The 461,373-nt window shown below is 49.9% G+C and carries 390 protein-coding genes, 6 tRNA genes, 1 other RNA gene and 1 pseudogene (2 of these 398 running past the window's edge); 163 read left to right on the top strand and 235 right to left on the bottom strand.

The features are described 5' to 3' along the window. The 6 genes from IPL32_10765 to glpX all read right to left on the bottom strand — a co-directional run. Positions 1-1,356: the 5' portion of a S8 family serine peptidase gene (locus IPL32_10765; GenBank protein MBK8466301.1), read on the bottom strand. It extends 102 nt beyond the left edge of the window; 1,356 of the gene's 1,458 nt are visible here — the first part of the coding sequence; it begins with the start codon at positions 1,354-1,356; its stop codon lies beyond the left edge, outside the window. A gap of 85 nt (positions 1,357-1,441) precedes the next feature. Then, a complete protein-coding gene (locus IPL32_10760; protein MBK8466300.1) occupies positions 1,442-1,744 on the bottom strand; it encodes a hypothetical protein in 303 nt (100 codons plus the stop codon). A 689-nt stretch (positions 1,745-2,433) separates the two neighbouring features. Further along, positions 2,434-4,491: a right-handed parallel beta-helix repeat-containing protein gene (locus IPL32_10755; protein MBK8466299.1), complete on the bottom strand. Its 2,058-nt coding sequence runs from the start codon at positions 4,489-4,491 to the stop codon at positions 2,434-2,436. A 91-nt stretch (positions 4,492-4,582) separates the two neighbouring features. Next, positions 4,583-5,113 carry a DUF2085 domain-containing protein gene (locus IPL32_10750; GenBank protein ID MBK8466298.1) on the bottom strand — a complete coding sequence of 177 codons (531 nt, stop codon included), beginning with the start codon at positions 5,111-5,113 and terminating at the stop codon, positions 4,583-4,585. Further along, positions 5,106-7,529: a phosphoenolpyruvate synthase gene (gene ppsA / locus IPL32_10745; GenBank protein ID MBK8466297.1), complete on the bottom strand. Its 2,424-nt coding sequence runs from the start codon at positions 7,527-7,529 to the stop codon at positions 5,106-5,108. Before ppsA ends, IPL32_10750 begins: the two co-directional genes overlap by 8 nt. 115 nt (positions 7,530-7,644) lie before the next feature. Continuing rightward, positions 7,645-8,697, bottom strand: a complete 1,053-nt coding sequence (gene glpX, locus IPL32_10740) for a class II fructose-bisphosphatase (protein MBK8466296.1) — start codon at positions 8,695-8,697, stop codon at positions 7,645-7,647. A gap of 143 nt (positions 8,698-8,840) precedes the next feature. Here glpX and IPL32_10735 point away from each other — a divergent pair, with 143 nt between their 5' ends. The 14 genes from IPL32_10735 (at position 8,841) to IPL32_10670 (ending at position 24,039) form a co-directional block, all read left to right on the top strand. Then, a complete protein-coding gene (locus IPL32_10735; protein ID MBK8466295.1) occupies positions 8,841-9,140 on the top strand; it encodes a ferredoxin family protein in 300 nt (99 codons plus the stop codon). 158 nt (positions 9,141-9,298) lie between these two features. Next, positions 9,299-10,495, top strand: coding sequence for a UDP-N-acetylglucosamine 2-epimerase (non-hydrolyzing) (gene wecB / locus IPL32_10730; GenBank protein ID MBK8466294.1), 1,197 nt, complete (start codon positions 9,299-9,301; stop codon positions 10,493-10,495). A 34-nt stretch (positions 10,496-10,529) separates the two neighbouring features. After that, positions 10,530-12,245: a DUF3473 domain-containing protein gene (locus IPL32_10725; GenBank protein MBK8466293.1), complete on the top strand. Its 1,716-nt coding sequence runs from the start codon at positions 10,530-10,532 to the stop codon at positions 12,243-12,245. A gap of 36 nt (positions 12,246-12,281) precedes the next feature. Then, positions 12,282-13,481: a DegT/DnrJ/EryC1/StrS family aminotransferase gene (locus tag IPL32_10720; protein MBK8466292.1), complete on the top strand. Its 1,200-nt coding sequence runs from the start codon at positions 12,282-12,284 to the stop codon at positions 13,479-13,481. 52 nt (positions 13,482-13,533) lie between these two features. Beyond that, complete coding sequence (locus IPL32_10715) at positions 13,534-14,532, top strand: Gfo/Idh/MocA family oxidoreductase (GenBank protein ID MBK8466291.1); 999 nt, start codon at positions 13,534-13,536, stop codon at positions 14,530-14,532. After that, complete coding sequence (locus IPL32_10710; protein ID MBK8466290.1) at positions 14,533-15,189, top strand: N-acetyltransferase; 657 nt, start codon at positions 14,533-14,535, stop codon at positions 15,187-15,189. Between the two features lie 3 nt (positions 15,190-15,192). Further along, positions 15,193-16,665, top strand: a complete 1,473-nt coding sequence (locus IPL32_10705; protein MBK8466289.1) for an NAD(P)/FAD-dependent oxidoreductase — start codon at positions 15,193-15,195, stop codon at positions 16,663-16,665. 30 nt (positions 16,666-16,695) lie between these two features. Next, entirely contained in the window at positions 16,696-17,676 is a 981-nt protein-coding gene (locus tag IPL32_10700; protein ID MBK8466288.1) for a polysaccharide deacetylase family protein, read from the top strand. 15 nt (positions 17,677-17,691) lie between these two features. Beyond that, positions 17,692-19,254, top strand: coding sequence for a hypothetical protein (locus IPL32_10695; protein ID MBK8466287.1), 1,563 nt, complete (start codon positions 17,692-17,694; stop codon positions 19,252-19,254). A 13-nt stretch (positions 19,255-19,267) separates the two neighbouring features. Beyond that, entirely contained in the window at positions 19,268-20,620 is a 1,353-nt protein-coding gene (locus tag IPL32_10690; GenBank protein ID MBK8466286.1) for an FAD-dependent oxidoreductase, read from the top strand. Continuing rightward, the gene (locus tag IPL32_10685) at positions 20,595-22,121 is read left to right on the top strand and encodes a glycosyltransferase family 39 protein (GenBank protein ID MBK8466285.1); all 1,527 of its coding nucleotides are present in this window, start codon (positions 20,595-20,597) and stop codon (positions 22,119-22,121) included. Before IPL32_10690 ends, IPL32_10685 begins: the two co-directional genes overlap by 26 nt. Next, on the top strand, positions 22,118-22,327 hold the full coding sequence (locus IPL32_10680; GenBank protein MBK8466284.1) for a hypothetical protein: 210 nt from the start codon (positions 22,118-22,120) through the stop codon (positions 22,325-22,327). Before IPL32_10685 ends, IPL32_10680 begins: the two co-directional genes overlap by 4 nt. 2 nt (positions 22,328-22,329) lie before the next feature. Further along, positions 22,330-22,821: a peptide deformylase gene (gene def / locus IPL32_10675; GenBank protein MBK8466283.1), complete on the top strand. Its 492-nt coding sequence runs from the start codon at positions 22,330-22,332 to the stop codon at positions 22,819-22,821. A 108-nt stretch (positions 22,822-22,929) separates the two neighbouring features. Further along, positions 22,930-24,039 (top strand): hypothetical protein, encoded by a 1,110-nt coding sequence (locus IPL32_10670; GenBank protein MBK8466282.1) that lies wholly within the window; start codon positions 22,930-22,932, stop codon positions 24,037-24,039. Here the strand turns inward: IPL32_10670 and trmB are convergent. From trmB to IPL32_10605, 13 genes are all read right to left on the bottom strand, one after another. Then, positions 24,015-24,698: a tRNA (guanosine(46)-N7)-methyltransferase TrmB gene (gene trmB / locus IPL32_10665; protein ID MBK8466281.1), complete on the bottom strand. Its 684-nt coding sequence runs from the start codon at positions 24,696-24,698 to the stop codon at positions 24,015-24,017. The two genes, IPL32_10670 and trmB, sit on opposite strands and share 25 nt — an antisense overlap. 7 nt (positions 24,699-24,705) lie before the next feature. Next, positions 24,706-25,440, bottom strand: a complete 735-nt coding sequence (locus IPL32_10660; GenBank protein ID MBK8466280.1) for a rhomboid family intramembrane serine protease — start codon at positions 25,438-25,440, stop codon at positions 24,706-24,708. 5 nt (positions 25,441-25,445) lie between these two features. After that, entirely contained in the window at positions 25,446-26,201 is a 756-nt protein-coding gene (gene fabG, locus IPL32_10655) for a 3-oxoacyl-[acyl-carrier-protein] reductase (protein MBK8466279.1), read from the bottom strand. A gap of 3 nt (positions 26,202-26,204) precedes the next feature. Then, on the bottom strand, positions 26,205-26,924 hold the full coding sequence (gene rph, locus IPL32_10650; protein ID MBK8466278.1) for a ribonuclease PH: 720 nt from the start codon (positions 26,922-26,924) through the stop codon (positions 26,205-26,207). A gap of 59 nt (positions 26,925-26,983) precedes the next feature. Continuing rightward, positions 26,984-27,907, bottom strand: coding sequence for a glutamate racemase (locus IPL32_10645; protein MBK8466277.1), 924 nt, complete (start codon positions 27,905-27,907; stop codon positions 26,984-26,986). Positions 27,908-28,330: 423 nt separating this feature from the next. Then, positions 28,331-28,703, bottom strand: a transfer-messenger RNA (tmRNA) gene (ssrA, locus tag IPL32_10640). 74 nt (positions 28,704-28,777) lie between these two features. After that, positions 28,778-29,662, bottom strand: a complete 885-nt coding sequence (locus tag IPL32_10635; GenBank protein ID MBK8466276.1) for a tetratricopeptide repeat protein — start codon at positions 29,660-29,662, stop codon at positions 28,778-28,780. After that, the gene (locus IPL32_10630) at positions 29,662-31,071 is read right to left on the bottom strand and encodes an amidophosphoribosyltransferase (GenBank protein MBK8466275.1); all 1,410 of its coding nucleotides are present in this window, start codon (positions 31,069-31,071) and stop codon (positions 29,662-29,664) included. The genes IPL32_10635 and IPL32_10630 overlap by 1 nt, the downstream gene beginning before the upstream one ends. Before the next feature lie 12 nt (positions 31,072-31,083). Further along, on the bottom strand, positions 31,084-31,695 hold the full coding sequence (locus IPL32_10625) for a molybdenum cofactor guanylyltransferase (protein MBK8466274.1): 612 nt from the start codon (positions 31,693-31,695) through the stop codon (positions 31,084-31,086). Continuing rightward, positions 31,695-34,058 (bottom strand): FdhF/YdeP family oxidoreductase, encoded by a 2,364-nt coding sequence (locus IPL32_10620; protein ID MBK8466273.1) that lies wholly within the window; start codon positions 34,056-34,058, stop codon positions 31,695-31,697. Before IPL32_10620 ends, IPL32_10625 begins: the two co-directional genes overlap by 1 nt. Further along, positions 34,055-34,867: a formate dehydrogenase accessory sulfurtransferase FdhD gene (gene fdhD / locus IPL32_10615; protein MBK8466272.1), complete on the bottom strand. Its 813-nt coding sequence runs from the start codon at positions 34,865-34,867 to the stop codon at positions 34,055-34,057. Before fdhD ends, IPL32_10620 begins: the two co-directional genes overlap by 4 nt. 166 nt (positions 34,868-35,033) lie before the next feature. After that, a complete protein-coding gene (gene fahA / locus IPL32_10610) occupies positions 35,034-36,362 on the bottom strand; it encodes a fumarylacetoacetase (protein MBK8466271.1) in 1,329 nt (442 codons plus the stop codon). Positions 36,363-36,458: 96 nt separating this feature from the next. Continuing rightward, on the bottom strand, positions 36,459-37,376 hold the full coding sequence (locus IPL32_10605; protein ID MBK8466270.1) for a hypothetical protein: 918 nt from the start codon (positions 37,374-37,376) through the stop codon (positions 36,459-36,461). A 320-nt stretch (positions 37,377-37,696) separates the two neighbouring features. Here IPL32_10605 and ruvC point away from each other — a divergent pair, with 320 nt between their 5' ends. Both ruvC and IPL32_10595 read left to right on the top strand, forming a co-directional pair. Further along, positions 37,697-38,218, top strand: coding sequence for a crossover junction endodeoxyribonuclease RuvC (ruvC, locus tag IPL32_10600; protein ID MBK8466269.1), 522 nt, complete (start codon positions 37,697-37,699; stop codon positions 38,216-38,218). A gap of 22 nt (positions 38,219-38,240) precedes the next feature. Continuing rightward, on the top strand, positions 38,241-39,014 hold the full coding sequence (locus IPL32_10595) for a hypothetical protein (GenBank protein MBK8466268.1): 774 nt from the start codon (positions 38,241-38,243) through the stop codon (positions 39,012-39,014). A 2-nt stretch (positions 39,015-39,016) separates the two neighbouring features. Here IPL32_10595 and IPL32_10590 read toward each other — a convergent pair whose 3' ends face one another. Continuing rightward, on the bottom strand, positions 39,017-39,913 hold the full coding sequence (locus IPL32_10590; GenBank protein MBK8466267.1) for a pseudouridine-5'-phosphate glycosidase: 897 nt from the start codon (positions 39,911-39,913) through the stop codon (positions 39,017-39,019). Between the two features lie 17 nt (positions 39,914-39,930). On the opposite strand from IPL32_10590, the gene IPL32_10585 reads away from it, so the two are divergent. Next, positions 39,931-40,077: a hypothetical protein gene (locus IPL32_10585; GenBank protein MBK8466266.1), complete on the top strand. Its 147-nt coding sequence runs from the start codon at positions 39,931-39,933 to the stop codon at positions 40,075-40,077. Between the two features lie 124 nt (positions 40,078-40,201). Here the strand turns inward: IPL32_10585 and lepB are convergent, their stop codons facing one another. From lepB to IPL32_10565, 4 genes are all read right to left on the bottom strand, one after another. After that, positions 40,202-40,963, bottom strand: coding sequence for a signal peptidase I (gene lepB, locus IPL32_10580; protein MBK8466265.1), 762 nt, complete (start codon positions 40,961-40,963; stop codon positions 40,202-40,204). A gap of 104 nt (positions 40,964-41,067) precedes the next feature. Then, a complete protein-coding gene (rnc, locus tag IPL32_10575) occupies positions 41,068-41,805 on the bottom strand; it encodes a ribonuclease III (GenBank protein MBK8466264.1) in 738 nt (245 codons plus the stop codon). Positions 41,806-41,898: 93 nt separating this feature from the next. Further along, positions 41,899-43,173, bottom strand: a complete 1,275-nt coding sequence (locus IPL32_10570; GenBank protein MBK8466263.1) for a hypothetical protein — start codon at positions 43,171-43,173, stop codon at positions 41,899-41,901. 311 nt (positions 43,174-43,484) lie between these two features. Continuing rightward, on the bottom strand, positions 43,485-45,086 hold the full coding sequence (locus IPL32_10565; GenBank protein MBK8466262.1) for a hypothetical protein: 1,602 nt from the start codon (positions 45,084-45,086) through the stop codon (positions 43,485-43,487). A gap of 178 nt (positions 45,087-45,264) precedes the next feature. On the opposite strand from IPL32_10565, the gene IPL32_10560 reads away from it, so the two are divergent. The 16 genes from IPL32_10560 to IPL32_10485 all read left to right on the top strand — a co-directional run bounded on the left by IPL32_10560 (position 45,265) and on the right by IPL32_10485 (position 61,737). Beyond that, positions 45,265-46,794 carry a HAMP domain-containing protein gene (locus IPL32_10560; protein ID MBK8466261.1) on the top strand — a complete coding sequence of 510 codons (1,530 nt, stop codon included), beginning with the start codon at positions 45,265-45,267 and terminating at the stop codon, positions 46,792-46,794. Between the two features lie 38 nt (positions 46,795-46,832). Further along, entirely contained in the window at positions 46,833-48,182 is a 1,350-nt protein-coding gene (locus IPL32_10555; protein MBK8466260.1) for a sigma-54-dependent Fis family transcriptional regulator, read from the top strand. A 447-nt stretch (positions 48,183-48,629) separates the two neighbouring features. Continuing rightward, entirely contained in the window at positions 48,630-49,256 is a 627-nt protein-coding gene (locus IPL32_10550) for a DUF4126 domain-containing protein (protein MBK8466259.1), read from the top strand. A gap of 57 nt (positions 49,257-49,313) precedes the next feature. After that, the gene (locus tag IPL32_10545; protein MBK8466258.1) at positions 49,314-50,333 is read left to right on the top strand and encodes a DUF4349 domain-containing protein; all 1,020 of its coding nucleotides are present in this window, start codon (positions 49,314-49,316) and stop codon (positions 50,331-50,333) included. Continuing rightward, positions 50,330-50,533 (top strand): hypothetical protein, encoded by a 204-nt coding sequence (locus IPL32_10540; GenBank protein MBK8466257.1) that lies wholly within the window; start codon positions 50,330-50,332, stop codon positions 50,531-50,533. Before IPL32_10545 ends, IPL32_10540 begins: the two co-directional genes overlap by 4 nt. A gap of 22 nt (positions 50,534-50,555) precedes the next feature. Then, entirely contained in the window at positions 50,556-51,227 is a 672-nt protein-coding gene (can, locus tag IPL32_10535; protein MBK8466256.1) for a carbonate dehydratase, read from the top strand. 3 nt (positions 51,228-51,230) lie between these two features. Then, positions 51,231-53,186, top strand: coding sequence for a hypothetical protein (locus IPL32_10530; GenBank protein ID MBK8466255.1), 1,956 nt, complete (start codon positions 51,231-51,233; stop codon positions 53,184-53,186). A gap of 5 nt (positions 53,187-53,191) precedes the next feature. Continuing rightward, positions 53,192-53,710, top strand: a complete 519-nt coding sequence (locus tag IPL32_10525) for a tetratricopeptide repeat protein (GenBank protein ID MBK8466254.1) — start codon at positions 53,192-53,194, stop codon at positions 53,708-53,710. Positions 53,711-53,899: 189 nt separating this feature from the next. Further along, complete coding sequence (efp, locus tag IPL32_10520) at positions 53,900-54,463, top strand: elongation factor P (GenBank protein MBK8466253.1); 564 nt, start codon at positions 53,900-53,902, stop codon at positions 54,461-54,463. 74 nt (positions 54,464-54,537) lie between these two features. Next, a complete protein-coding gene (locus tag IPL32_10515) occupies positions 54,538-55,905 on the top strand; it encodes a 3-deoxy-D-manno-octulosonic acid transferase (GenBank protein MBK8466252.1) in 1,368 nt (455 codons plus the stop codon). 17 nt (positions 55,906-55,922) lie between these two features. Beyond that, complete coding sequence (locus IPL32_10510) at positions 55,923-57,140, top strand: glycosyltransferase (GenBank protein ID MBK8466251.1); 1,218 nt, start codon at positions 55,923-55,925, stop codon at positions 57,138-57,140. 18 nt (positions 57,141-57,158) lie between these two features. Continuing rightward, entirely contained in the window at positions 57,159-57,617 is a 459-nt protein-coding gene (locus tag IPL32_10505; protein ID MBK8466250.1) for an AtpZ/AtpI family protein, read from the top strand. A gap of 635 nt (positions 57,618-58,252) precedes the next feature. Then, the gene (locus IPL32_10500) at positions 58,253-58,660 is read left to right on the top strand and encodes an ATP synthase subunit I (GenBank protein ID MBK8466249.1); all 408 of its coding nucleotides are present in this window, start codon (positions 58,253-58,255) and stop codon (positions 58,658-58,660) included. A 15-nt stretch (positions 58,661-58,675) separates the two neighbouring features. After that, on the top strand, positions 58,676-59,566 hold the full coding sequence (gene atpB, locus IPL32_10495) for a F0F1 ATP synthase subunit A (GenBank protein ID MBK8466248.1): 891 nt from the start codon (positions 58,676-58,678) through the stop codon (positions 59,564-59,566). Positions 59,567-59,800: 234 nt separating this feature from the next. Then, positions 59,801-60,118 carry an ATP synthase F0 subunit C gene (locus tag IPL32_10490; GenBank protein ID MBK8466247.1) on the top strand — a complete coding sequence of 106 codons (318 nt, stop codon included), beginning with the start codon at positions 59,801-59,803 and terminating at the stop codon, positions 60,116-60,118. Between the two features lie 137 nt (positions 60,119-60,255). After that, entirely contained in the window at positions 60,256-61,737 is a 1,482-nt protein-coding gene (locus IPL32_10485) for a protein kinase (protein MBK8466246.1), read from the top strand. 11 nt (positions 61,738-61,748) lie between these two features. Here the strand turns inward: IPL32_10485 and IPL32_10480 are convergent, their stop codons facing one another. From IPL32_10480 to IPL32_10460, 5 genes are read right to left on the bottom strand one after another with little or no spacing between them, the layout of a single operon-like run. After that, positions 61,749-62,702, bottom strand: coding sequence for a MoxR family ATPase (locus IPL32_10480; protein ID MBK8466245.1), 954 nt, complete (start codon positions 62,700-62,702; stop codon positions 61,749-61,751). A gap of 15 nt (positions 62,703-62,717) precedes the next feature. After that, positions 62,718-63,470: a sulfite exporter TauE/SafE family protein gene (locus IPL32_10475; GenBank protein ID MBK8466244.1), complete on the bottom strand. Its 753-nt coding sequence runs from the start codon at positions 63,468-63,470 to the stop codon at positions 62,718-62,720. A gap of 1 nt (position 63,471) precedes the next feature. Further along, positions 63,472-65,001 carry a DUF4350 domain-containing protein gene (locus IPL32_10470; GenBank protein MBK8466243.1) on the bottom strand — a complete coding sequence of 510 codons (1,530 nt, stop codon included), beginning with the start codon at positions 64,999-65,001 and terminating at the stop codon, positions 63,472-63,474. Positions 65,002-65,005: 4 nt separating this feature from the next. Beyond that, a complete protein-coding gene (locus IPL32_10465) occupies positions 65,006-66,070 on the bottom strand; it encodes a DUF4129 domain-containing protein (GenBank protein ID MBK8466242.1) in 1,065 nt (354 codons plus the stop codon). Position 66,071: 1 nt separating this feature from the next. After that, the gene (locus IPL32_10460; GenBank protein MBK8466241.1) at positions 66,072-67,175 is read right to left on the bottom strand and encodes a hypothetical protein; all 1,104 of its coding nucleotides are present in this window, start codon (positions 67,173-67,175) and stop codon (positions 66,072-66,074) included. A gap of 620 nt (positions 67,176-67,795) precedes the next feature. Here IPL32_10460 and IPL32_10455 point away from each other — a divergent pair. Then, on the top strand, positions 67,796-72,709 hold the full coding sequence (locus IPL32_10455; protein ID MBK8466240.1) for a hypothetical protein: 4,914 nt from the start codon (positions 67,796-67,798) through the stop codon (positions 72,707-72,709). 258 nt (positions 72,710-72,967) lie between these two features. On the opposite strand, the gene IPL32_10450 is transcribed toward IPL32_10455, so the two are convergent. Then, positions 72,968-74,377: a sigma-54-dependent Fis family transcriptional regulator gene (locus tag IPL32_10450; protein MBK8466239.1), complete on the bottom strand. Its 1,410-nt coding sequence runs from the start codon at positions 74,375-74,377 to the stop codon at positions 72,968-72,970. Between the two features lie 181 nt (positions 74,378-74,558). Between IPL32_10450 and sppA the strand changes: the two genes are divergently transcribed. The 3 genes from sppA (at position 74,559) to IPL32_10435 (ending at position 77,483) form a co-directional block, all read left to right on the top strand. After that, positions 74,559-76,361, top strand: a complete 1,803-nt coding sequence (gene sppA / locus IPL32_10445) for a signal peptide peptidase SppA (protein ID MBK8466238.1) — start codon at positions 74,559-74,561, stop codon at positions 76,359-76,361. Between the two features lie 150 nt (positions 76,362-76,511). Further along, entirely contained in the window at positions 76,512-76,919 is a 408-nt protein-coding gene (locus tag IPL32_10440; GenBank protein MBK8466237.1) for a hypothetical protein, read from the top strand. A gap of 9 nt (positions 76,920-76,928) precedes the next feature. Next, positions 76,929-77,483, top strand: a complete 555-nt coding sequence (locus IPL32_10435) for a hypothetical protein (GenBank protein ID MBK8466236.1) — start codon at positions 76,929-76,931, stop codon at positions 77,481-77,483. Here IPL32_10435 and IPL32_10430 read toward each other — a convergent pair. Beyond that, positions 77,461-78,003 carry a hypothetical protein gene (locus tag IPL32_10430; protein ID MBK8466235.1) on the bottom strand — a complete coding sequence of 181 codons (543 nt, stop codon included), beginning with the start codon at positions 78,001-78,003 and terminating at the stop codon, positions 77,461-77,463. The genes IPL32_10435 and IPL32_10430 overlap by 23 nt on opposite strands. 43 nt (positions 78,004-78,046) lie before the next feature. On the opposite strand from IPL32_10430, the gene bcp reads away from it, so the two are divergent. Genes bcp through IPL32_10415 form a run of 3 tightly spaced genes read left to right on the top strand, consistent with a single transcriptional unit; the run spans position 78,047 to position 79,028 of the window. After that, positions 78,047-78,508, top strand: a complete 462-nt coding sequence (bcp, locus tag IPL32_10425; protein ID MBK8466234.1) for a thioredoxin-dependent thiol peroxidase — start codon at positions 78,047-78,049, stop codon at positions 78,506-78,508. Continuing rightward, positions 78,459-78,815 carry a rhodanese-like domain-containing protein gene (locus IPL32_10420; protein ID MBK8466233.1) on the top strand — a complete coding sequence of 119 codons (357 nt, stop codon included), beginning with the start codon at positions 78,459-78,461 and terminating at the stop codon, positions 78,813-78,815. The genes bcp and IPL32_10420 overlap by 50 nt, the downstream gene beginning before the upstream one ends. Positions 78,816-78,851: 36 nt before the next feature. After that, positions 78,852-79,028 carry a hypothetical protein gene (locus tag IPL32_10415; protein ID MBK8466232.1) on the top strand — a complete coding sequence of 59 codons (177 nt, stop codon included), beginning with the start codon at positions 78,852-78,854 and terminating at the stop codon, positions 79,026-79,028. Here IPL32_10415 and wecB (IPL32_10410) read toward each other — a convergent pair. From wecB (IPL32_10410) to IPL32_10400, 3 genes are all read right to left on the bottom strand, one after another. After that, the gene (gene wecB / locus IPL32_10410; GenBank protein MBK8466231.1) at positions 79,009-80,109 is read right to left on the bottom strand and encodes a UDP-N-acetylglucosamine 2-epimerase (non-hydrolyzing); all 1,101 of its coding nucleotides are present in this window, start codon (positions 80,107-80,109) and stop codon (positions 79,009-79,011) included. The two genes, IPL32_10415 and wecB (IPL32_10410), sit on opposite strands and share 20 nt — an antisense overlap. Before the next feature lie 2 nt (positions 80,110-80,111). After that, complete coding sequence (locus IPL32_10405; GenBank protein MBK8466230.1) at positions 80,112-80,522, bottom strand: hypothetical protein; 411 nt, start codon at positions 80,520-80,522, stop codon at positions 80,112-80,114. A gap of 311 nt (positions 80,523-80,833) precedes the next feature. After that, the gene (locus tag IPL32_10400) at positions 80,834-82,171 is read right to left on the bottom strand and encodes a nucleotide sugar dehydrogenase (protein MBK8466229.1); all 1,338 of its coding nucleotides are present in this window, start codon (positions 82,169-82,171) and stop codon (positions 80,834-80,836) included. A 198-nt stretch (positions 82,172-82,369) separates the two neighbouring features. Here IPL32_10400 and IPL32_10395 point away from each other — a divergent pair, with 198 nt between their 5' ends. Beyond that, on the top strand, positions 82,370-83,596 hold the full coding sequence (locus IPL32_10395) for a hypothetical protein (GenBank protein ID MBK8466228.1): 1,227 nt from the start codon (positions 82,370-82,372) through the stop codon (positions 83,594-83,596). Here IPL32_10395 and IPL32_10390 read toward each other — a convergent pair. Next, positions 83,593-84,126: a metal-binding protein gene (locus tag IPL32_10390; protein MBK8466227.1), complete on the bottom strand. Its 534-nt coding sequence runs from the start codon at positions 84,124-84,126 to the stop codon at positions 83,593-83,595. The two genes, IPL32_10395 and IPL32_10390, sit on opposite strands and share 4 nt — an antisense overlap. Before the next feature lie 67 nt (positions 84,127-84,193). On the opposite strand from IPL32_10390, the gene IPL32_10385 reads away from it, so the two are divergent. Further along, positions 84,194-85,063: a UbiA family prenyltransferase gene (locus tag IPL32_10385; protein MBK8466226.1), complete on the top strand. Its 870-nt coding sequence runs from the start codon at positions 84,194-84,196 to the stop codon at positions 85,061-85,063. Then, positions 85,060-85,707 (top strand): Crp/Fnr family transcriptional regulator, encoded by a 648-nt coding sequence (locus IPL32_10380; GenBank protein ID MBK8466225.1) that lies wholly within the window; start codon positions 85,060-85,062, stop codon positions 85,705-85,707. The genes IPL32_10385 and IPL32_10380 overlap by 4 nt, the downstream gene beginning before the upstream one ends. On the opposite strand, the gene IPL32_10375 is transcribed toward IPL32_10380, so the two are convergent. Genes IPL32_10375 through IPL32_10360 form a run of 4 tightly spaced genes read right to left on the bottom strand, consistent with a single transcriptional unit; the run spans position 85,664 to position 89,133 of the window. Continuing rightward, a complete protein-coding gene (locus tag IPL32_10375; protein ID MBK8466224.1) occupies positions 85,664-86,089 on the bottom strand; it encodes a group III truncated hemoglobin in 426 nt (141 codons plus the stop codon). The genes IPL32_10380 and IPL32_10375 overlap by 44 nt on opposite strands. Next, entirely contained in the window at positions 86,073-86,531 is a 459-nt protein-coding gene (locus IPL32_10370; GenBank protein ID MBK8466223.1) for a hypothetical protein, read from the bottom strand. Before IPL32_10370 ends, IPL32_10375 begins: the two co-directional genes overlap by 17 nt. After that, positions 86,528-88,777, bottom strand: coding sequence for a nitric-oxide reductase large subunit (locus IPL32_10365; protein MBK8466222.1), 2,250 nt, complete (start codon positions 88,775-88,777; stop codon positions 86,528-86,530). Before IPL32_10365 ends, IPL32_10370 begins: the two co-directional genes overlap by 4 nt. Before the next feature lie 23 nt (positions 88,778-88,800). Beyond that, positions 88,801-89,133 (bottom strand): hypothetical protein, encoded by a 333-nt coding sequence (locus tag IPL32_10360; protein MBK8466221.1) that lies wholly within the window; start codon positions 89,131-89,133, stop codon positions 88,801-88,803. 309 nt (positions 89,134-89,442) lie between these two features. Between IPL32_10360 and IPL32_10355 the strand changes: the two genes are divergently transcribed. Both IPL32_10355 and IPL32_10350 read left to right on the top strand, forming a co-directional pair. Beyond that, entirely contained in the window at positions 89,443-89,649 is a 207-nt protein-coding gene (locus IPL32_10355) for a hypothetical protein (protein ID MBK8466220.1), read from the top strand. A gap of 3 nt (positions 89,650-89,652) precedes the next feature. Then, positions 89,653-90,204, top strand: a complete 552-nt coding sequence (locus IPL32_10350) for a hypothetical protein (protein MBK8466219.1) — start codon at positions 89,653-89,655, stop codon at positions 90,202-90,204. An 8-nt stretch (positions 90,205-90,212) separates the two neighbouring features. Here IPL32_10350 and IPL32_10345 read toward each other — a convergent pair whose 3' ends face one another. Further along, positions 90,213-91,088, bottom strand: a complete 876-nt coding sequence (locus IPL32_10345; protein ID MBK8466218.1) for a DUF72 domain-containing protein — start codon at positions 91,086-91,088, stop codon at positions 90,213-90,215. A 50-nt stretch (positions 91,089-91,138) separates the two neighbouring features. Here IPL32_10345 and mqnE point away from each other — a divergent pair, with 50 nt between their 5' ends. The 4 genes from mqnE to IPL32_10325 all read left to right on the top strand — a co-directional run bounded on the left by mqnE (position 91,139) and on the right by IPL32_10325 (position 94,285). Next, positions 91,139-92,239, top strand: a complete 1,101-nt coding sequence (gene mqnE / locus IPL32_10340; GenBank protein MBK8466217.1) for an aminofutalosine synthase MqnE — start codon at positions 91,139-91,141, stop codon at positions 92,237-92,239. A 131-nt stretch (positions 92,240-92,370) separates the two neighbouring features. Continuing rightward, on the top strand, positions 92,371-93,237 hold the full coding sequence (locus tag IPL32_10335; GenBank protein MBK8466216.1) for a hypothetical protein: 867 nt from the start codon (positions 92,371-92,373) through the stop codon (positions 93,235-93,237). Then, positions 93,234-93,707 carry a DinB family protein gene (locus IPL32_10330; protein MBK8466215.1) on the top strand — a complete coding sequence of 158 codons (474 nt, stop codon included), beginning with the start codon at positions 93,234-93,236 and terminating at the stop codon, positions 93,705-93,707. Before IPL32_10335 ends, IPL32_10330 begins: the two co-directional genes overlap by 4 nt. Before the next feature lie 140 nt (positions 93,708-93,847). Continuing rightward, positions 93,848-94,285, top strand: coding sequence for a DUF1801 domain-containing protein (locus tag IPL32_10325; protein MBK8466214.1), 438 nt, complete (start codon positions 93,848-93,850; stop codon positions 94,283-94,285). A 49-nt stretch (positions 94,286-94,334) separates the two neighbouring features. Here IPL32_10325 and katG read toward each other — a convergent pair whose 3' ends face one another. Together katG and IPL32_10315 are read right to left on the bottom strand one after the other, a co-directional pair. Then, positions 94,335-96,566 (bottom strand): catalase/peroxidase HPI, encoded by a 2,232-nt coding sequence (katG, locus tag IPL32_10320; protein ID MBK8466213.1) that lies wholly within the window; start codon positions 96,564-96,566, stop codon positions 94,335-94,337. Positions 96,567-96,624: 58 nt separating this feature from the next. Beyond that, positions 96,625-97,029: a transcriptional repressor gene (locus IPL32_10315; protein ID MBK8466212.1), complete on the bottom strand. Its 405-nt coding sequence runs from the start codon at positions 97,027-97,029 to the stop codon at positions 96,625-96,627. Positions 97,030-97,153: 124 nt separating this feature from the next. Between IPL32_10315 and IPL32_10310 the strand changes: the two genes are divergently transcribed. After that, positions 97,154-97,612, top strand: coding sequence for a nuclear transport factor 2 family protein (locus IPL32_10310; protein ID MBK8466211.1), 459 nt, complete (start codon positions 97,154-97,156; stop codon positions 97,610-97,612). 152 nt (positions 97,613-97,764) lie between these two features. On the opposite strand, the gene IPL32_10305 is transcribed toward IPL32_10310, so the two are convergent. The 3 genes from IPL32_10305 to IPL32_10295 form a co-directional block, all read right to left on the bottom strand. Beyond that, positions 97,765-98,154, bottom strand: a complete 390-nt coding sequence (locus tag IPL32_10305) for a hypothetical protein (protein ID MBK8466210.1) — start codon at positions 98,152-98,154, stop codon at positions 97,765-97,767. Between the two features lie 488 nt (positions 98,155-98,642). Beyond that, positions 98,643-99,605, bottom strand: coding sequence for a GDP-mannose 4,6-dehydratase (locus tag IPL32_10300; protein ID MBK8466209.1), 963 nt, complete (start codon positions 99,603-99,605; stop codon positions 98,643-98,645). A 130-nt stretch (positions 99,606-99,735) separates the two neighbouring features. Beyond that, the gene (locus IPL32_10295; GenBank protein MBK8466208.1) at positions 99,736-100,587 is read right to left on the bottom strand and encodes an RDD family protein; all 852 of its coding nucleotides are present in this window, start codon (positions 100,585-100,587) and stop codon (positions 99,736-99,738) included. Between the two features lie 120 nt (positions 100,588-100,707). On the opposite strand from IPL32_10295, the gene IPL32_10290 reads away from it, so the two are divergent. The 5 genes from IPL32_10290 to IPL32_10270 all read left to right on the top strand — a co-directional run bounded on the left by IPL32_10290 (position 100,708) and on the right by IPL32_10270 (position 107,186). Further along, positions 100,708-101,223: a 6,7-dimethyl-8-ribityllumazine synthase gene (locus IPL32_10290; GenBank protein ID MBK8466207.1), complete on the top strand. Its 516-nt coding sequence runs from the start codon at positions 100,708-100,710 to the stop codon at positions 101,221-101,223. After that, positions 101,213-101,701: a transcription antitermination factor NusB gene (nusB, locus tag IPL32_10285; protein MBK8466206.1), complete on the top strand. Its 489-nt coding sequence runs from the start codon at positions 101,213-101,215 to the stop codon at positions 101,699-101,701. Before IPL32_10290 ends, nusB begins: the two co-directional genes overlap by 11 nt. Positions 101,702-101,719: 18 nt before the next feature. After that, positions 101,720-102,286, top strand: coding sequence for a hypothetical protein (locus IPL32_10280; protein MBK8466205.1), 567 nt, complete (start codon positions 101,720-101,722; stop codon positions 102,284-102,286). A 76-nt stretch (positions 102,287-102,362) separates the two neighbouring features. Further along, complete coding sequence (locus IPL32_10275; protein MBK8466204.1) at positions 102,363-106,064, top strand: multifunctional oxoglutarate decarboxylase/oxoglutarate dehydrogenase thiamine pyrophosphate-binding subunit/dihydrolipoyllysine-residue succinyltransferase subunit; 3,702 nt, start codon at positions 102,363-102,365, stop codon at positions 106,062-106,064. 21 nt (positions 106,065-106,085) lie between these two features. Then, on the top strand, positions 106,086-107,186 hold the full coding sequence (locus IPL32_10270) for a CapA family protein (protein MBK8466203.1): 1,101 nt from the start codon (positions 106,086-106,088) through the stop codon (positions 107,184-107,186). 14 nt (positions 107,187-107,200) lie between these two features. Here the strand turns inward: IPL32_10270 and IPL32_10265 are convergent, their stop codons facing one another. From IPL32_10265 to dnaK, 7 genes are all read right to left on the bottom strand, one after another. Beyond that, positions 107,201-107,995: a hypothetical protein gene (locus tag IPL32_10265; protein MBK8466202.1), complete on the bottom strand. Its 795-nt coding sequence runs from the start codon at positions 107,993-107,995 to the stop codon at positions 107,201-107,203. A 21-nt stretch (positions 107,996-108,016) separates the two neighbouring features. After that, positions 108,017-111,817, bottom strand: coding sequence for a chromosome segregation protein SMC (gene smc, locus IPL32_10260; GenBank protein MBK8466201.1), 3,801 nt, complete (start codon positions 111,815-111,817; stop codon positions 108,017-108,019). A 111-nt stretch (positions 111,818-111,928) separates the two neighbouring features. Further along, a complete protein-coding gene (locus IPL32_10255; GenBank protein MBK8466200.1) occupies positions 111,929-112,687 on the bottom strand; it encodes a DUF4388 domain-containing protein in 759 nt (252 codons plus the stop codon). 147 nt (positions 112,688-112,834) lie between these two features. Then, complete coding sequence (locus IPL32_10250) at positions 112,835-116,284, bottom strand: TonB-dependent receptor (GenBank protein MBK8466199.1); 3,450 nt, start codon at positions 116,282-116,284, stop codon at positions 112,835-112,837. Between the two features lie 162 nt (positions 116,285-116,446). Beyond that, a complete protein-coding gene (locus IPL32_10245) occupies positions 116,447-116,848 on the bottom strand; it encodes a helix-turn-helix transcriptional regulator (protein ID MBK8466198.1) in 402 nt (133 codons plus the stop codon). Between the two features lie 60 nt (positions 116,849-116,908). Next, on the bottom strand, positions 116,909-118,072 hold the full coding sequence (dnaJ, locus tag IPL32_10240; protein ID MBK8466197.1) for a molecular chaperone DnaJ: 1,164 nt from the start codon (positions 118,070-118,072) through the stop codon (positions 116,909-116,911). A gap of 89 nt (positions 118,073-118,161) precedes the next feature. Beyond that, positions 118,162-120,102 carry a molecular chaperone DnaK gene (gene dnaK / locus IPL32_10235; protein ID MBK8466196.1) on the bottom strand — a complete coding sequence of 647 codons (1,941 nt, stop codon included), beginning with the start codon at positions 120,100-120,102 and terminating at the stop codon, positions 118,162-118,164. 114 nt (positions 120,103-120,216) lie between these two features. Between dnaK and IPL32_10230 the strand changes: the two genes are divergently transcribed. The 4 genes from IPL32_10230 to IPL32_10215 all read left to right on the top strand — a co-directional run bounded on the left by IPL32_10230 (position 120,217) and on the right by IPL32_10215 (position 122,324). Further along, entirely contained in the window at positions 120,217-120,423 is a 207-nt protein-coding gene (locus tag IPL32_10230) for a hypothetical protein (protein ID MBK8466195.1), read from the top strand. 236 nt (positions 120,424-120,659) lie between these two features. After that, on the top strand, positions 120,660-121,043 hold the full coding sequence (locus IPL32_10225) for a hypothetical protein (GenBank protein MBK8466194.1): 384 nt from the start codon (positions 120,660-120,662) through the stop codon (positions 121,041-121,043). A gap of 235 nt (positions 121,044-121,278) precedes the next feature. Then, positions 121,279-121,494 carry a hypothetical protein gene (locus IPL32_10220; protein ID MBK8466193.1) on the top strand — a complete coding sequence of 72 codons (216 nt, stop codon included), beginning with the start codon at positions 121,279-121,281 and terminating at the stop codon, positions 121,492-121,494. Between the two features lie 77 nt (positions 121,495-121,571). Beyond that, positions 121,572-122,324 carry a TonB family protein gene (locus IPL32_10215; GenBank protein MBK8466192.1) on the top strand — a complete coding sequence of 251 codons (753 nt, stop codon included), beginning with the start codon at positions 121,572-121,574 and terminating at the stop codon, positions 122,322-122,324. Positions 122,325-122,990: 666 nt separating this feature from the next. On the opposite strand, the gene IPL32_10210 is transcribed toward IPL32_10215, so the two are convergent. Next, complete coding sequence (locus IPL32_10210; protein MBK8466191.1) at positions 122,991-123,380, bottom strand: GxxExxY protein; 390 nt, start codon at positions 123,378-123,380, stop codon at positions 122,991-122,993. 186 nt (positions 123,381-123,566) lie between these two features. Here IPL32_10210 and IPL32_10205 point away from each other — a divergent pair, with 186 nt between their 5' ends. After that, the gene (locus IPL32_10205) at positions 123,567-124,223 is read left to right on the top strand and encodes a hypothetical protein (GenBank protein ID MBK8466190.1); all 657 of its coding nucleotides are present in this window, start codon (positions 123,567-123,569) and stop codon (positions 124,221-124,223) included. Continuing rightward, the gene (terL, locus tag IPL32_10200) at positions 124,127-125,203 is read left to right on the top strand and encodes a phage terminase large subunit (GenBank protein ID MBK8466189.1); all 1,077 of its coding nucleotides are present in this window, start codon (positions 124,127-124,129) and stop codon (positions 125,201-125,203) included. Before IPL32_10205 ends, terL begins: the two co-directional genes overlap by 97 nt. Positions 125,204-125,236: 33 nt before the next feature. On the opposite strand, the gene IPL32_10195 is transcribed toward terL, so the two are convergent. Genes IPL32_10195 through IPL32_10185 form a run of 3 tightly spaced genes read right to left on the bottom strand, consistent with a single transcriptional unit; the run spans position 125,237 to position 127,982 of the window. Next, entirely contained in the window at positions 125,237-125,860 is a 624-nt protein-coding gene (locus tag IPL32_10195) for a CDP-alcohol phosphatidyltransferase family protein (protein MBK8466188.1), read from the bottom strand. After that, the gene (locus tag IPL32_10190; protein ID MBK8466187.1) at positions 125,857-126,720 is read right to left on the bottom strand and encodes a metallophosphoesterase; all 864 of its coding nucleotides are present in this window, start codon (positions 126,718-126,720) and stop codon (positions 125,857-125,859) included. Before IPL32_10190 ends, IPL32_10195 begins: the two co-directional genes overlap by 4 nt. A 56-nt stretch (positions 126,721-126,776) precedes the next feature. Continuing rightward, entirely contained in the window at positions 126,777-127,982 is a 1,206-nt protein-coding gene (locus IPL32_10185) for a tyrosine--tRNA ligase (GenBank protein MBK8466186.1), read from the bottom strand. A 70-nt stretch (positions 127,983-128,052) separates the two neighbouring features. Between IPL32_10185 and IPL32_10180 the strand changes: the two genes are divergently transcribed. Beyond that, entirely contained in the window at positions 128,053-128,892 is an 840-nt protein-coding gene (locus tag IPL32_10180; protein ID MBK8466185.1) for a pyrroline-5-carboxylate reductase, read from the top strand. 1 nt (position 128,893) lies between these two features. Here IPL32_10180 and IPL32_10175 read toward each other — a convergent pair whose 3' ends face one another. Together IPL32_10175 and IPL32_10170 are read right to left on the bottom strand one after the other, a co-directional pair. After that, complete coding sequence (locus tag IPL32_10175; protein MBK8466184.1) at positions 128,894-129,307, bottom strand: hypothetical protein; 414 nt, start codon at positions 129,305-129,307, stop codon at positions 128,894-128,896. 49 nt (positions 129,308-129,356) lie between these two features. Continuing rightward, positions 129,357-131,243, bottom strand: a complete 1,887-nt coding sequence (locus tag IPL32_10170) for a VCBS repeat-containing protein (protein ID MBK8466183.1) — start codon at positions 131,241-131,243, stop codon at positions 129,357-129,359. Positions 131,244-131,484: 241 nt separating this feature from the next. Here IPL32_10170 and IPL32_10165 point away from each other — a divergent pair, with 241 nt between their 5' ends. Next, positions 131,485-131,958, top strand: coding sequence for an NUDIX hydrolase (locus tag IPL32_10165; protein MBK8466182.1), 474 nt, complete (start codon positions 131,485-131,487; stop codon positions 131,956-131,958). Between the two features lie 56 nt (positions 131,959-132,014). Then, on the top strand, positions 132,015-132,629 hold the full coding sequence (locus tag IPL32_10160) for a phosphoribosyltransferase (GenBank protein ID MBK8466181.1): 615 nt from the start codon (positions 132,015-132,017) through the stop codon (positions 132,627-132,629). Here the strand turns inward: IPL32_10160 and recR are convergent. Together recR and IPL32_10150 are read right to left on the bottom strand one after the other, a co-directional pair. After that, positions 132,626-133,240: a recombination protein RecR gene (gene recR / locus IPL32_10155; protein MBK8466180.1), complete on the bottom strand. Its 615-nt coding sequence runs from the start codon at positions 133,238-133,240 to the stop codon at positions 132,626-132,628. The two genes, IPL32_10160 and recR, sit on opposite strands and share 4 nt — an antisense overlap. 113 nt (positions 133,241-133,353) lie before the next feature. Then, on the bottom strand, positions 133,354-133,659 hold the full coding sequence (locus IPL32_10150; GenBank protein MBK8466179.1) for a YbaB/EbfC family nucleoid-associated protein: 306 nt from the start codon (positions 133,657-133,659) through the stop codon (positions 133,354-133,356). Positions 133,660-133,764: 105 nt separating this feature from the next. Here IPL32_10150 and IPL32_10145 point away from each other — a divergent pair, with 105 nt between their 5' ends. Continuing rightward, positions 133,765-134,979 carry a hypothetical protein gene (locus tag IPL32_10145; protein MBK8466178.1) on the top strand — a complete coding sequence of 405 codons (1,215 nt, stop codon included), beginning with the start codon at positions 133,765-133,767 and terminating at the stop codon, positions 134,977-134,979. A gap of 121 nt (positions 134,980-135,100) precedes the next feature. Beyond that, complete coding sequence (locus IPL32_10140; GenBank protein ID MBK8466177.1) at positions 135,101-135,814, top strand: hypothetical protein; 714 nt, start codon at positions 135,101-135,103, stop codon at positions 135,812-135,814. Positions 135,815-135,882: 68 nt separating this feature from the next. Here IPL32_10140 and IPL32_10135 read toward each other — a convergent pair whose 3' ends face one another. Continuing rightward, positions 135,883-137,007: a S8 family serine peptidase gene (locus IPL32_10135; GenBank protein MBK8466176.1), complete on the bottom strand. Its 1,125-nt coding sequence runs from the start codon at positions 137,005-137,007 to the stop codon at positions 135,883-135,885. A gap of 334 nt (positions 137,008-137,341) precedes the next feature. Between IPL32_10135 and IPL32_10130 the strand changes: the two genes are divergently transcribed. Beyond that, entirely contained in the window at positions 137,342-137,542 is a 201-nt protein-coding gene (locus IPL32_10130) for a hypothetical protein (protein MBK8466175.1), read from the top strand. Between the two features lie 33 nt (positions 137,543-137,575). Further along, positions 137,576-137,890, top strand: coding sequence for an RNA-binding protein (locus IPL32_10125; GenBank protein ID MBK8466174.1), 315 nt, complete (start codon positions 137,576-137,578; stop codon positions 137,888-137,890). A 47-nt stretch (positions 137,891-137,937) separates the two neighbouring features. Here IPL32_10125 and IPL32_10120 read toward each other — a convergent pair whose 3' ends face one another. After that, positions 137,938-138,408 (bottom strand): hypothetical protein, encoded by a 471-nt coding sequence (locus IPL32_10120; protein ID MBK8466173.1) that lies wholly within the window; start codon positions 138,406-138,408, stop codon positions 137,938-137,940. A gap of 154 nt (positions 138,409-138,562) precedes the next feature. Here IPL32_10120 and IPL32_10115 point away from each other — a divergent pair, with 154 nt between their 5' ends. Genes IPL32_10115 through IPL32_10100 form a run of 4 tightly spaced genes read left to right on the top strand, consistent with a single transcriptional unit; the run spans position 138,563 to position 142,898 of the window. Further along, complete coding sequence (locus tag IPL32_10115) at positions 138,563-139,885, top strand: DUF58 domain-containing protein (protein ID MBK8466172.1); 1,323 nt, start codon at positions 138,563-138,565, stop codon at positions 139,883-139,885. 21 nt (positions 139,886-139,906) lie between these two features. Then, positions 139,907-141,217: a class I SAM-dependent methyltransferase gene (locus tag IPL32_10110; GenBank protein MBK8466171.1), complete on the top strand. Its 1,311-nt coding sequence runs from the start codon at positions 139,907-139,909 to the stop codon at positions 141,215-141,217. Next, positions 141,218-141,964, top strand: coding sequence for an aspartate/glutamate racemase family protein (locus IPL32_10105; GenBank protein ID MBK8466170.1), 747 nt, complete (start codon positions 141,218-141,220; stop codon positions 141,962-141,964). 31 nt (positions 141,965-141,995) lie between these two features. Continuing rightward, a complete protein-coding gene (locus IPL32_10100; GenBank protein MBK8466169.1) occupies positions 141,996-142,898 on the top strand; it encodes a class I SAM-dependent methyltransferase in 903 nt (300 codons plus the stop codon). Here IPL32_10100 and IPL32_10095 read toward each other — a convergent pair. Beyond that, positions 142,892-143,860 (bottom strand): stage II sporulation protein M, encoded by a 969-nt coding sequence (locus IPL32_10095; protein ID MBK8466168.1) that lies wholly within the window; start codon positions 143,858-143,860, stop codon positions 142,892-142,894. The two genes, IPL32_10100 and IPL32_10095, sit on opposite strands and share 7 nt — an antisense overlap. 537 nt (positions 143,861-144,397) lie before the next feature. On the opposite strand from IPL32_10095, the gene IPL32_10090 reads away from it, so the two are divergent. Together IPL32_10090 and IPL32_10085 are read left to right on the top strand one after the other, a co-directional pair. After that, positions 144,398-144,709, top strand: a complete 312-nt coding sequence (locus IPL32_10090) for a hypothetical protein (GenBank protein MBK8466167.1) — start codon at positions 144,398-144,400, stop codon at positions 144,707-144,709. A gap of 145 nt (positions 144,710-144,854) precedes the next feature. Beyond that, positions 144,855-146,579 (top strand): hypothetical protein, encoded by a 1,725-nt coding sequence (locus IPL32_10085; GenBank protein MBK8466166.1) that lies wholly within the window; start codon positions 144,855-144,857, stop codon positions 146,577-146,579. A 389-nt stretch (positions 146,580-146,968) separates the two neighbouring features. On the opposite strand, the gene IPL32_10080 is transcribed toward IPL32_10085, so the two are convergent. Then, positions 146,969-147,883 (bottom strand): hypothetical protein, encoded by a 915-nt coding sequence (locus IPL32_10080; GenBank protein ID MBK8466165.1) that lies wholly within the window; start codon positions 147,881-147,883, stop codon positions 146,969-146,971. A gap of 170 nt (positions 147,884-148,053) precedes the next feature. On the opposite strand from IPL32_10080, the gene IPL32_10075 reads away from it, so the two are divergent. The 7 genes from IPL32_10075 (at position 148,054) to IPL32_10045 (ending at position 158,071) form a co-directional block, all read left to right on the top strand. Then, a complete protein-coding gene (locus IPL32_10075; GenBank protein ID MBK8466164.1) occupies positions 148,054-149,913 on the top strand; it encodes an ABC transporter ATP-binding protein in 1,860 nt (619 codons plus the stop codon). 44 nt (positions 149,914-149,957) lie between these two features. Beyond that, entirely contained in the window at positions 149,958-150,608 is a 651-nt protein-coding gene (ribA, locus tag IPL32_10070) for a GTP cyclohydrolase II (protein ID MBK8466163.1), read from the top strand. A gap of 214 nt (positions 150,609-150,822) precedes the next feature. After that, on the top strand, positions 150,823-153,990 hold the full coding sequence (locus tag IPL32_10065) for a TonB-dependent receptor (GenBank protein MBK8466162.1): 3,168 nt from the start codon (positions 150,823-150,825) through the stop codon (positions 153,988-153,990). A 131-nt stretch (positions 153,991-154,121) separates the two neighbouring features. Continuing rightward, positions 154,122-155,165: a tetratricopeptide repeat protein gene (locus tag IPL32_10060; GenBank protein ID MBK8466161.1), complete on the top strand. Its 1,044-nt coding sequence runs from the start codon at positions 154,122-154,124 to the stop codon at positions 155,163-155,165. Between the two features lie 3 nt (positions 155,166-155,168). After that, positions 155,169-156,458 carry an HD domain-containing protein gene (locus IPL32_10055; GenBank protein ID MBK8466160.1) on the top strand — a complete coding sequence of 430 codons (1,290 nt, stop codon included), beginning with the start codon at positions 155,169-155,171 and terminating at the stop codon, positions 156,456-156,458. 2 nt (positions 156,459-156,460) lie between these two features. After that, the gene (locus IPL32_10050; protein MBK8466159.1) at positions 156,461-157,315 is read left to right on the top strand and encodes an energy transducer TonB; all 855 of its coding nucleotides are present in this window, start codon (positions 156,461-156,463) and stop codon (positions 157,313-157,315) included. Between the two features lie 9 nt (positions 157,316-157,324). Then, the gene (locus IPL32_10045; protein ID MBK8466158.1) at positions 157,325-158,071 is read left to right on the top strand and encodes a 1-acyl-sn-glycerol-3-phosphate acyltransferase; all 747 of its coding nucleotides are present in this window, start codon (positions 157,325-157,327) and stop codon (positions 158,069-158,071) included. A 52-nt stretch (positions 158,072-158,123) separates the two neighbouring features. On the opposite strand, the gene rpoC is transcribed toward IPL32_10045, so the two are convergent. From rpoC to xerD, 15 genes are all read right to left on the bottom strand, one after another. Beyond that, positions 158,124-162,404 carry a DNA-directed RNA polymerase subunit beta' gene (gene rpoC, locus IPL32_10040; protein MBK8466157.1) on the bottom strand — a complete coding sequence of 1,427 codons (4,281 nt, stop codon included), beginning with the start codon at positions 162,402-162,404 and terminating at the stop codon, positions 158,124-158,126. Between the two features lie 138 nt (positions 162,405-162,542). Then, positions 162,543-166,991: a DNA-directed RNA polymerase subunit beta gene (gene rpoB, locus IPL32_10035; protein ID MBK8466156.1), complete on the bottom strand. Its 4,449-nt coding sequence runs from the start codon at positions 166,989-166,991 to the stop codon at positions 162,543-162,545. A gap of 406 nt (positions 166,992-167,397) precedes the next feature. Beyond that, complete coding sequence (gene rplL / locus IPL32_10030; protein ID MBK8466155.1) at positions 167,398-167,787, bottom strand: 50S ribosomal protein L7/L12; 390 nt, start codon at positions 167,785-167,787, stop codon at positions 167,398-167,400. A 210-nt stretch (positions 167,788-167,997) separates the two neighbouring features. Continuing rightward, the gene (locus IPL32_10025; GenBank protein MBK8466154.1) at positions 167,998-168,801 is read right to left on the bottom strand and encodes a 50S ribosomal protein L10; all 804 of its coding nucleotides are present in this window, start codon (positions 168,799-168,801) and stop codon (positions 167,998-168,000) included. A gap of 20 nt (positions 168,802-168,821) precedes the next feature. After that, a complete protein-coding gene (locus IPL32_10020; protein ID MBK8466153.1) occupies positions 168,822-169,514 on the bottom strand; it encodes a 50S ribosomal protein L1 in 693 nt (230 codons plus the stop codon). A gap of 83 nt (positions 169,515-169,597) precedes the next feature. Next, a complete protein-coding gene (gene rplK / locus IPL32_10015; GenBank protein MBK8466152.1) occupies positions 169,598-170,023 on the bottom strand; it encodes a 50S ribosomal protein L11 in 426 nt (141 codons plus the stop codon). Positions 170,024-170,058: 35 nt separating this feature from the next. After that, entirely contained in the window at positions 170,059-170,619 is a 561-nt protein-coding gene (gene nusG / locus IPL32_10010) for a transcription termination/antitermination protein NusG (protein MBK8466151.1), read from the bottom strand. An 11-nt stretch (positions 170,620-170,630) separates the two neighbouring features. Then, complete coding sequence (gene secE / locus IPL32_10005; protein MBK8466150.1) at positions 170,631-170,861, bottom strand: preprotein translocase subunit SecE; 231 nt, start codon at positions 170,859-170,861, stop codon at positions 170,631-170,633. A gap of 36 nt (positions 170,862-170,897) precedes the next feature. Then, positions 170,898-170,973: transfer RNA gene (locus tag IPL32_10000), tRNA-Trp, on the bottom strand. Between the two features lie 84 nt (positions 170,974-171,057). Continuing rightward, on the bottom strand, positions 171,058-171,210 hold the full coding sequence (gene rpmG / locus IPL32_09995) for a 50S ribosomal protein L33 (protein ID MBK8466149.1): 153 nt from the start codon (positions 171,208-171,210) through the stop codon (positions 171,058-171,060). A gap of 74 nt (positions 171,211-171,284) precedes the next feature. After that, positions 171,285-172,472, bottom strand: coding sequence for an elongation factor Tu (gene tuf, locus IPL32_09990; protein ID MBK8466148.1), 1,188 nt, complete (start codon positions 172,470-172,472; stop codon positions 171,285-171,287). A 46-nt stretch (positions 172,473-172,518) separates the two neighbouring features. Beyond that, positions 172,519-172,593: transfer RNA gene (locus tag IPL32_09985), tRNA-Thr, on the bottom strand. 31 nt (positions 172,594-172,624) lie between these two features. Further along, positions 172,625-172,699, bottom strand: a tRNA-Gly gene (locus IPL32_09980). Between the two features lie 111 nt (positions 172,700-172,810). Next, positions 172,811-172,898, bottom strand: a tRNA-Tyr gene (locus IPL32_09975). A gap of 774 nt (positions 172,899-173,672) precedes the next feature. Further along, positions 173,673-174,569, bottom strand: coding sequence for a site-specific tyrosine recombinase XerD (xerD, locus tag IPL32_09970; GenBank protein ID MBK8466147.1), 897 nt, complete (start codon positions 174,567-174,569; stop codon positions 173,673-173,675). A gap of 148 nt (positions 174,570-174,717) precedes the next feature. Here xerD and IPL32_09965 point away from each other — a divergent pair, with 148 nt between their 5' ends. After that, on the top strand, positions 174,718-175,497 hold the full coding sequence (locus IPL32_09965) for a hypothetical protein (protein ID MBK8466146.1): 780 nt from the start codon (positions 174,718-174,720) through the stop codon (positions 175,495-175,497). 9 nt (positions 175,498-175,506) lie between these two features. On the opposite strand, the gene IPL32_09960 is transcribed toward IPL32_09965, so the two are convergent. The 12 genes from IPL32_09960 to IPL32_09905 form a co-directional block, all read right to left on the bottom strand. Then, positions 175,507-177,255 (bottom strand): DUF4173 domain-containing protein, encoded by a 1,749-nt coding sequence (locus IPL32_09960; protein ID MBK8466145.1) that lies wholly within the window; start codon positions 177,253-177,255, stop codon positions 175,507-175,509. A gap of 94 nt (positions 177,256-177,349) precedes the next feature. Next, positions 177,350-177,817: a hypothetical protein gene (locus tag IPL32_09955; protein ID MBK8466144.1), complete on the bottom strand. Its 468-nt coding sequence runs from the start codon at positions 177,815-177,817 to the stop codon at positions 177,350-177,352. Positions 177,818-177,826: 9 nt separating this feature from the next. Next, positions 177,827-178,195 carry a transcriptional regulator gene (locus IPL32_09950; GenBank protein ID MBK8466143.1) on the bottom strand — a complete coding sequence of 123 codons (369 nt, stop codon included), beginning with the start codon at positions 178,193-178,195 and terminating at the stop codon, positions 177,827-177,829. Positions 178,196-178,204: 9 nt separating this feature from the next. After that, entirely contained in the window at positions 178,205-178,756 is a 552-nt protein-coding gene (locus tag IPL32_09945; GenBank protein ID MBK8466142.1) for a hypothetical protein, read from the bottom strand. A 194-nt stretch (positions 178,757-178,950) separates the two neighbouring features. After that, entirely contained in the window at positions 178,951-179,985 is a 1,035-nt protein-coding gene (cydB, locus tag IPL32_09940) for a cytochrome d ubiquinol oxidase subunit II (protein ID MBK8466141.1), read from the bottom strand. 10 nt (positions 179,986-179,995) lie between these two features. Next, positions 179,996-181,342, bottom strand: a complete 1,347-nt coding sequence (locus tag IPL32_09935; protein MBK8466140.1) for a cytochrome ubiquinol oxidase subunit I — start codon at positions 181,340-181,342, stop codon at positions 179,996-179,998. A gap of 197 nt (positions 181,343-181,539) precedes the next feature. Beyond that, a complete protein-coding gene (locus tag IPL32_09930; protein MBK8466139.1) occupies positions 181,540-182,391 on the bottom strand; it encodes a hypothetical protein in 852 nt (283 codons plus the stop codon). A gap of 12 nt (positions 182,392-182,403) precedes the next feature. After that, positions 182,404-183,717, bottom strand: a complete 1,314-nt coding sequence (locus IPL32_09925; GenBank protein MBK8466138.1) for a DUF2254 domain-containing protein — start codon at positions 183,715-183,717, stop codon at positions 182,404-182,406. Between the two features lie 43 nt (positions 183,718-183,760). Further along, positions 183,761-185,449: an energy-dependent translational throttle protein EttA gene (gene ettA, locus IPL32_09920; protein ID MBK8466137.1), complete on the bottom strand. Its 1,689-nt coding sequence runs from the start codon at positions 185,447-185,449 to the stop codon at positions 183,761-183,763. Beyond that, positions 185,446-185,814: a hypothetical protein gene (locus tag IPL32_09915; GenBank protein MBK8466136.1), complete on the bottom strand. Its 369-nt coding sequence runs from the start codon at positions 185,812-185,814 to the stop codon at positions 185,446-185,448. Before IPL32_09915 ends, ettA begins: the two co-directional genes overlap by 4 nt. Further along, the gene (menC, locus tag IPL32_09910; GenBank protein ID MBK8466135.1) at positions 185,807-186,922 is read right to left on the bottom strand and encodes an o-succinylbenzoate synthase; all 1,116 of its coding nucleotides are present in this window, start codon (positions 186,920-186,922) and stop codon (positions 185,807-185,809) included. The genes IPL32_09915 and menC overlap by 8 nt, the downstream gene beginning before the upstream one ends. A 3-nt stretch (positions 186,923-186,925) precedes the next feature. Continuing rightward, complete coding sequence (locus IPL32_09905; GenBank protein ID MBK8466134.1) at positions 186,926-189,034, bottom strand: VWA domain-containing protein; 2,109 nt, start codon at positions 189,032-189,034, stop codon at positions 186,926-186,928. Between the two features lie 124 nt (positions 189,035-189,158). Between IPL32_09905 and IPL32_09900 the strand changes: the two genes are divergently transcribed. Further along, entirely contained in the window at positions 189,159-191,453 is a 2,295-nt protein-coding gene (locus tag IPL32_09900) for a transglycosylase SLT domain-containing protein (GenBank protein ID MBK8466133.1), read from the top strand. 3 nt (positions 191,454-191,456) lie between these two features. Here IPL32_09900 and IPL32_09895 read toward each other — a convergent pair whose 3' ends face one another. The 15 genes from IPL32_09895 to IPL32_09825 all read right to left on the bottom strand — a co-directional run bounded on the left by IPL32_09895 (position 191,457) and on the right by IPL32_09825 (position 205,232). Continuing rightward, entirely contained in the window at positions 191,457-193,721 is a 2,265-nt protein-coding gene (locus tag IPL32_09895) for a S9 family peptidase (GenBank protein ID MBK8466132.1), read from the bottom strand. A gap of 63 nt (positions 193,722-193,784) precedes the next feature. Beyond that, positions 193,785-194,696 (bottom strand): tyrosine recombinase XerC, encoded by a 912-nt coding sequence (locus IPL32_09890; protein ID MBK8466131.1) that lies wholly within the window; start codon positions 194,694-194,696, stop codon positions 193,785-193,787. Then, a complete protein-coding gene (locus IPL32_09885; GenBank protein ID MBK8466130.1) occupies positions 194,697-195,761 on the bottom strand; it encodes a VWA domain-containing protein in 1,065 nt (354 codons plus the stop codon). It lies immediately after the preceding gene. Beyond that, complete coding sequence (locus IPL32_09880; GenBank protein ID MBK8466129.1) at positions 195,751-196,464, bottom strand: phytanoyl-CoA dioxygenase family protein; 714 nt, start codon at positions 196,462-196,464, stop codon at positions 195,751-195,753. Before IPL32_09880 ends, IPL32_09885 begins: the two co-directional genes overlap by 11 nt. Further along, the gene (locus IPL32_09875) at positions 196,465-197,214 is read right to left on the bottom strand and encodes a sulfite exporter TauE/SafE family protein (protein MBK8466128.1); all 750 of its coding nucleotides are present in this window, start codon (positions 197,212-197,214) and stop codon (positions 196,465-196,467) included. Continuing rightward, the gene (locus IPL32_09870) at positions 197,214-197,786 is read right to left on the bottom strand and encodes a hypothetical protein (protein MBK8466127.1); all 573 of its coding nucleotides are present in this window, start codon (positions 197,784-197,786) and stop codon (positions 197,214-197,216) included. Before IPL32_09870 ends, IPL32_09875 begins: the two co-directional genes overlap by 1 nt. Next, on the bottom strand, positions 197,783-199,135 hold the full coding sequence (trmFO, locus tag IPL32_09865) for a methylenetetrahydrofolate--tRNA-(uracil(54)-C(5))-methyltransferase (FADH(2)-oxidizing) TrmFO (GenBank protein MBK8466126.1): 1,353 nt from the start codon (positions 199,133-199,135) through the stop codon (positions 197,783-197,785). Before trmFO ends, IPL32_09870 begins: the two co-directional genes overlap by 4 nt. A gap of 120 nt (positions 199,136-199,255) precedes the next feature. Further along, positions 199,256-199,588: a hypothetical protein gene (locus tag IPL32_09860; GenBank protein ID MBK8466125.1), complete on the bottom strand. Its 333-nt coding sequence runs from the start codon at positions 199,586-199,588 to the stop codon at positions 199,256-199,258. 100 nt (positions 199,589-199,688) lie between these two features. After that, on the bottom strand, positions 199,689-200,540 hold the full coding sequence (locus IPL32_09855) for a P22 coat protein - protein 5 domain protein (protein ID MBK8466124.1): 852 nt from the start codon (positions 200,538-200,540) through the stop codon (positions 199,689-199,691). Between the two features lie 92 nt (positions 200,541-200,632). After that, positions 200,633-201,082: a hypothetical protein gene (locus tag IPL32_09850; GenBank protein ID MBK8466123.1), complete on the bottom strand. Its 450-nt coding sequence runs from the start codon at positions 201,080-201,082 to the stop codon at positions 200,633-200,635. A 402-nt stretch (positions 201,083-201,484) separates the two neighbouring features. Then, on the bottom strand, positions 201,485-202,912 hold the full coding sequence (locus IPL32_09845) for a phage portal protein (protein MBK8466122.1): 1,428 nt from the start codon (positions 202,910-202,912) through the stop codon (positions 201,485-201,487). A 102-nt stretch (positions 202,913-203,014) separates the two neighbouring features. Next, positions 203,015-203,539 carry a hypothetical protein gene (locus tag IPL32_09840; protein MBK8466121.1) on the bottom strand — a complete coding sequence of 175 codons (525 nt, stop codon included), beginning with the start codon at positions 203,537-203,539 and terminating at the stop codon, positions 203,015-203,017. Continuing rightward, positions 203,457-203,843, bottom strand: coding sequence for a hypothetical protein (locus IPL32_09835; protein MBK8466120.1), 387 nt, complete (start codon positions 203,841-203,843; stop codon positions 203,457-203,459). Before IPL32_09835 ends, IPL32_09840 begins: the two co-directional genes overlap by 83 nt. A gap of 65 nt (positions 203,844-203,908) precedes the next feature. Next, positions 203,909-204,106 (bottom strand): hypothetical protein, encoded by a 198-nt coding sequence (locus tag IPL32_09830; protein MBK8466119.1) that lies wholly within the window; start codon positions 204,104-204,106, stop codon positions 203,909-203,911. Between the two features lie 49 nt (positions 204,107-204,155). Beyond that, positions 204,156-205,232: a chitosanase gene (locus IPL32_09825; protein MBK8466118.1), complete on the bottom strand. Its 1,077-nt coding sequence runs from the start codon at positions 205,230-205,232 to the stop codon at positions 204,156-204,158. A gap of 324 nt (positions 205,233-205,556) precedes the next feature. Here IPL32_09825 and IPL32_09820 point away from each other — a divergent pair, with 324 nt between their 5' ends. After that, positions 205,557-205,793, top strand: a complete 237-nt coding sequence (locus tag IPL32_09820; protein ID MBK8466117.1) for a hypothetical protein — start codon at positions 205,557-205,559, stop codon at positions 205,791-205,793. Between the two features lie 321 nt (positions 205,794-206,114). Here the strand turns inward: IPL32_09820 and IPL32_09815 are convergent, their stop codons facing one another. After that, positions 206,115-208,460 carry a carboxypeptidase regulatory-like domain-containing protein gene (locus IPL32_09815; protein ID MBK8466116.1) on the bottom strand — a complete coding sequence of 782 codons (2,346 nt, stop codon included), beginning with the start codon at positions 208,458-208,460 and terminating at the stop codon, positions 206,115-206,117. Positions 208,461-208,720: 260 nt separating this feature from the next. Beyond that, positions 208,721-212,854 (bottom strand): M36 family metallopeptidase, encoded by a 4,134-nt coding sequence (locus IPL32_09810; protein MBK8466115.1) that lies wholly within the window; start codon positions 212,852-212,854, stop codon positions 208,721-208,723. A 394-nt stretch (positions 212,855-213,248) separates the two neighbouring features. Between IPL32_09810 and IPL32_09805 the strand changes: the two genes are divergently transcribed. The 10 genes from IPL32_09805 (at position 213,249) to IPL32_09760 (ending at position 230,242) form a co-directional block, all read left to right on the top strand. Next, positions 213,249-214,187 (top strand): GGDEF domain-containing protein, encoded by a 939-nt coding sequence (locus IPL32_09805; protein MBK8466114.1) that lies wholly within the window; start codon positions 213,249-213,251, stop codon positions 214,185-214,187. A 131-nt stretch (positions 214,188-214,318) separates the two neighbouring features. Next, positions 214,319-216,607, top strand: a complete 2,289-nt coding sequence (locus IPL32_09800; protein MBK8466113.1) for a tail fiber domain-containing protein — start codon at positions 214,319-214,321, stop codon at positions 216,605-216,607. Positions 216,608-216,611: 4 nt separating this feature from the next. Continuing rightward, a complete protein-coding gene (locus tag IPL32_09795; GenBank protein ID MBK8466112.1) occupies positions 216,612-218,621 on the top strand; it encodes a tail fiber domain-containing protein in 2,010 nt (669 codons plus the stop codon). Between the two features lies 1 nt (position 218,622). Further along, the gene (locus IPL32_09790; protein ID MBK8466111.1) at positions 218,623-221,643 is read left to right on the top strand and encodes a tail fiber domain-containing protein; all 3,021 of its coding nucleotides are present in this window, start codon (positions 218,623-218,625) and stop codon (positions 221,641-221,643) included. 1 nt (position 221,644) lies between these two features. Continuing rightward, positions 221,645-223,540, top strand: coding sequence for a tail fiber domain-containing protein (locus IPL32_09785; protein MBK8466110.1), 1,896 nt, complete (start codon positions 221,645-221,647; stop codon positions 223,538-223,540). A 98-nt stretch (positions 223,541-223,638) separates the two neighbouring features. Next, the gene (locus IPL32_09780; GenBank protein ID MBK8466109.1) at positions 223,639-226,296 is read left to right on the top strand and encodes a hypothetical protein; all 2,658 of its coding nucleotides are present in this window, start codon (positions 223,639-223,641) and stop codon (positions 226,294-226,296) included. Between the two features lie 600 nt (positions 226,297-226,896). Continuing rightward, positions 226,897-227,520, top strand: coding sequence for a hypothetical protein (locus IPL32_09775; protein ID MBK8466108.1), 624 nt, complete (start codon positions 226,897-226,899; stop codon positions 227,518-227,520). Next, on the top strand, positions 227,520-228,437 hold the full coding sequence (locus IPL32_09770; GenBank protein ID MBK8466107.1) for a DUF241 domain-containing protein: 918 nt from the start codon (positions 227,520-227,522) through the stop codon (positions 228,435-228,437). Before IPL32_09775 ends, IPL32_09770 begins: the two co-directional genes overlap by 1 nt. A gap of 10 nt (positions 228,438-228,447) precedes the next feature. Next, positions 228,448-229,539, top strand: a complete 1,092-nt coding sequence (locus IPL32_09765; GenBank protein ID MBK8466106.1) for a hypothetical protein — start codon at positions 228,448-228,450, stop codon at positions 229,537-229,539. After that, the gene (locus tag IPL32_09760) at positions 229,526-230,242 is read left to right on the top strand and encodes a type II secretion system protein (GenBank protein ID MBK8466105.1); all 717 of its coding nucleotides are present in this window, start codon (positions 229,526-229,528) and stop codon (positions 230,240-230,242) included. Before IPL32_09765 ends, IPL32_09760 begins: the two co-directional genes overlap by 14 nt. Before the next feature lie 42 nt (positions 230,243-230,284). On the opposite strand, the gene IPL32_09755 is transcribed toward IPL32_09760, so the two are convergent. From IPL32_09755 to IPL32_09740, 4 genes are all read right to left on the bottom strand, one after another. After that, positions 230,285-230,767, bottom strand: a complete 483-nt coding sequence (locus tag IPL32_09755) for a hypothetical protein (GenBank protein MBK8466104.1) — start codon at positions 230,765-230,767, stop codon at positions 230,285-230,287. 2 nt (positions 230,768-230,769) lie between these two features. Continuing rightward, positions 230,770-232,191 carry an amidohydrolase family protein gene (locus tag IPL32_09750; protein ID MBK8466103.1) on the bottom strand — a complete coding sequence of 474 codons (1,422 nt, stop codon included), beginning with the start codon at positions 232,189-232,191 and terminating at the stop codon, positions 230,770-230,772. Between the two features lie 153 nt (positions 232,192-232,344). Beyond that, positions 232,345-234,627, bottom strand: a complete 2,283-nt coding sequence (locus IPL32_09745) for a glycosyltransferase family 39 protein (protein MBK8466102.1) — start codon at positions 234,625-234,627, stop codon at positions 232,345-232,347. Between the two features lie 66 nt (positions 234,628-234,693). Then, positions 234,694-236,820 carry a hypothetical protein gene (locus tag IPL32_09740; GenBank protein MBK8466101.1) on the bottom strand — a complete coding sequence of 709 codons (2,127 nt, stop codon included), beginning with the start codon at positions 236,818-236,820 and terminating at the stop codon, positions 234,694-234,696. A gap of 205 nt (positions 236,821-237,025) precedes the next feature. On the opposite strand from IPL32_09740, the gene ychF reads away from it, so the two are divergent. The 6 genes from ychF (at position 237,026) to IPL32_09710 (ending at position 241,827) form a co-directional block, all read left to right on the top strand. Further along, a complete protein-coding gene (gene ychF / locus IPL32_09735; GenBank protein ID MBK8466100.1) occupies positions 237,026-238,129 on the top strand; it encodes a redox-regulated ATPase YchF in 1,104 nt (367 codons plus the stop codon). Between the two features lie 6 nt (positions 238,130-238,135). Beyond that, entirely contained in the window at positions 238,136-239,485 is a 1,350-nt protein-coding gene (chrA, locus tag IPL32_09730; protein ID MBK8466099.1) for a chromate efflux transporter, read from the top strand. Between the two features lie 95 nt (positions 239,486-239,580). Further along, positions 239,581-240,012, top strand: coding sequence for a hypothetical protein (locus tag IPL32_09725; protein MBK8466098.1), 432 nt, complete (start codon positions 239,581-239,583; stop codon positions 240,010-240,012). Positions 240,013-240,126: 114 nt separating this feature from the next. After that, positions 240,127-240,654, top strand: coding sequence for a hypothetical protein (locus IPL32_09720; GenBank protein MBK8466097.1), 528 nt, complete (start codon positions 240,127-240,129; stop codon positions 240,652-240,654). Positions 240,655-240,719: 65 nt separating this feature from the next. Continuing rightward, positions 240,720-241,154, top strand: coding sequence for a disulfide bond formation protein B (locus IPL32_09715; GenBank protein ID MBK8466096.1), 435 nt, complete (start codon positions 240,720-240,722; stop codon positions 241,152-241,154). Next, a complete protein-coding gene (locus tag IPL32_09710; protein ID MBK8466095.1) occupies positions 241,144-241,827 on the top strand; it encodes a thioredoxin domain-containing protein in 684 nt (227 codons plus the stop codon). Before IPL32_09715 ends, IPL32_09710 begins: the two co-directional genes overlap by 11 nt. Positions 241,828-241,836: 9 nt before the next feature. On the opposite strand, the gene IPL32_09705 is transcribed toward IPL32_09710, so the two are convergent. The 11 genes and pseudogenes from IPL32_09705 to IPL32_09655 all read right to left on the bottom strand — a co-directional run bounded on the left by IPL32_09705 (position 241,837) and on the right by IPL32_09655 (position 253,949). Beyond that, a complete protein-coding gene (locus IPL32_09705; protein ID MBK8466094.1) occupies positions 241,837-243,237 on the bottom strand; it encodes a PepSY domain-containing protein in 1,401 nt (466 codons plus the stop codon). Positions 243,238-243,284: 47 nt separating this feature from the next. After that, a complete protein-coding gene (locus IPL32_09700) occupies positions 243,285-243,899 on the bottom strand; it encodes a copper-binding protein (protein MBK8466093.1) in 615 nt (204 codons plus the stop codon). Between the two features lie 6 nt (positions 243,900-243,905). Continuing rightward, positions 243,906-245,048: pseudogene (locus IPL32_09695) on the bottom strand (di-heme enzyme). 23 nt (positions 245,049-245,071) lie between these two features. After that, a complete protein-coding gene (locus IPL32_09690) occupies positions 245,072-245,959 on the bottom strand; it encodes a metallo-mystery pair system four-Cys motif protein (GenBank protein MBK8466092.1) in 888 nt (295 codons plus the stop codon). After that, positions 245,956-246,957, bottom strand: a complete 1,002-nt coding sequence (locus tag IPL32_09685) for a DJ-1/PfpI family protein (protein MBK8466091.1) — start codon at positions 246,955-246,957, stop codon at positions 245,956-245,958. Before IPL32_09685 ends, IPL32_09690 begins: the two co-directional genes overlap by 4 nt. Before the next feature lie 10 nt (positions 246,958-246,967). Then, positions 246,968-247,801 (bottom strand): DJ-1/PfpI family protein, encoded by an 834-nt coding sequence (locus IPL32_09680; GenBank protein ID MBK8466090.1) that lies wholly within the window; start codon positions 247,799-247,801, stop codon positions 246,968-246,970. Positions 247,802-247,863: 62 nt separating this feature from the next. Continuing rightward, on the bottom strand, positions 247,864-250,263 hold the full coding sequence (locus tag IPL32_09675) for a TonB-dependent receptor (GenBank protein ID MBK8466089.1): 2,400 nt from the start codon (positions 250,261-250,263) through the stop codon (positions 247,864-247,866). A gap of 248 nt (positions 250,264-250,511) precedes the next feature. Then, positions 250,512-252,791 (bottom strand): TonB-dependent receptor, encoded by a 2,280-nt coding sequence (locus IPL32_09670; GenBank protein ID MBK8466088.1) that lies wholly within the window; start codon positions 252,789-252,791, stop codon positions 250,512-250,514. An 87-nt stretch (positions 252,792-252,878) separates the two neighbouring features. Next, positions 252,879-253,448, bottom strand: coding sequence for a hypothetical protein (locus IPL32_09665; protein MBK8466087.1), 570 nt, complete (start codon positions 253,446-253,448; stop codon positions 252,879-252,881). 48 nt (positions 253,449-253,496) lie between these two features. Continuing rightward, positions 253,497-253,571 (bottom strand) — tRNA-Ile (locus IPL32_09660). Between the two features lie 45 nt (positions 253,572-253,616). After that, the gene (locus IPL32_09655) at positions 253,617-253,949 is read right to left on the bottom strand and encodes a hypothetical protein (protein MBK8466086.1); all 333 of its coding nucleotides are present in this window, start codon (positions 253,947-253,949) and stop codon (positions 253,617-253,619) included. Between the two features lie 152 nt (positions 253,950-254,101). Here IPL32_09655 and IPL32_09650 point away from each other — a divergent pair, with 152 nt between their 5' ends. Continuing rightward, complete coding sequence (locus tag IPL32_09650) at positions 254,102-255,859, top strand: peptide MFS transporter (GenBank protein MBK8466085.1); 1,758 nt, start codon at positions 254,102-254,104, stop codon at positions 255,857-255,859. 76 nt (positions 255,860-255,935) lie between these two features. Here IPL32_09650 and IPL32_09645 read toward each other — a convergent pair whose 3' ends face one another. Beyond that, positions 255,936-256,154 (bottom strand): hypothetical protein, encoded by a 219-nt coding sequence (locus IPL32_09645; GenBank protein ID MBK8466084.1) that lies wholly within the window; start codon positions 256,152-256,154, stop codon positions 255,936-255,938. A gap of 15 nt (positions 256,155-256,169) precedes the next feature. Between IPL32_09645 and IPL32_09640 the strand changes: the two genes are divergently transcribed. Next, positions 256,170-257,771 carry an insulinase family protein gene (locus tag IPL32_09640; protein MBK8466083.1) on the top strand — a complete coding sequence of 534 codons (1,602 nt, stop codon included), beginning with the start codon at positions 256,170-256,172 and terminating at the stop codon, positions 257,769-257,771. After that, the gene (locus IPL32_09635) at positions 257,771-259,111 is read left to right on the top strand and encodes an insulinase family protein (protein ID MBK8466082.1); all 1,341 of its coding nucleotides are present in this window, start codon (positions 257,771-257,773) and stop codon (positions 259,109-259,111) included. Before IPL32_09640 ends, IPL32_09635 begins: the two co-directional genes overlap by 1 nt. Positions 259,112-259,195: 84 nt before the next feature. Here the strand turns inward: IPL32_09635 and IPL32_09630 are convergent, their stop codons facing one another. Further along, positions 259,196-261,157, bottom strand: coding sequence for a FecR domain-containing protein (locus tag IPL32_09630; GenBank protein ID MBK8466081.1), 1,962 nt, complete (start codon positions 261,155-261,157; stop codon positions 259,196-259,198). Between the two features lie 330 nt (positions 261,158-261,487). Here IPL32_09630 and IPL32_09625 point away from each other — a divergent pair, with 330 nt between their 5' ends. Next, complete coding sequence (locus tag IPL32_09625; GenBank protein MBK8466080.1) at positions 261,488-262,027, top strand: nuclear transport factor 2 family protein; 540 nt, start codon at positions 261,488-261,490, stop codon at positions 262,025-262,027. 86 nt (positions 262,028-262,113) lie between these two features. On the opposite strand, the gene IPL32_09620 is transcribed toward IPL32_09625, so the two are convergent. From IPL32_09620 to IPL32_09580, 9 genes are all read right to left on the bottom strand, one after another. Then, positions 262,114-267,201: a CSLREA domain-containing protein gene (locus tag IPL32_09620; GenBank protein ID MBK8466079.1), complete on the bottom strand. Its 5,088-nt coding sequence runs from the start codon at positions 267,199-267,201 to the stop codon at positions 262,114-262,116. Positions 267,202-267,912: 711 nt separating this feature from the next. Then, a complete protein-coding gene (locus IPL32_09615; GenBank protein MBK8466078.1) occupies positions 267,913-269,502 on the bottom strand; it encodes a hypothetical protein in 1,590 nt (529 codons plus the stop codon). Positions 269,503-269,680: 178 nt separating this feature from the next. After that, the gene (locus IPL32_09610) at positions 269,681-270,253 is read right to left on the bottom strand and encodes a NifU family protein (protein ID MBK8466077.1); all 573 of its coding nucleotides are present in this window, start codon (positions 270,251-270,253) and stop codon (positions 269,681-269,683) included. Between the two features lie 204 nt (positions 270,254-270,457). After that, positions 270,458-270,652, bottom strand: coding sequence for a hypothetical protein (locus IPL32_09605; GenBank protein ID MBK8466076.1), 195 nt, complete (start codon positions 270,650-270,652; stop codon positions 270,458-270,460). 145 nt (positions 270,653-270,797) lie between these two features. Next, positions 270,798-272,279 (bottom strand): tail fiber domain-containing protein, encoded by a 1,482-nt coding sequence (locus IPL32_09600; protein ID MBK8466075.1) that lies wholly within the window; start codon positions 272,277-272,279, stop codon positions 270,798-270,800. 163 nt (positions 272,280-272,442) lie between these two features. Next, complete coding sequence (locus IPL32_09595) at positions 272,443-274,575, bottom strand: tail fiber domain-containing protein (GenBank protein ID MBK8466074.1); 2,133 nt, start codon at positions 274,573-274,575, stop codon at positions 272,443-272,445. A 76-nt stretch (positions 274,576-274,651) separates the two neighbouring features. After that, positions 274,652-275,113 carry an SRPBCC family protein gene (locus IPL32_09590; protein ID MBK8466073.1) on the bottom strand — a complete coding sequence of 154 codons (462 nt, stop codon included), beginning with the start codon at positions 275,111-275,113 and terminating at the stop codon, positions 274,652-274,654. 36 nt (positions 275,114-275,149) lie between these two features. After that, positions 275,150-275,683 (bottom strand): hypothetical protein, encoded by a 534-nt coding sequence (locus IPL32_09585; GenBank protein ID MBK8466072.1) that lies wholly within the window; start codon positions 275,681-275,683, stop codon positions 275,150-275,152. Positions 275,684-275,719: 36 nt separating this feature from the next. Continuing rightward, complete coding sequence (locus IPL32_09580) at positions 275,720-277,792, bottom strand: hypothetical protein (protein ID MBK8466071.1); 2,073 nt, start codon at positions 277,790-277,792, stop codon at positions 275,720-275,722. 209 nt (positions 277,793-278,001) lie between these two features. Between IPL32_09580 and rlmN the strand changes: the two genes are divergently transcribed. Genes rlmN through IPL32_09565 form a run of 3 tightly spaced genes read left to right on the top strand, consistent with a single transcriptional unit; the run spans position 278,002 to position 280,028 of the window. Further along, positions 278,002-279,000 (top strand): 23S rRNA (adenine(2503)-C(2))-methyltransferase RlmN, encoded by a 999-nt coding sequence (gene rlmN / locus IPL32_09575; protein MBK8466070.1) that lies wholly within the window; start codon positions 278,002-278,004, stop codon positions 278,998-279,000. Between the two features lies 1 nt (position 279,001). Continuing rightward, entirely contained in the window at positions 279,002-279,508 is a 507-nt protein-coding gene (locus tag IPL32_09570; GenBank protein ID MBK8466069.1) for a hypothetical protein, read from the top strand. Between the two features lie 52 nt (positions 279,509-279,560). After that, positions 279,561-280,028 (top strand): hypothetical protein, encoded by a 468-nt coding sequence (locus IPL32_09565; GenBank protein MBK8466068.1) that lies wholly within the window; start codon positions 279,561-279,563, stop codon positions 280,026-280,028. Positions 280,029-280,089: 61 nt separating this feature from the next. Here the strand turns inward: IPL32_09565 and pgeF are convergent, their stop codons facing one another. Then, positions 280,090-281,013, bottom strand: coding sequence for a peptidoglycan editing factor PgeF (gene pgeF / locus IPL32_09560; GenBank protein MBK8466067.1), 924 nt, complete (start codon positions 281,011-281,013; stop codon positions 280,090-280,092). Here pgeF and acpS point away from each other — a divergent pair. Beyond that, the gene (acpS, locus tag IPL32_09555; GenBank protein ID MBK8466066.1) at positions 280,994-281,374 is read left to right on the top strand and encodes a holo-ACP synthase; all 381 of its coding nucleotides are present in this window, start codon (positions 280,994-280,996) and stop codon (positions 281,372-281,374) included. The two genes, pgeF and acpS, sit on opposite strands and share 20 nt — an antisense overlap. A gap of 22 nt (positions 281,375-281,396) precedes the next feature. On the opposite strand, the gene IPL32_09550 is transcribed toward acpS, so the two are convergent. The 7 genes from IPL32_09550 to IPL32_09520 form a co-directional block, all read right to left on the bottom strand. Then, positions 281,397-283,922: a hypothetical protein gene (locus IPL32_09550; protein ID MBK8466065.1), complete on the bottom strand. Its 2,526-nt coding sequence runs from the start codon at positions 283,920-283,922 to the stop codon at positions 281,397-281,399. Between the two features lie 7 nt (positions 283,923-283,929). Continuing rightward, positions 283,930-285,801 (bottom strand): DNA/RNA non-specific endonuclease, encoded by a 1,872-nt coding sequence (locus IPL32_09545; GenBank protein ID MBK8466064.1) that lies wholly within the window; start codon positions 285,799-285,801, stop codon positions 283,930-283,932. Between the two features lie 526 nt (positions 285,802-286,327). Next, the gene (locus IPL32_09540; protein MBK8466063.1) at positions 286,328-286,870 is read right to left on the bottom strand and encodes a hypothetical protein; all 543 of its coding nucleotides are present in this window, start codon (positions 286,868-286,870) and stop codon (positions 286,328-286,330) included. Between the two features lie 5 nt (positions 286,871-286,875). After that, the gene (locus IPL32_09535; protein MBK8466062.1) at positions 286,876-288,771 is read right to left on the bottom strand and encodes a PQQ-binding-like beta-propeller repeat protein; all 1,896 of its coding nucleotides are present in this window, start codon (positions 288,769-288,771) and stop codon (positions 286,876-286,878) included. Positions 288,772-288,797: 26 nt separating this feature from the next. Beyond that, positions 288,798-289,352 (bottom strand): hypothetical protein, encoded by a 555-nt coding sequence (locus IPL32_09530; GenBank protein MBK8466061.1) that lies wholly within the window; start codon positions 289,350-289,352, stop codon positions 288,798-288,800. 4 nt (positions 289,353-289,356) lie between these two features. Next, entirely contained in the window at positions 289,357-290,517 is a 1,161-nt protein-coding gene (locus IPL32_09525; GenBank protein MBK8466060.1) for a hypothetical protein, read from the bottom strand. Between the two features lie 136 nt (positions 290,518-290,653). Then, positions 290,654-291,595: a sigma-70 family RNA polymerase sigma factor gene (locus tag IPL32_09520; protein ID MBK8466059.1), complete on the bottom strand. Its 942-nt coding sequence runs from the start codon at positions 291,593-291,595 to the stop codon at positions 290,654-290,656. Between the two features lie 110 nt (positions 291,596-291,705). On the opposite strand from IPL32_09520, the gene IPL32_09515 reads away from it, so the two are divergent. Next, positions 291,706-292,671, top strand: coding sequence for an MBL fold metallo-hydrolase (locus tag IPL32_09515; GenBank protein ID MBK8466058.1), 966 nt, complete (start codon positions 291,706-291,708; stop codon positions 292,669-292,671). A 53-nt stretch (positions 292,672-292,724) separates the two neighbouring features. On the opposite strand, the gene IPL32_09510 is transcribed toward IPL32_09515, so the two are convergent. After that, positions 292,725-293,627, bottom strand: coding sequence for a hypothetical protein (locus IPL32_09510; GenBank protein MBK8466057.1), 903 nt, complete (start codon positions 293,625-293,627; stop codon positions 292,725-292,727). 72 nt (positions 293,628-293,699) lie between these two features. On the opposite strand from IPL32_09510, the gene IPL32_09505 reads away from it, so the two are divergent. The 5 genes from IPL32_09505 (at position 293,700) to dapF (ending at position 298,345) form a co-directional block, all read left to right on the top strand. Then, positions 293,700-294,746, top strand: coding sequence for a PD40 domain-containing protein (locus IPL32_09505; GenBank protein MBK8466056.1), 1,047 nt, complete (start codon positions 293,700-293,702; stop codon positions 294,744-294,746). Positions 294,747-294,834: 88 nt separating this feature from the next. After that, positions 294,835-295,413, top strand: a complete 579-nt coding sequence (locus IPL32_09500) for a hypothetical protein (GenBank protein ID MBK8466055.1) — start codon at positions 294,835-294,837, stop codon at positions 295,411-295,413. Then, positions 295,410-296,807 carry a M28 family peptidase gene (locus IPL32_09495; protein MBK8466054.1) on the top strand — a complete coding sequence of 466 codons (1,398 nt, stop codon included), beginning with the start codon at positions 295,410-295,412 and terminating at the stop codon, positions 296,805-296,807. Before IPL32_09500 ends, IPL32_09495 begins: the two co-directional genes overlap by 4 nt. A 306-nt stretch (positions 296,808-297,113) precedes the next feature. Continuing rightward, positions 297,114-297,494, top strand: a complete 381-nt coding sequence (locus tag IPL32_09490) for a copper-binding protein (protein ID MBK8466053.1) — start codon at positions 297,114-297,116, stop codon at positions 297,492-297,494. Further along, positions 297,491-298,345, top strand: a complete 855-nt coding sequence (gene dapF / locus IPL32_09485) for a diaminopimelate epimerase (protein MBK8466052.1) — start codon at positions 297,491-297,493, stop codon at positions 298,343-298,345. The genes IPL32_09490 and dapF overlap by 4 nt, the downstream gene beginning before the upstream one ends. 78 nt (positions 298,346-298,423) lie before the next feature. Here the strand turns inward: dapF and IPL32_09480 are convergent, their stop codons facing one another. The 8 genes from IPL32_09480 to IPL32_09445 all read right to left on the bottom strand — a co-directional run bounded on the left by IPL32_09480 (position 298,424) and on the right by IPL32_09445 (position 314,677). Further along, entirely contained in the window at positions 298,424-307,651 is a 9,228-nt protein-coding gene (locus tag IPL32_09480) for a proprotein convertase P-domain-containing protein (protein MBK8466051.1), read from the bottom strand. 189 nt (positions 307,652-307,840) lie between these two features. Further along, positions 307,841-308,710 (bottom strand): peptide chain release factor N(5)-glutamine methyltransferase, encoded by an 870-nt coding sequence (gene prmC, locus IPL32_09475; protein ID MBK8466050.1) that lies wholly within the window; start codon positions 308,708-308,710, stop codon positions 307,841-307,843. A gap of 77 nt (positions 308,711-308,787) precedes the next feature. Continuing rightward, on the bottom strand, positions 308,788-309,234 hold the full coding sequence (locus IPL32_09470; protein MBK8466049.1) for an N-acetyltransferase: 447 nt from the start codon (positions 309,232-309,234) through the stop codon (positions 308,788-308,790). Positions 309,235-309,514: 280 nt separating this feature from the next. Continuing rightward, entirely contained in the window at positions 309,515-309,862 is a 348-nt protein-coding gene (locus IPL32_09465) for a hypothetical protein (protein MBK8466048.1), read from the bottom strand. Positions 309,863-309,872: 10 nt separating this feature from the next. Continuing rightward, on the bottom strand, positions 309,873-310,874 hold the full coding sequence (locus IPL32_09460; GenBank protein MBK8466047.1) for a Gfo/Idh/MocA family oxidoreductase: 1,002 nt from the start codon (positions 310,872-310,874) through the stop codon (positions 309,873-309,875). 87 nt (positions 310,875-310,961) lie between these two features. Further along, positions 310,962-312,404, bottom strand: coding sequence for a sugar transferase (locus IPL32_09455; protein MBK8466046.1), 1,443 nt, complete (start codon positions 312,402-312,404; stop codon positions 310,962-310,964). Positions 312,405-312,448: 44 nt separating this feature from the next. Next, a complete protein-coding gene (locus tag IPL32_09450; GenBank protein MBK8466045.1) occupies positions 312,449-313,540 on the bottom strand; it encodes a DUF354 domain-containing protein in 1,092 nt (363 codons plus the stop codon). 15 nt (positions 313,541-313,555) lie between these two features. Beyond that, entirely contained in the window at positions 313,556-314,677 is a 1,122-nt protein-coding gene (locus tag IPL32_09445) for a DegT/DnrJ/EryC1/StrS family aminotransferase (GenBank protein MBK8466044.1), read from the bottom strand. A 447-nt stretch (positions 314,678-315,124) separates the two neighbouring features. On the opposite strand from IPL32_09445, the gene IPL32_09440 reads away from it, so the two are divergent. Beyond that, the gene (locus IPL32_09440) at positions 315,125-317,269 is read left to right on the top strand and encodes a bi-domain-containing oxidoreductase (GenBank protein MBK8466043.1); all 2,145 of its coding nucleotides are present in this window, start codon (positions 315,125-315,127) and stop codon (positions 317,267-317,269) included. 19 nt (positions 317,270-317,288) lie between these two features. Here IPL32_09440 and asnB read toward each other — a convergent pair whose 3' ends face one another. Genes asnB through IPL32_09425 form a run of 3 tightly spaced genes read right to left on the bottom strand, consistent with a single transcriptional unit; the run spans position 317,289 to position 321,283 of the window. Next, complete coding sequence (asnB, locus tag IPL32_09435) at positions 317,289-319,211, bottom strand: asparagine synthase (glutamine-hydrolyzing) (protein MBK8466042.1); 1,923 nt, start codon at positions 319,209-319,211, stop codon at positions 317,289-317,291. Further along, positions 319,212-320,066, bottom strand: a complete 855-nt coding sequence (locus tag IPL32_09430) for a class I SAM-dependent methyltransferase (protein MBK8466041.1) — start codon at positions 320,064-320,066, stop codon at positions 319,212-319,214. Between the two features lie 5 nt (positions 320,067-320,071). Beyond that, the gene (locus tag IPL32_09425; GenBank protein MBK8466040.1) at positions 320,072-321,283 is read right to left on the bottom strand and encodes a terpene cyclase/mutase family protein; all 1,212 of its coding nucleotides are present in this window, start codon (positions 321,281-321,283) and stop codon (positions 320,072-320,074) included. 72 nt (positions 321,284-321,355) lie between these two features. On the opposite strand from IPL32_09425, the gene IPL32_09420 reads away from it, so the two are divergent. Then, positions 321,356-321,886, top strand: coding sequence for a hypothetical protein (locus tag IPL32_09420; GenBank protein MBK8466039.1), 531 nt, complete (start codon positions 321,356-321,358; stop codon positions 321,884-321,886). A 5-nt stretch (positions 321,887-321,891) separates the two neighbouring features. Beyond that, positions 321,892-322,683 carry a hypothetical protein gene (locus IPL32_09415; GenBank protein MBK8466038.1) on the top strand — a complete coding sequence of 264 codons (792 nt, stop codon included), beginning with the start codon at positions 321,892-321,894 and terminating at the stop codon, positions 322,681-322,683. Positions 322,684-322,695: 12 nt separating this feature from the next. Here IPL32_09415 and IPL32_09410 read toward each other — a convergent pair whose 3' ends face one another. The 23 genes from IPL32_09410 to IPL32_09300 all read right to left on the bottom strand — a co-directional run bounded on the left by IPL32_09410 (position 322,696) and on the right by IPL32_09300 (position 347,788). After that, a complete protein-coding gene (locus IPL32_09410) occupies positions 322,696-323,283 on the bottom strand; it encodes a DUF2585 family protein (GenBank protein MBK8466037.1) in 588 nt (195 codons plus the stop codon). A 15-nt stretch (positions 323,284-323,298) separates the two neighbouring features. Continuing rightward, positions 323,299-323,748, bottom strand: coding sequence for an SUF system NifU family Fe-S cluster assembly protein (locus IPL32_09405; GenBank protein ID MBK8466036.1), 450 nt, complete (start codon positions 323,746-323,748; stop codon positions 323,299-323,301). 92 nt (positions 323,749-323,840) lie between these two features. Further along, complete coding sequence (locus IPL32_09400; protein MBK8466035.1) at positions 323,841-325,541, bottom strand: formate--tetrahydrofolate ligase; 1,701 nt, start codon at positions 325,539-325,541, stop codon at positions 323,841-323,843. A 55-nt stretch (positions 325,542-325,596) separates the two neighbouring features. After that, positions 325,597-326,820: a cysteine desulfurase gene (locus IPL32_09395; GenBank protein MBK8466034.1), complete on the bottom strand. Its 1,224-nt coding sequence runs from the start codon at positions 326,818-326,820 to the stop codon at positions 325,597-325,599. Positions 326,821-326,839: 19 nt separating this feature from the next. Then, positions 326,840-327,997, bottom strand: a complete 1,158-nt coding sequence (gene sufD, locus IPL32_09390; protein MBK8466033.1) for a Fe-S cluster assembly protein SufD — start codon at positions 327,995-327,997, stop codon at positions 326,840-326,842. A 4-nt stretch (positions 327,998-328,001) separates the two neighbouring features. Beyond that, on the bottom strand, positions 328,002-330,134 hold the full coding sequence (locus IPL32_09385) for a glycosyltransferase family 39 protein (GenBank protein ID MBK8466032.1): 2,133 nt from the start codon (positions 330,132-330,134) through the stop codon (positions 328,002-328,004). 2 nt (positions 330,135-330,136) lie between these two features. After that, entirely contained in the window at positions 330,137-330,889 is a 753-nt protein-coding gene (gene sufC / locus IPL32_09380) for a Fe-S cluster assembly ATPase SufC (protein MBK8466031.1), read from the bottom strand. Continuing rightward, on the bottom strand, positions 330,873-331,682 hold the full coding sequence (locus IPL32_09375; GenBank protein ID MBK8466030.1) for a PhzF family phenazine biosynthesis protein: 810 nt from the start codon (positions 331,680-331,682) through the stop codon (positions 330,873-330,875). The genes sufC and IPL32_09375 overlap by 17 nt, the downstream gene beginning before the upstream one ends. Further along, positions 331,679-331,918, bottom strand: coding sequence for a nicotinamide mononucleotide transporter (locus IPL32_09370; GenBank protein ID MBK8466029.1), 240 nt, complete (start codon positions 331,916-331,918; stop codon positions 331,679-331,681). Before IPL32_09370 ends, IPL32_09375 begins: the two co-directional genes overlap by 4 nt. 1 nt (position 331,919) lies before the next feature. Beyond that, positions 331,920-332,300: a RidA family protein gene (locus IPL32_09365; protein MBK8466028.1), complete on the bottom strand. Its 381-nt coding sequence runs from the start codon at positions 332,298-332,300 to the stop codon at positions 331,920-331,922. Positions 332,301-332,532: 232 nt separating this feature from the next. Beyond that, positions 332,533-333,972 (bottom strand): Fe-S cluster assembly protein SufB, encoded by a 1,440-nt coding sequence (gene sufB / locus IPL32_09360; protein MBK8466027.1) that lies wholly within the window; start codon positions 333,970-333,972, stop codon positions 332,533-332,535. Between the two features lie 67 nt (positions 333,973-334,039). Continuing rightward, on the bottom strand, positions 334,040-334,519 hold the full coding sequence (locus IPL32_09355) for an Rrf2 family transcriptional regulator (GenBank protein ID MBK8466026.1): 480 nt from the start codon (positions 334,517-334,519) through the stop codon (positions 334,040-334,042). Positions 334,520-334,679: 160 nt separating this feature from the next. Continuing rightward, positions 334,680-336,293, bottom strand: a complete 1,614-nt coding sequence (locus IPL32_09350; protein MBK8466025.1) for a hypothetical protein — start codon at positions 336,291-336,293, stop codon at positions 334,680-334,682. 132 nt (positions 336,294-336,425) lie between these two features. Continuing rightward, on the bottom strand, positions 336,426-339,491 hold the full coding sequence (locus tag IPL32_09345; GenBank protein MBK8466024.1) for an ERAP1-like C-terminal domain-containing protein: 3,066 nt from the start codon (positions 339,489-339,491) through the stop codon (positions 336,426-336,428). Positions 339,492-339,954: 463 nt separating this feature from the next. Beyond that, positions 339,955-341,223, bottom strand: coding sequence for a TonB family protein (locus tag IPL32_09340; protein MBK8466023.1), 1,269 nt, complete (start codon positions 341,221-341,223; stop codon positions 339,955-339,957). A gap of 146 nt (positions 341,224-341,369) precedes the next feature. Next, positions 341,370-342,812: an amidohydrolase gene (locus IPL32_09335; GenBank protein MBK8466022.1), complete on the bottom strand. Its 1,443-nt coding sequence runs from the start codon at positions 342,810-342,812 to the stop codon at positions 341,370-341,372. Between the two features lie 19 nt (positions 342,813-342,831). Next, positions 342,832-343,230 (bottom strand): cytidine deaminase, encoded by a 399-nt coding sequence (locus tag IPL32_09330; protein MBK8466021.1) that lies wholly within the window; start codon positions 343,228-343,230, stop codon positions 342,832-342,834. A gap of 3 nt (positions 343,231-343,233) precedes the next feature. Next, positions 343,234-343,860 (bottom strand): uridine kinase, encoded by a 627-nt coding sequence (gene udk / locus IPL32_09325; GenBank protein MBK8466020.1) that lies wholly within the window; start codon positions 343,858-343,860, stop codon positions 343,234-343,236. Beyond that, positions 343,851-344,711: a purine-nucleoside phosphorylase gene (locus tag IPL32_09320; protein MBK8466019.1), complete on the bottom strand. Its 861-nt coding sequence runs from the start codon at positions 344,709-344,711 to the stop codon at positions 343,851-343,853. Before IPL32_09320 ends, udk begins: the two co-directional genes overlap by 10 nt. Positions 344,712-344,768: 57 nt before the next feature. Next, positions 344,769-345,272 (bottom strand): hypothetical protein, encoded by a 504-nt coding sequence (locus IPL32_09315; GenBank protein ID MBK8466018.1) that lies wholly within the window; start codon positions 345,270-345,272, stop codon positions 344,769-344,771. A gap of 82 nt (positions 345,273-345,354) precedes the next feature. Then, a complete protein-coding gene (locus tag IPL32_09310) occupies positions 345,355-345,753 on the bottom strand; it encodes a hypothetical protein (protein MBK8466017.1) in 399 nt (132 codons plus the stop codon). A 33-nt stretch (positions 345,754-345,786) separates the two neighbouring features. Further along, entirely contained in the window at positions 345,787-346,707 is a 921-nt protein-coding gene (locus IPL32_09305; GenBank protein ID MBK8466016.1) for an ABC transporter permease, read from the bottom strand. 1 nt (position 346,708) lies between these two features. Next, positions 346,709-347,788 (bottom strand): ABC transporter permease, encoded by a 1,080-nt coding sequence (locus IPL32_09300; GenBank protein MBK8466015.1) that lies wholly within the window; start codon positions 347,786-347,788, stop codon positions 346,709-346,711. 244 nt (positions 347,789-348,032) lie between these two features. Between IPL32_09300 and IPL32_09295 the strand changes: the two genes are divergently transcribed. From IPL32_09295 to IPL32_09275, 5 genes are all read left to right on the top strand, one after another. Next, on the top strand, positions 348,033-348,533 hold the full coding sequence (locus IPL32_09295) for an Hsp20/alpha crystallin family protein (GenBank protein ID MBK8466014.1): 501 nt from the start codon (positions 348,033-348,035) through the stop codon (positions 348,531-348,533). An 81-nt stretch (positions 348,534-348,614) separates the two neighbouring features. Continuing rightward, complete coding sequence (gene clpB, locus IPL32_09290) at positions 348,615-351,224, top strand: ATP-dependent chaperone ClpB (protein MBK8466013.1); 2,610 nt, start codon at positions 348,615-348,617, stop codon at positions 351,222-351,224. A gap of 75 nt (positions 351,225-351,299) precedes the next feature. Beyond that, positions 351,300-351,974: a nucleotide exchange factor GrpE gene (locus IPL32_09285; GenBank protein MBK8466012.1), complete on the top strand. Its 675-nt coding sequence runs from the start codon at positions 351,300-351,302 to the stop codon at positions 351,972-351,974. Positions 351,975-352,133: 159 nt separating this feature from the next. Further along, positions 352,134-354,413, top strand: a complete 2,280-nt coding sequence (locus tag IPL32_09280; GenBank protein ID MBK8466011.1) for an ATP-dependent Clp protease ATP-binding subunit — start codon at positions 352,134-352,136, stop codon at positions 354,411-354,413. Positions 354,414-354,476: 63 nt separating this feature from the next. Next, positions 354,477-355,295 carry a hypothetical protein gene (locus IPL32_09275; GenBank protein ID MBK8466010.1) on the top strand — a complete coding sequence of 273 codons (819 nt, stop codon included), beginning with the start codon at positions 354,477-354,479 and terminating at the stop codon, positions 355,293-355,295. Positions 355,296-355,933: 638 nt separating this feature from the next. Here the strand turns inward: IPL32_09275 and IPL32_09270 are convergent. The 5 genes from IPL32_09270 to IPL32_09250 all read right to left on the bottom strand — a co-directional run bounded on the left by IPL32_09270 (position 355,934) and on the right by IPL32_09250 (position 364,476). Continuing rightward, positions 355,934-358,531, bottom strand: a complete 2,598-nt coding sequence (locus tag IPL32_09270; GenBank protein ID MBK8466009.1) for an Rne/Rng family ribonuclease — start codon at positions 358,529-358,531, stop codon at positions 355,934-355,936. Between the two features lie 1,145 nt (positions 358,532-359,676). Further along, positions 359,677-360,273: a hypothetical protein gene (locus IPL32_09265; protein MBK8466008.1), complete on the bottom strand. Its 597-nt coding sequence runs from the start codon at positions 360,271-360,273 to the stop codon at positions 359,677-359,679. A 219-nt stretch (positions 360,274-360,492) separates the two neighbouring features. Further along, positions 360,493-362,574: a tetratricopeptide repeat protein gene (locus IPL32_09260; protein MBK8466007.1), complete on the bottom strand. Its 2,082-nt coding sequence runs from the start codon at positions 362,572-362,574 to the stop codon at positions 360,493-360,495. Positions 362,575-362,669: 95 nt separating this feature from the next. Next, positions 362,670-362,966: a Dabb family protein gene (locus IPL32_09255; GenBank protein ID MBK8466006.1), complete on the bottom strand. Its 297-nt coding sequence runs from the start codon at positions 362,964-362,966 to the stop codon at positions 362,670-362,672. A 1-nt stretch (position 362,967) separates the two neighbouring features. Continuing rightward, complete coding sequence (locus IPL32_09250) at positions 362,968-364,476, bottom strand: amino acid decarboxylase (protein MBK8466005.1); 1,509 nt, start codon at positions 364,474-364,476, stop codon at positions 362,968-362,970. A 160-nt stretch (positions 364,477-364,636) separates the two neighbouring features. On the opposite strand from IPL32_09250, the gene IPL32_09245 reads away from it, so the two are divergent. The 5 genes from IPL32_09245 (at position 364,637) to IPL32_09225 (ending at position 369,397) form a co-directional block, all read left to right on the top strand. Then, positions 364,637-365,869 (top strand): ABC transporter substrate-binding protein, encoded by a 1,233-nt coding sequence (locus tag IPL32_09245; GenBank protein MBK8466004.1) that lies wholly within the window; start codon positions 364,637-364,639, stop codon positions 365,867-365,869. Between the two features lie 78 nt (positions 365,870-365,947). Next, complete coding sequence (locus IPL32_09240; protein MBK8466003.1) at positions 365,948-366,865, top strand: branched-chain amino acid ABC transporter permease; 918 nt, start codon at positions 365,948-365,950, stop codon at positions 366,863-366,865. Position 366,866: 1 nt separating this feature from the next. Then, positions 366,867-367,919 carry a branched-chain amino acid ABC transporter permease gene (locus tag IPL32_09235; protein ID MBK8466002.1) on the top strand — a complete coding sequence of 351 codons (1,053 nt, stop codon included), beginning with the start codon at positions 366,867-366,869 and terminating at the stop codon, positions 367,917-367,919. After that, positions 367,920-368,693 carry an ABC transporter ATP-binding protein gene (locus tag IPL32_09230; protein MBK8466001.1) on the top strand — a complete coding sequence of 258 codons (774 nt, stop codon included), beginning with the start codon at positions 367,920-367,922 and terminating at the stop codon, positions 368,691-368,693. It abuts the gene before it with no gap. After that, a complete protein-coding gene (locus tag IPL32_09225; GenBank protein MBK8466000.1) occupies positions 368,693-369,397 on the top strand; it encodes an ABC transporter ATP-binding protein in 705 nt (234 codons plus the stop codon). The genes IPL32_09230 and IPL32_09225 overlap by 1 nt, the downstream gene beginning before the upstream one ends. A 108-nt stretch (positions 369,398-369,505) precedes the next feature. Here IPL32_09225 and IPL32_09220 read toward each other — a convergent pair whose 3' ends face one another. Continuing rightward, positions 369,506-372,055 (bottom strand): hypothetical protein, encoded by a 2,550-nt coding sequence (locus IPL32_09220; protein MBK8465999.1) that lies wholly within the window; start codon positions 372,053-372,055, stop codon positions 369,506-369,508. Positions 372,056-372,262: 207 nt separating this feature from the next. After that, on the bottom strand, positions 372,263-374,260 hold the full coding sequence (locus tag IPL32_09215) for a peptidyl-prolyl cis-trans isomerase (protein MBK8465998.1): 1,998 nt from the start codon (positions 374,258-374,260) through the stop codon (positions 372,263-372,265). Positions 374,261-374,418: 158 nt separating this feature from the next. On the opposite strand from IPL32_09215, the gene IPL32_09210 reads away from it, so the two are divergent. Then, on the top strand, positions 374,419-375,270 hold the full coding sequence (locus IPL32_09210) for an NAD(+)/NADH kinase (GenBank protein ID MBK8465997.1): 852 nt from the start codon (positions 374,419-374,421) through the stop codon (positions 375,268-375,270). A 78-nt stretch (positions 375,271-375,348) separates the two neighbouring features. On the opposite strand, the gene IPL32_09205 is transcribed toward IPL32_09210, so the two are convergent. The 4 genes from IPL32_09205 to IPL32_09190 are packed head-to-tail and all read right to left on the bottom strand — an operon-like array spanning position 375,349 to position 377,534. After that, complete coding sequence (locus IPL32_09205; protein MBK8465996.1) at positions 375,349-375,717, bottom strand: MGMT family protein; 369 nt, start codon at positions 375,715-375,717, stop codon at positions 375,349-375,351. Beyond that, positions 375,704-376,153, bottom strand: coding sequence for a DUF1772 domain-containing protein (locus IPL32_09200; protein MBK8465995.1), 450 nt, complete (start codon positions 376,151-376,153; stop codon positions 375,704-375,706). Before IPL32_09200 ends, IPL32_09205 begins: the two co-directional genes overlap by 14 nt. 38 nt (positions 376,154-376,191) lie before the next feature. Further along, complete coding sequence (locus tag IPL32_09195) at positions 376,192-376,824, bottom strand: cyclase family protein (protein MBK8465994.1); 633 nt, start codon at positions 376,822-376,824, stop codon at positions 376,192-376,194. A gap of 2 nt (positions 376,825-376,826) precedes the next feature. Next, on the bottom strand, positions 376,827-377,534 hold the full coding sequence (locus tag IPL32_09190; protein MBK8465993.1) for a hypothetical protein: 708 nt from the start codon (positions 377,532-377,534) through the stop codon (positions 376,827-376,829). Positions 377,535-377,611: 77 nt separating this feature from the next. Here IPL32_09190 and IPL32_09185 point away from each other — a divergent pair, with 77 nt between their 5' ends. Beyond that, on the top strand, positions 377,612-378,424 hold the full coding sequence (locus IPL32_09185) for a menaquinone biosynthesis protein (protein ID MBK8465992.1): 813 nt from the start codon (positions 377,612-377,614) through the stop codon (positions 378,422-378,424). Here IPL32_09185 and IPL32_09180 read toward each other — a convergent pair. Beyond that, positions 378,421-378,948, bottom strand: coding sequence for a DUF1905 domain-containing protein (locus tag IPL32_09180; protein MBK8465991.1), 528 nt, complete (start codon positions 378,946-378,948; stop codon positions 378,421-378,423). The two genes, IPL32_09185 and IPL32_09180, sit on opposite strands and share 4 nt — an antisense overlap. Before the next feature lie 80 nt (positions 378,949-379,028). Here IPL32_09180 and mqnC point away from each other — a divergent pair, with 80 nt between their 5' ends. The 17 genes from mqnC to IPL32_09095 all read left to right on the top strand — a co-directional run bounded on the left by mqnC (position 379,029) and on the right by IPL32_09095 (position 390,068). Continuing rightward, entirely contained in the window at positions 379,029-380,204 is a 1,176-nt protein-coding gene (gene mqnC / locus IPL32_09175) for a dehypoxanthine futalosine cyclase (protein ID MBK8465990.1), read from the top strand. Positions 380,205-380,232: 28 nt separating this feature from the next. Next, positions 380,233-380,679, top strand: a complete 447-nt coding sequence (locus IPL32_09170) for a hypothetical protein (GenBank protein ID MBK8465989.1) — start codon at positions 380,233-380,235, stop codon at positions 380,677-380,679. Further along, complete coding sequence (locus tag IPL32_09165) at positions 380,679-381,605, top strand: amidinotransferase (GenBank protein MBK8465988.1); 927 nt, start codon at positions 380,679-380,681, stop codon at positions 381,603-381,605. The genes IPL32_09170 and IPL32_09165 overlap by 1 nt, the downstream gene beginning before the upstream one ends. 5 nt (positions 381,606-381,610) lie before the next feature. Then, positions 381,611-381,946: a hypothetical protein gene (locus IPL32_09160; protein ID MBK8465987.1), complete on the top strand. Its 336-nt coding sequence runs from the start codon at positions 381,611-381,613 to the stop codon at positions 381,944-381,946. Positions 381,947-382,033: 87 nt separating this feature from the next. Then, on the top strand, positions 382,034-382,891 hold the full coding sequence (locus IPL32_09155) for a fatty acid desaturase (protein MBK8465986.1): 858 nt from the start codon (positions 382,034-382,036) through the stop codon (positions 382,889-382,891). A gap of 33 nt (positions 382,892-382,924) precedes the next feature. Then, entirely contained in the window at positions 382,925-383,275 is a 351-nt protein-coding gene (locus tag IPL32_09150) for a DUF962 domain-containing protein (protein ID MBK8465985.1), read from the top strand. A gap of 71 nt (positions 383,276-383,346) precedes the next feature. Further along, a complete protein-coding gene (locus IPL32_09145) occupies positions 383,347-383,970 on the top strand; it encodes a DUF2721 domain-containing protein (protein ID MBK8465984.1) in 624 nt (207 codons plus the stop codon). A gap of 4 nt (positions 383,971-383,974) precedes the next feature. Continuing rightward, positions 383,975-384,370, top strand: coding sequence for a DUF4288 domain-containing protein (locus tag IPL32_09140; protein ID MBK8465983.1), 396 nt, complete (start codon positions 383,975-383,977; stop codon positions 384,368-384,370). A gap of 13 nt (positions 384,371-384,383) precedes the next feature. Continuing rightward, the gene (locus tag IPL32_09135) at positions 384,384-385,400 is read left to right on the top strand and encodes a radical SAM protein (GenBank protein ID MBK8465982.1); all 1,017 of its coding nucleotides are present in this window, start codon (positions 384,384-384,386) and stop codon (positions 385,398-385,400) included. Between the two features lie 11 nt (positions 385,401-385,411). Then, positions 385,412-385,783, top strand: a complete 372-nt coding sequence (locus IPL32_09130; GenBank protein ID MBK8465981.1) for a hypothetical protein — start codon at positions 385,412-385,414, stop codon at positions 385,781-385,783. Continuing rightward, on the top strand, positions 385,780-386,232 hold the full coding sequence (locus IPL32_09125; GenBank protein MBK8465980.1) for a peroxiredoxin: 453 nt from the start codon (positions 385,780-385,782) through the stop codon (positions 386,230-386,232). The genes IPL32_09130 and IPL32_09125 overlap by 4 nt, the downstream gene beginning before the upstream one ends. Positions 386,233-386,258: 26 nt before the next feature. Beyond that, complete coding sequence (locus IPL32_09120; GenBank protein MBK8465979.1) at positions 386,259-386,465, top strand: hypothetical protein; 207 nt, start codon at positions 386,259-386,261, stop codon at positions 386,463-386,465. Position 386,466: 1 nt separating this feature from the next. Next, on the top strand, positions 386,467-386,760 hold the full coding sequence (locus IPL32_09115; protein MBK8465978.1) for an oxidative damage protection protein: 294 nt from the start codon (positions 386,467-386,469) through the stop codon (positions 386,758-386,760). A gap of 290 nt (positions 386,761-387,050) precedes the next feature. Then, entirely contained in the window at positions 387,051-387,476 is a 426-nt protein-coding gene (locus IPL32_09110; GenBank protein MBK8465977.1) for a hypothetical protein, read from the top strand. 339 nt (positions 387,477-387,815) lie between these two features. Then, on the top strand, positions 387,816-388,514 hold the full coding sequence (locus IPL32_09105) for a cytochrome b/b6 domain-containing protein (GenBank protein ID MBK8465976.1): 699 nt from the start codon (positions 387,816-387,818) through the stop codon (positions 388,512-388,514). Beyond that, a complete protein-coding gene (locus IPL32_09100; GenBank protein MBK8465975.1) occupies positions 388,511-389,389 on the top strand; it encodes a molybdopterin-dependent oxidoreductase in 879 nt (292 codons plus the stop codon). Before IPL32_09105 ends, IPL32_09100 begins: the two co-directional genes overlap by 4 nt. Positions 389,390-389,396: 7 nt before the next feature. Beyond that, the gene (locus IPL32_09095) at positions 389,397-390,068 is read left to right on the top strand and encodes an arginine-tRNA-protein transferase (GenBank protein MBK8465974.1); all 672 of its coding nucleotides are present in this window, start codon (positions 389,397-389,399) and stop codon (positions 390,066-390,068) included. Here IPL32_09095 and IPL32_09090 read toward each other — a convergent pair. The 4 genes from IPL32_09090 to IPL32_09075 are packed head-to-tail and all read right to left on the bottom strand — an operon-like array spanning position 390,065 to position 396,311. Next, complete coding sequence (locus tag IPL32_09090; GenBank protein MBK8465973.1) at positions 390,065-391,480, bottom strand: deoxyribodipyrimidine photo-lyase; 1,416 nt, start codon at positions 391,478-391,480, stop codon at positions 390,065-390,067. The two genes, IPL32_09095 and IPL32_09090, sit on opposite strands and share 4 nt — an antisense overlap. A gap of 58 nt (positions 391,481-391,538) precedes the next feature. Continuing rightward, the gene (locus IPL32_09085) at positions 391,539-393,065 is read right to left on the bottom strand and encodes an FAD-dependent monooxygenase (GenBank protein ID MBK8465972.1); all 1,527 of its coding nucleotides are present in this window, start codon (positions 393,063-393,065) and stop codon (positions 391,539-391,541) included. A 12-nt stretch (positions 393,066-393,077) separates the two neighbouring features. Beyond that, positions 393,078-395,342: an ATP-dependent Clp protease ATP-binding subunit ClpA gene (gene clpA / locus IPL32_09080; GenBank protein MBK8465971.1), complete on the bottom strand. Its 2,265-nt coding sequence runs from the start codon at positions 395,340-395,342 to the stop codon at positions 393,078-393,080. Positions 395,343-395,393: 51 nt separating this feature from the next. Beyond that, positions 395,394-396,311, bottom strand: coding sequence for a homoserine kinase (locus IPL32_09075; protein ID MBK8465970.1), 918 nt, complete (start codon positions 396,309-396,311; stop codon positions 395,394-395,396). A 55-nt stretch (positions 396,312-396,366) separates the two neighbouring features. Here IPL32_09075 and thrC point away from each other — a divergent pair, with 55 nt between their 5' ends. Both thrC and thrA read left to right on the top strand, forming a co-directional pair. Further along, the gene (gene thrC / locus IPL32_09070; protein ID MBK8465969.1) at positions 396,367-397,659 is read left to right on the top strand and encodes a threonine synthase; all 1,293 of its coding nucleotides are present in this window, start codon (positions 396,367-396,369) and stop codon (positions 397,657-397,659) included. Beyond that, positions 397,656-400,100: a bifunctional aspartate kinase/homoserine dehydrogenase I gene (thrA, locus tag IPL32_09065; protein ID MBK8465968.1), complete on the top strand. Its 2,445-nt coding sequence runs from the start codon at positions 397,656-397,658 to the stop codon at positions 400,098-400,100. Before thrC ends, thrA begins: the two co-directional genes overlap by 4 nt. Before the next feature lie 82 nt (positions 400,101-400,182). Here the strand turns inward: thrA and IPL32_09060 are convergent, their stop codons facing one another. The 7 genes from IPL32_09060 to IPL32_09030 form a co-directional block, all read right to left on the bottom strand. After that, the gene (locus IPL32_09060) at positions 400,183-401,079 is read right to left on the bottom strand and encodes a pirin family protein (GenBank protein ID MBK8465967.1); all 897 of its coding nucleotides are present in this window, start codon (positions 401,077-401,079) and stop codon (positions 400,183-400,185) included. Positions 401,080-401,185: 106 nt separating this feature from the next. Next, positions 401,186-401,824, bottom strand: a complete 639-nt coding sequence (locus IPL32_09055; protein MBK8465966.1) for a class I SAM-dependent methyltransferase — start codon at positions 401,822-401,824, stop codon at positions 401,186-401,188. Further along, positions 401,821-402,441, bottom strand: coding sequence for a response regulator transcription factor (locus tag IPL32_09050; GenBank protein MBK8465965.1), 621 nt, complete (start codon positions 402,439-402,441; stop codon positions 401,821-401,823). Before IPL32_09050 ends, IPL32_09055 begins: the two co-directional genes overlap by 4 nt. Positions 402,442-402,708: 267 nt before the next feature. Further along, entirely contained in the window at positions 402,709-403,530 is an 822-nt protein-coding gene (locus IPL32_09045; GenBank protein MBK8465964.1) for a hypothetical protein, read from the bottom strand. A gap of 166 nt (positions 403,531-403,696) precedes the next feature. Continuing rightward, complete coding sequence (gene msrB, locus IPL32_09040) at positions 403,697-404,182, bottom strand: peptide-methionine (R)-S-oxide reductase MsrB (protein MBK8465963.1); 486 nt, start codon at positions 404,180-404,182, stop codon at positions 403,697-403,699. 329 nt (positions 404,183-404,511) lie between these two features. Then, positions 404,512-405,078, bottom strand: a complete 567-nt coding sequence (locus IPL32_09035; GenBank protein MBK8465962.1) for a fasciclin domain-containing protein — start codon at positions 405,076-405,078, stop codon at positions 404,512-404,514. Between the two features lie 109 nt (positions 405,079-405,187). Continuing rightward, complete coding sequence (locus tag IPL32_09030; GenBank protein MBK8465961.1) at positions 405,188-405,784, bottom strand: RecX family transcriptional regulator; 597 nt, start codon at positions 405,782-405,784, stop codon at positions 405,188-405,190. Between the two features lie 50 nt (positions 405,785-405,834). Here IPL32_09030 and truB point away from each other — a divergent pair, with 50 nt between their 5' ends. The 4 genes from truB to IPL32_09010 are packed head-to-tail and all read left to right on the top strand — an operon-like array spanning position 405,835 to position 412,407. Beyond that, entirely contained in the window at positions 405,835-406,737 is a 903-nt protein-coding gene (gene truB, locus IPL32_09025) for a tRNA pseudouridine(55) synthase TruB (protein MBK8465960.1), read from the top strand. 21 nt (positions 406,738-406,758) lie between these two features. Beyond that, positions 406,759-407,766: an alpha/beta hydrolase gene (locus tag IPL32_09020; protein ID MBK8465959.1), complete on the top strand. Its 1,008-nt coding sequence runs from the start codon at positions 406,759-406,761 to the stop codon at positions 407,764-407,766. A gap of 6 nt (positions 407,767-407,772) precedes the next feature. Beyond that, complete coding sequence (locus IPL32_09015) at positions 407,773-408,528, top strand: aminotransferase class IV (GenBank protein MBK8465958.1); 756 nt, start codon at positions 407,773-407,775, stop codon at positions 408,526-408,528. Positions 408,529-408,579: 51 nt separating this feature from the next. Next, positions 408,580-412,407: a hypothetical protein gene (locus IPL32_09010; GenBank protein ID MBK8465957.1), complete on the top strand. Its 3,828-nt coding sequence runs from the start codon at positions 408,580-408,582 to the stop codon at positions 412,405-412,407. 131 nt (positions 412,408-412,538) lie between these two features. On the opposite strand, the gene IPL32_09005 is transcribed toward IPL32_09010, so the two are convergent. Both IPL32_09005 and IPL32_09000 read right to left on the bottom strand, forming a co-directional pair. Next, positions 412,539-412,958 carry a hypothetical protein gene (locus tag IPL32_09005; protein ID MBK8465956.1) on the bottom strand — a complete coding sequence of 140 codons (420 nt, stop codon included), beginning with the start codon at positions 412,956-412,958 and terminating at the stop codon, positions 412,539-412,541. A gap of 493 nt (positions 412,959-413,451) precedes the next feature. Then, positions 413,452-413,889, bottom strand: coding sequence for an OsmC family protein (locus IPL32_09000; GenBank protein ID MBK8465955.1), 438 nt, complete (start codon positions 413,887-413,889; stop codon positions 413,452-413,454). Positions 413,890-414,033: 144 nt separating this feature from the next. Here IPL32_09000 and IPL32_08995 point away from each other — a divergent pair, with 144 nt between their 5' ends. Next, complete coding sequence (locus IPL32_08995) at positions 414,034-415,632, top strand: hypothetical protein (GenBank protein MBK8465954.1); 1,599 nt, start codon at positions 414,034-414,036, stop codon at positions 415,630-415,632. Positions 415,633-415,748: 116 nt separating this feature from the next. Next, positions 415,749-416,546: a winged helix DNA-binding domain-containing protein gene (locus IPL32_08990; protein ID MBK8465953.1), complete on the top strand. Its 798-nt coding sequence runs from the start codon at positions 415,749-415,751 to the stop codon at positions 416,544-416,546. Between the two features lie 14 nt (positions 416,547-416,560). Here IPL32_08990 and IPL32_08985 read toward each other — a convergent pair whose 3' ends face one another. The 5 genes from IPL32_08985 to IPL32_08965 all read right to left on the bottom strand — a co-directional run bounded on the left by IPL32_08985 (position 416,561) and on the right by IPL32_08965 (position 422,791). Further along, positions 416,561-417,718 carry a hypothetical protein gene (locus IPL32_08985; GenBank protein ID MBK8465952.1) on the bottom strand — a complete coding sequence of 386 codons (1,158 nt, stop codon included), beginning with the start codon at positions 417,716-417,718 and terminating at the stop codon, positions 416,561-416,563. A gap of 46 nt (positions 417,719-417,764) precedes the next feature. Beyond that, entirely contained in the window at positions 417,765-418,412 is a 648-nt protein-coding gene (locus IPL32_08980) for a dihydrofolate reductase (GenBank protein MBK8465951.1), read from the bottom strand. A 43-nt stretch (positions 418,413-418,455) separates the two neighbouring features. Beyond that, the gene (locus IPL32_08975) at positions 418,456-418,851 is read right to left on the bottom strand and encodes a GxxExxY protein (protein MBK8465950.1); all 396 of its coding nucleotides are present in this window, start codon (positions 418,849-418,851) and stop codon (positions 418,456-418,458) included. Between the two features lie 44 nt (positions 418,852-418,895). Continuing rightward, on the bottom strand, positions 418,896-421,037 hold the full coding sequence (locus IPL32_08970; GenBank protein MBK8465949.1) for a dehydrogenase E1 component subunit alpha/beta: 2,142 nt from the start codon (positions 421,035-421,037) through the stop codon (positions 418,896-418,898). 86 nt (positions 421,038-421,123) lie between these two features. Then, complete coding sequence (locus tag IPL32_08965) at positions 421,124-422,791, bottom strand: M1 family metallopeptidase (GenBank protein ID MBK8465948.1); 1,668 nt, start codon at positions 422,789-422,791, stop codon at positions 421,124-421,126. A 168-nt stretch (positions 422,792-422,959) separates the two neighbouring features. On the opposite strand from IPL32_08965, the gene IPL32_08960 reads away from it, so the two are divergent. Next, a complete protein-coding gene (locus tag IPL32_08960) occupies positions 422,960-423,640 on the top strand; it encodes a peptidylprolyl isomerase (protein ID MBK8465947.1) in 681 nt (226 codons plus the stop codon). On the opposite strand, the gene IPL32_08955 is transcribed toward IPL32_08960, so the two are convergent. From IPL32_08955 to IPL32_08930, 6 genes are all read right to left on the bottom strand, one after another. Beyond that, on the bottom strand, positions 423,627-424,004 hold the full coding sequence (locus IPL32_08955) for a glyoxalase (GenBank protein MBK8465946.1): 378 nt from the start codon (positions 424,002-424,004) through the stop codon (positions 423,627-423,629). The genes IPL32_08960 and IPL32_08955 overlap by 14 nt on opposite strands. Positions 424,005-424,010: 6 nt before the next feature. Next, entirely contained in the window at positions 424,011-424,328 is a 318-nt protein-coding gene (locus IPL32_08950) for a tetratricopeptide repeat protein (GenBank protein MBK8465945.1), read from the bottom strand. A gap of 88 nt (positions 424,329-424,416) precedes the next feature. Next, complete coding sequence (locus IPL32_08945; GenBank protein ID MBK8465944.1) at positions 424,417-425,433, bottom strand: radical SAM protein; 1,017 nt, start codon at positions 425,431-425,433, stop codon at positions 424,417-424,419. A gap of 32 nt (positions 425,434-425,465) precedes the next feature. After that, positions 425,466-425,873 carry a hypothetical protein gene (locus IPL32_08940; GenBank protein MBK8465943.1) on the bottom strand — a complete coding sequence of 136 codons (408 nt, stop codon included), beginning with the start codon at positions 425,871-425,873 and terminating at the stop codon, positions 425,466-425,468. Positions 425,874-425,877: 4 nt separating this feature from the next. Next, positions 425,878-426,405 (bottom strand): GNAT family N-acetyltransferase, encoded by a 528-nt coding sequence (locus IPL32_08935; protein MBK8465942.1) that lies wholly within the window; start codon positions 426,403-426,405, stop codon positions 425,878-425,880. Between the two features lie 12 nt (positions 426,406-426,417). Then, positions 426,418-427,596, bottom strand: coding sequence for an acyl-CoA dehydrogenase (locus IPL32_08930; protein ID MBK8465941.1), 1,179 nt, complete (start codon positions 427,594-427,596; stop codon positions 426,418-426,420). A 152-nt stretch (positions 427,597-427,748) separates the two neighbouring features. Here IPL32_08930 and IPL32_08925 point away from each other — a divergent pair, with 152 nt between their 5' ends. Then, entirely contained in the window at positions 427,749-428,729 is a 981-nt protein-coding gene (locus tag IPL32_08925) for a flippase-like domain-containing protein (GenBank protein MBK8465940.1), read from the top strand. A gap of 24 nt (positions 428,730-428,753) precedes the next feature. On the opposite strand, the gene IPL32_08920 is transcribed toward IPL32_08925, so the two are convergent. Then, entirely contained in the window at positions 428,754-432,125 is a 3,372-nt protein-coding gene (locus IPL32_08920; protein ID MBK8465939.1) for a S8 family serine peptidase, read from the bottom strand. Positions 432,126-432,178: 53 nt separating this feature from the next. Here IPL32_08920 and IPL32_08915 point away from each other — a divergent pair, with 53 nt between their 5' ends. The 4 genes from IPL32_08915 to IPL32_08900 all read left to right on the top strand — a co-directional run bounded on the left by IPL32_08915 (position 432,179) and on the right by IPL32_08900 (position 437,119). After that, positions 432,179-433,777, top strand: a complete 1,599-nt coding sequence (locus IPL32_08915; GenBank protein MBK8465938.1) for a serine hydrolase — start codon at positions 432,179-432,181, stop codon at positions 433,775-433,777. Between the two features lie 84 nt (positions 433,778-433,861). Next, a complete protein-coding gene (locus tag IPL32_08910) occupies positions 433,862-434,110 on the top strand; it encodes a hypothetical protein (GenBank protein MBK8465937.1) in 249 nt (82 codons plus the stop codon). Between the two features lie 175 nt (positions 434,111-434,285). Then, positions 434,286-436,628, top strand: a complete 2,343-nt coding sequence (locus IPL32_08905) for a peptidylprolyl isomerase (protein ID MBK8465936.1) — start codon at positions 434,286-434,288, stop codon at positions 436,626-436,628. Positions 436,629-436,633: 5 nt separating this feature from the next. Beyond that, positions 436,634-437,119: a DUF4112 domain-containing protein gene (locus tag IPL32_08900; protein ID MBK8465935.1), complete on the top strand. Its 486-nt coding sequence runs from the start codon at positions 436,634-436,636 to the stop codon at positions 437,117-437,119. Positions 437,120-437,685: 566 nt separating this feature from the next. Here the strand turns inward: IPL32_08900 and IPL32_08895 are convergent. From IPL32_08895 to IPL32_08855, 9 genes are all read right to left on the bottom strand, one after another. Continuing rightward, on the bottom strand, positions 437,686-438,204 hold the full coding sequence (locus IPL32_08895; protein MBK8465934.1) for a peroxiredoxin: 519 nt from the start codon (positions 438,202-438,204) through the stop codon (positions 437,686-437,688). A gap of 132 nt (positions 438,205-438,336) precedes the next feature. Further along, a complete protein-coding gene (locus tag IPL32_08890; GenBank protein MBK8465933.1) occupies positions 438,337-438,981 on the bottom strand; it encodes a hypothetical protein in 645 nt (214 codons plus the stop codon). A gap of 45 nt (positions 438,982-439,026) precedes the next feature. After that, positions 439,027-440,343 carry a VWA domain-containing protein gene (locus IPL32_08885; GenBank protein MBK8465932.1) on the bottom strand — a complete coding sequence of 439 codons (1,317 nt, stop codon included), beginning with the start codon at positions 440,341-440,343 and terminating at the stop codon, positions 439,027-439,029. A gap of 241 nt (positions 440,344-440,584) precedes the next feature. Beyond that, positions 440,585-441,655, bottom strand: coding sequence for an SDR family oxidoreductase (locus tag IPL32_08880; protein MBK8465931.1), 1,071 nt, complete (start codon positions 441,653-441,655; stop codon positions 440,585-440,587). Between the two features lie 51 nt (positions 441,656-441,706). Then, positions 441,707-442,693, bottom strand: coding sequence for an NAD(P)H-quinone oxidoreductase (locus IPL32_08875; protein ID MBK8465930.1), 987 nt, complete (start codon positions 442,691-442,693; stop codon positions 441,707-441,709). Continuing rightward, positions 442,690-444,438, bottom strand: coding sequence for a TolC family protein (locus tag IPL32_08870; GenBank protein MBK8465929.1), 1,749 nt, complete (start codon positions 444,436-444,438; stop codon positions 442,690-442,692). Before IPL32_08870 ends, IPL32_08875 begins: the two co-directional genes overlap by 4 nt. A gap of 16 nt (positions 444,439-444,454) precedes the next feature. Beyond that, the gene (locus IPL32_08865; GenBank protein ID MBK8465928.1) at positions 444,455-447,598 is read right to left on the bottom strand and encodes an efflux RND transporter permease subunit; all 3,144 of its coding nucleotides are present in this window, start codon (positions 447,596-447,598) and stop codon (positions 444,455-444,457) included. Between the two features lie 60 nt (positions 447,599-447,658). Next, positions 447,659-448,966 carry an efflux RND transporter periplasmic adaptor subunit gene (locus IPL32_08860; protein MBK8465927.1) on the bottom strand — a complete coding sequence of 436 codons (1,308 nt, stop codon included), beginning with the start codon at positions 448,964-448,966 and terminating at the stop codon, positions 447,659-447,661. 19 nt (positions 448,967-448,985) lie between these two features. After that, positions 448,986-449,639: a TetR/AcrR family transcriptional regulator gene (locus IPL32_08855; protein ID MBK8465926.1), complete on the bottom strand. Its 654-nt coding sequence runs from the start codon at positions 449,637-449,639 to the stop codon at positions 448,986-448,988. A gap of 63 nt (positions 449,640-449,702) precedes the next feature. Here IPL32_08855 and IPL32_08850 point away from each other — a divergent pair, with 63 nt between their 5' ends. Further along, positions 449,703-450,203, top strand: a complete 501-nt coding sequence (locus IPL32_08850) for a hypothetical protein (protein ID MBK8465925.1) — start codon at positions 449,703-449,705, stop codon at positions 450,201-450,203. Between the two features lie 94 nt (positions 450,204-450,297). On the opposite strand, the gene IPL32_08845 is transcribed toward IPL32_08850, so the two are convergent. Genes IPL32_08845 through IPL32_08830 form a run of 4 tightly spaced genes read right to left on the bottom strand, consistent with a single transcriptional unit; the run spans position 450,298 to position 452,473 of the window. Then, on the bottom strand, positions 450,298-450,717 hold the full coding sequence (locus IPL32_08845; protein ID MBK8465924.1) for an arsenate reductase ArsC: 420 nt from the start codon (positions 450,715-450,717) through the stop codon (positions 450,298-450,300). Between the two features lie 4 nt (positions 450,718-450,721). Further along, positions 450,722-451,783, bottom strand: a complete 1,062-nt coding sequence (gene arsB, locus IPL32_08840) for an ACR3 family arsenite efflux transporter (protein ID MBK8465923.1) — start codon at positions 451,781-451,783, stop codon at positions 450,722-450,724. A 48-nt stretch (positions 451,784-451,831) separates the two neighbouring features. Beyond that, positions 451,832-451,984 (bottom strand): hypothetical protein, encoded by a 153-nt coding sequence (locus tag IPL32_08835; protein MBK8465922.1) that lies wholly within the window; start codon positions 451,982-451,984, stop codon positions 451,832-451,834. Positions 451,985-451,990: 6 nt separating this feature from the next. Beyond that, entirely contained in the window at positions 451,991-452,473 is a 483-nt protein-coding gene (locus tag IPL32_08830) for a VOC family protein (protein MBK8465921.1), read from the bottom strand. Between the two features lie 110 nt (positions 452,474-452,583). Between IPL32_08830 and IPL32_08825 the strand changes: the two genes are divergently transcribed. Beyond that, positions 452,584-452,970: a metalloregulator ArsR/SmtB family transcription factor gene (locus tag IPL32_08825; protein MBK8465920.1), complete on the top strand. Its 387-nt coding sequence runs from the start codon at positions 452,584-452,586 to the stop codon at positions 452,968-452,970. A gap of 103 nt (positions 452,971-453,073) precedes the next feature. Here IPL32_08825 and IPL32_08820 read toward each other — a convergent pair whose 3' ends face one another. The 7 genes from IPL32_08820 to IPL32_08790 form a co-directional block, all read right to left on the bottom strand. After that, entirely contained in the window at positions 453,074-453,436 is a 363-nt protein-coding gene (locus IPL32_08820; protein MBK8465919.1) for a hypothetical protein, read from the bottom strand. A gap of 51 nt (positions 453,437-453,487) precedes the next feature. Next, positions 453,488-454,696, bottom strand: coding sequence for a DEAD/DEAH box helicase (locus IPL32_08815; GenBank protein MBK8465918.1), 1,209 nt, complete (start codon positions 454,694-454,696; stop codon positions 453,488-453,490). A gap of 413 nt (positions 454,697-455,109) precedes the next feature. After that, the gene (locus tag IPL32_08810) at positions 455,110-456,084 is read right to left on the bottom strand and encodes a hypothetical protein (protein MBK8465917.1); all 975 of its coding nucleotides are present in this window, start codon (positions 456,082-456,084) and stop codon (positions 455,110-455,112) included. A 24-nt stretch (positions 456,085-456,108) separates the two neighbouring features. Further along, the gene (locus tag IPL32_08805) at positions 456,109-457,599 is read right to left on the bottom strand and encodes an ABC transporter permease/substrate-binding protein (protein MBK8465916.1); all 1,491 of its coding nucleotides are present in this window, start codon (positions 457,597-457,599) and stop codon (positions 456,109-456,111) included. A gap of 59 nt (positions 457,600-457,658) precedes the next feature. Next, positions 457,659-458,399 carry an ATP-binding cassette domain-containing protein gene (locus IPL32_08800; protein ID MBK8465915.1) on the bottom strand — a complete coding sequence of 247 codons (741 nt, stop codon included), beginning with the start codon at positions 458,397-458,399 and terminating at the stop codon, positions 457,659-457,661. Between the two features lie 10 nt (positions 458,400-458,409). Continuing rightward, positions 458,410-459,954 (bottom strand): glutamine-hydrolyzing GMP synthase, encoded by a 1,545-nt coding sequence (gene guaA, locus IPL32_08795; protein ID MBK8465914.1) that lies wholly within the window; start codon positions 459,952-459,954, stop codon positions 458,410-458,412. A 114-nt stretch (positions 459,955-460,068) separates the two neighbouring features. Continuing rightward, the gene (locus IPL32_08790) at positions 460,069-460,488 is read right to left on the bottom strand and encodes a DUF1801 domain-containing protein (GenBank protein MBK8465913.1); all 420 of its coding nucleotides are present in this window, start codon (positions 460,486-460,488) and stop codon (positions 460,069-460,071) included. 128 nt (positions 460,489-460,616) lie between these two features. Here IPL32_08790 and IPL32_08785 point away from each other — a divergent pair. Beyond that, a tRNA-Asn gene (locus IPL32_08785) sits at positions 460,617-460,691 on the top strand. Positions 460,692-460,843: 152 nt separating this feature from the next. On the opposite strand, the gene IPL32_08780 is transcribed toward IPL32_08785, so the two are convergent. Continuing rightward, positions 460,844-461,373 carry the end of a CSLREA domain-containing protein gene (locus IPL32_08780; GenBank protein MBK8465912.1) on the bottom strand. The gene runs 8,233 nt beyond the window's last position, so 530 of the gene's 8,763 nt are visible here — the last part of the coding sequence; its start codon lies beyond the right edge, outside the window — the gene reads right to left on this strand; it ends in the stop codon at positions 460,844-460,846.

Raw genomic sequence — 461,373 nt, 5'->3', positions numbered from 1 at the left:
GGTTTTTAGAATGCGGTCACGGAGTTTTTCCATTGAGATCTCTGGCTCGTTGGCGATTATCAATGCTGCTACGCCTGAAACATACGGTGTCGCCATGGATGTTCCCGAAGCCTCGCGGTAATTGTCGCCGAGCCAAGTCGAAAGAATATCCTTGCCCGGTGCGGCGATGTGGACCGACTTCACGCCGAAGTTTGAAAAACCGGCAAGCTGGTCGTTGCGGTCGAGGGCTGCGACGCTGATGACGTTTGGAAGGTCGTAGTTCGACGGATAATGCGCTCGTTTGTCGTTACTTGAACCGTCGTTACCGGCCGCAGCGACAAATAAAATTCCCGCCTCGCCAGCTGCACGTATCGTGTCTTCGAGTGCTTTTGACTTCTGGGTCGAACCCCAGCTTGCGCTGATGATACGAACATTAACACCATTTTCTTTGCGGTCGATGGCATAGTTGATCGCCTCGATAGCGTCATTGACGGAGCCAAATCCGCCTCGTCCCAGAAACTTGAGCGGCATGATCTTGACGTGCCAATTAATGCCCGCGATGCCTTCGCCATTGTCGCCTTCGGCACCGATGATGCCTGCGCAATGCGTACCGTGGCCGTTGTCGTCCATCGGATCTGAAATGTTGTCAGTGCCGTTGTAGCCGTTGATGTCATTGAACTCGCCAAGTTCGTCGTCAGTATATGCAGGCACATTTTTTGGCCGTATCCACATATTTTCGCGAAGATCAATGTGCGTAAAATCAACGCCCGTATCAAGCACAGCAACAACCACTTCGTCACTACCCTTAGTAGTTTGCCAAGCCTCAAGTGCATCAATGTCGGCGCGTTCCTTGCCGCTTTCCTGCCCAAAATTGTTCAGCGCCCATTGCTCGTCAAACTGAGGATCGTTAGGCCGCGTTTCCTCATTTTTGCTCGGTAAACGAAGCAGAAGGTCCTTTGCAGTTTCGGTTTGATCAGGATCGATTAGCTTTATCTTAAAGTTCGGCTCGGCATATGCGACCGTGTCGGTCATCGCCGCATACTGATCTGCAACCCACTGAGCGTCGGCATTATCGAGATCGTCAATAACGGTGAGGCCGGAAACCGATTCGATCTCGTCGGCCAGCGAATCATTATTTTCAACCGCGATCTCGCGGATCTGAGCAAGTGAGACGCCTTGTTTGAATCGGACCAATACTTCAGGGCTGCTCTTTTTTATGATCGGCTCGTCGTTTGAGCGTTTTTCGATTTGGGTACGCTCCGCGTTATTGGACAAACTGAGCGTGGCCTTCCAACGCTCGATCTGCCCCAAAACCGCTGCGATCGTTATCAAAACGACCGCCAGTCCGACATGTATCCAGATATTATTGCGATTCATAGTACTGCTCCCATTAAGAGTTACTGTTAAGAGTTACGCCTTTAGGCGTGTTCACGCGTAAACGCGTAACTCTTAGTTCTAACTATTAATTTTCTATGACGTGATTTGCGCCCTTAAAGTTGTGCAGGCGAACGTGGTATTTGTCGGCACGGTACTCGTAGGTCTTGCCGCCAGCGCCGAGCTTGATCTGCCAGCCGCTGGAGATCATCTGCGCCGCCATCTCACCTTTTTCGGGTGCTCCCAAAGCCATGTCCGGAAATTCCCTGTCCGTAACGCCAAACTCCCTGACCTCGCCGGACTTTATCTTCAAACGCTGGGCAAGATCATTTCTTGCCAGCTCAACCGCACTTATTTTTGTAAAACTCATATCAATTGTGTATGTATTCATCTTGCTCTTTCTACGAAAACAAGTCAAAGAATGTTCGGGTTCCAACATGCCGCTGATCTGAGTTTCCTGAAAAAGACGCTCATCCGTTCCCGGCTCGCTGCTGTCCCACTGTCCCAAACGGTGTGGGACAGTCTAAACTATTGAATTCATTGACTTTTAGGTTTACTGTCCCACTGTCCCACCGTTTTTTTGCCGTTCCAAGCGTTCCACACCGTTCCACATGGTCGTGGAACGGTGTAAACATTGCAAACAATAGAGTTGCCATTGTTTTTTGGCTGCGTTCCACGATTTTTTGAAAAAAACTTTTTTTCATCCAAATGGCAATGTCCCCACCGTCTATGAACACCTTAAACATTATAAACAAAGCTCTTACGACTCTTCTGTGGCCGTGTATCTACAAATCTGCAGTAGAGCCGTTCTTAAATCGTTGCTGCTACCTTTCAACTACTTGCAAAGATCATTTTGTCTTCAATGATCCCGCATCAAGCTAGCAGATTTCAACCAAAAAGGAAATACCAATTTTCTCGATATGGCGTAACTTTCTCGATTTGACTTAACTTTCCAACGTGTAAACAATTTTAAACGTAAATCGGGCGGATTTAGCGGATGAAACGGATTTCCTGATGAAATTATTGCCTGTGTCTAAAAATCTGCCCGATCCGCGTTAAAAAAAGTTAGAATTCTTGCAGTCACCGCTTTTCAGTCAGATTGCTCTTACTCGTGCCAGCGGGCATCCAGTTTCCCGAAACATCGCCCATCAGCAGAGCGATGAAATCTTCGCCTGCGATATTGGTGGTGACAGAAGGGTATGTTCGGCTCGAGGGCGTAAATATCCAGTTGCTGGTTGAACCGAAATTGTTGAGGCCAGCCGCGTAACGCGCGATTTGCCCCGCATCAAATGACGTAACAGCACCGTTCCCGCTGGTATCGGCAACTATCAACTGATTGCCCATCAATGGCGTTATGCCAGCCGCATGTCGGGCGACCAGCCCTGCATCGAATGAGCTTATGCCGTTCACGCCGCCGGTTTTAGTCGCTGTCACCGTTTGAGAACCCGAACCAAAGCCTGAGAGCAAATACGTTCCTTGTCCGGGCCCGGCACCTAAAGTCGTCGCGAAGACATTCGGCGATGTGATGGCGTTTATGAGTACGCCCGATACAAAACGCGGCGAGCCTGTTGAATTTCCATAAGAAACCGTCCCTGCTATTACAGGCGAAGAAGTCTGCGTTGACTCGTATGCTCCGATGTCCACCGCCAAACCGACCATCCTTGGAAAACCTCTCTGATCATCACTCAAAAACATCTGTGTTTGAGGATAAACGGCCCGCGAGTTGTTTCCGGCGTCAATTGCAGGACTGCCGTTTTGTACTGCGTGAGTAAAGGTAGGACCGCCGTTGTCCGTAAGTGGCCCCAACATCGGATTTATATTCAAAAGGTCACTTGCGACCCAACCCGTACCGCCGGTCGTGTCTCCAATTAGATTAGATCCTTGCGAAGTAAAGACGCAGGACACATCTTCTTCATTTGTATTCGTGGATATGTTCCCCGCTATGATCGTGTTAGTGACCGAGCTGGATATCGGAGAGGTTTCCAACCTAATCCCGCCGCCCTGTCCCTGCGCCTGATTGTGCGCAATGGTTGAATTTACCAAAAAGATGCCACCCGCCGGGTTTGACTCGCTTCCCAAATAGATACCACCTCCCTTATTGGATGACACATTTCCGCTTATGGTCGAGTTTGTAATGTAGAGGCGAGCCAAACTCGAGTAGCTGTAAATACCGCCACCTTGGCTGGCTCGGTTTCCGGTGACCGCAGAGTTGATAAGATACATTGTTCCCGTAGGCAGAATGCCGCTGCGAAGATTGTTACTTATTACTGTATTGCGAATGGTGGTGGTCGCCGAGGAGCTTAGGCCATAGTCTCCATTTCCTGCGATGATCGAGTTTTCAACAATTGCAGTTGTGGACGGACCGTTTCCTGCATAAATACCGCGCCCACCGTTGTTAATTACTTGAGAATCGATAAGTGTTAGATTGGAGCTGCCAAGGCCACCACCTGTGCTTCCGCTGACAGTTGTGTTCCTAATAAATAATGTCGCTGCCCCTACACCGGCATGGTTATTAGTGAATACCGAATCTCTTATATCGATAACTGCTTCGCCGCCCGCCTGAATCGCGGCAGAATAACCGAGATTGTGGTGGACATAAAGGTTGGCAAGCGTCATAGTGCAGCCATCGCACCAAACCGCGCTCCCTTCGCCAAACGTAATCGGAGGAAAATGGCCTAGCGCCTGGTTATTAGTGAACTCCATATCCGATAAATTAAGAGGGCCACTGCCATTAACAGCGATCGCTCCTCCGTAAGCTTCTCCAGGAATTGGCATTCCTACCTTGCCATCACGGAGTTTCATCCCTGACATCGTCACGGTTAGATTGCCGGGAATGAAAAAGACACGGCCGGCAAGATTGGCGCTTATATCTACTAAAGTCGGACCGGTGCCGGCAATCGTCAGGTTTTTGTCAATTACGATATGGCCGAGGGTTAGTGTGATAGTCTGCGGTGATTCGAAAAGCGTGGAGAAAACAACAGTATCGCCCGAAGCCGCCGCAAAGACTGCTTCGCGCAGGCTGCAATCGGCATCGCAGACGTTGTCGTTTGTATCTTCGGTTTTTGTAACGGTCAGCGTCGAGGCACGTGCGTCAATTGCCGCAAACGCAGTGAGAAGTATGAGAAAAAGTGTAGGCACGCGCATTTTGGTGTACACCGTGTTTGGTCTGGAATCAGCGTAATGCTATCTCAGATCGTTCTCGATGTAAATGCCTAAGTTCAACCACCCGCTATCGCAGGTGGTTCCGACTGGTGAAGTTTCGAGTGATCTCAACAGTTGCTGGGACGATGAATGTTGAGCAGGCAGCGCCGACGATCATGCCGGTGAGGAAACGTGAAAACTGAGTGTTTTCCCAGATACCGAAAAATGTGAGTGCCCAATCTAACGTCATTGGGATGAGCGAGACAAACAGCCAAAATTTGGCTAGAGGCTCGATGTCGTCGATGTTTCGCCAAAGCGGATAGACCGCAAACCCGAACAGCAAGCCAAAATACACCCCAAAGCACCGCGAACAGACCGCAAACTGTTCGCCTGCAATGTGAAGCGACCGTTTCGGAATCTGATGACAAATAAAGCTAAAAAAATAATAAAGCGGCGAAGAAATTGTGACGAAGCCGTTCGCTTTGGCAACCGGCAAGCCGCCGATCAGCAAAACCCAAGCGAAAACGACAACGAGCCCGATCGTCCAGACGCGAAACGCCTGTTTTCGCATCAATTTTGCGATATCAAGTGAAACATAGTTCGAGGCGGGTTCAGGCATCTGAAGCTTTCGCCTTTAGTTTCTTTTCGGTTTCGAGAATATGGCGGGTCGTTTGGATGACGGTGTCGGGGTTGAGGGAAATAGAATTTATACCGCGTTTGACCAGGAATTCGGCAAATTCGGGATAGTCGGACGGTGCCTGGCCGCAGATGCCGATCTTTTTACCGCAGCGGATCGCGGCGTCGATAGCCATCGCGACCATTTTTTCGACGGCGCCGTTTCGTTCGTCAAAGAGATGGGCGACCATTTCGCTGTCGCGGTCGAGGCCGAGTGCGAGCTGGGTTAGATCGTTTGATCCGATCGAATATCCGTCAAAAACTTTCAGGAATTCGTCAGCGAACACGACATTTGCCGGCAGTTCGCACATCGCGTAGATCTCAAGATCGTTTTCACCCTGGACGAGGCCGTGCTCGGCCATGAGAGCGATGACCTTTTCGCCTTCTTCGACAGTTCGGCAAAACGGGATCATCGGTTTGATGTTTGTAAGGCCCATGTCCTCGCGGGCACGTTGAAGGGCTAAACATTCGAGGCGGAAACCTGCTTTGTAACGGTCATCGTAGTAACGTGACGCTCCGCGAAAGCCGATCATCGGGTTTTCCTCGATAGGCTCAAATTCCTTGCCGCCTATGAGCATCGCGTATTCGTTCGATTTGAAATCGGACATTCGCACGATCACCGGTTTTGGATAAAACGCGCAGGCGATGCGACCGATGCCCTCGGCAAGCGAGCGGACAAAAAACTCTTTCGGATCTTCTTCGAGGATGCGGCTTGAGATCGTTTCGCGATCGGCTGGGCGTTTGAGATTCGGATAATTTACAAGCGCCATCGGGTGAATGCCGATGTGATTGTTGATGATAAATTCAAGCCGCGCGAGGCCGACGCCGTCATTCGGCAGACGCGACACGGCAAAAGCGTGATCGGGGTCGCCGACGTTCATCATGATCTGCGTTTGCGGGCGTTCCTTGTCGGTGATCTTTTGCTTTTCAACCTTGAAATCGATCTTGCCGTAGTAGATATTTCCGCGTTCGCCCTCTGCACAGGAAACGGTTATAGGCGCTCCGTTCTTTATTTTTTCCGTTGCATCACCAGACCCGACGATGCAAGGAATGCCGAGCTCGCGGCTGATGATCGCGCTGTGACAAGTGCGGCCGCCGCGGTCAGTGACGATCGCCGAAGCGCGTTTCATTATCGGCTCCCACGCGGGATCGGTCATCGATGTGACGAGTATCTCGCCTTCTTTAAACGTGTTCAGTTTCGCAGAATCCAGCATCACATGGGCAGTGCCCTGGCCGATCTTTTCACCAACAGCCACACCCGTAGCAAGCGGTGCTCCATGAATGCCGACCAACTTATATTTTTCAATGTAGTTGTGAGTGTTCTGTGCGTGGATCGTTTCAGGCCGAGCCTGCAATATGAACAGCTCGCCGGTAACGCCGTCCTTTGCCCATTCGATGTCCATCGGCTGCGGCTTGCCGGCCAATTTTGAATAGTGTTCTTCGATGGCACAAGCCCACTGAGCAAGCTGCATCACCTCAAATCCGGCAAGGCAGAAACGCTTTCGCTGTGTCTCGACAACGTCGCGGACCTGAGTGCCCGAGCCATCGTCGGCAAAGACCATTTTGACTTCTTTAACACCGAGTTTTCGTGTAACGATGGGACGAAAACCAAGTTTTAGAGTCGGTTTGAAAACGATCCATTCGTCCGGCGTTGCCATGCCTTGAACGACCGCTTCACCAAGTCCCCACGCGCCGTTAATAACGACTACGTCGCGAAAACCGCTTTCTGTATCGAGCGTAAACATCACGCCTGAACACGCAATATCCGAACGCACCATTGGCTGGATGCCGATCGACAGCGCAACGTCAAAATGATCAAAGCCTTTCGCTGTCCGATACGAGATCGCTCGGTCGGTCCACAAAGACGCATAGCAGTCATGACAAGCCTCGATCAGCTTCGCTTCGCCTTTTACGTTAAGGATCGTGTCCTGCTGTCCGGCAAACGAAGCGTCGGGCAGATCTTCTGCCGTTGCTGATGATCGAACCGCAACTTCGAAAGTCTTTTTACCGATACGCTTGCCCAAAGCCTCGTAGGCGGCAAATATCGCAGTTTCAACTTCTTGCGGAAACGGCGTTTCGCGGATCAAGCGGCGTGCTTCGCTGCCGACGCGAGCAAGTTCGTCGAGATCATTAACGTCGAGACCTTTCAGAAGACTCTTTAGTTTTGTTCTGACACCGTCCGTCTCAAGGAGCACTTCATAGGCATGACTCGTTGTGGAAAAACCATCAACAGAGCGAACGCCTTGTCCAGTCAATTCCTGAAAAAGCTCGCCAAGACTGGCGCACTTGCCGCCAACCAGTGCAACGTCACCGGCACCGACCTGGCTGAAATCTAAAACGTATGGTTTTGAGTCGGACATAGAACTGTTGCAAAGAATTTCTAACGCAAAGTCGCAAAGGTGCAAAGACGCAAAGTTCTTTTAATCTCCTTACTTTGCGTCTTAGCGTCTTTGCGACTTTGCGTTATATATTTCATCAAAATCTTATGATCGCGTCAGGGCCGCCCTCGACATGGACGGTATCGACAAAGCGGATGCTCTTTGAGTCCGTCGTCATCACGACCGAGTGCGTTCGTTTGCCGGAGCCAAAGAACCGCACGCCGCGAAGCAACGCTCCGTCTGTAACGCCTGTAGCGGCGAAGATGATCTTCTTACCCGGTGCAAGGTCGTTTGTGTCGTAGATCTTGTTCGGATCGGTAATGCCCATCTCGGCGAGACGTGCCATCACGACCTTTTCTTCAGGAACTTTTGATTTATCGACGCCAAGGCGATCTGGATCCCAAACAAGTTTCGCAAGAATTTCGCCGTTGAGACACTTCATCGCAGCGGCAGTAATAACGCCTTCCGGTGCACCGCCAATACCCATCAACGCGTGGATGTTGGTTCCCGCGACTGCGGCCGAAATTCCGGCTGAGAGATCGCCGTCTGAGATCAATCTGATCCTGGCACCGGCAGCACGGACATCATCAACCAACTGTTTGTGCCGACCACGGTCAAGACAAATTACAGTCAGATCTTCGACATCACGACCTAAACGGCGAGCAATATTTTTAAGATTTTCTTCGACGGGAGCGTCGATATCGACCGAGCCTCGGCACGAAGGGCCGACGACGATCTTATCCATGTAAATGTCCGGAGCGTAAAGCAACCCACCGCGTTCGGCAGCGGCGAGAACGGCAATGGCATTATTTGCGCCTAAGGCGCAAAGATTTGTGCCTTCGAGCGGGTCAACAGCGATATCGACCTCGGGAAATTCGTGCCTCGCATCTTCAGAAAAGATGCCGCCGCCGAGTTCTTCTCCGATATACAGCATCGGAGCTTCGTCGCGTTCGCCTTCGCCTATCACGATGCGGCCTCGCATCGGCACCGTATCCATTACCTCACGCATCGCCTCGACCGCTACGTGGTCAGAGTATTTGCGGTCGCCCTGGCCCATCGTTTTGGCCGATTCGATGGCCGCAGCCTCAGTTACACGCAAAAAATCCAGCGACAAGTCACGCTCCGCTTTAGCGGGTTTTGTGTTTTTCATCTGTTTTCCTTTATAGAGCTAATCGAATTTTTGTTCCATTATTACAGGCATTATGCCACTTGTCTAACAGGATTTGACAAGTTAATCTTAGGATATTACGGTTTTACTTTACGCTTTGCCACCTGAAGGTGGAACTTAGAACTATGACCTATATTGTCACACCACCATGCATCGAATGTAAATACACCGATTGCGCTGCCGTTTGCCCTGTTGAAGCTTTTCACGAATTACCGGACCGCCTACTTATAAATCCCGATACATGCATAGATTGCGACGCCTGTCTTCCTGAGTGTCCTGTCGAGGCGATCTTTTCTGATATGTCTTACCCGCCCGAGTATGCTGATTGGCTTGAGAAAAACGCCGAAGCCGGTAATTTCCCCATTATCAGCACCAAAGAACCTGCCTTAATGGGCCCCGGATGCAGCGGTCCTCCGGAAAAATAACTTAAAGATCAATGACTCATGAAGAAAGGGCAGCACGCAAGCTGTCCTTTCTTTATTTTACGAAAACCAATCAACCCATAAATTCACGGCAAAACGGAACCGCAGTAGCTTTGAACATATATTACACGGTAACGCTCGGCTATTAGTCGAGTTTGCCTATGTTCGCCAGCATCTCAAAAAGTACAACGACAAGACGACTTCATGCTGCCCCTGGTAGGAGAGCGAAAGTCCTCGTTCTATTCGGTACACGACCCGAAGCCATTAAGCTCGCGCCAGTTATACACGAATTGAAAAAGAGGTCGTTTGAGACGGTCGTTGTATCTTCGAGTCAGCATAAACAATTGCTCAAACCATTTCTCGCTTCACTTGCGATCGAGGTTGATCATGACCTTTCAGTCATGCGGCGGAATCAGTCGCCGAATTCCGTATGCGCTCGAGTAACAGCGAAATTAGACAAGATCCTTGAACTCGAAGCCCCTGACCTGATCCTTGTGCAAGGCGACACGACTACGACATTAGCCGGTGCTTTGGCAGGGTTTAACCGCCGCATTCCGGTTGGCCACATTGAGGCTGGACTTCGTTCGGGCAATCTGATGAGCCCTTTTCCGGAAGAGATGAATCGTCGTCTTGTTTCGCAAATGGCGGCGTTACATTTTGCGGCGACCGAAGACAACCGGCAGAATCTGCTCGCTGAAGGGATAACGAACGAAAAAATATTTGTTACCGGAAATCCTGTGGTCGATTCGCTTCAGTACATGCTGGCGAATTTGAATATCGATCGGGCGATTGCAAAGCTTATCCAGGCAACGGAAGGAAAAAAACGCGTTCTGCTTACAACGCACCGCCGCGAAAGTTTTGGCAATGCTCTGACGGCAAATCTCAAAGTCATTCAACAGTTTATTGATAGGCACGAAGACCTCTGTCTGTTTTTCCCGGTCCATCCAAATCCAAATGTAAAAAATGCCGCAAAAGAGATTCTGGGCGGACACGATCGCATACATCTTCTGGCACCGCTCGACTATTCTGACTTTCTTGCACTGATGAGATCGGCGTGGCTGATAGTTTCTGATTCCGGCGGCGTGCAGGAAGAAGCCCCGAGCCTTGGAAAGCCACTGCTGATCCTTCGTGAAAATACGGAAAGACCCGAAGCTGTAAGCTCCGGTGTCGCAAAGCTGGTCGGCGAATACGCCGGAGCATTGAGCCGACTTTTAGAAGAAAATTACGTGGACGAAACGTGGATCAGATCAGTAACAAAGGTTTCGAACCCATTCGGGGACGGCACGGCTGCTACACAGATCGTAAAAGTGATCGAAGAAGCATTCTCCGTAAAACACATTCAAAAACTTGCAGCTTAACTTGCAGCTTAAACAACATCTTCCACCAAGCGAAATGAGCAGCGCAAAAACAACTCAGAAGCATCTGTTAACGATCTTGGTCGAGGACTACTTCCATGTCGGCGCGTTTGAAAATCTTATCCAACAGAGAAACTGGTCAAATTTTGAGCCGCGCTATGAGCAGAACACAATAAAAGCTCTCGACCTGCTCGATGAGTATGGAACAAAAGCAACATTTTTCGTTCTCGGCTGGATCGCCGAACAAAATCCGGGTCTTATTCGAGAGATCGTCGCACGCGGGCACGAGGTTGCCAGCCGCGGCTATTATCATCGCAGCCTAAAAAATCTCACAGACGAAGAGTTTCGTGAGGATCTTAGACGTACGAACAAAGCAATTGAAGAAGCATGCGGTCATAAAGTGCTTGGCTATCGTGCCGCCGAGAAGCTATCGTTCGCAGAAAGTGAGTGGATGCTTAATGTGCTGTCCGAGGAAGGTTTCGCATATGACGCTTCATTTTTGCCTAAAGTTAAAGACTCAAAAACAAAACGTTTCTCTCATCAGGTACACATAGACGGAAAAGCGATCTGGGAATTTCCTTATTCAACACTTGATCTGGGACTCGGCCTGCTTCCTATCTCGGGCGGTAATTATTTTCGCCAAATACCATACACGTTGATGCGACACGCCGTTCGCAATTGGACACAGCGTCAAGATGAGCCAATTGTCTTTTATTTGCACGTTTGGGAACTCGACCCTGAGCAGCCGCGAATATCAGCCGCGTCCAACTACAATCGCATTCGCCATTATCGCAAGCTAGACAAGATGGAATGGATCCTGAGAGAGAATCTTGAACTCTATGACTGCACTGGCATTGCCGACTCACTGGGGTTAAAAGAAGATGTTCGGGTTCAAAGTTCGAAGTCCAAAGTTCAAAGGCCGGTCGAGACAGCCGAAAATCGAAATTCAAACATCAAAAATACAAATATCTCAGTAGTGATCCCGTGCTATAACGAGACAGATGCATTGCCCTATTTAGCAAACACGCTTAGAGCAGTCGAGACCGGCCTTGTCGAAAACGGCTATCAGCCTAATTTCATATTTGTCGATGACAAAAGTATCGATGGAACACTAAAGGCACTGACCGAACTTTTTGAACACAAAAAGAACGTAGATATTCTGAAACACGAAACCAATCGCGGCGTCGCTGCCGGAATAATGACCGGAATCCGTGCGGCAAAGACAGAGATTGTGTGTTCGATGGACTGTGACTGTACGTACGACCCGCACGAGCTTCTTAATATGCTGCCGCTGATGGCAGGAAATATTGATATGGTGACGGCTTCGCCCTATCACAAAGACGGCGGCGTTCGGAATGTGCCCGGTTGGCGTCTTTTCCTTTCTCGCGGAGCATCATTTCTTTATCGACGCGTGCTGCGTGCAAAACTCGATACATATACTAGCTGCTTCCGGGTTTATCGCCGGAGTTCCATGGTTGGGATGGAATTGAACGAATCGGGCTTTCTCGGCGTTGCTGAAATGCTCGGGCGGCTCGACCTGAGCGGCGGCAAGATCGTTGAATTCCCTGCTGTTTTGGAGGTCCGTTTATTTGGTCTGTCCAAGATGAAAACGGCCAAGACCATTCTCGGCCATCTTAAACTGCTTTCATCCCTCATAAAATTGCGTTGGTTTCGGAAATCCGACGCGATTACACCTTCTATAACGACAAAGAAACTCAACGTGGTTTCTGCAAATTCGACCGAACTTAACTAACGATTTATGACACCTACAACACATGCGGAAAGGCTAATGATGCTGCCTTCCGATCAGGATGCGTCCGGCCGGACGTTTGACGAAACAGAGATCGCATATGTGACTGAGGCTTTACGCTCAGGAACGCTGACGACGACAAAAGGAAAATTTGGCAAGCTGCTTGAGCAGAAATTTGCTGAGAAATTTGGCGCGAAATACGCCTATGCATGTACGTCAGGTTCCGCAGCGATCCACATAGCGGTCGCGACCGTAAACCCAAATCCCGGCGACGAAATAATCACAACCTCGATCACAGATATGGGCGCGTTGACGCCTTTGATGTATCGCGGCGTTGTGCCTGTTTTTGCAGAAGTGGATTCCAAAACACTCAACGTTACTGCTGAAACCATCAAGGCAAAGATCAGCGACCGCACAAAAGCGATCATCGTCACACATCTATTCGGCAATCCATGTGAGATGGAACCGATCATGGAACTCGCCCGCGAACATAATTTGCCGGTGATCGAAGATTCCGCGCAAACCTTCCTCGCAAAGTGCGGTGACAAGTATGCGGGCACGATCGGGGATATCGGCTGCTTTTCGCTCCAACAGGGCAAACATATGACAGTCGGCGAAGGCGGCATGGTCGTCACCAACGACGAAAAGATCGCCCGCCATATGTTTCTCTACATCAATAAAGCCTGGGGCTATGGAGATGCTAACGCCGATCATTACTTCATGGCGTTGAACTATCGCATTAGCGAACTTCAAGCAGCGGTCGCTCTCGGCCAGCTCGAAAAGCTTGAAGAATGTGTCGCAAACCGCCAGCGGACGGCCGCAATGTTGACGGACCTGCTTGATGGCATCGACGGAATCGAGTTACCGGTGATCGCCGATAATGCAACGCATGTTTACTGGAAATACTGCCTCACAGTTGACGACACAAAGATCGAAGGCGGCTCGCCGGGACTCGCAAATCTACTCAAGGAAAAGAACATTTTTTCGGCACCGCGCTACATAGTAAAACCGGCGTTTATGTGCCAGGTCTTTCAAGAAAAGAACACGCTTGGCGACAGCCAGTTCCCGTTCAATCTTGCACGCGATGGTGCGGTTGATTACGAGATGGAAAATTATCCGTTAACTGCAAAGGCATTACACGATGTGCTCGTCCTGCCGTGGAATGAGAAATATACCGAAGAGCACGTTCGCTACATTGCGGAAAATGTGAGGATCGCAGCAAGCAAACTACGAAAATAGATTCCTATGGGACCTATATGACCTATAGATTCCATTCGACCCATTGTGAATTATGAACAAACTGAAATTTGGACTCGTCGGGGCCGGTGGCATCGCGCAGGCATATGCTCAAGCATTTAATGAGAGCAACTGCTGTGATCTTGTCGCGATCGCCGATGTGCGGCCCGAAGCCGCGTCTGCATTGGCGGAGATCGTCGGCGGCAAGGTATGTGATGATTACAGGCAATTTGTTGAGACAGAACTCGACGCCGTGATCATAGCAACACCTCCATCAACACATCCTGAGATCGCTTGCTTCTTTATGGAGCATGGGCTTCCTGTATTATGTGAAAAGCCACTGACCACAAATGTCGCAGACGCTGAAAAAATGATAGCCGCAGCCGAAAAGGCCGGAGTACTTTTTACTATGGCGTCGAAATTCCGCTATTGCGGCGACGTGATCAAGGCCAAGGGCATTCTTGCTTCCGGTGTTCTCGGCGACGTGCTGCAATTTGAAAATGCGCTCACCGCGAAGGTAGATATGTCGAGGCGTTGGAACTCGCAAGAGGAAATTTCGGGCGGCGGCGTGCTCATCGACAACGGGACGCACTCCGTCGACATTATTCGCTATTTTCTCGGCGGCATTGATTCTGTACTGGTCGTCGATGCCGGCGGCACTCAAGGTTTGTCGGTCGATGAGAACGTCAAGATGTTTGCCAAGGCACAAAATGATGTCACAGCAAGTGTCGATCTGACGTGGGGTATCAATAAGGAACTTCCTTATTTCATTAGTATCTATGGAACCAACGGCACACTTCACATAGGTTGGCGCGAGTCTAAATACAAACTCAATTCGAGCCCCGATTGGACAGTGTTTGGAAAAGGATACGACAAGACGGCTTCGTTTAGGGGCAAGATCGAAAATTTTGCCAATGCACTTCGTGGTAAAGAAGAATTATTTATTAAACCCTCTGACGCTCTGGCCTCGGTGCAGGTGATCGAGGCGGCATATAGATCAATGAAGCAAAATTTGTGGCAACCAGTGGTTGAGAAAGCGATGACCGCAAAGTAAATTATGGCAAGAATACATCCGACAGCAATAATCGAAGACGACGTGTCTATTGGCGAAGGATCGAGCATCTGGGACAACGTGCACATCCGGCATGGCGCAACTATCGGCAGAGAATGCATCGTCGGCGAAAAGAGCTATATCGCCTACGACGTACAGATCGGTAATCGCGTCAAGATAAATGCGATGGTTTATATTTGCGCGGCCGTAACGATCGAAGACGGCGTCATGATCTCAGCTTCAACGACATTTACGAATGATAAGTTTCCGCGTGCGACATTTCCAGATCTCAAATCGTTGAGGCCAAGCGAGCCCGACAAACACACATTGCCGACACTCGTCCGAGAAGGTGCAACCATAGGAGCTAGCTGTGTCATTGGCAACGATCTCGAGATAGGACGTTGGGCAATGGTGGGTATGGGTTCAGTCGTTACCAAAAGCGTTCCTGACTTTCATCTCGTACTTGGATCTCCGGCGCGTTCGATAGGTGCGGTTTGCAAATGCGGCCAGCTTTTTCATAGGTTTGCCGACGCTGACACGGGAACTTTCTCATGCGATTGCGGATTGGACTATGAGATCGCTGCCCAAAATGTCATTGAGGTCGAGCCGGAGTTTGAAAAACGTAGAGCGGCTCGGATGGCTGAGCCCTTTTTTGTATAACGCATGCGTGAAAGAGTGGCAATTGTAGGTTCCGGTTTTCTTGGCATGACGCTCGCTCTGCGTCTGGCTGAGAGCGGAGCTAATGTTACGCTTTTTGAATCGGGCGACCAGATCGGCGGCCTTGCCTCGGCGTGGGAGATAGGCGATGTCTTTTGGGACAAGCATTATCACGTCACGCTCGCCTCCGACAACTTCACCCGAAAGCTCATTGAACAGCTTGGCCTCGGCGACGAATATCGATGGGTCGAGACAAAGACTGGTTTTTACACCGACGGTGAACTTGTGTCGATGTCGAACACAAAGGAATTTCTAAAGTTCCCGCCGCTCGGCTTGATCAGCAAACTCCGCCTCGGCGCAACGATCTTTTTCGCATCGCGCGTCAAAGACTGGAAACAACTAGAAAAGATCACGGTCAAAGATTGGCTGACAAAGCTCTCCGGCAAAAAGACATTCGAAAAGATCTGGAAGCCGCTGCTCAAAGCAAAGCTCGGCGACGCATACAAAGAAACATCAGGCGCATTTATCTGGGCAACGATCCAGCGGATGTATGCCGCGAGAAACACTGGCCTGAAGAAAGAAATGTTCGGCTACGTTCGCGGCGGTTATGCTCGTGTCTTGGAACGCTTCGCCGAAGTGTTGGCCGAGAAAGGTGTCGATATCAGACTTAATTCGTCAGTCGAAAAAATAGAAAAACTTGAGAACGGTAAGATTCGCGTTTCTGTGCCAGCAACACGCAGGCGAGCCGACGCAAAAGATCATGCGATGCCGCAAAAAACCAAATACGGCATGGTGCAAACTGCAACGATCGTCGCACGTGGATTTTCAGGAGGCTTTCTATCGGAACCTGATCTGTCGTCGGGTGATGCGTTCGGATTTCGCGGAAATGGCGGCGGCGAAACATTTGACCGGGTCATACTGACCTGCCCGTCAAACGTCGCCGCGAAGATCGCTCCGCAACTGACCGAAACCGAGAAGCAAGGCCTCGAAAATATCCGATACCAAGGCATCGTCTGTGCATCCGTGCTAATGAAATGCTCGATGTCGAATTTTTACGTTACAAACATCACCGACGAAGCGCCATTCACCGGCGTGATCGAGATGTCGGCTCTCGTCGATAAAAAAGAATTTGGCCGCAATGCACTTATTTATCTACCAAAATACGTCGCACCAGACGACGAGCTTTTTGAAAAGTCCGACGACGAGATACAGAGAATTTTCCTGAACGGCATGGAAACAATGTACTCGCATTTCACGCGAAAAGATGTCCTTGCGTTCAAAGTCTCGCGCGTTCGGCAAGTGTTTCCACTACCCGTTTTAAATTACTCGCGCGACCTGCCTTCGATGAAAACCTCGGTCGATGGATTGTATGTGGTCAATTCGTCGCACATCGTCAACGGAACATTAAATGTTAACGAAACTGTTCAGTTAGCAGAGAACTTTTTGCAAGAATTATGGCCGCAAAAAGGCACAAAATAATTTATTGCGATTTCTTTCGGCAATTACTTTATGAAGAAGCAGATAGCGAGCCTTTCGCTCGACCTCGACAATAAATGGTCATACATGAAGACCCACGGTGATGCTGGCTGGGAATCTTTCCCGTCGTATCTCGATATTGTTGTGCCTCGTGCGCTTGCATTTCTAAAGAAGCGAGATCTCAAGATAACGTTTTTCATCGTCGGCCAGGATGCAGCTCTTGAGGAAAATCGCAACGCAATAGCTTCGATAGCAAACGCGGGTCACGAGATCGGCAACCACTCTTTCAATCACGAACCGTGGCTACATCTTTATTCAAAAGAAGAGCTTGTCGAAGAATTTGATAAAACTGAGACTGCTCTGTTAAACGTGACCGGCAAGCGTCCGACGGGCTTTCGCGGTCCGGGTTATAGTCTCAGTCCAACGGTTTTAGAAGTACTAGCCGAACGCGGCTACAAATATGATTGCTCAACGCTTCCAACCTATGTTGGGCCGCTCGCTCGTGCCTACTATTTTTTCAAATCGCCGAAGATGGCCGATGAGGAACGCGAGAAACGCAAAAAACTCTTCGGGAAATTGTCAGATGGATTTCAAAGCCTGAAGCCGCGAATGACGAATGTCGCCGGCCATGATATGGCAGAAATTCCGGTGACCACGTTTCCCATAATCAAAACCCCGATACATCTAAGTTATCTGCTCTACATTGCAACTTTCTCGCGCAAGGCGGCTCTTCTATATTGGCGAGCAGCACTTGCCGCATGCAAATTTACAGGAACTCAGCCCTCGCTTTTGCTGCACCCTCTAGATTTTCTATGCGGTGACGACGTGGATGAACTGAAGTTTTTCCCCGGCATGGAAATATCGCTTGAGAACAAACTCGCGCTTGTAAGCGATATATTGTCGCAGTACACCGACAGTTTCGACGTTGTTTCGATGGGCGAACATGCTTCATCAATACAACGAGATGAAAGGCCGATGGGCAGAAATGTGACCGTGATCGGCGAAACACATTAGAGATAATTTTTAACGATGCAGTCATCGGAGTTTATCGACAAAGGGCTTTTAAGCACGAAAGGGATGCCGTATGTGCCAAGCTCTGCGTCGATCACTGCGCGCTTCGCTGTTATCGTAATGCTCCTGCTTTCGGCGCTGATCGGAGTTGACCGTCTCTATGGGCCGACCGTTCCAATCAATGTTGACCCGGCATCCTATGCCGTTGTTGCTCACGAGTTACTAGACGGCAAACAGCTTTACACCGATATCTGGGACCACAAACCGCCGGCTCCTTTTATCACATATGCATTAGCCGAGGTCGTTCTTGGCTATTCGCCTCAAACGCTGCATGTGCTCAGTTACATTGTGTGTCTGTTGGTATTGTGGAGCATCTTTCTTGCGGCAAAGCAGGGTCCCGGCGGACAAATTGCCGGAGTGATCGCAGCTTTTCTGTGGGCGCTCGTGTCCGGCAGTTTCGGCCTCGAAGGCCGCGACCCGAACACCGAACCTATTATCGACGCGTTTGTCGTTCTCGCGTTCTACCTGATTGTCGCGAACCGCAAAGACGGCCTCTCGTTTATAAATTCCGTTCTGGTCGGCGCATTGTTCCTTTCAGCATCGCTCTACAAGCCGGTGGTAGCAGCGAATGTCGTATTCATCACGCTGACGTACGCTGTTCTTGTTGTGAGCAGAAAACGCGGAATCTATAACGCGTTGACGATCGGCGGTGTCGGAGTTGCCGGTTGGCTACTCCTGTTTGGATATTTTGCCGCAACAGGCCGTGGCGACATTGTATATAAGAGCCTTGTTGTTTTTAACAATCACTATTCGGGCAGCCTGCTCACAAATATCTTTGCCCCGGTTATGGGACAAGCCGAAATTAGCGTTGATGTGATAGGGCCGCTTGCAGCGTTCGCATCCATAGGGGTTGTCTGTGCATTTCTTTATGAGAGACGTCTCGGCTTACTGATCGCGGTTTTTGTAATATCGTCCTGGGTCGCGCTCGCGGCTGCCGGTCGATTTTCGGTTCATTATTATCAGTTGTGGATCCCATCGCTCGTGATCGCGTCGGCGTGGGGCATTGGATATTTTTGCGACTCAACGAAAACCCTTCACAAAGCAGCCGGGAGCACGGCCGCGATCGCTCTCACAGCAACTTTGTTTTTATACCAGCTACCAGTTTACCGATCGATCTATGCGAACGAATTCGTCCCACAATTACCTGTGCTAAATTTTGCGGATAAGACGGTTGAAGTTATTAATTCGCATCTTCGCGATGGTGAGACCTTCTATATTTGGGGCAATACGCCGAATCTTTATCTGCTGGCAAATCGTCGCCCGCCGGCGGCTGTTTTGTTCGACAATCACCTTAGAGACAACCCGATCTCAGTTGAGCTGGCGGCGCGCGTTAAAGAGCAGCTTGAGCTTACGCGTCCCGAGATCCTCGTCCTCGAACAAAACCGTCCCACTGCTCCTGAATGGCTGACGAAGGAATATGAATCGACGCCGATCTATTCAGACGCGCAAAGTTATAAAATGTATGCTCGTCACGGTGGACGAATAGCAAGCGAAAAAGATTTGAACAGAGACAGACAATAATAGATCAGAAATGGTGCCTCAAGACATAAAACCTATAGCGATTATCGGCGCCGGTCTCGCCGGTTTGACTGCTGCTGATTACTTACGAAAGAACAAAGTGCCGTTCATGCTGTTCGAAGCCGGTAACAAGACCGCCGGTCTCGCCGCCAGTTTCAAGGACGACGCAGGTTTTAGCTACGACTTTGGCGCCCACTTTGTGACAAACCGTTTGGCGGACGCCATCGGCGTCGAGGACGAATGTCTTACTGTTAAACATTACGGCGAGCGAGTTTGGTTGGGCGGCAAAACGTACTCGTACCCGTTTGGGTTGATGATGATACCGCGGATGACCTTGAGCGGCATAAAGGCCAAACTTACCGGAAACAGTAGGTCGAAAGATTCTGCTGCTGATTGGTTCCGCAGCTCTTTTGGAACCGTTTTAGCTAACGAGGTTGCTCTGCCACTCATCGAAGCGTGGTCTGGAGCGAAGGCGACCGACCTCTCGGCGGCAGTTGGCGATAGCTTGCCTGGTAGCATTGCCAAAACGCTGTACTTAAAGGCCGCAAGCATTGTTACCCGTCGTGCCGTCGCATGCGGATACAGTCGCGAGCTTAACGAGTCGGCCAGCGTGTATCATGTCTATCCAAAGAACGGAGTATCGACTCTTTGCGAAAAACTCGCCAGTGGCCTAAACGGCCAGCTCAAACTAGAGTCGCCCGTCGAAGAAGTTTCTGTCGAAAACGAGCGTGTCATTGCCGTCAAATCAAACGGCAAACTTCACGAAGTTTCTGCCGTGATCAGCACGGCTCCGGCAAACATTCTTGCAAGACTGGTAAGTGGAACAAACGCGCTCGACCAAGTTGCTCAATTCAGATTTCGCCCAATGATTTTCGTCAATTTAAAACTAAAAGGACGGGGCCTTTTGTCCGATACGGTTTTGTGGTTTCCCGAAGACAAATTTCCGTTCTTCCGCCTGACCGAAGCTACCCTCTCGATGCCCTGGCTTGCTCCCGACGGCCACACGACGATCACCGTCGATATCGGTGCCGAAAAAACCGACGCCTCATGGAACATGTCTAACGAAAAACTTGTCGAGTTGTGCCTCGATTCGATGACTGAAGTTATACCGGACATTCGCGAGCGGTATCTTGGCCACAACATATTGAAAACTGGAATTTCTTATCCGGTGTTTTTAAGGAAATACGAACAGGCGAGAAAAGATTTTGAAAGATCAACGAACATACCAAATCTACTGAGCATTGGCCGTAACGGCGAGTTTTCACATATATTTATGGAAGACGTTTACTTCCGCACACGTAAAAAGGTAGCCGAACTTGTCGCAAATTTATCGAACACCGACGATGCAAAAGCCGCGAGCAATCAGTAACTCTATCGTCATCGGACTGATCGCCTTTCATCTGGCGATCGCTTTGCCGCTCGCGTTTTCGCTCAATATCTGGATGGACGAAGGCTCGTCGCTATACACGACTCAGCAAGGTTTCTTTTCCGCGTTTCAGAACGCGGCCTCGAATGAAAAACAAGCTCCGCTTTATTTTTGGATCTTAAGTGTCTGGCGTCTAGCAGACGATTCGATTTTTTTCGCACGTTTGTTTTCGGTGTTTTGCGGCATTGCGTCTATTGCTTTATTTGCGCGTTTTTGCAGCCGCGTTTTCGAGCCGCGAGCCGCTCTGCTCGCAAGCTCTTTCTTTGCACTGCATCCGTTTCTCATTTGGACAAGTCTTGAGATTCGCGGCTACGCGTTTGTTGTCACACTGACAATTCTCTTGATCACGTTCTTTTTTTATGGATTCACGCGCGAAGACGGCGACACGCTACAATCACAGATCGCATTTGTGATAGTTGCGATCGTCTCTCTTTACACGAATTACTATCTCGGATTTTTGTTTGCCGGTTTTTTTGCGGCTTTGATCGTAACGCGAAATTGGAAGTCAGCTCGTGACTACGTTTTGTTTATGCTGATCGTCGCCATTGCGTTTGTGCCGCTTGTTGCGACCGTCGGTTCTCAGTTTGCAGCCAAGACAAGCAGCTTCCGTGACAGCATTTCAGCGCTCGACGCCTTTCGCACGCTGTGGCATCATACCACGACTTACATGCTGCCGGGACAGTTTCTTGATAGTTCGCCGGACTCTCAATTCGCGACCGTTCGCGTCTGGGTTGTCCGCATCGGAGCGCTCTCACTGCTTGCGCTTTTGGCCGTCACTTATAAAAAGATCAGTCAATGCACCTTGATTCTCGCAGCGATCGCCTTTGCCGCTTTCGTGGGCGTTTTTGCAGCGGGCTATTGGATGAATCCGAACTACATGCAACTTCGCCATGCGACACCGTTGTTTGTGCCGTTTGTTCTTTTCGTCGCCTCATTGTGTTCGGACATCTTTATCAGCGTGAGCGAACGGATAACAAAAGCTATTACGCTCACAGTTGGTTTACTCGTGCTGATCTCTTTTTCATACTCACTGACGACGCTGTATCCGAATTCTGCAAAGCGCGGTGACTGGGCCCGCGTTGGAGCATTTATTCAAGAGAACGAATCTCCGGGACAGCCGATCCTCGTGTTCACGACATTTGACGCACTGACGTTGCCGTATCACTATTACGGCGTCAATAAGATCCTTCCCGACGAGAAATTTTTCGAATTCGAGCAGGAAGCGGCTTTTGGGACCGAAAACAGCCTCAAGAAGCAGACCGAATTTGTGATCTCAGAGATCCCGGCCGATGCTGAAATGATCTGGCTAGTCGTAAATGAAAAGTGTCTTGTCACCGATGCGTGCAGACCGTTGGAAAATTATGTCCATGCAAACTACACTATAGAAAAGGAACAGGAATTCTATCTTGAGAAACTATTCCTCTTAAGGAAAAAGACACAATGATCGATACCATAGACCCTAAAAATATGGACAAACCAATCACGCGATGTTCGGAGTGCGATAGAGAAACCGAGCATTACAACACGTTTCTATCGCCGACGAACGAGCCACGAATAGTATGCTGGGAATGCCTCGGACGAGAAGAGAAAGGCTTTAACGCAAAGCGTGATTTTCGCCGCACAGCACGCTCAGGCGTCATTCCAAGATAGCTATGGCGGTAAGAAAGATCACGGAATATCCCGAAAAAGTTCTCGCTGAGGTCGGTATACCCGTAACGGAGTTTGATAATGATCTCGCCGATCTATGCGCGGATATGTTCGAAACGATGTACGATGCAGAGGGCGTCGGGCTCGCCGCTCCGCAGATCGGTTTAAATTTGCGGCTTTTCGTCATGGATTGTGAAGGCGTCAAACTCATTGCCGCCAACCCTGAGATCGTCGCTACCGAAGGCGAACAATCAGGCCAGGAAGGCTGTCTCTCGGTCGGCAAAGTGCCGGCAGTCGTTGTTCGTCCGCAGAAAGCACGCCTGCGGGCACAGAATGAAAACGGCGAGTGGTTCGAACGCGAGGCTGAGGGTTATGCCGCAAGAGCCTTTATGCACGAGACCGATCACTGCAACGGCAAGCTGTTTATCGACCACCTTCCAAAATTGCGTCGTGATATGGTCATAAAGCGATTTCAGAAAGAAAAAAAATGGGTGTAGTAAACTACAAATCGTTTGCATCGCTTACCTGCAACAGACTCATCCAAAACAGCGGCGGAATTACCAAAAACAATCCGTTGACGGTTAAAAGTCAGGAGGGAACACAATATGAAAAAATTATTTCTTTACACGATGCTCTTTAGCACGATCGCTTTTGGCGGCATAGCCGTCTCGGCGCAGTGCGACAGAAATACAACTTCGCCAATAAGATGTGGATATTACGATGAAGGCTATCAGGACGGTGTGGCTGACGCTAACAGTAATCGAAGCAACGACTATCGCCGATACCGCAACAAATTTGAATCACAGTACGAAGATCATTACCGTCGCGGATACTCTGCCGGTTTTGACAGCGTGCGGCCGATAGTTCGCTGGACGAATTCGCAGCGAAGTGCATACGATTCCGGTTTCACGATAGGCCAAAACGACCGTAGAAACGGAGGTCAAAATAGGCCGGGCGAGAACGCCGGACGCGGTTACGACGCGAACATCGGACTCTATTTTCAGCAAGGCTACGATGACGGTTATAACAATCGTCCGCGAACCTATGACGTCCCACTCGGCAACTTTCCGCCCAATCCCGGTGGGGGAGGAAGTGGTTCAGTCGGCACTGCATCGTGGAGCGCCCGGGTCGATGATCGGGCAAATATCATTATCCGTGGCGGTACGATAAGGACCGAGGATGTAGCTGGCTCCGGTTTGCAGGTAAACTATCAGAATATGAATGGGAACCTGCCGCGAAGCACGACTATCGTCTCCGCAACACGGAGAAACGGGCGCGGAGATGTGCGTGTTATCCAACAGCCAAGTAGAACTAATGACTATACGGCGATCATTCAGGTCGTTGATTCACGTGGTGGATCAGACAATTACACGGTCGATATTTCATGGGCACGATCTGGTAATTCAGGGAATGAACCATATCGCTCTGGAAGTGTAAGGTGGCGCGGCCGCGTTGACCAAACCGCGGACATCATCATTTCTGGATCGGACGTTCAAACTCAGGACTCAGCTGGAACCGGTCTTTCGGGCGTTAACTTTAACATCACCGGCTATCTCGCGGCTAGGCCGGGATCTGTGACGGCCCGCAAACGAAATGGACGCGGTTCGGTGACGGTAAGGCAACAGCCTTCGTGGGACAATGATTTCACGGCGATCGTTCAGGTCTTTGACCCAAGCAGCGGTGCCGATGCCTACGAGGTTGATATAAACTGGTAATTCTCCGTGTTGGAACCGTCTGCTTCGAGGGGCGGTTCTGACTTTTCAAACATAGCCCGATAGATCGGCAGCGCCTTAATTTCGACCGCCCTTTCCCTTTCGGTTTTTAAGGGGAAAGGGCTTTCGTATATCGCAACCTCCCTTAGTTCTTTACAAGAACGAAAGAGAGCAAACATTTCCTCGGCTAAAAATTCGATGTCCGTTTGAACAAAGATGCGTCCTTCAGGTGCTAGTTTTGCCACGACTGCTTCGATCAACTCGGCATTGACCATCCGGCGTTTTGCGTGCTTTTTCTTGAACCACGGGTCAGGAAATTGGATCGTTACGACCTGTAATAAACCAACGGGAAGATCGTCGAGCAACCGGTCCAGCCAGATCATTGCATTGCAGAATTCGTAATGGAGATTTTCAAGGCCCCACTCTGCGGCGATTTCGTTTGCCTCAGTTACGAGAGGCTCGCGGATCTCGACGCCGAGAAAATTCCACTGCGGCTCGGCCTCTGCCATTTTCAAAATGAACCGTCCGCGTGCGCAGCCGATGTCCAGATGGAGCGGCAATTCCGGCCTGGCAAACGCCGCTTTTAAGTCAACCGGTGCCGGAGCCTGCCGATAATGCGAGGCGAACGGATTGACATGCTGATGTACACGAACGCGGGGCATAACAAAACTAGACTACTTGCAAGATCAGCAAAATACTAAATCCACACGCCGCAATGTAAATCCCAAGCGCCGCAAGTCCAATGGAATTCACTACCGAACCCGCTTCCCTCGGATCTATATGCTCGTCTGATGGTATCTGTAAAAAGCCATAAACCGCTCCCGTTATCAGTCCGCCGATATGCCCGAAATTATCGATGACCTGATAAAGAACAAGGCCAAAAACAAGTATAAATCCGATGTTGATCAAGAGACTCTTTCTAAACTCCGGCGAAATGAACTGCCTTCGTCGAAAAGCGTAAACCGCTAGATACCCAATCAACCCAACAATCCCACCCGAAGCTCCGACGGAAATTCCATCCGGCTGAAACACGAGGCTCAGTATGCCTCCGCCTATTGCCGAAAGTAGAAACACGATGGCAAGATGAGCACGGTTCGACAGCATTTCAAAGATCTTGCCAAAGCTATAAAATGCGTAGCAGTTCATCGCGACATGCAAAACGCTGCCGTGCGTCGTCGCACCTGTCAGGATGCGCCAGTATTCGTGGCCCTTGATAAGCGCAGGCTTAACAAAACCGGCCGCTAATATAGATGCTTCGAGGCCCGTTCCCAATTGAACCAGAGCTACAGCGACAATAGCCGCGATGAAGATAATTGTGTAATACGGAGTCGGCCCTAAATTCCGAGCAGGCTGTGTATCTTGAACTTCCGGCTCGACGTCTTCAGTTTGGTATTTCAGAGACATTTTGCTTACATCGCGAGGCCGCCGTCGGCTTGGATGACTTGGCCGGTAATATATGCCGCGGCGGGAGAAAGCAAAAAGCACGCGATCTGGGCAACTTCTGTGACATTTCCAAGGCGGCCAAGCGGTATCATCGTAAGATATTTTTCGCGATACTCAGCATTCATCTCAGACGCCATTTCGGTTTCGATGAGGCCGAGGGCGAGGGCGTTGACGGTGATCTTGCGGCTGGCGATCTCTTTGGCGAGCGATTTTGTCAGGCCGATCATTCCGGCTTTTGACGCGGAGTAATTCGATTGTCCCAGCATCCCAACGACGCCGGAAATAGATGTGATATTCAAAATCGAACCGCCGTTATCATTCCGCATCATCGGCCGCACAGCTGCTTTTGAAAAATTCCATGCGCCTTTCAAGTTTGTGTCGATCACAGCATCCCAATCTTCTTCTTTCATACGAAGAATGAGCTGATCACGCGTGATGCCGGCGTTATTGACCAACAAATCGACCGTGCTGAACACATCTTTGACCTGACCGACAAATTCCGCCGCCGCCTCTGTATTTGCAACGTCGCACTGAGCCGCAAATGCTTTGACGCCCAATGCCTCGATCTCGGCTTTCAGCTTTTCAGCCTCATCGGCGCTCTTTGAATAATTAAACGCCACGTTTGCGCCGCGCCGCGCCAATTCCAAAACTATCGCCTTCCCAATGCCGCGTGGGCCGCCGGTAACGATCGCCGATCTTCCTTCAAATTCCTTCACACTCATAACTTATCCCGCCAGCGCTTGTCGTTGGATCTCAAAAAGTTTGTTCACGCCGATGTCAGCGAGTATCAGCATTTCGTCCATCTGTTCGCGTGAGAACGGCTCGCGTTCGGCTGTGCCTTGCATCTCGATGAATTTTCCTGAACCGGTGCAAACGACATTCATATCGACATCGGCGTTGGAATCTTCTTCGTAAGCAAGGTCGAGAATTGGAGTTCCTTCTATAATGCCAACGCTGACCGCAGCAACCTCGCTCAAGATCGGCGAGGTCTTTATAGTTCCCTGTTTTACCAATCTGCGGCATGCAAGAGCCAACGCAACATACGCACCCGTTATCGAAGCGCAGCGTGTACCGCCGTCAGCTTGTATCACATCGCAATCGAGATATATCTGGCGCTCTCCCAACAATTTGGTATCGACCACGGCACGCAAACTGCGGCCTATAAGGCGTTGAATTTCCTGCGTCCTGCCTGACGGCCGGTTTGTTTCACGCTGTGTACGCGTGTTGGTCGCACGCGGCAGCATCGCATATTCAGCCGTGACCCAGCCCAGGCCTTTGTTGCGCATAAACATCGGCACGCGATCCTCGACCGAAGCTGTGCAGATCACTTTTGTACCGCCGACCTCGATCAGCGCCGAACCTTCGGCGTAGGGCGAGATGTTGGGCGTGATTTTCGTGTTGCGTATCTGGTCGTGGGTTCTTTTGTCTATTCGTTCGTAACTCATTTATTAAATCAATTTAGCCGCAGATGGACGCAGATAAACACAGATATGATCTCACTAAATTATCCGCGTCTATCTGCGTTTATCAGCGGTGAATTCCTCTTCAGTTCATCAACGCCGTAAACTTCGATCGCTTCGAGTTTCGACGGTTTGGTGCCGAGAAATCGTTCGGCGACGCGGGCGAATCTGTCGGCGGCGTCCGTCACGTAAAAATGATCGAGATCGTCACAAAGCTCGCGTTTGCCGATGACCGCGTTCGGATTTGCGAGGCCTTTGTCGGCCAAAAGCTGTTCGACTTCTTCGGCGGTTGCCTCGCCGGAATCAATTAGCTTAACATTTTCGCCCACTGTCTGCTGTATCACATCTTTCAGGATCGGGTAATGTGTGCAGCCGAGGACGAGAGCGTCGGGGCGGAATTCGTTCATCTTAGCCAGGTATTTGGCAGCGATAGAAGCCGTCTCGGGCTCGCTGACCCAATTCTCTTCGGCAAGCGACACAAAGAGGGGACAGCCGGCCTGAAACACCTCGGCAGTGTCCGACGCACGCCGGATCGCTTCAAAATACGCGTTGCTGGCAACGGTCGCCTCGGTCGCGATGACACCGATCCGTGGATGAGACTTATCTTTCGTCAATTCAACCGCTTTTCGCCCGCCGGGACCGATCACACCGACGACATCGAGGCCGATCTTTTCGCGGATCTTTGGCAACGCGAGTGCAGATGCCGTGTTGCATGCAACAACAAGCATCTTGATCCCGCGCGACGCCAAAAACTGCGAATTCTCTATGGCATAACGTTCTACCGTCGCAAGCGATTTCGTCCCATACGGCACACGCGCCGTGTCGCCAAGATAGACAAAATGCTCATTCGGCAGACGGTTGTGCAATGCCCGATATACGGTCAAACCGCCGACGCCTGAGTCAAAAATGCCTATCGGTAAATTATTCACGCTACTAACAACTATATCGCATTTGCCCTGTTGCGGCATTCGACTAGGTTCCAAACTTTCCCACTGTCCCAACGTTTTTTCGGTATAAAATGCTTGGAATACGGCTATGGGCCTAAAATACGCTAAACATTGCAGAAACAGGTGTTACCGCATTTCGAGCTTGTTCCCGTTCCACTAGCGTTCCACTGCGGAGTGGAACGGTTTAAACCTTGTGAACATTAGGGTTATAGATGCATTTCAGCACCATTCCACGATTTTTGAAAAAAACTTTTTCTGCGTTCCATTACGATAGATTTTCAAACAACTTGACAACCAAATTCATGGTCGGTCTCAACGACAAACGATAATGTCTGATACGAGCATTTTAACAAATTGTTGCACAAACCATCAATATTTTTAACGATGCAACGCTCTTTACTATCAACATTAATGATGTGATTAAATTCTAGTTATGAAAGAAAGTGGTGGAGGCGGCGGGAATCGAACCCGCATCCAAAGGTTGCGACCAGTAAAATCTACACGTTTAGTTGGTTCACTTGATTTTCGCCGTCAAAGAGCAGATGAACCAACAAGACCTCATCGGCAGCTAACCCGACTAACTTTAACTTCACGCCGCAGGTGGAGACGTGATGCGAGCTTGTACTGAGTTATGCCTTGACCAGTCGCTACAAGCTGACTTCCGGTAAGACACTTCTGGTTTAGAGTTAACTAAGCAGCAAGAGCTAATTCTTGATTAGCATTTGTTTTTTGCAAGTTTTTTTAACGAGCTCACAAGCAAAAAGCCCGACGTGCATTCAAAGATCTAAACAAGCCCCTGTCGAAGCCTGTCGCCCCCACTCTGAGGAAGGTCAGTTTACGCTAGTTTGATGAAAAATGAAAGGCTTGGGTTTGCACAAAAGGGTTGTTCTATCATTTTGGAGGAGCAGTAAGTTCTGCCGCTCTCTTTTCATCCGCCGCTGCAAGCTCAGATTTCTTCATTTCACGAAAAAGCATAGCCCTTGCACTATAACCATTGGGCGATGTTGGTCGTAATTCAATGACCTTTGTAAAATCATCAAGTGCTTTTTGTGGACTACCGGTGTAGTAACGAGCAATACCAAGATTCATAAATCCGTCGGCGAGATACCTAGGATCGCTGATCAATGAAACATACTTTTCATAATCGGGTATCGCCTTAGCAAATTCTTTCCTGCCTGAGTAAATTGTGCCGCGATTGTAATACGGCTCTGCATAAGTGGGATTAATCTCAATAGATTTCCCAAAATCACGCAACGCCTCGTCAATTTTTGATTGGTTAGTGTATAAAACCCCGCGTTGAGCGTAGGCCTGTGCATATTTAGGGTCAACGACTATAGCCCGATTATAATCCGCAAGGGCCACATCAAATTTCCTCGCATCAACAGATACATTTCCACGATTTACAAGAAACTCTGGTTTTTTTGGATTGAGCTCGATAGCTTTCGTATAATCGGCATAAGCTAGGTCGAATTTTTTCAACGCACGTTGTGAAATGGCCCGATTGTTAAGTCCATCGGCGACAAACTCAGGTTTAAGGCCAGGAATCAGAATGTACATACTAAATGATTCGACAGCTTCTTTGTGCGCACCACTCCTTTGAAAAACTATACCGATATTGTAATAGTTTTCCGGATTTTTAGGGTCATCTTCAAAAGCCTTCATCCTACCATCTAGTTGACATTTGAAGTCTCTCTCACCACAACCCCAAGTCTGGGCGTAACTTGAAGAACCCAATAGCAATAATGTAGAAGTAATAATTAAACCAAGTCGATTCATTAGTTCTCTCCGATAACCTTAAAGGAAGCCGCCTTGCTTTCAGCGATGAGCGTCGGATATTTTCCAGTCCAACAAGCGGTGCAGGATCTGGACGGGTCGATGTCGATGGCTTCGAGCATTCCTTCGAGCGAGAGGTAGCCGAGGCTGTCGGCTCCGATATATTCGCAGACCTCGCTGACCGACATTTTGGCGGCGATGAGGTCGTTGCGGTCTGGTGTGTCAACGCCGTAGTAGCAGGAATGTGCGGTCGGCGGGCACGAAATACGCATATGCACCTCGGTCGCACCTGCGTCACGGACCATTTCGACGATCTTTTTCGAAGTCGTGCCACGAACTATCGAATCGTCAACCAGTACAACGCGGCGTCCGTTAATAAGATCCTTGATCGGATTGAGTTTAAGCCGCACGCCAAAAGAACGGATCGACTGCGAAGGCTCGATAAACGTGCGGCCGACGTAGTGGTTGCGGATGATCGCCTGCCGAAAATTGATGCCCGACTGATTTGCGTAGCCGATCGACGCCGCAACGCCGGAATCCGGCACGGGCACGATCAGATCGGCTTCGCATGGCTGCTCGATCGCGAGACGTTTGCCCATTTTGTGCCGCGATTCGTTGACCGAACGACCAAAGATCGTCGAATCTGGACGCGAAAAATAGACGTGTTCAAATGTGCAGACCGACACCGGTTTTGTCTCAAATGGTTTTGACGAATGCAGGCCTTTTTCGTCAATGATAAGCATCTCGCCCGCTTCGATCTCGCGGATGTATTCGGCGTCGATAAGGTCGAACGCACAGGTCTCGGACGCTACGCAAAATGCTCCCTGAAACTTGCCCAAAACCAGCGGCCGAAAGCCTCGCGGATCGCGGACTGCGATCAGCGCCTTTGGCGTCAGGAACAGGAGCGAAAACGCTCCTTCGGTATCTTTCAGCACGGCACGGATCGCTTCGACCGCGTCCTTTGCCTGTGTTCGTGCGACGCCGTGCAGTATCGTTTCTGTATCAGATGTTGAAGAAAAGATCGCACCGGCTTGTTCGAGCTCGCCGCGTTTTTGCTGCGCGAATGGCAGATTTCCATTGTGGCAAACCGCGATCTTGCCATGCTGGCACGTGACGGAAAATGGTTGAACTTCTTCGATCGTGTTTTTACCCGTGGTCGAGTATCTCGTATGTCCGATCGCACTCGAACCCGTAAGTTTCTTCAAAACTTCTTCGTTCAGCACATCCGCAACCAGACCGATCTCACGAAATTGAAACAAATCTGACCCGTCCGACGAAACGATCCCGCAAGCCTCCTGCCCGCGATGCTGCAAGGCAAACAGCCCTAGCTGCGTCAGCGTCGAGGCTTCAGCGTGGCCAAAGATGCCAAAAATGCCGCATTCCTCAAGCAATTTGTCGAGAACGATATCCATTCAAATATCATTTTAGGACAAAGCCGCCGATAGGTCATTCTCAGTATTGATATTCAAGAACAATTTTTCCGCATTTGGAAGTTCTGCGTATTCGTCAGGCTCTATGATGTGGGTTTGCAGACCGTCAAAGATCGCATTTAGCGGCGGCGGCGAGCTTTGACCTGTAAATATTGTTTCTACAACGGCAAGCGTCGGTTTTATCCGGTAAAAAGCACATAGAGGCTGCAGCCGTGCATCAGCTTGTCGTGGCACAACTGCTTCGCTATCGCCTTTCGCGAAACCCGCGAGTAGCTGCAGTAATTCAGCCAACACAAATGGCAGATCGCACGCTAAAATGAATATCCATTCGCTTTGTGCGTTTCGGAGGGCAGCATCAATGCCACTCCATGCACCGAAGCCCGGTTTTTGATCGGCGATTACCGAATGACCAAGTGAAGATAAGAGTTCAGGTTTGAATTGGTCTTTATCGCGTGCCACAAAAGTTATTCGGTTCGGTGAGAGAGCTGTTTCGACGATATCAGCAGATCGAACCGCGAGAGTTTTTCCGCCAAGTTCGACAAACGCCTTGTCCGTGCCGAGTCGCGACGATCTGCCTCCGATCAATATGAAAGCATCGAGATCCATCAGGACTCCCCTGTATATTCACCGTCAAATTTCCCTGCTGTTTCGTCCGTCGGCTGAATTGAAATTATCAACGATTTTGATGTAGGCGTCTGGCTTTTTTCGGCCACGCTGCCGAGCGGAACGAGCGGATTTGCTTCTGGGAAATACGCTGCGGCACAGTCTTTTGGAATCGGATACGGTACGACGATAAATCTATAGGCGTGACGTTCGACGCCTTCGAAATGGCTGGTGAGATTGACGACCTGGCCTGTTTTCAAACCAAGTTCAGTGATGTTTTCGGGATTAAGAAAAATGACGCGGCGACCGCCTTCGATGCCTCGATAGCGGTCGCTTAGATCGTAAATTGTCGTGTTAAATTGATTATGCGAACGGATCGTCGTCAGCAGCAGTTGGCCTTTTTGCAATACGATCTTTTCCATCGAACTCGCCGTGAACTGAGCCTTGCCGGTCTCTGTTTTAAACTCGCCCTCACGCGGCGGATTTGGAAGATAAAATCCGCCGTCTTTACGAATCCGCTCGTTGTAGTCCTCAAAGCCATCAACGACACGCGAGATCACATCGCGTATATTGTCGTAGTTCGCGACCATTTTGTCCCAATCGACCGTTGTTCGTTCACCAAGAGTTGTCTTGGCAAGTTGCGCGACTATCCACGGTTCGCTTCGCAAACTCTCCGACGCAGGCTTAAAGATGCCTTTCGACATCTGCACATTTAGCATTGTGCTTTCCGTCGAAACGAACTGCTCGCCTTCCGCTTGAACGTCGATCTCCGAGCGTCCGAGACATGGAAGGATCAACGACTGTTCACCGACAGCGACGGCGGTGCGATTTAGTTTTGTGATCACCTGCACGGTCAGCCGACATTGTTTTAACGCATCAAACACAATATTTGTATCGGGTGCCGCACTCACAAAATTACCGCCCATCGCGAAGAAGATCTTAGCCTTGCCTTCGCTCATTGCCTTGATGCTTTCGACTGTACTGAAACCATCGGACGATGGCGGCGTAAAATTAAATTCTCTTTCGAGGGCGGCGGAGAATTTTTCACTGACCTTCTCCGTAATTCCCATCGTGCGGTCGCCCTGCACATTTGAATGTCCGCGAACAGGGCAAAGTCCGGCACCTTCCTTTCCGATCTGCCCGCGCAGCAGATGCAGGTTTACAACGTCCTGTATCGTCGCCACCGCCTGTTTATGCTGCGTCAGGCCCATCGCCCAGCACGTGATGACACGTTTCGCATTGATAAACATCTCTGCGGCCTCAATAATTTGAGCCTCGGTCAATCCGCTTTCGCTGAAAATATCGTCCCACATCGTGGCGTCCAAACAATCGATCAATTCGTCAAAGCCTACGGTTTTTTTGGCAATAAATTGTTGGTCAAAAATGGTTCCGGGCTCTGCTCGCTCGCGGTCGAGCATCACCTTCATCATGCCTTTCAAAACAGCCATATCACCGCCGATGCGAACGGGCAAATGGAGATCGGCAAGATGCGTCGGTTTGCCGCCGAGAAGCGCAATGGGAAACATCAGCGGGTTTGCGTAATGCTGCGGGTTCGGATTTACAAAATTCATCAAGCCGGCCTCGGGCAGTGGATTGATAGCTATCATCTTCGCACCCGCAAGTTTTGCATCCTGAAGCGACGACATCATTCGCGGCGCGTTTGTTCCGGGATTTTGGCCGATCACTATAACGAGATCGGTTTTCTTGAAATCAGAAAGTCGAACGGTCGCTTTTCCCAGCCCAATCGATTCGGTCAGAGCTACGCCAGACGATTCGTGACACATATTCGAACAATCAGGCAGATTATTTGTGCCAAATTGCCGAACAAACAGTTGATAAAGAAACGCAGCTTCATTAGAAGTGCGGCCTGACGTGTAAAAGATCGCTTCGTCGGGCGAGTCGAGTGCAGTTAAATCTTCTGCGATAAGATCAAATGCTTCGTGCCACGAAATGGACACGTAATGCGTTCCGCCCTTTCGTAAAACTACAGGCTCGGTCAAACGGCCTTGGGCATTCAGCCAGTGATCGTCTTTTTCCAAAAGCTCATCAATGCTGTGTCGCTTAAAAAAATCTGCGGTTATAAGTTTCCTTGTTCCTTCGTCAGCAAGCGCTTTTGCTCCGCTCTCGCAAAACTCCGCTATAGAGCGATGTTCATCAGGGTCGGGCCATGCGCAGGATTGGCAATCGATACCGCCTTTTTGATTGAGGTTCAGCAGGCCACGAGTGCCGCGAATGACACCCATCTTGCCAAAAGCGCTGCTCATCGTTTTACCGATCGACTTGATCCCGGCGGCGGTAGTTGCGGGTTTTGTTACGCGCAGATCTTCCGACTTCTCTCGAATCTGATCTTGCTGTTCAGACTTCATATGATCCTCGCTTCGCCTGTGTAGATATTAAATCGCTCGTCGCGAACGAAACCAACGAGCGTCATGCCGAATTCAGCGGCAAGTTCAACAGCAAGACTCGAAGGCGCTCCAACAGCAGCCAAGATCGGTATTCCGGCCATCAATGCCTTTTGAACAAGCTCAAAACTCGCGCGGCCGCTGACGAGCAAGATCTTGTCCGAAAGCGGTGTTTCGCCTTCCATAAATTTTGCTCCGATGACCTTGTCGAGAGCATTGTGGCGGCCTACGTCTTCGCGAACAATATCTAATTCGCATTTTGAATTGAACAGCGCGGACGCGTGCAAGCCGCCGGTTTGTTCAAATACGTCTTGCGATGCGCGTAGAATTTTTGGCAGGGCGTGAATGACCTTTGCTTCGATCTTTGGTTGATATTTGTTGTCGATCTTTTCGGCTCCGGTTTTGAGAGCGTCTATAGAACTCTTTCCGCAAACGCCGCAGCTTGAGGTTGTGTAGAAGTGGCGTTCAAGGCGTTTCAGATCAATGTCAACGCCTTCGCTTAGATCAACGCGAATTGTGTTTGAGTTCAGGGCTTTCGCACGGTCGATCGCACCTTTTCCTTTGCCAATCGCGAGACCGCAGTGTCTAATCTGCTTGATCTGGTCAGCGGTTTTGATGATGCCTTCTGTAAATAGAAAACCTGCGGCGAGTTCGGCATCGTTACCCGGCGTGCGCATCGTGATCGAGATCGCCCGATGTTCAGTCTTTCCATTCTTGTGAAAACCAAGCCTGATCTCAAGCGGTTCCTCAACCGCGAGAACATCCTCGAACATCTGCTCATCCGAACCAGTAACGTCGCGCCGAACTGACGATTGAGATAAACTTTGCGCTGCTTTCACAATTGAATTTTAACAGAGCGGTTAAGCAAACCACATAGGAACATAGAACACATAGCAAGAAAAACCTATGTGTCCTATATTCCTATGTGGTCAAAAACTCCTAATCCGCCGGAAGGATCCGCCCGCGGCATTCGCCGAAGCCAATGCGGCGAAAGCCTTCGCGTTCGCAGTAGCCTTTCATGATTATTTCGTCGCCGTCTTCGAGGAAGCGGCGGGTTTCGCCGGAGGGGAGTTCGATGGGTTCGGTGCCTCGCCAGGAGAGTTCGAGCATCGAGCCGCGTTCGGACTTTTCCTTGCCGGAGATCGTGCCGGTGGCGATAAGGTCGCCGGTTTGGAGGTTGCAGCCGCCTGAGGCGTGGTGCGTGAGCATCTGGCCGATCGTCCAGTAGAGGTCTTTCATGTTTGAACGGCTCAGTAAGAATGGTTCGATGTTTTCCGCACGCATCTTCTCGGTCTGGATAAGGACCTCGAGATTGATGTCGATGCCGCCGAATTTTTCGTTCGTCTCGTCGGCTAGATAATCGAGCGGTGCGGGATCGCCTTCTTCGCGTTCGAACGCGGGCGTGCGGAATGGTGCGAGAGCTTCCATCGTGACCACGAAAGGCGAGATCGTCGTGGCGAAATTCTTGGCGAGGAACGGACCCAGCGGTTGATATTCCCAGGCCTGTATGTCGCGTGCGGACCAGTCGTTGACGAGGCACAGCCCGAAGATATGCTTCTCCGCCTCGCCGATCGGTATCGACGTGCCGAGCTCATTTCCCTGCCCGACAAAAAACCCGACCTCCATCTCGTAATCGAGACTCTTGCACGGAATAAACACCGGCGGAGCTTCCTGATCTGTACGATTCTGCCCCTTCGGCCGCTTGATGTCCGTCCCCGAGATCAAGATCGACGAAGCCCGCCCGTGATAACCGATCGGCACATATTTATAATTTGGCAGCAAAGGATTGTCCGGCCGAAACATCGACCCAACATTCGTCGCATGATAGATCGAACAGTAGAAGTCGGTGTAGTCGCCGATCTCAAATGCGAGTTCGGGATCCGCCTTGCTCATTAGTATCATGCATTCTTTCGCATCTTCGATGATCTCGATGTCAGCATCATCGCGGAGGACTTCAAACGCCGACCGCCTCAGATCCGAAAGAATCGCTGTGCCGTAAACCTCAGTCAGGAATGATAGGTCGCAGAGATCGATCTCTTCCGCTAACGGATCGAATCCACTGCCGAGAAGTCCCGCAACGATTGCTTGTTTAAGGTCAAAGATATAGTCCCCGATACCGATGCCCAAGTGTGGAGCTTCGCTTTCCACGGAGCGCCAGAACATGCAAAACGGCAAATTCTGTATCGGAAAATCCGTATTCGGATCGTTGGCGGATTCGACCCAGCTTTTGAGGTTCGGGTCGTGTGTTTCGTTTATCTCGTAAGTCATAAGCAATTGGCCACAAAAAGCACAGAAAGCACAGAAAGCACAGAAAGCACAGAAAGCACAGAAAGCACAAATAAATCATTTTTGTGACTTTTGTGGCTATAAAATTCCAAGTTTTTGCAGATCGGACACCGGTTCGTCGAACGAGCATGAGCCGAACGATTGGATGCCGAGTTTTCGCAGGCGTTCGAGGTGCAGCAGGTTTAGCGAAAAATCGTCGCGCCATGTTATCGAGTGTTCTCCGAACCGAAAAACCTCGCCAAACTCTTCTTCCATCACGTCTTCGAGAAAGCTGACCTTAAAACCTTCGCGGGCGAAACCGGTCATCATAAATACGTTCAAAAAGCCGTGCATCGTGCCTTTGACCGCGTCTTTTTGATACGTGAGCGGCCTAAAGCAGCGGATTGGATGATGAAGCCCGGCGGTCGCCTTGAACGGAACATTTGCCGCGAGGCACGTTCGCACAAACCGAATGATCTCTTTAGAAGTCGGGAAAGCGTCCGGCGTGACGCCGCCGGTGCGGATCTTTGCCCGTTGGCCATTGAGCGCAAGCGTCGCAATAAGATCAGGCAGATTCTCGTCCGGCGTGATCTCAAAATACGCGGTAACATCACCCGGCAGCGACGCGACAGCATTTGCGATCTCGCCCTGCGACGCAACCTTGATCTCGACAACATCGCAAACAACGCCTGGGCCGTGTTTCGAATTAAAATTTTTGATGCGGTGCATCGTTTCGACAACGTCTTCCGCGACAACAACGCTCACCCGCCACGGATCAGCACCGTCTTTCGGGATTAATTCGCTTGCGTTTTCGTAAAATTCGTGCAGACGCCCCGCCATTACGATAAACCGCCCGAGCATCCAGTTGTAGTTGCTGCTGCGATAGGTCGCGTAATTGATCACGGCCTCCGACATCGACAGCCCGGCAGGCGGAAAAAGTCCGGCGTAGTCGATCGAACCCGCGAGAAGCATTCGCACCGATTGCATGACGTTAGAATCAGTTATGAGAGTGTCCATTCGCAACTTCTGATAATAAGAATATCGGCAATATTATACAACTTTTGAGACATATAAGAGGATTTAAGGCAAAGTCGCTAAGTTGCAAAGATGCGAAGAAACGGAAAGAAAATTAACCGCGGATTGACGCAGATGAACACAGATAAGACCTGAAACTAACTGAATTAGATCTGCGTCGATCTGTGTTTATCTGCGGTAAAAATTCTTCCTTTGCGTCTTTGCACCTTTGCGCCTTTGCGTTAAAAATTCTCCTACACTTGCATTTGACCAAAATATTGGAGTATCTTGGCATATTCTCAGCTAGCGAAACGGAAAATTTGATGCGCGTTTTAGGAATTGATCCCGGCAGCGAAACGCTCGGTTGGGGCGTCGTTGACGGTGGCGGCTCAAAATACGCGCTCGTCGCTTACGGCACTGTTAAATCGAATACAAAACAGCAGTTTTCTAAGCGTTTGCTGAATATTTACAACGGCGTCGCTGAGATAATGGCTGAGCATTCGCCTGATGTGCTGTCGGTCGAGGACACATTTTACGCTGTCAATGCTCAGGTTGCTCTAAAGCTCGGGCAAGTTCGCGGCACGATGCTTCTATTGGCGGAACAGCGTGGAATTGAGATCGCCGAATACGCACCGCGACTCGTTAAACAAACCGTTGTCGGTTACGGCAATGCCGAGAAGCATCAGGTTCAGGAAATGGTAAAAATATTGCTAAAGATGAAAACGGTACCGACGCCGCATGATGCAGCTGATGCTCTTGCGATAGCGATCTGCCACTTTCATCACGCAGGAATGCAGGACAAAATAAAAAAATTACAACAAAAACCCTCGCGAAAGCCGATGTAGTGTATCGGCCGGAGAAAACCATATGAAACTCCGTTTACTTATAACACTTGCGCTCGTGACCGTCGTTTTTTACGGCTCGTCAGACGCTCAAAACCGAAGATCGCCTGTTTCTACAAAAACAAGGCCTTCAATTCCGCCAAGATCGCCTGAGATCGGGCAGACCGCGATCGTCATTGATGAAACCCTGTCAGTTCTCCGCATGAGTCCAAGCCTTTTTTCCGAACCGATCCAGAGAATGCGTCGCGGGCGAAAAGTGCAGATCCAAGGCGTGACCGAGGCAGACGGCGTCAAATTTTATCGCGTCACAGCGCCACCGGCACAATTCGGCTGGGTTCAGGCAGATGCTGTTTTTGGTAAGTTTCGCTCCGGTGATGAGGAACGACTGTCGAGATTTGTTCAGGCTGAAACCGGATTTGACCAGATCGAGACTGCCATTGAATTTTTTGAGCTTTACCCCAATTCACCCTACCGGCCATCGATTCTTTTACTGTTTGGCGACCTGCTCGAAGAACTGTCGTCCAAGCTTTCGAAAGACGCTACAAACAGGCTAAGACGACTCGAAATGGCTGCGTCGGCCGCTCCGGTACACAGTTACTATCTTAACTTTGTCAGCCTCGACCGCTATCGGAAACTCGGCATCATTTTTCTGTTCAATTCGGCCGCGAGGCAGTTTCATTACAACGGAGCGAGTTGGAAGGAGATCATTACAAAATTTCCCGACTCAGCCGAGGCCGTCGAAGCCCAGAAACGCCTCGATGCCCTAAAAGCGAAGATGGAAAAACAGTCCGCAAAGTAGAATTATTTAGTTAGGGCTTTTGAGATCTCGGCAGCAACGCGAGCGTTGTTTTTGAGAAGTGCGATATTTGCTGCGAGCGTTCTGCCGCCGCTTTTTTCTGACATTTGGGTTAGCAAAAAAGGCGTGATCTCTTTGCCGCGAATTCCCTTTTCGTCGGCGAATTTTAATGCATCTGCAAGGATCGATTCCAATTCTGTTCGGTCGATCTCAAATTCAGTGGGAACGGGAACAGTTACGAGAATTGCGTTTTCAAGCTTCAATCCGTCGCGAGCGTTTATGATCGCAGCAACGTCACCCGCGTTTTCGACTCTCTCATCTATCGGCAATCCGCTTGTCCGCGAATAAAACGCGGGCAATTCGTCACACTGCCATCCGAGCACAGGAATGCCGTGAGTCTCAAGCCATTCGCGAGTCGCGGGCAAGTCGAGAACGATCTTTGCACCGGAGCAAACAACTGTGATCGGCGTCTGAGCGAGTTCAGGCAGATCAGCCGAGACATCCGCAGAAAATCCGCGATGCACTCCGCCGATACCGCCCGTCGCGAAAACCTTGATACCCGCGCGACGGGCAATGAATGCTGTTGTCGCAACGGTCGTTGCGCAATCGAGTTTTCTTGCGACAGCTATCGGCAGATCTCGTCGCGATATCTTTCGAATTCCTTTTTCGGTTGCAAGCCTCTCGATCTGGGCGGAATCCAGGCCAACGCAGAATTTCCCGCCTAAAACTGCGACCGTTGCAGGAACGGCTCGGTTCTCCCGCACAATTGATTCCAACTTTTGTGCCGTTTCAAGATTTTGCGGATAAGGAAGCCCGTGCGCGATGACAGTCGATTCAAGCGCAACAATAGGCAGGCCTTCCTTAATAGCATTTGAGATCTCGGTGTTGTAAATAATTTCCATTAAGAAAATTTTATTTGGTGCTTTGGAATCCTGGCTGCGATATTTTGATCATAATCGAGACTGCGAGTGAGCTGATCGTTGCACACTTTAAGACGCAGATGATCGCAGACATCAATGACGGCAAAACATATCCGATGATGAAGTGTAGTCAAAATGATGAATAAAGGCATAACCTTTGTCGTTCATACGAATTTTCCGGTGGCTTTTTGGGGTACTGCCGATGGCTTTTTGGACATCCCAAACGGCTTTTTTTTCCATTTTGGCGGAAAAATATGCACAACCTTGGTATTACTTCACCATTTGCCCGATGCGGCTTAGGCGCGGATGCGAAATGCATCCAAACCAGCTTCCAGCCGACGCTCCGCGATCGCAAGACCAGTAAACGAACATCGCCCGCCCAACGATAACATCACGCGGAACAAAGCCCCAATATCTGCTGTCTTCGCTGTTATCGCGGCTGTCGCCCATAACAAAAAAGCTGTTGTCTGGCACCTTCATAGGTTTTCCGGCAACGCCAAATTCATAACCGCGCCGCGATAGCTGCTGGCCCGCTTTGATCGGCTCCATCGTATCTTCTGAATAAAAGACGTCGTATTTTTGATCGGGTTGTCGCGGTTCAAATTCTTTTGTTTCGAGGGCCGACTGGTTATCGTTAGCGTCGCCCATAATACGATGCTCAGGTAAAACCTGACCGTTAATGAAAACCTGATTGTTCTTAAATTCGACGGTTTCACCGGGCAGGCCGATCACACGCTTTACGTAATTTATTTGATATGGGATCAGGTTTCGCGAGCTGTCCATTTCGGGATGCACTTTATTGCCGGGATATTTGAAAACGATAATGTCGCCGCGTTCGATCTCACGCTGCGGCAAAAACGGAAGCGATCCGCCGCCGGGCGTAAACATAAACTTGTTTACGAGCAGATAATCGCCGACGAGTATCGTATTTTGCATAGAGCCCGTCGGTACTGTGACCGCCTGCAAAATAAAGGTCATTCCAAATATCGCCATCACAAGCGTGACTACAAACGATTCGAAATACTCGCGCATCGTCGATTTTGGCGGGCCAAGTGGTTTGATCTCTTTGATCTGAGGTGCGTCGTTCACCTCTGTTTTTGTGTGTTCGTTGAACATAAATACTGGACAATAATACGCTATTTCTGCTTCGCACGTTTCGCCGTCGGCTTTTCGTTTTGCTCGATCATTTTTAGTGCTTCGGCGGCGGCCATCATTTCAGCCGCTTTTATCGAATTTCCCTGTCCGCGAGCCTTTCCGTTTTCCCACGTTACCTCGACAAAAAAGATTCGAGAGTGCGGCGGACCATCTGTTTTTAACAATTGATAACTTGCAGTTTTCTGCTTCTGTGCCTGCAGCTCGGTCTGCAGCCGCGACTTAAAGTCCACCGATGCCTCAGGCGTGACGCTTTGCAGCCTTTCCTCCATCAATCTCGTGACCACTACGCGGGCCGCAACGTAGCCACTGTCCAAAAAAACAGCTCCGACAACGGCTTCAAAAGCGTTTGTCAACAAGCTTTGCTTTCGCCGGCCGCTCTTAACCTCGCTGCCGCCAAGCCGCAGGAATTCGCCGATGCCTATTGCTTCCGAAAGCGTTGCCAGCGCTGAGCCGCTGACCAGATTGTGTTTCATCAGCGTAAGGTCGCCTTCGCTCAGTTTTGGATTTCTAATAAAAAGCTGTTCGGCAATGACAAGGCCGATCACCGAATCGCCAATGAACTCCATCGACTCATTTTCTGCCTCACGCACGTTTTCATCCGGTTCGCCCGGCAGATTTTCATACGCCCAGGAACGGTGCGTGACGGCACGTTCGAGCAATTTCAAATTCTTAAACTTGTGGCCGATGATGGCTTCAAGTTTACCGAGTGCAACAGACATTGTGGCTAATTTTAAGAAGATTAAGACAAAAAAGAAAGCCGGAAGCATCACTTACGGAACGCTTCCGGCTGATTTTTAGATATACGGACTAACTTAGACGTTTTTTTTCTTTACAACGCCCTTTTTCGTCTTAGCCTGCGGCTTTGTGGTCGCGGCAGGCTTTGCCGGCGTCGTCGTAGCAGGCTTCGCCGGTACTGCTGGCGGCTTCGTCGCCGGAGCGCTCGGCTTGACCTCAGGAGCGGTCGGCGCGGTCGATGTCGCAGCCGGAGCAGTTGGTTCGGGATCCGAGATCGGCGTTACAGGAGTAGTTGGATTTGCAAACGGCTGCTTCTGAGCGTTCGCAACCCACGCATCAAATCCATCCATCTTTCCAAACCGTCGATTGTACGAGAACTCAAGGGCCTTCTTTATCTCAGCTTTATATGCGGCATCAGGAGCCCGCGATATAGCCCTCGCAAACGCGTCGGCAGCTCGTTCATTTGTACCGTTGAACAATGCTACCCGAGCCTTGATGACCTCGACTTTTTGTTTCGCAACCTCTTCAGTGTCCTTTGCATCTTGTGCTTTTATTAATGCCTGAATTTCATCAGCTAATTTGTCGCCTTGCGCCGCATAATAGTAGCCGATGAACGAGTACGGAACCGCTTTGGTCTTTGATTCAGACGCTGCCTGAGTCGCTTTGTAAAGATAAGGTAAAGCTCCCTCCTTGTCTTTTTTTACGACATTAGTAATGAAACCTATGTAATAATTCAACCATCCAATAGCGTCATCCTTGTTTGGATAGGAAAAGAACGAAAAGCCGAACGCAGGCTTGTTTGCAAGAACGAAAGTCTTACCTGCCTCCAAATCCGCAATTGACTGTTTTGCGAATACGAGTGCATCGTCTGCGTACTTGAAATTAGCCTTAGTGACTGCCTCCTCTCCGCCAATTGAACCCAAAACGATTTCAACGGGCCTATATTCATCAGGATACTTCTCCAGAATCTGTTTTCCGAAAGAGTAAACTTTGTCCCAATCTTTAGCTTTTAGAGCTGCGTCAAAAGGATTGGTCAAATCGTCTTTCGCCTTCTGATCCTGAAGAACCTTTAATCCCGCTTCCATCTTTGGCAGCTGGCCTTTGAAATAGTCTCCAAGATCCTTTGCTGAGTCACATGAACCATATTTCTCAAGAAATTGCTTGCCGGTCTCGATAGCTTTCTTGCGGCCTTCAATCGACTTATCGGCAAATTCAGCCCTGAACTTGTCGCCCAACGTAGTCTGGCCTTCAGCGTCTGCGCAAGGATCCTGAGCAAAGCTAGCCACAGTTCCAAGCACGATAAACGCGGCCAACAGGACCGCTATGTTTGTATATCTAAAAATCGTTTTCATTTGTTTCATCCTCGGTGGCTTTCACACCAAAATTGCTTTTACTTTACTGACCGTACTGTCCGAGGGTTATCGTTCCTCGATTCGCGTTATTTCAGATGAAGTGCTTTGCAGGAAAGTTGCTATGGTTTGCAAGGCTTATTATCTCAAAATAACGAAATGTTCAATCTAACCAATTCTTTTGAAAAGGTACATAATCCCGTAGTTTCCTCCGCTGTGTCAAGCTAAACCTGCCCAAAGCGTAACAAAAAAAGACATCGGGCCATCTCAAACAGAAATTACCCGATGCCTGAAATTATTAAAATGCCATCAGCTTATTGTATACGTTGACGCTCGGGAGCCTTTTGCGTATTACCATTCTTATCATAGGTAATGACGACAGGCGGAAATGTAGGCTTCGAATCACCCGTCTTTGTGACTAGCTTCTTTGTCGTAGGCTGTGTCGGAACACTCGGCACGATGATCATGTCACGGCCGCCAGTGGTGCTGTCCTCATCTGAAATCACCTCATCCTCGTCATCCGTTTCGCCCAGCTTGGCGGCGGTGCGAGCATCATACTTTGGCCTTAGGTTAAATTCCGTCTGAGCCAGATTTCGGTCGGTGCGGACGATCTGATCGCTCAATGCTCTGTATACCTGCCCCGCAACAGCGGCAGCGTATTTTCCGCGGGCACGCGGGCCGCGAGTTATAACTGCGACTGCATACTTCGGATTTTCAACCGGTGCTACCGATGCAAAAAGGCCGACCCACGAACCTTTATCGATACAGGAACCCGTTTTACCCGCGATGCCCTGCGAATGATCGACCCCGCGTCGAGCCGTGCCGTATTCGGCGGCACCCATCATTCCGGGTATCACGCGACGGACGTTCTGCTGCGGCAGATCGACATTTGCACGGTAAAAAGTGCGAAAACTTGCCTTCTCAATGTTGTTTCTCGGTATGCGGGGCAGAACGCGATGGCCGCCATTCGTTATCGCAGCAGCCATAACCGCAAGCTGCAAGGTCGTGACCTCTGTATCGTCGCCGTGCGAGTAAATACGGGCATTATTATTGGAATATGGCAATCTGCCCGGAACTTCGCCCTCGAGATTAATTCCTGTTTGTTCACCGAGGCCGAGCTTTTTTCCGTACTCTACAAGTTTATTGTTGCCAATCTGAGCACCGGCACGTTGGAAATAAGGATTGTCCGAATAAGCGAGAGCATCATCCAGATCGCGGCGTGTCGAGGTGTTACGGACCGCACCGGTTTCCTTGCTTATGACACCTTCATTAAGTCCGGCGGCGGCAGTCACGAGCTTTATCGTCGAACAAGGCCGTATGCTGCTGCGAACCGCCCAATCCTGATTAACAATCGTCAAAACCTTGCCTGTCTGTGCCTCCATAACCACGACCGAACCGGCATGCTCGCCGAGAGCATTGATAGCTGCGGCCCTTATTCTAAGGTCTTCGCCCTCGGTTTTGTCATTTGAGATATTTGCGATCGTTTCTGTCCTAAGTCCGCGCTCAAAGGCAAGTCTTCGTGCAATCGCCTCACGCCGAGCCTGTTCGCGGCGTCGCTGTTCTGCGAGTATTGTTTGCCGCCTCTCTTCTTCCTTGCGGCGGCGTTCGGCGGCCAGTGCCTTAGATTCCTTTGCCTTCTTAGGATCGACCTTGGTGTTTTTTGTATCTTTTTTTGCCTGAGCCTCTGCTTTGGACTTTTCTTTAGCTGTTAATTTGTCCTTTTTCTTGTCGCGGTCAGCCACTTTCGCAGTGTCACGACCTTTTTTGGCATCCTTTGTATGGGTTTCGGTCTTCTTAGCAACGGCCTTTTTGGTATTGGCAGCCTTTTTTGACTGTGCGGAGACACTGCTGGTGAATAGAAAGCCAAAAACAAAAAGCGCCACAATAGCGCTGGCGACGGAGTATTTGGGGCACATTAACTTCATGCTTTACCTCGGTGGCGGATTTGAATTTGAGATTTATGGAGGAGATCGAAATCTCGATCTGTCGAATTTAGCCCTTTCGGACGTTTGCGTAAAAACTAATCCTGAATATACCATTCAGAAGTCGATGAGGCAAGCGGTTTTATCTCCTTACTTTTGTTTTTCTGAAGCGATGAAGTTCTTCAATACATTTCGAGGCAGATTGCTGCTTATACTTTTGATAATGCTGATGGCGACGATCGGCGTGCAGTATTATCTGAACCTTCTCACTCAAAAGGAGAACGACGAACTTCGCGAGGCTCAGGCGCAAGCTCTCGTTGCCGGAATCACGCTGGGAGTTACAAGCATTCCGTTAACCGACTTGCGCGTTCAGGATCTGGTCGATGAGACCGACCAGACCTATTTTGACCAGGCAACAAAAGAACGGATCAAGGACATTATCATCATTGACAGCAATTGGCAGGTTACCGACAGTCTGAATCCTGATAATCTGCCGTCCTATGACGAAAACAACAATGTCGTTTCAAAACAACTCAGCGACCTCACCTGTTTGCCGCCGTTGATGGAAAGCTCTCGCCTGGGCGACGACCTCAAGAATTTTCCCAACGCAAGAACCGAAAACAGTAAGAATCTAACCGATGAAGCACACGCTATTCCGATCGAAACCAGCAAAGGCCGTTGGTATGTGATGGTGTTGTTAAAAAACGATAAGAGCGAAGCGATCTGGCGTGCGGCCCGGCCGTTGATCTATACACTCGGAGTTCTGTTTGTTTCGTCACTTATCACGTTTTTGCTTGTCTGGCGTTTTGCTCAGCCAATTGCAAATCTTGCCGACGCAGCACGCAAGGTTGCTGACGGTGACCTGTGTGTCCGTGTTGCCGATGCTGATAGAAATGACGAGATGGGAAGGCTCGCTTCGCGGTTTAATGAAATGACCGCCGAGCTCGAAAAGAAACGCGATCTGGAAATTAAGTTACAGCAAGCTGAAAAAAGCGCCGTCGTCGGAAGGCTCGGTTCCGCCATCGCTCACGAGATCCGCAATCCGTTGAACTACATAAATTTAACGCTTGACCACTTGCGATCAAAGTTCGCTCCTGCGGACGAGGAAAAGCGCGTTGCATTTGAAAAACTGACCTCGCAACTTAAGGCCGAGGTCGCACGGATAAATCAGCAGATTTCCGATTTTCTAAATTATTCTCGACCTGCAAAAGCAGAATTGAGGCCCATCGATGCGAGAAAAGTGATCGAGGATTCGCTCCGAATAGTCGAAGCCCAAGCAGCAGAGGAAAATGTCCGGATCAGTGTCGTCGAGCACGAAAATGTTCCGCAGGTGATGGGCGATCCTGAATTTCTGCGATCAGTTTTTAACAACTTATTCATCAATGCTCTGCAAGCAATGGAAAACGCCGGAGGACGCATAAATATCAAGATCTACCCCGACGAAGCAGGCAACCTTGTCAATTTTGAAGTTGCAGACAACGCTCGCGGCATTTCACCGGAAAATATCTCAAAAATATTCGAACCGTACTTCTCAACCAAAGAAACCGGCACCGGCCTCGGCCTCGCGATCGTGCATAAGATCGTCGATATCCATAACGGATCGATTTCAGTCGAATCAAAGACAGGCGAAGGGACGAAGTTTACGGTAAAATTACCAAAGGTGGATGAAATTAACCACAAAGACACTAAGGACACAAAGTAATTTCTTGGTGTTCTTTGTGCCTTTGTGGTGAAAAATTTATGGCAAGAAAGAGCATCCTCGTCGTTGATGACGAGAAAAACCAACGCGAAATATTAGAAACGATCCTTTCGGGTGAAGGTTATGACGTAACGACCGCTTCGTCCGGCGAGGCAGCGATGAAATTCGTTGCTGATCGGCATTTCGACCTCGTGCTAACCGATCTGAAAATGACGGGCATGAGCGGGCTTGACTTGCTTAAGGAACTTACCGATTTTGATAAGTCGATCATTGTCATTTTGCTAACGGCACATGGTTCGGTCGATTCAGCAGTTGATGCGATGCGCTTGGGTGCGTTCGAGTACCTGCAAAAACCGTACGACAGTGAAAAACTACTCGACACCGTCTCGCGTGCGTTGAACAAACTAACAACGCTAGACGCCGAGATCATCTCGGTGTCGCCCGAGATGGACAAGGTCAAAAAACTCATCCTAAAGATCGCAAAATCCAGTTCAACTGTTTTGATTCGAGGCGAAAGCGGTACCGGAAAGGAATTGATCGCTCGTTCAATCCACACAAACAGCCTCCGTTCGAGCGAGGCGTTTCAAGCCGTAAACTGCGCCGCGATAAACGAAAACCTTCTTGAATCCGAGCTTTTCGGCCACGAGAAGGGTTCGTTCACAGGTGCGGTCGCTGATAAAAAAGGGCTGTTTGAGATAGCACATAACGGAACGCTTTTTTTGGATGAAATAGGCGAGTTGGACATTTCCCTCCAGGCAAAAATTTTGCGAGCGTTGCAGGAAAAACAAATTCGCCGAGTCGGCGGTATTCGCGACATCGACGTTGACGTTCGCGTGGTAGCGGCAACGAACCGTGATCTAACTCACATGGTTGAAGAAAAGCGTTTTCGCGAAGATCTTTACTATCGTTTGAACGTGCTCTCGATCGAGTTGCCTGCACTTCGCGAACGTCGCAGCGACGTTCCCGTCCTGATCGAGTATTTTGTCAAAAAGCACACTCGCAACACCGACCGCAAGATCACGATCGCGACTGATGCCCGCCGTTTATTGGAAGACTATTCTTATCCCGGCAACGTCCGCCAACTCGAATCGGCGCTGGAACGTGCGATCCTGCTCTGCGAAAACGACACCGTAACTCTCGAAGACCTACCGCCCGAAATGACGCAAATGACTTCGGCAGCGTCAGGCGACCTTTTCAAACTCCCACCTGAAGGCGTCAATTTCGAGGAAGTCGAACGAAGCCTCATCATGCAGGCAATGGACCGAACAGACAACAATATTACGAAGTCAGCAAAACTGTTAGGATTAACATTCAGGACGCTCCAATATCGGCTGGAAAAGTTCGGCTTCAAAAAGGATGGTGACGGAACTGAGGAAAGCGACGAGTCATAAAAATATCAAAGGGGCGTTTGTCGAAATACTCTTAGGATAATGAAAACATCTCATAAAACCCTTCTCGGTTTGGCAATCGTTTCTCAATTTGTGGGTGCCGCTCTGTTCTTAGTGGTTTTTATTTACCTAGTTTATAATGCTCCGGCGAACGTTGGCCCCGAGTATTTTGAGGGTCCGTTCGCTATCATGAATCTCGTAGGTCTGTTATTTACTGCTTATTGCACGGCAATCATAGTAATATTTATAATCCACGCGACCCGTAATCCACATCTGGAGATGACAGGAATGCGAACAACGTGGCTCGTTCTTCTGTGCATTTTCGGCCCGTGGGCAATGCCGTTCTACTGGTTTCATTATATTTGGCGCGACGTGGTACCCATGCAACAGTCCAAGAGTGGGCCACTCGGTTTGAACAGAGTACAAAATTAGAAACGAGGTGGATGTAAGATGGAATGGTTCTCAACATTAAGTCTGGCACTCGGTTCCGCGTGGACGTCAGGAATTAATCTCTACGCGACGGTTACAGTACTAGGCCTGCTGCAAAAATTTGGAGCGACCAAACTTCCCGGCGGGCTTGATGCCCTTGATAACTGGTGGATAATCGGCGTTGCGGGCGGGCTTTATCTGGTTGAGTTTTTTGCCGATAAGATCCCTTACGTCGATAGCGTTTGGGACGTTGTGCATACCTTTATTCGTGTTCCTGCCGGTGCCGTCGTTGCTTATGCTGCGACCGCTCAACTGGATTCGAGCATTACCATCCCGGCCGCATTGGTCGGCGGCGGACTCGCGTTGTCATCACATGGAACGAAATCGGCCTTGCGCATCGGCGCAAATCTTTCGCCCGAGCCAGTTTCTAATTGGGTTCTCTCACTTGTCGAAGACGCCATTGCATTTATCGGCACATTTTTGGCCGTATTCGCTCCATTTATAATCGCGTCGGTGCTCGGCATATTTCTGATCGTCTTCGTGTGGTTTTTCCCAAAAGTCTTTCGTGCCATCAAACGGCTCTTCGCGGCAATAGGTGCATTTTTCCGTGGTGAAAGTTTTGCCGACGTAGCACGCAAGGCTGGCTGACCTCAATCGTTCTCCTTTTGCATATTTTGCAAATTCACCCCTTAAGGAGAACGAAAAATGAGAAAGACCGAATTACTAACCTTTATATTGCTTGTTTCTTTGTCCGCTTTTGGCTGCGGCGAAACAACTGCAAGCCTTACCGCAAACAAACCTGCCGCAGCCTCAACATTTGAGAATGCAACAACAGACGAAGCTTCACTAGTTGTGCAGGACCAGAGAAATGCCGGTGCAAGTTTCAATAGTTCCGCCATCGCCTCAAAACCTATTTCCGTGGGCCAAGCCGTCAAACAAGTAATTGACGATACTTCTCTGAGCCAGGCCCGAACTGCTTTTACGGAAACTTCGCCGACCGCCCGAAGGATAATCCGTAACGCCGACCTCAGCCTCGAATCGCAATCGCCGGAGGAGACACAGCGAAGGATAACTTCCATTGCGGAGGCAAACGGCGGTTTTGTCGTCGAATCGCAGCCAACGAGCAGCGATACTCGTGCTACAAAACGCGACATTGTAACGATGAGCGTCCGCGTGCCGTCGCAGAAATTTGCCGACACACTCGATCAGATTCGCTCAGCGTCCGAGAAGGTCATCTTCGAAACGGTCAAAGGCGATGACGTTACCGAAGAATTTATCGACATTGAGGCCAGGCTGAAAGCCAAGAAAGCCTTGGAGTTGCAATTTACCGAGATAATGAAACGAGCGGTTAGCATCAACGAGGCATTGATGGTTCAAAGCCAGCTTGCCGAGGTTCGAGGAGAGATCGAAAAGATCGAAGGCCGCAAACGCTTTCTCGAAAATCAATCCAGCCTTTCAACCATCAAGATCAAACTGCAAACTCCCGAGGCTGTCTTCTCAACTTCGTCAAAAGGATTCGGCGCCCGCCTTAGCCAATCGTTTGGTGTCGGCCTCGATTTCGCATTGGATTTTGTGCTCGGACTTCTGACCTTTTTTGTCGCAATAGCTCCGTTCGCTGTCTTTATCGGTTTACCGATTATGCTCATCGTGCGATACTTTTGGAAGCGACGCAGCCGTTCGAGAACCATAATCGAACTGGCTAAAGAAGAGTTAAACGCGGCATGAAGACGGAACGAATATTTCAAATACTGGCGGTGATACTTGTCTGCATCGCCGCCTATTTTTTGTATATGGAAAATAAAGACGGCGTTTTTGTCAGTGTCGTTCTTGCGGCGTGCAGTTTTTTTATGAGTGTGCGCTTTCAGTCAAAGGCACGGCTTAGGCAAAATGCGGCTGAAAGCAGCGAAGAAGTTTTGAATAAATAAGCCTCAAGGCTAAGATAGTAACGTGAAAAAGATCACTGATCTCCTCGAAAATAATCGCAATTGGTCGGAAAGTGTCCGAAAGGAAAAACCGAATTTTTTCGCCGACCTTGCAGCCCAGCAAAACCCTGATTATCTCTGGATCGGCTGTTCGGACAGCCGTGTTGCGGCTAATACGATCGTCGGGCTACTGCCGGGCGAGATATTCGTGCATCGAAACGTTGCCAATCTGGTAAATCACACCGATATGAACTGCCTCTCGGTCATCCAATTTGCCGTCGAGGTTTTGCAGGTCGAGCACATTATCGTTTGCGGCCACTACGGCTGCGGCGGCGTGAAAGCAGCACTCGAAAATCAGCGTCATGGCCTGATCGACAACTGGCTCCGGCACATACAGGACACTGCAAATCTTCATTCGCATCTTCTCGACGGGATCGCCGAACCTGACGCAAGACTCGACATGCTTTGCCAACTCAACGTGGCGGAACAAGTGCTGAATGTGGGAGAAACAACCATCGTGCAGGACGCTTGGAGTCAAGGCCAGCAGCTTGAAATTCATGGATGGATCTACGGCCTCAAAGATGGCATGATCCGCGATCTCGAGATCACTATTAAAACTGCTGATGAATTGTCCGGCCTGCGAGAACGCTTTCTTTTCAGCGACAAACGCAAGGGCTCGATCCCTGCATCAAATTAGCTTATGCCTTCCCTCAGATCCATCCGTGCTTTAACTGTTTTCATTTTTGTCCTGTTTTTCGCGATCTCGGGACTTGCTCAGATGTCGCGCAAGCCGTCGCCGACACGCGAGCCTGCAGGCGTAATGGACAAAAGGCCGGATTCAAAAAAGAATTCGCTGCCGCGTGTCGCGTCGCAAGCCGATTTCGATTCGATCGCGCGTGTTTACCATCAGGGCACACCGTACGCGATGCCGCACACGATGTTCGTCATCGACCGTCGCAGCAATAACAAGATCTACTATCTCAATTCGCAAAAGTATCGCTTTCACAAAGATTTTCTGCTCTCGACCTACCTCGTTCCGCGTGGTGCCGATGTCTTCAAACCTATTTACATAGAACAGGATCGACGGTTTATTGTCGGAACTGTCGCATTGCAAAAAACGGTCGACAAGTTCACTTGGGAACTTTGGGAAGGCGACCTTGCGACCGCCGAGCATATCAAGACCGCCAACGAAGTCATCAACAAAACCTTTTTTCAAAAGGCCTTTTTCAAACCCAATTCGATCCGTCAGGAAGATGTATCGGCAAATATCGGCATCGACCGCATACTGCAAGACGAACTCAATCGAAATCAGGTTTATCTCGCTCTAAACACCGGAACGGCTGTCGGCCGTTTGCATATCATTGACAAACTTGACGATACCGTCGAGATCGGCGACAACGAAATTCTCGTGCTGCGCGAACTGCCGCTGAGCCTGCCGCCGGTTCGCGGCATCATCGTCGCCCAGCCTTCGACGCCGCTGTCGCACATTAACATTCTTGCTCGCGGCTGGAACATTCCGAACGTTTACATCAAGGACGCAGACAAGCTATTTCGTGAATACAACACATATGTGTTTAAACTCGAAGCCAACCTCACCGATTACAAACTCGACCGAGCATCTCCGGAGGATATTAAAACAAAATTCAATTCGCCAGACGAACAAATTCCGCCTGTCGATCTGAAAACGACAAAGCTGGCCGGCATTCGTGAAATGCGCAAAAAGAACAGCATCGCTTACGGATCAAAATCCGCAAATCTTGGTGAGATGATGAATACCAAAGTCGCAGGTGTAGCAATTCCCGATGGATTTGCAGTGCCGTTTTACTGGTACGACAAATTTATGAAGGACAACAACTTCGCCAAAACGATCGACGACTTCACTGACAACAATGATTTCGTCCACAACCCGCGCATTCGGCGTCAAAAGCTTGAACAATTTCGTGCTGCGATCCAAAACGGCAAGTTCGATGAAGACCTGAAAAAACAGTTGATCGCCAAATGGAAAACCCAGCTTGGCAGCATGCCTGTATTCGTCCGCAGCTCATCAAATAGCGAAGACCTACCAAATTTCAGCGGCGCGGGATTGTATTCAAGCGTTGCCAACGTTGTCAGCGAAGACAAACTCATTGATGCCGTTAAAAAAGTCTGGGCGTCGCTTTGGAATTTTGATGCTTACGAAGCACGAGTTCGCAATTACGTCAGCCAGTCGGACGTTTATATGTCCGCCCTCATTCAAACTGGCGTCAATATGGACCGCGGCGGTGTGATGATCACAAAAGACCCATTTGATGACCGCAGCAAAAATTCTGTCTATATCAGCGCGGTTTGCGGTCATAATTCCAAGATCCCTAACAACGAAGGCATACCCGAACAAGTGCTTTTCAACCCGAGATCTAATTCGGTGATCGTGATGACTCTGTCGCAGCAGCAAAATGCTCTAACGTTCGATGAGAACGGCGATCTTAAGGAAACTGTCGATAACTGCGCCGGCACAAATAAACGAGTGCTCACCGATCTGCAAACACGAGCATTGGCAAAAGCTGCTATTCGCATCCGCACTATTTTCGGCGGTAGGAAGGAACAGGATATCGAATGGGGTATAATGAAGGGACAAATTTACATCGTTCAGGCAAGACCCTATATCGACAAGAAATGACCGCAATGAAATTTACTATTATAACGCTTCTTTTATTGACCTCGTTTGGCTGTGACAATGCCGGAAAGCCCCTGCCGCAAAACACAAACACTGCGGCGGCCACTTCAAATAAGGAAAAGCCGCAGACCGCGATCGCTCATTCCTTAGAGAATCAGCCCCAGAAGAATGACGCACCGACAGGTGAGAAATCGAAATGGACTCAGAGCGGCGACCCTATCGACACTAAGGAATTTAACTCCGCTATCGCCTCAGCCGAAGTCGCTCTGGGGAAAAAACCGTCTGATGCCGAGGCAAAAAAAGCTGTTGCCGCGGCCTATTTTAATCGGGCTGAGGCATTGACCAAAGCACGGCAATACGCTTCAGCTCTTGGCGATTATCGCAAAGCGTTGAAATACGATCCATCAAACACAGATGCTAAAGAGTGGATCGACAAGATCATCATGATCTACGAGTCGATCAATCGCGGATACCCGAAAGAAGGCGAAGAGCCGCCGCCGCTTCCGTTCGAAAAAGGCAAGAAGTAAGGGCGGAAACCCAAGCGGTAGCGAGGGTGCTCAAGATTGCATAATGCCCATCTTAACGCACACTCCCTACCGGTCGTGTTTCTGCCTCTGGTTGAAGCGTTCGCTAGACAAATCGATGGTTTAGAATCTAAACTTACCCCTTTGCCTTTATTGCAGGGCATTTAATAATTTGGAGTATTCACAGTTTTTATGGCAATTTCAGCAAACGATATAAGAAAAGGAATGGTTATTGTGCACGAGGGTTCACCTGTGCGGGTTATGGATTTTCATCATCACACGCCGGGCAATTTGCGGGCGATGGTGCAGGCACGATTGAGAAATCTGCTCACCGGCAATTCGTTCGAGTACCGCTTTCGATCCAACGACACACTTGATAAGGTCGTTCTCGAACAGCACAAGATGGATTATCTTTATTCCGATGGCTCGCATCACCATTTTATGAATTCGGAAAACTATGAGCAGGTCTCGCTGACGGAGGATGAACTCGGCGATGCGGCCCAATGGCTGATGCCGAATCTGAATATCGAGGTCGAATTTTACAATGGCACGCCCATCGGCGTAGCACTTCCTGCCACGATGGAACTTACTGTAACGCGGACCGATCCGCCTATGAAAGGTGCGACAGCCTCAAACTCGAACAAACCCGCCACGCTCGAAAACGGCGTGACCGTATCAGTTCCGCCGTTCATAGTCGAAGGCGAAAAGATCAAGGTGAATCCGACCGAAGGCCGGTACATGGAACGGGTGAAATAGTTGTGCGAGTTGACTGAGTTTTCCGAGTTGCAGGTCAGAAACTCGCCGAACTCGGCGAACTCAGATAACTCTTGATGTTTCTTATCTACAGCATCGTTTACACTCTCGCCTTTATCGTGCTGCTGCCGCGATTCCTGTTCGATGCTCTGTTCAATGGAAAGTACGCAGCCGGATTCAAACAGCGTCTAGGCTACTTGCCGGCGTTCGATGAAAAAGGTAAAAGAGTCGTATGGCTTCACTGCGTTTCTGTCGGCGAAACCAACGCAGCACGCCCGCTGGCAATAAAATTAAAAGAAACATTCCCGGAAATTTCTCTTGTCGTCTCTACTACAACGCGCACCGGACAAAAACTTGCTAAAACTGTGTTTGCCGACGTTGCAGACCTCGTTTTCTATTTCCCTTTCGACTGGAAATTTACCGTTCGACGAACGCTGCATCGCATAAAACCGTCAGTAGTTCTTCTAATGGAGACCGAGATCTGGCCAAATTTTATTCGCGAGTCATATCACGCCGGCGCTCGTCTTGCCATCGTTAACGGAAGACTTTCCGAGCGTTCGCTGACACGTTACGCCAAGATAAGGCAGTTTATTAAACGCATACTCGGCTATCTCGATCTGGCGTTGATGCAGGAGAACGGCGACGCCACGCGACTGATGTCGCTCGGCATTAGAGCGAGCAAGGTCCGCGTCACTGGAAATCTCAAATTTGACCATTTCACTGAAGCGGCAGAAATCGATCTGACGAATTATTTTAGGAGTCGTTTTTGCGGCGGCGATGACAGTCGTCCTTTTATCGTTGCCGCGAGTACTCATGAACCGGAAGAAAAATGGATACTTGATGCTTTTTGTTCGTCGGCAAATGATGGGCCGCGTCCTAAGCCACGCCTATTGCTAGCTCCCAGACATCCTGAACGTTTTGATAAGGTTGCGGCGCTGATCGAAGACTTTCGAAAAAATACTGGGTGCGAATGGCAGTCTTACAGTTTTGTGAAACGATCCCGCGCACAATCGGAAACAGATAAGGCCGCAGATGTTGTCTTGCTAGACAGTATCGGTGAACTTCGCTCCGTTTATCCTCTTGCCGATCTAGTTTTTGTCGGAGGCAGCCTGATAAAACATGGCGGCCATAGTATTTTTGAGCCTGCTGCTGCAGGCAAAGCCATCGTCACCGGGCCTTTCACTCACAATTTCGATACAGCAGTAAATTCATTTATAGAAAAACGCGCCTTGGTTCAGCTACCTGATGCCCCACAGGATTTTCAAGTTGTTGAGCGACTTTACGAGGTATTTATCGATCTACTTAACAATGCCGATAAAAGGCACGAACTTGGCTTCAATGCGTTGAACGCGATGGAATCCGGCCGCGGTGCTGTGGAGAAAACAATTGAATATCTTCAGCCCGTTCTCGACAAAAACATCGTAAGAAAAAAACATTACGGCTAGTCACTCTCATGATCTTCTTGTTCTATTTTTTCGCGGGCATTCTGATCTTGCTTAGTTTCAGGTCCTTTCGCGGCGGTTTGGAATATCTGAGATTTTTCAGGTCCGAACTCGCAAAAGCCGCGTCAAATTTCACACCTTTTGTGACAGTTGTTGCGCCGTGTCGCGGCCTAGACGATGGCCTGAAAGATAATTTGCTCGCCCTTTTCGAACAGGACTATCCCGAATACGAAATACTCTTTGTGGTCGATGATAGAAATGATGCGGCTGTTCCTATCATTGAGGAAGTTTCCCGCAAAGCCGCAAGGGCAGAAACACGACCGGTTGGGAGTGTGCCGTACACTCAATTGGTAGTCGCCGACAAAGCAGTGGCTGCCAGTCAAAAAGTCGAGAATCTGCGCGAAGCTCTATTGCATGCGGATGACAGGTCAGAAGCATTCGTATTTGTCGATTCAGACGCGCGGCCGTCAAAGTATTGGCTGAATTCTCTGGTTGCTCCATTGCAAGATAAAACCGTTGGGGCTGCGAGTGGCTATCGCTGGTTCATTTCTGACAAACCGTCATTCGCATCTGAAATGCGGTCAGCTTGGAACGCTTCTATCGCATCTGCTCTCGGCCCGAACACGAAAACAAATTTCTGCTGGGGCGGTTCGATGGCAATGCGGCGTGACGTTTTTGAGAAGATCGAAATTCGCGACAAATGGCGCGGCACGCTTTCCGATGATTTTGCCGTCACACGCGCCGTTAACGAGGCAGATCTAAAAATAGTTTTTGTTCCGCAAGCCCTGACAGCATCGGTCGAAGACTGTTCATTTAGCGAGTTGCTCGAATTCACAACGCGGCAAATGAAGATAACGCGTGTTTATGCTCCCAATCTTTGGCTGCTTTCTTTTGTTGGCTCAGGCCTCTTTAATATCGTAATGATCTTGGCGTTTTTGATCGTCATCTTTAGCCCGACAAACGATCTTCCTGTGTTTGCCGCAATAGCGACCCTCGTTTTGGTCTCGATATTCAGCACCGGAAAAGCCTGGCTTCGATTAAAAGCTGTGAAACTCGTCTTGACCCAATACAAAACTGAACTTTCGCATCAATTTTGGACACAAAACACGCTGTGGCTGCTCACGCCTGCGCTTTTCTTCTACAATTCGTTTGCTGCCTGGAGGTCACGCCGCCTCAAATGGCGCGGCATCACTTACGAATTGAAATCGCCCACTGAAACTGTCATTATTACGGATTGACCTTGGAGCAAGAGTTAAATGGGAAACAACATTTTCGACTGGGACGACGACGAAAAACAGGAAGAAGTTAAGCGGGCAAATTTCCAACAGCCCGTCGAGGCAGTCGATTACTGGTCACAAAATGAGCCGCAAAACTCGGCTTGGGGCGATCCGTGGCAAGAGACAGCCACTGAAAAACAATGGGAAGAGTCCGTTGAATATGTTCCTTATCAGCCCGACTCAACCGACGAAAACGTTCGCCGCGGAGGCCTCGCCTGGTCTGCCGGCATCGTATTTTTCAGTTCGATAGTGTTCATGCTCTTTATCGGTTGGGGAGCAGACCTGCTTTTTCAAAGCAAACCTTGGGGCATCGTCGTCGGCATAGTGATCGGCTCGATCCTCGGATTTATCCAGTTTTTTAGGATCTCTTCCCAAATTATCAACCCCAAAAGTAATAAGTCGTCAATCCAGCCCCTCATGCCGCGCGACGAGGATTAGTTGCAGAAGCCCGCACGTTAGTAAGGGCGAAACACGCATCTAGAATATACCGGGACGGAGCATGTTAATGTCCGCCTTCACCAATGTGCGTGCATCCGCATTACGTTGCATGAATAAAACTCTTGACAATCGATGCAAATTATGCTATTCTTTCTGCATTCAAAATGAAGGAAAAAGAAAAAGCTAATTTTTTTTGTAAAATTCGCCGGACAAGGCAAAAATGCGGCCGTAACCATAATGATAACAACATTTACCTTGTCCGGTAACGGCACCGGACAAGACCGGACACGCCGGACAACGCTAAAATCCCTATGAAACATATAAGCTCATTATTACCCGATATTTACAGGCAAAAACGGCATGATTTTTAATCGCATTTTGTGACATTTTGTGACATAGGCACAATTTTGAAGAAATTTTATTGGGAGATTGACGATCAAAATCGACCAAACTTTGCACGAAGGTTTACGATGTTCGGTTGGCCTGTCTCTCTTTGCGGCCTTTGCGGCTTGGCGGGAAATAGATCCCGCATAACCGTAAGGGCCGCAAAGAAAGAAATATGTCGGAAAGACACCATCATTTTGCTGTGGCCTTTGAGTTTTACTGCGTTTCTTTGTAAAATTTAGGATTCGCGGATGAGCGAGGATATACATCCTTTGACAACTGATAAAAGCACACAGACGATCTCGCATCGCGGTATATTGATCGTGATGGGTGTGGTCGTTTTAGCGAGTACGATCGCCGGATTTATTTTCGGCGGCAAGGCTTTCGGCTCAGGTGTTGTTTTTGGCGGAATACTTTCATTTGTCAATTATTTCTGGCTTGAGAGCTCGACTCGGGCGATGTTCGTGAATGCGGAAATGGCATCGACCGGCCTGCTCGCCGCAAAGTACATCTTGCGTTACGTCGCATTAGGAGCGGTTCTGCTGCTGATCTATATGACCGGCATCATTCCGGTCGCGGCGGTCATATTGGGACTTTCGGCATTTGCTTTAGCGGTTGTTATACAGGGATTGAAAAATATTATTTCGAGTACTTTTTAAGAAGGATCTTAAGACATGTTCTTATTTTCAGAAGGCGGCGGACATCATATGCCGCTCATTGTAGAGTTTGTAAACCACTACCTTGGTGAACCGGTACATCGTTTTCAAGTGGCATACACAAAGCCGCTTTGGACGAAGTTTTTTGCCAATTTCGGCACAACACCGGAGAAGGTTTTCGGGGCTGAATACACTGTTGAAAATGCGATCCCGTGGTACACGATAATGTTTGTCATTGCATGTATCATCACGGTCATCGTCGTCAAACTGCTCAAGGGCAAACTTTCCGAGGACGACCCGAAGCCCGGACAGCTAACGCTTGAGGCCGGTTATCTCGCTATCAAAGACATGATCGGCAGCATCATAGGCCATCATGGTGCGCGGCATTTTCCGGTCGTAGCGACATTTGGAACATTAATACTTGTATCCAATCTGATGGGCCAGTTTCCGCTCTTTATGTCGCCGACCGCTTCGGTAAACGTGACTTACGCCCTCGGTGTTTCGTCCTTTGTTTATTACAACTATATCGGCATTTCCGAGAACGGGCTTTTTGGCCACATCAAGCATTTTGCCGGGCCAAAACTTCCGCTCCTGATGATACCTATCACGATGCTGATCTTCTTTATCGAGATCATCAGTAATTCGATCAGGCCGTTCACGCTCGGTGTTCGTCTGTTTGCAAATATGTTCTCGGACGAGCAGGTGTTTTTACAGATCACAAATCTGGCACCGCCGTTCACACATTTCATAGTGCCGCTCATTCTGACGTTGTTAGGCGTATTTGTGGCATTTGTTCAGGCGTTCGTGTTCACACTTCTTTCGATGATCTATATCGGCGAAGTCTCACACGCACCGCATGATGATCACGGCGATGAGCATCACGGCGAAGCGGCTGTGGCTCACGCATAAAAAGTTTAGAGTGTCCGCCTTAGCGGCTCTCTTTGGATGAAGACTGACATTCACGTCGATTTGAAAACTTGCGATATAGCAACTATGCCCGCACGCAGGAGACGCGGACTCTTTGGGAGTATAAAATCCGCGGCATACCGGAAGTGAGGCGAAATAATACCCGGCAAAAATTGCCAGCAAGTCAACAGAGCGAGAGAAAACAAGTCTTCCTATTTAACAAAAAAGGAGATAAAAATGAAAAACTTAAAATTTGTATTTTTTGCGACCATGGCAATTGCCTTGTTAGCAATTTCAACATTTGCTCAGGCTGGCGGAGCCGCTGATAACGAATCGTCGGTACTTGCTGCAAAAGCAATCGGCGGCGGCATCGGTTTCGGCCTCGCAGCCGGTTTGGCAGGTATCGGCCAGGGCCTCGTTGGTTCGCGTGCTGCTGAAGGTGCTGCACGCAATCCCGGAGCAGCAGGAACGGTTCAGACGCTTATGATCATCGCACTCGCACTTATCGAGTCACTGGTGCTCTTTGCCCTGCTCATCGTTTTCGTCAAGCTTTAATCAAAAGTGTCAGATTTATATCGCGGACGAGACCTCCAAAAAGTCTCGTCCGCTTTTATTTGTTATTGAAATGAACGGTTGATTAGACTTATTCTTTTAGTTGCAACCTGACAGCGTTGCAAACGTTCTAAATATAGATGATCGACGAATTTGAAGGGAAAATTATAGCCGAGAAGTACAGGATCGAATCGATCCTGCGCGACAGCGATCTCGGCGTTCTTTATCGAGGCTGGCATGTCATGATGGACAAGCCCGTGACGGTGAAGATACTCGCGCCCGCACTTGCCGTCGATAAACGATTTGTCGAACGGTTTCTGGCCGAGGCAAAAACACTCTCACAAGCTGCAAATCAAAACATTCTCAACGTCACCGATTTTGGCACAGATACTCGCGGGGTAAGCTACACCGTTTATGAAGCCGCAGACGGTGAAACTGTAACTAGTCTTGTTGAGAGAGACGATCAACTGTCGATATCCCAAGCCTTGAACATCGCAAAACAAGCCGCGTCCGGCATTGCATCTGCTCACAGCAAGAATCTGCGCCACGGAGCCTTGACCCCGGAAAAAATATTCTTGGCGACAAGTGGTGAGAACGAATCAGTAAAAGTGTTGGATTTTGGAATACAACCCGTCGGTTGGAATTCCAACACAGATATCGAATATCTATCGCCGGAACAATATGCCGACACAAACAAAGGCGACGCACGTTCGGATATCTATTCGCTCGGTGTCATCATTTACAAAATGCTCGCCGGCGTTGTTCCATTCGCAGGCAAGACAACAAATGAATTAAAACTCAAACACGATTCCGAACCGCCTGCACCGTTGTCGTCGTTTCGCAGCGATCTGCCGCCCGACCTCGAACCGATGATCCTTAGTGCGATCGCCATTGATCCTGAAAAACGTTATCAATCAATGCGTGCCTTTGCCGAGGACCTGGAACTTGTTTCCGGCGGCATCTCCGTTCCGCAAAAAGCCGCTGCCGCACCAACAAGAAACATCTGGCAAACAGCCTTCATAGCTTTAATAGGCATCTCGCTTCTCGCTGGCGCTTTGATATACGCAACCTCGATCAAAAAGACCGATCCAACCGTGCAGCTACAAGCGGATGTTGGAAGTTTACCGGTTCAGCCCATTGGCCCGGCAACTGGTGCACAGGAAGAAAGTCTTGCGAAGTTACCTGCAATGACGGACGCCGAGATAATGGCAGTTCAAAGTTCCAATTCGGCTTTGCCGATGGATTCGCTTCCGGGCGGCGATGGATATAATGCATGGGCAAACGGCGGAGCTCCGCCGATCGGTGCCCCGCCGGCTCAATACATTCCGCCCGGCGGCCAGTATTACACTGTCGACCCAAATGGCAGCCAGTTCATGCCACAAGATGGCGGCGTGATACTTGTTCCCGTTCCGGCAAATACAAGCACAGCCGTTAAGCCTTCACCCACACCAAAGACTCAAACTGCTAACACTACTGTTCAGCCGACACCAGCACCTGTCACGACACCAAAACCGCTGGCAACGCCGCCCAAAACAGACAAGCCCTTGACCGGTCAACCAAATAAAGACAAAGGTGCCTCTGTCGAAAAGCCGGCTAAAAACAGCAAGCCGAAAACTCAGTAAATAGGAATTTGTTATCTAGGAACTTCAACAGTTTTTAGAATATCCGAGATCACAGCGTCGGTAGTTGCTCCATCGAGTTCCGCCTCGGCTCGAAGTGCAAGCCGATGACGTAAAACCGGTGTGGCAACATCGCGAATGTCGTCCGGCGTTGGAAAATCGCGGCCCCGAATCGCGGCAAGGGCTTTTGAACAAAGAAGCAGAGCGACGGATGCACGCGGACTCGCTCCGTAAAGAATTGTAGGATGCGTTCGCGTCTTTCGCACGATCTCCACGATATATTTTTGGACGCCTGGTTCCATCCGCATCCCGCGAACCTCCATGCGGCAATGTTGTATCGCAGCGGCATCCGGCAGCGGCTCGATATGCACCTGTTCCAGATGCCGCGAGTTAAATCCGGCATCCCATCGAGCGACTATCTCCTCTTCATCTACAGCTTGCGGATAGTCGATCAATATCTTCATCAAAAAACGATCAAGCTGAGCCTCGGGCAGCGGATAAGTTCCCTCGTACTCTATCGGATTCTCAGTCGCCAAAACTGTAAAAAGCGGCGATAACTGATAACGCTCGCCGTCGATTGTCGCCTGCCGTTCTTCCATCGCTTCGAGCAAAGCGGCCTGCGTTTTTGGCGGCGTGCGGTTGATCTCATCAGCCAGCAAGATGTCGGTAAAGATCGGCCCGTGACGCATATTGAACTGCGACGTCTGCATATTAAAAACGTTGGTGCCCGTAATATCCGAAGGCATCAGGTCAGGCGTAAATTGGATGCGTGAGAATTGGGCTCCGATGATCTTGGCGAGTGTCTTAACAGTCAGCGTTTTAGCCGTTCCAGGAACTCCCTCGATCAAAGCGTGGCCTTCGGCCAATATCGCAACGAGGATCTGCTCAATTACCTCGTCTTGACCGACAATGGTCTTGCGAAGCTCATTCAAAATATGTGCAACGGTAGAAGGTGTGTGATTTAGCATTTATTATTCGGCCTCTTAAACAAAGTCATATAGTGTTTTAATCGCTAGCAATAATACTGCCGATAAAAATATCCGTCTTATCCAAATGTCGTTTAACTTTGTGACGTAATGAGCCCCGACATAAGCGCCCAAAAACATCGTCACGCCGAGGATCGCACCGAGTTTGTAATCCACTAAACCTTGCCACATAAAAACGACCGTCGCAATGGCTGACGAAAAGACATTAATAAACTTGGTATTCGCGACGGCCTCGGAATAAGTCATCCCAAAAAACGCAACAAGCGTTGCGGTCAGGATCGTGACATAACCTCCGCTGTAAAGCCCTCCGTAAATACCCAAAAGAAATGTTAGGACAAAAGTCAAAACCATCGCGCTGCGCGAAACCGGTTTAGCCTTTTCAATTCCTGATCGCCGTTTTACGAGCGTGAAAATAACAACGGAGATCATCGCAACCGAGACGATTACTTTTATCGCTTCGCCTGTGATAAGGCCTACAATCCCTGCTCCCAACGCCGAGCCAAGTAATGTTATAGCAACAAGCGGAGCGATCCTTCCAAACTCAATTTTCCCCTGCCGCAGAAAAGGGATCGTACCACCGATCGACATAAAAACAAGGCCGAACATATTTGTCGCAACAGCAACGCGTGGATCTATACCGAACTGGAACATCACCGGCACAGCGATCAAAGAATTACTACCTGTGACGACGCCAACGACACTCGTCAAAAAGAAAACAACGATCAAAACTATTAGTGCGTAAAGTGTCATCCTAGATTCTGCTTTTACGATTGCGCGTCAACCCAAGTCTCTCTTCCAAATGACGAAGTTCACCCGACAACTCTAAAACTTCACGCTTGTTCGTCGGTTCACCGCGAATGATCTCTTCAGATTTGAAAAGCGTACCGGCAACGCTCGTTGGATCGAGGCCTGTTCGCTCAGCTATAAGCTTTGCGAGATCGTCATATCTCACAGTGTAATTATCCGCTCCCAACAACCTTGCGGCCCGGCGCCGAAATTCTTTGTAGATATTCTCGATCGCGAGATCAAAAGAGTGCGTACGTTCCTGCAGCTCGGCCATCGCCGAAACATATTCCAGTTTTGAAAATCGGTCGGGTTCCACTTCGGGCACAGCCCGCGCAAAACGTCGGCTTTGTGAGAAGAAAACGAAACCGGCGAGTAGAAGGCATTGCAAGAATATCGCTACAACAGGCGTCCCTTCGAAAAACTCAAGGAATTTATTATTGTTAGCTCCGTATCCCTGATGATATTCGTCAAATGCGATCGGCGAATTACCCGCGGCCAGAATATTTATCGTAAGCTGTGCGTTATCGACAAGTCCGATACCACCATTGGAAACAATAAACGGGTCTGCAAGAAAAACGATCTTGCCTTCGCCGAACGGCACTTCAACAAGTAAGTTTCTCGATTCCGATGCGAAATGGACGACAGGCGCTGATTGACTCGGAGAATTTGTGTTATCCGTATTCAATACAAACTGTTCGATCTTAACAGGCGTTGGAGACGGGACAGTGTATAGTTTGTTTTTCTTTGTTGTCGGATCATTCGAACTGCTTTCCATCGACGGTTCAGGTTCGGCTGAAAATTCAGATTCCGAGTCATCATAATACTCGTCTGCGGTCTGCATACTTTTAGGGGGTGGCGGAGGCATTATCGTTCCGCTTCCAATGCCGCTTCCCTGTCCGGTTGACTTGGTTTCATCGTTTTCAAACCGCTCAAACTTAATCGACGACGCCAATCGGGACGGCTGGATCGCATTGATACTGTTTGTAAAAGTGGTTGGCTGAACCGGTTTGATCGCCTGCATATCGGCGGTCATCTGATTTTGGTCGGACGGATCGACGCTCAGAAATTTGAATGGACTCTCACTATCAAATTTGATCCGCCAATTTGCCGTAGTTGTGACGAGTTCAGACGGCGGCTCTCGATCGATCAGGACAAGCCTTCCGCCGTTTGAGACCCATTTTAAGAGAGGTTCTATCTCATCCTCTGCAAATTCGCGCCGCAATGACCCGATCACCACAAAGACCGACGGCACATTTTTCTTTGCGGCCAGCAAAGCAGATGGCGGTTCCTGCCATCGAATGACCTTGCGGCCGGTTTCCGAAAGCAACGAATAAAGTGCGTTTGTTCCCGTTGCTCCGACGTTGAAGGTCGAACGATTTGGTGATAATTCGCTGTCCGGTGTTTTCTCTTTCTGAACGTAGGACGCTGCATTCAGCCCGACCAGCGTAACTACGATCAGAATTAGAAAAAGAAAAATGAACAGCTTTTGCTTCATATCACTAAGTCTTTGCAGAAGTCATCGTCTGCTTATATCTATCGCGAAAATCTTCCCAATCCTCTTTCTCCGACGGACGCAGGCCATACCAATTGCGTTCATATGTGCCGGTTAGGCCCGACATATTTTCGAAAAGTCCGGCCCGCTTTCGGACGTCACGCAGGTAGTCTCGGTTTGTCTTGTGCCGTGCGAGGCCAATGATCTTGCGGTCACTTAGCTCGCAAAGCACGGCTATATAACCCTTGCGAATTGCATCTCTTAGATGTCCGTCGAGGGCGAGTCGTTCTGCCTCTGAAAAGAGATCGTCTGCTGACTCGTCTTCCCCAATGCGTTCGCCAAGTATCACACGGTCGTGTTTTTTCTCCTTTGTTTTGAAGCCAAAACGGCCGACCATAAGAGGCCAGAAACGATATAGCAAAAACCCTATTGCACCAATAACTGCCGCATATATAAGTATCTGCAGAAGAAATTTAAGCGAACCAAAGCCGGGCTCGGTCGGCGACGATATAGACGGCTTTGGAAAGAATGTTGCGATCCAATCCCAAAACGCCTTACTCCATTTTTGAAACAAGCTCTCGTCCTTAACTTCCGCTCTTTGATATTCTTCTCGACGCAAAATTTCAGCCAGTTTTTGCTTGTCTTCATCCTTGGTTCTTTCTATGGTTGTTGCTTCTTGCAGTTCACCGACCTTCTCGCCAATAGCTGTAATGCGCTCCTCAATACTCAAGAGTAAAGTTTGTCTCGGTTCTGGATCGGTCTCCTCAAGGTAAGCCCCAAGTTCGTCATGAAGCCACTGATTGTCTGTCGCAACACTGCCGCTCTGTAATTCTAGCTGCTCGGTTTTCGGAATCGATCTGCGGATATCTTCAAGCTTCTCACGCTCCAAACGCTCAAAACCGCTAGCGTCATCGTCCAAACGCCGAAGAGCAATAATGTCCATACGTGCGGCTTCAAGCCGCTTTTGATAATCGTCGAGCGTTGCCGCAAACACAGGACACAAGGCAACTAACAAGACCCCGAAAAGGATCGCCGCATTTATTACCTTGTTGGAATTGTGCATCAATGCCATCTCATTTCAGCCCGAGAGTCGTAATAGAATTCGGCCTGTCGTGTTGTATTGCCTGTGCTTCGATCGTACTCGAAAGAGCAGGGTGCAGCGGGTTTACATAGCTAATAGGTACGGATGGTATCTCACCCAAACGCCGCGCGGCCATCAGTTCTATATCATAACCCTCGGTTCGCACACGTTCATCGACATAGAGAATGCAAAGGCCGATCATCCAGACTGGCGAAAGCAAGACAAAACTTATCTGCCATATGAGGCTCGAAACTATCTCATACCAAGCCGGTACAAGGTCAGCATCAAAGGACATAAGTTCAACGCCATTGACCGACGCATACCAGGCAAGCGGGACAAAAAGCAGTGCTAAAGCAGAATATGCCGCGACGGTAGTGAACACAAAAAGTGCGGTCAACCGACGCACACTTCCGCCCGCGAGGCTTGCGCTTCGGGCGATGGAAGCAAAGACGCCTTGCCCCTCGACCAACATCACTTGCGGAATATAAGCTACCCGCGACGCCACGAGAAAGAAAAGCCACAGCGTTCCCCAAGCCGCCGCCACACCTATCGGCAGCGAGATTATGAATGCCAAAACCGGCATCCAACTAAATACCGAAACAACAAGCACGATCGCAATGCCGCCGACCAGCAGGCCGAAATAGAAGATCACAAAACCTATCGCTCCGAGCAGGAGTGTTATGATCGCGGACGCAAAAATGAGGCCGGACAGCCGTTTCCATACATTCTGATAGGTTTCGCGAAAGGTGATCGGCTCGCCAAAGAGCAGATGACGCACAAAATTTCTCGATGCACCGCCCATGACAACCAGCGTTGCGATAGTTTCTACGAGCCAGATCGCAATGGTGCCGAGCCACAGAAAGACCGCGTAAAATGCATTTTCCGGCGAATACGCATCTGCGCTGAGCGAGAACATTTGTCGTCCGGCAACGGTCCAGCCGACCGAGATCAGCGTTCCGACGATAACCGGCGGCGAGGCGATCAAAAGGAACGTCCAAAAGTACTTGCGGTAAAAACGGACCGCTCTGTCGATCAGATCGCCCGCACCGAGCGGTGAGAGTGATTGAGTGGAATCGAAAAAATCGACACTGGCCATTGCCGAGAAGTTTAGCAAATTCCATTGTCAACTTCTTAAAAGTCCAGTCAAAATTTTGGAAAACTTCCCTACCAAAAATAGTTTTTAAAAATCGCGCTAGAATGGCCAATTTTAGATGTGGCACGTGCCACATTGTTGCGATTTGTTAGCAAAATCGCGGTTTTATGAAAGGAGCTTTTCTGGAAGAAGCTAAAGTATGGGGTTATGCTGTCAGTGTTAAGTTGTTGAATATATTGTACTTGCAAGAATTGCACATTTATTTTTTGCCAAAAAGCCGCCTTTCAGTGCCAAAAAGCCATCGGAGACCCCCCTAAAAGCCATCGGAGAACCCCAAAAAGCCATCGGGCGAAAGGCGATTTTTTGGCTTTTTTAAAAAAGTCTCCATTCAGTTTCTGTCGTTCTCTTCATTAACGTTTTCCATTCGTTATCGTCACTCTATTCGTTATCGTCGTTGTCGCCACCGAATGCGATATTTTACTTGTAAAATCTGGAATTCAGGTATAACATCATTGGCTAATAAGCGTTCTCAGGCCGATCTTCTTTGCTGTTCAAGATGACCGACAGGTTCTTCTGACGAGCGTGAATTGTATACATCCGACAACACTTAAGGAGACTCGTCTATGCCGCGTATATCGCCAGTCCGCATTATCGTTATCACGTCAATCTTGATCGTCCTTGCAGACATCGCCGTTAGTGCCAATTGGGGCAGCGGATTTGGTCTTAGTCTATTTTCGGCGGAAGCGACTGTCACGACTGAGGAAACCGACGGCGAACAAGTGCCGGACGGGCTTTCGCACTCAGATTGGGACGGCATACGGGCGGCTTACGAGGCGGGCCGCAACAGAAGCATTGAATCTATTGACCAGGAGGCCTATCTCAAGCCCGGTGCTGTCGGTACTTCTCAGTCAGGTGATGGTTTTGGTTACGCGGTGGCTATCTCGGGCGACACGGTGGTCGTCGGGGCTCCATATGAAGACAGCGACACGTTGGGCGTAAATAGCACGCCAAATGACACAGGCGGTAGCAACTATGACTCCGGAGCAGCATACGTTTTCACCCGCAGCGGAGGCGTGTGGACGCAGCAGGCATATCTCAAGCCTGCCGCCCCTGTTGGCATTTCTCAGCTAATTGACCTGTTCGGCTATTCAGTGGCCATCGAGGGCGACACGATAGTCGTCGGGGCTCCATATGAGGACAGCAGTACGACTGGCGTGAACAGCACGCCAAACGAGAGCGGCTCCGTAGCCGGCGCGGCTTATGTGTTCACTCGCAGTTCTGGCGTGTGGACGCAGCAGGCTTATCTCAAGCCGGCCTCGGTCGGTACTACGCAGGTGGGTGACCAGTTCGGCGTCTCGGTGGCGGTGGCGGGCGACACGGTGGTCGTCGCGGCACCTCTGGAGGACAGCAGCACGACAGGCGTGAACAGCACGCCAAACGAGAGCTCCAGCAATTCCGGCGCGGCCTACGTCTTTACCCGCAGCGCGGGCGTATGGACGCAGCAAGCCTATCTTAAACCCGCTGCGGTCGGCACCTCGCAGGCGAATGACCAGTTCGGCAACTCGGTGTCCGTTTCGGGCGACACTGTGGTCGTCGGGGCTGACGGGGAGGACAGCAGCACCACGGGAGTGAACAGCATCGCTAACGAGACCTCAGGCGGTTCCGGAGCGGTTTACGTATTCACCCGCAGCGCAGGCGTATGGACGCAGCAAGCGTATCTCAAGCCCGCCGCCGTTGGTACCACGCAGGCGGGTGACCAGTTCGGTCGCTCGGTGGCTGTCTTGGGTGACACGGTGGTTGTAGGGGCTTTCGGGGAGGACAGCGACACGACGGGCGTGAACAGCACGCCAAACGAGAGCGCCGCCCAAGCCGGTGCGGCCTATGTCTTTTCACGAAGCTCAGGCGTGTGGACGCAGCAGTCCTATCTCAAGCCCGCAGCCGTCGGAGCAACGCAGGCGGGGGACTATTTCGGCTATTCGGTTGGCATCTCGGATGACACGTTGGTAGTCGGGGCACCTCAGGAGGACAGCAGTACGACGGGCGTGAACAGCCCAGCAAATGAGATATCCTCTAACGCTGGTGCAGCATATGTCTTTACCCGGAGTGCAGGCGTGTGGACGCAGCAGGCATATCTCAAGCCAGCCGCTGTCGGCACCACTCAGGCAGGAGACGGGTTCGGCATCTCTGTGGCTATCGCGGGCGACACTGTTGTTGTTGGGGCTTATTTGGAGGACAGCAGTACGACCAGTGTGAACAGCACGGCGAACGAGAGTTCTGGTGAGTCCGGCGCGGCATACGTTTTCGCGGGACTTGGGCCATCATCACCAACCCCAACATATACGCCAACAAATACAGCGACCAATACGCCGACGGCGACGGCAACGCCTTGTTCGCCGACGGGTAGCCTCGACACTTCATTTGGCGGTGACGGAAAGGTATCAACAGCGGTTCTAGGATCGCACGACTTTGGATTATCCGTCGCAATGCAGCCAGACGGAAAAATAGTCACCGCAGGCTACAGTGTCGTAACGATTTCAAACAATGATTTCGCAGTTGTCCGCTATAACGCTGACGGTTCGCTAGATACGACATTCGACGGCGACGGCAAAGTGACTACAGATTTCCCTGGCGGGAGTGACGGCGCTTACTCAGTTGCAGTACAGACCGATGGAAAGATTGTCGCGGCAGGATTTAGTAGCGGCGATTTCGCAGTTGTCCGCTACAACACGAATGGTTCGCTCGATACGACATTTGACGGCGACGGCAGAGTGACAACGCCGGTTTTGAGCGGGGATGATTTTGCGCGTTCGGTCGCGATTCAGTCTGACGGAAAAATAGTCGTCGCAGGCTACAGTACTAATGGTGCCAACAATGATTTTGCGGTGGTCCGTTACAATTCCAACGGTTCGCTGGATACTACATTCGACAGTGACGGCAAAGTAACGACAGCAGTCCTCAGCTCCAACGACAATGCGTACTCCGCCGCCGTACAGGCTGATGGAAAGATCGTCCTTGTGGGGAGCAGCAATAACGGTGTAGATTTTGATTTCGCCGTTGTCCGCTACAACTCCAACGGTTCGTTGGATACGAGCTTTGACGGCGACGGCAAAGTGACGACGGCGGTGCTTGGAGCGGATAATGCCAACTCAGTTGCACTGCAGCCGGACGGAAAGATAGTAGCGGTGGGAAGCAGTTCTATCACTTTCGGCTCAAACATCGATTTCGCGGTTGTTCGTTACAACTCCAATGGGACGCTTGACAATACTTTTGACGGCGACGGCAAGGTTACGACGCCGGTTCTGAGTTCATCTGATGCGGCCAGCGCGGTCGCGCTGCAGCCGGACGGTAAAATTGTCGCCGCAGGACAAAGCAGCGCCGGTGCAACCTTTGATTTCGCGGTTGTCCGCTACAATGTCGACGGATCACTGGATAACACCTTTGACGGCGACGGCAAAGTGACGACCCCTGTTCTTAGCGACGATCTTGCATACGGCGTTGCAATTCAGCCGAATGGAATGATAGTCGCCGCGGGTTCCAGTACCAACGTCTCAGACTATGACTTCTCGGTTGTCCGCTACAATGGTGCAGTATGCTCTTCGCCGACGGCGACGGATACGCCGACGAATACTGCAACCCCAACTGCAACCGCAACTGCAACAGCGACGAACACGCCGACGGCGACGCCGACGTGTGCTTCGCCGCTGCCATCGAACAATACGTTTTGGCACAAGGCTGAAGGGAATGCCAACGATTCCTCAGGTTCAGGGAATCATGGCACGCTGCAGGGCAACACGACATTCACATCCGGCAAGGTCGGACAGGCATACAGTTTTGACGGCGTCGACGATTTCGTCGAGGTTTCGGATAATGACAGTCTAGACATGACTTCAGCGATTTCGATTGACGCGTGGGTCAGGCCGCTCAACCAATCGGGACCTCGTACAATCGTTAATAAGAAAAGCGGAAGCTCGGGATTCAGGCTGTATATCCAAGATGCACAAATTGTGTTTGAGGCTGGAAGTGCGCTAGCTTTGGTTTCTACGGGAACTCTTACATTGCCGGACGGCGTTTTTAGCCACGTTGCCGCGACCTATGACGGCGTAACGCCGCGAATCTACGTTAACGGCTCGCTGATTACGACAATCAATTCTGGCGGCGGCTCGCCTATTCCCGTTAACACTAACCCATTGCGAATTGGCATGGACCAGGGAACATCGGGCGAGTTTATAGGGCAAGTCGACGAGATCCAGATCTTTAACCGCGCGCTCGCACTCTCTGAAATACAGGACATCTACAACGCCGGCAGTGCAGGGAATTGCCCGGCTCCGACGCCGACTGCAACTGCCACCGACACACCCACCGCAACGGCGACAGAGACGTTTACGCCTACAGATACAGCGACGCCGACGGCAACGGAAACGTTTACGCCTACAAATACACCGACGCCCACGGCAACAGGGACGTTTACGCCTACGGATACACCAACAAACACGCCAACGGATACTCCGACTGACACGCCAACGAATACCCCAACGCCTGCGGAGACTCCGTCTATCAGCGGAACGGTCACGTACGGCAATCCGGCATCGCCTACTACTAAGTTTATTTCAAATGCTGCAGTTACTGGCAGCGGTTCGCCGAATGTTTTGACTACAACTGCGGCTCCGGGCGGGAGTGCAGGGCAGTATACACTGACCGGGTTTGGTGCGGGTTCTTACAACGTTTCGCTGTCGAAAAGCACCGGACAAAACGGTGTCTCGTCTGCCGATGCGGCGAGGGTTGCTCAGCATGTAGCCGGAACATTGTTTATCACCAGCAACCGACAGAAGATCGCTGCGGACGTTACTAACAACGGTGCACTGTCGTCAACCGACGCTGCACAGATCGCAAGGTTTGTATCGGGCCTTGGGCCTCCGATCGGACTTACAGGGCAGTGGAGATTCTTTGTTCCTAGTGTTTCACAACCGACGTTCCCGATCGGCGCGTCGCCGACGAATCGGAGCTACGAGGATCCGATCGGCCTTCAGACAGGACAGGACTATATAGGCATTCTTGTCGGCGAGGTCACAGGAAACTGGAACCCGACGGCGGCGAGAGCAGCAGACAGTAGGCCGTTGAAAATGGTCAGTGGGCCGGAGAGAGGCATTGCAGTTGAGTTGGCGTCGGTTACTGCTTCGACGGATAAGGAGATCGTTGTTCCGGTGACAGTCGAAGGCATTGCTAACAAGGGCGTGATCTCTTATGAGTTTGATCTCAGGTATGATCCTTCGGTGATGCAGCCTTTGGTTGATGCGGTTGATGTGGGCGGAACAGCAAGTCGCGGGCTTTCGGTTGTGACGAATGCGGCTGAGCCGGGACTCTTGAGGGTTGTTGTTTATGGGGCTTATCCGATAGATGGCGACGGTTTGTTGTTGAATCTAAGGTTTACTGCGGTTGGTGAATCGGGTTCGATGTCGCCGATCTCGTTTGAGCGGATAGTGTTTAATGAGGGCGAGCCGCGAGTTACGATAGCAGACGGAAAGATCGAACTGTTTTAATTTGCGCGGGCTCACATATAAGGAAGGGCGGTACATTGGTGTTGAGTGTTTCGCCCTTACTTACGTGCGGGCTTTTGCATCTGGGTTAGCCACGAAAGACACCATAAGAAGGGCGGTATATTCGGTGTTGAGTGTTTCGCCCTTACTTACGTGCGGGCTTTCGCAAAAGAATGCCCTTACTGACGTGCGGGCTTCGGCATAAGGAACCCAGTCGCTATCGCTCACGGTTCTGACTGGTGCGGGCTGGGGCGTTTTGGATTAGTTTCGGGGGCGGATGTTGTAGGTTTTTATTTTTGAATTTAGGGTTGTGGCGTTGAGGCCGAGTAAACGCGCGGCGCGGGATTGGTGGCCGGCGGTTTGGTCGAGGGAGCGGCGGATAAGGTCGATCTCGAACTTCTTTACTTCATCGTAGAAATTGACGCCGTGGGCGATGTCGATGTCGTGCGAGACGCCGTCAGATGATGCCATCATTTCCATGGCAAGTTCGGGATCGCGAACCTCGGCACGCAGGCATTCGACGGTGATCTCGTTTCCCGGCGCGATGACGATCGCTCGTTCGATTATGTTTTCGAGCTCGCGGACGTTGCCGGGATAATTGTAGGTTTCGAGCAGCGAGAGCACTTCCGGCGAAAGCTGCTCTGAGATCTCGCGGCCATTTTCCTCGGAGTATTTTCGGACAAAGTGCTGGGCAAGCGGCAGGATGTCTTCCTTTCGTTCCCGCAGCGGCGGAAGTTCCATCGGCACAACCGAAAGGCGATAGTAGAGGTCCTCGCGAAACTGGCCGTTCTTTACGGCTTCTTTCAGGTCAACGTTTGTCGCGGCGATGATGCGGACATCGACTTTGGTCGGCGTCGTTTCACCGATCGGTGTAAACTCGCGTTCCTGAATGACACGCAGTAGACGGACCTGGATCTCAGGCCGAAGATCGCCGATCTCATCCAAAAATATCGAGCCTGTATCGGCGACTTCGAACAGACCTTTCTTCGCCGCGACCGCTCCGGTAAAAGCGCCTTTTGTGTGGCCGAAAAGTTCCGATTCGAGAAGTTCCGAAGGAATGTTGGAACAATTTACAACGACGAACGGGTCACCCGCCCGCGGACTTGCTTGGTGGATGGCTTTGGCGACAAGCTCTTTGCCGGTGCCGCTTTCGCCGGTGATCAAAACCGTCGAACGCGCAGGTGCGACACGTTCGACAAGGCGAAAGACGTTTTCCATTATCTCGCTGCGGCCGATGAAGCCTTCGCGTTGGACGGAACGCACCATCGCCTGACGCAGATTTTGACGCTCTTCTTCTTTGTGGCGTTTCTTGATGCCTTTGGCAACGAGCACTAGAATCTGCTCATTTTTGAATGGCTTGCGGATGACGCCCGTCGCTCCTTTTTCCCAGGCTGAGATCGCCGTGTCAAATGTCGCGTAAGCCGTGACCATCAAAACCACCGCTTCAGCGTCGAACTTTATCAATTGTTCGAGCGCCGTCAGGCCGCCGATGCCTGGCATCGAAACGTCCATCAGCACTACGTCAAATGGCTTTTGCGAGTACAGCTCGACCGCCTCTTCGCCGGTTTTTGCAAGCTCGACCTTATAGCCCGCGCCCGAAAGTATAGTTTCGAGCACGTCGCGCATTATCTCTTCGTCGTCGCAGATCAGGATCGAGCCTTTCTTAGCCATAGGATTTGAATATAACAAATTTCGGAAGATTCTTAACAGTTGCACAAGCCCGCACGTAAGTAAGGGCGAAACATTCAACTTGCGTGAATCGCCCTTACTTACGTGCGGGCTTGCGCATAATTCTTCCTAGTGGCACTAAACTTTAGATGCCTATCTGACGTAACATTAGACAGGAAAACAAATGGCACTTTCAAAAACGGGAAAAGTATTTTTATTGTTGGGCGGCATCGCGTTGGTTCTTTTTATGGTCGCGTTGATCGCGATCATTTATGCCGCAAAATCGATGGGACGGCCGGATGTGGCGGACAACAGCGTTCTTGTTCTCAATATTTCCGGCGAGCTACCTGACTACGCAGCCGAGGAGCCGCTTGCGAAAGCTTTCGGCATCAGCCAAAAGCAATCGTTTACCGGTCTTCTGACGCAGATGCGAAAAGCGAAGGTTGACAAGCGGATCGGTGCCGTAATGCTCGAGATCAATTTTCCCGACATCGGCTGGGGCAAGGCATATGAACTGCGCGAAGCGATAGCTGATCTAAAAACGTCCGGCAAACCCGTTTACGCCTACATGGAGATCGGCACTAACCGCGAATATTATATCGCCACCGCCGCCGACAAGATCTACATGCCGCCATCGGGTGACATTTACATCAATGGATTTGCCGCCGAAGCGATGTTTTACAAAGGTTCGCTCGACAAGCTCGGCATTGAGGCCGATGTGATCCAGATCGGGCCGAAATACAAGAACGCACCCGACCAATACACCAAAAAGGAAATGTCCGATGGCCAGCGTGAGGTTATCAATGCAGTTTTGGACGAATATTTTGCCCGCTTTACAACCGCCATTTCCGACACTCGAAAAAAATCGGTCGAAGATGTCAAAACTCTGATCGACGGAGCTCCTTACAATGCAAATCAAGCGAAGTCATTCGGCCTGATCGACGACGCACTGTATCGTGACCAAGTCGATGCGCAATTGAAAACTGCACTCGGTTACAAAGAAGACGCGAAATTGAGAACGGTAACAGGCAGCGCATATCGCGAAGTTCCATCCGATTCGCTCGGTCTGAATAACGGCGAAAAAGTAGCGGTCATCTACGCTTCAGGAGCGATCAACGTCGGCAAATCGAGCAACGGTGCCTTCAACGGTGAAATGGTCGGCTCCGACACGCTTGTCGATGCGATCAAAAATGCCGGTGACGACAAATCGATAAAAGCGATCGTAATGCGAGTCGATTCTCCCGGCGGCTCGGCACTCGCATCCGACTTGATCTGGCACGCCATCGAGAACGCTAAGACAAAGAAACCGTTTGTCGTTTCGATGTCCGACGTGGCGGCTTCGGGTGGTTATTACATCGCGTGCAACGCCGACAAGATCATCGCCGAGCCTTCGACAATTACAGGCTCGATAGGCGTCTTTATGGGCAAACCGGTGGTTAAAGGACTATATGATTGGCTCGGCGTTACAAACGAATATGTAATGCGCGGAAAGAACGCAGGCATCTTTCGTGAGACAGAAAAATGGACGCCCGAAGAACGCGAAAAGATGGTCCAGCAAACCAACACAATTTATTTTGACAACTTTTTGCCAAAGGTCAGTAAAGGCCGCAACAAAACTGCGGAAGAAGTAAACACTCTGGGCCAAGGGCGTGTGTGGACCGGAACTCAGGCAAAAGAGCGCGGCCTTATTGATGAATTTGGTGGTTTGGAAAAGGCGATCTCAGTCGCCAAAGAACTCGCAAAACTGCCCGAAGACAAAGACGTCAGAAGAATTGTCCTGCCGGAGCCAAGGCCTTTTCTCGAAAGTTTTCTCGGAGACGACGCGTCAACCGAATCCTCTGATACAAAAGCAGAACAGGCTCAGGCAGCACTTCTCGAATCTCTGCCTGCCGACATTCGACGAGCGTTCCGCTACGCTGCGCTGTTCGACCAGATGCAGCGCGGAGAAGCAATGCTCATGCTGCCGTTCGATCTCGAGATCAAATAAACGTTGACATTCACGTCGTGTGCGAATAAAGTTTCTAATCGGAAGCTTTTTAGCACGCGCTTTTTCAAAATAACAATTTTTTAGCTTTTCCAACCGCACTCGCGGTATGTTTTTCGCCAACCTTTTTTCGTCAAGGAGAAATTGAATTTTATGGTTCGTATTATTCTTGGAGTGATAGTCGGATTTATCGTGTGGTCGATACTTTGGGTCGGCGGTGACGAGGCATTAGGTTCTTTGTCGCCGACTTGGTACGGAACGCATAAACTCGCTTTTGAAAAAGCGGCATTTAATAACACGCCATTTGAAGCGAATTCGACGATATTGTTGTTCAAGCTTTTTCACAGCATCATAGCGTCGTTGATATCAGGTTATCTTGCTGTCCTGCTTTCGAATGAAAATAAGAGAACGACGACCATTCTCGGCCTGCTGCTGCTCATAGTTGGTATAGCGGTTCAAGCATCGGCGTGGAATTTGTTGCCGATCTGGTATCACTTGATATTTTTGCTTCTGCTTATCCCGATGACGATCGCGGGCGGATATCTTAAAAAGACCACATAGGAGCTTTTTATGCGTTTGATAGTTGCGGCGGTACTCGCCGGCATAGTGATGTTCATCTGGGGCGCTTTATCGCACATGGTGTTTGGCATCGCTGATGCGGGAGTTCGTCCTATGCCTAACGAAGCCGCGATGACAACAGCGATGAAAGCCAACCTGTCCGAACCCGGCTTTTATGTAATGCCCGGTTTCGACAGAAAAACTGCCACCGAGGCGGAACAAGCTGCGTGGGACGCAAAATATAAGGAAGGGCCAACGGCAGTCGTTATCTATAATCCTACCGGCGACGAAGCATTTTCCTTTAAGAGATTTGCCGTTGAGCTCAGCTCGAATATTGCCGCCGCGTTGGTCGTAGGAATGATCCTGTCTCTTGCTGTCGTAGGCTTTAGCCGCGGTGTGACCATTGCCACTTTGGTTGGCCTTTCAGGCTGGCTCTCGATCAATGTTTCGTATTGGAATTGGTACCGTTTCCCGACAAATTTTGTGACCGCCGAATTGATCGATCAGATCGTCGGTTGGCTGCTGGCAGGATTTGTTCTTGGTTTTATCTTGAAGAAGAAGCCTTAGCGTATTGTCGCAAAGCAAGCGGCAGCGGCAGGAGAGGACGCGATTTGCCGTAAGTGCGCGTATTGAGATCTTCTATTTGATATTCCGCCCGTATCTGCAATTCATTCGGCGGCAGGTCCTCTGCCCTTTCGTAACATGCGTGCATAATACACGGAACAGGTTTGCCATCCTCATGCACCAAACATCCAATTCCCTTCTCAAATAACGGACACGCATAGGTCTGCGCAAAAGTGTCACCTTCCGCCTTTAGCGAGTATTTTTCGACCGTATCCTCGATGCGGGCGTATATTTCATGCTGATGTGATGTAGGCAGTTTGCTCAACGATCTTTCTATGGCGACGGCCTCAAGCCGTGAGATGTGAACATTCACAAAATGTGCGTCGAGGCAGCAAGCCCCTTTAGTCTCGCAAGTCAGACAGCTTCTTGCTCGGTGTTCATAATTATTTGAAATTTCAAATTTGAGATCTGAAATAATTGTCTGCAAGCGTTCAAGTGCCTTTTTTTGACTGACAAGTTTCATTTGATATAGTTCTTGTATAGATTTTAACTGATTAAGGAGTTTTATGCTGAAAGAAGGCGACAAGGCACCGGATTTTAACGCCAATGACCAAAACGGCGAAGCTGTAAAATTGGCCGATTTAAAGGGCCAGCGAGTGGTTTTGTATTTTTACCCTAAGGACGACACGCCGGGTTGTACAAAAGAAGCTTGCTCGTTCCGTGATGCTGACGACGTTTATCGCAGCAAGGGCATCCGTGTTCTCGGCGTTTCGACCGACGACGAAAAGTCGCATCAGAAATTTATCTCGAAATTCCAACTGCCATTCGACCTGCTGGCAGACACAGACAAAAAGATCGTTGAAGCTTACGGCGTGTGGGGCGAAAAGAGCATGTACGGAAAAAAATACATGGGCACGAATCGCAAGACCTTTTTGATAGATGAAAAAGGCAAGATCGCCAAGATATTTGATAAAGTAGATGTGGCGGCACATGCCGATGAAGTATTGGAGGCGTTTGGTGAAAAATAGAAATATATTGCAGCTTGCCGTTTTGTTTCTGGCGATCTCTTCTCTCGGTTTTCAGGCCGACTGCGACAGCTCGAAGGTGGCGCCCTACGTTAAATACAATAGTGATGCCGACGTTCCGCGCATCACTATTGAAGAAGCAAAGAAAGAGTTCGACGCGGGAAATGTAGTGATTGTTGACAGCCGCGGTGAAGCGCAATATAAACAAGAACACATCGCCGGAGCATTGAATGTTCCTTTCGGTGCACCGGACAACCCAAAGTTTTCCGAGATACCAAAAGGGAAAAAGATAATAGTCTATTGTTCCTGACCGGCCGAACACACGAGTGCCGGTCTGGCACTCCACATGAACCAAAAAGAGATCTCAAACACCTACGCACTCGTAGGCGGAACAGCAGCTTGGAAAAATGCAGGCTACCCGATGGAATCGAGCACAACAACACCGCCGGTAGCAGCACAGCCGGTCATTGAACAACCTGTTGTCGAACAGAATAAGGCTAACGCTAATTCGTTAAAGAAATAAGAGAGTTGCAGATGCGTTCCGCCGTTTTGCCATCCCAGAGCGGAGGGATTTTTATTTCGGAACTTCTATCCTTGCCAAGAGCAATTTCGGCGGAGCGTCGAATCTTTTCCGGATCGGTACCAACCAGAACATTTGTTCCCATCTCGATCGTGACCGGGCGTTCGGTGTTGTGCCGCAGTGTCAGGCACGGAATGCCGAGCACGGTCGTCTCTTCCTGCAACCCGCCGGAATCGGTCAACACTAACTGCGCCCCGCTGTAAAGCCGCATAAAATCAAGATAACCGAGTGGTTCGATCAGACGAATGTTTGAGTTTTCCATTGTGCCTGCAAAACCGAATTCTTCGATCTTGGCTTTTGTTCGCGGATGGACCGGAAAGATGATCGGCAGGTTTTCTGATATCGAAAGCAATGCGTCGAGTATGCCGGAGAACGTTTCTTTATCATCAACGTTCGACGGACGATGGAGCGTGAGAACCGCGTAATCTTTGCCTTCTATATCGACGTCTTTTCGGACATTCGACCTTTCCGCCAATTTCAAATGATCGAGCAGCGAGTCGATCATCACATTGCCGACAAAGACGATCTTTTCCGCCGGAATTCCTTCGCGCTTTAAATTCTCATCTGCATCCTGCGAGGTTGTAAACAGCAGATCCGAGATCGAATCGGTTAGTATGCGATTGATCTCTTCGGGCATCGAACGGTCGCCGGAACGCAAGCCCGCCTCGACATGGGCGATCTTTATGCCGAGTTTTGCGCAGACCAATGCACACGCAATCGTCGAATTTACATCGCCGACCACCAAAACCCAATCCGGTTTCTCTGCAAGTACAACCGGCTCAAACTCCGTCATTATCTTAGCCGTCTGTACCGCATGCGAACCCGACCCAACACCCAGATGAATATCCGGCTTCGGCATCCCAAGATCGTCAAAGAACGCATCCGACATCGCCGCATCGTAATGCTGGCCGGTGTGGACGATCTTCACCTCAAACTCCGCCGCCCGCCGCTTCATCTCAGCATAGATCGGCGCGACCTTCATGAAGTTAGGACGAGCGCCGGCGATAAGAAAAATTTTCTTCATTACTAGCACATACCGATGGATAACGTGTTGGCGAATTCATCGTCTATCCACGAAAAAGCCGCGTCAAAACCGAACGACAGCAGGGTTCCTAAGATAACGACGACAAGAAACCGAATGAGTGAGAGATTTTTCCTTTCGTAGAATACCCAGATTATTCCCGTCCACACAATTAGGCGCGTTAGTATAAGCCAAATGAAATCGGAACGGCCCTGCGAGGTGGAATCGGGAACCGTTGATGTAATGGCAACAAGTATTAAGAATCCAAATCCAAATCCAACCACCACTCGCACAATTCCAAATATCAGCGGATTGACACCTTCGTGATAAATTTTGTTAAGTATCCATCCGGCCAACGAGTAAACTACAACCTTGGCGGGAAAATAAAAAACTGGATTTGGCAATGAGCCTGGCATATTTTGGGGTCCTACGAGAAGTTTGTTAGTCAGTGCTTTCGCGTATCTACCATCATTGAGGCCGGTTTACAAACTCGGGCATGATCCATGACCGAATGTTCTGTGCAAATGAACAACATGGTCAATGCCTGCATGAACACTTGAGATGATCCGGTGCGCTCAAAAAGATGATGGCGGGCATCACCTTAATGTCTCGGGCCATTTTTCCGATGGCTTTTTGACCCTGTAAGATGGCTTTTTGGGGTGTCTCCGATGGCTTTTTACACATCTCAGATGGCTTTTTCGGGCTAATTTTTCCTCTTAGCTAGATGCTACAGCCTGACGACCCTCGCTTTACTGCCGTTGCGTGTTTCCACAGAAAGAGCGTTTCGTGTATCTACAATGACGGAAGCAAGTTTGCAAACTCGCGCGTAATCTATGTCCGAATGTTCCGTGCAGATTATTACGCAGTCTGAATCAGCAATCAGCGAGTCTGTAAGCTCTTTGTTATAAAGCGGCTCCGCGTCGCCGATCGTGTATGCGTGATCAAATGTAACTTCGGGAACAAACGGATCATGGTAATAAACGTCGGCTCCGTCGGCTCGTAAGAGGTCGATGATCGACAGAGCAGGAGATTCCCGCATATCGTCGATGTCTTTTTTATAAGCGACGCCTAGAATCAGGACCTTCGAGCCGTTAACCGCTTTTTTGTTGTCGTTCAGGGCCGCTGTGGCTAGTTCGACGACATACGCAGGCATGTTTGAATTTACCTGTTCGGCAAGCGAGATAAATTTCGAATCAAATCCGTGCTGGCGTGCCTTCCACGACAAATAATGCGGGTCGAGCGGTATGCAGTGGCCGCCGATTCCGGGGCCGGGATAGAACGGCATAAAGCCAAACGGCTTTGTCGCAGCAGCTCTGACCACTTCCCATGTGTCGATTCCGAGAGCGTTGCAAAGCTTTGCCATCTCGTTCGCCATGCCTATGTTTATTGCCCTAAACGTGTTTTCCCACAGCTTTGCCGCTTCGGCGACGCGGGCTGAAGACACAATATGTACCTGTTCAACGATATGCCCGTACAGCATCGCGGAAACGTCGGTCGAATCGGGCGAAACACCGCCGACGACCTTCGGAATGTTGTGCGTCTGGTATTGGGGATTGCCGGGATCGACACGCTCAGGCGAAAACGCCAGCAGAAAATCTTCGTCGAGCTTAAATCCTTTCTCCTCGAACATCGGCTGCAAAACTTCGTCGGTCGTACCCGGATAGGTCGTCGATTCGAGTATGATCAACTGGCCTCGCCGCAAGTATTTTTGAATCTCGCCGCCGGCAGTCAAAATGTACGACATATCTGGATCTTTTGTCTTTCGCAAGGGGGTTGGAACGCAGATAATTATCACGTCACACTCGGCCAGCTTGCTGAAATCGGTCGTCGCGGTCAGATTACCGTCATCTAAACACTTTTTGACGTTCTCGCTGGTGACATCAACGATGTACGAGCGTCCGGCATTGATCTCGACGGTTTTTGACTCATCGACCTCAAAGCCGATCGATTTAAATCCCTTTAGACAAAATTCGACGATCAGCGGCAAGCCGACGTAGCCCAATCCAATGACGCCAATAAGCGCTCCCTTTTCTTCAATTAGCTTCTCTAATTCGTTCTTTATCATTATTTATTTGATCGGATAATTTTCTATGTAATATGGGTGGTCCGGTGTGTGACTTTTCTTAAATTTGACCACTTCTAAACTATGCCAAGAGCCGGTCTTAGTCAATATTATAGTGGAATATGCTAAACTACTCGTGCTTAAACGCACCGGAACACCTCGATAATTAAACTCTCAATTGTATCCGTTCTCCGCTGATTTATGAATTTGGAGATATCCTCGACAAATCCTGTAGTCAAGGCCGTTATCGAAGGCACAGCGCCGCGTCCGGCCCAATTGGCAGCGGCGCGCGGCATTTTGCCGCTTCCGCAGTCCGATCTGCTCGAGGTCCTTGTCGCTTTTTCCGAAGGCTCAGACGCAGAATTAAAGGATAATGCCCTCGCCGCTCTTGCAACGCAAAATATCGACGGCATGGACGCGACAATGCGTTCAAACGAGATCGCTCCACGAGTTTTGGCGTATTTCGCTGCTCGTGCCGAACTTCCCGCTGCAATTCACGAAGCGATCATCTTGAACGCTCGAACACCCGCGACAGCGATCTCAAAACTTGCCCAAACAACAAAAGATGGTCAACTGCTCGAACTGATATCGGTCAATCAGCAACTCCTGATCCAAAATCCCGCGATCATCGAAGCGATAATCGGCAACCAATTCCGTACACCAGAGGCCGAACGCCGAGCCGCTGAAACGAGACGCGAATTCTTCGAAAAGGAACGCGGCGCCCAGCAGATCGCAAACGAACTTCGTGCCCAAGGCAAGGAAGCCGCGGCCGAGTTTCTGGAACAGTCGGAATTCGGCGTAGACATGGATGCCGCGGGAATGACCGTCGATGACGCTCTCTTTCTCGCCCAGCATATCGAAGTTCCCGATCACGAAACTGACGATTCATGGCTAAGCCTCGAATATATCGAAGAGATCTACGAGGAAACCGAGGACCAGCGAAAGGCAACTATCGGCAAGATCCTCGGCGAGCTTCAATCGGAAGAAGATGAAGAGATCTCGAGCGAACGCGTTTCGATGATCAACCGCATCATGAAGATGGGCGTCAAGGATCGCGTCAAGCTCGGTATGAAGGGCGACCGTGAAGCACGAAACATCCTTATCCGTGATCCGAACCGCCTTGTCTCATCGGCGGTCGTCAACAATCCGCGAATTACGGAGCAAGAGATCGAGATGATCGCGTCTATGCGTTCGCTTGCCGAGGATATCCTGAGGCAGATCGCCTCAAACCGGCAATGGTCTCGCAGCTACGGCGTCATGCACGCCCTCGCAAAAAATCCCCGTACGCCAATGGCAAATGTACTCACGATCATGAGCCGCTTGCAGCTTCGCGACCTGGTGGCTCTCACAAAGAATCGCAATGTATCTGATGCTGTACGACGACAGGCCGTGCGGCTTCATAACGCACGGACCGGCAATAAACATTAAAGAAATTTCGCGATCCTTCCGGTTTTTATGAACGAGCCTGCCATATCGGTAAACGTATGACTTGCCGCCCCAAACCATAATCCGGCAAATACTGCGAGCAAAAAATATTCACTAAAATACAACTGTGTAAATTCGCCGATCGTTTTCCAGACTCGTGCGAAATCGATGAGATTTGGTAATTTTCCGCCCGCAAAAGCTATGTAAATAAACGCGGCAAAAAATGCCATCAGCGTCAAAACACCGATGAAATAAACCACTCTGCCAAGCGCTCCGAAGATCAATCCGTGTGAAAATCGCGAACGGTGCTTAAAAAATCGACGATACGGAAACCAAATAAAACGAAAAATCAACCAACGAGAATACTGACGCGAAATCGTGTCAAGATCGGGGCCGAACATCAATCCGCCAAATATGAATGCTACGAACACGACCGCCGAGACCGATGGGCTTCCGTTCACAGCATAACTCGCCGCACACGCCGGAAGTGCAAGATTAAACGTGATGGCATCGTGATATTTTCCGCTTGGCATCAGTTTATTCTATCGCGGGAGGTGGCTCAATTGGCAATTGTGCTAGAATCTTGATTCTCGCTGGTAGATGGCATCCATTGGACAAAAACTAAAAACGACGCTCGCGATGATCAAGTTCGAGCATACGCTGTTTGCGTTGCCATTCGCTTTTCTCGGGGCGATCCTCGCGGCAGACGGCCTGCCTGAATTGCGGCAGATAATCTGGATAACCGTTGCGATGGTCGGAGCTCGTTCAGCAGCAATGACCTTTAACCGCATAATCGACCGCGACATCGATGCCGCAAACCCGCGCACCGCAAATCGCGAACTACCAACTGGCAAACTCTCGGTTCCCTTCGCCTGGGCGTTTCTTTATGTTTCGATAGGCGTATTTGAGCTGGCATCGTATTCCTTGAACTGGCTGACATTCGCATTGTCGCCGGTTGCCCTTGTTTTTGTGCTCGGTTACTCCTACGCCAAACGTTTCACAGCATTTGCTCATCTGTTGCTCGGATCGGCTCTCGCTATCTCACCTTCGGCGGCCTGGATAGCGGTTCGCGGAGACCTTTTTGATGAAAGACCGATCCTGCTTTCGCTCTTTGTGATGATCTGGACCGCAGGTTTTGACGTCCTTTACGCCTGTCAGGATTTTGAATACGACCGTAAACACGGTCTTCGTTCGATCCCGGCACGTTTTGGTATAAAGAACGCGCTCTGGATCGCTCGCCTATTTCATTTACAGTCTTTTATTGTCTTGGTTTTGCTGTATTTCGCGACCGGAATGCACTGGCTTGCGCTTGTCGGAGTCGTCGCAGTCGGAGTATTGTTCGTTTATCAGCACACATTGGTCAAACCACATGATCTAAGCAAAATGAACGCCGCGTTTTTTACGACAAATGCGTTTGTAAGCGTGATTTTGCTGGTGACCTTCGGCGGTGCGGTTTTTCTCAGTCGATGAAACAACTGCTCGAAAATGCCAGCCCTGCTTTGACCGCAATCCTACAAAAGCGTGGCCATAAACGTGCTTACAACCAAGATCAAGAGATCTTTGCTGAGGGTGACGTAGCCGAGTTTCTACCCATTGTGATTTCGGGAGCCGTCAAAATGATCCGCTCACCCGAACCCGGCAAAGAAGTGATAATCGGGATATTTCGCGTCGGAGAGATGTTTGCAGTGCCTCCCGTTTTTGACGGCGGTCCCTACCCTGCATCCGCGACTGCGATCGAGGATTCAATCATTCTGCAAGTCTATCGCAAAGATTTCTTGCAGATATTGCAGGATTCGGCTGAGTTCGCTTTGGCGGTGATCGCTTGGACCTGCGAGATGCTACGTGAAAAAACGTCTATCATTCGCAATCTAGCGACCGCTTCGCCTGAGCAACGGGTAGGAAATGTTCTGGTCAAACTTGCCGAAGCGCAGGGCTCCGCTTTTCCGCTAAGGATAGCGATCCGCCGCCAAGACATTGCCGAAATGGCGAGCCTGACGACCGAGACGACCATACGCGTTATTCGCCGTTTTGCGGATCAGGGCATTGTACGGATCGTACACGGAAAGATCTTTATCGACTCGATCGCTCCGCTCCAAAAACTTCTTCGGAATTAGCGATCGATCCAAGATTTTCCTGAAACCGGTTTGCGATCGCGTTGGCACGCATCTTGATAAACTCTGCTCTCGGCCCCACGAATTCGTCATCTACACAGGACACGAACATCTCGAGCCATCGAGAAAAGTGTATCGGCTTTAACGCCGACTTGAGATGCAGTTGTCGGTGCACCTCCATTGGATTGCGCCCGCGGGCGGCGTAGGCGCCGGCACGAAACAACATCGTCTCCCAAAAATCACCAATGATGGGCAGGTGTGATTTGAGGTCAAGCTGTGCAACGTCAGTGAAAATGTAGCCGATAATGTCGTCAGTCAACGCTCGCTCGTAAAAATTCAGCATCAGCAGATCGATATCGCCACGGTTTTCAATGTCTGGTTTCATACGAGATATCTGAGATCATTCGCCGCGTCGTCGCTATGCCTAACACTGCCAAAGCGATCAATTTAATTGCTTCAAAAACAATATAGACAATATGCGAATTCGAGAATGGCGATGCCGTTCCGGCGATTACCAACTCGGCCCGTGCATCAAGAACCGGCAGCAGCCAGACGGTTTCGAGAATCAGGATCAGCAGGGCTAAACCGAACGTGAGATTCATCGCCCGCGTATTCGGGCGATTCGGAAAAAAGGAGATGAGCAGCAGCAAAGCACAAACGATCTCCATCTTATTGAGCGTGAAAAAGACCAATCGCCCGATTCCCAATCCGAGAGGTATCGTTATACCTGGAGCTTGAAATTTGATCGGCGCCTCCATAAAGGATATGGCACCGACCATCCCAAACCAGATAAACGGCATAGCGATCTGTACGATCCGCAAGGTCATGCCACAACTGCCTCACTTTCACTTTCGTGACCATTATTACCGCCAGTTAGCATTAGCCCTAACGCAAACCAAACGAACGCGGCCGCTCCGATCGCAAATATAGTGTCACCAAAGAGGCGCATCCATCTAAGTGTCTGCATCAAGTTGGTCTGCATAAATTCTGGACTGCGGGCTGACCAATAGCCGTACGCCACCGACTGGTAAGTTTGCAGCAAGCCTATCGGCAGCAAGCTAAACAATATTTCCATCATCATACCGATGTTTATCGCCCAAAACGCAAAACCCAGCAATTTTGTGTTCCACTTACGCTCGGGCTGCATGGCCCGCATACAGAACAACAACAATGCAAGGCCAAGTGTACCGTAAACACCGTACAGGGCTCCGTGGGCGTGAACCGCCGTCGTATTCAATCCCTGCATGTAATAAAGAGCGATCGGCGGATTGATCATAAATCCGAAAATTCCCGCGCCGACCAGATTCCAAAATGCTACAGCGACAAAAAAATAGACGACCCACTTATATTGAGCGAGCCAGGGCCGCACCTTAGAATGACGGATATGTTCGAACGCCTCATAACCGACAAATACCAGCGGAACGATCTCAAGTGCACTAAATACGGAACCAAATGCCAACGCGATCGTCGGCGTTCCAGCAAAATATAGGTGATGCAACGTACCGATTATTCCACCGCTTAGATATATCGCACCTGACAGTAAGGACGCTTGAGCGGCATGCTCTGCCTTGATGACCCTTAACCGGGCAAACAAATATGCAATGACAACCGTAGCAAAGACCTCGAAGAAACCTTCGACCCACAGATGCACGACCCACCAACGCCAGTATTCGACCACCGTCAAGTGGGAACGCATTCCCCAAAACAAGCCCGGCGCATAAAACAGTGCGATGCCCGCCGTCGTTCCCATGAAAAGCCAGATCAGCGACTTGTTTGTGCCCTCGCGTTTGAGTGCCGATATTGCGGCCCGAGCGATGAGGAACAACCACAACAACAATCCTACAAACAATGCTGCCTGCCAGACGCGGCCAAGGTCTACGTATTCGTACCCCTGATGTCCAAACCAAAACCACAAATCGCCGCTGCCAAGTTTGTGCATGACGCTCATCCATTGGCCACCCATCGAACCGAGGACGACGATAAGCAACGCAATGAACAGTAGATCAACGCCGAGTTTTTGAAACTTGGGCTCCTTACCGCAGATGTACGGCGAGATAAACAACCCGGCCGCGAGCCAAGCCGTAGCGATCCAGAAAATGCCGAGCTGTGTGTGCCACGTTCGCGAAACAACGTATGGCAGATAGTCCTGCAGAGGTATGCCGTAAAATCCGCCACCTTCGACGCCGTAATGCGCCGTGACAATTCCCATGATTATTTGCAGCAAAAACAACAGCGACACGACGACAAAGTACTTGACCGTCGCCTTTTGCGAAGCCGTCAGTGTTTCCCCGATCAGTGGATCCGAATCCGGCGTGTCGCTGTCCTCAGCTTCTTTTCGCCAACCCGCGTAAAACCAGACCATCGCTCCAATACCAGCGATCAGCATGATCACGCTGACGCCGGTCCAAACAATCGCAGAACTTGTCGGCACGTTTCCGACAAACGGTTCCGACGGAAAATTACTTGTATAAGAGATCGTGTTGTTAGGACGATTAGCCGCCGAAGCCCAAGCCGTCCAGAAAAAGAATGATGTTAGTGAGCGGAGTTTCACGGGATCCGATTGAGCATTTTTTTGGATCGCGTAGTCCTTGTTGCCGTTCGCGAAAACATCCGAGTAGTGCTTCAGATTGTCCTCAAACGCCTTCGCACGCAGAGAATCTATTGTGATCTTTCCATTCGCCTCGTCGTATGTATTTTTACGAAACATATCCTGCAGCCGCTGTCTCAGGACGGCTTGCTGTTCGCCGCTCGCCTCGTCATAGCCGCAGCCAAACTCTCGGTTCGACCAGGTGTTGAGAATGAAAACACACTCTCGGTGCAGATAGTCTGCCGTCCAATCGGGCGCGACATACGAGCCGTGTCCCCAGATCGAGCCAACCTGCATACCGCCCATTGCCTGCCATACGTTTTGGCCGTCCATTACCTGTTCAGCAGCGATCACCACCGTACCGTCGGTCGTGATTACCTCTTTAGGTATCGGCGGGGCCTGACGAAATATCTCTGTCCCGACCCATCCCAATATCGCAAACGACAAAATAAATACCGCGCCCAATATCATCCATAGTCTTTTCATCTCAACACCTCCTACACAGAAAGTTAGCTATTTTTAAATTTCGACACTAAAATATGAAGCGCGGGGTCGGCGATGACCTCGTGTTCGACACCAGCTTCTAGCGTTATCAGCGTGCCGGCACGCAGATCTTGTGTGTCTTCCAAATTCGCTCCTGCACTGAAAATGCCCTTGCCCGAAATGCAGTAAACCGTGATCGGAACGGCGGCGTGATGTCTTGACAGAACGGCGTTGTTCCGCAGCCGAACGCCGACTATCCGGCGAAACTCTCCGTCGAACAATTGATTGACTTCTTTGTCCTGGCCCTGCTCAACTCCATCGTCAGGCCCCATTTCTGCAATTAAATTAATATGTTTCATTGTTTCCTTTTCTTTCTACGGCTTAACGATACCGCCGTGACCATTTCGAAAAAATGATTGCAATCATAAAGTAGATTTATCTTCTAACAGTGCAATAATGCTGGAAAAGACTACTCTTGCCTTTCAATCAGATCATATTGGTGTACTCCTCTAATTTTGGGAGGATAGGTTCGTTCGAACCCGTTGTATGTGCGCTTGCACACGATTATGTTGCAAGCTGAAAAACATGGGACGTGGATTGGAGGTTCGGTGTGCCCAAAAAAAGTGCCTTATGAGTTGCCCCGCAGTTTTGATTTCAGGCTTATCCTATTGATTTTATTATACTTACCGACGGGAATGTACTCGCTTGCCTTGACAGTCGTGATCACGGTCGGTACGCTCTTCGTTTACCAGCATATTCTGGTCAAACCGAGTGACCTGTCACGGATGAACGCCGCTTTTTTCACAACCAATGCGTTTGTGAGCGTCATCTTACTTGTGACATTTGGCGGGGCAATTTTCCTCGCAAAGCCGTAAATTATGCGCGCACGAAAACGCAACATCGCATGCCTCGAATCCCTCTGGAGCGGCAAAACCGAGCTCAGGCTCAATGTTTTGCCTACGCTCGAGCTGATCTCAAAAACGCAGGACGCAAAATTTAGCCACCTCACCTGCAACACGCGCGACGAGCTGCAATACAACCTAAATCTGTTATGTAAACGTAATTACGGCATTCTGTACTTCGCTTGTCACGGCTCGCCGGGTAAGATCCATCTGCACCGCGACAAGATCTCGCTCACAGAACTAGCCGGCATGATGAACCACCGCTTTACAAACTGGATCATCCATTTCGGCACGTGTAGCACATTGAGAAAACCGCGTGAGGTTGAGTATTTTGTCGAGCAGACGGGCGTCGCTCTCGCTACCGGATTTACGAAAGAGGTAGATTGGATCGAGTCCTCGGCATTTGAGCTGCTGCTATTCAAGACGCTCCACAAACTCAAAAGCCCAAAGGTCGTGTGCAAGCATCTGCTCCACAAATATCCCGATCTTGCCGAAGCGACAGGTTTTAAATTTTATCCTGAAATATAATAGCCAGATTAGCCTTCGAGCGTCTTTGGTATCTGTAGGTCAGTTCCGATCTTCTTATTTAACTTTTCGATAAAGTAAGCAGAAAGCAGCGGTGATTCATTTTCCACGTTTTGGTGGACAAAGAAGTTGAGTTGCCGTAATCCCTGCTTTTTCCAATCTGCAACACGTTCAACCCATTCATCAAGCCTCTTACGATCTGACGTCGGTTCATTTGCACCAACCCAACGCACAAAAGCGTTCGGCGTCGTCAACCGCATATGCATCAGGTCGCGGCGTCCGGCGGTATCGACTAGGACGTTGGTAATGTTGTTTTTTTCGAGCAGATCGTAAAGCTCGGATGAAACCGCAGGATCGTTGTACCAATCCGTATGTCTAAACTCCATTGCCAACGAAATGTCGTATTTCCAATTTGCGACAAATTCTTTAACACGGTCAAAATCTTTCGGCCCGAAATTGTTGTGCATCTGCAAAAACGGCATCCCCAATTTTTCCTGTAAATGCGAGAAATTAGTGACGTTATTATCGACCACCTCTTTCACGTCCTTGAGCCTTCGAAAGTGCGATATCGTCTGCTCAAACTTCGGAAAAAACTTAAATCCCTCAGGAACGGTCGCATACCATTTCTCAAACGTCGAGGGAGCAAACAGCCGATAAAACGTAGCATTTAGTTCGATACAGTTAAATTGCGTCGAGTAATAGGCAAGCTCATCCTTTATGCCTTTCGGATAAAAGCCTTTGAGGTCGGTCTTGTTCCATTTCGCGCAGCCGACATGAATTTCGAGACCTTTAGCCTTGGATTTTGCGAGAACAGGTTTTGTGTCTGCATGATCGGGCGGGATCGTAAAATCGATCTCTTCAGGGTTTGGGACTTGTCCGAATTTCATATCGAGTGTAGTTGCTGTGTCCTTTTTTGATAAAATCGTAACATAAAGCTATGCAGTTTTCATTTGATCCGAATTTACGTGACATTGCCGACAAGGTTGAGGACGGCGAGCGGTTGACGTTTGACGAAGGCCTTGCCTTGTACAACACGAACGACCTCAACGCCCTCGGCAAGCTCGCCGACACTGTTCGCCGCAAAAAGCACGGCCTGACGACGTATTACAACGTCAACCGTCATTTTAACCACACTAATATCTGCGTTGCCGATTGCAAATTCTGTGGTTTTTACAAACGTGCGCGTCAGGAAGGTGCGTACACTCACTCGATCGAGGAGGGCATACAAATAGCGCGGGACGCTGTCGCCGAAGGTGCGACCGAGCTGCATATCGTAGGCGGCCTGAACAGCAAACTCCCTTTTACGTACTACACCGATCTCTTCTCGTCGCTCAAGCGGGAATTCCCAAAGCTCCATCTCAAAGCCTTGACGATGGTCGAGCTTGATTTTTTTGCCCACTTTTACAAGATGAGCGACGAAGACGTCATCGAAAAGCTCAAAGCAGCAGGAATGGACTCGTGTCCGGGCGGTGGTGCGGAGATCTTCGCGGAACCAACGCGTTCACGTATCTGCGATCACAAATGCGACGGGGCTCGCTGGCTTGAGCTCGCGGGCAAGGTCCACGCCGCCGGCCTCAAGACCAACGCGACGATGCTCTACGGCCACATCGAGTCTATCGAAGACCGCATCGACCACTTCGTACAGTTGAGAGAGCAGCAGGATAGATCAGGCGGTTTCCAGTGCTTCATCCCGCTCGCGTTCTACCCGCCGGGAACCGCGCTCGACAGCCTGCCCGGCCCGGACGCGATCGACAATCTCAAGACCATCGCCGTCTCACGCTTGATGCTCGACAACTTCGACCACATCAAGGCCTACTGGGTCATGCTCGGCAAAGCCACCGCCCAAACCGCCCTCCACTTCGGCGCCAACGACCTCGACGGCACCATCACCGACGGCGGCGAACTAACCCACGCCTACGCCGCCGAAGGCGAAGTGAAAATGACCAAACAAGAGATCATCGAAATGATCCACCGAGCCGGCTTCGAAGCAGTGGAAAGGGATACTATTTACAACCGAGTCGAGAAAATCCTCGCATGATTTCAAAATCAGTTCTACTGTTAGTGTCAATTTGGAGTTCGCTATTTGCCTTTGGTTGCGGTGCGGTTCCCGTTTCGCTTCGCTCAAGTAGCGAGCCGCGGGTCTTATCTGCAAACGAGATTCCAGCTGTCTTGAACAAGATTCCGAGCTATACGAGATTGAGCTATTCGGGGCTCGTTTATTTCAAAGGCCGATTGTACGCGGCCACAAACGTGGGCATCCTCGAAGTGGACGGTGCTAGACCCTCTAAGCTGTACAAATGGAAGGACGGTGACGACGTTGTCTCCGGACCATGGCTAGACGTAGCCGATGACGCCCTTTGGGCGATGCATGACGGTTTGCATAAGCTGATTCGTTTTGATGGGTCGACTTGGCGCCTGATTGACCTTCCGACGCCCAAGTCTGGATATACTAGAGGCGACGTTCTTAGGGGTTTTAAAGGGCTTGGCATGAAAAGCGGCTTCTGGTTTGCGGGAGGCGGTCACGCATGGCGCTGGAACAATGAAACCTCATCCTGGAATACCGAGGAATCTTTAGACAGAGATATATCGCCTCTGGAACGTAACCTTATTGCTATAGCGATTACGGAGCGGAGCGGGAGTTACCAAGTTGAACATAGTGTTTACGCCAACGATCAAGGTTATGTTTGCACAGAAAACGGCGAGATTTTTCAACTAACAAGCGAGGGAATCAAACAAATCGATTCGCCGGGCAAGTGTGAAGTTATAGCAGGATCGCCGTCCGGTGCGCTAGTTGCCAGCTTTAAGGGGTTGGGCTTATTTGAGTTCTCCGGCGAATGGCGTAAGAAGTTCGAATCCCCGTATGGACCAAAAACGAACGAGCAGTGGGCTGACCTTGCGGTAACGGAAACCGGATACGCGTTTTCGGTTACGAGTAAGCCACAGGGATTTGGAGAAGGAAAGACGTATTCAGGTCCGACGCGTCTTTGGGTATGTGTTGACGGTCAACTTGTACCGGTTTCTTTCGAGAAACAATGAGCGATTCAGCAATCTTGATTACCGCGTTGGAAACGGTGCCCGGCGTGATCATTCCTCTCATCCGAGAAGTGCCGCCGGAGATATTGAAGCGTCGTCCGAGTCCGGGAACATGGTCGGCTTATGAGAATGCGGTTCATTTGTCGCAGTCTGACGTGGCGTTTCGCGCGCGGCTGGACCTGATCTTGTCCACGCCGGAACCGTTCATTGAAACGATAGAAAATTCTGCTGATGACGAAGCAGGTGCGATGCTCGACATTGATCTGGACGAAAGTCTCGACAGATACCTCCGCGAGCGGGCTTCGCTTGTTGAAAGGCTAAAACAACTCACGCCCGACGAATGGCAAAAAACCGCCGTCCACGAGGCGTTCGATCATTATTCAATATTCATCATGTTTCGGCATCTATACGTCCACGAGATGCACCATGCTTATCTTCTAGAACAGTTGATGCTCAAGAATGATTGGGATTAAATATGTTTTGCAAAGCCGTTTGACTGTCTAAAGCTTGAACTGGAAAAGTTATTATTAACCGCCGAAGAGATCGTAAAAAACTTAAAGTAACTTTGATCGACACAGGATGTTTCGGACGGAGTTTTTAGGAGCGTTTTTAGATGGCCGAGAAAAAATCAAAACTAGCTGAAATAAAAACAAAACCAACCGCCGCGAGCGTGGAAGATTTTCTCAATGACATTGCCGATGAACAGAAGCGCAAAGACAGCTTTCTGATCTTGGAGATGATGAAAAAATCCAGTGGCGAAGAGCCTAAGATGTGGGGCGGTTCGATCATTGGATTTGGCAATAAGAGATACCAAAGCCCCGCGACGGGCCGCGAAGTTGATTGGCTACAGATAGGTTTCTCACCGCGAAAAGCGAATCTGTCGCTCTATCTCACCGCTGGCCTAAAGCAACACTTCGCAGCCCTCGAACGGCTGGGCAAGCATAAGACTGGTGTCGGCTGTCTCTACATCAATAAGCTCGCCGATGTGGACATTAAGGTTCTAAAGGAAATGATCGATGAATCTTTGAAGACATTGTCCACGCACAAATAAAAAAGGCGGCCCGCTTTCGAGCCGCCATTTTATTCACGTTCGAATAGCCTTACGCCAGATCAAAGCGATCAAGATTCATCACCTTGTCCCAAGCAGCGACGAAGTCTTTGACGAATTTGTCACTGCCGTCTGCACACCCATAAACCTCAGCGAGTGCTCGGAGTTCGGAGTTGGAGCCGAAGACGAGATCGACACGGCTGCCCGTCCATTTGGCGTTGCCTGACGCGCGATCGGTTCCGTTGAAGACCTGTCCGTCGCCGTTTGCCGGTTCCCACTTTGTGCTCATATCGAGCAGATTGACGAAGAAATCGTTGGTCAGCGTGCCCGGGCGACCGGTGAAAACGCCGTGATTCGATCCGTCGTAATTTGTTCCGAGGACACGCATTCCGCCAACTAGAACGGTCATTTCCGGTGCCGTGAGCGTCAGCAATTGAGCCTTATCGATCAGCAATTCTTCAGCAGAAGTCTTGTGATGGCCTTTCTTGAAATTGCGGAAACCATCAGCCTGCGGCTCAAGAAATTTGAACGAATCGACCTCGGTCTGCTCCTGCGTCGCGTCGCCGCGTCCCGGCGTGAATGGAACCGAAATATCGTGTCCGGCATCTTTTGCGGCCTTTTCCACAGCAGCGCAGCCGCCGAGAACGATCAGGTCAGCCATCGAGACCGATTTGCCGCCAGCGTTGAACTCAGCCTGAATGCCTTCGTAGGTCGAAAGCACGCCGGCGAGTTGTCCCGGATTATTGACTTCCCAGTACTTCTGCGGCGTCAGGCGAATGCGTGCTCCGTTCGCTCCGCCTCGATTGTCCGAGCCGCGGAACGTCGATGCAGACGCCCAAGCCGTCGACACAAGCTGCGAGATCGATAGTCCAGATACAAGTATCTTCGCCTTGAGAGCGGCTACGTCAGACGCATCGATTCTGGTTCCGGCCGGGATAGGATCCTGCCAGATCAGATCTTCCTGCGGAACGAGCGGGCCGAGATAACGAGCTTTCGGGCCCATATCGCGGTGCGTCAGCTTGAACCACGCACGTGCGAAAGCATCAGCAAATTCCGCTGGATTTTCCATAAATCGACGCGAGATCTTTTCGTACGCCGGATCCATTCGCATCGCCATGTCGGCGGTGGTCATCATCGGCAAATGCTTCTTGCTCGGGTCGGCAGCGTCGGGTACGTTTGGTTCGACACCGACAGGCTGCCACTGATTCGCACCGGCAGGGCTCTTTGTCAGTTCCCATTCGTTACCGAACAAGGTTTCCCAGTAACTGTGATCCCACGTGATCGGCGTCGGCGTCCACGCACCTTCGATGCCACTTGTGATAGTGTCAGCACCTTTACCGGATGCATAACTGCTGAGCCAGCCAAATCCCTGTGCCTCGATCGGAGCGCCTTCAGGCTCGACACCGACATTTGCCGCATCGCCCGCACCATGAGCCTTTCCAAATGTGTGGCCGCCGGCTACGAGAGCGACCGTCTCTTCGTCGTTCATAGCCATACGGGCAAATGTTTCGCGGATGTCGCGTGCCGACAATAGCGGATCAGGATTGCCGTCCGGGCCTTCGGGATTGACATAGATCAAGCCCATCTGCACAGCAGCAAGCGGATTTTCGAGATCGCGTTCACCTGAATAGCGGCTGTTCGGCTTGTCGCTGGTCGCCAGCCACTCGCCCTCAGACCCCCAATAAACATCTTCCTGCGGCTGCCATACATCAGCACGCCCGCCGCCGAAGCCAAATGTCTTGAATCCCATCGATTCGAGTGCCACATTGCCTGTCAGGACAAAAAGGTCGGCCCACGAAAGCTTGCGGCCGTACTTTTGCTTGATCGGCCAGAGAAGGCGTCGGGCTTTGTCGAGATTGCCGTTGTCGGGCCAACTGTTTGTCGGAGCAAAACGCTGTTCGCCCTGTCCGGCTCCGCCGCGGCCATCCGAGACGCGATACGTACCCGCTGCATGCCACGACATACGGATAAAGAACGGCCCGTAATGGCCATAGTCCGCCGGCCACCACTCCTGCGAATCTGTCATCAACGCAGTCAGATCCTTGATCACGGCGTCGAGGTCGAGTGACTTAAATTCTTCGGCGTAATTAAAATCTTCGCCCATCGGATCTGCCAGCGACGAGTTCTGCCGCAGGATCTTCAGATCCAGTGCATTTGGCCACCAATCGCGGTTCGACCTTTTTGTACTGGTCGTAAAGCTCACCGCACCGCCTGTGAAAGGGCATCTGCTCGAATCGTTTATTTCTAAAGCTTCGCCACTATTTTGGTCTTCTGTATTTCCCATTCTGATAGTCTCCCTATTTTTCTAATATCTAATTTCAAAAAATAACACTTGAACTTTTCTATTTAACACACTTAGGACATAAACCGTGCAGCGTCAGTTCGATCGACTCAGGTTCAAATTTCGAACGCTTTGCCGCTTCTTTGAACAAGCCTTCCGGAATAGACAATTCGAGATCGACAAGCTTTCCGCAGTTATTGCATATCGCATGATCGTGACGAGTCAATTTGCGGTCGTAACGCGAAGCGTCCATGCCGAAACGCACTTCGCCGATCAGCCCTTCATTCTTCAGATAACGCAGCGAATTATATACCGTCGCAAACGAAATGCCCGGCAATATCTGCTTAGCATCCTCAAAGACCTCGTTGGCTGTCAAATGTTCGTGAGATTCGCGAATAACCTGCAAAACAGCCTGCCGCTGCTTTGTGATCCCCAAACTCTCGATGTCTTTTATCGCCTGCTTCATTGAACTAAATGTATTTAGAATAATTCTAAATGTAATCAATGTCAAACGGTGTGACTTTATTGTCACATAGCAATATAATTGCACCGAGAAATCGTATTTCAACCAAAATCTAAGGAGATCATATATGCATAAACTAAGTTTTGTGTTCGTGGTAGTTGTACTGTTCGCAGGTTCGAGCGTTGCGTTCGGGCAGCGTAAAGATGTAATGAAGCCGATCAATCAATTCGTCAATGGCTTTAACAAGGGTGATATGGAGTCGGCAATGGCTGCTTGTTCAGAGGCGACCGCGATCATCGACGAGTTTCCGCCGCACACCTGGAGCGGAGCGGGAGCATGTCAAAGATGGGTTGATGACTACGTTTCTGATGCCGAAAGAAGTGGCATCAAGGACGGCGTCGTTACACTCGGCAAACCTTCGCACTTTGAAATGACCGCCGATCACGCCTATGTCGTCATTCCGTCAAGCTACGTCTATAAACAAAAAGGCAAACGCGTCGCGCAGATCGGTTCGCTGTTTACGTTCTCGCTTAACAAAGGCGCAAACGGCTGGGCTATAACCGGCTGGTCGTGGTCAACGAAATAGCTGGTTGCCACCAATGCAGTGCGATTTGAAATCTCCGTGTCCTTTGTATCTTCGCTTTGTGCTCTCTGTGTTAAAAGATTTAAACACAATGGTCACCAAGGCAAGACACAGAGAACACGGAGAAGATCTAGCTAAAATTTCAGATTGTCGCTTTACCCTCTTTTTCTCCGAACGCTGACGTCGTGCGTAGCTTTCAAGTCAAGCCATAAAATCCCCTTCTCGTCTATTACCGGGTGATCAAATTTTTCCGTCTTTTCGATCACGATCTTATGATGACGGCAAAACGGCGCCGCGTTAACGACCCAGTTGACGCTGTTCTTTGGCTTGAGCGGAAACGCATCCTTGTCGTTTAGGCTAGAAGCCACAATGCCTATCAGGCTCTCCTTCTTCTCAAAAAGCAGCTTAACCGCATCGGCGTTGTTAAGCTCATTCACCGCGAACCGGTTGAAGGTTAATACGCTTTTATGATTGATGGTTATTCCAAAATCGTGATTTTCCGGCCGCGTCGGCCCGCCCTTAAATGCTTCCCAATATAGTGCCATTTTATTTTCTTCTCCTTTAACAATTTATGTATCATAGATAGCACGCCATTTCACATCTGTCAAGCGCCAAGATAGTATCTTATTTAAAATGTTCCTTTTCCGCGCCTTTGCGAGATATGTTTTTCCACCAAACCACCACGACTGCAACCCGGACTACGCCTTGAGATCTATGCCGCACCAGGCATCGGCGGCTCTTTTGAGATCAAGGGAACGTATGCATGATATACGCAGTGGATCGGAATTATTGCCACGTCTTTTAAGTAAAAAAAACTGAGATTTGCTGATGGCTTTTTGGGTGTCTCCGATGGCTTTTTGGGGGGTGCGCGATGGCTTTTTGGGGGGTTACAGATGGCTTTTTGATCGCGTTTGTCTATAACCCATTGCAGATCATACATTTAGCATGAAATCACGACTCCATCGACTAGCGAAAATGCTTCTCGTCTTCGATCTACATCCTCGTCGTTGACATCTAGCATTATGACCTTTATTTACATCCTCGATCTGAACCACTCGACAAATTTCGGGATGCCGTCGGCGATCTTTGTCGTGGGATTGTAGCCGAGCAGTTCGCGTGATTTGGTGATATCGGCAAACGTGATCGGTACGTCGCCGGGCTGCGTCGGCTGGCGGTCGATGACCGCGCTCATATCAAGGCTGCGTTCAAGCAGGCTTATCAATTCACCAAGCTCGATCGTCTGCGATTCGCCAAGGTTGAATACCTCGTACATCGATCTGTCATAATCGATCGCCGCACGCACGCCCTGAATGATGTCGTCAACATAAGTATAATCTCGCCGCGTTGTACCGTCGCCAAACACTTGTATAGGCTTGCCTTCGGTTATCAGCTTTGAAAATTTATGGATAGCGAGATCGGGCCGCTGACGGGCTCCGTAAACTGTAAAAAACCTTAATGCCACTATCCGAATCCCGTAAAGGTGCGAGTACGCGTGACAGAGATGTTCGCCCGCGGCCTTTGTCGCGGCATACGGTGAGATCGGCTGATGGATCCTGTCTTCTTCCGCAAAAGGCACCTTCGCATTGATGCCGTAAACACTCGACGACGAGCCGAAAACGAATTGTTTGATGCTGTGCTGGCGGGCAAGTTCGAGCAGGTTGAGCGTGCCATTGATATTTGTCTCGGCATAAAGTTTTGGTTCGCTCAATGAAGGCCGAACTCCTGCTCTGGCCGCCAGATGAACAATTACATCAAACTTGTACTCGGCAAAAAGCGCAGCCATCGTCGCCGCATCACGAATATCAGCATCAACCAGCCGGTAATTGGGCGATTTCACATGCTCGGCAATGTTTGCGTGCTTTATCTCCGGCGTGTAAAAATCATTAAAATCGTCAACAACCGTGATCTCCCAACCGCCCTCACCCAGCAGCCGGTCAACCAGATGCGATCCAATAAATCCGGCACCGCCGGTAATAATTATTCTTCTATCTGACATTTTCTCTTACCTTTTCTTATCTTTGCGTCTTTTAGCGTCTTGGCGGGAAATTTTCTCCCGCAAAGTCGCAATATCATTTTCGTGCATAGAGTGAGTTTCCCGCAAAGCCGCAAAGACGCAAAGTAAGGTGCTAATTCAAAAACCGCTGCTTTGCATGAAAGCGGTGAAGGATGTCTTCGAGGAATCCTTCGTAGGTAAAGGTATCTAAGTTATAGCTCGGTTTGAGTTTGTACATTATTGGCAAAGCGATGCGCCATGCCATCCACAGGCGTTGGCGTTCGGTGAGGTCCCAGCGGCGGCGTAAGAAACTCTCGACAACCTCTACTTCCTTTTCAGTAAGCAGGCTAACGTTCGCCTCGGCGCCCGTGGGTTTCTGCACCCGCGTAAATGCGACATCTGTGATACGGTTTGAGAACGTTTCGGCAAATGTCGGGGCCTCGTCGGTGCGTTCGCGAACAACGACCGTTCCGGCAAAGATATCACCGACACGTTGGTCGCGGTCGCTCAAAAATATAACGATAAGCCCCACTGAATAAACCGGAAGAATAAAGCCCGGCACAGCATCGCAAATTCGTAAGAGGTTTCGTGCGATCGCCTCCCAAAGCGTCAATGGCCTTCCGTCCTCGCGTATCACGCGCAGCTTTAACATCCGCTTGCCCGGCGTCTGGCCGTTCCACAGCCATTCGAAAACAATAAAATAGCCGGCAAATATCAGAAAGAGAACGACGATCAAAATTGCAAGCGTCCACTTCGGCATTTCGGCCAACAGTGTCTCGGCAGTGTCAGGTACATCCGATGTGCTGTAACCTGAAATGCCGAGTACGAACCATGCGATCAGAAATATCGACACGTACTGAATAAAGTGATCTATCGACACCGCCAGAAAGCGGTTACCTATCGACGCAAGCGCAAATTCCAGCGGAACGCGCTCGGGCGTTTCGATGATAAACTTCTCTTCGGCCTGAATGATCGTTCGCGGCATACGCTTGGCATATTATTACGAGTTTGGACCAGAGATTGCAAAAATCGCCTTTTTGCTTGTCAATAACGTTTGGCGTTCTTTATACTTAAGTGGTGCAAATGTTGGAGTTGAAAATTGAAAATTAATATCAAACGCGAAAAATTCTCGGCAGCGGGCTTTCGCTTCTGCATTGTTGTCAGCCGTTGGAATGATGAACTGACATCGAGGCTGGCTGATGGAGCGGTCGAGGCACTTTACGAATCCGGGGCCGATCCCGAATCGATAAAGATATTCCGCGTTCCGGGCTCGTTCGAACTACCTGTCGCTTGTCTAAAGGCCGCCGAGAGCGGCAATTTCGACGCCGTCATCGCACTTGGGATCGTGATTCGCGGCGACACGCCGCACTTCGATTACGTCGCCGGACAAGCTGCCAGCGGCACGATGCAGGCTTCTTTGCAGACCGGAGTGCCGATCTTGTTTGGCGTAATTACGGCTGACAATATTAAGCAGGCAACGGCGCGCTCAGGTGAGAAATCAGACAATAAGGGCTACGAAGCCGCTATCTCGGCCGTGGAAATGGTAAACTTATTTAGCGAGATGAGCAGCAGTAAATTACAAGGTGGGAGCGACGCAAGAGTTTTACCGAATGTCGTTTGAAAAAACAGAGAAGAGTTCCGGCACGAGGCATAAGGCGCGCGAATGTGCTTTGCAGATGCTGTTCGCGTTTGACATGGCCGGCGGCGATGCAGCGACATTGATCCGTGATTATTGGAACGAGCTCGGCGATACAGCCATCGACGATAAGACCCGAGATTTTGCCAACAGACTCGTCAGCGGAACCATTGAAAAGATAGCGGCAATAGACGATGTCATCCGAACGCGTGCCGAGCATTGGCGGATAGAGCGAATGGCAATTGTTGACCGCAATGTTCTGCGGCTCGCAGTTTTCGAGTTCCTTCACCACGACACACCTGACAATGTTGCTATCACTGAAGCGCTGGAAGTGACCCGTCGCTTTTCATCCTTTGAAGCAACCCAATTTATCAACGGCATTCTCGACGGCATCAAACAAGATATCGAAACCGCAGCTGACAGCAGTGAGAATACTGAGAGATCAAAAGCTTCGTCAATCTAGCATTTTGTCAATTCCGTAATGAGAACAACGGCCTTATTCACGACCATTCTGGTTCTGATGCTGTTTTCCTCCGCATTTGCACAGAAACTGCCTGACAAAATACGCGGCTACAAGGTCCACAACATTAAGGTCGCAGTCAAAGATCAAACCGGCCAATCAACAACAAAAGACAAAACGGATGTTCTGGTAAAACTTGGCGAACCCGAAGTTTCGATAGACGGACTGTTTTCCGTAGCCATCGAGGTTGGAGCAGAGTTTACTGCGATGCGGCAAAGCGGTAAGGTCGATTTTGTCACGTTTCAAGATTTCCGCGTCAATGGAATTGCTCTGGAGATCGACGAATATAACTCAGCCTTCTCATTCAAAAAGAACCTGCCTATTTCCCTTCCAAAGCCCGTCCGTTCCACGCTCAGCATCGTCGGCATCGCAAAGGCCGCTTACAAAGAGTTGATCGAATCAAAAAAGGAATGGACTGTGACCGGAACCGTCTTTGTTTTCGGCAAGTTTGATCGCTATGGCTTCAGTTTCAAACGTGTCGTTCCCGTAAAGATCGATATGAAAATTAAGAATCCGTTGACGGACTGAACAATGGTTACGGTTTTTAGCCCTTTTGCGTTAAAATTGAAGTTTAGTCGAGGACTCTGAGAACAAAGTGAGCGAAATAACAGCAAAATTATCCGAATTTATACAAGAATCTTTTGGTTCTAACGCAACGTATGTCGAGGGCCTGCTCGATCGTTACAAAACCGATCCAAAGCTCGTTGACGAGTCGTGGCAAGCCTATTTCAGTGACCTGCTTAACGGCGGTTCGCCATCTATCGACCAACAGGCAGAAACACGACCGGTAGGGAGTGTGCCCGCTGTTGAGAAAGTGGCTGAAGCACCAAAAGAGGTTTCCACAACGCCGTTGCCGATCGACACCGAATCAAAGCCGATAACCGGAGTTGCCAAAAAAATCGTCGAAAATATGGAGCTGAGTTTGACCGTTCCAACGGCTACCAGCTTCCGCACGATCCCGGTAAAAGTTCTCGAAGAAAACCGCCGCATCATCAACGAACATCTCGCTTCACAAGGCCGCGGCAAGGTCTCTTTCACGCACATCATAGCCTGGGCCATCGTCCGTGCCGTTAATGTTTATCCGCACCTAAATGTCGGCTATGGCCTCGTAAATAACGTTCCGTCGCGCCTAGAGCACGAACAAGTAAATCTCGGCATCGCCATCGACATCGAGAAAAAAGACGGCTCACGCAACTTGCTCGTGCCCAACATCAAAGGCTCAAACCGAATGAATTTCGCTGAGTTTTTTGCGGCTTACAACGATCAGGTCAAACGTGCCCGCCAAGGCAAACTTGAGATAGCCGATTTTCAAGAAACCACGATCTCGCTCACCAACCCCGGAACCATAGGAACCGCTGCTTCGAACCCGCGTCTAATGACTGGCCAGAGTGCAATAATTGCGACCGGCGCGATCGAATATCCAGCCGAGTATCAGGCAATGACCGACTCTGCGCTGTCGTCGCTTGGAATAAGCAAAACAGTGACTGTGACCAGCACTTACGACCATCGTGTTATTCAAGGTGCTGAAAGCGGACTGTTTCTTGCAAAGATACACGAATTTTTGACCGGCAAGAATGCGTTTTACGATGATATTTTCTCCGACCTTGAGATCAATTATCCGCCGCTGCGTTGGGCAAAGGACAACAATCCGTCGCTCTTTGGCCATGAGCGAGAACAGGTTGAAAAACAGGCAAACGTCCTTCAGCTAATAAATGTATATCGTGTTCGTGGACATTTTCTAGCTGACATCGATCCGCTGAATATGACATCGCATATGGCGTCCGAGCTTGATCTTGAAAACTTCGGACTTACCATTTGGGATCTCGACCGTGATTTCATAACAGGCGGACTTCACGGCGAACAGACAGCAACGCTTCGGCGCATTCTTGAAATTCTACGACGAGCATACTGCGGCAAGGTCGGTATCGAATATCGACACATCCAAAGTAACGAGGAAAAGGATTGGATCAGGGCTCGTGTGCGTGAACAGTTTGTAGATACACAGCCGCTTGCTGCGAAGATAAAAAAAGAACTGCTTCAAAAATTGATCGAGGCTGAGCAATTCGAACAGTTTCTGCACAAAAAATATCTTGGCCAAAAGCGCTTTTCGCTCGAGGGTTGCGAAACGGTTATTCCGATGCTTGATCAAATGATCGAAGGTGCTTCGGCACGCGGCGTTGACGAGATCTACATGGGCATGGCACATCGCGGACGTTTGAATGTGCTTTCGAATATAATCGGCGACCCTGAAACGGGAGCAATGGCCGAACGCATCTTTACGGTTTTTGAAGGTACGTCGCATCCTGATTTTCCCGCTGACGAAGGCGACGTAAAATATCATCAGGGTGCTATCGGCACTCGCAAAACCAAAGCCGGTAAAGATCTGAGGATCCAATTGTCGTGTAACCCCAGCCACCTTGAGGCTGTCGATCCCGTCGTCGAAGGCATGGCACGTGCTCGTCAGGACGAACTGCGTGTCGGCGGAACAAAACCTCGTCAGGAAGTTTACGGTCAAGTATTGCCGCTGCTGCTTCACGGCGATGCTGCATTTGCCGGACAAGGCGTTGTGATGGAAACACTGCAACTCGCCGGTCTGCCTGGTTATCGAACTGGCGGAACGATCCACATCGTTATAAATAATCAGATCGGCTTTACGACTTCGCCCGGACTTAGCCGCAGTTCGATCTACTCTACGGACGCAGGCCACGTTACGCAGACGCCGATCTTTCACGTCAATGGCGACGATCCCGAAGCCGCGTTTCGAGTGGTTCAGATCGCTCTCGATTATCGACGCGAATTTAACAAAGATGTTGTCATCGACCTCGTCGGTTTTCGCCGACTCGGCCACAACGAAGGCGATGAGCCAAGCTACACTCAACCCGTAATGTACGCTCGCGTCAAAGCTCATCCCGGCACTCGGCATTTGTATGCACAGCACCTGATCCGCGACGCTGTCATCACCGAAGACGAGCTGACCGCGATGACCGACAAGGTCGTCGAAAAATACGAAGGCATTCTGGCTCGTGCAAAAGAAATCGCCGCCAAAAAACCTGCTAAAGCGAGTCTTACAAAACCACCTGTTGACGAAGACGGTTCGGCAATTCTCGAAACCGGCGTTCCGGCAAATATTCTAAAGCAGGTTGCCGAAAAGATCTCGCTCGTTCCCGAACACTTCCACATCAATCCAAAAATGGTCGGCCAGCTTGCTCGTCGTGCCAAGATGGGTGATGGCGAAGTGCCGATGGACTGGGCATTTGGCGAAGCGATGGCTATCGGTTCTCTTGTGCTCGACGGTTTTCCGGTTCGTTTTAGCGGTCAGGATTCCGGTCGCGGAACCTTCTCACAGCGTCATGCGAATATGTACGACACTATGACCGGTGACCGGTGGGCTCCGCTCAACGAACTTCACAGCGAAGCGAACAAGTCGGCTCGTGCGTATATCTATGACAGCTCGCTTTCGGAATACGGTGTGCTTGGATTCGAGTATGGTTATTCCGTCGTTGCCAAAGATCAGCTTGTCGCTTGGGAAGCGCAGTTCGGCGACTTTTCGAATGGCGGTCAGATAGTCATCGATCAATACATCTCATCAAGCGAAGACAAATGGCAGCAGAAGTGCCGCCTCGTTATGCTCTTGCCTCACGGCTACGAAGGACAAGGACCGGAACATTCGTCAGCAAGACTTGAGCGTTATCTACAGCTCTGTGCCGAGAATAATTTGCAGGTAACTTATCCGACGACGCCCGCACAATATTTTCATCTGCTGCGACGACAGGTAAAGCAAGAGATCGTTCGGCCTCTCATTGTTATGACGCCAAAGAGTCTGCTGCGTCTTCCTGCTGCAAGTTCTACGATGTCCGAACTCGAAACCGGCGGATTCCAACCCGTCATCGACGACGCTCACATCTCTGATCGATCAAAAGTAAAACGTGTCGTCGTATGCAGCGGCAAGGTATTTTACGATCTCGATGCCGCTCGCTCGGAAAATGATAAAGGCGATGTCGCCGTTGTCCGTCTCGAACAATTCTATCCGTTCCCTGCCGAGGCGTTGAAAAACATATTTGCTTCGTATCCAAACACAACCGAGATCGTCTGGACTCAGGAAGAGCCGCAAAACATGGGCGGATGGACGTTTGTCGAGCCGCGTCTGCGTAATATTCTGCCTGACAATGCGTCGCTGCAATACATCGGCCGTGCAGCGTCAGCTTCGCCCGCGACAGGCTCGTATGCGATCCACAATCTCGAACAGGATCAGATCGTTACAGATTCTCTGGCGATAAATGAAAACGAAACAATGGCGACCGCTTAGCTCATGAAACAGGAGATCAGTTTGTCAATAATATTAGCGATGTCGGTGGCCGTTTTTGCTCTGCTTGCCTGCCAGCCAAAAGTTGTAAGCAGCGAAGAGCCTTCCACACTCGCCGGTGCTGCTTCGCCTACTCCAAAGAAAGATGGTCCGATCACTATCGCAGCCGTTGGCGACATAATGATGGGTTCTCCTTTTCCTAACGACAGCCGTATGCCGCCTAATGACGGAGCCGATCTGCTCAAAGATGTGACGCCGATCCTTTCCGCTGCCGACATCGCATTTGGCAATCTCGAAGGTCCGATGGTCGATAGCGGCGTCTCGTCAAAATGCCCGCCGAATTCGAGGATGTGTTTCGCCTTTCGCGTGCCGACACGTTACGGCAAATATTTGAAAGAAGCTGGTTTTGATGTGATGAGCCTAGCGAATAATCACGCAGGTGATTTTGGCGACCTCGGACGCAGTAGCACTCGCAAAGTTCTCGACGATCTCGGCATCAAGCACGCAGGCAGTGACCGCGAAGCTTTTTCGACCGCTTATCTTGAGTCCAAAGGCAAAAAGATCGCCGTCGTCGGTTTTGCTCATAATAAGATCACGCCCAACGTCAATGACCTTGCCTTCGCCCGTCAGCTTGTCGCTGCGGCAAAGAAAAAGGCCGACATCGTTATCGTCTCTTTTCACGGCGGAGCCGAAGGCACAGACAGCCAGCACGTTCCTAATAAAACTGAGCTATACGTCGGTGAAGCTCGCGGCAATCTGCCGCTCTTTGCCCGCTCGGTCATTGACGCCGGAGCCGACCTCGTCCTCGGCCACGGCCCGCACGTTCTTCGCGGAATGGAAATTTACAAAGATCGCCTGATCGCCTACTCGCTCGGCAATTTCTGCACCTACGGCTGGTTCAAGCTCGTTGCTGAAACGGCTTTGACCGAGATTCTCGAAGTCAAGATCGCTCCCGACGGCAAATTCCTCGGCGGCAAAATTCACGCCGGACGTCAAGAAGGCCTCGGCGTTCCCGTCCTCGACAAATCAGGCGAGGCTATCAAAAAGGTCCGCGAACTCTCAACCACCGACTTCGGCACAAACGCCCCAAAGATCGCCGACGACGGCACGATCACAATCAAATAGATCCGTACCCACAGTTACTTTTTTATTTTTTCGATCTGTTTGACGATCTTAATGGCGTGGTCGCGGGCGAGGAGCGGGAGGCGTTCGTTGGTTGAGAGGTCGGTCAGCATAGCGACAAGATGCGGCGGGTCGGATATTTCGTTTCGTTTGATATAGCTTTCAAGTGTTGTCATCAGGCTCGGGGTTTGCAGAGGTTGATTCTCACATGCAACGGCGATCTCAAACTTCCATGTGTACTCGTTAGCAATTCGGCGGTATTCGTCCATCAGAGATTTCGCCTGTTTGTTTTCCGTCCAGTTGTATTTGGCGGTTCTCTGCTTTCCGTCTTTTTTCACCGTGATCGAAACGTTTCCCATGTTCGAATGGTCTCGCTCGGTCTGGTAATTTTCGTTTGACGCGAGAAAATTGAGCGATGTGAAAGCCGATGTCAGGTTCGACATGGTCACTGCGGTCAATTGAATCGGGTCGGAGATCGTTTCGTCAGAACCGCTTTTGCTGAAAGAAATTTTTCCCTTGCCCGCTTCGTCATGCTCGATCAATATCCGCTCATACGCAAAACCCGGACGGGTGAATTCGTAAAAATATACGGGTGTGTAAGAGACAGTCGAGACGTTGGTTGCATCTCCGCTGTTAGGGCGTTCGTTGCGTTTGGTGGGTGTTTCTGTCGGTGTTGCCGGAGTAGATTGCGGTGCAGCAGTCGTTGATTTTGGCTTAGACGGCCTTTTTGTTTTTTTAGATTGAGCGTTCAGCCCGATCGCTAACAAACAAAATAACATCAGGAAAACTATTACGTTTACGGCCTGTCTCATTCGTCTTAGTTTACCAAATGTTTATTCAAACTTGACGGAAACTATCTTCGACACGCCTGCTTCCTGCATCGTCACGCCGTAAAGGGCACGAGCGGCTTCCATTGTGCGTTTGTTGTGGGTGATGACGATGAATTGTGTCTTTTCAGACATTTCGGCGATCTTTCCGGCAAATCGTCCGACGTTTGCATCATCAAGCGGTGCATCAACTTCGTCCAGCAAACAAAACGGCGACGGACGATATTTAAAGATCGCAAGAATAAGTGCGATAGCCGTCATCGCCTTTTCACCGCCGGAGAGGAGAAGGATATTTTGCAGACGTTTGCCGGGCGGCTGGGCGACGACCTCGATACCGGCTTCGAGAATGTCGTCAGATTCGAGCAATGTCATCTCGCCGCTGCCGCCGCCGAACAGCTCTTGGAAAAACTGTATGAAGTGAGTATTTATAGTCTCGAACGCGGTCTTGAATTTTTCACGCGAACGCTGTTTAATCTCACGCAATGCTGCTTCGGTCGCAGCGATGCTGTCGATGATGTCCGTTCGCTGTGAAGTGAGGAAAAGGTTGCGTTCCTCAGCCTCGCCAAGTTCTTCGAGGGCGAGCATATTGATCGCTCCAAAATTATCGAGCCTTTGCCGCAGATCGTCAGCCTCACGACGTGCATTTTCGAGGATAAAATCTTCTGGCAATTCGACCGAGTCAACCATCTCGGCAAGCGATATGTTCAATTCTTGCTGGCAGTTTTCCGCCGTGTTCTTCAATTGCGTAACAGCCTCAGCTTGTCGCACCTCTATATCGGCACGCTCATTGATAGCTTCGGCTGAACGCCGGTTGAGATCTGCGAGTTCGTTGCTCAACGTGTCCGACATCTCGCGGGCAGCGGCCAGAGCGTTGATGCCTGACGTGATCTCGACGTTCTCATTGGCGATCTCATCACCGGCAGAAGCGATACGGTCAGTGATCTCGGTTATCGACGTGTGGAGGTCTTTGATTTTGGACTCGGCATCGGTCATTTCGAGATGCTGCAAAGCAAGCCGCGATTGGAGTTCCTTGATCTCGTTCTCCACTCGCCGCAAGGCAGAAACAGCGGAACGCCGACGTTCTTCGGACGTGGCAGCGATCATGCGTTTTTCGTTTAAAACTGCATTTGCAGCCTCGGTCTTCGAACGTGCTTCGTTCAAGCTTGCTCCGATATTTTCGAGCGAGGCTGCTGACTCAACACGAGCGGTTTCGGCAGCCTGTTTATTGCTGAGAGCGTCAGCAAGTTGGTCTTTTAGTTCGACGATCTCCGACCGGATCTGCCCGGCCTCGTCGGCAACGACCTTGCGGTGACGTTCGGTTCTTTGTATTTCTTCGCGGGCCGCATGAAGCTGGATTTGCAGGCCATGAATACCGCGATCAACCTTGATTATGAGCGATTGCAGATCGACGGTTTTGCTCTCGTTTTCAACCAACGCCTTGCGTGCAGAATCGGCTGCGGACGTTGCGGTTTCGATCGCAGATGAAAAACGTGTGCAATCTTTTTCAAGCTGGTTCAGTTCGCGTTTGAAAGCAAGAAGCGATTCATTGGTGCCTGTTGAGTTTCGATTACCGGCAACAAACATCCGTCCGCCAAGCAGCAGATCGCCGTCGTAATTTATAAGAATATTGCCGTCGGAGGCATCCTGTTGATCCAGATCTTTGACAATTCGAGCCGACATTTCGCGGGGAAACACTTGCCGCAAAGCGTCCGCCAATTCACCCGACACGCCAAGATGATCGGCGACCGTATCACCCATTCCAAGAACTGCATCGTTCTCACGAGTTGCGGTGTGCGGCAAGATTATCATCGCCGTTCGACCGATGTCATTCGCCTTGAGCCAAGTCGATAAAATTTTGGCATCGCTCAGCGATTCGACAATGACGGCTTCCAGAAAATCGCCAAAAAGAGTCTCGACCGCAGTTTCCGCTTCCCTTGTAACATTTAACCTGTCAGCCAAAACACCAGCCAGATGCACACCGATGTTCTTTTCCTCGGCAAAGAGCTTTTGCGTTTGCGGAGTGTAAACAGCACGTTTTTCTTCCAGTTCAAGCAGCGTTGACAGCCGGTGACGTTTGGCAGAATGTTCTTCCTGTAAGACTTGCAGTTCGGCTTCGGCTTTATGCAAAGTGTTTCGAGAATCAGCGGTAGCCGCGAGCAATACGTCCTTTTCACCATTGAGCCCGACAAGCTTTTTCTCTTCTACGCTCAATGTTTCCGCGAGTTCGTCGGCCTGCTTTTGATTTGCCGAAAAAGTCTCGTCCGTACGCACACCTTCCTTCTCAAGGCCGTCCGCACGCATTGTTAGCCGCTCAAGATTGTTCTCAAGCTGTCGTCCGATCTCGTCAAAACGCTCGACCGCTCCGGTATGCTGCATCAAGGCCGCACGAAGTGTCTCTATCGACGTTTCAATGACCGCCAGAGCATCGGCTTCGCCGCGGTGATGTTCTTCGGATTCGCGAAGGGCAGATTCGGCCTTAGCATGCTCGGCAGTTTCGTTCTGCTCTTCTTTTTGCAGGCGTTCAAGTTCGGACTTGAGCAAATTAAGCCGCTCGTCGCTCGCAGCTATCTCGGTTCGCAGGGTTTCGCAGCGATTGTTGAGATTTACGATCTGATCGGATTTATAAATATGCTCGCGTTCGGCACGGTCACGTTCAAGAGCATTGTTGGAGTGTATTTTTCGAAGCTCAGCGAGGCTTTCCTCAGCATTACGAGCCTTTTGAGTGGCTTCACGGGCAGCTTCTTCCTTAGACTTAAGCTGCACCTGAAGATCGGCTTCGACCTCAACCGCTTTGCCAAGCTGAAGTTTTAGATCTTCAGAAAGATTGGTGAGATATTTGCCCTCAGCCGCATAAAGATGCCGGAGCAGCGTGCGAAACTCTTCCTGCAAGATCTTAAAGCGGCGTGTTTTGGCAGCCTGACGGCGGAGCGAATTTACCTGTTTCTCGATCTCGGAAACAATATCGGAAATACGGCTGAGATTGCCCTTTGCAGACTCGAGACGTGATTCTGCGGCACGCTGACGGGAACGAAACTTCGAAATACCGGCAGCTTCTTCGATAAGGTTGCGGCGATCAGCAGGCTTTGCGGAAAGGATCTGGCCGATGCGGCCCTGTTCGATGATCGCATAATGCGAGCCTGATAAACCTGTGCCTGCAAATAGATCGTTAATGTCCCGAAGACGACAAGTTTTACCGTTGAGTTGGTATTCGCTCTCGCCGGAAAGATACAGGCGGCGTGTGACCGAAACCGCTTCGCCCGGTGCAAAATCCAATGCGAATGCACGAGGCCGCCAATGGCGTTTCGTCTTTACCTTTGTCTCAAGAGTTTGGGTTGAGCCAACCGCCGCGACCTTTACTGTCTCGACCTCAACGTCTTCGTTATGAAATCCGTTTTGTTCGACGGCTATTTCCGCAACGACTTCGACTGGCTCGGCCTCGATAGCGTCGATCTCGTCTATTTCGACAAAATTCTCGTCAATATCTGTAAGAGCCTCGTCGATGTCCTCTAGTTCGTTTTCGTCTATGTCAAAAACGGAGTCATCGCGTACAAGGTGCAAAACAACCTCAGCCATGCCGCCCGGTTTGCGGTTTTTGGTTCCCTGAAAGACAACGTCCTTCATGTCGCCGCCGCGCAGAGATTTGGCACGTTGTTCGCCGAGTACCCATGCGATGGCATCGGACACATTCGACTTGCCGCAACCGTTTGGCCCGACGACCGCAGTTATGCCGCTACCCGTGAAAACGATCTCGGTATAGTCGGCAAAAGATTTAAAACCGGTAATTTCTAAACGCTGGAGCTTAAACATTCTATAGTGCTCGAAAATTGGGAAAGCACTATATTTTGTTGTATTTGGGGTTTGAAGTCAACCTTTTAGAATGGAATTTGGGGCTTACTTTTACAAGAAAAATGTGTCAATCTAAACGGCTTCATCACTGATATTTCTAAGCCCCTGTTTCTCTGCTCGTTCGTTGTCGAGGTCGGTTAGAACGTCGAGCAGAAAATTCGTGTTGCTTATAACCGCTATAACGACAGGAAACTCATGATCTACTGTAGAGAATTCAAACGTACCATGATTGATCTCTACGATGTCTCGAAAAGCCGCTATGCCGTTCTTTTCATTACATTCCGCATCAACTATCTTTCCCTCGTTAAACGCCACATTAGCCAAATGAAGGTCAGATTTGATGATCAGCAAGCCGGTCATCTTGGCGCCCTCAATAACCTGAACAGCATCGAAAATACTCACAAACGCGAGATTTCCCGCAAATGTGACGTCAGTGCGGACCTTTTGCGGACGGTCACGATTTGTCGCAAAATCAGGGCGTCGAGCACGACGAATTGCTTCCAGGCCGGGAGCGACGGAGATGCGAGGATCGAGAAGCTTTGCTTCCTGAAGCCTGTCATAAGCAAGGTCAAAGTCTTCACGAGCAATATACAGGCTTACGAGAGCAAGGCACTGCTTGGCGGCTTCGTTAAGATTCTTTTGCCTGACGCTAATGTCACGCATTTTCTCGCGAAGCGGTATCGACCTGGGCGAGCGCTCAAGCGAATTGCGAAGCAGCCCAAAGGCCTTTTCCGGCGAGCTGTACTTTACAAAAAGATCAGCATCGAGCAGAACCGATTCGATCGTAATCTCGCTAACCGGCACCGTTCCTATTTCTAAAACCTGGTCCATAGGTAAAGGTGAACAAAAATGTTCAACACTTTAATTTATCACATCTAACAGGTATAAGTCACCCAAATTCTCTCCTCATTATCACATGAAAAAGGGAACCGTTTTCGATAAAAAACGGTTCCCTCAAATTTACCTTACTTATCTGGCTTAGAAATCGAATCTCATACCGAGGCGTATTTGCCTCGGGCGAATCGTACGGGTTGGCACGAGGAAACTTGCCGAGCCCGCAGTCAAATCGATAAACGCAGCGCCGTAATTGAAAACGGCAGCATTCAGGATATTGTCAAACTGAACAACCGGCCTGAGTTTGAACCGTTCGAGGAACCGCCATTCGCGTGTGACGCTTAGATCGAAAGTGTAAAAACTCGGGGCAGTTCCAGCATTTCTAGGCAAATTACCACTTCGCGCTCCGATCGGTTGGAGCGAGAACTTCGTAAATAAATCGGCCGGCAGAGGCGTTCCTGGCTCACGAAAAACAATATCATCCAAATTGCCGCTGAAATTTACACGGTCAGTACCGAGGTCGTCAAGATTTCTGTCTGAGCCGCCGTCACCCAGATTGAAGCGACCCGATGTGCCATAACGAAATCGCGGCGATAATCTTAACTTGCCCAACCACCATGGGCCCTCAAATGTTCCCGTTAATGAAAAACGATGACGTCTATCCTGCAAACTTCTTGCCCATTCACGGCTGAAATCGCCGTTCACTTCCGCATTGGCGGTATTATTTAGCCCGTCGTCCATTGTTTTCGACAATGTGTATGCAAAACGGAACGACGCCCCAAAACCGTGGCCGAGTTTGCGGTAGCGGCTGCGAAGTTCTAGGATCAACCCCTGATAAAATGCGTTGCCTCGCGAACCGATCTGAGAGGTTTCAGACACAGTTTGATCGGGTCGGAAAGGTGCGATCGCGGCCGTTGCAATTCCGATCGGAGCTCCAGTCGCGTTGAAATTCGTACCCGTGACCGCGATAGCTGGTGCCGTTGAACTGGAGTTTGTCGTGTTCAAGTTTACAAAGCAATTCGCGGTGTTTACGGTGCACGCCCCCCCGGTCTGAGAACCGTCGTGGAGGCCGCTGGGATCATTTGTCAGGCCATTGAAAAAAGTATACCTACGAGTTGGCGAAAGAATGTAGACATTTCCGGGTGATCCTGTACGCGTAAGATAATCATTCCAATCGGTATATCCAGCAGGAAGAAGGGCGGCATTCGAATTATAATCACGCCACAAATGAACAGTCTTGTTCCAAGTATAATTAGCCTCGAATACCCAGCCCTTAAAGAGCTCACGTTCAAAACCAACATTGAATTGGTAGCTTTCGGGAATCTTCAGATCGGCTTCAACCGACCGCAGTGGATTTCCGGCGCTGGAGACATTTCCGGTGGTAAACCCGGTATTAGAATTGCACGAAAAAGTAGTTACCACAGTCGCACACGTCTCTGTCACCAGGGCCCTTAAGGCGTTGACAGATGGATAGCTGCTCGGAAACCGAGCTGAGAGCGCGGCGAGAATAGCCACTCTTCGCGAGTCGGTGGCCGCAGTGCCGATCGCATTTGAATCAAAATTGACCAGATTGCCGCCACTGTTTTGAATAGAATCACCGACGGTACGCAGCAGGACCCGATTGTAAAAAATTCCGGTTCCGAAACGTATAACGCCCTTTCCTTTTTTGAACGGGTCCCATGCGATTCCCAGCCTTGGGCCGAAATTATTCTTGTCGGAAACAGCCGTTTCTCTTTCATAACGCAGGCCAGCACTGATGGTCACATTTGACCATGGCTTAAATTCGTCGTTAAGGAACACACCGTAATACCTGTTTTTTACATCCTGACCTGTTCCGAAATTCTGCCGGAAACGGCTGAGCATGTTTTGTGTAAATGTAAACGAATTTTGGAAATTGAAGGTTCCTGTAGCATCGCCGAGGCCAATGACCTTGGAGTCAACGTTCTGGATGTCAAAACCCATTTTAAGCGTGTGACTTCCCGTCAGGTAGGTAAGAGATTCCTGGAATTGCCACCTTGTTTCATTACGCGTATCAGGAAAGTTGCTGCCGGAACTGGCCGTAGAATTACCCATTACCAGGCTCCTAACCGCGCCTGCAATAGGGTCTCGAATGCCAACGATGACAACAGGGTCGAACGGATTTGGGGCTTGAAAGCTTGGCTCATAGCGTGACCATTGAACGCGAACCTGATTAACAGCCCGGGCGCCAAAAACGTGATTGTCCGTGAAGTTGTAGGCATCGGTGTTAATGTTTTTAGCCTGAAACGCATTTTCGAGCCTTGTAACGGTATTGCCGCTTGTCCGTTGGTTATTCTTTCGCCCATACTGGAAACCAAAAGTAAAATTGTTATTCTTAAATAGTTCAGTATCTATCCTGGCCGTAAAAATATTTCCCTTATTAGGGGTGTCGTATAATTTGTTATAGGCCGCAATCGCTGCCACTCCAGCAGCACATGGCGGAGCAGGAGAACCCGGAGCATCACAATACAGGGTCGTCCCGGTTGGATTCGGCAGTGGATAGTTTGGATTTGCGTCGATCGGAAGGTACGCATCGATCAGGGTTGTATCCGCCAGTTTTAAATTTTCATATGCAATGGCAAAGAAAGTCTTATGCTTGCGGCCATCGAACCACGGGTAGTCGGCCCCGTCACCGAAGCCCGGCAAGATCACGGGTCCGCTAAGGGTGAACCCTGGATTAAGTTCCTGTAAGGCAGGACGTCGGATCCCGCGCTGATTGTTGAACCAAGTGTTAGCGTTAAGGCTTTCGTCGCGGAAAAACATAAATACCCGCCCGCGGAAATTCTTGCCGCCTGACCTTGTGCGAATGTTGATACGCCCGCCTGACGCTCGTCCGTATTCGGACGAGAATTGGTTCGAGATCACCTGAACTTCAGAGATGCCTTCTAGAGAAGGTTGAAACCGATCGCGGGAAGACCGGTCATCGTTGTTATCAAAACCATCGATCGTCAAGTTGTTGGAATATGCCGTTCCGCCAGAGATGGAAAAGTTGCCTTGTTCCAGTGGGGCATTAGAAGGATTTTGACCTCGATCCTCAGCCAGATCATTTGTTGACAATTGCTCTTCAGAAGTTCCGCCAAGTGTAAGGACCAGATCCAACGCATTTCGCGTATTGTTTGGAATCTCCTCTATTTCGCGTTCAGTAACGGTGCCGCCGACGATGGTGCGGGTGGTATCTACTGGCGGGCCGTCATCTTCGGTTACGGTAACAGTTTGCTCGGCCCTTACATCGGCTGGCGTCAGCTTGAAATCTTTCTGAACATTTTGCGCGGAAATTGTAGGAATTCCCGGAGTTTCTAAAATTCCAAATCCACTCGCAGCCGCTTTTACTTTATATGTACCGGGCTTAAGTTTAAGGAAGCGGTATTGCCCGTCATCGTCTGTAACTAACGTTCGCGACTCACCCGTTTCCACGGCAGTTACGGTTACGCTCGCTCCTACAACAGCGAGGCCATTAGAATCGGTCACTTTTCCATTGATCGTGACGTCGTCCAGATCTTGGCCTACTAGAAAAAGGCTGCAAGCAAAAACAAAAACACTGAGCGCGAGCGCGCGTGACAAAATTCTTCCAAACATCGGTTTCTCCTGACAAAAAATGTAAGTATTACAAAATGACGATTTTGCGTTCTGCAATGCTATCGCAAAAGCGGCCTGAAAGCAAAATCCAATCGAAGTACCAATGTTAGCTCGATTAAGTTACGAGACTGTTAAGGAAGCCAAGAAATATTGAAATTAGCTTTAGTCTTCGGAAAAAATGTCCGAACGGACGCGGGCCATGCGGATTCTCGATACGGGAATGAGTGCTTCACTCGATGAAAATGCCTCATTGTGTCGAGCGAATTCGCTTGCGTGAGTTTTTAGATATTCAAAAAACTGTTCAAACTCACGCTGCATCTGGTCCATCTTTGCACGCATATTGAGAATGATCTCAACACCGGCAAGATTTACGCCGAGTTCGCGTGTTAAAGATAGGATGATTTCGAGGCGTTCAAGGTCGGAATCTTCGTAAAGACGCGTATTTCCGATCGAACGCGACGGCGTCAACAGTCCTTCACGTTCGTAAAGTCGAAGGGTCTGCGGGTGGATGTCATAAAGCTCGGCCACCGCACTGATCGTATATGTTCTGATCTTTTTCTTCATTTTGAGCGTTCGTTTCACCTCAAATGAAACGTTTCAAATGAAACAGCCTCTAATCAAGATTTACTCGAGCCCAATCAATTTCCGCGGATTTTCAGGATTCAGTTTTTCAAACTGTCTCAGAACATCCTTTGTTTCCTCAGAAATAACACGCGGCAGAGTGATCTTTACCTCAACAAATTGGTCTCCGCGAAGCTTAGGATTTCTTAAGCTGGGAAAACCACGTTCGCGCAAGCGAAATTTCTGTCCGGATTCCGTGCCCGACGGAATCTTTAGCTGAGCTTTGCCTTCAGCCGTCGGAACCTCGATCTTTGTTCCGAGTGCGGCTTCGGACACCGTTATCGGCACCGTGATATAAATATTATCGCCTTTTCGTTCAAGGAACTTATGTTTGCCGACATTAGTTAGAATGAAAAGGTCACCCGGCTCAGCACCAAGCCGTCCACCGTGGCCCTTCTTCGGAATACGAACACGCGAACCCGTGTCAACGCCCGGCGGAATGCGAATCTTGACTTGTTCCGACTTTGGCGTGACCCCCTTACCGTTGCAAAGTGAGCACGGCTGACGGCGCCGTCCCGTGCCTTCACAGTCAGAACAATTCTGCGAAAACTGTAAACGCCCGCCTGTTCGCATCACCTGTCCTGAACCCTTACAGGTCGGACATTGAACAACCGGCCCGCCGGTGTCACCTGCACCCTGACAGCGGGAACATTGCTCGGAACGATTGACCGTTATGTTGGTCGTCAGTCCCGAAAATGCCTCTTCAAAATTCAGGGCCAATGGAATTTCTATATCGCGCCCTTTTCTTGGCATGGGTCGCGGCGGTTCCGGCTGTGCCCTCGCACCGCTGCTGCTGCCGCTAAAAAGGTCGGAGAAAATGTCGCGAAAGCTGGATCCACCACCTTGGGTGCCGGGCGTGCCGGAAAAATCAAACCCTGAAAAATCAAATCCACCCTGACTGGCGCTCGCAGCACCTGTCGAAAATGGCGAATCAGCGTCAAGGTTGTCTGCGTAATATCCAAACCGGTCAAAAACTTTGCGTTTCTTCTCGTCCGAGAGAATATCGTACGCTTCCTGGACATCCTTGAATTTGTCTTCTGAGGCTTTATCGCCCGGATTAACATCTGGATGATGCTTACGCGCGAGACGGCGGTGAGCTTTTTTGATCTCGTCTGCTTTCGCGTCCTTTTTTACGCCGAGTATTTGGTAGTAATCCTTTTTCGCCATGTTCGATCAGAGACAAGTTTAAAGTGACAAGAGACGAGAGGCAAATTCATCTACCGCTCGTCTCTGGCCTTTCACCATTTTTATCGAGCTTACTTCTTTTCGCTGTCAGATTCGTCAACATCGACGTATTCAGCGTCGATGACATCGCCGTCGTCAGATGACGAAGCCGAACCGCCATCGCCGCTTGCCGATGCCGAAGAAGCCTGCTCTTCAGCGACGCCCTCTGGTGGAGGTGTCTGGCTGTAAAGGGCCTCGGCCAGCTTGTGCGACGAAGTCTGCAAGCGTTCGAAAGCGTTGTTCATCGCGTCAACATCCTGGCCGCCGAGAGCGGTCTTGGAATCGGCGATCGCTGCTTCGAGTTCACTGGCGGCTGCCGCGTCGAGCTTGTCTTTGTTCTCAGCGAAAGTCTTTTCGACGCTGTAAACAAGGCCGTCCAAACGGTTGCGGGCCTCGATCTCGGCTTTACGCTTTTCGTCTTCGCCGGCGTGTGATTCGGCGTCCTTCATCATTTTGTCTATCTCTTCTTTCGAAAGACCCGACGACGAAGTGATGGTTATCTTCTGCTCACGGCCTGTGCCGACGTCTTTTGCGGAGACGTTGACGATGCCGTTAGCGTCTATGTCGAAGGTCACTTCGACCTGCGGGACGCCGCGTGGTGCAGGCGGAATGCCGACGAGGTGGAATTTGCCCAGCGTCTTGTTGTCCGCGGCAAGCGGTCGTTCGCCCTGAATGACGTGGACCTCGACGGAAGTTTGATTGTCCGAAGCTGTCGAGAAGATCTCGCTCTTTCGCGTCGGGATTGTCGTGTTCTTCTGGATCATCGGCGTCGAAACACCACCCAAAGTCTCGATTCCAAGCGACAGAGGCGTGACATCCAATAAAAGAATGTCCGTCTTCTCGCCGCCCAAAACACCGGCCTGGACCGCTGCTCCGAGGGCTACGACTTCGTCCGGGTTGACCGATTTGTTTGGTTCCTTGCCGAAGTATGCTTTGACCATTTCCTGGACCTTTGGAATACGCGTCGAACCGCCGACCAGCACGATCTCTTCGATCTCTTTCGGCGTCAAACCGGCGTCTTTGATGGCCTGTTCGACAGGCGGCATCAAGCGTTTGAGTATCGGCTCGACGAGCTGTTCAAATTTCGAACGCGTGAGCTTCATCACGAGGTGTTTCGGCCCCGAAGCATCCGCCGTGATGAACGGCAGGTTGATCTCGGTTTCTAAAGCGTTTGAAAGCTCGACCTTGGCCTTTTCACCGGCTTCTTTAAGCCTTTGAAGGGCCATTTTATCGTTGTGAAGGTCGATTCCCTGGTCTTTTTTGAACTCGTCAATGATCCACGCGACCAGGACCTCGTCAACGTCATCTCCACCGAGGTGCGTGTCGCCGTTGGTCGATTTTACCTCGACCACGCCTTCGCCGACCTCGAGGACCGAGATATCGAACGTACCGCCGCCAAAGTCAAAAACCGCGATAATTTCGTCCTTTTTCTTGTCCAGACCATACGCCAAAGCGGCCGCCGTCGGCTCGTTGACGATACGCAGGACCTCGAGTCCGGCAACTTTACCGGCGTCCTTCGTAGCCTGACGCTGTGCGTCGTTAAAGTACGCAGGCACAGTAATTACAGCCTGTTCGACGGTCGAGCCAAGATAATCTTCGGCCGACTGCTTTAATTTCTGCAGCACCATTGCCGCGATCTCAGGCGGGCTGTACTGCTTGCCGTCCGCATTGATGCGGACGTCGCCATTCGAGGTCTTTTCGACCTTATAGGGCACCTGTTTGATCTCGTCAGAGACCTCGTCAAACTTGCGGCCCATAAACCGTTTGATCGAATAAAGCGTGTTTTCCGGGTTGGTAACAGCCTGACGCTTGGCGACCTGGCCGACAAGACGATTGCCGTCTTTTCCGAACGCTACGACCGACGGAGTAGTGCGTCCGCCCTCAGAATTTGTAATAACGACGGGCTCGCCGCCTTCCATAACGGCCACGACCGAATTAGTCGTTCCCAGATCGATCCCAATAATTTTGCCCATATATTTAATCTCCAAAAACTATGATTGCGAATGCTCAAATATAAATCCAATGATGTGAGCGTATGAAAATGATAATACTTGAGTGTGTTGTTGTCAAGTTTAAATTATAGGCGAATGGATCGTAATCTTTCAGGATTTTTCTTCCCTCTTTGCGTGCTTTGCGGCTTTGCGGGAGAAGTTTTCCCGCCAAGACGCAAAGAACGCAAAGGAAAGCCGATCTACAGTATGGATGCCATCGAAGAACGCCAAAAAGCCATCGGACGACCCCCAAAAAGCCATCGGAGACACCCAAAAAGCCATCGGGAAAAATCTCTTTTTTGACCAATTTTACGATAGGCTTTCGTCAGTTTTGACCGCGACCATCCACTACATCATTTCGTTTTTGCGTCGTGAAGCTCTGCTCTCGCCAGATTTGTCAACATATCCTCTCGTCGAGACACTTTGCGGTCTTTGCGGCTTTGCGGGAAAACGGTTTGTCTCCCGCCAAGTCGCAAAGACGCAAAGATATCATTTGTTGCACGCTTGACACATATCCGCACTTGTGCTATTTGTATTAAATGAAAAATTTGAGACTGGAAGAATTCAAAGGCACCCCGAACCGAGTGAGACTTGAAGAACCGCGTGTGACATTAGATAAGCGTGGCGTGCTGTACCTGAACAAACTGGCTTTCGAAACATTTGGCAGCCCTGCTGCGGTGAAGCTGTTTCACGACGAGAACGAGCTCGTGATCGCGCTCAAACCGACTGACGTGCGGCATCGGAACGCCTTTGCGGTAAAACTCCACAGCCAAGGCAGCACGCGCCGCATCAACATCCAGCCCTTTTGCAGGCATCACAAGATCCGCTTCGAGAGCACTGTACTATTTAACGACATCGAGTTCAACACCGAAGGAACAATGTTCCTCTGGCTAAAAAACACGATCAACATCGGCCGCCGGTGAAATTGGACTTTCCGGCCGCTTTCCCGTCAGGGCAAATAGCCACGTCCTTCAGGGCGTGGGATTGAAATCAATACAGTTCTCAAAGGGCGTTTTAACGTCCTTTCCAGCTACCCTCACAAAACTCACCGAACAAGACAGCTAAAGCCCGGATTTGATAAGGACGTTAAAACGCCCTTTGGATCAATTCTTGCAATCTTAACCACGCCGTAAACGAGCGTGGCTATTTGCCCTTCGGGTGACAAAGCATTTCAGAACAAGCGTCGAACGCACACTGGCGAAGACGCGGGAGCTTGCCGATGCTCAAGGCGAAGATCATTACGTCGCTCTTGGCCGCACCGTTCAACAGCTTGGCAGCTTTCTTCTCAAATTCTGCGACCTCACCGACAAGGAGAGGGAAGATATTCAATACACACTCGAACAACACGACCGCAACCAGAACCGCAAGTATTAGCCTCTTGCCAAGCCAAACGGTTAGTGTTACTTTTTCCGTAGCAAATCCCTTGAATAAACTTTTGGAGAGAGAAGAGTATGAAGTGTTGTCTATTATTAATCATTTTCCTCACAGCCTTTAATTTGAGGGCACAAACGTCTGCTCAGTCTCCAGAGTTGGTGGAGGCCGAACAGTTGAGCGCGAAAGTTGTAAAATTATATAAGTCCGGCAAATACGACGAAGCGCTTCCGCTCGCCGAACGTGCTTTAGCATTGCGCGAAAAAGCTTTAGGTTCCGACAATGAATTGGTAGCTGCTGCATTACGCAATCTTGCCGAAGTGCAACTGGCGAAAAAAATGAACAAAGAAACGGAAGCCACCTATGACAGATATATAAGTGTTCTGGAAAAGCTGCCAGGTAAAAACGACTCAACTTTGATCAATTCTCTTGATCGTTATGTATGTTTACTGACCGGGATAAAAAATGTAACAAAGTCAAAGGAAATTCAAAAGCGCCTGTACAAACTTGATAATAAATTTGATTTTGATGATGCGGAAAATAAATTTTGGAACAGTGAGGACTCGACAAATTTCATGGCGGACAAACAAATCAGCTGGCCTAAACCGGCTTATCCGGCAGAAGCAAAATTAGATCGAGCTCAAGGCCCTGTCGTTCTCAAGATAATTATCGACGAAAAAGGAAAAGTAATAGACGCAAAAGCTATATGCGGACATCCTCTTTTGGTAAGAAGTGCAATGGCGTCTTTAAAACAAGCTCAGTATAAGCCAACAATCATCTTCGGGAAGCCGGTTAAGATCACGGCGTTTGCAAATTATTTTTTTATTTTTTGAAACCTTATTATTTACATGTGCGCCTCACCAAGGAACCGGATCAGGCCTGCCATTAATTGAAGAGAAAGGACGGCGGGGAGCCGTCCTTTCTTGTTGGTGATTATTCATCATCTTCTTCTGGTGTTAGCGTTGGTGGTTTGGCTTTTTGGGGGGCGCGTTCTACGTGGGAGGCGGAGTTCCTGGCGGCTCGTTTGCCGGGGTTATTGGCGTAGAGGCTTTGCATGACGGCGTCGCAAAAGACATAGAACGCGGATGGAACGGATAGAACTGATCAGGACGGATCTGAAAACGAGATTCAAATCTGTGTATATCCGTCGTATCCGTTGAATCTGTGTTCTATAACAAAAGACATAGAACGCGGATGGAACGGATAGAACGGATCAGGACGGATCTGAAAACGAGATTCAAATCTGTGTATATCCGTCGTATCCGTTGAATCTGTGTTCTATAACAAAAGACATAGAACGCGGATCAAACGGATAGAACGGATCAAGACGGATCTGAAAACGAGATTCAAATCTGTGTATATCCGTCGTATCCGTTGAATCTGTGTTCTATAACAAAAGACATGGAACGCGGATGGAACGGATAGAACTGATCAGGACGGATCTGAAAACGAGATTCAAATCTGTGTATATCCGTCGTATCCGTTGAATCGGTGTTCTATTAAATGCTGGTTGGTTCGTTGTCGAAGATCTTTCGTTTGTATTCGGCGGTTGGGCCAAAATTTAAGAGAAGACCGACTTCGATATCCGTTGCTCGAAGATAGTTTAGAAGTTGGGCTTCGTGAGAGCGAGAGATCGTAACGGCCGTTTTTAGTTCGACGATCACCGTGTTTGAAACGATCAAATCGGCAAAATATTCACCTACTAGTTGGTCTTTATAAAAAACATTGATCGGTTTCTGCTGTTCGACTATTAAGCCAACTTCGCGCAACTCTATCAAAAGTGCGTTCTCGTACACCTTTTCCAAAAAACCATAACCAAGCGAATTGTAAACAGTATAGAAAGATCTAATGATCGCCCCGGTTATATCGGAGTGTTTTAACTTATCCATTGAGTTTGCCGAGCGGTCAATAATTTAAAACAATTTGTATGAACCAGTCAATTCGTGTGGATCCGCCAAATCAGTTTTATCCGCGTTCAATCTCTTGACCTGACTCTTAATCTCGTTGCACACTTGACACATACACTCTCTCATGCTATTTCTTTATTTTAAAAACACTAAACACAAATAAATCACATGACACAAAAAATATCACACGATGCGAACACAGATACAACGGAATTTTCTTCAACAAACGAACCTATAACTAAAAAGACACGCGAGAGGCGGGGGAAATTTGAGCTTTGGCTTGGTGAGGCTTCGCCGGAGCTGACGTGGAACTGGGATTATCAGCGTTACATTTATAAGAAGCTTGCAGCGGTTACTTCGGGGAAATGTAAGCGGCTGATGGTCTTTATGCCGCCACGGCATGGCAAGACGGAGTTGATCACGGTGCGATATACGGCTTGGCGGCTGTTGCAGGACCAGCGGTTGAATGTAATTCTTGGAAGTTACAATCAAAAGCTCGCAGATAGATTTTCCAGGTGGGTAAAGCGGATAGTGCAAACGGCGGCTCAGCCGGATCGCAGTGCGGAAATGCTCAGCCTTTCCGAAGATGCCCACGAAAGTTCAGGAGGCTGCTCCTCCGATGAGGGCATAGCCCCAGATCAATTATCGGAGACGGACGGAAAGGCAGAGCCTTTCCGCTCGGCAAGCGGACAAAACCCAAAGGGCGGATTGCTTAACACTACAAGCGAGTGGGAAACGCCGGGCGGCGGTGTTGTGCGTGCGGTCGGTGTAGCGGCGGTATTGCGGGGTTTGGTGCGGGGCTTATTGTCATCGACGATCCGATAAAGAATCGTGCTAAGGCCGAGTCGGCGACTGATCGCGATCGCGTTTGGGATTGGTTCAATGACGACATCTACACGCGTATGGAACCAAACGCCGCGATCATCCTGATCCAAACGCGCTGGCACGAAGACGACCTCGCCGGCAGATTATTGAAAGAGATGAACGACGGCGGCGAGCAGTGGGAAGTGGTTTCTCTTCCAGCTCTTGCGGAGCCGGAAGAAAAGGATGAGGGCGGAGGGATGAAGGATGAAAAGCAAACTCCGGATTCATCCCTCAGCCTTCCTCCCTCATCCCTTGACGCTTTACGTCGTAAGCCCGGCGAAGCTCTCTGTCCGCAGTTGTTTCCGGTGAAGACGCTTTTGAAGTATCAGAAAAAATTAGGGACGTATTCTTTTTCGGCGCTTTATCAGCAGCGGCCTGCTCCGGCTGAGGGCTCTCAGTTTAAGCGTGAGTGGTTCAAGAATATTGTCGATGCGGCGCCGAATGGATTGAGTTGGAAACGCGGTTATGATCTGGCGATCTCGACAAAAACTTCGGCTGATTACACGGCGAGCTTTCGCTGTGCGTACGACAACAACGGCAATCTGTACATCGCTGACGGCTTTCGCTCGCGGATCGATTATCCGGAACAGCGGCGATATATTGTCGCGCGAATGAATGAGGAGCTCGACACCGAACACGGCATCGAGTCGGCCATGCACGGTAAGGCTGTAGTGCAGGAGCTTCGCACGGACTGGAATGTGCGGCAGTTTGCTTTTCGCGAGGTGAGCGTTGCTGGCGATAAATTAACACGCGCCTTGACGTGGTTGAATCTCGCCGAGGAAGGAAAACTTTTTCTCGTGCGCGGGCCGTGGATAGATGCGTTTATCGATGAGATCGTGCGGTTTCCGACGGGCAGGCACGACGATCAGATCGACGCAGTTTCAGTCGCGGTGCAGATGCTAGGGGAATTTAAAAAGCGTTACCTGTCGATGGGGTTTTAGTAAATAGTGAAATGCGGAATTAAAAGAACGCCCTTACTTCGTGCGGGCTTCTGCATGTCTGGCTTCCGCATCTGATTCGCGCATTAGTTTGGCGACGTGGAAGATGTAGTGGATTCCGGAGAACACGGCGAAGGCGGCGACGGTCGTGTAAACGGTTGGGAGGTAAAAGCCTTGAAGAGAGGGCCAGACGGCGGCTACTAATATTAGGATAACGCCGACAACCTGGACGAAGGTGCTTGCTTTGCCGAGCCACGACGGTTGAAAGCCTCGAAAGCCGGTCATTACATTTATCGCTCCGGCGACCGCGATGATCCCGATGTCGCGGCCGATGACGGTTGCCGTCACCCAAAAAGGAACAGGCAGATGACGGCCGTCGCCGAGCATACCGGGTATCGTGAGCATTATGAAAGCCGTCGTCATCAATAGCTTGTCGGCGATAGGATCGATGATCGTGCCCAGCTCGGATTCCTGTTTGAACCTTCGGGCAATAAATCCGTCAATTCCGTCGGAAACACCGGCGACCGTGAACACAACCAGAGCCCAGCCTTCTCGATGATAAACAAGTAAAATGGCAAAGACCGGTATCAACACCATGCGCAGAAAAGTCAGGATGTTTGGAAGAGTAAGGACCTTAGTTGAAACTTGTGATTCGCTCATTCGGCGCAGTGCAGCTCCAAAAGCGAGATTTCGGGAGGACACTGGTAACGCATTGGCACGACGACTGTGCCTATTCCACGCGTGATATAGATCTGCGAATTGCGCTTTGCATGCAGGCCGGCCTTTAGCTTTCGCTGAGGCAGGATGCGCTTTTCGGGATTGCGAACTTTTATCTGGCCGCCGTGCGTGTGGCCGCTGAGCGTGAGATCGATACCGGCTCGCGCGGCTTCGCGAAAGATGATCGGGTTGTGGGCGAGGAGCAGTTTCATTTCGTCTGGAAACGAACCGCGAAGCGACGCCGGAACATCCGTTTTGCCGACCATATAATCATCCACTCCGGCGAGCCAAAACGACGCTCCGCGAGTCTCGAACCGCAGGCCTTCATTTATCAAAACGTTAATTCCTTCACCGCGAAACATATGAGTAACGAGATCGGCGTCGGTCCAGTGATCGTGGTTACCGAGGCAAGCATAAATGCCGTGTTTCGCCTTCAATTTGCCAAGCTCAGCGGCGACCGGCGGGATATATTCGCGGTCGTGCGAGACGTAATCGCCGGTCAGCAGAAACATATCGGGCTTTAGGCGATTAGCGATCTTTACGGTGCGTTTTATGTGTTCGAGGCTCGTAAACGGGCTGTGATGCGTGTCGGAAAGATGGATGATCTTAAAGCCGTCGAGCTTTTTAGGCAAGCGTTCGAGATAGATATCGACGCGTTCGAGCGACAGGCTGTTCGCCTCGTCGAGCGCGACCTTTGCGGTCTTTGACCAGTTGCCTGCCAATTGGCGAATAGGCGCTTCGGAGCCGACGTAGGCGTTGATGCGTTGGGATAATTTTACGCGCTTGGCGGCAGTTTCGCTCATGTGTGATGCTCAAGTATAGCGATGTTACTGATGGATAACAAAAACCTTCTCAGCGGCTAATTCGCCAACACCTTGAGGAATTTTCGTTTTCCAACTTGAAATAAGACGCCGTCGGCGTCGATCGCGATGTCCGCATTCGCAGCCGAGGCCTTTTCACCGTTGACCTTTACGCCCCCTTGTTCGATAAGGCGGCGGGCTTCGCCTTTTGAAGCGGCGAGACCGGTTTCGGCAAGCAATTCGGCGAGTTTGTAGGTGCCGGCGGTGATCTTCTTTTCCTCGATCTCATCGGGAATTTCTTTCTGAACAAAGCGCCGCGTGAAATCATCTTCGGCGGCATCAGCGTCCGATGAAGAGTGGAAATCTTTGATGATGAGTTTCGCGAGACTGACTTTTATATTGCGCGGATTTTCTCCTGCTTCGATCTGAGATCTCAGATCTGAAATTTGAGATCTGGTTAAGTCTGTCAAAAGCTCGTAATATTTCCACATCAGCTCGTCCGAGATCGACATTATCTTGCCAAACATCTCGCTCGCCGGCTCGGTGATCCCGATGTAGTTGTGGAGCGATTTCGACATTTTGTTGACGCCGTCGAGACCCTCAAGAAGCGGCGTTGTGATGATGACTTGCGGCTCCTGGTCGAACTCACGTTGAAGATTGCGGCCCATCAGCAGATTGAATTTTTGGTCCGTACCGCCAAGCTCAACATCGGCTTCAAGTGCGACGGAATCGTAGCCCTGCACCAACGGATAGAGCAGTTCGTGGAGCGAGATCGGCTTTTCGTCGGCCATTCGCTTGGTGAAATCATCGCGTTCGAGAATTTGTTTGACCGTCGTTTTAGCACACAACCTAACAAAATCGGCGGCGGTGAATTTGTCCATCCATTCGCCGTTGAAACGCAGCTCGGTCTTCTCAGGATCGAGCAGTTTGAACATCTGTGTCTTATACGTTTCGGCGTTGGCGTCGATCTCTTCACGCGAAAGCGGCGGCCGTGTAACGTTCTTGCCAGAAGGGTCGCCGATCATGCCCGTAAAATCACCGATCAGAAAAATTACCGTGTGGCCGAGGTCCTGAAACGCCTTTAATTTACGAATGACGACCGTATGCCCAAGATGAATGTCTGGAGCGGTCGGGTCGAGGCCGAGCTTGACGCGCAGGAGCTTGCCGGTCTTGGCGGAACGTTCGAGTTTCTTCAGCAGATCTTCTTCGCGAATAAGGTCAACCGTGCCCTTTTTCAGGAATTCGAGTTGTTCGGCAATGGTCATAAGTGGTTAAATCGACTTTTCTATTACGATATTTTGCCTTAACGGGTATCTTTTAACAAACGAGTGATATATGGCTAACGATCTGAAAAATTTGCATTTGGCGTTTATCGGCTGCGGTGTGATGGGCGAATCGATGGCCGCCGGGCTGCTGCGAAAGAACCTTGTCGATCCGAAAAATGTCGTCGCGAGCCATCCGCGTGAATCGCGACGGAAGGAATTAGCGGAAAAATACGGAATCAAGGTTTTCGAGCACAATGCGGACGCCGCAAAGACTGTTGTCGGACAAGAAAATTCGGCTGTCGTCCTTTGTATAAAGCCGCAGCGACTCGGGCGTGTGTTGGTGGATCTCAACGGTGTTCTGCACCTCGATCAACTTGTCCTTTCGATTATTGCGGGTGCAACCATCGAGCATCTTGCCGACGAACTCGGCACGGCTAAGATCGTCCGTGCAATGCCGAATACGCCTTCGCAGATCGGCGCCGGCATCACTGCTTGGACATGCACCGAAGCTGTCGTCGAAGCGGAACGCGGCCACGTTCGTGAGATCTTGGCCGCACTCGGAAAGGAGCTTTTTGTCGAGACCGAAAATATGATCGACATGGCCACATCGCTTTCGGCGACCGGGCCGACTTATATCTTTATGGTCATGGAAGCGTTGACCGACGCCGGAGTGCACCTCGGATTTTCGCGCGATATGGCAAAAGAACTCGTCCAGGAAACGATGCTCGGCTCGGTAAAATTCGCCATGGAATCGCACAAACACCCCGCCGAACTCCGCAACATGGTCACCTCACCCGGCGGAACATCCGCCGAAGCCATCTACCAAATGGAAAAAGGATCGCTGAGGACAGTGCTTTCTAAGGCCGTTTATGCGGCGTATAAGCGGGCAGTTGAACTTGGCAAAAAATGATCTAGTTTATGGACTTTTCCAGCGTAAATTTCCATACCATTCGTTGCTGCGACTGGTCGTAAATATACTTGCCGTCGGTCACGCTCCAGTGACCGAGAAATTCCCAACGGCCTGGCTTTAGTTTGTTGAAAAGCGGCACGCTTATCTCAAGAGGAATGGCGTTAAGCAAAGCTCTGTTTTGTGCGTCGAGTTTTTGATCACCGCGACGTCCGTTTCCGGTGTAGAGGATGGAATCTTGCGTGTCGCCGTGAACATCAGGATAACAAGGATTTATACGGCCAAAATCGGTGAGCAGTGAGATGAGGCGACCGTTTAGTTGATAGATGCCATTGCGAATTTTGTGGATCGAGCTGACCTGATCCCACGAAAAAATATCGCCGATATTAGTCTCGTAAAGATTAACCACCCCGATCATCGTGGATTGATTTTATCAGTTATCGAATGATCCGACCTAAAACCTAATCTTACCTTACATAATAAGACTGAATAGGATCATCAGAGCCAATACCAAACTGCACCGCAGAGAAAGAATTGTTAGCACTGTTCATTCGATACCAAGTTCCGTTCGACGGGCGATAGACCGAAATATCTGTTTTGCCGTCGCCATCATAATCTGCCGATGTTGGAATATCTGTTGATAGGCCAAAAAGTTCGGCATAGATCGCGCCGTTAGAACGAAGGATGTACCACGCTCCGTTTAATGGACGCCAAACTGCGATGTCGGCTTTTTTATCGCCGTCGAAATCTCCCATAACGGCTTTGTCTGCCGGAGAGCCGAACTGAATTCCGAAGAACGAATTTGTCAGACTATTGATACGGTACCAAGTGCCGTTTGAGGGACGAAAAACGTTGATATCGGCTTTGCCGTCGCCGTCATAATCAGCGGGCATCGGCACATCGCCGTTCATTCCGAAAGTTACGGCCGCAAAAGCACCGGTGCGGCTTTGCATCTGATACCAGTAACCTGTTGAAGGCCGAAAGACCGCAATGTCGTCTTTGCCGTCACCATCATAATCTGCGGGCACGGTTACATCATTTTCTAACCCAAATACCGTGGCTTGAAATGTGTTCGTCGAGCTGTCGAGTCGAAACCAAGTCCCGTCACGAAACACAGCAAGGTCCGATCGCCCGTCGCCGTCGTAATCGGCAGCCACTGCTTTGTCACCGTTCTGGCCGAATTGAGCTCCTTTAAAACCGGCGCTGCTTTGATGGAGATACCAGATGCCTCCGGCGGGACGAAAGACAGCGATGTCCGCCTTCGCATCTCCGTCAAAATCGAATCTGCATCCCGCGACCGGCGAAAGACACGCATTATTGTTTCCGGTAAACGTAAAGACCTCATTCCGCGAATATGCACAAAATGAAAGCGGCGTAGATGTCGTGAGCTGCGGATTCATGAGTGAATTTGTACAGCTTTGTGCGGCGTCTGCATGATTTGCTCCGAGATTGTGGCCGATCTCATGGGCAGTGACCAGAAATTTTCCCGGTGCCCAATCGACACGTCCGCTGACGCCGTATGCAAAAGTGGGATTTCGGCAGATCACGCCTACATACGCCCATCCTTGTGAAAGAACGTTCGCTTTTCCGGAAAACAGATGCGCAGCATCTCGCCGATTTGTTGTGACCGGAAAATTTGTATTCCAATAGCTTTGAAAATTCTGCACCGTCGCCTGTGAATTTACTCCCGCAAAAGGATCGGGGGTCGACCAGGTGTGCTGGAAGATTACAGTGATCGCAAGGTCCAGTTCTTCGCTATAAACGCCCTCGGCCATGTTAAGAATGCTGAGTATCTCATTGTTCGCCTGTGTCGGCCCGCCAAGAGCGGTCACATATTCGAGATCGGCCTCGGTCGCTATCTCGATACGTTTTGCAATTAGAGAATTCTCGACCGTTCCGCGATCGATAAGCGACTTGCCATCCTCGATCTTTTCTTCAAGCGTCGCTCCGCACTGAAATGCCGAACGCGCGATCGCATCTTCCGCGCGGTAAACGACATATTCATTTGCTCGAGCAAATCGCGAATACTTGCTGGCCGACTCGATGAAATATCTCTCGCCGTGCGTTCTGTAGTAGCCTTCGATGTGTGAGCCGTCAATCGCGAGCCTGACATCCGAATCCGCGTCTCCTGCAACCTGTCCTTTAAATGTGGTGGATGGCGTTCGCTCAAGAAGAGTCTCACCGTTAGCATCTTTGTTCTGTGCTTTGTAAAAAGTGCTTCGCAGATCATGCGGCGCCACATTTAGATTCACCGAACGGCCTGCGGCTGTCAATGACAGCGACCGCGTTTCGCTGGACGCATTGAGGCGCACAACATCAAAGCTTCGCAGCGAATTCGCTATATCAGTACTCATCCGTCGATCCTGCGAGAACGCCGCGACGGTGAAAAAAAATAGAAGTAAAACTGAAAATATATTGCGGAGGATAAAACTGCTACCCATTATTAAAACCCTTAACGGAAAAACTAGTATTATTAAGATAATGTTGGGCCTTTTATACGGTCGGTATAGCCCATAGTGTTAATAAATGTTCAACGTTGTTATTTTTCCATAGTTTGCGAGCATTTTCAACCTTTATTTACGGGCCTTCTTTATAATGCTGTTCAATGTTGCCGGGATAATATGGAAAAAGATGCCAAAGGGTATGCGGCGATGGCTGACGCGTCGTTTTCAAGCCACCTTTACAGTCTCGGCCGCTGGCATAATTATCAATGATAAAGGTGAGGTTTTGCTGCTTGACCACGTTTTGCGCCCGGTTTCCGGCTGGGGCTTGCCCGGCGGTTTTATGGATACCGGTGAACAGCCCGAAGCAGCCCTTCAGCGGGAGCTACGCGAAGAAACGGGTATCGAATTGACCGGCGTAAATCTTGCGCAGGTTCGCACCTTGCACCGGCATATCGAGATCATTTTTACCGCCAGAGGCATTGGTGAACCGGATGTAAAAAGCCGTGAGATCACCGATTTTGGGTGGTTCGACATCGATAATATGCCTGCGGAAATGAGTCAGGATCAGCAATCCTTGATCTTAAAAGCCCTGCGGTCCGATGATTTAAAAAAAGAAAGCGGCTGATTGGAAAGCTCACTTTATGAACGGTATAATCGTCAGATTAGTAAAGGAGAATTAATATGGTTAATCTGATCCCGCCGCCCGAAAAAGTAATGGAGATCCTTGCTGAAACGGGCGCATATCGAAAAGGACATTTCGTTTACCCGAACGGCAGACACGCTTCGCATTATTTCCAGATGCCGCTTGCTTTTAGGTATCACGACAATGCACGCATCCTGTCCGTAGGCCTGAGCCGCATGTTCAGAATGGAAAAGTCTATAGCAAAACGCCTGCCCGATGTTTCCATTATCAGCCCGAGTCCGGGCGGCATCATGGTTGCTTTCGGTGTCCGCGAGGCCCTGAGCGCAAAACAGATCTATTGGGCAGAAATGGAAGAAGGCACGAGACAGTTTCGACAGTATGTAAACAAGGGCGACATATTTCCCGCGATCATCGTTGATGACATCAATCGTTCCGGTAAAGCGATCACCGAAACGATGAATCTTGCCAGAGAGCATGGCGCAGAGGTCATCGGCATCGGCACGATAGCCGCATTTGAGGACGCTCCGCAGGAATTCGACGGCGTTCCAGCAAAGTCACTTCTCAAATTCGACGTAAATTTCTACGGAGACGAAGGTGAATGGAAAGCAACGCACGCCGATTCGGACGCGGTCGGTGAGAATGTTCGTTTCTAGATAGCGTGTCTGTTGGCGAGAGCTCGATCCATTGTTACTTCATCGACGAATTCCAGATCGGATCCGACAGGCATTCCCATCGCGATTCGAGTAACCATCACACCTAAAGGTTTCAATAGACGGGCGAGGTAATTAGCAGTTGCCTCGCCTTCTGTTGTTGGGTTGGTCGCGATAATTATTTCCTTTATTTCGATACCGTCATTGTTCTCAGGGTTGAGCCGCGGCAGCAAATTGACGATCATCAATTCGTCCGGGCCGATACCGCGCATCGGTGAAAGCGTGCCGTGCAAGATGTGATAAAGCCCGCGAAATGAGCGCGTCTTTTCGACAGCGACGAGATTGTACGGTTCCTCTACAACACAAATTATCGAGCGGTCGCGTTTTGGGCTTGAACAATAGAGGCAGGGGTTAACGTCAGTTAAATTGTTGCAAACGGAGCAAAAAACGATCTTTTCTTTCACCTCGCGAAGCGCATTGGCAAAGTTCTCGACTTCAGCCAGCGGACGCCGAAGTATATAAAAAGCAAGCCGCTGAGCTGACTTCTGGCCAACTCCGGGCAAACGTTTGAATTCGTCGATGAGTTTAGCGACTGGTTCCGAGTAATCAAGCATTTCAGAAATTATTTAACGCAAAGCCACTAAGGTGCAAAGACGCAAAGAAAAACAAAAACGACATACAAAGTTACTTTACGTCTTTGCGATCTTGCGTCTTTGCGTTAAAAAAATTACATCAAACCAGGAGGGAGCATTCCGCCGAGCTTGCCTTTGAGCGTTTCCTCGACTTTGCGGCGAGCCTCATTTAATGCCGCGACCGTCAAATCCTGTATCATTTCAACGTCGCCATCTTTAACAAGATCGGGCGAGATCGTCAGGCTGACAACCTCAAAATCGCCGCGCATTTTCACCGTCACGGCACCGCCGCCAGCAGCCGCATCAACGGTCATTTCCTTCATCTCACGGCCCATCTGCTCCTGCATCTGCTGAGCCTGCTTCATCATCGAATCTAAGTCTAATCCACCGGGTAATTTCATAGGCCTCAGTATAGCACGCACAAACCGCCGCTGCTATACATCGGACTATCCGCAAATGAGTGAACACGCTCGCAAAGAATGTGCTATTATTCCTCAAAAAAACTTATGAAAAATGTAATCTTTGCTGTCACATTCACCTTTCTATTTGTTATGTCTACAAGCGCTCAAGCAGTTCGCCAGGATGTAGTTGACGACGGCTACACTTGGTTTGAAGCTCCGGTTGCTCAGGTGCTGACCGGCAACAATATTCCGACAAGCCAGGGCTGGATGCTCAAAAGCTACGTCCGCGTCTTTGGTGAATACCCGCAAGGCAGCAAGATCAAATTCGTTGTCGCTAAAGGCGGCCGCACGGCCGGCACTACGTTGTGCGATACCGTTCAATATCACAAGACTTCGAGCGACATAGACTACAGTTTTATGTGGACCAACGACTGCTGGCAAAAGGCATCGGCGACAAAGGAGACCGGAATGTTTGAAGTAGCTGTGTTTACGGTCAACGGCTCGACTGGAGCGGAAAGACTTGCTCGCACATACAAGATCGACGTGCATGCGATCAATCGTGTTCCTTCAGGACAGCAACCCGGAACCGAACCGCCGGTCTATATGATCAACCGGCACAACGAGGCCGCAGTCAGCTTTATGTATCTTCGCCCAACGAACTACATTCCTTATTTCGACTACGCGCAGCGGCCGGAACGCTCCGGTCAAAATCAGGTCGAACTTCATTTCAGCGTCAGTCCTCCGACCGACGTTATGAACCCTTTGCCCGCTACAACATTTAGCTGCACAGTGGATGGAAAGCCGCTTACGCTGCCAGGGCCGGTCGATTATGCGACCGAAGCAAACATGAAATATGTGCGGAATGATTTCGCCGTTTACCAAGACCGGCTTTCTCCAAAATTTAAGGCGGGCCTTCCGTACGAAGAGAAAATGCAATTCTATGTTGTCCGCATGCTCGTACCGTTATCCTGGGGCGGCGACCAGCGTTCGGGGCGTCTCCTGATGGAAAACTACCCGGGTAATTGGGTGTGCAAAATAGAAAAAGCGGGACAAGTTTGGCGAACGTGGCGTTGGGTAATAGGCCGCGACGGACGCCCCGCCTTGCACCCTGAACAACGTGGCAATATCAATCTTGGTTTTAATTCCTATTTGATCGACATGGAAATACCGTCAAACGGCGCACCGATGGACGCTCGTCTAGCCGGACCGTCAACTTCGTTATTCTACGGCCAGCCGTGGACATCCACGGAAGGCAAAGCAATGGCCGCTCGCTTGCCCAAGAAATCGAACGTGTGGCCCAGGCCTTCCACGGCTAAGTAATTCTTGTCGGAGGAGATCTATCAGAGTTAGTATTTCTCACAGTCGCGTTTAGGTCTTTTTTCGTGCTAAAATGTGTCGTTTTCTAGATTCCCGCCAACAAGAGCAAGGCTGAAAAAAATATATGAGACATTGCCCGATATGTGACGCATGTTACGACGATGAGACCATAAAATTTTGTACGAAAGACGGTACGACTCTCGTCGAGAGCAGTCAGCCAAATTTTGTTATTCTCCCTAGCGAAAATCCGGAACCGCCTGCGGACTTTGGCGATGAAACTGTCATTCGCCGCAAATCGACGTCCGGTTCTATCGGATCCGAACCTGATCGCATCATTGTTCCAACGGCTGATCCCAGTGAGCCGCGTATTAGGCAGCGACAGGTTTATTATCCACCGCCGGAACCGCCGAATACGGCCAAGGTCGTTGCTCTTACTATTGTCGGAACGCTAGTTATTTTGAGTTTCGGAGCGGGGTTGTTCTGGCTCTTTCAGAAAGAACCAATGGCGATCAATGTAAACACGAACCCGATAAACCTAAATGCGAATCTAAACTCCAATCTCGGGTTTAACTCAAACTTTAATTTCAACCACAACACCAACGCGAACACAACCGCTAATTACAGTTCGAACTTTAATTTTAATTTCAACTTCAACGCGAGTTCAAAAACGCCGACAAATACACCGACGCCAAAGCAAAGCCCAACGCTTTCGCCGACACCGCTCATTGCAAGCCCAAGCCCGACACCAAAGCCGGCAAACGTCATCAAACCTGCGGTCTCGCCGTCCCCGCGCCCGCCGACTATGACGTCAAACCGTCCGGCTGGCAATCGTAATTGATCCTGAAACGAAATTGCCACTAGCTAAACCTAGTGGCAATTTATCTAAAGAATAAAATATCGACGATATCAGGAAAGCGATAGCGCAAGCTCAACCGCGCGACGAGCATCTATTACGCCCCATCCTTGGCGGTCGACTTCGTGATGCGGCAGGCGTTCAGCGGTTGAGATAAGGATCTTTTTGACCTCTGACGGCGATAGGTCTGGGTTGGCTTCGATCATCTGAGCAGCAACGGACGACACGATCGGAGCAGCAAACGAAGTTCCGTCAACATATTTGTAATGCTCATTGATCACGTTTTCCTGCCGCATCTTTAAAGCAATGATGTGTCTGATATTGTGAACCAGCAATCCGGTTGCAGCATCAAGCTCCGGGTCGACGCCGGGATTTTCTTTAATTATTTTGTGAAGTTCATCGTCTTTGCTCTTATCGAGTTTTTCAAGCAGAGCTGCCTGTTTCGCAGTCGGCGTATGCGGAAGTATCGGAGCTGGAACCCAGATCGAGGAAGCGATAACTTCCGGCTTTTGCAGGCCGTCAACAGTCGGGCCATATGACGAACGGTACATACCGCGTTTCGCACGATTGATCGAATTATTATCGTCGAGGCCGCCTACCGCGATGCACGACGGAGCGCTCGCCGGCGGAAATACCGGATGATTTGGCAGATGACCGGCGTTGCCTACGGCACATATAACAGTGATGCCGACGGCAGAACATTCCTCAACAATTTGGGACAGCGGATCATGCAAATAACTCTGCTCATCATCACCTCCCGCTGAAATATTGACGATCTTAATGTTGTATTCCTCGCGGTGTTCGAGAACCCATTCCAAACCGTTCTGAATGTCCTGTTCCGAAATGCGTCCGGTACGCGCGAGCTTTACGAGCACGACATCGGCTTTCGGTGCGATGCCGCGATAGAACCCATTAGACAACGAACCGTTTCCCGCCGCGACGACCGACGTCATCATTCCGTGCCAACTCGCAACGTCCGCCTCAAAGAGCGACGACAGATCGCGGTCTGCGTCTGGCATATTGCGATAGGCTAAAATTCGGTTTTCGGGCGTGGTCAGATCGACGTGCGGATAAAATCCGGAATCGAGAAATGCTATCGTGACGCCTTCGCCGGTAAAGCGATCATCAGCATCGAGCCTTAGCGGGGTCGACAGAACATGCGAGCCGTCCTTCTGCATCGCGGCGTCTTTTATGATGTGATCCTTAGCACGTTCAAAAAGCCTTGCGCATCGTCCGCAAACCTCCGTGCAATCGTTCTTACCCGGAGCATTGGCACGGATCAACTTTTGCAGATCTTCTGCCAACGAATCAAGCGGCACATATTCGCTGCGGTTAGATCGCGAACAGACCGAACAAACATACTCGCCCGCTGCCATATCGGCAACGGTCGGCGTTCTAGGTAATGAAAGAGTTTCGACGGGTGTCATTGTTGGCTTTCAAGTTTTCCATAAACAACAGTTAAAATCAATGTTTACAATTTGCAACCCTAACGCGAAGCGTGCATCATATTTTTTGTTAATCCTTCTCTCGCACATCGGCGGCGATGTGCCCACGACCGGCGTAAAGTTTTTTTGGCGTGTTTTGGATGGTTCGGGGGTTGGTTGGAATTTGGCTTTAGAACTGCTCACGCACGCAAGATACTCAGACGCGATCTTTCCCGGAACAGAACCGATCTCCGAAAAAAAGATTTCCGATCACGTCTGTGACTTGTAGTACTTCCCGACAGGGAAAGATAAATAATATAATATGTCAATGAAACTTTATGTAGGTAACCTCTCTTTTCAGACTTCGAGTCATGATCTTGAGGAAATGTTTTCGAGCATAGGCGCTGTCGAATCAGCATCTGTGGTCGAGGATCGCGAGACAGGACGTTCACGCGGTTTTGGATTTGTCGAAATGGCAAATCAGGAAGACGGCGAAAGAGCGATTGCCGAACTCAACGGCACCGAACAAGGCGGCCGCGAGATCAAGGTCAACGAAGCCAAGCCCCGCGAAGATCGTGGTGGACGTGGCGGCGGTGGTGGATACGGCGGCGGCGGCGGACGCTCGGACCGCTGGTAGTTTTTTAAGATAAATTTGAAAAGAGGCTGTCTGAAAAGGCAGCCTTTTTATTTTGAGGAATTTGGTTTTCCCGGCTTAGGTTTTGGTGCGTCGGTATTTTGAAAGTTTTTGACAGCGGATGTCCCAACATTCATAGCGCCGCCCGTACTTTTGATATTAAATTCGACCTCACTTGCTTTTTTTCCATCAAGAAAAAGATCAACGCGATATTTGCCGGGCGTCCATTTCCCTTCCGGCCTTCCCGAGAAATTGACGCGATTTTGGCCATCCTTAGTCGTATAGCTGGCGGTGACGACCTTCGTTTCAGATTTCACGCCGGTTACATTAACAGCGACAAAGTTCATCTTCACTATTGTGCGTGAGCCTGATTCGAGCAGCACAACACAATATATAGGCACATCCGTCGTCCGAAACTCGGTCACCTGCTCACCGGCCTTCCCGTTGCCGTCGTCTTTGGCAAGATAGACCTCTTCAATGCCTCCGCTGGGCTTTACGTTATCGGCCTGTGCAAAAGACAAGCTACTAAACAACAACAAAAATATAGTTAGAAAACATGCTTGCACCGTCAGACCTCGCTCTTCTTAATGGATCATCTTTGACTTTGAACCGCGAACCGGCCAATTAGTTGCATTTAGCGGTAAATATTTTGCATTGTATAATCACACCGAATCGATGCGAGTTACATTTTCAAGACTTTTCTTTATTTTGCTTGCCGCAGGAATTGTTCCGCTGTCGATCTCGTGGACTTTCCCTACGTTGCGTTATGCAGTTCTGGGTTACGATTTGCTCCTTATTCTTGCGGCAATTGCCGATATATTTATCAGCAGAAACCTGCCTGAGGAATTTACAGTCACGCGAGAATTCGACAAACGCTTTGCCATCGGCGACCCGACTACTGTCGGTATCAAGATTCAAAATGCTTCGGAGCAGTCCTTTCAAATAAAGGTCAAGGACGAGTACCCGTCTGAAATGAATCTCAACGATCCGCGCGAAGCGGAATTTACTGTTGATGCTCAGACGACGGCGGAATTTTCTTACTCATTAACACCGACGCGACGCGGGCAGTATGAATTCGGCCGCACGGCGATGCGTTATCTTTCGCGGTTGGGACTTGTGTGGTGTCAGGCCGAAGTTGGCGAGCCACAACATGTGAAGGTTTATCCAAATATGCGCCGCGCACGCGAAATGGAATTGAAGGCGCTAGGTGCTCGTTCCTTTCTCGCCATCCAGCGAAAAGCGATCCGTCGAGGCGAAGGACGCGAATTCGAATCGATGCGCGATTACGTTCGCGGCGACGAGCTTCGGCATATTTCGTGGACAGCAACAGCTCGGCGATCTAAGCTGACAACACGGCAATACCAGATCGAACGCGACCAAACTGTGATCATCGCGCTCGATGCCGGGCGTTTGATGACCGGACGCATTGGCAACGAAACAAAATTCGACACTGCGATACATGCGTCGTTAGCATTGATGTCTGCCTGTGTTCGTGCCGGAGATAATTGCGGCCTCGTCGTCTTTGGTCGCCGAGTCATAAAATATCTACCGCCAAAACGAGGTGTCGAACACATAGACGCAGTGCTCGAAGCCCTGCATGACCTCGAACCCGAACTTATCGAGCCGTCTTACGCCCGAGGTTTTCAATTTATCTCGTCCAATCTAAAGAAGCGTTCATTCGTAGTGATCCTAACTGATCTTGTAGATAAAGACAGCTCTAAGGAACTAATAAATTCGCTCAAACTGCTTCGACCTCGACACTTGCCGCTCGTTGTCACCATAGGCGACCGCGACCTGAACGCCGCCGTCAGTAGTGCTCCTCAGAACGTAAAAGAAGTCTTCACACAGTCTGCCGCTGAAGAAATAATCCACCAACGCGAATCCGCGCTAAAATTGGTTGAATCGCTAGGCGGCCTTGCACTTGATGTAACCACTCAATCACTTGCTCCGAGACTTCTGGAAACATATCTTCGGGTTAAAGAACGAGGTCTGCTTTAACTGAATCCAACCGCGACGAATATGCCAAATGACAGCCTGATCCTCATCATTTACACAACAAAATATCGCTTGGGCGGCAGGCAGTTCCCAGTAGTCGCCGAGACGCTCGCGGCTGAAAAACGAGAGACGGGATTTGGCGGCGAGATCATTACACGATCGGTTGAGAGCAAACGCGATGTTTTGAAGGTCATTAACGAGATCAAGCAAGACGGAAAGAAGATCTCCGAATTTCATTTTGTCGGCCATTCGGGAATGTACGGGCCGATGTTTGGAACGGTTGCGTTTCCTGAACAGTTTTCGCCATATGAATGGGAACAGATGGAGATACCCTTTGCGGACGGAGCATCTGCATATTTTCATTGCTGCCGTTCGGCACGTTGGTTCGCTCCGTTCTTTGCAAGGACGTTTGATGTAAAGACCTACGGCTTCTTTTGGTACACGACGTTTTCACGGAGCAAAACCACATACAAATATGTCGGCGACAGCACCGACGGCCCACTTTATACAATCGGATGCAAAGGGCGTAAATCGCACGGCTTTGCCGCATCGGCACAGAAATTTTTGGGTCTTATGCCAGCCGAGAAAATGAAAGCCTTTGAGCCGCAGCCACCGACAGGTGATACATCTTACGATCATGTTGCGGAACTTTACGATGCAGCGTTCGAGGATATTCGCGTCCGCAAAGACGAGTGGCGATGGCTCAACGAACATCTTCCGGTAGGTAAGCTGCGAGTTCTCGACATCGGTTGCGGAAACGGAGCACTTTTGAATGCATTGAGCGAACGACTGGAATCCGGTTGCGGAGTCGATGAATCTGCACGCATCATCGAACGAGCGAAGATAAAAAATACTCAAATCACAAATTTAGAATTTGAAAAGATCAGCGGGCCTGTACTGCCGTTTCCAGATGTTGAATTTGATGTCGTGATCTCGCTTATGTCGTTTAGATATCTCGATTGGGATCCGCTGCTGCAAGAGATAAAACGCGTGACAAAACCCGGCGGCAAGTTCCTGATTATTGATATGGTTACTGTTCCCGTGGCACTAAGCGAATATCCGCGACTGTTGAAAGATAAACTGCGTACGATGCGTGACCAAAAATCGAATGCGAAATTCAACAATGCTCTGTACAAGCTGGTCTCGCATCCGGATTGGAAAAAGATGCTCGAATACAATCCAATACGCTCCGAGCACGAGATGAAATGGTATCTCGAAAGCCGTTTTCCCGGACAAAAGATGGAAACGCTTAATATGGCCTGGAATTCGCGGATCGTTGCGTTCGATTCCGGTGCGGTTGAAAAAGGAGTCGAGGTTAAACTCTCATATCCCTAAATGAAACGTCTCGGAATCATAGATTGGGGCATCGGCGGCATCAGCATCGTTAAGCTGATAAAGAAACAGCTTGGCGATGTGCCTGTAATATATTTTTCAGACACCGGCGTAACACCTTACGGCAAAATGTCGCGAACAGAACTCGTCTCGCGCCTTAACGTCGTCATAACATTCCTTAAATCGCAAGGCGTCTCACACCTCATTATCGGCTGCAATGCCGCGAGTACAGTAATTGCCAATTTGGACAATCACGGTATAGAAATAGAGGGCGTTATAGAACACGCCATTGCCGAAACGGTCAAACTGAAACCAAAAAGGCTCGGATTGATCGGTGGGCGGCGAACGGTCTGTTCAGCTATTTACAGAAAGGCTTTTGCTCACCATAAAATCACGGTCAATCAGCGCATCGCACAGCCGCTGTCCGGCCTTATAGAAAGTGGCGATGTGTCCTCCGGAATTCTTAGAGCAGAATGTAACAGGATATTGAAACCTCTGGGAAATTGCTCACATATACTTCTCGCTTGTACGCATTATCCGGCGATCATTCCGGTGATGAAGGATTTTGTTGGAGGCGACGTGGTTTTTATCGATCCGGTGCCTGCATTGGCAAATGTGGTGCGAAAGTGGAATGTTCAACTCCGCGGTGATGATAAATATTTAACAACGGGTGATCCTAAAACGATGAAAAATGCAGCCGCTGCGGCTTTTGGTTGGCATATTGAGAATACTGAAAAGATCAAACTTTGACCCTGTCTGCTGACCAGTGTACATTGAAGCTATGCCAACCAAGGCACCCGCCACTTTTTTCGGAAAGGCTGGTGCAGTAACAAGCGGTGATCTCCAGCCAACTGAAGACGTACTATGTCCGCTCTGTAAAATTTCGCCACAACCTTTTGCTGTCGATTATCAGGGATTTACTTTGTGCCGATGCCCTCAGTGCACTTTGGAATTCGTGACGCCAAGGCTGAGTTTTGACGAGCTTGCTGACAAGGTCTATTCCGACAATTACTTTCCAAAGCGTGATGGTTCAAACAAGGCTTCACCCGAGACCTCCCATTACATTTGCCGCCAGCTTGCGGATTTTGAAAGACTACTCGGCGACCGGAAAAAGGTACTCGATGTCGGCTGCGGCAACGGTGCATTTCTCGATTTTGCCCGTGAGGCAGGATGGAGCATCGCAGGTGCGGACATAAAGTTGTCGCCCGATGCTAACGAGCTTAAGTGCCCTCTATGGGAAGGCCGGCTGCAGGATATTGATTTCTGCGACGAGCGTTTTGATCTGATCCGTCTAAATCATGTACTCGAGCATACTCAGGACCCGCTACAGGAATTAAGAATCTGTAAGGCGCTGCTTGAACCCAAAGGAATTCTATACCTCAGCGTTCCCAATATAAACGGGATCAGCCCTCGGCTAAAAAGTTTGCAGAGCCGTTTGCGGCTTAAATCAAATCGTTGGCGCCATTATGCGGCAATGCATCATCTTTTTTTCTTTTCACCTGAGACCCTTTGTGCAATTGTCGAGCGTGCCGGGTTTCGTGTGCTGGATTGGAATACGCCGGTGCCGAAAAAGAATGGTCAAAGCGTTCTCGTCGAAACGATCTATCGCAATCTTATGGAACGCACACACTCGTCGAGCATTTTGGACCTCTATTGCACGCCTGACGATACATTAATTCATTGAGCCATCGGTTCTTCAGATTCTCGCCCTGCCACAAATAGATACGCATACATTGCGATACCTGTACCGACGCCCGTTGCTATCTTGATCGCCGGCGATAGATCGGACGGTGAAAGAAACCCTTCGATGGTTCCCGCAATAACGAGGAAACAGGCACAGCCTATGACGATCTGTGCGGCTTCGATCCCCTTTTTCTTTAATGCCTGAGCACGGGTCAAATCGCCGGGGTTTATGATCGCGTAACCGATCATCATTCCCGCACCGCCGCAAAAGAAGATCGTAGAAAGCTCGATCACACCGTGGCCAACCACAAAATACGCCAGCGAGTTGCCGAACGGCGGATTCAACTTATAACATGCGGCAAAAACGCTGCCCAAACGGGCTCCTTCAACTGCCAGATCATAGAACGCCCCTACACCCAAAAACGCTCCCAGAGCAAACACTCGAATCGTCACCAGAATATTGTTTGAGAGGATCGCACTCGCTCCAACCTGATTTGCATCATTGAGTTTAAGCCACCATTGATTGTTGGAATTGATCTGTTCCGTGATCCCGGACAGCATCACAAAATGCGTAAAATCGGTGTTGATCCAAGTCGCAATAAACCCAAAGACGGCAAAGCCTCCAAAAACAGCGAATGCGATCGCCATATAACGGACATTTCGGCGAAAGGTCCGTGGAAAATCTTGTGCAAAGAATTTGCCGATCAATCCGACGCCCTGGCTTTCAGCTCGATAGATCTTGCCGTGAGCACGGATCACAAGGCTGTTGAGATAATTTATCAGCTTTGGATCGCGTGTCTCGGCTCGAGCTATCGCGAGATCGGCCGCCGCGCGTCGGTAAAGTTCACCAAACTCCCGAACCTCCATTCTCGACAGGCCGCGAAGCGAGCTGCCGCTAAGCATTGCAAGCAAGTCTTCCAGCCGCTGCCAGTTGTCCTTTTTTTCTTCGAGAAAACGGTTCACGTCAATTTTGGATTTTAGAGTTTGCTATTGAGATGCACAAGCCCTGCTGCGAGTAAGAGGCGAGCACATTCAACTTTGAATGTTCCGCCAGCTACTGTCCCACTGTCCCACCGTTTTTTTTCCGTTCCAAGCGTTCCACATCGTTCCACATTCGTGTGGAACGATGTAAATGTTGTAACGAATAAGGTTATTGTCGGTTTTTGGTAGTGTCTTAAGACACTACCCGGTTTTTGGCTGCGTTCCGCACTTTTTTGAAAAAAACTTTTTCGTTCAAAATATGGCGATCTGTAACCAGCTTGGACGCCTTAAACTATGTAAACATTATGTTTATGGTTTGACTTAGCGATATTCCTTTAATTTTTCAGAATCGCCGTTTGTCTGACAAAGTATTACAAAATGCGCGGTTTGTGGCACAGATTGTTACAGCTTTCCGTTGCCGTTCGACTGGTTTTCAAAGATCAAAGATCATCGACTTTACAACGATCCCGACTCAACCTAGCGCATTTCGATCCAAATTGGAAGACCAACTTTCTCGATATGGCGTGGTTTTCTCGATTTGACGCAACTTTCCGATCAAAAAAAGAAGAATTAGCCACAAATGACACGAATAACACAAATGAAGCGGCCTTCTTATTCGTGTTTTTCGTGCTCTTTGTGGCTAAAACTGTTCTTAATATCGAAACGCCGTCATTGTCGGCTTGTCGCCGTTGGGGCACAGGCGATTATCGCTTCGGCAATCTTCAAGTTGGCCAAACCTACACGATCAGAGTCGAATGGAAATCGTCCCGCTTCACCCCGATCACCGTCAGCGTCGTAAACCAATCCGCAAAACGTCGATATGATCGCTGAATAATAAGCCGCTCCGGCGGTAATTATAGTTGAAAGGGCGGGAGCATATGTTCCCGCTCTTTTTTTTGCTTTACTTGATGCAGTTTTGGTAGAGTTCTGTTATCGAACCAATTCGTTTTTTCTTGTACAACTAAGGAGGCTGGCTATGTCGCGCATAAACTCTTTTCCGGGTCTTCGATTTTTTCGTACTTTCTCCATCACTGCGGTTATTGCTTGTTTTGCTATTGCCGCTTTTGCGCAATCCGCGCTCGATGGTTTTGACCCGAATGCTAACGGAGCAGTTCGCTCGATCGTTGTCCAAGCCGACGGAAAGATCCTGCTCGGCGGTGTTTTTACAACGCTTTCTCCTAACGGCGGAACGCCGGTCGTGCGAAACCACATAGCGCGGCTAAATCCTGACGGGACGCTGGACGCGGCCTTTGACCCAAACGTTAACGGAAGCATTGTCGCGATAGCTGTCCAATCGAACGGCCAGATACTTATCGGCGGATTGTTTACAACTGTCTCACCAAATGGCTCGGCAGCCGTCACGCGTAACAACATCGCACGATTAAACTCTGACGGAACATTGGACGCGAATTTTGACCCAAATGCTAATGGCAACATCTTTTCGCTCGCTGTCCAGACTGATGGCAAGGTACTGGCCGGAGGTTTATTTACAACCATCGGAGGGCAGACGCGCATTTTTTTTGCGCGTCTCGACGGAACGACGGGCGAGGCTGATTCATTTGACCCAAACTCCAACGCTCCGGTCTCTGCAATTACGTTGCAGCCGAGCGGTAAGATTTTGGTGGGCGGCTCGTTTACAAACATCGGCGGACAAGTGCGCAATCGCATCGCCAGATTAGATCCTGCGAGTGGACTGGCAGATTCGTTCGATCCAGATGCGGGTCAGGCGGTATTGTCCATAGCGGTGCAGGCGGACGGAAAGGTTTTGGCTGGCGGGCAATTCCTGACAATGGGCGGACAACAGCGTTATCGCATCGCCCGCCTCGAACCGGTGAACGGAGCAGTCGACGCTTTCAACCCCATCGCTGACAATATTGTAAATTCAGTGGTAGTGCAGGCTGACGGTAACGTATTGTTAGGCGGTTTTTTTACGACCATCGGCCCGTCGGACAGGCCTGCGGCACCAAGCGGACCAATAGGCCAGCCGCGCAATTATATCGCTCGTATTGATGCGATCACGGGGTTACCCGATTCTTTTAAACCAACCGCAAATCAGGCTGTTTTTTCGCTCGCTGTACAGCCGGACGGTAAGATCCTTGCCGGAGGACTTTTCACCACGCTGGCGCCAAATATGGGAACCCCGGTGCCTCGCAACCGCATCGCGCGTATCGAAACTTATGCTTCGCAGAGCGGCAACATCAGTGGAATAATTACTTATGGTAATGCCGATGTCTCGCCCCGCTTTGTTTCTAATGTGTTCTTGAGCGGTGCGGGTTCGGTTCCGGTTTCGGCGTTTTCGAGTTTTCCAGACGGTACTTATGGGTTGAGCGGATTTGGTTCGGGGTCTTATACCGTCACGCCGACAAAAAAAGGCGATGTGAATGGCATTACTTCTTTTGATGCTGCAAGAGTCGCGCAACATACGGCGGGTGTTAACGCTTTGACAGGCAATCAGTTGATAGTTGCCGATGTCAGCGGGAACGGGACGATCTCATCTTTTGATGCTGGTCAGATCGCGCGTTATACATCCGGGCTTCAGGGATTTGGGTCTACGGGGAGTTGGAGATTTACACCTGCGAGTAGAAACTATGCTTCTGTCGCCGGTAATATAACAGACGAGGATTTTACAGCTTTGTTAATGGGCGAGGTTTCGGGAAACTGGACTAATACCGGAGCGAAGCCCATTGCTAATAAGCGGTAGCCTGTTGTCTGCAGACAGGAGACAGTAGATTGAAAAAGTGTGGTTGAGAATTGAGGCACGGTGTTTTTTGAAGCGGACCACTGCCCAAAAAGCCAAAAATCCCGATCTGTTAAAGTGGCTTTTTGGGATTCAAATATGGCTTTTTGGGGGTCAAAAGTGGCTTTTTCACTTTCTCAAATGGCTCTCATAAAACACTAAGATCATCAACAAAACAGCCGATTTACACCGAAAACATCCAAAATGTGGCACGTGCCACATTTAAAAACATGCCGCCAGGACACATATTTTAAAAAATCAATTTCGAAAATTTTGGGAGTGAATTTTTTCCCTGATTTCGATTCCAAAAAATGCTGGTCTCAGACACCGCGTTTTTTCCGCGAGAAGTCTATTTATTGACCCGCAGGACGCAGCTCATCGGTACTAAATTCGCCGGTTTTTGCGGGGTCGGCACTTACTGCGAGCAGATTTGTTGTTCGCTCCGTCACTGACGCGGGTGGGATGTCTGGTTCGAATTGACTTGACCTGTCTGGAAAGGACAATGTGGGATTCGAAAGAGCGGTCGGTTCCTTCTCATTTGGAGACCGTTTTAGTGAGCGGTTGAGCCGGTTCCAACCGAAGCTAACAAATACGCTCGTAAGAAACGAAAGAACCAAGCCGATTATCAATAAAGCTCCGATTCCCTTTCCGAAAACTACCCCGCCTAACTGCATTGCCAATAGTGCCGAGCCTAGGAAAGCAATTGATGCGGTGGACGTGATAAAGGTCGTGACTACTGACGTGTGTCCGGCCCGGATCTCGGAGTACATTCGCAGGATCTCGAGTTCGTTCGATTCGACAGTCATTTTTGTTCCGCAGCGTCGGCAAAATCGCGAATCGTCGGTTGATTCTGTTCCGCAAGCCGAACATATTTTGTCAACCGCTCGAACGGCGGCCAACGCGGAAATCGCTTCTGCTTCGCGGGTTAGGACCTCTTTTTCGCCTTTTGTAAGCGACGGGTGTTTCACGACATAGTCGAATGTTGCCCGCGTTGCATGTTCGCCTTGCTCCTTGAGCTTCACGATCAATGTCATCGGGTAGTCGAGTACATCTGCCGAAGAATATGACGTGCCCCAACCGCGTGCCTGACGGCGGCCGCGGACAATATGATCTTCGTCGTCGAGGATGTCATAATCCAACCGCTCAAGTGCAGCGATCAGCCTGACTCTGACGCTTTTGATATCTCCGACCAGCACCTTTCGAAGGTAGTGTTCGGTTGTGTGATAAGGACTAGCTCCGGAGTCGCCTAGAACGATCAGATCAGACATATCATTACCCCTCCCAATAACAACATTCGCGAACATTAATACGAATCCGGATGAATCGAAGTTCTTAACCCTAATGAATTAACAGTTTTGTAATACTGCCGCCCTTTCCTCGATCTTATGCCAAAGCGTTGGCACAATTCGTTCGCGGTGACTAGAATCTAGTTATATCTATGTCCGAAGCGGTTCGCAAATATCACGAAGAAGAGGAAATTGGCAAAACATACGATTTTCGGGTCGCGCGTCGCCTTATTCGTTATATAAAGCCGTATTGGAAGCTCGCCGGAGCCGCACTCCTTCTCACGCTGGTTACAAATATCCTGATCAGCACTCAGCCGTATTTTACAAAGATGGCGGTTGACGATTTCATCACGCCCAAAAATGTCGATGGTATTTGGCTGTTTGCTCTTGCTTTTTTTGGAGTTTTCCTTTTTCGGTTCATTTTCTCGTATGTGCAGGAAATACTGCTGAATAACGTCGGGCAGAGAGTGATGTTTGACCTGCGGACCGAGCTTTTTACAAAGCTGCAGCAGCAGGAAGTCGCATATTACGATAATTACCCGGTGGGAAGGATAATGACACGGTTGACCTCGGATGTGGATGCTTTGAACGAGCTGTTTACGTCGGGTGTTATTGATGTATTGGGCGATCTTGTAGTGATCTTTGCGATCATCGGTATAATGTTTTGGCTCGATTGGAAGCTCGCGATTGTTTCGCTAATTACTGTGCCGCTTCTATTTACGGCGACAAACTGGTTTCGCAAACACGCTCGCAATGGTTTTGATAGGGTTCGCACCCGAAACGCCAAACTCAATGCTTTTTTGCAGGAATATCTTTCCGGTGCCCAAACTGTTCAGCTATTTAACGCTGAGAACAAGGCAAAGGCACGTTTTAGCGAGATAAACGACGATTACCGCAACGCAAATATCGAAACGATCTTCTATTACTCGATATTTTATCCGCTGGTCGATTTTATCGGTGCAATAGGCATCGCGGTGGTCATTTTTGCCTTTGGATACGAATATATCGGTGGTTTTGCGGCCGCCGGCGCCGGGCTGACAGTAGGAATTTTGGCGTCATTTATTCAGTATTCGCTACAGCTTTTCCAACCGATCCGCGACCTTTCGGACAAATTCAATGTTTTGCAGGCCGCGATCGTGGCCTCACACCGCATTTTTATCCTGCTTGACCGCGATATTGACGTCACAACCCCTGAAAAACCACTGAAAACAGGCCGCGCGGAGGGCCGCATCGAGTTTCAAGACGTTTGGTTTGCTTATAAAGACGAAGAATGGGTCCTAAAAGACGTTTCATTTACGGTCGATCTCGGGGAAAGTATTGCGCTGGTTGGACATACAGGTTCCGGGAAAACTACTATTACCAACCTTTTAATGCGATTTTACGACATACAGAAAGGGCAAATTTTGCTCGATGGCGTCAATATTCGCGATTGGAATTTGCACGATCTTAGATCGAATTTTGCAGTAGTTTTGCAGGATGTTTTCCTTTTCAGCGGCTCGATCGAGAACAATATCAGGCTCGGAAACGCTAAAATTGGCCGCGAAAGGGTAGAATGGGCAGCGAAAGAGGTGCATGCAGACAAATTTATACAAAAAATGTCGGATAAATACGCCTCTGAGGTCCGTGAACGCGGTGCCGGGCTGTCTGTCGGGCAAAAACAGTTGATCTCGTTTGCCAGAGCGTTGGCTTTTGACCCGACGATATTGATTCTCGACGAAGCCACAAGCTCGATCGACACCGAGACAGAGCAGCTTATTCAGCAGGCGGTCGACCGTGTAATGCAAAAACGAACGTCTCTCGTTGTTGCACACAGGCTTTCGACGATTCAAAAATGTGACCGGATCATTGTGCTTCACCACGGCGAACTCCGAGAAATCGGCACTCATAATGAGCTTTTGGGCCTACGCGGGCTTTATTGGCGCCTTTACCAGCTTCAATATTCGGATGAAAAACTGCATATTTCGACTGATTTTTTGACCGATCACGGCCTTGAATCCGGCTCTACGCCCTGAACGAATAACTATATTCTGGGGTTTGGAGTATAATTGACACAAGTATGTTGAACGAAGGGAATTTAGCAAAAACCGGCAGTGATTGTCCTTGGACGAACCGCGCAGTGACCGTCGAACGGGTTGCTGAGGCCAAATTACCTACACAATTCGGCGATTTCATGATCGCGGGCTATCGTTCAACCATAAGCAACGAAGAATTTGTGGTGCTTTACAAGGGTAAAATGGATGGTGAAACGCCGACCTTGGTTAGGATTCATTCGCAATGCCTCACAGGCGACGTTTTTGGCTCGATAAAATGTGATTGCGGGCCGCAGCTGCATAGATCCATGGAAATGATCGAAGCTGAAGGCCGCGGAGCCATCGTTTACCAGCAGCAGGAAGGTCGCGGCATTGGAATTCTCAATAAAATACGGGCTTATGCGCTGCAGGACGAAGGTGCCGATACCGTCGAAGCTAATGCTCAGCTTGGTTTCGCCATTGATGCCCGCGATTACCAGCAATGTGCCGAAATTCTCTTTGACCTTGGCCTTTGCAAAGTAAAAGTAATATCGAATAACCCAGATAAATTGGCTGCTTTAGAGCGAGCAGGACTACAAATAGTTGATCGCATTCCCATTGAGATCGAAGCCGAGGAACCTGCGGCTCATTACATGCGAACAAAAAAAGAAAAAATGGGCCATCTCCTCAATTCTTAGTTGGATTCAACTTTTCAGTTGCGTATTCATAAATATGGAAATTTGTAGTTTCCCTTCTTCGGCACGCCACACCTAAGCTCTTCTTATACAACATTTAGACCGCGAACCGCGAAAGGCATAGCATTTGCCTTAATTGATGCGAATGTATGCGTTTCTGCGGCCGTACGGCAGACGACAAAATACATAACCCTTTAGATTAAGGAAGATCTGAAATATGAAAACAAATATTAAATTATTTACGCTGGCTATATTTGCCATGGTTACGTTTCTTTTTGTAACCACAGGTATGGCCCAAACCAATTCTACGGGATCGGTTGATGGTGTCGTAACAGACTCCACCGGAGCAGTTGTTCCGAATGCAGCCGTGACCATAACGGGAGCGAATCTTATTCGTCCCCAGACAACATCTACAAACGGTGACGGTGCTTATCGTTTTCTGCAGGTTCCTCCGGGACGCTACACAATATCGACGGCTCCCGTAGCCGGATTTGGTGCCTACAAGCAGGATAATGTTGAGGTTAACCTCGCCCAAAACACAACGGTGAAGATCACCCTTTCTGCTAGTGGAGCAGGGGCGACGGTCGATGTTGTAGCAACTTCGGAGATCGATAACTCGACCAACACCACTGGCTCGAACATCTCAACCGAGTTCTTTTCAAACATCCCGACATCCAGAACCGTTCAGGGCCTCTACACGATCGCCCCGACAGTTGCACGTTCAGGCTTGCGTGACGCATCCGGACGTGACCGCGACCCTTCGGTTGCAGGTTCATCAGGACCGGAAAACAGCTACATCCTTGACGGTGTGACCACCACTGACCCTGCTTTTGGCGGTGCTGGTGCTAACCTTCCGTTCGAATTCGTTCAGGAAGTTCAGGTCAAGACCGGTTCGTATGGTGCCGATCAGGGCCTCTCAACCGGCGGCGTTTTTAACGTCATCACTAAGTCGGGTACAAACCAGTTCCATGGTGACCTGTTTGTATTTTATGGCGCGAAGGGCATGGTTCGTGAAACAAAGAACCTACCGCAGGTCGGCCTCGCACCTAATGGTTTTTCGGAAGTTGATGCAGGAGCCGACATTGGCGGCCCGATCGTCAAAGACAAACTTTGGTTCTTTGCTGCATTTAACCCGCAGAAACGTAAGAACAGCTATTTGACCCAGTCATTCCGTGATGACGTCGAAGGCGAGATCACAACACCTTTCTACTCAGGTAAATTGACATGGGCTGTCAACAACAGCAACACGTTCACATTCTCGACATTTGGTGACTACACCAAGGAAGAGGGCCATCTGTTTGCCGGTTCTGGTTTCGGCCAAAACTTGGACAGCTTTGCCGGCGAACGTCAGACCGGAGGCACAAACTATGCATTCCGCTTGAACTCGAACGCAGGTTCGAAGTTTATCGGTGAATTCTCGTTTGGCCTACACTACCAGAGAAACAACATCATTCCTGCTTCTTCAGTAGCAAGCACAGCTCTGATCACAGACAACTTTGCGATCTTGCAAGGAAATTCAGTTGCTAGTGTTACCCAGACCGGTGTAAACGCAACAAATACAAACATTGGTAAGGTTGATTATGTATTCTCGCCGGGTGGCAGTCTACAGAGAAACTTTGTACGTGATGGTTTTGGACTTTACCAAGACCAGAATCGTGACCGTTGGGAAGCGGCTGCTCGTATGCAGTCAATCGCAGGCGATCACACATTCAAGTATGGTTTTGAGCTCTATCAAAACAAATACGGCATTGATCAACGATCAACCGGCCCTAGCAACGTTTTTGCAAACCCGCTTGACGTTCAGCCGAGCAACGGTTCGAACCCTGCCAATCTAACAGTAAACGGCTTCCGCGTAACAAACAACTTCAGCGTTTGTACGACCCGTGGAACCGTGATCACTTGCCCGAGTGCAACACCGATCGCAGCACTTTTGTCGCCCGGCGTTGTATTGCCGGCCGGTTACACTGTAAATCCAGTTGCAACGGTTATCACAGCGGACGAAGTTAATAACAATCCGTTCCTCGTACGTGCATCGACTCGTGTTCGCGATTTCCAATTGGTTGCTGATACAAAGACCGATGTGCAGAGCTTCTACATCCAGGATGATTACAAGATCACCCGTAACTTACAGGTTAACATTGGCGGCCGCTGGGATTATCAGCAGGCCAAAGGCAACAACGACGTTGACTATCTTAAGCTAAACAACTTCTGGGACAACTTTCAGCCGCGTATCGGTGTTATCTGGGATCCGTTCGGAAAAGGCAGAGGCAAGATCTTCGCCAACTTCGCACGATATCTGGAAACTCCGATCCCTCTCGACGTTAACGTCAGAGCCGGAAGCAATGACACACAGACAGATAAGAACTTCAATGTAAACACCTTGAATGCTCCTCTGAACTCGACGGTCGCAACTGGTTTTGGCACACGTAATTTGGGTGCTGAAGCAACGCCTATCGACGCAGGCTTGAAGCCGCAGACCGTAAATGAATGGAGTGCAGGTTTTGAATACGAAGTCGGCCGTAACTATGCATTCGGAATGCGTGGAATCTATCGTCCGCAAGGCTCTGTTATTGAGGATGGTTCGTTTGACGACGGAGACCATTACTTCCTGTTCAATCCAGGCGAGCCAATTGGACCTGGAGAAGGCGGCCCAGCCGGAAACACCGAATATCAGGCATGTAACAATCCTGCTATCGGCTGCTTTGGACGTGCACGTCGTTACTACAGAGCTGTTGAATTTACATTCAACCGTAAATTTGCAGATAACTTCTCATTCCAGAGTTCATATGTGTTCTCGAGCCTCATCGGTAACTACGAAGGCCTCTTCCGTAATGACAACGGTCAAGCGGATCCGAACATCACTTCGTTGTTCGACCTCGTAAGCCTGTTGGGCAATTCATATGGACGTCTTCCGAACGATCGCCCGCATCAGTTCAAATTTAACGGTAGCTATACAACACCGTTCAAATTGGTGGTCTCGGGCAACTTCTATGCTCAGTCAGGTATTCCTTTCAATCAGCTGGTTCCGCATCCTGTATACGGAAACAATGAGGGATTTGGTGTTGTCCGTGGAACTGCTATCATTCCAAACTCGGCGTTTACGTCGGGTGTGGAAAGTTCAGTCGGTTCAAACCGCACACCAACGACATGGAATCTCGATTTGGGCTTCTATTACCCGATCAAGATGGGTGAAGGTAAACAGCTGCGTCTTACCGCTGACTGGTTCAACGTAACCAACACACAGCGTGCAGTTACAGTTGACAATACTTTTAGCATCAACAGTGGTGTTGCCGGTGTTGCTCCTGTTACCAATCCTTTTTGGGGCAGCGGAACGATCTTCCAGTATCCGTCGGCTCTTCGCATCGGTGCGAAATTCAGCTTCTAAGAATTCTTTAATACTTAGAAACTTTTATAGTCCGGAGAGCTCAGTCTCTCCGGACTTTTTTTATTTTTCGGCTCTGATATTTGATAGAATTGAGTATCAAACGTATCGTTCAGGCAAGAGGCGGTAATACTATGTTTCTCAGATTCCATTTACGAGTTGTTTTGGTTCTGTCGATAGTATGCTTTTCCTGTTTCACTGGTGTTTACGGGCAAGGGAACTCAAACAATACAGGAAACGGCGGCATACACTCGATCCGTGGCCGGATCTATCTGCCCAATGGACGCACTCTTGAACGGGCCATAAAGATAGAGATCCAGAGCACTTCACTTCCAACGCAATCTATTTACTCTGATACCAATGGGACATTTTCATTCACTGGCTTAAATCCGGGCTCCTATACGATAGTCATTGATGCCGGAGAGCTATTTGAGATAGCCCGAGAGTATTTTCTTATCGATAAGGAAGTTCAAACAGGTACCGTTAGGGTTGCGCCTATCCCAAAAACCTTGACCGCTCCTATCTATCTATTGCCTAAAAAGGCTAAATCATTAAGAAATGAGGTGCTAAATGCAAAATGGTCAGCTATCCCGAAGCAAGCAGTTCAGCATTTGAAGCGTGGTTTCGATCTATTACAGTCCGGCAAAGAAAGTGAAGCTGAAGCAGCTTTTCGCAGTTCTGTAGCGATCGCTCCGAACTTTGCTCCCGCCCATACAGCCATAGGAACTATCGAGTTAAAAGCGGGTAAGTTTGAGCCTGCGATAGCATCGTTCAAACAGGCAATTAGGTATGACGCTTCAGATTTCGAAGCTAATCTGAATTTAGGTATCGCCTATTTTAATTTGAACAGAATGAATGAGGCAGAGCCTTTTTTTGTTAACGCCGCCTATTTGAATAGTTATTCGATGATGCCTCATTATTATCTCGGCCTGATCTTCTCGGCAAAGAATGATGGCGATGTAGCCCAAAAGGCATTTGAGAAGGTCAATGATCTTGGTGGCGGAAACAGTTTCCCTATCATCCATAAGTATCTCGGCCGGATCTATACGCGCAAACGGATGAACAAAGAGGCCGTTTCCGAGTTTGAAACGTACCTCAGGCTGCTTCCTAGTGCTAAAGACACCGACGCGATCCGCAAAGAAATATCTGACATCAAAACCCGGCAGGACACAAACTAATCAATGCCCCGACTAGAACGCATCTATCGCGACTCGGTTCACGACATAATCCGATTAAATACTGGTACAGACGAAGGCCGCCTTGTTGTTTCTCTCATCGATACTCCAGAGTTTCAACGTCTAAGACGAATTCGCCAGCTTGGGCTAGCATATTTTGCGTACCAGTCCGCTGAACATTCGCGTTTCACACATTCGCTCGGCGCGTTTCATCTCGCTGGCCGGATGATCGCAAAGCTGCGCTTCAGCTACGATATTCCGGCAGAAGCTCAAACCGCCGTTCGTATTGCCGCACTCTTGCACGACCTCGGCCACGGTCCTTTCTCTCATGTTATCGAGAATATTCTCGGGTTCCATCATGAGCAATTTACGATCGATGCCGTTTTAAGTGACGAAACTGAGGTCGGCCGACTTCTAAGTTCATTTTCGTCTAACCTCCCGCAAAATGTTGCGGCGATAATTCGAGGCGATTTCAAGCCTCGTGCGCTCGGCCAGCTAGTGTCCTCTCAGCTAGACGTTGACCGGATGGACTATCTGCTTCGCGACAGTCTGATGACCGGTGCAAAGTACGGCGTATTCGATCTTGAGTGGATAATCAAATCTATCGAGATAAACGAAGCTGACGATCATCTGTATGTCTCCGCACCAGGAATCTACGCCGTCGAAGATTACCTTCAGGCCAGATACTATATGTATCGGCAAGTCTATTTTCATAGGACGCTGCGCTCCGCTGAAGCCGTTTTGAAAGTGTTACTTCGTCGTGCTATTGATCTATTTCAAAGCAGCGGCGATGTCTGGAGCTCGAAGGGCACGCCAATGGAGAAGGTACTCGCCGGCGAAAAACTCACATTGAAAGAACATCTCGAAATTGATGATTCAGATTTCCTTTTCAGCATAAAACGCTGGCAGCATTCGACGGACGCGACCCTTTCCGATCTGTCTGCAAGATTTTTGAACCGTAGGCTTTTCAAAGCCTTTGACCTTGATATGCCCGAATCAGAACGTAAAGCGTTTATTGCCGATTCGCGAAGGATCGTAGGTGATGCGGGATTTGACCCCAATTATTATTTTGTCGAGGACGAGGCGGGCAATGTTCCATACTCTTTTTATTCAAAGGACGCCTCTGATCCGAAGAATCTTATTTTTGTCGAGCATGGATTCTCGAACCCCACAATAAGCGAGATATCCGCTGTCAGCCCGGCCGTTCGCGGCCTTCAGGAAGGTTATCGAATACACCGTATATGTTTCCCGGCTGAGTTAAAGAACGACATCGCAGGTCTTTACCATAAGAGTTAAGTATGCAGTTGCTTCCGCAGAGAATCCTTCCGGGAATTTGCCTTCTTTTGTTGAGCTTTGTTATTCCAACAGTGGCGCAACAAGTCGCCATTATGTCGCCGGACGGGAGTGAAGCAAGTCGTCATTTTGCCGAAATACTCGAAGGTGAGATCGCGGCAAAATACCGCATCGTTGATACCACAATGAGTGAAGCTGCATTTGCCTCGACAAAGGCCGCTGACAAATTCAATATGAGTGTGGAAGAGTCAAAGGCCGCCGGCTTAGCTATTGGATGCGATTTTTTTATTCTGGTCAAAGCAGAAACCACTCGCAGAAGCTCCTCTGTACAGGCGAAATATTATGAGTCTCACGCTGCCGTTTACTCCGTCAGCACGCGCACCGGAAGACTAGTGTTTTGGGCACTGCCTCGATTTAATGCCACTACCGAGCAAGAGGCCAAAGCACTATTAAACGCGGCTGCAAATCCGCTTGCCTCAGAGATCGCAAACAAGTTGCGAATAGCTGCGAAGAGCGAATTGGCAGAACCTTTGCTTGTCAAAATGGACGAACCGCCAGACGCTGATTCGCCGCTTGCGAGATCCTTACGCACTCCGATCCCATATCGCCGAATTAAACCTGAATACACTTCCGATGCCTTTCTTTACGCGATAACAGCGACGGTAGATATTATTGTCGATCTCGACGAACGCGGCTTGATCCTCAGAACTGAGATCACACGATGGGCAGGTTATGGGCTGGATGAGTCGGTCGAAAAAGCTGTGCGTTCAATGAACTGGCGTCCGGCGGAACGTAACGGCAAGCCGTTGCCGATGCGGTTTTTGCTGCGATACAATTTTAAGAAGACCGACAAGGACTAAGCTGTCTAAATGAGGACCGTAAGAGCCGCGTTCAGATTCGTTACCTTTACCGCAGCAACACTCGGCCTGTATGCGGTGTGGTTGGCTGCAAATCCGTTCGTTAGCGACAAGCGGCGTTGGAGACAGTGGATCTTTGGTGCATGGACAAACAGCTTTGTTCGCATTTCGAATATGAAGATCGAAGTGACCGGTACACCGCCGACCGCGCCATTTTTCTTAGTAACCAATCATCTAAGTTACACCGACATTGGAGCTATACGCGCCGCGGTAACGGGAATTTTTGTCGCAAAGAAGGAAGTTGAAAGTTGGTTCCTTGCGGGAAGGATATGTCGCGATATGGGCACGATCTTTATCGACCGCAGCAATCGACGCGACATCCCGCGTGCTGGCGAAAAGATAATCGAACGGCTGGAACATGGCGAAGGCGTGATAGTTTTCCCCGAAGGTACCAGCACTAAGGGCGACGAAGTACTGACCTTCAATTCATCGTTCTTTGAGTTTGCCGCAAAGAGCGGAATTCCCGTCTCATACGCATCCTTAACCTATCGAACACCGACCGACGAACCGCCAGCAAGCATGACCGTTACTTGGTGGGATGATATTGGTTTTTTTGCACACCTTTGGCGATTGTTCAGGATATATGAATACACGGCGATCCTAAATTTTGGAGATAAAACCATCCTACACTCCGACCGTAAACAACTGGCGAAGGAACTTCAACGAAGCGTCGCCAAAAGCTTTGTTCCGGTCAAATAGAAAAGGCCGGAAGAATAGCATCCCGGCCTTGTTCCTAAAGTAAAAGCGCGAACTAGATCTCGTCATCCTCGATCTCGATCTTCATAGCTTCGTCGATATCAAAAACCTCGGTATCGTCGTCCACCTCGATATCTTCAACGTCACCGTCGAAGTCATCAACGACGTCATCAATGATCGGCACCATCGGCATACCGCCGCGGATGTAATCGCCCATCTCGTCGAACTCATCCTCCTGCTTACGGTTTTCCGTAGCATCGGGAGCGACCTTGACGTTGCGGTAATACTTCATACCGGTTCCGGCCGGAATAAGGCGTCCCATGATGACGTTCTCTTTGAGGCCGCGAAGGTAATCGATGCGGCCTGAGATCGCAGCCTCGGTAAGCACGCGAGTCGTTTCTTGGAAACTCGCGGCCGAGATAAATGAGTCCGTCGAAAGCGACGCTTTCGTGATACCGAGCAGAAGAGGTTCACCAACCGAAGTCTGGCCCTTCTCATCGCGGACACGTGCATTCTCGTCTTCATAGCGGAAACGGTCAACTTGTTCCTCGAGCAGGAATTCCGTATCGCCGACTTCCTTGATCTTGACCCAACGAAGCATCTGGCGAACGATCACCTCGATATGTTTATCGTTGATGTTCACGCCCTGCAGACGATAGACTTCCTGGATCTCGTTGACCAGATAATTCTGCAACGCTTCCATTCCTAGAACACGCAAAATGTCGTGCGGATTCAGCGGGCCGTCCATTAGCGGTTCGCCTGAACGGACGCGGTCGTCTTCCTGCACGTTGATGTGGGTACCACGCGGGATGTCGTATTCACGTTCGCTGCCGTCATCTCCTACAACGATGATCTTTCGTTTACCCTTTGCGATCGGGCCGAATTTGACGACTCCGTTTATCTCGGACATCATTGCCGTTTCACCCGGACGGCGAGCTTCGAAAAGCTCGACGACCCGCGGCAAACCGCCAACGATATCCTTTGTCTTGGTCGTTTCACGCGGGATCTTTGCGATCACATCGCCGGGTTCGACAGCTTGGCCGTCCTCAACGATGAGGTTGGCACGGATCGGCATCTGATAGGTCTTTTGCACCTTGCTGCCGCTGCGGATCTCGATACGCGGTTGATTCTTCTCGTCAGAATCTTTAACGACGAGACGCTTCTGGCCGGTGACCTTGTCGATCTCTTCTTCGACCGTCTTCCCTTCCTTGAGGTCCTGATATTTCACAGTTCCCTTGACCTCAGTGAGGATGGCGAACGTGAACGGATCCCATGTAACAAGAATGTCGTCCTCTTTCACCTTCTGACCGTCTTTGACGTGAACCTCAGCACCGTAAACGACCTTGTAATGAGCTACCTCGCGGCCGCGTTCGTCAACAAGGGCAAGCTCGGACTGACGACGCATCGAGATCATCTCGCCGCTTCGGTTCTTAATGACGTTGAGGTCACCAAGATATTTTACCGTTCCGTCCATCGCAGCAACGTGCTTGGTCTCCTGTTCGAGACGTGCCGTTCCACCAACGTGGAACGTACGCATCGTCAACTGCGTGCCCGGTTCGCCGATCGACTGTGCGGCGATAACGCCGACAGCCTCACCGATCTCAACCGTGTTACCAGTTGCAAGGTTGCGGCCGTAGCATTTAACGCAAATGCCGCGTCGCGATTCGCAGGTAAGAGCCGAGCGAATTCGTACTTTTTGCAAACCTGACAGTTGGACGTTGGCTCCCAGATCTTCATTGATCTCAACATTAGCCTCAACTATCACCGAACCATCGACCGGATCGACGATATCGTCAAGCGATGTACATCCAACGATGCGGTCACGAAGCGATTCGACCTCTTCACCGTTTCGGATAATGGCCTCTGCCCAAACGCCGCGAAGCGTTCCGCAATCCTGTTCTGAAACGATAACATCCTGTGCCACGTCAACCAGTCGGCGTGTCAGATAGCCCGAATCGGCGGTTTTGAGTGCCGTATCAGCCAACCCTTTACGTGCACCGTGCGTAGAGATAAAGTACTGCAAAACGTCCAGGCCTTCGCGGAAATTTGCGAGGATCGGATTTTCGATGATCTCGCCCGACGGCTTGGCCATCAGGCCGCGCATACCGGCGAGCTGACGGATCTGAGCCTCAGAACCTCGAGCACCGGAATCGGCCATGACGAGGATCGGATTCAGTTCCTTACGCTCCTTTTCACGCGTGTGCATCGCTACAAACATTTCTTTTGCAACGAGATCGGTAACATCGGACCAAATGGCCGTCACCTTGTTTTCGCGTTCCATATTTGTCATGGTCGCGTCTTCATACTGTTTGCGAAGTTTTTCGACTTCCTTGAGAGCATTATCGATGATCCCTTTCTTACTCGAAGGCGTGACCATATCGTCGATGCCGATCGAAACACCTGCCTTAGTCGCATAGAGAAAGCCCATCGCCTTCAGATCGTCGAGCAATGCAACAGTGGCATCATGCCCAAGCCGCAGATGGCAAAATGTTACCAGCGACTGCAAGCCTTTCTTCTTCAGAACGCCATTTACATAAGGCAGCCCGTCGCGAGTCAGGCGTTCGTTAAAGATCACACGACCGGCGGTTGTATCGAGAATGAGATCGACTTTCTCACGCGCCGTGGCACGCATAACGTCCTGCATGTTATGTTCGAGCGTCAGATCGATCAGATCGCCGCGCCAACGCAGTTTGATCTTGGTTTGAGTTTCGACTGCACCCGCATCAAGAGCGAGAATCACATCATCGATCGAGCCGAACACTTTGTTCTCGCCTTTCATCTCGTCGCGAGCAAGCGTCAGATAGTAGCAGCCGAGAACGATATCCTGAGACGGGACCGCAATGGGTTGGCCGCTGGCCGGTGAAAGCAGATTGTTCGACGCAAGCATAAGAACGCTCGCCTCGATCTGTGCCTCAGCCGAAAGCGGAATGTGAACCGCCATCTGATCGCCGTCAAAGTCGGCGTTGAATGCTGTACAGACAAGCGGATGGATCTTGATAGCCTTACCTTCGACCAAAACTGGCTCAAATGCCTGAATACCGAGACGGTGAAGCGTTGGAGCACGGTTCAAGAGAACCGGATGCTCGCGAATGACCTCTTCGAGGATGTCCCAAACGATCGGCTCCTGACGTTCGACCATTTCACGAGCCTGTTTGATCGTGGCAGCATGAGCGTCCTTTTCGAGCTTGTTGTAAATAAACGGCTTGAACAATTCCAATGCCATTTTCTTAGGTAATCCGCACTGGTGCAGTTTGAGCTCCGGACCGACCACGATCACCGAACGTCCAGAGTAATCGACACGTTTTCCGAGCAGATTCTGACGGAAACGTCCCTGCTTGCCCTTGAGAGTTCCGGACAACGATTTGAGCGGACGATTATTAGCACCGCGAAGCACACGGCCGCGGCGTCCGTTATCAAACAACGCATCAACAGCTTCCTGAAGCATACGTTTCTCGTTGCGAACGATAACTTCAGGTGCGCGAAGCTCGATCAGCTTCTTCAAACGGTTGTTGCGGTTGATAACGCGGCGATAAAGATCGTTAAGGTCCGACGTTGCAAAGCGTCCGCCGTCTAGGGGCACGAGTGGACGAAGTTCGGGCGGAATGACCGGAATTACGTCGAGGATCATCCATTGCGGGTTATTGCCGCTGCGAAGGAACGAAGTCGAAACTTTCAGACGCTTGGAATACTTGAGCTTTTTCTGCTGTGAAGTTTCCTCGCGCATTTTTCCGCGAAGTTCGTCCACAAGCTCGGCAATGTCTATCTGCGCAAGAAGGTCCTTGATCGCCTCAGCACCCATTTTTGCGACGAACTGGTTCGGATAATCGCGTGTCAGTTCACGAAAACGCTCATCGGTGAGCAGGTCTTTTTGTTTAAGATCAGGCACATCGCCTTCATCGACAACGATATATGTCTCAAAATAAAGAATTTTTTCAAGATCGCGAAGCGTGATGTCGAGCAGATGGCCGATACGCGACGGCAATCCTTTGAAGAACCATACGTGCGAGCAGGGCGACGCCAATTCGATATGGCCGAGCCGCTCACGGCGGACCTTGCTCTGCGTAACCTCAACACCGCATTTGTCGCAGATGACGCCGCGGTGTTTCATCCGCTTGTACTTTCCGCAGAGACATTCCCAATCGGACACCGGGCCAAAGATACGAGCACAAAAAAGCCCGTCGCGCTCCGGCTTAAATGTACGGTAATTGATCGTTTCCGGCTTGGTCACCTCGCCGTGTGACCACGAACGGATCTTGTCCGGCGAAGCAAGGCTGATGCGGATCGCTTCGTAATTTGTCGTCAATTGCGTCTTGTTATCGTTATTTAATCGAAACATATATCTCCAATCTGCGTGTCCCACTGTCCCAAACTGTCCCAAACTGTATGGGACAGGCTAAACCTTTGGAAACATTAGGCTTAGCCATTACTGTCCCACTGTCCCACGATTTTTTTTTCGCGGGACAGCGACGTGTCATTAATCGACGCCTACGAGAGCATCGACACCGGCCACAACTTCCTCAGGATCGATGTCCTCTTCCTGAATAAGCTCAACGTCTAGGCAGAGCGATTGCAGCTCGCGAACCAAAACGTTGAACGATTCGGGAATGCCCGGCTCGAAGTTTGAAACGCCCTTGACGATCGTTTCATAGATCTTCGAACGTCCGGCCACGTCGTCAGATTTGCATGTCAGCAATTCCTGTAGGATGTGAGCCGCTCCGTAGGCTTCGAGTGCCCAAACTTCCATTTCTCCAAAACGCTGTCCGCCGAACTGAGCCTTACCACCCAGCGGCTGCTGAGTAATGAGTGAGTATGGTCCGATCGAGCGAGCGTGGATCTTGTCATCCACAAGGTGCGAGAGTTTGAGCATATAGATATACCCAACGCAAACCTTCTGCTCGAACTGTTCACCGGTCATACCGTCAAAGAGACGCGTTTTGCCTGACGGGCCTACTGAGGCCGGAATGCCGAGTTCGTCGTATTTCGCATTTGCCTGGCCAATGTAGCCCTTGATCTCTTCTTCGCTTGCACCGTCAAAGACCGGCGTTGCAAAGTGCAGACCGAGTACACGTGCTGCCCATCCAAGATGAGTCTCAAGTATCTGCCCAACGTTCATACGCGAAGGCACGCCAAGCGGATTGAGCACTATCTCGACCGGCGTTCCATCCGGCAAATACGGCATATCTTCTTCCGGCAAGATGCGGGCGATAACACCCTTGTTACCGTGGCGTCCGGCCATCTTGTCGCCAACGCTGAGTTTACGTTTCATGGCAACGAAAACCTTGACCATCTTGATCACGCCCGGCGGCAATTCGTCGCCCTGCTTGAGTTTGGTGATCTTTTCGTCGTAGATGTCGCGAAGAATGTTGATCTGGCGTTCGGTCCGCTGCTGGTACTGCTTGACCTCCGCGGCCGTATCGATACGTCCCGATGAGACCTCAGCTTTGCTCAGCAGTTTGGGATCGAGTTCAGCCAGCATCTCACGATTGAGAGCCGTTCCCTTTTTGAGAATGACCTCTTTTCCATCTTTTAGATCCGCGTTGAGTTTGCGTCCCTCGAAAAGTTCGTAGATACGCTCGTCACGCTGTTCTTGAAGGATTCGAATTTCGTCCTCAAGGTCGCGCTGGAAATCTTCTTCTTCCATTCCCTCGATGTCGAGGCTACGTTCGTCCTTGTCCTGACCTTTTCGGGTAAAGATCTGAACATCAACGACCGTTCCGTCAATTCCCGGAGGGCAATTGAGCGAAGCGTCTTTTACGTCACCGGCCTTTTCACCAAAGATCGCACGAAGCAGTTTTTCTTCAGCGGTCAACTGAGTTTCGCCCTTAGGCGTAACTTTACCGACCAGAACCGAGCCTGGCTTGACTTGAGCACCGATGCGGATAATGCCTGATTCATCGAGATCGCGGAGCATGTTCTCCCCGATATTCGGAATATCGCGAGTGATCTCCTCAGGGCCGAGTTTTGTATCACGGGCCTCGATCTCAAGCTCTTCGATGTGGATCGATGTGTAGTAATCGTCCTTCACGAGCCGTTCGGAAACGAGGATCGCATCCTCAAAGTTGTAACCGCGCCAAGGCATAAATGCCACGAGCACGTTGCGTCCCAGAGCAAGTTCGCCGCGGTCGGTGCAAGGACCGTCGGCAATAACATGGCCTTTCGTTACACGTTCGCCGACCTGAACGATCGGACGCTGGTTTATACAAGTGTTCTGATTTGAACGCTTAAATTTGACCAACGAGTAAATGTCAGCCGTCACCTCACGTGAGATCGTGCCGTCAACCTGATGATCGGCTTTTACGATGATTCGTTCGGAATCGACAAAATCGACAACGCCGTCGCGCTTTGCAATAACCACGGCTCCGGAATCTCGTGCTGCGATCCGCTCCATTCCGGTTCCGACATACGGAGACTCGGCACGAAGCAGTGGCACTGACTGACGTTGCATGTTCGAACCCATCAAAGCACGGTTAGCATCGTCGTTCTCAAGAAACGGGATCAGCGATGCGGCCACCGAAACAAGTTGTTTCGGGCTGACATCCATATACTGAATCTCAGCTTTAGCGGCAGTAATGAACTCTCCCTTTTGACGGGCAGCGTTTCGCTCCTTGACGATAAATCCCTTGGGATCAAGCTCGATGTTCGCCTGACCGATAATGTAACGGTCCTCTTCCCAAGCGGTCAGGTAGAAAGGCCACGGCTCATACTCAGCCAGTTTGCCATCCTTGATCCTCTTGTTAGCAGCATCGACGGCTTCCTGCGGAACATGCTCCCCGGGCTTGAATTTTGTTTCACCGCCATTCTGAACTCGAACGTATTCAACAACACGACCGTCCTCGACCTTACGATAAGGAGATTCGATAAATCCAAACTGATTGATCCGTGCAAAGCACGACAGCGACGAGATCAAACCAATGTTCGGGCCTTCAGGCGTCTCGATCGGGCAGATACGGCCGTAGTGCGTTGGGTGAACGTCTCGAACCTCAAAGCCGGCACGCTCACGCGAAAGACCGCCTGGCCCAAGGGCCGAAAGACGACGCTTATGCGTGATCTCGGACAGCGGATTGGTTTGGTCCATGAACTGCGAAAGCTGCGACGAGCCAAAAAACTCGCGGACTGCAGCCGTCACAGGCTTTGCGTTTACAAGATCACGCGGCATCGTGGTGAACATATCCTGCTGAATGGACATCTTCTCCTTGATCGCCCGTTCCATGCGTTCGAGGCCGATGCGGAACTGATTTTCGAGCAATTCGCCCACCGCGCGGACGCGGCGGTTGCCGAGATGATCGATATCATCCTGACCGTAATGCTCGCTGTCCCTCTTCATGCGAAGAAGGTAATTAACGACCTCAATGAAATCACCAGCTTTCAAAAGCGGATTTTTAATATCCTCAAGATCGGGGCGGCCCATTTTGATGTTGAACTTCAAACGCCCGACACGCGACAGGTCAAATCGACGTGCATCGAAGAACATTCCTTCGAGCAAACGATAAGAGGTAGGCACCGTCGGCGGATCGCCGGGACGCATTTTGCGGTAGATCTCAAGAAGTGCATCAACCGGTTTTGAGATCGGATCTTTTCTCAATGTCGCCGAGATGATCTCGCCTATAACGTCGCGTTTCGGGAAAAACACGGAAAAGCTGGTCACGCCTTCCTCGATGATCTCCTGCAACTTGCCGGCAGAGATCTCGGTATTTGATTCGGCAATCACTTCGCCAGTTTCAAGATTGACAACATCTTCGAGAGCGTATGCTCCTTCAAAGTCAGCCGCTGCAACCTGGACCTTCGTCTTTTTCAAACGCCGCAGATCGGCAATTGCAGATTTTGTGACCTTCTTGCCTTTTCGTACGATATCTTCTTTCTTGTCCTTAATATCCTCTTCGGCCCTCATTCCGACGAGATGCGTTTCGCCTTCGTTTTTGACAAGGATTGAGAGTTTGCCCTTTTCGATGTTTACCTCATCGGTTACATAAAAGAGATTGAGGATGCTGGAGTCTGGATATTCCGCATTCTTGACAACCTCTTCGAGAATGTTGTCAGAGACAGTTTTCATGTCGATCTGCGGATTTAGCCAGAGGCCCAATGCACGCAAAAAGACCGTGGCAACCAATTTCCGCTTTCCGAGACGTGCGTGAAGGATTCCCTTCTGGTCGTATTCAAACTCGACCCAAGAGCCGCGATACGGAATGATCTTAGCCAGATAATCATCCCGATCGCCCTTAAAGAAAACGCCCGGCGAACGGTGAAGCTGCGACACGATGACGCGCTCGGTTCCATTGATGATAAACGTGCCGTTATCGGTCATCAGCGGGATCTCGCCAAAGAAAACGTCCTCTTCCTTGATGTCCCGGATCGTCGAGACGTTCGTCTCCGGGTCCTTGTCATAGACCGTCAAACGAATTTTCACCTTAAGCGGAACGCTGTAAGACATTCCGCGTTCCTGACATTCCTGCTGGTCGTGCTTGTGCTTCAGACCGACAGGCTCGCCGCAGTTGTCGCATAGATTTGGGCGAACGGCGTTGAACGTTCCGCAGTTCTTACAAAGCACCTCGGCGGGATTGAAAGGATCGACCTTGATCTTGGCGCTGCAATTTTTGCAGTTGGCACGCAGGTGCTGCAAGCCTTCGAGGTTGCCGCATTTGCACTGCCAGTTGCCGATCTGGTACTCAACATATTCGAGCGTCGCCGTCTCACGAAAATCCGATACCGGAAAGATCGATGCAAACACCGACTGCAGGCCGATGTAATCGCGTTCCTCAGGGATAAGGTCCATCTGTAGAAAGCGGTTATACGATTCGCGCTGCACCTCTATAAGGTTCGGGATTTGGGCAGATGTATAGATCTTCGAAAAATCCACACGCTCAGGCGCCTTGCTGGTGCGGACGCCGAGGCCGGTTGTGCTGCTTTGAAGAGGATTATTAATCATATAATTAATTTAATTGCGAACTATAAAAAAACCTGTTGATTTTTGCGAAACTTGCTGATACGATGCACGTGAGCGAAGTTTACCCAAAAATTTTGCGATACAGACAGCAAATGCGGTCATAGGTAAAATCTACCCAGACCGCTTTTCAGCAGCAATTGCTTACTTTAAGTTTTTCGAGCGTGCCAAAAAGAGACACCCACTCTCCACTATTTGCGACAAAAGAATCGCGTCTAAAAAACCAACGGAAACCGTTATGACGAAGTCTCCGAATCCGACTAAGCCGGCGACCCACACCACCTAAAACAAGTAAGACGGCGCGAACCAACTAGTTTATCATAAAACCAAGTGTTTGCAAGCCACCGGAGAGCCGTTACGATGAGCGACTCTCCGGAATGGTTGCAAGCAATTATTTGAGCTCGACGGTTGCGCCCGCTTCGGTCAATTTCGTCTTGATCTCTTCGGCTTCTGCCTTCGAAACGCCTTCTTTCAGCGGTTTCGGAGCACCATCGACGAGATCCTTGGCTTCTTTCAAACCGAGGCCCGCGACGACTTCGCGAACAACCTTGATAACAGCGATCTTGTTGCCGCCGGCGCTGGATAGGATCACGTCAAATGCATCCTTTTCCTCAGCAGCAGGAGCAGCATCTGCACCCGCACCAGCTGCCATCATCATCGGAGCTGCCGCAGCGGCCGCCGAAACACCAAATACTTCTTCGAGTTCCTTGACCAATTCAGACGCTTCGAGAAGCGTCATCCCTTTCAAATACTCAACTACATCATCTTTTGTAACTGCCATTTTCTTATATCTCCTATTTAGGGTTCTATTGTGAGCAAATAATTAATATTTACTCCATTTCGCCGTTCGAACCCAGGGACTTGGTGAAAGACGCGGGTTGCATCTCCTCATCTTTCTAAGCCCGTAGCATCTTGGCCTGACAAACCTTGATGCCCGTTTTACCTTGAGTATCGGCTTTCAAAATTCGAGACAATGGTCCCGAAAAACTTATTATTCGCCTGCTTTTTCCTCAGCAGGCAATTCCAAAATATCATCCTCTTCAACAGCGGCCTCTGCGGTTTCCACCACAGGCGCAGCTTCAACCGATTCAGCAGCAGCCTCAGCCACTGGAGCCTCTTCTGCCAGAGCCGCCTCAACGACCGGCGCCTCTTCCACTGACGGAGCCGGAGCCTCAGCCTCAGCTTCTAATTCCGCAGGAGCCGCCTCTTCAGCAACCGAAGGTGCCGCCGCTGGAGCTTCAGTCTTTGCTTCGGCTGCAGGAGCGGCCGCGACTCGATCTTCCTTGTCGCCGATTTGTTTGATCACAATAGCCAAGTCACGCGGTACGGCGTTAATGACCGTGACGATACGCTGTGCTTGTGCATTGAGAACGAACAACAGCTTGGAAATAAGCTCTTCTTTCGAAGGCAGATTTGCTATCGTCGTCAACTGCGTGAGGTCCACCAATTTGCCATCGACAACGCCCGTCTTGAACGTGTAGATGTCGGCGTTGTCCTTCATGAACTTCGAAATTGCTTTCGAAAGAACTACCGGATCATTTTCCGTCCACGCGATGGCCGTGACACCTTTGAGATGCTCTGTCGTTTCCTCAAACTGCGTGCCTTTGACGGCGATACGAGCAAGGGTATTTTTTACAACCTCATACTTTGCGCCCGCTTCACGAAGTCGCGCTCGAAATTCCTGGTCTTTGTTTACGGTCACCTTGGTAAAGCTGACGACCATCGCGGATGTGGAATTAGCAAGCGACTTAGTGAGGGCGTTTAAATCGTTTTGTTTTGTCTCTCTTGTTTTCATTTCTTAAATTCGCTCCTCACTTAAGCGTACGCAAGCTCATCGAGCATAACGCCCGGGCTCATCGTCGCAGCTAAGTTTATTTTCTTCAGATAACGGCCTTTCGCAGTCGTCGGCTTTGCCTTCATTACTGCGGTTATAAGTACCCTTGTATTTTCCGCAAGTTTTGCCTGATCAAATGATACTTTGCCGACAGGTGAGTGAATAACGCCCGTTTTATCGACGCGATATTCGACCTTACCGGCCTTCGTCTCTTCGATGGCGGTTTTCACGTCCATCGTTACCGTTCCTGTTTTTGGATTCGGCATCAGGCCTCGAGGACCGAGCACCTTGCCCAACTGACCGACCTTGCCCATCATATCGGGCGTCGCAATGAGTGCATCAAAGTCAAGCCAGCCGCCTTTGATCTTTTCTACTAGATCGTCGCCGCCTGCCATATCGGCACCGGCATCTTCGGCTTCCTTGATCTTGTCGCCTTGAGCGATAACAACGATCTTTTTCGCCGTACCGCCAAGGCCGTGAGGCAGAACAATAGTGCCTCGGACAAGCTGATCCGCTTTTCGCGGGTCAACGCCGAGCCACATTGTAAGTTCAACTGTTTCGTCGAATTTGGCGAAGGCTATCTCTTTTAGTTTCGAGACAGCTTCGTCGAGCGTGTGCTTCTTGCCCGACTCGATCTTTTCCAGAGCCGCGCGGTATTTCTTTCCTCTTTTCATTTTACCTCCAGGTATTAACGAACGACTTTGCCGTTCTCCCTAATGAGACTTATGGAACTTATATGTCCTATAAGACTTAACTGTTAATCAATTGTCAAACCCATCGATTTTGCCGTTCCCTCGATGGTCCGCATTGCGGCGGCGAGGTCAGACGTGTTGAGATCGACCATTTTTAGCTTGGCGATCTCTTCGATCTTCGATTTTGAGATAGAGCCGACTTTTTCACGGTTTGCTTTTCCCGAACCCTTTGCGATTCCCGAAGCCTTTCTCAAAAGATCGGCTGCGGGCGGCGTTTTCGTTTCGAATGAGAACGAGCGATCCGCATAAACCGTGATCACGACCGGAATTTTCATATCCGGATCGTCGTTTTGCGTCTTGGCGTTGAACGCCTTGCAAAACTCCATGATATTCACGCCGTGTTGGCCAAGTGCCGGGCCGATCGGCGGCGCCGGATTCGCCTTGCCGGCGGGAATCTGTAACTTAATGTAACCTTCTATCTTCTTTGCCATTTTCGATTAACGATCCCTTGCGGGAATGTCCTCATTTATTCTTCTTCTGCAAAAGTAACCTTTTCAACCTCTAAGAAACTCAGTTCATAAGGCGTTGAACGCCCAAAAATGGTGATCGAGACCTTGAGCGTGCTCTTGTCCTCGTTGACCTCTTCGACCTTGCCGGTAAAGCTGGCGAATGGGCCCGATTTGATCCTCACGACCTCGCCGACCTCGTAAGTAAACTTCGGTTTCGGCTTTTCGGTCGCGACCTCAATATTTCGGACGATCTGATCAACTTCTTCCTGCGTTAGCGGAGTTGGGTCTTTACCACCCAAAAACCCGGTCACCTTCGGAGTCGATTTGATCGCGTGAAACACGTTATCAGGCGGTTTTTTATTGTCTCCGCACTCGATCTCGACAAGCACGTAGCCTGGATAGAACATTCGTTCTGAGACATACTCCTTGTTGCCGCGCATCTCGACGACCTTTTCTTTCGGCAGCAAAACTTCGGTTATCTGTTCGGTGAGCTCCATATCGCGAATTCTCGCGTGCAGGCTCTCAACGACCTTGTTCTCATGCCCCGAATAAGTGTGGATAAAATACCACTGCTTCATCTCAAATATCCTTAAGCCCCGGCGATCTGATTGATCACCCATGTGAGAGCTTCTACAAAGTAAACCCAGCCTTGATCGATAAGAAATAAATACACCGCAAAAAATATTACGTTGATAATTACGATAATGGTCGTGCCCTTGACATCATCTGACGAAGGAAACGTGGTCTTATCCAACTCGGCGCGTGTTTTGGTAATAAACTCGCCAATGCCTTCTTTCTGTTTTGCTACTGCTTCTGACACGTATCTATCTCCTAATAGCTCTCCTAAATCTCAATATGGCAGGGGTAGCAGGACTCGAACCCGCACCTAAGGTTTTGGAGACCTCCATGCTAACCATTGACACCATACCCCTTTAAATAGTTACGAGTGCGGAGTTTGGAGAGTTGTGAGTAAGATCTTTACTCTCTGAACTCTTCAAACTCTCAGAACTCACAACTTATTTGTTTTCTCTGTGAACTCGGTGGCAACGGCAGCGACGGCAAAATTTCTTAAGCTCAAGCCTATTAGGCGTGTTCTTTTTATTCTTTGTCGTCACGTAATTACGCTCTTTGCACTCGGTGCACTGTAAAATTATATTATCTCTCGGCATTTCTTTCCTCATTCAGAGCTACGCTGTAAGCGTAACTCTGTGCGAAACACGCCCGAAGGCGCAACTCTAAACTGTTATTCCACGACCTCGGACACTGTTCCGGCACCAACCGTGCGGCCGCCTTCGCGGATAGCAAAGCGGAGGCCTTTTTCCATGGCGATCGGAGCGATGAGCTCGATCTCCATCTGTATGTTGTCGCCCGGCATCACCATCTCGACTCCTGCCGGAAGGTGTGCAACGCCCGTTACGTCCGTTGTTCTAAAGTAGAACTGCGGGCGGTAGCCTGTAAAGAACGGTGTGTGTCGTCCGCCTTCTTCTTTGGTCAAAACGTATGCCTCGGCCTTGAACTTAGTGTGCGGCGTGATCGAACCCGGCTTAACGATCACCTGTCCGCGTTCGATCTCTTTTCGCTCAACACCACGAAGCAGCAGTCCGACGTTGTCGCCTGCCATCCCGCTGTCGAGCAGCTTCTTGAACATTTCGACGCCTGTGCAGACCGAGTTTCTCGTCTCTTTGATACCGACGATCTCGACAGGGTCGTTGACGTTGATCGTGCCTCGTTCAATTCTTCCGGTCGCAACCGTACCGCGTCCTTGAATGGTGAAGATATCTTCCACCGGCATCAGGAACGGCTTGTCCGTCTCGCGTGCAGGCGTCGGAATGAAATCATCTACCGCCTGCATCAGCTCGTCGATCTTCGGCTCCCAAGCGGCATCGCCTTCGAGGGCTTTCAGAGCAGAACCCTGAATGACAGGAATGTCGTCGCCCGGATACTCGTACGAGCTAAGCAGCTCGCGGATCTCCATCTCGACGAGCTCGAGCAGTTCCGCGTCGTCGACCATGTCCGCTTTGTTCATAAAGACGACCATCGTCGGGATACCAACCTGACGGCCGAGAAGGATGTGCTCGCGTGTCTGCGGCATCGGGCCGTCCGTCGCTGCGACAACGAGAATAGCTCCGTCCATCTGGGCGGCTCCTGTGATCATGTTCTTGACATAGTCGGCGTGGCCCGGGCAGTCGACGTGGGCGTAATGGCGGTTAGCCGTTTCATACTCAACGTGCGAAGTCGCAATCGTAATACCACGAGCCTTTTCCTCAGGTGCGTTGTCGATCGAGTCAAACGACCGGAACGTCATCTTAGCGTTATGCTTTGACATCACCTTTGTTATTGCTGCCGTCAATGTCGTCTTGCCGTGATCCACGTGCCCGATTGTCCCAATGTTCACGTGCGGCTTACTGCGATCGAATTTTTCCTTGCTCATCTCTTTATCTCTTCCCCTAAAGTAATCAAATAAACTAAATAATAACTGGAGCCCAAGGCGGGATTTGAACCCGCGACCTCATCCTTACCAAGGATGCGCTCTACCCCTGAGCTACTTGGGCCGGTTCTAGTGCGTCTCGCCTGACAAATAACTGGAGCGGGAGACGAGACTCGAACTCGCAACATTCAGCTTGGAAGGCTGACGCTCTACCATTGAGCTACTCCCGCATACCGATTTTGGATTTTAGAAATACGATGTTGGATTACCCTAAGAAGGCAATTCCCTCAACAATTTCTTATGATCCAAAATCTAAAATCGGCAATCTAAAATCGCCTAACTGGTGCATGGGGTAGGATTTGAACCTACGTAGGAAATTAATCCGACGGGTTTACAGCCCGTTGCCTTTGACCGCTCGACCACCCATGCGTGATCTATTTATAAATGCTACAGCCGACTTTTCGAGCCAATTAGCAAATTTCCAATGATATATAAACAAAAAGCAAGTTGCAAGTCGGATTTACCCTAAATTCTTAATTCCCGCTCGAGGCCTTCGTTTTTGTAGTAAATAACCGCTGCCGACCGTAGGGCGTTGCATTCAACTTAAGTGAACCGCGATTATTCACGTTTGCGGCTAGTGAAATAAAGCCGATAACCATTGATGCAGTTGACGACAGCGTGAATGGAAGACGAGAGAGATCGCCTCGCTTTCAAAAGGCCGTGTTACCAAGCTAACTATATGATCTGTAAGGGCTTATCTGATAACTAGAGAAAAAAAGCCATCTACTGACTCCAAAAAGCCATCGCTGACCCCTAAAAAGCCATCGGAGACACCCAAAAAGCCATCGGAAAAATTTTATATTTAAGACAATTCCGGCTTTAAAAACGTCGTTTTTTGCGATTTCCACTAGTCGACCACCAGTCAGCTCCGCCGATTTCGCCGCCTCGCCCGCAAAACAGCCGCCTCGACAACCACCGCCGGCCACGGAATGCCTTTGTTTGCAATGGAGACTTTTGGAAAGATATCGGAGAATCCCCCAAAAAAACCATCTTTAAAGACGGTATTTTCTTGCAAATTTGCCACGGACCTGTTTTCAATCGGCCACCGCAGCGTCGCTGAGATTTTCGCTTCCGCTAGAGTAAATCTCGTCAACCGAATCGATTGGATCTAGCGAAACGGCCACTTCAAAGTCTTCAAACTATTCACGACCGCGGGTGAAAGCGTTTGTAATTGTCCTTGAGCTGTTTGTTCGTGATGTGCGTGTATATCTGTGTCGTCGAAATATCGGCGTGGCCTAGCATCTGCTGCACCGAGCGTATGTCGGCACTGTTTTGAACTAAATGCGTTGCAAAAGAATGGCGCAGAGTGTGCGGCGAAACGCCTTCGAGGTCGCATTTTTTGGCGTATTCGACGATAAATGCATGGATCATCTGCCGCGTGACCGGTTTTCCGTTTGCGCCGACAAAAATATTGTCGATCTCGATATTTTCCTTCTTTCGACGCAAAACAAGATAGCTTTTCAACCACTCAATGGCACTCGAACCGACCGGCACACGCCGTGTTTTACTGCCTTTTCCGGTGGTTGTGACGATGCCAAGGTCAATATCTATGTTGCCAATCTTAAGATCTACGGCCTCCGATACACGCAAACCGGAAGCATACATTATTTCAAGTATCGCGCGGTCGCGAAGGCCAATTTCCGTCGAAGTATCAGGAGCCGCAAGCAGCATTTCGATCTCGGTTTGATTTAGGAACCGCGGCAGATAAACACCTTTTTGCGGAGCAACGAGATCTTCGGCAGGGTTATTTTTGATGTGCCCGTCGAACATCAAAAACTTGTAAAACCCGCGAACCGCACTGATAAGACGCCGTCTTGAGTTCTCAGACAACTTTTCAGCCCCAAGATCGATCAGCCATTCGCGAAGGTCCTGCCGGGTGAGAGTCATGAGATCAAAGCCATTCTTTCCCGACCAGTCGCCTAGCCGCGCAAGATCAGTTCCGTAACTCTCAATCGAATTCGCAGCAAGGCCCTTTTCGACACGGCAATAAGAAAGATATTCGCGGATCAGGTTACGCTTTTCATGCGACGGATTTTGCATTTGAAGATATTTCGAGCGATTGGAAGTAAAGATGTTAGGGCCATTTTACCAGACGACCTCGATTGGCTAAATACTAAAAGATAAATCATTGAAAAAGCAAGGAAAACCGCTATTCTAGCATTGCAAGGCAAGCGGCATTGATTAGTCGATGATATTATTACTGATGATGATACGCTCTAAAGTCTTCCTTTTTACTGCATTGCTTCTCGTAGGAAATGTTGTTTCGAACGCCGCTCAAACAACGAATAAGGATGAAGCCGACGCCATCAAACTAGCACGCGCATTCTCCCGCCGTCTCAAGCAAACCAAAGATGTAAAACCCTTGATCTCCGAATTTTTTGCGGATAATTTTATGGCGAACTCTTTGATTGGATTCGAAAGCGATCAGTATCTCTTTATGAAGACGGACGTGGCAAGAAAACTCGATAGTAAATCCTTGACGCGCTTCTATGTTGCATTCTTTAATTGGAATTATCTAAGCACAATATACATTTACAGTAAACATTCTTCGAGGTCCGACGACAGTATCCCATTGGAGAAGGAGTTTCCTGCCGACGTATGGCGAATTCTTCGCAAGAATCGTTTTTTTATGAAAATGAACAACGACCTCAATTTTCAAAATCTTGAAAGTGTCGAACAAGTGCGAAGCATGACTGAGACTTGGGAGATGGCATCTCTACCGCTTCGAAAACACGTCAATCGGTTAGGAAGCGAACCCACCTCGCAGCTTCGCGAATCGCTCGCAGACTGGGGAAAGCGATACCATCCCTTTTTTAAGCCTAGGACATTCGAATGCGATGCGGATTGCAATGGCTTGCCACAAGGAACAAAGTATATCGACATATTGATATTTCCCGCGTTTGATGTGCGTATAGTCCGAATAAACAGGCGCATGAAGATAATTGAGGCCGGCCCGTATTATGATTGATCCACTGCTTCAGAAATCATCTTGGTTAGGGTAAGTAAAGCTCTCGGAACGGCAGTTTCCGATTTCGGCCACCAACTGTTCGTTTGAATTTACCATCCCGTGCGCTAACCAACGCGAATAACTCCAACTTCGAAGGTCGCCCTCTTCCTGCTTTTCACAGTAGCGTCTGGCAATCCGGCGAATAACTGACAGTTGATCGTCGCCGGAAATGGTTTCAAAGGAATCCAACAGCACCGGAATAGCATCATCGCTCAACTGCGAATTGTAACCTGCATCAAAATCCCTACCTTGCTGCATAAGCGCAATATTAGTCTTTACGATAAACTCGTCAGGATTCAACACGTGAGTCGCCCCGAGAATAAAGAATGCTGACCACAACGCTCCCCACGCGAAATGTTTGCGGGCCCCTCGTAGGACTGTCACGCCGAACCACACAAAGACTATCGCCAGCCACGTCATGAAGATGAGCGGATACAATCGTATCGTCGTCATTCCGTAGCCGAGGTTGCCGGTCAATAGAACGAGCCGCTGGACTGCCGAAGCCATGATCACAAACAAGAGGGCGATCTGAATGCCTGCGAGTATGCGAAACAGCTTTTCGGTGAATGGGTTTTCCTTGCGGATGAGCCAGTGGCCGACAAGCAGCATCGGCAGAACGAGCGCCGATACGGCAACGAGTTCGCCAAAGCCTCGACGGGCGTATTCGGCGAGTTTGAAATCGGGCGTGTTTTGCACGAGTTCCATTCCGCCGAAAAGATACGGCACCTGAAAGATCACAAAGCTGACGAACAGGAGATTTACGAGACCGAGAATGACGCCAACCTCGACCGTGCCAAGCGTAAAGCCCGGAGCGATCGAATTGTCGATATTGGCCCATGTCCAAGTTGTTTTCTTTGCGGACGAATCATCTGTTTTTGTTTCTGCCTCAACATTCGGTGCATCGGATGTATTTATATACTCAACGACCGTTTTGTTGTCCGGCAAGACGACTGGATGTTCGCCTGATTCTGCACGAAATTTATCCACTTTGCTCTCATCGGTTTTCGCCGCAGCGGTGTCGATGATCGAAAGTGACGGCACGACAACCGGCGCCGTTCCGGAAAAAATTGCCCCTCGAAAATACCCGGCAGTCAGCCACGCGAACAATGCGAACAGCGCTCCGTGTGAAAGCACAATGTCGAAATCAAGATTAAGGATCTTTCGCACCCAGCCGTCATAGACAGCGTCTGCGGCCATAAATAAGCCGCCAAAAATGAGGATCAACGGCGTCGCTATCAGCAGGCTGCGAAACACGGCAAAAGCTTGTTTTCGCCAGCCGTTCATCGGCAGCTCGTTCCATCCAATATCGCTGGCTAGTAAAGCAAACGGAGCAAACACGGAATTCAAGGCTGCCCAAACGACGCCGACAGCGTATTGAAACACACCAGCAACCTTCGCCGTTACTTTCAGCGTCGGCAAAATGAGTACGCCGAGTATCGCAATGATAGCGAACGTATCAGCGACGCGAAGCTCGATCGCATCGCGCCAAACAAACATCGATGCGAAAAACACCAATGCTCCGAGCAGCGCGTACGTCTGTGTATTTAAGCGCTTAGGAGCATGACGCCAAAGCAGCGTCAACACTCCGCCCGCAAACGCCAGGTTAAACAGCAGCACATTCAATCCCCAAGGCGTCTGCCGCAACAAAACATCGCCCAGCACACCAAGCACCGCCGCTACCTGTAATATCTCTAAACCAGTTTTTGTTCGTTCGTTCATTTTCGTAAACCTATCTTGCTATAACATCGAGCAATTACTTGATTGTGTTCTTCGCATAGAAGCATTAAAACCACTGGCACCACCAGTCCACTCCTTATGGAGCGGCAATTGTCATTAACCCGTAGTTCTCAAAATTTTGTTCGTAATCGTTTATCTCTTCGAAGTTTTTCAAGCTTTTTGTTGAGATTTTTATCGGACCGATCATTTCTTTATTAGTCGGTGATATGGAAAAGCTCGGTGCGAAAACAATTAAGCCCGAAGCTCCATCCTTTTTGTAAAAAATTCTTTCCGTATGAAATACAACGCATTGATCGGTCTGATCTCTTTTCCCAAACTCGTAAGGCTCGGAACATAAACGCACCTCTTCATGATCGCCAGTTATGCCCCATACGCGAGCAACCGTGTAGATTTTCCTATTGATATTCGGAAAATAAATCGTTTGAAAATTCATTGGTGTCTCGCCGAAAATCGGTGAGTAAAGAAAATGCATTGCAATAGCCCCAAGTGTTATTCCAATGACTAAACCCACCACTAAACCAACTGCTACTAAGATCGCCTTCATTTCTTTCGCCTATGCCTTCTTCATGGCGTTGATTAACGCTTCCATGTGATCAAGATACCTTTCTACAGCCTTTCGGCCTTCTTTTGTGATCTTGTATTCGGTGAGCGGCATGCGGCCTTTGAACGATTTTTCGCAGGTCAGGTAACCGGCCTCTTCGAGTTTGCGTGCGTGAACTGAGATGTTGCCGTCTGATGTTGCAAGCAGATCTTTCAGCTCGGTAAAGCTCAGTTTTTCATTCGCCGCGAGTGCGCTGATGATGCCGAGACGCATGCGTTCGTGAATGACCTTATCGAGTTCGCCTGAGACTTTTTCAGCCGCTCGTGCGACCGTCAACCCGCGTGTTTTTTCTTCTTTTTTTAATGCTAAATTCTTTGCCATTGAAATTCTTTAACCGCCGTAGCGTTTCGCGATGATCGCTCCGAAAATTATGTGAAGCCCGCCGAAGCTAAGTGCCATCATCAGGTTGCCGTAATTTGTCGGCAGTGCGAATGCAACGGCTCCCAGAACCATAAAGCACCAGCCCATCACGGGAATTACGCGAACCGAGAACGCTCCACCGCTTGCGACCGCTGCGCCGTATGCGAGCATGCAAACCGGGGCCATTTCGTAATAGTGGCCGTACTTCCACAAACCGAGCACGGCGATAACACCGGCAACGAGCGGCGGCACAAAACCCATTGCGAATTTTTTCGCCGGAGCGGAAACGAGCGATTGACCCGCGATCTTCGATTTTTGCCACATCGCAAGCAGGCCTATAGCAAATGCGAGAAACGCCTCGACAAGCCAGACGGTGAGCGAATCGACAAGATAAACCTGCAGGTTTGCAATATAAGCAGCAACACACGCCGTAACGCCCATCAAAATTCCACCATAGCCCGGAACAGCTGTAAACGCCGTCGAGCGCTCCATCGTTTCGCGTATAAATTGAAGGTTGTCGATGGCACGGTCACCGAGATTTACCGCCGCGTTTGGTGAGTCGTCATCTTTTCGGAGAGCTTGATTGTTCGCCATAGTGAAACAAGAATATCTCAAGTAATTTCGTTTGTCAAGTACTTTATATTATAAAGTATAAATATAGAAAGAGGCGGCCTTTTAGGGCCGCCGAAATTCTCATGGAGAAAGAGGATCCTGATCTAGTGTGGGTCGTCGAGAGTAACTTTTCCTTTGAATGTTCGGAAAAGAAATATGAAATATCCGAGAGCGATAATGATGCCGATCGTCCACCAGATCAGGCCGACGCCGAGGCCGTAGGCACCTGCTTTGGCGTTGTGCACGGTCAGGCTGTATTGCGGATCGAGTGCGGGCAATACGTTTGGGTACAGCCCGTAAACGGCACCACCGAGCATCATTGCGAGATAGACCGACGACGCGATAAAGGCTCCTTTGTCATTGCCCTTGGCGTTGAAGTACTTGACCGCGATCAGCGACCCGACGACGGCTAACGGTATCAGCCAGCCGATCGGCAGATAGAAATAGTTATCGAGCAGCGTTGGCCTCACGCTCATTACTGCCGCGAGGCTTAGAATTGTAACGATCACCAATGCGAACCAGCCGACGCTCACGACCTTGCGTGAACGTGCGTTCATATCGCCCTCGGTCTTGATCGCCAAATAACTCGCCCCGTGGATCGCCAATGCGACGAAAGCGACGACACCTGAAAGCACGGTGAACCAATCGAGGATGCCTGTTTCCCCAGTCGTTCCCCAATGTGTGAACAGCGGCTCAAAAAAGTAACCGGTCGCATCGAGCGGCACGCCGCGAATGACGTTGCCGAGTGCCGCCCCGAAGAAAATCGCGAGCAGGACACTTGAAAGCGCAAATACAAAATCCCAAAAGCTTGTCCACAGCGGATTATTTAGCTGGTGCCGCAGTTCGATGCCGGTCGCCCTCATTATCAGCAGCCACAGGACCATGATGAGCGGCAGATAGAATCCGCTGAAACCCGCTGCGTAAAGCGCCGGAAATGCAAAGTAAAGCGTTCCGCCGGTAGCCAGCAGCCATACTTCGTTACCGTCCCACACCGGGCCGATGGCACTGATGGTGGCGGCACGTTCCCGCTCATTGCGGCCGACGTAGTAGTGGACAATTCCTGCTCCGATATCAAAACCGTCGAGAATGACGTAACAGACCAGCATAAACGCGACTATCCCAAACCAAAATGTTTCCATTTCGTCCTCCTTAGACCGTTTCCGGCGTGATCTCAGCTCCCAATTCTTCGGCACCGTGCTCGATCCGACGCAGCATCAAAAATATGTAGAGCAGCGACAGGATCGTATACATTCCGGCAAAACCGAGCAACGTAAACAGTATGTTGCCGCCCGAGACCAACGGAGAATGGCCGTGTTCAGTCCGCATCAGGCCGTAAACGAGCCAAGGTTGGCGTCCGAGTTCGGCAACTGCCCAGCCAACCGTATTTGCAATGAAAGGGAACGGAAAACTGAGCATCAATATCCAGAGCAGCCAATTTGCGTCAAACAGCCAGCCTCGCCACAGCCAAAAAGCGGAGATCGACATAATCGCAATAAAGATCGTGCCGAGGCCGACCATGATGTGAAAACTGTAGTAGAGGAGCGGCACGTTGGTCGGGTGATCTTCCTTCGGGAACTCGTTCAGGCCTTTGACCTTGGCGTCCCATCGCTGATAGGTGATAAAGCTGAGCATGTTCGGGATATGGATAGCATTATCGAGCCGTTTTTTTTCCATATCGGGCTGGCCGATGAGGGCGATCGGAGCTCCGTCTTGGGTCTCAAACAAGCCTTCCATCGCAGCAAGTGTGACGGGTTGATGTTGGGCGATCATCTTGCCCTGATGGTCGCCGGACGGAAAGAGCATCCAGATGCTGCTGATACAACCCGCGACGACACCGACCTTCATGAACATCCGGCCGTATTCGACCTTTTTCTTCGAAAGAATGTAGAACGCACCAAGAGCGGACACGGCAAACGAACCGACGACGACGGCTCCGCCCATGTTGTGCATGTATTGATAGACGGCCCATTCGTTCAGAACGAGTGACCAAAAGCTGGTCAGTTGGACCGAACCGTCAGGCATGGTTTCGTAACCAACGGGATGCTGCATCCAGGCGTTTGTCGCGATAATGAACCAGCCCGAGAGCCATGTACCGACAAATAACAGAAATGCCGACAGCCAATGCAGCTTTTGCCCGAGCCGTTTCTCACCGAAGAGAAATAGGCCAATAAAAGCCGATTCGAGAAAGAAAGCGAACGTCCCTTCCATCGCCAGTGTCTGGCCGATCACGCCGCCGGCGAACTTCGAAAACACCGCCCAGTTCGTACCGAACTGAAACTCCATGGGAATGCCTGTAACGACGCCAAAAAGAAAACTGATACCAAAGATCTTGCCCCAAAATCGTGCTATCTCGTTCCAGCGTTCGTCTTTTTTCGATATCGCCAGCGTCTTGAAAATGACGATCAGCGGTGCGAGCCCCATCGTCAGCATCGGGAATAAATAATGGTAGGTAATTGTAAACGCAAATTGAATACGCGCAAGTGTGTTGGCTTCCATGATGACTCTTTAGAAAAAACAACAGCTCGGAGCTGTCATAATCAATATTCGCCTTAGCTTTTTAGCATAATTCGCATAATATACTTTGAAAGTGACTAGTGTCACAAGGCGGGATAAAATTGCGACCTTCCGCGGATCGCGAGCGTCTAAATCAACGTACTTAAAAAATCACTATGAACCTGAGATGTTTCGCACTTCTATTTGTGGCTGCGGCGTATACTTTGCCTCTCAAGCCTCACGTTCACCTTGTCGCCAAGATTCTCAGTAGGCGGCTCCGATGGAGCGGCCACGGAATAGGTCAGGCGCTTGCCCTGCATGGTGAAACTCTTGCCGTTCCATTTGTAGAATGAGCGCGTCCAATGCGTTGGGCAGCAGAGTTGTTCTTCGTCGCCGGTTATCTTGCCGGTTTCGGTTTGGCCGAGAAGAAAACGATCCTGGCCGTAGAGTTCAATAACGAGTAAGCCGTTTTCGAAACGGATGTCCTTTAATCCGCCGTCCGCACGATCACCGGTGCGAAACGGCCATAACAACTCAGGCTTTCCGTCCTTCCAATCAAATATATAAACGATCTGCGGTATCGCCGCACCTGCCGTCTCGACCTTTAAGATGACGATCGCTTCATCCTGTCCGTCGCCAGTCACGTCGATGAATTTTGTCGTGACATACGACATTCCGATGCGGCGACCCAATTTCACTTCGGCCTTTTCCTCATCGGTCATGTCTTCTTTAATGACCTTGCCTTCGACTGGTGCAACGCGTCCGTTTGTCAAAGTAAAATCAGCCGTGCCGTCAGGATTTTGCCAGCCGCGCGGAAGTTCGTAGGTGTAGTTTTTGAAATCGAAATTTCCTATCGGTGACGTGGTCGTTTTATTTCGGTCGTCGAACAGTTCGGTTTGAAGGTTTGGGATTGAGGGCGTCGGGACAACGGTTCGAGACTGCAACTGGGGCGACGCAGTGACGAATTTCGCATTCGCCAGCGGTTCGACGGGTTTCGAACACGAGGCTCCCAGGATTGCTGCAGCAATGAAATAAAAGACGGCAGATTTCATCGGCCAAAAATCCTATTCTATGGCATCGGCATAGCCACGCTGTATGCCCAGATACTCTGCGGCGAGTGCCGTTTCGCCGATGGCCTCGGCTCGTATCGCTGCGGTCTTATAAAATCTTACGAGCGATTTGCGAAGATAGTTTCGCTGTTCGGCCGTTTCGAAGGCCGTTTCGCCGTCGGGCCTCGACAGCTCAGAAAGTTCCATTTCCGCAACTTCACGGACCAAGATCCGCAGTCTTTTCTCGTCACCGACAGCTGTTGTGACCTCGGCCAACGAGCCGATCAGCGTACGGACGATGACATGGTCGCGTCGCCCAAAATGAAATATCTGATCGAACGCATCATCGACAAACTGCTCAAAACTCGGCTCTTTGATGATAACACGGTGTTTTGCGACATCCTTCGCTATCTTCGAATCGAGATCGCGCGTAGCAAGTTCTTTAATGATAACGCCCAGATAATGAATGCAATTGACGCACGTCGTCGGATCATTGACCGCAGGGGAGATAGCTTTGATGCCGATATCGACAAGCTGCCTGATTCCGTATTCGACGTCCTGATCAAAACTGCGAAATTTCTGAATCGAAAAACTCTTTCTGATCAACGTTTCCAGCTCACTGTCGATAGGAACCGGCGGCTCGATCGTAGCCAATGACGAACCAACCTCGACAAAACTGCCCAGATAATTCGTGACGCGTATCAAACTTTCCGGATGAGTATTTGCGAGACGTTCGCTGGCTCGTACCAGCAGGTCGGCGTCGATCTTCTCAAGAAATCCGCTTCGTTCCGAAACTATCGTGCCGTCTGCAACCTCCCTCGCAGAATCGTCCGGCACAAGATCGTAAACGCCATCAATCTCGGCGACGGTCCGGTCGGCGATGCTTTTTGTTATCGTGGCGGCATTCAGATTGTCCGCCAAGTAGCCCAAAAACAATGGAAACAAAACAAACGTCTGATATGCTCCGAGAAATAGACCGAGGGCATGCAGTGGCGAATTTTCGGTGAACTGGACCACGAAACAGAAGGCGCAAACAGCGATCGAGGACCAAAGAAACAACGCTCGAAACCTATCGCGATGCCAAAAATGCCGCACGATCCGCGGCGAAAATTGCACCGATACCAATGACAGAGCGACGAATACGAATGAAAAGGTCGTCACCAAAATCGTCACACCGATGGAGACCCAAGCGCCCAAAGCCGCACGCATCATGGGCTCCGCCTGCGCGAAAACGGATCGCGTATTGATGAATAACCCCCAGCCGATCAAGAATACCGCTAGTATAGAAACGAGCAGTATCGCCCGGTCACGGTCTGTTCGGATCGGCACCGGCCGTCGGTCTCTGCTGCGTCGTACGGTCATCTCTAACGAACTAGGCTCGTGTCAAACTGCGGTACTTGATCCGATGCGGTTGGTCGGCGTCGTGGCCGAGACGGCGTTTGCGGTCTGCTTCGTACTCGCTGTAATTGCCGTCAAAATATTCGACGTGGCTGTCGCCTTCGAACGCAAGAATATGCGTCGCGATGCGATCGAGGAACCAGCGGTCGTGACTAATTACAACGGCGCAGCCGGCAAAGTTTTCGAGAGCTTCTTCGAGCGCACGCATCGTGTTCACGTCGATGTCGTTAGTTGGCTCATCGAGAAGCAGCACGTTGGCACCGGTCTTTAGCATCTTAGCAAGGTGAACGCGGTTGCGTTCGCCGCCCGAAAGGTGACCGACAAATTTCTGCTGATCAGCGCCCGAGAAGTTGAATTTAGACACGTATGTCCGTGCGTTCATTGTTCGCGTTCCCAACGTAACGTTATCGAGCCCGTCGGCGATCTCATCAAAAACCGTTTTCTCGCCGCCGAGGCTGTCGCGCGACTGATCAACGTACCCGAGTTTGACCGTCTCGCCAACTTTGAACGAACCGGAATCGGCTGTGTCCTGCCCGGTGATGAGCCGGAACAGCGTCGTCTTACCGGCGCCATTTGGCCCGATAACGCCGACTATGCCGCCCTTTGGCAGCGAGAATTCGAGATTTTCGAATAGGATCGTGTCGCCGTAGCCTTTCGAAACGCCGTGCGCCTCGATGACGATATCGCCGAGCCGCGGGCCGGGCGGAATGTATATTTCGAGGTCGTCAGCATGCTTTTCTGATTCCGTCGCAACCATCGCTTCGTAGTCGTTGATACGAGCCTTCGATTTCGCGTGGCGGCCTTTCGGAGACATTCGTATCCATTCAAGCTCGCGTTCGAGCGTCTTTTGCAACTTGTCTTCGCTGCGTTTTTCCAGCGCGAGACGCTCGCCCTTTTGCTCGAGCCAACTCGAATAGTTTCCTTTGAACGGAATTCCCTCACCGCGATCTAATTCGAGTATCCAACCCGCAATGTTGTCGAGGAAATAACGGTCGTGCGTAACGGCGATGATCGTGCCTTCGTATTTTTGCAGATGCTGTTCGAGCCACCCGACCGTCTCGGCGTCAAGGTGATTTGTCGGCTCGTCTAGCAACAAAATATCAGGCTTTTGCAGCAGCAGACGGCACAGAGCAACGCGGCGCTTTTCTCCGCCGCTCAAGTTTTTAACTATCGTCTCCGGCGGCGGACATCGCAACGCATCCATCGCCATCTCAAGCCGCGAGTCTAAGTCCCATGCATCAGCGTGATCAAGCTTTTCCTGCACCGCGCCTTGACGCTCGATAAGTGCATTCATCGCATCATCGTCCATCGGCTCGGCAAACTTCGCGTTGATCTCTTCGTACTCTTTGAGAAGGTCAACCGTCGCTTGAACTGCTTCCTCAACGATCTGTTTGACCGTCTTCGATTCGTCGAGCTTTGGCTCCTGTTCGAGATAGCCAACAGAATAGCCCTGCGAAAAAACAACCTCACCGTTAAATTCCTTGTCCGTGCCCGCGATTATCCGCAGCAAGGACGATTTACCCGAGCCATTCAGCCCAAGCACGCCGATCTTCGCGCCGTAAAAAAACGAAAGGTAAATGTCCTTAAGGACAGGTTTCTTATCGTAAAATTTTGAAACTTTGACCATCGAAAAGATGATCTTGTTTGGTTCTGGTGTACTCATATAATTTCTAGATATGCTGCTTCCTCGATGGTCTCCAGTCTACTAAACCAAAGCAAGTTTGCATGTAAATCTTTCGGAATTGCCACTTCCTCTTTTGTCGCATCACGATCAAGCTCGATTCGAATCCACATAACAAAATTGTCCTGCCCCCCTCTCTTGCCGGAGCCCGCGTAAAAGTATCTATATTTTCGTCCCGGCATCATGTCGAAGGGGCGGAGTTGCAGTACTTTCCGTAAGGTTCGATAACCGGGTTGCCAAACCCCAAACTGAAATCTCCTTGATCGAAAATCAACGACCGTGAAGAAATGATCCTCTTTTTCGAAAGCATCGAGGAACTCCATCATGCCATCGTGATTATCACGCATCGATTGTCACCGTCCGCTTTGCCAGTTTATTGGTTGTATTCGTTCGGACCTTGAAAACGATTCCCGATCCTTTGGGAGCAGTTATTGTTCCATGAGGGGAAACCTCAACTTCCGGCTCGATAACGTCTTCGTCCCAATAACGCTTACTTGCCGAAACGTCGCCAGGCAACGTGAATCCGGCGAGCGTTGACATCGCGATGTTGTGGGCGCGGCCGATGCCACTTTCCAACATTCCGCCGCACCAGACAGGAATATTTGCTTCGCTGCAGACCTTTTCGATCTGCTTTGCCTGGGTATAACCACCGACGCGGCCAAGTTTAACATTTATGATACGGCACGCGCCTAGCTCGATGGCTTTGCGTGCGTCGTCGGGTGATTTTATCGACTCGTCGAGGCAGATCGGCGTTTTAATCTCTCTTTGTAATTTAGCATGGTTGAGCATGTCGTCGTGAGCGAGCGGCTGCTCGAACATCATCAAGCCAAATTCGTCCATGCCTTTAAATAGCTCGATGTCATTGAGAGTGTAAGCCGAATTCGCATCGCCCATCAGCGGAATATCGCCAAAATGCTCACGAACCTGTCTAATGACATCGTAATCCCAGCCGGGCTTGATCTTGATCTTGATGCGGCGGTAACCGGCTTCGAGTTCTGTTTGTATTTTTTCAAAGAGCTTTTCGAGGCTGTCCTGAATGCCAATCGAAACGCCGCAGTCTATCTCAGTTAGCACACCGCCGATGTGCCGCCAAAGCGGGATGCCGAGTTTTTTGGCTTCGAGATCCCAACAGGCTGTTTCAATAGAGGCCTTCGACATTCGGTGGCCGCGAACTTTAGCAAAAGCATTCCAGACATCCGCAGCCTTTTCAACCGTCTTTCCGACGACCATCGGGGCGAGAATTTTCTCTATCGTCACCCACGCCGAGTCTGTCCATTCGTCCGAATACGACGGCGTCTCGCCGCACGTTACTTCGCCCCAGCCTTCGCCGCCGTCAGTATCCTCGACACGTACCAGAACTATCCGCCGCTCATACGTTCTGCCAAAGCTCGTCTCAAAAAAATGGACAAGCGGCATGTTGATCTCGATGAGTTCGACGGAGCGGATAGTAAACATGTCTTACCCCACGATCTCGAACTGCACAAACTGCGTCGCTATCAGTTGTTTGGCTTTCGTGAGTTCGTCAATGACGACGACCTGAAGGACATAGTCGCCGGGCATAAATTTGTCACCGATCGCCAAGCCGCCGCGCGTTCTTAGGCGCCGCATATCGGTTTGGCCGCGAAGAGCGAGCGGTTTTTGCACACCATCGAGAATAAGTTTGCCATCTCGAAAAATGCGGATCTTTGTCTGCAATTGCGGCAGTTTTGCAGAGTTTAGTTTTGCGTTATAAACAAAATAATTATAGCTAAGCAGCGATCCTGCTTTTATTCGTCGGAGTGCAGTGTCCGACAGGGGATTTGACACGTTGGTCATATTTTCGAGAACGATGCTCGACACGGTAAGTTTATTTTTCTTGAGATTCGGCACCTCTATGAACTGGCTGGCAGAACCAATTTTACCGCCCTGTGTGTCGCGGATCGCAACACGATATTGATAAGCTCCGGCATTTTTGACCGGAAACGCAAATTGATAAATGATTCCTTCGGCGACGGCCTTACGATACGCATCCGGTTTTAAAATGAGCGAATAATTTTTTGCCAGCTGATCGACGATCTGCCCGTTGTCGCCAAAACTCATCGCCAACACGTCGATGGCGGCCTTTTTCGTACCGTCTTTTTCGTCGGTGAATTTCAGATCGTTCGCGTCGATATGAAGCAGCGAACGAACGAACGATCCGGTTTTTTCGTCGTTGCCAAAAAGAGCGTTAAGCCGCATGTTGATGCCGCTGACAGCGAAAGGCGAGACCAGCGCAGTTTCGAGCTGCGCTACCGGGGGCAAGTTGGAAACGGGTTTTTCTGAACGGTCAGCAACATTGAAAAATCCGCTTCGGTAACGCACTGTCGCTCCCTTTCTCAGCACCTTGACATCGAGCTTGTTGAATTTGCGTTTTGTAGCGTCGAATGTGTCTGAGTCCGGTTCGTAAGCGATCAGATAATAACTTTGATCGTTCAGTATTCTGCGAACGCCGCTGCTTAGATCATTGTTGTTCTTTATAGCGAGGCCGCCGGTTTCTTCCGCCAAAAAGCTGAGCCCTTCCTGCGTGTCAAAAAGCTCGTCACGGCGGTCCTGGCTTAACGCATTCATTGAGTCAGGGCTTGTATCCGAAATATTGTCCACCGCGGTAAAGCCTGTGTATTGCAGGCCGCGAGCGTCCACCGTATAAAAAACCACTGAGGCTCGATTTGCCACATCAACAAGCTGCTGCAGAAAATCAAAAACGGGACCGCTTTCTTGATTCCCGTTCGCGTCTGTCTCAAAGATCTTAAAGCCGTCCGAAAAAAGTATCACCGATTTGCGACCCGGCAATTCGCTCATTCCGGTGACAATGTACCTAAGAGCGCCGAGCGTGCCGGTAGCAAAAACACTGGTGCGAAAATCGTCGAGAGTTAGGCCAGTACCCGTTGTCGTCAGTTCAGCATCGTCAAGCGTTTCAGACAGATCGGTTTGAAGGGAAGTATCCGGAGTAGCATCGATCGGTGCGAAAGCGCTAATGCCTCCACTGCCTTGCGCGTTCCATTTAACTTTTTCAATGGCCGCGTAAAGTATGCGTTTGTCCGAAGTAAATTGCTGCAGAGCGCCGATGCCGGCGCCGGTGCGAATGATCGCGACCAGATCGCCTTCCTGTATCTGTTCATCAACAAATTTCTTTAACGCTCTGCGCGTCTGATACGCGCTCTCAAACGACAGTGAAAGGTCGTCAACCACAAGCGCATAAGTCCGCCGAACGTTCTCCGGCCTGAGCGCAACCGGCGGCACAGGGATCGCATTTTTATCAATGACTTTTGGTGTTTCGGTGGTGGTCTTTACACTGGAAATGAATGAGAAATTTGTGATCCTCTGCTTTTCGCCGTTTTCGTAGATCTCGATCTCTTCAGGCCGAAGGTCAATGATGACCTTACCTTTCGAATCATTCACCGAAACATCGATCTGAATCATGCTGGTCGATATTTTTACGACATCATTATCTTCGGGCGGCGTAGCAGACTGTGCCGGTTTTGCACCTTGCGAAAAAGCCGCAGTCGAAAACAAAAACGTGAATATAAAAATTAACGACGCCTTTTTCATATCTATTCTCTCTAAAGTTAGATGTTTGTTATGATATTACGGTTTGAGTTTGTTTGAAAGTAATGTAGCCCAAGCCCGATCACCCGATAAACACTTGCCCCGCTGTTTGCATCTGATATTTACTATGTTCGAAAGATCTATTCGCCTCGGCGTATCCTTTTTATTACTTGCTGTTTTATTCACCGTCGGCTGTTCCGCACAGCAGAACGAAGAACAGGCTTTGCGAAGCCTTCGTGAAATGACCCGTAACGGTAAGCTGCCTCCTGAAGATTTTGTGGCCGGGCTTGAATCGCGGTTTGCCGGTAAAAAGACAGGCGCTCTGGCAAAGCTGCTCCATGCCCGCATTCGCTATGACAATGGTGATTTCACAGGCGCGGCAGCGATATTGAACGCAGATGTTTTCGCAAAGAAAACTAAGCTCGCCGATCACGCCTTGTGGCTGCGCGGACAAGCTCTGCAAAAAGCCGGAAATCATGCAGATGCTGCAAAAGCCTTTGAAACTTTGATTCGTAATTTTCCTGATTTTATAAGAGTTCGTGATGCGAAATTGGCGTGGGCGACTTCAGCGATCTCGGCGAGCCGAGCCATAGATATTCCGCCTTTCCTTATAGACTTAACTGAGAAAAATGACGCAGACGCATTGCTTCTCACGGCAAAGGCTTTCGAAGCGCAAGGCTTGCAAGCCGACGCCATAAAATACTATCGGCGCACATATTTCTTTGCAGCAGGTTCGACCGCGGCAAAGGAAGCCGAAACTAAATTGACGTCGTTGGCACAGCCGCTAACTCCACAGACCAGCGACGAACAGTTGGCTCGAGCGGAGAAATTATTTAACGCTAAAAGTTTCGCAGACGCCGCATCGGCTTATAGCGATCTGGCTGCAAATTTCCCCGCTGCCGCTACGCCGCAAACACGACTAAAACGACTGACCGCACTGGCAAACTCCGGCAAAATGCCGGATGCTCTAACCGCACTCAATTCGCTACCCGAATCATCCAAGGAGCGCGAAGAAGCTCACCGGCAACTCGTCCTCGGCTATGCAAAGGCAAAAATGTGGCCGCAGGCCCGTTCAACCGCTGATGAAATGAAGCAAAGGTTTCCATACGGAACACTTGTCGCCAAAACCTTCATCGACGCTGGTTTTGCGGCTCGTGATGCCAAAAATAGAACCGACGAAGCCTATTTTCTAAATAGGGCTGTCGCCGCGTTTCCCAACGCTGTCGAGGTTGCTCAGGCGCAATTTGAAACCGCCTGGATGCAGCATGAAAACAAGAATTTTGCCCTTTCGTCGCAAATGTTCATCGACCACCTTGCACGTTATGCGGATAAAGACACTGCTAGCCGAGGCAAAGCCGGTTACTGGGCCGCAAGAGACTCTGAACGCTCCGGCAAGATAAACGAGGCGTGTGCTCTTTACGACGCTGTGATCTATCGCTACTCGGCGAATTGGTATGGCTATCTGGCATTTGGCCGTCTGACGACATTAAAAAATCAAGGCAATTGCCGTACAAACACCGCTGTCGATCCCACAGTCACAAAAGCGATAGCCAATCTCAAAACGGTCACAGTCGCGGCTGAGACGGCAATCGAAAAGGAAGTTGCTCGAACTGAAAAGAGCGAAGAGCTAAGCACGATCGGCTTGTTTGATTGGGCGATCGACGAACTTCAGGAAGCAAAAAAAACCGCCGAAAAAAGCCCGAAGATCAATCTCGCTCTCGCCAAACACTACCGATTAAAAGGCGACAACGTAAACGCCCTGCTCGCTCTTGCCAAAAGCTACCCCGATTACGCTCAGATGTTTCCCGAGGAAATGGGTCGCGAGGAATGGGAAGTTTTCTATCCGCTCTTAAACTGGGCTGAGATCAAATACTGGGCCAGCGAACGGCAGCTTGACCCTTATCAAGTCGCGGGTCTAATTCGGCAGGAGTCCGTATTTAATCCGCAAGCGCGTTCACACGCAAATGCCTTCGGCCTGATGCAGCTTCTCGTGCCGACAGCTCAGTCGATGGCAAAAAAATACGTTTCTAAAACCTCGATGGTCACGTCCGATTCTCTCTATCAGCCGCCACTTAATATCGAGCTCGGCACGGCTTATATGAAAGACCAGCTTGCCAAATTTGGCCGCATAGAATACATGGCCGTTGCTTATAACGCCGGCCCCGGCCGCGTTCCGCAATGGCGTGCGACTTTACCCGCCGAAATGGACGAATTTGTCGAAGCCATCCCTTTCAAAGAAACGAAAGGCTACGTTCAGGGCGTCATACGCAACTCCGCCCAATACCGCCGCCTCTACGACGAATCCGGCAATTTCAAACAAAACGTTGGCACTCGGCCTTTACGCGGCGAGATCGACAGCAAGCCGCACGAGGAATTCGTTGCAGAATATCCAGATATCAATATCGATGATCGTGGAGAGTAGTATTTATAAATTCTTCAAAATAAACTCCGTCATCATTGTGTACCAGTGTTTGACCTGGGCTGGGTTTGTGATGCCGTGGCGGGCGGTTGGGTAGATCATCAGGTCAAATTGTTTGTCGGCTTTTTGTAGTTCATAGATGAACTGGGTCGTGTTTTGCATGTGGACGTTGTCGTCGATCTGGCCGTGGATGAGCAGCAGCTTGCCTGAGAGATTTTTTGCGGCTTTGACTATCGATGTTCGGTCGTAGCCTTCAGGATTGTTTTGCGGCGTCATCATGTAACGTTCGGTGTAGATCGAATCGTAAAGCCTCCAATCAGTTCCGGTGCCGCCGGCGATGCCGATTTTCCATGCTTTGCTGTGCGTCATAGCATACGACGTCATCGAACCGCCGTAGCTCCAACCGTGCAGGCCGATGCGCTCGCCGTCAATGTACGGCAAAGATTTAAGATAATTCACTCCGTCTTCGAGATCACGAAGTTCGAGTTCGTACATTCGCTTGTAGATCGGCCAGACGGATTCTTCGCCTTTACCGCTCGCACTACGGTTATCACAAACCCAGACGATGTAGCCTTTCTGCGCTAGCATTTGAAACCACATCATCCTGCTGCCCTGCCAGCGGTTTGCAACCGACGGAGCGTGTGGCCCTGAATAAGTGTATTGAAACACTGGGTATTTTTTTGACGGATCAAAATCGGACGGCTTGATCATCATCGCTTCCATTTCAAAACCGTCGCGCGTTTTTACGTTGAGAAATTCAGGCTTGCTCAATTTGTATTGTGACAACACATCGACCTTGTTCTCGTTGATAACGCGTGTCAGTGTTCCGTTTGATTTAATGAGCCTCGCTTGCGAAGGTGTGCTTGCGTCGCTCGAAAAGCCGACGAATTGTGAAAAGTCCCTATTAAAAGATGCCGAGTGCCAGCCGTTGCCGTCCGAGAGCCGCTGAACTTCGTTTTCACTAAGGCTGACGCGATAGACATTCTCAGCGATATGGCTGTTCTTTGTCCCAGAAAAATATATCCAGCCTGTCTTTTCATCCATGCCATGCAGCGAACGCACCTCCCAATTGCCTAACGTAAGTTGGTTCATTAGCTGTCCTGCTGCATTGTAACGATAAAGGTGCCGCCATCCGGTTCGCGCCGACTGCCACACAAAGCTGCCATCGGCGAAAAACTCAGGATTGTCATAGACCTCGACCCAGGCGGGCGACTCTTCGGTCAAGAGCTTCCTGACCTTGCCGTCCAGTGCTGCAGCATTCAGGTCGAGATATGTCTGTTCGCGATTGAGCGCCTGGAAAGTAACGGTTTGACTGTTTGGTGCCCAAGCAACACGAGCGATCAGCAGATCGTCCGGCTTGTATTGCGAAGTGTCAACAAACTTCACAGCGTCACCAACACGAAGAAGTGACGGAGGCAATTTGTCACCGACCTTGGGAATTTTTCCGGCATTTGGCACGAACGAAGTCTTACCAACATTGGCAATGCCCAGCTTAACTATCGGGTTTGGATCGCCTGCTTTTGGATAGGATGTCGTCTCGACTTCCTGAGGCTGCGGAACGTCGTTCGTCAACGTGAACTTCGGCACCGGTGATTCGTCGAGCCGGAGAAATGCGATAAATTTTGAATCCGGCGACCACCAGTAACCGCGTTTCTGTCCGCGTCCGTAAAGCTCTTCTTCGTAAACCCAATCAAGGTAGCCGTTGTAGATCGCCTTGTCGCCCTCGCGTCCGTCACGCGTGAGCTGCTTTTCGCCGCCCTTTGCAACATCGATGGCAAAAAGATTATTGCCGCGAACGAAGCTCACCAATTTGCCGTCAGGGCTGAAGTCTTCTTCTTTTTCCTCGGCGGTGTTGTTCGTAAGACGCTTTAACGTGCGGCTGGAAATATCGTAAAACCAAAGGTCCTTCGCATTGTTGATCAGTATAGAAGTTTCATCAGCATTGAAATGCAGTCCCGCAGAGTTTGCCAATCCATTTGCTTCGTCCGCCTTCAGGCCGACACGCATCAAGGCATTCGCCAACGAACCGCTGTCATAATACGGCACCGCCTGACCCGTCGCCGCATCGACGCGCATCAATCTTCCATTGACAGTCTGTTTAAACGACTTCCCATCTGGCGACCACTGCACAAAAACCTGCGTCCCGCCAAACCGCACCCGTTTCGCGGCATCTGGATTGAAAATATCGTCGAGCGTAAGCAGCTTGTCCTGAGCAAATGCGACAGCCGAAAACGTAATTACGGCAACAACTAACCATTGGATTTTTTTCATATTCTTAAAACAAAAAACTGCGAAGATCTTAGGCAAAGTATAAACGAAAATGGTGGAGTTTTGCTATGCCTTAGGATGAGATCTGTCATAAACCTCGATCATTTTTTCCATCGAAACCTGCGTGTAGATCTGCGTTGTTGAAAGTCTCGCGTGGCCGAGGAGTTCCTGGATGTCTCGGAGGTCGGCGCCTTGATCTAGTAAGTGCGTCGCAAATGTATGCCGCAAACTGTGCGGCGAAATGTCGTGAATATCTGCACACAGTTTTATGTATTTATCGATCATCCGTCCGACCGAACGCGTTGTGATCCGCGTGCCTTGATAGTTTAGAAATAATGCACTAGCATCGCGCTGCGTGATAGGACAATTTTCTAAAAACGTGCCGCGCGTCTCTTCCAGATAGAGCAGTAATGCTTGAGCTGCCGGATCACCAAAGGGAACGATGCGCTGCTTTTTACGTTTGCCGGTAACACGGACCATACGTTCGCGAAAATCTACATCGGCAATGTTTATACCGACGAGTTCACCGACGCGAATTCCAGTCGCATATAGAAACTCTAATATCGCGCGATCACGTCTGCCAAGATCGGTGTTGACATCCGGCGTTTCGATAAACCGCACGGCGTCCTCGATAGAAAGATGATTCGGGAGTTTTCGTTCGATCTTTGGCGTGGCAACTAGCTTTGCAGGATTTGATTCGAGCTTGCCTTCGCGAACCAGAAACTGAAAAAAAGTGCGCAGGCTCGCCAGCTTTCTTGCCACCGAAGTTTTCTTATGGTCACCATGCAGCGACGCCATCCATTCGCGAATCGTCAACCGGTCGATCTGCTCAACAGGAAAATCCTCACGCTTTTCAACCCCAAATAAATGCTGGCGAAATTGCTCAAGGTCGCTCGCATAATTACGCAGCGTATGCGGACTCAAATTACGCTCGTATTTGAGGTGTTGCAGGAATTGAGCTAAGTGTTCGGAAAACATCTACTTCTTCGGAACATAATAACCTTTTCTCGTGCGAACGCTTAAATTCTTTCCCTTGACCGACAACGATATCTCACGAAACTCACCGCCTTTATCTGCCGACTCGTCAGGGTAGTAGCTGAGAAAATACTGCTGCGCTAACTCGGCCGAGATGCGGTCAAATGCGGCGTTCATTTCCTTTTCGTCGATAGGAGAATAGACTGCTCCGCCAGTTTGCTGTGTGATCTCGATCATCCGTCGTTCGGCCGTAAGAGCTCGCGTATTGGCATTACCGCTCCGCTCACCGGTTCGTTTGTAATTCTCAAAATCCTTTGTTTTCACGACATAGACCTGACAGCTATTTATCTGCAATGCTTTGACCACGTCTTCGAGCGTGGTTTTCAGGTCGCTGTAAGTATCTTCACCGTCCGAGACGATCACAACGACGCGGCGGCCATTCGTCGATTTGAGATAGTCGGCGACCTCAACAATGCCGTCGAGCAAAGCAGTTGCTCCTTTAGGTTCGGGAAAAAGATCTATTGCTTGCGTAAGCAAGCCTACGTTTGATGTGATCGGCTGTTCCAGCCGTGTGCTGTCCGCTACGGAAAACAAAGCGGCTTTATCTTTGTCGGGTCTGATGATTCGGCGAAAAAATCTCACAGCGGCTTCCTTTTCAAAATCGCGGGCGATCAGAACGCTAGACGAATTATCAAACAGCATCGCCAGACGTATCGGCGTCTCGCTTCGCGCAAGGTCATCAATCTCGACGACCTTGCCGTCGATCTTCAACTCAAAATCAGTGAGCTTAAGATTCGTGACCGCTTTGCCCGCTGCGTCCAAAACCGAAACAGGTATCGGCACAAGTACGGAGTTAACTTTGATGATCTCGTCCGATTCTTGTGAGCCAACCTTAGGCGTCGATGCTGGAGCAGGTGTAGCCGTTTGCGCCGGAAGATTTTTAACCGACGGCCCGCTGATATTAATGTTCGGCGTGGGCGTCGGGCTCGGTTTTCTGCGGCCCGACTGCGCAGAAGCAGAAAGCACCCCGAGTACAGAAATTAATATTAGTAATGAGTTAAATCTCATACCATTCCAACCCATCTGGCAATTTAGCCGACGAAAACTCAAGATGAATGATCCGTCTGTGCCGCGGCTGCAAGCTAACTGTTGACGAATGCAGCAGCAAAGGATGCATCGCAAGACAATCGCCTGATTTGACGCTGCAAATGACAAATTCGTTTCCTTTTCGAATTGCTTGAATTTCTTTAGCAGACAACCGCCCTTTAGTTTGCGAGCCCGGAATGACCTTGAGGGCACCGTTAGTTTCGTCAGTGTCATCCAGATGAAATCGAAGCGTCACCATCGGATGTAAGAAATCGATCGACGGCTGAACATGCCAGACATTGGCTTTTTTGGTCCACGGGCCAAAACCCGGAACCTCACGTTTGTCTTTGACGGCGATAGTCAGATCCTGATGCCAAGGAACCTTCCAATTTGCATTCGCGGTTTTATCAAAGTATATCGAACGTGCAATTTTGGGTTCGTCCCCCAAAAGCGTAGTCGCAAGATTTTGGATAATTTCTCCCTTTACAAATTTCGCAAGCTCTGGAACTAAACCCAACAAATTGCGAACACCAAAAACAGAACCTTTACGATGTTTCACTGACGCGTTTAACGACACTCTTGACAGAGTTTCTTTTAACTCGGCAACGGTTTCATGGTCTAATACGTCCGGAATTACTAAAAATCCTTTCGTATCGAATTGTTCTTTTAGATCGTTGGCTTGCATCTACACAAAAAAGACAAGTTTGACGCCGGCGAACAAAAGCACTGCGGCCAGCACTCTTCGCATCGTTAATGAATCAAACTTTTTCGAGCCTAATGTTGAGCCAAGCAATCCGCCGATCACCGCCGCGCCGATCCAGAACCATACGTTGGTTGGCAATGACGAAAGCGGCGCTCCTTTGCCTAGAAGCGCATTACCTAAAAGCCCCGAAGCGGAATTCACAAGTATGAAAGCCGCCGAAACGCCTGACGCGGTCTTTGTCTCGGACCAGTTCGCCAATAACAGCACCGGTGTTAAAAAAATGCCTCCGCCAACCCCCACAAGCCCTGACAAAAGACCGATCACCGCTCCGATAGCGAGGGCGATCAGGATGTTCGGCTGTTTTGCTTCTACGCCTGCCTTAAGCTTCCACGCGAGCCTCAGTGCCGCTAGCATCAGCACCACGCCGAGCATGATCTTGTAAACGTTGGTCGGCAAGCTTATCATCCCACCGATAAACGCAGCCGGTATCGAAGCCGCCGCAAACGGCCAGAATATTCTCCACGAAAAATATCCGGCTCGCCAAAATTGATAAGTCGCGATCGACGCCACAAAAAGATTCAGCACAAGCGCCGTCGGCCTCGTAACCTCCGGCAGCACGCCAAGAAGAGCCATCACCGCCAAATACCCCGAAGCCCCGCCATGCCCCACCGACGAATACATCGCGGCGACGATGAGGATTGCGGCAACTATGAGGATAGGCGAAAATTCCATTACTTCAATTTGACCGTACAGCAGTTCAGTGGAAGGCCTGTTCCGTCATCAAATTCCGCCGCAATCTCGATCGCTCTCTTTGCGATCGATTCGGCGCTTGCAGTTTCGTTATCATACAGTGCCCTCATAGCCCCAAGTGAAATGTCAAAGCCACTCCCAAATGCAGTAAAGGTGTTGTATTCAATAACCGTTCGCAAAGCACCGACAGCAAATATGCCGTAAGGGTTCGCTATCAGAAGATTCACTCTCGAAGATTCAAACGGATCTTTTTCATCTTCATATTCTCTAACGAAATATTCGCTCTTTAATAGCTCATGGAACGCCAACCATGAGCTGAATATGTTCTGAACACTATCGAAATTCGGCTTGTTTGTTGTGTTAGAAAGCCAATGTTCAAATATAACTTTGAGCGCCGACGAACCGGTGATGCCAAAATAATTACTTTCATAGGCAACAATCTTCTGGTGGTTGGTAACGTGAACTGCGGATTCTGTAACATTTCCCCAAGATGTAAGCGTGTCTGCCGCGATCGCTGCGAAACCATTCTTTTTTACTGCTACTATTGTTGTCATCCAATTGCCTCCAAAGTTTCAATATTCATATTTGCAATCCATTCATCCCAATCCTTCAAAGCTCGCTCGACCTGCACCATATGCCGTTCGCGTTTGTTGCGATATTTTTTACGCAGTTCGACGGACAGCGGTTCGAGGAGGCCGAATGTGATGTTTACCGGCTGAAAATTCTTTGTCTCCACGTTTGAAACGTAGCGGCAAAGCGCTCCGATGGCCGAGGTTGTCGGAGCGGTCAACATAGGCTCACCACGAAGCACTCGCACGGCGTTCAGCCCGGCGAGCCAGCCGGTCGCGACGGACTCGACGTAGCCTTCAACACCGGTGATCTGGCCGGCGAAGAAGAGATGCGGGTTGGCGCGTGTCGCAAGCGTTTCGTTCAGTATTTTCGGGCTGTTGATGAACGTATTACGGTGTATCTGACCGAACTGTAGAAACTCTGCGTTATGCAAACCAGGGATCAGCTTTAACACGCGTTCCTGTTCGCCGTAACGCAGGTGATTTTGAAAGCCGACAAATCCATAAGCGTCGGCCATCAGGTTTTCCTGTCGGAGTTGCACACAGGCGTACGGCTCAGCATTAGTTCGAGGATCGTATAACCCTTTTGGCTTCATCGGGCCAAAACGCAAAGTATCAACGCCGCGCCGGGCGATCTCTTCGATAGGAAGACAGCTTTCAAACCAGTGCGTTTCTTCAAAACGTTTTAGCGGAACAGATTTCGCTTCAACCAACGCGTCAAAAAATACCTGATACTCCTCACGCGACATCGGGCAGTTGATGTAATCGTCGCCGCCCTTGCCGTAGCGAGCCGCCTTGAACGCAATCGACATATCTATCGAGTCCGCCGCGACGATAGGTGCGATGGCATCATAAAAATAAAGCTGATCGTCGCCCGTAAAGCGCATGATCTCTTTCGTAAAAGCCTCCGAAGTCAACGGCCCGGTCGCGATGATCGTTATCCCATCATCAGGGATCGTTGTAACTTCCTCGCGAACTAGCTCGATGTTCGGATGTGCTTCGATGCGCTCTGTTATCATCTCCGCAAACTTTATCCGATCAACCGACAAAGCATTGCCCGCAGGAACACGCGTTGCCGCCGCAACTTCCAAAACCAACGAACCGCCGCGTCGCAGTTCTTCTTTTAATAGATATGGCGCCGATCCAGGCTCATCCGTCTTGAGCGAATTTGAGCAGACGATCTCGGCAAGCTGATCTGTCCGATGCGCGGGCGTCTGCAAAACGGGCCGCATTTCATAAAGCCGCACCTTAACGCCGCATTCCGCCGCCTGCCAAGCCGCTTCGACGCCCGCAAGCCCGCCGCCGATCACATACATTTGTTCAGAGTTACGCATTTATGCGTGATTTTAACACGGCGGGCCTGAAATAGAACGCTGATCGAGCCGATTCGCCTGGTCCGCTCGATCAGCGTTCAAATCTCAAATAATACATATGCTTAGACATATATATAAAGTTTAGCCAGTATTTAGTGACATTGACGCATTCCTTTTCGCGGCGTAGATCCTGGCCATTGCTCGGCAGTTGTCGAAGACCTTTGACGTGAAGATGCCCGATTCCGGCGGATCGACCTCGGTTAGAGTACTTGCTCGTGCGGCCTTGACCAGCCACGCGGAGGCAGCAGCGGCGTTTAGGTCGTAGGTTGGTTTCCATTCCTCGTCAGAAGGAACCAAGCCGTCGATATCCACCAAAGCTGCTACCGCCAAAATAGCGTCGAGATCATCCTCGGAAAGTGTCGGCTCTGCGTCCCAGGCCGTTATTCGTTTTAGTTTGTCTAATGCTGTTTCCATAATAGTGAGTTTTGAGTCATAAGTCTGGAATCTGGAGTCTGGAGCGGAGAGAGCGGAAAGCTTCCGACTCAAGACCCTCCACTCCAGACTCTTGACTGAACTACGCTTTACTCGCGATCAACTGAGCAAGATTATTGGGACGCACGACCTTTGCGCCGTAAACATGCAGGCCCTTGACGGCGTCGCCGAAACGCTTTTCGGGCTTGTATGTCTGCACATCCAAGATCTGCTCGACGTAAGCGGTTGCTATGGAATGACCGGCGATGATCTTGTATTTCGTGCCTGTGGTGTTTGGGACGTTGTTCGATTTTAGGATGGTAAAGCCCGCGGCCTCGCCAACCAAACCGTTTGCCAGACGGCGCTCCGCAGGCATCGTTCCGGAACGTATAAATCGGTCGTCCTTTAGCAAAAGCCCGTGAAACCACGCCGGCACGACCACAAATCTGCCGTCGATCGGCGTGTTCGATTCGTCGAGCAGCACGCCGAGATCAACAAGATACTCGTACGCGTCGGCCTTGGTCGGGATCTTCGGCGTGCCGGTCGTACCGATCGTGTTGCCCACAGGCACGACCGATTCCATTGCCTCAGCGATAAAAATGTCTGCGTAATCCCGCAGCCTCCATGACGCACGCCGCATCGCCTCGTCGAGCACATTGACGTTCTGCTGCGCGCGGTCAACGCTGTCAACGTAAAAATTAAAGTACTTCGCCTGGTTAATAAGCAGCGTCTGCTCGGTGTCGGTCAACGATGCCGGATCGCCAATATCGGCGTCCTTGACGTAATCGTCCACCGCAACGTCGCCTACCGAAGCGATCTTGACCGTATTTCCGGCCTTTCGTATCTCGCCCTCATAATCGCGATTGGACACATTCGTCTGTCCATATATGAGAGCCTTTTCCAATGCGACAAGCAATCTCGCCGCCCAAACTGTCGGTATAAAATCTAAAGCCATGTTTTTCTCCTTCTTTGTTAAGAGTTACGCCTTTAGGCGTGAACTGTGTTGAATAGAAATAACGCAAGAATCACGCGTAAACGCGTCACTCTTTACGCTGCCAAAACTCTCTTGACATCGTTCCAATCTAGCTCGGCGATCTCGGCGGCGTTCATCTTGCGAAGAGCGTCCTTGGTCAATTGCGGAGCGGCTGCTATCCCTGCACCGGCGTCGATCGACGGAACGTTTCCGTGCGGGTTCCCAAATTGTTCGGGATGATCGCTCTTTAATTTCCCAACCAGCGCCGCCGAGTTCATCAGCGTGCCGTCGTCGGCAAACTGCAGCGCGTCCCTGACCGAATTGAACAGCAATTCCGGCGACCTCGCTCCGGCTCGTCCCAGCTCGGCCGTTATCTGCCGGTGAGCCTCGCCAAACCGTATCGTCGCCTTCAACTGTTCGTTCTCTGCCTGAAGCTCGTTTAGAGTTACGCCTTCAGGCGTGATTTTTCCATCACCATCCGTTGACGGTGTATTTTGTGTTGTGTTTTCTGTTTGTTTTTTCATAGTGATTGTAGCTAGAAATTTCGTAATCAGTTTTGGTATCGTAAAGCGATGAAACGATTTCTGAAATCGCTTGCATTAGGAGTTCCGCTCTTACTCATCTACGTGTTTATATGTGGCGCGTTGGTTATGTTTTACGCTGAGGGAGACATTAATCGGTTCGGCAGCGCTCCCCCATTCGATATTGCGACTCGTCTCCCGACAGTTATATTTCGCTATCTCTTCCCTGAGAAGGTGTCAAACTTCTACAGACCCGGGTTCACTTTTGAAAAGGTCTTGTTGGCCACTGGCTCATTTATTATGAACGCGCTTATTTTCTCCATTCCGCCATACATATTCTTTTGGCGTCGCGATAAGGCAAGGAAACCTAATTCCGAACAAATCGAGACTCCGCCACCACCTCCTTTATTCGACACCTGATCCTTTTACCATCGCCTTCACATCCGCCGCGCCGTAACCTGCTTCTAATAAAGCCTGCTCGACGGGCAGGCCAATCTGCTTCTTTAATAAAATATTTTCGAGGAACTCGCGTTCGGCCATTGGGGCGGGGTCTTCCCATTCGGTGATGAGGCGGGTGTCGCTTCCCTTGCCTTCGATCATCAGTGCGAACGACATCGCGTCCGCCCACACTTGTCCGAAAGACTCGTGCCTGTCGCGGACCTTTGCGAGGAAACGCGTCTCGGCCTTTTTCAAACTCGCACCGCTCGGAAAATCGCCTGAGTGCTGCAGGAAATAATGCAGCGGCGTCCCTGTGACCGAAGCCATATCGACTCGAAAGCTGTCCTTGACCTTCAAAAACTGCTCAAGCTCCGTCGCCTCAAAATCGCCAAACCGAGCGCCCGGATTTTCGCTGATCCAGATATGGTCGATGCCCGCCTTGAACGGAGCGATCGCCTTGCCGTTCTCATCGATCTTGATCTCAATGCCCGCCGCCCAACGCTGCCGATACGCCGCAAACTCCATCGCCACGAGCATGTCCAGCACCGACTTGTTCAACCCATCCTGAACCGGCATCGCCGATTCAAGTTCGCTGCGTCCCAAAGCGCCAAGATCCGCATTATTAGCAAAATGAAACACCGGAACGATGCCGTAAGGGTTGGGAACCGTCCACGGTTCCCTGTTCAATGTTCCAAGTTCAAGGTTCCAAGTTTCGATTGAGGACTTTGAACCTTGAACTTTTAAGTTTGAACTTGCGGTAAGCGGAGCGAAGCCGTCCGCATCCGGCAACCCGCCTTCCACTTCTTTTCGCGAAATGAATTTCTCAATACGGTCCGGGTAAAAAAGATTGAGCCTGACATGCTTGTCCGCTGTCCGCCAGACCTTCGCGGCCCATGCGACGGAGCCCGGCGAAGCCTCATCCATCGCGACCGTTATATTCGCCGCCTTATTCGGATAAAACGTCGCCGCCCCGTATTCATCGGGCCAAACTATCATATATGCATCACCATATATGAGTGCTTCCTTATGTATCTCACCAACCCGCGTTCCCATCCGGTTCTGCTGCCAAATGCGGCGAGCGTGGCTCGCTACCAGGGCGGAAACGCGAGTGTGAACGAGCGTGCCTTCCCCTTCACGTGCACGCTTCCTAACGGTCGCGTTTCCGCCCGTATCCTCCACACTAAACCCCGTCACACGCAGCTTGTCCCGCACCGCATCGCAGATCACCGGGCACAGATTCAATGCGAACTCCCGAAACAGGCTTCCAAAAGTGTTCTGAAACTTCTCAGAGGCAAACGACAGGTCATGCTGGCCGTTGTAATACCGCCCGGCTTTTGCGTAGCGCTCGGCGTTGAGGCGAATGTTTGTTATTGCTTTGTCGATTATCTTGTTCATAGTTGTTCCTCTAGACTCTGCTCGTGTCAGTAGCCCGCGTGTAAACAAGGGCTCCTTGCCACACAGTAGAGCCCTTACTCACGTGCGGGCTACGGACACCTGTTATTTCAATACCGCAAAGATCGCCGCGCCGATCAGGATGTCGCCGATGCGTCCCAGTGGCGAGCGTTTTTTGCCTTTTAATGCCGTGACCAGCTTGTCCTGCGAGTCGATGACCTTGTCCTTTGCGGCGATCGTTTCGTTTTTGGCAGCAACCGTCGCCCTTAAAGCCTCACTCTCGCTTCGCCGCGTCTCGTTTAACTCTTTCAAAATAGCGATCGCCTGTTTTTCCGTCTCCAAACGCTCGTCGAGCGCACGATTCTCACCCTCAAGCGCATCGATCAACACACGGCTCGCCTTCAATTCGTCCACCGCCGCTATACAAGCGTTCAGAGTTACGCCTTTAGGCGTGGTTTCCTGCGGCTTCGCCGCTCGATGAGCGGAAAGGCTCTGCCTTTCCGTCGCTCGCCCCAAAACCACAGGAGGCTCCGCCTCCGGTGTTATTTCATTCGCACGAATGCCCAATTTCGGCGAGCTTTGCGCAGAGTTCGGCTGTGTTGGCTTGACCTGCGCGTGTGCGTTTTGCACGCTCAACACCGCCGCGAGCATTGCGGCTGCTATTAGTAGCTTTTTCCAATTTTTCATCTTGTTTCCTCGTATTTGTTTGAATATCGGCGAGCTGCTGCTCGAGAAATTCGATCTTCTGTTTATACTCAGCGGCCTCAATTTCCTTTGCCGCCGCCTGGTCCTGTTTTTCGCTTGCAGTTTGTTTTGCGTCGCTGACGACGCGTTCGAGTCTAGTTATCTTGTGTGGCTGCCAGATTGCTCCAGCAAAGATCGCAATGATCGCAACCAGAGCGATGCCGATGTAGATTTTTGTTTTCGTATTCATAATTTTCTGAATGCGTAAGCCCGCACGTTACTAAGGGCGGAACACGCAAGTTGAATGTATCGCCCTTACTTACGTGCGGGCTTTCGCAGCTTTTTCCTAAAGTAAATTTGCAGCGCAACGTCCACTGCCTTTCCGACAGTAAAAAATAAGATCGGCAGAACGATCGCCGAAATGATCGTTATCCAGGTTCTCGCCTCGATCGCCGTCCACACCGACGAAACCGAGCTTATCCACGCTAGTAAAATGTTTTTTGTGTCATTCATAATTTTCTTCTGCTCAGAGTTACGCGTTTACGCGTGATCTTTCTCGCGGCTAAAGCCGCAACTCTGAACGCTCCCTTATTCGTCCAAGCTCGATCTGTCTGTATAGATAAAGCACCATTAGGACCGCCGCGATTACGGCGACGACGATCCACACTTCTTGCGGCAAGCCGGCGAGAAAGCTAAATATTGCCCACATCGCCTGCCAGATCGTGCCGATAACGGTCGTCCACAGAGACTTTGCGGCATCGGTGCGAGTCGTGATGGTTGTTACGGCGTTCGAAACGCGGTCAAATTTGTCGGCTGCAGAAGAAATTGCTTTGCCGGCCTTGTTTAGGATCGACCCAGTCGCTAGCGCTCCCGGTTCTGACACTGCGTCACTGCGTTCCACCGTCACAGCGTCCTCTTTTTTGACGTCAGCCGACGCCAAAACTTCTTTCGTCAACCGAAAACCATGCACCGTCATCGGCAGTTTTAGATCCCAATTGCCGATCGCGATCTGATCGAGAAAGAATTTCGTTCGGTAACGTGTCACCCGGAGCCGCTTGATCGCAGAAAGCCATCGGTCACGTTCGCGAACGTATTCGGTGATCCATTTTTTCTCGGCGGCAACCGCATCTTTCATCGCGGTCCTTACAGCTCCGATAGGCGTCACTCTCGCCGAGATGTATTCGAACGAACCGTGATTGAGCGAGTCGTAAACGACCGCCAGCGACAGCGGCAAAACGAATCCTTTTGCCTCGCATATCTGTATAGCGGGCAAGAGATATTTTTCAAACGCGACCGTCTGCTGCGCCGCTTTCATCTCGCTCGTGACGGCAGCGGCTCGCAATGCCTGTTTAAATCGCGTGTCCCGGCTCAGCTTATTGATCGCGGCGGTCGAAGTTCTATTTAGTGTCGACAGAGCAGCGGCAAGGATCTCTCTTCCAAGCTGTCCGCCGCTGCTCAAATAAGCCTCGACAACCGCCGCCAGCGAGCCCGAGCGATGCGTGAATTGATTGACGCCATATGAAACGCCCGCTCCGTCATCCAGCACGACGCAAGCCGCGTACTCGCCAAACGGCCGCGAGGTCTCAAAGACGTTTACTATGCCCAAAGCCTTTAATTTATCGTTTTCAGAGAATGTCATTGTTAGTTTGTAATTGCATACTTGCAACATCTAAGATAGTCTGCTATTTTCTAAAGATCGAACGATAACGGGTGCAATTTGTTTGTTTCTTAGTCGAGACTATTTTGCATCGCGTAAATATCGCCCAACGATGATGAGACTAGCGCGGATTTTTGAAAAATGGAATACCAATTTTCCCAAAATGGCCGAACTTTCTCGATATTGCTTAACTTTCTCGATATGGCTCAATTTTCCCAAATTGGCTTGACTTACAAGGTATGCCCTCAAAGCCTTTGTTTCCCGCGTGTTGCGGCTAAAAATTCAACAACATTTACACGAAACACTATGAAAAACACAAAACGAACATTGGATTTATCGCAGCGAACCAAACTCCGCCTTGCCGAGGTCGAACGCCTCATACGTAAGCACCGGATAATCGTGCCGCCACTTACCCGCAAGACACTCATAACGATGTGCGAGGACGGTACATTTGAGACCGTCGGCAACGCACGGACAAAATTGGGCTGGCTGGTCTATGAAGATTCGTTCCTGAAATGGGTCAGCAGTCTGGATAATTCGTGAAGTTGATCGTGACGATGAGCTATGACGTCATGAAGGCAGCCAACAAACGCGTAATGGCTAGCGTGATGTGCCGTGTGAGATCACGAGGTGATCAGGTGTCCGCAAAACAGTGATGGCGGGTATCGCGGACACGAAAAATCACTTCCGACCGGTGGCTTTTTGGGCGTCTCCGATGGCTTTTTGGGGGTCGTCTGACGGCTTTTTGGGGGTCTCCGATGGCTTTTTGACGGTCACCCGCATCTCAAACCATGGTAAACATAACAAAAAAAGGCACTTATCTTAATAAGAGAAGCGCCGTTTTTGATAAATTGTTGTGATTTCCTATTGCTCGGCGATCAGGTCCGCCGCTGCTGATCTTCCGGTTACGCTGATCGTTAACGGAGTAAAATTGTGTCCTTTTGCGTCCGCGTGAACCGTATATGTTTGACCGTATTGCAGGCCTGTAAACCTGTATTCGCCAAGTTGGTTTGCAAGCAGCGAGCGGCTTTGGCCGGCTGTATCCGTTATCGTCACGCGGGTATTGGGAATGGCTTCACCAAACGGAGTTAATGCACGCCCGCTGATCTCAGCCTGATCCGCTGCAGCCACCGCGATTTCTACGCGTCCGTCAGCTACGATCACCTGCGGATCGCCTTCGTTAAGTAACAGACGCTCCCAAGTCAATGGAGTTGCCGCTCCCGGAGCACCAACCGCAGTAAACCTTAGATTTAAGAGAGTTCCATCAGCGTTTATCGGCATCGGACCGAAAACGGTCACACGGAGAAGCCCAGGTTCTGCTGCATTGGCTATGGCACTGAGGCCGCGACTGACAGTTCGATTCAAACTGACTGGATTTGCCTGCGGCTGTATCACGAGCGGATCGTATTGGAGGTCGAACTCGTAAGAGATGATCCCTTTGTTAGCGGCACTCTGTATTTTTACCGGAATTATGATGTCGCTGTCCGCCGCAACCAGCATATCCGCGGCTTTTACGACAGCGCTTTTCTGTGGGCCGCTGTCATTGGCCGGCCGGGCACCGGAATTGACCCAGTTTCCGGAAACGTCACCCATCAGCAGTGCTGAATAGTTTTCATTTACGATATTGGTAAGAATCGGCGGATGAGTGATTCCTACAGGGTTAAATATCCAGTTTCCCGCTAACCCTGACTGCGGAGCCGCAACCGAATATCGAGCGATAATCGAAGCGTCAAATGACGAGACGCCGCCACCGCCGCTGACATTGGCTACGGCCACTTGAGCTGGACTAAAAAGGGTCAAATCGACAACATACTGTGAGATCAGCGCCGCGTCAAATCCAGTTACAGCACCGTTGACGCCACCCGACTTTGACGGTGTCATCGAATAGACACCAGGTCCGAAGCCGCCTATCGAATAAGCTCCGAGGTTATTGGTTACGGCGGAAACCGGCGGCGATCCGAAACCGCTGATAAGCACGTTCGGCACGTAACGGGGAGCCGGCGGAGCCAGTATGTTGCCATAGGTGACAGTTCCCGATATTGTTCCGGAAATTACCGACACACTGCCGTTTGTCGTCGAAGCGCAAGGCGAACCGGTGTTGTATTGAAAGGATGTGAAATTTAGCTGACTAACAGTGCCCGGAAGCCCTGCTACGCTGAAGTTCAGGTTCACCAAAGTTCCGCTGCCCTGAAACTCATTTCCTCCGAAGATCGATACGTTTAATATCCCGTCAACCGGATTACTATATGCCAAAGTCCTTCCGCCGCCGTTTGAAATGCCAACCGGGCCAAAAGTTACTCCGCTCGGGGTAATGAGCCCCGGAGTATAGTTAACGGTAAAGCTGGCGGAAACTGCACCTTGGCCCGCCACATTAGAAATATTGACCGGTACGGTGACGGGAACGCCAGTAAACGTCGTCGCATTTGCTATCGATACAGAGTTAGAGCATGCAGGCGAGGCAGTTGGCGTTGCAGTTGCTGTTGACGTTGCGGTAGAGGTGGCTGTTTGCGTCGCGGCCGGCGTTGCTGTGTTCGTCGGTGTCGAAGTCGAAGTCGCAGTGTTCGTCGGTGTTGCCCCCGCAATAACGGAAATGCTGCCATTGGCAGTTATAGCTATGGGTGTACCGTCATTGAAATCGAAAGCTGGATGAAAAGCCGGACCCGGACCGATATAATCCTCAAAAGCCAAGGAGCTGGATTGTCCCGGCGTCCCGATAACATTGAATCTGAGGAATATCAGCGTACCCGACCCGTCGAGCGGCGATCCTTGAAAAGCGCCTAGAATAAGGTGTCCGGGATTGGTCGCGTTGGTCGTGACCGCCATCGCGCTGCTAAGCGTTCCGGGTCCTACGAAAGCAGGCGAAGCCGGTGTAACGACCGCAGGATCGAAAGTAACTTGAAGGTCGTACGAAAAGATCTCCAGGCCCGTCAGGTCTCCAACCGTGATCGGAACCAAAACAATACCCGGCGTCGAACTTACATTTGCAAGAGAAACCGTAACATCTAAAGGCGAGTTCTCAGTCGAAACGTTGTTTTTGGAAAAATCAGGTTGAGAATTTGTTTGCAGGCCAAACAGCCCTGAAACCGGTGCGAGAATGGCGTGATCTGAACGCGCGGAACCCATCACTGCAATGCTCGTAAGCAACGCCAGCGTGACAAAAATAAGGCCTTTTGTCCCGTAGAAGCGGGATGATCTCTCACTTATCGACATTAACAACTGTCTCCTGCAACCTTCTTCGCAAGACTTGTAAAAGCATCAGGGGACTTTACCCACCAATATCCGACACCCTATTTCAGATGCCTCTATACGTTTGCGTTATGGTCTTAAGTATAAGCAAATATGGCCTTTTGTCAAGATTATTCTTGTTGAAGAAGCTGTTGAATAATAGTTCGAAAAGGGTTGTTTGTTCAGAAAAAAGAGGCTGCCGGAGACCTGAGTCTCTGACAGCCCCTATTTGCGATTAAAGCTGCTTACTTGCGGCTTTTTGCGGCCTGACTAATAGAAGCTGCCGCCAACTCAACTCGCCCGTCCGTGACAAAAACGCCTGGATCGCCTTCGTTGAAGAGAATGCTCTCCCATGTCAGCGGCGATGTCGAACCAGGTGCTCCGACCGCATTAAATCTTAGATTCAAAAGCACGCCGTTACCGTCGATCGGGATCGCGCCGTAAACGACGACTCTTAAGAGTCCAGGTTCAGCCGCATTCACTACCGCCGAGAGCCCGCGGCTGGCGGTTCCTGTCAGATCGACCGCATCAGCCTGAGGCTGTATCACTGCCGGATCGTAACGGAGAGCGAATTCATAGGCAATGATCTCCTTTCCGTCAGCACCCTGAACAGTTACGGGAATAAGCACCTCGCCGCCGGCATGAGCCTTAAGACTCGGAGCTTCAACAGCAGTGCTTGCATCCTGCCGGTTGGCCGGACGTGCAGGAGCAGTATCTGACCAATTTCCTGTAACGTCTCCCATCAGGAGAGCAGAGTAGTTCTCGCCTGTAAGGGTCGCTCCAATGGATGGATATGTCCTACTTGTAGGATTAAAGATCCATTTTGCCGTCTGGCCGATTCCCGGCGGCTCATATGGCGGGCCGGCAACGAATTTTGCGATCATTGCCGCATCGAATGACGAGACCGTGGTATTGCCGCTAACGTCTCCTACAGTCAATTGTGTCGGAGTCAATGAAATGGATCCCGCGACAAATTGCGAGATCCTCGCTGCATCAAGCGAACTAAAAGCAGTACCGACTCCACCGATCTTGTTCGGAGAAACCGTGTATGGACCTGCACCAAATCCGCCGAGCGAATAGTTGCCGTCCGGGAAGGTTGATATGGCAGAAACTGCCGGCGAACCAGCGCCTGCCAAAGTGACATTGGAAACAAATCGAGGTGCCGGTGGATTGCCGATGGCATTTCCGTATGTAACCGTTCCGTCAATGAAAGGCGAACATGTAAAATTATTTGACTCGAATGTGAGTCCCCATCCGCCGGAGATCGTTCCAATATCAGTCCCTACATCATCCCGAACATACAAACTCCATGTTCCGTTAAACGCTGAACCTGTAGAGCCGAATGTTGAGGCGAAAGTGGCTACCCCAGCCGGAGCGGGATTTTGGTACGGAGATGCCGGTGCCGGAGCCGGAAATACATCCGTTGTGGTATCAGTGTTGCTTGGTTGGAATTCACCTGATGCCAACTGGGTTGTGGGCAAAAGTACAGCGGCGCCGTCCCATAAAACAAGGTTAATATTTGACACGTCACCGCTTCCGCCCTTATCCGCCATCGGAAGAAACTTCTGTCCGCCCGGTCCTACCAGCAGCATATCTATATCTTCAGGGAAAGTGTGAGTCAGGCCATTCAACCTCAATTTAATGATCTTATTTCCGCTCAAGCCAGATACGGTGATATTGGACGGGTATGGCGAAGCGGACGTATTGTCGTTAATAGTGATTGCTGCCGAGTTGTTAAAGTTCGCAGGTGCTCCGCCGACGGGGGTACCCACAACAAAAGAGAAATTTTGTGGATTTAACGCTCCGAGAGCGCTCGTTCCAGTAATTGTGATCTGGTGGGTGCTTCCGCACACGGTTGCAGGCGGTATTAAATACGGAATCTGCCGTGTAACCGTCGCTCCATCGGCAATGTTTCCGTAGTTTACAGAAACTCCGCCGCTAATGCCGCCAACTACGCCGTTGATGGCGGAACCTGAGGTGTTGGTGATCGGCACCGAAACCAGAACGTTCTCGGCCGGTTCCGGAAATGTATTGCCGTTGCCGGACGAATCGCTGACCGAAATTGGATTGGTTATCAATGCATTCGGCGCGTCAAATGCTTCCGTAACCGCCGTGTTATCAGCGCCTGTACCTGCATTTTGAATGCTCGCGCTAAATCCCATTCCGCGAACACGGAAACCTTCGCGGACGTCGCTAACATCAGCCGATGCTTCCGGCTCTTCGCCGCGCGGCAACGCAGAAGCAGCAGCTATAATTGCGTCACGCTCCTGAAGCATCGTCGGGCCGATTGGAGCGAGCTTCATACCGTCCGTAACGATCTGAAGAGATCGCGTCGTTCCGGCAGTAAAGCCAAGACGAGTGACAATGCGGTCGCGAACTTCCCATAACATGCTGCTCCATACCTCACCAATATTATGGACTTGGTCGCAGGTCGTAACTCCAACGGGGCCGCGTGGATATGCACTATTCGGCGGCGGATTAGAAGTTGTCGTTCCGATAAGAGTATTACAGCCAGCGTTAACATATTTGAAGGTGTAAGGATTATGAGGTTTGCCGTTTGGCCCCAGGAAAGTTATCGGGGCTCTCGGGAATCGGCGGATGCCGTAATAGTAGTTGCCGGTAAATCCGGCACTGATCAAATATGTTGCGTAACCACCGGTCGTGTGAATTGAGTTAATCGGATCCGTGGGTTCGGCAAGCATTACCTCGGCATACCAGTCACTCCAACCTTCGCCCATACCGCGTGCCATATTTGTTGACAAGCCTGACGCATTGCCGTGTAAACGGTTCGACGTGCCGTGAGTTACTTCGTGATAGATCACTTCAGCATCGGCCGTACCATCATAATCCGGTGTCGGGCCTGTCCAAAGATACATCTGCATACGTCCGCGGCCGCCGTCGGCCGGGGTGTTAAAGTTTGCATTGTTTGTTCCACCACTATCCTGTCCTTCTGCGGAAACTCGATCATTGCCGACTCCGCCGCGTCCAAAGTTGTTAGCCTGAAAGTTGAACGCCTGCTCTGTGAATCCACGCTTATATAACTCATCGTGATAACGGTTCATTGCATAGAACATCTGAATGACCGCTCCGCGCTGCGCCTGTGCTGTAAGTGGGTCATCTCCCGGCGCGGGACTTCCCGGTGCCGGATTCCATGTTGAACTGAAAACCCGATTCGGGCTGCCGGTTTGCGGTGCATCCACGCCGTCCGGTGCGACTCGATCGACGCCAGCTTCAACCGCGTTACCGTCGGTTATATTCGTTCCGTCAGTAACCCAGCCGTTGTTGTTAAAGTTGTTCGTTCCTTCATTACCTATCAGCGTTAGATTTGTCCTTGCAATGACAGGCGCTTGCTGTCCAAGCGTTGGGTCGAGCGGGCCGGGCGATAAAGGCGCAGGGCTGTCAGCAACATCAATGAAAGCGGTTGCATTGCGATATACCTGATAGGTCGCCGCTTGAGTCTGATCCTCGCCAATGTTCTTACGCCAGAGCATCGTACCGGTCGCGGCATCGACGATCACATAATACGCATTAACAGGCTGCCAGATAAGCACACGCCACGCCGGAACCGCAACGCCGGGTTCGGTCGGAAAATACATTTTCTCAGCCGTCGTTGCCCAGTCGCCCGTTCCAAAAACCGCCTTTAAATTATCTGATTCCTTGTCATTAAGTGTGATGTCGGCAGGCTTAACTTCATAATTGATATTGCGTGCCGCCGCCCTGACCGCATCTACCGGATCGCGGAAGTCAGTCGAAAGCCTTGTGTAATCAAGCCCAGGCGCGAGATTGTTGATAACGCGAATTATTCTGCCGTCTTGAGTAAATCCGGCCTTAACTTCGCTTCGGAAAACCGGAATGCCGTTCGGCCTTTGTTCGAGATGTGCGTAGGAAAGATTGCCGTCAGGGTTTGTGTAGTCCGTCAAAACTACCAGCTCATCTGCCTGCTGACGCGACACGCCAACAAGTTCGTTATTAGCCTTTACAAAGTCGCGCAATATCTCTGAACGCTTCTCACTCGACGGTCCGGTAAGCCGTGCAATCTGTGTCTTCCAAACGTCAGGCGTTATCACTTCTGGGATGCGAATATCAGCGTTGTACTCGATCTTAAGCGTCGGCACATGTTGTCTTAGTTCGTTTTCGCCGCGAACAAATCCTTCTCTGATGTCGGCAACTTCTACCGCGCTTTTACCCGATAAATTTCGGGCAGAAAGCATAAAATCCGCTATCGCATCGTTTTTCTCCGAGCGAATGTCGTAATTCGGCAAGCCAGCGTCGACGCTTGTCGTCTTCGTGAAAAGGCCTTTAGGTCCCGCCGCCTTAGTGCCGAATTTATAAGGCAATACAACTATCGCCGTGAGTAACCCCAAAACAAAAAGAGACACAAAAATCCCTTTACGATTTTCCGATTTAGATCGCGTGAACATTAATTTCCCCCCAGAAATGATTAACTAAATTGTGAATATCAGGTAGTCGTCACCTAAGAACAATGACTGGATTTAAATACAAAAACTCGCTTCAAACTTCGAAGCGAATAAAAAATTGAACTGTATCTTTAATACACTTAATTTCACATGAAATCAAGAAAAATCCTTCGCGATGTGTTGTTTCGATCAAAAACGTACGTGAGCGGTGTGCCTTGGCATCGTGATCTTTTCTGGTTTCTCTGCGATTTGGAGATAAATCCAAGGCAGCTGCGACAAAAACTTGTGGAAAATATGCTAAAAAGTAGGTTATTCTATTAATTGACGCTCCCTCCTTCCGACCGCAGCCCTGTCTATGAACGATTCGAAAAATAAACTGCGACGCGATCTTAAACCCGCGTTGGTATTTCTCAGCGGCGAACTGATCGCTGTGCCGATACCGCTTGAGCGCGAAGAGGTCATCCTCGGACGAGCTCTCGAAGCCGACGTTCGTGTGAATGACACACAGGTCTCGCGTCAGCATGCTCGCATAATTGCGATGCCAACCGAATCGCGGGTCTCGATGCAGTACATCCTTAACGACCTCGACTCGCGAAACGGCACATTTCTCAACGGCCGCCGCGTCAAAAAAGAAATCTTGGAGAACGGCGACAAGATCACTGTCGGCGATACGATCCTGCGGTTTGACTTGCTCGACGAGATCGACCGCGAATATCAACGGCAGATACACCGTTTGATCTCACACGACGACCTAACGGGATTGCTTTCGAGCCGCTCGTTCTTTTCGGAATTGCGACGTGAAGCAGGCCGTGCAAAGGCCGAGAAACGTCCGTTCTGTGTGTTGATGATGGACGGCGACAATTTTAAGGGCGTAAATGACAAATTTGGCCATCTGACGGGCAGCAAGACGATCGAGGAGATCGGTTTTTCCATCACAACCAGCCTCCGCAGCGGCGACGTTGCCGCGCGTTTCGGCGGGGATGAATTTGCTGCGTTCTTGCTCGACGCCGATCTCGCTCAGGGCATCGTTGCAGCCGAACGAATTCGCAAAGGCATCGAAGAATACCATTTCAGCGTCGTCAAACAGGGCAGAAGCGATGAAAATCACCGCATATCCGTCAGCATCGGCATCTCGTGTTTTCCTGACGATTCAAAGGACCCGATCGAGCTTGTAGAAATGGCCGATTCCGCCCTTTACCGTGCCAAACGTCAGGGCCGCAACCGCATCGCCGCCTACCGCGATATCACCATCGAAGACCTCAACTACAGCGACCTGCCGCCCCGCCGCGAATAGCTTCTGATCATTACTGCACTCCGTTTTCCCGGCTCAGCCTGCGTGCGCCATAAAGTATCTTTGTTTTTGTTACCCTCTGTGAAATAATTGTAGAGCCAATCACAATTAGATCGCCTCCGGAGGATAACAAGATGAAAAAGGTTTTTGCACTCGTGTTTCTAACTCTCACTGTATGCTCGGTACAGAAGATAAGCGCCCAAACGACAGAGTTTACTTATCAGGGGAGTTTGCAAGACGGCGCAAATCCGGCCAATGGAAATTACGACTTTGAATTTAGGCTATTTGACCTCGCAAGCGGTGGCGTCCAGCAAGGCAGCACGGTCCAGCGGCTAAACGTCGCGGTTGCAAACGGCATATTTACGGTCTCACTTGATTTCGGCTCGGGTACTTTGCCCGGTGCGGACAGATTTCTTGACATCGAGGTTCGCACGGCAGGCGGCGGAGCGTTTACCGCGCTTAGTCCGAGGCAGCGGGTTAATTCGGCTCCATATTCGGTAAAAAGCCTCAATGCGGCGTCTGCCGACACTGCAAACAATGCCCTCCAACTTGGCGGCGTTGCAGCGAATCAATACGTTGTCACGACCGATCCTCGAATGACAGACGCCCGAACGCCGACGGCGGGCAGCACGAACTACATACAAAATACGACCGCTCTGCAATCACTCAGCAATTTCAATGTCTCAGGAACTGGTACGGCGAATGTTTTCAATTCAACTTCTGATTATCACGTTAGCGGCTTTAGGGTCCTGTCAACGCTTGGGACGAACAATGTGTTTGTAGGGATCGGCTCAGGGCTCGTAAACACAGGTGCGCGCAATGCTTTCTTCGGCCGGGATGCAGGCGAGCAAAACACCAGCGGTGAACGCAACTCATTTTTTGGCTATGCTGCCGGCCAGGGCAATATCACAGGCGGAAACAATTCGTTCTTCGGTACTGATTCGGGGGCCTCGAACAATTCGGGATTTAACAACTCTTTTTTTGGCAGCCAAGCGGGAAGATTTAATGCGGGCGGAATAAATAATTCCTTCTTCGGAAACATCGCCGGGCGGGCCAACCTTACCGGTGTACGTAATTCATTTTTCGGCGCGGCCTCTGGAACCGTTAACACGATCGGCGAAGATAATACTTTTGTTGGGTCTAATTCCGGCACGTCAAATACGAGTGGTTTTTTCAATTCGTTCTTTGGCTCCACTGCCGGACAGCAAAATTCCACGGGCGGCAATAATTCGTTTTTCGGAAGGGGTGCTGGTCTTTCCAATACAACCGGTTCGAATAACACTGTAATCGGCGACAGCTCGAACGTCGGAGCCGGGAATCTAAATTTTGCCACCGCGATAGGTGCTCAGGCAGTCGTCGGGACCAGTAATACCGTCGTCCTCGGCCGGCCGGCGGATACCGTCCAAGTGCCGGGGACGCTGAGCATTAGCGGCTCGCTGTCGGCAGGTGTTCTGAACGCATCTACTCAGTTCAATATCGGCGGCAATCGCGTGTTCAGTATTGCTGGAACCTCTAATGTCTTCGCCGGAGCGGATGCCGGTGCCGATAATTCCACGGGCACCCAAAACTCCTTTTTTGGGCAGTCCGCGGGCGCAAATAATACGACGGGGACGACCAACGCCTTTTTTGGTAGGACTGCTGGTTTTCAAAATACGATCGGCGAGGACAACTCGTTTTTTGGTGCGAACGCTGGGCAGAATAACTCGGCGGGCGATTCTAATACATTCGTCGGCCTCGCCGCCGGATTCGGTAACAGCACAGGAAGTTTCAATTCATTTTTCGGGGTTGCGGCGGGCCAGTCCAACACGACAGGAGACAACAATACAATAATCGGAAGTTTTGCGAATGTTGGATCCGGAAATCTAAGCTATGCAACCGCTCTCGGTGCCGGAGCAGTCGTCTCGACGAGTAATTCGATCGTTCTCGGACGGGCTGATGGGTCTGATTTCGTCCGCGTGCCGGGCGTTATTGTCCTTACAACACTGAGCAGTGCCGGTAGTACACAGGTTTGTAGGAACGGTGCAAATGTCATCTCTACCTGCTCATCATCGCTACGTTATAAAACCAACATAAACCGATTCGGACCTGGCCTGAGCCTCATCAATCAGTTAAGGCCGATCACCTTCGACTGGAAAGAAGGCGGGATGCACGATCTCGGACTCGGAGCCGAGGACGTCGCCGCCATCGAGCCATTGCTTGTCACATACAACAAAGACGGCCAAGTAGAAGGCGTAAAATACGACCGCATCGGCGTCGTGCTCGTCAACGCTGTAAAAGAACAGCAATCTCAGATCGAGACGCAGCAGTTAAAGATCGAAGCTCTCGAAAAGCAAAATCAGTCGCAGCACAAATTAATCGAGGCCATTACAATAGCCTTGTGTTCACTTAACCCGGCAACAGAAATCTGTAAACAAAAGGAATAAAACAATGTCACGCTATTTTTTTACGATCTTATTCATTGGTCTTTTGACCATCGCCGTCTATTCACAAACAACCGAATTTACGTATCAAGGCAGCTTGCGTGACGGTGCAACTGCGGCGAACGGCAACTATGATTTCGAGTTCGTATTGTTTGACGCTGTGAGTGGAGGCAGCCAACTCGGGGTCACGAATGTCCATTACAACCTGCCGGTCATCAACGGCATATTCGGCGTTAAGCTTGATTTCGGTGCGGTATTTCCGGGAGCGAACCGTTACTTAGAGATTTATGTTCGTCCCAATGGCGGCGGAGCATTTACCGCGCTGGGTCCTCGGCAGTTGGTCAATTCATCTCCGTATTCAATAAAAAGCCTGTATGCCGAAAATGCTGCAACTGCCAACAACGCGCTTAATCTCGGCGGCGTTGCTGCAAATCAGTTTGTCGTTACAACAGACCCACGAATGACGAATGAGCGTCCGCCAACTTCAGGCAGCACGAACTATATTCAAAATCAGAATGCCGGAGCGCAGGCCGCAAGTAATTTCAACATCAGCGGCAACGGCACAGTGGGCGGCACACTTAGCGGCAATCTTGTTAGTACGGCAACGCATTTTAGTATTGGGAACAATCGTATTCTTACTAATATCGGTTTACAAAATATATTTGCCGGTGTAGGAGCGGGATCGATAAACTCCAAGGGTGCTGCCAATTCCTTTTTTGGTTATGAGGCCGGATTCGGCAATACAACAGCCAGTAACAATTCATTTTTCGGCAACAGGGCTGGATATTCTAACAGTGGAAGCAATAATTCGTTCTTCGGCCGTGCTGCTGGACAATCCAATACATTTGGCGACGGCAATGCGTTTTTCGGGGCATTTGCCGGACAAAGTAGTACTACAGGCAGTTTCAACTCGTTTTTCGGACAAAGTGCCGGCCAAGCCAACTCAACGGGCAATAGTAATTCGTTTTTCGGGACTGAAGCAGGAACCGAAAACACGACAGGCATTTCCAACTCTTTCTTTGGGCTGAGTGCGGGAGCGTCCAATACTACAGGTAATGACAACTCGTTTTTCGGACGCGGTTCGGGACAAGCAAATACTACTGGTTTTTTTAACTCGTTTTTTGGACGTAGTGCAGGACAAGCAAACACGACGGGGTTTGAGAATGCGTTTTTCGGGCTGAGTGCCGGAGCTTCCAACACAACTGGCGATGAAAATTCATTTTTTGGAAGTGATGCAGGTGATAGCAACTCAACGGGCAGTGCAAACTCGTTCTTTGGTAATGCTGCAGGAAGTGGCAATACAGCGGGTATCAACAATACCTTAATCGGCCATAATACAGGTTCAGCTACCACAACCGGCGACAATAACACGTTCCTCGGCAAAGGAGCCGGAACTGTAAACACTACAGGCAGCAACAACACTCTGATCGGCTATAACGCCGAAGTTGGAGCCTCAAACCTTACCTTTGCTACCGCGATCGGTGCAGGTGCAGTGGTCTCGACAGACGACACGCTCGTACTTGGCCGCAGCAGCGACATCGTTCGTGTTCCGGGCTTTATTCGCGTTCTTCAATTGGGAGGTGCCGGTCCGACACCGCTTTGCCTTAATGCAAACTTCACGATCTCGACCTGCTCGTCATCACTAAGATATAAGACCAACGTCAATCGCTTCGGCCAAGGCCTCGATCTGATTAACCAACTAAAACCGATAACCTTCGACTGGAAAGACGGTGGTCTGCACGATCTCGGCCTCGGTGCCGAGGATGTTGCCGCGATCGAGCCACTGCTAGTCACATACAACTCAAATGGCGAAGTCGAAGGCGTAAAGTACGACCGCATTGGCGTTGTGCTCGTCAACGCTGTCAAAGAACAGCAATCTCAGATTAAAGCACAGCAGAAGGAGATCGCCGAACGAAAAGAGACCGAGCAAAAACTGCAATCGCAGATCGACGAGTTAAAGACGATCGTTTGTTCGTTAAAACCAAATGCAGACGGCTGCAAACAATCGGAGAAATAGGATGTTTAGACTAATTTTGTTTATCGCGGTATTCAGCATTGTTGCCCTAAACACACAGGCTCAGACGACCGAGTTCACCTATCAGGGCAGTATGAAAGACGGGGCAAGTTCGGCAAACGGAAACTACGATTTTGAATTTAAGCTGTTTGATCTGGTGAGTGCAGGAGCGCAGCAGGGGAGCACGATTCAGCGGCTGAATGTTGCGGTTGCTAATGGAATATTTACAGTTTCGCTTGATTTTGGAGCAGGCACTTTGCCGGGAGCCGATAGGTTTTTAGATATAGGTGTTCGCACGGCAGGCGGCGGAGCGTTCACCGCTCTTACTCCGCGGCAACAGGTAAATTCGTCTCCTTACTCTGTGAAAAGTCTTAATTCGGCAACGGCCGACACCGCCACGAATGCAACGCAGCTTGGCGGCGTCGCGGCTAGTCAATACGTCGTCACCTCCGATCCGCGAATGACCGACGCCCGCCCGCCAACAGCAGGGAGTGCTGATTACATCCAAAATCAAAACGCCGCCCCACAATCGTCAAGCAACTTCAACATTAGTGGCACGGGAACGGCAAATTTATTCGTTGCGACGGCACAATACAACATTGGAGCGAACCGCATTTTAAGCAATCCGGGGTCGAATAATCTTTTCGCCGGCGTTGGTGCCGGAAATGCACACACGACGGGAACTGGTAATTCTTTCTTTGGCAGGATAGCCGGTGACGCAACAACCACTGGCAGCAGCAATGCGTTTTTCGGTTCGTCGACGGGTAACAATAACGTAAGCGGATTTGCCAACACGCTGCTTGGCACAAATGCTGAGGTCACGCTTCCCGATCTGCAGTTTGCGACCGCCGTTGGTGCAAACGCTTCGGTTTCGACGAGCAACACGATAGCACTCGGCCGCCCCGCAGGACAGGACACGGTGAAGGTTCCCGGCATACTCGACGTCACATCGCAATACTTCATCGGCGGCAGCAGGCTGATTAGCACAGCCGGTGACAATAATCTTTTTGTCGGGATCGGAGCGGGCGCGGCAAATACCGTCGGACAGTCAAATTCATATTTCGGTAGAGACGCGGGACTGAACAATAACGGATTTCACAATTCATTTTTCGGTTCGTCCGCCGGGCGAATGACAACTGGCGGTTTGGGAAATTCGTTCTTCGGCTCCAGCGCCGGCGAGCAAAACGTCGATGGTGAACGAAACTCATTCTTTGGCTATCTGGCTGGCAGAGCGAATACTACTGGAAACGTGAACTCATTTTTTGGAGCTCAGGCAGGAACTGCGAATACCACGGGCGGCTTGAATGCTTTTTTCGGGTCGCTGTCAGGCAGCGCAAATACGACAGCTGCCGGCAATACATTTTACGGAGCGCAGTCGGGCATTAAGACTACAACCGGCGGCAGCAACACATTTGTAGGTTCTAACGCCGGATTCGACAATGTTACGGGCGTCGAAAATTCATTCTTCGGCGCTAGCGCCGGACTGAACAATACCGCCAGCCAAAATTCGTTTTTTGGTTTTCTTTCAGGATTGAGCAACACTACGGGTGTGCAAAACTCATTTTTTGGTTTCCGTTCCGGCAGCGTAAATAGCGTGGGCGTCGCCAATTCTTATTTCGGCTTTCGGGCTGGTGAATTTTCAACCACGGGCGACAACAATGCCTTTTTTGGTTCATTTACCGGCAGGAACACCACAACGGGCGGTAGAAATTCCTATTACGGAGCCTTTGCGGGAGCGGCGAATACGGGTGGAAATTTTAATTCTTCTTTCGGATACGGTGCAGGCTCGTCAAATCAATCCGGCAGCAGCAACTCGTTTTTTGGCAACGAGGCGGGCAACAGCGCGTTAGTGGACGAGAATTCGTTTTTCGGAGCCTTTGCAGGCAAAAATACTAATACGGGAACAGGTAATTCTTTGTTCGGTTTTCAGGCTGGACTTGCGAATACGGTTGCAAACAATAATTCGATGTTTGGACATCAGGCGGGACTGGCAACGACGACCGGCGGTGGAAATGCGTTCTTCGGAAGCAGTGCGGGAATTGCCAACACGACCGGAATTCAAAACGCATTTTTTGGTTTAGTGGCGGGAGACTCGAATACATCCGGCAGCAACAACAGCTTTTATGGAGTGGGATCAGGCGGCTCAAATTCAACCGGTGCGTTTAATGTATTTATCGGAACCTTTGCCGGAAATACGAACACGGCCGGCGACAACAACACGGTTCTCGGCTATAACGCAGATGTAAGCGGAGGAAACTTTAACAACGCAACGGCGATCGGCGCACGGGCGTCCGTTTCTCAAAGTGATTCACTTGTTCTGGGTAGTATCAATGGCGTAAACGGAGCTGTCGCAGATACTAATGTGGGAATCGGGACAACCGCGCCTGCGTTTCGTTTAGACGTTGCAGATCGAATAAGAATAAGTCAGCGAACCGGCAGCGCAGGCGGATCTAACAGCGCCGGTATTTGGCTGCATCAAAATACCCCAAACGACGATCGCGGCTTTATCGGGATGCGCGACGACAACAATGTAGGGCTTTACGGCGGTAACGGAGCGGGTTGGGGCCTGTATCTAGACACGACAACCGGATTTGTAACGGTTCCGTTTCTTGGTATCGCAGGCCCGACTCAACTATGTCGAAACGCATCGAATCAAATTTCGACATGCTCGTCGAGCTTGCGTTACAAAACCAACATCGGCCAATTTTCGCAAGGGATATCATTTGTAAACAACCTCCGCCCGATCTCGTTCGACTGGAAGGACGGCGGCATGAAAGATGTCGGCTTTGGCGCGGAAGATGTCGCAAAGATTGATCCGCGATTTGTAACATACAATGATAAAGGCGAGGTCGAGGGCGTAAAGTACGACCGCATTGGCGTTGTGCTCGTCAACGCTGTCAAAGAACAGCAATCTCAGATCGAAACTCAGAGGAAACAAATTGAACAGCAGCAATCGCAGATCGATGCATTGACAAAGCTCGTATGCGCCTCAAACAAAGAAGCCGAAATTTGCAAGGAGAATTAAAATGAAGTTAACAACTCTTTCTTTAATAATTATTTTAGCCGCAGCTCTTACATCGTTTTCCCAAACTACGGAATTTACCTATCAGGGCAGCCTGAAAGACGGAGCAATTGCCGCGAACGGAAATTACGATTTTGAATTTAAGCTGTTTGACCTTGTAAGCGGCGGCACCCAGCAGGGCAGCACGCTTCAGCGTTTAAATGTTGCAGTTGCAAACGGCATTTTCGCAGTATCGCTTGATTTTGGCGCAGGGACCTTGCCGGGAGCTGATCGATATTTGGACATCGCTGTTCGCACGGCAGGCGGCGGGGTGTTTACGGCGCTTACTCCGAGGAATAAGGTGAACTCGTCTCCCTACTCCGTTAAAAGCCTGAATTCAACAACCGCCGACGCGGCCACGAACGCCACCCAACTTGGAGGCGTGGCGGCCAGCCAGTACGTTGTAACAACGGACCCGCGAATGACTGATGCTCGTCCGCCAACGGCGGGGTCAACAAACTATATACAGAATGGTACATCGGTGCAGGCGTCGAGCAACTTCAACATAAGCGGAACAGGAACGGCAAACATTCTGAATGCCGCCACACAATACAACATCGGCGGCAGCCGCGTCATGAGTGTGGCGGGGACAAACAACTTGTTTGCAGGAGCGGGTGCAGGCACCGCAAACACGACCGGCGGAAACAACTCATTTTTTGGCAGGAACTCCGGCTCCGCGAACACATCGGGCAGCCGAAACTCTTTCGTCGGCTCATTGTCCGGAAACTCGAACACGACGGGCAGCGACAACGTTTTCATCGGCTCTCAGGCGGGCCAGTTGAACACGGGCGGACTCAACAACGTATTTATCGGCTCCACAGCGGGAGTACTTAACGCGACGGGCAATTTCAATACTTTCGTTGGAGCGTTCTCAGGCCAGGCAAACACAACGGGCCTTGGTAATGTTCTCCTCGGCATTGACGCCGGGTACTCGAACACGACCGGCAACTACAATACTTTCGTTGGCACAGGAGCAGGCCGCTCAAACACTACGGCCGGCGACAACGCTTTCTTCGGTCAGAGTTCTGGCTACGCAAATACGACAGGCAGCTTCAATGCCTTCTTCGGGGGAAACTCTGGCTCGGCGAATACAACTGGCAACGCAAACTCTTTCTTCGGCAAGAACGTTGGCGTGGCAAACACCACCGGCTTTTCAAACGCTTTTTTTGGCACTAACGCCGGTGATAATAATTCCTCGGGCGGCGGCAATTCGTTTTTCGGACGTATTGCAGGAACCGGCAACACGACTGGAAGTGACAATGCGTTTTTCGGGTTTGGTGCCGGAGCGGCCAACACGACGGGCGGAAACAACACCATAGTCGGCCACGGCGGAAATGTCGGTTCAGGAGGTCTGAGCTTTGCGACCGCGATCGGCTCGAACGCTGTCGTGACGACAAGCAACACGGTTGTATTGGGCAGAATTGAGGATACCGTTGTTGCTCCAAACCTGCTGCAAGTCGATGCGCTCGGTGCAGCTGGAGCCACTGCGCTTTGCCGCAATGCCTCGAACCAGATCGCAACGTGTTCGTCGAGTATGCGATACAAAGCAAACATCGACCGCTTTGCTTCCGGCCTGAGCCTGATCAACCGGCTCAAACCGATCACCTTTGACTGGAAAGACGGCGGCATGCACGATCTCGGCCTCGGTGCCGAAGACGTCGCCGCGATCGAGCCTTTGCTTGTCACATACAACTCAAAAGGTGAGGTCGAAGGCGTCAAATATGACCGCATCGGTGTCGTGCTCGTCAACGCAGTCAAGGAGCAGCAAAAAATAATCGAAGACCAGCAAACGCAGATCGATGCGTTAATAAAACTGGTTTGCCTAACGAACAAGGATGCCGAAGTATGCAAGGAGAAATAAAAATGAAAAAGGTATTCAAATCAAAAGTTAGAAGTAAAAGAGTAATATTGTTTTGCGTTTCTCGCTTCTTAACTATCACTTTGTGTCTTTGTGCCTTTGTGGTGTATCTTCCGGCCCAGACGACGGAGTTTTCATTTCAGGGCAGTTTGCGTGATGGTGCGAGTCCTGCGAACGGAAACTACGATTTTGAATTTCGCCTTTTTGATGCTCTAACTGCAGGGACACTGCATCCGACCGTTGTGTCACGCAGTAACATTCCGGTTTCAAATGGAATTTTTACGGTGAAACTGGATTTTTTCTCAGTCCTTGTCGGCGCTTTTCCCGGAGCGGACAGGTATCTTGAGATCCGTGTAAAAACGGCAGGCGGCCCGACATACACAACGCTTGCCCCGCGGCAAAAGATCGGCGGCGAGCCTTATGCTCAAAAGAGCCTCAACTCCGATACGGCGACAACCGCAACTAATGCTCAACAGCTTGGCGGTGTTGAGGCTAGCCAGTATTTGACCACGACAACCGGTAACACGTCGTTCGTTCAAAACACTACGACCGAACAACCGAGCAGCAATTTCAATGTGTCCGGCGATGGCACGGTCGGCGGTACGTTGCGGGCCGGCGTGGTCAGGGCGACCAGTTTTAATATCGGCACCAGTCCTGTTTTGACGGCTCCGGGCTTGCTCAATATAGCTGTCGGTTCGAACGCCGGTGCGTCTGTCACAAATGGTATAAACAATGTCTTTGTTGGCAACTCGTCGGGAGCATCCAACACATCTGGATCGCAAAATTCGTTCTTCGGCGCATCAAGCGGAGCCCTTAACACGACCGGAAGCAACAATGCATTTTTTGGCCGATCGACCGGCAGTTCAAACAGCACCGGCGACGATAATTCTTTTTTTGGAACAAGCGCCGGCGACGACAACACAACGGGACAAAGAAATTCATTCTTCGGCCGCAGCTCCGGCGAAAGCAATTTAACCGGTAACGACAATGCCTTTTTTGGTTTTCAAGCAGGCCTGCTAAATACCGCAAGCAGTAACTCATTCTTCGGTTCAGGAGCGGGCGATTCCAACACGACCGGCGGATCAAATTCGTTCTTTGGCCGCAATGCAGGCTCCGGCAATACTACCGGTCTCAGCAATTCTTTTTTTGGTACAAACTCAGGAGTAACAAACACCACGGGCGACCGCAATTCATTTTTTGGAACCAACGCCGGAGTCGCGAACTCAACCGCCTCCGACAATGCATTTTTTGGCTACGCGGCCGGATTGGTTAACTCTACCGGCTTTAGCAATTCTTTCTTCGGCGCTAATGCAGGCGACTCGAACACGACGGGCGATCACAATTCATTTTTCGGCATGAGTGCTGGAGCTGCAAATACAACAGCCTCAAATAATTCGTTTTTTGGTGATTCGGCCGGATTCACGAACACGACAGGTTTCAGCAATTCTTTCTTTGGCGCAAATGCGGGCGAGTTGAACACGACCGGCGACAGTAATTCGTTTTTTGGAAAAAGTGCCGGACTGTCAAACACGACCGGCGGCTCGAATGCTTTTTTTGGGACGAATGCCGGCATTAACAATTCCACCGGCGCCAACAATTCGTTTTTTGGCCGCAGCGCCGGTAACGCAAATACAACTGCCAGCAACAATTCGTTCTTTGGCCTAGCCTCCGGACAATTGAACACGACCGGATTTAGTAATTCATTTTTTGGTGCCAATTCCGGTGGGTCAAACACCACAGGAGACAATAATGCATTCTTTGGCATGAGCGCCGGGCTGACCAATTCGACCGGAAATTCGAACTCGTTTTTTGGGATGAACGCGGGCCTTGTAAACACTTCCGGTGTGAATAATGCTTTCTTTGGACGTTCTGCGGGTGTGGACAATACGATCGGAAGCTTTAATGCGTTCTTTGGAAGCACGGCGGGAAATTCGACGACGACGGGCGGCCAAAATTCCTTCTTTGGCAGAGAGGCCGGTTCCGGAAACATCACCGGCGGCCTAAATACTTTTGTCGGCGCAAGTTCCGGTAGCATTAATTCATCTGGCAGCAACAACTCATCGCTCGGGGCCGCCGCAAATTTTGCTTTTGATGACCTTAATTACGCGACAGCGATCGGCGCCGGAAGCGTGGCAAATGAAAGCAACGCGGTACAGCTCGGCAGGGCCGACGGATCGGACAAGGTAAAGGCTTCAGGACGAATATACGCCCTAAACGGCATGCAGCTCGGCGCATCGGGCGATAATACCAGCATCTTTATTTACGGAGATATCAACGTCGGCGGCGGCGGCGGCGTCAATGCCGATTTTGGAGCCTTCGGCACTTTGTCAAAAGGCGGCGGCAGCTTTAAGATCGACCATCCGCTTGATCCGCTCAACAAATATCTATATCACTCTTTCGTCGAGTCGCCTGACATGATGAACATCTACAACGGCAACACGACAACGGATGAAAATGGGGATGCAGTAGTAACGATGCCTGCCTATTTCGAGGCCCTAAATCGCGATTTTCGCTATCAACTCACAGTTATTGGGCAATTTGCGCAAGCGATCGTTCTCGAAAAGATGCAAGGCAATCAATTTAAGATCAAAACCGACAAGCCGAATGTAGAGGTCTCTTGGCAAGTAACCGGCGTCAGACAAGATCCATTCGCCGAGCAAAATCGAATCCAGGTAGAAATCGAAAAACCGGAAAAGGAACGCGGTACACACCTCTATCCGTCAGCATACGGCCAACCGCAGCCCAAACTTGCTCGGTAACCCCAGAGAATGCTGATTTGCGTCTTTGCGTGAGAATATCTCACGCAAAGGCCGCAAAGAGAAGTCAAACTCAAATCTAAGCACGGCACTTAAAACACACAACGCGGAAAAAACAGTTGCCATTTCATGCGGGATGTGATACTAAATTGCATCGGTGCAACGAATATCGACATCACGAATGTCTTTAGGAGGTCGCCGGCTTGGCTGTAAGACAAAGTCTTATTTTTTTTCAGAAAATCTTGGAACGCAGTGGCAAAATGGCTGTAACTATTGAAAATAAAGAAGTTCTGCGTTCCACTTATGGCGTGGAACGCCATGGAATACTGTGGAACGGATGCTCGGTAAAAATACTGTAACTCTCTTACCGACAAAGAGTTACGTGCTTTCACCGACTTTCTTTGTTCCGCGAGTTATTGGCATATTAGAATATCCAGGGTTCGAGGCGGCCTGACTTTTTCAGACACCGTTTCTTGTTTCACTAACTTTAATTTGCAACATTTTGTCGATTTTTAGCGTGAGAGGCATATGTTTTTCGTGCTAGAATCATAAATTGCTCTTTTTGCGCTCGTTTTAGCATCTTATTTTTTAAGTAGTAGTACTGTGATAACAAAGCTTAATCTATCAACACATCCGTTTCGCAACCGGATGCTTCCGTATCTTGCGGCGGCTTTGCTGCTCGTTTTGAGTGCAGGCGTTGGCGTGTATTGCCTTGCACGGCTTAACGAGAACAGAAAGGAGAACGATCTGCTGGCGACTGCTGTTAAGGAACGTCAGGACGAAATAGCGCGGCTCAAGGGCGAAGGCGAAAAGGTGCAGCAGCTTTTAACGCCTGATCAAAAAGCTCTTCTTACAGCATCGCACAAGCTTGTGGCGAATAAGGCATTTGGCTGGTCGCGGCTCTTCGCCGACCTCGAAACCGTCCTACCCGGCAGCGTCAGTGCATCGCGGATCCTCGTTAATAACGTCTATCAGGACGGCGAACGCATCAAGGCCGAACTCGAATTTGCCGTGCTCAGCAAAGATTATCCTGCCGTGATGGTGATGATCCAGAATATGAACAATTCAGGCCTTTTCCAGGCTGAGCTTCGTGGCCAAGATCTGCAAAAGAATGAGCGGCTGACTTTTACCGAATACACGTTCAGGCTGATCTATACGCCGACCTATAGCTATTCGACAGCACCTGCAACCGATATTGCACAAAATAATTTGGGAGGTGTTCAATAATGGCCGACCTTGACCAAAATCCTATCCCGGCAGAGGACATTCCGGAGAGGCCCGCAGCCGTCGAAGAAGTAACTCTAGCAATTCCGCCCAATCGCCCGCGCAAGGTTTATGACGGAATGTGGGGTCCTCTTGAGATCGGAGCCGTTACAGCCGGAGTGCTGGCAATGCTGATGGCTTTCGTGCTGTATTTCTTTTGGGTCGTTCCGTCAAACCGGGAACTCGCGAGGAACAAATCTGAGGCCGACCGGCTCGATGCTGAGCTTATCTCGGCAAAGTCGAAATACGGCGATATACAGGACACTCAAACGCAAGTCGATAAACTCGTCGGCAGCGTTGACGATTTTGAGACCCGTTTCCTGCCTATGCAGACAAACGGCCAGGCGGCTCTTTATCAGCGTTTGAACGGCCTTATCAGGGCATACGGCCTTGAAAATACGACCGGGCCCGATTATGCTCCGCTCGAGGGCGTGGATGTCGATCAAGCAAAACAAACAGACGAGGAAAAAGGGCGTACCAAGTTCAGGAGTCTCTATCCAGGCGTTTATGTCACGACAACGGTCGAAGGTTCTTACCAAAACCTGCGCCGCTTTATCCGCGAGATCGAAACGGGCCGTGAATTTGTCGTCATCAGCTCCGTTGAGCTTGCTCCATCCGACTCTGAAACGAAAAAAGAAGGTGAGCCAAATGCACAGCCTGCTCAGGCAGACGTGAACCCGACTGTCGGTGTCCAGAATGCGAAAGGCGGCTTCGCACAACCGGCGGTAAATCCAAATGCCAGAACGGCCCCGCAACAAGATCAACGATCATCTCCGAAAGGAAAAACACGCGGCGAGGTCGTCGCCCTACGCATTGAAATGGCAGCGTATTTTAGACGGCCCGGTTTTGTACCGATGCCATCGACTCCGGCAGAACAGTAATTTATAAGTAATGGCTTTTTTAGAAGGCAAAACTGAAACAGAAAAGAAGCAGATCATCGCCGCAGCGGTGCTCGGCGTTGTGGCTCTCATCGCCCTCTATTTCGCGTTTGGCCGCTCATTTTTTGGCGGCAGCACGACAACGGCAACTGTGACAGTAAAGATCACAGCGACACCAACGCCAGGTTCCGGTGCTTCGACAACACGGCCCGTTGCGGTTTTGCCGACGGCATCCGAACAGGATTTTCTTTATCAGACAACAGCGGTGCCCAATCCGGGAAGCATCTTCGCTCCCGAAGCAGGCCGCAACATTTTTGCGTTCTACGAGCCTGCACCGCCTTGCAGAGGCGAAGATTGTCCCTCTCCGACGCCTCCTCCACCGCCTCCAGTAAAGCCGCCAACACCAGTGCCAACGCCGCCAGTACTACTTGCCGGATTTAGCCCGCAATCAGTTTATGCCGGTGCTCGCGGATTCAAGCTTGAAGTAACCGGAGATAAGTTTACGCCTGATTCGCGTATTTATTTCAATCAATCGGAACTGCCGACAACCTTTATCAACTCTCAGAAACTCACGGCGGAGGTTTCTGCGAAACTCATCTCAACAGAAGGCTCCCGGCAGATCATCGTTCAGACTCCCGACGGCAAACTCTATTCGGATCAGGTGATGATGACTGTGCAGGCTCCGCCGCGGCCTACCATTCTCTACATCGGAATGATCGGCCGTAAGCGCTACAACAACGACACTGCATATCTGGCAGAAAACGAGAAAGCCGCTCCATTCGGTGCTCGCCTTAACGATGTCATTGGCGGACGGTTTCGTCTGATCGATATTTCGGCGGCAGAAGTTGTTTTTGAAGATACCAGCCTCGGCTTCAAGCACCGCGTTCCGATCTCTAAAGGTATTCTTATCGGCAGCGTGCCGCCCGGAAGAGGCACCGATCTGAATCAGCCCGGCGTTCCAACCTATCCGCCCGGCTTCATACCGCAGGATGTTCCTGGCATACCGAACAACATTCCGCAGTATAATCCGAACCCCGAGCAGCGAAAGATGGAGATGCAAAAGCAGCAGCAGCAAAAGGAAGACGTCAACGATGAGGACGGTTAAAGACAGGCACTCCGAACGCGGAATGACGCTCCTTGCCGTTATGGGCATCATGGCAGTGTTTGCCATTGCGCTGCTTGCCGTGGCACCCAGCATCCATCAGGAAATTCAACGTGAAAAGGAACTCGAAGCGATTGCCCGCGGCGAAGAGGTCGCCGAAGCAATTCGCCAATACGTCGAATTCTATCGCGGCGCGAAACTGCCCAATTCGATGGACGACCTCATAGAAGGCCTTCCGCAAGGTACAAAAAAACGCCAGATACTGCGAGCCTCCGCAGCCATCGATCCGCTATCGGAAGACGGCAAGTGGCGTCTTATAAAAGCCGACGTTCAAACGCTCGGCCCGTTTGCCCGCCGCGTACAAACATATAACGGCGGTGTCTTGCCCTCAAATCCGAGCCAAACGTTGGACCGCTACACTCTTGTTATCGTCAACTCCGTAAACACTGAAACCGAAGGCGACTCTGAGGATGCTGATGAAAGTATCGAAGTCCTCACCGACAACACGCCATTCATCGGCGTCGCCAGCCAAAGCCGCAGCAAATCCTTCATCGCATATTACGGTATCGAAAATCATTCGAAATGGATCTTTACGCCTCTTTTCCGCGGTACCGGAAGAAATATGTCCGTGCCGCCACGTGGCAGCACATCAGGAACCGGACCTAGTTCAGGATCGGGATCCGGTTCGGGTAGCACCCCTAGATAGGGCAGAAGGCAACTACGTTGGTCAGTGCAGTAAGTTTGAGACTTATTGTGGTTTCATTTTCTTTTCTTTATCGGTGCAATTGCCGGGATCGATCGTCGAAGCTCCGTTCGCTATCTTCCAGCCATCGGCCGTTCTCACGAGGTTGAATTGATTGATGCCGCAGTGCGAGATCTTTTTACTGACGAAGAAAACATATCTGCCCCAGACCATTGCCCAGTCACCGTCAACCACGACCTTTTGATCGTACATACGTTCTTCAATAACCGCTGTCTTGTCGGTAAAGAATTTTGAGAACTGTTCACGGTTTATCACGTCGAGCCTCATTTTTCCGTCTTTCGTTTTTCGTATTGCAGCAAGCTGCGCGTCCGTGGTGTTTAGGTCGATGATGCCCGCCGGATTTGCCGCTGCCATCTCGGCGAATAGCTTATCAACGACCCCAAGCACGGCTGCCCTGTCATCCGATTTCTGGCCAAAGGCGGCAGTAGCAGCGAATAATATTGCAACTGTAAAGACAATGTTTTTCATAACTATTTTGTTTCCTTTAATTCTGCCTTGTGAAAACGAGGCGCGATCTCATCCAGCCAGCCGTTCATTTCAGCTTGGGTGTAAAACTTGCCCTTGAGCATAACTCCGCTGCGCTTTTCGGTATTTGAAATATCGTCGAGCGGATTTGCATCGAGCAAGATCAGATCCGCAGTTTTGCCTTTCTCTATGGTGCCCGACCGTTTTATCGAGCCGAGATACTCATGAGCGTTTCTGGTGCCCGCCGCGAGAACTGCATAGTTCGAAAGCCCTGCTTCGGCAAGAGCCTTCAACTCGCGATGCATAGTAAAACCATAGAGCCACAAAAATTCCGGCGTGTCCGAACCAGCCATTATCTTTCCACCCGCATCGTAGATCGCCTTGATCAACTTATTTCGCAGATCGATCCATCGTGCACGCTTTTCATGCGATACATTATTGAGAGGTGTTCGTTTCAGATAATTGATGTAGAAATTCTGGGTCTTTGTAGGATAAAATCTGAAATCCGGCTGAGCGCGTATCGACTCTTCGCTGCGCGGCAACCCGAAAGTGTTCTTCATAAAGTGTTGCGTTGGATCGACATATGGATTAGACGCAACAGTCATTTTCGCGGCCCACGCTATCTTGGATTCGTCAATGTAATCAAGGCTCTCCCAATTTTTGGGATTGTAAATGTAAATGTCCGAAACCGAACCCTTCATCGGAGCATCGTCGCGAAGCAGCATTTCCAGATAGCCGTCCAGATGCTCTATCTGCTGACCCGCCTTCCACGCACGCGGCACGGTCACAAAACGACTGTCCGCATGGCCAACAACCCGAATGTTCTGTTTCGAAGCCTCGTCAATTGCCGTTTCGTACAAAAGCGATTTCAGAAATGTAGTGATCTTAATGAAATCATACCCGGCAGCTTTTGATTTACGGACGGCTTCGCGGGCCTCTTCAGGCGTAGTGACAACAAAATCATTTCCCTGCTCGCGTCCCGTAAGATGCGGGCTTGCGCTGTAGATCGTCGGTGCAATAATATCGCCTTTCGCCGATCTCGCACGCAAGATCAATTGCTCAGGCGTACCTATCATGAACCTGCAAGTCGTCACACCGTTCGCAACCATAATGCGCAGTTCGTCCGGCGCAAGTTCATCGGGAAAAGCGTCGTCCGACATTAAATGCGTGTGCATATCGACAAGTCCTGGAATGAGAAACTTCCCTCTTCCATCAACCCGTACAGCGTCCCGTGGCACTTTGACCTTAGCCGCATCGCCAATCTGGGCGATCTTACCTTCTTTAACAATAACCGTTTGATTGCTAAGAACACGCTCGCGGTCCATTGGGATGACATTCACGCCAACAAATGCTGTCGTCTGCGCCGCAATTGAACAAACGCCTGCTATTACGACAACCAGTACTATTATCAGAGCTTTTGTCATCATAACTTTCTTTTAAGGTCAGCTGTAATACGATACTGACTGGAAAATGGTTTCGGTCAGAAATCAATTTTGGTGAGCTCAGCGAAATACCTATAAAGGAAAAGCGCCGATGATGTTTCTATCATCGGCGCTCTTGTTGGTTGATTTGTTTGCGGACTAAGGCGTCATTGGAATCGACGGTATAACGCTTACGTCACGCGTACACGGATCGGTGTTATAAATTACAACGCCCTTGCCTTTTTGCACGCTGTCCTGAACCGGGCCTGCACACGGGGGATCGGCGATATCTTTTCGCACAAGCAGATTCAGATCTACGCCAGGCCGAAGCGGATATGCACCGAGGTATCTATACTTTTCTGAGTATTTGGCTATTGCCTCCGTATCCTGATCTTTCTTCTTGGTAATGACGATCTCGGCGTCGGTATCGATCACGCGGCCATGATAACCGACAGATTTATAATCGACCACAAACCAAGTAAACGGCCAGTAATCGGGCGATGTGAGATCGATCTTCATATCGTAGCCTTTGCCGCTTTTCTCTCTGTAATAATCGATCTGCGCGATCATATCCAGAAAACCGCGCCTCGTGTGAGCGTAAACGTACGGCATCTGATCGTCATCGTAGCGGATCCAGTTGCTCTTGTATGTTTGAAATCCAAGAATCGTCGTTCCAAGAATGAGGAATGCGTAAGCAACAAAATTAAGACGTCGATCCTTAGACGTTATAAATTCGTGCAGAGCGTAACCCGCGACGAGACACATCGGCAAGACATAGTTAAGCGCGAGCCAAGGCGTTTTATATGGAATAATAACATACGCGAGAAAAACGCCTGCCGCCCATGCCGCACAAAATGTCGCAAATCGGTGGCGGTTCTTAAATGCGGCCACAAGCGCAGCGATCAGGGACATTAACATGATCGCGTTCTCGCCCTTCGATCCCCATTTCAGATATGCCCAAGGACCGTTCTGAGCGTGTTCTTTTGTACCGGTTTTTGTCCAGATGTCATACGCCTCAAATGCTCGCCAGAAGAAGCCTTCTTTGTACGAGAAGAAGGAAGTGAAGAACAACATGCTTAGATACAAAAAGAAGATGAACCCTGCACCGATGACCAGAGCCATGTGCTTATTGTTGCCGAGTGCCTCGCGGAATCCCCTCCACGACAGCTCTTCGGGCGGGGCAAAGGTGGTGTCGTTACTGTGCTTGAGCGACGAAACGTAAATGAACCACATCACCAACGACAACGTAAACAACAGCAGCAGCGAATAAAAAAGGAAAGGTGTCTGCTCCCGATAGGCATTGTTCATGAACTCTGTATAGAGATATTTATACCCTTCCGCCATGGTCGGATAAAAATAAATACACGCCGCCGCAACAACGCCGGTGCCGACCAATGCGTTTCGCATTAGGGTCTTTTTGAGAGTCTTGCCGGGCCCGATCTTTTCCCATATCCAGACACACGGAATTGCAATGAGCATCGTTCCGAGTGAAATAAAGCCTGTCTCTTTGGTAGCAAAGATCATTGCGACAGATGCCGCAGCCAGAAGAAAATAGATCGGCCGTCCCTCATCCCATTTGGTGAGGAACTTCATTATGTACCAGACGATGGCAACCGTAGCCAAAAACAGGACGAACCGCAGTCCCGATACAGCCGTCTCATTCTCACCGCCGAGAAATTTACCGCCAAGCGTTGCTACAGGCAGAAAACTGATTATAAGCAGAATCCACATCCACCCGATCGCAAATGGGCCGGCTTTGCGTTTTTCAATAAAATAGACGACTGCAACGACAACGCAAAGCTGGAAAAATACAAAAAATATCTCGTGAATAAAATAACGCGAGACAAAAACCATCCCCGGTGAAATGGCTACAAAGAAAGCGGCGATCAACGTTCCAAGATTGCCAAGATAGCGTCTCAAAAAGAAGACCATGATGACCATCAGCAACCCAAAAAGTGATGAAAGTCCGCGCAGCGGCCAACTCACAAGGCCGAACATCTTCATCAGCGGGTATGCGAAAAAGTAAATGGTCGGGCCGTGATAATTGGATGGGTCGTACTGGTATTTATTGTCGCGGATCAGATTGGTCAGCATCCATCCATTGACACCTTCGTCATGGTGGATCGGCCGGATCATGAGCAGGAAATATCTCAGAAACGCAGCAAACGCTGTGATCGCCACTGCGCTGCGAAACCACGTCTTATCATCCATGTTGCGCAGTTTCTCTTCGATCGGATGGACAGGAATGTTGGACTCGAGGTTCTGCGTTTTCGCCGCAGGCTTCTTTTTCTTCTTAGTTCCCGCCTTCTGATTCTTAGCGTCCGCATTCTGTTCCGTCACGTCAGATTCTTGATCTGTGACTTCAGATTGCTCTTCGGCTATCTCTAACTGCTGCTCTTCCGGCAAATCGCCGGGCCTATTCTTCTTCCGTTTTCTGCTCATAATCTCTTAATTACACAAAGATACTAAGACTCCGTGATCCGCATTATCGATCCGGTGGCCGTCGTTCTAACCCTTCACTTTATAAAACTTATACTTGCCAAATTCCGCAATTACCGGAAACTTACTGAAATATTCATAATTCAGTTTTAGGTTACTTTGACTTAAATAATACTCTTCTTCAGGCGTTGTCACCACATATTCGATGTTGTGTTTCTGCAGCAAACTGTCCGCCTCCGGCAAGCCCTGATATATCTTCTTGACATCGTTCTCACGTTCACCGTAATTGATGCCGTATGATCCCAGATGTCCAGGATATCGCATCAGCGATTGCCGTCCGGAAAGCACGACTGTCGAATTATATATGCCGCCGTTGAGGATAAGTGCACCGGGCTGTGTCTTTTGCTTGATCGCATTAGCCAGCTTCATCGAGTCGTTGTTAAAGACACCCAGCTTAAGTTGGCTTGACGCGACACGCCAAACATCGACTGCGCCGGCAAACGTCAGCACGACAAGGCAAAGCGCGGCCACGCCCTTCCAAAAGTTCCCGCGCTGCATCCAAAGCCAAGCGACCGCATACGCTATCAACGGTATGGAACCTACGAACCAGTAGATCAAAACCTTGATGTTGTCCCATTCCCACGGCGCAAGCTTTACGACGTTTGTGAGAATGAACAAGAATGCGAATGGCAAGTAAAAGTATAACAAAACCCTACCGTTAGGAATGTCGAGCACGGGCTTGTTGTCCGGTTTTTGTTTTTGTTTCTTGACCTTCTTAGGAGCCGGTTCTTCACTCTCATGCTCGTCGGCATCGTCGTCGTCAAGATCCGGATTCGCGTCCTTCCATTGTTTCCACAAAAGGTAAAGTCCGACAAAGAGCGCCGGGATCGTAAGACCGGTGTTCTTGAGCCAGAACCAGAGGAAATCATTTTCCCGCTTGTCCCAGCCGAAGTGCCAGCCAAAAAACTTCTCTGTGTCCGTAGCGGTTCCCGTGATCGACCACACAAGCTCCGGCACAGCGATCAATGCGGTTCCGACGCCGAATGAGATCCAAGCGGTCCATTTGTCGAGCTTGAGGAAAAAGAGAAACGCCGAGACGATAAACAACGCTGCTAAACTGTGCAAATGCACGAGAATAAGCGTTCCCGCCATCAATCCTACGAGAAAAGGGCCCAATGGAAACTTGCCAAAGAAACTGGGCTTTAGAGCAGCGGCGGAGGCCGTTTCGACTTCCGTGCCTTCCTCTCGGCTGAAGATACGCCAGAAATATTGCAAGACTAATATCGTCAGCGGCATTCCGAACAATATACCTCGCTGCGTGATGAACAATACGGTCATCGTATTGCCCCAACGAAACAGTGCCTTGGCGTCGTTGCGGATCGTGTAATCGATCGGCAAATTCCAGATAAAATCGCTAAAGCCTTTCGTTGCTGCGCCGAGATCCTGGAAAAACCAAATAAACCCAAGTCCGCCGCTAAAGAACAAGATCGCAGGTGCGATGCGTCCTGCAAGCAAGCTGCCGGTGATCTTTTCGGTAAACCGCTTCAGAATAAGCATCAGAGCGATTGCCCAGGTCACGTTCTGAACCAATATTACTTCTTTGAAATCAGCACCAAGTTTAACGAAACAGGCTGCAAGCATATCCGCCATGAACGGATACGAGAACTTAGCTCCGGCATAGGACGGATTCTGCGGCGGAAACACCGCACCTTCGGAAAAAGCGAATATGCCGCCGAGGTGAAATGAAAGATCGCCCAGATTCTGATAGCCGCCAGTAGTTATACCGGCTGCAACCTTGCCGCCCTCGGGAATGTAATAACAGGCCTGCGCAAAGAAGAAAAAGATAACCGTGAAAAAGAAGAGGTAATACGACAGCGTTATCAGCTTCTTTAGATTCCAACCCTGCGTCTTACCCTTGGCAACTGCCCAGTCGTGCAGAAATTGCTTTTGTATATCAGGCCGCTTCCACAGCAACAGCAAAGGCAGCAGTGAGATCGCAAGCGCAACTAGCAGTGTGACCGGCGTAAAAACTCCCGCGACATAGCAAACCGCAAATACGACCACGCCATACATGGTCGAACCGGCAATGCTCCCGGCCGAAAGCCGCCACATAAAAGACTCGTCCTTCACGACAAGGTAAGTCAATGCCAGGCCGCTAAGCGCAAGTAATGCAAGTAGAATCAAAGAAATGACCATATATGTGTGTTAGTGGAGCGATTCCAAACTTGTAAATAACTTACCGTAAAACGGGCGTAAAACACAATATGCTACAGAAAAAATTGTCACGACCGGGAATGATAGTGACTGCGTTCTTAGAGCTACTCGGCTCACCAATCTTTCCAAAACCACGCACAATCTGTAAAATCAGAGTTTTGGCCTAACACACGGCTTACGCACCTATATGTTACAAGCAGGAATCGTTGGCTTGCCCAACGTCGGAAAATCTACACTTTTTAATGCCTTGACCGCCCAGGAAGCGGCGCTGGCGGCAAATTACCCTTTTGCGACCATTGAACCGAATGTCGGCGTCGTCGCTGTGCCCGACGAACGGCTTGCCGTACTCGAAAAGCTCAACAATGCACAAAAGGTCGTACCTGCGACGGTCGAGTTTTTGGATATCGCCGGCCTCGTTCGCGGTGCATCCAAAGGCGAAGGTTTGGGCAATCAGTTTCTCGCCAACATCCGTGAGACGCATGCCGTCATTCAAGTCGTCCGATGCTTTGACGACGACAACATTATCCACGTCGAAGGTTCGGTCGATCCCGTGCGAGACATCGAGACGATCCAGATCGAGCTTGCCCTTGCCGATCTTGCTTCTGCTGAGAAACGCAAGGATAAAGCGACCCGCTCGGCTAAATCAGGCGGTGATAAAGACGCCAAGGCTGAACTTGTCATACTCGACAAGATTCTGCCCGTGCTAGAAGAAGGCCGTCCTGCACGAGCCGTCGACCTTACTGATGACGAACGAGCCATAGTTAAAACCTGGTTCTTTCTCTCGACCAAACCCACGATCTACGCCGCCAACGTTGATGAAGAAACCCTTGCAAACCCCGACGGTAATCCACATGTCGCGGCGGTAAAAAAACACGCGGCCAGTGAGAACGCCGATGTTGTCGTGATCTGTGCAAAGCTCGAGGCTGAGCTCGTCGCCCTCGACGCAGCCGAGCGCAGCGAATATCTAAAGGACCTCGGCCTCGCCTCAAGCGGTGTCGACGAACTGATCAAAGCCGCCTTTCACATGCTCGGACTGATGAGCTTTCTCACGGCCGGCGAAAAAGAAGTCCGTGCCTGGACAATTCCCATTGGTACCAAGGCTCCACAGGCCGCCGGTGAGATCCACACTGACATCGAACGCGGCTTCATCCGCGCCGAGATCATCGGCTATAACGACCTCGTGGCCTGTGGCAGCCGAAAAGCCGCCAGCGAAAAAGGCCTCGCCCGCCTCGAGGGCAAAGAGTACATCATGCAAGACGGCGACGTGGTTGATTTCCGGTTTAATGTTTAATTAAATGTGGAAAAACTGACTGGTAAACGACACGTCTCCTTCACCGAAGCCTTTCGCTTTTGGTTGAAGCTCGGATTCATTTCGTTTGGTGGCCCGGCGGGGCAGATCGCGATAATGCACAAGGAGCTTGTCGATAAGCGACGCTGGCTTGGCGAAGAGCGGTTCCTACACGCGTTGAATTACTGCATGCTGCTGCCGGGGCCTGAGGCCCAACAGCTTGCTGTGTACATAGGTTGGCTGATGCACCGTACTTTAGGCGGCATTATCGCTGGTGCGTTCTTTGTGATTCCCTCGATCTTTATCTTGCTCGGACTGTCTTATGTGTACGCCGCTTATGGGCACATTCCGGCCGTGAATGGCGTGCTCGACGGTTTCAAGCCCGTTGTCGTTGCAATAGTTGTCGAAGCTCTTTTTAAGATCGGCAAACGCGCCCTTAAACGTGAGACACATTACGCAATTGCCGCTCTTGCCTTTGTCGCGATCTATTTCCTTCATGTTCCGTTTCCGTTGATTGTTTTAGGTGCTGCTTTGGCAGGGCTTGCTGGAATTTGGTTTACGCCCGCTTTATTCGCAACGCCAATTGAGAAACATAAGGATCGTAATGTAACCGACGATGACCAAAAACTGTCGCTTGTCATCCCTGATGATGAAACACCTCTTGAACACACTGTTCCGAGTCGATCTCGACTCGTCAAAACTCTCGCCGTCGGTATTGTGTTATGGCTGGTGCCTTTCACGGCACTAATTGCATGGCGTGGATTCAGCAGTTTGCATGTCGAGGAATATAAGTTTTTCACCGTCTCCGCTCTAGTAACATTTGGCGGAGCGTACGCGGTACTTGCCTACGTAACACAAGCGGTTACTACGGCTCCGTATACCTGGATCACCCCGACGCAAGCCGTTGACGGACTCGCACTTGCCGAAACAACGCCGGGACCACTAATCATGGTGCTCCAATTCGTCGGATTTATGGCAGGTTGGAACAATCCATCTGACGGGATGTCTCCGCTCATGTCCGGCGTAATCGGAGCATTGATCACGACCTACACGACATTCCTGCCGTCGTTCCTTTTTATCTTTCTAGGAGCACCCTATATAGAAAAACTTCGCGGCAGCAAAGTGCTTACCGGAGCCCTTTCAGGCGTAACGGCCGCTGTCGTTGGTGTGATCCTCAATCTCGCTCTTGTCTTCGGTTCAGCGGTTATTTTCTCTGAGGGTTTTGGCGGAAATATCAATTGGTTCGCCTTAATTACGGGCATTGCCGCCTTCGTTGCACTCTTCCGCCTAAAGGTAGATGTATTTTGGGTCATACTCGGAGGCGGCCTCTTCGGATTAGTTCGAATATTTGTCTCGTAAACTCCCGCTTCCGTGTGTGGTTAGGCATTCTTGAGTCTTAAAAAGAGTGACAAAAATCACACCGTTGAACCCAAATTGTGGTAGGATAAGTTGCAATGAGTTTTCAGGGAAAATACATCAGAACGCTTTCGCTTTTTGTCGTAATATTTCTTGGCCTCAATCCCATTGCGGTTTTTTGTCTCGCCTATTGTAACTACCACATTCAGTTGACTTCCGCGGCACATTGTCCGCTTAAGAAGAAGAGCACCGACTGCCATCAGGCGAAAAAGGCAACAACTCCGCAAAATGCGACTTCGTTCGATACAAGATCGACAAAAAACTGTGTTATACCGATCAACGTCATAGCGGCGCCAGTCGAAAGTAAATACGGCGTTGCTGTCAATCTTGTAATTGCTCCATCTGTCGAAAAGATCGATCTCGCACCGACATTCATCGTTCGGTCGCGTCAGACTTCAGAATACCACTATCGCCCGCCGCCAAATGACCTTCGATTTGAGCGGGTCCGGAATCAGGTTTTCCGTATCTAGAACTGCGCCTCGGAGTGCAGCGCGAGTTGCACCGTCAAAATGCTGAAGCAACGCTCTTTTTGCGCGGCTCTCTGCTTCGGCACGGCAAGATCTTATAAATTACGGAGAACTAAAATGAAAAAGAAAATATTTCTAGCTATATCGGCGATACTCGTCTTTGGCCTCGCCATTGTTGTTTACTCATCCAGCTCAGCGACCGATCTGACGACAGACGCAATTGCAGCTTCGTGCTGCTGCAGTCACGGAGATTCGTGCCCGATGAAGGCGAAAAGCTCAGACGGCAAGGAAACCGCTTCACATTGTGATAACTGCAACTGCTGTCATGGCGACGGCGAAAGCTGCCCAATGATGAAAGCAGGTGCCGACGGTAAACTCGCGAAAATGAGTCACACCAAAGATTGTCCGATGATGAACAAAGGTGATACATCTTCAACGGCAGCAACGGCCGTTGTTAAGGAAGAAGGTAAAACCTCATGCCCAATGATGAATAAAGATGCGGACGGGAAGTCAGTCAAAATGGACAATGCCGATGCGACCGGCATACATATGAAGCATCACATGGGTAAGGACGGCAAAGGCTGTGACTGCCCTTGCTGTAATAAGGCAAAGGACGCGGTCAAGCAGGACGCTCCTGCTGTTTGAGTTCACTCTGTCTCTATACCAAAGAGGCTGTCTCCTAAGGGCAGCCTCTTTACATTAAATAAAAAGTGCCTGGTTTGATAAACAATATTCTGCCGCATTGTGCTTGGCTACTGGCCCTGTCGTCCGTGGTCGGAAGCCTCTTCTTTTCAGAAGTAATGATGCTGCCGCCGTGTGTGCTTTGCTGGTATCAACGCATCGCCATGTATCCGCTCGTTATCATTATCGGCGTAGGGATATTGCTCAATGATCTGCATATTAAACTGTACGCTCTGCCGTTCGCGATCATCGGACTTGCTATAGCGATTTATCACAACCTGATCTACTACGGTTTTATTCCCGAAAGCCTGACGCCATGTTCCGAAGGCGTTCCATGCAATGCAGTCCAGATCGAGATGCTTGGCTTTATTACGATACCGATGATGGGACTCGCGGCTTTTGCAGCCATAGTTTTTGTTTTGTTAATTTATAGACCAAAAGGAAGTTTGCTCAATGAGAAATGACATCAAGATCCTCATAATGCTGGCCGTGATCGTCGTTGTCGGCGCCGTTATCGGCACATATTTTTACCGAGAATCAGTGCAAAGCGAGCGGAAGCCGACCAACACCGCGGCCACGGCTGCTCCGAAAGGCCAATTGATACGCTCGGATAGTCCGTCGATCGGCCCTGAGAACGCAAAAATTACGCTTGTCGAATTTCTCGATCCCGAGTGCGAATCCTGCGCCGGATTCTCGCCCGTGGTCAAGAAAATAATGGCTGACTACGACGGGCAGATCCGCCTTGTCGTTCGTTATATGCCGCTGCATCCAAATTCCTTTAAGGCGGCGACGTTTACCGAGGTCGCCGGCGAAGAAGGGAAATACTGGGAAGCCCAGAAACTTCTTTTTGAAAAGCAAGGCGAGTGGGGCACACCGCACGGGCCGCCGAGCTCGGCTCCAAAACCGGATATCGACGCACTATTCAAGAGCTACGCAAAAACCTTGGGCATCGATGCGGAAAAATACACTGCGGCGGTAGCAGAAAAGCGTTTCGCAGAAAAACTCGAACGTGACCGTAAAGACGGTCAGGGCCTAGGCGTTCGCCGCACGCCTACATTCTTTGTTAATGGCCGCGAGCTTGCACGTTTTGGCGAAGAGCCTCTAAGAGCACTGATAGATGAAGAAATGAAGAAATAATATTCTCGGTTAGCTGATCATTTCGCGAAGTTTTGGCAGTTGGCTTAAAACAACTCGATCAAATAACAAAACGACGATCAGCGATATTCCAACAAGCGGAAATAATACACCAAGTATGACGATGATCGCGACAGCCGTTTTCCATAACGGAAAATTGTCTGGCATCGGCGGCGCTCCGAGACGTTTAGCTGGCCGCCGCCTCCACCACATCACTGTTCCGCTAACTGCCAAGATAAAAACCGTCAAGGCGGCGAACAACATCAATAACTGATTCGCCAGGCCGAAAACGAGGCCTTCGTGAAGAGAAATACCGGCTGTCACCGCTTTGGGCACTACGGCATAATCCTTCCAGCCGACCTCGGCAAGCACTTCACCGGAAAATCGGTCAACGTGTATCGTCTGCTGCCTGAATGGATCGCCAAGCGGAGCCGAGATCGTAAAAACACCCGTTTCCTTTTGCGGAAAAACGATCGAATATCCGGTGACAACATCATTGTTTCTAGCTATTCTATCGACCGTATTCAGATCGATGCCTTGCGTAATTAGAGGAGTGTTTTGTTCAGCGAGCATCTTGCTGTGATCGTGCGCTCCGTGCTGTGATTCGGGCATCGGCATTTGCTCGGCTGCCCAAGCAATTTTCTTATCAGAGGTCGTGTTCAGCGAACCGGTCAAAACGGTCGAACTGAAACCTTCGGCATTCTTTTGTGGTGGAAAACCGGACCAGACACTCGCAAACCTTTCGCCCCAGAATCCTGTCCAAAAAAGGCCTGTAAGGATCATAAAGATCACGATCAGCGACCCGTAGAATCCTGTTACCGCATGTACGTCGCGCCAGAATATGCGTTTGCTCTTGCTTCGCAATCTGGGAAGCAGAGTTCCGCGAATTTCGGCTCCGCTGCGCGGAAACCACATATAGAGCCCTGTGATCATCAGCACAAGAGCCCAGCAAGCGGCAAGCTCGATCAGCGTATCGCCGACACGTCCGATCATTAATTCACCGTGCAGCAGAAGCGCATAATTCTGAAGATTTCGGTCGGCATCGTAACTGCCGAGCACGTGTGCATCATGCGGATCGACAAAAACAAAAAGATTCCGTTTATCGTTCGCCGTGATGTCGAATTTTGAGCTTCGATCAGCCGCTGGAGATGGAGTAAAGGCTTTAATCGTTGCATCGGAATACGCCGCTCGGACTGCACTTAATTGTTCATCCGCAGTCGCTGTTTGAGCTTTGGGGGATACGAACATCAGATCCCGATACATAACGGCATCCAACTGTGGCTTAAACAGATAAATGATCCCGGTTACCGAGAGCATGATCATAAACGGAATCGCAAACAGCCCCGCGTAAAAATGCCATCGCCAGACTGACCGGTAAAAATCGTTAGGTTTTGAAACGTCTAAATCTGACATACTATCTTCCTGTTAATTCCGCATACAGCTAAACAAATCAATTTTTGTTAATGATGATGCCGATGATCTTTCTTAACTTCAGCTCCGCGCTGAATTTCCTCCCGCACAAATTTCACGACTCCTGAAATTTGGACCTCAGATAACCTTTCCTTGAAGGCAGGCATTTTCTTGCCGTCGCCATTTTTCACTTGCTCGGTGTATTCGTTTTCCGAATGATTTAGAGCGTGGCCGGAGGTCAGCGGAATACCTTTCTCTGCACCTTCGCCGATTGAGCCGTGGCATTCGGCGCAGTTTGTTTTGTAGATTTCTGCACCATCCAAGATTGCGACCTCGCCGACCTTTGTAAATTTGGTAAATGTGATCTTCGCCCCTTCGCGAAGAATTTCAAACTCAACCTTATCTCCGGCCTTTAGACCTTCAAGGTGTTTCTTATCAGCCACAGGTTCGTTCATTTCCATTCGCGACATATAGCCGGGAATATCTTCGTGATCGACCTTGACCTTGCCGCTGTCAAAATCAACTGACTTAACTACGCCAACAGATCTATAGGTTTGGGTTTCTGTGGTCGGAACGACCTTGTTCTGAGATGCTTTAGAACATGTGGCCATTATGAAAACCGAAAGAAGTATCAAAAGTGTAATTGTCATTATCTGATTTTTCATCTGTAATTATTTCGTCCATGGATCGCTGAAACGCGGATCGGTGATGAATTGGTTATCTGTAAGGCTCTTTAGGAAAGCGATGAGATCGGCTTTTTCCTGACCGGAAAGATTAAACCCGCGAACAAAACTACTCTTGTTTGGATTCAAGCTGCCGTTTCCTTTGTACAGCCCGTCTTTTATCGTTCGACCTCCCGCCTTGTAATGTTCGATCACATCTTCCAGTGTCGCAATGCTTCCGTCGTGCATATATGGTGCTGTCAGTTCTATATTTCTAAGTGTCGGCACCTTGAATTTGCCCATATCTTCGGCGACGTGCGTGAACTCAAACAGTCCGGTATTATCTTTCGGATAGCCGCCTTTTCCGTCGATGTTGTAGATTCCGTTGTTCTCAAATTCGGTCTTCTCAACAGCTTTACCGACGTAATTTGATGCACCCGAAAGATTGAAGCCTGTGTGGCAATCCGTACACTCGAGACGTTCGCTAAAAAAGAGATGCCCGCCGCGCTTTGCCGAGTCAGAGAGTGCGGCTTTGTCACCTTGATACTTGTATTTATCGTACGGTGAATTTCCCGAGATCAAAGATCTTACGAACGATGCCAATGATTGGGTGATCTGATTAAGCGTATACTTTCCTTTCGCATCGGGAAATGCATCGACAAAGAGTTTTATATATCGGGGTTCTGTTTATAGCCTCGCGAGCAGCAATTCTTCCTTACCGGACATTCCCATCTCAACCGGTGCTTCGCCAAAGATCGGCGTCATGGGTTGTCTTTCAAGTTGTGTAACTGTAGGATTCGCCCAATTGAGCGAAGCAGCATAAGCAAGATTTGCAAGACTCATCGAGTTTCGTGGATGCACCTCGCCGGTTGTTCCGACAGAAAGAGCTTTGCCGTCGGTAAAAGCCCTTTCCTGCAAATGACAAGTCGCACATGATGTTTTTTCGTTTATCGATAGCCGCTTGTCGTAAAATAGATGACGGCCAAGTTCGACCTTCGCCGTCGTCATCGAATTATCATCAGGAACTCGCGGCACAGGAAAGCCTTTTGCCAAACGCCATTCATAACTATCTGTCTTTGTCTGAGCCGTCGAGTAGAAGATGTTGGAACCCAAAAACAAAAGGCCAGCCGTGCCAAAGACAAACAGAACCATCAGTTTTGTAAATAGTCGCGATCTCATTTGGCACTTACATGGGTAGTTGGATTTACGGAGTTTCGATCTGTCGGCCTGGATATTCTTTCAGAACGAATAAAGGTCTGTTTTACCGGCGTAATGCCATCAAACGCCAAACCGAGATTTTTAAAGACAGCTTTGCAGTCGGAGTCGCCTTCAAAAGACATACAACCGGCGGCGGTTTTCTCCTGATTGATGTCAACATTTGCTCCGGCAAATAGTGCCTTCAGATCGACGGTCACGACATCCTTTGCAAGATCAAATTTTGCGAAGCTAAATTCCGGCCGATTCGCAAACTTACACTTCGTCGTATTACTTGCAGCGTCCGTCGCACATTCGGTACTGCCGAGATGCAGTACGTATCCATTCGGTTTGCCGGTCGTTTTTGTGTCGATGCGGGCAAATTTATAACCCATCTGCCACGACCAAAGCATCCGCGTTATATTCAGCGGAGATGGTTGAAGCGTCGGGTCAAGATGATTCATTTCCTCCGGTACACCAATTTGGAACTTAACGCCGACATATTTCCCTTTCGGTACTTCGCCGCGAATCGTCGCATTTAAATCCGGCGTTCCGTTCTTACAAGGCCCTTCGCCATTTTCAAAATCTATTAGTGCAACACTTTCGGTCTGGAACTTTCCTTCATTCGTCAGCTTCAAAGGTGTTTCCTTACCTCTTTTGTCTACAAGACGTACATTCTCAACAAAAAATCGAAAGTCAGTAACGGTCATAGTTGATCTCGTCGTGCCAATGCCATCGTAGGTTTCGTTGCAAGAAAACGCCTTGTTGCCAACTACGCCTTGGAAATTAATGCTGATCGGTTGTATCTGGGCGTTGATAACAAGAACGCCGCAAATCGCAAAGACAAAAGCTGTAATTATTTTCTTCATTTTCTATTTCCTCCTGATGTCATGCTTGGTTGCCAGTTGTATTCCATAGCTTTGGCAGTCAACCTTGCGGCCGGTGTTCCAAGCAATCTTTCAACAATGTGCAATGCCCCATCAATTCCAGCCGAAATTCCGGCCGTCGTTACGATCTGTCCATTATCGACAAAACGTATATTCTCCATAACTGTTGCCGTCGGCACCTGCCTTCTCAACTGTCGGATCGACGCCCAGTGTGTATTGATCCTTTTGTTATCGAGCAGCTTTAGGTCGGAAAGCAAAAACGCACCGGTGCAAACGGACATTGTAATATCCGCTTCGCCCGACACAGCTTTTGCCCAGGCCATCGCGGGCTTGCTGTTTTGAAAGCTCCTGATGTCGCCGCCGGGGAAGACGATAATTTCCGGTTTCGGGGCGTTTGCGATCGTATATTGTGGAATTACTTTTACAAAACCCTGGCTTATGATCGGCTCGGCTTTCTCAGCAACCGTGTAAACATTAAATCCGTCCTGGCCGTCAACCGTCTGAGCGGCCGAAAACACCTCGGCCGGGCCTGCCCAGTCGAGAAGCTCGACACCATCAAAAATAACGATAGCCACATTCCTGACCTTTATCTTCTCACGATTTTCCGGATGGAGGATCGTCTCAGGCGAAAGCTGAAAACGCTCTTTGCACATCGATGTACCAAACAGATAATTCCGTCCTTTGTAAACTTCCCAAAGGTCAGGGTCGCCCGGAACCCCCGGCATAAATGTGCATTCGCCGTTGTTCTGCACTTCAAAGATCTCAGGCGTAGTCTCAAATTTCTTCTTGTTCGCATGGTTGGCGAAAACGTACTTGAACCTGCCGCGAACAACAGATACTGATCCTTTGCCGCGAATTTTCTTTCCTTGAACAAGAGCGACGGGGTCGTTACCCGACAGCACGAGTTGCGGAATCCGCTGCTGAGCCAGCAAACAAACCGAAAAAACCAGCAAGAGGATCATGGTGCCAAAGAATCTCATGGTTAAACTCCTATTTCGTGCTAGTGATCTCCTTCGCGATCTTTCGAGCCTGATCTGCCATCGGGCCAAGCATTCCGCCGATGAACGTGTTCACTTCTTTGCTTGCCGTTCTCGGCGATCCTGCATTGAACGGTGGCTGCGGATTGTATTCGAGATATAACTGTATCGCCTCGGCATACGTCCGGTTGCGGAGCTTTGCCGCGATCGATAGTCCGAAATCAATTCCGGCCGTCACGCCGCCGCCTGTGATGATCTTGCGGTCTTCGACGATCCTTGCTTCGGTCGGGATCGCTCCAAATTCCTTCAGGACATCTAGCGTCGCCCAGTGCGAAGTAGCCTTGTAGCCTTTCAAAAGCCCTGCCGCACCGAGGATAAGCGATCCGGTGCATACGCTCGTGATGTACTTGGCGGTCTTAGCCTTTTCGTTGATAAAGTCGAGAGTTTCCTTGTCCTTCATCAGATCGGTCGTTCCGGGAACGCCGCCGGGAAGAAAAAGCACGTCGAGATTCTTTGGCGTTTCGGCGAATGTCGTCGTCGGCGTGATCTTGATCAGGCTGCCGGTCGAGACCGGAATTTTCTCTTTCCAGATGATGTGAATATCGCGATTCATCAACGCTTCAAAGACGGTCAACGGGCCGACAAGATCCTGCAGAAACATTCCCGGATATGCGACGAGGCCGATCGTCACTTTGTCGCCGCCCATTAGATCGGCATATTTCCCCATATACTCCTGATGAAGCTTTTCCATATCCTTATCAGTGGTCTGGCCTCCTGCTTTCTCAAAGCCGATCAGCGAAGCTATCGCCGCCGCAGCCGTTAGTTTTCCAAATTCTCTTCTATTCATTTCAAATTCTCCTATTTTGCAAAAGCGGGCGAGACGCAGTTGATCGCCCCTCGCCCTTTGAGTTATCTTCGCGTGATCTTCAATGAAAACAACGCTTTGAATGGCGAGCCCGGATAGATTGTGTCGTTAAATCCGAACGATGATTCGTAGTAGCGTTTGTTGGTCAGATTGTGGAAATTGACCGCCATGCGTACCCGCGTTTTTTCATTAGCGCTGAGATCATAAAAAGCTGTTGCGTCAACGCGGCCATATCCCGGAATGCGTCCGAAGTTTGCGAGGCTCGTGAAACGCTCGCTGACGGCTTGGACGCCGGCACCGATCCCGAAATTACGCAGGAAATTGTTCGCCTCGACAAAACGATACGTCGCCCAAATATTGCCGTTACGACGTGCCGTATTTGGAAGAAAGCGACCGATCAAAAGTGCATTTGTATCCTTAGTAACGCTCGCGTCGATAAGTGCAAAATTGCCGGTCAGATTTAGTCCTCGTACAGGATTTGCTGAAACATCAAGTTCGATGCCGCGGCTTCGCTGTTCGCCTGTTTGGATCGAAGAACCGGGATTTGCGGGATCGGAAACAACCAGATCAGTAAAGGTCAGGTTGTACAAAGCGAGCGACCCACTTAGTTTTCCGCGAAAACCGTTTACCTTTACGCCGGCCTCAAACTGTTCACCGATCGATGGATCGAACAGACGATTGTCGAAGGTCCGTTGACTTGGAAACTGCGGGGTGAACGAACTTCCATAAGAAGCGTAAAATGAAAGATATTCGACTGGTTGATAGACGAAACCAACGCGAGGGCTGAACCGTTTATCGGTCGAACGCAGAATAGGGTTCGGTTCTTCGTAAAAACGCTGACTAAAACTATCGTATCTGCCGCCGATCAGCACCTTGAATTTCGGCGTGAACTCGATCAAGTCCTGAATGTATCCACCCACAGTCTTGAGTCGATTTCCGAAGACGTACGGGAAATTGGCTCCCGGAGCTGTGCGAATATAGTTTTGGGCAAATTCGTAGCTGAGCGGTGCAGTCGGCGTGAAAATATCAGTCGTCGGAAAATCAGGGCCGAACAAACCTGCTAGGTAGAAATCGTGATTGTAAACGCCATCCGTATAGCCGTATTCAAAGCCTCCGACGATCGTGTGCTTTATGCGTCCGGTCGAGAACCTTCCGGTGACGTACGTATCCGAATAATGCCAACGCTCCGTAAAATCGAGAGAGGCAAGATCGCGATTGACCGTTCGGCCATCTGCGGCAACGGGAGGCGCGAAGTACAAGGCTGGAAACACTCCGAACAAGGCGTAATCAAAAAACTGGGTTCGATAAGCGCTTTGAATTGACCAATTTGCATTGAAGTCATACTTTGCTCGGATTCCGCCATTTCGATTTTGCTGAAATGATCGGTTGAATGGCTCGCCGTAACTGCGCTCGACCGGAACATCCGGAACGAGTCCGTTGACTAGCAACTGCCCGACGTCCATACCGCGGACCTCTCGCAAATACTGTGCGTCGAAAGAAATTTGGAGTTTCTGGGTCGGCTTCCAAAGCAAGACCGGAGAGAGAAACACGCGGTTGCCATCCGCATCCTCGCGGAAGTTACCATCGTATTGATAGGCGCCGTTAAAGCGGTAAAGCAGTTTGTCCGAGAACAGTTTGCCGCCGGCATCGATATGCGGCCGATAAAAATTGAACTGTCCGGCCGAAAAGTCTGCGGAAAAATAATTCTCGCTTGTCGGCTGTTTCGTAACCAGGTTTACGACGCCGCCCGGTTCGGCACGTCCATACAGAACGCTCGCCGTACCTTTCAATACTTCGATCGTCTCAACATCCGCCGTTTCGTTAGCACCGTAGTTCGGAAACTTCAGACCGTTTCGTAAATACGAATTGTTATAGCTTGCCGAAAAACCGCGCAGACGCACGAAATCTCCCGAACCGGAGCCAGTTAGGTCGGTTGTGTGCCGCGTCACTCCTGAGACATTCTGCGTTATACCTTCAGAAAAGCTAAAAGTCGCGCGGTCGCGCAGGAGATTCTGATTGACTATTTGTATTGATTGCGGAATATCTCTCAGCGGAGCATTAATTTTCGTAGCGGTTGTGCCTTCGTCAACCGTATAGGTTTCAGCCGCAACCTCGACCATCGCTCCCGGCCCTGACACAGTGAGCGAGATCGACAAACTCGACGATCCGCTCGAAACATCTAGTGAGTAAGTTGTGAAGCCGTTTTTTTGAACAGTCAGGCGATAGTTTTGAGTTGGCAAGTTCGAGAAGGAAAAGTCGCCGTTTGAGTCAGTCGTGACTGTTTTCGTCGCAGCCGACGCACCTTTAACCTGGACGATCGCTCCCGAAACTGCTGCACCGTTCTGGTCCGCAACTTTTCCCACGATCGTCGAATTTGAACTTTGTCCGAATGCCGTAGCAGCGAACAAAAGACATATAAGTACTGTATATATTTTTATTTTCATCTCATTATTTCCTATTTTTCAAGAAATTACGATAGTCGCCTCGCAACAAACGTTCCGCCGCATTGTTCTATCAGGTTCAATTCGATTTGACCCCAACGGGAACTCCGTGCAGCAGTTGGCGGGACTGTGCAATTGGTTTTACGGTTATGCCGGTATGATTGGGTTGGCATTAGATACCGCACGGAGTTTTCGTGAGTTGGTCGAATCCGGATAATCAATCCGGAGCTAAACATTCTCATCTGCCTCTCCTATCTTCTGCCTAATCGGTACACAAACCCGACTGTGGCACCGCGTCCGTTAGAAGGCTCGTAGTATCTTCCTGCACCATCATCTACTTGCACAGAACCCGCGTAATTGCGGTCGAAGAGATTGTTGGCATCGAGAAAGACCCCAAAACTCTTCCGGTCAAATCCGACACGCAGATTGAGATCAGCGTAGGAATCGTTCTTAGCCGTATTGCTGCTGTTCACAAAGTACGACGCAGGTGACCAGTCTATGCCGGGTGCGATCCAGAAGCCTTTTGGATGAATATAACGCAGCTCACTCCTGACCAAATGTTTTGGTTGGCCCGGAATAAAATTATCGGTAAAAGCCGCATCCTCGGTAAATTTGAAGTTTGCGAAAGTGTAAGCCGTGCGCCAGCTTAATCTCGCGTTTTCAGTAAAGAGGTCGTTCGCCAAAACCGCATCTGTCGAAAGTTCAAATCCCGAATGCCGCGTTTTCGGAACGCTGCGAAAGCTCGGGATTGTGAACGGTGCATTTGGAAACGGCTGCAAATTTTGATTCAGAACCTCATTTGAGATCGCCGAGTTGTAGAAGGCAACTTCGTAATTGAGTCGCTTACTCAAAATGCTGCCGCGTGTACCGACCTCCACTTGCCATGTGTCTTGAGCCTCTAAAGGCAGAAAACCCGAAACAAAACCAAAGCTTGTCAGTTCAAGCAGTAGCGGCGGTTCATACGAACGGCTCACATTGGCAAAAATTTGCGCGTTTTCCTTCGCTCGAAAAACAAATCCGACCTTTGGGGTAAAGGAATTATAGGTTCGTTTATCGGATTGGTTGCCGTCGGACAAGAAGAGGTCAGTTAATCTTCGCTTTGAAAAGTCGACGCGTCCTCCTGTAACGAGTGTGAAATTTGACGTGATGTCGTATTGATTTTCAAAATAAATGCCGTAATTGGTCGCAAGTGAATCGAAATGTGCTGCCTGCTCTCCCTGTACGCCAAAATTATTATCAAAACGTCGTCCGGCGGTCCACGTGGATTGCGGAGCAAATCCAATAACAAACCGATTCTTTAAACCTGTATAGGCGTAACGAAATTCCCCGCCGTATGTACGCGTATCTTGATCCAAGAAATTAAAGATCGGATGGATCAGATCACGGTATTGAGCCGACACTTTGAACGAAAATTCATGACGCCTTCCATACCGTTTTTTCATTCCAACCGCGCCGCGATAATAGTTGGCAAATCTGCCCCAGTTAGCGGAAACATTTTCGGGATTGGCTTGTTGCGGATCAGATTGGAATTCTGCGTATGTCAATGAACCCGGATAAATTTCGGCAAAATTGGCAAACATTACGTCGGCAAAAAAATCGGTAGTCTCGTTATATTTGAAAGTAAAATTGCCAAACAACCTGCGTCTGCCTTGAGCGCTGTGTTCACGGTACCCATCAAGTTCCGAATCTGAGACCCCAACAAAATATCCAAATCGCCCACGCTCACCGCCCGTCGAAAGATATCCCTTGAACGAACCGAACGAACCGCCCTGAATACGCAATTCAAGCGGAAAGGCTGTCTCACTGGTTTCAGTCACAAGATTTATTGCACCACCCGCAGTATTTCCGCCATAGCGCAAAGCGTTCGCCCCTTTCCAGACTTCAACGCGATTTGCGGTCAGGAACTCCAGCGATTCAAAATCAGAAAACCCGTCCGCATCGCCATAGGGCATGCCATTGACCAGAATATTGACACCGCGCAAATGATAATTGTTTCTCAGGCCCGAACCTCGAACCGATATCTGCATTTCGTCAGAACCAAATCGCGGCTGGGCAAGCACGCCCGGTGTAAAATTGAGCACGTCCTTCATATTATTGCCCGCAGTCTGCTGTATCTGGCGGCGCGCGACAAGATCGGTCCCGCCGGGAACACGCTCGAGTTCTACTCGAGCAGTTTCCGCATCAACATTGACAATCGCAGCAACCCCACTGACGGCAAGCTGTATCTGAACGGAAGCATCGCCGCCGGAGACTTTGATAGTCTTCGCAGCGTCCGCAAAATTGGGATAGGAAACGGTTATTCGATATTCACCGTCAAGCAAATCCTTGAAAACAAAACCGCCAGAAGTGTCAGTAACGACTGCACTTCGTTTACCAAGTGACACCTCAAACAATGTGACTTTCGCACCGCTTACCACTGATCCGTTTGAATCTGTTACGGTACCTGAAATTCGCGCTCTTTGATTTTGCGCGAAGACTGACCCCGCCATTAAGGCCATCAATATTGCACTAGTAAAGAATAATTTTTTCATGATCTCTCCAACTAAAATTAGAAACACGCCGTATGAGCAGGCAATTTTGCCTGTGCAACTACGGCTCCAAAAGATAGAAATGTGCTGCTAATTGGCCGGAGGGCCGCGTTGAGGATCTGAAATGTACTGTTCTATCGAAGAGTGAGCACCGACATCAAAATATGTGTGAGCGTGAACAGATGAAACAGACGGGATGGTTGCTAAATACTCTGTGGCAAGAGCGCTTGGCGTAACTTGGAATGATGAAGACGTTACCGCATTTTTTGATTGATCACTTACAAAAGGAGCCTTTGGATCATCAGGAGTTCCGGAAAGGCCTCGAAAGGCTCGCACACCGTTTGCCTTGTAAGCAAAAAACAGCGAATCGACGTCGTCCTGATTCGAGACCGATCTGACGCCTACATTCTGAACTAACTTCGTCGTAAATTCTTCCGTTTCTCTCGGCGAAGCACAATACTCGGTGGTGATAAGCGCAGCAGGTGCTTTAGGTTCAATCTTTGGAACCAAGCGCTTTTGCAGCGGACAGTAAACTGTACCCGCATCAGGAGTAATGTTGGCAAACGCCGTATGAAACGAATTTGTAACGAGAGCTATGCCCCAAATAAGGACAACAGCCCACATCTTCGCGCTAAAGCGCGAGTCCGTAGAACGACCCACAGTGTTTCTGCTATTTGAACTGCGAAACTGCATCAGAAAAGAAAAGAATGGTGCCCTCGGAAGGATTCGAACCTACAGCCAAGCGATTATGAGCCGCGTGCTCTACCATTGAGCTACAAGGGCAACCAATAAAAGTTTAAGGCAATCTCGATTTTCCCGCAAATTGAATTACTCTTGTCCGTCAAAAGTCGGTGGAGGCGGCGGCTGTGACTGCGGTGGATCCTCAGGAATCCGGTCGAGAAATCGAAATACCAGCCAAAGAGCGACGATACTCAATATGATCGCGGGAATGTTGGCGAGCAGCGAATAATTGTCAAAAGCACGGTCATCCCAACCCCACAATTCCTGTCCGATCACGATCAGCACGCCGAACCCCAGACCTACCAGTAACTGTGTGCCGATAAATATTCCGCCTGAGATAGCCGCCCAAAGCCACGGATTTCTCCCGGAGTCGCGTGCCTTTTTGTACCCGAACCATATCGCCAAAATTACCAGGATCATATTTTGCTCCGTATAGTTGCAGCGCACAGGCTGTCTTGCCAACAGCTTTCTGCATTGATTTTGCGTAATTTCCCTTTTAGATAAACGATTTATCTGCTATATTTTGCCTAACTCTTCCTGAAATTCAAACAACCGATAGGGGAAATATACCGATGAGCGCAAACGCACAAACGATGACCGGTGGTGTTGCCGACAAACACCCAAAGGGCCTTGCCGTACTTTTCGCAACCGAGATGTGGGAACGATTTTCGTTCTACTCGATGCTCGCACTTTTCACGCTGTATTTGCGTGACCCGAAAGAGGGTTTTGGCTGGACGGCGGCTGAGGCGACGTGGCTGTATTCGACATATCTGATGTTCGTTTACCTCAGCCCGCTGGTCGGCGGATTTATTGCTGACAGGTTTACCGGCTATCGCAAAGCGGTGATGATCGGCGGTTTCTTTTTCATGGCCGGACATGCAACGCTGTCGATCCCGGCGATCTGGGCGGTGTATCTTGCTCTGACATTCCTTGTTATCGGTAACGGTTTCTTTAAGCCGAACGTCTCCACGATGGTCGGCAACCTTTATCCCGAAGGCAGCCCGCTCAAAGACCGTGCGTACAACATTTTCTACATGGGCATCAACGTCGGTGCGGCACTTGCACCGATCATTATGGAGGTCGTCAAGGCTTACTTCGGTTTCCACGCCGCGTTCGCGGTCGCTGCTTTCGGAATGGTGCTGTCGGTTTTCGTGCTCTGGTATTGGAAAGAGCACGTTAAATCTGCCGACAACAAACATTCGATGTCAGCTTCGGAACAAGCCGATGCGGCCGCAATCGCCGTTGACGCTCCGCCGCATGAGGTGAGCGATCAGGGTGAACGAAGCGTGTCCCAAAAAGCGACCGACTTAATGAATACGGTCTCCGAAGGAAAACGCATCATGGCGCTGATCGTGATCTTTTTGATCGTGATCGTTTTCTGGATGGTGTTTCATCAAAATGGTTCGACCATCACCTATTTTGCCGATGACAATACTGACTGGAATGTGTCGGGAACGATTTCTAATTCGATCAACGCTATCTGGATCCTGATCCTGACATTTCCACTCGTATGGTTTTGGGGATTCTTGTCCCGCCGCGGCAAAGAGCCGTCGACGCCGACCAAGATGGCTTTCGGAATGACGCTCACGGGACTGTCGTTCCTCGTTTTGGGATATGGCGCTTACATCGGTGAGCAATCAACCCGCACACCCGCACAGATCGCGTCCGGTGAGTTTCGCATCAACGAACGCGTTGCGAAGAATCTTGTTGGTCAAGGTATCCCGCAGGCAACAATCGATACGCTGATGAAAGCTAAAGCGATCGATGGTGAATCAACAATCGTTCAAGAATGTCCTGCTGGTAAGACCTGTAAGCCTGTCATTAACGGCGTTAAGATGTCCGCTATGTCCGACAAGGCAATCGAAGACTTGAATAAGGAGAATTTGGAGAAAGGAAAAACTGCTTTGACGCCCGCCGAGATGACAGCATATAAGAGCGGACAGGCAAGGCTCATATATGAAGTAAACCGAGTTGCACCCGGGGCGGGTGATGCTCATAAAGATAAGATCCTCCAAACGTCACACCTGTTCCGCGTGTCGGCATTCTGGCTGATATTCGCCTATATGATTGTAACGCTTGGCGAACTTATGCTTTCGCCGATGGGCTTGTCGCTCGTTTCAAAGGTTGCACCTATAAGTAAACGCGGCCTGCTAATGGGCGGCTGGTTTGTTGCAACTGCGATAGGAAATAAGCTAACGCAGATCGGCGTCTTCTGGGACATCTGGCTTCAATCGTCGTTCTTCATCGTCCTCGCCTGCATGGCACTCGTTATGGCGGTTGTGTTGTTCGCGATCCTGAAACCACTGAAGAAAGCAATGCCAGGGGTTTGATCCAAGTAAGGGTCAAAAGTAAAAAAGGCAAGATCGAATAAAATCGGTCTTGCCTTTCTTTTTTGCCCTCTGAGTTTTACTTTTTACTCTGACGATAGGCTTGCATGGCGTCAGCCGCTCCAGCGTGCATTATTTCGGGTTTATGGTATTTCCAGTGTTTTTCAAATTCCTCATCTGTCATTTCTGACATCTCGGAACGTGTTTTTTCCTTTAGAAAATTTTCGGCCCATGCCCTAATATCCAGATCTGTATTCAACGCCGTGCGGGCGCCGTGCATCAAATTGTCGCGTTCCATTTTATGTTCTCCTCGATGTTACAATTTCAAAAGAGCCTCGTCGCTTCAAAAAGGAGCCCTTTCGTGAAAAAACATTTTCTCGTCCTGTTTCTGATAATATCATTTCTGCCATCCGCAGGCCTTGCTCAAAAGGCGACGCGAAAGCCGGGCAAAACTGCGATCGCAGCCGCTCCCGCATCGGCTAAACCCGCAACTCCGCAAGTTCCTTACGAGATACCGATCGTCACAAAAACGCTGGCGAACGGCCTTGAGGTGATCGTTCTTGCGGATTCGAGCGTGCCGCTTGTGACGGTTGAGCTGGATGTGCGAAACGGTTCGTTTACCGAACCACCCGAGTTCAACGGCCTGTCGCATCTTTTCGAACATATGTTCTTTAAGCCGAACCTCGCTGTGCGGCTGTCGCAATGCGAGGAGGTTCCGGCGACAAACCGGTTTTCTCCAAACTACATCGCTGCTTGCTCAGGGGCCTTAAAACTAAAGCCGCAGATCGGCGACATTTCCTATCTCAAAGACAGCGGCCAGCTTGGTTTTTACAACGGCTCAACACGCGAAGAGGTCGTTAACTATTTCTACCACGTCACGAGTCCGTATCTCGCGGCAGCCATCCGACAGATCAATGATTCTGTACGCTTTCCAACTTTTGACGAAACCGATTTCACTAACGAAAAGCAAGTCGTCATCGGAGAGCTTGATCGTCACGAGGCAAATCCTTATCAGTACCTTGACCTCGAGATGAAGGAAAAGCTGTTTTACAAGTATCCGACTCGAAAGATGCCCGCCGGTACACGCGAAACAGTTACTGCGGCCACAACGGAGCAAATGCGTCTTATCCAATCGCGTTATTATGTTCCAAACAACGCTGCTCTCATCGTTACCGGCGACGTTAAGCCCGATGAAGTTTTCCGTCTCGCCGAACAGATCATGGGCAGTTGGGAACGTCGAAAGGTCGATCCCTTTAAAGAATTTCCGCTCGTAGAACATCCGCCGTTAACAAAAAGCGAAGCCGTCATCATCGAGAAACCAGTCGAGCAGCAGGAGCAAGGCGATAACGTATTTATCTCGATCGGTTGGCATGGCCCATCTATCGGTAAGGATGATGTTGGCACCTACGCCGCCGACGTTTTCTCTTACATAATCACGCAGCCCGATTCGCGCTTCCAGCGCAATCTGGTCGACTCAGGCCTCGCATCAGGTATCAGTTTTGGATATTACACACAGCGAAATATCGGCCCGATCCAGCTCATTTTAGTGACAACGCCGGACAAGGCAAAAGCCGCGCTAAAAGCCGCCTACGCCGAGATAGACGCATTTACGACGCCAACATATTTCACCGATGAAGAACTGGATAGCGCAAAAACCATTCTCGAATCAAACGATCTTTTCGACCGCGAAAAACTGACCGATTATGCTCACACGCTCGGCTTCTGGTGGTCGTCCACAGGCATTGATTATTTTCGCGGCTATCACAAAAATCTGCGGGCAACTTCTCGTCAGCAGATCAATGATTATTTGCGAACCTACGTTCAAAACAAACCGCACGTCGCGATCGCAATGCTCTCGCCTGCATCCAAAGCTACGGCAAATCTGACAGAACAAGATCTCATCGGAGGAAAATAGTGTTTAAAACTACCATCTCTAAACCAACGGCTACGATTATTTTGATTCTGTCGTTCGCCTGTTTCAGTTTTGCCCAAACCGCAACAACAGACATCTCTTCGGCGGCGGCGCAGGTAACAGAATTTGAGGTCAACGGCCTCAAGGTACTTGTAAAACGCCGACCTTCGTCACCGACGATCGCTGCCTCGCTTTTTATTCGCGGCGGAGCTCGAAACATCGACGAAAAAAATGCCGGTATTGAAGATCTGATGCTAAAGACCGCTATCGAAGCCGGAAAAAAATATCCTCGTCAGGCGGTCCGTCGCGAGATATCTCGCACAGGCAGCGGCATCGCAGCCTCGGCCGGCCCGGATTTCAGCATCGTATCGATGGGAGCAACGCGTCCTAATTTTGACCGTGTGTGGAATGTCTTTGCGGACGTAATGTTAAATCCCGCATTTGCCGTTGACGACATCGAGCGCAACCGCAACGTTTCGCTCAGCGCCCTCCGCGAAAAAAATGTCAGCCCGGAATCGGCTCTCGAATCGGAGATCGAACGTGTTGTCTATGCAGGGCATCCGTATGCCAATGATACGGCCGGCACACCTTCGACGATCAATAGTTTTAAGGCTGCCGACCTGATCGCTTATCACAAGAAAATGATGGAAACATCGCGGCTGCTGCTCGTTTTTGTCGGCGACCTCGATGCAAACGAACTAAAAACGCGAATCGCCGCATCATTCGGAAAACTACCGCGCGGCAATTACAAAGAGCGGCCTTTTCCGCCGCTCGTCTTTGCTAAACCGACGCTCGACATTGTCAGCCGCAGCATTCCAACCAATTATGTCGAAGGCGTTTTTAACGCTCCGTCGATGAAAGATGACGATTATTATCCAATGCAGGTCGCGGTCAACATTCTCTTTCAACTGGTCACGCAGGAAGTGCGCAACAAGCGGCAGCTTTCCTACGCGCCCGCGGCGGAGATTAATAATTTGGCGGCAAACACGGCAAACATATCTGTCTCGTCAACAGATGCAAATGAAAGCGTCCGTATTATGCTAGAGCAAATAACAACGCTGAGGACACAGAGGTTAACCGAGGACATTGTATCCGAAGTCGCAGGCAATTTTCTCACGACTTACTATCTGGGTCAGGAAACAAGCGCCGCTCAGGTCGGCGAACTTGGAAGATATGAACTTGTTGGCGGCGGATGGCGGCGTTCATTCGAATTCCTCGACCGCATTCGCAAGGTCAAGTCCGCCGAGGTACAGACCGTCGCCGACAAGTATATGCGAAATCTCCGCTTCGTCGTCGTCGGCAACCCGTCGCAGATCAACCGCTCGATATTCCTCCCAAACTAAACTGATAAAGGCGGATAAAAACAGATATTCTTATCCGTTTTGATCCGCCTTATCCGTGCTATCCGCGTAAATTGTTTCTTACTTTCAACCTTCCTTCGCCTTTCTGCTTCCGCTGTCGGTTGCCCTTGACGGTGAAGGCTTGCTATCCTGCTTCGGTTCACTCTTTACCGGCGGCTGCCTCGTTGGAGATGGTTCCGAACGCGGCGTTTGCCTCGTCGGAGCAGGTTCGGATCGTGGAGTTTCCTGTCTGACCGGTGGCTGTCGAACAGGGGTATCCGTCCGCGTTGGCTGTTGTCTAACCGGCGTGTCTGTTCTCGTCGGCGGTGACGAAACCGGAGCCTGTCTGATGGGCGGCGGTGTGGTTTCACTTTGTCTAACCGGAGGTTGTCGCGTCACTGCTCCCGTTTTTCTCGGGTCAGACGCTCCGTTGTTTGACGATTTTACTCCACCTGAATCGTTTGCAGTTTTTACCGATTCGCGTCCGCCCAGAACACGTGTATTGCGCAACTCTTTATCCAAAGGTGCATTCGTTTTTCGCGGAGCGGCGCCAACCTTTGTTTGTGAGGCAACGATATCAGTCTTTGGCCTGTCGGTTGCGATCTCGCGCGAGATCTTTTTCGTCACCGCGGAGTACGTCGGAAGAACAGGGCTGGCAACTTCACCCGCATTCTTTGTGAGAATCGTGTTTGCCATTTCGAACGGAGCGCTCTTTACGGGCTTGACCGTCGTTCCAAAATCATCCATCGCCATTGCGATCACAGCATTTGCCGGAATCTTGGGAGGCAGCGTCTGTTTAGGCGGTTTTACTCCACCGGTAGGGCCGGTCGGATACGTCGGCTGATGATGTCCGCTGCTGTTATGCCCACCGTTATTACAACGGCGGCCATGGCAATTGTAGTTGTAATTATAGTTGTAATAGCTGTAATGATACCCAAGCGGATACCAGCACACATTGTTGTTATAAACGGTCACAAAAACTAAAGCCGGCCGCCACCAACTGCGCGAGTGCCGATAGTATCCATAAGGCGACCAATACCAGTGCCCCGCGTCATGAAACCATCGCCCGTGATGATAAGTCGCCCAGCCCCAAGGCTCATCGTTGACCCAAGTCCAGCCGAATGGCGGTATCCATCGCCAATGCCCGTATCGATAAGGTGACCAGTCGGCGTAATGGCTGAGCGAGTTTCGATAGGGCCGCCAGACATAGCCATAACTCGCCGTGTGTACCCAATCGCCGTAACCGTTAAGATCGTCGGCTCCGTAAATATCGTTATCGTAATATTTGTCGTAAAATGCGTCTTTTAGACGCTCCGCAATAGTCGCGTCACGTTCTAGCGACCACGAATCGAACTCATCCGTATATCGCGCAAAATCGGCTGCTTCCCATTCGCCTGCGTTCGGGCCGTCAACAAAGATACGGGCGCTGCGATCATTCTTTAACGTAAACCCGGCTTCGTCAGAGTAAACCCGAGCTTCGCCGTTCTGCGTAACGCTCACACGAATCTCCGCGTCGTTCTGCTGCCCGGCATCGATGCGGTAAACGCCAGCCTTCTGCACAGCGATCGTCGTCTTTGGCGCATCTATTTCAAAAGTCGATTTGTCCTTATCAAATCTCGTGACGCGTAAACTCATCGTACCCAATGAAAGGCTCAACGCGATTCCTTCGTCCTTGAGATTTACAATTTTGAGGTATGCATTTTCCGCAAGACGCAGATGCTGGTTGTTATCAAACTGGATCTCAAGCCGTGCGTCGCCAGAAGTAGTGATCTCGTCACCCTCAACGACCGGGAGATTCAATGTCACTTTTTCCCAATCCCCGCCGTCCGCTCGTCGTATCTGAGCTTCACCCTTGATATAGCTGATACGCGCAACACGCGCTGTCACATCGGGCTCCGCATCGTTATCGATTGAGTAGCTGCTCTCTTCATCCGGCAAATTCAAAAACTGTGCAGGCGCCGCAGGCGCCCCAAAAACAAAAATGCGGCTGAGCGTCAAAAACGTCAGCGTAAACAAAAATGGTCCGATCAACTTACTTACGACTCGCATATAACATCCTCCAGACTCTACATTATTTTCCGGGAAGAGCGGTTGAAACCAATGATTTCAACCAGTTGCCTATATTTTCTGCAAAAATCATACCGCTCGTTCAGAGTTACGCCTTTAGGCGTGAAAAAAGGCGGAAACGCGAGTGTAAACGAGGGGTCCAACGTCAAACTCTCCACCAAATAGTGCAAACAGGCCTTTTCAATGTCACGAAATCGTGCGCCAAAGGATTTCCTTATCTGCGTCTATCTGCGCTCATCTGCGGTTAATATTTCTTTTCCCGGCGCCTATAACCAAAATATGTGATAATTTTGCAAAAGAGGTAGTTCAATTATGAAAAGACTTATTTTTGGAACAGCAATTATATTTATCTTCGCGTTTTCGGCGTTTGGCCAAAAGGCTGCGGCTGGCAAAGCTGACCCGTCTAAAGGCGTCCGCGAGGCATTCGACCGCCTTGTCGATGGCATCAAAACAGTCGATCTCGATAAGGTTATGGGCGTCTATGAAAAGAGCCCTAAGCTCCTTATCTTTAACAATAACGGAACCGCTACACAAGGCTGGGACGAGGTCAAAAGCGTCAACGAAAAGATCTACGCCAAACTCTCAAACGTCACTCTCGACGTCACAGGTTTGCGTGTAGAGATGCTCGGTACAAAAGCAGCTTACGTATCCTGCAAATGGAAGCAGACGCAAGACAACAACGGCAAACTAGAAGATTCGTCCGGCCGTATGACGCTGGTCTTCAAACTCGTCGGCAAAGACTGGAAGATCACCCACCGCCACACATCTCCCGATGCATCGAGACTCGTCTTCCCATCCGAACGCGAGACCAAACCTGAGTCCGCAGGCGGCGGTCAGATCGATATCAAATAGTTGAACGTGCAATGCAAGAGCCCACATGGTAAGGGCGGAACACTCGATCTCGAATGTTTCGCTCCTACTGTCGTGAACGTAAAAGCCTAATACCTAAACGCCGCCTGCGTCGGTTGGTCGCCATTCATTCCAAAGTGGAACCCGCGATACGAACCGTCCGAGCTGTTCCGCCAGTACCAATTTCCATCGGACGGCCTGAAGACACAGATATCGGTCTTTCCATCCCCGTCATAATCGCCCGGCGCGGGAATGTCTGTTGAGAGTCCCCAACGCATGGTCGTATATCCGCCGCCAGCGAGGCGTATGTACCAGGTGCCGGTTGGAACCCGAAATACTGCCAGATCGGCCTTTCCGTCTCCATCATAATCCGCCGGAACCGCAACGTCGCTTGAATTTCCGAATTGCTCCTGATATGTGGAACCAGTCGAACTGTTTATTCTGGCCCAATATCCATCACTAAACACCGCAATATCGGCTTTTCCGTCACCGTCAAAATCCCCTATTGTCGGCTTGGAAGTGCTGCCGCCGAACTGTACGCCATACGTTACGCCGTTTGCCGCGCGCCGCCACCAAACTCCTGTCGATGGCCTGAACACCGAAAGTTGCGCCCTGCCGATACCGTCGTAATCCGCCGGCGTAGGAAGGTCTCCGGGCAGCCCGAAGTAGCCGGAACCTGGGCCTATCGGACCATACCAATAGATAGTAGAGGCAAACGTGCGTAAAACCACGACGTCAGTCATGCCATCACCGTTGTAATCAGCCGGAACGATCTTGTCAGATGAAACTCCGAACGGAAACCCAACAAATCCGTCTTGCGACAACTGAAAATACCACTCTGATCCGAAAGGCCCCGCCGGCCTGAAAACAGAAAAGTCCGACTTGCCATCGCCGTCGTAATCAAACGCAGTCCTGCGCGGAGTACCGGTCGCGGTAGGCGTTGCCGTTGCTGTGATCGTTGGCGTTGGCCCACCAGGCGGGGTTCCTGTCGCGGTAGGAGTCGCTGTCAAAGCAGGTGACGGCGTTGAGGAAGCCGTCGTCGTCGGTGTCGGCGGCAGGAGAATATACCCTTCTATTGTCACGACCGGCGGCGATCCTTCGTTGAATTGGAAGCCAGGGTGGAAGATATTACCGGGATCAGTGTAATCCTGAAAGATCAAAGAGGTCCCGAGAGTGCCAATCGGGGCAAAGTTGAATTTCAGATTGATCAGCGTTCCGGCACCGGTCAAATTTTTTGCCTGGAATCCTGAAACAATAAGATGTCCAGGATTGTTTGTGTTTGCCGTTATGGTCATCGTACTGCTCAGCGTTCCCGTCTGATCGAATGCGGGTGAAGCGGGCTGGAGACAATTGGGGTCAAAGCTGACCTGAAAGTCGTAGGATATGATCCCAAGCCCTGAGATATTGCTGACCGTAATCGGAACCGTGACAGCGCCTGCCGGAGCGTGGAGGCGCGCAAGAGATACTTCAACCGGCGTTGGGGTAGCAGTAGCGGTGGAAGTTCTAGTGGCAGTCGCAGTTCTAGTGTTTGTCGGCGACGGACTGGCCGTCGGAGTGTTTGTTGCCGTCGGAGTGTCGCCAAAAAGGAACTCAAACGCTCCTTTGTCGCAGGAACCCGCAAATGGCCGAGGAGAATGACGCTGGTCGTCATTAACCGGACTACCGCAGCCGTTCGTTCCGTTCGGAATTCGATCAAGAGCGGAACTTCCAAAAGAGATCGAATGTGTCTGCGTTTGGCCGCCGTTGTTTGCCAATGCACCCAAGCCCGGATCGCCTGTAAGCACATCATGAGATGCTCCTACGAAAGCCGCATTCGGTGCTTCGAAGTGATTGTAATCCAGCGAAACAGGCAGTTCGTTAATATCAACATCTGCGTTAGCCATGTTGTCCGCCGAGATCGTGTTCGAAACAAACGTCGATCCGCCCGCTGTCGTGTCCTGGAAAATACCGCCGCCTTGTGCAGGCGGTACAGTGTTTGTAGCACTATTGTTTGCTACGGTCGAGAAATCGATGATGCAGGTTGCCGCCGATCCGTCTGAGTAAATTCCGCCGATGTCAGCCGCACTGTTTCCCGAAACCGTCGAGTTCGTAACTGTCATCAAGGCCACTCCGCCCGCACTGCCTGTGTTGATAAGGCCCCCGCCGATACTTGTCGCTCCTGACAGCGTGTTTCCGCTGATCGTCGAGTGGTCGATGTTCACCGTCGCGTCAAACGTCGATCCGAGAATATTTGTAACACCGCCGCCCTGTGCAGTGTCGGATGATGATGTGTTGTTGCTTATCGTGCTGTTAATGACATCGAGAGTAGCTGCCGCTGCTGTTGACGCAAGATTTCGGATACCGGGATGAAAATGGCTGGAGGTATTTCCACTTACCGTAGTATTCTTGACGATCATGTGAGCCTGTTGGTTGTAGAGGCCGCCTGCGAAACCGCTGAACGACGCATTATCCGCCTGAGAGAGGTTGCCTGAAATAAGGCAGCGGTCGAAGGTGACGGTTGCGTCCATCGCGCGAACAATCACTCCACCACCGAACGTATTGGAGATCGATCCTTGTGCCTTGTTGTCGGAAATTATAGTGTCGCTAATTACAGAGGTCATTGTCGGCACCGACACGTTGTCTTGCGAATCAATCAATATGGCGCCACCGGCGGCGCTCGTTCCTTGCGTAAGGTTTCCTGCTAGATTCGCGGAGAAAGTACAGCCCGTGATCGTTGAGTTGTATTTGTTTATGCTGAGACCGCCGCCACGGGTAGCTGCCCAGTTGTTGGTGATAATAGAGTCGGCCAGCGTAAAATTATTCCCGGCAAAGCTAGATCCGCCATCGACCTTGATACCGCCGCCGCGCCCACCGTCAGTGTTAATCGAAACGGCGTCGCCGTTCCGGACGGTTATACCGCGGATCGTAACTTGGGTGGCGCCTGCCCCGCTAACGTGAAAGACTCGCTCGGCAGCACCGAACGGATCCGGTGCTCCTTGTACGATCGTCGTCGTAGCTCCTGCACCGTTGATCGTGATCGGCGATGTGATATCAAAGTCGCCGCCGGCATTCGCATCTTCATCTGTTGCAACCAGGGTTATCGTATACGTTACCGCAGGAAGCGTAATAATATCGGGACCGGCAAGTGCATTTGCCTCGGTGATGGCAGCTCTTAATGAACATGCTCCATTCGAATCCGCACATGTTCCGTTACCTGGAGTAGCATCCTGCGTGTCAGATGTCGTGTTCACGACAAAGCCCAGAGCGGGTGTCGGACTTGCGGTCGGAGTATTGCTTGGCGTGTTTGTCGATGTTCTTGTTCCGGTGGCAGTAAATGTTGCTGTCGGCGTGGTTGTTGCCGTAGATGTCCTCGTATTTGTCGGCGTTGGTGACGCTGTTGGCGTCTGCGTCGGTGTTGATGTGTTAGTTGAGGTCGGAGTGCCTTCAAAAGTGTTTTCTGCGGACCCTTTATCACAGCTGCCTAAGAGTGGGCGTGGCCAATGACGCTGGTCGTCATTGATCGGGCTTCCACAGCCGTTTGTTCCGGTTGGGATCTTATTGACAATAGGGCTGGAGAAACTAAACGTGACGTGCGTCTGCGTTAAGCCACCGTAGTTTCCCAACGGCGCCAGATGCGGATCGCCTGTAAGGACGTCGTTCGTTGCACCTACGAATGCCGGGTTTGGACTTTCGAAGTGGTTGTAATCCAGCGAAACAGGCAGTTCGTTGATATCAACGTCTGCGTTAGCTGTGTTGTCAGCCGAGATCGTGTTCGAAACAAACGTCGATCCGCCAGCTGTCGTGTCCTGGAAGATACCGCCGCCTTGTGTGTTAGTAGCGTGATTATTTGCTACGGTCGAGAAATCGATGATACAGGTTGCCGCCGATCCGTCCGAGTAAATTCCGCCGATGTCAGCCGCACTGTTTCCCGAAACCGTCGAATTTGTAACTGTCAGCAATGCAGCTCCGCCCGCACTGCCCGTGTTGATCAGGCCGCCGCCGATGCTTGTCGCACCTGTCAGAGTGTTGCCGCTGATCGTCGAGTGGTCAACATTCACAATCGCATCAAAGATTCCGCCAAGGATGTTTGTAATACCGCCGCCCTGTCCTGTGGCTGCGGCTGAGGTATTGTTGCTGATCGTACTGTCAATGATATCGAGTGTCGCTGCAGCCTGAGTCGAAGCAAGATTTCGGATACCGGCATGAAAGTGGCTAGAGGTGTTCCCGCTGACCGAGGAGTTCCTGACGATCATTTTTGCCTGTTGGTTATAGAGGCCGCCGGCGAATCCAGTGAATGACGCAGCAGTGATAGCGTTCGAAATATTGTTGTTGATCGTACAACCCTCAAACGTTACTGTTGCATCCACCGCTCGAACAATAACAGCACCGCCAAACGTGTTCGCTACTGACGATTCTGCCTTGTTGTTCGTCATTACGGTGTTGGTGATGAGAGATGTCATCGTCGGAACAGCAACGTTGTCCTGAGAGTCGATCAAAATAGCTCCACCGGCACCGCCGGTACCAAACGCGCTTCCGGCCACGTTACCCGTAAATGTACAGTTCGTGATGATCGAGTTAAATTTGTTGATCGTAATTCCGGCGCCGCGCGTGTCCGCAAAGTTATCCTTCACAAAACAGTTGGTGAGCGTTATAAGCTGCGAGGTGAATGCAGTTCCGCCATCGGCCTTGATACCGCCGCCGCGTCCGCCGTCCGTCGCGTCCAGAGCCTTTCCGTTCTGGATCGTCATGGCGTTTAGCGTGACTGAGGTCGCTCCCGTGCCTGAAATGTGAAACACTCGCTCAGTCGCGGTGTTCGGTACAGCGTTAGCCTGAACGACCGTCGCGGCTCCGGCCCCGTTGATCGTCAAAGGCGAGGTAATATCGAAGTCGCCGCCTGCATTCAGATCCTCGTTAGCTGCCGTCAGCGATATCGTATATGTTACGGCGCCGAGTGTTATAACATCCGCACCCGCAAGAGCATTGGCCTCCGTAATTGCCGCTCTCATTGAGCATGCTCCATTGGCATCCGCGCATGTTCCGTTGCCCGGTGCCGCATCCTGCGTATCAGCAGTAGTATTTACCACAAATGTTGCGGCGTTCACATTTGCCGCAAATACGACAAACGCAAATCCAATGATCAACGCAATGGAGTAGGAAAGCCGAAAGCCTCTTTGGGAAAAGTGGTTGAGTCGCGACATACAATACCTCCGAAAGGACGAGATTCGATTTTTTACAGCTTTGCCAAGAAGTATTGTTCCGTTTCGGTCAATTGTCAATTATTGACGGCTATTTGCAGAGCAGGCATTGTTGCATAGACAATAAATCGAACATCTTGTGCAATTTTTCGTACAATCTGCTGTGATCTGTATTTATGAGCGGATCGGGATATTTGATTAAACAGTGATTTTACCTAGAAATGCGCTGGGTTGATTCGGGATCTTTGTTTATTTTGATGGTCTTTGCTATTTGAAAATCAGTTAAACGCTAGCGGAAGCTGTGACAGTCTGTGCCACAAACCGCGCAGTTTGTCATAATCTGTCGGACAAATGGCACTTCTGCTAAATTGTAGAAACACGGCCAAAGCGGTCGTATAAGCGCAATGTTTACAGAGTTTAAGGTGTTAAAGAACTTTGCTATTCGTAACAATTTGGACGAAAAACTTTTTTTCCAATAATCGTGGAACGCGAGTGAAAAACGGCGACAACCTCACTGTTTACAACGTTTACAGCGTTCCACATGGATGTGGAACGCTCTGGAACGATTGGAACGGCGTTTTGCGTGAAAAAACACTGGGACAGTGGGACACTTGAGATGGTCAGAAACACTTGCGATAGCGGGTTGTTTAACGCAGCAAAAAAAGGCCGCCCTTATCGGACAGCCTTTCTGTATTCTTAACTAGTTGGTATCAGTTAAACCGACGCTCCGGGATAACCGTTGCCCATTTGGTCGGCGTTGCCGTCGGCGAGCGAGTTGACCAGTTCGTAGTGGAAATAGTCGAACTTCTCGGCAACCGGCGGTTGAACACGCTTGTCGTACATCTCGCGTGAACGGTCGATCGCTTCGCGAAGCCGCACATAGAGATCGCCTGCCTGTCGGCCCTCGGTCACACGCTGCTCGTTGTAGAGTTTGATCTCGGAAACGAGAAGCCGTGCAAATCGGCGTGCATCATTGTGCGGACGACGCTCTTCGTCGGAAACCTCGATCGGCAGATCGACGTTGCGCTCACTCTTTGCATGAACGCGGCCAACATTTGCCGGCGAAACTTCGACAGCTTTGTCGCCTTTTTTCAAGACGCCAATTCCAACGCCGGCAGGCTCGAAATCGACGGTCGAATCAAACGGTGAAGGCTCGTGAATCTCAGCACCAAGCGATTCGCCCGCGTCAAAAATAACCTCGCCTTCCTGCTCAGGTTCTGCAACCGGTTCAAATGACGTGACTTCCTCGACCTCGGAAACTATCTCAGCTTCTACGGGAGAGCTGAATGGCGATTCGACTTCTTGCACAGCCTCCGCCGGAACGCTTTCCGAAAAGCTAAAGTCCGTTTCGTGAGCTTCAACCGGTGCCGGTTCATGTACTTCGGCGGGTGCTTCTACATGTTGAACTTCTTCGTGAACTACAGGCTGGGCTTGGACCGCTGGCTGAGCTTCTTCTGTGCGAACATCTTCAAAATTGGCTTCGGCTACTTGGCGATTTTCCGCTTTGGCCGTCTGCGACGAAGCCAACAGCTCAACCGTCAACCCGGCGATCCTAACGATCGCTTCCAGAGCCTCGACGTTCACATTAACTCCGCTAGCACCGTAGTCGGCATACAGAACGGCAACGCCGCGTCCGCGAGCGACCAACGGTATCGCGTGCATCCGGTCAGGCTGTCCAAAATGAAGCGGATCGAGAAATAACGGATTATCCTCGTGAGTTCCAAATGCACCATCGGCCGTAGTCAGCGAATTTACCGCTGTGCCAAGGAGCGAATTGGACGAGATAGGAAACTTGATATCTTTGACCGCTGCGTCGGCACTCGAATCGGCACCAAACACATTCCAGCCGACGAGCTGTTCGTTCTTAATAATAAAGAACGCTCCACGCGGTGCGAAGTTGGACGCATGTTCAACAAGCGATTTCAGGATCGCAGCCTGTGATCGATGCTGGCTGATATCGTCGATCGCATCGCGTATGGCTTTGTAGTCGGCAGGTGCAGGGGTCGCGTTTTCCATGGCCTGCGCCTGGTCCATCGCGTTGGCAGTAAGAGCGGCTCCTTCGTCGCGTGCCTGACGAAGATGCTCGACAACCGAAGCCTTGAAACCTTCGTCAAATGCATGCTCTGAATCAAAACGCGCTGCATACGCCTCAAAAGCCTCGTTAAGCTGCGATCTGTGCTTTTCAGCCTCAGCCTCAAATTGCTTGCGAAGTTCGTTGGCCTGCTCGCGCATGTCGGCGCGAAAATTCTTTAGATAATTCTCGAATTCGGTTCTCAGACTTAATTCGAGTTCTTCACTGTTCACTATGGTTCTCCTCCATTTTGGAAAAAACGGTTATTGTGCGGATTTGTGCGGACTGCAGATCTGATAAGAAAGCAGATACTGTGGGTAAGGCGGGCAATCCAGACAATTGCCGTCTTTCTGATTATGACGAATCTCAACCGCTGTTGTCAACAAAATCTTTAAACAAGCTTTAACCGGCCTAGACAGCAACGACTGTGATGTCAGGATCGATCTCTTCCTTGATCATATTTTCGATCGCCATGAGCGTTCCGGTAAGCGAACTTGGGCAGCTTCCACATGCACCTTCGTAACGTATCTTGAGCGTGCTGTCTTCTAATTCGAGGATCTCAAGCCAGCCTCCGTCGCTGGCGAGATAAGGCCTAATTCGCTCATCGAGCAGCTCGTTGATCTGCACAAGTTTCGGGTCATCGCTTGCTGCAGCTGCTATAGCGCCGCCAACCGCAGCGGCCGCTGCTTTAGTTCCGTTTCCATTGCTCGACTTCACAGCTTCCGCTGCACGGATCGGCACCGCAAGCGTCGGCAGCAGATCGTCCCATTCAGCTTGGTCCGTCTTTTCGACCGTAAGCATCTTGTCCATGTAAAACACAGACACGACCTCGCCAATGTCGAACAACGACTTGGCCAACGGATCGTTGGCACCATCTTCTGATGTTTTAAACGAGTGCGAAGTCCCGTGCGAAACCGGCTCCTTCAAAATAAACTTCACCGCGTTCGGATTCGGCGTTTCCTGTATGTCTGCGATCTTTGGCATTAGTGTTAACTCTCAGAAAATGTGGTGATTTCTAATCATTACATTTAAGTCAACATTATACCGCAACTATTCGGAAATTTCACAATTCGTGAACTCAATAGAAAAGGCGGTTGGAAAAATTTCCAATCGCCAATTTTATAAACAGATACTACAACGGCTCACATTCCGGCCGTTAAGTACTAATGTTGTATATCGTGCACTACGTTATTCAGTGATGTGAATGTCCTCTGATTTGTTGACGCGTCCTGATAAGAACATTGCCCCAAAGACAACCGTCAAAAGCGCAAAAACAGCTCCACCCACCAGATACATCGTTCCCTCGTCACGCATGCTCTGAAACCTATAGAAACAGAACCCAGCCACTAAAAGAGATACGACAGCTATCAAGCCGTTTACCATCTAATTTTACCTCCAGTAAAAAAGGTCAGATCTCAAAAATGCCAATTGCCAAATTTCACTTTCATACTAACGCTACTTATGTTTCAAAGCAAGCTATTTAATAACTTCTGCCGCGTTCGGGTATTTGGCAATGAGGCTATCGAGCCTACTTTCTCTCAAGCTGTTCAAGCCGTTTTTCGAGTTGCTCGATCAAAGCCTGCTGCTTCTCTATCAACAATTGTTGCTTTTCCATCTGAGTCTGTTGCTCATTCAATGCATTTACAAATACAACACTAAAGCGGTCATACTTCACGCCTTCGACCTCCCCCTTATCATTGAAAGTCACAAATCGTGGATCGATCTTCGCGACATCTTCGGCACCAAAGCCAACGTCTTCCATCCCGCCGTCTTTCCAGTTAAAAGTTATAGGTCGCAGCTTGTCAACAAACGAAAATCCTTTGCTAAATCCGCCGACATTCGTTTTGTAACGCATGCTGGATGAACAGGTCGATATTTGATTAGAAGCATTGCGGCAAAGCGCGGTCGCTCCGGCAACTCCAAGAGTAGCCACTTCGATCGTGCCGTTGACATCAAGCGTCGATGAAGGGTTGACCACGCCTATGCCTACTTCACCCGTGGCCTCGATGTTTATCCGGTTAGTGCCGTTCGTGCGGATCTGAAATGGGTGATTTGTAGCCGAGCCAAGAATCAGTCCGTTAGCATTGATTCCGAGAAATCCTTCAATATCAGCGCTATTGTCCCGAAGAACGACGTTGAAAGCGGTAGTGCTGAAAATGCCAACCTTGTGCGAATTCTGGGTTACCTCGGCGGCCCCGATCGTCACGACTTGCCCCGCGTTAGTATTAGCGAGGCTGACGTCGCCAGTCAGCACACTGTTGCCTACGACGTGCAACCGCCCGGTTGGTGCGGTAATGCCGATACCGACATTTGTATCCTGCGTTGCTCCGTTGATGCCGTTGATGCCGCCGAGCACAAGCGAATTTGATTGAGTGACTTGGGCGCGGTTGCCAATTGCTGTTGCGTTGTTGATCGTTCCGACGCCGAAATTTGCAAGGTAGCCGAGCAGCGTGTTCCTGGCACCTGCCGCATTAGAGTTGTTCCCGGCGAGTCGTCCGACATAGGTATTCTCGTCACCCGTCGTGTTGGCATTGCCGGCGGTGGCCCCCAAAAAAGTATTGTCACCTCCGGTCGTATTGGCGCCTCCAGCTCCGCTTCCGACAAAAACGTTAAGGTCATTGTCCGTGTTAAGACTTTTGACCGAATACGGCGAGCTGGTTACAAGCTGTCTTGGCCCGAGAATCGTAAAAGTCGGCTGGCCCGCGAGCCTAACGCTAATTTCGAGATAGCGATTTGCACCCTTAAATGCTCCCGCGCCGAAATCAAGTGATACCGTGAATACTCCAACCACAACCGCAACGTTTGAACGTTGCTGCACAACGCCCTGCTGAGCCCCGGCAGTCACTGCGTCATACAGCCTGAATTCAAAATCATAATTGCCGTTTGCAAGACTCGTTCCGTCCCTCAAACTGCCCTGATAAGTAAACGCCGTCGTCTGAGCGCGCAAATGCAGCGAAGAGCAGAGGAACAGGCCAAAAAACAACAGCGCGAAAGTCATTAACTTTGCCATCTTTTTTTCTCTCCTTTCGAGGATATTAATAGGTCGTAGCTGAATTCTATTTTATACCACAGTCGTGTGCTAAAGATACACATCTTTCCGATGTCGTTCTAAAGTCAATAAAAAAGCCGCCCCGAAAGGCGGCATAGCAGTTATTGACTGAGGATGATAAGTACTATTTTGCAGTAACCATGCTGCGGCAAACTTCGGCATCAGGTTTGATCGAGCAAACGATCTTTTTGAGTTCAAGAATCTCTTTTTGCTGTGCTTCGATCTGTGCTTGCTGATCTTTGATAGCATTGACCGCTATGACTGAGATCTGGTCGTATTTGACGCCTTGTATTTCGCCGTTACGGTCGCGAGTGACAAGCAGCGGATCAGCCGCAGCGACCTCTTCGGCGATCAGGCCGAGGTCGTGTTCGTTGCGGTCGTTCCAGTCAAATGTCACCGGCCGCAGACGTTGAACCAGATCCAAACTGCCGCCGAGTGACTGAATATTATTCTTATAACGACCACTCGATGTGCAGGCAGTCAGGACATTGTTTGCCGAAATGCAAAGGTTGGTTGCCGAGGCGGCTCCGAGTGTACCGATGCGAACCGTATCAAGCGTATCGCGCCCAAGCTGGACACGATTACTTGCTCCAACGATCGCTCCCGCTCCGATTGCTGTTGCGAAATCAAGATTTGCAGTGCCGAAATCAGCAGCTTGACCCAGAACAGTGTTATTGTTTCCGCCGACATTAATGGTTCCTGCACTTTTACCGACAAAGGTGTTGTTACTACCGGTGGTATTGCCAAATCCTGCAAATCTGCCAAATATTGAATTGCTGTCGCCGGTTGTATTTGCGCCCCCGGCAGACGATCCAAAAAATGAGTTTTCCGCACCGTCAATGTTTGATCCGCCCGCAGACGTTCCGAAAAATGAATTTAGTGCGCCAGTCGTGTTTGCGTCACCCGAATTCGCACCGAAAAATGAATTGCTGGTGCCGGTCGTGTTCGCCGCACCGGAAGTATGTCCGAAAAACGAATTGCCGCTGCCAGTCGTGGTTGCTTGTCCCGAGGCGTTTCCAAAAAAAGAATTTGCCGCTGCCGTCGTATTTGAAAAGCCCGACTGAAAGCCAAAAAAGGCATTCCCGTTGGCCGTAGTGTTCGAGTTGCCGGCTTCGTATCCAAAGAATGAATTATTTAAGCCGGCAGTGTTTGCACTACCTGATCCAGATCCGAAAAACGCGTTACTCGAACCGGTGGTGTTTTCAGTACCGGAAAAAGTTCCGAAAAATGCGTTACTTGCACCGGTCGTATTCGCATCACCGGCTGACTTGCCAAAAAACGAGTTGTTATTCGCAGTTGTATTTAGAGTTCCGGTGGACTCACCAAAGAACGAATTGTTAATCCCAGTAGTGTTTGCAGCCCCGGCACTCTTCCCAAAGAATGAGTTGGAGCCGGCTGTCGTATTTGAACTGCCGGAAAGGTCACCAAAAAAAGTGTTGCTACTGCCAGTCGAGTTTGCGAATCCAGAATTCCTACCAAAAAAAGAATTGCCGCTACCTGACGTATTAGCGATACCAGAGTTTGACCCAAAGAACGAGTTGTTTGAACCAGTTGTGTTTACGGCTCCGGCGAAGGAACCGAAAAACGAGTTTCTGGCTCCGCTGCTGTTAGAGTTACCGGCTGAACGGCCAAAGAAAGAATTGTCTGCGCCGCTTGGGATCGCTGTGCCTGCTCCGACACCTAAATACGTGCCATTAATTGCGCTGTTTACTGATAATACCGGGCTGGATCCTAACTGAAAGTGAGATTCGGCCCTGAAAACATTAGCCGAGCCGACTCCGCTTATATTGAAAGCGCTCGCTGGTTGCAATGCGGGCGAGTTTTGTATGTAGTTTGTGCTTCCAGAGGGAATTCCGGCTGCCGCTACACTATCAGCGGTCGTTGCATTCAAACTTCGCACTGAGTATGGAGCAGAGTTTACCTGTTGTCTCGGCGTTAATGCAGTGAACGCTCCGCCGCCTGCCGTGCGAACCGCGATATCTAAAAATCGATTCGCTCCGGGCAAAGTCCCCGCACCAAAATCAAGCGTGACTGTAAAAATGCCATTCGCTACCGCGACGTTCAGCCTTTGGATAGTACTGCCTTGCTGCACGCCTGCGGTCGCAATATCAAACAGCTTAAATTCAAAATCAAAATTGCCATTAGCAGGACTTCCGCTAGTTTGCATACTGCCCTGATAAGTAAACGACGTCGTCTGCGCCGAAGAGTTCGCACACAAAAAAACACCAAAAAAAAACACCAAGCATAGATTTTTCATATTCGGGTCAAATCTCCTTGTTATTAGAAAAATTGTTGGTTAAATGATGCCTTAGATTCTCGGCGCGGTCAATCAGTTATTTATGAGGCAAAAGAAACTCCGCGACAGCCTTGTTTCGATGTTCGAAAATATTCGCGACTTGGCGCGAGATGAGAAAATTTGCGATGTCGCCTAGCGGCTCAAATGGCAGACGGTAACGCACTTCGTCTTGCATCAGCGTTTTTCTAATTTCGATCTCGGTGAAGCGGTGTTGGTGTATCCACTGTTTGTAAGGGCCGGAAAGCTGCGTGTCTTCAAAAAGGTGCGGCGGTTCCCACCGCGTGATCTCGGTCCGCCACTTCATCGGAAATCCGTGCAGCGTCAGTTTGTAATCGATCAGAGTGCCTTGTCTTATTTCAAAAGGGGTCGGCGTCAAGATGTGAAACCCAAGCTCGGCGGGCGTGATGCGTTCAAGATTTTCAGCGTCGGCGAAGAACGCAAACACTTCGTCGATGGGCAGATCTAACGTGAGATCAGCTTTAAATGTGTATTCGGCCATAAGAAAATGTGTTCGCCAAGAACCGTCGATCAGATTCTATTTGACTGATTTTAAATACTTCTTCGGTATTGGCGTTTCGGGCGTTTCGTGTTTCCAGTAGATCGTCATGACCCACCAGCGCTTGCCGTCGTTGAGCAGTTGAAAGCTGTTTATGCCGCGCATGAATGGAGTTTTTTCGCTTGGCGCGTGACGCGATTCGTAGGTTGAGAAAACGTGCGCAATATGGCCATACATTTCGACGCGGCGAGCCTTTTCCGTTTCGTAAAACCCTTCCTTCATAAAATATGGCTCGGCCTGCGCGATGTATTCTTCCACCGTAAAAACATTTGCACCGGCGACGCCTGTCTTCGGATTTTTTCCCGTCGGTATCAATCGAGCTCCTTTGTAAAACAGCGACCGCAACCTGTCCCAGTCACGCTGCTGCCCCGCATCGCCAGAAATCGACGCATACACAGCCTTCATTATCGAATCAAGCGACCCAACATCAGCAGGGTAAGCTTCTTTCGCCTGCCCAAAAACCGTCACCGCCGAAAAAAAAGTGAGTAATATCGCTAATATTTTTGTTGTCATGTCCTTTCTGTAGTTTTGAGCAACCCCTGAAATCAGTTAGTTTTTCTTTTTTACCCCGGTCACTTGCCAGGAAACTTTTACATTCGGTTTATCTGTGCGTATCTTAAACTTGTTTGCTTCGATCTCCTCAGCAATTATAGCCTGAGCAAATACGCCCATAACCGTGAGCTGGTATCTGAAATCTCTACCAATAACACTTGCCTCGTTCGGCAATGTTACGACCGCAAGACCATCGGCGTCAGTGACGATTTTGCCGCTATACACATTAATGCTGTCGGCAGCGTCAGCGATACCACGTTCAGATCCTCTGTCGCGCAAAACCCGTCGCGTACCGTCCGGCCTTTCCTCGGTGATCGTGCCGGCCACAACCAGATCTCCTTCGATGCGTACATCATTATTAAAGGCAGCGTAGTCGTTAACGAATAGATTGCCCAATCCGGTTCCATAGCCTACCAAAAGGCCGCCATCGATACTAACACCACCTCGAACATATACCGAATCAGTATCCCGCCCAATGTATATTGAGTTGCTTTGTGCCGATGCGGTGACGCCCGCACCAATGACGGTTACGTAACTCAGGTCTCCATTAGGGACATTCGCATTTGCGCCGATTATCGTGTTATTGCTTCCGGTAGTGTTCGCTGATCCTGCCGAGCGTCCGATAAATGTGTTCGTGTCGCCGGTCGTCGTAGCTCCGCCTGCGTTACTGCCGATGAACGTATTCTGCTGGCCTGAAGTGTTCGCATCGCCGGCCGTGGCACCAAAAAATGCGTTATTGCCGCCGCCCGCAGTATTGAAACCTGCCTGATACCCAAAAAAGGAGTTGCTAAATCCGGTAGTGTTGCTGCTGCCGGCTGAACGCCCGAAAAATGAATTGTTGCCGCCGGTCGTCGTGCCAAATCCCGCGTTTGTTCCAAAGAATGAATTGTTACTCGCGGTTGTGTTTCCCAGGCCTGCGCTATGGCCAAAAAATGCATTGCTGTTTCCGGTGGAATTGCCCGCACCCGCATTACGGCCAAAAAACGAATTGTTAAATCCCGTAGTATTTGAATCGCCTGTATCGCTTCCAAAGAACGAGTTCTCGGAACCGGTCGTATTTATTCCGCCCGCGTCAGAACCAAAGAACGAGTTGTCGGTGCCACCCGCCTGAATACCATTTCCGGCGTTAAAGCCAAAAAAGGAGTTATCGGCACCGGCTGCACCTGAGTTGATGCCAACAGCGATGTTCTGTGTGCCGAAATTGGTCAACACATTCTGGTCACCAATGCGATAAACGCCCGAATTGACAATCGTCCCGGTGATGATATTGCCGTTGACGTTCGACGCCTGAACGGTTCCGGCAGTGAGCGTTCCGCTGACGGTGCCGTTTCCGCCGATATTGAAATTTGTTCCCGTCTGTTGTGTCGTACGGTTTTGAATGTAGTCCGCATCGCCGGATGGCAGGTTGCCTGTCAGCGTTCCGTTGACCGTAAGGTTGCCGGTGAGAGTCGTATTACCGCCGACGATAAAATTGCCGCCCACACTGAGGCCGCTGTCAAAGTTGCCGGCGCCGCCGAAATTTCCCGATCCGCTTATCCAGAAACTAGCTCCGGCTTGCTGCTGCGCTCCGGAGTTGCGAATATAACTATTGCTTCCGGGCAGCGGATCGCGGGCGTCTGTCATTCGCGGATCGGTCGTGACGACATATTGATTTGCTGCTACTCCGCCAAGCTGTGTGGCATTTGTCGCCGTCGCCGAATTTAAACTTCGCACAGAGTAAGGGGCCGAATTTACCTTTTGACGCGGACTAAGTACCGTGAACACTCCAAGGCCAGACGTGCGCACCGCAATATCGAGAAATCTATCAGTTCCCGACAATGTTCCCGCACCGAAATCAAGCGAAACTGTAAATATGCCGTTCGCGACCGCGACGTTCAACCGTTGAAGTGTGCTGCCTTGCTGCGCCCCTGCACTCACCAGATCAAACAGCTTAAATTCAAAATCGTAATTACCGTTTGCCGGCGAGCCGCTCGATTGCAGACTGCCTTGAAATGTAAACGCCGTTGTCTGCGCGGATATGCTCGCGCAAAAACACATCGCAACCAAAAATACCATACACAGGCTTTTCATAATCCGGTTATTAGCTCCTTATTATTCAGAATGATCGCTTTAATGATGCCTTAGATCGCGACTATGGTCAATCGTTATTACCTTGCCATAAGTAACGATGCGGCGTTATTACTTATCGCGTCCGAATTACGTTAAAATGTACTTTATGAGCGAAAAGCTTCATCTTTTGAGTTTATCGAGGACTGAGCTCGAGGAACTCGCGGCGTCATTTGGCGAGCCGAAGTACCGCGACGCAGGTTTTTAAGGCTCTGCATGAGCGGCGGTTGACGACGTTTGACGAGATCACCGACTTGCCAAAAAAGCTAAGGGCAAAACTGGAAGAGACCGCAGACATCTCACGTCTGACAGTCGAGTCAAAATATGTTTCGACGGACGGCACACGGCGCTACTTGATGAAAACGCACGACGGTTTTCCGGTCGAGACGGTTTACATTCCAAGCGAAAAACGCGACACGATCTGCTTTTCATCACAATCGGGCTGCCCGCTAAAATGCGATTTCTGCCTAACTGCAAAACTCGGCCTGTTAAGAAATCTGACCGTCGGCGAGATCATCGAGCAGATCATTATTGTTTTGAATGACGTTTACGGAATCGGAAGCGAAACGCCGCACGGCACAAATCTAGTAGGGATGGGTGCGGGCGAACCATTCCTGAATTTTGACAACCTGATCGCGTCGCTGCGAATGATGTCGGACGAGGACGGACTTTTCATCGTGCCGAACCGCGTGACCGTCTCGACCGCCGGCATCGTACCGCGCATTTACGATCTCGCAAAGCTCGACGACCGTCCGCATCTTGCTATTTCTTTGTCGTCGGCAAAGGACGAGCTTCGCAATAAGCTGATGCCGATCAACAAACGATGGGATCTCGACGAACTGATGACAGCGGCAAAAGAATTTGAAGGTAGCCTAAAACGCGGCGAGCGGTTTACATTTGAATACGTAATGCTCGGCGGCGTCAACGATGCGGACACAGACGCCGCTGAACTGGCTCGATTGCTCGACCGTTATCAACTTTCGCGAGTGAAGATAAACTTGATCCCGCACAACGGCGCCGAACAGCTCGATTACAATACATCAACGCCCGAACGTGTCGTGCGTTTCAAAACTATTTTAGAATCACGCGGCGTCTCTGCATACGTCCGCACACCGCGCGGGCGGGACATTTACGCTGCTTGCGGGCAGCTTGCCGCAATGAACGAAAACTAATATGGAATTGTTAATCCCAGGATTGCTGCTGGTCGCTTTTATGGTGTGGGCGTCGACACGCATTAAAAAAAATGCGGCGGCTGCGTTTGATCCCGAGACCATCGAAACCGACGAATTCAGCATCCAAAAGCCTGAGGGCTTTTTGCATAATCTAAACGGCGATCCGAAATATATCTTTGAGGCGTACTCAAAAGAATTGAGCAAAGTGAATGACAACTTTCGTATCGGCACGGCGACTATCACTAAGATCAAAAACAGCACATTGGAAAATGTCGTTACCGAGCTGTTGCAAACTGACGATTCGGTGGACCACGGAACCGAGATAATTGACGAACACCGTTACCGTCATATTGAGTCACATAAAAATAACGATGGCGTCGAAACGGGTGTGTCATATAAACTCGCAGAGAAAAACGGAAACGTCTATAAACTTGAAATTGCTGCCCTAAAAGAATCTGCTAACGACCAATGGATCGAAACCTTTTTTGACAGCTTTCGCGTAAAATAGATGCAAAAGCCCGCACGTTAGTAAGGGCGAAACACACAACATTTGAAATAATATGAAACATAGTTATAAGTTAGTTTTGTTTTCGGCAATATTTTTTGCGGTGGGATCGTTCACAGCAAATGCACAGACCGTAACAGGCTCGATCGGCAACGCCACTTTCACGCCCGGTAAAAGTGTTCGTGCGACGGTCGTTTTGAGTTTGCCCGGCGGGCTTCATGCAAACTCGCGCTATCCCGGCAATGAATACGCTATTCCGACGACGGTTCGAGCCACGGCGAAAGGCGTTCGCGTCGGAGCGGTAAGCTATCCGCGTGGCCAAAATCGCAAGTTTGAATTTTCGTCTGAAACGATCAACGTTTACGAAGGCCGGACGGCGTTTGGATTTAACATCACCGTACCGGCAAACTACACGGCGAAAACTCTACGCGTAAGCGTGTCTGTAAAATACCAAGCGTGTACCAACGAGGTTTGCTACCCGCCGAAATCCAAAGAGATCACGCTGACAGCACGAAGTCAGTAACATAGGCCCGTAGCTGAAAGCTAGCGGCTAGTAGCTAGGATATTATCCTGGCCGCTAGCTTCTAGTTTTTACCAATGACAGATAGCAGCCTTCCGGTTTTTCCGAACTTTTGTTTTTCGAGACGATAGGAAAAGAACAGATTGGGCTGCTCTATCGTGCAGAAAGGAGCGGTTAAAATATTCTCAACAGCAACGCCGCAATCGATCAATTGATCACGGTTTGCGAGGTGAAGATCGACCAGAGCGTGGCCTTCGCGTGTCGGTGAAAAGTACTTTTTGCTCTCGGCAAACTTCTCAGAAAAAGCGTCGATCACGTCTTTTCCGATCTCGTAATTTCGTCCACAAGCTGCCGGGCCGATCGCGCAGATCATATCAGCCGGATCTGCTCCGTAAGTTTTCGTTAGTTGCTTAACAGCTTTCGCAACAATTGATTGAACGGTTCCGCGCCAGCCTGCATGGACTGCTGCAAACGCACCCGTTTTCGGATCACCGATCAGAACAGGAACACAATCCGCAGTTTTCACACCCGCCAAAACATTTTCGAGATTTGAAACAATAGCGTCCGCTTTGGTCTCTGAGCTGCGAACATCGTCAATCGAAGCCGCAGTTTTGATCGCATCGCCATGCACCTGCCACACGGTCGCGAGGCTCAGATCTCTGCCGAATACATCTAGAAAGCGTCTCCGATTTTCGTAAATATTTTCTGCTGAGTCTTCATCAAAACCCGCGAGATTAAGGTCGCCGTGCGGAAACTCAGAAACGCCGCCAAGCCGCGTGGAAAAGCCATTGATAAAACCGGCTGACTCGAGTTCACGACAGACAAGAATCTTTACACCATCTTTTTCGCGCCAAAAAAAGCCCGCATCGGTTAGAATTAATTCATCGGGCACTAATGGTAAACCACCCGCTACCGCAGGTGGTTCTGACCCTTGCGACTCGCGACTAAAGACTCGCGACTCATTGTTTATGATCGTTTCTATCGGCATCGATATCGTTGAAGTCTATCGCATACGTGATACTATCGCCAGAACTCCGCGATTTCTCGACCGCGTTTTCACTAAGAGCGAACGTGCTTACTGCGAAGGCAAGGGCGAAGCCGCGTGGCAATCGTACGCCGGACGCTTTGCCGCAAAAGAAGCTTTTCTCAAAGCATTGAAAACAGGCTGGCGAGGCAAGGTCACCTGGAAGGACATCGAGGTGGTTTCCGGCCCGAAAGGCGTTCCCCTATTTAACATCACAGGCGAGGCAAAAAAACTAATGGAAAAACACCGCGCCAACGCTGTGCATCTCTCGATCTCACACACCGCCGAACACGCTGTCGCTCAAGTCATACTTGAAAAGGTGTAACTGGTCCCGGCTGCGTCAAGAGCTACTTTTGTATCGTGACCTGATCCGTCACAAAAAAGTAACTACCAACTAATTCCTGAAACGCTCCTAACGAGGAATCAAATTCGTTTTTGTTTTTTGCCGTCAAGACGATCAGCACAACAGACTTCGCCTCATCAATGTAGGCCAATGCTTCATAATTCCCATGGGAATCATTGGAAAAGTATTTGATGATTGCGGTCTTGCCTTTGCCCAGATCAATCGTTTTGGCATCATCAACCTTGAGTATCGGTGAGTTGCGCTTAAAATTGTCGATATCATTTTTGATAACGTCGTCAACGGTCTGCTTGTCACTCTTTTTCATGACATTTGTATACATGACCGTCACGCCTTTGCTCCAAGAGGAGCCTTTTGGATAAAAAACCGCATGGAGCCCCTGACCTACACCACTTTGGTTATCCATAACCCATCCGTTGGGCGCGGACAGCAGATAGGAAAGGTTCGGCCCATAAAGCATGCCGGAGTTCATTTCACCAGAATTCTCTTTGGGCGTTTGCTCAGTTGTCGAATTCGGCGTTGGTTTCGTCGGAGCTTCCGACGCCATCGGCGGCACTTTCGGCGCAGGTGGATCGAGGTTGAAGAATGCCACAGGAGCGTCGTGGTCGGACACACGCTCCGGCCTTGTAGCGTCGGCTGAGTAAGAAACCGGAAAATCCGCATTGAGCCGGGCGTAGCCGAATTTTAGCCGCCCTTCGTTCATTTTCAGCAGCTTCTTGTTTATCAAAATATGATCGAGCACCTGTGCAGATCCTTCATACACATAACTGTATTTGTTCGCCGGATCGCCCATAAAGTCGGCAAGGTTATAGAGTCCCGTAGCAAACGTTTTTGACGGCACCAAAACAGTCTGATCGGGCTTGCCTTTAAGTGTACCGATCAGATCATTGTAACCGTCATTAGCAAGATAGGCGTTAAAGTCACCGCACACGACCAGCATTTCTTCGGGATTTGCTTTCTGCCTTTCGACGACAAAATTCGCTAGCCATTCGGCTTCCTGCTTACGTTTTTGGCGTGTGCGCGGCCCGTCTTTTTCGCTGTCGATACCGCCGTAGGATTTGAAATGATTAGCGATGGCCGTTATCTCCAGCAGAGTTGCTGATTTCGCATCAATGGCCTGTAAGCGGATCAGGAACGGCGGCCTATCGAACAGACTGAGATTGCTGCGGCCGTCGAAATCAAGCTGTACGTCTTTTGCAAGTAGCTTCGTTTCGAGGACTTTAAGCCTCGTGGATTTGACCAAAAACCCATTGTCAATGCCTCGCGGGTCGTTGCCTTCCTCGAGATACGCTTCGTATTTTGGATCGGGCTTGCCGTCGGCAACGGCGTCGGCGTTGATCCTTACCGCGAGTTTCTTAAGCGATGTCAGGTTTTCGACTTCGCCGACTCCGATAAGATCGGGCATCGACAGAACGTTTCGGATCGCAAGCGAGGTTTTCGCCAGCTTCTTTTGAAACACTTCTTTCGGTGCCACCGCTTCGTCACGGACGTTTGAGGAATTCTTTTCGTCATCAAATAAATTTTCGACATTGAACGCCGCAACAGTTATTTCGCGTTCACCTGCGGACGACACTTTTGTAAATGTCCTGTTTCCTTCGATAACCGGCGTGTTCGTCGCATCGACCGCAAGCGTGTAGCGTCCGGAAATATATTCGATAACTCCTGTCAGATCTTTGACGGTTGCTCCGGCTGTAACTTCGATTATTTTCGAACCGCTTTGGAAGACGCTGTCTACGCGGAGCATCTCAGGATTCGTATCAAAAAGGGGAACAGTTAACGGGAGATTGTTGCCTCTATGGGTAAAATAATCTACGCCCGCTTCGCGCATCGGCCTTTTCACGTTTGGCAGTACGCCATAAAAAACGCCGTCCGAGGTCATCTTCCAATCGGTCCTCTCGTCTGCCACTTTCCCGCCTGTCGGAGCGACGACGACAAGCGTATCGACCTTAACGCGCATTCCTTCGTAGCGTTCTAAAATGTCCAACTTATTCGGCACAAGGTCGTTTGAGGTAAGAGTTATCGGCGCGGGCAGCGGATTCTTAGATGAAATTATTTTAATTGTCGTCTTACCAATGTCGGTTCGTGTATATCCAAACCTTTCCTGACGCGGCAGATATTCTTCGACAGTTCCTGAGACCTCGACAAGATCGCCAATAGCGCCAGTGAACGAACCGTTCTGGCCGAGAAAGATAAAAATGCCTTCCGATGTCGCAGGATTGCCGTCAATTTTGTCATCAGGCGTTTGTATAAAAAAACCGTTGCGGCTCCGAGCCGTCACGATGCCGCGCGTAGTGACCTGCTGATTTTCCATCGCCGAGCGCGCCTTCTCGCCCTGAATGGCAGCGATTGAAGTAAACTGCTGCGCCGACGCGGCAAAGCTCAATGAGAAAATCGCTAACGCTAATGCATAAACCCGCACGTTAGTAAGGGCGGACCACACAATGTTAAATTTTCCGCCCATACTTACATGCGGGCCTACGCATCGAATTAAGGCATCGGGACTAATACTCATAGTTTTGTTACTGCTTATCCACACGCTTCTTTAGACGCACCCGAATCTGCGGACGGACCTTTGAAAGAAAATTAAGACCTGTGACCTGTTCGATCTTACCGACATTAGTACGATACTGCGTCCAAGGCCTGCTCACGCTCTGGGAGTTTGGCATTAAGACGCTGATAACGCGTGTAAAGTTGTTTACACGCTGCGCATCATCTGAACCGACCGGCAAAACAACGATCACCTTCCACACCTGTGCCGGTACTGTAACACGACCGCCGACTATCGTATTTCTAAGGCCTTGTAACCCTGTACCGCCAACACCTGCACCGCCTGTAAAAATATAAAGCTCATTTCCAGCGTCAACTAAACCGCGGCAGTAATCTTCGAGGTCGGCCCAGACGAGCTGATTATTGACCGGCGCCTGCGGGATCATGTTCGTCATCAGGAATGTTGCCGAGTTGTCAGCGATGGTATTGACCCTATCTCCGGACGGACACATATGCCCTCTGTCAAAACCTTCACCTTGCGGGCTTCCGGTGTAATCGCTTCCCTGTACGCGATACCATCCTGCCAGATTTGGAAGTGTAGTATCTTCCCGATAATCGTCCTGCCTTTCCACATTTCCTAACCACGACGAATCCAAATGCCATGCGACCCAGTTAGGTGTACCGCGGTCGCGGCTGTATGACAACACATACTGATTCTTTTCCATCAAGTAGTCATTCGGATATCCGATCGGCTCGGTCTGTGCATCCGATGGATTGCCAAGGACCTGATGCTCGGATGCCGTGTGAGGAGTCGTTGTGGTTACTGTTAGGCTAATGGATGTCGTAGCTGTTCGCAGTTCCGCATCGGCAATGTTGACCGGCAAAGTGCGGCTTCCGCTGGCAGTGCCCACCGGAATCTGCATCGAATACGAAAATACATTGTCACCTGCTGTCGTATCGCCGTTTGTGCCGTTGTCAAAGAACGACTGCGTGGCCGAACCGCCGAGAGATGTCAGGTCGGTGCGAACGGTGATGCCTGTGCTTGGCGGCGAGGAAGCAGGCACAACTGTCACTCTTAACAAGGTCGTTGCTCCCGGCAGAAGCAAACTTGGGCTCGCGCTGCCAATGCCCTGAAGCTCACCGCTGCCTCCGCCGCATGGAGCCGGAGCGGTTGATGTATTGCGTGGTGACGGTATCGGGAATACGGGAGGATTATTATAGAGGTCAAAATCCAGGTTGTTGTTGTCAGTATCAGTACAGCCATCAGTTTTCCTGGCCATACCTTGAGTAGCAGTGATCGCAACGCCATTATTAACCGACGGGTTGCCGCCCTCGCCACTATTGGCGGTGCCATTGCCTGCTGCACCCCAAGCGACCCAATCAATGAAGGCTTCCAACTGTGTTGGTGTGCAGGGCGTAGCCGTGGCTCCACAGGCTGAGCCCGGAATGCCTCCGGCGGCTACGATACCAACCTTGCCGCTCGTTCCCGACATGCTGATGTTCGTAGTAGAAGCATCCGGCGTTACAGGCAGAGGAGTTGTACCGGGAGCCGCACTGTTTAGCTGAACAAGATAATATTGTCCCGGAACGAGCGTCGCATTTGGCAACGCAAACGAACCGCCGCCAAAATTACCAGTCGCCGAACCATAAAGCAAAGTAAGGCCGTTGAGTGACTGCGGCGAGGCCGAAACATTCTTGATCTCGACCCAGTCATTATTGTAATAACCATTTCCGCCCGAAACCTGGCTCAGCACGAGCGTCGTGGATGCCGCAACACGATCGGTAGCTTCCGCCTGCTGATCGTCCTGAACACTAAATACATCCTGTGCAGACGAATGAAACCCGAGCGTCAAAAACGCGGCAAAAGCCGACAACAATGCGAAACTGACCAAATACTTCTTCATTAAATAACTCCAAAACGCAAGAGCCGTAGTTTTAAGGATAAACTCTATTTTTACCACGAAACGCCGATGAAACAAAGGTCAAAACTTCGCACGGCTTATTCTGAGGGGTATCTCAGCTGACGTGACTGAGTCTGTCCCGTGTCCCAAGTGTCCCACTGTCCCACTGTCCCACCGTTTTTTTTCAAAATCAGGAAAACAGGCTAAATATTACAAATACACGTTTTAGCATAAAATGAAGGCAATTTTTGCATCTAAATCGCCGTAAATTGTGGCAATCTGTGGCACTGTTTGCCACAACTTTCTCGCCTTTTTTTGTTGTCAAATATCCAACACCGCAGCAAACCTACAACGATGCGCGTGACCAAGCTAACACAACGCCGAACGAATTGAAATACCAATTTTCCCGATATGACGTGGTTTTCTCGATTTTACGTGATTTTCCGATGAAATCTGTAGATCCATGGGCGCTTCAACGCTCACGAGCGCCCGTACTTAATGTGCAGGCTACAGACACAAACGAGGATTTCTAGTACTGATATTCTTTTTTCTTGCAATCAGGCTCTGTATCGTATCCAAGGTAGTAATACGTATGCCAGATACACTTCCCTTTGAGAGGCTTTCCGGTCCAAACGGTTGAATGAAATCCTTCCCGGCTCGTACAACTACGAAAGTACTCCAATTTTCCATCATTATTTATATCTGAGCGGGCAACACCATTTTTGACTTTGATGCGTCTTACTCCTATCACGCCAATACCGTAGTTAATGTCGCGATCATTAGATATTTTTATTCGGTAGAACGAAATGCGAGATGCGATGTCCATTTCACTTGAACAGCTCTTAACTTCTTTTGATTCGATGACAGCAGTTTTGACCTTTTGGGGTCTATCCGGGAGAACAACTTGTATTTTTTCACCGGGTTTCAGTTTGGTGTTCGGTATCGCCAAACATGCAAACCGCCCGTCAATGGGATTAGCGGTTCCTAATCTCGTCGGCAGCTTTGTTTGAGCAAAGGCTTCGACCGCCAAAGCAAAGAAACACAGACATAGAAAAAAAGGTATGTTGTTCATGATCTTCACCTGCTCAAAATATCAAACGCCTGCAGCTTACTGCCGTTTGCGGAATACAAGAGATTTGACGTTTCGTCCGTCACGAACGACGCATCAGGGTCGGATGCAAGGATGTATCTTGCATCGCGGCCGGTGTGAACATTTACCCCTACCAAGCCTTTTTTGTCGAACGGTTTCTTGATGTCGGTGTAGAAATACATATAGTTCGAGCGCAGTTCAGCGAGGCGTTTGCGGCGGAGCAGATAGTCGCCAAAACGTTCCATCTGCCGCGCCGGATCGAGCCGGTCGAAAATGCTCTCTTGAACGTCGGAGCGCGACGGCGTTGCACGATCAATAGCGCGGCCAATTATCCGGCCGCGAATATCGGTTGCATTTGGCATTGAAATTTGTGAGCTGCCAAAGCGACTTAAGAAACCTGGATCGCGTCCCATTGAACCGTATGCGTAAAATCGCCCGGCAACATAATTTCGTGCCGAGTTGCTCGCAAGTGTCGTCAGATCGACCGAGCCGAATCGAGTTCGCAGGCCCGACCAACGAAACGAGTTTGCCGCGCTCGCAAAATTCAATCCTGTTCGAGCAAAACCGATCGCGGAAGTCGCAATGCCGCCGTATCGAAAATAGAGTGCCGCTGCACGAAGAGCAATTCCGGCAACCGTACGAAACACGCCGCGACCCGGAGCGGTGTGACGAGCACGCCATAGCTCAGGAGCTTTTGAGTCGCGAAACGAAAATGCAGCGATCTCATTTCGTCCGCCGACAATGGCTTGTCCGCCTTCGTTCAGCAAAACGAATTGAGCCTTGTCTATTTTATGATCGCGTTTTGCAACACGCTTGCCGTTTCGTGCGTCGAGCGTTATCAGATCATCTTTGTCAGCTATGAGAATTGTGTTGGTATCGGCAAAAACAAAATTGGTCAGGCCCTTATCGGCACCTTTATATCGCCACAGGGTCTTGCCGTTTCGCGTGTCGATAGCCGAGACGCCGAATGGGCCTTTTTCTTTTGGCTCGCCATTTTTCAACTGCGTAAATTGGCCGCCCGTCCGCACATACAGAATGCCGCCGACTATTGCCATCTCGGCGCTGATGCCGAGGTCGCTTGCTTCCCAATTTTGTTTTCCCGTGCGGCGGTCAACGGCTCGGATCTTACCTTTGCCCGATACAAAAATATGGGTGTCATCAAAAACCGGATCGGCCTCAGTAAGCGCAAGGCCGTCTTCGTTGATCTTAAATTTTTCGCGCGTCTTTTCTTTGCCGGTGCGTGCGTCGTACGAAGTCGAACCTTCGTAAAACAGAAACAGCCGACCATCAAGGAGCAGCGGAGCGCGGTAATTGTCGAGCGTGTAATCGATGTCGCCGAGGCCTTCGCCAAAACGCGAGGGCATCATCTCGATGTTGTTATCGAGATCGCGTTTCCAAAGCTCGTCGCCGTCCGATAGCCGAAGCACATGAACAACCGGTTTTCGTTTGAAATTATCGTCGGCCTTGCCGCGTGGATCTTTGACAAGAACAACAGCGATCAGATCATGTTCAGGATCGACCGCTAGCTGCATCACATCCCCTTTGACCTTTTCGCTTTCCCAAATGCGAGTACCGGTCAAGAGATCAACTGCCTCAAGACGCGACTTACTTCCGAGATTGCGCGAAAACAAAATAAGATCGGTATTCGGCACAGGCGTAACCGCAGTTTCGTCGATCTTGCCCGTATCACGACGCCAAATACGCTCACCGCTTTTGCCATCGATGGCGTACAGGCTCTTCTCAGTTCCGGCTAGAACAATGCCGAAATCAGTAGTTTGATAGAACCTGATTTTTGAGTCGAGATTAGATTGCCAAACAGGCTGGCCAAAAGAGATCGCCGCAAAAAGCCACAGAATGCACAAAAGTAAAACAAATGCTTTCATGCTCTCATTTTAACCCTTTGAGGGCTTTATATGAAGAAATTTACGATCCTCGTCCAAATCATAGATATGATGAGCGTTTCAGGCAAATTTGGTGTTTCAAGAACTGATTTGCGTTCTATCACTTTTCCATCGCCATACTTTTTCTTAAGCAGTTCATTGTTCATTTTCTTAAGCCGTTCATTGTCGAATCTTTCGACAGAACACATATTCATGGTCAAGCTCTCGCCGCGCGATCTACCGGCGTACACCGTGTATTTAGTGCCAATGGTCGGAACGAAACTACAACTGCTACTGACATCTGTATCTACAGTTATTTCAGGTTCGTCAAAACCTTTCCAAATCCGAAACACTTTGAATCGAACCGGTTGGACGATCTCGTTATAGTTTTGGTTCTTACCAATCTTTCGTGATACGGATTTTTTTTCGCCAAGCGCGATGACCTCGCCTTCAAAGATCGCTGGAATGACTTTGTGATACTGTTCCATGTCTTTCAACGACATTCCAAACCAATTGACGCAGGAGCAGGCCGATGCAGTCGATACAGAAATAATGAAGGTAAAAATTATTAAGAGTAACCGCATAATGCTATTGGATCCTATACGCTTTGGCTTTCCACACGACGACTACTATGCCGCCGAGCGAGTCGACGATGTTTCTCAGTCCGCCGTCGAGTTTTTTGTATTCGTTAGTGCCGCGTCGAATGTTGGTCGTCGGCTGGTTGTTGTATGCAGAGTCGTACCAGGCACCGTTGCGGTTCGAGAATGTCTTGCCGCTTACGGTTCGCGTGACGGACATCTGACCAATGTTCGACTGATTCGATTGATTTTGCTGCGAACGCATCGGACCGGCGAGCTTTGGCGGAGGAGGCGGAGCGTCACGGCTCACACTTCGGGCGTCAGCTTTTCGTTTTGCGAGAGCGGTACGATCTTTGTCTTCTTCTTTCAACGCTTCGGCGGTTGCTTTTTTCTCATCGCGTTCAGCGGCAACGCCCGTCGAAGCCGAGTCATCTGTGACTGGAGCGGCAGCAGCGGGCTTTTTGGCAGCCTGTGTCTTGGCTGCTTCTTGTCCGTCAATAATAAACGTATTTTCGGAACCAGAAGCTCCATCAACCTGAAACTGTCCGCTGCGTGCTCCCGCCGCGGCATCTGCCGGAGCAGACGTTACAGATGTGGGCTGTTCAGCATCACGTCTTGCCATTGCCGTATTTGAAGCGGAATTTGCAGACATGGTGGCCGCGTTGGCAACGGACATTGGAACTTCAGAAGGCGTCGGCATCGCGTCAGAATTTTTACTGCTGGAAATTGCACCGCCGCGTTTGTCATCCGGCTCGGCGATCTGCGAAATGGTCTCATTCGATTTGCCCGATCTCTGCAAAACAAGAAAACCCAAAAGCCCGCCGAAAACCAACACTAATGCTCCCATCCCCAAAGCGAGATTGGGCGTTCGGAAAAGACGTTGATACCAAGGAAGTATAGTTTCTACCGCAGGCTTGGAAACAGCGGGCGCGAAGCTGTCTTCGGACGTAACACTCATCTGCATCGCAAACGAAAGCTGCTTTCGGCATCTGTCGCAATCCGCAAAATGCCCGACGTAGAGCAGCCGTGCCTTTTCAGGCAAAGCGTTCTCGGCGAACGCAGCTATCACGTCGGCATCAAGATGCTCTTTCGATTCCGGCTCAAGCACACCTCTATCAGGCCGCGCCTTTCGCAGAATTGCGTCGATCTCTTTGTCGAATTCAAGTTCCATCAAAAATATTCACCACAAAGACACAAAGTTCACCAAGAAATCAAAAACACCAGATCATTTTTCTTCTCGCCTTTTCATCCTTTGTGTTCTCTGTGCCTTTGTGGTTAAAAGGCTCTCGTAACCATTTACAGAACGCTCACGCCCAGAAATCTTGCAACAATACTGCAAACGTCAATACGGCGAACATCGTTTCAAGATTGATGCCGAGGCTCGCGGCTGTGTCGCTGAGGTGCCGTTTTACTTCGCTGTCGGTCCAGCCGTGATGGTTACGCAGCTGTCGTTCAACGCTCTTTCGTATTTCGGTCTGGACACGAGTTAACTTTCGGCTGGCCGTCGCCTCGTGATAACCAAATGTCGCGGCGATATCCTTTAATTTAAGGTCGTCAAAATAGTATAGCTTAAGGATAAGCCGGTCCTCAGCTTCAAGTTCGGCGATCGCGGCGCTCAGCGCGTCGGTAACATCAGATGATGTTTGTTTTTCAGTTAAAAGGTCCTCGGGGTTTTCGGTGTGCGATCCGAAGTGGTTGTTATCGCCATGCGCCGCTTCGCTGGCAAGATTTTCGAACTCGCGGTCCTCTTCGATCTGGACAAATTTCGACTGTTTCCGAAACTGATCGACCGCCAATTGCGAAACAACGGCCCGCAGCCAACCGGCAAGCGAACCTCGGCCCGAATAGTATGCTAATTTGCTTTTCTTATTGCCCTGAGCGTCTTGCCGCAAACCATAAAGCTCCGCCCAGATCGAACTCGCAAGATCCTCAGCGTCTTCGTTGTTCGAGGAAATTTTTCGCGCCGCAGATTTTACGGTGGAATCAAAATTTGCGACCAGGTCTTCCCACGCCCGCTCGTCGCCGCGTTCGCACGCAACGATCAGACACAGGTCGTCGGCGCGTATCTCTTGGACAAACGTTACGATGTCCGCATGTTCCGGCGAGCTGCCGCCTGCAAGCAGGTATTTCTCGACCACAGCCGCGACACGCGGCCGCAGGTCTTTTGCCTCAAGCGAGCGAGCGTTGTCTGCACGCGAGATCAAATGAACAACAGCCTCATCAATAGTCGAATTGAATTTTTCAGGCAAGTGGCTCATCAATAGCGCTGGCAAGATTTTAGCACCGATTGGATGAAAGCCCGAACAAAACAAGTTGGATGGCAACAAATCTTATTGTGTAGTTTAATGTTAATTATCTTATGAAGATCATTCCCCTTAGTATTCCTACGCCGTTCTATGTCGGTGACGTCAATGTGTATCTGATAAAGGAAGATCCGCTGACGCTGATCGACGTCGGGCCAAAGACGAAAGAAGCGTCGGATGCCTTGCGAGCGAAACTCGCGAGTAACGGCGTGCAGTTTGCGGATATTCAAAGGATCGTACTGACGCACGCTCACGAAGATCACTGCGGTCTCACAAAACAAGTGCGCGACGAATCAAAAAACGCCGAAGTGCTGGTCCACGAATGGGAAACCGGCCATTTGTTTGGCCGACTTTCGCATGACGTGCATAAACAGTTGCTGCTCCGCTCAGGCGTGCCGGAATCTATTTTCAACGATATGCGTGCGCTCTACGAAGACATCAGCTTGCTCACCGATTCGCTCGAAGACACTGATTTCCAGCCGCTGCACGACGATATGGAACTCGAATTTTCGGGCGGCAGTCTGCGAGTGCTGCACACGCCGGGACATACGCCGGGTTCGTGTTCATTCGTTCGCGAGGCCGACCGAACGCTGATCTGCGGCGACTGCGTGCTAAAACGCATCACACCAAATCCAATACTGTCACCCGATCCGCTCGATCCGTCAAAACGCTTTCGCTCGCTTGCCGAATACCTGGTAAGTCTCGCGCGCCTACGCGAGTTTCGCCCGACGCTCGCCTACGGAGGCCACGGTGAGCCTGTGACAGATTTCGAAGAGATCTTTCACCGCTATGTTCGATCGATCGACGAAAGGCAAAAGAAAGTGATCTCGCTCGTCTCGCCAGACGGCATCACCGCCTTTGATGTTGCAAAACGTATGTTCCCTGATTCGTTCGATCACGACGTCCATCGGTTCCTTGCGATATCAGAATCTATTGCTCATCTCGATTATGCAGAATCCGAAAGCAAGGTAAATGTTGAATCAAGTGGCGACATTGAGTTTTACAGACCGTTAGGAAGTTGAAGTACATGCAAAAGCCCGCACGTAAGTAAGGGCGATACACACACTTTAGTGGATTAGAAGCCGTGAATGCAGAGGTCAAAAAAAGTGAGGCTAACAAGGAAAGAAAATGACGTTTGCAGGGCATTTAGTTTTACTGACGCTCTTCGAGCCATGCCGCCGATGGTTTCGTTGATCTTTGTAATATCAGCAAAGCCCGGCAGCTGGCGAACGCGCTGGGTGACGGTTTTATCTAGCCGGTCCATCGCAGCCGGATCACCAAACAGCGTGCCGATCGCATATTCCGTTCGCTTTTTCGCTAACGAGCCTTGTCCGACAGGAGCATAATAATGATCGATCACAAATCGAGCCAATCTTTGTGCAAATTCGTTCCTACGCAGTTCCAAACGCGCGACGCTCCAATAGAATTTTGTATGCGCGGCCTCTTCGCGGATGATGGCGTGCAGTATCTGCGTAAGCACCGGATGATCGGCAAGGTCCATCAAACGTCGATAGCCCTGAGCGGTCGACATCTCATGTATCGCGCCAAAGGTCATATGCGTTGCCGTAAATTTTCTGCCGATAAAATTGGTGAGCGTCGTGAGAAGGTATGTGTACGAATTATAAATTGGCGGAACATTTTGACGAACGTGTGTCTGCCATTTTTCGTCCGTTTCAACACCGATCTCGTTCAAAAAGCGATTCAGCACTTCGCCATGCGTGACCTCTTCGATGCCCCAGCGTTCCATAAATTTGCTGATGTACGGATCTTTGCCCGTAGGCGTTCGCTGCATCTCGCGATGATACATATCGGTCAGCGTTTCGACATCGCGCATATAGAGCAGCACCGGAATGAAACGTTTATCGATAGGATGGTCTTTTACTTCGTGCCAGGGGATTGACGCGATGTATTCAGGCGTCAGAGTACGCTCCTGACCCTCGTACCAATCGAGAACATCCTTGTTTGTCTCAAACGCCATATGCAGTAGTGTTTCGCAAAATTACTTTTTTCGGATGCACAATTCTTATGCCGTAATAATATAATCGATATTATGAAAACACTTTATCTTGTATTTGTAGTAATTATAACCTGTTTGTCAACCATTGCAGCGCAGGAGAAAAGCCTTGTGACGGGTGGCGAACGTCATCTGAAGAATATCAGGCAATTGAGCTTTGGTGGAGAGAATGCCGAGGCTTACTTTTCGTCTGACGGAAAGAAGCTGATTTTTCAGTCGAAACGCGACGGACGGCCGTGTGATCAGATCTACACGATGAATGTCGATGGCTCAAATGTGCAGATGATCTCGAGCGGCGACGGACGCACTACTTGCTCGTATTATTTAAAGGGAGCGAAGAAGCTGCTTTATGCATCGACCATCAGCGGCGGTAAGGAATGTCCGCCAAACCCTGATTATTCAAAAGGCTATGTATGGGCGATCTATCCCGAATACGAGATCTACACCGCTTCGCCAGACGGAAAGAATATTAAGAACATTACAAATTCGCCCGGTTACGACGCCGAAGCAACCGTCTCACCAAACGGCAAGAAAATAGTCTTTACCAGCGAACGCGACGGCGACCTCGAACTTTATTCGATGGACACCAATGGCAAAAATATCAAACGTCTGACCAACGAACCCGGCTATGACGGCGGTGCGTTCTACTCTCCTGATAGTAAAATGATCGTCTATCGCGGCTCGCATCCGACTGATCCAAAGCTCATCGAGCGTGATAAGCAATACTTAAAAGAGCATTTGGTCGTACCGCTTACATTTGAGATCTGGGTGATGAACGCTGACGGCTCGAACAAGCGACAGGTCACAAAACTCGGTGCAGCGTCGTTTGCGCCGTTCTTTACTCCTGACGGCAAACGCATTATCTTTTGCACGAACCACTTTGCGACCGATCCTCGCAAACGAAATTTCGACCTCGCGATGATAAACATCGACGGCACGGGCCTCGAACGCATCACATATAACGAAACTTTCGACGGCTTCCCAATGTTCTCGCCCGACGGCAAAAAGCTCGTGTTCGCGTCGAATAGAAACGCCGCGAATCAAGGCGATACAAATGTTTTTATAGCGGATTGGGTTGAATAATGTTCTCAGCGTACTTGACGTTCTCTGCGTTTAGATCCAAATTTTTAACGCAGAGCACGCTAAGATCGCAGAGAAACCAGAAGTGGAAATGATGAAAAAGCAAATATTTTGCATTCTTTTCTTGTTGCTGCTCGCGAATGGAGCTTCGACGCAGACTGTTGATAAGACGGTTGAAAAGATCCAGAAATATTACGCTGACATCTCTGAAAAAGCGCGGCTCTGTGAGATCGACAATGAACGCGGCGAGTTTGGCGAACTGGTGATGAACGAACTTGTCATCAACAAACGCAACCGCCAATGGCGTGCCGTCGGCAAATACGATCTGACTTATAAGTTCTTTTATCGAGGCGGAGACAGCGAGAAGCATCTGTATCCCGATCAACTCGTAAAAGTCGTTATCGATAAAAAGATCTCAAACCGCAAATACGCCGAAGAATTTCTGTACTCCAACAGCGGCGCACTCATTTTCTATTTTCAAAAAACCGAGAATGACGAAAATGCTCCCGCCGAACGCCGTGTTTACTTTTCCGCCGGACAAACTATCCGCATTATCGAAGACGGCAAAGCTCGCAACCGCCTCAATAAAAAAGATGCGGCAACGGTTCGCGAGATCGTTGCGGACAGCTCAAAGATCAAAAAACTCTTTATTAGTTCGATCAAATTATGAAAAAGCAGTTATTTAGCTATCTTTTATTACTTTCGTTTGTGTTCAGCGTTTCGGCGCAGAGGGCACAGGTCACAAAACCCAGTGCGGTCGAGGCTAATCTTCGCCGTCACATCGAATATCTCGCCTCGGACAAACTCGAAGGCAGACGCACCGGTGAGAAGGGCGCGGCGTTGGCCGCTAAATACATTGCCGATCAATTCGCAAAGGTAAAGTTAAAACCTGGAGCGTTAGGCTCGAACGGCAAAGCAAGCTATCTTCAGCCATTTTCTTACACACCGGTGCGCGATCCGCATGGCAGCTCACCTGCCACGGAATCAAGTTCGCCTGCAAAGCGCCGTGACACAGCAAACGTCATCGGCATCTTGCCCGGCACCGATCCGATATTGAAGAATGAAGCCATCGTCATCGGAGCTCATTACGATCATCTCGGCTACGGCGGCTCAGGCAGCCTCGCAACAAACTTGACCCAAATTCATCACGGCGCCGACGACAATGCTTCTGGAACAGCCGCGATCATTGAACTCGCTCGCCAATTCGCAGGCAGAAACCCGCACGATAGTAAGGGTGCCTTTACCAATAAACGCACCTTGATCTTCATCGCCTTCAGCGGCGAGGAAGAAGGGTTGTTCGGCTCGAATTTTTATGTCAATAACCCTGTCTTTCCGCTCGATAAGACCGTCGCGATGATTAATCTCGATATGGTTGGGCGCCTTAACGACAACAAACTGACAATTGGCGGTATCGGAACGGCAAGTGAGTGGAAAGACCTTACAAACGAAAAAAACAGTCTGGGTGGAACTGTTAGCAGTATTTGGACAGGACGGAACGGTTCTAAGTCTGAGAATAGTTTTGCATTAGGTCCTTGGAACTTTGCTCTTCAACTTAACGAAGATGGATTCGGCCCTTCCGACCATTCATCGTTTTACGGAAAGAAGATACCTGTTCTTTTCTTTTTTACTGGTACACACAACGACTATCACAAGCCGTCGGATACCGCTGAGAAGATTAACTACGACGGCCTTCTAAGTATCGTTAATTATGTTCAGTCGATAGCAAAAGCTGTCGATCAGAATCCACAGCGACCAACTTATACTGTCGCAAAATCGAGCAATACGGGCGGGCGAACTGGATTTAATATTTCGCTTGGAACAATACCGAACTATGGCGATTCGACTGATGGGATGTTGATCGACGGCGTTCGTGACGGCTCACCTGCGGCAAAGGCGGGCGTCAAAGCGGGCGACAAGGTCGTAAAACTCGCGAACCGCGACATTAAAAATGTGATGGACTACACCGACACGCTCGTTGATATGAAAGCGGGTGAGGAATACGAGATCGTCGTCCTTCGCGGCGGCGAGAAGCTGACGATGAAGATTGTTCCGATAAAGCGATGAAGTGCTACCGTGTTAAGGAAGGTGACCCGATTGAAGCGGGTTGAACTGGTTGGCGAGAGTGACGCAGGTTGAGGCAGAAGGTCTTTCGTGTTTTTGGTGACTTTCGTGGGCAAAAAACCTGACGTGTACCGACCATTCCGACCATCCCGCCAAGCCCGCCGGCCTTGTACCATCTGGTGCCTCAGTGCTGTAATTTTCGGTGGCTTTTTGACCCTTTGAAATGGCTTTTTGGGGGGTCTCCGATGGCTTTTTGGACTCTTCCGATGGCATTTTAACGACTTTTGTACACTTTTTTAGGCAAATTATATGAAACCACCCTTATTTTTGCTGGCTTTCGTCGCCGTCTTACACTTGTCATCGTGTGCTTCGCGTGAGGTCGAGAGGACTAACGTCAATCTTGGGCAAAACGCTGTTGTACAGGACTCGCAAAGCCCCATTCCTGCTTCGACACAGCCGAAAGACGGCCTTTATCCGGGTAAGGGAAAGGTCACAAAGATCAACAATGAGCTTAAATCTGTCGAACTCGATCACGAAGAGATCGTAGGCGTAATGCCGCCGATGATAATGGAGTTTTATGTTCATGAAAAGTGGCTGCTGACCGGCCTCAAGGTCGGCGACAATGTCGAGTTTGTCCTAAAATATGAACACCCTGCAGAAACTATTGTCAGCATTAAAAAGATAAAATGACCGCTTTCAACTTCTGCAAATTTCACGGTTTTGGCAATGATTATCTCGTTGCGATGCGGTACGATATCGATCCAAAGACCTCACTGCCTGAATTAGGAAAAAGCATCTGTCATCGCCACACAGGCGTAGGTGCGGACGGCATTTCGATCCTTGAGAAGCTTGACGGCGGCATGGCCGATTACTTTTGCGAGATCGTTAATCCCGATGGCAGCTTTGCCGGTTTTTCCGGTAACGGCACACGCTGTGCGGTCTCTTACCTTTACTACAAAGGCCTCTGGTCCGCTGAAAACCTGCGTCTCGAAACGCGCAGCGGCGTAAAAAACTATCGTTTGATTGAACGAAAAGGCAGCGGTGAATTCTGGTTCGAGGCCGAGATCGGCAAACCGAAGTTTGGGAGCGATGAAATCCCTGTAATGTCGGACACGCGGCTCGATCACGTTACGGACGGACAACTGACTGTCAATGGTGAAGAGATAACGTTTGCCGGCGTGAATGTTGGTAATCCTGTGGCCTGTGTCTTTGTTGATGATTTCGATTTTGACTGGCGCACGCTCGGCAAAGCAATGGAAACGCATGAGAGATTTCCCGACCGCGCAAATATTGTGTTTGTTAGAGTTATGGACCGCGAAAACATCGAGATCCGTATCTGGGAACGGGCCGCGGGCGAGACTGCTGCTTCAGGCACATGTGCGAGCGGCTCTGCTGTTCTATCCGCATTGATGAACAAGACAGGACGAAACGTTTCGGTGCATTCCGAGGGCGGCATGACGCTCGTAAATTGGCGTGACGACGACGAGATGGTGATCACAGGCCGAGCAGATCTGGCGTTTTGCGGAACTTGGTCTTTATGATCGGTTGATTGACGATCCACTAGACAAAAAAAGGGCGGGTAATTATACCCGCCCTTTGCTATTTAGATTGCCGACCTTCTATTGTCCGGCGATCATATCCACATTTACTGACTGTCCCGTAACGCTAACCGTCAGCGGGGCAAATCTCGACTGTCTCGCATCAACGCTGATCGTAAACGTCTGGCCGACTTGCAGCCCTCCGAAACGATAAACGCCGGATGCATCCGAAACCATCGAGCGGCTTGCTCCCGTGATGTCAGTCAATATGACGCGGGCATTTGCGACGCCCTGCCCCATTGAATTTACCACGCGGCCTGTCATCTCAGCTTGGTTTGGAGCCGCTGCCGAGAGTTCGATCTGGCCGTCGGTTACGAGCGTCTGAGGATCGCCTTCGTTGAATATGAGTTTCTCCCACGTAAGCGGTGAAACCGTTCCAGGTGCTCCGACTGCCGTAAAGCGGAGATTCAAGAGCAAACCGTTCTCATCGATCGGCATCGCTCCATAAACCGCAACTTTGAGCAATCCGGGTTCAGCCGCATTTGCCACGACAGAAAGTCCGCGACTGACGGTTCCGGCCACATTGATCGGATCAGCCTGAGGCTGGATCACGCTCGGATCGTAACGCAAGTTGAACTCATATGCGATGATGCCCTTGTTCGAAGCTCCTTGTACCGAGACCGGGATCAGCACTTCACCATCAGCCGGTGCCACGAGACGCGGAAGAGCAGCAGCCGTCTGACGCTCTGGCCCGCTTGCCGGCCTTGCACCTGTATTTACCCAGTTACCGGAAACTTCACCAACGAGAATACCTGTGTAATCTTCACCGTTTGTCGTTCCGGAAACGGACGGATAGGTTCTGCTGGTAGGCGTCGAACCAACTGGGAACGGAATGCTCGGAATTGTGAAGAATCTCCACTGTCCGGCGTTTCCGTATGGCGGCAGGGCGACCACATAAGCAGCGATCTGAGCCGCATCGAACGAATTGATGTTGCCATTGCCGCTCACATCTGCCGCAACCAGAGCATTGCCGGTCAGGAAGTTGAGTGCCGACACGTGCTGTGCAATGCGGCCCGCGTCAAACGAGTTGATCGCACTATTTACGCCGCCGGTCTTGGAAGGCGTAACTGTATAGGAACCCGCTCCAAAACCGGTAAGCGAATACTGTCCGGCTGTCGGCCCAACTCCGTCGGTGATGGCCGAAACCGGAGGCGATCCTGCACCATTTACCTGAACGTTCGAGATAAACCTCGGCGGAGCAGGCAGGCCATTCGCATTACCGTACGTGATGGTGCCGTTGATAACAGCTGGAGCTGTAGGCGTAGCAGTGGCCGTATTGGTTGCAGTTTCCGTAGCCGTTGCGGTCGCAGTCGGCGTAGACGTTTCGGTTGCCGTCGGCGTTGGAGTGAATGTCTCCGTCGCGGTGGCAGTCGGAGTAGATGTCTCCGTCGCCGTCGGTGTCGAAGTAGATGTTTCCGTCGCCGTTGCAGTCGGAGTTGCTGTCTCCGTAGCTGTTCCGGTCGGAGTTGCAGTGTTTGTTGCCGTCGGGGTCACTCCGTTTTGAAGTTCGACAGAGCCCTTATCGCAGCCTGCACCAAACGGACGTGGAAATGCCGCTCCGCGTTGATCAAATGCGACGGTCGTGCCGCAGCCGTTGACACCACTCGGGATCAGGTTGGCAACCGGGAAACCGGGCAAATGTGTAAATGTCGGCCCGCCATTATTTGCCAACGCTCCAAGGCCCGCGTCGATTCCCGTCACGTCATTTGCCGATGGAACAAACGTGCCGCCAGTGAGATCTTCGATGTGGTTGTAGTCTAGGGACGTGATCACACCAAAAATATCCGGTGACAAAGGAGCCGTATTGTCTCCAACAACACTGCTTATAACGTTGATCGCTCCGCTCGTGTCTCGGTACAATCCGCCGCCTTCGTTTGTTGCCGTGTTTGCGGCTACCGTCGAGTAATCGAGGTTGACCGTTGCGGTTGCTCCAAAGTTATAGATACCGGCTCCATCAGCCGCACTGTTGCCGCTCACGGTTGAGTTTAAGAGATTGACAGTAGCCAGGCCGGTTGACGTGGCAACGTTCTCAATTCCGCCCGCTGCGCCTCCTGCTCCTACAGCATTACCGCTTACGGTTGATCGAGTCAGATTGACAGTCGCATTTGCAGTTGAGGTTACAAAGTTGACTATGCCGCCGCCCTCTGTTCCGTTAGCAGTGTTATTGCTAATGGAGCTGTCGGTAATATTGGTTGTCGTGGCCACCGTTCCCGCTAATGCGCGAACGCCAGCGTGGAAGGCGTTGGCCGGGTTTACCGTGTTCGTCGTCGAGTTTCCGGTAACCGTCGAGCTAATAATATTCACAGTAGCCTGTTGATTGTAAATACCGCCGACAATGGCCGCTCCGGTTCCTGCAGTAACTAGTGCCTGATTACCACTGATCGTGCTTCCCGTGATGGTTGTAGTTCCGGCCGTAACATGAACACCGCCGGTAAAGGCAGGAACAGTTGCTCCGGCGACAGTGACGGAGGCGGTGTTATTCGAGATCGTCGAGTTGGTAATCGTAGTTAACAATCCCACGCTCGAAAGTCCGGCTCCCGTTCCACCAGCTGTCGTCAAACCTGACGAAGCCGTGTTTCCGGTTATAGTCGAGTTGGTGATGTTTGTCGTCGCGTTCAGAACGTTGATCTGTACGCCCGCGCCAATGGCCGACGTTCCGGCGGCCGCAGATCCGGCACTGTTGCCCGAGATCGTGCAATTGCTGATGTTTACGGTTGCCGAGGTCGAACCTGAAATGGAAATTCCGCCTCCGCTCGAACCGTTCAAATTGGCAGTAACAACCAGATTATCAAGCGTGATATTGTGGCCGGTACCTTGATCGATCCTTATGCCGCCGCCAAACGCATTGATAGTGTTACGGCCGTGTCTCACTGTAAGATTGTTAATATTGACGTTCAAAGCTGTCGCCGCAGCAGCCCCACGAATGTGGAACACACGTTCGGTGGCAACTCCAGGAGCGGCATTTGCCTCGACTATAGTCGTGCCTGAACCGGCACCGTTGATAATGACATCCGAAGTGATGTCATAGTCGCCGCTTGCGTTAACATTCTCGGCGGCACCGGCTAGCGTCGTCGTATAAACGCCGGACGGAAGTGAGATGGTATTGGCCCCTGGTGCAAAGTTAGACTCAGAGATCGCCGCTCGCAGCGAACAGAAACCACCGGCATCTGCGCAGATACCATCACCAATAGTCGCATCAAGCGTGTCAGCAGTCGTGTCAACGAAGAACTTGAACGGTGTCGGAGTAAACGTCGGAGTGCTCGTTTCTGTACTCGTAGCTGTCGGCGTCGGAGTGTCCGTATTAGTTGCCGTCGAAGTCGGTGTAAACGTTTCCGTTGCAGTCGCAGTCGGAGTAAATGTTTCCGTAGCTGTTGCCGTCGCCGTCGCCGTATCGGTTGCCGTCGGTGTCGGGCAAAGATCAGTTGTAATGCTGATCTCCCATCCGCCAGCGAGCGTACCGGTATCACCCGAAGCGTCGTCGCTGATATAAAGCGACCATGTTCCATTCGGACTTGCGCCAACAAACGTTGCCAATGACGAACCGCCTGCCGCCGGAGCCGGAGCCAGGAAGATATCGCCGGTAACATGATTGGTCGGTGAATACGTGCTTCCATCGGTCAGAACAGGTAATCCTGGAGGCATCGCGTTAGCGGAATCGCTATCAAGAGTAAACGAAATATCCGTTACTCCGGCACCTGAGACATCAGTCACGTCCGACATGATTACGGCGTTCGTCGTTCCGTCCGGTCCGACCAACATCATGTCGATATCGCCCGGCCAGCTGTGCGTCAGGTTGTTAAGTTTAACCGTAACCTTGTAAACATTACCGCTCATACCAGACACCGTAATATTCGAAGGATACGAGCTTCCTGTAGACCCGCTGCTGGAGCCGGTTCCCGTACCTGGAATGGTAACGGCCGTCGCATTTGCAAACACAGCCGGCGTACAAGCCGCAGTTGCTGTAGGCGTTGGAGTATCAGTCGCCGTATTCGTCGCGGTCGCAGTATTCGTAGGTGTAGACGTATTCGTCGAAGTCGGTGTTGAAACCGGTTCGTTCTCATCCGCACCGATCTCGTAAGCGACTCCCTGTGGACGAGCATCGCCGTCAAAGTCATCCGTAACCGCCGCAATGGTTTCACCAACGTTAAGCAGCGGTGCTCCTACTACGTGCAGGTCCGTATTGGACGCGTAATTTGGATTAGCAGAGATCGAATTTGCATCTCCGCCTGATGCCGTTGCAAGGGCTCCGAGTGTTGTTGCGTCAACCGCGTTGATAGCACCGAGCGCTCCCGGAGCTGAACCACTTACATAGTAGTTGTTGTAGTTGATCGACGTAAACATCGTGTTCGCGGTGCTTGTGAAGATCGCGTAGCTCTTATCGCCCGTGCCGGCTGAGTTGTCAAAAGTGTTCGCAAAACTGTTGTTGCGAATATCAAGTCCTGTAACTGTCGTGCCGTTGACCATCAAGGCTGCCGATACCGTAGCAGAGCCTGAAGAACCTGCGTAGCTGCCGAACAGGTTGACTGAGTTGTTGAAGATATTGACTCCGCCAACGGTGGTGCCTGTAACGCGGATTCCGGCGACTGTGTCACTCAAGGCACCAGTCGTCCAACCCGTTCCTCGAATGTCATAAATGAAGTTGTTCGCAACCGTCAGATTGCTCGATGCGTTGGCAGTCGCGACAGTGATAGCACTGAATCCGTAACCGCCGGAATTACTTGCTTCAAGGTTGCTGATCGAGTTTCTCGTAATGCTGGAATTGACCAAGCCCGAACTCGCGAGAATACCGATGCCATTCGCTGCAGCCGTGTACAGAGAATTTCTTAGTGTATTACGAGTAACGGTAGCTCCGTTCGCCGTGCCGACAAGTATTCCAAATCGTCCTAAATAATCAGCCAATACAGCACCGCCGATGGTGTTGTCCTGAATCACAAGGCCATTCAACTCACCGCCTGTGAAACCGACAGCCTGTATACCGTATTGACATCTTTGGATCAGATTGTTCTGGATCGTCAGGTTGTCTATATCAGCGCTCGTCGCCGACGCGCCGCTTCCGGCGTAGATGCCGAAGTTGAACGACGTAGTTGATGCCTCAAACTTATTGCCATTCTGGATGATCGTGTTCTTGATCGTATTATTCGTCGCACCCGCGCCGATTCCGGAACTGAACAGTCCGACGACGGTCGTGCCGCTGGTCGTTGTATTGGCATTGATCAGCGTCAAACTGCGGTCTGTTCCGCCTGATGTCGAACCGTCAATAGTTACGCGGTCAGCACCGTTTAGCGTGATCAACCCGGTCGCACCGGTCGTGCTGGTGATCGATCGCGGAGCACCGCTCGGCTTGAGCGTCAACGTGTAATTACCAACGCCTTCTTCAGACCATTGATTGAGAGCGTTCGTGCCGGTCTCTCCGGTCAGATCTGAGGTGATGTTGATCGTTACATTTCCTGAAAGGAGCGATGCGTTAATTGCAGCAAATATACCGCCTGCATTGGTCAGCGACGTATATGTTTCACCCGTGCCGACATTATAAGAGCCCGTGAACGGTACAACGATGTTGTAGCTGTTCGGCGTTGTCGGCGGAGTTGTGACCGCATTAACATTGGTTCCGGTAAATCCTGCGGCAGGATTCGATCCCAAATTACCGGCTGTGTCTTGTGCGACAACGAAGTACTGAATTATGTCGCCAGAGGCAACGCTGCCGCCGCCTACGAGAGTGTAGTCAACCACACAGTTATAGGTTCCGGTACATTGTGTCGAAACATAGCTTCCATCGGTCGATTTCTTAAAGTAGATCCGCGGCGAATCTGCTCCGCCCGCGACTCCGCCTGCGTCGGTGATCGTTGCAGCCAAAGTGCGGTTTGTCACAAGTGACGTATTGCCAAACGCCGTGTATGAGATCGATGGTGCTGTAAGGTCAAGACCGCTAAAGTTTCCTGCATCCGCACCGATATCGACCGGTGTCAGCCCGCTTCGGGTCTGACCGTCAAAGTCATCGGTCGGAGGCGATACCAATGTACCGTTGCCCTCAATAACAGTCACATTCGTTGGATGAATATGAAGATCGGGAGTCGTTGCGTTCGTCGCATCAATAAACTGCGGATCAGCGTTAAAGCTGTTCAGATCCTGTGATGTGAATGTACGCCAGTCAGTGAGCGTAACGCGGTCTGCCGTGGAAAACCCAACTGCCCCGCCATTATTTGGCGTATAGATGTCATTATAATTTGACGTCGGATTTCCCGAAGTCGTCTGAATACCGTAATGTCGGCCTGTTCCTGCACCCGGTGCTCCGGTGCTAGCACGGTTGTTCCAAAGAATATTGTTCCTCACGGTCATTGTGCTGGCGACAGCCTTGGAGATACAAGCGGTATTTACAGTGTTGGCACCCTGAGTTCCGTCAATGTAAATACTGTTGTGAAGAATGTTTGTCGGTGAAGCCGATGCACTGTTGTCCAAAATGCCGCGGATAATTGGGTTGTTGCCAACACCTAATCCTAACCGCATCATGTTATTGAACATGTTGATCGTTGCGGAACTGTTAAAGAGGTTTATTCCGTTGATCACCGAAGTTGTGCTGGTCGACGCAGTGGTCAAATTGTAAATAAAGTTCCTGCTTATCGTCGTGCCAGGCGTGCTCGCAATGTAAATTCCCTGATTAGAAACCGCAGTTGCGCCAGAGGTGGTGCTGGCCATATCTCGAATGGTATTAGTGGTTATCGTATTTCCGGATGTAGCAGTACCAGAAAAGGTAATTCCAAGTAACGCTGATCCTGAATTAGCTGATGTGTTGGTACTCGTTGTCGAGAAGTTAGCGATAGTGTTTCCAGATATTGATTGACCACTGACCGAACCCGTAAGCTCAATACCGCGTAGCGATGCAGAGGTTCCAGTACTCGTGCTCTGCAAATTTTGAATCGTATTGTTTGATACGGTTGCGGGAAACAGGGTCTGTGTACCACTAACTCCTACAACGGCACCGTTAGCGTTACTGGTGATGCTGTTTGCTGTCGAGGTGCTGCCAATCAAATTGTTAGAAACGGTATAGCCCGCCAACGTCGCTGCACCCTGGAACCTTATGCCATAGAACGTCGTGGTTCCCGCTCCGGCGAACGTTATACTACCGACTTTATTGTTGGAAATATTAATTCCATTCGGCGTTCCCGTTCCGGTAAGAATACCGGCAAACTGGTTTGCTCCCGCAGCAGTCCAAGTAATACTTCCCGTTCCGGTAGTCGCTCCGATCGTGTTTCCGGTTGTCGTTCCAATGTTGAACGCCCCGGTAACAGCCGAAATACCCGCATTTATCGTCGAGGTCGATGAAGTCGAGATATTGAGGTTTGTAATCGTGTTGTTCTGGAGGCTCGATGCAGTCGCACTTCCGACTGACATACGAATGCCAATAAACGTGTGTGTAACTGCACCGGTTTGCGTCCATGCCGTGCCGCCCGCTGAGGCTGCACTACCGCCGATGAAGTTATTGCTGACGTTATTGTTGATCGAACTTGTGTCGGCGATCGAAATACCTATGAAACCGCTTGCCGCCACCGACATCGTTCTTGTCGCTGTTTGGTAGAAGCTATTTCCGGTAATTGTCGCATCCGTCGTTCCCGCAGAGGCAAGGAATCCGTTAGCGATTACCGCAGTATTCGTAAAGAAGTCAAAAATATTGTTGTTCGTGATCACAAGGCCGCTGTTACGCGTTGCCTGAGTTGTAGTTGTTCCACTCGAAAGGATGCCATTGGCTGGGAAAGATGCTCCTACAGGTCCAACATTGCAAGCCGTGACCGTGTTGTTATCGTTACCCGTCGATCCGGTCGTCGTACTGTAAAAGATCGTACCGGTAGAAGCTCCGAGGGCTGCTCCTCTGATCGTCGCATTTTGAATAGTATTGCTCGTCGCGTCGTTGATATAGCGGATCGTGCTCGTGTTAGCCGTCGTGCTCGTGTTCGAGTTTGAGATGGTCAACGAATCGCCGCCCGTGTTCAACCCATCGATCGTCACGTTATCAGCACCGTCAAAATTGATCATCGGGCTGCCAGCCGTACCGGTTCCCGAAATTGTGCGTGCCGCGCCGCCGAAAGGCCTGATCAAGACCGTTGAGTAAGAAGATGGGCCGCCGCTTGCATTAAGCAAAGCAGTTCCCGTTCCTTCCGAACTGTCAGCGCAGACAAGTACCGTTAAGGCGCCTGTGTGCGTTCCGGCATTGATCGCAGCAAATGCAGCCGTGAGCGTCGTATAGCCTGTGCTGTCAATCTCAATATTGCCGCCTGATCCGCACGGGCCGGATGGTGTCGGCGTAAATGTTGCGGTCGAGGTCGCTGTAGACGTACTTGTCTCGGTCGGTGTAAATGTTTCCGTTGCGGTCGCTGTCGGAGTAAATGTCTCAGTTGCGGTCGCCGTTGGGGTAAATGTCTCTGTCGCCGTTGCTGTCGGTGTAAATGTTTCTGTTGCTGTGGCAGTTGGGGTAAATGTCTCAGTTGCCGTCGCAGTTGGGGTAAATGTCTCTGTCGCCGTTGCTGTCGCCGTATTTGTTGCGGTTGGCGTGTCAGTCGCTGTTGCCGTTGAAGTGGCTGTAGCCGCCGGTATCGCTACGCTGCCGTTAGTTGTGTTTGCGACAGGCGTACCTTCATTGAACTTGAAGCCAGGATGAAATACCGAGCCGGGATCGGTGTAGTCTTCGAAAGTCAGGTTGGTCGAAGCACCGAGATTGTTCTGGACCGTAAATTTCAAATTGACGAGCGTTCCTGCTCCGGCAAATTCCGTTGCCTGAAATCCGGAGATAATAATATGGCCCGCATTCGTAATACCGGCTGAAACCGACGCGCCGCTGCTCAAAGTTCCTACGTTGTCAATGCCGGACCCTGTCGGCTGTATAACCGCCGGGTCAAACGTGATCTGTATATCAAACGCAAATATGCCTTCGCCGGTCATATCGCCGACAGTCAACGGAATCGTTATGTTGCCGGGAGTTTCCGTAAGGTTCGGCAGCGAGGCCGTCACGGCAAAAACCTGTGACGACGCGCTTTCGTCCTTATTTGAGACGGTTATGGGAGCGTTCGTCTGCTCATTAGAAAAGATCGGTGCGATCTTGGTCTGCAAACCAAAAAACTCAGTTGCTGAATCGATAAAGGCAAGATGCGAGCCCCCTGCTCCAAGGGTTGTTATAGCTGTGAGCAGGGCCAATAGGACTGTGAAAATAGCGAAGCCTTTAACACGTGAAAAACGAAAAGATCTTTGGTTGCGTAACATTTATCGAGTACTCTCCTGACTTATGATTGATTTACTACCGCAAAAAACAATTGACCCAATAAAGCATAATTTGGGCCAGATCATTAAAACCTCGGGAAATTTTAACGAAGGGATTGAATCAAGTAATTATAAGTGAATTTACCGACTTGTCAAGGAAATAATTGACCAGTTGGTACTCTTCGGAAACATCTATACAAATCCAACCGCATGGTCGGCGGCGATTTTTCCGACTTTTACAATTCGCGGAATTCCCTGAAGATCAGGCAGAAATACAGGTTCATTCCAAATGCTGCGGTCAAACATTGTCGCCACCCTTGCCGATTGATCAAAGCCTATTTCCACAAGCAGAACGCCGCTGGCGGATAGTAGATCAGGTGCTTGGCGAATGATCCTTTCAATGATCGCTAGGCCGTCTTCGCCGCCATCTAGTGCAGAATGTGGTTCGTGGTCGCGGACCTCGGCCTGCAGCGCGTCGATGTCGCGGGCGGGAATATACGGCGGATTTGAGGCTATGAGGTCGAATTTGCCCGTTACATTGCTGAAAACGTCGCTTTCGAGCAGCGTCAGCTTTTCGGCGACGTTATGGCGTTGGGCGTTGCGTTGGGCGACTTTTAAGGCTGCTGGCGAAATATCCACGCCGATAGCAGTTGCTGAGGCGACATTTGCGAGGATCGAGATCGATATGCAGCCCGAACCGACGCCGACCTCGCAAAATCGTGGGTTTTCGAGGTTAGACAACAGTTTTATGGCTTCTTCGACAAGGATCTCGGTTTCTGGACGTGGGGTCAAAACGTCGGGCGTAACTTCGAATTCGAGGCCGTAAAACTCCTGTCGTCGTGTGATGTATTGAAAAGGCTCGTGTTTCGCTCGGCGGCGAACGCAGGATTCGAAAAGTATCTTTTGGTTGGCAGAAAGCTCGTCTTCGGAGTGCGCGATCACAAAAGCCGCGTCTTTATCGAGGATAAACGTCATCAGCGACGAAGCCCCGCGGCGTGGTTCTGCGATCCCGGCTTCGGCGAGTTTTTCCGTGGCAGAGGATAAAGCGGTCGAGATGTTCATGAAAGTCGTCGTTAGTGCGAACTATTGCGGAAGCACGCACGAAGTAAGTGCGTCTTCTCGCGGGAAACCGACGCCCCTTACTTCGTGCGGGCTTCTGCAACGGGGCGTGCAGGAACTCCGGCGACGGTCTCGCCATCGGGCACATCTTTCGTCACGACGGCTCCGGCGCCGACTAGGGCGTTTTCGCCGATGGTTACGCCGGCGAGGATCGTTGCGTTTGAGCCGATGCTGGCTCCTTTTTTAATAGTAATAGGAATGACGGCCCAATCGGCTTCGGTTTGCGGTGAGCCGTCTTCGTTGGTCGCGCGGGGGAATTTGTCGTTGATAAACATCACGCCGTGGCCGATAAAGACATTATCTTCAATAGTTACGCCTTCGCAGAGAAACGAGTGGCTCGATATCTTGCAACGCTTTCCAATGCTGACGCCCTTCTGTATCTCGACAAAAGCCCCGACCCGCGTCTCGTCGCCGATCTCGCAGCCGTAGGCGTTGACGAACGAGTAAATCCTCACGTTTTCACCCATTTTCACGTCATTCAGGCGAATAAAGTTGTCTCGGAGGTATTCTTCGGTGAATTCGGTCATTTTTGCGATGTTCGATCGATTAGTTCCGCCCAAACTTCATTATATTAGGGCCATCACGATTATTCTTAATATTTTAAGGTTATTTCGCAGCAATTACAATTATATGAGGTCCTACAACATTATTACGATATCTTTTAAAGTGAGAACGCTTCCTACACGATTATTTCGCATCTTTCACGATTATTTTGCGATTTTCACGATTATTTCGCATCTTTTGCGATTATTTTGCATCTTTCACGATTATTTCGCGTCGGTTGTCTTTCGAATGACCTCTAAAAAATTTAATAAGCTTAGTAAACAGAAGCCCCAGAACGTAAAGAATTAAAGCGTTCAACAATACTCCGGCCGCAACAATCCACCAAAACACATTGTGGAAGCAATCACGCCCTCCTTCACAAAACACCCTTGAAACAAAGCTCCACGGTGCTGTTAATAATATGAGCAAGGAAAGAAAACCGATTGCGTTAGCCTCAGATAGAGCGCCCCCAAAACCCAAGACACAAGATACAAATAAATATGTGCCCGATAAAACAATTCCGATTTTTGACTTGAATGATTTATGGGTCATTAAATTGATGCTAAAGCTCGATCATTCTGCCGCGATCGTGCATTGAGAGCGTCGAGGCTTCTAAAATTCGCACGACGTTCAAGCCAGCGTGGCCGTCGGTCAGCGGCTGTTTGTTATTGCAAATACAGTCGATAAAATGCCGCGTGCCGACGGAAAGGGCCTCTTCGGCGTCGAGTTTTGGCGAAAGCATGTCGCCGGTGCGGTATTGGACGAGCGTGTCGTAAACGCCTTCGCGGGTCGTGACGTCGATGCCTTTGTCGTAAATTTTGATCTTTTCGCTCGCCTCGGTGTCGTCGTAAACGATCATCGACTTTGTGCCGCCGATCAGCGTCTTGCGGATCTTTACCGGAGCCAGCCAGTTGACGTGAAAGTGCGCTATGAGGTTGTTTTCAAATTCCAGCGTCAGGTAGGCGATGTCTTCGAGCTCGTTGCCGACGTGGCAGCTCCCGATCGCCGAAACGCTCTTTGGCTGCTGCTGCAGCAAATAATCCATTATCGACAGATCATGCGGTGCGAGGTCCCAAATAACATTCACATCATGCTGAAAAAGCCCGAGGTTTATCCTTACCGAATCGAAATAGTAAAGTTCGCCCATCCGTCCCGAAGTGATGATCTCCTTCATCTTTCGCACCGCTCCGGTGTAGATGAACGTGTGATCGACGAAGAGTTTTAGGTTTTTCTGCTCAGCGAGGTTGATCAGCTCTTCGGCCTCGGCGACGCTCGATGTCATCGGCTTTTCGATGAAAACATGCTTGCCCTCCGTTAATGCACGCTTTGCGATCTCATGATGCGTCGAAACAGGCGTGGCGATCACTACGATGTCGATGTCTGGCCGTTCTATGACCTCGGCGTAGTTCGTCGAGGTCTCGATGCCGTAAAACTGCTTTTGCATCTTCGCAAGACGTGCGCTGTCCAGATCGCACGCGACAACCGCATCGATCTCATCAAGCCCGAGAAAATTTCTAATTAAATTCGGCCCCCAATAACCAGCGCCGATGACAGCAACTTTCATAAGATATTAGCCACAGAGTTCACAGAGCACACTGAGAGATACTATTTCTTTCTCATCTTTCTCTGTGTCCTCAGTGGCATAAATAATTCAATGCCCGCCTTTTGCTAATAACATAACGGGCAGCGTTCTTAAAATTATACTCAGGTCAAAGAGCGGCGACATATTGTCGATATAAAAAAGATCGAGAATGACCATATCGTTAAAATCCACCGCCGAACGCCCCGCGACTTGCCACAAACCCGTGCAGCCCGGAATTACGGACAACCGCCGCCGATGCCATTCCTCATACTGCTCAAGCTCATACGGCATACAAGGCCGCGGCCCGACGAGGCTCATTTCGCCTTTCAACACATTAAATAACTGCGGCAGTTCGTCAAGCGATGTTCTTCTCAAAAATTTTCCAATTGATGTGACACGTGGATCGTCCTTGATCTTTTTCACCTGATTGTTCGAGGCCTTCGCAGCGATAAGGTCGGCGACAAATTCGCGATGAGTAGTGTCGTCATTATCGGCATACATTGTCCGGAATTTATAAAACTCAAAAGGCTTGCAGTCTTTCCCGATGCGAGTGTGATTATAAAACACCGGACCTTTTGACGTCATTTTGATCAACGCTGCGATTATAGCCATCGGTATCGCAATAATAATCAGGCCTATGATTGTTACGCCGACATCAAAAACGCGTTTATAAACCGCAAACAGCGAGTTCTCATAATTCTGCGGCATCTTGACGATCGGTACGCCGAGATATTTTTCGAGCAGGACCTTTTCGGGAATGATGTTGTAAAGCTCCGAGACGAGACGGACATTTGCAGATGTAGCCTGCGCTTTGTCGATGATCTCAAGAAGATGCGAATGCGTTACATCGCTTTCGGCGATGATGACCTCTTTAATATCGTTTGCCTTAACGAGATGATCGAGGTCTTGCATCGAACCTAGATTTATTAGGTCTTCAAAAATACGTTCGCCGACCGGCGTTTCGTCATTCACAAACCCAATGACATCAAATCCATGACTGTCATCGATGTCGATCTGCGCCGCGACCATCTTCGCGGTCCGGTCACGGCCCACGATCAACACCTTTCGGCGAATGATCTTTTTCTGCGAAGCAAACGCAAATAAGGGGCGAAAAACAAGAGTGCGAAACAGCATCACGCCAACCAAGCTAAACAACACAAACAGCCCGAGCACAATGCGCGACTCGACGAAATCGAGACGCTTAACTACAAACGTTATCAGCACCAATCCTATCAACCCGTACAGCAGCGACTTTGCGATCGAGAGCATCTGCCGCCCGAACGACATAAAATAATCGAGCTTATAAAGATTAAAATGCTGAAAGATCGCAACCCAGACCAGCGAATAGACAATCACAAGCGCCGCCTGCGTCCTCATCAAAGGCCGTGAAAGCAGTTCCATCGCGGGCACATTATAAAAACGCACATTCACCGCAGCAAACCACGCCGCAAGCAGCAAAAAATAGTCGCAGGCAGCGAGAATGAATTTATATGCCGGGTACTGTTTGAACATTGATCGGTGTCAGTAGCCCGCACGTAAGTAAGGGCTCATCCGGGTCACGTCGAGCCCTTACTCACGTGCGGACTACCGACACAAAACGAGTTTATCGCTTCTATCACAAAAGCCTCAACCCTGTCGGTCAAGGCGTTGGGCTTTTGCCGGTCGCGGTGCTCTAGCCGTAGCTTTGACAGATCACGAGCATCGCGGATAAATGTGATCAACCCTTCAGCCTCCATTTGACGGTCGAGCGCTCCTTGCCGTCCCGCAAAAATGCTGTAAACCGGAACGCCGAGCAAGGCCGCTTCGCGATTCATCGTCCCGCCGCCAGAAATGAGAAGATCGGCGGAATAGATCAGATCAAGACCGCCAACCGCCTTGTCGAGAATCATACAGCTCGCCCAGGAATTAATTTCCATCACAAATTGGCGGATCGTTTCGCCTTGATCAGCGGTTCGTGGAATAACAAACGTAAAGACCTCTAGAGACGTGACTAGATGGCGCAGAAGCTCAAAAAAGATTTGATCGCTTTTGCTCGAATGATAATTCGCTGTGCTTGCTGGAGGTCGCAAAACGACTACGGTCCATGTAGATGGGTCTTTACCGAACGGACGAACAAACTCCAACTTAAAATCTCGCGTTGGTCGGAATTTGCTTACATACAATTCTTCTTTTAGACCCGGATATTTCTTTCGTTTTGAGACAGGTAAATTGATGTCATCAAGCACACCATCAGGGATTCGATCTGGCACGAGCACAACGTCGGAAAAGCGATTAAAAATACTTGTTTCGGTAAATTCGTAATCGTACATTGTCACGACCGGAATTTTCAGCCATCGCGCTGCGAGCACCATCGAACGCGAGCCGTGGCTGACGGCGACGGATATTGGTTGTTTATTGATGTGAGAAGCGAGTTGTTTTGCCCTGACAAGCAGGCCGCGAACCTTGTGAAATTTACTCTTTCCGTAGTGCGCACCGACCGCAGTATAAGTTCCGCCAAAGCCGTGAAGTTCAAGCAGTTCGATAGTTTGCGAATGGTCACGTGCGGTGAGAATGACTTCGATACCGCGTTCGCGATAATGCCTGATAATCGGCGCAAAAAGCGGCACGTGCGGCGAATTATCGAGGTCGATCCAGATTGCTTTGCTCATCGGCGGAGAGCGATACTATTCATTTGCGGCGACAGAAAGCGAAACCGCATTCTTCAGCGTCGAGCACACATGCTCGATCTGCTCTGCGGTCAGTTCGGCATACATCGGCAAACTCAATATGCGGCCCATTTGCGAATGCGCGACCGGAAAGTCAGATGGTTTGTGGCCCAGATGTGCATATGCTTCCATAAATGGCAGCGCTATCGGGTAATGAGTGCTTGTTTCAATGTCAGCCTCACCAAGTTTTGCCTGCACCGCGTCGCGATCATCGACCTGCACGACATAGAGGTGATAAGTATGCCGCGAATCTTCCCGCTCGACGGGCAGCGTCAAACCTGTATCACGAAGAAGCTCATCATACCGACGAGCATGTGAGCGTCTGGCCTCAAGCCAGCTTTCCAGATGCGGCAGTTTTACCGACAAAACGGCCGCCTGAATGCCGTCCATGCGACTGTTGCGCCCTTCGATAGTGTGACGGTTCTTTGCAGCCTGTCCGTGATTAGCAATTAGCCGCGCAAGCGCTGCGGTTTCCTGATCGTTCGTTGCAATTCCACCGGCATCGCCAAATGCGCCGAGATTTTTGCTCGGGTAGAAACTGAATGTAGCGACATCGCCAAACGTTCCCGTCTTTTGCCCTTTGTAAGTCGCGCCATGAGCCTGCGCCGTATCTTCGAGCACTTTCAGATCGTGCTTTCGAGCGATCTGCATTATGGCGTCCATTTCGGCTGCCAAGCCGTAAAGATGCACAGCAATTATCGCCTTTGTTCGCGGCGTTATCTTTTCTTCGATCTTTGCCGGGTCGATGTTGTAATACGTCGGTTCAATATCGACAAAAACCGGCTTCGCACCAATGTTTGAAACAGCCTCGGCGGTCGCGATGAACGTATTTGCTGGCAGCAGCACTTCGTCGCCTGCCTCGACGCCGATTGCCTTCAAAGCGATCTCGATCGCGTCGGTGCCGTTCGCAACAGCGACACAATGATTGACGCCGAGATACTCGGCAAATGACGTTTCAAATGCCGCCGCGTACTTGCCGCCGATAAACGCCGTTTCCGACATTACACCGGCAACCGCCGCGTCAAACTCATCCTTCAGGCTCAGATACTGTGCTTTCAGGTCAACAAAAGGAACTCTCATAAAACTCAATACATTATGGCTCAATCGAACATCGTTTCAAAAGTGCGCGACAGGCCTTGTTGCATCAATAAAATGCTTGACTATTTATAGCACATCTGCTAGACTGTCATAGTATTATCTCGGCCGTAATTTTCCCGAGCGACGGGAAAAAGACCTCGTGCCGACACGCTGTAAGACAAAGTCTTACGCTTTTTTCAAAAGTGGTGGAATATGGTGGAAAAATGGCTGTAATTGTTGAAAAAACAGATACTTGCGCGTTCCACACAGGCACTGGAACGCAGGTGGAACGATGTGGAACGGCCAGGCGTTCAGATCGGGCATAAATCAAGTTATTGCTTATACTTACAAGATTCTTTTGATGATTATCGTTCCGCCGAAAATTCACCGCCTTGTACGGTTCAGCAAACAAAAGTAGTATTGATACTTTGATTTTTTGCTGAGTTTATTATGAAACAGATCCTCCAAAATATGCGCTCAGGCGTTGTTGCTGTTTATGATGTACCGGCTCCTGGCGTCCAACGCGGCCGTTTGCTTGTCAGGACCGCAGCATCGCTGATTAGTGCCGGAACCGAGAAGAACACGGTCGATATGGGCAAGAAAAGTCTGCTCGGTAAGGCTCGACAACGTCCAGATCTCGTAAAGCAAGTCATCGACAAGGCCCGCACCGAAGGCTTAATGAACACTTACACCGCCGTCAAAGCAAAACTCGACGGCACAACGGCGCTTGGTTACAGCGCGGCGGGCATTGTTGCGGCGGTCGGCGAAGATGTTTCAGGGTTTAAGGTTGGTGATCGTGTCGCTTGCGCCGGTGCCGGTTATGCTTCGCACGCTGAGATGATCTCGGTGCCGCAGAATTTGTGCGTTCGTTTGCCCGACGAGATAACCTTTGACGAGGGAGCGTTTGGAACGCTCGGCGCTATCGCTCTGCAAGGCATCCGTCTTTCGCAGCCGACTTTGGGCGAGGCGTTTGTTGTCATCGGTTTGGGGTTGCTCGGACAGATCACAGTCCAATTACTCAAAGCCAACGGCTGCCGAGTCTTTGGGATCGACATTGACGCGGCAAAGTTAAACCTTGCGCGTGAATTAGGAGCGGAAATGTGTTCGACGCCCGCCGATGCCAGCCGCCTGGTCAAAGAATGGTCGCGCGGACGCGGAGCCGATGCCGTCTTGATCACCGCCGCGACAATGTCGAACGACCCGATCGAACTGGCCGGTGACATTTCGCGTTCAAAAGGGCGAGTCGTCGTTGTCGGCCTCGTCGGAATGAACGTACCCCGAAACGTGTATTTTCTAAAAGAGCTAACTTTGCAGATATCAATGTCGTACGGCCCCGGCCGCTACGATCCTGAATACGAAGAACGCGGCCACGATTACCCTTTCGCATATGTGCGTTGGACCGAGGGACGCAACCTCGAAGCATTTTTCGATCTCACCGCCAGCAAAACCATCTCGCTCGAACGTCTCATCTCGCATCGCTTCCCTGTCGAACGCGGCGAAGACGCCTACAAACTGATCTCCGGCGAAACGAAGGAGCCGTATCTCGGAATTGTCCTGCAGTATGACACCGAAAAAGAACTCCCTGCGAGATTGGAATTTGAGAAGAAAACTTCTGATAAAGCATCAGCGATTCGCGTCGGCATGATCGGCGCCGGAAGCTACGCCCAAAAATTTCTTCTGCCGAACTTTAAATCAAACAGCGCCGAGTTTCGCTCGATAGCGACCGCCGCCGGACTGACCGCACGCGATGTCGCCGGACAGTACGGTTTTGCAGGCTGTGTCTCGGACGCAAGCGACGTAATAAATGACGACAATGCAAATCTGATTGTAATCGCGACTCGCCATGACACGCACGCACCTCTTGCCGAAGCTGCGCTAAAGCAAAACAAACATGTATTCGTCGAAAAGCCGCTTGCGATGAATGATGCGGAACTCGACGGAGTATTAGCCGCCGCCGCTGATTCTAGCGGAAAGCTGATGGTCGGATTTAATCGTCGTTTTTCACCGTCAGCTAAACAAGCAAAAGAGTTTTTTGGGGAGCGTCAATTTCCGCTTTCGATCATGTACCGAATTAACTCAGGACGCATCCCGCAGGATAGCTGGATACAGGACCCGATTCAGGGCGGCGGACGCATCGTCGGTGAGGTTTGTCATTTTATTGATCTCATGCATTTTCTGACTGGTTCGCTTACAACGCGCGTATTTGCTGAGTCAGTCACCAGCCGAAGTCACGATATAACCGATGCCGATTCGGTGTTTATAACTTTAAAATTTGCCGATGGCTCGAACGGAACAATTGCCTATGTGGCAGAAGGCGACCGTTCGCTATCAAAAGAACGCGTCGAAATATTCGGCGGCAGCAAAGCGTTCGTGCTTGACGATTTTAGGCGAGCTACTATGCACTCTAACGGAAAGGAAACCGTCAAAAAACTGATGAGTCAGGACAAAGGACAGGCTGAAGAGATCAAAGCCGTGTGTTCGACAGTGCTAAACGGCACCAACGCACCGATCGCTCTCGAAGACCTCGCTACAACGACGCGGGCAACGTTTAGAATTCTTGATTCGCTCAAAACAGGCGACGTTTTTTCTATTTGATCTTTGACAATTTAATATCTCAATCGAGAAATTCCTGCATCCACAGTTCGAGAGTTAAAAGCTGAAAGACTTGCAGACTGAAGTCCTGCTTTCCCGACAAATTGGCACTGACGATCCGTTTGACTTCCATTGGATCAAAAAGCCCGCGATTTTTGATCGTGCTTTCGGATAAGAGTTCATTGACCATCGGCTGCAGCGGGCCGCGAAGCCAAGACCTGATCGGTGCTCCAAATCCGGCTTTTTTCCGCCAGACGATGTCATGCGGCAGCAGTTTTTCAGCCGCACGCTTGAGGATGTATTTGCGTTTGAGGCCTTTGAGCTTAAGATTGACGGGCATTCTCGCCGCCAACTCAATGAGTTCGACATTGAGAAAAGGTACGCGAACCTCAAGATTCGCCGCCATCGATGTCTTGTCGGTATAAGCGAGGTTGAGGCAAGGCAGGAACGTCTTAAAATCGACGTAGAGCAATCGGTTCAGCGGATCGGCATTCTTCACTCGTTCAAAGTAACGCCGATGATATTTGTACGGGTCGAGGCCGTTCGTTTTTTCTCGATTGTTTTCAGTGTAAAGCATTTGCTTTGCCTCGGCTGTGAAGTAAGTGCCAAAGCCGAGGTAACGGTCTTCAAAATCCATGCCCCCACTCTTTGCAAATTTCTTTGCATTACGAAGCGGTGCCGTGAACTTGCCCGGTAAGCCGCCGGGTAAAGTGCTTTCGAGAGATTTGAATATCGGCTGACGAATCCTCTGCGGTATCGGATCAAAGGCACTTGCAAGCCGCATCGCAAGATGTCGCGGATAACCGGCGAAAAGCTCATCGCCGCCAACACCGGACAGCAAAACGGTCAGCGTTTCGCGAGCAGCCTTTGACACCAGATAGCTCGTTATAACGGCGGGATCGGCGACTGGTTCATCAAGATGCCGAACGAGCATCGGCAGCAGTTCGGCGACGTTGGGTTTCAACATGAACTCGTGATAATCCGTATCGAAGATCTGGCCGACGCGGCGAGCCCAAACAGTGTCGTCTGGAATGATATCGTAGTGCAGATCTTCTTTCTCGATGCCGACCGTGTATGTCGAAACCTTTCGGCTGCTGTCGTTTTGATTCATCAGGCCGACGATAACAGACGAATCGACACCGCCCGATAAAAATGCTCCGAGCGGCACATCCGAAAGCATTTCCATATCGACAACCCGGCCGAGCGTTTCTAAAAGCTCTTCGCGCCACTCACCTTCGCTTTTATGTCTATCGATCTCATCAAATGACAAGTCCCACCATTCGGTCTGTATTATCTCGCCATTTTTCCATTTCAGATAATGCGCCGGCGGCAGTTTGAATATATTTTTGAACGTCGTTTGCGGATCAGGCGTCCAGAGAAAAGTCAGGTATTGATCGAGGCCTTCGAGATCGAGTTCGGCACGAATGAGTTTTGTGGCGAGGATGGCTTTTATCTCGGAAGCAAAAATAAGATCATTACCGATCTTTGCGTAATAAAGCGGTTTGATGCCGGCACGATCACGAGCGAGCGTCAGTTCTTTTTCGACATCATCCCAAACGGCAAAGGCGAACATGCCATTGAGCCTGTCGAGACAGCCAACATTCCATTTACGAAATGCTTTTAGCAAAACTTCTGTGTCGGAATTGGTTGTAAAAACTTCACCGTTGGATTCGAGTTCTGAGCGAATTTGTTTGTAGTTATAGATCTCACCGTTGAGGACGACTGAAAAACGCTTGTCGTCGGTGAACATCGGTTGATGTCCGGCAGATGACGTGTCGATTATCGACAGGCGGCGATGGCCGAGGCAAATTTTTTGCTGATTGATGCCAAACGGAGTGGACACAAAAACGCCCTCATCATCACGCCCGCGATGCTCGATAGATTTGAGAGCCGAGCCAATTCGCGTCTCCGGGTCGTTAGAGATTATTCCTGCTATTCCGCACATTTAACTATCTTTTCGAGGCCTCATCCAAACCCACAAATGCCATCCTAGAAGTCCGGCGAGTGGAAGCCATTTTACGTTCAGTGGCGGAGCGTGCATAAAATGCTGATCGGCTTTCACGACCTCGAAATGGTGGAAATCGGTCCGCACATCATCGAGTCCATACACTTTTGAATATGGATTGAAAGGCCCGTCCGTGCTGACATTGATGAAATTTTTCATCGAAAGATATTTCCATATGCCAATCTTTCTAGCATTGTCTAGATGCTCGCCGTAGATGCCGTCGGCCTTTACTCCTAGCCCGTAAAGCCCGAGCAAACCCAACCTTCTCAGGCCGGAAATGCTAAGTAGATAATTCAGCGACCGCTTTGCGTAGAGCATGATGACAAGCTGGCCATTTGGTTTCAACACGCGATATATTTCTTTTTCAGCAACCTTGATCTCGGGAATATGATGCAGCACGCCATGGCTAAAGACAATATCGAAGGAATCATCCGCAAAAGGCAACTCAAGCGCCGACGCTTGCTCGATCCTTTCATGCGAAAGGCTATGCAGCGAAAAGCGCATCCTGGTCCTTTTGACGGCTTCGTCTGTAAGATCAACTCCGGAAAATATGCCGCCACGTCTTGCGATCTGCTCGGAATCGGCGCCCTGACCGAGGCCAATCTCTAAAACCCTCTTGCCGGAAAAATCAACACGATCGAGATTTGAAAGAATGTGCGGCTCGGTCGAGTATCGGTAATCATCATAGCGTTGAAAAAAATCTTCGTATTCCGCGCGCGTTTTCTCATTCAGATCGCCAACAAGATCTGCTCCGCAAGGATGCGACTGCCAAAAATCTTTGATCGCATTTTCCATCAGTTCTATTTGTTGCTTTCGATCAAATGCGCCAAAGCATACGCCATCCACGCCTGCCCCCAACGCATGAAAGGTGTCTTAACGACACTGTTTTTTCGACGCCGGTAATAGAAATATCCTTCTGGGTCTAGCATATTTTCTATTGTCCATTCCGCAGTTTTTCGTGCCATCTGCAGCATTCGATCATCGAGGACACTTAGCTCGCACAACGCTGCAATAGCGACAGCGGAAGAGTGAATATCTACCGGATAAATCGATTTGTCGTAGTATTTTGGCGTACCGTCATAGAGGAAGAAATTGTTGAGCCAAAAGTTCACACCTTTTTTGATAGCCGTGTTTGTTTCATCATGAAGATCGGGAATTGAACTTGTAATGCGGTGAAGCGATTGCAGAACATATGCTGTGTGAAAATTATCGACCCATGCCTGAGAATCTTTCGAGCCATAAACCCAGGCACCGTCGCTCCGTTGACGGCGTGTTACAAACCTCACCGTCTTTGCTGCCATTTCGAGAAACTCCCGGTTGCCTGTGATCGCTCCAACCCGTGCTAGTGATTCGCCGGCGAGCAGGCTTGCGTTAAATATTACACTCTTATCGACCGGCGTATAGCTAAAGCAAACTTCATCGTCTGTTTCGATGGTTCGGTTCAGACTGTTTAGAATGAAGTCGCAGATCTCGCTAGCGACGGCCATATATTGTTCGTCGTTGAAAGTATCATATGCTGCGATAAACGCTTGAGATGCAAATGCCGTGGGTACAATAGCTGGTGTTCCGACAGGAGCAAAAAACACGCGCGACTGCCAATCAAAATTGTAACCAAAGGATGTCGTCAGCTTGCTGTCTTCTGTTTTTCCGACGATCTTAGTCTCAAGCAATCTGTCTAACAGCAAGCGAGCATTTCCTAAGTGTTTAGCATCTTCAGTTTTTCGAAAACGGGAGATTTCGGCAAGTGCGAATAATGCTAAACCCTTCGGATTCACGCCTGTTGGCACATATAGAACAGGCCGCAAATTTAGCGGCGAACGTTTTACCATCTGAAGCCACGCCAGCCGTGTTTTTGCAAAATGTTTCAGTGGTGTCCATTGAAACAAAACACTGTTGAGTCCGTCGAAAGGATCGTATCCGGCGAAATCTTCGCTGTCGCAGTAAGCATAAAGTTCGTCGTAAATTTTTTTGAGGTCGGGCTCCATCAGAAGTCGATACAGAGAGGTTACCATAGATCCACGGCTCACGGCTTTTGCCCTTTGGCTTTAAAAGCTGGATAATAAGGGCTTGTAAACGGCGGCTGTATGAAGTTTTTCTCCGATATTCGGCTCTTACTGCTGGGCCTCTGGCTCGGGGCTGCAGTTTTCTTTATTGGAATTGCGCAAGTTGCCTTTTCGGTGCTACAGCAGCAGCGAGAATTGGCCGGTTCGGTAGTTGGAGGTTCGCTTGCGTTGCTCAATTACAGCGGCCTGGTTGTTGCGACGCTGATGATTTTGTCGTCGCTGGTTGGGGTTTCGAGCATAAACAAATTCTGGCTTTGGACAGAGCGATTTCTGTTGCTTTTGATTGGAGCAGCCTGTGCAGCCGGACAATTCTTGATCGGTTTTTGGCTTTCTTCTGTACGTGCTCAAATGGGGCGTCCGATAGATGAACTAGCCGCAGATGATCCGCTTAAGATCCAGTTTAATACGCTGCATGAGTATTCAGTTTGGATCTTGTTTGCGGCTATGATCGCTGCCTTGCTGGCATTTTTTATTATTTCAAATCGCAAATTCGGAACGGCAAAACCGGCCACATCCGATGTTTACGATTTCTCTAAGGAATTTAAGGTCTGATCGTTATGGAACTTATTGAAAAAATGAGTGATGTCTCTAGTCGTTTTTCCCGATGGAAGGCAAATGACGCGCTCGCGAATTATCCGTGGGTCGAGAATATTCATGCGCCTTTTACTCCGGCACGGCGTGCTTTACCGATGCTCAATCTTGCTCTCATTTCTTCCGCCGGGGCATACATCGATGGAATGGATCCGTTTGATACGGACGCTCGCGACGGCGATCTAAATTATCTTGAAATACCGGTCGAGGTCGAAGCCGCTGATCTGCGTTACTCTGCAAAAGGCTATGACGCTAAAGCAATAAGAGAAGACCGAAACTCACAAATTCCAATTGACCGCTTGCTCGAATATCAATCAAACAGTGTTATAGGCGGCCTCAACAATGTCTGGTGGAGCATCAGCAGTTATATACCAAACGCTGCTCGAATTGCTGATGAACTTGCTCCAAATATTGCCGAACGTCTGCATCGTTATGACGTTCAGGCAGCACTTTTGATTCCGACTTCGCGTCTGTGTCACCAAACGCTTGGCATCACCGCCCGAGCGATCGAACAAAGCGGCATTCCAACAATAATGCTCTCCGTCGATCCAAAGATCACGGACAAAACGCGGCCGCCACGCACGGCCTATTACAATGGTTCATTTGGTTCTGTCGCAGGCAATCCGAATTGGCCTGAATATCAATTGCGTGTGCTGGATGAGACCTTGCGCTGGATAGAGACGTTTGACCAGCCCGGTTCACGCAAACTCGCGGTAGATCTCGAAAGCCAGGTCGAGGCCGCTCGCGGCGAACGTTAAACTGTTTCAAAATCAGTGCGGCATTTGCCATGCTTTGATGGCATCGATCGGATATAACAGCATGATGATGTTTATTAGTAAGCTGTCGTGTATCCAGAAGATCAAGGCTGCCTCGGTCACAAGAAACAACACCAGCGATTTCCAAAACCGCAGTTTATAAGCGATCACAAATCCAGTCGCACAACAAAACATGTCCGACATCGAATTCAGGATCGAGTCGCCAAAATAATCAAGCGAGATAGTTGCTTCGCGGTAACGGTCGATGACATAGCTTGAGTTTTCCGCAATTTCCCAAGCGCCTTCGATCATCACCGCGATAAGCAGTCGCAAGGCAAATTTAACTCTTGGAAAGATCAACCCGATGAGCCAAAATTCAATAACACCGTGAAGCACATGCGTGAATGAATATGGGTCTATAAGATGCTGCGAATTATGTTTTGACCAAATATCCCAGGCCCACGGCGAATAATCGCCCGCCTCACACCACCAGACACGGCCTTGAAAGTACAGGGCGATCATTGCTGTCATCACAGCAACCAACATCAATGCCCACGGCAAATAGTCCCTCCGTGTTTCAAAACTGAATAAACTGGTTTGCATCTGGGGCTTAAAGTTTTATTCCGTCGAAATAACTTCTTCGCCGGACAGGGCTGCATTCAGAGTATGCCAGGACAGACTCGCACATTTAACGCGAGCAGGAAATTCCAACACTCCAGCAAATATCTTCAGCTTTCCGAGATGGTTATCGTCTGTTTCGATGTTGAGTTCGCCGGTGACCATTTTGTGGAACTCATTAAAGATAACCTCGGCTTCGTCTTTTGTTTTCCCTTTGACAGCCTGCGTCATCATCGATGCCGAAGCCTTCGATATCGCACAGCCCGACCCCTTGAACGACACATCTATAACCGTGTCGCCGTCCATGTCAACATACACACGCAAGGCGTCACCGCACAGCGGATTTTTACCGTCGGCCGATCTGTCTGCATTCTCGATCTCGCGAAAGTTTCGCGGATTCTTATTGTGATCGAGTATTGTGTCTTGATAAAGTTCGTTTAGTTCTGACATCTATAATTGCTAAAAAAAGAATATTCATGATTTGCGCGAGCAAACTGTGATCGAGTTTTCTATTATAACCCCTTACGAACGGCAGTGTGAGTTCAGAATAAGCCAGTGATATTTCCATCTTTATCAATATCAACATGCTCGGCGGCGGGATGTTCAGGGAGTGCCGGCATCGTTCGCATGTCGCCGCAGATCGGATAAATAAAGCCCGCCCCAACGCTCGCACGAACCTCGCGAACCGGCAGCGTAAAACCCGTCGGAGCACCCTTTAATGTCGGATCGTGGCTAAGGCTAAGGTGTGTTTTTGCCATGCAAATCGGCAAATTACCAAAGCCGTTCGCTTCGTAGGTTGCGATCTGCTGTTCAGCGTATGGCTCGTAGCTGACACCATCCGCTCCGTATATCTTCGTCGCGATCGTCTCGATCTTTGCCTTTATCGACTGGTCCAGATCGTAGAGAAACTTGAATTCGTGCGGCTGATTCGCGGCGTCAATAACCATCTCCGCAAGTTCGACCGCACCTTTTCCTCCATCGGCCCAATGTGTCGAAACCGCAGCTCCGAGTGCGCCAGCTTCAATTGCAATGCGCTTCACAGCCTCGATCTCCTCCGGATGATCGGATTCAAAAGCATTGATCGCTACCACCGGTGTTACGCCGTGGATCCTGATGTTCTCAATTTGCTTTCGCAGATTGCTCGCACCTGCCTCAACATCAGCTACGTTATTTTCCAGCATTTCAGGCGGCAGCGGCTTTCCGGCAACGATCTTGTACTTGCCGCTATGTGATTTTAGAGCTCTGATCGTCGCAACTATGACACATGCGTCAGGCTTGAGGCCGCTGTAACGGCACTTTATGTTAAAGAACTTTTCCGCACCGATATCCGCGCCAAAACCAGATTCGGTCATTAGGTAATCGGCAGTCTTTATACCGATCAGGTCCGCGAGAATGCTGCTATTACCGTGAGCCACGTTTGCAAACGGCCCAGCATGCACGAGCGCCGGCGTATTTTCAAGCGTCTGCATGATCGTCGGCCGTATTGCATCGCGCATCAAAACGGTCATCGCCCCGGCGGCACCGATCTCTTCGGCCGTAACCGGCTTTTTATCATGCGTCATTCCAACGACGATGCGTCCAAAACGCTTTCGCATGTCCTGAAGCGACGTCGTCAAAGCAAGTATCGCCATCACCTCGGACGCGACCGTTATATCAAAACCGGTCTCACGCGGAATGCCGCCTTCCATGCGTCCGCCAAGGCCGATGATGATCTTTCGCAACGCACGGTCGTTTGTGTCTACTACGCGTTTCCAGGTTATGCTGTGCGGATTGATGTTGAGTGGGTTGCCGCGAAGCAGTTTGTTGTCCGTCATCGCCGCAAGCAGATTATTTGCTGCAGTAACGGCGTGTATGTCACCGGTAAGATTGAGATTAAAGGTTTCCATTGGCACGACCTGTGCGTTGCCGCCGCCGGCAGCGCCGCCCTTTATGCCAAATGTTGGGCCTTGCGACGGCTGGCGCATCGTCACAACGGCGCGTTTACCGAGATGCTTCATCGCCTCGCCCAAACCGATCAGCGTGGTCGATTTGCCTTCGCCAAGGGGCGTCGGCGTGATCGCCGAAACGTCAATATACTTGGCATTTGGCCGGTCTTTGAACTTCTCAATTACGTTAAGACGGACTTTGGCAATATACGGGCTGCCGTACATATCAATATCATCGGAGCCGAGACCGAGCTGTTCGGCAATCTCCTGAATCGGCCGTAATATTGCGTGTTGAGCTATGTAGAGGTCTGTATGCATGCTTGAATTGTGCCACAGTCAAATTTTAAGAAACGTGATGTAACTCACATAAGTTCTAGGCAAAGACCTCAATAACTTTTTGCACTGCGTCAGCCACTTCATCAATCTCTTCGCGGGTATTGTAGAACGCAAACGATGCTCGCGCAGTCGCCGGAACATCAAAGAATTCCATCACAGGCTGCGCACAATGATGGCCGGCGCGGATCGCGATCCCTGATTGATCTAGGATCGTGCCTATGTCGTGCGGATGGATGTCGTCAATTGTAAATGACAATACCGATGCTTTGTTTGCTGCCGTACCGATAATCTTAACGCCCGGGATATCGGACAAACGCTGCGTTGCGTATTCGAGAAGCTCGTGTTCATAGGCAGCTGCCGCTGCAAAATCCAGCGAATTGAGATAGTCAACAGCAGCGCCCAAACCGATGCCAGCAGCGATAGCCGGCGTGCCGGCCTCGAATTTATCCGGCAAGCCTGCGAACGTAGTTCCCTCAAAACTAACTGTGCGTATCATTCCGCCGCCTGTTTGATATGGCGGCATTTTTTCTAGCCATTCTTTTTTTCCATAAAGAATGCCGCTACCAGTCGGGCCATACATTTTGTGTCCCGAAAAAGCAAAGAAATCACAGTCGAGATCTTGTACATCAACAGGAAAATGCGGCACGCTCTGAGCGCCATCGACACAAACCGGCACGCCGAATTTGTGTGCCGTAGCGATCATTTCCTTGATCGGATTTATCGTTCCCAGAGAATTTGAAACGTGGGCAACCGCAACCATCTTTGTCCGCTCATTGAGCAGATTTTCGTATTCGTCGATGATAAGTTCACCGCGTTCATTCATCGGTATCACGCGGATCTTCGCTCCTTTTTCTTCTGCGACCATCTGCCACGGTATGATGTTCGAGTGATGCTCCATCTGGCTAACGATGATCTCATCGCCCTCGCCGATAAACTTCTGTCCGTACGAATAAGCGACCAGATTAATCCCCTCAGTCGTTCCGCGTACGAAGATGCATTCTTTTGCCTCTTTCGCGTTGATAAAGCGTTTGATCTTTTCGCGTGCGGCTTCGTAGGCGGTAGTTGCGTGTTGCGAAAGGTAATGCACGCCTCTATGAACATTCGAATGCTCTTCGGAGAGGTATTTCGTGCCGCGGTCAATCACGATCTGCGGAGCCTGTGACGAACCGCTGTTATCGAGATAGACGAGTGGCTTGCCATTCACCGTCTGCGACAGCACCGGAAAATCCCTTCTAATTTTTTCAACGTCCCAATTGCTCATCTGTTTTACAGCTTTCATTTTAGCCTTCCAATTTCGTGTTCAAACGGTTCAAGACCGCTGCATCAAGATCTTTTTTTATCGACTCGATGCCGATCTTGTTTATGATCTCCTCGGCAAAACCGTACGTCAGCAGATTTCTAGCGAGCGTGTCGGGAAGCCCGCGCGTCAGCAAATAAAACAACTCTTCTTCCTCAAGCTGCCCAACCGTTGCGCCATGCGAGCATTTCACGTCGTCATTAAATATCTCAAGCTGCGGCTTGGTATCGACGCGGGCCTCGTTCGATAGCAATAGATTCTTATTCGACTGCTGTGCGTCGGTGCCGTGGGCATTTTCTCGAACGAAAACCTTGCCGTTAAAAACGGCGCGCGAGTTGTCGTTCAAAACACCTTTGTACGTCTGATGCGAAATGCAGTTTGGCACCATATGATCTATCACCGAATGCGTGTCGCTGTGCTGCGACCCGTTGAGCATATACAAACCATCTACGAACGCCTCGCCGCCTTCCGAGGTGAATTTCAGGTCAATGCCGTGCCGCGAGATCGCACTGCCAAGATTTATATTGGTCGAATCGTATCGACTCCCTGCACCGAGAGCTACCTCGGTTGTACCAATGTGAAAGGCGTCAGCCGATTCTTTCTGCACACGATAATGCGTCAGATTTGCGTTGTCCTCAACAATGATCTGCACTGCCGCGTTAGTAAAGCTCTTTGTTTGTGAAGCATATGTTTCAATAATAGTGGCTTTGCTTCCAGCTTCGGCGATAACCAGAACATGCGGAAAAATCACAGTATTTTCATCCGCCGCAAACGACAATTCGATCGGTTTCTCGACACTTGTGTCTTTCGCAATATGAATAACTTCAAAATTGGCAAATGCAAGATTCAGAGCGGCAAAACCGCTTCGGCGACAGTTGAATTTACCTAACCTTTCTCCTGACTTCTCGCCCGAAGGCGAGAAGTCAGGACGAAAAGGAGTAACAACCCACTTCTCTTTTGCGATCGGAGCAACATTTGTATATTTCCAATCTTCGTCCTTAACGGTCGGGAAGCCCAATTGTGAAAATATCGCAAACGCATCTTCGCGCAGCTTTCGCAAACCGGCATCGGTTTCCGCTTTCAAAAACTCTCTAAATTGTTCCGTAAATTGTGATTCCATTACGGCTGTTGTTGATACCATTTCTCTAAAATACCTTTACCAAACTAAACTTGTTATCGCTCTTGATCGTGTTTGCAGTATCCAAAATAAGATCTTTTGCGATCTTTAATTTCGCTTCATTTTCCGCACGCGGTTTCTTGTCATCCACGAGTGTCGAGCGGTCATAATCAAACAAAAAATCGTGCCGCGTCAATACATATTTGATGCCCATCGCGGCTGTTTTGGTGCGCAGTTCCTGCGCGGAGTTTGATTCCCAAACCATCTTTCGCAACGTCCAATCTTCAAACAGATAATCCGAAAAAATTGGCCGCTCGATGTTGTAAGTATCGCGACGCATGTTGATGAGCCATACTTTGGCATCCGGTGGCGTCTCGGTATTTAGCCATTGGTAGTATGAATAGTAATCGAGATTACGCGCCAGATACTGGTCGCGAGTTTCACCGCCAAGCACGACGCGAAGCGGGGCCTTTTGGCAAAACCATGCAAGCGTTGTAAGAATACCGCAGACTGATGCAGCAACAAGTGCGTATTGAGCAACTTTACTAATACCGTTTCCGATCTTTTCCGCCGACGCCGCAATAGCTATAGCAAGCAGCGGAGCTATCGGCAAAAGGTATCTTAGCTGTTCACTCGAAAACAGCCAGAAGAGATACATCACGCCCGCAACGCCCGCCATTATTTTGATCTCAACTGCAAGATCAAATTTCCACAATGCCCAAATCAGCAGCGGCAATCCGATCAAGAATGCAACGCCAAGCACGCCGTCATAATTCGCAGGCTGCTCGGGTTGTGCGGCGACTGACAAGCGAACGGGCGCCGTCAGATAATTGATCTTGTCCGTATCAACGCCGCCGTATTGCGAATTCATTCCCTGAAACAGGTTCGAACGCTCAACATCCCAGCCCGCAGCCTTACCGGGCCAGATGCTCATATAAAAAGGGAAGACAGGACTGCCGGTCGCGACCCAAGTGCGCATGTACCACGGCGAAGCGATCACGCCAGCGAGAAACAACGCCGCAAATCCGCCCATGACAATCTTGCCCGGGCTAACGACAACCGCAGTGTCAGAACCGGGAGCGATAGCGACTGGGTTCCTCGCACGCAATAGAATGATCAGTGCGAATGCCGCGATCACAAACACAGTCGTCAACTTAACCGACAACGCCGCACCAAGAAATATGCCGATCAGTATCACCCAGCCCCAAGTTTGCTCCTTCCACCAACGCGTCAATCCATACGCCGCAAGCGTCACATAAAGAGCAAGCGAAAGATCTATGTATCCGCTCGACGCAACATGATAAGCCGTCGGCACAGTCGTCACCAAAGCGGTTGCTAATAATGCCCAATGACGTGAGATACCAATCTCGCGCGACCAACCATAGATAGTCAGGAGCAGTAAAGGAAAGAACAAAAAGATAATTGCCCCCGCAGCGGCTTCTGCAGCACGAGGACTAAAAAGCCCGCCAAGCAACATAGCCCAAACTGGGTGCATTTCAGCCCCTAGGGACAAATAGCTCGCAATATTGCCGTCGATGAAGGCATTACTGTGTTGGGCAATAAACGCCTTTGGTACAGCGAAATGATAGAGCAGAGAGTCCTTCGCAGTTAGCGGAGCAAGAGCCGCAATCAATCCAAGAAAGATTGGAAACATTCCCAATGTCACATATATCCATTCACCTATCGACTTTCCATTCCAATATCTATAATCCACGTTGCCCGATTTAGCTCTCCCCGTAGGAACAGCAAGTAAGATATTTCCAAATGCGATTGAGGCGATTGCGGCAACCGGTGTATACAATCCAACAAGACCTAAAAAAAACCAGATAATCGACCACGTTGCTGCACCAACAGCAGTAAGGCCACCTAGTAAAAGCCAAACAGAACTACTTTCGATCCACGATGGCATGATAAATCGACAAACCTGTTTGCCGACACCAATGCAAGCTTGAAAGATAAAAATGGCGACCAAAATACCAATCAGGCAGTCAAATACCAACTCGCCAGTAAGCGGCCCGCCGCCAAAATTTACAATAAACTTTGGCAACTGCCCAATATCACTGCCGCGATATGCCAAAAAAGCAACGATACACACAACAGCAAAAACCGCGAAGCTGATCGCGGTCATGCTGCTGCCTTTTTGTGTCGTTGCTTGGGACATTTTTAGTGAGCAGCTCCTTTGACCCAATCGTAGCCTTTTTCTTCGAGTTCGAGAGCGAGTTCCTTGCCGCCTTCTTTGACGATCTTGCCGCCGGCGAGGACGTGAACCACGTCAGGCACAATGAAATTGAGCAGCCGTTGGTAATGTGTGACAAGGATGATGGCGTTATCAGCGCTTCGGAGCGTATTCACGCCTTCGGCGACGATCCGTAATGCGTCGATGTCGAGTCCGGAATCGGTTTCATCAAGGATCGCAAGTTTAGGGGCAAGAACGGCCATTTGCAGTATCTCGTTACGTTTCTTTTCGCCGCCAGAAAAGCCTTCGTTGACCGAGCGTTTGAAAAACTCGCTGCTCATATCAACGATCTTGGCCTTTTCCTTCAGATAGTCGTTGAATTCGAGCGGGTCGAGTTCTTCCTCGCCTATATGCTTCATTTTTTCATTATAAGCAAGACGGAGAAATTGCGAATTAGAAACCCCTGGCACCTCGATCGGGTATTGAAACGCCATAAAGACACCTGAACGGGCACGTTCGTCAGGTTCGAGGTCGAGCAGGTTCTTGCCCTCGTAAAGCACCTCGCCCGAAGTCACCTCGTAGCTCGGATGTCCCGCAAGCACCTTCGACAAAGTCGATTTGCCCGACCCATTAGGCCCCATTATGGCGTGAACTTCACCCTTTTTGACCTGAAGATTCAAGCCTTTCAAAATTTCTTTGCCGTCGATGCCGGCATGCAGATCTTTAACTTCCAACAACATTTTTTGATGTTTCCTCTACAAAAATCTCACCTTTCAAATAAAGCACAGCGTTACCACCGATCTTTACTCTGTCGCCTGCGAGTTGACAAAAAAGTTCCCCGCCTCGAGCAGAAACTTGTCGTGCAAACAACTCATTTTTCCCAAGCACGCCAGCCCAATGTGGTATTAGCGAGCAATGTATCGCACCAGTAACCGGATCTTCGGGAATGCCAATGCGCGGCGCAAACATTCTCGATGCAAAATCGCAATCGTCACCCGGTGCCGTTATAATCACTTCGTCGTAGGGCAGCTTAATTACATCATGCATATCGGGCTGCAGATCTTGGACGGCTTTTTGATCTTCAAGCAAAAGGAACAGCATATTGCCCTGCGATTCCCAATATCTTAGCGGCGCTGCCGCGACCAGCATCTTTATTGGCTCGATCTCTTTCATTGGATACGCAGGGAAATCGAGAACAAGTAAATCGCCGTCTTTCGTCACGCCGAGTTCGCCGCTCCTGTGCGAGTGAAATTTGATATCGGAAGATTCAAGTTCCAATTCGTTGAAGATCACATGCGCACTCGCCAGAGTTGCGTGTCCACACAAATTTACTTCCACCTTTGGTGTGAACCATCGAATGTCATATTGTTCGCCGTTCTTTACAAAAAATGCCGTCTCGGCAAGATTGTTCTCTGCCGCTATCGCGAGCATAGTCTCGTCCGACAGCCACGCATCAAGCGGAACAACCGCCGCCGGGTTGCCGCCGAACGGTTTATTTGTAAACGCATCTACCTGAAAAATTTCTAACTTCATAACATCGAATCCACTCTCGCTTCGCGTCGCCATTTGACCCATCCGCGAACGTGAAGCGAAAAGAAAACCGCACTACCAAGAATCAACGCCCAACTCTGGATCAAAAACCCGACAGTCATCCAACTAACACTCGCGATCATCATTATCAAAAAGCCGTACTTATTCTTACTGCCTAATAAGTAAACGCCCGCCAATCCGGCAACCGTCGCTAGCCAATCTATCCCGAAATACTGCATCCTAGTCTTTAACGGCAGCAATCGCCTGTATCTCAATCTTCGTTCCAAAATGAAGGTCCTTGACCGGTATCATCGCCCTCGCGGGACGATGCTCGCCCATAACGCAAGCATAAGTTTCATTCACACGACCCCAAAGCTCCATATCCGAAACATATATCGTCATCTGCAAAACATGATCGAGGCCGCTCCCCGCTGCATGCAAAACCGCCTCGACATTCCTCAAAGCCAATTCCGTTTGCTCCTCGATCGACCCCGTAAATGGCTCCCGCGTATCCAGCGACATTGGCAATTGCCCAGAAACATAGATCAAACCGTTATGCTCGATCCCCGGGCTGTAATGGCCTTTAGGTTGCGGCTGGTCGGGTGGTTGTATCTTATTCATTCCGTTGAATCCTTTATTTTTGATCGCGCGGCTTCAAGCAACTCTCGATAGTTTTTGAAGAATGGTTCGATAAGATGCTTTTCTAAATCACAACACAAATTCCACAGAACCCGCTGTTCCGACTGGTCTGCGATTTTTAAATCATCTGTATCGGAATATCTGCTAAGAAACTCGAATAAAATCAGAGCCTCATCGGAGTTCAATTCGATTTTGACTGTCTTCGAAAACATTCTTAACCAACACTTCCTTCCAACTTCAATCCCAGCAACTTCGTCGCCTCTACCGCATATTCCATCGGCAGTTCGCGAAAAACTTCCTTGCAAAAGCCGTTGATTATTAGGGAAACTGCGTCCTCCTGCGAAATGCCTCTTTGTTGCAAATAAAACAACTGGTCCTCGCTGATCTTCGACGTGGTAGCTTCGTGCTCAACCTTTGCCGTGGCGTTCATTACCTCGATGTAAGGGAAAGTATTGGCTTCCGATTGGCCGCCGATCAGCATTGAGTCGCATTGCGTATAATTTCGAGCCCCTTCGGCCTTAGGCATTATCTTGACGAGCCCGCGATACGAATTATTTGATTTTCCGGCTGAGATGCCTTTCGAGATGATCGTCGATTTAGTGTTCTTGCCGAGATGGATCATCTTGGTTCCGGTGTCGGCGATCTGTGCGTTATTTGTAAGAGCGACCGAGTAAAATTCACCGATGGAATTGTCGCCCTGCAGGATGACACTCGGATATTTCCAAGTGATCGCCGAACCCGTCTCGACCTGCGTCCACGAGATCTTTGATCGCACGCCGCGACATGCACCGCGCTTTGTTACAAAGTTATAAATGCCGCCCTTGCCATTTTCGTCGCCGGCATACCAGTTCTGCACCGTCGAGTATTTGATCTCGGCATCATCCATCGCAACAAGCTCGACAACCGCCGCGTGCAACTGATTTGTATCAAATTGCGGAGCCGTGCAGCCTTCGTTATAAGCAACGTAACCGCCTTCTTCGGCGACGATCAACGTACGTTCAAACTGTCCGGCTTCCTGCGTGTTAATACGAAAATAAGTCGAAAGCTCCATCGGGCAGCGAACGCCTTTTGGAATAAACACAAACGAACCGTCCGAAAAAACTGCCGAGTTCAAAGCCGCGTAATAATTGTCATTTACGGGAACGACCGAGCCGAGATATTTCTTGATCTTGTCTGGATAAAGTTCGACCGCCTCTGTAAACGAGCAAAATATCACGCCCGCCTCAAGCAGCTTTTTCTTATATGTGGTCGCAACTGAAACCGAATCGAACACAGCATCAACCGCCACATTCGCGAGCATTTTCTGCTCTGTGATCGGAATACCGAGTTTCTCAAATGTCTTGATCAACTCAGGATCGACCTCGTCGAGACTGGCTTTCTTGGCTTTTTCTTTCGGAGCCGAATAATACGAGATATTCTGAAAATCGATTCGCGGATAATCAAAATTTGCCCAGTAATCCGGCTCGGTCATCTTTAGCCATTGACGATATGCTTTCAGACGAAATTCGAGCATCCATTCGGGCTCGTTCTTTTTCGACGAAATGAGTCGTACCGTATCCTCTGACAATCCGCGAGCGATCGTCTCGGTCTCAATGTCGGTGACAAATCCGTATTTATATTCCCGATTAGTTAATAGTTCCGCTGCTGTTGACATATTTTTTAGCCACGAATTTCACAAAAAATCCAATTTGTGTAAATTGTGTCATTCGTGGCAAACCTTCTTAAATTCTTTGCGGTTCGATGGTGCGGTGAATACCTCGAATCGAGTGGAACATCGCATCGACCGAGCTTTCAGATCCGACAAGCTGCGCGAGCGTGATTTGCGAAAGTGCGTTTTCCACGATCTCGTGCAGCCCAACGATCACAGGCCTTATGCCGCAATCGCCCTTGTGAACACATGATTCCAAAACGCCTGTGTAACTGTCGCAGTGCTTGGTGAGCACGTCCTGATCCAGAACCCTAATTATCTCACTGAGGCGAATATCACCCGCCGGACGCGCCAGAAAGTACCCGCCCTTGGTTCCGCGTGTTGAATGTACGAAACCTGCTTTGTTTAGGAGCCACATAAGCTTGCCAGCGTTCGCAGTCGAAATGCCTTCGCGTTCGGCGATCTGCGGCAGCGTCAAGCTCTCACCATCGCCTAAATTTGCAAGCTGTACCAGGCAACGCAGCCCATATTCTTCTTGTGCCGAGATCTTCATAAGACGAACCTATGACCAAATAATCTCAAATCATTACTTTTGTGTCAAGATTAGAGAATGACCTATGCAAAAGCCCACACCTAAGTAAGGGCGGTACATTCAAGTTGAGTGTACCGCCCTTACTTACGTGCGGGCTTTTTGCAGCGACGAACTAGACGAATCAGTTATCACCACCACTTGCGTTTGGCATAGTAAAAACTGCGGTCATCGTGCCCCAATTCCCTGCCGAATCTCGCCCTCTAACAAACAACATATGCCTTCCCGGCGGACATGTTATGTTAGCGGCTGCAAATTCTGTCGAGCTGTTGAAATTGCCGTCCTCAGGTGTCATCGCTATGGGTGTTCCGCCGCGCCAAGGGGGCACATTGATGTAAACCTCGGCTCCCGCAATGCTCTGATTACCGCTGAATTGATCCGTGATCTGAGCTCGAAGCGAATAACGATTGAGCCTTGTTCGGTTACTCGTCAGGGTTTCAGTGGTAGGTCCTTCGCTGGTCATAAATGGCGTACGGACGATCTTTGCTAGATAAAGCAAGACAGGACGATTAAGGTTCCAAAAATTACCGTTCGTGCCGCCGTCCAGACAGGAATACGGCGGCATAAATCCGCCGCAGCTTCCTGAGCTAAGGCCTGTTTCCATACCGAGGCCTGCGACTCCAAGTTCGCCGTAGGCAAAGTCATGTGCCGTTCCGCTCGTAGGATAAAGGTTTATGCTCTGGATCGGGTTGTAGCCGTTGTAGCCTGCCATCCTCCCGGCGATCGTGGCTAGCTGGGGATTTGGCGGCGGCAGGTCATCTTCGCCCCATGGATACAGAACAAGATTGCCGTAGGAGTGCATATCGAGAAAAACGCCGGTAGCATCGATCGGTGCCGGAGAACTTCTGTCCGGCTCACGCTGATCGGGGAATAGTGACAATATCAAGGCCTGAACCGAATTAACTTCCGGCTCCGAAGCCGGTTCGAGGCCCGGCCACGTTTCGCCGCACGGAGGATCAGATGGAAAATTGACGCTTCCCCACCAAAAAGAATAATTACGATTAAGATCAATTCCGGTAAGTGTCCCTGTGCAGTTACCTGTTAGATTATTTGTGTTTTTCCGTTTCATTAGGCCGGTCTCGGCGATCTTGCGGCCGTCGGGATTGAAGATCGGAATAATGTATATCTCGTGTTCGTTGAGCAGCCAGGTCGCGTCGGCATCCTTATCGTAATTCGACAACAAATACTGGGCGAACCGCGTTGCCATCTCGGGCGGAACAAGCTCGCGGGCGTGTATGCCGCCCTGAATTAACAATTTCGGTTTATTGCCGCGATTATCTCTGTTTGTAAGTTTTATACCGGTGAGATCATAGCCGTTGAGCGGGTTTTGCATTTTTTCCCAGCTTTGGCCGTATCTAAAAACCTCTGCAAGCTTTGGATAGGTCGTCTCCATTTGATTTAAGAATGCATAGGTTTCCTCGACGGTCCGATAGCCGCCCTGAAATGTCTCTGGCCTGCTTTGAACTGCGAATTCGGCTGTTAATTTCTCGTCCACACGAGCATTGAGACCCAAGTTTCTTAGGTCGTTGACCTGCTGCTGAGTAGTTAGAAATAAAAGGTCATCACCCTCACGATATTCCATCAGGTCGAGCCCAAGGCCGATCACTCGCTGCATTTCGGCGTCGCTTGAAACCGTAACGCGGGCCATGACCTGTCGATCAGGTAAGGAGACCTTGTCTTGTGCAAAGACTGATACGGAAATTGCCAACAAAAGCGTAAAGATCAGCAGAATTCTCATAGCGGAAAACCTCGTTTGGTAGATAGAAGTGAACAATATCAGATTTCAGCCGATTTGTTAAGGATATTATTCACCACAAAGGCACAAAGATCACAAAGAAATTTTTACTTTGTGTCCTTTGTGCCTTTGTGGTTAATTCCTACTGTATTTTGCTCTGATCTTAACGGCACGCTCGATCAAGTCGGAGTTTTCGAGTATCTTGAGCCGCAGATCGCCCGCAAGATTTGGGTTGTCGGCGAGAAACTTATTGATAACCGCAAGCGCCTTTTCGTCGCGTTGGCCGCCGATAAAGTCACCGAGCCAATCGTTCACAAAAAATATCTTTCGCTCGCGTTTTAATGTCGGCAGAATCGCAAGCGCTTTTTCGAGATATGGAAGCGTAAGTTCGGAATGTCGTATGGAATTGAACGGCCCGGCCGCCACCTCGATCCAGCTCTCAGAGATGTCTTTATTATTTACAAAGTCATTCCAAAATTTTGCCTTGTTTTCAGGCGTAGCAAAGGCAGCATGTGCCGCATAGGCATAACGTTTGGCGTCGTCGCTTGTCTCGGTCTTTTCAAGATTCGTGAGCAATTTCGGAGCATCTGGATCGCCTAAAATTGCAAGCCGCGTAACGATGTCGAATTTGTCTTTGGTTTTGAGAGTCATCTGATTTGATGACTTCGTGGTGCCGGAACCGGCTTTTAATATCTGCTTGAGTTTGTCTCGCGCTTTATCGGTCGAGGCGATGCTCAGGAACGCACGGTAATATGTTATTCGCTGGCCTTGCGTCGAAGCGTTTTGTATTTTGTCGATCAAGAGATTTTCGAGCCGAGCCTGCAAGTCAGAACCCCCTGCGTAAGCGGGGGGCAATGGCGCCGATACTGACGCACGTTGCTTGTTTTTTTCGAACGCGGCCTCAGACGAACGGTTCTTGCCGCCCGCTAACGCAGGCGGTTCTGACACGTAGTAATTCATCGCAGTCGTTACTCGCGACAACAGTGTTTGGATCGTACTCTCATCTTTCTCTGTGGCTAAATTCTTCAGGACCAACTCAACATAATCCTTCGGAGCAAGTTCGGCTTCTCGGACGCTGTCCCAGAGGCTGCCCCACATCATTGTGCGGAGGAAATCGTCTTTTTCGCGTCCAATATTTTTCAGGACATAATCGCGGCTTTTGTCGTCGAGCAGAAAGATGCCGTAGCCGTAGTCTTGATAATTTGGAAAGTAGAAGACAGTGTTAGGCAAGGTCTCTTCATAGGTGGGTCGTTCAACTCCATCGGAGATAAGAATTGCTCGATCCCTTGTTCGGCCTGCTGCATCTATTGAAAGAGCCTGTGTTCTTTGTCTCCAACGAAAATTGTTATTCGCGTCCTTTTGACTGATTGCGAACCCGTCAATTGAAACGGTCGGCATATCGCGATAGTGGAAGCCGGCCGGCTTATATCTCACAATCGAAACGCCGGGATGGGTTACCCAGTTTTTTGCCCACTCCTTTGTGCGATCTATCGTTGATTGCTTCCATTTCTCGTATTCGGGACTCTTGTTCAGTACGGCCTGGATTTCGGCATTAGAAAATTCCTCGACAAGATCACTCCATTCGGCATTTCCATACTCGTGTTTCTTCAAAAACGCGCGCACCGCGGTTTGGAATTTGTCTTCGCCGAGGTAGAACTCGGCCTGGCGGAGGAACGCGGGGGCTTTGTTGTAAACGATGTTGCCGTATGCCGATTTTGCGGAGTTGAGATTGGCGATGGGTTGGTAGATGGCGGTCGTGCCGCGTGTCGAATCGGTCTGGTAGGCGGCCTGTTTGACGCGTTCGTAAAAGACCTTCCAGGCGTTTGCCTCGGGCATGATCTTGTCCAGGGCCTTGTAAGCCATAAAGGTCGCAAACCCCTCTTTCAGCCACAGGTCGTCGAACCATTTCATCGTCACCGTGTCGCCAAACCACTGATGCGCCGCCTCGTGAAAGATCAGGTTCGCCCGCGATATGATGTCGTTTTTGGTCGGCTCCTGCGGAAAGATAACGGACTGCTCCCTAAGAAACGTCGCGCCGGCATGCTCCATCCCGCCAAACGGAAATTCGGGTATCAGCACGAGATCGTACTTCGGAAACGGGAATTTGTAGTCGAAATAGGTTTCGAGATATTTGACAGCCTCGCGATTAAGCCGAAAGACCTCGGCGGCGTGAGGTTTGAACTTTGCGGCTTGGGATCGGCGAACATAAATGTTTCCAAAATCAGGCGAATCGGAAGGAATATTCCTTGTTTGCCTCTCAATTCGTTCTTTCTCTAGCCTGTCCGCCTCAGCCGGTGTCAGCAAACCAGAAACATCATTTTCAACCCACTTTTCGAAGGGTTTACGTTTTTCCGATGTGATTTTTTTTGTGCCGTCATTAGGGTCTTGGATCGGATAATTAAACTCCTCAAACCGCCCGGCGGCGAATGCGAAGACGTAGGTGCTGATGGGTTTGGTTTCATGAAACTGGGATATCGCACCTAGCTCGCAAGGTGGAGGGCAAGGACCTTCAGTATTTCTGCCTACCTCATGAAGGTGAAAACTCACCAATTCATTTGAAACGACCTTCCATTCTGCTGGGTGTGCGACCGTTACGCTAAACCTCGCCTTCAGATCAGGCTGGTCGAAGACTGGGAACGCCGTGCTGGCGTCGGACGGGACGAAGAGCGAATAGATGTATTCCGCGCCGTCCTCTTTATCGACGTACCGCGTGATCGCGCTGCCGCTGGTCAATATCGGCGACGTAAAATCGAGCTTGATGACATTCTCGCCCATCTTCACGCCTTCGCCGTGAACGGCGCGACGGCGGGAAAAAATAAGGTGGTCGCTGACCTCTTGATATGTTGGCCAAAAACTATCCTCTCCCAAGGGATCATACAACCCTGCTGGTTGTCCGTTTATAGTGACATTCGATATTGTCGACTCCTTTTCGTGGCCGGGGATCTTTCGCCAATCAAGAATAATGGCCATCGGCGGGCAATTTGGCTCGGCGCACGCCGTTGCGGCTTGCGTGACGTGTATTTCCATACTACCGCGAAGCACGGGCGACATCTTTTCGAGTGTCAGGTTTAGTTTGTAGCTGATGTTGGAGTAATTAGCGGCGCGCCACTTCGCCAAGTCCTGCGAAACGCCCGGCTCAATAGCCGGAATTTGCGAAAATGCTGTTACCGAAAATAAAACAATAAAGATCAACAGTCGCACAAATGGAATTTACCACAAAACATGTAGCGGGTCAGTTTTTGATGATCTTTGTGTTTTTGTTTTCTTTGTCCTTTTCGTCTGTGTAACTGGTGTCAAAGATCCGGCTAAAACGCTAGCTAAAAAGAAACACGTGATCGACGCTCTGATCGACGCCCTTATAGGCGTGAGCAGATGACATGCCTTTACGGTCCCGGGCGCGCTGTTATCGACGCAGGCAATTTTTTCACAAGGCGATTTTTTAGATGGCTTTTTGGGGGTGAGCGATGGCTTTTTGAGGGTCTGCGATGGCTTTTTGGCGGCGAAAGATGGCGCTATTTTGCTGCTTTGACGCTAAACCATTGCAGATCATACGTTTAGCTGGGAATCAGGGCTTTTTTGACGCATGGTGATGCTTCTCGTCTTCAATTCACACTCTCGTCGACGACATTCGGCATCTTGGCCTTCTTTTTCTTTGCGGTGAAGCCTAAAGTGCGAAGCTAAAGCTAACAAATCCGATAGCCTTGACCGGCTGACCGTCGCGTTGGAAGGGCTTGAACTTCCATTTTTTTATCGCGTCCCTTGCCGCGCTCTGCAGCATTCCCGGGCCGGTCGATTTATCGATGGTTGCGACTTCGCCGGTTTCGCTGACGGTTACACGCACGTTGACAACGCCGGTCGTCCGCGTTGCTTTTGCAACTTGAGGATATACGGGCGACGGCTGGTTGGTGGCAAAATCCTTGAGCTTGGCTCCGACATCCATCGGCGATCCGTCAGCGACCGGTTCCGTCTTTGGAGTTTCTATAACAGGTTTTGGCTCTTCCTTTTTCGGCTCTTCTTTCTTGATCGGAGCCGGCGGCATCGGAACGTATGTTGGTTTGTCGTTCACCGCGACGTTCTGGTCAGACGGCTTGTTTTCCGTGCTCTTTTGATCTCGGACCGGATTATTACTGCCTCCGACGACTATGACAGGCGGCTTTTCGAGCGGTTTGGTGTTTACGGCAACCATATTGCCGACGGGCTGTTCATTTGACGCTCCGTTTGTCGCGTCCATCACGACTCGGCCCGAATTTGCAAGGTCTTCGCGAGTGTCGGCAACCTCATTTCCCCAACGGCGTGCGTCGTAATCGTCTCTTCCAAGCATTCCCCGCGAATTGCTGGCTTCTTCGAGCAAAGCCATCGCGTCCGGCGTTTTTACCTTGTCCTTGCCGAGTTCTTTTGACTGTGTGATGACGAGTTCGAGCGTCTCGCGCATTTTTTCGAGATCGTTTGCAGCCTCAAGCGGCAGCGTGCGGTCTGAAATACTGAGGCCTAGGGCACGATAGCGTTCGACGCGATCACGGGCTCCTTTTACGATCTGCGACGCAACCGCCATATAGAACGCCGGTGCATTAGGCTTGTTTGTTTTTTGAGCGTTGTAAAACTCGCCAAGAAAGTCCTGAGCACGTTTGTAGTCGCCCTGTTCGAGATAGCTGTTCATCAGCAGAACGTTGACGACGCCTTTTAATGCCGTGTCGTTCGACTCGCGGCGGATGTTCTCAAGCTCGTAAATTGCTGCGTTGTAATTGCGAACGGCAATAAATGCCTTTGCCCGTGAGATCCGGTCGCGCATTATGTCGCCTGATGTTGGAGCTGTCGTCGGAGGAGTTACTGGCTGTGGAACGGTCTGCGGAGGCGTCTGAGCGCCTGCGAAAAGAATAAATGCGAATAAAACCAAAAAACCCGAAGTGTATAACCTTCTGACATTTAACGGCATTTAGAGTCCTCCTTTGGTCTGACTTAAATTTTCCGTAAAGGCCAAGCGAACTTACATCTTAAGGAAGGCTCACTTTTAATGACCTGACGTTGCGAAAAATCACGCTTAAAAACCCGCGACCGGCCTTATTTGTATGGCCCGCTAAATCATTTACCTAAGCTCTTGATGATTTTATCGCGGTATGCGTTTGCATCTTTCTTTATAGCACTTTCGTTAAGGGTGAGCAACCGGCGGTCGAGCATCACAACGCGGCCGTTTATGATGACCGTTCGGACGTCGTTTGCCTTTGTAGAGTAAACAAGCGACGAATAAATGTTGAAAAACGGCGTCTGATTTAAGCTGTCAAGATCGACGATAGCGATGTCGGCACGTTTGCCGACTTCGAGCGAGCCTGTGATCTTGTCGAGATGCAATGCACGTGCTCCGCGGATCGTTGCCATCTCGAAAGCCATTTCTGCGGGAAGAGTTTTCGGGTCGTTGGAGTATTGCTTGTGAAGCTTTGCGGCAGTGTCCATTTCTTCCCACATGTTGAGGTCGTTGTTCGACGCGGCTCCGTCGGTACCGAGGCCGACGGCGATATTCTTAGCGAGCATCGCCGGAACAGGCGCTACGCCCGACGCGAGTTTCATATTCGACTGCGGATTATGCGCCGAGCCGACGCCCAGGATATTCATCATGTCGATCTCCGCGTCAGTGAGCCAAACAGTATGCGCGGCGATAACGCGATTTGACAGAAAACCGATCTTGCCGAGGTAGGCCATTGGCGTGTCGCCATATTGCTTTTGGATGTCGTCGCGTTCCTTTTTTGTCTCGGCAACGTGAATAACTACGGCGGCATTATATTTGTCCGACATCGCACGGATCGCTTTCAAATGGTCCGTCGAAACCGTATAAGGCGCATGCGGAGCCATAGCCGGAACGATCAGCGCGTCGTTTTGCCACTTCTTTAAAAAACGCTCCGTGTATGCCATCGCCTCAGCATTTGTCTTGTTATCGGCGACAGGAAAATCAATTATCGTCTCACCCAAAACGCCGCGAACGCCCGCCTTCTTAGTCTCATCGGCGATAGCGTCCTCAAAATAATACATATCGCAATACGTCGTCGTCCCGCCGCGTATCATCTCAGCCAAACCTAATCGCGTTCCCGCCCGAACAAACTGCTCATCAACATTCTTCGCCTCAGCCGGAAAGATATATTTCGTCAGCCAGTCATTCAGATCAAGATCGTCCGAGATCCCGCGAAATAAAGACATCGGCACATGCGTGTGCGTATTGATAAGGCCGGGAATGATCGCCTTGCCAGTTGCGAATATTCTCGAAAGTCTGGGGTACTTGCCCTTTATGTCGGCAGCCTTTCCAACTTCAACGATTACGCCATTCTCGATGGCAATTCCACCATCCTCGATCACTCGACGGCTGGCATCCATCGTTACGACGGTTCCGTGGAGAATTACCATATTGCCTATGGTGCTGGTATCTTTCACCGCCGGAATCGTTCGGCTAATCCCACGCGGCAGCTGTTGCGCAAAAGAGCTGATGGTGAAAGCAAACACTAGGAGAAAAACAATCGGTGTCTTGAGCGTATTCATAACTGACAAGATTCTTAATCTATTTGAGGAATTTAGTATCAAAAGCACGCGGAAGAAGGTCTTTCATCTCGACTGTCTCGACCTTGCCGTTGAGGTTCGCAAAGATCACGGGAATGTTGCCGCCAAACTCCCAGATGATCTGCCGGCAGACACCGCACGGAGGCGTCAGGTCTTCGGTATCGGCGACGACGGCGATGCGTTTTATTTTTCGTTTGCCTTGCGAGATTGCGTTCCATACGGCGACGCGTTCGGCACAGACGGTGAGGCCGTAGCTTGCTGATTCGACGTTGCTGCCGACGATGATCTCGCCGTCGTCGGTTTCGAGTGCTGCACCAACCTTAAATTCCGAAAACGGCGCGTAGGCGTTTTCACGCACGCGGCTTGCTGCTTCAACGAGTTCTTTTTCTGAGTGTTCCATCACTTAATTTACTGCTTTCTTTTCTTCTTTTAGTTTCTCACGCACGAGGCTGCAAAGGAATTTGACACTGACGCCCATTTGTCCGCCTTCGGGAATAATAATGTCCGCGTGACGCTTCGACGGCTCGACGAATTCATGATGCATCGGCCTTACTGTTCTATAATATTGTCCGATCACTGATTCGACTGTGCGACCGCGTTCTTTTATGTCGCGCTGGAGCCGACGAATAAATCGAATGTCGTCCGGCGTATCGACAAAAACCCGCACATCCAGCAGATCGAGGATACGCGGTTCTGCAAATATCAAAATACCCTCAACGACCACCACAGCCCTTGGTTCAATGATCGCGATACGGTCGCTGCGTGTATGCGATTTAAAATCATACAACGGCATCTCGACCTGTAATCCCTGCTTCAAGCGTTTGAGGTGATTGACCAACATGTCGCCGTCGATCGAATCGGGATGATCGAAATTTGCCTGATGCCGTTCGTCAAGAGGCATGTCCGCAAGGTTTCTGTAATACGAATCCTGCTCGACGAGCACAACATTTTCCGCGCTGACCGCCTCAACGATAGCCCGCGCAATTGTCGTCTTTCCCGAACCTGTTCCGCCGCAAATACCTATGAACATACTTTCTTAATTATTCGTCTGAGAAGTTCTTTGAAAACTTCAGCGACACGCGCTCCTGTTTCCATTACCTCTTCGTGATTGATCGGCTCGTCGCTCATTCCGGCCGCGAGATTGGTTATACACGAGATACCGAGAACGCGCATTCCTTGGTGCCGCGCAGCAATTGCCTCGGGAACTGTAGACATTCCAACAGCATCCGCGCCGAGTTGACGATACATCCTGATCTCAGCCGGAGTTTCATATGTCGGGCCCGACAGAGCGCAATAGACGCCGCGATTCATAAAATCGATCAGCGTCTCATCGTGTCCTCTTTCAAATCGTTCGCGGGCGATCGCATTGGCTTCATCCTGAGTGATCTGCTGAAATTCGCGGTCGTAAACCTCGCTCATATCAGGAAATCGCGGGCCGAAGCGATTGTCGTTTGGCCCTCGCAATGGATTGACGCCGAGGCAATTAAGATGATCCGAAATAAGCATCAAGCTTCCGGGCGTCATATCGGAATTAAGACTGCCCGCAGCATTTGTCAGGATAAGATTCTTTATTCCCATCAATCCAAACGTACGGACCGGCAGCATCACCTGCTCCATGTCGTAGCCTTCGTAATAGTGAAAGCGCCCTTGCTGAACCGCGACCGCTATGCCGTTGATCTCACCTAAAACAAGCTGTCCCGCATGACCCTCAACAGTTGAACGCGCAAATCCGGGAATTTCTTCGTAAGGAATTCTAACAGCGTCAGTCAATTCATCCGCAAACGCACCAAGACCGCTGCCGAGCACTATCGCGGCTTGGCACTCGCCGGAATATTTTGACTTGATATAGGCAGCCGCTTTTGCGGCGTTTTCGTAACGCATATTGAATTAAAGAAGGAGTGTAGCCTAACGGAAGAATCCTGATAATCAGTATTCTTTTCACTTAAAACGAGAATTAGGCAGTGTTTTACCTTCTTTCTTTTCTACACTGTATTTGACTCTGTCGAGCCATCGGCGAAGAGCGTGTGCCAACATGACAGCTTCTTCAGCCGCTTTACGATTCTCATCCTTCGTAACTGAAAACGGTTTTAGCATGTCGCCAGGTAACGATTTGAGACCATCATGAATCCCGACGTTTCGACCGTGTTTTCGCCAGTTATCCACGGCATCTTGGAGATGCTCAAAGTCTCGATCTTTTATTGGATCCGTGTCTAACTCTTTCCATTTTTTGATTAGTTTACCGAAGTCAAGCTTAGAAACCTCCTCTCCATTCAGGCTTCGTACGTTGACCATGTATGACCATAAGCGATCCATGATTATATGCTCAACCATAGCGATTACCTGAACATATGCTCCCGTCGCCATATGCTTAGGTAGTTGGCCCCAGTATTGCCTATAGGCTTGATACTTGGCTTCATCTCGATCTTCTCCTTTAGGCTTCACATTCCTCGGCATAATACTTTCCTCACGCGATCCTGTATTTTCAACTTTCTGCCAGACTTTGTCGAACCTGCTTGTTTCGCATTCAGTCGAAGCATTCCTTCTTGAATTCAAGAAGCCATTCGGCCACATCGTCGGGATTAACACCGCTACCTTCCACTGTAAAGGAAATACTGTGGCCGAGACCATTAAGATACGGCGAAGGCGAAAAAGTTGTTATTCGCACATCACCCTTATCGCTGGTAAAACACTTGGAAAATGCATAAACGAGGAACTCAAGAACAAGCCATGCCCTAACAGATGGCGAGTTCTGTCTTGCGGCCTCAAGTTGAAATGTGACCTCCCATTTATCGGCCGAAAGCTGGTACTTTTTGTTCTTTGCATGCCCTCCGCAACTGCTTATCGTATAAATGCCATCAAAGGTATTTATAGCCTTTGCTAAAGCCACGATGTTAGCATCCATCTCGGAGTAAGGAATCCTCATTCAAAGGCACCTCTAATTGCAATCGTTATCGGCTTAGTTCTCTTTTCTGTATGGAATTCCCAATGCTTTCGGAGCCCGCGATGAACCGATAAAGCCTGCTAGCACGATTATCGTCAACACGTAAGGGATCATTTGAATAAATTGGACCGGAATATCTTCGCCCGAAGGCATTTTGATCACGCCCTGCATTTGGATCGACAGAGCTTCGGTAAATCCGAAGAAAAGGCATGCAAAAAGCACCGGTATCGGCTTCCATTTGGCTAGGATCAATGCCGCAAGAGCTATGTAGCCTCGGCCAGCGGTCATGCCGCGTGTGAAGAGAGACGATTGGCCTATCGAAAGGTATGCGCCGCCTGCCGCTGCCAACATTCCCGAAATAACGACCGCAACATATCGTAAACGGATAACATTCACGCCTGCTGCATCTGCAGCTTCCGGATTCTCACCGGCTGCACGAATACGCAATCCGAATGGTGTCTTATAAAGCACATACCAACAAACCGGAACAATAAGGAACGCCAGAATCGAGGCAATCGATAATCGATTTGAAATATCGAGCAGTAAAAACTCTTTCGCGATCTGCTGCGTCGAACCTGCAGAATCATAAAGCCTGCTGCTAATGACAGCCGGAAGCCCGAGCATCAACATACTTATCGCAAATCCCGTAACAACCTGATCGGCCTCGAACCTAATGACTGCAATTGCAAAAATAAGTGCGACGATACCGCCTACAACTATTCCCGCAACAAATCCGATATACGGATTCTGCAGCTCATAGGTAACAACCGCAGCGGTAAATGCTCCTGAAAGCATCAGGCCTTCGAGTGCGATGTTGATGACGCCTGCGCGCTCCGAGAACATTCCGCCCAATGCCGCAAAGATCAACGGCGTCGCGCTTCGAATCGTCGAAAAGAGCAAAATGAGTAAAAATGTCGGTGTTAGTAACTCGCTCATTTTATTTCCTCGAATACCTCTGTAGCGCCGCCACAAAAATAATTATGATCGCCTGAAGCACCTCGACAAGGTCCTTTGAAACGTATTTTGTTTCTATATCGACAAAGATCTCGCCGCGTTTCAATACGGCGAAAAAGATCGCTGCGATAAATATGCCAAGAGGATGATTACGGCCAAGCAACGCTACCGCAATTCCCAAAAATCCCCAGCCGTCTGAGAAACCGTCGTAATAATTGTATCTGTAACCAAGAACCTCACCGATCGCGACCATTCCAGCCAAGCCGCCCGAGATCGTCATCGCCAAAATTATCTGCTTCTTTACATTAATACCGCCGTATTCTGCGGCAGATGGATTTTCACCGACCGCACGCAGTTCGTAGCCCCATTTTGTCTTCCACAAAAAGATATAAACGAGTACACACATCAATATCGCCAGCAGAAACGCAACGCTGAGCGGAACAAAATCGGGCATTCCAGGGATGTATTGGCTTATTCGAGGAATGTGAGCGCCCTTGCCGATGTCAGCGGTTTGCAAGATCGGGTCACCCGGAATTTTGTAGTAATACTGCGTAAAATAACTGACCAGCGATATGCCGATAAAGTTCAGCATGATCGTGTTGATGACTTCGTGCGAGCCGAATTTTGCTTTTAGAATGCCGGGTATCGCACCCCAGATTCCGCCCGCGACAACGGCAGTTAAAATGCACGCAAGCACGAGGATCACCGACGGCAGGCTGTACCAAGACCAGTCTTCCTGCTTTCCAAAGATGGTGACCACAGTTCCGCCAAATTTGATACCGACCCAAGCCGTCGCAAACGCAGCTACATAAAGTTGCCCCTCCGCCCCGATATTTAAAAGCCCGCAGCGAAAAGCAACAGCAACCGCCAGCCCAGTAAATATTAGCGGCGTTGCGATAAACAGGGTGTAGCCAAGATTGTTGAGCGAGCCAAACGAGTTACCGATGAGTTGGTAGAAAGTCTGGAATGGGTTGTCGCCGATCAACAGCACAATTATCCCGCCGACGACAAACGCCGCGAAAACAGCTACTAATGGCCAAAGAACTTCACGAAAAATCTTCATTTTCTAATCGGTCGCACGAGTTTTAGCCTCGAAAGATGCGAATTCGAAAGTTCGGTTGTTGAGGAAAGATGCTCAATAAATATAACCGACAAAGCCGAAAGTGTCACCTGTAAATTGCAAAAAACAAAGAAAATCCGCCATCAAAAAAATTTCAATCAGGACTTGACAATCACACACTCATATTTTATTATCCTTATAGACTAAGTAATTAGTCATTTATCTTGAAATTTTGGAGGAAATGATCATGAACATAGTCAGATACGATCCATTTAGAGAATTACGCAGCTTAAACGAAGAAGTGGCCCGCTTATTCAGGAACGCAGCACCCGCCTCGGCGGCGAGAGACGAAGTGTTTAACGGCTCATGGGCTCCGACAGTCGATATTTTCGAGAACAAGGACAGCTTTATTCTCGAAGCCGAACTGCCCGGAATGACGCGAGAAGATTTTGAGCTTTCATTCGAAAATAATGTACTCACGCTTAAAGGTGAGCGGAAATTTGAAAAAAAGACCGATGAAGACAATTATCATCGCATTGAGCGAGCATATGGTTCATTCACGCGGTCATTCACGCTTCCGCCGACAGTTACCGCCGAGGGAGCAAAGGCCGACTTCGATAACGGCATTCTCCACATAAGCCTGCCGAAGCGCGAAGAGGTCAAAGCTCGTAAGATAGAGATCACCGGCGCAGATGCTATATCGAAAACGATCGAGGCGAATAACAAGGCCAAGACGGCAAACGGCTAATTCAATTTAGCCATGTGACAAGACGGTGAATGGTGAGTGACGAACATTCATCATTCACCGTTCGTAATTTACAATATTGATATGAGATTCGACAGATTTACGATCCGCGGCCAGGAAGCCGTGCAAGAAGCGATCAGTGTCGCCGAGAAAAACCAGAACCAGCAGGTTGAGCCAGAGCACTTGCTTGCGGCGATGCTTGAGCAAAAAGAGGGAGTCGTCAAACCCATTTTTGGCAAGATCGGTGCGAACGCGCAAGCGATAGTTACTGAACTTCAGGCTGCTATCGAGAAATTTCCAAAGGTTAGCGGCGGGCAGCAATATTTCAGCTCGCGAACGAACACCATCTTTCTCGAAGCTCAGAAAGAAGCTGAGAAGATGGAGGACGAGTACCATTCGACCGAACATCTTTTGCTGGCCATCGCCGCAGAAAATGACGGCGATGCCGGACGCATTTTACGCTCGAACGGTGTAAATCGAGATGACCTCGAAAAGGTGATCACCGATATGCGAGGCGGTTCGCGAATCACGGACCAGAACGCCGAGGAAAATTTTCAGTCTCTCGATAAATACGCACAAGATCTGACCGAACGTGCCCGCAAAGGCAAGCTCGATCCTGTGATCGGGCGTGACGACGAGATCCGCCGGACCATCCAGATACTTTCGCGTCGAACAAAAAATAATCCTGTCCTAATAGGCGAGCCCGGTGTTGGAAAGACCGCCATTGTCGAAGGATTGGCACAGCGCATAGTTTCTGGCGATGTGCCGGAAACGCTGAAAAACAAAAAATTAGTTTCGCTCGACCTCGGAGCAATGCTCGCCGGTGCGAAATATCGAGGAGAGTTTGAGGATCGGCTAAAGGCAGTTCTCAACGAGATCGAAAAAGCCGAAGGACAGATAATTCTATTTATTGATGAATTACATACTCTTGTCGGTGCCGGTGCGTCGGAAGGCGCAATAGATGCGTCGAATATGCTCAAACCTGCTCTCGCACGCGGCACGCTGCGAGCAGTCGGAGCCACAACGCTTGCCGAGTATCAGAAATATATTGAAAAGGACAAAGCTCTCGAACGCAGATTCCAGCAGGTCTATGTTGGCGAACCGACGGTTGAGGACACGATCGCGATCCTTCGAGGATTAAAGGAACGTTACGAGGTTCATCACGGTGTCCGTATAAAAGATGCCGCCATCGTCGCGGCTGCGACACTTTCAAATCGTTACATTACTGACAGATTTCTGCCCGATAAAGCAATTGACCTCATTGACGAGGCGGCTTCACGCATTCGTATCGAAATCGACAGTTTGCCGCAGGAAATAGATGTACTCGAGCGAGAGATATTGCAGCTTGAGATCGAGCGTCAAGCACTCTCTCATGAAACAGATAAGAAATCTAAAGAGCGGCTCGACGATATCGAAAAACGTATCGCGGATCTCAACGAAAAATCTTCGGCGATGAAAGCCAAGTGGCAATCGGAGAAAGACGAGATCGAAAAGATGCGCACCGCAAAGGGCCAGCTTGAACAAGCCAAGCTTGAACTCGAACAAGCCCGTCAGGCAGGCGATCTGAATAAAGCTGCAGAATTACAGTACGGAAGTATCCCCGAGCTTGAAAAGCTGCTTGAGTCCGAGCAGGAGCGACTAGCCGAACTTCAGAAGGATGGTGTCTTTCTTAAAGAAGAGGTCGATGAAGAAGATGTCGCTGAGATCGTTGCGAGATGGACCGGAGTTCCCGTTTCGAAAATGCTCGAGGGCGAAATGCAAAAGCTCATCGCGATGGAGGACAACCTCCGCAAGCGTGTCATCGGCCAAGACGAAGGCTTAGAGGCCGTCGCAAACGCCGTGCGGCGTGCCCGCGCAGGATTGCAGGATCCAAATCGTCCTATCGGCTCGTTCATTTTTCTAGGGCCGACCGGCGTTGGTAAAACTGAAACCGCAAGAGCGTTGGCCGAATTTTTGTTCGATGACGAAAAAGCAATGATCCGGCTCGATATGTCCGAGTATATGGAAAAGCACGCCGTTGCTCGTATGATCGGCGCACCTCCGGGATACGTCGGCTACGAAGAAGGCGGCCAATTGACCGAAGCTGTAAGACGCAGGCCGTATTCGGTCGTTCTGTTTGACGAGATCGAAAAAGCCCATCCTGATGTATTCAATGTACTGTTGCAAATTCTTGACGACGGCCGTTTGACCGATTCTAAAGGCCGCGTCGTTGATTTTAAGAACACCGTTCTGATAATGACCTCAAACCTAGGCTCACGGGAGATACAGTCGGCATCGGAAAACCCGTTGGTGGACCGCGACATAAGAAACGAAGTGTTAAAAGTACTGCGGGATCACTTCAAACCCGAGTTTTTGAACCGCATCGACGACATAGTCGTATTCCAGCAATTGGGCAAAGAACAGATCGCGCAGATCATCGATGTTCAGCTTGAGAAACTGCGCAAAAACCTTGCGGAACGCGGCATCACCATAGAATTGGACGATTCTGCGAAAGATCTGATCGTCACCGAGGGCTATGATCCGGTTTACGGTGCACGTCCGCTCAAGCGGGCGATACAAAATTTGATTCAAAATCCGCTTGCGGTCAGTTTGCTCAATGGCGAGATCGCGAGCGGTCAGACCGTTCGTATATCGGCGGAAAATGGCGAGATCAAATTTACGCCGACAAAGAGTCGGGCGGAAGCCAGTGCGTGAGCAAGGTTGTAAATTAAGCCCTGCTTACGTACAGCACTTCTGCATTCCGAACAGGAGCATTACAATTAGATTCAGATGTTTAAGAAAAAAATGAACGAGCAAGAAACAGAATTTGACGAAGTTGTGGGAACTGACGAGAAAATTCCCGTCAATGACAAACGTCGTTTTAACGATAACGGTGAGCGTATCGACGTTGACGAACCTCAACATGGCCCGGTCAAATCAGCCGCCGAGATCGCTCTAGAAGTAAAGTTGAAAGCTGAGACAGAGCGGCGTGAGGCCGCCGAAACAAAACTCGTCGGCGTCCAGGCAAAGTTTGAGGAAGCAAAAGCCAATCTCGAAAAAGAGACTGCCGACATGCGTGCGAGGCTGATGAAAACCCTCGAAGATCGTGCAAAGCAAGGCCGGTTCAACTTTTTGACAACGCTGCTTCCGGTTCTCGACAACCTCAATCTTGCCGTTGCGGCAAGCGAGACCGATCCGTCAGTTGAACATTTGCGAAACGGGGTTATCGGCACGGCACGCAGTTTTGAGCGGGCGCTGATAGATGTTGGTGTCGAGCCTATCGGTTCGGTCGGGGTCGATTTTGACCCTGAACTTCATGAGGCAGTTGATATAGCCGCGACCGACGCTGAAAACGACGGCAAGATCGTTGCGGAATATGCACGAGGATATAAGTTTGGCGATAAACTGCTGCGGCCCGCTCGTGTTCAGGTGGGAAAGTGCTTGGCTGATTCCGCCGCCGAATGAAAAAACAGGTGGAACACTCGGGACAGTTTGGGATACAGTGAGATTAGTCACCCAAATAATAGGCTTTCCGGCACTCGCGACAAAGTGTTATAGTGGAATTTAGGCACAACCTTCCACGCCGGCCCGCATCATAGTTTTTAGTTTTTCTACAAGGGAATTATGGCAGATATAGACGCATACAAAGACAAATTTAGCGAGAGCGGGCAGCGAGTTTTGGAAACGGCATTGGGCGAATCCAAAAAACGCGATCAAAACTACGTTTCTATCGAACACATTTTGCACGCAATTGCGTTTGAAGAGGACGAACTCTTTACATCCACAATGCGTGACCTCGCTGTTGACCCGCGTTCGGTCAAATTGCTGATCGAAAAAAGAATGGAAGCCGGCAGGCAGCACAGTGGCAAAGGCTATCGCATCGCGCCTGAGACAACCGAGCTTTTTAAGCGTGCGATGGATCGTGCGCGTTCGCAAGGGCGCCGTGTGATCGACGGCAGTGATATTTTTTACGTTCTATCGAACGACGAGCGCAGTGTGCTCAATGACGTATTACAGAATTTGGGAGTGCCATCCGACGAGGTCGCTCAGACGGCCCGCACGCGAATTAAAAAGCGTGAAAAAGAAGAGGAACGCGTCCGCCAAAAATACGAGTTGCCCTCGTTTCTGCGGCATTTTGGAGTTTCTCTGAATAAACTTGCCCGTCAGGACAAGATCGCACCGACGATCGGCCGCGAGCGGGAGATCCTGCAAATGATCGAGATCCTTTCGCACCGCGAACGTTCCAATTCACCGATGTTAGTTGGTGAGCCGGGCGTTGGTAAAACAGCGGTCGTCGAAGGACTTGCGCGTATGATCGAACTTGAACCTGAAAAGGTTCCCGCACGTCTTCGCAACGCGCATATTGTTCAGCTTCAGATGGGCGGACTTGTTGCCGGCACGATGCTTCGCGGCATGTTCGAGGAGCGTATAAAAGGCATCATCGACGAGGTCAAAGAGAAAGATCACATCATTCTCTTCATTGACGAAGCTCATTCGATCATTGGCGCAGGTGCGGCGATGGGAACAACATCGGATGCGGCAAATATGTTCAAATCGGCGCTCGCGCGCGGCGAGCTGAGGATCATCGGTGCAACTACGATCACCGAGTACAAAGAATATATCAGCGACGACGAAGCTCTTTCACGGCGTTTCCGCCTTGTGAAAGTTGACGAACCTAGCATTGATGAAACGAAGGAGATCCTGTTCGGCATTCGCCCGCGTCTTGAGAAAAATTATTCGGTGACGATCTCCGACGAGGCCATAAACATGGCACTCGAGATGTCGCCAAAATATATCCGCAATCTACACTTGCCCGATAAAGCGATCGGCTGGCTCGACACGGCTTCGGTCAAGGTCGAGATCAACGAACCGCTGGAGATGACCGTGCTCCCCGAACACATCATCGACGTCATTTCTCAGGAATCGCGTATCCCTAAGGATATGATCTATCGCGACACATCCGACCGCTTTTCAACAATGGAAGCGGACCTGGGAAATCGTGTTGTCGGGCAGACGGACGCGGTTCGCGCGGTTGCCGAACGACTTCGCCTCAACAAAGGCCCGCTGAAAGAAAATCATTATGCGCCTGATGGTGTGCTGCTTTTCTTAGGCCCGACCGGCGTCGGCAAGACCGAACTTGCAAAAGCTGTTGCCGAATTTATGTTCGGCGATGAAGGCAAAATGATCCGCATCGACATGAGCGAATACGGAGACGGCACGATCGGTATTGAAAAGCTTATCGGAATGCCGCGCGGCATCGTTGGCTCTGAGCGCGGGGGCATCTTGACCGAACAGCTTCGCGACAATCCTTACACCGTTTTGCTGCTCGACGAGGTCGAAAAAGCGTCGCCATACTTGATGAATATTTTCCTCCAGGCTTTTGACGAAGGCTGGATCACAGACGGACGCGGTAAGAAAGTTTATCTCTCGGACGCGATCGTCATCATGACCTCGAATCTGGGCTCGGACAATTTCAAAAAATACGAGTCGCCGCTCGGTTTCGCCAATAATCCCAGCGGCGATATGAAACAGATCCGCAGCGACGTAATGAAGGCCGCCGAGACTCGGTTTACGCCTGAATTTCGTAACCGTATCGACGAGATGATAATCTTTGCTCCGCTGACAAAGGATGAGGTACGCGAGATCGCCAAGCTTTATCTGACCAAGATACAGCGAAACATGGAGCGTCAGGGCAAGCTCGTTGAGATCACCGAAGCCGCCCTTAACCTGCTCACCGAGAAAGGCTTTAGCCAGACATACGGCGCACGTTTCCTGAAACGGCACATCGACCAAAAGGTAAAACTGCCCATCACAAACGAATGGAAGGCCGCGATGAAGTTTACCGTTGACGCGGTTGATGGCGAGATCACGGTAAAAGCGGGCGAGATGTTCAGCCTGAACTAAACCTTTATTAAATTTATTGCATCAAAGGCTTCGGTGATAATATTTCATCGAAGCCTTTTTATTATGAATCGATTTCTCTTACATACTTTTCAAGCGGTTGCGTTGTCTTTCTTTGTAGTTACCTATTCGTGGATCGCTTACGCTCAGACAGACACGAGTAAAAGTGATTCCAAAGAGAAAGCGGAGTCGATTATTAAAAAAGCGGTTCAAAGCCTCGGCGGTGAAAAGTATTTGCAAGTCAAGACGCAGATCGGACGCGGGCAGTTTAGCTTGATGAAGGAAGGCTCGCTTATTTCGTATCAATCTTTTACTGATGTCATCGTTTTTCCTGACAAAGAGCGCACTGATTTTAAGGGCGGCGGTTCGCGATCAATTCAAGTTAATAATGGCAGTACTGGTTGGTTGTATGACGACAGCTTAGACGTAATAAAGATTCAGAACGAAACTCAGATCGCCAATTTCAAACAGGGTATTAGGACGAGTCTCGACAATCTGCTGCACGGCCACTGGAAAGGCGATGGCGAACTGACTTATGTCGGCAAACGCGCTGCGACGCTGGGCAAGCGTAACGAAGTTGTAAAACTCACTTACAAAGACGGCTTTACGGTTGAGTTCGAATTCGCAGCCGACGACGGCCTGCCGCAAAAGGCACTCTACAAACGCACGAACGCCGACGGCGAAGAAGTCAAAGAAGAAGACCGCTACGCGCAGTTCCTGGACATCGGCGGCATAAAGACGCCATTCATCGTTGACCGCTGGACAAATGGCAAACAGTCTTCGCGAATCAACTACGAGTCCGTCGATTTCAACAAACCGATCCCTGACTCGATCTTTGCAAAACCCGCAAACCCCAAAGACGCCAAAAAAGATCTAAAACTCTAGAGGCTATGAATTAGCTAAAGCCGACTTCGCCCACCGCTCCATTTATCGTATAGCCACCAAGCACAATATATCAGCAAATCATAGAAGGGGACGTTCAGCCAGAGACCGAGGAAGTAGCACTGAAGATTCCGGGCCATTTCATATAAGGCCACGTCATCGTCGGGTAAGGTCTCGATAGCGAACACACAGTATGAACAGAGGAAGGCCGGTAAATTCAAAAGGCGGACCAAGAATACGGGCATACTGTCCACGAAAGACGCATTGGCATAACTGAGAACTAGGCCGGCGCCAAGACAAATCAGGATGCGGGATCTACGCCGCTCAATGAATTTTGGCAATGTTCCCTGATTAGACATCAAAACCACCGCACGCGTAGCACCAAACTACTTATTAACACCGATCGTTTAACACCGATGGTCGTTGATAATACACCAATCTCGGTCTGTCGGCGAAAAGATTCACGCCGGAGTGTAGAAGATTCACCTGATACAGCGACCTAATTCACTTGGTGCGTTGAAAAGATGTAGCTGGTGCAGACGGTCGTTGTAGCTGCCACAGATAGAAGATGTAGCAATGCAGATAGCCGCGAATATCACAATGACATTCGCGGCTAAAAAATTCCTTACGCTTTGCTCGGTTTAGACAAACGCAAAATCGAACTGTGCCTGATGGACGGATTTGTCCGAGGCGATGTCGATGTGGCCGAGATAGGCTTCGATCTCCTCGAGCACCTCGCGTTCGTCGTTGCGCAAGGCCTTGGCAACATCCGGGTGAACACGCAGCGTCGTGTGCCGAACATCGTCAAGATGCTTCGAAAGGCGGCGGGCCTCGGCGAGTATTTCATAAGCCGTTGTAGTCGGCGATTTGACCCAGCCGGCGCCTTCGCAATATTCGCACGGGGCACACATGACACGCTCCAGCGACTGTTTGACGCGTTTGCGGGTCATTATTATCAGGCCGAAATCGTTGAACGAGAGAACCTTGTTGGGCGATCTGTCGCTCGCGAGAGCTTCCTGCAGCGCCTGAGAAACTTTGTTCCGGTTGCGACGGTCGTCCATGTCGATCAGGTCGAGCACGATGATGCCGCCGAGGTCGCGAAGGCGGATCTGCCGCGCGATCTCATCAACTGCTTCCATGTTGGTTCGCGTGATGGTGTCTTCGAGACGCTGATTGCCTTTGCCGACAAATTTGCCGGTGTTGACGTCGATCGAAACGAGAGCTTCGGTCTGATTGATGACGAGATAGCCGCCAGACTTGAGCCAGACGCGGGGCTTGAGAGCTTTGTCGATCTCTTCCTGGACGCCGTAATACTCGAGGATCGGCTCGTCACGGGTATAAAGCTTGACGCGATTGACCATTCGCGGCTGGATGAGATTGATAAATTCAACCGTGCGTTGATATTCCTCATCGTTGTCGATGCGAATGGCCGTGAAATCGCCTGCAAGTTGATCGCGCAATATTCTCTGAACAAGATCGAGGTCCTGGTGAACGATAGCCGGCGACTTTTTCTTTTCGGAGTTTTTCTTTGAGTCGGCCCACATTCGAGCCAGGTATTTTGCGTCGTTTCTTAGATCTTCCTCGGAAACTCCGATGCCTGCTGTGCGAACGATAAAGCCGCCAGACGGGATCTCGGCATCCTGACGAATACGTTGAATAAACGTCCTGAGACGGCTTCGTTCATTCGAAGATTCGATCTTTCGCGACACGCCGAGATGCTCGATCGTCGGCATATATACCAAGTAGCGTCCCGGCAAAGCGATGTGCGAAGTGATACGAGCGCCTTTCTTTGCGATAGGCTCTTTAGCGATCTGAACGAGAATTTCCTGGCCTTCTTTTAGAAGATCCGATATCGTCGGCTGCGGACCGCGATTGCCACGGTCGTTGCGATCAAAACGTTTGCCGCTGCTTGATTGACGATCGCGATTCGGACGATCATCGGCCGGACGATCTCCACTTGGACGCTCGTTATTAGGTCTATCACCAATCGGTCTATCGTTGCGGCCTCTGCCACCGCGCCGACCACGGTCGCGATTATTATCACGGCCGCGCGGACGATCATCCGATTGTTCGCGATCCTGCGGAGCTTCCTCAGGGCGATCCTCGGGACGGTCATCCGGACGCTCGTTGCGGACCTCTTCGATCACCTGAGGTTCTGGCTCAGAAGCTTCAACCTCAATAATCTCAACACTTTCTGATGTTTCGTCGAGAGTTTCCTCGCCGTTAGCCTTGGGCTTTCTGCGACCTCGTCCACCCCGGCGAACTGCCATTTCGGCTTTACCATCTGATTCTTTATGGCTGGCCTCGGCATCGTCTTTAGTTGATTTTTTGGCCTTGGGCTTTGCAAACTTCCCTTTTGAAGCAGCTTTTTTAGCAGGTTTTTTGGGTTTTGCAGGAGCAGTTTCTTTATCAGGAGCTTTTGCTTTGGATTTTGCACGGCCTTTTGCGGGAGCGGGCGTTTCTTCGTCCTCATCGGCGATGCGTTCGAAGCCGCCGGCATCACTACCGACTTCGGCGAGAAGCGATCCGACCTCAGCAGCGGCGGTAGTTTCCATATCAAATTCGACCGCGCGAACGCGATCAATTATGGCTTCCTGAACATATGCGTCCTTGAACAGATCGCCTGTATCACTGTCATCGCTATCGCTGATGCGTTCGAAGCCGGAATTATCAAACTCGATCTCGAAGATCGGAGCGGACTGAGCGTCAGGTTCAACCGATTGTTCGCGATCTTTTTTGCCTCGGCCGCGACTGCGTTTACCTTTTTCAGGCCGTGAGTCGGGCATTGCTTCGGGCTGCGGTTCATTGATCTGTGCTGGTTCATCGGCAGGTGAATCCTCGATCGGATCAGCAGTTGCGACCAGAGGCTCAGCAAGCTCCTGAACCGATTCCATCTGCTTTTCACGTTCAATGCGGGAGCGATCGATCTGTTCATTTGCCTCGCGTTTAGCCTCTTCGGGCGTGGATTTTTTGCCCTTTTCGATGATAATTCGCTCGATCTCTTCTTCTTCATCAAAGAAGTCGGTCACATACAAAAACGCATCGCGCTCGAGCCCGATATCGACAAAGGCCGACTGCATCCCGGGCAGCACACGCATCACGCGGCCCTTATAAACATTGCCTACGACGCCTGCATTTTCCTCGCCGCGTTCGATATAAAATTCAGTGACCTTGCCATTATCGAGAATGGCGATCTTCTTTTCGCGTCCATTGACGCTAACGATCATTTCTTTTGACATACAAAAATTGTTTCCTCAAATTGGGTATATAAATTGCCCATTCGTTTGAAGACGGAGAGTGTGTTCAGATGTGGAATTGTTGCAGACTAAGGGTTTAGATCGAGCGAGGGAAACGCGCGCGTTGTGGTTTTATAGCTTGGTTTTGGAAGCAAAGCCCCAAAATGGACAAGTATTGAAATTTTTTCACGCAGGAATCTCGGTTTAGAAAAGCAACGCTGCCTTTCACCTAACGGGGAGCACCAAATCTCATGTTACGAGATCGTGCCTCAGACCCTTAGAACTCGCTAAACTTAAAGACCTCAGTCTTTTGCAAAAATCTTCTGAACGTCTGCTCTCTCCATCGCGATAACAAACCGCAAACGTGGCAAACCTCGGTCAGTATAAACAAAACGAAGGACTTAGTAAACAACTAAATGCAATTGTCAGTTTGTCCGTTGTCAGAGATCGGATGGCAGAATCGTGAGAATGGACCTGTGAACTGATGTAAATAACGATAATAATGCCGGATGTCATCGACGACGGTGTGAATCGACGACAAGAAGCATCAACTCACGTCAAAACTGGCGTAATTCCAAGCTAAATATATGATCTGCAACGACTTACCGATAAACGGCCGGAAATGCGCCGTTTCTGTACCCCAAAAAGCCATCGCAGACCCTCAAAAAGCCATCGCTGACCCCCCAAAAGGCCATCGGAGAAATTTCATATTCACGACAATTTCAGGTTTAAAAACGTCGTTTTTTGCGATTTCCACTAGTCGACCACCGGTTAGCTCCGCCATATTCGCCGCCTCGCCCGCAAAACAGCCGATTTAGCGACCACCGTTGACCACAGAAAGGCCTCGGCATGCGCTTTCAGAGTTACGCCTTTAGGCGTGATGCTCGATCTAAAACCTCACGCCTAAAGGCGTAACTCTGAACGCAATTCTTTTGCGGGCTTCTGCATCCGGGATCGATCGGCACCGCCGTAATGGCCTATCCCGACGACACGTATCGAACTATAGGCAGAAACGCGACTGCAAAGGAGCGTGCGTTCGGCCGAGAAGTCTCGTCGCCAAGTGCACGCTCGTTAACACTCGCGTTTCCGCCCGTATCGAAAAGGAAATGTCGTCAAAGAATGGCGTTGATGGATCTCGACCGAGTTGCTTAATGATTTTGCAGTTTGCATGGATGCCTTTCTCTTTCGCCCCAGGGCATTACATAATAAAGAGCCCTTACGAAATCACGGTTTGTAATTATTTCTCCTTCGAACCAAATGCCGTAACGCATGGCAGTTTCATTGGGAAACACATTTTCTGCCTTTGCCTTTGAGGGCGGAAACACATCTGTCTTCTCGGGAGTTTGATAATAGCAATAGTACGTGCCTGCGTTTGGACAGCGAACAAGCCGATCTGAATCAAACGTGAAACCTGAAAGAGGTTTTGGGTGTTTGAACGAAACGCTGTATCGAAGAACTGTTCCATCGGGAACGTTCATCCGATAAAAAACGTCTCGGGCATCACATTGTTTTTCAGAATAGGTAACCCGAATGAGCGTTTCGTCGGTTCGGTACACGTATCGCTGGGGAAGTACCATCTCGAATTCTCCCAGTTCGTCACGCGTCCCCTTTCCAAAGATTTTTTCGAAATCCGCCCTTGTCGATTTGAAAGGAAGCAGTCCTTTCCAGCCGTCCTCGATCTTCTGAGAAAAGGCCGGAATAGAAAGAATTAGCGATAGGAGGGTGGTTGCTATCAATACTTTCATAAACTACTTACTATGTGGCGCCTCGGGCGTGTTGGACGCGGCAGGCTTTCAGCTAGGCGGCGAATTTGCCAACGTCGTTGATGATACACCAACTTCGATATTATCAACGACGTTTTTTTGCAGAGGCCTGCGCATGAGCGAGGGCTTAACATTCGGCGTTGAGTGTTAAGCCCTTACTTCGTGCGGGCTTCTGCAATAGGTCTTTACGGCGTTGGCGGCTTAGTTTACCGCCGTGGTTTGTTTTTCCTTGGGGTCGTAGGGCGCGGCCATGTACTTTTTCACGGAATCTTGGGCGTTGTCGTAATTATCGCCGAGTGTTTCTGCGCGTTTGTAGGCGGCGGTGGCTCTGGTGCGGTCGCCTTTGGCGTCGTAGGCGTTGCCCATTTTGATGTTGGACCAGACGGAAAGCCATGCAGGATTGAGGTTGCCGCTGAGTGCGGCCTTGAAATTATCGATCGCAAGGTCGAAGTTGCGTTGTTCGAGAAACAATAGGCCGAGGTGATAGTAAATCCACGAATTTGAGCGGTCTAGTTTCAGAGCGGCTTCGAACTGCGTCTGTGCTTCGACGTAATTGCCCTCCTTAAATTGTTCGATGCCACGGCGGGCGATCGACGAAACCCGCAGATCGGGCGAGATACGAAGAAGTTTATAGCTCGGATCTATAACGACTGCGAGCGGTTTGCCCGTAGATTCGATATTAAAGTCGGCGCTCGCGTCTTCCATATCGAGCGTGACCGTCTTTAAGCCTTCATCGCCTTCGGACTTGAGTCGGACGTCAACGGGCAGCCGGAGATTGTCGTAATTCTGCTTAACGGTGCCGCGAGCGACGAATTTGCCGCCGCGTGTGCGCAGGATAAGATAATCGCTCGTAAACTCAGGCACGCCCGTGCTCTCGACCCAACGGGCAAAGAAATATCGCATATTGTTTCCGGCAATTCGTGAGCTGAGCTTTTCAAAATCGTCGATCGACGCGCTCTTACCGCGAAACTCCTGCAAATAGGTCTTCAACAACTGATCGAATTTATCAGCACCAAGCGTGTCGCGAAGAAGCTTGTAAACAAACGCCCCTTTTGCATACATGATGTACTGGTAGCCGATGCTTTGATCGTCAAGACTTGCCGGCGCACGCAAAAGCGATGCAGTTTGCTCGAATGTAAGTGATTTTTCGAGCAGTTCGCGGCGGATCGCATCAAGCTTTGCCCCGTCAAGCTGGCTTTCACGCAAGCTAAATGCACTATATTCAGCTAACCCCTGCGAGAGCCATGCATCGTCAAATGATTTCAGCCCGACGGTCAAACCCCACCATTGATACGCCGCCTCGCGTTCCAAACGATCTTTCGTGACATCACGGCCCTCTTCAAACGGACGCTGTGCGACAAAGAGCATGCCGCGCGACGAATAAAAATCGAGGCTGTCATCATCGATCTGGACAACCGTCAACCGCTTGCCGCTGGCCGGTTCGCCAAAACGCTTGGTGTAGTAGTCGAGCGCCTTACCCAGCGTTTCGCCGTAGGTCGAAATAAGTGCGTCGCTTCCCGGCTTTGCAAAAAACTGCAATTCCTGATCGGCGATGCGCATCGTTCTTGGCACATATTTGCCGTACGCAAAGTTTCCCGGCAGTGCCGGCGTTGATTGAACAAACCGGTATTTACTTCCCGTGGTTGCTACCGCAGAATCGCTGTAACCGACAACCTGAAATCCTGCCGGTATCGAGATCGTAATGTCCGAAGCCGCGACATCCGCCGCATAATCGTGAAACGGGAACCACCGAGCCGCATACATTAAATAACCCTGACCGTCGCCGATGTAAGCAAGCCGTTTAGACAGCAGCGGGCCGCCAGCAGGACCATCAAGAATGCCGTTGTATTTGAAACGAAGCACGACCGGCGTTCCTTTCAATACAGTGTCACCAAGATCAATACGGACGTGCGGGCCGAGATCAGTGCTGTTTGTTTGGTCCTGGATAAAGGTTATCGGGCTTTGCGGAACTGTTTTGGGCTGAACAGATTTGATCGGAGGCTTTGGCGCAGGAGCAATAGCCGTAGGTTTATCAAGCCGCGTAACGCTTTCAACTTTAAGAGAGCCGTTCAATTCGAACGCGACGGAACGTGTATCTTCGAGCGGCGTGAAACTGACATCGACGGTCACGTTCATCTTTCGCTCCGTCGGCATCAAGGACACGTCCATCACATAGTTTGTGACGTCAAACGGGGCACGCTTCACCGCCTGCGCCAACGTAGGAATTGATAAAACGGTCAACACAGCGGCCGCTTGAAATACGTTTCTGATGATCTTGTTCATTTCGATAATCCGCAAAATATCTTGTAAATATGCTCTGGTTTGATGTTAGCAGTAACAAAATCGTTTGCTATTCTGCTGTGCTGACACAGTTTTCGCTACTCGGATCGATAGAAATCCACTGAAACGACCTTTTCTGCAATTTCCCTGCCCATCGCCGCAACTTTTTGATGCTCGGGGTGATCATTGTATTGATCGAGCGCCGCAATATCTGCAAAATGAGAAACGAGGCCCGTGTCGAACGAGCGTTCGAGATGCAAAACATCCTCACCAACATCAAAACTCAGGATATTGGGTATCAGCGACGGCAAAGCGCGCAGCTTAGCTCGATGTTCATCACGCAATTCGGCTTCGGTCTCGGCTTTATATTTCCAGCAAACGATGTGTATAAGCATATTATTTTTGTTCCAATTGCACGGCTAATTGCCGATTTAACAACTCCCAGACTTTTAACAAGTGTTTTTCTTCAACGCGAATGCTGCCGACCGAAAGCCGCAGCGTGTATTTACCATTGAGTTTTGTATGAGAAAGATAAGCATCGCCGGATGCGTTTATCTCATTCATTATTTTTTCGTTCAGGGCGTTCAATTTCTCGTCGGAAAGGAACCCAGTCGCTATCGCTCCCGGTTCTGACTCGGCAAGGCCCTTACTTACGTGCGGGCTACTGACACGAGCACGAAAACAAACAAGGGCAAACGGCACTGGCGCGAGCAGCTCGAAATCCGGCGAGTCTTCAACCCACGATGCAAACAGTCTCGCAAGACGGCAGTGCTCACGAAGCCGGGCAATAAGGCCTTCGCGGCCAAAATATCGTATTACGAACCACAGCTTCAACGCCCGAAAACGTCGTCCAAGCTGAATGCCGTAATCCATGCCGTTCTTTACAGCGGGCTCATCGGTTGTCTTGAGATATTCCGCGACCAGCGAAAACGCGCCTTTCAATTCGTTCAGGTCCTTACAATACAAGACCGACAGATCGAAAGGCGTGAACAGCCATTTGTGCGGGTTGACTACGATCGAATCCGCTCGTTCCCATCCTTTGAAATACTTTTGAAATTCGGGAACGATCGCCGTCGATCCGGCATAGGCCGTGTCAACGTGAAGCCAGATGCCATATTTCTCGCAGATATCAGCAATTGCATCGACCGGATCGACGCTTGAGGTCGATGTTGTGCCGACCGTTGGGATCACGCAGATGGGCACAAAACCATTTTCAATATCGTCTTCTATTGCCTCAGCCAGTTTTTCCGGGATCATTTCAAATGCAGCGTTGCACTCGATCTTTCGAAGCGAACGCAATCCAAGGCCGAGCGTAATTACGCCTTTATCTATCGACGAATGGACGTGTTCGCTGGCATAAACGCGTAGCAAAGGCAGATCATCTCGGCCGCTCATGCCTTCATCGCGAATGTGAAAGCCTGCCCGTTCACGAGCCGCAGCGATCGCGTGCATTGTCGAAACCGATGCCGTGTCGTAAATAATTCCTTCAAAATGCTCAGGCAGCGCCATCATCTGCCGCAGCCAGTCGAGCACTACATCTTCGAGCTCGGTCGATGCGGGCGACGTTCGCCAAAGCATCGCTTTCATATCGAATGCCGCCGTCAGCATTTCACCAAAAACGCCAACCGAACTTGTCGAGGTTGCAAAAAGCCCGTGAAAATTTGGATGGTTCCAATGCGTGACCGATGGAAGAATTAGCCGATCAACATCAGCCAAAACGTCGCCAAAATCCTCGCCTTGTTCCGGCGCGGACGCCGGAAGATTATCCTTTAACCAGTTTGGCTCGACCTGTGCCAGCACCGGAAATTCGTCAATATGCTCAAAATAGTTTGCGATCCAATCAACTACCTCGTAACCATATTTGCGGAAATCTTCGGCAGGCATGTCGCCGAATTCCTTTTTCATAGCTGTCTTTAAAACCTCTCGTGATGAGATTTTAGCTGATAGATGTTCGACACGCTATCGGAATCGGGTATAATGCCAATTAAACTTTCCCCGGAAAAGCGCGTATCAAATCCGGTAAGGTATCTTAATTTATTCAATTCAAACAGACGGTGAGGAATCTATGACCAGAGTTCTTTTGACTATCACTTTAGTTTTTTCGATATTTTGCTCGTTTGCCTGTGTCCAGAAAGGCGCAAATACATCGACGTCCACGACAACCGGCGACACTATAAAGGTCGGCGTTTATGGCGATCTTACTGGACAGACATCCAGTTTTGGCCAATCGACAAAAAATGGCATCGAGCTTGCCGTTGAAGAGATCAATGCCGGCGGCGGTGTAAACGGTAAAAAGATCCAATTGGTTATCGAGGACGATCAAGGCCGGCCGGAACAGGCTAAGACCGTCGTTTCCAAACTGATCAGTCAGGACAAGGTCCAGGCTGTACTCGGCGAAGTTGCCTCGACAAACAGTCTTGCCGCTGCACCGGTCGCCCAGGAAGCAAAGATACCGATGATCACGCCTTCGTCAACTAATCCGAAGGTCACCGAAGTTGGCGATTATATTTCGCGCGTCTGTTTTATCGATCCGTTCCAAGGCTCGGTTATGGCTAAGTTTGCTGCGAATACGCTCAAGGCTAAGACGGCTGCGATCCTTGGCGATGTGAACTCGGACTACAGCAAAGGCCTCACGCAGTTTTTTGAAGAAGAGTTTACAAAACTCGGCGGAAAACTTGTTGCTAAAGAAGCCTATACGCAGACTGATCCTGATTTTAAGGGACAATTGACAAAGATCCGTAACCTAAAACCCGACGTTATCTATATCCCGGGTTATTACGGCCAGGTCGGTATTATCGCTAAACAAGCCCGCGAGCTGGATATGACGATGCCGCTTTTGGGCGGTGACGGCTGGGATTCACCTGAGATATGGAAGCTAGGCGGCGATTCTTTGAAGAATACATTTATCTCGAACCACTATTCGGCCGAGAATCCGGCTCCTGAAATTCAGAATTTTGTAAAAGCGTATAAGGCGAAATTCAATGTTGAGCCTGATTCACTTGCGGCTCTTGCATATGACGCGGCTAAGGTTTTGGCAGATGCTATCAAGCGGGCCGGCGGCACTGATTCGGTAAAATTAAAGGACGCGATCAACTCGACCAAAGATTTTGCCGGCGTAACCGGAAAGATCACTATCGACAAAACACGTAACGCGGTCAAACCCGCCGTTGTTCTGGAACTCGATCCGGCGTCAAGTAAATTGAAGTTCAAGGAAACGATCTCGCCGGAAGGCTCGGCTCCGGCAGCCAACACGGGTTCAAATACGAATACGGCCGCCGCAGCAAATTCTAATAAGTAAGTCTTGAGTTCAAAGTCTTGAGTCTAGGTTTGATTGTTTCGACTTCAGACCCTAGACTCAGGACTCCAAACTCGCTCTATGGATACTTTTGTTCAACAGTTGATCAATGGCTTAACCATCGGTTCTATCTACGCGCTGATCGCGCTGGGGTACACTATGGTTTACGGCATTCTTCGCCTTATAAATTTTGCTCACGGCGATATTTATATGGTCGGAGCCTATGCAGGCTTTATCCTTGCGACTTCGCTCGGATTTGCCTCTGAACCGTCAGCCTTTGGGTTTGTCGTGACGCTCGTTGGATCAATGGCGATCGCCGCCGCAATAGGCATGGCGATCGAGAGATTTGCGTATCGTCCGGTTCGCAAATTTTCTAAGATGACGACGCTCATTACCGCCATCGGAATGTCGCTGCTTATCGAATACCTATTTGTATTTATTTTCTCAGGCACTCCGCGATCGTTTCCCCAGCTTTTACCAAACAGCAACATAACCTTGTTTGGCAACGCAACGATCTCAACTTCGCAGATATTGATCTTTGCAGTCTCGATACTGTTGATGATCCTTCTTCAGTGGATCATCTTTAAAACCAAGATCGGAAAAGCGATGCGTGCGGTCTCATTTAACATCAACTCAGCAAAGTTGATGGGCATTAATACGGATTTTGTTATTGCGTTTACGTTCGCATTGGGCTCTGCACTGGCAGCGGCCGGCGGTGTGCTGACCGCACAATACAACCCGAAGATCGAGCCGCTAATGGGCATCATGACTGGCCTTAAAGCGTTCGTTGCTGCCGTACTTGGCGGTATCGGAAACATTCCCGGCGCCGTTCTTGGCGGACTGCTGATCGGTGCGGCTGAAACTTTGGTTGTCGGCTACGGAAGCACAATTGGAATTCCGTCCACCTATCGAGATGCTGTGGCTTTTGCGATCCTTATTATCGTTCTTTTGGTTCGCCCGGCTGGATTGCTCGGATCGAACGTCCAGGAAAAAGTTTAAGATGACTTCGTCAATCAAAACTTTCGGAATTGCAGCCGTGTGCATCGCGGCGTTCTATGTATTGAACGCCATGATGAGCAGTACCGGTTTTTTTGGTGTCGGTATTGATGATTACCAAGCTCGCCTGTTTGCTTTCATTGGCATCAACATTATTCTTGCGACCTCGCTCAATCTGATCAACGGGTTTACCGGCCAGTTTTCGATCGGCCACGCAGGATTTATGGCCGTCGGAGCTTACGCATCCGCATTTTTCACGGTCACGTACGGAAAAGCGATCGAAGGCTCATTTGGATTTCTGGGTGAGACTGTTGCGTCGAGTTTGGTTCTGTTAATCGCGATAGTTATCGGAGCGATCGTCGCAGCTTTAATGGGCTTGATCGTCGGTATTCCAAGCCTTAGGCTAAAAGGCGATTATCTTGCTATTGTAACGCTCGGTTTTGCCGAGATCATCCGCATTGTCATTCTAAATATCGATGCAGTCGGCGGTGCGACTGGCTATCAGGTTTCGGGTTACGCTAATTTTTTGTGGATCGGGATCTTCGCTCTTATTACGGTCGTTGTTATTCGTAATATTGTCCGGTCCGACATGGGACGAGCTCTTATCTCTATCCGCGAGGACGAACTTGCAGCAGAAGCAATGGGCGTCAACACGACGCGTTATAAGGTAACGTCCTTCGCTATCGGCTCGGCATTTGCAGGCGTTGCGGGCGTGCTGTTTGCTCATTACAACAAGTTTCTAAGCACCAACGATTTTCAGTTCATCAAATCATTCGAGATCATTATTATGATCGTCATCGGCGGTATGGGATCGATGACAGGTGCGATCCTCGGAGCGATAATTGTGACTCTGCTGCCCGAACTTCTTCGCCAGCTTCCTGACATTCAGATAGGTTCGACGGTGTTTAAGTTTGCCGATCTGCGGCTCGTTATCTTTGCTCTCATCTTGATTATGACGATGATCCTCAGGCCGCAAGGCATTTTGGGAACCTCTGAACTAGGTGGTTTTCTAAAACGTTTTCGCCGTGCAGACAAATCGACGGGAGGTTTGTCGTAAATGGCCGAGAACGGAAATTATATTCTCAAGACGGACAAAGCAACGATCAAATTCGGCGGACTAACGGCGGTGAACGAGCTGACTATGGAAGTCAGCCAAGGCGAGATCTATGGCCTGATCGGGCCGAATGGAGCCGGTAAAACAACGATCTTTAATCTTCTGACAGGCGTTTATGTGCCAACGTCAGGTGATATTCGAATTGGCGGAACTCGCGTCAACGGCCTGAAACCTTATCAGATCTCGCGGCTTGGAGTTTCGCGTACGTTTCAGAACATTCGCCTCTTTCCTAGCATGAACGTTCTCGAAAACGTCATCACAGGCTGTCACCGCCACGCAAAACAGAATCTTATGGACGCGGTATTTCGGCTGCCGCGATATTTCAAAGACGAGAAGGAACACCGTGACTTTGCTCTAGAACTGCTGCAGATATTTGATCTCGAAAAATACAAGGATGAGGGCGGAACAAGTTTGCCGTATGGCAATCAGCGACGCCTGGAGATCGTTCGAGCACTCGCGACGCGTCCGCAGCTTTTGTTATTAGACGAGCCTGCCGCGGGAATGAATCCTTCGGAACAGCAAGACCTTATTGAGCTTATTAAAAAGGTCCGCGACAAATTCAATTTGACCATAGTCCTCGTCGAGCACAACATGCGCGTCGTCATGGGCGTGTGCGACCGTATTCAGGTTGTCGATTATGGCAAATCTATCGCTTTGGGATTGCCGCAGGACGTCAAAAATGATCCGAAAGTGATCGAAGCGTATTTAGGAGACTGATGCTTACTTTAGAAAATGTTTCAGTCAGTTACGGTGCTATCGAAGCGCTAACGGACATCAATCTGCACATCGAGCAAGGAGAGGTCGTGACGCTGATCGGAGCTAACGGTGCGGGGAAAACGACTACTCTTCGCACTATCACAGGCTTGCTCGATCCTAAGGAAGGCCGCGTGATGTACGAAGGCAAACAGATCAGCGGCGTGGCTGCTCATAAGCTTGTATCGATGGGCATTGCGATGTCGCCGGAAGGCAGAGGTGTTTTTGCAAATCTAACGGTTCGCGAGAATCTCGAAATGGGAGCCTATATCCGCAACGATAAGAAAGGGATCGCCGATGATATGGAACGCGGATTTACGTTGTTTACGCGCCTTAAAGAACGCGAACAGCAAAAGGCCGGTACACTTTCGGGCGGTGAGCAGCAGATGCTTGCTATGGCAAGGGCGTTGATGTCGCGTCCGCGGCTGTTGTTGCTTGATGAGCCTTCGTTGGGATTGGCTCCGCTGGTTGTTCACTCGATCTTTGAGGCGATAGACGAGATCAAGGCAGAAGGCACGACCATCCTTCTCGTCGAACAGAACGCAAACGCCGCTCTACATCATTCAGACCGTGCCTACGTCCTCGAAACCGGCCGCATCGTCATGCAGGGCAACTCAAAAGAAATCGCCCAAGACCCGCGTGTCAAAGAAGCCTACCTCGGCGAGTAAGTCTTTTTATTCCAAGTATTAAACGCGGATTGAGCGGATAAGGCAGATTGCCGGATATAAAAATCCGTATTTATCCGTCTCATCCGCTCAATCCGCGTAAAAGAATGCTTATCTTATACCTATTTTAACTCGCCCATTGAGCAAAGTCGCTCGCATCTCACCGTCGTTGAACAATATCCGTTCCCACGTCAAGGGCGACACTGAGCCGCTTTCTCCGACAGCGGTAAATTTCAAATTCAACAAAATACCGTTGCTGTCTATCGGCATTGCTCCGTAAACTGCAACCCTCAAGATGCCGGGTTCCTGTGCATTGGCTGCGAAAGAAAGGCCTCGGCAAACCGTTCCGCTCAATTCAACTACATCAGTGAGTGGCTGAATCACTTTCGGATCGTACCGCAGATCGAATTCATAGGAAACGACTCCCTTGTCCGCCACGCCGTTAACCGTAACCGGTATCACGATCTGCTTGCTAACCTCACTCACAACGTCTGGAGCTGAAACCGCCACATTTCGCACCGGTCCACTGCCTAAAGGCCTCGCTCCGGTGTTTGTCCAGTTGCCCGAAACCTCGCCCATTAATATTGCGGTGTAATCCTGGCCTACAAGACTGCCAGAGATCGCAGGATAAGTCCTGCTAGTTGGAGTAGTTCCAACCGGAAATGGAACATTGGGAACGGTAAAAAATCTCCACGTGCCTGTCGTTCCAGCCCCAGGTGATGAGGTGACAAACCGTGCAATCTGTGCCGCGTCGAACGACTGGATCACGCCATTACCACTAACGTCAGCCGCAACCAACTGATTACCTGTCAGGGCATTGATAGCCGTAACATGAGCCGAAACCCTCGCTGCATCAAATGAATTAATGGCATTGTTATTCCCACCTACTTTCGAAGGTGTGACCGTATAAGGTCCAGACCCAAAGATATCAAGCGCATACCGTCCCGCTGTCGGCCCCGGTGCGTCGGTCACAGCCGAGGCCGCAGGTGAACCGGCAGCGGTCAGCAAGACATTCGACACAAAACGCGGGTTAGGCAGGCCTATCGCATTGCCGTAAGTCACAGTTCCGCTAATGAAAGGCGGAGCCGTCGGAGTGGGTGTCGCGGTCGCCGTATTTGTTGCCGTCGGAGTGTCCGTAGCGGTACTTGTTGGCGTAGCCGTGTCTGTCGGCGTGTTTGTAGCCGTGTTTGTAGGCGTATTCGTTGCCGTGCTTGTTGGCGTATTTGTCGGCGTCGGAGTATCAGTCGCGGTATTCGTCGCTGTACTTGTCGGGGTGAATGTTGCGGTACTTGTCGCTGTTGGTGTCGGCGTGGCGACGGTAAAGCTGCCGTTGGTCAAATTCACAGCAGGCATGCCTTCATTGAACATAAAACCGACATGCGGAAGCGAAGCCGGATCGATGTAATCTTCAAAAACAAGGGGCGTCACCTGTCCCGGCGAGCCGACCACATTAAATCTTAGATTTAGCAGCGTTCCAGAACCCGACAGGTTAGCCGCCTGAAATGCGGTAAGGATCAGATGGCCGGGAAATATGGCATTTGTCGCGATGGACATACCGCTCGACAGTGTTCCGACCCTGTCAAACGCCGGTGAAGCAGGCTGCACGACCGCCGGATCGAAGGTAACTTGTAAGTCGTACGAAATTATCCCTTCCCCAGTCGAGTCGCCGACAGTGATCGGTACCGTGATCAGCGAACCCGACAACGCGCTCACATCCGGCAGCGACACCGGTATAGCTCCCGCAGGAGTAGCTGTTGCTGTTGAGGTCGCTGTATTTGTCGGAGTCGGAGTAAAAGTTGATGTATTCGTCGGTGTCGGGGTAAATGTCGCCGTATTTGTAGGTGTCGGAGTAAAAGTGGCTGTCGCCGTATTTGTCGGCGTAAAAGTAGGAGTAAAGGTCGGGGTAAATGTAGGCACGAACGTCGGTGTGAATGTTGGTGTGTTCGTAGCCGTATTTGTTGCTGTCGGTGTAAAGGTCGCCGTATTTGTTGGTATGGGTGTTTCGGTTGCCGTATTTGTCGGCGTTGACGTGTTTGTTGCGGTCGGAGTAGGTGTCGCAACCGTCACGCTTCCGCTTACTTCGATCACAGCAGGATCGCCCTCATTATATCGAAAGCCCGGATGCGGATTTGAGCCGGGATCGACCCAGCTTTCAAAAATCAACGGGCTGGCCAGCCCGGGCGAACCGATGACATTGAACCTTAGAAACAGTACCGTTCCGGCACCTACTAGCGGCGTTCCCTGAAAGGCCGTTATGATGAGGTGTCCGGCGTACATTGTGTTCGCCTGTACCAGCATGCCGCTGCTTAAGGTTCCCGTCTTATCAAATGCCGTTGTCGCTGGCGTCACTATCGCGGGGTTAAATGTTACCTGCAAATCGTATGAGATCACTCCGAGGCCGGTCGTGTCGCCGGTGGTAATCGGCACAACGATAACGGAGCCTTGAGGTGCGGTCACATTTGGCAAAGATACCGTTACCGCTGTTGTAGAATTTGTTGTATTGGAGAAAAGAGCAGTGATCGGACTCTGAAAACCAAATATCTCACTAACCTGATAACCAGGACCCTGACTTAATTCATCTTTGCCATGTGCGGATAATGTTGTGCTGCTGATAATTACAGCAACAGCCAAGATCCAAACACAAAAATATCGTATCCTCATCCTTTTTCTATTTACTTTTATGTCGGATGTGCCTAAAACTGCCAAAGATCGCACACTTGTCGGGTATCCGTAAGGATATACGTTAATGCTGATTTCTTCAAGGAAAAAATTGCGGCGCAACACAAAATTGACACGAAAGTCCCTATTAAATGAAAAATGGAGAATTCCCGCGGAATTCTCCATTCTCAGTCAACTTATTTTCGTATGTTACTTTTTAACTGTGTTGGCTGCCGGCGGTGCATTCGGGTCGGGAGCATCGATCTTATCGAGAGCATCCTTGTATATCTTGATATACCCGGCTGTCTCAAACTTGTGTTTTGTGGCCGCCATGTAATCGGCAAAAACTGTGCTCCGCTTTCTTGCCTGCATTTGCTCGATCAAGTTGCTGCGTTGTTTTGTGAATTCGGCATTGTCCGCGTCTTCGCGGTTAGCCACGCCGACGATGACCCAATTATCGCCAACCTTAAGAGGCGTTTTTGTGACTTCGCCGTTTTTCATCGCGTAAATAGCATCTTCGAGGGCTTCATTAGTGCCGGCCGTTGGACCTTCGCCAATCGGTGAGCCGATAACAAAGCCTTTCTGGTCTTTGGCTTTCAATCCCTTACCGGTTGCGGCGGAATCCAAAGCGGATACACTCGTCGCACCGGTTGCTATCTGTTTTGCGATCTCCTCGACCTGAGCTCGGGCCTTTTCGGTCTTAACGGTCTCTGTGACCTGGGCCTTTACCTCGTCAAACTCAGCATCTCGCGGTTCTTTCTTGTCCACGAGCATAGGTATTGCAAAACCGTCTTTGACCGGGGTTTTGTCACCGACATCGTTCGGATTTTCAAGCGTTGCGATGCCGGATTCGAACTGCGGCGAGGTTCCGATATTAGGCACGTCATCGCCGGGCTTAACGTAACCAGTCTCGCGAACCATGTCCGTCGCACTCATATTAGCCTGCCCAGCAAATTCCTGAGCGGTCTTTTGCGGGTCTTTGGTCACTTTCAGTGAATCGGCAACCTTTTGAGCGAGCTCGGCGGTCAGCGAATAGGCTTTCCGGTTTCGCAACGAAACTTCAAGTTCCTTTCTGGCTTCCTCAAAAGACTTTGGCACGTCTTCGCCGCGACGCAGGATGAAGTATCTGCCCTGGTAGCTGATAGGTTCTGTGATATCGCCGGGCTTCATCCTAAGGAGCCGCTGGTAAGGATCATCCTTTTTGTTCGGATTCTCTTTTACCGGCCCGGGAAGTTTGCCGCCGAGCGATGCGGTCGCGGGATTCTCCGAATGACCCTTTGCCATTTCTGCAAAGGCTTCCTCGGTGACGGTTGTTCCGCCCTCCTTCAAACGGGCAACCAGATCGCTGGCCTTTTCCTGGATTTGGCCGTCAAATTCGGGCTTTGCAATACGGAGAACGATCTCCTGCCCCAGTACGCCTGCCATCTTCTTGTCCGGTGCCAAGCCTTCGTATTCCGTCTGTAATTCCGAATCCTCGATCTTAAGCTTTTCGCCCATTTTCGAAGTGTTTACAAATACGTAGCGGATCTTCTTTTGGGGAACGCTAATGTAGTAACTTTGTTTATTCGCCGCGAAATAGTCTTTGAGTTCCTGATCTGTAGGCGTAATGGTCTTGGCAACGTCGGCACTGCTGACCGAAACGTATGTCAAGTCGAACTTCGTGTTCCTTCGTTGAAAATCGTCAAGCACTTCCTGTTCGGAAACAGTCACGCCTGACGTCAAAAAAGCTTCGAGTTTCTTCGAACTGAGATCGTCGCGAACACGCTGTTCATAACTTTGGATGTTGCCGTACATCTCGATCACATTCTGCTCGTAAACTGCCTTATCAAACGGTTTAGCATCCTCACCATCACCCTTGTACTGTTTGTATATCTCGTCCGCAAGCTCTTTGTCCGACGCAGTTAACCCCAGACGCTCCGCCTCGATACGGCGAATGCGGCCGTCGATCAGTCCGTCGAGAACGGTCTTTGTCGGCGAGCTTTGTCCGCGCATGAAACGGCTCATATTCTCTTTTTGACGGACGATCTCGCCAATGCTGATATTATTACCTGATACCGAGGCGGCTGTATCCGTGCTTTGAGACAGATTGGCCAAGCTAGTGCTGCTCTGCGGCGTGTAGAAGAACACAAGGCTGCCAACCATCAATATGGCGAAGAGAAAAAGAACAAAATTGCGTGTCTTTTCGAGACGGGTGAAAAATCTTAACATCTGTTGATACCTATTTCTTACTTAATTGACATTAGGGCGAACCGCCATTCTAGCAAAAACAATGGCGATTTCCAACGTTTAAACTGCCATCCTGTGGAAAAATTACTTGAAGTTTCGGCATAATTGATTGATTATTAACGAGATAATTGAACACGCGCATGGTCAGCAAACAGATAAAAACCGTCGGAATAGTAGTAAAACCAGGCCACGCCGAAGCCGGCAGGACCGCCGCCGAGCTGTCCGCGTGGCTAAGATCGCACGGCATCGCCCAAGCTTGCGAGCCCGTTTCGTCAGACGAAATTCATGGCGATAATGCTCCATCAATGACTGCTGACCTTGTTGTCGTGCTGGGTGGCGACGGTACGATGATATCGACGGCGCGACTTATCGGTGATGCAGATGTTCTGGTTTTAGGTATCAATTACGGCAGCCTCGGCTATTTGACCGATTTTCGTATCGAAGAAATGTTTCCCGCTCTCGAAGCGATCATCGCCGGGCAATACGACGTCGACCGTCGCGTAATGCTCGACGCCGAACATTGGCACGGCACGGAGAAGTTGGCGAATGGCCGCGTGCTTAATGATGTCGTGATAAACAAATCAGCACTTGCACGTATTATCGACATAGATGTAAAACTGGATGAGCTTTTTGTAAATAGATTCCGAGCCGATGGCCTCATTGTTTCAACGCCAACCGGCTCGACCGCATACAACCTCTCCGCCGGCGGCCCTATCATTTACCCGTCGATGAACGCCGTCGTCCTAACGCCGATCTGCCCGTTTACGCTAACAAACCGTCCGCTCGTCGTTCCAGACAGCGCCGCGATCGAACTAACGCTCGTCAACGAAAACGAAGGCGTCGTCCTCAGCCTAGACGGCCAAACCGGCTACCCAATGAAAGCTGGAGACCGCGTAGTAATCCGTAAAAGCGCAACTACATTCAACCTAGTCCAGCCGACGAATAGAAATTATTTTGATGTTTTACGAGATAAATTGAAGTGGGGACGTTAAGAATTTTTACCGCAGATGGACGCAGATAAACACAGATTGTTTGTCTTTAATCCACGTTTTGTCTGCGTCCATCTGCGGTTAATTATCTCCGAACAAGCTTGTCTGTTCGCTTTTATCGGGTTCGTAACCATCAGGAAACCATTGAAACGTGCTCAGATCGCATTTGCCGCTAGTGTTGAAAATAATACCTTCGGCTTCGAGTAATTCCTGTTGCAGATTCATCGGTATCGTCAAACGTCCTGTCGAGCATTTGCCTTGCGAATTGATAACGCGCTGCCACGGTACGCCTTCGTCAGCGCCGTGCATGACGTAGCCGACTGTTCGTGGCGTGTAGCCTTCGCCAAGGACGATCGCCAGTTGGCCGTAAGTCATAACCTTGCCGGCGGGAATTTGTTTCACAAGGTCATAAACGCGCTTGCGATAGGTTTTATCATCAGCTATCCGCATTTTTACTCGATCGAGCAAGTGCCACGAGAAGCGGGAACGCAAAAACAAATAAAGCCGCCCCACGGATCCAGCTCAACTGCTGCCAACGTTGTCCTCGTTCTATCCATTCTGCCGACGAGATCCCCGATCGCGGACTGTTATGAAATTCAGCAAGCTGGGGAACGAAATAGATCATGCTGATAATAATTATCGCAATGTAAACAACTAGAGTTGAAGCGATCAATTTCCGCCTCATCGCATCACTCCAGTTTGCTGCGAGCGAGACGATCAATGACAGAACCAGGACAGGGTGTATGAACATCCAAAAATGCTCCTCGTGCAATGCATACTCGCCATTCGTAATTATTGCCGATTCAGGTAGATGCGATAGATAAACCGGGAAATAAACAACGTGTGAATATACAACGCCGCCCAGCAGAATTCCCCACAAGATCACGTCAAAGCGTATGTTCCAAATCCGAGTTTCATATCACCTTATTTGGTCAGGAGAAATGTCCTCGCGGGCGAACCATCGCCTCCTCCTCCGATATATTTCAGCGGCATGCAGATCAACTCGTAATCGCCAGCGGGAACTTCGCGCAGATCAACGCCCTCTAAAATTACAACCTCTTTCTCAAGCAGCGTTATGTGCACCGGATGTCCCGGCGAGCCGCTTTTTTCGATCGACAGATAATCGATGCCTACGAGAACGATGCCGTTATCAACCAGCAATTTGGCCGTCGCAGGAGTTATGTAAGTAAAATCCGTTCTAAATCCGCGTTCCGGTTCTGACCAGAATGACGAGTTTTGGGTTTTGAACAAAACTCGCTTCACACCGCTGATATCGCCGACATGTTCAGGCTCGATAGCGATGACATCAAGAGGCACTTCGATCACGCGGCATGGCCCGACAAGTTTGTGCGGATCAAGCTCGTGAATGCGCTTTGCTCCGTCGATAAAATGATTTGGCGCATCGACATGAGTGCCTGTGTGGACGCCAAAAGCAACTTGCGAAACATTTGCCGAAGCCCCGGTCGAGATCGACTTGAACGAACTCACTTCAACACCCGGATCGCCTTTATAGATCGGCGTTGCTTCGCTGATCGGAACTGTTACGTCGTAGAACATAATTATTTGACCTTATCGAATTTGCTGTATGCTTTGCCGAGTTTGAAAGCCGAAACCTTGCCGGCGATGCGCCATTTCTCAGTTTCGTCGGCATTGAATTTTTGGCGGTAGTAAATCGGCGATTTGCCTGGCTTGGCCGTTAATTTCCAGGCCGTCATTGCCTGCGTGTCTTCAAATTTTTCAGCGAGATACCAGCCAATGCCAACGGGCGAGCCTTTTGAAAATTCCATCAGGTCAACACCGCTTCCGCCATGTCCCTGATGCATTCCACCGGAATAAGCAAGAATAAATTCATTCAACCCGTTTTGATTAACATCAGGCACAAGGCCGATGTCAACGGTCCAACCCGCATCAGCACCAAAGATCGCTATTACCTTCTTATTTTCGATCAAAGCCAACCCGGCGACACCAAATCCGTTGCCCGTCTGGCAGATCTGAAAGAACGCGAGCGTCTGTTTAGAATTTGTCCGCGTAAATGCACCATGAATAGCTCCTGCTGGTTCAATATTTACGTTGCATGCGTCTCGCTGATATTTCGCGGTGACCTTTGGCAAAACATTGCGGAGGATCAATACAGCATCTTCGTCTGAAAGCTTCGTTTGCTTGGTCGTGTTTGTGGGATCATTGACTACAACAGTTTTTTGTCCGTGAGCGAAAGGTGAAAATACAGTCAGCAAAACAATCACTGCCGCAGCGAGTTTGAAATTCATAAAAAGAAGAATAATTTAAAAGCTGCAAACAAACAATATTTGCATTCAGGGCTGCTTTGTATTTACGCTTGGATAATATGCCGCCGCTGCGCATCTCAGCTTCAAGTTATTCGAACACAGCACCGCTTGTGTGGTCGTTCCTCTACGGACGAAATCACGGCAAGGTGGAAATAATTCTCGACAACGCACCGGCGCGTTCTGCAGAGCTGCTCACACAGGACCGAGTCGATGCGGCACTCGTTCCGGTCATCGCGTATCAAATGATCGAGAATGTCCGGCTGATTTCTGACGTCTGCGTCGGCGCCCGCGAAAAAGTGCGAAGCGTTTGCCTGATAACAAAAGGCGAAGAACTGAATGATGTTCGCTCTTTCTCGCTCGATACTTCGTCATTAACGTCAGTCGTGCTGACAAAGATAATCTTTCGCGAGTTTTTAGGTTTCGAGCCCCAGTGGCGTCCGGCAGCTCCAAATATCGACGACATGCTTTCAAATGCCGATTGCGCGCTCCTCATTGGTGATCCTGCACTAAAAGTGTCAGAACCACCTGCCGTAGCGGGTGGTTTAACTTTGCGAACATTTGATCTTGCTGAACTCTGGCACCAACACACCGGCCTCGGATTTGTTTTTGCAATGTGGATGACACGCCGCAATAGCGTTTCAATTGATTTTGCCGCTGCTCGTGATGAAGGAGTTGCTCATCTCGACGAGATCATCGCCAATTATGAGAACGACATTCCACTAGGAACAGTTGAAATGAAAGAATATCTTTCGCAAAACATCTCGTATTCGATAGACGATTCGATGATGCAAGGAATGGAACTGTATTTTGAATTAGCGGCAAAGAATGGCTTGATAGACAAAAATATGCCGATGACGTTTGCGGTCGATTAAAACATAGGCCGCTTTAGCTCTTCATAGAGTTTTGTATCGATGATCTTGCCTTCGTTTTCTTTTAGGTGTTCAAGGATAAGAAGTGATTGATGGATCCGAAGATCGATGTCCTTTGGCCTCGCCAATATATACAAGATCGACCTTTGTTTTCCAGCCGTCAGAGCGTGAAATAAACGGTCACCATCTGGATCCTGTTTGAGTACTTCAGCAAATTCTTCGGGCATCGGCAGGCCGTATTTGCTCTCGTCTTTTTCGAGAACAACATTGACCATATCACCCTCGACAATGCCAATAGCATCACGCTTTTTCTTGTTGACGATGATATAAAACGTATCGCCCCAAGGCAGAAGAGCACACTGAAAACCCTCATCGCCATTCATACTGCAAACGACGCGTTTAAATTTATCCTCAAAACCAAATTTTGCTACGATCCCTTTATCCACCAGCAAAAAATGCCAGCCGGAACCCGCATCCGACCTTACAAGTTTGGTTTTGAATTTGACGGTTTCTTGTTTCTTCGCCATGAAAGTCAGGTTAAATTGAGAGCGTTTACCGCTGTCGCATTTTTGTTCGCATTTGCTAAGATTATAAACAGGAACCATAAATGAGCAAAGATATTCAGCCGATCTTGGACAAAGCGCTTTCGGGCGAAAGACTTTCCGCAGAAGATTGCACCGAGCTTTTAAAGTCGAAAGATTTTGTTCGCATCGGCCTTGCCGCAGACGAGATCAGGCAGCGAAAAAATCCGGGCGACGTCGTTACCTACATCATCGACCGCAATATTAACTACACAAATGTCTGCAACGTCGTCTGCACATTCTGTGCGTTCTATCGCCGTCCGGGCAAACCTGACACTTACGTGCATTCGATTGACGAGATCTGCACACGCATTGATGAAACGATCGCGCTCGGCGGCACCGGCGTGTTGATGCAGGGCGGCCTGCATCCGGATTTTAATATTGAGTGGTATGAGAATTTGCTCGCGACGCTGCACTCCAAATATCCCAAATTTCAGCTTCACTGTTTTTCACCGCCTGAGATACACAACATCTCGCTTATCTCAAAGCTCGACTACGTCGCAATAATGCAGCGTCTCAAAGACGCAGGGCTCAATTCTATGCCCGGCGGCGGCGGCGAAATTTTGGACGACGAAGTCCGCGCGCGCGTCTCGACCAAATGCAACACACAGGAATGGCTCGACGTGATGCGAGCCGTGCATAAGGTTGGGTTGATCTCGACGGCCACGATGATGTTCGGCATCGGCGACAAGATTGAACATCGAGTGCGTCACCTACAGCGTATCCGCGACGTGCAGGACGAATCGCTTGCTCTAAAAGCGGAAAATGGCACCGGCGGCGAATTTACCGCATTTATCCCGTGGACATTCCAACGTGAAAATACCGCTTTGGGGCGCAAAATAAAAGAAGAGCCAACCGGCATCGATTACCTTCAAATGCTCGCCGTCTCGCGCCTCTTTCTCGACAACGTCCAACACATCCAAGCCTCGTGGCTAACCCAAGGCCTAAAACTCGGTCAGACCGCTCTCCGCTTCGGTGCTGACGACATGGGCTCGATCATGATCGAAGAAAACGTAGTCTCCGCCGCCGGTGCCGACAACGAAGCCAACGAACGCGACCTCCGCTACCAGATCCGCGAAGCCGGCTTCACGCCCCAACAGCGAGATATCCTTTACAACTATATAAACCGTGATGGGATTGATGATATCGACACAAAGAAGTCGATGCCTCTAAAACAATTGAGTGTGGCGTTTGCGGATTAGCATTGGAAATTATTTTAGGAATGAGGATGTGAAAAGGAATTTCTGGACAATTATTCTGGTGATTGGGTTTGTCCTTAGTAGCGCAATTCAAATTCTGATCTTGTTTGCTGTTTACATTAAAGGCGGGGGAACTACGGGCGCGGATCCAGTCACGCCAATACTTCCTTTTCTAATGCTTGCTTTGGCAGCGACCTATGTCTCAATTTGGCAGCAATTTGCAGTAAGAAAGTTTCTATATGTTTCCGCCTTAATTTCTGGTGTATTTGGATCGATTCTCCCCTTCTGGTTAGAATTTTCTGGAAGTCTGGTTCAGTATGACCGCGCCTTGCTTCACGAGTCACGCCTACTGGATAAAGAGTACTTAATTCTACCGCTCTCGATATTTGGTTTCGTTCAAATTGGAGCACTGTCACTGGGTTGGTACATTGGCCACCGAAGCAACCCCGCAGACAATACAATTAAAAAGGATATTTAATGCCACTTGCCAGAAACATACTTCTCATTCGTCCGCAGAATTTTGGATACAACCCCGAAACTGCTAAATCCAACGAATTTCAAAACAAAGCGGAAGATCTAGATGAAAATCTAATCAAACAAAACGCCCTAGCGGCATTTGATCAATTTGCCGAAGCCCTGTATTCGAAAGGCATCAACATTCGTGTTTTTGAGGATACTGAAATGCCTCAGAAAGATGACGCGATTTTTCCGAACAATTGGGTTTCGTTTCATGCTGACGGGACGGTAATTCTCTATCCGATGTGTGCGGTTAACCGCCGCAGTGAGAGGCGGATGGATATTATTGAAACTCTCGGACGAGAATTTCACGTCGAAAAGATCATCGATCTCTCGCACTTTGAAAAAGAAAACCGCTTTCTCGAAGGGACTGGTAGCATAGTTTTTGACCACGCTAACAAAATTGCTTATGCATGTTTGTCAGCGCGGACAGATGCGGGGCTTTTCAACAAAGTTTCGGAAATCTTAGGCTACGCACCGGTGAGTTTCCACGCCGTAGACGCAGATGGCAAAGCGATCTATCATACAAACGTGATGATGTGCATCGGCGTTGGTTTTGCGGTAGTTTGTCTTGAAAGCATCGAAAACGAAATCAAAAAAACAGCTATTATCAACTCTTTGAAAAATTGCGGCCTCGAAATTATTGATATCAGTTTCGATCAGATGAACAACTTTGCCGGCAATATGTTGGCGGTTTCGGGCGAGAACGGAAAAGTATATTTAGTGCAATCTCAAAGTGCTTTTGATTCGTTAAGAAACGATCAAATAGCGGTTTTGGAAAAATATTGCGAGTTGCTTCCGATCCCGATCCCGACGATCGAGACCTTAGGCGGCGGAAGCGCAAGGTGTATGATGGCCGAAATATTTTTGCCGGAACTCAACACGTAAGAAACATGACTGCAAAGATAACAGCATTTCTGATCACGATGATCGCAGGGCTCGCCACCGGTGTTGTGATCTTCTTTTCCATGCTGTTAGCGATGAACGGATACAGCGAGAGCGACGCGATGTGGGGGCTTGGAGCCTATATTTTAATGGCGTTGATGGTTGTGATCCTCTCAAGCACCGGAGCCTATTTTCTTGTCGGTTCTCTAACGAAGAAACAACTCAGCCCGGTCGTTTGTGTGCTTATTGCTGTCGTGGTGTTTTCGCTTCTCGGTATCGGACTTGAGATAGTTTGCAGTCTCGTCGGAGTTGGTGTTGCTGAATTCGTAAGAGTTAAATTCTAACGACATTCTTACCCAACTATTACAAACCATTTCCCTTCGACCTGTTACTCTAAAACTGTCGTATTTTAGCTGGTCATTTTATTCTTAATGCAAAACGTCCTCGAATTCGAGAAGCCGACCCTCAGTGTCAACTGGAAAAATGTTGTGATCGTAACATCGTTTCATTTGATGGCAATTCCTGTGTTTTTTACATTTAGCTGGCAGAATCTGGCAGCTTTGCTGATCGGCAACTGGATCGTCGGCAGCCTCGGCGTAGGTTTGGGATGGCATCGTTTACTGACGCATCGTAGCTTTAAGGCACCAAAATGGCTCGAATATTTGTTGTCTATTTTTGCGACGATGTCTATGCAGGATCCGCCGGATAAATGGATCGCGACGCATCGTATTCATCATGCATTTGTTGATACGGAAAAAGATCCGCATTCCGCTCGCTCCGGCTTTTGGTGGCCGCAGATCGGTTGGGTTTTTTGGGGCAAGGCGCAGGACCACGACGAAGCAACTTTGAAACGTTATGTTCCCGATCTGCTCAAGGATAAGGGCCACGTTTTGATCTCACGTTTTTACTACGTGCCTATTATCGTTTCAGCTCTTGTTTTGTTTGCACTAGGCGGTTGGACGATGATCGTTTGGGGTTTGTTTGCCCGTGTCGTTTTTGGCTGGCACACGACCTGGTTTGTTAATTCGCTTGCTCACATATACGGCAAACGTCCGCACGACACAGGAGACCTTTCAACCAATAATTGGTTCGTCGCACTGCTTACATTTGGCGAAGGCTGGCACAACAATCACCACATGTCGCCAAACTCAGCACGACACGGCCTCGAATGGTATCAGTTCGATATGAATTGGATCGCCATACGTATCTTTGAAAAATTTGGCTGGGCAACAAACATCCGTGTTTTTGACGCCGGAAAAAAGCCTGTCGAATTGAAACAAGCGGCATAAAATACTATTATTCGGCTGAAACACAAGCTGAATATGACTTCGGACCCGCAAAACTATACAGAATTTTGGGATTTCTATGTCTCGGAACATAGCTTGCCGCTTACGAGGCTGCTGCATTTTGTCGGCACTTCGCTTGGGATTGTATTACTAATATTTTTCACCGCTCGAAGCCAGTGGTATTTTTTTCCGATATTCTTTGTCGTTGGCTACGCTTTTGCCTGGTTCGCTCATTTCGTTGTCGAAAAGAACAAACCCGCTAGCTTTCGTTATCCGTTTTGGGCGTTCATCAGCGATTTCAAGATGATCTGGTATATGATCACCGGACAAATGACCCGCGAAGTCGAACGCGTTTTGAATTCTGGACCCACAGATGGACGCAGCTAAATAATTATCCAAATTATCCATGTTACTTTTCCGTCCTCTGCGTCTCGGCGTCTTTGCGGTAAAATGATCACATGCCCGACAGTCTTGTTAATCCTGATGCTCTAAATTCGACCATCGAATTTCTGACGGCGATGGTCACGCCCGCGTTGCTGATCTCGGCGACGGGTTCGCTTGTGCTTTCGACTTCGACACGGTTGGGCCGCGTCATTGACCGTGTTCGCCAACTAGAAGAGCGTTTGAGCGATTTGATATATCTCGAAGACAAGAATGAAGTCCCGCTGTATGACAAACGCGTTGAGGTGATCGTCGATCTGTTGGACAAGGTAACGAGCCGCGCACGCATACTCCAGCGAGCGATGGCAGCGTTCTATTACGGTTTGGGCATGTTCGTACTCACGAGTGTTACCATCGCCATTGCGGCGTTTTTCAGTTACTATCGCTGGCTGCCGATCCCGATCGGCATTATCGGAATAATGTGCTTGTTTTGGGGCAGTCTGCAAATGCTCAGGGAAACCCGAATGGCGACCGCGACTGTTAACGCTGAGATGGACTTCACGTGGGAACTCGCGCGCAAAGTGGCGCCAAAAGAAGTCGCGAGCAAATATCAACGACGCGGCAAACACAATGGAACGTCTCTCGCAAAAATTAAGGACAAGAATGAACCCAAAGTACCTGACACTTTTGGCGGAGAATAACTTTATGAAAAAGTCTTGGTACTCCGCAAAATGTATTTTCCGGCACCCTGAAACGAAATCTCGAAGGCAAATATATGAAGAAAGGATACTTCTGGTTAAAGCAGACAATTCAGACTCAGCTATCGAAAAAGCGGAAAAGAATGCGCGTCAATACAGCAAGGATCTAGAAAATTGTGAGTTTGCTTCATTGGTAGATGTCTTTGAATTGTTTGATGAAAAAGTCGGCGATAAAACTGAAGTGTATTCAGCAATGCGAACCAGTGATTTAGTTCCCGATGATTATTTGAATCAATTTTATCCTGAAGCGCCGGAAGACTGTGAGTTAGTGGGGCAGAAGCATCGTTGGTATAAAAAGGATAGTCGACATAAAGGTTGTTATCATTGTCGTGTTGTGAAGTAGGCAAACTAAAGTAATGTCAGTCGTAAAGCCATCTTATCTAAGATTATTAAGATCAGGTGAATTGAAGGCGCGTGTAGAAGCCCTTGAAGCCATGCTCGCGTCGTGCACCGTTTGCCCAAAAGATTGCGGCAATGACCGGCTCAAAGATGAGATCGCTGCGTGCTACTCGGGCCGTTTGCCTATCGTATCGAGCTACACGGCTCATTTTGGCGAAGAACCTTGCCTGTCGGGCACAAAAGGCGCGGGAAATATCTTCTTTGGCAACTGCAACCTCCGATGCGTCTATTGCCAGAATTATCAGATCTCCCAAACCTGGAAAACACAGAAAAAGAACGAGATAACCCACGAACGTCTCGCCGAAATAATGCTCGAATTGCAGGAGCGCGGTTGTCACAACATCGGCTTCGTCTCGCCCACACATTTCGCACCGCAGATGGCTCGCGCGATTCTCATCGCCGCCGAAAAAGGTCTGAGGCTTCCGATCGTTTACAACACAAATGCCTATGATTCTGTGGAGGTTTTGCGCCTGCTCGACGGCATCGTTGATGTCTATCTGCCCGATCTGAAATACGCCGATTCGGACGCCGGACTTCAATATTCAAAGGTTCGCGATTACAAAGAACACGCTCACGCAGCGATCAAAGAAATGCACCGCCAAATGGGCGACGAACTTGTCTTTGACGACGACGGCTTATTAAAACGCGGCCTGATGATCCGGTTGTTAGTTTTGCCAAACGACATCGCCGGCATCGAAGGAAACCTCCGCTGGATACGCGACGAGCTTTCACCCAAAACCGCGATCTCGCTGATGGCTCAATACTACGCAACCAACAAAGCCGCGACCGACGAGCGATACATCTTGCTCTCACGCCGCATTTCCGAGGGCGAATGGTTCCAAGCCGTATCACTGCTCGAAACCCTGGGAATGGAAGAAGGCTTTATGCAAGAATACGAATCGGCATCGCACTATTACCGGCCGGATTTTACGGATGCGGATAAGCCATTTAAAGATATAAGGGACTTTCAATAGCAGGGGCTAACATGAAACGACGAATTTTGAACGGCTGCCTTATTGTTACGTCGCTACTCGGATACCTTGAGTGGGGAACGGAAAATCATATGTTCCTTTTTCAGGGCGAGGGCGAGGTTCTTTCGAGATTAGTGAACGATCCTCTGTCCGTTGCGCATCCACTTACGCTTATGCCGCTGTTCGGACAGATCATATTGTTCATAACGCTGTTTCAAAAAAGGCCAAGCAAAATTATGACCTTTATCGGTCTCGCGTGTTTAGGTGTTTTGCTCTTTTTCATTAGTTTTGTGGGTGTTATTTCATTGAATTACAAGATATTTCTTTCGACACTTCCGTTTGTTATTACGGCTATACTTACGGTTAAGGAGAACTTGAAGAAATGAACATTGGCGACACTGCACCTAACTTCACACTCAAGGACGGTAACGGAAACGATTGGACGCTTTCTGATCATCGCGGCAAGGTTGTCGTGCTGATGTTTTATCCGGGTGACGATACTCCGGTTTGTACAAAGGAGATGTGCTCCGTGCGCGATCACTGGTCGGATTATCAGGCGACGGGTGCTGAGGTCGTTGGCATTTCGACAAACTCGGTGGAGTCGAAAAAACAGTTTGCCGATAAATACAGCTTGCCGCTTCGGCTTTTGGCGGATGAAAAAGGCGAGGTGAGAGATCTGTACGGTGCGAAATCGCTTATACCGGGCCGCACTTCACGTTCTGAATTCGTGATCGATGCGCAAGGCAAATTGGCGTATCAAAAAGTTCGCCCGATCGGCTTTATGCGACCGAGCGACGAGGATATTCTTAATGCAATAAAGGCCGCGAGCAAATAGCGGCGAAGCGTGATAAAATTTTTGCTATGGACGAATTGATCAAACAAGTGTCGGAGCGAGCCGGTATCACCGAAGAGCAGGCAAAGGCAGCGGTTGAAACGGTCGCAGGGTTTTTGAAGGAACGCGTTCCGGCGCCGTATAACAGTTATGTCGACAGCTTCCTCAGTGGAGGCGGTGGCGAAGGCGGCGGCGGATTGCTTGGCAGTCTTAGCGGAATGTTCGGCGGTAAGTAACATGGCTTTATTTGGTGAAAAATTTAAGTGTTCCCGTTGCGGGCTAAAAAATGAGCCCCTTGGTTTTCCGCCTATGCCCAACGAACTCGGCCAGCGCGTTGCCGACGAGATCTGCAAAGACTGCTGGGCCGAATGGCAAAAGAAACAGATGCAGCTCATCAACCACTACGGTCTCGACGTTTCCAATCCCGACTCGCACGATTTTCTTTTCGACAATCTGAAAATATTCCTCTTTAACGAAGGCGTCGAACTCGCCCAGATCGACACCTCGCAGGAAGGAAAGGTCAACTGGTAGTTTCTTCATAACCCCACCTCGCAGAATTTATACAACAATCGCCACACAGTTCGGTTGTGTCAGAACCGGGAGCAATCGCGACCGGAGGTGTTTGCATTTGTTAAAACCCTTGGAAATTAAGCCATATCGTGAAAATTGAGCGTTTTCGTGTAAACCACGCCATATCGTGAAAGTTAGGTCTTTTCGTGTAAATCACACCATATCGAGAAAGTTAAGCCTTTTCGTGGAAATTAAGCCATATCGTGTAAATTGGTATTTCCAAAAACCGATTTTCGCGCTAAGTTGAGGCTATGTACAAGAACCGCATCAGCCGAACAACGGCAAAGATCACTCCAAATATCCATCCGCAATTCTTCATCCGACGGTCCGAGATCGAATTTGCACGGGTCGCATACATAGACAGCGTCTGCCAGGTGCTGCTCGAAGGCCGTTTCGGGCCGGACTTCGTCTATCAGATGATGGACAATCCGCACGACCGCCCGGAATTCGAACCGGCGGTGTTGTTCGATCTGTTGGATAGTGAGATGCATGAGCTTGTACCGTGGTATGCGATGTCGTGTTTGGGACGCACACGCATAAACGCCTGCCTGCGTTCCGGCAAATTCTCAGGGACGCATGATCGACGGGCAAAGAAGACGCAGAGTCTGAGTTCCACTCAGAACGAGCTCAACTCCATATCTACTCTCACACCAAACCTAGGCCGCGGCTCGCCATGATCTTCAGGGACGCGCAGATTGTGAACATGTGGTTTCATTTCTTTGTGTTCTCTGTGTCTTTGTGGTGAAAAATCCTTGGGACGCGCAAGTCTGGGGAGCAGACGAAATAACTTTGGCTACAGGTGAAGCGTGAGCGAAACCTGTAGAAAAGCGAGATCAAAACACGAGCGTGTGTAACACGCGACATTCTCAGGGACGCAAGACGATTTTTGTGGTGAAAGATCTCAGGGACGCGCAAATAAGAACATCGTTTCATTTGTCTTTGTGATCTCTATCCTCTTTGGTTAAAAAATCTCTGGGACGCACGAAGAAAGTGACGCATAATGGTAACAAATGGCAATGTCCAAACAGCTTGAGAAAAAACATACGCTTGCGGTGCGTTGGATGCATTGGATCAACTTTCCGCTTCTGACGATGATGATCTGGAGCGGCATTTTGATCTACTGGGCAAATCCTGTTTACTCAATACGGATCGGCGGAATTGAGTTATTGCATTTTTTTCCTCAATGGTTTTACGACACGCTTGGCATTCCCTTTCGCCTGGCCGAAGGGCTGCAGCTGCACTTCTTTTTCATGTGGTTCTTCACTTTAAACGGAGTGTTCTACATTATTTACACTTTCGTTTCAGGCGAATGGCGCGCGTTGCTTCCTTTGCCGGGCTCATTTAAGCGAGCGCCGATAGTCGCTCTGCACGATGCCCGCATCGTTAAAACCAAACCGCCGCAAGGCAAATATAACGACGCTCAGCGTATCGCATACACAGGCGTGATCTTGATGGGCGCGGCTTCAACACTTACAGGCTTCGCAATATACAAGCCGCTACAACTCGCGTGGCTGACATCCCTGCTTGGCGGCTACGAATGGGCACGGTTCGAGCATTTTTGGTTGACGGTTTTGTTTGTACTCTTTTTTGTCGTCCATGTAATTCAGGTCGCACTTGCCGGCTGGGCAAATTTTCGCTCGATGATCACCGGTTACGACATCATAGATACGGTCGACGCCGAGCGGGAACAAGCAACGGATAAGGTGAAAGCATGAGTGAAGATAAAGAAATACTTCTGGAAAAGGTTCGTGAATTTGAGAAGAGAACGGGCCACACAATAGGTTCTTACCCTGATGATCCGAACAATACAGCATCTGTTCTCAAGGAACGCCGACATTTGAGTGAACCGCTGTCCGCTGAAGATGCAAACAGACGTATGTTTCTTCGGTCTCTCCTCGGCTTTTCAGTTGCCGGCATTGCCACATGGACCGGAGTTCTTAGTTGGTGGTGGACGTCAGGTGAGACAAAAACATCCTTGTTCAGACGCACATTTGAATTTAATGAAAAAGTAAGTCAGTTCTTTTACAGTCCAGGGCGGCTGGCTCCTGAATTTCCATTGTCTAGTGTCACGCCGCCAAGGGTTAACGGAATGGAAGGCATAGAGGGCGAGATCGACATAGAAGCTTGGCGGCTTGCGGTTGGCGGACTTGCAAATCGTACGGACGCTTTGCTTTTAACTCTCGACGATATAAAAAAGCTGCCGCGAACAGAGATGATTACTGAACTAAAATGCATCGAAGGTTGGAGTACTATCGTGCATTGGGCAGGAGTGCGTTTTTCTGATTTTGCAGCACACATACTTCCTGGCAAATCTATAAATGACCTTCCGCCTTACGTTTCAATGACCACGCCCGACGAAAGATATTACGTGGGATGGGATACCAAGAGCATTATGCATCCGCAGACCCTGCTTGCGTATGAAATGAACGGCGCTCCTCTCAAGCCGGAACATGGAGCGCCGCTGCGACTTGCGTCGCCAACGAAATATGGTATCAAACAGATAAAACGCATAGGCAGTATCGAGTTTACCGATGAACGGCCAAAGGACTATTGGGCTGAAAGCGGCTATGATTGGTACTCGGGTCACTAAAAACGTTATGCAGCTTGATGCCGACCTACAACTCATAAACGAGGAATTCCACGCAGAAAACGTCACATCCCCGCAGCTCGATCTGCTTCTCGCTGATGGCTGGCGGCATTTTGGGACGCATTTTTTTCGTTATAATCTCGGCATTTATGAGGATGAAATTCGACGCGTGCTTCCGCTTCGTATTAGACTTGAAGACTTCGAATTCTCCAAAAGCCAACGCCGTATTTTGCGCCGCAACGATGATCTAAATGTGCAAATTGGGCCGATCGATATCACTGACAAAACACACGATCTTTTTGAGCGGCATAAGCGTCGCTTCAAAAGCGGTGTGCCAAGTAGCATTTATGATTTTCTCTCAAGCGACGCTGCACGTGAGCCGACCGACGGATTTGAGTTGAGCGTTCACAGTGAAGGAAAACTTTTGGCGGTTAGCTTTTTTGACGTTGGCAAGACTTCGCTCTCAAGCATCTATGCGATCTTTGATCCCGAAAAAACATCACGCAGCCTCGGTATTTTTACAATGCTCAAAGAGATCGAATATGCGATAGAAAACGGTAAAACATTTTACTATCACGGTTACGCTTATGAAGGAGAGTCTTTTTATGATTACAAAAAACGATTTTCAGGATTGGAGCAATTTGACTGGAGCAAAAATTGGATTCCTTTGTTAGCGGCCTAAGAAAACAGATCTTCTTGAACGGACGGAGCATCATTTGCCAGTCTTTGCGTCCATTCAATATATTTTTTTGAATCGAATTTCTTTCCAGTGCTGTGACTTGCCATGTAGCGGATCAGGCCAAAGACCGGTCTTTCGAACCAAGCCCTGTCATGTTTGCCAAAGCACCACAGGATGCCCGCGTATGAATTTGGATCGCGTCCGTCGAGACAGTATTTGTTGTTGAGATGGACCAGCGTTTCGAAAGCGACCTCGTAACTAGGCGACCATGCGATCACATTTTTTCCCCACAGCATACGGACATAATTGTGCATCTCGCCGGTCACGACCATTTCGCGTTGCGCGGCATTCCAAAGATCGTCGTGCGTATCGCCGGCTTCCAGTTGCTCAAGCGAATATACATATTGCCGCTCGTCATCGGCGTGTTCGCGCATTGTTTTTTGAACCCACGCGGGAAGTGCGGCCAATGAATCGTAATTCGGATTGTGCCGCGTCATGTTGAACGAAAGCTCACGGCGAACGATCAGTTCTTCGAGATATGCGTCCTTCGATTCTTGCGGAGCGTCCGCGTCCTGCACGGTCAGTGCGATCTCAAGCGGCGACAGGAAACCAAAATGAAGATACGAAGACAAACGCGAAGAACCGTCACGATCAGGCTTGCTTCGCGCTTTATCGTAATCAGGCAATATTTTGCTGACAAAATTCTTTAGACGAGCGCGTCCGTTTGCTGTGCCGCCACGATAATGAGTGCTCGGTGCGACGCTGTGATCGATATCGCATGACGTGACTAGGTCGGAGATATTATCAACAGCTACTTCGGTTTCGGGACAATCTACCTTGATGCCAAGACTCGGAGTGTCAACAGTTTCATTTGCGAGCGGCTTGAGATACTGGTCGAGCAGCTTATTGATCTTCGGCCTGATCGTGTAAGCGGCGTATTCTTCTTTTTCGAATTTTGACATCGGAATGATGCCGTTTGAATCGACTGCATAAACAGGAATATCCGCTTTTTCCGCGATGCGTCGATTGTGTTCTGGAATAATAAAGCACGGATAATCGTCCGTCACGATCACTGCTGCGTCCTTTGCAAGTTTTGCGACCGTCTGCATTGGAGCGTCTTTATCTGTTTGCAAATAGAAGATGTATCGAATGCCGAGCCGTTCGAACTCAAGCCGGTTTTCTTCAACGCCTTCGAGAATAAAAGTATGTACTCGGTCCGAAGCCCAAGGATAATAATATTTCAATCCTTCGTAAACTACGAGCGGCAATTTTAGTTCATTGGTTTGTCGGATGGCATAAATAAGTGCATGGTTGTTTTCCACGCGCTTATACATCTGCATCCAGTAGAGTACATAACGAGCTTTAGGGTTGGGCTGTTTGTCGTTTAGCTTAAGGACTCTCTCGTTGATCCGCATTGTTTACTTCTTTGTTGAGGTGAATCCTCTCGCCTACACAGAAACAGCACTTGTGATGCTATTGGCCAAGAATATCAGCCAGATACCCACTTACTATTTCAAAGGAAACATTACTTGAGATCATTCCAACATAATTATCGGGCCGGACAAGTAGGATGAACGGTTTGTCGTTTCCAAAAATCTCCGCGACCTCGGTAGTTAGAGCCAAATTGCGTACATCGACAAGATCTTTCAGTTCATCGCCAACTCCGGCAAATCCATCTCCGCCAAAGGCGAGCAGATGAAACTTCGGCTCGTTCATCCGGTCGTAAATGCTCTGATTATACACTTGAAAGTACGGCATCCTGTCGCCAGCTTTGATCTTAAACGTTCCTGAATTTCGGCTAAGGTTGCTAGCCCGATAATTGATGGCTATCTGCGAAAGTCTCGGAAAAATGAACCGTCGAACAGCCCTGAGCCCCGACAAAAATTTAGCAGCGTACGGAAATACACTCATTCGCACAAACGTCAGCAGCGGGTCGGGATCCGCGATCAGGCCAAAGAAGCGATCCGTTGTGCGGGTCAAATTTTCGGCGTTCGGCAACCGCTCTTGGTTGTAAGTGTTAAGAAGTTCACCGCTCGCTCGTCCATGCAAAACCAAAGCCAGTTTCCACGCCAAATTGTAGCCGTCCTGAATTCCAGTGTTCATGCCCTGAGCACCGGCTGGCGAGTGTATATGCGCCGAATCTCCGACGACGAAGACACGTCCAACCAAGAATTTATCAACGTGCCGAGTGTGCACTTTATAAGTCGAAAACCAATTTACATTAGTAATTTCAAAATCTATCTCGGCATCTTTCCTGATCTGCGCTTCGATCTCTTCGTAAAGCACATCGCCCTCGTCTTTAGAAAATTCCTCGGGAAATGTGCCGACAATCCGGTATCGTTTGTCGCCGTTCATTGTAAAAACGACCAGCAGATTGTTTCTCATCAGAAATGCAAACAGTCCGCCGCTGCCGTATTGCCAATCAAGTTCGACATCCGCAACGTAAAACATACGCTCGAATGTGCTGCCCGTAAATGTCAATCCAAGCGAATGACGAACGAGGCTCTTCGCTCCGTCACAGGCTATTAAATATTTGGCTTCGATCGTATCGGTCTCGCCGGCTGAATTTATTACGGTTGCCGTAACGCCGCTGTCGGTTTGCGCGAAATCCTGAAGCTTGGTTTGCCATTGAACATCTTTGCCGTGGGATTTGATGTGATCGTAAAGGAGTTTTTCGTGTTTGCCCTGCTCGACTATGAGAACAAATGGATAGGCACTCAACCCTTTTCCGATGTCGCGAAAATCGATCTCACCGCGTATCTCGCCGCCGACAAACAATTTTGCACCTTCGGCTTTGGCACCGATGGAAACAAGTTTGTCAGCTAAACCGATCTGCTCGTATATCTCCAGCGTGCGTGCCTGTACACCGATCGCTTTAGAATACGGCGTGATGGTTTCTTTCTTGTCGATGATTACAAAATCAACACCGTATCGGATCAGCTGGCACGCCAACGCCAATCCGGTCGGTCCGGCACCGACTATCAAAACGTCCGTTTTCATTTCTATCTAATACTAAACGCCTACAAGCGTCTTTTGTTTATCCAGATTTAATTTTAGGTTGTCGTCTTTTACTTCAACCAGAGCACTGCCGCCGTCCGCGAGCTTGCCAAACAAGATCTCGTTAGCAAGCGGCTGTTTGATCTTTTCGTGGATGAGCCGCGACATCGGCCTTGCTCCGTAGCGTGCGTCGAAACCATTTTTGGCAAGCCATTCGCGGGCTTCTTCCGTTAGTTTTACAAGGACACGTTTCTCGGCAAGCTGGCCGTTTAGCTCTTTGGTAAATTTATCGACGATGAGCTTGATCACATCGAGGTCAAGCGGTTTGAATGGAACCCACGCATCGAGGCGGTTGCGAAACTCCGGAGTAAAAGTCCGCTCTATCACTCCTTTTGCATTGCCCTTTGTGTCGGACGAATTGCGGAAACCCATTCCGCCACTGGAGAGTTCGCGGGCACCGGCATTGGTCGTCATTATCAAAATGACATTCCGAAAATCCGCTTTCTTGCCGTTATTGTCTGTGAGCGTGGCTGAGTCCATTACCTGCAAAAGCAGATTGAAAAGATTTGGATGAGCCTTCTCAATTTCGTCGAGAACCAAGACAGCATGAGGCGTCCGCATTATCGCCTCCGTAAGCAGGCCTCCTTGATCAAATCCGACATATCCAGGCGGCGCGCCGATCAACCGCGAAACTGTGTGCGGCTCGGCGTATTCGCTCATATCGTAACGCAGAAATTCGACGCCGAGGATCTCTGCAAGCTGCTTCGAAACTTCGGTCTTACCAACGCCAGTCGGTCCCGAAAACAAAAACGAACCAACCGGTTTGGTCTGATGTCCGAGTCCGGCGCGTGATATTTGTATCGCATCGACAATGGCATCGATCGCCGCGTCCTGCCCAAAGATAGCTTTCTTTATGTCATCGCGAAGCGTCTTTAGCCGTGACCTTTCGTCAGCGACGACGGTTTTTGGCGGTATCTTTGCCATACGCGCGATGGTGTTTTCGACCATCTGAACTGTCACTCTTTTTGGCCGCCGGCTCACGGGCAGGAGCTTGACCGATGCTCCAACCTCGTCTATCACGTCGATGGCCTTGTCGGGCAAAAAACGGTCATTTATGTATTTACCGGCAAGCTCAGCGGCAGTGCGAAGTGCGTCGTTGCCGTATCTTACGCCGTGATGCTGTTCGTAGAATTTCTTGAGGCCTTTGAGTATTTCGTATGTTTCATCGACCGTCGGTTCATTTATATCGATCCGCTGAAAACGTCGCGCCAGCGCACGGTCGCGGTCAAATGCAGACTTATATTCTGCGTGAGTTGTCGAGCCGATGCAACGCAATGAACCGTCGGCAAGCGCAGGTTTTAAAATATTCGACGCATCCATCGAGCCGCCCGAAACCGCACCGGCACCAACAATCGTGTGTATCTCGTCGATAAATAGAATCGCGTTTTCCTGTTCTTTCAGTTCATTAATGATCGCCTTGAACCGCTGTTCAAAATCGCCGCGGTAACGTGTTCCCGCAAGCACCGTACCCATATCAAGTGCAAAGACCTTTGCCCCCTGCAAAACCTCAGGCACATCGCCTTCGCTGATCTTGAGCGCCAAACCTTCGGCCAAAGCAGTTTTTCCGACGCCGGGCTCACCGACGTAAAGCGGATTATTTTTCTTCCGGCGGCAAAGCACCTGGATCGTGCGTTCGATCTCAGGGCCGCGGCCAACTATCGGATCGATCTGTCCGGCAGCAGCTTTTGCGACGAGCTCTACGCAGAAACTCTCGAGCGGCTTTTTACGTTGGGCAGAACTATCAAGCTCCTCGTCATCGATGCCGTCAAACATCGGCTCACCCTGATCGATCTTTGAAATGCCGTGCGAAATGTAATTAAGAATATCCAATCGCGTTACGCCTTGCTGCAGCAACAAATACACTGCGTAGGACTGCTCAGCCTGATACAATGCCGCAAGAATGTTGCCGCCATCAACGGCTCCCTGTCCGCTGCCCTCTGCCTGCAAGACTGCGTAAGAGATCGTCGATTGAAAAGTCGATGTCAGCTCTGGCATTGCCTTGGCATTAGGAGGCATTTTTTCGAGAGCATCCTCAAAATATCCAAGCAAGGCCCTGCCAAGCTCATCGATCTGCGCTCCGCAATTGAACAATATCTCGCGCGCGGCCGTATCTTCGAGCAACGCAAAGAGCAGATGCTCAAGCGTAACGAACTCATGCTTATGCTTCACCGCCTCATCGACCGCAAAGCTTAAGGTTTCTTCTAATTCTCTGGTCAACATGCCGACTTTTATTCTAGCAGTTTTAGCCCAATTGAAATAACAGCCTAGGTTCTACAAAGATCTAACGCCTGTAGGATGAATTTCTGAAACGTAGATGTTGTATTCGATATCGGTTTGGGCGTAAACCTCATTCATTGCAACTTCCACATTTTCGGCGGTTTCCCGCGTTTTGCTAAGCATAAAGACCGAAGGGCCGGAACCGGAAATCCCGCCGCCGAACGCTCCGGCATTGAGGCTGGAAGATTTTACTTCGTCAAACTTTGGTATCAACGCTTTGCGGACGGGCTCGACAATTGTGTCTTCCATCGAACGCGAAAGAAGCTCGTAATCGCCTTTAGCGAGAGCTACGACGAATGCTCCGAGATTGCTCCAATTCTGCACGGCGTCCTTGAGCGGAACATCCTTTGGCAAAATAGCTCGTGCCTCAGCGGTTTTGATCTCGATCTGCGGGTGAATGACCGTCGCAAACATCGGCGGAAAATCGATCGAGACAATATCGAGCGGTTCGGCCGAGCGCACAAGCGTAAACCCTCCGTAAATACACGGAGCGGCGTTGTCAGCATGACGCGAACCTGAAGCAAGAAACTCGCCTTCCATAGCAAATCGGACGAGTTCAAGCTTTGAAAAACGTTCGCCGATCAGCATATTTGCCGCGACAACTGCACCGCATGAGCTTGCTGAGCTAGAACCGATGCCGCTGCCCGGTTTGATGTGCTTTGTGATCTCAACCTCGAAACCAAAATCAATCTGAGCGGCTTTCATTAATGCCAGCAAAGCAACGCCGGCGACATTTTTCGCCGGGTCGGTTGGTAAACCATAGTCGTCACGATTGATTATGCGAACGGCGCATTCGTCCATCTTTCGCAGGGTCATCTCGTCACACGGCTCCGCTAACGCAAAACCGAGACAATCAAATCCGCAAACCACATTAGAAACCGTCGCCGGCGACAATATCCTTACTTCGTCCATACTTTAGTAAATCGACGAAAACGTTTATGATTTATTGTTTTTACGTCTTTTGCCGATGCAATACTTTAGCACAAACCGAAGGTCGCCTCATGTCTCGTTTCGTGAGGCTGTTTTAAACGGACAGCCCGATGACAAAGGCTTGTATTTTCCGTCCAAGATACCGCGCTTGTCCAATGACTGGCTAAAAGGCCTCTCGACGCGCTCAAACGAACAGATCGCGTTTGACGTTATACGCCCTTACGTCGCGAGCGAAATACCGGATGACGTTCTTTTCAATATATGTGCCGAGACGGTGAATTTTGATTTTCCGCTCGTGGCTCTCACAGACAGTATTTCTACTCTTGAGCTATTTCATGGCCCGACGCTCGCGTTTAAGGATGTCGGTGCGCGGTTCATGAGCCGAGCTCTTCAACACTTTTCTCGCGATAATGCAGAAAAGACAATTGTAATTGTCGCCACCTCGGGTGATACCGGTGGAGCTGTTGCAGCAGGTTTTCATGGAGTCGAAGGCATCGAGGTAGTTATCCTTTACCCAAAAGGTAAGGTCAGCAAGGTTCAGGAACTACAATTGACTACTCTGGGCGGAAATGTAACTACATTGGAATTACACGGTAATTTCGATGACTGCCAAGCCCTTGCAAAACAGGCACTTGCCGACGGCGATCTGCAATCAAAAGTTCACCTTACTTCGGCCAATTCGATCAATGTCGCCCGTTGGCTGCCTCAGCAGTTTTATTATTTCTTCGCATTGAAGCAATGGAACTGCGAACCGCCAGTTATTTCGGTTCCAAGCGGCAATTTCGGCAATCTTGCTTCGGGCATTTTGGCCCATATTACGGGCTTGCAGGTAAAGAAATTTATAGCAGCCTGTAATGCTAATGATGTCGTGCCCAGGTTTTTGCAAAGTGCGGAATACGAACCGCGTCAATCAGTACCCACACTTTCAAACGCGATGGATGTTGGTAGCCCAAGCAATTTTGTCCGCATTCTGGAGATATTCGACAATAAATTTGTTGATCTCAAAGAAAAGCTTGAGTCCGTGAGCGTTTCGGACAAAATAACTGCCAAAACGATGCTCGAGGTTTATGAAGGTCAAGGGTATATTCTCGACCCTCACGGTGCGGTCGGTTATCGAGCTCTATCCGACCATATCGAAAAGCATAGTGACTGCAAAGGCATTTTTCTCGAAACCGCTCATCCTGTAAAATTCGATTCTGTAAACGAAATACTTGGAACACAAGGAAAAGTACCGAAATCAGTTGACGCCCTGTTTTCAAAAGAAAAGCAGAGCATAGAAATGGATGTAAATTACGAAGATTTAAAAGATCTCCTCGTCAGTAAAATATGAAGGTCCTAAAATTCGGCGGCTCATCAGTTGGAAGCGCCGAAACAATAGAAAAAGTAATTGAGATAGTCAGAACGACGACAAAGTCCGGCCCGTGTGCCGTTGTGTTGTCAGCGATGCAGGGCACGACCGATTCGCTCATCGAGGCCGGCCGCTCGGCAGAACGCGGCGATGATGGCTATATCGAAATTCTCAGCAACATCAGCCAACGTCATATCGAAACGATCCACAAACTTTTCGGTGACGAGGGAAATGCGGGAGTTTTGGATTTTGTCGAAACCACTATCAAGGAACTCGAAAACTTGTGCGAAGGTGTGCGATTGGTACACGAACTGTCAGCTAAGACGCTCGACCGAATTTTGAGTTTTGGTGAGATCGTTTCAACCCGCATTGTATCCGCCAAACTTTCGCAAGTCGGACTTGAAAACGAATGGAAAGACAGCCGCCTTTTTATACAAACTGATTCGAACCACGGATTTGGCCTGGTTGATTTTGCTGAAACCAATCGCCGGATGAAGGAATATTTCGACTCTTCGCCCGCAAAGCTGCACATTTTTCCGGGCTTCATCGCAAGCGATGCAAAAGGTTATACAACAACTTTAGGCCGTGGCGGTTCGGATTACACGGCGGCGATCATCGCCGCTGCGATCGACGCTGACATTCTTGAGATCTGGACGGATGTGTCTGGGATGATGACTGCCGATCCGCGATTTGTCCGCAACGTGCGGCAGATATCGCACATTAATTACCGCGAGGCGATGGAGCTGTCGCACTTCGGAGCAAAGGTCATTTATCCGCCGACCATACAGCCTGTAATGGCAAAAGGCATTCCGGTTTTGATCAAAAATACTTTTGAACCTGACAATCCTGGAACCTTGATCGAAGCTGATTCCGCACCGGAAAAGGACATGATCCGCGGCATCACCAGCATTGACAAGATCACGGTTCTCAATCTCGAAGGCAGCGGAATGGTGGGTATTCCGGGTTTTTCAAAGCGGCTGTTTGATGCGCTTTCGCGTTCACAGATCAACGTCATTTTGATCACGCAAAGTTCGTCCGAACATTCGATCTGTGTGGCTATCGAAGAAAAATTCGCTGAAGCTGCAAAACGCGCCGTAGATCGCGAATTCGAATACGAGATAAACGTCGGCAAGATCGAACCGCTAAAGGTGGAAAGCGGATTTTCGATCCTCGCCCTTGTAGGCGACAACATGAAAGAGCACACCGGCGTGAGCGGCAAGATGTTTACCACGCTCGGCCACAACGGCATCAACATCCACGCCATCGCGCAGGGGTCAAGCGAGCGAAATATCTCTGCGATCATCTCGTCAAAGGACGTGCAAAAAGCTGTCAATACTCTGCACGAAGAATTTTTCTCTGACGGCAATAAGCAAATAAATATTTTCATCGCTGGTGTCGGCACCGTCGGCGGAAAGCTGATCGAACAACTCCGCACACAGCATCAACACTTACTCGACGAGATGCGCTTGAACCTTCATGTTGTTGGCATTGCAAACAGCAAACGCGCGCTACTTGCAGAAGAAGGTGTCAATCTCGACTCCTATAAAGCCGATCTTGATGACGCCCATGCGATGTCCGTTTCGGCGCTGGCAGATACGATCGTCGCACAAAACTTACGCAACTCGATCTTTGTCGATGTTACGGCGAGCGCAGATGTTGTAGAAGTTTATTCGAAACTTCTTGCAAAGAGCATTTCGGTGATTGCCTGTAATAAGATCGCTGCATCGTCGAGCTACGAAAATTACTCGCACCTGAAAGACACCGCCCGCGAATTTAGCGCAAACTTTTTCTTTGAAACAAATGTCGGCGCAGGCCTTCCCGTTATCAATACTCTCAACGACCTGCTCCGCAGCGGCGACAAAGTAAACCGCATCGAAGCAGTGCTGTCAGGCACGCTTAATTTTGTCTTTAACAACTACGACGGTACGCGAAAGTTCGCCGAAGTCGTCCGTCTGGCTCAAGTGGAAGGTTACACCGAACCCGACCCGCGACTTGATCTGAACGGAACCGACGTCGCACGAAAGATTCTGATCCTCGCACGTGAAGCCGGGAATCGCATTGAGATGGAAGACATTGAAAACGTCGGCTTTTTGCCGGAATCGTGTTTAGCTGGCAGTGTTGAAGATTTTTACGCTGAAATGGAACGTCACGAAGATCATTTTAAGAACTTGCTCGACGATGCATCAGCGAAGGGATTGAAACTAAAATACATTGCGTCGTTCAATGACGGCAAGGCATCTGTCGGCTTGCAATCCATTGGCCCCGACCACAATTTCGCAAATCTTTCAGGCAAGGATAACGCCGTTCTTTTCTACACGAACCGCTACGCCGATCAACCGTTGGTTGTAAAAGGCGCCGGAGCCGGAGCCGACGTGACCGCAGCCGGGGTCTTTGCCGACATTATCCGCGCATCGCGTTCTTAAATGCAGAAGCCCACACGTAGTAAGGGCGGTACACTCAACTTGAATGAACCGCCCTTACTAACATGCGACCTTGAGTAAAAAATCAATCCGCCAAATAACCAAACTTACCTTGCTGATAGTCGTCGATAGCTTGCGCAATCTCAGCTTTTGTATTCATCAGAAACGGGCCGTATTGAGCTATCGGCTCATTGAGCGGTTCGCCGCTCATCACGAGAAGGATGCTGTCCTCGGCAGCCTCGACTTTTATCAACTCGCCGTCACGTTCGAATAGAGCCAGATGATTTGTCGCTAGTTTCTCAGCATCATTAATCGTCGCTGAGCCTTCGATAGCAAGGATCGCAGTCGTGTAGCCCGTCGGAAATGACATCTCGACAGTCTCGCCTGCTTTTGGCTTTAAGTTGTAAAGATGAACAGGCGAAAATGTCGTCGCCGGGCCTTTTACGCCTTTGAACTCGCCGGCGATGATCTCGACTTCTCCGCCATTGGCAAGAGGCACTCTGCCCATCTCTGCATTTGTGATCGCCTGATAGTTAGGCTCGGTCATTTTGTCCTTGGCGGGCAAGTTCACCCACAATTGCACCATCTGAAACGGCCCGCCGGCTTTGTTATATTCCTCTTCATGATATTCCTTGTGTAGCAAACCGCTGCCCGCCGTCATCCATTGAACATCGCCTTCGCCGATCACACCACCGCCTCCGCGGCTGTCGTGGTGAGCAACCTTCCCCTTATAAGCAATCGTGACGGTTTCGAACCCGCGATGCGGATGCGGGCCGACGCCAAAGGGCTGTTCACGCGGCGGAAAATCCACCTTCGCGTTATAGTCGAGCAAAAAGAACGGACTCATCCGCTCGCCCGTCAGTGGCCCGTGCGGAAAAAATCCATGCACGTTAAATCCATCACCAACCCAATGCCGCGGCGGCGGTGCAATGATCGATTCAACCTTTTTTGTATTAGTGGTTTGTTTAGCTTCTGCTTTCATTTTCTTCTCCAATTGAACAATTTGTTCATTAGATAGATTCTATACACGATATGAACGCATGTAATCGGCAGTTCGGGCGAACTGAGTCTAATACTTTTGGATGACGTTAGGATCTCTTTCTAATAACCATGAGACCATCCCGAATAGGCAACAGAACATTTTCGACACGTTCGTCCGCGAGGACGATTTTGCTAAAATCGGCCAGTGCCTGAGTATCCTCGTCTTTTTCGGCGTCGAGAACCTTGCCGCTCCAGAGGACGTTGTCGGCAATAATAAAGCCGCCCGGACGAAGTTTGTCGAAAACCAGGTTGTAATAATTGGAATAATTAGGCTTATCGGCGTCGATAAAGACCAGATCGAAGATTTCCGATAGATTTGGGATCACATCCACAGCTGGAGCTAATATGAATTCGATCTTGTCTTTGTATTCTGTCTTTTCAACAAAGGAGCGGGCGACCTGATTTGTGTCCTCTTGTATGTCTAATGTAATTACTTTTCCGCCGCCAGCGAGTCCTTCCGCCAGACATAATGCCGAATAGCCGAGATAAGTGCCTATTTCAAGAACAACTTTAGGCTCGATCATGTGAGAAAGCATCGATAAAACGCGGCCTTGAAAGAAGCCAGACAGCATCGAAGAATCCTCATAATGTGCGTAACAATGTTCGCGAAGCTCAGACAAAATCTCGCTTTCGCCCGAAGTATGGGCCTCGGCGTAGTCCGTCAATGCACTTTTTATTTCATTCATAGGTCAACTCTTACCAATCCTCTCTTGATCGCAGTCGTTGCCGCCGATGTACGGTCGGACACACCGATCTTGCCAAAGATGCTCTGAACGTGTGTTTTTACAGTATTTTCTGAAATGTCGAGAGCAAAACCGATCTCTTTGTTCGACATCCCGCCGACGATCTTTCCTAATACGTCAGCCTCGGTCGACGTGAGGTCTTCCTGGCCAAGATGTTCGCTTAAAACTTGAGCGATCTCGTCCGGAATATACTTTCGCCCAGCAGCAACCTTACGGATCGCGGCCACAAGTTCCGATGGCGAAATATCCTTACATATATATCCTACAGCACCTTTTTTCAAAGCCTTGCGTATCTCAGCGTCGCCCGCGTGCTCGGCAAGGACGATTATCTTCGCCTTTGGCCGCTCGGCAAAATAATTGTCTAGATCGTCAATCGAGCAGGAATCGGGAAACCGCAGTCCGAGGATTGTAACGTCGGGATTCATTTCCCCAAACAGCCTGAAGCCGTTTTTCGCGTTATCAGTTTCACCGGTGATCGCAATGTCTGCCTCGCCTTCGAGTACGGCGCGGATGCCGAGCCGCGTGAGCGGTTGGTTTTCAATCAATAAGATATCTATCATCTAAAAAAATAACGGGCTATTACCAACCATCATCAACAAACACCCTTCCATCGATTTGCTCGTATTCGTCTTCATTCAACCAATCTTTCACTTATTGGTAGGTGTCTGCACGAAAGATTATTTCCTTGTTCTTCAAAAAGTCGACAACAACATAGCCACTTTGTTTATCCGGCGCTGGAAGAACGAATAATATGTACACGGGAAGAATAGGATCACTTCCGTCATACCAACATTCGAACCATTTGTCATCAAAAATGGCCACTTAAATTACTTCGCAAGCCCCGCTGCAAACTCAACCAATGGCTTTATCAGATCGGTGTCGTAATTTGTCTTAACATGCTGCATTACGGCGGTTATACGTTCGAGTCCCATGCCCGTATCGACCGACGGAGCGGGCAACGGCGTTAGCTTAAATGAACCGTCAGATTCCTGCGTGCGGTTGTATTGCATAAAGACTAGGTTCCATATCTCCATCGTCGTGTCGCCTTCGCCGTTGACCCATTTTGGGTGGTTTTTGTCCGGATCGTCGGGATCGTCGCCCATGTAATAGTGAATCTCGGAGCAAGGCCCGCACGGTCCGGTGTCGCCCATCTGCCAGAAATTATCCTTGCGGCCAAAGCCAAGAACTCGTTCCGGTTTTGCACCAACCTTTTCCCACAGCGAGCGAGCTTCGTCGTCCGGCCCGACCTCATCGTCACCCTCGAACACTGAAAACCACAGACGCGATTCGTCGAGCTTTAACTCATTGACAAGAAAATCCCACGCAAACTCGATCGCTTCTTTTTTGAAGTAATCGCCAAACGAAAAATTGCCGAGCATCTCAAAAAATGTATGATGCCGAGCCGTCTTGCCGACCTCGTCAAGGTCGTTATGCTTTCCGCCCGCTCGAATACATTTTTGCGAAGACACGGCACGCTTATAATCGCGTTTTTCGCTTCCCAAAAAAACGTCCTTAAACTGATTCATCCCCGCATTTGTAAACAGCAATGTTGGGTCGTTCGCAGGCAGCAGCGGCGACGAATGCACGATCTTGTGTCCGTGCCGCTCAAAATACTCTAGGAATTTAGCTCTGATCTCGTTTCCGGTCATATGAGAACATTATTACATAGCACTTTCGATGTGCATACAGGCGGAAACGCGAGTGTAAACGAGCGTGCCGAGTGGGATAATGCACTCGCGTTTCTACCGTACAAATAAAAAAGCCAGACGCTTTTGGCATCCGGCGAGTGTAGTGCAGGAAAGCACCGTAGGAAAATTACTTGGTCTCTTTAAATTTTAGTGCAACCGAGTTCATACAATAACGAAGCCCTGTTGGCTGCGGCCCGTCGTCAAAGACGTGTCCGAGATGTGCGTGACAACGCGCGCATTCGACTTCGGTACGCTCTTCGCCGAGGCTCTTGTCGGTTTTCTCAACAACATTTTTCTTAGATATCGTTTGGAAAAAGCTCGGCCAGCCTGTTCCTGACTCAAACTTTGCATCCGAACGAAACAAAGCCAGCCCGCACGCTCCGCAATAATAAATTCCGTTTTTGTGATTCTTGGTCAAGGTTCCTGAGTAGGGTGCCTCGGTTCCTTCTTGCCGCATTACATTGTATTCGTCGGCTTTTAGCAGCTTTTTCCATTCTTCGTCGGTCTTAACGATCTCGTTACCGTCAAACTCTCCGTCAGTAAATGTGAAGTCCGATACAGTTTCATTTTTGACGGGTTTTTTCGCGACAGGTGTCGGCGAACCTTCGGCCATTAGGCTCTGCACCGAAGCCTTTGAAGTGCAACCGATCGGGTTGATCAAAACCACCGCAGCCGCAAGTGCAATGAGAGCTAATGATGAAGTAATTAAAGTCTTTTTCATACGAATTGTTGGATGCACAAATATTGCGGTGCGTAGGCCTACATGTAATCAAGAGCGAACATATTTCGTAAAATATTCGCTCTACTTCCAAACAGGCCCGTGCAAGATAATTCGCCCGATGATCGAAGGACTTTCCCTATCGGTGATGAGCAAACCCCTCCAGACATGCTCATCTCCGAAACCTTGTTAAATGCCTTCGATCATCGAACGAAACCGTAGAACTAGTTTGGCAATAAAACGGTATCGATCACATGGATCACGCCGTTCGACTGGCGAACGTCAGCGATCGTCACCATTGACTTGCCGCCTTTTTCATCCATGATAATGACGTTTTTGCCATCCAACATCGCCTTCAATTTGCCGCCGGCAACAGTCGTCAGTTCGGCCGTACCGTTGCCTGCCTTGATGGCCTTAGCAACCGCTTTCGCATCCAGGTTTCCGGCAACGACGTGATATGTAAGGATACCCGCAAGCATCGCCTTATTTTCAGGCTTTAGCAATGTATTTACCGTGCCTGCAGGCAGCTTGTCAAAAGCGCTATTTACCGGTGCAAACACCGTGAACGGGCCTTTGCTCGACAATGTCTCAACCAATCCAGCGGCCTTGACCGCAGCCACCAAAGTCGTATGATCTGCCGAATTGACGGCGTTTTCGACGATGTTTTTCGTCTTATACATCGCCGCTCCGCCGACCATCGGATTTCCGTCCGCTTTTTTATCCATTGACTGTGCCGAAACTCCAAACGTAACGCCAAGCGTTAAAACAATAAGTGCTAATAATGATTTCATTTTCGAATATCTCCCTTGTAAATTATTTAGAAAAGGTTTTTTATTCCTTTGGAGTGGATTTCGCTAAGAGAGAAGGTTTGGATTCAAAGAAAGGAAGGTGGGAATTTAATTATTCGTCGCCGCTCTGATCAATTTTGTTTCTGACGATAGCAGAAAGCGATTCGCGGACGAGGTCAAAACCAAATCCTTGACGAAGGAGATGGTCATAAAACTTCTTAAGGTCTTCGCGGGTCGTCGGCATACCTTTTAGCCTGATGCGTTTTTCTATTGCCTGAGCGATCAATTCGTCTTCAGGCAGCTTCTCAAAGGCATTTTCGATCGCCGCTTCCATCGTTTCTTTATCGAGTTTTTTTTGCGACATTGACTGCCGCAGGCGATGTTTGCCTTGAGGTTTTTGCCTGAGCTTTGAGACGGCAAGATCTTGAGCGTATTGTTCGTCGTCGAGGTACTTATATTCCTTGAGTTTTTCGATGACAGCATCGACGATCGCTTCATTGGTCCAAAGCTTTTCGAGCAAACGCTCGCGCAGTTCGCCGATCGAACGCGGCTTTGCGGCAAGCAGCTTGACGGCGCGGTTCATCGTTTTCTCACGAGAACGCTCGACGTCCTTAACGACACGCTCCGTTTCATCAACCTTTTTATAACGCTTTCGCCACATTTCATTCAATGCAAAGTGTACAGTGCAAAATGCACAATGCTCTGCCATTATTACTATTTATTATTATGCACTGTACGTTGTGCACTGTGCATTAAGCAATGAACGGCATTCTCATCATCGACAAACCCGCAGGCATCACATCGCACGATGTTGTGTCGCGCGTGCGTCGTATCTTAAAGACAAAGCGCGTCGGACATACAGGAACGCTTGATCCTTTTGCGACAGGCGTGATGGTGATACTCGTCGGCCAGGCAACGCGGCTCGCGCAGTTCCTCGACAAGGATGAAAAGGAATACGAAGCGACGGTAAAATTTGGGTTTGAAACAGATACGGGAGACGCTACGGGAACGCGCAGTGCTGAGTGCGGAATGCGGAATGAAGAGATCGAAGAGATACTAGCTTCTGCGAAATGGGACATTACTTTTGAAGCGTTTCGCGGTGAGATCAAGCAGGTTCCGCCGATGTATTCGGCAAAAAAGATAGACGGCAAAAAACTATATGAGCATGCTCGAAAGGGTGAAGTCATTGAGCGCAAGCCCGTTGCCGTGACGATTCACAAGCTTGAGATCATTGACTCCGCACTCCGCATTCCGCATTCCGCATTCATTCGAGTGGTTTGTTCGGCAGGAACCTACATCCGAACATTAGCTGAGGATATCGGACGACAAGTTGGTATAGGAGCACATCTTGCCGAACTCCGTCGAACACGTGCAGGAAAATTTACCATCGAACAAAGCCTAACGCTGGATGAATTAGAAAGACTCGATGAACCCGCGTCTGCTTTGATCGCGATGACCGAAGCCGTTTCGCATCTACAGACTATAGTTTTACCGGACGACCGCGTCGATAAAACCAAAAACGGTCTGGCGACACGCGCGACCGCAACAGAATTCAAAGACGGCGAGTCAATTCAAATGCAAGATGCGAACGGCAATCTGATCGCGATCGGTTTTTACAATGAGGTGGAAAATGTTGTTCAGCCAAAGGTGGTTTTGGTATAAAATTGCGGCAGAGAATTGTTTATGAAAAAACGTGATCTGGCATTGGCGTTTGGTGGAGCGGTCGGAGCGGCGGTCGCAGTAAAAATGCTAACACGCGCGGCGACGGTAAATTGGGAAGATATCGCGGACAAAGTCGCGCATTCCGATCACTCACATTTTGTAAACGTTGACGGAGTGCGAATGCACTTTCAGGAATTTGGCGACGCGGCGAAACCGCCGATGATCCTGATCCACGGCTACACGGCGTCGGTCTATGTGTGGAAATCGGTCGCTCCGATGCTGGCCGACAACGGCTTCCGAGTCATCGCGGTCGATCTTGTAGGTTTTGGATGGTCTGAAAAACCTGCGTCGTTCGAGTATTCGATTCAGGCGCAAGCGCGAATGATATCGCGATTTATGAACACGCTCGGCATCGGCCGTGCCATCATCGTCGGGAATTCCTACGGCGGAGCCGTTGCATTAAACCTGACGCTCGATTATCCCGAAATGGTTGAGAAACTCGTCGTCGTCGATTCCGTCACAAACGACGCGCCCAAAGATCATCCTGTCCTAAAGATCGTCGCCCTTCGCGGCATCGGCGAAGTGTTGACGCCGTTCGTAGCCGACTCAAAACTGTTTCTGCGCGCTCGAATGCACAACACGCTCGCCCCGGCAAACCATCACTTGATCACCGAAGAGCGAATGAACGCGATCCGCCGCCCGCTGCATGCCGCCGACGGCCATCGCAGCTTGCTCGCTACTTCGCGAAACTGGAAAGCGAAACGCATCGAGCAGGACGCACATCTCATCAACCAGCCAACGCTCATCATCTGGGGCGATCAGGACAACGTCATCCCGATCAAATGCGGCCACACGCTGCACAAAGAAATTCTCAATTCGCGCTTCGTAGTTCTAAAAGATTGCGGCCACGTTCCGCCCGAAGAAAAAAGCGATCTATTCACCAAACTCGTCAGCGAATTTTGCCGCGATAAGAAAGGCCGCTTGAAAGCGAACGATTCCGAAGGCATTGTGATGCAGCCTGCTACATAATTTCTAATGCCGCAAAACCTCGCCAACTCAACTCTCTATGGAAAAGGAGTTTTCACGACTATCGCCATCAATGACGGCGAAGCTTTTTTATGGGAGAAACATTGGCAGCGGCTGAAAGACAATGCTTCTCGCATTGATTTGAATCTTGGTGAATATTCGGAAGACTTCACAAAAAACTATCTCACTGAAGCGCTTAGTAAAAACAAAATAACAAACGGACGTGCGCGGATAACTTGTTTTGACGAAACGGAGAGTGCGATCTGGAGCGATGAAACAAAACAAAAGACTAGCCTCTCGATCATCACCGGCGCTCTGCGACCTATCGCCAACAATTTCCGCCTGACCATTTCACCCTATCCGCTCGATTCCCGATCGCCGCTTGCCGGAATAAAATCGTGTAATTACCTCGAGAAAATAATCGCCTTGGGCGAAGCAAAATCGCGCGCTTTTCACGAAGCCGTCCAGCTCAACGAACGCGGCGAGATAACCTCCGCAACAATGGCGAACATCTTTTGGCTGCAAGACAACACACTCTACACCCCCAGCCTAAAAACCGGCTGCCTCCCCGGCACAACCCGCGAATTCATCCTCGAAAACCTCAACTGCCGCGAGACCGAAGCAACCCTAGACAAACTCCACAACGCCCAAGCCATCTACCTAACCTCCGCCACCCTCGGCATCATCCCGGTCACGGAATTCGAATCACGAAAGCTCACAACAATAGATCATCCGATTCTGGATTTGCTTCCCAAAAAACTCTAAAAGGCATATAATTCTCGGCAAAGCAGTTATTAGATACCCAACAACAAGGTTATGTCGAAACCCCGGTCATTCTTGTATTCACCGATATTCACCGTAATAGCTATCTCTATCTTTTACGTATTCACGTTGATTTTTGCCACGCACAACCTGGATGCCCAGACAATTGTTCAGGGTGGCGGGGAATTAACGCCTTCGCCGACCGCAACCCAAGCTCAACCAGGTTCGCTTGATACGTCATTCGGAAACGGCGGAAAAGTGATAACGCAAGTAGGCACAGGGAATGCTGTCGGCCAGGCAGTTGCCGTCCAGACTGACGGGAAAATAGTTTTGGCCGGCTATTTTATTTCCCAACCCGGAAACGTAGACTTTGCCCTTGTTCGATACAATGCCAACGGTACTTTAGACGCGTCATTTGGAAGCGGTGGTATTGTAGTGACGGCATTCGGTGGTTTCTCTCGATGCCTTGCCGTCGCTATCCAAGCCGACGACAAGATAATTGCTGGGGGCGATGGCTTCATTCAAGGGGTCGGTGGCGGCTTTGCCTTAATCCGATACAACTCGAACGGCTCGCTGGATAGCTCTTTCGGCACAGGCGGGAAGGTGCTTACGCCTATCGGCGACGCGGGCGGGGATCTGATCCGTTCGCTGGCTATCGAGGCTGGCGGGAAAATCATTGCGGCCGGAGCTACGGGTAGCCAGTTCGGTCTGACCAGCCGCTTTGCTTTGGCTCGTTATAACACGAACGGTTCGCTTGACACAACGTTCGGCTCGGGCGGCATCGTTACCACTTTGATAGGCTCTCAGCAGAACAGCCCGAACTCCGTGGCGCTTCAGCAGGATGGCAAGATCATTGCCGCCGGTGAAAGCTCCAATGGAATGGTGGATGATTTTTCCATAGCGAGATACCTGCCAGACGGCCAACTCGACGCGCAGTTTGGAAACGGCGGCACTGTGTTGACGCCAATCGGAAGCGTCGAAGATTACGCCACATCCGTAAAAATTCAGACCGACGGTAGAATTTTGCTCTCCGGCAGCACTCAAAATGGCGCAAATTATGATTTTGCTGCGGTGCGCTATGAAGTTGACGGTTCGCTGGATCAGACTTTTGGAACCTCGGGCAAATTTACGGCACCGGTCGGCGATGGCAACGATCTGGGTAGCGAGGCTGTTATTCAGAGCAATGGAAAGATCGTGCTGACGGGCTCAGTCTATGAATCGCTGACCTTCGATTTTGGGCTAATGCGTCTTAATCCAGATAGCTCACTCGACACAACGTTTGGCAATGTCGGCAAAAGAATAACCCCGGTCGGAAATTTTGATGATTACTGCTATTCAACGGCTCTGCAGATGGACGGCAAAATAATTGTAGCCGGATCGAGCTCTAACGGGCAGAATGATTTCTTTTCGTTGGTTCGTTACATTGGCGATCCGGTAGGCGTATCGCCGACTCCGACTGCAACAAATCAATCGACAAGTACACCGACCTCTACGGCTACGATTACTGCGACGTCTACTCCGACGAGCACACGAACCAATACATCTACCCCTACCGCAACGAGTACGGCACCAGCAACTCAGACGAGCACACAAACAAATACACCGACAAATACACCAACCGGCACTCCTACGCCTGGCACTTGTGGAAATCTTGACCCAGCGTGGGGAGGAAATGGGATAGTTTTTACAGCAATCGGCCCAAATTACGATCAGGCTTATGCAGTCGCTGTCCAACCAGATGGAAAAATAGTTACTGCGGGTTATACCTCAAACGCAAATTTTAATCAGGATTTTGCTGTTGTTAGGTATAACACCGACGGGACGCTTGATACATCGTTTGGCGGAACGGGGAAAGTCGTTACACCTGTCGGAACTGCCAACGATGGGGCTCGATCTGTTGTAATACAACCCGACGGCCGAATCGTTGCGGCCGGTTATGCCGTGGTAAATTCCAAATACAAATTTGCGGTGGTTCGATACAACGCTAACGGCACTGTCGATACCTCATTTAACGGAACGGGAAAGGTGATAACGTCACTCGGAACCGAAGATGATCTTATTTATTCGGTTGCACTCCAATCCGACGGCAAGATTGTCGTGGCCGGTCAGAGCTTTACAGCCACTGCGGACTTTGGAGTAGCTCGTTACAATACGAATGGCACGCTTGACACTTCGTTCAACGGAACAGGCAAGGTCGTCACGCCGATTGGAACTTTTCATGATGTTGCTTATGGTGTTGCGATGCAATCCGACGGCAAAATAATCGTCGCTGGTTACGCTCGCATTAGCCCCATCGTTTATTTTGCCGTGGTCAGATATAACTCTGACGGAACGCTTGATACATCATTTGGTGGTACCGGAAAAGTGTTGACCTCAATGGGCGGGGACGGGAGCAGCGCCGAGGCGAATGCAATCGCGGTCCAGCCCGATGGCAAAATTCTGGCAGCGGGCTATGCTTATGCGTTCACGACCAAACAAGAGGATTTCGCTATTGTCAGATACAACCCGGATGGCACCCTTGATACTTCGTGGGGAGATGCCGGTAGAGTAATAACACGAATTGGCAGAGGCGGGGATGAAGTCTTTGCAATTGGGCTTCAGCCAAATGGCATGGTAGTCGCAGCGGGAGGTGCTAATGACGGCTCATTTGATTTTGAGTTTGCGGCCGCCCGCTACAATTCCAACGGAACGCTTGATACGTCCTTCAATGGTACTGGAAAAATTATCACCTCGCTCAATACAAAAGCCTTTGACGATAACGTAGCCCGGGGGGTGGCTATCCAGACTGACGGCAAGATCGTGGCGGCGGGTTATTCCCCAAATCCGTTCAACGTTGATTTCGCAGTCGTTAGGTACGGTCTTGCACCATGTGTAAGCGGAACCGTTACTTATGCCAACGCAACAGGATCTCCGCTTCCGCGCTTTGTTTCAAATGTATCGATCAATGGTTCAGGATCAGTTCCGGCGTCAGCTATGACCAGCTATCCTGAGGGTATTTATAGCCTAAGCGGGTTCGGCACCGGTACTTACACTGTTACGCCATCAAAGACGGGCGGCGTCGGCACCTCCGCAATATCGTCCTTCGACGCTGCTAAGATAGCGCAGCATGTTGCGGGAGTTAGTATTTTAACGGGGAATCAATTTGTTGTCGCCGATGTTAGTGGAAACGGGACGTTGTCCTCTTTTGACGGGGGACAAGTTGCGAGATATGTCGCGGGAGTGACTGGATTTGGATCGACGGGAAGTTGGAGATTTGATCCAATTAACCGGCTGTATTCCCCGATCACAGTAAGTATCACATCCCAAGATTATTCGGCTTTCCTTATGGGAGAGGTTTCCGGTAACTGGTTTGATTTTGACGCTAGGCCGGCTGTGGCTATGCCACCGGCGGCAGAGCCGCGAGATCAAAGTGAGCAAGGCACGGAAAAGCACAGCTTTTCCGCAAATAGAACGGCGGAGCCGCGGGCTGTTGTAGGTTCGGAAGGAGGTATATCTGTTGGATTGCCGCATGTAGTTTCGGCTGTTGATAAAGAGATCGTTGTGCCTGTAAAGGTTGATGAAATTACGAACCAAGGTGTTATCTCTTATGAATTTGACCTCAGGTATGATCAAAACGTTCTTCAGCCGCTTGCTGAGCCTGTTGATATAAAAGGAACAGCAAGTCGCGGGCTCGTCGTGGTGACGAATGCGACTGAGCCCGGGCTTTTGCGAGTTGTGCTTTACGGGGCTTATCCGATAGATGAGAACGGCGTGTTGTTGAACCTGAGGTTTACCGCCGTCGGTTCGTCCGGTTCAGTTTCGCCGATCTCGTTCGAGCGGATAATGTTCAACGAAGGCGAGCCGCGCGTGACTGTCTCTGACGGAAAAATCGAACTGTTATAAAAATATGCGAAAGCCCGCACGTTAGTAAGGGCGGTACATTCAGGTTGAGTGTTCCGCCCTTACTTACGTGCGGGCTTCTGCAAAAAAACGCCCTTACTTACGTGCGGGCTTTTGCAAAATAATGCCTTTACTCACTTGCGGGCTTGTTTATCGCCGCGTTTTTTCTGACCTTGAGCGCGGGTTGAGACTTTTGCCGTTCGCATATCGAGCATCAAGATTCCGTCCTCATTTGTCTCGATATCGTGAAAACGAATAGTTTCGGGCAGGTCGATGCCGAATTCTTGTATCATTCGATAGGCACGCACCAATTTGCCGCCGTGACGGCCTTGTTTTGCGACAGGGAAAGCGTTGCGGGCCGCGAGCGCGGTCGGTTTTAGGCCGATGCGGTTGTTTACCTTGTCGAATAGCAAGTTAAACGCCTTTGGCTCGTTAAGCGATTCGTAGGTCCTGCGGTTCATTGCGATGTGGCCCTTTGGGTTCATCGTTACGTAATGCGCGGACCACTGTCCGATAAGATCTCCACGCGGGCATTCTCTCCAATCTGGTTTCATATCTGAAATTCCTCCTTTTTTTTAGAAGTGTAGCATATCTAATTGTCTGTTGCATAGTCAAGACAATCAAAAAAATGCTTGATATGATTTTCTCCGTGTTTCTCCGTGTCCGCCTCTCCGTGATCTCCGTGTTGAGATTTTTCTTAACACAGAGCACACAAAACGAAGACACAAAGGACACAGTGAACAGTTCGTCGATCAGGACAGTGATCAACTGCGTTATCGGCGTAGGCAATAGGGGTGACTTATTGGTCCCGAGGACACATTGATCGAGGAGAGCAGATTATTGCGGCATCACTTTTTTTGGTGGCTTTTTGGGGTCTAGCGATGGCTTTTTGGGGGTACTCCGATGGCTTTTTGGGTGTCTCCGATGGCTTTTTTTTGTGTTCTCTGTGTTTTACCTCTGTGACCTTTGTGTTTAGCTGAGCTTTCAAACACAGAGTACGCAAAGAGAAGACACAGAGGACACAGAAATTTCAAACTGCCCCGCCGCTTACGCAGCGGGTTCTGACACTTCGATGATCTCGAAGCTCGTCATGATCTCGGCTGTTGGGCGGACTGTCGCGGCGACGGAGCAGTATTTTGTGTCGGACAGTTCGATGGCGTCGGCGACGGCTTTTTCGGAAACGTTGCGGCCATGCACGATATGGTGGACGTGGAATTTGATAAACGCCCGCGGATGATCCTCTTTTCGCTCGCCTTTTATCTCGACATTGTAGGCAGTCACGTCCTGACGTTTTTTATGCAGGACCGAGATGACATCGACAGCGGTACAGCCCGCTACGGACACCAGCAGCATCTCCATTGGGGTCGGTGCAGCGTGCCTATCTCCTTTAGAATCCATTAGTTGAGCGTGACCGCTCGGCGGCGTGCCGATAAAGAATTCGTCTCCTGCGTAGGTTACCGTGGCTTTGTATTCATTTGCTGACATAGTTTCAAACCTGCTATTACAGTGATGTTATCATATGCGTCGGCTATATCCGCTCGTTGTGAAACAACCATTGGCACAAAAAATGCTTCAAAATTGGCGGGTAAGAAAGCGCCTATTCCGACGGGCAAAAAGGTGAGGAAAAATATGAAGAAGATAAGAAGCACGTTTTCGCTTTCGTTGGTGGTCGTGTCGATGCTGCTCGGCATTGCGGGCATAACAAACGCTCAGCGGCGAAATGACCGCGATATTCGCGATGCAGTGCGTAGCCTGAACTCAAAGCTCGACGATTTTGAGCAAAATGCACGCTATCAGATGCAAAGCTCCTCGACGAATAACGGCCAGATCGCGGATCTTGCCGATTCGATTCGACCTTTGCGCGACAGCATTCAGCAGTTTCAGGACAATTTCGACCGCCGCCGCGAAAATCGCGATGACGTGAACCAGATCGTCGATGCGGCTCGCCGCATAAATGTCTTTCTGCAATCGAACCCGCAAAATCGCCGTGTCGAAGATGATTGGAACGGCGTTAAGCGGCAAATAGAGCGACTTGGAGCAAACTATGGCGTTACGCCCAATTGGACCGTCGAAGAAGATCCTCAATGGGTCAAAGATTATCCCGACAAAGGCCCGCTGAACACTGTAAGCGTTGGGCTTTCAGGCACTTACGATCTCGACTCCGCTCGAAGCGAAAATATCGACGACATCGTTGCCGATACCAGTCTCGGCACCGAGCAGCGCGAAGATCTGAAAGATAAGCTTGTCGCTCCGGGACAGATAGCGATCGATATTCGCGGTAACCAAGTAACCCTCGCAACCTCAAATGCTTCGCCGGTTACATTCACTGCCGACGGCCGCGATAAGACGGAATCGTCGCCTTCCGGTAAGTCGATCCGCGTTCGAGCGACTTTGAATGGGCAAAGTTTGATCGTTTCGAGCCTCGGCGGCGACACAGATTACACGATCACATTCACAAGCTTGAGCAACGGCAAAGCGTTGAAGGTCAATCGCCGCATCACGACCGAATACCTCAACCAAACCGTCATCGCCGAAAGTGTCTACAATAAGACAGATGCGGTTGCACAGCTTGGCATAAACCCAAATGGAAATGTGCCCGATAACAGCGGAGGTTACTCCGATAACGATCAATCTGGCAACGTGCCGAACGGCGGCGTTCCGAGCATTTCGACTTCGCGTCCCGGCAATTACGTCGTGCCGAACGGCGTTACGATCACCGGCATTCTCGAAAACGAGATCAACACAAATGTGTCGCAAAATAACGACCGCTTTCGCCTGACGGTGCAATCGCCGGTCGAGTTTCGCGGTGCCGTTATCGAAGGCTATATTTCCGGCGTCGGACGCTCAGGTAAAGTTACCGGACAATCAAACGTCACGTTCAATTTCGAGCGAATACGCCTGCGAAACGGCCAGACGCATGATTTTGCCGGCACGCTTCTCGGCATCAAAGATCAGAACGGCAAAACCGTCAAGATCGACAACGAAGGCACCGCCAAAGGCAGCAGCCAAACTAAAGAGACGGCCAAACGTGGAGGTCTTGGAGCCGGCGCTGGAGCAATTTTGGGGGCAATCTTGGGTGGAGCAAAAGGTGCGGCGGTTGGAGCGGTTATTGGGGGCGGTGCAGGTGCCGGGTCAGTTATCGTAACCGGTAAAGACGACATTCGGCTGCAAACAGGCTCGACAATTACTGTTCGGTCTTCGTCGCCGGTAAATACCGGGCAAAGATAATTTTTGGCCGCTGATTGACGCAGATAGACATGTATAAGAAAAATCGAAAGGGCAGTCTTGCGGCTGCCTTTTTTCTTCTATGTGCTCTCAGTGTCCTCTGTGGCAAAATAGTTCTCGTGAAAACTCTACCCGAAGAGATCGAACAATACCGTGACCGCAAATGGCGGCGTGAAGATTCTTTAAAGATCGACACCGCCGAAGCTGTCGAAGAAATGGTCGAGGAACTCGGATTTTGCCTCGGCCTTACCGACATACGAAAGGCTATGCCGTCAGTCTATATTGCCGTTTGCGGCAGCCGAGATGCTCATATGCCGCGAACTGTGCAGAAGGATTTCGAGGCAAGCCGAGCATGGGTCCTAAAAGACGAAGTCATCGCTCGCGGTAAGCTCTATTACGCAAAGCTCATCAAGGGCAATTCGTGGTTTGTGGCGCCGCGGATGATACCGGTTTTTAACGCGATCTGGGGCTGCTCGCGAAAAGGCGAATCAGGCATCTTGTCAAAGAACGCACAGCTTGTGCTGAAAGTCCTACGCAAAGAATGGGAAATGGCTACCGCCGACCTTCGCGAAGAGTGCGGTTTTAAGGACAAAAAAGATCTCACAAATGCCCTCGACGAACTCCAACGCCGAATGAAAGTCGTGCCGCAAGAGGTCCTCTATGTTCCCAAGTTCACCTACATCTGGACACTCGCCGAAGCCCGTTTCCCTGCCGAGTTAAAGATCAAAATAAAACGCGAAGATGCGGTCCGCGAACTCGCCCGAACATACCTGCAAATGTGCGGCATGACCTTGGTCGGTGAACTTTCAGGCAAATTCGGCTTCCAACGCTGGGAATCGGGCAAGGCAAATCACGAACTTGTTGACGAAGGGTTTGCTGAACGCCTGGCAACAGGAATTTATAGGTTAAAACAATAACCAACGGAAGCGTTTCAAGCTTTTACAGAATCGCTGAAGATCTGCGCAAGTGCCATAGGGGTCATGCGCCTAATTGTTGAGTTCACCTGCATCGGAAACACCCCTGTGTCGGGACGCGCGTGAGGAAGAATAACGCCCTTTTTTAGGACGCGTTCGGAAAATACTTCGGGCTTCATACCGGAGACCGTAAGCAAGAATCGGCTCGTGCCATTCGGCACTTTTTGTACTTTGAATCGGCCGTCTGATCCAAGCACATTGATCACCTGGTCCGCAATACGCCAAGCTTTGGCATATTCGTCTTCGAAGGTATCCACATATTGATTTACTAAGGCGATTTCCGGCCACGCCTGAGGTAACGAGCCGCCAAACATCCGTCGCATATGAAACATTCCTTCGATGAACTTTGCATTTCCGGCTATTATCGCACCTGCTGCACCGTTGAAATGCTTCCATATAGACACGTAAACGGTATCGAAAAGAGCCGTATATTCCCTTATACCCTTGCCGGAATGAAAAGGGAGGTTGAACATGCGTGCGCCATCTAGGTGTAGGCGTATCCCCTGGCTGCGTGCGTAACTACAGACACGTTCCAACTCTCCAAAGTCGACCATTTCGTGATCATTCCGCCGGACCGGATTTTCAATGGAGATCACGCCTATTTTTGTTTCAACTCGGCCACCCGCGGAACGCTCGACCCACCGCTTCACTTCTGAAAGTTCGATCGTGCTGCGGCCCATTGCCAGCGGTATAAGGGTCAAACCGCTCAACGTCTGGGAGCAATCGCCACTGTCGTTATAGAAATGACTCTCGGCCTGTACGAGAACCCGGCGATCGGTTCCCGCGAGCTTCCTTATCGCGAGATGGTTAGCTAAAGTACCGGTTGGCACAAACATCGCAGCTTCTTTCCCAAGAAGCTGCGCAAATTTTTGCTCAAGTTCTCGGACACATCCACCATTTGAGTAGTAATCGGCTTCTGGGTTTCGAGCTTTTGACGCTTCATGTAGCAGAGTAACGTACTCGCGAGGATCTAGTCCCAGACCGTCAGACGTGAAATTGATTTGTTTAAATAACTCAGTTGAAGGGACATCTCTCGCTCCGGCTTCAATGTTTCGGGTTAGCACTGACGATGAGACCGCCAATCCACTTGCGGCTAAGAAATGACGGCGATCCATAAAATATCCTCAATTCGGGAAACTCAATTCAATAAAAAACAGAATACTATGTCTTCCTGATAAATATATGCACGGCTCGCTCGCCTTGTACCATTCTGTCCACTTGGTAGCCGAGTGCTCGAAGATCGAGTCCGGCAAAGAGCGGCTCGCCCTGCCCGAGAATAACGGGCCGTAGGGCGAGATGCAGCTCGTCGATCAGCCCTTCTTGTAAATATTGTCGAACCGTCGCAGGTCCGCCGCCGATGCGAATATCTTTTCCGCCCGCTGCCGCCTTTGCTTGTTCAAGTGCCGAGTGAATGCCGTCGGTTATGAAGTGAAAGGTCGTGCCACCTTTCATTTCGATCGGCTCGCGTGCGTGATGCGTGAGAACAAAGGTAGGAACGTGATACGGAGGCTCGTCGCCCCACCAGCCTTTCCATTCATCATCTAGCCAAGGCCCGCGAACCGGCCCGAACATATGTCGTCCGAGTATCCACGCACCTTTGCCGCTCATACTCTCTGCCGCAAATTGATCGTCAATGCCTGTCTCACCACCGCCATCGCCGCCGTGCTGTTCGATAAAAGTCTTCGTCGGAAAGAACCACTCCATCAACTCCGGCCCACGAATGCCGAGCGGGTTTTCGAGACTCTGGTTCGTTCCTGCAGAATATCCATCGAGCGAAACACCGAAACTTTGAACAACAATCTTTCCCATAAAAGAAATTTAACCGCAGATAGACGCAGATGAACACAGATATTTAGGAAATATTTTCAAGGAACTGTGATTGAAATACACGTTTAATTTCGACCCTTGGGCGACCAAAGTTTATCAACAAACAAAGTGGCAACTTAGTTGCGTTTAGATAATTAATACATTGGGCCTTGTGATTGTCACTAAATCCATTCGTTGTTTTGAGTTCTATCAAAAGCACATCTTCGATTAACAGGTCTGCGAAATATTCGCCTACTATTACTCCGTCGTATATGACATGCAAAGGCCTTTGTATTTCTACTTTGACTCCTAACTTTCGAATTTCATGAGCCAGCGCGTTTTCGTAAACTTTTTCGAGAAACCCACAACCTAAGGTATTCCCAATCGCATATGCACAACCAATAACCTTTTCAGACAATGCATTCAATTCACTTTCAGTCATTTCCTATCTGTGTTTATCTGCGTTCATCTGCGGTTAATTTTTTCTTAGTATTTCATCAACTCCTGCACAGCCTTTTCGACATCCTCCGACTGCGGAAGGATGAAATCTTCGACCTGCGGGGCGTAGGCGACGAAGGTGTCGGTGGCGCCTACGCGGCGGACGGGAGCGTCGAGGTATTCGAATAGTTCGTTTGAGATGCGTGCGGCGATCTCGGCGCCGTAGCCGTAGGAGACTGGATCTTCGTGAGCGACGATGACGCGTGATGTTTTCTTGACGGATTCGGCGATGGCTTCCCAGTCGTAGGGAACGAGCGTGCGCAGATCGATCAGTTCGACCGAGATCCCTTGTTGTTCGAGACGTTTGCAGGCTTGGTTTGAGCGTTCCACCAATGCACCGAAGGTTATGATAGTGACATCGCTGCCTTCGCGGACTTTTTTGGCCTTGCCGAACGGGATTAGGAAATCGCTCGACGGGTACTGCGATTTATTGTAAACCTGTCGATAAAGATGCTTGTGTTCGAGAAATAAAACAGGGTCGTCGCAGCGGATCGCGGTTCTTAACAAGCCGTTCGCATCGAGAGCTGTTGACGGATAAACGATCATCAATCCCGGCGTATGCGAAAAGAGCGTCGTGCCTGATTGCGAGTGGTAAACGGCACCACCTTTCAGATAACCGCCGACCGGAACACGCATCACCATCGGACATTTTGTGTCGCCGTCCGAACGCCAACGCGTTACAGCGACCTCGTTGCGGATCTGGTGAAACGCAGGAAAGATGTAATCAAAAAACTGGATCTCGACGACCGGTTTGAGGTTCCTGATCGCCATTCCGACCGCACGGCCGATGATGTTTGCCTCGGCAAGCGGTGAATTGAAAACGCGCGCGCCGCCAAATTTTCGCTGCAGATTTGCCGTGACCTTAAACACGCCGCCTTTGCCCTTAACCTGTTCGAGATATTCTTCACGTGAGCAATCGGCAACGTCCTCGCCAAAAACGACAATGCGTTCGTCACGCTCCATTTCCTCGTGCATGCAGCGGTTGATGAGATCGACCATCGTGCCGGCGTTGCCGGAAAGTTCCGCACCGTCCTCGGTATCAAAGCGCTGACGATCCGTCGGATCGATGTCTGGCGAGAATACATTGCGATACGCCGATTCTGGAGCAGGCTGCGGCGTTTCGATGGCGATGTCGGCTGCCTTGTTTACCTCGTCATCAACCTCTTTGCGAAGCGCTTCGAGGTCTTCTGATGAGGCAATGCCTTCGTTCATAAGAAACTCGGCGTATTTCTTGATCGGGTCGATCGCGGCGTCGGCCTGACGCTCTTCGTCGGGGCGATAAAGTTTTTCGTCGTCAGATAGTGAGTGGGAATATGGACGAATAACCTTGGCATGAACAAATGCCGGGCCCTTTCGTTCTCGGCAATATTTTACTGCCTTTGAAAACACCTCGTATGAAGCGAGCACATCCGTTCCGTCAACTTTCTGGATGAATAGATCGGGGAAACCCGCGACGAGCTTTGAAATATCGCCGCCTGCAGTACCGACCTCGACCGGAGTCGAAATAGCGTATCCATTATCCTCGACGACAAATATCACAGGCAGTTTGAGGTTGCTGGCCGTATTCAAAGCCTCCCACCATTCGCCCTCGCTCGTCGTGCCGTCGCCAACCGACATATAGACGACCTCGTCACCTTTATAACCGATGATCTTGTCTTTCAAGCCTTTAACAAGGCCTGCACGATAACTCGCCTCAGCCGCTCCGACCGAATGAAGTGCCTGTGTGCCAGTGCATGACGATTGCGAAGGCACATTTAACGCTTTGTGTCCCCAGTGCGAAGGCATTTGACGGCCGTGCGAATTAGGATCGACCTCGGCACCGACCGCCGACCAGAGCATTTCCTGAGCGGTCATCCCAAGCCCGAGCATCAATGCTCGGTCACGATAATATGGAAAGAACCAATCGTAAGCGGGCTTCATCGCGAGAGCAGCAGCGGCGAGAATGCCTTCGTGCCCTGCACCTGAGATCTGGAAAAAGATCTTGTTCTGGCCCTTGAGCTGGATTTCCTTATCATCGACACGCCGCGACATATACATCGTGCGGTAAAGCCCTACAAGCGTCTTGTTATCGAGGCCGTGATACTTTTCTGCTGCGGCAGCCTTGCCGTTCTTTTTTGTTGCTGTCGTCATTAAATGTGTCCTGTATGTAGCAATATATTACCAATAAGGCAACTTTTTAAGATACCAAATCGGCGTAAAACGGGCAATTTACCCAATCACCGCATTTTCAGCACCCAGCCTTTCGGATCGACGACTGGCGGCGCGCCCGTGTAGGTAACGGTGGCTTTGCCGTCTTTCATTTCGATGCGTTGGGTTTTGCCGTTTACGACGACATCGACGGGCATCGGGAACGGTATGTTGTCTGGCGTTTCCCATCTTAAAAGCATCGGGCAGTTGTTTGTGCAATCCTGGGGAACAGCCTTGATCAGTTTGGGCAGTTTTGGTTGGCGCAGGTAAAGCTCGAAAAACCAGTCAAGCTGCATTCCCGAATCAGCCTCGGCGATGGTTAGGAAGTCGTCGGTATTTACCAGCCGCGTCTGACGGCCGTCGGTGTAGGTTTCCATCTCCTTTGTCGGGTATGCCATGTGGCGCAGGGCTTGGAAAAAGGCTTTGTCGCCGATCAGGTATCTTAGCGTGTGCAGAATATAGGCACCTTTGCCATAGATGTCGCCGTCGGATTTTAGATAGTCGGGTTCGGCCATATAGACCTGATAGGCGATCTTGGCTTCACGCGGCGCCACGGGCTGCATGTTTCTGAAATTTTTTGCCCGATCAGCCATCGTTGTCAAGTAGGCTTCCTGGCCGTGCAGGTGTTCCTGATAAAGCGTGTCCATATAGCTCTGAAATCCCTCATGGATCCAGAAATCGCGCCAGTCGCTCGCGGTTACAAGATTGGCCCAGTATTCGTGGCCATATTCGTGCAGCAGCAGCCCGTCGGTTCCATCCTTGTCATACCTAAACTCATTGCCGTAAGCGATATTGGTCGAGTGTTCCATGCCGAGATGAGGAGTCTCGACAATGCCGACCTTTTGTGAACGAAAAGGAAACGGGCCGAGGTATTTTTCGAAAAATGCGATGTACTTTTTTTGCTCGGCGATCAGACTTGCACCTTTAGCAAAACTTTCCGGCAACACATAAAAAACGATCGGCAGCATATCGCCAGAAATGGATTTGTATTTGTCCTCGATCAGTTTGTAGGGCGCGGCGTTGAAAACTATCGAGTAATTGGGAATCGGATTGGTCATTCGCCAGTTGAATGTTGATGTGCCTCCGGCGTTTTTCTTGACGCTTTCAAGTTTGCCAGGTCCAGTAGCGATAAGCGGATCGGGAACCGTAATGTGCATCGCAGCCATAGCCGGTTTGTCTGACGGATGATCTTTGCAAGGGAACATAAGATCGGCGCCATCGTTTTGCAATGCGACCGAGATCCAATCAGATCCGTCAGCCGTCTTGCTCCACATAAAGCCTCCGATCCAAGGCGGTTTTGGAGCAATGCGTGGCGTGCCGGCGTAAGTAATGCTTGTTTTGATCTCTTCGCCGACCTGTTTTGTCATTGGGAACCATATCCAAATCTTGCCTTCTTTTCGTTGATAGGTGAGGTCGCGGATGCCGTCGGTCAGTTTGCTGATCGTGTACGGAGTGTCGAGATCGAGCACGATGACGTTCGTTGGAATCGCGGTCCTCGCCTTCATCACGGTCGTGCCGCTGATCGACTTCGTTTTTGGATCAACGTTCAGCGAAATGTCGTAATTCTGCACGTCAAACACCGCCTGTTCAAACATCAGCGGCCCGCCTGTGTCGGTAGGACGAACGCCAAGCTCGCGCTGTGCAAAAGTCGATATAACAAAGAGGAGTACAGCGATCAATGGTGAAATATTTTTCATATCTTTATTAGCAAACAAATATAGCTTGTGAGGGTCATTTAAAACTTGGCGTCTTGCGTGATTAAAAGTTTCCCGCAAAGCCGCAAAGCACGCAAAGTAAGAATATAAGACACTCACTTCTTAATAAAACACTTTACACCTCAACCCGTTTTACCGAAAATGTAATTTATGTTTGGACGTGTTGTATTTATGCTGGCCTGCGTTTTGATGTTTCTGCCTGTGGCGGTGTCTGGCCAGAGAGCTTCAACGACCCCAAAACCTGAACCCTCTAAAATAAATGCCCGTCCGACGGAAACGCCGCAGATCGTATCTGAGCCTTTTGATAAGGCCGACATTAAAATGATGGCCGCAAAATGCATAAGGCTCGAAACCGAAGCCGGCGAAATTGAGTTTGAGCTTTACCCCGAAAGTGCGCCAGAAACCGTTCGCAATTTTCTCAATCTCGCATCAACAGGAGCATTTGATACGACTACATTTAGCCGCATCGTACCGGGCTTTGTGATTCAGGGCGGCAATATTTCTACACGAGAAAGCGGTTACACGAACGAATTGGCCCTGCGTGCTCGACGGACTATTCCCGATGAGCCGAACAAGATACTGCACGAACGAGGCATCGTCTCAATGGCACGGCCTGACGAACCAAATAAAGCTTCGACGCATTTCTTTATTTTGGTGGATTCTGCTGCGTCGCTAGACGGCAAATATGCGGCTTTTGGCCGTGTTACAAAAGGAATGAGTATTGTGGATGCTATTAACAAAGCTCCGGTCGAAGGTGAGAAACCTGTAAAGCCAGTTCGTATAAAGAAAGTGTTAGTCGTCAACTGCACTCAGCTAACTAAAGCTCTCTAGCAAAAGCCAGAACATGTCCTGAAAGGTCAGTAGAATACGCAGCATCGTGTCCCCAATCACGCTCTTTTAAAGGACTGATCTCTGTGCCGCCATTTTGTAATGCACGCGAGTGAAAAGCTGAAGGGTCGTCAACAATCAAATAAATTTCAGCACATGGATTTTCGGCAAGCCCCGAAACGTCAATATTTCGCCCAACTAAACGCGAAGCGCTTACAGCAGGCATCAAGCCGAGAACGGCTCCGTCATTTAGCTCAAACTCAGTCATTCCCAGAACGTGTAATCGTGGTTCGGCCTCAAGCACAGCCGAGTAAAAATCTGTCGCCGCTTTTTGGTCGTGGACGTAGAGAATAAAATGCGGTTTCATCAGATCTTATTCTCCAAAATCCAGATCAAGCGTCATCTTGTATTCATTTGCCATCGACGGATGGCCATGTGCCATTGAGACGTCGATTCCCTTTTTGTACGTTTCGATCGCCTTTTCGCGGTTTCCCGTCTGGTTGTATGCCTGGGCGAGGACGCCATAGGCATTGCCTTCGTCGTCGGCCTTGGCGAGGTAATCTTCGAGCAATTTTATCACTTCGTCGTGTTGGCCGAGCTTTTCATATTCTTTGGCAAGGCCGAACATGACCATTGTGTTTTCGGGGTCGGCCTCGATCATTTGGCGAAAGACTTCGATGCGGTTTTGCATATTGATATGAGTTTAAACGCAAAGACGCTAAGGTGCCAAGACGCAAAGAAAAACGGATTGACTAACTTTGCGGCTTAGCGACTTTGCGTTAAAAAAGCCTTTGTTGCGTAGGAGCTGCTGCCGCAACCTCAACTTCAACCGTTTTCTCTCTTTGATTGAAGCCCAATCGCTTTGCGTGAAATTGAAATAATTTTGTAGTTACTTCCCACTGCTGGGTTTTGCCGACGCCGCGATCTTTGTATGTTTTGTGGCGAAGAGATCCGCCGCGTTCGCGTTTCATCGTATTGATGATCTTTGTGACGCGGGTTGGAGGCAGCCGTTCGTGCATTTTTTTGACAAAATACTCCTCGATCGAGTCAGTATCAAGATGCAGCATCGACATAAATGCTCGCGTCGCACCGGCTTCTTTTGCTTTCTCAAGCAATCCGGGAATGTCCGATTCGTTGTAACCAGGAATCACAGGCGCGATACCGATGCCAACCGTTATGCCTGCATCAGCGATCTGTCGCATTGCACGAAACCGGGCTTCCGGTACAGGAGTGTATGGTTCGAAGGGATTTGATCTTTCTTTTGTAAGAAACGGAAGCGAAAAGAAGACCGTGATGCTCTTTAGTTTTTTTAGAATCTCAATATCGCGCGTAACGAGCGGTGATTTTGTAATTACACCAACGGGAACCTGAAAATCTACGCAGACCTCAAGGCATTTTCTCGTCAACTCATAGGTTGCTTCGAGCGGCAGATAAGGATCGGTCGCGAATGAAAAATCAAGATGCGGCATCTTGTCGCGAGTTTTCCTGAGTTCTTGTCTTAATAATTCCGGGGCGTTGGGTTTTACGACGATCTTTGTCTCAAAATCCGTTCCAGCTCCGTAACCGAGACATTCATGATACTGCCGCGCAAAACAGTATGTGCAGCCGTGGACACATCCGCGATAGCAATTGACCGTGAAACGCCAGCCGCCTTCCCAATCGGAGGAGAAAGCCTTTGTAATAATTTTCTTCGTGGCAGTTTCTTCGAAGATCTCAAGTTTTGTCGGCGGCGGCTCACCAATGTATTCGGCAGAATATTTATTGTATGGATTTGGCGGGTTTTTGATGTATCGCACAGATGCAACGATAGATCATATGCAAGAACAAATCAAGTGGTCGATTTGTTGTGCCTCATGACATATGCGGCCGCGGGTGATAAAGCCATTATCAGTAGTCCAAATATCATAAAACCTCCATGCAGAATATCGTAATCTGAGAGAATGCGGTCGGTCGTAAGTCCCACGACGCAATAGCCTAACAAGAACTCAAAGATCACCGTTAGAAATACCCAAATAATTCCAATCATCAACCGCTGCCCGAGACTTGTGGTTCTGAGCCAATTAACAGTTAACAACGCAGTGACAAATATCAACAGCGAACCGACACCTACGCCTATTTGCCGAGCGGCGAGATCGCCCGTCAAAGGCACAAGCAGTACGCCGCGAGCGATGCCGTGAATGATCTCGATGCACATTATGATCACCCAAACCGCCAACGCTCTGCCGTATGGAGCCATAAATTTACGATAGTTCTTTCTGCATCAAGAGATCGGTCTGCGGATCGGAGCCGAGTTGAAAGGTGTGATTGCCGACTACGCGAAAGCCATTCTTTTCATAAAACCGCTGCGCACGCGGATTGTATTCCCAAACGCCAAGCCACATGACGTCGTGGCCGTCATTTTTAGCCCGCTCAAAACACGCGTCCATAAGATTCTGTCCAACGCCTTTGCCGAGAAACTCCTGATGTGAATAGAGCCTGCTTAATTCGATCGGCCTCGTCGCAGTGATGCCTGGCTCAGTGTTGTCAACGACCAGTTTCGCATAACCTGCAGGCTTGTCTTCGATCAAAGCAATTAGAAATATCGATTTTGGATCAGCCAATTCTATTGCGATCTGTTCGCCGCTGAAAGCCTGCCGCATGTAATGTGCAAGATCGTCAGGCGCATTTTTAGGATGATGCGCAAAGGCATCCCAAAATGTCGTGTAGGAAAGATCTGTGAGCAGTTTTGCATCATCAGGTGTAGCTTGGCGAATGGAGATGTCGGACATAATTCACGGATATTACTTTCCGCTCATGATCAATTTAGCGATCGTTTGCAGCTGCATATTCGACGTACCTTCGTAGATCGAGCCGATCTTGCTGTCTCGCCAATATTTTTCGACTGGATAATCTTTGACGTAACCGTAGCCGCCGTAGAGTTCGATGGCTTTTGAAGAGACTCGCTCGGCACAGCGGGATGAAAATAGTTTTGCGATTGCGGCTTCTTTCAAAAAAGACTTGCCCGCGTCTTTGAGCCGGGCGGCGTTATACACCAGCAATCGTGTCGCTTCGATCTCCACTGCCATTTCGGCGAGTTGAAACTGCACGGCCTGAAAACTATTTATTGCCTGGCCAAATTGCTCACGTTCCTTGGTATAGGAAAGAGCACATTCATACGCGCCCTGTGCGATGCCGAGCATTTGAGCTCCGATGCCGATGCGGCCTTCGTTGAGGGTTTCGATGGAAACTTTGTAACCTTTGCCGACTTCGCCTAAGACATTTTCCTTTGGCACTTTACAGCTATCGAGAATCAGCTCGGTTGTTGACGAAGCGCGAATGCCAAGCTTGTCTTCCTTCTTGCCGACAGTAAAACCTTCGAAGTTCTTTTCGACGATAAAGGCAGTGATGCCTTTATAACCTGCGTCCGGATCGACGGTCGCAAACGTCACAAAGATCTCGGCCTCGTTGCCGTTTGTGATCCACAGTTTTTGGCCTGTCAGCTCGAAATGATCGTCCTTTTCTATGGCACGAGTTTTCAGCGCAAATGCGTCAGAGCCAGAAGCGGCTTCGGACAATGCATACGCTCCTACTTTGCCCGAGGCAAGCTGCGGCATGTATTTTTTCTTTTGCTCATCGCTCGCCCAACGCATAAACGCATTGGTCACAAGCGTATTATGCACATCAACAAAAACAGAAACGGACGCATCAACACGTGCCAATTCCTCGATCGCCAATATCGCATTAAAGATGGTCGAACCGGCACCGCCGTGTTCCTCGGGCGATTCGATCGCCATCAGGCCGAGCTCGAAACATTGCTTGATCAGGTCGCCGTCGAGTTTTCCGGCGTGTTCCATCGCCTCGACCTTTGGGCGAACTTCGCCCTCGGCAAATTCGCGGACGGACGAGCGGAAAAGCTCTTCTTCTTCGGATAAAACGGTCAACCCGACGTTTGATAATGCGGTTACTGCGGCTGTGCTCATAGCTAATTCCTTTTAACTTAACAGTTTATTGATCGACTTTGGTAAAATGATATTTTAATCAAGCCATCGAGCAAAGGCAAAGCAGGTATCCGGCAATCGAGACGCAGCAAAACTCAAAAAAACATATTAATCGGTTAAAAGCCGCCGCAATTTTGCTGACGACCATCGGCCTCGGGCTGTTCTCGTATTTCGTCTATTCCGTAGGAGTCAATGAACTCTATCACGGAGTGTTGCGATTTGGCGTCGTTGGTTTTGCGGTAATACTGTGCATCCATTTTGTGAAAATTTGTGTTCGAGCATTCGCCTGGAAACTCTGTGTTCACGAGCCGTATGCGCTAAGTATCACTGACACGATCCCAGCGGTCATTATCGGCGAAGCGATGAGCAGTACGGTTCCGCTCGGCATTCTGATCAGCGGCACGGCAAAGGCTGTTGCAGTACGAAACCGCATTCCGCTTGTCGCCGGATTGTCGTCGGTTGCGACGGAAAATCTTTTCTACAGTTTTGCGACGAGCATTTTTTTGATCGTCGGCGGCGTTATTTTGCTCAAGGGTTTTGCCATTGACGAGACCATGATAGTGACGAGCATTTTTTTGATCGTTTCTGTTAGTATTTTGCTGGTTTTAGGTTTTTTGATGGTGATCAGGCAGTGGCATTTTGCCAGTTTCATCTGCAACTGGATCTATAAGAATGGTTTTTTCAGATCCATTTTGGAGAACGGCAGAAATCATGTTCGTCGTTTCGAAGACCTGATCTATAGCTTTTACCGGAGTTATCCAAAACGCTTTCTGCCGATCTGTCTGTTGGAGGCCTCTTATTTTGTATTGGGTATCACCGAGGTTTGGTATATTCTCAGCCGGTTGACCGACACCTATCCAAGTTTGCTCAGTGCATTTTTAATGGAAGCTGTAAGCCGTCTAATTACAGTCATCTTCAAGTTGATACCTTTTATCATCGGCGTGGATGAGGCCGGTGCACAGATCATCGGCGACACAGTCGCTCTCGCTGCCGGTGTTGCTGTAACACTCGCAATTATCCGCAAAGGCCGTATATTATTCTGGACCGCAATGGGCTGGCTTTTAATTATCAAACGCGAACTTTCACTCAAAGAGTTTTCAAAACCGCGTTCCTAACGCATGTGCCTTATTACAGCCATATCACTCGATCTCGATCTTTCCTTCTGAGACAGACACTTGCAGCTCGCCCTCGTTGAACATTATCCGCTCGAACGAGATCGGCGAAACCGAACCGCCGGAACCGACAGCCGAAAATCTCAGATTCAGCAACACGCCGTTCTCGTCTATCGGATACGCTCCGTAAACCACAACGCGCAAAAGTCCCGGCTCGGTTGCGTTCGTTATAATTGAAAGCCCACGGCTCACTGTTCCTTTTACATCGACAGGCTCCGCAAGCGGCTGAATCATCGCCGGATCATACCTGAGGTCGAATTCATAAGCGATCACGCCCTTATCTGCAATGCCCTGAACGCTGACAGGAATTGTAATTTCCTCATTCTTTACAGAGATCTCTGACAGGCCGATAGCTATGTCTGCTTTCTTAATGTCGCCTATCTGCTGACTCAAGTCTCCCGTCTCCTGTCTCCTGTCCGCAGGCCTCGCACCCGAATTCGTCCAGTTTCCTGAAACCTCACCCATCAAAAGCGCAGTATAGTCCTGGCCTGTGATATTTGCTGTAACATCCGAATATATTCTGTCAAACGGCTGAAAGACCCATCTTGCCGTCAAACCGAAATCAGGCAGCGATGCTGCATAACGGGCTATCAGCGCGGCATCAAACGAGGTCACGCCCCCATTCCCGCTCGCGTTCGCCACAGTAAACTGATTTCCGGTCAAGACGCTCACCCCGGCTACATGCTGAGCGACCCTCGCCGCATCAAACGAAGTGATACCGTTTACGCCGTCTGTCTTTGCCAGAGTGACCACGTAGGTACCTGGAACAAGAAATCCCGAAAGCGAGTAATCGCCGCTGGGAAAAACAGTGGTTGTAGAAAGGTTAGACGCCCCGGCACCGTTGACGGTGGCATTAGATACAAAACGCGGTGACGGTGCTCCGATGGCATTACCGTAAGTGACTGTTCCGCTGATCGCAGCCGATGGCGATGCCTCGTTAAAATTGTATGCAACGAGCGCGAAATGCTGATCGGTAGTGTCTGCATTTCCAAGAATACCGTCGCCGTTGATCGCCGTTGCCGAGACTGTTATTGAGAAACTCGTTCCCGCTGCAATTCCCGCCGGAAGAAAAATATTTTCGACGTTATTAATAACGTCAGCCGAGCCGCCCGTTGTTGATACGCCGCCGGTGAAGACATTCCCTTTATAAGTGTTTGCTCCGATCGTAATGGTCAGATCGAGATTGTTGACCAATGCCGGATTGGCGTTTGGAGCTCCGGGAGGATCGGTCCAAACGAGACTGACACGTACAGGCTTAGCCACATTGCCGACAGTGCCGGTTATAGTCGTGCTGTTCCCGGGATCGGTGAAGGCCGTGGTTTCATTCACGTGTTTCATCGGGGCTCCGGTATTCAACATATACTTCATATTGATGCGGCCCCAGCCTTCGTTGCCATTTGGGATCGCCGTTCCGGTGCTCGTTCCATTCATTTCCTGAGCGGTGTTTATAACCGCAGCTTTTATCAAAGCGGGGCTAGGATTGACGCCTCCGTTTCCGTTTTTCCAGAATTGCGTAAACAGAGCGGCGGCTCCGGCTATCTGCGGAGCAGCGTGTGACGTTCCGCTGCTGTATGCGTGGTTTGCATCAAAACAGCTTGTAACAGAACCGCAGCTTCCGGCGCGGCTGCCGGTGATAACCGTTCCCGGAGCCATAATGTCCGGCTTAACTCGGCCATCGGCTGCCGGGCCTCGGCTAGAGGACGAACGCAGATCGTCCATATTGTCTGCTCCCGTGTTTCCAAGTTCCGGTCTTACGTTTTCTGTGTTTCCGGTCGCAATGACATTCTTTGCGGTCTTTGGCCGGGTAAGGCTTAAGGCTCCGGGGCCGGAATTTCCTGCTGAAAAAACTATCGTTATCGGGTCGATAGACGCGTCCACAGATGTATCGCGCACAAATCCGTCGAATTGGGCCGTGTATGAATCATAGACGTTCGAATTCGTGCCGTTTCCCCAACTGTTGTTGCTTATCGAACCTTTCACACCATTAGGTCCCTGTGTAATGACGGTGTCGTTATATACTTCCAATTCCGAGCCTGAGTAGCCGGAAACCAGAAACGGAGAGTTAATAATATTAGCTTTCGGAGCGACGCCAAGTCCGTAATTGTGTCCGGTCGGGTCAAAAATTCCAAACGGCGTGCTGCCCGCGATAATGCTCGCATTTATGTGTCCGTGTCCGCCGGTTGCTCCGGCAGCGGCTCCGCGCAAAACTCCGTGAACAGTATTGGCCGCAGTAATATAAAATCCGCCGTTTCCAGGAATACTTATGCCGTCATCGGCGACTGCAACCGTGACATTCGTTCCGTCAACCCCAAATTGGGTCAAAGGGTCATATCCAGGCCCTGAAATAACAGTGGTACTTGTGTAGTTTCCAGCGACAATGTGAGCCGCTCTTTCGTCCTCGATCTGCGGTGTGCTGTAAAAATCTATGCTGATGACATCTGGAATTTCAGCGATCTTCAAAACTTCGTCTAACGACAATTCGACGCGAACCACATTGAAATAATTATTAGGCAGATCGATTACCCTTTTTACGCTTCCGCCGTAGTATGTTGAAACGGTCTCTGCAATTCGATTCACATCCGCTCTCTTAAACACTGCGAGATCAAAGATCGAAGTACTCTCACCTGTCATCTCAAGCGGCGAAACATTGTTCAGCGGCAAAGATCTTGATCTAGCCGCTCGGATCTGGTCACGCAGAACATCAGAAATTTTGTATTCCGGCGAAAACGCTCCGACCCAGCGAACTCGTGAAAGGGAACCAGCTTTCAAAATAGCTTCGTCGCTCGCATGAACAAAAAATGCGTTGTGCGGCACATATTGCAATATCTCGACGCCCATTTCGCGAAGGCTGTCGAGCCACTCGTCAGTTGCAATGCCGCCAAATTGGACGATGTAATAACCGCCCGCATTGCCATACCTGCTGGTGTCAGCCGGAGGAGTTTTGATCGGATCAAATACCGCACCCGGAGTGTTGATCGACGTCTCAATAGGTTGGTTGTCTAAAGTCAGGCTCTTTAGATCGGTCCTGCTAGGCTTTGCAATAATAACGAAATTTCCATAGTCCTCAACGATGCGTCCGAATGAGACTGCAACATCCCGATCAGCTTGACTAGTGACGTTTACGCGGAAAAATGCCATGGAACCGTCCCGAATGTTACGGGTCACTTCATCGGTAATAGCAAGTTTATTCGTGAGGTAGTTGCGACTCCGCTTCTCCTTGGCATTCTGCTTCGAACCTGAGATACCAAGGATCACAGCGATCATCCCGATAGCCACGACCACAAAAAGACCAACCCTCGCCCGACCAAAAACCGTTCGTAAAGACACTTGTTGTTTCATTATTATTCCTACCCCTCGGATGCAATTTGCATTATTATATACGAAAATCTCTGTTGCTTAAAGAAATATTGCGGCTCGACGAGCATCGCAAAGATGATAGAATTATTGCCAATATTATGAAAAAGATCACCTCAATTCTCGCTATTGTTTTCGTTTTTCAGCTTTTTGTCTACAGCCAGACCATTGACGAAAAAATAAAGGAGATCGACGATTACGCCAACACTGTCATGACCACATGGAAAGGCCCGGGCATGGCTATTGCCGTCGTTAAAGACGACAAAGTAGTCATGGCAAAGGGCTACGGTGTTCGCGAACTCGGCAAGCCGGACAAGGTGGATGAGAATACGCTGTTTGCCATTGCGTCAAATTCTAAGGCGTTTGCGACGGCGGCTCTCGCCATTCTTGTTGATGAGAAAAAGATCGCCTGGAACGATAAAGTCTCGAAATACCTGCCAGATTTTCAGATGTATGACCCGTGGGTCACAAACGAATTGACGATCCGCGACATCTTGAGCCATCGCGTCGGTCTCGACACATTTAGCGGCGATCTGCTTTGGTACGACACGACGTATTCGACGGATGAGATGCTGCGGCGTGTGCGTTATCTCAAGCCTGTTTCGAGTTTTCGCAGCCGTTACGGCTATCAAAATCTGATGTACATCGCTGCGGGCAGAATCACCGAAAAGGTTTCGGGCAAGCCATGGGCGGAGTTTGTTAAGGAACGAATTCTGACGCCACTTGCGATGAACAGAACGACGTTGAGCGTCCGCGACATGAAGGACAATTTCGCAATGCCGCATAACGAATCTGGCGGTACTTTGCGACCTTTGCCGGTTGGATTTCTTGATGAGGCGATTGGCGCCGTGCGTCTCAATTCATCGGTAGCGGACCTGTCGAAATGGATACGCCTACAGATGGGAAAAGGAACATTTGAGGGCAAAAAGATATTTAGCAGCGAGCAAAGCTGGCAAATGTGGTCGCCGCATACTTTGCAGTCTATCTCGGAAGCTGCGGCAAAAAACAACCCGACGCGGCATTTCAGCGCTTATGGCTTGGGCTGGGGAATGTATGATTATCAGGGCCGCAAGATCATAAACCACAGTGGCGGACTCGACGGAATGCTCTCCTTCACTGTGCTGATACCGGAAGAGAATGTTGGTTTTGTCGTACTGACCAATAACGAATCTCCGTCATTCCAGATAATGATGGCAAAGATACGTGATGTTTTTGTAAACGCTCCGAAACGCGACTGGAACGAAGAAGCAAAAACTGTGATGGCAACAAATAAAGCAAATGATGCAGCCGAGGCCAAAAAAATTGACGATGCCCGTGTGTTGAATACCAAACCTTCACTCGATCTTAAAAATTACGCCGGAACCTACACAAGTCAGATGTATGGCGACGTAACGATCGCCGAGGAAGACGGCAAGCTTGTGATGCGTATGGTTCCGGCCCCGAATTTTGTCGCCGATCTCGACCCTTGGCATTTCGATACTTTTCAGATCCGTTGGCGACCGTCGGTCAATTACAATTTTCCACGTGGTTTTGTGACCTTTACCATCGACAAAGACGGCAAGACCGACCAACTAAAGATCGACCAGCCTAATAACGATTTTTGGTTCTACGAGCTTGACTTAAAGCGGTCTAAATGAAGTTGGGGCTCGACAATATAGGACAAATGTGTCAGAATTCCCTATTCTGCGACAGTTTATTATTTGAGGAGAACATAGATCTAAATGTCAGATGAAGCAGTACAGGCCGTCGAGGCTCCAGAAACGCCAGTTGCAGCCCAGCAAATAACGACGGTGGAAACGGCGCCCGTGGAAGAACCGGCAACACCGGAAGACGTTTCTTATCAGGCGGTTGAAAAGGAAGGAACTGTGACGGCGATATGGGAAATGCAGGGTCAAAAACACCTGCGTACCATTGACCCGCGTTCCATCGAGGGCAAACAGATCCTCGCACTTTTCGAAACAGCTGGTTAAGGTTCTGAGTCTCAACCCCAATTCCCTGTCTTTGCGACTCGAATTGGAATTTGCGATTCCGGCCAAAGCTGATTCCAGTAATCCGCTCATTAAATTATCAAAGCCCCGCAATGCGAATTGCGGGGTTTTGGCTTTTACCCTCTCAGACGGTTAGAATCAGGAAAATCATTTTTCTATGAAACGCTATTTCCTCAACGCTTTTTTCCTGTTATTCGTCCTGAGCATCGCGGCTTACGCACAGGTACCTGTTAACACTGCCGTCCAGATCGTCAGGGCCGAAGACGCTCGCCGTTACGACAAGACACTGAAAGATCTGATGCAGGACAAGAATCCGGCGGTGCGTGCCAAAGCTGCTCTCGCAGCCGGAAGGATCGGTGAGGAAAAGGCAGTTGACGATCTTGCTGCATTGCTTTCTGACAGCTCGGCAAACGTCGCGGCAAATGCAGCTTTTGGCCTTGGCGAGATCGAATCGATAAAAGGCTCCGACTCGATACTAAAAATACTCAGCGATCCAAAAACGCCCGCTCTAGTTCGCGCTCGAGCTGTCGAAGCCGCCGGAAAGATCGCAGCCGCAAATGGTAAAGACGAAAAGTCTAAGTCGCTCAACGAGGCGATCCTAAAAACCCTCGACGACGAAAATCGTCGTGGTGTGAAACAAGACCGCACGACCGTACTTCTCGGCCTAACCGCTGCGGGCAGATCCAGCAGCAACGACCCAAAGCGTAAGCGGCCTGATGACACCGATTTCCTAACCGCGGAATTTCTCAAGAGCAAAGATGCCCGCACACGAGGCGACGCCGCTAACACTCTCGTACGGCTTCGCGCTTCGCAAGCAAATACTTTGGTAAGGACGATTCTTTCGACCGACACCGACGCAGTCGCCCGAGCAAATGCCGCAAGGGTTCTTGGTGCTACCCAAGATAGGAAAGCTCTTGATGCGCTCGTAAAAAGCGCGGCGGATGACGTAGATTTGCGTGTTCGAGTTTCGGCCATTCGCTCCTTGGGAAGTTTGAAAGACCCGAAAGCCGCCGACAGGTTGCTTGAACGCGGCGAGAAACTTCTAGTCGATTACAAGAGATCTAAATTTGCGCAACCGGTTGAAAAGAATGAGCTTGTCGAGATCGCGACTGTCCTTGGCAGACTTCTGCCAGACACCGGAAACGAGCGAGCGGTTAAATTGCTCGATGAGCTTGTAAAGCTTGATGACGGACACACTGCCGAAATATCGGTGGCGCGAATGCGTGTCAAGCCCGGCGATTTCACGATCTCGCCAACCGCCCTCAAAACATCGTGGGGTTTAAGTACTACAGCACAAGTCGCTGGCGAGTTGGCTAACGTTTTTCCGAGAAACGAAGAAGTAAAAAAAATGCGTGATGCAGCACCGGTATTGCTTAGGCGAATGGCCGACAGACTTTCAACGGCGTACACAACCGTGGGTGGAGCTAGGCGTCTAGGGATGCCCGATACACCGTCAAGGTTTTACTCTGACGAAGACAAGAAAAACCTTCTCGCTGCCCCGGATTTTATTCGAGCTTTTGCGCAGTTTAAGACAAAAGACCTCGACGCTTTCCTGCGTATGCGGCTTGCGAACAATGATGTTTTTGTCCGAACGACGGCGGCAGAGCTAATGGCTGAACGCCTGGCATCAAAAGAGAATATCACTGCACTCAAACAATCGTGGGGCCGATGGTCGATTGCGGATAAGGAGTATAACGATGCTCGGCTCGCTATCCTAGACGCTCTTTTCAAACTCGACAAAAAAGAATCCGTTGAAGTGTTGCTCGCAGCTTTGAACTCAGCAGATTACGTTACGCGAAAGAAAGCTCTCGATCTGCTGTCGGACAAAGAGCTTCAAAAACTATCGCCCGATGTCGCGGCTTTGGTTGAGCAATCCATCGCGAAAGGCACGAACCGTGTCCGTCCTTACACGGCAGCCTACGGAACAATGCTTGGCCAGATGCTGAGCAATGAAGCAGATTATCGCCGCGCAGTTTCGCGTAAGAACGGTACGGTCAAGGCGATCGTTACGACTGAGAAAGGTGCGTTCACTATAGACTTTTATCCTGAAGACGCGCCGCTTACGGTCGATAATTTTATTAAGCTCGCCCGCGATGATTATTTTAATGGCGTCGAAGTTCATCGCGTCGTGTCGAATTTTGTAATGCAGGACGGCGACCCGCGCGGCGACGGAAACGGCGGTCCGGGTTGGTCGATACGCTGTGAGATCAACACTCGAGAGTTCGATCGCGGTGCCGTCGGTATGGCATTGTCCGGCAAAGACACCGGCGGATCGCAGTGGTTCGTCACGCATTCACCGCAGCCTCATCTCGACGGCGGTTACACCGTTTTCGGCCATGTGAACGAAATCGGCATGAAAGTCGTAGATAATATCGTGCGAGGCGATAAGATCATTTCTGTAAAAATAATCGGAGAAAAGGCACCGCCCAAACAACCAAAGCCGAAACCAATGGAAGAGGTAGAAGAAGAGGGCGGCGTTCCGGTCAACGATAAGCCATAGTTCATATGCCTGAGATAGAAAGACAAAAACAGATCGAGGTTGAAAAAGGCCTCGATGATCTTTCGTTTTATCTCGACGGATTGTTCCGCGTGCCTGGAACCGGCTGGAGATTCGGGCTTGATGCATTGATCGGCCTTATTCCAAATGTCGGCGATACACTTACCTCTTTTGCATCATTTTACATACTGCTCGCAGGCGTTCGTTACGGTGTGCCTAAGATCACTTTGCTGCGGATGGCATTTAATATCGGCCTCGATTATGCGGTTGGAGTTATTCCATTCATCGGCGATGCCTTCGATTTTGTGTGGAAGGCCAACAAGCAAAACATGGACCTGATCCGCACTCGCGCTGCCGGTCACGGCAAAGGCAAAACGAGCGATTACATCTTTGTGTTCGGCCTGATCGGATTGCTGATCGCTATTCTTGTAGCTTCAATCCTTGCGAGCGTCTATATTTTCTATTTGGTTTTTACCAGCCGACCTCTAATATAGGTCAAATCAAGAGATCAAAACCCTTTGAAAGCTGGGTAGAGGAAAATCTCCGTGCGAATTAAGCAATTACTTAGGTCAATTTGGAACATTAACGGAAAAATTGGGATCGGCTTTGGTCTAATTGCATTTGCCATCCTTATAGTAATACTTGTTAGCAAGTTCTTATGGCCGGAAATCTACTCTGAATCTGAAATCACAGCTGATCGAGTACTTACTGCTCAGGCTGTCTGCAAACAAATTCCAATTCCAGATGATTTTACACATTTGGACACTCAGTGGGGGCAACGCACTGGGAGTCAGCACGCTTGGTATTCAAATTACTATAAAACTTCCCGCTCGTTTGATGAGGTGCACAAATTCTTCTTAGACAACCTGCCCCAATTGGAGTTCAAAGGCGGAACTTGGGTTGATTCGGTTAGAGAACGACAAATTGTCTTCGGAAAAGATGAGGTGAGGGTCATGATCTCATTCCGGCTATCGTACACCAATCACTGGGAGTTTGTTCGGGACAAACTAAGTGGCTCCGTTTGGAATATCTACATTGATTGCACTCATAGAAGCCCTTCCTAAGGCTTCCAGTCTGCCATGCAAAATCCGCCTGACTGCAGAGCCTGCAATACTCGAAGCGTCTCATCTACCGAACGTCCAATATTGATCGCGTGAACCACTGAATACTGAAGTACGCCTTCGGGATCGATTATGAACAGTCCTCGAAGAGCGATGTTCGGATCTTCGAGCAGAATGTTGTATTGCCGCGCGAGTCTGCCGCCGCGGTCGGAAGCAATTGGGTACTTGATATCGCCGATGCCGTTCTGATCCGCCGGTGCTTTTGTCCACGCACGGTGCGAATAGACTGAGTCGGTCGAAACACCCAAAACCTCGGCACCGATGCTGTTTAATTCTTCAAAACGATTTGAAAAATGGACAAGCTCACTTGAACAAACGCCGGTAAAATCGAGCGGGTAGAACATCATGATCAGCCACTTGCCTTTGTAATCAGAAAGCTTGACGTTATCGCCCAGCGTTTCCATGTTCTTGGTCGAAGGCATGTTAAAATCCGGTGCCGGTTGCCCGACCTTTGCCATTGTGACGGTGTTTTCCGTCGCGGTTCCTGTTGCTGTTGACATGTATATATTTATCTCCTTTCTTACTAAATACAAAACTAATTTTCTCGGTAATAAAAAGACCTCTACTTCCAAGTTTCTTTGCTTTATTGATTACGGAATTGGCAGCGACGCTCCTGGAGGCACGAGCCAGACAATGGCAATATCGTTGTTCTTGGTAAGTGTTACATATGTTATTTGTCGGTCGTGCAGTTGTTTTAATCCATTAGCTATTGCAACCATTTTACGCCTTAATGATCTCGTTGTATTTTTAGCAGAACCAGACAAAAAAATGTAGAGCTGTGCATCAGGTTGTGATTTGGCTGCCTCAACTATTTTTACAAGGCGATCACCAGAAACTTTTTCAATTGACCCCCTGAATTCATCAACTAATATTGCTTCCGGCGTTTTCAAACCACAACCCTGTGTTTCGGAAGAGGTTTTTTCACACTCGTCGGGCATCCCATCAACTTCCACCGTGACGGTTAAATTCTCTCGTTCCGGAACCCGAACTGAAATAGAATCGGTTCCTTGTCCCGAAACGATGTCTCCCGCACTGACCGACCAAGTGTATTTGAGATTGTATTTTTCTCCTCCTAAACCAACATTCGCTGTAAATGAAGCAATGTCACCGGTATTAACGATACCCGCAGGTCCGTACACAAAGATGCTCGGACATGCTATTTTCTCGCTTGTCTGAGAAAAAGCTGACATACAAAACACAAATATGCTTACTACAATGGCTAAGAAATTTCTCATTTCTGCAAATCTATATAAAAACTTCCGAAAAGTGAAGCTGGGCCTTTATTTCATTATGGTACTTATCACGAGCTTTCTACGTGCCACAACGACGAGGCCGGGGCGTTTTGATGTGACGTCGATGTTTCTTTCGGCGATGCCGCGAGTGTCAACGACCGGAACCTTTGGCGCATAGGTCACGACATATACTAAATCGATCATGCGGGCGACGAGCCCCGTTTTCTCGATAAGTTCATCGACACTGTCGGGCGAGATGAATTCGCCATTGGTGTTTGCAGCGAGATTTTCAAGCAGCTGACTGCTTACTTCAAGGTCGGTTTTGCGCGCCTTCATTTTCTTGATCAGTGTTCGGTCAAGATTGATGCTCTTCATTTTTGGCGCTGTCATCACGTCGCGAGCACCGTTTGGCAATTGGGCGGCAACTTCGTCAGGCATCGCTTTTGGCGGCGGCGAATTTGAAATCCCTTTTGTTCGCGGCTCGATATCGGCAAGTTCCATCGCGGCATAGCTCAAAACGTGAACGCTGATATCGGTCGCAAGCAGTCGCTGCATGGCTTCAAACTTTGCGGACGATCTGCTGCCGCTATCGGAGCCGTCGGTGATCAGCACGAGATGTTTGTTATCAAGTCCGCTTTTCAAAAGATACTCGGTAGCAAGCTTTAGGCCATCTACGAACATTGAACGCCGGCCAAATTTCGTCCGCTTTAGTGCGTCAAGCATCTGAACTTTGTCATTTGACCACGGAGCAACTATCTCTGCCTTGTCGCTATACTGCAAAACGGCAACTGAATCACCTGATCGCAAATTTTCCATAACTCCGCGAGCAATGGTGCGTGTTTTGTCGAGCGACTTCACGCTCCGCATCTCGCCGCCTGTGTCCATGACGATCAACACATTTGCCGGCATACGGCGAACGCTTGCGGGCTGATGCAGGATGTTGTTTTCTGATATCACAATGTCGTTTGCCGTCACATCGCGAAAGAAATTTCCCTTATCGTCAAAGGCAAGCACGTTGAGCTTGATCTCTTCGGTAGAAACCTTGATCGTGTCGTCACCCGAAGGCGGCGTCGGCGTCTGTTGCACACGCCCGCTCTGGGCAGACGCAAATGCAGCACAAGCGAAGATAAAAACAGCTATTTTGATGAGCCTCATTGTAAAAGTTTGATGCACAAGCCCCTCGCTAAGTATGCCCCCGACAACCCGAGTGTTGAAACTGTCCCACCGTTCTTTCATCCAAAACGCCGTTCCATCGTTCCACACCGTTCCACATCTATGTGGAACGCTGTAAATGTTGTGCATAATACAGTTACCGTCGTATTCTGCCCGCGTTCCATGATTTTTGAAAAAAAGTTTTTCGTCCACATTGTGATAATCTACAACGTGCATAGACGCCTTAAACTTTGTAAATATTGATCTTACAAGATCCGTAAAGACGTGTTTCTAAAATGTCGCCGAAATGCAACCCGGTGAATTTAGAGGCAGATCACTTGTCTTTCAAATATCCTGACCCGCTCATAAACACAGATCACAATGATTATACGAAACTTTGCGTAATAGGTTTGAGATTTTATCTGTGCAACACGATTTCCTGCTTCCGGCAACTTCAGAGTTTTGGATTTTCTTCGACAAAATCGAGTAGGTTACCGACGTAATTTGTAAAACGCGGACAGACCAGGTCGTGCGAGAGCAGCAGTTCGTCGGCGACGGCAGTGTCGTAGGTCTGTGAGATAAAGAAATACGGCACGCCGTGATGCGGCAGGCCGGTAATAGCGGGTGAGATGCCGGTATGAAGGAACCACTCGGCGACTTGTTTTGGCAGTTTGAATTCGGACTTTCGTCCGGTCATTTCTCTGGCTATCGTGTCAAAAAGCTCATCGGTCGTAAGAGGATTTGGGTCGGCAAACGCCAAAGTCTTTCCAATCGCACGTTTATCTCGCCCAAGTGCCGCTAAACCATCGACCACAAAATCGACAGGCACAAGATTTAACCTGACCTTTGGGTTGCCGACATTGAGAACGCGAAAGAGCCACGGAGCACGGCGCAAATAATTTATTAGATAATAAATGCCGTCATATTTTGCCGTCTCGCCGGTTAGTGAGTCACCAACGACGACCGACGGGCGATAGATCGTTACAGGCAGATGACGCTTCAGTTTCTCAACTTCAACCTCGGCCAGGAATTTTGTCTCTTCGTAAAAATTGCGAAAGCCTGCTTCATGTTCAAGCTCGTTTTCGAGAATGACGCCCTCGCGTTTACCGGCAACGTAGCAAGTCGAAACATAATTGTACCGGCGCAGATGTTTTACCGTGAGGGCGAAATTATTGACGTTTTTGGTGCCCATCAAATTTACGTCATAAGCGGCATGTTTTGACACCGAAAGATCGTAGGCGGCGGCAAGATGATAAATATCCGTCGTTTCGAAACGGATCGTTTCGAGGTCTTCTTCTGAAATGCCCAGGTCAGGCTGAGTAATATCGCCCTCTACAAGTACAAAACTGTCCAGCGGAACGTCAGTGATCTCAGCAATCTGCTCGATCTCGATCATCGCCTTTTCAACAAACTGCGGTTGGACGAGTAAATAAAATTGAGTTTCGCTGCCGACGAGGGTTTCCACAAGACGGCTGGCAATAAAACCGGGGAAACCGGTGATGAAGATAGTTTCTCTGTAAAACATACCGACCTAACATTCTAGCAGAAGACGGCAGAACGGTATGAATTTACACGACTAAAATTCAAGCACGACTTTGCCAAAGCTCCTGTTAGACTCTAGATACTTGTATGCCTCTTGAACTTCCACAAAAGAATAGACGCGATCTAAATTAGGTTTTACCGAGCCATTTTCAAACAACGGGATGACCTCATCAGCAAACTTAGTTACCGCTTCAGCCTTTTCTTCGCTGGTGCGGGACCGAAGCACCGTTCCGATAATTCTCAGGCGCTTTTGCAAAGCCATACCGAGATTGAACTCAGCCTTTGCTCCCGATGTCAGGCCAACCAACACCAATCGGCCTTTTACGGCCATACTCGCCAAATTCTGCTGAAAATATGCTGCGCCGACCAGGTCAAGTATTACATCGACGCCTTTGCCATTGGTCAGTTCTTTAACATTTTCGGCAAAATCTATTTTCTCGCCTGTTGCTATCGCCTCATCAAGACCAAATTTGCGACACTGATCCAGCTTATCCGAAGTGCGCGAAGTACCGATCACAAAAGAGCCTTTTGCCTTTGCAAGCTGTAACGCCGCGAGGCCGACGCCGGAACCAACTGCGTGAATGAGCAAGGTTTCGCTTTGTTTGAGATCGCCAAGCGTAAAGATAGCATCGTGCGCTGTAATAAACGCTTCGGGGACGGCAGCGACTTCGGCAAAACCCAGATCAGCGTGAATGGGAGCCAACAAACTCTGATCTGTTAGTAAAAACTCTGCCTGTGCTTCGCCAGCAGCAATTCCAAAAACGCGATCACCGACCGACCATGTTTTTACGTCATCGCCGATGGCGGCAACTTCTCCGGCATACTCAAGACCCGGAATGTTTGGCGAATAACCAGGTGGCGGAGGATAAGCACCGCGAACCTGCAGTAGATCTGCCCGATTCAATCCAGCCGCACGAACGCGGACGCGGACCTGATTTGCTTTTGGTGAAGGAGGATCGGGCACCTCGCGGATCTCTAGATTCTCCAATCCGCCAAATTGCGTAATATAAACTGCCTTCATTTTTCCAATTTAGGCTCGATATTGTTTGCTCTCAGTGAGTTACCGGTTGCCCGCTGAAGATCGGCAATAGCTTTATTCAAATCGGTCCGGGCTTTTAGCTCATTGCTTTTTGCAGCGGCAAGTGCTGTCTGGCGTTCGAGAACTTTGTAAATGTCGGACTGTCCTGAGTCGAGCTTACGCTGTTCTGATTCGTATTGCTTGGCTGTATTTTCGCGGGCCACGGCAGCAGCTCTTAGACGCCCTTCGCTTGTTCTGATCGCCTGCAGGGCATTTCGCACCTCGACTTGTATGGTTTGCTCGGCCTGCTCACGCTGCGTTTCAAGGCGTTCACCCTCGACGAGCGACCTTCCGTATTGTGCACGCGAAGATTTGTCGCCAAAGAGCGGGATGTTAAATTGCAGCCCGACACGGTAGGTCGGATATTTGTTCCTAAATATATCAGAGACCGCCGTTCCGCCGCCCCCCACATTTTGGAGCAACGCCTGAAGCGCCTGTGCGGCCGCAACGCATTCCGGCGTCGTCGGGTCCTCAGCACAACCACGAAGCAAGGGATTAGAAGAATTTGGGTTAAGGCTGCCGCCGACACCGCTCGACGAGTAGCTTGCGATAAGGTCGATCTGCGGCTTTTTCTGTTCGCGGAAAAATCGCTGATCGATCGCGTTAATCTCTTTTTGAGTCTTGTTTATCTCTAACTCAGGCCGGTTTTGTATAGCCGTATCGATAGCTTCGGTTAATGTCGTGATAGGCACTGATAGTTCGACAGGATCGACCGGAGTGAGCGATTCGCTCCAGATGGGGTTGTTACGATCTGGTGAGATCAGGTTCTTAAGACTGTTTTCGGCTAGGTTGACGCCGTTCAGAGCGTCGTAAACAGCCTGTTCAAAATTCGCAACCTGCGTCTCCGCCGCGACGATGTCGATCGGAGCCAATTGGCCCTCATCGACCAGCCTACGGTTATGTTCGAGTTGGCTCTTTGCGTCCCGCACGGAGTCACGCTGTACCTGTAGATTCCGAAGTGCGTATGTCAGGTCCCAATATGCCCGCTGTACATTTGCGACCACCTCGATAGAACGCTGCTTGAATTGCGTGTCGGTCAACGAAATATTTCGCTTCGCAATCTCTATTGCCCGACGCCCTTGATCGAATTTTCGTCCGCGAAACAATGGCTGTGTGAGATTGAATGAAAGGCTTGAGTTGTATTGGGGGCTGATAACCGTAAGTGGATTATCAGTTGTAAACCGCTGATTATTCATCGTGACGCTGTAAGACGTTCCGAATTTGGGGATATATGCTTGTATTCCGGAGTTTCCGATGAACGAATCGCCGTTAGTCAATCTCGTCGTCGGCGAGAAAAAGTTGATATTTGGCAATGCAGAGCTCTCATAATATGATTGCCCGGCGAGCCTGGGCTGAAAAACGCCGCGGGCTCCATCGAGATCATATTTGGCGATACGAACATTCTTCCGCGTTACTTCGATATCGAGATTGTTTTCTAAAGCGAGTGCCAGTGCCTCATTTAAGGTGAGCGATTTTTGGTCGGTCATGTCCACGCCGACACGGCCTAAATCCGGCAGGGTTCGGATGTTAGAGCGGTAGTCAACAGCGATCGCAGGAACACCTCTAATATCTTCGGGGGCAACGTTTTGAGCGTCGACGACGGAAGTTGGTGACGGGGCTTGGGCCAAGGGCTGCGTTGCCGTCACGGCGAACACTAAAAATACAAAAATATATAAATGCCGGTGCATATTGATTTGGGTCGGCCTATTGTTGTTTGGTAAAAATCGAGGTTGTTGCTCGCGACAACCGGCGTTTGGCTCCGCCGAACAGCCAAGCTGCAAAGCGGTTGACGTATCTGAACAGCCGCAATTCCGCAAGATCATCGAATATCGAATAAAACACCGGCACGGCAAGCAATGTCAGCAGCAAACACAACGTCTGTCCACCAACCACCAGAACGCCGATAGAGCGATTGGTTCCCGATCCTGCACCGGTCGAAACGACAAGCGGTATCATGCCTGCCACAAGAGCGATAGTCGTCATCAAGATCGGTCGCAAACGGTCGCGATTTGCCTGGATGATCGCGTCGTATCGATTCATGCCCTGTGAACGCAGGTGATTTGTATGGTCGATCTGCAAAATTGCGTTCTTTTTAACCACGCCGAAGAGCAGCAACAAACCGAGGCCCGAAAAGATGTTAACTGTCTGGCCCATCACCAAAAGGCTGAAGATGCCGAATGGTATCGAAAGCGGCAGCGTCAGCAGGATCGTCACCGGATGGATGAACGATTCGAACTGTGCGGCCAGAACGATATACATGAAAATAAAAGACAGCATAAACGCGAGCAAAAAGTAAAAACCGGCCTTGCCCATTTCCTTCGACTGTCCAACGTAGCCCGTATAGTAACCAGCCGGAAGTTTAAGTTCCTTTACGTAACTGTCGATCGCCGAGGTGATGCTTGCAGCGCTGCCTCCCGGTTTTGTATTGGCGAGCAGCGTCACTTGTTTTTGTCTATTGGTTCGGTCGATCGCGCTCGGACCGGTTCCTGGTTTGGTCTTGACGACGCGATCAAGCGTGACCCAGCCGAGCTTGGCTGAGGGAACGATCATTCGCTTCAAACCTTCTTCACTAGTGCGAAACGAATTGATCGCTCTAACATAAACATCGTACTGGTCCGAGCCGGCGTTGAACGTAGTCGCCTCTTGTCCCGCGACGAGCGTGTTGAGAGCTTGCGAGACATCGCCGACTCTAACGCCGAGGTCTGCTGCAGTGTCGCGGTCAACCTCGAGTTGCAATTCAGGCTTACCTGAGATGAGCGTCGTATCAACGTCAACGGCATCAGGAATTGTCTTCATTTTCGCCATGATCTTTAGCGAAGTTTCCTCGAGGACCTTGATGTCCGGGCCGGAGATAAGGAATTGGACGTTGGCATTTCGAAAACCGCCGCCGGAAAATGCCTGAACGATCTGGACGCTGGTTCGTAATTCCGGAAATTTTGTGAGAACCTCGCGAGCCTCGGCCATCATCATTTCCTGTGACTTAGCCCGCGTTCCGACGTCGCTCAATTTCACATAAATAGTTCCTGCATTAACAACTTGCTGCTGTCCGCCGCCGACTGTCGCAAGCGTATCCGTAACGCCCGGCATTTTGCGAATTTCCGCAGCGATCCGCTCGAATGACTGTGACGAGGATGATAGGCTTGTTCCCTCCGGCGTTCTGACGGATACCTCAAACTGCGATTGGTCATCGACCGGCAAAAAGTTTTTGCCTACGAGCATAAACAGCGGAACGATACTCAAGAAAACGAGAACAACAAGCGTGATGATGACCCATCGATGACCCATCGAAAATCGCAGCATCCACGCATAAACTTCATCGACCTTACGAAACCAGCCGGTGTAATGGCTGTCGGTCTTTTTGATCGCGTGCTCGGGATCCACCTTGATGTTGTCGAGGTCAGTCTCGGGTTTTTCCTTTTTCGGTTTAATTAGGCGTGCAGCGAGCATCGGCGTTAACGTAAACGACACGATCAGCGAAACACCAACCGCGAAAGATGCTGTGAGGCCGAACGACGACATAAACTTGCCGACGATGCCCTGCATAAATCCGATCGGCACGAAAACTGCCATCAGCGAAAGCGTCGTTGCGAGGACCGCGAGGCCGATCTCGCGCGTACCTTCTATCGCGGCCTGAAACGGGTTCATTCCCTTTTCTTCGACAAACCGATAGATGTTCTCAAGCACCACGATCGCATCATCGATAACGATACCGACCATAAGGGTAAGCGAAAGCATCGTTATCGAATTGAGCGTATAGCCCATTACGTAAACGAGGGCAAACGTTGAGATGATGGATGTCGGGATAGCCAATGCAGCAATAAATGTCGTGCGGAAACTCCACAGAAAAAAGAAAACGACGATCGACGCGAGGATCGAGCCAACTATTAGGTGCTCCTCGATCGCATGCAGTGAATTCTCGATAAAGATCGAGTTGTCGCCGATAACACGCATTTGAAAGCCTTTAGGAAGCGTTGTTTCAATTTCTTTTAGGCGCGATTTAATTTCACGAGCTACGGCGACCGTATTTTGTCCCGATTGCTTTGAAACGATCAGAGTTACCGCAGGCTGACCATTTAAACGTGCCTCGGATCTAACCTCTGCTCCGCCGTCCTCTGTGTAGCCAAGATCTTTAACCTTTACCTGATAGCCGCCGCGTGTAGCGACAACGACATCATCGAACTGCTCTGGTTTTTGTATCTTTCCGACTGTACGAATAGCCGTTTCGGTCTGTCCCTCATCAATGCGGCCAGAGGGAAATTCCATATTCTGGATACGCAATGCGGCGGATACTTCGGCGGCTGTTACGTTGTAAGAACGCATTTTGTCTGGGTCGACCCAAACGTTGATCTGCCGTTCCTGTCCGCCGATGATCGTGATCTGGCCAACGCCGTTGACGGATTCGATACGTTCCTTGACCCTATCTTTTGCGATCTCGGTAACCTCTCGCAGCGATGTCGGTGCGGATATTGAGATCCTTAGAACAGGTGCGGCGTCCGTATCGAGCTTTTGTACCGTAGGCTGTTTTGCTGTCTCTGGCAGATTTGGAATAACTGTCTGGACTCGATTCTCGACTTCCTGTGCCGCAACGTTAACGTCTTTTTCGAGAACAAAGGCAACAAATACTTGAGAAATTCCTTCGATAGAAGTTGAACGCAGCTCATCTATACCTGAGATTGTATTGACGGCTTCCTCAATTTTATCCGTAATTTCTGTCTCTATTTCCTGCGGCGAAGCGCCCGGATTTACGACCGTGATCGTGATCGTCGGGAAATCGATCTTTGGAAACAGATCGACTCCGAGGCTGAAAAACGAAAATGCTCCGACCACCACAAGCGAAAGGATCAACATCGTGGCGAAAACGGGTCGCTTTACACAAACTTCAGCAAGCCATTGCATACTTCTTAACCCCTAGTTCGTTTGCCTTACAAGAACACCATCAGTTAATGCGTTCAGATTGCTTGTTGCGATCATGTCACCTTCGGCTACGCCTGATTTGACTTGGATCATTCCATTTTCCAAAAGGCCTGTTTGGACGAAGATCTGACGTGCGGCTCCGTCTTTGATGACAAAAATGCTGTTTGCGTCACCATCGGCCAACACCGCTGAAACCGGGATCATAACCGCGTTTTCGGGTTTTGATTGAGTGATCCGCACGACCGCAAATTGGCCGGGCTTGAGCAAGCCATCGCTGTTTGCTACCTCAGCTTCGACCGTCAACGTTCTGGCTGAAACATTAAGATTCGGCAAAATGCGGGCGACTTTTCCGGCGAAATTGCGGTCAGGATATGCGCTTGTTTGAAGCGAGATGCCTTGTCCGACAGCGACCTTGCCGATGGATGCCTCGGGAACGTCTATCTTTAATCGAAGCGGCGATGTGCGTAAGATCGTAGCGATCTTTGTGTTCGGAGCGCTCGGGCTGATGTATTCGCCGGGGTCGGCAACACGCTCTGAGACATAGCCGCTGATCGGTGCGTAGATGGCAGTATCGGTCACGCCTTTTCGTGCCTGTTCGACTTGTGTTTGGGCGGTTGCAACGCCGGATTTTGCCGTTGCCACCGCGGCCTCTGCCGAATTGATTGCCCTCACCGCAACTGCCGCCGTCGAACGAGCTTCGTCAAGCTGCCCTAGCAAAGCGTCACGCTGCGAACGCCGTTGATCTAGCGAAGATTTAGAAACATCGCCGGAGTTGAAAAGTTTTTCGGCACGTGTCAATTCCTTTTCCGCCAGGACGAGCTGAGCGGTGATGGATTTGACCTGTGAAAAGGTCGCTATGTCGAACTTCTCGCCGTCCTTCAAACCGAGCCTGATCTGCGCCTGTCTGAGTGCCGCGATCGACTGCTCGACCGCCATTTTTTGCTGTTCGACCTGTGCCTCAGCCTGCTCAAGCCGAATTTGAGCATCGCGCGGATCGAGCCGTACAAGCACGCTGCCCTTTGTCACAAAGCTGCCGACGTCAAAATTAACTTCAAGGATCTTGCCGGCAACAGCTGGTGCAACATCTGTCTGAGCGTCGCTGGCGAGATTTCCCGTCGCCTCGAAATACGTCGGTATTTGCTCAACAACCGCCTGTGTCGTTGTTACATCGACGATGGTCGGCTGTGTGTTTGCCGAATTCGCATTTGCCGAATTTGTCCGCGAACCGCAGCCCGAAATTATGAGCGCCGCCATCAAAGTGATGATGGCCAATGGAAGAAATTTTCGTTGATTTCTCTTCATGTTTACTGTCTTTCCGGGTCTAGGCCCGAATGCCCCTCAGCAGTATCTCAGCAAAGTTTTTCGCAGCTTCCTCGTTGGAAATATTCAAAATGACACGCTTTTTATCCCACAAAATGTTGTTAAGCGAGTGATGTATCAGCATTCCTAAAAATGCCCGGACTGCGATGCGTGGATTTAGTTCTCGAAACGCACCGTCACGTTGCCGTTGGGTAATATAACCGCCGATAAACTCATAAACCCTTTCGATAAAATCGTGAAAGAAACGCTCAGCCAATACATGTTCTTCAAGTGCGGAATAGAACAGCAACCGCATAAAGCCCTCGTCCGCTTGGTGTTTATTCATTGCATCAATGGCAATGTTGTAAAATACGGCGAAATCGTCCTTTTGCTTTATCGCTTCTTGGAGCGTTTCATTCGCTTCCCACGGAAATTTATGAACGCCGTCCGCGCAAGCTTTGTTGTCGAGGATCGCTCCATAAAGCTCGTCCTTGGTAGCAAAATGGCGAAAGACCATCGCCTCGGAAACGCCCGCCGCTCTTGCGATCTCTTTCGTCGTCGTGCCCTTAAAACCGCGTTGTGAAAAGAGATTTACGGCCGTCTGCAATATCTGCTCGCGCCGTTCGTCGCCTTTCATCCGTCCGGCGTGGTCACATTTGAATAGATCTTTGATCAAAAATTCCCCTTTCGTAAGTTAGTAAGCACTTACTATTTTGACTAGATTCGCATTTTGAGAATAATGTTGTCAACCGAAAAAGTGACCAACATCACAAAAACCGAAAAGGCGAACCTTTATTCCGGCAAATACGTTACAACTATCAAGCGGCTGATATCATCGGAAATGTCGCATTACTTGCAGATATTATTACTTGGAGGAAGGTCTAATATGTCGGAATTTGAAGCAGAAGTTAAAAAGGCGGAACAGGAATTGGAACAAGGGCTCGTTCCGATCGTGAACGAGACGGAAAAGGTCACAGACGACGAATTTCTAGGAGATATAAAGATGCAGGCACAAGAATACGGGCAAAAGTTACAGGACGCGGCCGCAAAAGCAAAGGATTTTGCAAACGATAAGTTTACGGCAGCAGGCGACAAGTTCAAGGAGCTTCAGGGCAAAGACCCGAAGGAACTTATCGAGGACGCTAAAGAATTTGCACGGCAAAAGCCCGGTCAAACGATCCTCATCTCAGCCGCAGTCGGCCTGGTGCTCGGTTTACTGTTCCGCGGTGGCAGAAAATAACGAAAAGAAAATGGGCAACAAAGGCTGTCCTAAAAGGCAGCCTTTTTTGTTTTTTTGCTAATCTATATATTAGATGTCCATCAAAACTCGGACGTCACAGAGCGAGGTTACTCTCTGCTCTCATTCGTTGGAAGATCTCGTCCCGCACTCGTCTAAAAACATCTAGAATTTGTTCTTCTGTACCTTGTGCTTCGGCGGGGTCTTCGAAGCTCCAGTGGATGCGCTCTGCGTTGCCGGGGAAGGCGGGGCAGGTTTGGTTGGCGTTGTCGCAGACGGTGATGATGTAGTCGAAATGTTGATCGAGAAATTCATCGAGGCATTTTGAGCGATGAGCAGAAATGTCTATGCCGATCTCGTTCATTACAGCGATGGCTTGCGGACGAACGAAACTTGCTATGGTTCCGGCGCTCGTCACGTCGTATTTGTCGCCTGCGATATGACGCAAAATGCCTTCGGCCATTTGGCTGCGGGCTGAGTTTCCGGTGCAGAGTATCAGGACTCGTTTTTTTGTCATTTTCTTAAGCCTCTGCGATGAAATAACGTTTTTGGAAATAGAGTGCGACATTCACAAGGCCGATCAAAACCGGGACCTCGACGAGCGGCCCGATCACCGCTGCCAGCGCGACTCCCGAATTGATCCCGAACACGGCCACCGCAACGGCAATAGCCAGCTCAAAATTATTGCTCGCTGCCGTGAATGAAAGCGTCGCCGTTTTTGAGTAATCCGCTCCGACCTTTCGCCCCATGTAAAAACTGACGAGGAACATCACTACAAAATAGATAAGCAGCGGTATCGCTATACGCACAACATCGAGCGGCAATTGGACGATCAGATTTCCCTTCAGGCTGAACATCACAAATATCGTAAACAACAATGCAACCAATGTGAGCGGGCTGATACGCGGGATAAATTTGTCGTGATACCAAGCTTTGCCTTTTGCCTTTATGAGAAAGAACCGCGTCAACATTCCGGCAATGAACGGTATGCCCAAATAAACGAAAACGCTCTGGGCGATCTGCCAGATGCTCACATCGACAGCGATGCCCTGTACGCCGAAATACGGCGGCAGCACGGTGATAAATACCCAGGCATAAGCGCTGTAAAAGAGCACTTGAAAGACGCTGTTGAATGCAACGAGTCCGGCGGCGTATTCACTGTCGCCGCGAGCCAGCTCGTTCCAGACGATGACCATTGCGATGCAGCGGGCGATGCCGATCATGATCAGGCCAACCATATATTCCGGTTGATCGCGAAGGAAAATGATCGCCAATGCGAACATCAGGACAGGTCCGATGACCCAGTTCTGAACGAGCGAAAGGCCGAGTATTTTGGTATTGCGAAAAACCTCGCCGAGATTTTCGTAACGCACCTTGGCGAGCGGCGGGTACATCATCAGGATCAATCCGATCGCGATCGGGATGTTTGTCGTCCCGACATTAAAGCGATTTATGACGCCGTCGACGGCCGGATATAGATAGCCGGTTATCACGCCGAGAGACATCGCCCCGAAGATCCAAAGCGTCAGGTATCTGTCCAAAAACGAGAGCCGCGCTGCGGGATTGCAATTGTCAGCAGACATTATCTACACCTACGAAACGGCACCTTCACAGCAGAATGTGCGACTATCCTATTTGCCCGTGTTTTCGTTGTATCTAGCAACGAAAACTTCCCAATCGGTTTCGAAAAGCTTGCCGCCGCGTTTTTCCTTTTCGGGCTGACCCGATCGCAGGCGGCGAAGCTCTTCGAAACTCATTCCACGATTCATATTTTGCTTTTGCATTGTCGTTTAGCAGCAGGCAGTTGCGACTTCCTGTTTCTTCCCGCCGATGTTTGTAAAGCTCGGCGTGCAGCACGTTGCGTCTGCACTCTTCCGGGCTTCTTCGCCGAGGTTGTCTTCTAGTACAGCAAAAACTTCCCACTCGTTGCCGTCCGGATCCTGCACCCAAGCCTTGTCCTGAAGCGCGTAACAGCACGTTGTCTGCATTTCTTCGCGCGGAACGAGGCCTAATTCTTCCCAGCGATTTTTCATTGCGAGAACGTCCTCAGTTCCAGCTACCTGAATGCCGAGATGCGACAAGGCTCCATGACCTTCAAACGCTGATTGATTGAGTGTAAAGTTGAGCGGCGGGTTTTGCACGTCAAACTTTGCGTAGCCCGTGCGGACCTTGCTCGGCTCGATGCCGAACATCTTTTTGTAAAACTCGAGGCTGGTTTCAACGTTTTTTACCTTGAGGGCCAGATGTGCTTTTAATGTATTGATCGTCGTCATAATTTCACTCCTACCGAAATATCAATTACGTCTAACCGTAATTGTATTTCAACGATATATCAGAAAAACAATTATGTCAAGACGTAATTGTGATGTGCTATAATTTTTTTATGGCGACAGAAAATGGCTTTGATGCAGAACTATTTTTCGCAGCTTTAGCCGACCGTACGAGGCTGCGGCTTATCAATCTAATGCGGAACGGCGAGGTCTGTGTATGTTTTTTTGCGGAAACGCTAGGAACGAATAATCCAAAAATTTCACGCCACCTTTCATATCTAAAACGTGCGTCACTCGTCACAGGTCGTCGTGACGGCAAATGGATGCATTACCGTCTGACCGAGCCAACCGATAAAGCCGCGGCAGAAGTTTTTGCGGTTACATTGAAGATGCTGGACCAAGATAAGGAAATGGAACGTGATCGCAAAAGACTTGTCGATGTCTGCTGCTCGCCCAACGCACCTGTAACGATTCAGGGAAGAAGCAAGCTGGAAGGTTGATCAAACGATACGTAAAATCAATTTTCCTCGATTTCAACACGAAAAAAGACCGTCAGGAGGTTTTTAATGTCTCCTGACAGCCTTACTGATTTACCGGATCAAATTAATCCTGAGAGTGTATAAGCCGACGCGTCTGATCGCCGAATAGGACGTCGATCTTTTGCGGTTCGATGACGGCTGTTACTTCGCCCCGACCGAATTTGTCGTGGGTCATCGCCTGTCCTTTGCGGTATTTACGCATACGGTCATAAGGTGATGCATTTTTGCTCGTTCCCATTGAGAGCGAGGTTTTTACACCACGAGTAAATTTACTGACCGTTTCACAAGTTTCGCAGATCGCACTAGTGATCTTGCCTTGCTTAGTAACGCTCTGGATCTTGTGATTTTGCTCCAAATCGCAAGCCGAGCACATCATCTCGACTGATTGATCTACTGTATAAACTTCAGCTTTAACTTTAGCTGCCATATATTTAACCTCTCGAACGCTTGTCTAAGCGTCTTCATCCATTAAACTAGGTTATCTGCCGCGTCGCGGACCGAATGAGCGATAACTTCGCCCGCCGCGTCCGCTAACCTTCTTTGTCGGAGCGGCTATCGCGAAATTGTGGCCTCCAAAATCAGGAAGCACGACACGCTCGACCTTTTGGCCCGTTAATTTTTCAATAGCACGCATCGAATGCTCTTCTGCAATCGTAAACAGCGTGATCGCCCGCCCTTTGTTACCGGCACGACCTGTACGGCCAATACGGTGGACGTAATCCTCTGGTGCCTCCGGTATATCATAGTTTATCACATGTGACACCGAATCTATATCGATGCCGCGTGCGGCCACGTCTGTGGCGACTAAAACGTTGGTATGGCCCGATTTGAAGCTGCGAAGAGCGGCTTCGCGCTGCGACTGTGAGCGGTCACCGTGGATGCGGTTCGATTTATGCTCACGCTTTTCCAAAATGTGTGCAATACGGTCGGCACCGCGTTTTGTGCGAGTAAATACAAGCACTCGGTCAAAATCTTCCTTATCGAGCAAATCGAGCAACAATGGCATTTTCGATTGCTGAGCGACCGGATATGCCGTCTGTTCGACAAGAATGGCGGCGCTGCCTCGTTTGCTGACTTCGATAAAGGTCGGATCTTTCAGCATTGCGTACGCGATATGCTCGATCTCAGGCGACATTGTTGCCGAGAAGAATAGCGTCTGACGCTTTGTCGGTATGACCTTAGCGATACGCTTGATCGACGGTAAAAAGCCCATATCGAGCATGCGGTCGGCCTCGTCTAAAACCAGATGTGTAAGGCCGCTGAAATTGATCAAGCCCTGATCCATAAAATCGATCAGTCGGCCCGGCGTCGCGATAATTATATTTGCACCGCGTTTGAGGCTGTCTATTTGGCGTTTGTAACCAGCTCCGCCGATGATCGCCGTGCATGTAATGCCCTTTGGTGCGAACTCACGGCAAGCAGCCTCGGTCTGGTTGGCAAGCTCGCGCGTTGGCGAAAGAACGAGAACTTTAGTTCCCGGCTTACCCTTATTTTCGCTAAGCATTTGCAGTATCGGCAAAAGAAAGGCCGCTGTTTTGCCGGTGCCGGTCTCGGCACAAGCGATGATGTCTCCGCCCTGCAAGAGCACCGGAATTGCCTGTTTTTGAATGGGTGTAGGTTCTGTGTAACCCAATTGCTCGCATTTGTCCGTGTAAAACGGCAGCAAGCCTAAATCTTTAAAAGTCATTTGTAATTAAATATCTCAGATCACTAAAAAACTACTATAGTTCTTAAGTCCACACACTCAGCGGGCATTTCGTCTACAGTACATGCAACATGCGCATACACAAACGGATAGCCAACAGAGTTGGACTCAAAACGAGTCTTCAGGATGTAATAAGAAGTACTAACGCGGAGTGATCTTCAGTGTAACGGTAGCAAGGAAGGAACCTACGTTCGAGAGGTATACCTTTTCAGGAACCACTTCTAACAGTTATAAACGAACCGTTTCTCGAACTATCTATTACGCCTAAACATATAGGCGAGTTTACCGTCGATGAATGAGATACGGAATTATCAAACTCTTATATTACAGGTTTTTAGTAAATAAGCAAGCTAATTATTCGGTAATGGTTCAGACCCATTACCGAATAATTCTATTTATCGAAATGGAACATTCAAATACGCTTGATTGTCAGCGGTTGTCGATAACACTAACCCCATATTGTCGTAGTATGTTTCAAGTACTGCTGTGAGCTCGTCATACACTGTCAAATCCTTCCAGTTCCCAGGATACTCTTTGTACATATCGTTAAGTGAAACATGGAGCCCTTGCCAGGTTTCTTCAAAATAAGACCCCGAAATTCTCTTTGAAGCGATCGGCGAGAGCGTCTCTAACGGCTTCTGGAGTCCATCAACATATCCAAGAACATAGGATGCCGTTTTCACCAAAAATTCGCCGTGCCGTTGAAAAAAAACTAAGAGTCGTTCGAGATCAGCGTGATGACGATAGGCTTTAATTTCAGCATCAACAAGTACTTTTGTTCTATCCAATGCATCAATAAAGCTTGATGTCATTAGTTCGATTGCGGTTGTTGTGGCTGATTGAGACGATAGACGGTTAGCGACATATTCTGACCAGCTCACCTCTGCAAGCGGTCTGATGAACATGTCCTTGCCAACATAACTAGTCCTGAGCATATCGTCCCGATAGGCATCAATCTTCTTGTTATCGTCGTGGACATGACATAGTTCGTGATGTAATAGATGAGTAACGTAATCAATTGCGTCACTATCCTTCTCTTGATCGCCTAAGCCCAGAATTGCAATTATGTTTGCATTTATGACTGGAACTATTTCGAAATCACCATTCTTAGGAAGAAGGAGCACTTTCGCGACCGCCGTAGCGTACTCCTCACTTGTGTGAGTTATCGGATTTCCAGACGCGGTCGAAGCTGACAAGTTTTGAAGCTCTCCTGCAAAGTCGGTGCAAATTATTATGCGCTCAATCCGTCGTAAATCGAGGTTCTCATTTGCTAATTCAATATTATGGATTGTTTTTGCGACAGCCTCACTGACTATAGATGCGATTTCATCCGACATCCCTTTGAGAACTATTTGATAATCTGATTCCATAATTATCGCTCGCATAACCAACAACTAAAAATTCGTTTCTTTCAGCCATTCTGACGCTACGTCTTTGGGCGTCTGTTTATTGCCGTCAACCTCGTAATTTAGCCGCCGCATTTCTTCGGTAGAGATAGCATTTCTCAATTTTTCGAAGGTTTCGTCCAGAATTTCTGTCAAGTCCTGCCTGGCAATAAAAACAGCCTGATACGGCGGAAAATAGTGCTTATCGTCTGCCAATTGGTAAAGATCGAGAGCCGCGATCAACCCATCGGTCGAGTTGCCGGCGATGATGTCGAGTTCGCCGGAATGTAACGCCCGATAGGTCAGCGAAAGGTCCATTTCACGCGGCTGTTTGGCAAAACTGAAGCCATAAGCCTTAGCAAATCCGGCATAACCATCGGCGCGCGACATAAAATCCTGTCCAAATCCGGCTTGCCAATCTCTGCCCATTGAAACGGCGTCGGTAATGGTTTTAAGGTTGTTTCTCCTTGCCACTTCGCCGCGAACGAGGATCGCGAAATCGTTTGAGAATCCGAGTTGCGGGCTCACCGTCAGTTTGAATTTATCGGCATACTCGGCCTTGGTTTGGTCATAAACCGCCTGCGGATCGGTGATCGGCTTGTGTTTTAGGATTGCCGTGTACGCCGTGCCTGTATATTCGGGATAGACGTCGATCTGCTTTGAAAGCAAGCTGTCATGCGCAAGATTTCCGCCAAGCTCGAACTGCCGTTGGACGTTAACGCCTTTTTTCTCAAGCATTTGAGCTAGTATCTCAGCCAAGATAAGTGATTCGGTAAAATCCTTCGAGCCGACAATGACCTTTTTATTTTGGCTTGCAAATTCGGAATTTGAGATCTCAGATCTGAAATTTGAAAACGAACCGGCTGCTACAATTGCTAGCAAAATGGCGGTAACTCCCAAGCCGAGAAATCTTCTTCGAGACGATGATCTCTCGCCGATCGCATACGACCTTTCAAATTGCCCTAGTGCAAAATCGCATAGCAAAGCAAGTATCGCCGAAGCTAACGCACCAGCGAGCAGCAAATTATTGTCATTTTGACGCAGGCCGCGAAATATGTAAGTTCCCAAACCACCGGCACCGACCGCCGCTGCGACCGTCGCAACGCCGACCGAAATCACGACCGCGACGCGAATTCCGGTCAGCATTACCGGCATCGCAAGCGGCAGTTCGACGAGCTTCAACTGCTGCCAATCGGTCATGCCCATCGCGACCGCCGCCTCACGTGTCTTCGGATCGATACCGAGAATTCCAGTCACAGTGTTGCGAATTACAGGAAGCAAAGCATACAAAGCAAGTGCAATTATCGCCGTCCGAGCGCCGATGCCGCCGATAAATGGTATGGGGATAAGCAAACCAAAAAGAGCAAGGCTCGGCACGGTCTGCATTATGTTGGCAAAGCCGAGTATTGGAGTTTGAAGTGATTTGGTGCGAGTTAATAGAATACCAAGCGGAACACCGATCAAAATCGCTGCACCGGTCGAAAATAGGACAAGGAACATATGCTCGCGGGTCAATGTGAGCAACTCTGGCCAGTTTTGTCTAAGGAAATCCAAAAAACTCACAATGTCACAGTCTCAAGATAAGCCTTTGCGAGCGGCAAATCCGACCTTTTAAAGTTTTCAGGCGAATCAATCAGCAATATCTTTCCTTTATCCATCAGCGCGATCCGCGTTCCGAGAAGCATTGCTTCGTGCAGGTCGTGTGTGACGAAGACGCCTGTTTTGCCAAGCTCCCGCACAAGGCGTGCGAATTCTTTTTGCAGATTTGTTCGCGTAATTGCATCGAGTGCGCCGAAAGGTTCATCGAGCAGCAGCAGACCGGGATCGGAGGCCAATGCACGAGCAACGCCGACGCGTTGACGCTGACCGCCGGAAAGTTCATGTGGATATCTGTCGGCAAATTTTGCGGGATCGAGTCCGACGAGGTCGAGCATTTCGGTGGTTCGTTTCTGCTTACGATCTTCATCCCAATTTTCAAGCCGCAGAACAAGAGCGACATTTTCGGCCACGTTAAAATGAGGAAAAAGGCCGCCGTCCTGCAACACGTATCCAATATGACGCCGAAGTTTGATCGCGTCCCAATCTGAGGTCGGTCTGCCCTCGACAAGAACATCGCCGTGTGTCGGTTGAATAAGGCGGTTGATCAATTTTAGTGTGGTGGTTTTGCCGCAGCCTGATTCGCCGAGCAGGACGAGAACCTCGCCTTTTACGACTGCAAGACTTAAATCATCAATTATTCTTGTGCCGTCGATCGAGTAACCGACACTGCGGAATTCAACAATTGTCTCCGTATCGATCATATCTGGCGATCTATTCCCACTCGATAGTGCTCGGCGGTTTGGAGGAGATGTCGTAAACGACGCGATTTACACCTCTAACCTCTGATGTGATCCGGGATGAAACCTTTGCGAGAAAATCGTGCGGCAGGCGTGCCCAATCGGCGGTCATGCCGTCGGTCGAAGTAACGGCTCGCAATGCGACTGTTTTCTCGTATGTGCGGAAATCGCCCATTACTCCTACAGATTGTATCGGCAGCAGCACTGCAAAGGCCTGCCAGACATCGTTGTAAATGCCGAAGTTCTTTAACTCTTCGCGGAGTATCAGATCGGCTTTTTGAAGCAGCTCAACCTTTTCCACGGTGATGTTGCCCAAAATACGCACGCCGAGTCCTGGGCCGGGAAATGGGTGACGCAGCAGAATTTCATCCGGGATGCCGAGGTCTTTGCCGATCAGCCGCACTTCGTCTTTGAATAGCTCTCGAAGCGGTTCGACGAGCTTGAGGTTCATCATTTCAGGCAAGCCGCCGACATTGTGGTGAGACTTGATGGTGACGGAAGAACCGCGAACCGATACTGATTCGATCACATCAGGATAAAGCGTGCCTTGTACAAGCCATTTCACATTGCCAATCTTTTTAGCTTCGGCATCAAAAACGTCGATGAATTTACCGCCGATCGCTTTACGCTTGAGTTCCGGATCGACGATGCCGTCGAGCACCTCATAAAACTGTGCAGATGCATCAACGCCTGTAACGTTCAGGTGAAGATTGTCTTTGTAAAGCTGCAACGTGTCTTTGAATTCGTTGCAACGAAGCAATCCGTTATTTACGAATATGCACGTCTGCCGATCGCCGATCGCTTCGTGGACAAGCACTGCCGCAACGGTCGAATCAACTCCGCCCGACAAACCGCAGACGACATTGCCGGTCGGCCCGACGATCCCGCGGGTCTTTTCTATCTCTTCCTTAATAAATTGAGCCGGCGTCCAATCGCCTCTGCAATTACAAATTTCAAATATGAAATTCCTTAAGATCTCTTTCCCAAGCGGCGTGTGTGTGACCTCCGGATGAAACTGAACGCAGTAAATACCGCGTTCGGGATTTTCAATTGCGGTGATAACATCGCCGGTGGTCGCTGTTGTTTGAAAGCCTTCAGGCAGATGAGTTACATGATCGCCGTGGCTCATCCAGACGTCGAGTTCGAAAGGAAGTTTGTTGAATAAAGCGGTTGTTCCACTCAAAACTTTTAATTGAGCATGTCCATATTCACGTCTCGGCGCCGGTTCGCTCGTACCGCCGAGATCGACTGCGACAAGCTGCATTCCGTAACAGATACCCAAAATAGGAACCTTGATCTTTTCGTAAAAATCGGCAGCAACACGCGGAGCATCTTCGTCCGTCACGCTCGAAGGCCCGCCGGAAAGGATCACGCCTTTTGGCTGCTTTGCAGCTATAGCCTCCGCCGATAAGTGAAACGGATGTATCTCGCAATAAACACCCAGCTCACGCACACGCCGAGCGATGAGCTGCGTGTATTGCGAGCCAAAATCGAGAATTATTAAGGTTTCGTGTTGCAAAAGAGACTCGCTCCTTATTTTGATTTAAGAAACGATTATACGTGGCGACTAAAGATTTGTCAGAACCAGACTCGTGTTGTGTTCCAAGCCAGTGCCTAAAACACGCAGTTAGAATCACTTGTTTTTCTTAGTATAGCTGACGGAGTCTGTGATGATCTTTTCAAGCACCTTCTCGTCCACATCAGAAAGGCGTTTTATGTAAAGACAGCTAACGCTGGAAGTGTGTTTGCCGAGTTTTGCCAGCAGTTCGGGCTGTTTTGGCGAGTCGCAAATAACATACAAGGTCAGATTCTGTTTTCGCGGGGAAAAAGCGGTGATCATCCAATCCATTTCGCGGCCATCCGGATATTTATACTTGCTGTCGCCAAAACCGATGATCGCCGGTCCCCACATCTTTGGTTCCTCACCGGTTATCCGCTTGAACATCTCCAGCACCCGAAATGCGTCATTTCGCCGCTCTTCATTCTCGACGCTGTTAATAAAATCTTCAACATTCGCGTCCGTCTGCTTCGTCTTTATCTCTGCTTTTGCCATTTTTTAATTCTAACCGAATTTCGCCTGCCCTTAAAAGCAAGTAAGCAAACCCAAGTCTTAAGGCAAATAAACTTGACATTGGCGGGCGAAATTCCTACTCTTTAAGTTCGCCTTTTGGCGAGCCATATTCCGCAGTAGCTCAATGGCAGAGCATTCGGCTGTTAACCGAAGGGTTGTAAGTTCGAGTCTTACCTGCGGAGCCAATTAAATCAATAATTTACGGGCACCGAAAATGTGCCCGTTTTCTTTGTTCGGGATAGCCACCTCGTGTCGATGACGTAACATGTCGAATGCGAAGCTCTCAATCTTGTTGAGCTTGCTAGCTTAACATCGATATTTAATATCCCTCACCCCTTCATGGTTGGGGAGTTTTGATCGGTACTATGTTCGAAAGTTTTATATCGCCATTGGACACAATGGCCGACGGACTACCTTCATTGAACAGTACTCGTTCCCAAATCAGCGGTGATATTGAACCTGGTGTTCCGACAATCGAGAATCGGAGATACAAGAGAACACCATTTTCATTGATTGGTATCGGGCCGTAAACAGCAACCTTCAACAGCCCCGCTTCGTCGGCATTGGTAACAACTGAAAGCCCACGGCTGACAGTCTCGGCCAAATCGACGGGTTCGGCCTGTGGCTGGATGACCGAAGAATCATATATGAGGTCGAATTCATATGCGATGATGCCTTTGTTTACTGCTCCGTCTATCTGGATCGGTATCGTGATTTCGTGATTTAATTTTGTCACAATATTTGGTGCAGTGACGGAAACGTTTCGCTCTGGCCCTCTGTTAATCGCCTGTCGTCCGCCGGGCAAAGAAGTTGGATCGTTCCAGTTGCCTGAAACATCACCCATCAGCAGAGCTGTATAGTTCTCGC

Origin of the sequence: Chloracidobacterium sp. (assembly GCA_016711345.1) — a bacterium.
In the GTDB taxonomy this organism is placed as follows: Bacteria; Acidobacteriota; Blastocatellia; order Pyrinomonadales; family Pyrinomonadaceae; genus OLB17.
This window is presented reverse-complemented; position numbering and strand designations above follow the sequence as displayed.

Coding starts and splice junctions, on each gene's coding strand:
- IPL32_10760 (MBK8466300.1), bottom strand. CDS start 1,744: ATGAATACATACACAATTGATATGAGTTTTACAAAAATAAGTGCGGTT.
- IPL32_10750 (MBK8466298.1), bottom strand. CDS start 5,113: ATGCCTGAACCCGCCTCGAACTATGTTTCACTTGATATCGCAAAATTG.
- ppsA (MBK8466297.1), bottom strand. CDS start 7,529: ATGTCCGACTCAAAACCATACGTTTTAGATTTCAGCCAGGTCGGTGCC.
- glpX (MBK8466296.1), bottom strand. CDS start 8,697: ATGAAAAACACAAAACCCGCTAAAGCGGAGCGTGACTTGTCGCTGGAT.
- IPL32_10735 (MBK8466295.1), top strand. CDS start 8,841: ATGACCTATATTGTCACACCACCATGCATCGAATGTAAATACACCGAT.
- wecB (MBK8466294.1), top strand. CDS start 9,299: ATGTTCGCCAGCATCTCAAAAAGTACAACGACAAGACGACTTCATGCT.
- IPL32_10725 (MBK8466293.1), top strand. CDS start 10,530: ATGAGCAGCGCAAAAACAACTCAGAAGCATCTGTTAACGATCTTGGTC.
- IPL32_10720 (MBK8466292.1), top strand. CDS start 12,282: ATGATGCTGCCTTCCGATCAGGATGCGTCCGGCCGGACGTTTGACGAA.
- IPL32_10715 (MBK8466291.1), top strand. CDS start 13,534: ATGAACAAACTGAAATTTGGACTCGTCGGGGCCGGTGGCATCGCGCAG.
- IPL32_10705 (MBK8466289.1), top strand. CDS start 15,193: ATGCGTGAAAGAGTGGCAATTGTAGGTTCCGGTTTTCTTGGCATGACG.
- IPL32_10700 (MBK8466288.1), top strand. CDS start 16,696: ATGAAGAAGCAGATAGCGAGCCTTTCGCTCGACCTCGACAATAAATGG.
- IPL32_10695 (MBK8466287.1), top strand. CDS start 17,692: ATGCAGTCATCGGAGTTTATCGACAAAGGGCTTTTAAGCACGAAAGGG.
- IPL32_10685 (MBK8466285.1), top strand. CDS start 20,595: ATGCAAAAGCCGCGAGCAATCAGTAACTCTATCGTCATCGGACTGATC.
- IPL32_10680 (MBK8466284.1), top strand. CDS start 22,118: ATGATCGATACCATAGACCCTAAAAATATGGACAAACCAATCACGCGA.
- def (MBK8466283.1), top strand. CDS start 22,330: ATGGCGGTAAGAAAGATCACGGAATATCCCGAAAAAGTTCTCGCTGAG.
- IPL32_10670 (MBK8466282.1), top strand. CDS start 22,930: ATGAAAAAATTATTTCTTTACACGATGCTCTTTAGCACGATCGCTTTT.
- trmB (MBK8466281.1), bottom strand. CDS start 24,698: ATGCCCCGCGTTCGTGTACATCAGCATGTCAATCCGTTCGCCTCGCAT.
- IPL32_10660 (MBK8466280.1), bottom strand. CDS start 25,440: ATGTCTCTGAAATACCAAACTGAAGACGTCGAGCCGGAAGTTCAAGAT.
- fabG (MBK8466279.1), bottom strand. CDS start 26,201: ATGAGTGTGAAGGAATTTGAAGGAAGATCGGCGATCGTTACCGGCGGC.
- rph (MBK8466278.1), bottom strand. CDS start 26,924: ATGAGTTACGAACGAATAGACAAAAGAACCCACGACCAGATACGCAAC.
- IPL32_10645 (MBK8466277.1), bottom strand. CDS start 27,907: ATGCCGCAACAGGGCAAATGCGATATAGTTGTTAGTAGCGTGAATAAT.
- IPL32_10635 (MBK8466276.1), bottom strand. CDS start 29,662: ATGAATCGACTTGGTTTAATTATTACTTCTACATTATTGCTATTGGGT.
- IPL32_10630 (MBK8466275.1), bottom strand. CDS start 31,071: ATGGATATCGTTCTCGACAAATTGCTTGAGGAATGCGGCATTTTTGGC.
- IPL32_10625 (MBK8466274.1), bottom strand. CDS start 31,695: ATGGATCTCGATGCTTTCATATTGATCGGAGGCAGATCGTCGCGACTC.
- IPL32_10620 (MBK8466273.1), bottom strand. CDS start 34,058: ATGAAGTCTGAACAGCAAGATCAGATTCGAGAGAAGTCGGAAGATCTG.
- fdhD (MBK8466272.1), bottom strand. CDS start 34,867: ATGTTCGAGGATGTTCTCGCGGTTGAGGAACCGCTTGAGATCAGGCTT.
- fahA (MBK8466271.1), bottom strand. CDS start 36,362: ATGACTTACGAGATAAACGAAACACACGACCCGAACCTCAAAAGCTGG.
- IPL32_10605 (MBK8466270.1), bottom strand. CDS start 37,376: ATGGACACTCTCATAACTGATTCTAACGTCATGCAATCGGTGCGAATG.
- ruvC (MBK8466269.1), top strand. CDS start 37,697: ATGCGCGTTTTAGGAATTGATCCCGGCAGCGAAACGCTCGGTTGGGGC.
- IPL32_10595 (MBK8466268.1), top strand. CDS start 38,241: ATGAAACTCCGTTTACTTATAACACTTGCGCTCGTGACCGTCGTTTTT.
- IPL32_10590 (MBK8466267.1), bottom strand. CDS start 39,913: ATGGAAATTATTTACAACACCGAGATCTCAAATGCTATTAAGGAAGGC.
- lepB (MBK8466265.1), bottom strand. CDS start 40,963: ATGCGCGAGTATTTCGAATCGTTTGTAGTCACGCTTGTGATGGCGATA.
- rnc (MBK8466264.1), bottom strand. CDS start 41,805: ATGTCTGTTGCACTCGGTAAACTTGAAGCCATCATCGGCCACAAGTTT.
- IPL32_10570 (MBK8466263.1), bottom strand. CDS start 43,173: ATGAAAACGATTTTTAGATATACAAACATAGCGGTCCTGTTGGCCGCG.
- IPL32_10565 (MBK8466262.1), bottom strand. CDS start 45,086: ATGTGCCCCAAATACTCCGTCGCCAGCGCTATTGTGGCGCTTTTTGTT.
- IPL32_10560 (MBK8466261.1), top strand. CDS start 45,265: ATGAAGTTCTTCAATACATTTCGAGGCAGATTGCTGCTTATACTTTTG.
- IPL32_10555 (MBK8466260.1), top strand. CDS start 46,833: ATGGCAAGAAAGAGCATCCTCGTCGTTGATGACGAGAAAAACCAACGC.
- IPL32_10550 (MBK8466259.1), top strand. CDS start 48,630: ATGGAATGGTTCTCAACATTAAGTCTGGCACTCGGTTCCGCGTGGACG.
- IPL32_10545 (MBK8466258.1), top strand. CDS start 49,314: ATGAGAAAGACCGAATTACTAACCTTTATATTGCTTGTTTCTTTGTCC.
- IPL32_10540 (MBK8466257.1), top strand. CDS start 50,330: ATGAAGACGGAACGAATATTTCAAATACTGGCGGTGATACTTGTCTGC.
- IPL32_10530 (MBK8466255.1), top strand. CDS start 51,231: ATGCCTTCCCTCAGATCCATCCGTGCTTTAACTGTTTTCATTTTTGTC.
- IPL32_10525 (MBK8466254.1), top strand. CDS start 53,192: ATGAAATTTACTATTATAACGCTTCTTTTATTGACCTCGTTTGGCTGT.
- efp (MBK8466253.1), top strand. CDS start 53,900: ATGGCAATTTCAGCAAACGATATAAGAAAAGGAATGGTTATTGTGCAC.
- IPL32_10515 (MBK8466252.1), top strand. CDS start 54,538: ATGTTTCTTATCTACAGCATCGTTTACACTCTCGCCTTTATCGTGCTG.
- IPL32_10505 (MBK8466250.1), top strand. CDS start 57,159: ATGGGAAACAACATTTTCGACTGGGACGACGACGAAAAACAGGAAGAA.
- IPL32_10500 (MBK8466249.1), top strand. CDS start 58,253: ATGAGCGAGGATATACATCCTTTGACAACTGATAAAAGCACACAGACG.
- atpB (MBK8466248.1), top strand. CDS start 58,676: ATGTTCTTATTTTCAGAAGGCGGCGGACATCATATGCCGCTCATTGTA.
- IPL32_10490 (MBK8466247.1), top strand. CDS start 59,801: ATGAAAAACTTAAAATTTGTATTTTTTGCGACCATGGCAATTGCCTTG.
- IPL32_10485 (MBK8466246.1), top strand. CDS start 60,256: ATGATCGACGAATTTGAAGGGAAAATTATAGCCGAGAAGTACAGGATC.
- IPL32_10480 (MBK8466245.1), bottom strand. CDS start 62,702: ATGCTAAATCACACACCTTCTACCGTTGCACATATTTTGAATGAGCTT.
- IPL32_10475 (MBK8466244.1), bottom strand. CDS start 63,470: ATGACACTTTACGCACTAATAGTTTTGATCGTTGTTTTCTTTTTGACG.
- IPL32_10470 (MBK8466243.1), bottom strand. CDS start 65,001: ATGAAGCAAAAGCTGTTCATTTTTCTTTTTCTAATTCTGATCGTAGTT.
- IPL32_10465 (MBK8466242.1), bottom strand. CDS start 66,070: ATGGCATTGATGCACAATTCCAACAAGGTAATAAATGCGGCGATCCTT.
- IPL32_10460 (MBK8466241.1), bottom strand. CDS start 67,175: ATGGCCAGTGTCGATTTTTTCGATTCCACTCAATCACTCTCACCGCTC.
- IPL32_10455 (MBK8466240.1), top strand. CDS start 67,796: ATGCCGCGTATATCGCCAGTCCGCATTATCGTTATCACGTCAATCTTG.
- IPL32_10450 (MBK8466239.1), bottom strand. CDS start 74,377: ATGGCTAAGAAAGGCTCGATCCTGATCTGCGACGACGAAGAGATAATG.
- sppA (MBK8466238.1), top strand. CDS start 74,559: ATGGCACTTTCAAAAACGGGAAAAGTATTTTTATTGTTGGGCGGCATC.
- IPL32_10440 (MBK8466237.1), top strand. CDS start 76,512: ATGGTTCGTATTATTCTTGGAGTGATAGTCGGATTTATCGTGTGGTCG.
- IPL32_10435 (MBK8466236.1), top strand. CDS start 76,929: ATGCGTTTGATAGTTGCGGCGGTACTCGCCGGCATAGTGATGTTCATC.
- IPL32_10430 (MBK8466235.1), bottom strand. CDS start 78,003: ATGAAACTTGTCAGTCAAAAAAAGGCACTTGAACGCTTGCAGACAATT.
- bcp (MBK8466234.1), top strand. CDS start 78,047: ATGCTGAAAGAAGGCGACAAGGCACCGGATTTTAACGCCAATGACCAA.
- IPL32_10420 (MBK8466233.1), top strand. CDS start 78,459: ATGTGGCGGCACATGCCGATGAAGTATTGGAGGCGTTTGGTGAAAAAT.
- IPL32_10415 (MBK8466232.1), top strand. CDS start 78,852: ATGAACCAAAAAGAGATCTCAAACACCTACGCACTCGTAGGCGGAACA.
- wecB (MBK8466231.1), bottom strand. CDS start 80,109: ATGAAGAAAATTTTTCTTATCGCCGGCGCTCGTCCTAACTTCATGAAG.
- IPL32_10405 (MBK8466230.1), bottom strand. CDS start 80,522: ATGCCAGGCTCATTGCCAAATCCAGTTTTTTATTTTCCCGCCAAGGTT.
- IPL32_10400 (MBK8466229.1), bottom strand. CDS start 82,171: ATGATAAAGAACGAATTAGAGAAGCTAATTGAAGAAAAGGGAGCGCTT.
- IPL32_10395 (MBK8466228.1), top strand. CDS start 82,370: ATGAATTTGGAGATATCCTCGACAAATCCTGTAGTCAAGGCCGTTATC.
- IPL32_10390 (MBK8466227.1), bottom strand. CDS start 84,126: ATGCCAAGCGGAAAATATCACGATGCCATCACGTTTAATCTTGCACTT.
- IPL32_10385 (MBK8466226.1), top strand. CDS start 84,194: ATGGCATCCATTGGACAAAAACTAAAAACGACGCTCGCGATGATCAAG.
- IPL32_10380 (MBK8466225.1), top strand. CDS start 85,060: ATGAAACAACTGCTCGAAAATGCCAGCCCTGCTTTGACCGCAATCCTA.
- IPL32_10375 (MBK8466224.1), bottom strand. CDS start 86,089: ATGAAACCAGACATTGAAAACCGTGGCGATATCGATCTGCTGATGCTG.
- IPL32_10370 (MBK8466223.1), bottom strand. CDS start 86,531: ATGACCTTGCGGATCGTACAGATCGCTATGCCGTTTATCTGGTTTGGG.
- IPL32_10365 (MBK8466222.1), bottom strand. CDS start 88,777: ATGAAAAGACTATGGATGATATTGGGCGCGGTATTTATTTTGTCGTTT.
- IPL32_10360 (MBK8466221.1), bottom strand. CDS start 89,133: ATGAAACATATTAATTTAATTGCAGAAATGGGGCCTGACGATGGAGTT.
- IPL32_10350 (MBK8466219.1), top strand. CDS start 89,653: ATGCGCGCACGAAAACGCAACATCGCATGCCTCGAATCCCTCTGGAGC.
- IPL32_10345 (MBK8466218.1), bottom strand. CDS start 91,088: ATGAAATTCGGACAAGTCCCAAACCCTGAAGAGATCGATTTTACGATC.
- mqnE (MBK8466217.1), top strand. CDS start 91,139: ATGCAGTTTTCATTTGATCCGAATTTACGTGACATTGCCGACAAGGTT.
- IPL32_10330 (MBK8466215.1), top strand. CDS start 93,234: ATGAGCGATTCAGCAATCTTGATTACCGCGTTGGAAACGGTGCCCGGC.
- IPL32_10325 (MBK8466214.1), top strand. CDS start 93,848: ATGGCCGAGAAAAAATCAAAACTAGCTGAAATAAAAACAAAACCAACC.
- katG (MBK8466213.1), bottom strand. CDS start 96,566: ATGGGAAATACAGAAGACCAAAATAGTGGCGAAGCTTTAGAAATAAAC.
- IPL32_10315 (MBK8466212.1), bottom strand. CDS start 97,029: ATGAAGCAGGCGATAAAAGACATCGAGAGTTTGGGGATCACAAAGCAG.
- IPL32_10310 (MBK8466211.1), top strand. CDS start 97,154: ATGCATAAACTAAGTTTTGTGTTCGTGGTAGTTGTACTGTTCGCAGGT.
- IPL32_10305 (MBK8466210.1), bottom strand. CDS start 98,154: ATGGCACTATATTGGGAAGCATTTAAGGGCGGGCCGACGCGGCCGGAA.
- IPL32_10300 (MBK8466209.1), bottom strand. CDS start 99,605: ATGTCAGATAGAAGAATAATTATTACCGGCGGTGCCGGATTTATTGGA.
- IPL32_10295 (MBK8466208.1), bottom strand. CDS start 100,587: ATGCCGCGAACGATCATTCAGGCCGAAGAGAAGTTTATCATCGAAACG.
- nusB (MBK8466206.1), top strand. CDS start 101,213: ATGTCGTTTGAAAAAACAGAGAAGAGTTCCGGCACGAGGCATAAGGCG.
- IPL32_10280 (MBK8466205.1), top strand. CDS start 101,720: ATGAGAACAACGGCCTTATTCACGACCATTCTGGTTCTGATGCTGTTT.
- IPL32_10265 (MBK8466202.1), bottom strand. CDS start 107,995: ATGAGACAGGCCGTAAACGTAATAGTTTTCCTGATGTTATTTTGTTTG.
- smc (MBK8466201.1), bottom strand. CDS start 111,817: ATGTTTAAGCTCCAGCGTTTAGAAATTACCGGTTTTAAATCTTTTGCC.
- IPL32_10255 (MBK8466200.1), bottom strand. CDS start 112,687: ATGGACCAGGTTTTAGAAATAGGAACGGTGCCGGTTAGCGAGATTACG.
- IPL32_10250 (MBK8466199.1), bottom strand. CDS start 116,284: ATGTTTGGAAGAATTTTGTCACGCGCGCTCGCGCTCAGTGTTTTTGTT.
- IPL32_10245 (MBK8466198.1), bottom strand. CDS start 116,848: ATGAAGAAAAAGATCAGAACATATACGATCAGTGCGGTGGCCGAGCTT.
- dnaJ (MBK8466197.1), bottom strand. CDS start 118,072: ATGGCGAAAAAGGATTACTACCAAATACTCGGCGTAAAAAAGGACGCG.
- dnaK (MBK8466196.1), bottom strand. CDS start 120,102: ATGGGCAAAATTATTGGGATCGATCTGGGAACGACTAATTCGGTCGTG.
- IPL32_10230 (MBK8466195.1), top strand. CDS start 120,217: ATGGATCGTAATCTTTCAGGATTTTTCTTCCCTCTTTGCGTGCTTTGC.
- IPL32_10225 (MBK8466194.1), top strand. CDS start 120,660: ATGAAAAATTTGAGACTGGAAGAATTCAAAGGCACCCCGAACCGAGTG.
- IPL32_10215 (MBK8466192.1), top strand. CDS start 121,572: ATGAAGTGTTGTCTATTATTAATCATTTTCCTCACAGCCTTTAATTTG.
- IPL32_10210 (MBK8466191.1), bottom strand. CDS start 123,380: ATGGATAAGTTAAAACACTCCGATATAACCGGGGCGATCATTAGATCT.
- IPL32_10205 (MBK8466190.1), top strand. CDS start 123,567: ATGACACAAAAAATATCACACGATGCGAACACAGATACAACGGAATTT.
- IPL32_10195 (MBK8466188.1), bottom strand. CDS start 125,860: ATGAGCGAATCACAAGTTTCAACTAAGGTCCTTACTCTTCCAAACATC.
- IPL32_10190 (MBK8466187.1), bottom strand. CDS start 126,720: ATGAGCGAAACTGCCGCCAAGCGCGTAAAATTATCCCAACGCATCAAC.
- IPL32_10185 (MBK8466186.1), bottom strand. CDS start 127,982: ATGACCATTGCCGAACAACTCGAATTCCTGAAAAAGGGCACGGTTGAC.
- IPL32_10180 (MBK8466185.1), top strand. CDS start 128,053: ATGGCTAACGATCTGAAAAATTTGCATTTGGCGTTTATCGGCTGCGGT.
- IPL32_10175 (MBK8466184.1), bottom strand. CDS start 129,307: ATGATCGGGGTGGTTAATCTTTACGAGACTAATATCGGCGATATTTTT.
- IPL32_10170 (MBK8466183.1), bottom strand. CDS start 131,243: ATGAGTACTGATATAGCGAATTCGCTGCGAAGCTTTGATGTTGTGCGC.
- IPL32_10165 (MBK8466182.1), top strand. CDS start 131,485: ATGCTGTTCAATGTTGCCGGGATAATATGGAAAAAGATGCCAAAGGGT.
- IPL32_10160 (MBK8466181.1), top strand. CDS start 132,015: ATGGTTAATCTGATCCCGCCGCCCGAAAAAGTAATGGAGATCCTTGCT.
- recR (MBK8466180.1), bottom strand. CDS start 133,240: ATGCTTGATTACTCGGAACCAGTCGCTAAACTCATCGACGAATTCAAA.
- IPL32_10150 (MBK8466179.1), bottom strand. CDS start 133,659: ATGAAATTACCCGGTGGATTAGACTTAGATTCGATGATGAAGCAGGCT.
- IPL32_10145 (MBK8466178.1), top strand. CDS start 133,765: ATGAAAAATGTAATCTTTGCTGTCACATTCACCTTTCTATTTGTTATG.
- IPL32_10140 (MBK8466177.1), top strand. CDS start 135,101: ATGAGACATTGCCCGATATGTGACGCATGTTACGACGATGAGACCATA.
- IPL32_10135 (MBK8466176.1), bottom strand. CDS start 137,007: ATGCAGAAGGACGGCTCGCATGTTCTGTCGACCCCGCTAAGGCTCGAT.
- IPL32_10125 (MBK8466174.1), top strand. CDS start 137,576: ATGTCAATGAAACTTTATGTAGGTAACCTCTCTTTTCAGACTTCGAGT.
- IPL32_10115 (MBK8466172.1), top strand. CDS start 138,563: ATGCGAGTTACATTTTCAAGACTTTTCTTTATTTTGCTTGCCGCAGGA.
- IPL32_10110 (MBK8466171.1), top strand. CDS start 139,907: ATGCCAAATGACAGCCTGATCCTCATCATTTACACAACAAAATATCGC.
- IPL32_10105 (MBK8466170.1), top strand. CDS start 141,218: ATGAAACGTCTCGGAATCATAGATTGGGGCATCGGCGGCATCAGCATC.
- IPL32_10100 (MBK8466169.1), top strand. CDS start 141,996: ATGCCAACCAAGGCACCCGCCACTTTTTTCGGAAAGGCTGGTGCAGTA.
- IPL32_10090 (MBK8466167.1), top strand. CDS start 144,398: ATGGCGTGGTTTTCTCGATTTGACGCAACTTTCCGATCAAAAAAAGAA.
- IPL32_10085 (MBK8466166.1), top strand. CDS start 144,855: ATGTCGCGCATAAACTCTTTTCCGGGTCTTCGATTTTTTCGTACTTTC.
- IPL32_10080 (MBK8466165.1), bottom strand. CDS start 147,883: ATGTCTGATCTGATCGTTCTAGGCGACTCCGGAGCTAGTCCTTATCAC.
- IPL32_10075 (MBK8466164.1), top strand. CDS start 148,054: ATGTCCGAAGCGGTTCGCAAATATCACGAAGAAGAGGAAATTGGCAAA.
- ribA (MBK8466163.1), top strand. CDS start 149,958: ATGTTGAACGAAGGGAATTTAGCAAAAACCGGCAGTGATTGTCCTTGG.
- IPL32_10065 (MBK8466162.1), top strand. CDS start 150,823: ATGAAAACAAATATTAAATTATTTACGCTGGCTATATTTGCCATGGTT.
- IPL32_10060 (MBK8466161.1), top strand. CDS start 154,122: ATGTTTCTCAGATTCCATTTACGAGTTGTTTTGGTTCTGTCGATAGTA.
- IPL32_10055 (MBK8466160.1), top strand. CDS start 155,169: ATGCCCCGACTAGAACGCATCTATCGCGACTCGGTTCACGACATAATC.
- IPL32_10050 (MBK8466159.1), top strand. CDS start 156,461: ATGCAGTTGCTTCCGCAGAGAATCCTTCCGGGAATTTGCCTTCTTTTG.
- IPL32_10045 (MBK8466158.1), top strand. CDS start 157,325: ATGAGGACCGTAAGAGCCGCGTTCAGATTCGTTACCTTTACCGCAGCA.
- rpoC (MBK8466157.1), bottom strand. CDS start 162,404: ATGTTTCGATTAAATAACGATAACAAGACGCAATTGACGACAAATTAC.
- rpoB (MBK8466156.1), bottom strand. CDS start 166,991: ATGATTAATAATCCTCTTCAAAGCAGCACAACCGGCCTCGGCGTCCGC.
- rplL (MBK8466155.1), bottom strand. CDS start 167,787: ATGGCAGTTACAAAAGATGATGTAGTTGAGTATTTGAAAGGGATGACG.
- IPL32_10025 (MBK8466154.1), bottom strand. CDS start 168,801: ATGAAAACAAGAGAGACAAAACAAAACGATTTAAACGCCCTCACTAAG.
- IPL32_10020 (MBK8466153.1), bottom strand. CDS start 169,514: ATGAAAAGAGGAAAGAAATACCGCGCGGCTCTGGAAAAGATCGAGTCG.
- rplK (MBK8466152.1), bottom strand. CDS start 170,023: ATGGCAAAGAAGATAGAAGGTTACATTAAGTTACAGATTCCCGCCGGC.
- nusG (MBK8466151.1), bottom strand. CDS start 170,619: ATGAAGCAGTGGTATTTTATCCACACTTATTCGGGGCATGAGAACAAG.
- rpmG (MBK8466149.1), bottom strand. CDS start 171,210: ATGCCGAGAGATAATATAATTTTACAGTGCACCGAGTGCAAAGAGCGT.
- tuf (MBK8466148.1), bottom strand. CDS start 172,472: ATGAGCAAGGAAAAATTCGATCGCAGTAAGCCGCACGTGAACATTGGG.
- xerD (MBK8466147.1), bottom strand. CDS start 174,569: ATGCAAAATCCGTCGCATGAAAAGCGTAACCTGATCCGCGAATATCTT.
- IPL32_09965 (MBK8466146.1), top strand. CDS start 174,718: ATGATATTATTACTGATGATGATACGCTCTAAAGTCTTCCTTTTTACT.
- IPL32_09960 (MBK8466145.1), bottom strand. CDS start 177,255: ATGAACGAACGAACAAAAACTGGTTTAGAGATATTACAGGTAGCGGCG.
- IPL32_09955 (MBK8466144.1), bottom strand. CDS start 177,817: ATGAAGGCGATCTTAGTAGCAGTTGGTTTAGTGGTGGGTTTAGTCATT.
- IPL32_09950 (MBK8466143.1), bottom strand. CDS start 178,195: ATGGCAAAGAATTTAGCATTAAAAAAAGAAGAAAAAACACGCGGGTTG.
- cydB (MBK8466141.1), bottom strand. CDS start 179,985: ATGGAAACATTTTGGTTTGGGATAGTCGCGTTTATGCTGGTCTGTTAC.
- IPL32_09935 (MBK8466140.1), bottom strand. CDS start 181,342: ATGGAAGCCAACACACTTGCGCGTATTCAATTTGCGTTTACAATTACC.
- IPL32_09930 (MBK8466139.1), bottom strand. CDS start 182,391: ATGAAATCTGCCGTCTTTTATTTCATTGCTGCAGCAATCCTGGGAGCC.
- ettA (MBK8466137.1), bottom strand. CDS start 185,449: ATGAGTACACCAGAACCAAACAAGATCATCTTTTCGATGGTCAAAGTT.
- IPL32_09915 (MBK8466136.1), bottom strand. CDS start 185,814: ATGCGTGATAATCACGATGGCATGATGGAGTTCCTCGATGCTTTCGAA.
- menC (MBK8466135.1), bottom strand. CDS start 186,922: ATGTTTACTATCCGCTCCGTCGAACTCATCGAGATCAACATGCCGCTT.
- IPL32_09905 (MBK8466134.1), bottom strand. CDS start 189,034: ATGAAAAAGGCGTCGTTAATTTTTATATTCACGTTTTTGTTTTCGACT.
- IPL32_09900 (MBK8466133.1), top strand. CDS start 189,159: ATGTTCGAAAGATCTATTCGCCTCGGCGTATCCTTTTTATTACTTGCT.
- IPL32_09895 (MBK8466132.1), bottom strand. CDS start 193,721: ATGAAAAAAATCCAATGGTTAGTTGTTGCCGTAATTACGTTTTCGGCT.
- IPL32_09890 (MBK8466131.1), bottom strand. CDS start 194,696: ATGTTTTCCGAACACTTAGCTCAATTCCTGCAACACCTCAAATACGAG.
- IPL32_09885 (MBK8466130.1), bottom strand. CDS start 195,761: ATGAGATTTAACTCATTACTAATATTAATTTCTGTACTCGGGGTGCTT.
- IPL32_09880 (MBK8466129.1), bottom strand. CDS start 196,464: ATGCAAGCCAACGATCTAAAAGAACAATTCGATACGAAAGGATTTTTA.
- IPL32_09875 (MBK8466128.1), bottom strand. CDS start 197,214: ATGGAATTTTCGCCTATCCTCATAGTTGCCGCAATCCTCATCGTCGCC.
- IPL32_09870 (MBK8466127.1), bottom strand. CDS start 197,786: ATGACAACAATAGTAGCAGTAAAAAAGAATGGTTTCGCAGCGATCGCG.
- trmFO (MBK8466126.1), bottom strand. CDS start 199,135: ATGCGTAACTCTGAACAAATGTATGTGATCGGCGGCGGGCTTGCGGGC.
- IPL32_09860 (MBK8466125.1), bottom strand. CDS start 199,588: ATGGAAACAGCATTAGACAAACTAAAACGAATAACGGCCTGGGACGCA.
- IPL32_09855 (MBK8466124.1), bottom strand. CDS start 200,540: ATGGCTTTAGATTTTATACCGACAGTTTGGGCGGCGAGATTGCTTGTC.
- IPL32_09850 (MBK8466123.1), bottom strand. CDS start 201,082: ATGAAAAAACAAACAGAAAACACAACACAAAATACACCGTCAACGGAT.
- IPL32_09845 (MBK8466122.1), bottom strand. CDS start 202,912: ATGAACAAGATAATCGACAAAGCAATAACAAACATTCGCCTCAACGCC.
- IPL32_09835 (MBK8466120.1), bottom strand. CDS start 203,843: ATGAATACGAAAACAAAAATCTACATCGGCATCGCTCTGGTTGCGATC.
- IPL32_09830 (MBK8466119.1), bottom strand. CDS start 204,106: ATGAATGACACAAAAAACATTTTACTAGCGTGGATAAGCTCGGTTTCG.
- IPL32_09825 (MBK8466118.1), bottom strand. CDS start 205,232: ATGACATTCTCTGAAAACGATAAATTAAAGGCTTTGGGCATAGTAAAC.
- IPL32_09820 (MBK8466117.1), top strand. CDS start 205,557: ATGAAAAACACAAAACGAACATTGGATTTATCGCAGCGAACCAAACTC.
- IPL32_09815 (MBK8466116.1), bottom strand. CDS start 208,460: ATGTCGATAAGTGAGAGATCATCCCGCTTCTACGGGACAAAAGGCCTT.
- IPL32_09805 (MBK8466114.1), top strand. CDS start 213,249: ATGAACGATTCGAAAAATAAACTGCGACGCGATCTTAAACCCGCGTTG.
- IPL32_09800 (MBK8466113.1), top strand. CDS start 214,319: ATGAAAAAGGTTTTTGCACTCGTGTTTCTAACTCTCACTGTATGCTCG.
- IPL32_09795 (MBK8466112.1), top strand. CDS start 216,612: ATGTCACGCTATTTTTTTACGATCTTATTCATTGGTCTTTTGACCATC.
- IPL32_09790 (MBK8466111.1), top strand. CDS start 218,623: ATGTTTAGACTAATTTTGTTTATCGCGGTATTCAGCATTGTTGCCCTA.
- IPL32_09785 (MBK8466110.1), top strand. CDS start 221,645: ATGAAGTTAACAACTCTTTCTTTAATAATTATTTTAGCCGCAGCTCTT.
- IPL32_09770 (MBK8466107.1), top strand. CDS start 227,520: ATGGCCGACCTTGACCAAAATCCTATCCCGGCAGAGGACATTCCGGAG.
- IPL32_09765 (MBK8466106.1), top strand. CDS start 228,448: ATGGCTTTTTTAGAAGGCAAAACTGAAACAGAAAAGAAGCAGATCATC.
- IPL32_09760 (MBK8466105.1), top strand. CDS start 229,526: ATGAGGACGGTTAAAGACAGGCACTCCGAACGCGGAATGACGCTCCTT.
- IPL32_09755 (MBK8466104.1), bottom strand. CDS start 230,767: ATGAAAAACATTGTCTTTACAGTTGCAATATTATTCGCTGCTACTGCC.
- IPL32_09750 (MBK8466103.1), bottom strand. CDS start 232,191: ATGATGACAAAAGCTCTGATAATAGTACTGGTTGTCGTAATAGCAGGC.
- IPL32_09745 (MBK8466102.1), bottom strand. CDS start 234,627: ATGAGCAGAAAACGGAAGAAGAATAGGCCCGGCGATTTGCCGGAAGAG.
- IPL32_09740 (MBK8466101.1), bottom strand. CDS start 236,820: ATGGTCATTTCTTTGATTCTACTTGCATTACTTGCGCTTAGCGGCCTG.
- ychF (MBK8466100.1), top strand. CDS start 237,026: ATGTTACAAGCAGGAATCGTTGGCTTGCCCAACGTCGGAAAATCTACA.
- IPL32_09725 (MBK8466098.1), top strand. CDS start 239,581: ATGAGTTTTCAGGGAAAATACATCAGAACGCTTTCGCTTTTTGTCGTA.
- IPL32_09720 (MBK8466097.1), top strand. CDS start 240,127: ATGAAAAAGAAAATATTTCTAGCTATATCGGCGATACTCGTCTTTGGC.
- IPL32_09710 (MBK8466095.1), top strand. CDS start 241,144: ATGAGAAATGACATCAAGATCCTCATAATGCTGGCCGTGATCGTCGTT.
- IPL32_09705 (MBK8466094.1), bottom strand. CDS start 243,237: ATGTCAGATTTAGACGTTTCAAAACCTAACGATTTTTACCGGTCAGTC.
- IPL32_09700 (MBK8466093.1), bottom strand. CDS start 243,899: ATGAAAAATCAGATAATGACAATTACACTTTTGATACTTCTTTCGGTT.
- IPL32_09690 (MBK8466092.1), bottom strand. CDS start 245,959: ATGAAGAAAATAATTACAGCTTTTGTCTTTGCGATTTGCGGCGTTCTT.
- IPL32_09685 (MBK8466091.1), bottom strand. CDS start 246,957: ATGAGATTCTTTGGCACCATGATCCTCTTGCTGGTTTTTTCGGTTTGT.
- IPL32_09680 (MBK8466090.1), bottom strand. CDS start 247,801: ATGAATAGAAGAGAATTTGGAAAACTAACGGCTGCGGCGGCGATAGCT.
- IPL32_09675 (MBK8466089.1), bottom strand. CDS start 250,263: ATGAAAATAAAAATATATACAGTACTTATATGTCTTTTGTTCGCTGCT.
- IPL32_09670 (MBK8466088.1), bottom strand. CDS start 252,791: ATGAAAAAATTATTCTTTACTAGTGCAATATTGATGGCCTTAATGGCG.
- IPL32_09655 (MBK8466086.1), bottom strand. CDS start 253,949: ATGATCCTGGTAATTTTGGCGATATGGTTCGGGTACAAAAAGGCACGC.
- IPL32_09650 (MBK8466085.1), top strand. CDS start 254,102: ATGAGCGCAAACGCACAAACGATGACCGGTGGTGTTGCCGACAAACAC.
- IPL32_09645 (MBK8466084.1), bottom strand. CDS start 256,154: ATGGAACGCGACAATTTGATGCACGGCGCCCGCACGGCGTTGAATACA.
- IPL32_09640 (MBK8466083.1), top strand. CDS start 256,170: ATGTTACAATTTCAAAAGAGCCTCGTCGCTTCAAAAAGGAGCCCTTTC.
- IPL32_09630 (MBK8466081.1), bottom strand. CDS start 261,157: ATGCGAGTCGTAAGTAAGTTGATCGGACCATTTTTGTTTACGCTGACG.
- IPL32_09625 (MBK8466080.1), top strand. CDS start 261,488: ATGAAAAGACTTATTTTTGGAACAGCAATTATATTTATCTTCGCGTTT.
- IPL32_09620 (MBK8466079.1), bottom strand. CDS start 267,201: ATGTCGCGACTCAACCACTTTTCCCAAAGAGGCTTTCGGCTTTCCTAC.
- IPL32_09610 (MBK8466077.1), bottom strand. CDS start 270,253: ATGCCAAAGATCGCAGACATACAGGAAACGCCGAATCCGAACGCGGTG.
- IPL32_09605 (MBK8466076.1), bottom strand. CDS start 270,652: ATGGTAAACGGCTTGATAGCTGTCGTATCTCTTTTAGTGGCTGGGTTC.
- IPL32_09600 (MBK8466075.1), bottom strand. CDS start 272,279: ATGGCAAAGTTAATGACTTTCGCGCTGTTGTTTTTTGGCCTGTTCCTC.
- IPL32_09595 (MBK8466074.1), bottom strand. CDS start 274,575: ATGAAAAATCTATGCTTGGTGTTTTTTTTTGGTGTTTTTTTGTGTGCG.
- IPL32_09590 (MBK8466073.1), bottom strand. CDS start 275,113: ATGGCCGAATACACATTTAAAGCTGATCTCACGTTAGATCTGCCCATC.
- IPL32_09585 (MBK8466072.1), bottom strand. CDS start 275,683: ATGACAACAAAAATATTAGCGATATTACTCACTTTTTTTTCGGCGGTG.
- IPL32_09580 (MBK8466071.1), bottom strand. CDS start 277,792: ATGAAAAGCCTGTGTATGGTATTTTTGGTTGCGATGTGTTTTTGCGCG.
- IPL32_09570 (MBK8466069.1), top strand. CDS start 279,002: ATGGAATTGTTAATCCCAGGATTGCTGCTGGTCGCTTTTATGGTGTGG.
- IPL32_09565 (MBK8466068.1), top strand. CDS start 279,561: ATGAAACATAGTTATAAGTTAGTTTTGTTTTCGGCAATATTTTTTGCG.
- acpS (MBK8466066.1), top strand. CDS start 280,994: ATGATCGTTTCTATCGGCATCGATATCGTTGAAGTCTATCGCATACGT.
- pgeF (MBK8466067.1), bottom strand. CDS start 281,013: ATGCCGATAGAAACGATCATAAACAATGAGTCGCGAGTCTTTAGTCGC.
- IPL32_09550 (MBK8466065.1), bottom strand. CDS start 283,922: ATGAGTATTAGTCCCGATGCCTTAATTCGATGCGTAGGCCCGCATGTA.
- IPL32_09545 (MBK8466064.1), bottom strand. CDS start 285,801: ATGAAGAAGTATTTGGTCAGTTTCGCATTGTTGTCGGCTTTTGCCGCG.
- IPL32_09540 (MBK8466063.1), bottom strand. CDS start 286,870: ATGAACAACATACCTTTTTTTCTATGTCTGTGTTTCTTTGCTTTGGCG.
- IPL32_09535 (MBK8466062.1), bottom strand. CDS start 288,771: ATGAAAGCATTTGTTTTACTTTTGTGCATTCTGTGGCTTTTTGCGGCG.
- IPL32_09530 (MBK8466061.1), bottom strand. CDS start 289,352: ATGCGGTTACTCTTAATAATTTTTACCTTCATTATTTCTGTATCGACT.
- IPL32_09525 (MBK8466060.1), bottom strand. CDS start 290,517: ATGGAACTTGAATTCGACAAAGAGATCGACGCAATTCTGCGAAAGGCG.
- IPL32_09515 (MBK8466058.1), top strand. CDS start 291,706: ATGAAGATCATTCCCCTTAGTATTCCTACGCCGTTCTATGTCGGTGAC.
- IPL32_09510 (MBK8466057.1), bottom strand. CDS start 293,627: ATGGCGTTTGAGACAAACAAGGATGTTCTCGATTGGTACGAGGGTCAG.
- IPL32_09505 (MBK8466056.1), top strand. CDS start 293,700: ATGAAAACACTTTATCTTGTATTTGTAGTAATTATAACCTGTTTGTCA.
- IPL32_09500 (MBK8466055.1), top strand. CDS start 294,835: ATGATGAAAAAGCAAATATTTTGCATTCTTTTCTTGTTGCTGCTCGCG.
- IPL32_09495 (MBK8466054.1), top strand. CDS start 295,410: ATGAAAAAGCAGTTATTTAGCTATCTTTTATTACTTTCGTTTGTGTTC.
- IPL32_09490 (MBK8466053.1), top strand. CDS start 297,114: ATGAAACCACCCTTATTTTTGCTGGCTTTCGTCGCCGTCTTACACTTG.
- dapF (MBK8466052.1), top strand. CDS start 297,491: ATGACCGCTTTCAACTTCTGCAAATTTCACGGTTTTGGCAATGATTAT.
- IPL32_09480 (MBK8466051.1), bottom strand. CDS start 307,651: ATGTTACGCAACCAAAGATCTTTTCGTTTTTCACGTGTTAAAGGCTTC.
- prmC (MBK8466050.1), bottom strand. CDS start 308,710: ATGAACATCTCGACCGCTTTATCCTCTGCCACGGAAAAACTCGCCGAA.
- IPL32_09470 (MBK8466049.1), bottom strand. CDS start 309,234: ATGGGTGAAAACGTGAGGATTTACTCGTTCGTCAACGCCTACGGCTGC.
- IPL32_09465 (MBK8466048.1), bottom strand. CDS start 309,862: ATGACCCATAAATCATTCAAGTCAAAAATCGGAATTGTTTTATCGGGC.
- IPL32_09460 (MBK8466047.1), bottom strand. CDS start 310,874: ATGAAAGTTGCTGTCATCGGCGCTGGTTATTGGGGGCCGAATTTAATT.
- IPL32_09455 (MBK8466046.1), bottom strand. CDS start 312,404: ATGTTCAAACAGTACCCGGCATATAAATTCATTCTCGCTGCCTGCGAC.
- IPL32_09450 (MBK8466045.1), bottom strand. CDS start 313,540: ATGAGCAAAGCAATCTGGATCGACCTCGATAATTCGCCGCACGTGCCG.
- IPL32_09445 (MBK8466044.1), bottom strand. CDS start 314,677: ATGAGAGTTCCTTTTGTTGACCTGAAAGCACAGTATCTGAGCCTGAAG.
- IPL32_09440 (MBK8466043.1), top strand. CDS start 315,125: ATGAAACAGATCCTCCAAAATATGCGCTCAGGCGTTGTTGCTGTTTAT.
- asnB (MBK8466042.1), bottom strand. CDS start 319,211: ATGTGCGGAATAGCAGGAATAATCTCTAACGACCCGGAGACGCGAATT.
- IPL32_09430 (MBK8466041.1), bottom strand. CDS start 320,066: ATGGAAAATGCGATCAAAGATTTTTGGCAGTCGCATCCTTGCGGAGCA.
- IPL32_09425 (MBK8466040.1), bottom strand. CDS start 321,283: ATGGTAACCTCTCTGTATCGACTTCTGATGGAGCCCGACCTCAAAAAA.
- IPL32_09420 (MBK8466039.1), top strand. CDS start 321,356: ATGAAGTTTTTCTCCGATATTCGGCTCTTACTGCTGGGCCTCTGGCTC.
- IPL32_09415 (MBK8466038.1), top strand. CDS start 321,892: ATGGAACTTATTGAAAAAATGAGTGATGTCTCTAGTCGTTTTTCCCGA.
- IPL32_09410 (MBK8466037.1), bottom strand. CDS start 323,283: ATGCAAACCAGTTTATTCAGTTTTGAAACACGGAGGGACTATTTGCCG.
- IPL32_09405 (MBK8466036.1), bottom strand. CDS start 323,748: ATGTCAGAACTAAACGAACTTTATCAAGACACAATACTCGATCACAAT.
- IPL32_09400 (MBK8466035.1), bottom strand. CDS start 325,541: ATGCATACAGACCTCTACATAGCTCAACACGCAATATTACGGCCGATT.
- IPL32_09395 (MBK8466034.1), bottom strand. CDS start 326,820: ATGAGCAATTGGGACGTTGAAAAAATTAGAAGGGATTTTCCGGTGCTG.
- sufD (MBK8466033.1), bottom strand. CDS start 327,997: ATGGTATCAACAACAGCCGTAATGGAATCACAATTTACGGAACAATTT.
- IPL32_09385 (MBK8466032.1), bottom strand. CDS start 330,134: ATGTCCCAAGCAACGACACAAAAAGGCAGCAGCATGACCGCGATCAGC.
- sufC (MBK8466031.1), bottom strand. CDS start 330,889: ATGTTGTTGGAAGTTAAAGATCTGCATGCCGGCATCGACGGCAAAGAA.
- IPL32_09375 (MBK8466030.1), bottom strand. CDS start 331,682: ATGAAGTTAGAAATTTTTCAGGTAGATGCGTTTACAAATAAACCGTTC.
- IPL32_09370 (MBK8466029.1), bottom strand. CDS start 331,918: ATGCAGTATTTCGGGATAGATTGGCTAGCGACGGTTGCCGGATTGGCG.
- IPL32_09365 (MBK8466028.1), bottom strand. CDS start 332,300: ATGAATAAGATACAACCACCCGACCAGCCGCAACCTAAAGGCCATTAC.
- sufB (MBK8466027.1), bottom strand. CDS start 333,972: ATGTCAACAGCAGCGGAACTATTAACTAATCGGGAATATAAATACGGA.
- IPL32_09355 (MBK8466026.1), bottom strand. CDS start 334,519: ATGAAGATCTCGGCACAAGAAGAATATGGGCTGCGTTGCCTGGTACAG.
- IPL32_09350 (MBK8466025.1), bottom strand. CDS start 336,293: ATGAGAATTCTGCTGATCTTTACGCTTTTGTTGGCAATTTCCGTATCA.
- IPL32_09340 (MBK8466023.1), bottom strand. CDS start 341,223: ATGCCGTTAAATGTCAGAAGGTTATACACTTCGGGTTTTTTGGTTTTA.
- IPL32_09335 (MBK8466022.1), bottom strand. CDS start 342,812: ATGAATACGCTCAAGACACCGATTGTTTTTCTCCTAGTGTTTGCTTTC.
- IPL32_09330 (MBK8466021.1), bottom strand. CDS start 343,230: ATGGAACACTCAGAAAAAGAACTCGTTGAAGCAGCAAGCCGCGTGCGT.
- udk (MBK8466020.1), bottom strand. CDS start 343,860: ATGTTCATAGGTATTTGCGGCGGAACAGGTTCGGGAAAGACGACAATT.
- IPL32_09320 (MBK8466019.1), bottom strand. CDS start 344,711: ATGCGTTACGAAAACGCCGCAAAAGCGGCTGCCTATATCAAGTCAAAA.
- IPL32_09310 (MBK8466017.1), bottom strand. CDS start 345,753: ATGAGGATTCCTTACTCCGAGATGGATGCTAACATCGTGGCTTTAGCA.
- IPL32_09305 (MBK8466016.1), bottom strand. CDS start 346,707: ATGAGCGAGTTACTAACACCGACATTTTTACTCATTTTGCTCTTTTCG.
- IPL32_09300 (MBK8466015.1), bottom strand. CDS start 347,788: ATGAAGATTTTTCGTGAAGTTCTTTGGCCATTAGTAGCTGTTTTCGCG.
- IPL32_09295 (MBK8466014.1), top strand. CDS start 348,033: ATGAACATAGTCAGATACGATCCATTTAGAGAATTACGCAGCTTAAAC.
- clpB (MBK8466013.1), top strand. CDS start 348,615: ATGAGATTCGACAGATTTACGATCCGCGGCCAGGAAGCCGTGCAAGAA.
- IPL32_09285 (MBK8466012.1), top strand. CDS start 351,300: ATGTTTAAGAAAAAAATGAACGAGCAAGAAACAGAATTTGACGAAGTT.
- IPL32_09280 (MBK8466011.1), top strand. CDS start 352,134: ATGGCAGATATAGACGCATACAAAGACAAATTTAGCGAGAGCGGGCAG.
- IPL32_09275 (MBK8466010.1), top strand. CDS start 354,477: ATGAATCGATTTCTCTTACATACTTTTCAAGCGGTTGCGTTGTCTTTC.
- IPL32_09270 (MBK8466009.1), bottom strand. CDS start 358,531: ATGTCAAAAGAAATGATCGTTAGCGTCAATGGACGCGAAAAGAAGATC.
- IPL32_09265 (MBK8466008.1), bottom strand. CDS start 360,273: ATGAAAGTATTGATAGCAACCACCCTCCTATCGCTAATTCTTTCTATT.
- IPL32_09260 (MBK8466007.1), bottom strand. CDS start 362,574: ATGAACAAGATCATCAGAAACGTATTTCAAGCGGCCGCTGTGTTGACC.
- IPL32_09255 (MBK8466006.1), bottom strand. CDS start 362,966: ATGCTTATACACATCGTTTGCTGGAAATATAAAGCCGAGACCGAAGCC.
- IPL32_09250 (MBK8466005.1), bottom strand. CDS start 364,476: ATGAAAAAGGAATTCGGCGACATGCCTGCCGAAGATTTCCGCAAATAT.
- IPL32_09245 (MBK8466004.1), top strand. CDS start 364,637: ATGACCAGAGTTCTTTTGACTATCACTTTAGTTTTTTCGATATTTTGC.
- IPL32_09240 (MBK8466003.1), top strand. CDS start 365,948: ATGGATACTTTTGTTCAACAGTTGATCAATGGCTTAACCATCGGTTCT.
- IPL32_09235 (MBK8466002.1), top strand. CDS start 366,867: ATGACTTCGTCAATCAAAACTTTCGGAATTGCAGCCGTGTGCATCGCG.
- IPL32_09230 (MBK8466001.1), top strand. CDS start 367,920: ATGGCCGAGAACGGAAATTATATTCTCAAGACGGACAAAGCAACGATC.
- IPL32_09225 (MBK8466000.1), top strand. CDS start 368,693: ATGCTTACTTTAGAAAATGTTTCAGTCAGTTACGGTGCTATCGAAGCG.
- IPL32_09220 (MBK8465999.1), bottom strand. CDS start 372,055: ATGAGGATACGATATTTTTGTGTTTGGATCTTGGCTGTTGCTGTAATT.
- IPL32_09215 (MBK8465998.1), bottom strand. CDS start 374,260: ATGTTAAGATTTTTCACCCGTCTCGAAAAGACACGCAATTTTGTTCTT.
- IPL32_09210 (MBK8465997.1), top strand. CDS start 374,419: ATGGTCAGCAAACAGATAAAAACCGTCGGAATAGTAGTAAAACCAGGC.
- IPL32_09205 (MBK8465996.1), bottom strand. CDS start 375,717: ATGCGGATAGCTGATGATAAAACCTATCGCAAGCGCGTTTATGACCTT.
- IPL32_09195 (MBK8465994.1), bottom strand. CDS start 376,824: ATGTTCTACGACGTAACAGTTCCGATCAGCGAAGCAACGCCGATCTAT.
- IPL32_09190 (MBK8465993.1), bottom strand. CDS start 377,534: ATGAATTTCAAACTCGCTGCGGCAGTGATTGTTTTGCTGACTGTATTT.
- IPL32_09185 (MBK8465992.1), top strand. CDS start 377,612: ATGCCGCCGCTGCGCATCTCAGCTTCAAGTTATTCGAACACAGCACCG.
- IPL32_09180 (MBK8465991.1), bottom strand. CDS start 378,948: ATGGCGAAGAAACAAGAAACCGTCAAATTCAAAACCAAACTTGTAAGG.
- mqnC (MBK8465990.1), top strand. CDS start 379,029: ATGAGCAAAGATATTCAGCCGATCTTGGACAAAGCGCTTTCGGGCGAA.
- IPL32_09165 (MBK8465988.1), top strand. CDS start 380,679: ATGCCACTTGCCAGAAACATACTTCTCATTCGTCCGCAGAATTTTGGA.
- IPL32_09160 (MBK8465987.1), top strand. CDS start 381,611: ATGACTGCAAAGATAACAGCATTTCTGATCACGATGATCGCAGGGCTC.
- IPL32_09155 (MBK8465986.1), top strand. CDS start 382,034: ATGCAAAACGTCCTCGAATTCGAGAAGCCGACCCTCAGTGTCAACTGG.
- IPL32_09150 (MBK8465985.1), top strand. CDS start 382,925: ATGACTTCGGACCCGCAAAACTATACAGAATTTTGGGATTTCTATGTC.
- IPL32_09145 (MBK8465984.1), top strand. CDS start 383,347: ATGCCCGACAGTCTTGTTAATCCTGATGCTCTAAATTCGACCATCGAA.
- IPL32_09140 (MBK8465983.1), top strand. CDS start 383,975: ATGAAAAAGTCTTGGTACTCCGCAAAATGTATTTTCCGGCACCCTGAA.
- IPL32_09135 (MBK8465982.1), top strand. CDS start 384,384: ATGTCAGTCGTAAAGCCATCTTATCTAAGATTATTAAGATCAGGTGAA.
- IPL32_09130 (MBK8465981.1), top strand. CDS start 385,412: ATGAAACGACGAATTTTGAACGGCTGCCTTATTGTTACGTCGCTACTC.
- IPL32_09125 (MBK8465980.1), top strand. CDS start 385,780: ATGAACATTGGCGACACTGCACCTAACTTCACACTCAAGGACGGTAAC.
- IPL32_09120 (MBK8465979.1), top strand. CDS start 386,259: ATGGACGAATTGATCAAACAAGTGTCGGAGCGAGCCGGTATCACCGAA.
- IPL32_09115 (MBK8465978.1), top strand. CDS start 386,467: ATGGCTTTATTTGGTGAAAAATTTAAGTGTTCCCGTTGCGGGCTAAAA.
- IPL32_09110 (MBK8465977.1), top strand. CDS start 387,051: ATGTACAAGAACCGCATCAGCCGAACAACGGCAAAGATCACTCCAAAT.
- IPL32_09105 (MBK8465976.1), top strand. CDS start 387,816: ATGTCCAAACAGCTTGAGAAAAAACATACGCTTGCGGTGCGTTGGATG.
- IPL32_09100 (MBK8465975.1), top strand. CDS start 388,511: ATGAGTGAAGATAAAGAAATACTTCTGGAAAAGGTTCGTGAATTTGAG.
- IPL32_09095 (MBK8465974.1), top strand. CDS start 389,397: ATGCAGCTTGATGCCGACCTACAACTCATAAACGAGGAATTCCACGCA.
- IPL32_09090 (MBK8465973.1), bottom strand. CDS start 391,480: ATGCGGATCAACGAGAGAGTCCTTAAGCTAAACGACAAACAGCCCAAC.
- IPL32_09085 (MBK8465972.1), bottom strand. CDS start 393,065: ATGAAAACGGACGTTTTGATAGTCGGTGCCGGACCGACCGGATTGGCG.
- clpA (MBK8465971.1), bottom strand. CDS start 395,342: ATGTTGACCAGAGAATTAGAAGAAACCTTAAGCTTTGCGGTCGATGAG.
- IPL32_09075 (MBK8465970.1), bottom strand. CDS start 396,311: ATGGACGAAGTAAGGATATTGTCGCCGGCGACGGTTTCTAATGTGGTT.
- thrC (MBK8465969.1), top strand. CDS start 396,367: ATGCAATACTTTAGCACAAACCGAAGGTCGCCTCATGTCTCGTTTCGT.
- thrA (MBK8465968.1), top strand. CDS start 397,656: ATGAAGGTCCTAAAATTCGGCGGCTCATCAGTTGGAAGCGCCGAAACA.
- IPL32_09060 (MBK8465967.1), bottom strand. CDS start 401,079: ATGAAAGCAGAAGCTAAACAAACCACTAATACAAAAAAGGTTGAATCG.
- IPL32_09055 (MBK8465966.1), bottom strand. CDS start 401,824: ATGAATGAAATAAAAAGTGCATTGACGGACTACGCCGAGGCCCATACT.
- IPL32_09050 (MBK8465965.1), bottom strand. CDS start 402,441: ATGATAGATATCTTATTGATTGAAAACCAACCGCTCACGCGGCTCGGC.
- IPL32_09045 (MBK8465964.1), bottom strand. CDS start 403,530: ATGACCGGAAACGAGATCAGAGCTAAATTCCTAGAGTATTTTGAGCGG.
- msrB (MBK8465963.1), bottom strand. CDS start 404,182: ATGGCCGAAGGTTCGCCGACACCTGTCGCGAAAAAACCCGTCAAAAAT.
- IPL32_09035 (MBK8465962.1), bottom strand. CDS start 405,078: ATGAAATCATTATTAGCACTTATTGTTTTAACGCTTGGCGTTACGTTT.
- IPL32_09030 (MBK8465961.1), bottom strand. CDS start 405,784: ATGGCAGAGCATTGTGCATTTTGCACTGTACACTTTGCATTGAATGAA.
- truB (MBK8465960.1), top strand. CDS start 405,835: ATGAACGGCATTCTCATCATCGACAAACCCGCAGGCATCACATCGCAC.
- IPL32_09020 (MBK8465959.1), top strand. CDS start 406,759: ATGAAAAAACGTGATCTGGCATTGGCGTTTGGTGGAGCGGTCGGAGCG.
- IPL32_09015 (MBK8465958.1), top strand. CDS start 407,773: ATGCCGCAAAACCTCGCCAACTCAACTCTCTATGGAAAAGGAGTTTTC.
- IPL32_09010 (MBK8465957.1), top strand. CDS start 408,580: ATGTCGAAACCCCGGTCATTCTTGTATTCACCGATATTCACCGTAATA.
- IPL32_09005 (MBK8465956.1), bottom strand. CDS start 412,958: ATGAAACCAGATTGGAGAGAATGCCCGCGTGGAGATCTTATCGGACAG.
- IPL32_09000 (MBK8465955.1), bottom strand. CDS start 413,889: ATGTCAGCAAATGAATACAAAGCCACGGTAACCTACGCAGGAGACGAA.
- IPL32_08995 (MBK8465954.1), top strand. CDS start 414,034: ATGAAGAAGATAAGAAGCACGTTTTCGCTTTCGTTGGTGGTCGTGTCG.
- IPL32_08985 (MBK8465952.1), bottom strand. CDS start 417,718: ATGGATCGCCGTCATTTCTTAGCCGCAAGTGGATTGGCGGTCTCATCG.
- IPL32_08980 (MBK8465951.1), bottom strand. CDS start 418,412: ATGGGAAAGATTGTTGTTCAAAGTTTCGGTGTTTCGCTCGATGGATAT.
- IPL32_08975 (MBK8465950.1), bottom strand. CDS start 418,851: ATGACTGAAAGTGAATTGAATGCATTGTCTGAAAAGGTTATTGGTTGT.
- IPL32_08970 (MBK8465949.1), bottom strand. CDS start 421,037: ATGACGACAGCAACAAAAAAGAACGGCAAGGCTGCCGCAGCAGAAAAG.
- IPL32_08965 (MBK8465948.1), bottom strand. CDS start 422,791: ATGAAAAATATTTCACCATTGATCGCTGTACTCCTCTTTGTTATATCG.
- IPL32_08960 (MBK8465947.1), top strand. CDS start 422,960: ATGTTTGGACGTGTTGTATTTATGCTGGCCTGCGTTTTGATGTTTCTG.
- IPL32_08955 (MBK8465946.1), bottom strand. CDS start 424,004: ATGAAACCGCATTTTATTCTCTACGTCCACGACCAAAAAGCGGCGACA.
- IPL32_08950 (MBK8465945.1), bottom strand. CDS start 424,328: ATGCAAAACCGCATCGAAGTCTTTCGCCAAATGATCGAGGCCGACCCC.
- IPL32_08940 (MBK8465943.1), bottom strand. CDS start 425,873: ATGGCTCCATACGGCAGAGCGTTGGCGGTTTGGGTGATCATAATGTGC.
- IPL32_08935 (MBK8465942.1), bottom strand. CDS start 426,405: ATGTCCGACATCTCCATTCGCCAAGCTACACCTGATGATGCAAAACTG.
- IPL32_08930 (MBK8465941.1), bottom strand. CDS start 427,596: ATGAGCACAGCCGCAGTAACCGCATTATCAAACGTCGGGTTGACCGTT.
- IPL32_08920 (MBK8465939.1), bottom strand. CDS start 432,125: ATGAAACAACAAGTGTCTTTACGAACGGTTTTTGGTCGGGCGAGGGTT.
- IPL32_08910 (MBK8465937.1), top strand. CDS start 433,862: ATGTCAGATGAAGCAGTACAGGCCGTCGAGGCTCCAGAAACGCCAGTT.
- IPL32_08905 (MBK8465936.1), top strand. CDS start 434,286: ATGAAACGCTATTTCCTCAACGCTTTTTTCCTGTTATTCGTCCTGAGC.
- IPL32_08900 (MBK8465935.1), top strand. CDS start 436,634: ATGCCTGAGATAGAAAGACAAAAACAGATCGAGGTTGAAAAAGGCCTC.
- IPL32_08895 (MBK8465934.1), bottom strand. CDS start 438,204: ATGGCAAAGGTCGGGCAACCGGCACCGGATTTTAACATGCCTTCGACC.
- IPL32_08890 (MBK8465933.1), bottom strand. CDS start 438,981: ATGAGAAATTTCTTAGCCATTGTAGTAAGCATATTTGTGTTTTGTATG.
- IPL32_08880 (MBK8465931.1), bottom strand. CDS start 441,655: ATGTTTTACAGAGAAACTATCTTCATCACCGGTTTCCCCGGTTTTATT.
- IPL32_08875 (MBK8465930.1), bottom strand. CDS start 442,693: ATGAAGGCAGTTTATATTACGCAATTTGGCGGATTGGAGAATCTAGAG.
- IPL32_08870 (MBK8465929.1), bottom strand. CDS start 444,438: ATGCACCGGCATTTATATATTTTTGTATTTTTAGTGTTCGCCGTGACG.
- IPL32_08865 (MBK8465928.1), bottom strand. CDS start 447,598: ATGTTGATCCTTTCGCTTGTGGTGGTCGGAGCATTTTCGTTTTTCAGC.
- IPL32_08860 (MBK8465927.1), bottom strand. CDS start 448,966: ATGAAGAGAAATCAACGAAAATTTCTTCCATTGGCCATCATCACTTTG.
- IPL32_08850 (MBK8465925.1), top strand. CDS start 449,703: ATGTTGTCAACCGAAAAAGTGACCAACATCACAAAAACCGAAAAGGCG.
- IPL32_08845 (MBK8465924.1), bottom strand. CDS start 450,717: ATGACAAAAAAACGAGTCCTGATACTCTGCACCGGAAACTCAGCCCGC.
- arsB (MBK8465923.1), bottom strand. CDS start 451,783: ATGTCTGCTGACAATTGCAATCCCGCAGCGCGGCTCTCGTTTTTGGAC.
- IPL32_08835 (MBK8465922.1), bottom strand. CDS start 451,984: ATGCAAAAGCAAAATATGAATCGTGGAATGAGTTTCGAAGAGCTTCGC.
- IPL32_08830 (MBK8465921.1), bottom strand. CDS start 452,473: ATGACGACGATCAATACATTAAAAGCACATCTGGCCCTCAAGGTAAAA.
- IPL32_08825 (MBK8465920.1), top strand. CDS start 452,584: ATGGCGACAGAAAATGGCTTTGATGCAGAACTATTTTTCGCAGCTTTA.
- IPL32_08820 (MBK8465919.1), bottom strand. CDS start 453,436: ATGGCAGCTAAAGTTAAAGCTGAAGTTTATACAGTAGATCAATCAGTC.
- IPL32_08815 (MBK8465918.1), bottom strand. CDS start 454,696: ATGACTTTTAAAGATTTAGGCTTGCTGCCGTTTTACACGGACAAATGC.
- IPL32_08810 (MBK8465917.1), bottom strand. CDS start 456,084: ATGGAATCAGATTATCAAATAGTTCTCAAAGGGATGTCGGATGAAATC.
- IPL32_08805 (MBK8465916.1), bottom strand. CDS start 457,599: ATGTTCCTTGTCCTATTTTCGACCGGTGCAGCGATTTTGATCGGTGTT.
- IPL32_08800 (MBK8465915.1), bottom strand. CDS start 458,399: ATGATCGATACGGAGACAATTGTTGAATTCCGCAGTGTCGGTTACTCG.
- IPL32_08790 (MBK8465913.1), bottom strand. CDS start 460,488: ATGGCAAAAGCAGAGATAAAGACGAAGCAGACGGACGCGAATGTTGAA.